This is a genomic window from Pseudoalteromonas sp. GCY (assembly GCF_016695175.1).
Taxonomy (GTDB): Bacteria; Pseudomonadota; Gammaproteobacteria; order Enterobacterales; family Alteromonadaceae; genus Pseudoalteromonas.
On the sequence record NZ_CP068023.1, the window covers coordinates 1,092,913 to 1,554,285 of the forward strand.

Genomic DNA, 461,373 nt, shown 5'->3' on the forward strand with positions numbered 1-461,373 from the left:
CGATATGATCACGTTAAAAGTTGACAGTCAGGATTTCATCTTGATGTTGAGCAACATTGAGCGTGCCAATATCATCGCAAAATTCTAACTTTGAGTGCGAAGGACAAGGGCAAGCGAGGCATTACCTATGGCAAAAGAAATATTGTTGGTGGCAGAAGCTGTTTCCAATGAAAAAGCGGTCCCAAGAGAAAAGATTTTTGAAGCATTAGAGTTCGCACTAGCGACAGCAACAAAAAAGAAGCACGGCGGTGAAATCGAAGTACGCGTTACTATCGACCGTAAAACGGGCGAGTACGATACTTTTCGTCGTTGGAAAGCGGTTGAACCACAAGAAGACGGTTCACTAGAAAATCCATATGCGGAAATCACGATTGAAGCGGCGCAAGTTGATGAGCCTGACATTCAATTAGGTGATTACGTTGAAGAGCAGATCGAATCAATTAAATTTGACCGTATCACCACACAGATGGCGAAACAGGTAATCGTACAAAAAGTACGTGAAGCTGAGCGCGCATTAGTTGTTGATGCATATAAAGATCAAAAAGGCGAGCTAGTGACAGGTGTTGTTAAAAAAGCAACGCGTGACGCTATCGTTATCGACCTTGGTAACAATGCTGAAGCGGTAATTTACCGTGAAGACATGCTACCACGCGAAAGCTTCCGTCCAGGTGACCGTGTACGTGGTCTACTTTATGAAGTGAAACCTGAAGCGCGTGGTGCACAGCTATTTGTTACGCGTTCTAAGCCTGAAATGTTGATGGAACTATTCCGTATTGAAGTTCCGGAAATTGGCGAAGAAATGATTGAACTTAGAGGCGCTGCACGTGACCCTGGTTCTCGTGCTAAAATCGCTGTAAAATCAAACGACAAGCGTATCGACCCTGTAGGTGCATGTGTCGGTATGCGTGGCGCACGTGTACAAGCTGTGTCTTCAGAGCTTGGCGGTGAGCGTGTTGACATCGTACTTTACGATGATAACCCTGCACAGTTCGTAATCAATGCAATGGCACCGGCTGAAGTAGCTTCAATCGTAATGGATGAAGATACGCGCACGATGGAAATTGCAGTTGAAGCTGACAACCTAGCGCAAGCGATTGGTCGTAATGGTCAAAACGTACGTTTAGCTAGCCAACTTACTGGTTGGGAACTAAACGTAATGACAGTGGAAGAAATGGAGCGTAAGAGCTCGGAAGAATCAGATAAATTGGTTAATCTATTCACTGAAAACCTAGACATCGACGATGATTTTGCAACACTACTGATTAACGAAGGCTTCTCTTCACTTGAAGAAGTGGCTTATGTGCCAGTAGCTGAATTTTTAGAAATCGACGGTCTAGACGAAGAAACCGTTGAAGAGCTACGTAACCGTGCAAAAGATGCACTGACTACCAAAGCACTTCGCGATGAAGAAAGTCTAGAAAATGCAGAACCTGCAGAAGACCTACTAGCACTTGAAGGACTTGAGCGTCATACCGCTTTTGTTTTTGCTAGCAAAGGTATCGTTACACTTGAAGACCTTGCAGAGCAAGGTATTGATGACTTAGTTGAAATTTCTGAGTTATCAGAAGAGCAAGCTGGTGAGTTAATCATGGCTGCACGTAACATTTGCTGGTTCAGCGAAGAGTAATTTATTAACGGAGGTAACATCACGTATGGCAGAAGTGAGCATTAACAAACTAGCCGAGAGTATTGGTACAACTGTTGATAAATTACTACAACAGTTAAAAGATGCAGGGATCACCAAAGCCGAGGGCGACCAAGTTACTGAATCCGAAAAGGCGACGTTGCTTGATCACCTAAGCAAGCAACATGGTGGCACTGGTTCAACCGGCCCTGAGCGTATGACTCTACAGCGTAAGAGTAAAAGCACGTTAAGTGTTAACTCATCTGGTAAAGCGAAGTCTGTATCTGTAGAAGTCCGTAAGAAGCGCACTTACGTTAAAAAGAGCGCAATCGAGCAGCAGAAAGAGCAAGAACGCTTAGCTGCAGAGGAAGCTGCGCGCAAAGAAGCAGAGTTAATGGCTCAGCAACAAGCAGAGCAACAGGCCAAAGTAGAAGCTGAGCGCAACGCGCGCGAAGAAGCGGAACGCAAGGCCGATGAGGAAGCCGAGCGCAAAGCTAAAGAAGAGGCGAAGCGACAAGCGGATGCTGAACGTCAAGCCAAAGATAAGCAGAGTAAAGAAGTGGATAGCGCGCAACAAATTAAAGAACGTCAAGAAGCTGAGCGTCTGCGTCAAGAAGCAGAAGCGGCAGCCCTGAAAAAGGCAGAAGAAGAAGCAAAACGTCAAGCGGAAGAAGCTCGTCGTCTAGCTGAAGAAAACGAAGCACGTTGGAAGGCGGAAGAAGAAGAGCGTCTTCGTCGTGAAGAAAGTGCTGATCACCACCTAACAACTTCTACTTACGCTCGTGAAGCGGAAGATGAGTCTGATGCACGTGAAGAGAAAAGCGCACGTCGTAAGAAGAAGAGAAAGCCAAGCGCGAAAGAAGAAGCAGCAGAAGCGAATGCGAAGAAGCTGAAAGGCAAAAAAGGTCGCTTAAAAGCGCCAACTTCGTTACAGCATGGTTTCCAAAAGCCAGCGGCAGAAGTGAAACAAGAAGTACGTATCAGTGAAACAATCACTGTTGCGGAACTTGCTTCTCGTATGGCTGTTAAAGGCGCTGAAGTTGTTAAGACAATGATGAAGATGGGTGACATGGTTACGATTAACCAAGTTATCGATCAAGAAACTGCGCAGCTAGTTGCTGAAGAAATGGGTCACAAAGTCATTCTAGTGAAAGAAAACGAGCTAGAAGAAAAAGTACTAAATGACCGCAGCGAAGATGGTTCTCTTGAGCCTCGTGCGCCAGTAGTAACGGTAATGGGTCACGTTGACCACGGTAAAACGTCAACACTTGACTACATTCGTAAAGCGAAAGTTGCAGACGGCGAGGCCGGCGGTATTACTCAGCATATCGGTGCATACCATGTTGAGACTGAAGGTGGCATGATCACTTTCCTAGATACTCCTGGACACGCGGCGTTTACATCAATGCGTGCTCGTGGTGCGAAAGCAACCGATATCGTTGTACTTGTTGTTGCAGCGGACGATGGTGTAATGCCTCAGACGAAAGAAGCGGTACAACACGCGAAAGCGGCAGAAGTACCACTTATCGTTGCTGTGAACAAAATGGATAAAGAGGGCATTGACCCTGACCGCGTTAAGAATGAGCTTGCTCAACTAGACGTAATCCCAGAGGACTGGGGTGGTGAAACGCAGTTTGTTCATATCTCAGCTAAAACTGGTCTTGGTATTGATGAGCTGCTAGAAGCAATCCTGATGCAATCTGAGCTATTAGAACTACGAGCTTCTGAAGAAGGTATGGCATCTGGTGTGGTAATCGAATCTCGTCTTGATAAAGGTCGTGGTCCGATTGCCTCTGTACTTGTTCAATCAGGTACCTTAAACCAAGGTGATATCGTACTTTGTGGTCTTGAATATGGCCGTGTTCGTGCGATGAAAGACGAAAACGGTAAAGACATCAAAACCGCAGGTCCTTCAATTCCAGTAGAGATCTTAGGTCTTTCTGGCGTACCAGCAGCTGGTGACGAAGCGACAGTAGTTCGTGATGAGCGTAAAGCACGTGAAGTGGCACTATACCGTCAAGGTAAGTTCCGCGAAGTGAAGCTTGCTCGTCAGCAGAAAGCGAAGCTTGAGAACATGTTCTCTAACATGACTGAAGGCGACGTATCTGAAGTGAACATCGTTCTGAAAGCAGACGTTCAAGGTTCTATCGAAGCAATCGCTGATTCATTGACTAAACTGTCTACAGATGAAGTGAAAGTCAAGATCGTAGGTTCCGGTGTGGGTGGTATCACTGAAACGGATGCAACGCTTGCAGCGGCTTCTAACGCTATCATCGTTGGCTTTAACGTACGTGCGGATGCTTCTGCTCGTAAAGTCATTGAAGCTGAGAACCTAGACTTACGTTACTACAGCGTTATTTACGACCTAATCGAAGAAGTGAAACAAGCAATGACAGGTATGCTTGCACCAGAATTTAAGCAAGAGATCATTGGTCTTGCTGAAGTTCGTGACGTGTTCAAGTCGCCTAAGATCGGCGCTGTTGCAGGTTGTATGGTAACTGAAGGTGTGGTCAAACGTAGCGCGCCAATCCGTGTACTTCGTGATAACGTGGTTATCTACGAAGGTGAACTTGAGTCACTACGTCGCTTTAAAGATGACGTTGCTGAAGTTCGTAACGGTATGGAATGTGGTATCGGCGTTAAGAACTACAACGACGTTAAAGTCGGTGACCAAATCGAAGTATTTGAAACTGTACAAGTAGAGCGTACGCTTTAATTGTAAGTTATTAAAATACTTGAGATGGGGGCACTAGCCCCCATTTGTGATCTCATAGATTTTGAAATTTTAAGTGGTGAAAATGAGAGAATTTTCTCGTACAGATCGCGTAGCACAGCAAATTCAAAAAGAAATTGCGGTGATCTTACAGCGCGAAATTAAAGATCCAAGGTTGGGTATGGTAACAGTGTCAGCTGTTGAGGTATCACGCGATCTTTCTTATGCAAAAGTATTCATTACCGTATTGAATACCAGTGATGAAGACAAAACCAAACAAAGTGCGGCTATTCTGAATGAAGCAACCGGTTATATTCGCTCGCTTCTTGGCAAGCGTATCCGTGCGCGTATCATGCCTGAGCTTAAATTTGTTATTGATAACTCCCTAATGGAAGGTATGCGTATTTCTAACTTGGTTGACTCTGTGATCAGAGAAGACAACGCAAAGCGTGGTCCTGAGTCTGGAGATAAAGACCAAGAGGAAGAGTAATGGCGCGTCGCAGCAAAGGCCGTGCGATCGACGGCATTCTGTTATTAAATAAACCGCAAGGTATTTCTTCTAACAAAGCACTGCAGCAAGCAAAGGGTATTTATTTCGCTCAAAAAGCGGGCCACACCGGCGCGTTGGATCCGCTGGCAACAGGTATGTTGCCTATTTGCTTTGGTGAAGCGACTAAGTTTACCCAGTTTTTGCTTGATACTGACAAAACCTACGTGGTGAGAGCGCAGCTGGGTGAGCGCACGACGACATCAGATTCTGATGGTGAAATTGTTGAAACGCGACCAGTAAATGTAACACTTGAGCAGCTAGAGCAAGAAATTGCCAGCTTCTTGGGGGAATCTGATCAGTACCCTTCGATGTATTCGGCGCTCAAATATCAGGGCCAACCGCTATACAAATATGCCCGCGAAGGCATTGAAGTACCGCGAAAATGCCGCAAGATTAATGTTTATCGTATTACGTTAGACGAATATGACGAGCAAACTCAACAAATTCAAATGACGGTGCATGTGTCTAAAGGCACTTATATTCGTACGATAGTCGATGATTTGGGGGAAAAGCTTGGCTGTGGTGCGCATGTCATTATGTTACACCGTAGTGAAGTTGGCCATTATCCTAGCGACAAAATGATTACCTTAGTCGAGCTGGAAGCTTTACTTGAGAAAGCAAAAGCGGAAGAAGTCGCTCCTTCGACTTATCTCGATGAATTATTGTTGCCGATGGATACCGCTTTGGTCGACTTGACTGTTGTTGATATTAGCGCTGAGCAAGGCGTTGCTTTTGGTCATGGGCAAACTGTTGCCGTCGAAAATTTACCGGTCGGTATTGTTAAAGTGGTTGCTGATGGCAAGTTTGTTGGGATTGGCGAGCGTAATCCACAAGGGTTATTGAAAGCAAAACGCGCGCTATCTTCCGCTCAGCCGGAATCACAATAAAATCTTCCTATGCAAGGGGAGTTTATGCTGGTATAATCCGCCAGCTTCCGCTTTGGCTGAATTAGTGATCGGCTGAAGCATTACTAAACTTATTTTGGAGTTATTATGTCACTAAGCAATCAAGAAAAAGCAGAAATCGTAGCAAAGTTCGCACGCGCAGAAGGTGATACAGGTTCACCAGAAGTACAAGTTGCACTTCTAACTGCTGACATCAACAAGCTACAAGGTCACTTCGCTAACCACAAGCAAGATTTCCACTCACGTCGTGGTCTTCTACGTAAAGTTAGCCAACGTCGTAACCTTCTTGACTACCTAAAAGGCAAGAGCGTTGACCGTTATGCTGCACTAATCAAAGAGCTTGGCCTACGTCGCTAATATTTTTGATTTCTTGTTGGAAATTTATCCAACAGTAAAAAAGGGGCTAATTAGCCCCTTTTTTTGTGGCTGTTCTATCAGTATACTTACAGCCGTTTAAAAATACTTTTAAACAAGCGTCAATCGGATTTCCAATTGTAGTGCTTAAGTAAATTATGATGAGTTTATTTAAGACTGTGATTGGTCCCCGTTGACGTTGAAAACAATTTAGTAAGGAAAATATTGTGCAAGCAATTATTAAAGAATTTCAACTAGGTCAACACACGGTGACTCTAGAAACAGGTGCTATCGCACGTCAAGCTGACGGCGCAGTACTTGCAAGCATAGGTGATACTTCGGTACTTGTTACTGTTGTAGGAAGAAGAGAAGCGGCTCCTGGCCAAGACTTTTTCCCACTAACGGTTAACTACCAAGAAAAAATGTACGCTGCGGGTCGTATCCCAGGTGGTTTCTTGAAGCGTGAAGGTCGTCCTTCAGACGGTGAAACACTAACCGCTCGTCTTATCGACCGTCCAATTCGTCCTCTATTCCCTGACGGCTTTGTAAACGAAGTTCAGGTTATCGCGACAGTGGTTTCTGTAAACCCTGAGATCCAACCAGATATCGTTGCTTTGATTGGTACTTCAGCAGCACTAGCTATCTCTGGCATTCCATTCAATGGCCCTCTAGGTGCCGCGCGCGTTGGTTTCATCGACGGTCAATACGTACTTAACCCTACGCTAAAAGAGTTAGAGACAAGTAAGCTTGACCTAGTTGTTGCTGGTACTGAAAACGCAGTACTAATGGTTGAATCAGAAGCGGAAGTGTTAACTGAAGAAGAAATGCTTGGCGCTGTTGTATACGGTCATGAGCAATCACAAGCTATCATCAAAGCAATCGAAGAATTCCGTGCTGAAGCTGGTAAAGCGGCATGGGATTGGACTGCACCTGAAAAAGATTTAACACTAGCTGAAAAAGTAGCTGCAATTGCAGAGCAAAAAGTAGGTGATGCTTACCGTATTACTGACAAAGTTGCACGTAAAGAAGCACTTTCTGAAGCAAAAGCAGAAGTCATTGAAAAGCTAGGCGCTGAAGTTGCTGAAGGCGAGTCACTAGACGAGCAAGTGGTAGGTAAAGCATTTAGCTCACTTGAGAAGAAAATTGTACGTAGCCGTATCATTGCTGGCGAAAAACGTATCGACGGTCGTGAACCAGATATGGTTCGTGCGCTAGACGTGATGACGGGTGTACTGCCACGTACTCACGGTTCTGCAATCTTTACTCGTGGTGAAACTCAGGCACTTGTAACAGCAACCCTTGGTACTGAGCGTGACGCGCAGATGCTAGATGACCTAACTGGTACTCACAAGCATCACTTCATGCTTCACTATAACTTCCCTCCATTCTGTGTAGGTGAAACGGGTTTTGTAGGGTCTCCTAAGCGTCGTGAAATCGGCCACGGTAATCTAGCTAAGCGTGGTATTGCGGCAGTGATGCCAACACTGGCTGAATTCCCATATTCAGTACGTGTAGTATCTGAAATCACTGAGTCAAACGGTTCATCTTCAATGGCATCGGTATGTGGTACTTCACTTGCGCTAATGAATGCTGGTGTTCCAGTTAAAGCGTCAGTTGCTGGTATTGCGATGGGTCTAGTGAAAGAGGGCGAAGATTTCGTTGTACTTTCTGACATCCTTGGTGACGAAGATCACTTGGGTGATATGGACTTTAAAGTAGCGGGTACAGCAAACGGTGTAACTGCACTACAAATGGATATCAAGATTGAAGGTATCACCAAAGAAATCATGCAGATCGCGCTTCGCCAAGCGAAAGCAGCGCGTCTACACATCCTAGGTGTGATGGACCAAGCGATTTCTGCACCTTCTGAAGAGCTATCTGAGTTCGCTCCACGTATCTACACTATGAAGATCCCTGCGAAGAAGATTGCTGAAGTTATCGGTAAAGGTGGTGCAACAATTCGCCAGCTTACTGAAGAAACAGATACAACGATTGAAATTGAAGACGATGGTACTATCAAGATCGCTGCAACGAATGGTAATAGCGCACAAGCTGCTATTTCACGTATCGAAGCGCTTACAGCAGAGCTTGAAGTTGGTACGCTTTACACTGGTAAAGTTATCCGTATCGTAGACTTCGGTGCGTTTGTAAACGTACTTCCTGGTAAAGATGGCCTAGTGCACATCTCACAAATCAGTGAAGAGCGCGTGAATAACGTTTCAGATCACTTAACTGTTGGTCAAGAAGTTAAAGTTAAAGTACTTGAAGTGGACCGCCAAGGCCGTGTTCGCTTAAGTATCAAAGAAGCACAAGAGAAAAAAGCTGAGCAGCCTAAAGAAGAAGGCGCTGAGTAATCTTTGCAATGCTTTGCATAGAATAGAAGTGTAAAGGGGCTGAATAGCCCCTTTTTTTATGCTTTAATGCTGTTTGACTCAAAATGATGAAACAAAACTGAGTTTATCTGGTCAATAGAGAACTAGGCAAAGTTATAGTAAATAATCAGATTGTTGGTATACCTGTGCAAAGACTCTAAACGGGCAAATGCCATTGAATGAGGAAGGAAATGAAGTTAGCGAAAATAGTTGTGCCATTAGTGCTAATGGGGCTGGTAGGATGTAAAAGCACGCAGCCAGAGGCCACTAAAAACATTGTAAATGTTCCGCTTGCAGTACCACTTCAAGCCAATTTCCGTAATGAGATTGCCATTGCTCGATTTAACGAGTTACTCTTGCAGCCAGATATGGCAAATGAGCAACGCGCGCAGCTGCTATACAATCGCGGTATGTTGTACGATAGCATTGGCTTACAAACTCTTGCTCGTATTGACTTCAATCGTGCCGTACAAATTAAGCCAGATCTCGCTGAAGTATATAATTTCCTTGGTATTCACCAAACGTTAGAGCAAAATTATGGCCGCGCATATGAAATGTTTGATGCTGTGCTAGAGCTTGACGAGCAACATGAATATGCCTATTTAAATCGTGGTATCGCATTGTATTACGGTGAAAGAGCTGATTTAGCAGTAAAAGATTTTGAAGCCTTTTTGGCGCGAGCTCCAAAAGATGCGTACCGTGCTATGTGGCTGTATATTGCTCAACAACAAGTAGACGGTGCGCTTGCTAAGCAGACATTGGCGGTAAATAGCCAAGCATTAGACCCTGATGAGTGGTCGTCTCAGTTAGTTGCACTGTATTTGGGTACTTTATCTGAAGAAGCATTTCTTGCGCAGATCTCTGAGGGAGTGAGCACCCAAGAAGAGTATGCGCAGCGTCTCTGTGAAGCCTATTTTTATCTGGCTAAGCAATATCAGACCCAAGGGGATTTAGCCTCTGCGATTAGCTATTTTAAGCTCGCACTGGCAACTAATGTATATGAGTTTGTAGAACATAAATACGCGCGTCTTGAGCTTGATTTACTTGCCCAGTTGAATGACGAACAAGACGCGAGCTAAACACCTTTTTATTTTCATGCTTATAGGGTTGCTGTTTTCAAGCAGCCCTAATTATGCTCATCTCTCTATCGCACAAAAATCGGCACTTGTCGTCGCCAATCCAAATAGCTATTTTGCCATTGCACCGGAGCTTGAGGTGTTACCCTCACAAGCAAGTGCACAATTAGTAAAAGCCATTGCAGGCCTAAAGCAACCAAGTTGGGAGTTTGAACGGTTACAGCGCAGTTTGAGTGCTCAAGAGAAAAATAGCACTAAGCTGCTTTTACTTGATACTTGGTCCCGTTTAAATCGTCAGCAGCGCCAGCAAGTGTCCGAGCAGTTAATATCCCTTGGCCGATATCACTTGCTTTATGCGCTTTCAAAGCGCTACGCGTTAAACCCAGAACTCACTTCGTTGCTCGCGGTGTGGCAAGGAAAGTCTGTCACGACATTTTTGAATAACCCCTACTTAAGACAGTTTCACACTCTCTCAGAGCGTCAGCATTCAAGTGCGTCTTGTCGGTTTAATCTTGCATTAATCGCCAGTGATTTAGACGGTTTGCAGCGTTTACAAGCGCTTAAACATGCTTATGAGCAACAACCTGAGCCAGCCAAAGGCGTATATTGTTTATCTAAACCGATATATGCGGCGAATAAGCTCAGTTGTAAGAGGCGAAGGGGATTTGCAATGTGTGACTTACGACACGAGCAGGGCTTGTCGGAATACGATCATCTGGTGTTAATGGCAACGGAAGGACTTGCTAATGTCAGTGGCAAGCACATGACTTTAACCGCAACCAGCACCTACAATACGCTGATACATGAGCTTATGCACTTTAGCGACTTTGAAGATGAATACCCAATACCAGCCCAAAAAGCAAAATGGCTTTGTGCGACTTCAGGGCAAAAGGCACCAAATCTTTACGTTGGTGACCAAGCACCGAGCAATTGGGTACCGAGTCGCACCTGCGAGTTAGGTAAACTTTCCTCATATAAACCCTCGAATAGTCACTCTTTGCTGGAATATCAATCAATTAAGTTAGATGAAAATTACCGTAAAAGGTGGTTAGCAGTACTGAATTCAATACCCTTAGAAGATAAAATAGCAGTTAATTCGGCTGAATAGTTTTGAACTTATTCTGAATAGTTTGTTAAGGTTGGCTAAAATAACATCAGCTAGAAAGTGAAACTCTAGACAACTCAAACACTAATCAAGTATAACAGGGTTCATGTACGTGTGGTTAATGTGTACCGATTGCTCCAACTTGGAAGGGGGATTGTCACATTGATCTAAACGAGCCATAACGACGCAAATAAAAGGTTTCATCTATGACTTTATTTTGGATACCCTTGCTATCCTTAATTGGCAGTTTTATCTCTGCATTTACGGGAAAGCTTTCTCGTAATCAGTCGACTGCTATAACCTTAGTAGCGCCAGCAGTGGCAATTTTACTTGCTGTTGATCTCGCCCCTGCTGTTTTCGCAGGAGAGACTATTCGGTACACATTTGAATGGGTCCCGCTTCTAGATATTAACATCGCGTTTAGACTGGATGGTCTTGCGTTGTTGTTCGTTTTCATGATCTTGGGCATTGGTATGCTGGTTATCTTCTATGCTAGATACTACCTTAGCAGCAATGATTCCATGCCTAAACTTTATGCTTACTTAATGCTCTTTATGACCGCCATGCTTGGTATCGTTATGTCTAATAACGTATTACAGCTGTGGTTATTCTGGGAGCTTACCAGCATTAGTTCATTTTTACTTATTAGCTATTGGTGGCATAAGTCAGAGGCCCGCAAAGGGGCGAAAATGGCACTTGCTATCACCGGCGGTGGCGGTTTAGCACTGCTTGCCGGCTTGATGTTGATAGGAGATATTGTTGGCAGTTATAACCTGGATGTGATTCTATCGAGTCGTGAGCTTATTCAATCCCATGCATTATATGAAGTTGCCTTAATCCTTGTGCTACTGGGCGCATTTACCAAGTCCGCACAATTTCCATTCCATTTCTGGTTACCGCACGCGATGGCTGCACCAACGCCTGTAAGTGCGTACTTGCACTCTGCGACTATGGTGAAAGCTGGGATATTCTTACTGGCGCGTTTCTATCCTGCGCTGGCGGGTACAGAGCTGTGGTTTATTCTCGTTGGCCTAACTGGCTTAGCGACGCTGCTCGTTGGCGCCTATATAGCGTTATTTAAACATGATCTAAAAGGTCTTCTGGCGTTTTCGACGATCAGTCATTTAGGCCTTATTACTTTATTACTTGGTCTGGATACTGAGCTTGCGACTGTTGCGGCGGTTTTCCATATTATTAACCACGCAACGTTTAAGGCTTCTTTATTCATGGCGACGGGGATCATCGACCATGAAACGGGCACTCGTGATATGCGTAAACTCAACGGTATGTGGCGTTTTATGCCCTATACCGCAACGCTTGCGATGGTTGCCGCTTCTGCGATGGCAGGGGTGCCGTTACTTAATGGTTTCTTGTCTAAAGAAATGTTCTTTGCCGAGACGCTACACCAGCAACTTCTGGGCTCTATGTCGTGGTTGATTCCAATTTTGGCGACAATCGCCGGTGCATTCTCTGTTGCGTATTCGGCGCGATTTATTCATGACGTATTCTTCAACGGAGATCCAATTGATTTACCGAAGGAGCCACATGAAGCGCCACGCTATATGCGTTTTCCAATCGAAATCTTGGTCGCTTTATGTTTGATAGTGGGCATGTTCCCTAACTTTATCGTTGATGGCATGTTAAAGACAGCATCAAGTGCGGTATTAGGGGAGGCTGCGCCAACCTTTGAGGTTGCTATTTGGCACGGCTTTAACCTACCACTGCTAATGAGCGGCCTTGCGGTATGTGGTGGTTTATTAATTTATACTCAGCGCAAATATCTATTCCAATTCCAAGCTTCATTACCGCCAATGAACGCTAAGAAAACGTTTGAACGCACTATGTACAACATAGTGTCTTGGAGTCGCGCGCGTGTAAACGCAATAGAAAATGGTTCGTTACAGCGTTATCTGATGCTGATGTTTATTGTTGTGCTGGTGAGTGCAGGTTGGCCATTGTTTGAAATGTCACAGTTAGTGGGTAATTTAGAGCCGACACCAATTGACGTACATAACGGTATTGGTGCTGGTTTATTAATGATTGGAGCGATTGGCACGGTTATCTGGCACCGTACTCGTATGGTTGCACTGCTGATGATTTCGGTGGTTGGTCTCATGGTGTCGGTTGCCTTTACGCGCTTCTCAGCACCTGATCTAGCGCTTACTCAGTTAACGGTAGAAGTAGTAACCATTATCCTGTTGATGCTTGCGTTATTCTTCTTACCGCAAAGAACGCCGAAGGAGTCTAGTTCTATTCGCGTACTACGTGATATGGGTATTGCTTCAGCAATTGGTGTTATCATCGGAAGTATCAGTTACGCCTTGATCACAAGGCCATTGGATAGTATTTCTGAGTTCTTTATTGCAAACGCCAAAGTTGGCGGTGGCGGGACGAATGTCGTTAACGTTATCTTAGTAGATTTCCGTGGTTTTGATACGCTAGGTGAAATTACCGTACTGGGTATTGCGGCGCTGGGGATTTATAAGTTGCTGATCAACTTACCACTGTTTATGCCAGGTAGTGACAGTGAAGGTCGACCATGGGCGAAAGAGAGATATCCGCTACTGCTGGCAAGTATTTCGCAAAGCTTATTGCCTTTGGCATTGCTGGTCTCGGTTTATATTTTCTTGCGTGGCCACAATCTACCGGGTGGTGGATTTATCGCAGGCCTAATCACGGCGATAGCCTTTATTTTACAATATATTGCTCATGGTTCGAATTGGATTGCAGAGCGCTTTGATGTCAATTACCGCAAGATTATCGCAACCGGTATCGCGATTTCTCTAGCAACCGGTGTGGGAAGTTGGTTCTTTGGCAAACCATTCTTAACCTCATGGTTTGATTATTTTGATATCCCATTGGTAGGTAAAACTGAGTTGGCAAGTGCCATCGCATTCGACCTTGGTGTTTATATCACCGTGGTAGGTGCAACGCTGATGATTTTGGCGAGCCTAGGTAAAGTAACGGCAAATGCGCCCAAAGAAGAGGTGAATATTTAATGGAATTGCTTTATGCATCGTGCGTAGGCTTGCTAGTAGCCTGTGGCGTATTTTTGATTCTACGAGCAAGAACATTCCCTGTTGTTCTTGGTTTAACTATGTTGTCTTATGCGGTTAACTTGTTTTTGTTCGCATCGGGTAGATTGACCTTAAACAAAGCTGCAGTGCTTGGTTATAGCAGTGAGTATGCAGATCCACTGCCGCAAGCCTTGGTATTGACGGCAATTGTTATCGGGTTCGCGATGACGGCATTTGTCGTGATCTTAGCTATTCGTGGTCGTTCTGATTTGGGTAATGACCATGTAAATGGTATTGTTCCTGACAAAAAGGGTAAAGCATGATCCAACATTTGACTTCTTTACCTATTTTATTACCTATGTTGGCAGGGGTGATCCTGCTGATGCCTCCGTGTGGTAAAAACGTAGCGATTAGGCGTAAAGTTTCTGTACTTATGTCGCTGATTACGTTTGCAGTTTGTGCCTCACTTTTACTACATGTCCAGCAGTCTGGCATTCAGGTTTATGCGATTGGTAACTGGCAAGCGCCATTTGGTATTGTGTTAGTTGCTGACCAACTTTCTACTCTGTTAGTCAGCTTAACCGCTTTGTTGTGTTTTGTGTGTTCACTCTATAGCTGTGCTGGAGATGACGAACGAGGAAGTTTCTTCCATCCGTTGCTGCACTTTTTGGTGATGGGGGTAAACGGCGCTTTCTTAACTGGTGACGCGTTCAACTTATTTGTATTCTTTGAGATTTTGTTGATAGCGTCTTATGCACTGTTAATGCATGGTGGTGATAAGCACAATACCCGTGCTTCACTGCAATACGTGATCCTAAACCTAGTAGGTTCGTCGGTATTTTTGATTGCATTAGGTATTTTGTACGGTGTGCTTGGTACCCTAAACATGGCGGATATGGCATATAAGATCACCTTCTTACAAGGAGATGATGTTTATCTTGCTAAAATTGGCGGCTTGTTATTATTGGTTGTATTTGCGCTAAAAGGCGCCTTGCTACCGCTTCATCTATGGCTGCCAAACACCTATGCAACCGCATTACCTGTTGTTGCTGCTTTATTTGCAATCATGACTAAAGTGGGTGTGTATTCCATGATGCGTGTGTATACACTGATTTTTGGTGACCAAGCTGGTGAATTAAGTCATATGGCACAAGAGTGGCTATGGTGGCTCGCACTGGCGACTATCGTCATGGGTGGAATTGGCGTGCTTGCTAGTCAAGATTTGCGTAAGCTGTCTGCAAATTTAGTGGTGGTGTCGGTTGGTACCTTAGTGGCATTAGTCGCCGTACAAACGGTAAATAGCAGCGCTGCAGCCATTTACTATTTAGTGCACTCAACGTTAGTGTCAGCTGCTTTGTTCTTACTCGCTGATTTAGTGGGGAAACAAAGGGGGAAAGTCGCTGATAGGATCACCGCGGGTCGCCCAGTAGTTCAACCTATGTTACTTGGCATCATGTTTGCGATTGCGGCAATCACTGTGATTGGTATGCCGCCATTATCAGGCTTTATTGGCAAAGTATGGATCTTAAAGTCGACCATCGAGTCGAGTCACACGTATTGGTTTTGGGCGGTGTATTTATTAGTAAGCTTAGCGGTATTAGTTAGTGTCTCAAAAGCAGGTAGCACTGTGTTTTGGCATCATACTGGTAAGGTCGATACACAATCGGCAGAAAAAGCGCACCCAGCCCAAATTATCGCAATTCTTACTTTGATAACTTGTGCGCCGTTAATGGTGATTTTTGCAGGTCCATTGACTGATTACGCATTGTCGGCAGCCGACTCTTTGCACGACTTTTCGAGCATGACGAATGCTGTGTTAAAAGGAGCGAAATAGATGCGTTTAGAAGCAAGGTTTAAATGGCTACCAACTCCATTTCGCAGCTTACTGCTATTTACTGTGTGGTTATTGATGAATAATAGTGTGTCAGCTGGGCATATTATTCTCGCGACTATTCTAGCGATTGTGATCCCGCTTATTACTTATCGGTTTAGAACTAAGCAACCACTGATCATTAAGCCATGGCGTGCGTTTACTCATTTGCTTTTGGTGCTTTACGATATCATTACCGCCAACGTTGAGGTCGCGATAAAGATCTTAGGACCAACGAAGAAATTGCGCCCCGGTTTCGTGTTGGTGCCGCTCGATATAGATCAAGCTATGCCAATTACTATTTTAGCCAGCACGGTATCTTTAACTCCTGGCACCGTAAGTGCTGAGGTATACCCTTGGCCTGAGTCTGTAAAAAGTGGCGAAAAACCAGAACGTAAATACTTACTGATCCATGTGTTAGATCTTACGGATGAGCAAGCATTGATTGATACGGTTAAATCTCGTTATGAAGCGCCATTGAAGGAGATTTTTGAATGCTAGAAACTGTAATTCTTATTGTCTTTGCGATGATAGGTGTATCACTTTTGCTAAACCTGTGGCGTTTGGTTGTTGGACCTTCAATTCCAGATAGAATTTTAGCACTCGATACTATGTACATAAATACTATTGCGCTTATTATTCTGTACGGAATGAGTATGGGGACGGCATTGTACTTTGAAGCCGCATTATTAATAGCAATGCTTGGCTTTGTAAGTACGGTCGCTATATGTAAGTATTTGCTGCGCGGCGACATCATAGAATAGGAGAGCGATATGTCAGAATGGATAATTTCCATTTTATTACTGTTAGGTGGTGCGTTTGTATTGATTGGCTCTATTGGCCTTGTGAAAATGCCTGATTTTTTTATGCGTCTCCACGGCCCTACAAAAGCGACAACGCTTGGCATGGCGTGCTTATTGACCTCGGCTATGGTGTATTTCAGTACCACGACTGATGGCGTGAGTGTAAAGGAAATCTTGATTTCAATATTTTTGCTGCTCACCGCCCCCATCTCTGGATATATGCTGATTAAGTCAGCAATACATCACCGCTTGCCAAGCAATGAAAAGACGACTGGCAAAGACAAGATAAAAAAATAGTGCTTCGGCGCTATTTTTTTATCCTTCACTTTATAATTTATTCCTCAAAATACTTCGCCTAAGCATCATAAATTTCAGTACGTTATTAAATTTTTTGCTACAGTTAAAAAAGACTTCATAGTCGCCGATAAAAATAGGGGTCACTCGTTTTATCAAGTTGATGATGAAGGTGCAGTGCAATTTGTTTGCATACTAAGTCTAAAAACTGGGAATGTTATGAAACAAGCTTCGATTAAAAACAAACTCTTATTCTTTGTAACAGCATTAGTAACGAGTTTGGTTGTTATATTAGTGACAACAATGTGGTTTCACCTTGCAGCGGAAAATACCAAGCAAAGTGAAGGAGTCCAACAAGCGATTTATGATGAAATATCCCAAGGCCTTATCGCTAAAGGTAATCAATATGGGCAACGCGTGGCTGGCTTTATTAATGAAGCCTATCGTGTTCCTTACACTTTGGCAGGTGTACTATCTCATACCGCCACACAGGATCCGCTGAGCCGTGAACAAGTACAAGAAATAGTCAATGGTGCGCTAAAGCAAAATCGCTTTGTATCTTCTATGTATGCACAGTTTGAACCGAATGGTTACGATGGTAATGATGTCAGCAATCAAGGTGGTTCAAGTCACTCTGTGCCGGGCGCTGGTACCTTAGAGCTCTACTTTACTCAAGAAGCTAACGGTCCGATGCAGCAAAAAGTTGAGTCAGCAGAAGAAAAATACGCAGACGCAATCAATGAGTTTGGCCTACGAGAAGCCGAGTGGTATTTGTGCGCAAAAGATAAAATAGCGCCTTGCATCATGGAGCCCTATTTATATGAAATTTCTCCGGGCAACAAAATGCTGATGACCTCATTGACCACACCGGTCGTGGTCAATCGTCAATTTAGAGGCTTGGTGGGCGTGGATGTAAATTTGCCGATTTTCCAAACCATGGTTGACGAGCTCTCTAACTCGCTTTACTCAGGAGCCGCTAAAGTAACCTTGTTAAGTGAGCTTGGTCTTGTTGTAGGTTCTAGTCACTACAAGAACCTAGCACGCCCACTTGCTGAGTCGACAAAGTCAGATAGGGCTGAAGTGTTAAAATCGCTGCACACAGGTTCTGGGATTAAGGAGCTTGGTGAGGATTTAGTCGTAGCAGTACCGATTAAAATTGCCTTACCAAATACCACTTGGTCTCTTGTAATCGAACTACCTAAGGCAATTGCACTGAGTTCTGCCACAACGCTGCAAAGCCAGCTGGAGGAGTCGACAAACTCCGTTGGCCGCTGGATGCTTATTATCGGTATTGTTATTGCTGTTATTGGCATTGCCATTGCGGTGGTATTAGTGAACACAATTATCGGCCCGCTTACGCATATTCAGGAGCGGGTAGAGAACTTAGCTTCTAGCGAAGGCGATTTAACGCATGAGCTAGAAGTGAGTCATCATGCTGAGTTGATTGCCTTGGCACATGGCTTTAACCGCTTTACTGATAAACTACGAAAGATGATTGATGACCTAAAAGGTCTTGCTGAATCTTCCTATGAGCAGTCGCATCGAACAACAGAAGCCGCGATAAACATCAAAAACAAAGTCGCTAATCAGCATTTAGAAATAGATAGCGTAGTTACTGCAATTAACGAACTCAGTGCAACCGCTTCAGAGGTGGCTCGGGCGTCGGAAAAAGCGGCTGCAAGTACGAATCAGGCCGCTGATCAAGTTCAGCAAAGCGAACAAAGCATCATTAAAACGACCGAAACGGTGCAATCAATGGCGGATCAAGTTATTGATGCAAAACAAGCGGTCGTGAAGGTATCTGAGCGCAGTGATGATATTTCTAAAATACTAGAAGTGATCAGAGCCATTGCAGAGCAAACTAATTTACTGGCCTTAAACGCAGCAATTGAAGCGGCAAGGGCGGGGGAGCAAGGGCGCGGCTTTGCGGTTGTTGCCGACGAAGTTCGAGCTTTGGCGTCAAAAACACAGGCTTCGACGGACGACATTAGTAAACTAATAGATAACCTACAGAGTGAGGTCGCGAACTCAGGCCGGATCATTGAGAGCTCTGTGCAGTTAGGTGAAGATGCAGTAAGTTATTGCCAAGAATCGGCTAGGTTAATGAGTACCCTAGTTGCTGAGCTGACAAGCATTTCTAATGAAGTAACACAAATTGCGACGGCTGCGGAAGAGCAAAGTATGGTTACCGAAGAAATTAATACAAATACAACGGGCATTTCAGATGCCGCTGCTGAGCTTTCGAAGTTCGCAGATGAAGTAGAGCAAGCGGCCAGTTCAATGACGCTGATAGTCGAACAAAAACACAAGCAACTTAATTTATTAAGAACGTAAGTTTGTTGGTTTGCAAAGAGACTGGAGACAGTCTCTTTGCAGCTATGGCGTTTTTCGTCAAAATTCACTATGATAACTGTATCTATATACAGTTAAGCCAATCATGAAACTCTATATCGCAGAAAAACCCTCTTTAGGTCGAGCAATCGCCGATGTCTTACCAAAACCACATAAAAAACAAGATGGTTATATAGAAGTCGCGAATGGTGATGTGGTTTCTTGGTGTATAGGTCACTTGTTGGAACAAGCTGAACCTGAAGACTACGACGCCAAATACAAAAAATGGCAGTTTCATGATCTACCAATCGTGCCTACTCAATGGCAGTTCAAAGCAAAGCCAAAAACAAAAAAGCAGCTTAGCACTTTAAAAAAGTTACTCACAAAAGCTGATGAAATCTACCATGCTGGAGATCCAGATAGAGAAGGGCAATTGCTCGTGGACGAAGTATTTCAATTCGTAAATTTGCCAGACCGGAAAAGAGCAACGATCCGACGCTTGTTGATCAGTGATTTGAACCCACAAGCTGTGAAAAAGGCATTGGCTTCGACACGTTCTAATCAAGAATTTGTTCCTTTAAGTGTATCTGCACTTGCAAGAGCTAGAGCGGATTGGCTATTTGGGATGAATTTAACCAGAGCATTTACGTTGGCTGGGCAAAAAGCGGGAGTGAATACCGTTTTGTCGGTTGGCAGAGTGCAAACTCCGGTACTTGGCTTGGTTGTAAGAAGGGATCTAGAAATCGAGAACTTTGTATCGAAACCATTTTATGAAGTGATTGCACACATCAATAAACCAAATTGGGGTGTTTTTGAAGCTAAGTGGGTACCAAGTGAAGCATGTAAGCCCTATATGGACGAAGATGGGCGTGTTCTGGTTAAAGCCTTAGCTGAAAATGTCGCGGATCGGATCAGTCAAAAGCAAGCAGCAATAAATAAGGTTGAAACGAAACCAAAAAAGATAAATCCGCCGCTACCCTATAACCTTTCTTCTTTGCAGATTGACGCAAATAAGCGCTACGGTTTATCGGCTCAGCAAGTGTTGGATATTTGTCAGGCACTCTATGAGAAACATAAACTGATCACTTACCCTAGATCAGATAACCGTTATCTACCACAAGAACACTTTGTTGAAAGAGAACAAGTCATTGCGGCTGCTAAGCACAATCAGGGAATAGAAAGTAAGTTTATTAAGTTAGCTGATTTGAATCTAAAAGGAGCGTGTTGGAATGATAAAAAGGTAGAAGCGCATCACGCCATCATTCCAACGACTAAAAAGCTTCGCAGTGCTCAGCTTGGGCATAGAGAGTTGCAGGTCTATCAACTCATTTCTGTACAGTACCTTGCGCAATTCTTTCATCCCTACCGCTACAATGAAACTAAAGTGGAGTTGGAGATTAGTGGTGGTCAATTCAAAGCACAAGCGAAACAAATAACAGATCAAGGATTCAAGATACTGTTTAAAGGTCATGAGGTAGAAAAAGAAAGCCTATTGCCGGAGTTACAGGTGGGAGAGCAACTTTTGTGCGAGAAAGGTGAAGTTAAAGAAAAACAAACTCAGCCGCCAAAGCATTACACTGAAGCTACCTTATTAAGTGCGATGACAGGTATTGCACGGTTTGTTTCCGATCAATCTATCAAAAAGGTACTGAAAGACACTGACGGGCTTGGCACTGAGGCGACGCGGGCCGGAATTATTGAGCTTTTGTTTAGACGGCAGTTTCTTAGACGAGAAGGTAAGACGATATATTCTACGGCGCTGGGAAAAGCATTTATTCAAACCCTACCTGAGTCACTTTCATTACCAGACAGAACTGCGCTCTGGGAGTCATTGCTTGGAAAGATCGCCAATAAGGAAACGTCGTATAATCAATTTATGCAACCGCTTTGTGATGAGTTAGGTGGATTTATTGACAGCGCTCAATCTATCAATACGAATGCACTGAAAGGCGTCCCTGTACCCGCATTTAAAAAACGCGGAGCAAGAAAGGGGAAATTTACTCGAAAGAGAAAGCCAAGCTCTGCATAATTGTTTTATTGGCTTGGTTGTAAATTCAGATAGTGTCACTATATCAACCATATTAATTACTCAGACAGAAAATAGAATATGAGCAATAAAATCCAACTAACCCCTGAAAACATTCAGCAAGTAATAACCGATCCAAATCCAGAGAAAGTGTTATTGCTGACCTTTTATAGCAATCAAAACCCTGAATGTGTTCAGCAAGACCAAATATTGGAGGGGATCGCGGCAGCTTATAGTGAGCATATAACCATAGGCGTTATTGATTGTGATGTCCAACAAGCTCTGGCATCTCAACTCGCTCAGCAAATTGGTTTACAAGCTTTGCCAACGATTGTGATTTTAAAAGGTGGTGCGCCAGTAGATATGCTGGCAGGGGCAAAAACAGAAGAAGAAATTAAAGAAGCTTTGTCTGAGCATTTACCATCACCTGAAGTTATTTTACTTGATCAAGCGAAGCAATTCCTTGCAAGCGGCGATCTAAATAATGCCTTTGGTTATGCGAAGAAGGCATACGACGTTGACAGTAGTAATACTCGCATTAAGTTGGTGTTCGCGGATATCTGTATGCAAATTCAAAAATTTGATGAAGCTCAAGCGTTATTAGATTCTGTAAATGAAGAACAGCGAGACCCGTATTACCACAATTTAGTCGCTAAATTGGCGCAAGCTGCGGCTGCACAAGATTCACCAGAGGTAAAGCGTCTAGAGCAAGCGGTGGAAGCGGAGCCTGATTCATTAGACTTACGTTGTCAGCTAGCTCAAGCTCAGTTAGATGTGGGTAAAAAAGAAGAAGCATTGGCAAGCCTACTTATGGTGCTTAAGAAAGATATGAACTATGGTGAAGCCAAAAAGGGATTTTTAGATATTATCGCTTCGCTTCCTGATGGAGATAGTGTTGCTTCAGCTTATCGACGAAAGCTATATAGTCTTCTTTACTAAAAGAGTAGATAGTTGAATATCAAGATACAGGTGAAAATTTCTTCAACTGTATCTTGCATCCTCCCAAATTTGATCAATACTTATGATCCCTTCGCGAAAACTGGTGACAGTTTTATGAAGAAAATATTGCATTAATGTGGTTTTGAAGTGGTTTTGTATGTTTTCTGTTCGAATGAACCTTTTTTATAAGTTTTAATGAAAAAAGGGGTTGCACTAAAATCGGATCTCCCTATAATGCGCATCCACCGACACGGGGAGCAACGCTGAAAAGCAATGAGCCAACGAGTTGGTAGTCAAGTAAAACTTAGCTTTGAGAGGTTAGGGGGAAACTTCTAAAGAGATTCAAAATTAAGTGTTGACAAAAAATCGGGAATGCTTAGAATGCACATCCCTCGAAACAACGAAATGTTTCGAAACGTTCTTTAAAAATATGAAGCAATCATCTGTGTGGGCACTCGTACAGATTGAGTTCTAACAGCAGATTCTAGTTCGCTAGATGACGCAAACAAATTTAGAGTCTCAATGTTTTTTCCTTAAATGGAAAGTGAGTGACCAACAGCAACAAGTTTACTTGTTGCAGCACAGTCAATTCGATATCTCATCTTTTATTAGGTGAATATCAAAAATCAGAATTCATTGAGCATGTCCTTCGGGACAGAAAAAACTTTTAATTGAAGAGTTTGATCATGGCTCAGATTGAACGCTGGCGGCAGGCCTAACACATGCAAGTCGAGCGGTAACATTTCTAGCTTGCTAGAAGATGACGAGCGGCGGACGGGTGAGTAATGCTTGGGAACATGCCTTGAGGTGGGGGACAACCATTGGAAACGATGGCTAATACCGCATAATGTCTACGGACCAAAGGGGGCTTCGGCTCTCGCCTTTAGATTGGCCCAAGTGGGATTAGCTAGTTGGTGAGGTAAAGGCTCACCAAGGCGACGATCCCTAGCTGGTTTGAGAGGATGATCAGCCACACTGGAACTGAGACACGGTCCAGACTCCTACGGGAGGCAGCAGTGGGGAATATTGCACAATGGGCGCAAGCCTGATGCAGCCATGCCGCGTGTGTGAAGAAGGCCTTCGGGTTGTAAAGCACTTTCAGTCAGGAGGAAAGGTTAGTAGTTAATACCTGCTAGCTGTGACGTTACTGACAGAAGAAGCACCGGCTAACTCCGTGCCAGCAGCCGCGGTAATACGGAGGGTGCGAGCGTTAATCGGAATTACTGGGCGTAAAGCGTACGCAGGCGGTTTGTTAAGCGAGATGTGAAAGCCCCGGGCTTAACCTGGGAACTGCATTTCGAACTGGCAAACTAGAGTGTGATAGAGGGTGGTAGAATTTCAGGTGTAGCGGTGAAATGCGTAGAGATCTGAAGGAATACCGATGGCGAAGGCAGCCACCTGGGTCAACACTGACGCTCATGTACGAAAGCGTGGGGAGCAAACAGGATTAGATACCCTGGTAGTCCACGCCGTAAACGATGTCTACTAGGAGCTGGGGTCTTCGGACAACTTTTCCAAAGCTAACGCATTAAGTAGACCGCCTGGGGAGTACGGCCGCAAGGTTAAAACTCAAATGAATTGACGGGGGCCCGCACAAGCGGTGGAGCATGTGGTTTAATTCGATGCAACGCGAAGAACCTTACCTACACTTGACATACAGAGAACTTACCAGAGATGGTTTGGTGCCTTCGGGAGCTCTGATACAGGTGCTGCATGGCTGTCGTCAGCTCGTGTTGTGAGATGTTGGGTTAAGTCCCGCAACGAGCGCAACCCCTATCCTTAGTTGCCAGCGATTCGGTCGGGAACTCTAAGGAGACTGCCGGTGATAAACCGGAGGAAGGTGGGGACGACGTCAAGTCATCATGGCCCTTACGTGTAGGGCTACACACGTGCTACAATGGCAGGTACAGAGAGCAGCGAGCTAGCGATAGTGAGCGAATCCCTTAAAGCCTGTCGTAGTCCGGATTGGAGTCTGCAACTCGACTCCATGAAGTCGGAATCGCTAGTAATCGCAAATCAGAATGTTGCGGTGAATACGTTCCCGGGCCTTGTACACACCGCCCGTCACACCATGGGAGTGGGTTGCTCCAGAAGTGGATAGTCTAACCTTCGGGAGGACGTTCACCACGGAGTGATTCATGACTGGGGTGAAGTCGTAACAAGGTAGCCCTAGGGGAACCTGGGGCTGGATCACCTCCTTATACGATTTAGAACTTATTTGTTCGAAGTGTCCACACAGATGATTGTTGCTTGGCCTGATGGCTAAGTGATATTGCTCTTTAAAAATTTGGAAAAGCTGAAAAATTAAATTCTGATAGATAACGTAAAGTTATTTATCGAGTTTTCGAAAGAAAATGCCGATTAATCATTTTGATGATTAATTAGCGTCTACTTTAGTATTCAATATTAACTTCTGGCGAAGTTAAACTGTCTTTGACAGTACAACTTAAAACTATTTTGGGTTGTATGGTTAAGTGACTAAGCGTACACGGTGGATGCCTTGGCAGTTGGAGGCGATGAAGGACGTACTAACTTGCGATAAGCCTAGTCAAGCCAGTAAGAGGCGCTTGAGACTAGGATTTCCGAATGGGGAAACCCACCTGCTTGCAGGTATCGTTAACTGAATACATAGGTTAACGAGGCGAACGCGGAGAACTGAAACATCTAAGTACCCGTAGGAAAAGAAATCAACCGAGATTCCGAAAGTAGCGGCGAGCGAAATCGGACCAGCCCTTAAGCTTTAGTGTAGTTAGTGGAACATGTTGGAAAGCATGACGAAACAGGGTGATAGTCCCGTACACAAAAACTTATCTAAAGTGAAATCGAGTAGGTCGGAGCACGTGAAACTTTGACTGAATATGGGGGGACCATCCTCCAAGGCTAAATACTCCCAACTGACCGATAGTGAACCAGTACCGTGAGGGAAAGGCGAAAAGAACCCCTGTGAGGGGAGTGAAATAGAACCTGAAACCGTGTACGTACAAGCAGTAGGAGCCTACTTGTTGGGTGACTGCGTACCTTTTGTATAATGGGTCAGCGACTTATATTCTGTAGCGAGGTTAACCATTTAGGGGAGCCGTAGCGAAAGCGAGTCTTAACTGGGCGCTTAAGTTGCAGGGTATAGACCCGAAACCCGGTGATCTAGCCATGGGCAGGTTGAAGGTTGAGTAACATCAACTGGAGGACCGAACCCACTAACGTTGAAAAGTTAGGGGATGACCTGTGGCTAGGAGTGAAAGGCTAATCAAACCGGGAGATAGCTGGTTCTCCCCGAAATCTATTTAGGTAGAGCCTCGGACGAATACTTACGGGGGTAGAGCACTGTTAAGGCTAGGGGGTCATCCCGACTTACCAACCCTTTGCAAACTCCGAATACCGTAAAGTAATATCCGGGAGACACACGGCGGGTGCTAACGTCCGTCGTGGAGAGGGAAACAACCCAGACCGTCAGCTAAGGTCCCAAAGTGTATGTTAAGTGGGAAACGATGTGGGAAGGCTAAAACAGCTAGGAGGTTGGCTTAGAAGCAGCCACCCTTTAAAGAAAGCGTAATAGCTCACTAGTCGAGTCGGCCTGCGCGGAAGATGTAACGGGGCTAAACATACCACCGAAGCTACGGCTGCGAACTTAGTTCGCGGGGTAGGGGAGCGTTCTGTAAGTGGCTGAAGGTGTGCCGGGAGGCATGCTGGACATATCAGAAGTGCGAATGCTGACATGAGTAACGACAAGAGGAGTGAAAAACTCCTCCGCCGGAAGACCAAGGGTTCCTATCCCATGTTAATCAGGGTAGGGTGAGTCGACCCCTAAGGCGAGGCTGAAGAGCGTAGTCGATGGGAAACGGGTTAATATTCCCGTACTCGGTATGAATGCGATGGGGGGACGGAGCAGGCTAGGCAAGCATGGCGTTGGTTGTCCATGTGAAAGGCTGTAGGCTGGTGACTTAGGAAAATCCGGGTTGCCAAGGCTGAGAGTCGAGACGAGCCACTAAGGTGGTGAAGTTGTTGATGCCCTACTTCCAGGAAAAGCCTCTAAGCTTCAGTTCATACTGAATCGTACCCTAAACCGACACAGGTGGTCAGGTAGAGAATACTAAGGCGCTTGAGAGAACTCGGGTGAAGGAACTAGGCAAAATTGTACCGTAACTTCGGGAGAAGGTACGCTCTTGTTTGTGAAGGACTTGCTCTGTAAGCAAACGAGAGCCGCAGTGACCAGGTGGCTGGGACTGTTTATTAAAAACACAGCACTGTGCAAAATCGTAAGATGACGTATACGGTGTGACACCTGCCCGGTGCCGGAAGGTTAATTGATGGGGTTAGCTTAGGCGAAGCTCTTGATCGAAGCCCCGGTAAACGGCGGCCGTAACTATAACGGTCCTAAGGTAGCGAAATTCCTTGTCGGGTAAGTTCCGACCTGCACGAATGGTGTAACCATGGCCACGCTGTCTCCACCCGAGACTCAGTGAAATTGAAATCGCAGTGAAGATGCTGTGTACCCGCGGCTAGACGGAAAGACCCCGTGAACCTTTACTACAGCTTGGCACTGAACATTGACCCTACATGTGTAGGATAGGTGGGAGGCTTTGAAGCAGAGACGCTAGTTTCTGTGGAGCCGACCTTGAAATACCACCCTTGTAGTGTTGATGTTCTAACTTAGGCCCCTGAATCGGGGTTGAGGACAGTGCCTGGTGGGTAGTTTGACTGGGGCGGTCTCCTCCCAAAGAGTAACGGAGGAGCACGAAGGTTTGCTAAGTACGGTCGGACATCGTACGGTTAGTGTAATGGTAGAAGCAAGCTTAACTGCGAGACAGACACGTCGAGCAGGTACGAAAGTAGGTCATAGTGATCCGGTGGTTCTGAATGGAAGGGCCATCGCTCAACGGATAAAAGGTACTCCGGGGATAACAGGCTGATACCGCCCAAGAGTTCATATCGACGGCGGTGTTTGGCACCTCGATGTCGGCTCATCACATCCTGGGGCTGAAGTCGGTCCCAAGGGTATGGCTGTTCGCCATTTAAAGTGGTACGCGAGCTGGGTTTAGAACGTCGTGAGACAGTTCGGTCCCTATCTGCCGTGGGCGTTTGAGAATTGAGAGGGGCTGCTCCTAGTACGAGAGGACCGGAGTGGACGAACCGCTGGTGTTCGGGTTGTGATGCCAATTGCATTGCCCGGTAGCTACGTTCGGAACTGATAACCGCTGAAAGCATCTAAGCGGGAAGCAGGCCTCGAGATGAGTTCTCACTTTGACTTAGAGTCAACTGAAGGGCCGTTGAAGACTACAACGTTGATAGGCGAGATGTGGAAGTGCTGTGAGGCATTAAGCTAACTCGTACTAATTACCCGTGAGGCTTAACCATACAACGCCAAAGTGGTTTAAGCGACAGAAGTTAATAGACTAAAGTAGACAAAAGAATTTAATAAGCTTTTTCCGGATTTACATTGATGAGGGAGACTTCGTTGATGAACAGAATTTCCTGGTGACTATAGCGTTTTGGACCCACCTGACCCCATGCCGAACTCAGAAGTGAAACAAAACAGCGTCGATGATAGTGTGGATTACCCATGTGAAAGTAGAACATCGCCAGGGCCAAATTTAATATAAAAATAAAAACTAAAACAGTATTTTCCTGATGACTATAGCGTTTTGGAACCACCTGACCCCATGCCGAACTCAGAAGTGAAACAAAACAGCGTCGATGATAGTGTGGATTACCCATGTGAAAGTAGAACATCGTCAGGGCCTAATTAAAGAAACCCGCTATAGTAATGTAGCGGGTTTTTTGTATTTTGGGTTCAATACATCGCGAGATAAACTCGCTCCCACCACAGCATAAGCACATTGCAGCTTAGTAGGCGGTTTACCCGCCGACTTGTGTGCATACACATCCAAGTCGAAAACGCTGAAGGCTTTCCCAATCTACAAAGTGATCACTTTCGCGAGATAATCTCGCTCTCACCACAGCATAAGCAAAGTGCAATATGGTAGGAGGTGGTTTATCCACCGATTTGTATATCTATACGTCTAGAATATGCTACTTCCTTTTAGGTACCTAAAGAAGGAGAGTTAGCCAATCAAAGCGGCAGTGAAATTGTAAATTTACAACCTTGGTTTAGCTTGCTTGATACGCTAATGTTTCCTTTTAATAATTTAACGAGCTCGTTTGTGATAGCAAGGCCAAGCCCTGCATTGTGTTTGCGGTTACTTAGGCTATTTTTGGCCTGAAAGCTAGCGTCGAATATATAGGGAAGATCAGTGGCGCTTATCCCAATGCCAGTATCATTAACACTCACTAAAGCAATATCTTGTTGCTGCTGTAATGTGAGCTGTATTTTGCCACCAGCATCAGTATGTCTGATAGCGTTATCGATGAGGTTTGATAGGATCCTGTCTAATTTCCCGATATCACTGTGTACACTAACTTCGCTTGCTTTCGGGCTTATTGAGATGGTTATTCCGCGCTGTTTAGCCTGCAATGTAAATTTAGCCGCAACGTCATACATAAGTTCAAGTAGATTAAAGGGTTCAATATGAAGTTTGGTATGTCCTGCTTCTAGGTGGGCGAGTTCAAAAATTTGTGCGATAAGATGATTGAGCTGATTTATATTTTTGCTGGCAATTTCGATGTGCGAAATGATATTTTTGTCACTCGTTTGTTTTTCTATCAGTTCAATGTAACCTTTAAGCGAGGAAAGTGGTGTGCGGAGATCGTGGCTTAGCTGTGAAAGTAGTTCTTTACGTTGTTCATCTTTGAGGTTAAGTGTGGTTAATTGCTGCTGAATTTTATCCAGCATAGCATTGACGCTGCGACCCAGCTGATGGATCTCATCATGTTCTTCAGGCCAATTTATTTGGGCATCACGACTAATATTAAAATGGTTTTGGCTGACTTGATCTATATATTGAGTCAGTCTGGACACAGGCTTGGTGATTTTATTAAGCAGTAGCAGGACGACAATCAGTAAAAAGAACAAAGTGCCTAATAACCAACTTACCCCAAGCATCACCTTGTCTGAATTTTTTAGTTGCTCAATAATACTATCGTATTTTGACGAGCCGATGATGATATATAGATAACCCTGCAAAATATCTTGATTAAATACAGGGGCCACAGAGAAAATTTTACTGCCGTCAACGCTCCTAGGATCGTCACCAAATACAGGTAGTTGGCTATCGCTCTTTAGGAGTTTTTTTAACGGGGTAACATCAATTTGCTGACGTTTAACCTCTCCAGGGGCGGCAGAGTAAGTTAATAGCTTACCTTCAGGAGAGACAAAGTAAAACTCAAATGAGGGGCCTAAGATCATCAAGGTGTGAAATAGATTACTCAAACCGTCATAGTCGTACACTCCCTCTTTTATCAGGGGATTATCGTCAACAAGATGGGCCGCAAGTGCGAGGTGTAATTGTTGTTCTGCTTGAGATTTAGAGACTTGAGATAGCGCTTGAGTCCACCACACAAAAATCGCTGCAATGACAACGAAAGTGACAAATAAGGTCAGTGCGAGTTTTTTGTAGAGTGAGAGCTTCATACGCTTTGCCCGCTAAGAGAGGCTGAATTTAATTTGTAACCAACACCCCATACTGTTTCTATCACCGTATTATTTGAAATAGCTTCAAGCTTTGCCCTCAGACGATTAATATGGGAGTTAACGGTATGCTCGTATCCTGAGTGTTGGTAGCCCCATACTGACTCTAATAACTGGGTTCGAGAAAACACATGATTTGGGTGTTTAGCAAAAAACTGTAGCAGTTCAAATTCGGTTGCGGTAAGGTCTAATCTAACATTAGCCAACGAAATTTCATGACAACAGGCATCGATAACTAGGTTTCCAACTGCAATTTTATCGCTTGGGAAGTCCGTATTTTCAGTCTGCATTGGTTGCTTAAGTTGCCTGACATGGCGTAGCTGCGCTTTTACTCTTGCTTGCAATTCTCTCGTATTAAAAGGCTTGCATATATAGTCGTCCGCACCAACTTCAAGTCCAATGATCCTATCGATATCGCTACTTTTTGAGGTGACGATGATGACACTACTCATAGGGTAAAGCGCCTTAAGCTCTCGACAAAGGGTTAGTCCATCCATATTGGGTAGCATTAAATCCAGTAAAATCACTGCAAAATCGTTCGCTTTGGCAACCGACAATACTTGGCTGCCGTCGGCAACATGTGTTACCTCTAAAGCTAACTCTTCTAAATGCACTTGGAGTAATCTCGCTATGTCTAAGTCATCTTCAACTAGCAACACGTTTTCTAACATAAATAGCCCTTTATTAAAGCGCAAACGCCTATGGCAGGCGTTTGCACATAGGCTATTTAACTCTCTCGATAGTGACTGCAAGCAGCGGGTTATCAAATTTATGGATACTAGTGAGGGTTGAACTTTGGAGTCCATCATCACTACCAACCACACCACTGTGCATCGTCACCATGTTGTGATTATCGTTGCGCTCTGCGTTAAAGCCCTCACCACTATCTGCTGGACCAGGTATGGTTCCCACAGCTTCGCTATTCAGCTCAGTGCCAGCATCGTAGGCAAGTGTCCGATACATTTGCATCCCGCCTACGGGCAGTGCAGAGACGTCTATAGCATTTAGACCGGAGAATCCATCATTGGTATTCACCATCATGGTTAATAGCGATAATTTAAGCTCTGCTAGATCTGTGGTTTTGATGGAAAGGTTGGTTGTCGCACCAGGACCTAAAGGTCCATCCGTTGAGATGGATGCTTGTGTCATCTCGTCGGCTAGTATGTCACTGTTACTTCCGCCTTCTGCAAGTTGCTCTAATGCTTCACTTGCAGGCATACCAACAGTAAAGTAATGACCAGACTGGTGAAGCAGCACTGCAATTGGTGACATAGGCTGTGCATGTGTAAGATTAGTGATGGTGACGGCAAACTCATACTCAACCGGCTCTGGCTCAACGGGCGGCTCTGGCATCACCATATTATTGTCATTGTCTCCACATGCACTGAGCAGGAGCGTAGACATGGCAATTAATGCTAATTTCGCTTTCATAGCTCCCCCTTATTTTACGGTTACTGTTACTTTAGCCACAGGATTTAACCAACGGTGCACTGTGTTATGTAGATCGCTATTACCGCCGACTTGCTCAGCGTCGCCTACGTTGCCTCTGTGAATATGGACCATGGTGTTTTCTTCACTTGCGGTGACACCAGCCCCTTGGGTTCCAGGAGCAACACCTGGTGATGCTGGGATCCCTAAAACACCAGTTGCACCAGAGCCTTCGACAACCAGTTCATTGTTAGCTTCAGTTCCTGCGTCATAGGCATTAAGGTAAACTTCATAGGTGCCAGCAGCGCTTGGAATAGGCCAAGCATTTAATCCTACAAATCCATCATTGGTAGGGAGTAGCATCGCCACAATTGAAAGATGCGTATTTCCCTCACTGGTTGATATCATGGCCATTGTAGAGCCTCCGGGTGCAAGTAGCCCCTCAGCTGGGTTGGCGACCATATTGGCGTTTGAGCTTTCGAGGGTTTGTCCTAAAGCTGAAATGTCACCGCCTTCGGCCATCGCTTGCAATGCTTCAGAAGCTTGCTCACCGAGTTTAAAAAGAGCGGTATCTTGATTATGAGCAGCCACCAGTAAAGGCGTATAGTAAATACCGTGAGTGAGGTTAGAGATTTTTACTTCAAGGTCTTGTGCCAGCGCAGCGCTAGATAAACACGTTGCGACTAGGGGGGTCAGGATTTTTGCTTTCATGATGTACTCTTCTTATTAGGATTAACAGTCTCCTTATCATGGCTGCAAGATATTGAGATAGGCTCACGGAGTTATCACGTTTTTATCACAAAACCGTAGAATACTTATCACAGGGCTCAGATCAGCGGAGCTTGGGTTAACTTTAAATACGCCGGAACGGTTCTAGTTGATCGAGAACTATCAATTAGTTCTGCAAGGTGGGACTAATAGGAGTAAAAAACTCCTCGTTACGAGGGCTTATCAAAATAACTTAGGTGTACGCCAAGAGTACTATTAACTTCAGCAGGCGGTACTTTGTCTTTAGTATTTGGCGAAAAGTTAGGATCGATATATTCCATAATCATTTCATTAGCAATTTTCCGATAGGCGATTTGTATCGCTTCTGACGAGCTACAGCCTTGGTCTGTTTCAAAGACTTCACTTAGCGGCGCTAAACCAAACCCTTTTTGTAGCACTAAATCTGTCGAACGTAACGCGCCTTCTACCCAGCCCTGATAATCAGAGTAGGCTTCACCGCAGGTAAATAGATTTGGCAACGGCTCCACTAAATCTTCGATGACGTCTTTATCATTTGCACCAATCGCCCATTGATGTACACCAAAACCAAATTGAAGATTTTCAGGGACATTGAAATTCACATTCCCTTCCCAAATTCGAGCGCTAGTGACGGTGGGCTGTGGGACATAATGTGTATTAAAAATGTCTTTAAAGAATTGTGTCGCTTGTCGTACAACCGCTTCTGAAGCTGGAAAAATATCACTGGGAATAGATTCAACGAGTTCTGACTCACGAGGGTGATGATAAAGCTCACCTTTGTTTTGCAGTGCACTCCAAAAATTAATATTTAAATAATCACAGTAAATAGTCAGTGCTGCTGGGCGACTGTATTTAGCTGCTTCTATCCCTTCGAGTTTGTGTTGGGTTTCTGAGTTAGGCTCGGCATGACGTTCGTTATACATAAGGGCGGCTGCGAGTTCATCATCTAAAGCATAAAAGGGATAAACAGAACCCGTTGGTAAATCGGCAAAGTTGGGTCCAAAGCTGACAGCTGGACGGCCTGTCATACCGGTTCCCCACCATGCGGTGTCGTAGTATAAATTAATCTTCAGGAGCGGTTGGTTGCTTGTGCTTTGCAATGTATCCCATAACGCATCGCGCCGATGCTTTGGTAGTTGTTTGAATACATCTGACGCTATGAACAACTTTTCAAGCGAGAGCCTTGGTAGCCCTAAAATAAGCTTTTCGGCTTTAAATGTTCCTTCACTTACCTGTCCGTCCTGCTCAGTTTTGGTGTACTTAAGTACATATAGATTGTCTGCTTTATCAAAGGCGATGCTATCGATGCTCGTTTGCAGGTAAATCTTCTCTTTGCCTATTTTATCCACCAGCGCGTTTGGTAGGGTGCTAAAGCCGTCTTTAAAGGTTCTAAATTCGACATCTGCAGGAAAGTCTTCCAAAAGCTGATAGGCGACACCCGCATTCATTTTCGATAAGAATGTGCCATTAAAGCCCAAAACACGATACAGCATGGTGATACATTCTTGGCTATAACCCATATCAGTGAGTAAATCCCACAAAGACCAATTATATAGTGACTCACCCTGCCATTGACATTGCAGGCGGAAATCCTGCCAAAACTCTGGACCGCGAACCTCAGGCCTTGAATCGAACTGTGGATTCACTTGCAAGATACGATTAAAAACAACATTAATAATGTCTTTGGGATTAACGCTTTGTTCGTTTGGCTCGAGGTTATAAAGTGCTGACCAAATATGATAGTCGTCTTGCTCGGCATCGTTTACCGAAAAGCTGGTACCGCGAAAGTAGAGGCGGTTATTGCCGTCGCTATTCATAGGGAAAGGGACTATCTGATCTTCTAGGCCCAATTTTAGAAAGAGGGCCATTAGGTCATCCATACCCTCAAATAGAAACCGCATACCACCTTGTTCTTCTTTGACTGTAATGGTGCTGTCAGGCTTTGCTCCTGCGCGGTTATCTCTAAAATGGATAAGATCTGAGTCCAATCTTCCACCTGTGCGGTTGCTGCGCTCAAAAATGGCGAAGTCATCAACGTCTGTTTCGCACTGTAATCGCCAAGCGCTATACAAACCAGACATACCAGCCCCTATCACAGCGACTTTCACCGCGTCTGGAATGGGTTTTTGACTAATATCTGTACCTATTTTGTAGTGAGTCATGTGAGTTCCTTAGTCGACTATGTCTCACACTTTTGAGGCTGACTGCTTTTATACCAGTTGGTATTACTTCCTAGCTCGCTAAGTGATCTTTAACGTATCTATGCACTCCAACCTGTTGAGTGCACTTTCCAAAAATTTGTTGCAACAAGCCAAGTATTGCTTTCTCAGCCTGATGCAAAACCCAGATACTACTTTAGTACACTGGTTAAGTTTGTGTTAATTTTTGTGGCAGGTTATGCCAAATGTTTGTCTAAAAAGTACGAATGGCATGAATTTAATAAGCTTTTATTCTCGGCTGAACACTAATTTGAGGGATGGAATACATTTGCTCCATACAGACTACCTTATTTAGGGGAACCGGTGAATTTAGCCAACAATGATATGGGGTAAGAAACGGCTAAGATCTTGGGTGATCAGACTTTTATCTTCACGAACACCAACTCCAACTGCTTTATCACCGACAATCCATGAGCCGATGAGCGTATTGAAGCCTGCAAATTTGGGTAAAGGTGAGTAAGCTTGATAAATATAGCCTTCTTCGCCATATCCACCAGCAGACTGTGCAAGCAGTTGTTGATCTTTTCGGATCTCAATATTCGCGCCTTCACGAGAAAATAGCGGCTTCTTCACATAGCCGGACTCGCTGCTTGCAACTTTATGCTTGTCCTGTTCAAAGTATGCCGGTAACAGATTTGGGTGATTGGGAAAGGTTTGCCATAGCAAAGGTAAGATTGCTTTATTAGATAAAATCGCTTTCCAAGCAGGCTCTAGCCATTGCACTTTTGCTTCTGATAATTGTTCACTATATTCATCTTGAAACATAAATTCCCACGGGTATAGCTTAAACATCCATTGGATTTTTCGGTCATCAAGGTCGACAAAGTGCTGGTCATCAAATCCGATATCTTCGATAAAAACTTGTTTCGTTTTGAGTCCAGCTTCCATCGCGCAGCTGCGCATATATTGAATGGTGCCCAAGTCCTCAATGCTTTCTTTGCAGCAAGAAAAGTGTAGGGGAGCACCTCGGTGGAATTTATGCAGTTGATAAAAACGCTCTATCAGTGCTTCTTGAAGGCCATTAAATTGATCCGCATTACGCGGTAACTTACCGGCTTTTACCTGTTCTTCAAGCCATAGCCACTGCCAGTAACCTGTTTCGAATAAGCTGGTGGGCGTGTCGTAATTGGCCTCCAGCAGCTTGGCTGGTGACTTACCATCGTAACTAAAATCAAAGCGACCATAGAGCGCTTGGTCTCGACGACGCCATGAGCGAGTCACTAATTCCCATTGAGACTCAGGAATAGCAAACCGTTGCAGAAGTGACTCGTCATTACACACTAAATCGACAAGGTGTAAGAGCATTTGGTGGAGTTCATCACTTGGGTCTTCCAAGTCTTGCTCAATTTGTTTTAACGTAAATTGATAATATGCACTTTCGTCCCAATACTTTTCACCATACATAGTATGAAATTCAAAGCCGTGGGCTTTTGCTTGTTCACGCCAGTGTGGGCGTTCATCAATAGAAATTCTTAACATAAGTGTAAAATCGATCCGTCTTATATCAATTGCATAGATACTGTGGAAACTACAGAGTACGTAATAAAAAGCCGAGTGGACCTCGGCTTATCTTTTATCAAGCGATGGTTGGCTTAGCTGCCCCAACTGCCACCACTACTACGAGTAGCACTACGACCAAATCCACCGCGACTGCGTGATACTGAGCTGGCACGCGGCTTGTAATTGATGGTTGAGCTTTTGACCGACGTTGTACCCGAAGACTTTGCAGATGCGACAAACCCATTTTGCGCATTTCGGTAGCTAAAGAAGTCATCACGAGAGCGATACAGCGGTTTAGCGCCAGAATAGTAAGTGCCGCTTAAGTAAGCCGCTTTCTTCTTTTTGCGCTTTTTCATCATGTCTAGGCCTTCGTCTACTGCTTCTGCAAGCGCAGCAACCATAAAGCCCGCCATAATCGGACGCCAGATCCCACCACTCGAATTTTCACAGCGATCAAAGCCAAAGTCGCTTTCGCATAGCTGCTCTGAGGCATATTTTGGGGCTTCTTGGCGATGGCTATCGAGTGCTTGTTGGTATTGAAACTGGCATGCTTCTTCTTCAATGCCGAATGATGTACATTCGTCAACGTCTTTAAAAAGTAACGCTGATTCGTCGCTATCACCACATGCAGTCAACCCTCCTGTGGCCCCCATTAATAAAGTCAATTTGATTGTTCTACTCCTTTTCATCTTGACTCCTTAATAGGTCATGCAAGCGGCATTCAAAATTCCGGTCGCAAGCGAGGCACCACCTAAAAACAAACCTGCGCTGATGTGATTATTTTCGATTTTCTCAGATAGCTTTGGCATATACAGCCTTACCATAAAGAAGGTAATTAACTGCATTACTCCTGCAATAACCCCCCAAACGGCAAAATCGATAAGAGATACCGCATTGACTGCGGCACTGGCGATAGGCAAGACAAAACCAATTAAGGTACCGCAAAACGCAGTTGCAGCAGCAGGGTTGTTTTCTTTAACTAGTTTCCACTCACAATAAGGGGTAACTTTGGAGTAAATAAATAAAAAGACTAAGGTAAGTAAGTAGGCAAGGCCGAAGTAGGAAATAAAAGGGACAAATCCTTGTAAAGAATCCAAAATCATAATTTTCTCTTTGTTATAGCATCGAATTTGAAATCCGATAGATATTAATCATCATCATAGGTGAGCTGTTCCAGCTCGCGATGTAGTATATCATCATCTCCAAGGTTAAGTTCAATAAGACGTTTTAAATGCGTCACACTATCGAGATCGATTTGGCGGCAATGTACGCCTAAATGACCTTCTTCAACATGACGAACTTCCACTTCCATCGTAATTTGGATATCGCTCCCTGGTAAATAAAAGTTTAAACTTGCAGGGTCATTTTTAAGTGGTACATAGCCGTCGGGTAGCGTAAGCAGTGCGCCATTGAGCGATAAATCCAAGATTTCGCAGCTAAAATCACCGCTTGAGGCCATAAACTGTGCCTCGTTTGAAAAAATAACTCTGGAAAAACGTCGACGTTCTTTCATTGCTGATCCTAATAGTCCGTATAGGTAAAGAATAGCTTATATCATTGTGCTCGCTACTAAAAATGACAATAAATTACGCCGCTTGGATGGAATTGCCACTGCAATTTTATTTGCGACTTGCCTCCACAGTACGGCATGAAGAAAGCTAAGCAGGTATTAAAAAATAAAAAAGGCTCCCAACGGGGAGCCTCATATTATCATTGTCGATAGACTAGGGCCTGTTGACCTTTGCTGTTTGATTTTTGTTCTTCTGAGTGTGTTTTGGTCGCGACGCTCGACTTGCCGCCTAGTAATCTAGGCAAAAGTTGAGCAACAATGAACAAAGCGCACTCAGGTCAACCCAAAGGGCAGCGCTTGATTGGCATTTCTACTGTGTTATCGCCAGACTTACGTAGAATGACTACGCTACGCTGGCTCTGCCTTGTATAAATACCAATCAAACTGCTGCAAAAACAAACTTGAAAGATCAACAGGCCCTAATGTTTTAATTATTAGCCAATCTTCTTGTATTTGATACGTTTAGGCTCTGCGGCCTCAGCACCAAAGGTCTTCTTCAGCCACTCTTCGTATTCAGTGTAGTTGCCGTCAAAGAAGTTGATTTGGCCTTCATCACGGTAATCTAGGATGTGGGTCGCGATACGGTCTAGGAACCAACGGTCGTGCGAGATACACATAACGCAGCCCGGGAATTCCAAAATCGCATTTTCTAGCGCTCGTAACGTTTCAACGTCTAGATCGTTGGTTGGTTCATCCAGCAACAGTACGTTACCGCCTGCTTTTAGTAGTTTTGCTAAGTGCAGACGATTGCGCTCACCACCAGAAAGCTCCTTAACAAATTTTTGTTGGTCATTGCCCTTAAAGTTAAAGCGGCCAACATATGCGCGGCTTGGTACTTCAAAGTTGCCAATTTTAAGAATGTCTTGGCCGTTAGAGATCTCTTGGAATACGGTGTTATTGCCGTCCATGTCATCACGGAACTGTTCAACAGTGGCAATTTCAACCGTCTCACCAATGGTGATGTTACCACTATCTGGCTGCTCTTGACCGCTTAACATTCTAAATAGCGTTGATTTACCCGCGCCGTTTGCACCGATGATCCCAACAATTGCCCCTTTAGGTACATTGAAGTTCAAATCGTCAATCAACAATCTGTCACCGAAGCTCTTACGTAAATTGCTTACTTCAATCACTTGGTCGCCTAAGCGAGGACCTGGTGGAATGAATAGCTCGTTGGTTTCGTTACGCTTTTGATAGTCGTTTTGCTGAAGCTCGGTAAACTGCGCCATACGTGCTTTAGACTTAGCTTGGCGACCTTTCGGATTTGAGCGTACCCATTCAAGTTCTTTTTCAATCGACTTCTGGCGTGCTTTCTCTGATTTTTCTTCTTGCTTCAAACGCGCATCTTTTTGCTCAAGCCATGAAGAATAGTTACCTTCCCACGGAATACCATGGCCACGGTCAAGCTCTAAAATCCAGCCTGCTACATTATCTAGGAAGTAGCGGTCGTGGGTGATCGCCACCACTGTGCCTTCGTAGTCATGAAGGAAGCGCTCCAACCACGCAACTGACTCGGCATCTAAGTGGTTAGTTGGTTCGTCAAGAAGCAGCATATCTGGCTTTTCAAGTAACAGTCGGCAGATAGCAACACGGCGTCTTTCACCACCAGATAGGTGCTCAATTTTTGCATCCCATTCTGGTAAACGAAGTGCATCGGCAGCGCGCTCAAGCGCATTATCTAGGTTGTGACCGTCATGAGCTTGAATGATAGCTTCTAATTCGCCTTGCTCTTTAGCTAGCGCATCAAAGTCAGCGTCTTCCATTGCGTACTCTGCGTACACTTCGTCTAATCGATTCAGAGCGCGTTTAACTTCGCCAACTGCTTCTTCAATCGTTTCACGAACGGTTTTGCTTTCATCAAGTACAGGTTCCTGCGGTAGGTAACCAATCTTAGTACCAGGTTGCGGACGTGCTTCGCCCTCGAATTCGTTATCCACACCCGCCATAATACGAAGTAGGGTCGATTTACCTGCACCATTAAGACCTAAAACACCAATTTTAGCACCCGGGAAAAAGCATAAAGAAATGTCTTTCAGAATAGTGCGCTTAGGTGGCACAACTTTGCTCACCCGCGACATGGTATAAATATATTGAGCCATGAGTTTCCAATCTCTTTTTTAAGTTAGATGTATTTTAGAGAAAGCCTTCCAGTGCTGCAATGTTGATAGTTCAGAACGAGGAAAAAACAATGCCCAAGCTAGTTTTAGTTAACTATTGTAATTTTTTATTTACCTTTTAATAAGTTAAACAATTAGACTGTTCATTTATCCAGTAATAAGTTGTAAGCATATCATTAATAGGTCATTTTTGACCTGTTTCCAATCCGAGAAATCGCTATTATATCACTACGCTGAAGAAAGTTATCAGATGAACATGTTAACGGGCGTGGTGGGTTTTTACCGGAACTAAAAACTCGATGGCAAGGATGAACGGCTACGTTGTTTTCGCTTTTCAGCGATCCCCATTCAGCTAAGCAGAACAAATTTTCACTAGTCGTGTTTATTTTTTGAGGTAAGGAGAACAATGACACTTATAAACACAACCACATCCAGACTGGTGGGTCAAAGCAAACCAGCTCCAACAGGAGCCGAAATTCTTCGTGTTGCGCGAAAGCTCAGAGGTTACACGCAAGCTGAATCAGCCGCTCATTATGGTATTGAGGAGCGTACGTTAAGACGATGGGAAAATAGGGAATATAGCCCACGCTGGAATGATGTTATTGGCCTAGTTGAAGATGTGTACTTACTCGATATTTTAGAAGTGATAGGAAAAATCCATGACCAACAAGCAAGTGACAATTAAACAGGTACGTACTGCCCTTAAGCGCTGGGGTAAGTTTTGGTGTAGTAAAGAGCTAGGTAAGGGCTTTAGTCGTCAAGCTGCAACTGAAGCTATAGGCAGTTCATCAAGCAAATACGTGAGCGCAGAGCAGATGCATGTGCCAGATGAAATTGCTCAACTTACCGCATCAATTGAGTTACTTAGACCAGAATGTAAGCGTGCAATCCGAGCTAAATACATGATGCATAACAAGGTGGTCGATGCAGCAAAAACATTGGGTTTTGACAGCAAGCGTTCAATGGAGTTTTGGTTATTGAAAGCTGAGCAAAGCTTGATGGTTAATATGTCGACACATTAGCAACAATAAAGGGGAATTGTATGTCCGTAATGAATACAGTAGAGCAACTCAAAAAACATGAGGGGTTTCGCCAATTTCCTTACCTTTGTACCGCGGGAAAGCTGACTATTGGCTATGGTCGAAATCTCGATGATAAGGGGATTGATGAAGAAGAAGCAGAATCACTACTTGCGAGCGATGTAGAAAATGCCAAAGCGGCGGTGGCGCGCAGGATTGCAACCCAACACTGCAACGATGCACGGATGGCGGTGCTGGTAAATATGGCGTTTAACTTAGGGATCACAGGATTACTTAACTTTAGTCGAATGTTACAAGCGGTCGAAAAAGGTGATTTTGATACCGCTGCGCTTGAAATGTTAGATAGCCGATGGGCAAGACAAGTGCCTAATCGCGCGCAAGAGCTTGCTCAACAGATGATCTCTGGGGAATGGCAATCATGAGCCTATTAGGTAGCCTATTTTCTGCAAAAACAGTGGCTCCGATAGAAGCAATTGGCAATATTCTTGATGAATTGTTTACCAGTGAAGAAGAAGTGCTCAAGCAAGAGCATTTAAAGGCGAGACTGATAGCAAAGCATGCATTAGTACAAGCGCAGATCAATCAAGTTCAAGCAGCGCACCGTAGTGTGTTTGTAGCGGGGGCGAGGCCTTTTTTGATGTGGGTGTGTGGTCTAGGCTTTTTGTTTTCGTTCGTGATTAATCCAATTCTACAGTGGTTAATGCCTGAACATGGTACGCCTGAGTTGCCGCTTGATGTGATGTTAGAGCTTACGCTTGCCATGTTAGGGCTTGCAGGGCTTAGAACCGTTGAGAAAGTAAAAGGGGTCAGCAAGTGAATCATCCTGAACAATGGCAAATGAAAAAGGAGTTTAATTTGGCCCACATTCTCACCACCATTGCGCTGTTGGTGTCTGGTGTTATTTACCTTGGTGACTTAGATAAAAGGATCACCACTAACTCCCAAGCGCTTGACCACCTCAAGCAAATTCGTCAAGAAGACCAAAAGCGCATCGAAAAGCGCTTAGATTCTATAGATAAAAAATTAGATACGTTGCTCGGTGCCCGCAGAGTAGGGTCGTAGCGCCGCTATTATCGGCCATATTGGCTTTCTTTATCCAACCCCACTAAAAAGGAGAGTAGCATGAATAATGCTATCGATTTGACGCGCCTATCTGCACCTGATGTGTTGGAGACAGTCAGCTATGAAGCTATTTATCAGGAATTAGAAGCGCAATTGCAACAGCAGTTTCCAGATTATCCATTTCTTCCCTCAGATCCAGCAATAAAGCTGATGGAGCTTTTTGCTTATCGCGAGGTATTGCTGAGGCAGCGTGTGAATGACGCCGCACAATCTGTGATGGTGGCATATGCTACGGGCAGTGATTTGGATCATTTGGGTGTTTTGTTCGGTGTGGCGCGAGAAGAAGCGGAATCGGATGAGCGCTATCGTTTGCGGATCCCACTTTCTCTTGAAAGTCATTCAATGGGAGGCACATCAGGTGCTTATCAGTACCACGCGTTTACGGCTTCTGCAAAAGTGAAAGACGTATTTGTTGAATCAACATTGCCGGGCATTGTTGAAGTCCATGTGTTACCAGTTGCTGATGTGGTGACTTTGGAAGATAAAGAAGCACTGAGAGCAGAGGTGTTACGTTATCTCAACGACGAAGATGTTAGACCGCTTACGGACCTTGTACGCGTGCATTTGGTAGAGCCAACGGCCTACACGATTGAAGCCGATATTTACTTTAATGCAGGTATTAATACGGAGCAGGTTAAAGTGTCCATCCATCGTGCAATTGAAAACTTTATTCAATCGCATTACTTGCTCGGGAAAGAAGTACCCAGCTCGGGACTTATTGATGCTTTGCATCAAGGAGGAGTAAGAAAAGTGAAGCTTCGCTCGATGCATGACGACCTCTCACCAAGTGCTAAAAATGCAGCTTACTGTCGCGATGTGCAATTACATTTTCCAACGGAGTAAGGTGAGTTATGACAAGTTATCATAAATTACTGCCACCTGGCACATCAAAGCTGGTTCGCACTATTGCTGAGCAAGTTGAAGACTTACCGAGTAAGCTTGAGGTAACACCAACTATCCCAGAATATGTGGGTAAGCAATGGCACCCAGAGAGCTGCCCAGAGGCTTTATTACCTTGGCTTGCATGGTCTTTATCAGTAGATGAGTGGGATGAAAGCTGGCCGGTAGATACTAAACGGGCATTTATCGCCAATTCGGTCAAAGTACATAAGCACAAAGGCACGGTTGGCTCAGTAAAGCGAGCATTGGCAGCGCTAGGGGTAAGTGTTGAGTTTTTTGAATGGTTTCAAGAAATTGATGATATAGCACTGGCGCCTTATCAATCAAAGCAGCCACATACCTTTATGTTTATCGCGTGGGTGAATGAAATCCCGTACACCAGTGATGCTGTGATCTTAAGTCCAGAGCTTTACCAAGCCGTTAAAGATGTTACCGATAGTACTAAACCAAAACGTGCTCATTTCGACTTTTTAGTCGGTGCCAAAATGAGCCTAAAACTGCAAACTGCCTCTATTGCCAGTGGTTTGCAGGTTGCGAGAAAGTCAGCGCAAACCGAGGCCGTAAAAGCACCCGCTGCCACCGTAGCAGCGGCATTTGCATTGGCAAACAATAAACAAATCGCAGCAACTGGTCGATATATGAAAAGCCAGCATGTGAATGCGTATTTACAAAGCTCTGCGCGAGTAGGACTTCACTTAAATAACCGTCGTCATGCACTAAGCCGAATTTATTTAACCAATGAGCAAAGACTGCCTGCCGCCAAGTTTGACTTTACGACGGAACTTGCGAGCACTTTGCACTTTACTAATCGTCGTTTTCAAGTGGCTAGATTCTACTGCCACACTTATACCAATTTGTCTTAATACGTGCTCAATTTGAAGGAGTAAATCTTACGCTAACTGCGTTAAAAATTTCTCATTTAGAACAACTAAATAGCAAAATTTTCGCCTTGCCTACATGGATGTAGGTACCTTAGCGATAGCAGGACGCGGTAGCGGAGTTATCGACAAGATTTTCTCGCCTCAAAATAGCTCACTTAATTAAGCAAATTGGTATTAATCATCGCAGCAATTTAGCCTATAACCGCTATTGGAATAGCGAATAAACACTTCAATTTATGTCATCAGCGTTTACCCAGCGGTAGTACCTATAGGTATAGAACCCATTGCTGTCATTTCATATCAATGTGCTTAATAAATCAGCTTATAAATCGAGTTGTGTATTGATGCGGGTTGATATCACTCAACAAAAGGAGACAGGTGCTGTGAGCACGATTTTACGGCCGACGATCACCACCGCGGGTTTGGAAGCAGTATTTAACGCCCAAAAAAATGGCTTTCAAGCGAAGATCAGTAAGGTAGGGCTTGGCACTGGCAATTATACGCCAGATCAAGGCTGCCGCCAGCTACAACAAGAAGTCCACCGCATCATGGTGGCAAGTGGCGAAGATAAGGGGAATGCCCAAATCCATATGAGTGTGATTGATGATACCGATCACAACTTTTGGGTCAATGAAGTGGGCTTTTATATCGAAAGCGAAGCAAATGGCCAAACACAAGAGGTGCTATTTGCGGTGTATTCTTCACCAGATAGGCCCATTGCTTATAAATCTGCGGAAGTCGATTTACTTCTTGCTTTTGATTTGGTGCTAACGGGCGTGCCTGCCGACGCCGTTACGATTGTTGATAACGGCGTTAATCTAAATATTCTTATCGCCCCTGAACTTGCCAAGCTAGGCGCTGCGCAAATTAACAATATGACTCGTCATCTTAAACAAAAGTTTGAGTTGATGGACAAAGGAATTTTATAGGAGCAACTCATGGCATTAGAACAAGATATTGCTAATCTCATTCAGTCTACGGATGCCTTAACGGCGGTGGTGGATAACAAGGCGCAGCAGCTCGATAACCAAATGGCTGCCTTTGACACGCGTATTGCGAAAAAAGAGCAAGATGTCGACAAATTTATTCAAGAGGCGATGCCAGAAACACGCTATATTCAGGACATTTTTATCGGCGGTTCAAAGGATTATTTTTATCCGGTGTGGTGGACTATGCCTGGTAATGCAGCGGGCGTGAGTAAGTTAACGATTGCTCGTCAGTATTCTTGGAATAGTGACACACAACCTTTAAATACCACAAGTCCTCATCAAGCGGCACTTTTACTTGAATTGGAGGGAAATGCAACAGCTTGGCACGGTGATGCAAATTTTCTACACGTTAAACGCTTTCATGAGCGTTATAACCCAACCGTAAGCCATGCCAGTTTTGCTATGTACTGCAAACGGGAAAAAGCTGATTCAAGTTTAGATCTATATGGTGGCGGTGAAGAAGGTGCCTTTGGTGCATTCTGTGCTACTCATAGCGGGGTTTATTTAAGAGGTGGCGGTCTTAAATATCGAGTTATTAAAAACTGGAAAGGCGACGTATGGTTCCATGACGGTAGCGATCAAGAGAGACGGAATCTATATGCAAGAAGCTGGGATAATTGGACAGTTCGTTGGTACGCAGAGCCAATTCCATTTGCCGAGCGTTTAGCACCAACACTAAGCTCAATCCCTTACGCAAACCATCCATACACACCACCAACAGCTTAAAGGAGTTACAATGGAAATTAAAACCTTAAAAATCGGTGATGATGAACTGATTAATGTGCCGGCAGATGAAAAAATACTGGCAGACTTAGGAGTAGCCAGTGCTGATATTCCGGGCATTTTAGCAGAGGCAAAGCAGGCTCAGCTTACAGCGCAATGTATGCACGCTAGAAGTTTTGCTTACCAGTGCGAGTCAGATGGCCTTGCCTTTGATTACCTAGCGGCAATGGCCGAATTTGGTGAAGCGAGTGAAGCAGCACAAGCGGCAAAAACCGTCTGGCTGCAAGCGCGAAGCACCATTAAAAATCGTTATCCAAAACCGCAATAACACCAATCTACAACGACTTTAGGCTATTAAGCCCACCATTCGGTGGGCTTTTTTGTGCCTGATTTACCGCTGAGATAACACTCAGTATTCCTTTTACAAATTGTATTAACCATATGGAGAAAAAATATGGCATTAGAACAAGATATTGCCAAATTGATTGAGGCGTCAAACGACCTCACCGCAACCGTCGATAATAAAATTCAAGATATTACGGCGACTTTAACTAGCAGCGTTGTTGATGCAAAAAATAAAGTCAACGCGGAGTTAGGCAAAATAGATCAAAGGTTTGACTCTGCCCGCAAAAAGCAGTCGCATTTTCGCGTGACTAAAAACCAAGCATTAATTCCCAATGAGGCAGGCACTTTTCCACACTCTTGGAGTGGTGGTTATGTAAAAGAAGCTAGATTACTTGAAACTGTTACTTCAGGTGTGGAGCCGAATCAAAGAACACCACTTGCAAGGGAATTTTTAAGAGCAATAAATTCTGATACTCAGCATTTCGCTAAGAGCTTTAATATTTGGGAACTAGAATATTACCCTAATCGTCGAGGCGAGAGTGCACATCTATTTGCGTATTTAATGTACCAGTACTTTAGAGCGCCTACCGTTGTAACAACAGCTGCGGTTGTGAAACATATTCGAGGGACAGTACCAAACAATTGGTGGTGTGAAGGCTTAGAAGCAAATCAAGACGCAAAGCTTTGTGGTAAGGTCATGAGTTTTGGCCGAAATAGATATGGTCATTGTCATCCTTATGTTCCTGGTGAAGGTAAACCTGAGGATGAAACTGGCGTGATTCAAATTGCCCTTCCTGCAGTTGTGACAGGAGAAGTACCTTTGGATGACTGGGGACAATTCGCCTATTTAGGTGACGCTACACAAAATGCTTACGACTAAGGAGAATAAAAATGGCAAAACTAATAGTAAATAACCAAATTGTTGACAAGTTCTACGACGCCAATACCCCACATTTTGTAACGCAAGAGTTTGTTGAAGATACATTTGGAGTGGGAACAACATTCACACTAGAGCTTAGTGCAGCTGAGACAGCTCTGCAGAGCAAGCAGTCTGCGCGTGAGCAAATTGCTCAACAAGTTGCAGACACAGACACATTGCTCGGTACAACGGCAGATACAGCACAATTACTGCTGAAAGAGCTGAGCAGTTTGGTTACTTCACTTAGCACCGCACAATCACTGGATGACGTTAGAGCTTCTGTGAGTGGACTTAAAGATAAAATTGGCCATATCCACGCTGATGTGCAATCAGGAAGCTTAACTTTTCCGTACCAAGTGAAAGGCGAAGCACAGGTGATGCACGAAATCGCCGAGCGTGCAAATGGCGTAAGCCAAGCACTGCAAAGCAACGCTTAAAAATACCCACCACAAGCACTCAGTCATTTTTGATTGGGTGCCTTACAACAGGCCCCATTATGTCTTTAACTAACTTCAGTGCGGTCAGTCTTAGTCAATTACCCGCATCAGATTTACTTGAACCCGTTGAATTTAAAACGCTTTATAATGAGCTAAAACAAGCAGTAGAGCACGCCTGCCCAGAACTTTCTGAGCTACTACCTAGCGACCCCATCGTCAAGCTGATGGAAGTCTTTGCTTATCGAGAGCTGTTATTACGTCAACAAATTAATGAAGGCGCGCAGCAGGTGCTGCTGGCAAAAGCCACGAGCAGTGAACTCGATTATCTGGGTAATCGTTTTGCGGTGATACGAGAAGCAGAGGAGAGTGATGAGCGCTTTCGAGCGCGTATTCAATTGGCACTAGAAGGGTTTAGTACGGCAGGGCCAATTGGTGCTTATTATTTTCACACGCTTAAAGCCTTACCTCAAGTTAAGGATGTTTTTGTTGAGTCTCCCGAATTTGAGCTGCTTCAGGTCGAGCCGCCATTATCAGACTTTGTACCAGTGCATACGAAATTGCTGCATTGTACTCATGCCGCTAGGCTTCTAGATGCCGCGCCGGGAGATGTTGCCATAACGGTGCTGACAGATAGAGGCAATGGCATACCAAATCAAGACGAAATCACAGCAATTACAGAGTATTTGTTTCAAGAAGACATTAGGCCTCTGACGGATAGGCCACGAGTACTCTCAGCTGAGGTAAAAGAATTTATCCTCCGCGCCACGCTTTATTTATATCCAGGCCCCGATGAAGAAAGCGTGAAATCTACGGTAGAGCAAAGTGTGCAGCAATGGTTAAAAACACATCATAAACTTAATCATGATATTCGTTTGTCTGGGCTTTACAGTGCGCTACACCAAGCTGGTGTGCAACGTGTTGAACTTCTCTCACCCGCCGCGGACATTATCAATACCCCTTGGCAGGCTGCGTTTTGTACACAAGTGGAGATAAACATTGCAGGAAGAGATATTTAATACACTATTACCGCACGCAAGCACTAAGCTTGAGCATGCGCTGGCAAAGGCCCTACGTAAAGTTTCCGCGACTCCCGTTCCACTTGGTAGCCTTTGGGATCCATGGCGATGTCCCGAGCATTTTTTACCTTGGCTTGCGGATGCACTCAGTGTGGACTTTTGGGATAGTGCTTGGCCAGTTGAAGTGAAGCGCAAGATTATAGCGAATAGCGTGCCCGATCATCGAATAAAAGGGACGGTTAGTGCAATAAAAAGTGCGCTATCCACTCTAGCTGCAAAAGTTGAGCTTAAAGAGTGGTGGCAACAAGAAAATCCTCACGCGTTTACGCCGCATTCTGCACAGGTCATTGCGTTGGCCGCTCAGAACCTAGATCCAGCAGGCAGCACGCTACTGACTCCTAAGTTGCAGGCACAACTTTGGCAAGCTGTGGTGATGACAAAACCATGCCGCAGCCAAATTAGTTTGCGTGTAGGAGTACAGCAAAGTGCAAGCTTATCGCTCAATACCGTCAGTCAGTCTGCGAGCCTCCAGCGAACATGGATGCCTCAACAAACAGATAATGTTGCAAATTTAAGCCAGTTGTATCTTGCTGGTACTTCTGTTTTGCAAGGTGTGGGCAAAATATCCGGTGAAGTGCGCTCTGATCTCAAAAGTGCTTCTAGCCTTTATGTTCACGCTGCTCCCTTGGCTATCCAAATCCAGCGACAGTCGTTTTATTGCTATTAATACTTACACACGTTCAATCTGCTGCAAAAACAAACTTGAAGATTAACAGACTCTAAAGGAATGACTAATGGAACAATTTACGCCGCTTATTACGCAGGCGGGATTAAACGCGGCCGTTAATGCCAAAGCCAATGGTTTTACCATTGATATTAGCGCGATTGCGGTAGGCACTTCTGGCTATACGCCGTCTCGTAGCCAAACTAGGCTGCGAGGTGAAAAAAATCGAGCGGCGATTGCTGGCGGGCAAGTTGTTGGTGACGGGCAATTTCATATTACCGGACATTTTATTGATGATGCTGAGTACGCGGTGCGCGAAGTGGGTTTTTATCTTGCAGATGGCACTTTGTTTGCCGTTTGGTCACACCCGCAAAATGTACTTTTTTATCAAACTCCAATTGCACAAATTGTACAAGGGTTTGATCTGCTGTTAAGTGCTGCACCGGTAGACGCTATCACGATTAATACTACAGGCGATTTAACGCTTTTCTATGTCGGTGAATTTCTCGACATGCTGGTGGCACAAACCCAACAACTGAGTGCGCAAATTCAAGCGAATCACCGACAAATTCAATTCAACGACAGACTACTACAGCTAGGAGTTTAATATGGCGGATTATCATCCAATGACATTAGAGCAGCGCATCACTGCACTGCATGCCGAGAACGGCAAATTAATCGATTCAAATAATGCCCTCACACAAACCGTGATCGGCAAAATGGGGGAAATTAATCATGCGCTGAGTGATGCGCAGCAAGATATTAGTGAAGCGATTACTTTGGCGGGGTCAAAAACAGATCAAGCGATCCTCAACTTTGCAGATAGCCATTCTGATATAAAAGTGAGTTATTATGATCAAGTTGCTCATTCAAAGGCTTCACTTGGGGTAGTTGCTGATCCAGAAGATGAATCTCGCTCTGAGTGGGTATTAGTGCCAACGACGAGCATTGGTTACCATATTTATCCGACTGTAGGTGCACTTACTAAAGTTCATTTAGTTCATGGGTACTCATATTCGCCCGGGTACAGTGAAGCGCCACAGTATGAGCGCGACTGGAGTGTAACCTATATGCAATTTGTTTTTGCGAACTCCGCGGCGACGAGTGTAGAGATCAATGAGCAATTGAATACAAATAGCGTGAGTGTTAGAAATTTTGGAGGCTGGTGGAATGGTGCATCGACAGGCTCAATTCCTGTATTAAAGCTCTCTCAACATCATCCATACTCGAGGTTATTTGTACGATTTATTAACCGAACTTTTGTCCCTGCTGCAACTTCAAAGCCACCACAAAATATCGTTGAATTTGGTGGTAACGCCACTTTTGCTGTTGACTGTGTTATTAACTATCCAAGAATCGAGGTGTAATTATGCAAGAACAAATTCCTTCACAACAAGATCATTTAGCGACACTCGCGTACCTAGACAAGCAAGTAAAGCGCGGGCAAATAAGCCGAGCAGTGGCGGATGTAGAATCTATTATTGGGACTACTGCGGATACAGGTCACCTAGTATTAGTTGAGTTTATTAAACTGCTTGATGGTTTAAGCAAAGCAACAACACTTGCCGAGATGCGTGCAGCGGCATCACAGGGGCGTGACGACTTAGGTACATTAACCACAAAAGTGCTGAATAATGAAATTCAGTTTCCCTATCAAGGTAAAGGCGCTGAAAATGTTTACCAAGAAATTGAATCTCGCGCTACTGGTGTTGCAAGCATTTTAACTTCCTCAGAATAAGGCACTCTATGGCAAATCAATCAATCGATCTTTCCACTTTGCCTGCGCCAAACATCCTTGAACCACTTGATTTCGAAAGCCTGTTCCAAGCACGTAAACAACGTTTTATCGAACTTGCACCTGAATATGCCGAAGCGCTAGCGCTTGAAAGCTCGCCGCTTGCGATTTGTTTGCAAGTCGAAAGCTATCGCGAGCTGTTATTACGACAGCGCGTCAATGAAGCCGCGGCGGCTAATTTGTTAGCCACCAGCCAAGGCGCCGATCTTGAGCATCTTGGCGCTTTTTATGGGGTGGCTCGGTTGCCCGATGAACATGACGAAACCCTACGAATGCGTATTCGCAACAGTACCATAGCGTCTAGCACGGCAGGTAGTGCGGCGCATTATCGTCATCAAGTCATTGAAGCTGCACCGGGATTAATCAAGGATGTGTCGGTGCAAAGCCCAGGGGATGGGCTGGTGGTGGTAACGGTACTCGCAAAGTTTGACACTGATGCAGAACAGGTTTTAGCACAAGTTAAAGAGAGGCTATTTGATGACTCTGTGAAAATGCTAACAGACACGTTAGAGGTCAAACTTGCACAGCCCGTTTGGGTAGATGTTGAAGCTGAGCTTTATCTCAATACTCATGCTTCTGAACTTATTATCAATAAGCTGAAGCAAACGTTGCAAGATAACTGGATCAACATCACGACACTTGGTTGGGATTTAACGCCAAGCTGGCTGCATGCACAATTACATAGTACGGGAATTAGGCATATCGAACTGCTTGCTCCAACACAGTTAATTGATGTGGCAGCCCATCAGTACGTTATGCCCAAGTCAATCTCGCTGACATTAAAGCGAGGCTAAGATGACGTTATTACCTCCTAATCACACTTTGCTACAACGGCGATTGCAGCAAAGTGTTGCCGTGAGTGACGATATTCATTCGGGTATTTCAAGGTTATCTGGGTTTAAGGCCGAACCGCACGACAACTTGCTGATGTGGCTCGTTTGGGAGTATGGCTTGGAAGCTATTTTGCCCTACAGCCAAGACCTTCGCGAAACCATCAAGGAAGGTCTGGTTTGGCAGCGACTTCGCGGTACACCAAAAAGTGTAGACATCGCGCTCAATTGGCTCAACTTTGACGAGGCTGAGCTTGAGGTTGATAAACCCGGACGCCACTTTTATCGCTATCAATTGGCATCTGGCAAAATTCCAGGGAACAAGGCGCTTAAAGATATACACCAGCTGCTTGGACTATCTGCCCCAGTAAGAGCCAAACTCTCACGTATTTATCATGGTTATGATGTGCGTGAACTGAAGTTATCTCAAAGTGGTTTTGGAGCGCTTCTATCTGATGTTTCTGGCGTGCCATTTCATGATGGCGATAACACGCTATGCAAAGTCAGCTTTGGCCGTAGCCACCAGCAAGGTGTGAGTCATAACATGACGAATGCCTCTACACACCTCAGTAGAACACATAGTCAGCGCAGTCATTACCTCACCACAAAACGCTTGAGTGAATATAAGCTCAGTGACAAAGAGCCTTCACAACTGCCTGTGAGCTTAGCCCGAATTAGGCTGCTTTCACAGCATCGCGTGTGGTCAACAAGAACATGGCAGGGTGAGTGGCAACAAAGCTGGACTAAAGCCGACGCGTTTGTCGGTGATCCGCTTCATGCAACGACTGTACATTGGCAACACCGTCAAATGATGCCGCTCTCAACTGCGCTCGCCACCACTGGACGGCTTAATGTTCATTGCAGTCGTTTCCAAGTGGTGCTCTCAGAATAGTACTCCTCAAATAAATGGAACTCTCAATGCAATCATCACAATTTGCGTCTGTTGTATGGACGACACCGGGGCTTGCCAAATTGACGCAGGCGCTAGAGCAAGGACAAGCTTTTACGTTGACGCATTTATCCGCCGGAAGCGCAGGTTATATCGCGTCTCACTTGCAAACGCAGTTACGACATGAGCGCCAAAAGGTCCCGATTTTACAGGCGGAGCAACTCACTGCAACACAAGTGCGTTTTAGCGCAGTGTTTGAGGGGGAAGCCGATTACCCAGTTAAAGAATTAGGAATTTGGTCTGGCAGCACCTTAGTCGCGGTATATAGCGCAGGGGGCGAAGTGCTGAATCATAAAAGCAAAGACGTAGCATGGTTAGAGGTCATTTCGCTTAACCTCGCAGCGCTGCCTTCACAGCAAGTCAGTTTTGAAACTGGGGTGCTTAACACCAATATTTTTATGGCAAAAGAACTGGCGACGTCTGTGTATGCACATCTTAGACAAGGTAAAAGTCTAATCCAGCAAGCCAACCAAACCATGCAACTGGCGATGCGCCTGCGCAAAGCAAACATAGGATAATACATGACCATAGAATCACAACTTGCTCAGTTGCAACAGGCTGCAACTGAGCAAACCGAAGCAAGTGTTCAACTTGCCAATAATATCACCGAAGGCTTACAGGAAATTGATCAGGTTAAGCAAGATATTGCCCAAACCTATCAAACGGTTAATCAGAACAACCAAGCGCTGAATGATTGGCAAACTCAGTCTGGCAGCGTCAACCTCAAAGATCTAAATGGCAACAGCCATACACTGCCAACCCTGAAATCACTGATTGCAGACGCACAAAGCGTTAACCCGCATCCCCATGTAATGACCAAAGCCCAGTTTGATGCACTGCGCGATATGCGTAAACAGCAATATGCGGGAAGTGGGTTTGTGGAGTGGGGGAAGCATAATTACAGCGCAAATAATGTAAATGTGAATGAAGGAATTTGGCAGTATATAGCGCCTTCAGTAAGGAATACGCTGATCATGGGTGAAGCTGCATCAAACAAAATAGCAGGAACCTCTAATACAATATATCCGGTTGTGAATATCGACGGGGTTACACATCATGTTTCTAGAGTCGCGCACACTAGCACTCAATCTATTTTGAAATTTCCCTCTGCACCCGACGGCACCAAAACCTATGACTCAGCGTCTGGCACCGTAACCCAGCATAGTAATGCTGAAGCCGCATTTGCAGCAGAAACCGATAGCAATAAGGTGATCACCTCTCGTAAAGACTTAGTGTTTCTGGAGTCTTGGCATGAGAAAATTGCAGATAAAGATGTCGTGTATCCACTCGGTAATGTGCAATATGGTGCAAATAACTATAAGGGCATTGCCCTTCGCAATAACCTCGTTGCTCAGGGGTACTCCGCATTTGGTGAATGGGATACTGGTACAAAGGGGCATGGTATTAAATGGTCATCGCTAACAGAGGCGCAAAAGGCTATTTTCCTTGGAGAGCCTGAGCATAATATTTACTACGACCCAAAGGCCAAAGCGTATATTCAGGTTAGATATAGAATGCGTGTGATTGAGGGGTTAGGGGGAGGATTTGACTATACATATCCAGTACATGTAACCGCTTCGTGGCGTCCGAAAGCTGGAAGTTATTCCAAATATTTCAATGCCAGAGGTAAAAACATTACAGCTATTGACTATTACAGTGAAAGCTTGGGATATGGTTACTTCAATCCACTTAACAACATCCAGCGGACAATAACAAACAAAGGAGATTTTGAAGGGTTTGGGACAAGAAAAATGCTGGGCCATGATAGTAAGTGTTTTGCAATTCCAATCGCCCTAGTTCAGCGCCTTAATCAAGGGGCTTACCACCCGACATATAACCCACTTGGAACTGCTTATGTTTGGAATGGTTCTACTACAGTAAATTGGTACAATCAATATTATAAAATCAGTTCTACCAAACAAGCATTTATTGATATTCCAACCAATGGAAATGGTGAAGGCTCGATTTTATCTGGCTCAAGCGGACGGCATGATCAATACAAATACCACGATGCTATCTACGCAGGCCAGCTTGAAGATTTGCGCTTAAGTGCGAAAAAGCAGAATGTTAACGAGCTACGTGAAGAAACTATGCGCAAAGCGGTTGCTGGGACATTACGCGGAAAGAGCAAAGTACCTTTTACTCACATTAAAAAGGCCGGCTCTTTTACTAAGCGAAGTGATACGGCTTATGAGACTCACAGCAGTTTTAACCCTTCACAATGGCGTTTGTCTTTTGAAGTTTCCAACTCAACGTTCGGCAATAGTGGTGGCAGTTTCAATGGTTATAAAACAGGTGCAGATAAGCCTAGCGGTGATTGGGTATACTATGTCGGCAGTAATGGTCAGTCGTTTTTGTCAGCAAGTATTGTGCACTTTTCTTATGGAGAAAATCAGCATTATTTCTTGCCTTGGATTGAGGATGATATTAACGGGCAAACACTTACTTCAGTACGAGAGTCAATTAGACAGCAGGTTGATGAGTTTTTTCCGATAGGAACGGATATTGATGTATATGTGATTAAAGCAGATGAAATCGATGCTGAATTCGACTCACTCCCTTGGGTCGATATCATTGGCAGCCCTGAAAACATCGCGGCTACCTTCCCTGACGGTGTGGTTGGGCAGTGGATCCCCACAATCCCAGATGGCACAAGTAAAAGTTATCAATTAAATAAAAAAGCAGTGTCAACGTCGCCAACTCTCTATGTAACTGACGATAACGGCAGTACATGGATCCAAACGGGTTCAACAATTCATCCATATGCAAATATTCGGAATGTAGCCCCCTCTGCTGGAAAAGTTGAACTATGGTGTTACGAGGCAAAAGCTAAGTTCACAGAAGCGGCATCACTCTCAAAGCTGCTAAATATGTCATCAGATGTGTGGAGTGGTAACTATTCTCAGCCATCTTTAGGTAATCGGTTAAAAGAAAGCTTGATTGATAAAAGTGGGGGAGCTGATAGGGATAATCCCAGAGGTTATTACAAACTGGAGTACAAAAATATTGATGATATTCATATCAGTACTAGAGTGGAGCACCAGCCTAAACATGCCCCGATTACTGACTTGTCACCGAATACCGAGGCTGTTAAATCAATATACTCGATAGTGGAGAAGAGTGGATTGATGTATCTCCAGCTCAATGGTGCTGAACTTAAATACCAATATAAAGAGGTGCTACCAGTTAACTCGAGCATTTTACAGGCTTACAGTAAAGGCAAGCTATATCATTTTGTGGTTGGTGCATTCAAAGGGCTAGTGGTGCAATTGCTTATGGACGTAACTTGCATAATGGAAGAGAAGTGTTACTTAAACAGCGAAGGAGAAATTGTCAGCTTCACAACTGGCAACGTAATCGGTATTGCATCAAGTGCGAAAGGTTCATGGGGCGATGACCAAACGATCCCAATTATCGATGGCGAAAACACCAAAACCGATCTCAACGGCAATACCGTCAAAGTGTTCAGCCATCACACCCTATTCCCAATAGGAATTGCACATAATGGATAAGGAGAGTGCGATGAATACTGAGACTGAGAACCACACGACTGATGCAGTAGAGGCCTTAACGCTGAGCTATACGGACGTGCAAACAAAAATAATGCTGCGTCATCCTCAAGAACAGATTGACGAGGTACTACAACTTGCCATTGAGCAAGAAGAAGCGGCATATCGCGAGGCGCATGCCGCGTGGCAGACTGAAACGACAGAAGTGCAAGCACAGATAGCTGAGGCGCAAGCGCACAATGCCGCTAACCCAGATGAACTAATGCCTGTGCCACCGCTACCAACGGAGCCTATGCTGGACTTGCAAGCGAGAAGAGCGTGCTATCGTGTTGAGTATGTGGAGGTGGATTTAGCATTAACCACTGAAACTGTTGACTCGCGCATAGAGTACGACGACGAAGCGCGAGTGGCTTATCACCATCCTGCGACCATTTCGCACACTGAACAACAAATTGCAGACACTAAACGTGAGCGCTTTAAAAGTCAGCGTGCAGCGAATGTGGCGTCAATCGCCGTTGAAGTGGACGGTCTGGTGTTTGATGGTGATGAACAAAGTCAGCAACGTATGGTTCGAGCCATACTGCTGATGACAGACAGTGACACGCAGCGTTGGGTACTTGCCAATAACAGTGTGGCTAATGTGACCAAAGCACAACTTACCCAAGCTTGTTTACTTGCTGCAGAGCAACAATCCGACCTCTGGATTGAATCTTACTAAACCTCTATTTAAACCTTTATTCTTCCGCCGAGCCTTAATCTTTGACTCGGTTTCTATTCTTTAAGGAGCAGTCCTTGGCCACTTTAACAATTCAAGGCCGAAAGGCGCTTGCACGGCTCATGCAGCAGCAGGCTATTTATTTGGCATGGGGAAACGGCGCATCAAGTTGGGATAATACTTTACCGCCAACCCCTACCAATACTACACAACTCACCAATCTCATTGGTTATCGCAAGGCAAAGCAAATTCGCTTTTGTGAGCCGGATGAACAAGGCGAAATTCAGGTACCAACCGGAAGGTTCCGTTTAAGCGATACGGCCAGCCAACATCTATATTGCCAATTCACCTACGACTTCGAAGATGGCTTGGGTGAGCATATTCGAGAGTTAGGTTTAATGCTTGGCACGTCACCCAAAACGGGCATTCCAGCTGGAAAATATTACCTTTTACCAGACGAGGTTGCAGAGGCTGGTGAGCTTATTTTGCTTGAGCATCGCACGGCGCTATTTCGCGACCAAGGGGTGCGCGAAACGTTTGAGTTTGTGATCAGTTTTTAAGAAGAAAGCAATGATAAAAGATTATTACCAGCAGTTTGATCCTGCAAAGCAATACAGTCAGCTATTGTTTCGAGCGAGTAAAGGGTTGCAAAGTCGTGAACTCAACGACCTGCAACTGCAGTCTCAGCACCATGTAAAAGGCATCGCTGATGTATTGATGAAAGATGGGGATGTGGTTAAGGGGGGCGAGGTGGTTATCGACCAAGCTCATGCCATTGCAACCATTGGCGCATCCTCAGTATATTTACAGGGCGTGGTACATGAGGTCGACACCAAACAGTTAGCGATTGCGCTAAATAAACTCGAAATTGTCGGGGTGTGGTTAGCAAAGGAAGTGGTGACAGAGCTTGAAGACTCAACGCTTAGAGATCCAGCCATTGGCGCACACAATTTTGATGAAGCGGGTGCCGCGCGGCTGAAAATTTCAGGCCGTTGGGGACTGAGCGACAGCCTTGACTATCCCAATAGCGACTTTTTTCCCGTTTACCAAATCGATCATGGCACGCTTATCGTTAAGCAGCCGCCCCCACAACTAGACTCAATTACCAGCGCACTTGCACGTTATGACCGCGAGTCAAATGGCGGGAGTTATGTGGTGAGCGGGCTCAATGTCAGCTATCGAGAGAGCACGGCAAGCCACCAGCACTTTAATGTGCAAGAGGGAAAAGCGCATATTAATGGCTATGAAATAGCGTTTAACACCGCACTGCCTGTTACGCTGCTGAACGACCCCGATGTACGAGAGGTGATCAATGAGCCGAGCCGATTTAGCGCCAATGCCCAAGGCGCTATGCGAATTGATTTAGACTTTGCACCGGTGCAGCGCATTGATCAGGTGACTGCTGAGGTGAAAAAGCGTACTTCTCTGACTCGAGGCCACGCGCAAACCGGCCAAAATACCGATCCCTTTGATGATGACTCTGTCATTGAAATTTTGCAGATCTCGCAAGGTGGCATTGAATATCAGCAGGGTATCGACTTTATTTTTACCCGCAATCATATTAGTTGGCGCGATGGTGGCAATAAGCCAGCTTCAGGCACATCGTATGACGTGGTGTATACCTATCGCCGACTTATTGAAGTTGATGCGGACGAAACCGGATTTTGGCTCGAGCAACAGTTAAACGAAGCTGAAGAAATGCTCGAAAATGGTCTTGTGGTCGTCGATTATCACTGGTTTATGCCACGTATCGACCTGCTCGTGCTTACACCCAATGGTCATGTTGAGCGGATCAAAGGTGCACCCGACAGAATTAATCCACAAGCGCCTTTAGTGCCTCATCAACACCTGGGGCTTGCCCAAGTGCAGCAACACTGGGGGAGTGCGCCGCCGCATATCCAAAATATTGCGATTGAAGCGGTACAAATGACAGATCTTGCGTTGATGCAACAGCAGATCTCAGATTTATACCAATTGTTGGCCATTGAACGCCTACGTAACGATACCAATGCCCAGTCACCTGCTAGCAAATACGGCGTGTTTGTTGACCCGTTTTTAGATGACGATATGCGCGATATTGGACTTGAACAAAGCGCTGCTATTGTGGATGGCGAACTCATGCTGCCAATGGCCGCAGAAATAACTCAATTGTCACAACCACAAGTCCAGACATTACCGTACGAACTCGAAGACGTCTTAGTACAAGAAAGCCGTACTGGGGAGATGAAAATTAATCCTTATATGGCATTTGAACCACTGCCTGCGGATGTCACGTTAATCCCAAGTGTTGACCATTGGACACAAACCCAGACTCAGTGGACAAGCCCTATTACTCGTAGGTTAACTAGCGGTGGAGGGCGTGTTCGTCGCGTTATTACTCAAACGAGTACTGAGCGAGTTGGTGTGCGCCGTCAGCAAGCCGAGTTCTTGCGCACCCGTTGGGTCAACTTTGCAATTTCTGGGTTTGATTCAGGTGAGCAACTGGACTCACTGTTATTCGATGGCATTGAAATTATTTCAGAGGTGCAAGCATGATCCAAGCAAATACACGTGGTGAATTAGCTGGTCGATTTAAAGTGCCAAATAATGTTCCCGCCGGAACTAAATTGGTGCGATTTATTGGTAAGCAAGGTTCGGCAGGAAGCGCTAGTTATACAGGTAGTGGCGTGATTGAAGTGGAAACATTGCGGCGCGTCAATAGCATTATTACTCAGCGTTTTGATCCACTCGCACAAACCTTTATTTTGGAGCAATCGCGATTTATTGCCGGTGTTGAATTATGGTTTACCGCCAAAGGACAGGAAGCGGTTGAAGTACAAATTCGTGAAGTAGTTCAAGGTATTCCTACACAAACTGTGCTGGCAAGTAGCAAAATAAGCAGCGATGAGATAAAGCTAAATGACCAACCGACACTGTTTACCTTTACTCCAACCTTTTTAAATGCTGATCAGGAATATGCGTTGGTTGTGTTAACTGATGGGGCCGAGCACAGTGTTGCTATTGCTGAGCTGGGTAAGCTTGATCAGGCGCACAACTGGGTTACCTCTCAGCCGTATCAAGTAGGGGTGTTGTTATCATCAAGCAACGCTAGCACCTGGACGCCACATCAGGATAAAGATCTCACATTTAGGTTAAAGGCCGCCAAATTCACTGAGCAAAGTAGACGGATTGAACTCGGCGAGGTAGAGGTTGAACAAGTAACGGATTTAATGCTTTTAGCTGTAGTCCAGCGCCCAAGTGCAGATACTCAAGTTACCTTTGAACTCACGTACCCTACTGGCAATAAAGAAAAAGTGCTAAGCGTTCAAGAGTGGCAACCAAGTACGCTTGGAGAAACCATAACTGGCAAGGTTAAGGTCGCTGCTGTATTGACGGGAACACAAAGCTTAACGCCAGTACTTTTTGCGGGCAGCCAGTGTGTTCATGGGCAAGTCGCGCAAACCGGAGACTATATTTCTCGCGAGCTGCGCTGCCGTTTAGGCGGTGATTTAACGGTGAGCTTTGAAGCGAATATTCAAAGCCACTCAGAAGTACAAGCTTTGATGCAAAAAGGGGATGTTTGGCTACCGCTTGCACTGGATAGCAGTTCAGTACTGAACGATGGTTGGCAGCAGTTCAACTACACCTTTAACGGTGTTGACACTGTCACGACACGGGTGAAACTGGTACTGAAGGGGACACCAGCACAGCGCCCTAGAGTACGAAATCTTCGTACATTTACTTTGTAGGAGAAATTGTGGACATCAACCAATTTACTCCATTTCAGCAATATCCACTCCCTCACCCAGATAATCTACTTGAACAAGACGTACAGCGATTGATCAATGCGCTTAAGGCAATTGATGCAGATATCCACCAGCAGCAATTAGCAAATCAACAAGCTCAAGTAGGTATCGACAAGCGCTTCAGACGGCTTCGGCTCAATCAAGTGTTGGGTGAAACCCTGCTACCAATTTAAAGGATTTATAAGAGGAAATTATGGCAACAATTCAACAAGCTGTTCAGGTAATGGTCGACAAACTGGTCGCTGATATGAACGGCAGCACTCCGCTGAGTGCAGAGGAGCAAACCTTAGTCACGAATGCAATCGCGCGTCTCACAGATAATGCCAAGCTTGAGCAAGCCGTTGTGGCCGTTGCACAGGAACATTTGGATGACTCAACCCAGCTATTGCAACAGGTTGCAACTTCAGCGATCAACAATATTGATTCTGCTAAAGCTGACTTAACCGCGTCGACCGCTGAACTGGTTACCAGAGCGGCAAAACTGGCGCTATTGGATCAAATAGGTCCCTTGACGCAACAAATTAATGAAGTGGTCGCAAACAACACTGCTGCAACACCAAAAACCTTATTCGCGATAAAAAATATTGATACGGCGAATAGTCATGCTAATTTTCGCCGCTCCACATCGGTTTTGGCTATCTATAATAGTGATGGTACTTCCTATCTCACTCGACCAAGTTATACAGTGAATGCAGCAACGGACACATGCCGTTTAGATCATCTGAAAATTAGCCAAGATGGCACGTCATCTACCGTACTAAAGTCAAGCTTTGTCCATAATAATGCCTTTGAGCAAAACCCTGCAACTAAGGTATATCAACACGGCGCAAGTGCTATCGTGCCACTGGGTTTAAAAGCACAACCTAATGATGTTAGTTTTGAAATCGTATATAGCACCCAAGAGTCTCTGTCAGCGAATGCGACGGAGTATGGTGGTATCTTTGTTTTAGGGCAGGGATTTACCTCGCGTACTTTGCCAAAGCAAGATCTCAATGCCCGAGATAAATTTGGTATTTCAACACGGTCTAGCTACAACCATAACGAGGTAGCTGTGTTGTATAACAACCAAAAGCACTGCTTAGTGGTTATCGACTCGGGTACTAACTTGGTTGTGGAAAAATATCGTGATGGCAACCACATTACTAATATTGCCATTGCGAATGCAGCTGAATATCAGAACTATGTGGATAGCGGTGACTTTACAACGATGGTATTTATCGCAAATACCTTAGCGCAGCCGCATGGAATAAATCGCTATAACCACAGTGAAGCGGCGATGTCGAGTTATTCATATAATTACTACGGTTACTTTGGTCTACTTGGCAGTGAACTCAAAATGGCGGGTGATAAATTCAACGCACATTATCTCTTCACAGAAGAGCAGAAGCTTCAGCCGATCAATTATATTTTTACTAGTAATAGTGAGCCATACCGTACACAAAGTTCAAATGGTACAGAGAATAGTGAAGGTGAAGTGAATGTGGTTATGGAAACACTAGATGGCGAGTTACTGAGTTCGTATTGCTATCGTTCTAAGGCCGATAGCTTAGGATACGATGGGGGCGTAATAGCAACAGCCATTCAAGCGATGAATCCATACTCACATATAGGTGTTATTAATGAGCACTACCTATTCAACCAGTATGGCCTTGCTAGAACCTGTCGCGCGATTTAAGGAGTGAAAATGAATATTTATTACGACAATAATAAAGGGATGTCTATTGCGGGTAACTTTTGGTTGGTACACCCGCAAACGGGTGAGCAATGGAGTAAAGAGTCGGTAGCACAGTTTATAGCTGAAGCTCAGTTAGAGACTGAAGAAAACTCTGAAGTTGAGTATTTAAAACAGCAAGTCATTACGCGCATAAAGCAACTTGCCTATAGCAAATTGCAATCAGAGCAGTGGCGAGTAGAGCGCGCAAAAGAGCGTGAGTTGAGTGAGAGGTTGAACGGTAATGAAGAAGGTGCTGCAACAGAGCGTGCAAACCTACTAGCCATTTTGCAGCAAAGAGAAGTGGTGCGTGAAAAAAGCGGTGAGTTAGAAGCTGCGGTGCTTAGCCTTACTACTCAAGCTGAATTACTACAGTTTGTGATTGCGTTCTAATAATTTCACAGCAGGTCAGAATTGACCTGTTTTACTCCCTAAAAATCAGTAAGATAGACCTATGCTTGAGAAAGTTAACAAGCACACAGGTTTCCAATCTCCAAAGCCCACAAGCAAGAGTTTGCTGTGGGTTTTTTATTTTCTGTTTAGTACCGGAGAGTGCAATGCCATCATCTCAGTTAATCGATTTATCTAAGCTAACACCTCCAGAGCTATTAGAAAATCTGGAATATGAACAAATTCTGGAACAGTTGAAAAGTAAATTGAGCGAGTTAGTTCCAGATGTTAGTAAGACACTAGAGCTAGAATCAGAGCCTTTAACACAGTTACTCAATACATTTGCATATCACAGCATGCTGCTTAAAGGACGAATAAATGACACCGTCAAAGGTAACTTGTTGGCGACAGCAACAAATAGTGACCTAGACCATATTGCAACACGTTACGGTGTAAGCCGTTTGCCAGAAGAGTCAGATGAACGGTTTAGGCACCGAATACAACAAGCATTCCATAGTCTAAATACGGCTGGAACTGAAGAAAGTTATCGCTATCATACACTTTCTGCAGATAGTCGTGTCAAAGATGTTCATGTTACAAGCCCTTCACCTTGCCATGTAGTGTTGACCATTTTAAGTCATGAATCAGCCAACGGTATACCTTCAGACACACTACTGAACAAGCTCAGAGCAACGTTTGGACTCAAAGCAGATGCGGCTGATACGGTATCTGATGCGCTTGAATTGCAAAAAGTACGGCCCATTGGTGACAGAGTTGAAATTGTGCCAGTGACAGTGAAGCCCTATACCATCAATGCCCGAGTGCAACTAGCCCCGGGACCAGGCAAAGCACAAGTTAAAGCACAAGTGTTGGCCAATTTAAAAGATTTCTTTGCACAAACCAGTGTAATGGGCACAGCGATAAAGCGCTCAGCATTGTTTGCCACTTTATATAGTAGCGGTGTGGAAGATGTCGTACTCGCTGCACCGAGTGAGAATGTCATAATTGCGGGCCATGAAGTCCCTTGGTGTGAAAATGGCACCGCAGGCGTGATATTTGAGGGTGATGTGTGAGTGATAATAAACCACTACACCGAGGAACTGAGCTGATTGAGCAAATACAAGCCTCTCAATCCCCAGTTTTTGCTGTGCTGAATGAAGCGGCAAATTGCCTAGAAACATTATGGCAACCTGAGACTTGCCCAATCGAATTATTACCTTGGTTGGCATGGAGCCAAAGTGTTTCGCAGTGGGATGAGCAGTGGCCAGAGCCTATAAAACGGCAGATCATTGCGCAAAGCTATGAACAACACAAACACCTTGGGACGCGTTTTGCCATTATTAACGCGTTAGCGCCTTTTGGATATGACACCCATATCACAGAATGGTTTGAACAAGTACCCAAAGGCCCTGCCGGGACAATCGCTATTGATGTTGCGGTGTCTGATAGGGGGCTCAATGAGTCGTTATATCAGCAGATATTTCAAACCATCTCAGCGAATAAACGCCATAGTATTCAGTTTAATTTATCGCTCAGTTTATTATCTACAGCAAAAATTCAGCTGGCTTCAGCAGCGCTATTTGGTGCTTCTGTCACTGTCTATCCATACTATGCCAGCGAGATTGTAAGCAATACCAGTATGCGCTTTGTGGTAGCCAGTCAGTCTTGCAGTTATACCAATATTTACCCTCGGAGTAGTTATGCCCCAACCACAATACTGGACCATGCTGACACCAGCGGGTCGCGCTAAAATAGCCAATGCCATTGGTACTGGCGTTAAAATCAACTTAGTCAAATTTGCCGTGGGTGATGGCAATATTTTACCTGATGCGGAGCATCTCACGAGTGAGCGATTTAGAGGACTGATAAATAGCTCCAAAACGCTAGAAAACAATCCAGCGATGCTTGAGATCATCGGTATTGTCCCTGCCTCGGAAGGTGGGTTTTATGTTCGTGAAGCCGCTTTTTACACTGAAGACGATCAAGCATTTGCCATTGTTAAATACCCTGAAACTTACAAGCCAAGTATTGAAGACAACGCCAGTGCTGAGCTTGGAATAAAAGCGGTAATTGATGTGGTGCAGTCAGAAATGGTGAATTTAAAAATAGATCCATCTATGGTGTATGCCACGCAAGACTATGTAAATAATGAAATTAATAAATTTGTAGGCTTACTGTCTCTTGATGGTGGCGCATTTTCCGATTCTTACCCCAATGTTCCCTCGTTAGACGGAGGCAGTATTTAATGTCGAACAAAATTCAGTTTAGGCGCGGACCTGCGGCAAACCGCACCAATGTCACGCCGAGTAATGGTGAACCAATATGGTTGACCGACAGCAAAAAACTATTTATCGGTGATGGCACAACCCCTGGAGGAGTGGATATTTTCACCACCCTTGGTAGTGCTATTCATCGTGATGCAGGTAGCGGCGCAAACCATGTGTTGTTGCTAGACAGTACCGGTAAAATTCCTGAAAATGTGTTACCCAGTCTTGCAATAGGTGAGCCGTTTGAGGTCGCCAGTCAATCTGCCATGTTAGCGCTAAATGCACAGCCTGGTGACTTGGCGATTCGCACCGACGAGAACAAATCTTATATTCTCAAGTCGACACCTGCGAATGTATTAGCAAACTGGGTGCTGCTGCGCACACCAACAGATAATGTTTTATCTGTAAACGGTAAAACAGGGGCTGTAACGGTTAACAAAGCAGATGTTGGCCTAAGCCAAGTTGATAACTTATCGAAATCACAGCTGTTTACTTCACCTATGTTCACCGGTACGCCAAAATCACCTACACGAGCACGCTCAGATAATAGCACCAATATTGCAACCACCGCTTGGGTACGAGACTGGGTTAGTTCATTGGGTCTCGCTGTTGAAGGCGGCGATATTGACGGGGGAGTATTTTAATGGGGCGACGGATCCAGTTTAGAAGAGGCCCAGAAGCAACACGATTACAAACTGTACTTGGTAACGGCGAACCGGGGTTTTCAACAGACACAAAGCAGCTTTATGTCGGTGATGGCGAAACACTTGGTGGTGTGCCAGTTTTGATGTCTACGTTTATTGAGGTAGCCGCCCCAAGTGTGGCCGTTTGTGGTGCGCGTCATTTATTTAAAGCTGTAACTACACTGCAATTACCGAATGAAGCGCTAAGTGGTACAACCTTAAGCGTCATGTTAAGTCCCCATGCCGGGGCTACTCAAGAGTTACCTGCTCGGGTGTTTGCACCTATGTCTAAAACGATTTCAGACCATGAAGGAAATGCAGATACTGAATATCACATGACAATATCAGGGATTGAGAGAACATTTATTTTTATTGATGGAGGATGGCAGATATGGCGTTAACTGATTGGGGTAATAATGCGTCAATATTGGAAATTGGCAGGATTGTTCCCGATGTTCGCACTAAGACTAATTCAGGTTTATCACTTTTACCCTGTGATAATTCTCGATATAAATTACTTGACTATCCAATTTTAGCGGCATCAATTGATAGCCAGCATGTTGAGAATGCTATTGAACTAACAAAACTGGAACATCAAGATATAGAAAACTACCACAACGGTAATGCGTGTGTTGTTGAAACAAATGGCGTATTGCATGTGATTGTTTCAGATAATGCACAATCGGGTATCATTTCATCTACTGATGGCGGTAGTTCGTTTTCTGAGTTTTCACCTTTTTCCAGCCTGCTTTCACTATCACCCAGTGGATACGGCACTATTAGAGCGAGTTCTAGCGGTGAAACGTTGGTGATGTGTCACAATCGAAATGTGTATATATCAAATAATCGAGGACAAACATGGTATAAACGGTCCCAATCTGTAGCAGGGACGTATTTTCAGTATTATGACGTTAGCCCCAATGGTCAAAAAATTATATGTATAACCAATGTGTTTTCAGGCAATAATAGAGACTGGGCATCATCATCTGATGGTGGGCAAACGTGGGTTGTTGATACATATAATGCTAAAGAAGCTGAACGTCACTTTCAGTTTGTCAGTGATTCTACAATCGTTTTTGTGAACGCGTCTGAACATAATGTGTATTATTCATCATTTCGTTCACCAACAAAAAGTATTGCGCTTTCAAGTCCCGGCGGTACATCTAAAAGTATCATTGCTAAAAAAGGAACAGCAATAGCGCTATATGGCGCATATGGAGGCACGCATCACGATGATGAACGTTTGTATTTAACAGATTATGGGTGGAACTATACTCGACTCCCATACAGATATGACATACAAGGAAACGTGCAGGGGTTTGGCGAATTGCATGATTTTACTGTGCTGGATAATGGTGATTTATATGTGTATGCCTCAGAGGGGTTGCTAATGTTGAAAAATGGCTCAAATAATTGGGTTAATGTTTACACTCCTGAAATGCCAGCGGGTATGCCAAATAGTGCATTTTTAAACAGCTCAAATAACGATGTTTTTATTGTTGCGCGTGACGCATTTTATAAAACTCAGGGTGCTTTGAGTCCATACTTTTTTTTTACGCCAAATCTAAGTGATGATGGTATTTATAAACTGGTAGGGGATGCACAATGATTTTATATCTATATGATGAAAAAATATTTTTTATTCGCATATAAATATGAAAAAGGTAAACCATTGCCCCGGCTGGGGTTTACAAAAATAAAACCGAATGTCGTCTCAGGTAGTAAAGTGGCTAAGTTTGTCAATGGTGAGTGGGTTGAATCTGCATTGGAAAGTCAATTGTTTGATATAGTTATCGATAAAGTTGAGGGTCACGGCGGGATCACACTTTGTAAAAAGGCTTTAACATCCGGTCCTTTTCTGATCTAATAACGCTCACATTATCACTATCTACTTGTTAATTATGTCGTTATTTAGCCACCTTGAACTTGTTGAAGATAAGCGTTCTTCTATCAATCAACATCATGATCTTGCTGATGTTTTGTTTCTTATCATCTCGGCGGTTTTATCTGGTTGTGAAGGCTGGAAAGATATCGAGGTGTTCGGGCACAGTAAACTGCCTTGGCTCAGGCAGTTCAGAGCATTTAAGCACGGTATTCCAACGCGACATAGCATTGCACGTATTCTTAAAACAGTAGAAACTGACTCTCTGGTTTTGGCCTTGTTCAGTTGGGTCAACGAACAGCGCTCTCAGTCTGGTAAGCCAATCATTGCGTTTGATGGTAAAACTCTGCGCGGTGCCAGTAAAAAGCGTGAGGATAACTTACATTTGGTGTCTGCTTTTGATTGCGAGTCTGGTTTAACTTTGTATCAGCGAACGGTAGAAAATAAGTCCAATGAGATACCGGCAGTTAGGGCCTTATTAGATGTGCTCGATATTTCAGATTCTATCGTCACACTAGACGCACTACATTGTCAGAAAGCGACACTTTCAGCATTGATTTCAAGAGGGGCTGACTATCTGGTTCAGGTCAAAGCAAATCAGAAAACACTCTATAAAGCAGTCACTTCATGTTTTGAAACAGCCTTTGAAGAAGAAAAGAATTTGCCTGAAGATGTACAAGTCAGCAATGGTCATGGACGTCAGGAAACACGCATCACTTATGTTCTGAAGGCCGACAATCTGCCTGAAGAGATAAGAGAAAAATGGCCTGGGCTTACTTCGCTGATCGCGGTTGAAAGGCACAAAAAATCCGAGTCTATAACAAAAATAGACACGCACTTTTATGTCACTTCAGTTGAGCCTGATGCACAGATGTTACAAAAAGCTATCCGCCACCATTGGCACATCGAGAACCAGCAGCATTGGGTACTGGATGTGGTGTTTAAGGAAGATGCTTGCCAGATCAGTGAGCCGATTTCCGCGGAAAACATGGCGCTGTTCAGACGGGTCGTTCGCAATCTGGTAAAACAGCACACAGGCCGTAAAGATTCGATACGTGGTAAGTGTGTTCGGGCCAGCTTTGACGATGAATTCAGAGCAGAGCTTATCTTCGGTTAATGGTCGTTAACGAAGTATGCTCTCACCCTGAGTTGAGGGTTAACTTTTCAGTTGTGAAAGCAATAGTAATGAATTTACCGTCCCACAACAATCAAACGAAGTAATAGCCACAGGGCAACTGGCAATAGACGACTGTAAATTTAAAGTACCATTTAAGCGTGTTGATACTGGCCGCATTCAGTTAATGCCTACACATGTAAAAGATGGTCACTTTTCCATACCACTTAAGTTTGAAACAAATGGTATTTGGATAGTTAACCAGGAGCTAATTAATTCGGACTTTCCGAACCCTATTTTTGAACTCTCAGAGTATCGCTTCTCAGCACTTTAAAAGCTGCGTATTTTCTAAACCGGTCAGGATTGACCTGTTTTACTCCCTAAAAATCAGTAAGATACACCTATGCTTGAGAAAGTTAACAAGCACACAGGTTTCCAATCTCCAAGGCCCACAAGCAAGTGTTTGCTGTGGGTTTTTTTATGGCGCAAAGCGAGGAGGTGATGATGGCATTTGAGCGGTTGGACTTATCGCAGTTGCCCATTCCTAAAGTATTAAAACCCTTAAACTTTGAGCAGCGTCTAGAAGCATTAAAGCAAGCATTGCTGCAAAAGGATAATGCACTCCAAGAAGTAGTAAACTTGGAAAGTGAACCTCTGACTAAATTGTTAGAAGTCATGGCATATCAAGGATTGACTCAGCAAAGCATGCTAAATGACGCAATAGAAGCGAACTTGCTCGCGAGTGCTTCAGGGAGTGATTTAGACGCAATCGCAGCGAGGTTTAATGTTGCAAGGCTTGGGAATGAGGATGATGAGCGTTTAAGATCGAGAACGCAACTGGCGTTTGATGGACTGAATACCGCAGGGAGCGCGGCCTCTTATCGCTTTCATGCATTGTCGGTGAGTAATGAGATTTGCGATGTGCAAGTTCATAGTCCGAGGCCATGTGAAATAGAACTAACCGCCTTGAGTCGAATAGGGAAAGGTACACTAAGCGCGGAGTTGCTGAATAAATTACACGTCGCCTTTACCCCTGAATCGTCAACTCAGCCTGAAGCCTCTAAAGTGAGACCGCTTGGCGATAGAGTCACAATCAAGCAGCCGCAGATATTGACGTTTAACATTGCAGCGGAACTTGAGATTTTACCTGGCCCGTCGCCTGAGGTGATTGTGGACAGTGCATCAGCCGCGCTCGACGCTTACTTAACTGAAAGACGTCAGCTTGGTCGGCAGATCACGCGAGCGGGCATTAGCAACGCTTTGTTTTTGTCCGGTGTTGAGAACATCAGGGTGGAGTCGCCAAGTGAAGACATTGTACCTCTAGATATTGAGGTAGCGTATTGTCAGCAAATGGATTTGCGAGTAAAGGTGAGGGGGCAGGATGACTAAGCTTTTACCTCATAATGCGTCAAGGCTGGAGCAGTGGTTAGCAGAGCTGCAAGCCAAACCGCGAACTATCCGAGCAGGCTTATTAGCGGCCTTAAAACTTGAGCAGCGCAGCGATGATGAGCTAGTGGAAATCTCGCGTTATCTCTCGTTGACTGAGGTCGGTTGCCTTGATTTACGCAGCACACTTAAACGCTTATCAAGCAATAAGTTGCTGCCAATTATTTACTCTCAAGTGTTTTTCCCAAGAGATGCACTTGAGCGGCTAGCGATAACTGTCGGACTAAGTGGACTCTCCCTCAAGGATGATGAAGCACGAACCCAATTGCGTGATGCCTGTGTACTGAACGATACACGGCTGCTCTTAACGAGTCTTTGGCAACCAGAGCTTTGCCCTGAGCCTTTATTGCCTTTTTTGGCTTGGAACTACTCAGTGGATGAGTGGGATGAACATTGGCCTGTGGCGATTAAGCGCCAAGTCATTACTGATGCGTTCACGGTTCATCAGTGCAAGGGAACCCCATTTGCGCTACAAAAAGCGCTCGATAGTCTCAATATTGAAACCGAGATCAAGGAATGGTGGCAACACGAAAATGGCTTGCCTGGCACTGTGCAGATCTGGGCGCTTATTAATCAGAATTTGGACGACCGACAACAAGGATTGTTGACCTCCCAGATGCTCAAACGTATTCGCCGTGTGGTAAACGCAGTGAAACGCGGTGCTATCCATGTTGATTTACAATTGGGTATTGCGCTTAAAGAGCAAATTGGTGCTGCTGGTCTTGGCAAAGCGCCTTTGGGTCTGAGCAATACCCAAGTGTTGGGGTTAGGGGTAAAACCTGAGCAAGGCAAAGCCGCATTAGGGGCATGTGGCCATATAAGTCACTATGGCTATCAAATGTTAGATACCAAAGGCGCAGGCATTTTACCTAGTGAAACGCAGGCGAGCTTAGGTATCTTTGCGGTTGCAAAACAGCTGAATGCACAAATGCATACCAGCCAAGGAATGGGCGTTCACCCTGATGAGTTAATGCAAGGAATGGTACTCGCCAGTGGTATGCACCGACTTCAATATCAACATTATCATTTACAAGGAGCGACTTAATGTCTGCACTAACGCTGCAGTTTACTCATGCGGGACTTGATGCCCTACTCAGCGCTCAAGCGCGAGGCTTTAAGGGGCAAATCAGCCATATGGCGTTTGGCGATGCCGCTTATACGCCATCTCAAAATCAAACTGAGCTACGCAGCCTTAAAGAGCGTGTAGCGATTGCCGACAGCGACTATCAAGACGGTGAAAGTACGAGCCTTAAAATTGCAGGCAAATTCGACGCACCACTTGAATATGCCATCAGAGAAATTGGCGTTTATTTAGATAGCGGCGAAGTAGACGCAAGCGGTGAGCCGGAGCTGATTTTATTAGGGGTTTACTCAAAAGCCAACACCACACTTGGCTACCGTACACCTGACGTCAAAGTACTACAGTGGTTAACGTTAAGTTTGGCACAGCTGCCCAGTGAGAGTATTGAGGTAAAGCTGGGGGTCGACAATCTTAATCTGATTGTTGACAAAGAGCTGGCCGAAATGACGCTTACGCAGCTAGATACGATGCATCGGCAAATCAAACAGGAATTTCGTTTGCAACAACAGGAAACAGCGCTAAGTGAGCTGAAACAATTGCTCACCAGTGAAGTGACACGATTAGATACAACACATGCCGCTCGGCTAGATAATCGCGTAGCAGCATTCCATGGCTTATTTAACGCAGAACTTGCCAATGTGACGACGGTACAGCTAGACACCATGAACCGCCAAACCAATCAAGAAATTAGATTAACCAATCTTGAGCATCAATAAGGAAACACTATGTCAAATGACAATTTAACCATGACGGAGCGCCTGAGCCAGGTTGCCACACGTGCCAATGCACTGTGCCAAACGGTTGAAGATCAGGTTGGAATTATTCAAAGTACTTTATCGGAAACGGTGACAGATGTTAAAAGCCAAACTTCTCAAGCTATTAACACGGCACAGACGCAGTTTTCAGAATTTAGAGAAAACGCAGATGATAGGTTTAGCAAACGTCTAGAAGGCGATTCATCGAAAGAAATCATTGATCTCAAACACCTAGATGAAAACACATTTTATGCTCTTAGCTTTCATCACCCAAAAATGCTTGATGTACGCCTAGAAAGGTACGTTCATTTAGATGGGAACAGTAAGGGGTTATTAGAGTTTCAGGTTCAACTACAGAATTGGTCAAGCGGTGGAGATTTCCACTTTGCGATTCAAAAGGTGCACGCATTCTCAGTTCATCCTTTTGTTGCGAAAGTGCTAGGTGCGTCTACACCTTATACGTCTTCTATTTGGTTGCGAGGAGGTTATTCGTATCTACTCTATACCTCTGGTCGATATTCTAAGCGATCAATAATCGAAGCCGAAACACAAGTTGTCGAAAAAATTGGTGACACAAATTATTACCTACCGCCGATAACTGAAGTGCATAACAGCGTTGTTCCTAATAGATATATTCGAGGTAATTAATTATGGAAAATGAACTATTTACACAAAAGCAATGGAATGAAATCAGAGATATTCGAAACCGACTACTCGTTGAAACAGATTGGACGCAAGTATCAGATTCTCCACTTAGTGAAAGCAAACGTGCAGAGTTCAACGATTATCGAACACAATTAAGAAATTTGCCTAACCAGTCTGAATCTCCGGATCAAGTGGTTTGGCCGGCAAAACCTGAACTCTAAAATCTCTAACCTTCTTTCGGGCGTTTCGTCCATCTTCGGCTTTTCAATCTAGCCAATTTATAATGTGAGAGCACAATTATGCATCGACAAACCTTGATAGCTAAGGTGTTGGCGTGCCTGAGTGCCGGTCTGTCTGAGCTTGCTCAAGTTGATTTACTAAAAGCAAGCCAGCCACAACCGGATTTAACAGAGCGTGCACAGCTTATCCTTATCCCAATCGCTGAGCGACAAGCCAGTGAACTGCAAGCGAAAGGCGCCGACAAAGGCGTGACTTATGGGCCTGCGTACAATAAAAACCTGAGCCCAAATGCACTCGACAGACGAGTGATGACGTTGCAGCTTGAACTGGCGCTTGAAGAGGCTGATACCTCGGCGTTGATGGCGCGGTTGGATAACTTGGTCAGTGCCGCTGAGGCTTCGATTATAAAGGATGAAACGCCCGTCCCTTGGCAACACTTTATATGCGAAAAAAGCAGTTTTAGTTATAGCAACCAAGTCAATTCAATGCTTGCTAAGGCGACGCTGACTTGGCAGTTTTATTACCAAGTTGAGTACCCCGAGGAGGCCGGTGTTGAGGTAACAGAAGTGTATCTTGGCCCGCATGGTGGCGAGCATCGCTTAATTTACAAAACCCCAGAAGAAGGACCGATAGCGTGATAGCCAATCAACATTTTTCAGACTTAGCCATGTCCGACCTACAGCAGCGTCTCACTAAGTTAATTAGCCTAGGAACGGTGCATGAAGTGGACTACGAAACGGCGACCGTCAAGGTCAAAATGGGTGATTGGATCACGGCAAAGTTACCTTGGCTAACGGCGCAAGCTGCTCATGATATGACTTGGCAAGCACCTGAAGTTGGTGAGCAAGTGATGGTGTTATCTCCCTGTGGAGATACTTCCCAGGGAGTAGTTCTTGGCAGTTTGTATAGTCAAAAATTTGCGCCAAAACAATTGGGAGTAACGCCTGAAAATCGCCCTGATGTTCATAAGGTTCAATATCAAGATGGTAGCTCCATCACGTATGACCGAAAGAGTCATCGTTATTTGATTGATATTCAAGGAGCGGATGCCACTGTGGATGTGCTTTCAGCTGGGACGTTGAATATTACAACAGCCAAAGACATCCGAGTAGAAACACAAGCTAATGCGACTGTATTGAGTGCAAAAGATGCAACTTTGATGTGTGATGGAAGTGCTTCTGTTCAAGCGGGGGGCGATGTCAGTGTTGAAGGAGCAAGTATTGCCTTAAATGGTGGCTCACCTTGTGTGACTACGGCACATGTTTGTCATTTTACTGGCAGCCCACATGGTGACGGCTCATCTACAGTTACAGCGGGGAAGTGACATGGCATTAGATGCAAATGTATTAGAAAACATGATCAAAGCGGAGCTTGAAGCTGAGGGTTTTGTGTTGGCAGGTGCGCATGCAGGAGCTGGCAAACTGGCTACTGCGATTGCTAAAGCCGTAGTTGAACATATGACTCAGGCTGCGGAGGTTCCTGTATCAGGAGGCTCCAGCGCGGGAATTTACAAAGTGACTTAAGGAGTCGTCATGATAGGAATGAATGCCAAAACGGGCAAGCCGCTCGGTGGTGTTGAGCATCTAAAACAGAGTATTCGCGATATTGTGACCACACCGCTTGGTAGTCGCGTGATGCGACGCGATTATGGCTGCGGCTTATATGAGCTTGTAGATAGGCCTTTTTCTCACTCTCTGGTGGGGGATATTACTATGACCATCGCCAATGCACTGGAGAAATGGGAACCACGTTTTCAACTTGATGGTGTTGCAGTACACCCAGCAGGAGAGGGCAAGTTGTCTATCGAAATAAAAGGATTGTATTTAATCAACGGGGAGCCTGTCACCATCGAGGGTATCCAAATCTAAGTCATTTTTTATCCACCTTATCCGTTAGGTATAAGGTCAACAGACCCTAGGCCATACAAGGCAGCTTGTATGGCCTTTTTTATTCTCTAACTGACATGTCTTTAAAGGAGATAACTATGTCAAAATTTCTACACGGTGTAGAAGTCATTGAGGCGCAATCCGGCACGCGTCCAATCAAAACAGTAAAAAGCTCAGTAATTGGTGTGATTGGTACTGCACCTAGTGCAGATCCAGAAAAGTTTCCACTTAACACACCAGTATTGGTTGCTGGTAAACGTGCTGAAGCTGCACCGTTGGGTACAGAAGGAACACTACCTGCGGCAATGGACGGTATTTTTGACCAAGCTGGTGCGGTAGTCGTTGTGGTTCGTGTCGATGGTGCTGATGAAGCGGCAATCATGTCGAACATGGTTGGCGGTGTGGCAGCAGACGGTTCTTATGAGGGTGTACAAGCTTTCCTTGGTGCTGAGTCAGTACTTGGGGTAACACCACGTATTCTTGTGGCACCAGGTTATGCGCATCAACGCCCTGAAGGTAATCGTAACCCAGTTATCACTGAACTTGTGAATGTGGCTGAGCGTCTTCGTGCGGTTATCATCGCAGATGGTCCAAATACAAACGATGAGGATGCAAAAACATATCGTGCAGATTTCGGTTCGCGCCGCGTGTTCGTTGTTGACCCTCATGTCAAAGTATTCCGCGATGGCAAAACAGAAGTTGAACCTGCAAGTGCACGTGTTGCGGGCATGATTGCAAAGTCGGACAACGACCGAGGCTTTTGGTGGAGTCCGAGTAATACCAATATGAACGGTATTGTGGCAACTGCACGTCCTATCGACTTCCAGCTGGGCGATGCCAACGCGCGTGCGAATATGCTGAACGAAAAAGATGTTTCGACCATTATTCGTCAAAACGGCTTTAAGTTGTGGGGCAACCGTACTTGTTCTGACGACCCTAAATGGGCATTCCTGTCAGTGGTACGTACTGCAGATATGATCAACGACTCACTCCTGCGTGCGCACATGTGGGCAGTTGACCGCAATATCACCAAAACTTACATCGAAGATGTTACGCAAAGTGTTCAGTCATACCTAGATAGCTTAAAAGCACAAGGTGCAATTCTTGGCGGTCAAATTTGGGCTGATGAAGAGTTAAACACACCGGCCAATATTCAAGCGGGTAAAGTGTATTTTAGCTTTGATTTCACGCCGCCAACACCGGCTGAGCACATCACCTTCAAGAGTATTCTAACTAACAACTACCTAGAGGAAATCGTATAATGGCAATCTCTCCAAAAATTCTTAAAAAATTCAAGCTGTTTGTAGACGGTAAAGGCTATCTAGGTATCGCTGATGAAATCCAGCTACCAAAAGTAACCGTAAAAACTCGCGAAGTTACGTCGGGTTTCCAAGCGCCGGTTGAGCTTGATGTTGGCCAACTTGAAAAGCTAGAAGGCACAATCACGTTACTTGAATACAACGCTGACATGATGAAGCTACTTGGCGATTGGAGCGGTGCAACAACGCCATTAACGGCTCGTGGTGCTATCCAAGCGCAAGGCGAAGCGCCAGTACCAGTGGTGGTAACGCTTGAAGGCTTCTTCAAAGAAGTGGATATGGGCAGCTGGAAAGATGGCGAGGAAGCTAAGCTTACGCTGCAATATGCAATTCAGAAGTACAAGCTACAGATCGGTCAAGATGTGATTTACGAAATTGACCTATACAACGACGTTCGTACCGTTAATGGTAAGGACCAAATGGCAGCACTTCGCGCAGCAATCGGAGCTTAATCCATGAAAGAAATCATTACCTTAGCATTCCCAATTACGGTCGATGGGCATGAGTATGCAGAACTGACAATGAGACGACCAAAAGTACGCGATCGGTTAATGGTGGATAGAGCGGATATCAGTGAGTCTGAAAGCGAAATTCGTTATTTCTCGCACTTATGCGAAGTTTCTCCAGATATCATCGAAGAGCTTGATTGGAGTGATTTTGTGAAGCTGCGAGAAACGCTACAAGCTTTTCTCGTGTCCCGCCAAAGCGCTTAAAAGCCATGGTTATCGCTCTGGCCAAATATACTGGCTGGGGCTTGGCCGAACTCAACGCGCTGACCGAAGACGAACTCATCGAGTGGTTTGAAGCAGCGCTTGATTACAAACAAGCGACAGAAGCGGGCTAAACCGATAACCGCAACCGCCCCTTAACCCTTTAAGGGGCGTATTTCCGTACTTTTAGACGCTTTAGCTTAGGCCTCTGCTTAAGCTAAAGCGTTTCACTTTTCTCTATCTTCCTCAGGTAACGCCATGACAAAACAAGGTAAACAGGTTCGTTCACGAGAGGCGAACAAAGTCAAAAATAAGTTGCCGCAGGTAACTTCGCTTGCTAACCAAGTTGCACATTTAGGTAGTCTAGTTGCAAAACTCAACGCCAATTCTGCGACTAGTGCGCAGATCCAGCAATTAATCTCCATCATGACTAAACTTAATGCCAGCGCGGTGTTAAGTCCACAGGCTCCGTTCTCAGTACCTGAATTTCAGGCACCTGCCACTGGTGAAAATGCTGTGCCTAGTAGCCAGCTGGTTCAGCAGGCTGAGCAGGTCATGTTGGCGTTGCCCGATTCTCTAAAGCATGCGATAAGCGGCTTGTCTGAACGGGTTGCAGAACTGGATTTCAGCGCCGCAAGCCAAACGGTACAAGTTGAATTGGCGGCATTAGCCGAACACGTGCCTTCACTTTTTAACGCAATTTCCGTTGCACCAGCCGTGACTGCGGCAACAAATGCATCCAAGCAAGGCCAATCTGTAATCGATGCTCAGCAGCAATTTTGCCTAGATGCAGCGTCATTGGGTCAAGCTTTGCCGGAATTTGCATCGAGTTTAGATTTAGCTGCTTTGCCAAAGCAGCTGCTCGAAACAGGCAATTTGTTGAGCAATATTGAGTTTGCAGAGGTACTCAAAGGAGAGCTTGGTTCACTAACAGAAGCTGCTCCTGCGTTATTAACTCAATTTGGCTTTGACGATGCGGCAAATGTGGTAACGCAGTTTGCGCCAGCTGTGAACCAATTGGATATTCCAGGACTTATTCAAGGCGATTTACAAAGTTTGCAGCAGGCTTTACCAAGCTTGCTAGAAGCCGTTGATCTTAAGTCATTAAACCAAACTCTTGCGCAAGAAATACCGGCGCTTGCACAACTTGATTTAGCCGGGCTTGCTAATGGTGAGCTGGGGTCGTTGGCCGCAACGTTACCAAACTTACTTGAGGCGGCGGGACTTGATGGTGCCGCAAGCTCGGTATCTGCGGCTTTGCCAGCGCTACAACAATTGGACTTGGGCGCAATTGCAGATGGTGATATCCAGTCGTTGCTACAAAGTGCTCCGGCATTATTAGATGCATTGGATATGGAAGGTGCGTCACAGGCTTTTGGTTCAGTTCTTCCTATCGCTGAAAAACTCGATTTTAAGGGCTTAATGGATGGTGAGCTGAGCAGCTTAGTGGATGCCGCACCTGAAGTGCTTAGAGCATTTGAACTTGGCGATGCTGCGGATAAGCTACAAGCTGCGATTCCTGGCTTAAAACAACTGAATCTCAAGCAAATTGCCAGCGGTGACGTATCGAGCCTTATGGCGGCAGGTCCTTCATTACTAAAGGCATTTGAATTAGACGGTGCAGCTGGCGTACTCGAAGGCGCATTACCGGCATTAGAAAAACTAGATGTCGACGCGATTTTGGGGGGCGACATCAAGTCCCTTGTAAGCGCAGGACCTGAACTGTTGAGTGCATTTGGGCTAAACGATGCGGCAAGTGTACTAGAGCAACACGCTGATCTACTCTCCAATATTGATTTAAAAGGCGTTCTCAAGGGAGATCTATCTTCTCTTACCAACAGCTTACCAGATTTATTTGGTGAGTTTGGATTTGACGGTATTAGCGATGATTTATCTGAGTCGTTTGCTGAGTTAGAAAGTGATGTTGAAGAGAAGAAATCTACGCGTAAAAAAGGACGCAAGAAGCGAGGCAGAAAGCGTAACAAGCGAGCTAGGTCTTCTAATCTAGCGGATAAACAAGAAACGTCGGCGGAGCGCGAGCACAAGCCGCGCAAAATCAACAAACGAAGCGCTAATAAACCCGCTTTGAAACTGTTGGACGGCGGGAAAGCCCCCAGCGTAAAAGCACAGCTAGATAATCAAGCATCGCAACCAAAGTCCAAAGCAAAAGCCAAAAAAGTCAAAATGATGGCTGCCGCAAATGATGCTAGTTATCAAAAGCTTGGCAGTTTCTCTCCAGCTAAAGGTGGCAAACTTGGTCAGTTATTCAAGGGGTCTAAAAAGTTACTTGGGCGTGCGGCTGCACCGCTTAGCGTGGCGTTAGGGGCATTCGATGCGTTCACGGCATTAACTGATGACACGTTAACGACTAAAGAAAAAACCACTCAGGTTGGAGCGGCTGCGGGTGGCGCAGGCGGCGCACTCGCTGGCGCCGCTGCAGGCGCGGCAATTGGCTCGGTTGTTCCTGTGGTTGGCACTGCAATCGGTGGCTTAGTCGGTGGTGCACTCGGCGCGATGGGCGGTGAGTCAATCGGTGGTTGGTTTGGTGACAAACTTGGTGGTTGGTTCTCTGACGATACTCAGGACTCAGCGTCAGGTACCTCGAGCCCTTCGGTGACAGAGCGCTTGCTCGATAGCGCAACGAGTTTTGCCACCATGGGGCCGCTGGGCTTAATTAGCGACACCCTCGGCGGTTGGTTATCAAAAGGCGATGAAAACGTTGCGCAAACAGACAGCAAAACGGCTGCGATTAGTACGCTTCAAAACAGTGAAGCAACAAAAAATAACGCACTCGACTTTGTTAAAAATAATGTCATTAATGAGCTGAATTTAGCTACAGGCACGGCTGCTGCGTTTGCTGCTAATCAGGGGATGACAACCGGTAAAATTCACGGCGTCAGCAAGGTGGGTGATTTGGCAGGCAGAGCGCTAAACGCACACACGGTATGGGAAACGCTCAATAATGATGGACTTTCTGTTAGAGAAAAAGCGGCTGGCATTGGTAGCACGCTGGGCGGTATGTTTTCTGCTGATGCCGTATCCGGTGCACTGTCAAAAAGCAAAAACCCTTATGTAAGAATGGCGGCCCCTATGGCGGGTTACCTTACCAACAACATGGTTGGTGATGCCATTAAAGGTTGGTTTAGCGATGACAAAACATCAGCTACCAATGAGGGTAAAGCACCAGATCCAAATAGTTTAAATCAACTGAATGTGAGTGCGAATAAAGCATCTGAATATTCATCGGCGCCGCAACCGGGCGTTGCATCGGTAACGGTGAACGCCAATATTACTGTCAATGCAAAAGATGGCCAACAGGCTTATGAGGTTGCGCAGCAAGTGAAGCAAATGTTGGATCAGCAGCAGCAACAAGCAGAGCAAGAGCTTAGTGCTCGATATTACAATCAAGTGGCATAACGATAGAGGACTAAATGAGCAAAGTTAATCATGCTAAACATATGATGCAACTGGGAGACTACAAGTTTTCAGTAAGCACCGCAGCGTTTAATAAGCTCCAGTACGATTCTCAATATCGCTGGGAAGCCCACAAATCTCAGACTGATAAGGACTCTCCGCCGCTGCAATTTATTGGTGTAGGAGAGCAAACCTTAAATATTGAAGGGGTGATCTTCCCGCAAATAGTGGATAACGGCTTGAAGCAGTTAGACATGATGAGAGATGAAGCCGCCAAGGGGGAGCCGATGACGCTAGGCTATGTTGAAGAAAGTGGGAAATCTAGTCCAAGCGTAGGGCGCGTGATGGGTAAGTGGGTCATCAAACGGATAAGTGAAACGCGGACCTTATTTTTCAATGATGGGATCCCACGAGAAATCCAATTTTCAATGGAGCTCAGCCGCTATTAAGCGCGCTGGGTACTAAGGAGTCATTATGAGCAAAGGGGTAACTTATATTACACGAGATGGCGATTGTCTCGATCTCATCTGTTTTAAACACTATGGCCGCAGTAGTGGCATGGTAGAAAAGGTGCTAGAAGCCAATCATGGCTTGGCAGAACTTGGGCCAATTTATTCGGAGCAGATCAGTATTTTTCTTCCCGAAATCGCTAAACCTACTGTGTCTAAAGTGATCAATATTTGGGATTAATATGGACTTACAACCGCATTACTCTATAAAAGCAAATGGCAATGAGGTATCAAAAACACTGAAGAACCGCTTGGCTGAGCTCAGTGTTACGACACGCACAGGGTTGGCGAGTGATACCTGCTATGTACGATTTGACAATTTAGCTGACGCGCCCATTGCCTTACCCGCACCAACGGATCAACTAGAAATTGCGATGGGATATAAAGAAGGCACGAAAGATCAGAGTGCTCCTTCAACCAAATTAGGTATTTTCGAAGTGGGCGCTTATGAGTTGACTGGCCCCAATCGCTCGTTGACATTTTATGGTAATAAAGTGCTGTGGGATCAAGATTTTAAAGCGCTAAAAATACGCTCGTGGCCAGAGCAGGGTAAGGATGAGCCGCTGATGCTGGACAAACTTATCCAAGACATTGCTGGTGAGTATGGACTACAGGCAAAAATAGGTAATTCCTTTCAGGGCCGAGAAATACCGCACATTGAGCAAAGCGAAAGCGATATGCAATTGCTGAGCAAGCTTGCCGTGCAGTTTGATGCAATCATGAAGATTGCGGATGACAAGCTTATATTTATGGCTAAAGGCACTGGAAAGTCGTTAACTGGCCAAGCTTTACCTAGCGTGACGGTCAGTAAAAAGCAGTTGGTTTCATGGCAGCTTAATGCTAACCACAACAAGTTAGTCAAAGGGGTGCAGGCTTATTTTTACGATAAAGCGTTAGCGCAAAAAACATTGGTAAGTGTCGGTGGCGGTTCACCTAACACGACACTCTCTTACGTTTATCCTAATGAAACCGAAGCACAAACCGCGGCGACGGCCATGTTACAGCGTTTAAATCGAGCGCATACTAGTGTGCAGCTTTGTGTGGTTGGCGACCCTAACTTACTAGCAGGTGGCGTGATAACTATCGAAGAGGTTGACGATAATCTTAACGGTGACTGGTTTGTCTGTGAGGTCAAGCATGTAATTAATCACGCCGGCTTTAAAAGCTATTTAGTATGCGAAGCATTAGGTTAAGTTTGAGCTAGTACAAGTTAAATCCCACATTTTTTATACCAGGCGTCAGTGATTATCCCATTGAGCGCTTCCTTCCTTAATTTTTCCTTTCTCCCTGTGTCCCGCACAGGGTGTACTTTTATCTCATCCATCACAGATGAGATATCACCCTTTCTCCATGTGGGCCATCCTCATTTTGAGGCTCTGGCCTCTTTCCTGCCTGTAATTCGATGTAATGGTGTAAGTCAGAAATAGCTTCTACACTGCAGTAATGCTTCATGACTTGAACCACTGCAAAAAGGATTACAACATGTCACATCACTGCAATCAAAACCCCATTGTTTCAGCTGCGATATACCCACCCATTGGAGTAATGCGAGTTGGTAACAGCCCAGATGAATTTTTTATTGGCCCTGAGGTCGATACCGCCATTCCAAGAGACATGAATTACTATCGCGATAGCACGGGAGCGTTGAAGCGCCAAGCCGCGCGTTTTCGTATTTATGGATTGGACGCCGAGGGCAACATCGTCAAAGAACTCACTTGCGACGATGGCGCTTCTATCATTTGGCATGCTCGCTTGGCTAATCAAAAAGCATCTTGGTATGAGTTTCAATTAGCGTTAGATATTCCAGAGGCGGTAGAAGCCGAGCCGAGTTTACTGCGCAACCTCAATGTAAATGACCGTACTAGCTTGCTCATTGATGGTGGAGCGCAGCAGATCAGTGGTGCTGCTTCTGGGGGAGATTGTAGTCGCTTTGAAGGGTACTTTGCCGGTAAAAAAGTTTACTTAGGCGAAATGCGTACCGATGATAAAGGCCGTTTACTTATGCTAGGTGGACATGGGGTGTCAGAGAATCCTCAAGGCCATGAGGCGATCACGTTCGGTAATAATGAAGGTTGGTACGATGATACTTCGGACGGCCCAATAACCGCTGAGGTGAAATATCAAGGCAAAGCACTTGATGTGAAGCCTGCATGGGTTATTTGTGCGCCACCAGATTACGCGCCAATGCAAAAATCTCCGCGAACCATGTGGGATCTAATGCGTCAGGTTGCAGTTGATGCCAAGATGCTACCTGCACCTAAGGGTAAGCCTTCATTTAGTAAAGACATTCTGCCAATTTTCCAAAGGTTAACCGATTTACAATGGGTTAATGCGGGATTTGCCGCAGGGTTTGGCTGGAATAGCCCATTTGATTTTACTTCAGAGACTTGGATCAGCCGTTTAAATGACAACTCACGCACATGGCAAGAAGCAAGACGTAATCTCTTTAATAACTTTAGACAGATAGAAAAAGTCACCACGGCGGATGAAAAACATAGTTGGGATCCTAAATTTGCCGCTACCGCACCGCAGTTGTGGCCTTGGTTGTACGGCGATGCGATGAGTGTAGATGCCGATGACTCGCCAAGGCAGTTTGTCACCCTGACAGAAATTCAGTTGAATATGTTACAGCAGTGGTCGAATGGCGAATTTGATTCTGATTACGACCCTTGTTATCGCCCCCCAACCAGCATTGATGAAATTCCGGTTGCTGAGCAACCAGAGATGTTAACTAAAGCGGCGATGGAGTTCTGTTTAGCGGATGCTTTCCACCCTGGATGTGAAATGACTTGGCCAATGCGTACAGCGGGCATGTATAGCGAGGCTTTCCGTCTTAAGCATTCAGAAGATACTGCACCGACCCACGGCACCAATTATGGCGTGGAAATGACATCAGAAATCGCGCTGCATTCGAGCGGGCCGTTAAAAACGGGGCAGGTTGCTGGTGGCATTACGCGTTGGATGGCCATTCCTTGGCAAACAGACACCGCCAGTTGTCGCGATGGCTACAATGAAGCTTACGACCCTTATTTACCGACCTTTTGGCCTGCACGAGTGCCAAATAATATGCTTAGCGAGCAAAATTATCACCGGGTAGTCGATGAAACTAAGCCATTTGCAGAGCGACAAGCAGCATTTAATGACAGGGAGCTGTGGCTAAACGATTTACCGATAGGCCCTTCAACCAACTATATTGAGCAGATCAACAGTATGATCACTGGGTTTGGTCAATTGGCGGTGGTATTACCGAAAACAGAAAAAGGCGTAACTGGTTTTCCAACCACCATGCAAGTAGGATTGACACCAGCCAAAGCGGATCACAAAGCAGAAAAACTGCTGACAGCAAGCAGTAATGAAAGCATGCGAGATTGTCGCCCTGATTTGTCACAAACCGACAAAGCACATCGCCGGAATCGCAGATAATAATGGCTAATATGGCTGAAAGGAAATCGGATATTGTAATTGTAGGTGCAGGCATTGCAGGATGCATTGCTGCACTTGCTTTGCATCCTCACTATCAGGTGATAGTAGTCGATAAGCTCGCCGCAGCTAAAGACAAAGTGGGCGAGTGTTTACCGCCAGCGGCGTCTAGAATTCTCAAAAAGCTTAACTTGTTGCACTTACTACAAAGCCCGGAACATCTCACTTGTCACGGTATGATTTCGTTTTGGGGTAGTGAATCGCCTACCATAGTGGATAACGTTAAAAACCCCGATGGTTTGGGGTGGCACATTCATCGGCAGCATTTTGAACAGCAGCTTCGTGATCAATTAGTGCTTCGTGGTATCCCTTTGTTATCTTCTACAAAGCTCACTGATGTGGTGCAAGCACAATCAGGGTGGCAAGTTAGGGTTGAAGGCTGCGACACTGACATGTCTATCACGACAACACTGCTTATTGATGCCACCGGTCGCGCCTGTCATCTGGCGAGGCGACTCGGTGCAAAACTACAACAGTTTGATAAGCAAATGGCACTGTGGCTTACCGCAGAGGTTGCCACTACGAAACAGTTTGCGGTGATAAGCGATGAAGAAAATGGCTGGTGGTATAGTGCGCCGAGCTCGGCATGCTCTTCACTCGACCCTAATATGCAGCCTCGGGTGTTTTCTTGGCAGGCTTGCGCTGATGCGATCAGAAAGTGCAACATCACCAACGCTCGAGATTTTTTGGCCAAAGTAAAGCAGGTGAGGGGATTTAACACCTTAGTGGACTTGGTGAATATAGAAACAGCACACCTGCGCCCAATGGTAAGTGCAAATTCGGCCCGTTTGGATAGTTGCGCAGCAAAAGGCTGGTATGCGGTGGGTGATGCGAGCATGAGTTTTGATCCGCTCTCTTCGCAAGGCATGTTGCATGCCATGACCAGCAGCATGCAACTTGCGGATATGCTGCTGTTGCACGGCATGGATTACAAACATGGTGCCAAACTATATCAGTCGCAAATGGATAGAGTGTGGATGCGCTACCTTGAGCATCGACAGCACTTTTACGAGGGGTCAAAGTTAATCGGTTAACACGTCACTTATTATTACTTGTTTGGATTAAAGAAGTGTTTGAATCGAAAGAATGCGACAACATCTATAGTGGTGAAACCAATACCATTGCCGCTGGCCGTCAGTTGATTGCGATGCTTAAAATGTCTGAATAAATGTCGCTTAGAAGTGGCAGTGAACACTCACGCACTTGCTGCCATCAGTGGAAGCTGAATATGGGCAATTGCGCCTTGTGCATCCTTACGATTGGTTAAGCTCAGTTTTCCGTTATGCTGCTCAACAATATTTTTAGATAAGATGAGACCAATCCCTTTACCCGCTGCTTTAGTTGTGTAAAAAGGTACAAACAAGTTGTCAGCATTCTTTATTCCATGACCTTCATCGAGTACTTCAATACCTGCAAATTTATGATTGTGATATGCGTTGACGCAAACAGCATTGCTCTCACCCCCAGCTTCCAAGGCATTTTTAATCAGGTTTACAAGTGCCTGCTCAAGTAAGCTTTGATCAATTTGCAGCGTAAAGTCCTGTTCAATGGTTAATCTCACGCGATTGTCGAAAAGCCCTACGAGCGGCGTTAGTAAGTCACTTATGGGTATCGCTTCTATATGCAGTTGATGCTGTTTTGCAACGCTTGCATAGCGATTAACAAATGACATCAGGCCATCGCTGCGCTGCACAATCACGCCAAGCGCTTGTTCAAAATCGGCTTGATTTTCTTGCGTGGTGGGAATTTCTATCAAGGTTTGAGCAAGTGACTTAATCGGCGAGAGAGAATTATGAATCTCGTGGCTGAGTACTCTGATCATTTTTTGCCAAGCGTCGCGCTGAGCTTGACTGACAACCGCTTGCACATCGGTTAGGATCACGAAGTGCGCCTGCATGCCTGCAATGGTAAGCTCGCTATAGCGAAGCTGCCACTCATCACCTAGGGTGGGATGGTTAAAGCGCCAATGTCCACTATGATACTCAAGGCTAAACTTATGCGCTTTTAACAAACGCTGGCTTTGCCATGGTTTGCCAATCCAATTTGAGAAGGCTTCATTGGCATGCACCAGTGCAGTGTCGTTATCGAAAATTGCGATGGGGCTGGGCAGTTGCTCAATGAGTCTAAACAGTAATATGGCTTGGTGGTCTCGCTCTGATTTGAATGATTGCAGCTGCTGACATAATTGCTGTGTTTCTTGCTGCAAACTGTGAAGAATGCCTGAGCTGTCAGAGGTGTAAAAGCGCTGTCCATACTCTTCGTTTTTAATCGCCTCTATGGTGGTTGAGAGGTGATAAAAAGGTTGTATCAGGCGCTGTTTAAAATGATACAGCAGCAGTGCGAGCGGACAAAGTACAAGGACAAAGTAGGTGATAACACTGAGTGTTGAAACCTTAAGGATGACCATAAAAAAAGCGCTGAGCACGGTGAATAGCAACCAAATAACTAGACAAAAAATCTCGATAGCCTGTTCAAAGTTAGGCTTTTTCATAGGCAAGTTCATCGCGTTTTGATATCGAACTTATCAAGGCGACGATATAGCGCACTTTTACTGATCCCAAGTAAAACCGCAGCATCTTCCACATTATCATGGCATTGGCACAGCGCCATTTTAATCAATTTTTGCTCGGCTTGATCTAGCGTCATCATTTCGGGCTCACTCTGCTCTGTGGTTGCCACAGATTTTAAAGAAAGCGCGCTTTCTTCAATTTCAGTGCCATCACACAGCAAAATCGCACGTTCCATCATATGACTAAGTTCACGGATATTACCTGGGAATGAGTAACTTTGTAGTCTTGTTTGTGCCGCGTGAGACAAGGGTTTTACCTCTAATTCATAGGCCGTTGCGTGCTTTTGAATAAAAAAGTTGGCCAGCGGAATTATCTCAGTGCGACGCAAGCGCAGTGGTGGGATCTCAAACTCCATTGTATTTAGTCTGAAATACAGGTCACTACGAAATTGACTTGCTTGTTGTTGCGACTCTAAATCTGCATTAGTTGCGCTAATAATTCTACAGCTTGCATGCTGCGTTTTGCTCGAGCCAACAGCTTCATATTCCCCTGTTTCTAACACTCGTAGGAGCTTCGCTTGTTGAGGCTCTGTGAGTGTGCCGACCTCATCCAAAAATAAAGTTCCTTGCTCAGCCATTGAGAAACGACCTTGTCTATCCTGTTTAGCGTCAGTAAACGCACCTTTCACATGGCCAAACATTTCGCTTTCAAACAGTGACTCTGGAATAGCCGCCATATTGGTACTCACGAAGTTGCCTGTGATGTTACTTTGCTGGTGGATGTAGCTGGCAATCTGTGATTTTCCCGTACCATTTTCCCCTCTAAGCAATATATTCGCTTTGGTTTTGGCAATGCGATCAAGTTGGCTTTTTAGCGCTTGCATCGTTGGGCTTAACCAGAGTAACGCATCAGCATGGTCTACATTTGGCGCTATTTTAGCTGTGGTTTGTTGGGAGGAAGCAGGTTGTTGTTTTGCAGCGATTTGCTTTAGCCCTAAATGCTTTTTCACCATCATTACCACAGCGTGGTTGTCCCAAGGCTTGGCAAAAAAGTCTTTGGCACCGCGCTGCATGGCTTCGACGGCAAGCTCGACGCTTGACCAAGCGGTCATCGCAATAAAGGTTGCGCTGCTTTGACTTGCATACTGACTCAAAAAAGAGAGACCTTCATCGCCGGATGTTGTATCTAATTCATAATTCATGTCTAGCAGTACAATATCAATTTCGTGCGCATTGAGCTGCTTAGCGGCACAATCAAGACTACTACTTTGGAAAATGGTAAAACCGTGGTTTTTTAGTAAAAACTGTAAGCTAAGGCGGATATCGGCCTTGTCATCAACGATTAAAATTGAACCTTGCATAGTGTGTTGTAGGCAAAGAGAGTTTACACGCCACGCTCTGCCTACTCATTCCTGTTGTTATTATTAACTTATTCGTTTCTTAGCGCTTTAATGGGATCTTGCCTTATCACCCTTTGCACCGGTAAATAGCTTGCGATGAGCGCAATCAGCAGCATGATAGGGATTGTCACAATAACGGCGAACCAGCTCACGGAAATAGCTGTTGTGCTTATCTTTGTCAGTATCCCATATCCGAGTGCAACGGTTAATGCACTCACTCCAAGGCCAATCATTACCGGTGTTAGACTCTGCTTGAGCACTTGTGCTATCAGTTTGTGTGTATGTGCGCCCAACGACAAGTGAATGCCAAGCTCATAGCGACGCATTTGTACACTGTAGTTGAGCACGCCGTAGATCCCAGCACCAGCTAGGCTTAAAGTAAGGGCTAATAGGGCGACAGTCAACATTGCTTGCAGCCAAGTTTGTCTTAACCTCTGGGTGAGCATGTCATCTACAGGCTCAAAAAAAGCAAAGTTTAGACTCGGATGAATGACCTTGAGTGCATGAGTTAATTGAGCTTTAGAGAGCTCCGTATTCCCTTTGATAATAAAGGATGTGCTGCCTTCAGTGACCGGCAAGTAATAGCGCTCTAGGGTATAGCCTCGGTTGCCCGTAGGCACGTAAATATCACTCACAACCCCAACCACTTTTCTTGGCACCTCTCTGTCAGCATAGAGGGTTTGACCGATTGGATTTTCATCTTTGTACAAACGCTTAGCGAGTGAGGCCGAGAGAATTATTTCATTGTTGTCTGAGCCTGAGGCCATGATTGGTGTAAACCGGCTTCCTTGCTCAAGTGGTAGTGAAAGCGCAGTGAAACCGTCTTCGTCGTAAAAGGACAAACTGACGATACCGATCAGCGCAATATTTTGGTCATACAAATAATTTTGCCATCCCATTTGCAAAGGCGAAGTATAACTTGCCGATACCGATGCGATGCTCGCTTGATTGGCTAAAAGCTGTTTGATTTGTTTGCCAAGCTCAAAGTTATCGATTTCTGTGGCACTGCCATCGATACGGACATAGTACAAATGCTCAGTATCAAACGTGCAGGAACCTTGCTTTCATGATTGCTAGCTGAAAGCTCTAATTGCCAATAATCAAGATCCAACTCATAAAATCCAATCATGCCTAGTAGTTTTTTCATCAACTCAAAATTATCACTTTGATGATAAGGCTGATCTATCAAGGCTAGCTCTACAACGGAAAAGCTTGAGCTGGGAAATTTACTCTCAATATACTGGGCAAGCTGATCTGCAAACTCAAAAAAGGTATTGTTCTTCCTATATCTTTCATCTATGGATATATAGTCAATAACAACTATATTTTCTTCAACAAAATAGGTTAGTTGAGTATAGCCAATAACTATTTCATTATTTGAAAAAACAAGGACATGGAACTCATCATCAAACTTTTTGTTATAGTTATCTAGCCAATAAGTAATTGTATTAGTTTCCGTTCTAAGAGCAGGGTGTGTGTACCTAGAGTATATCGATAATCCTTCGATATACTTTTGATCTTTAGAGCTCACAACTCTTTCTAACGAATAGTGTGAATTGAGATTCATAATTAGTAGTTATCCTTACTAACTAGCAATTCGTTTCCTTACATTGGCTTTAGTGATCTTCTTTTGCAGAGCATTGTCGGTAACATGGGTATAAATTTCCGTGGTTGAGATACTACTATGTCCGAGCAACCGTTGAACGAAGCGAATATCGAGGCCTGATTCAAGTAGTTCGCATGCAGCACTGTGCCTTAGCATATGTGGAGTGACTTTGAGTTGGGTGTATGCTTGTTGGCTGAGTTTCTTGATCAGTTTGCGTAAAAACTGCGTTGAGGCGGGCTCCCCGCGGCTATTAATCAGTAAATAATTGCAACTGGGTGAGCAAATAGTACGGCTTTCAATATAGTTCTTGAGTAATTTGGCTATTTCTTGGTCGGTGAGATACACAAATCGTTCTCTGGCTCCCTTACCTAAGATTTTAATCTTTTTTTCGTTGATATAGATGTCAGTTAAACAAATTCCAGCAAGCTCAGATACTCGGATCCCTGTGCTAATCATAAGTTCTAAAGCGATGAGTGAAGTAAATTCATTTAGCAGACGCTTTTGACTGACACTATATGTGTTTGATGACTCTATCCATAAGCTTTTACAGTTTTTTCTGGCTTGTTTGAGCAAGCGTTTCAAGTCTGAGTGTGGTACGTTTCTTGGCAATCTTTTGGGTAGCTTAATGTCTAGCTGAAATTTATGAAAAGGATTAAGCTCGATGAATTCCTCACGTTCAAGCCATTGGAACATGGCCCTTACACACGCCATTTTTCGCTTTATTGATGTGTTTGATAGCTCGGAATCAACCAGAAATTGATGGAACCGCGATAAGTCTACTTTGCTAATATCTTTAATGCTTTTATTTTCATCAAGTGCTTGCATAAACTGCTTTAAGTCAATTTGATATGCTTTCAAGGTGTGATCTGAGAGTTTACGTTTATCTTTACACAGGGAAATGAACTGTTGAGAAAGTTGGTTTATTGATTGCACCGCGATAAGTCTACTTTTGCTAATACCTAATTTAGTGACCGTATTAGAACAGATTGTTGATAAAAACAGTATACAATCAATGGATTTAAAGGAATGTAGAATACAAGCGTGTTGTTAAATAGGCTCCAAATCGGAGCCTCGGTATTATGACAATAATTGTTTATTCATTAATCTGCATTTGTTCAAAGAGCGTATGGTAGTCTTCTAGATGCCAATTTTTAGTAATTTTCTCACCATCAACGTAGTAAACATCGACAGCTCGGAAATCAATGGCTTGACCTGCTCCTTGGTGCTCACCAAATTGGCCGCTGAAGTGTCCAAAGAAACGTAGTCGTACCGTGACAAATGAACCACTGACTAGTAAATGTTCGACTTCTGCTTTCAGGTCTGGCACTGCGCGACGAAATCCTGATGAGGCTTCTAGCACGCCTTTCAAGCCTTGCTTTCTACCTCTTGGTAATGTCATATCAGTAAATGTGTTACTTAGTGCCTGTCTCGCAAACTTAGTGTCTCCACTGTGCCAAAAAGCAGCGTACTGCAATGCGGCATTCGCGGCTATTTGACATTGTGCTGAGTCACAAATTTGCGCAACCTTTGCTACGGGTAACTCCTCATTGGGTGCTGCTAATGCTATAGTCGCACTGACACTTAGCGTTAAAATTAAAGCATGTTTAATCATTACCTAGCACCTCTAAAACACGCGTTCTGGGTTGGTTGGTACGTCTTGCTGTTTTAGGGTCCATTTCGCTATGTCTATTTTGCGCATAAACTTAACCTTTGGATGCGATTTAGCGTAGCGAATAAATTCGTCAAGTGCTTTTACGCGAGCAGGGCTGCCTGCGAGCCTGTCGTGTGCGCTGATAGACATCATACGGCGCTGGGATTTTCCTTCTTCATAAAGCACATCAAACTCGTCCTTTAACTCTTGCAAATAGGCTTTTGCTGTCATTGCGGAGCTGCCACCGTAGCGCACGATATCGTTGTTTCTAAAGGTGTAGGGTACAACTACGAAAGGCTTGCCATTGACCGGGGTAAACGAAGGCTCATCCCGAGATAAGTCATCAATATGATAGATAAATCCAAGGGACTGCAAAATAGTTAAAGTTTGCTCAGAATGGCGCATCCAAAATGCATTAAAGCCTTTTGGTCTTTGGCCGGTGATTTTTTCAAGCACATCTGCACTGTGAATATAAGATGCACGTTCTTCTTCGGGTGTCATCGAGTATTGTGGTGTCCAGTTTTGTCCATGACCTGAAACTTCATGCCCTTTTTGAGCCACCATTTTGGCAAGTTCAGGATTGAGCTCAGCAGCTTTTCCTACCATGTGGGACGTCACTTTGATGTTGTGTTTGTCCCAAAGATTAAGCAATCTTGGGATCCCTTCATTCATGCCATACTGATACCAAGTAGGAGCGACGGTGTCGGGATAGCCCGCTTCTTGCTGAGGAAATGGCCCGGGATCGCTTTGGTCTTGTGCGGTTGCTTCAAACTGCATGGAGATAGAGATCACCAATTGAGCATCATCAGGCCAGTAATGGCCAGACTCTACTTCGGTGCCTTGGGCTGTGCCTGCAAGCAGGGCGATTGCTGTTAGTAGTGCTCGAATACTTGTGGTCAATGTGGTACGCATGGTTATTCTCCTGCGGCTCTTGGGCCTGCATACACAGAAAGTGTTGCCTGCGCTAAGCTATGCTGGTGGATAAAAAATCCAGTAAGTGGTGCTGTTGCACCAGCTGGCACGGGGAGTGTATCTACATCTAGTGCATGCACGGTAAAGGTGTATTTATGTTTGCGACCAATAGGCGGGCATGGGCCAAAGTACCCAGGCTTTCCTAAATCCGTATTACCTTCAATGGCTTGGCTTGGTAAAGTTTCTGCAAGCCTAGTCGTGTCTTTGGGCAGGTTATACACTTGCCAGTGCCAAAATCCGCTGCCAGTTGGCGCGTCTTGATCGTAAAACGTCACCGCAAAGCTCTTGGTGTGTATAGGTGCATTTGACCAAACTAAGGTTGGCCGTGTGCTGTTTCCCTCGCAGCCAAATTGATCCCAGTATTGAAATGGCCGAATAGATTGTTCAGCAACAAGATCTGGGCTTTCTAGTGTAAACTCAGGTGCTGAAATTGCATTGGTTGCACCGAGTAATGCCATGGAGGCTAGGGATAAGTTCAGTAATAATGGTTTCATATTGCACCTTTTGCTCTTAATTGTTGAAAATCTGCATAGTCGGTGTAGCCCTGCTCGCTACCACCAAACAAAGGCGCATCAGGGTTGATTGGACTCAAAGGCAATTGATGAGTTAGGCGGTATACGAGGTCTGGGTTGGAGATAAACTTGCGACCAAAAGCCACAAAGTCAACTAGACCTTGTTCAATAAGGGCTTCGGCTTGCTCTGGTTCGTAATTTCCCGCCACAATAATGGCGCCGTGGAATTTTCTTCTTAGTGCTTGCCTAAAACTCTCCGTCACGACCGGTGCATCATCCCAGTCCGCTTCTGCTAAGTGCACATAGGCAATGCCTAAGCGGTTAAAGTGCTCCGCGGCGAGCAAAATAGTATCAATGGCCTCTTCGTCTTGCATGCCACGTTGAGTAATAAAAGGCGCTAATCGGATCCCTACTTTTTCAGGTCCAATTGCTTGGCTAATCGCGGTGATAACTTCAACCGCAAAGCGAATTCGGTTTTCCTTCGAGCCACCATATTGATCATGACGTTGATTAGAGCTGCGGCGTAAAAATTGGTCGATTAAGTAGCCATTACCAGCGTGGATCTCGACGCCATTAAACCCTGCTATCATGGCATTCTCAGCCGCATGGACATAATCTTCGACTATGCTCTGTATTTCTTGGGTTGCCAGTGCACGTGGTGTCGGGCAATCGACCATTTCACCCACTCCTTTTTCATTGACCACCCACACTTGCGCGTCTGGCGCGAGTGCTGAGGGAGCGACGGGTTGGCCATCTTCATGAAAAGTCGAGTGAGACATACGGCCGACATGCCAAAGCTGACAGAAAATACGGCCACCTTTTTGCTGTACTGCATGAGTGATTTCCTTCCATCCTGCAACCTGCGAAGCAGTATAAATTCCGGGAGTAAATGAATACCCTTTGCCCTGACAAGAGATTTGTGTGGCTTCACTAATGATAAGCCCTACCGAAGCACGTTGGGCGTAGTACCTTGCCATCAACTGGTTTGGAATATCTCCCGGTTGTGTTGTCCGCGAGCGGGTCATTGGTGCCATCAAAATGCGGTTTGGTAAGATTAAATTACCGAGTTTTTTCTGCGTAAATAACAATGGATCAGACATAGTATTCTCCTAATTATTGGACAAGTGAGTTGATGTGGCGTGGAAACAGCACTTCAATTTTTAGAGATTCAGGTGCAAAGATAAAAACCTGATGCTCATTGCTAACGGGGACATCTCGTTCCACGTAGCGAACGCCAAAACGCTCTAGTCGGGCGATTAACCCTGGATAATCGTCACCACGAAATGCAATATGATCTATGTTGCTAGTACCCATGCTTGCGGTTTGCACAGAGCCAAGGTATTTAGCCTGTGCTTGGGTATGTGGTGATTGTTCAACCAGATGAATGAAAGGTTGCTGTTGGTCGCCATAGAACCACTTTCCTGGAAATGGAAAAGGTGGACGTAAGCCTTCTTTAAGCCTAAGCACTTGCTCAAAAAAGGTTGCCATCTTTGCCATATCATTTGCTCTAAACAAAAAGTGATCTAACTGCATGGTGTGTTACCTCCATTGGTGTTAGCGATTTATGCGTTGAGAACAGTCTATTTGTTTATTAATATTTGATAATTGGCTTTTATATAAAATTACTTTTCACAAAAGGTGAATAATGAAAAGCAAAGCAGACGATATGGCGCTTTTTGTTCAAGTGGTGCGCTCTGATGGCTTAGCTGCGGCAGGGCGAGTATTAGGGCTTTCTCCAGCGAGCATGACCGCACGGATCAATGCACTTGAAGCGCACTATAAAACCCGTTTACTGACTCGAAACACTAGAAGTATCAAACTGACAGAAGCGGGAGAGCGGTTTTACCAGGGCTGTGTGCGAGTTATTGAGGAGGTTGCGGCGGCGGAAGCGTTACTGCAAGATGCCGATCCTGATTTGAGAGGCACACTCAAAATTGCAGCAAGCTCAGACTTTGGCCGTCAGTACGTGGTTCCCGCCGTTGCGGAGTTTGCCACGCAGCATCCACAGGTGGTGGTTAACTTGAGCTTAGGGGAGGGCTTAGTCAAATTAGTTGAGTCTGGCACTGATATCGCCATTCGTTATGGTAATTTAAATGATAGCAGCTTGATATCTCGGCCTCTGTTAAACAACCGCAGAATGCTGGTAGCCGCTCCAAACTATCTCGAACAGTATGGTACACCAGATTGCTATCAAGCATTACAGCAACATCGCTGTTTAGTACTGGAAAGAGCGGGACAGGCGCTAAACGATTGGTATTTTATCGACAGAGACACGCAAGCAACCATCATTGAAACCGTGCCTACCTGTTTAGTGAGTTCAGATGGAGAAGTATTGCGAAACTGGGCCATTCAAGGGCTTGGGATCACCATCAAATCATGGCTGGATGTTCACAAAGATATTAAAGCGGGGCGATTGGTGGAGTTGTTGCCAACTCAAACATTGGGATTTAGTCCAACAGACTCAGACAAAGTCGCGCTGCAAGCGATTTATCCATCTAGGCAGTTTCAACCTCGCCAAGTCAAAGCATTTTTGACCTTTTTTAGCGAGTATTTACAACAAATGCATGATTGATTTTATTTCATTGGAGTCTAACGAATTAGCCGTGCGTAAGTGATAAAGATATGCATAATAAACGCTTATATTTAAACTAACTCAAGAGGTTCAAGGATGGCAATTGGCAATATTAAACACGTAATTTTTGACGTAGGTAACGTATTTGTAAGGTGGTCTCCAGAGGAGATAGTTCGGCTTACCTTTGGTAACCAATGCGACGTTGAGAGTCTAGCTAAGCAGCTGTTCCACAGTGAGATTTGGTTCGCGATTAATCGAGGCGAACTGACTGAAGCAGACACGAAGCACGCTTTTATGCAAACCTGTCACTTAACCTCTGAGCAAGCTGACGAACTGTTCTTTTATATTAAAGAATCACTGATCCCACTTTATGGCACGCTTGCACTGATGCAGCGTCTAAAGGCGGCTGGATATAGTGCATATGCCCTAACCGATAATGTGCACGAGATTGTGAGCCACCTAAAAGCGCGTCATACTTTCTGGCAACACTTTGACGGAGAAATTATTTCTGCTGAGCTTGGCTGTATGAAGCCCGGCAAAGCTATTTTTACTCACTTACTGGAGCGCTACCAACTGGCGGCAGGTGACTGTGTTTTTCTTGATGATGTCTTAGCGAATGTTGAAGGTGCAAAGCAGGTCGGATTACATGGTATTCAGTTCTTTAATGCGGCGCAAGCTGAGCGCGAGTTGTGTGAGCTAGGATTGGTGTTTTAATCAGGTCGAGACTCCAAAATAGGCCCAAGTACGGGCCTAAAAAGAATTAATCACACATATACTGTCTATTGGTGAAAGCGCAGTCGTGATCACCATAACAAGAGATAGCACCTGTACGGCAATCGTGGCGGTTAGTCGGTACACAGTCCAAATCAGTCAAACGGTTTACACCACCACCAATTTGGGGAGTCGCTTGTGGTGTAATAGCTTGAGCATTATTTAAGTTTTTAAGCGGCTTTTTATTTAGTTTAATTTTCATTTTTCATTTCCTTTGTGTGGTAAGAAAGTATATTAACAGCGAAGGGAACCACAGTTATAGCAAGAACCAAATGCTTTCGTGTTGCATAACTCGGTTATTTCTCGGTCACAACCGGCGGTTAAATAACCCCCCGCGATGTTTGGTGTTTGGGCTTTTTCCAAGCCTGCAGTATGGTTCAGTTGTTTTATCTTTCTTTTTGTTAGTGTTAATTTCATCTTATTTTCCTTATTGTGAAAGCTTGAATTGTCGTACAAAAAATAAACTACACTGTTGACTGTACCCAACATAAATTATTTGTCAAATATGTTTTTTAAAGGTTAAATTTATGATTTTCTCAATTGCCTTGTTTTAACCCTGTGTAACTTCAACGCTCGATGACAAGCTGCTTTTTAGCCTTGAGTGCGGCAACTATGGTGTAACGTACATTTGCACTGCTAGTTGCCCAACGCATCGATATTGTTTGGTCTTTTTAATCATGCAACACTGCAACATGAGAATAATTAAAGAACGGGATAAAGATGCGTAAATTAACAGCCTTGGTGTGGTCTTGCTCTGTTTCCTTGTGCGTGGGTGTTGCGTTTGGTAACACGGCGCAAGCTGACGAGTCACCAATATTTAGTTCTAAAGCCACAGCACAGCCAATATGGGCTGAACACGGTATGGTATCTAGCCAAGAGGCACTTGCCAGTCAGGTTGGTGTGGAGATTTTAAAGCAAGGTGGCAATGCCGTAGATGCGGCTGTCGCAGTAGGTTTTAGCCTTGCCGTGACCCTGCCAAGGGCCGGAAATATCGGCGGCGGTGGCTTTATGCTAGTGCATCTGGCAAAAGAGAGTAAAACCATTGCGATTGATTATCGCGAAATGGCGCCCAGCCGTGCGCACAAAGATATCTTTATTGATGAAAACGGTGATGTAAACCCAAAGCTAAGCCTTCAGCACGGCCTTGCGGTGGGCGTTCCCGGAACGGTTATGGGAATGGAGTTAGCACTCGAGAAATACGGCACCATGACACTTAGCCAAGTTATTCAGCCTGCAATTAAATTAGCACGTGATGGCATTAAAGTGACCTCTGATTTAGCCAATTCGCTTTCTCATAGCTATATAAAAGAACGAATGCTTAGTGTACCGGCGTCTAAAGCTGTGTTTTATAAAAAAGATGGTAGCAGCTACAAGCCAAATGAATGGTTGGTGCAGGCTGACTTGGCTCACTCTTTGGAACTCGTTGCCGAAAAAGGCAGCGCGGGCTTTTATCAGGGCGAGACAGCAAAGAAAATTGTTGCTGCGGTAGAAGCGGCTGGTGGCATTATGTCGCTGGATGACTTAAAAGGCTATAAAGCGGTAGAGCGTGAGCCGGTAAAAGGCACATACCGCGGCTACGACATCGTTTCTATGCCGCCACCTTCATCTGGTGGTGTGCATATCATAGAGATGCTGAACATGCTGGAGCAATATCCTATTGGTGAGCTTGGGCATAATAGCGCTGCTACCGTCCATTTAATGGCTGAGGTCATGAAGCGTGCGTATGCTGACCGCAGTGAATATTTGGGCGACCCCGATTTCTACGACGTACCCGTTAAAGCATTGGTGGATAAGCAATATGCAAAGCAGCGTAGTAAGCAAATAAGCGCAGACAAAGCGACGCCAAGCCGCGAGATTAAGCCCGGTAAATTATTACCTTATGAGAGTAACCAAACCACGCATTATTCTGTGGTAGATAAGTGGGGCAATGCGGTGAGTAACACTTATACGCTTAACTTTAGCTATGGCTCAGGTATTGTGGCGGCTGGCACAGGCATTCTACTTAACAACGAAATGGATGATTTCTCGGCAAAACCAGGTACACCAAACGGTTTTGGCTTGGTTGGTGGCGAAGCTAATGCTGTTGAAGGAAAGAAGCGTCCTCTGAGTTCGATGACTCCCACGATTGTAATGAAAGAGGGTAAACCCTTTTTGGTAACGGGTAGCCCTGGTGGCTCGCGTATTATCACCACCACGCTGCAAATCATTATGAATGTTATTGATCATGGCTTGAACATCGCTGAAGCAACAGTGGCTCCGCGTATTCACCACCAATGGTTACCAGATGAAATTCGGATTGAACGTAGCTTAAATGTGGATACTCGACGCCTACTTGAAAGCAAAGGACACACACTTTCAGAGCAGAATGCGATGGGCTCAACCCAGTCAATCATGCTTACCGATAAAGGTCTATTTGGTTCCTCAGATCCAAGGCGCGCAGATAGCGCTGCGGTGGGATACTAATACCAATTGAATTAATTCTCTAATCAATTTGAAGGGTGAAATAGCATATTAGCTTCGTTAAAAATTTCTCATTTAGAACAACTAAATAGCAAAATTTTTGCCTTGCTACTAAAGCTATTTCCCCGCTTCAAGATAGATCATTTACTTAATACAACTGGTATAATATCCTGATTTCCATTGAGTCTTAAGTGTAATTCAAATCGAGTAGGGGCGAGATGCCCCTTTTCTATGCGCTTTCTTTGATTAAATACTCTGGCAGCGGCCAATTCATGACGACAACTTCGCCTTGCCAAGTTTCTATCGTCAGCCAAACCCTGTCGTCTTTTGATAATGTTTTCTTTGCTAAAGCATGTACGTGTTGACCGTGTTTTGTGCCGTGAAGGATCCCGAGCTCATGCTCCACAAGCTGTGCAAGTGGCATCGCGTTGGGGCCGATATTGAGATAGCCTTGGCGTACAGAATCAACATCGCCTTTATTAAATAGCAATAAGAAGTCTTTGACGTATAAGTTATCGTGGATGTATGGCGGCTTTTCGTCAAAAGGCATCGGCGTGATGCTGTACTTTCCAAGTGTTTGCTCCACCAATGGAGCGGGAAATTCTGGATGTAATGATTGATAATAAAACCAAGCTGGCAACACCAGTAATAGAGCATTTAACCAATATTTATTGTGTTGTATAAAGCGTTTGACTGCATTCATGGCGATTTACCCTTGCTGTACTTTTAGTTGTCTTGCATTGCTCCGTTCTTGGCTACGCGCGCGTTTGGTCCGAAGCTGATACATGATAAATCCGGTGACTGACATCCCGGATAAAATACAGCCAAAAATAAACCAGATGACTTTTGTCCAGATCCCTCCAATTGTGCCGTAGTGCAGTGGATCTGTGATGTGCATAACCGTTTGTAAGCCTGTCATTGAATCAGGGTTTGCATGATGAACGAGAGTATCATTCCAAGTGTTGTAGGCAATATTAATGCTGTAATCGTCATAGAGTACGTAGTCGTTTGCGCCACTGATTTTGAGCGTATCGCGGTTATGCTCAGGTAGCATGATGTAACTTGGACGAAAGTCAGTGTACAGCTGTTGAATTTCACCGAGCGCTAGGTCAACACTGGTCTCTACTGCATTCGCGTTTATTGTAGAGTTGGGTATATCCGCTGCATTTAATGTTTCATGATGTTCGAGTTCAACACCTGCATGCCACAGCACCGCTTGCGTTAAATACCACAGTCCGGTGAGGCTCATTACGGCCATAAACCAAAGTGACCATACTCCACTGAGTTTATGAATGTCAGCGGCAAGCGTACGACCTCCTTGTGATTTACGCAGCTTAAACTGAAAAAATGCCAACCAAAACTTTTTGTATACCACCAGACCTGTGATCAACGCGCCCAATAGGATCAGTGACATAAACGCCACCAAATAGTAACCAACACTGTAGCCGTTTTGCCATGGAAATAGCAGCCAGCCATGTAATGAGCGCATAAAGTTAATAAACGTATTGCCGTCATTTATTTCCTGAACAGCGCCGGTGTACTGGTTTACGTATGCAAGCGCATAGGGTTTGTCAACGTCGGTAAACATCACCACATAGGTTAAATAGGGTTCTCTCACATTGAGCCCCATGACATCTGCACTTGGGTGCTTATCCTTAAACGCGCGTAACACTGAGCCCGCTGACAACTCACTTACCTGGCTGGGGTTATGTGCCCGAGAATCAGGGTTAGTAAGCCATGTAAGTTCATGGCTGAAAACGGAAATAGTACCTGTGATACAAATAAAGCAAAACAGTAGCCATATTGGCAGTGAAAACCAACCATGCAACTGAAACCAAAATTTGTTGCTTATTTTCTTTGCCATTGTGTGTTCCTAGTTTTTGAATGACGGCGACAAATTAAAACTGAGGGAGTATTTGCGCAAAAATGTAAATAAAGTATATCTTTTTAAAAGTGTAAATGGCAATTATATTCATTTGGATGTGCGTTAAATGGCATGTTTTATTCGTTTAGCGGTTTATCTTACTTGTTTCTTTTATAGGAAAGTTGTTTTAAATTAGTTGTTTACCGATTTTGGGGGCGTTCCTTAAATCTGGTTCGAAACTGGTTGTAATTCATTTTAATGTTATTGCTAATGGTTATCATCTGCATTATTATCGTTTCGATTTTTACAATATTAGGATGAACCCAGTGAACACTCTGCCTCTCAAAACGCTCTCATTTGCTGTTATGGCAGCGCTCGGCACGTCAGCATTACAGGTGCAAGCAGCACAGCAAGATAATGAAGAAATTGAAAAAATAGTTGTAACGGGAAAATACACCGTCAATGAAGTGATAGACACCGCAACTGGCTTAGGGTTATCTCTTCTTGAGACGCCGCAATCTGTTAGTGTTATTACCGCGGCACGGATCAAAGAGCAAAAACTCGATACGTTGACCGACACCGTGTTAAATGCGATTGGGGTGTCAGCGAAAGAAGTTGATAATGTTCGTAATACGTTGCAGTCACGTGGCTTTGACATTACCAACTATCAAATTGATGGCGTTCCTTTGTCATGGAGTTTAGCGGGGGATTCAGGTGAAACCATCGCGGATGTTGCTATATACGAGCGCGTGGAGTTTGTGCGTGGTGCAACGGGGTTATTGACCGGAGCGGGTGATCCTTCAGCTTCTATTAACCTAGTACGCAAACATGCAAATAGCACCGACCTCACAGGTTTTGCTAGTGTTTCTTTGGGGAGCTGGAACAATAAAGAAGTGATGGTGGACGTTGCCAATGGATTAACCAACGACGGTAGTGTGCGCGGACGTGTGGTGGCGAAGTATGAAGAAGGTGACTCGTACTTAGATCTCTTCTCTGACGAAAGTACCGTGCTTTATGGGGTACTAGAAGCGGATTTAAACACGCATTCGACGATCCGCGTTGGTGCTAGCTATCAGCGTAATGATCCTACCAGTCCAACTTGGGGGGCATTACCTACTTTCTTTACTGATGGAAGTAAAACAGACTGGGAAGTAGAAAAAACCACAGCTGCAAATTGGACTGAGTGGCAAACTACTGGCACTAATGCTTTTGTCAACTTTAGCCACAACTTTGCAAATGGCTGGGAACTGGTCGCCAATTACAACAAACTGAAATACGAGCAAGATACAGAGCTGCTGTATTTATTCGGTACATTGGATAAAACAACAGGTGAGGGCTTAGCGTCTTGGCCTTATAAAAGTACTGGTGAAAGTAACCAAGACAGCTTTGATATCCAGCTTAAAGGTTTTTATCAACTCGCCGGTCGTGAGCATGATTTCGTAACTGGCGTGCTTTACAGTGAGCAAAGCGCCGATACACTCACTTTCGCTGCGCTCGATAATGCCTTTTTGCCAGTTGGCAATTTTTACGAGTGGGATGGTAATTTTCCTGAGCCGACGTGGGGCACAGAAACCTCAGTTGCTCAAGATATGGATACCGAGCAAAAAGGGTTTTACGCCGCAACAAGGCTAAATCTCAGTGATGAGCTTAAAGTAATAGCGGGTGGTCGTTTGTCGAGCTGGCAGCGCGAAGGCGAAAGCTATGGCGTCATCACTGATTTTGGCGACAATGGCGTATTTATACCATACGCTGGTGCCTTATACGACCTGTCGACAACGCAGCGAGTGTATGCAAGTTACACTGAAATATTCCAGCCGCAAAATGCCCAAGACCGTAATGGTGATTTCCTTGATCCAATCAAAGGCAAATCATACGAAGTGGGGCTAAAAAGCACGTATCTAGATGATACGCTGCAAACAACATTGGCGATTTTCCAAATCGAACAAGATAACCTAGCTCAAGATGATGTTGGATACATCGTTCCTGGTTCGGTAAATACAGTCGCGCAATATGCTGCTGAAGGCACAACCAGTAAAGGCTTCGAATTTGAAGTGGTGGGTCAATTGACTGACGGTTTTGATGTGCATTTGGGTTATTCACAATATAAAGCCGAAGATGCCAACGGCGTTGAAGTGAATACGGATAATCCAAGAAAGCAGTTTAAGTTGTATACGACTTACCAATTTGTGAATGCTTTACCCGAGTTGACGATTGGTGGTGGCGTGAACTGGCAGGATGACACTTATTCAGTAACGGGCAACGATAGGCTAGAGCAAGATGCCTATGCACTGGTTAGCTTGATGGCAAACTACGCACTGGCAGACAATATGGCGCTACAACTCAACGTAGAAAACCTCTTCGATGAAAAGTACTACAGCCAAATTGGCTTCTTTGATCAGTATCGTTATGGCGCGCCGAGAAATTACAGCTTAAGTTTTAGCTATGATTTTTAGCAGACTGTAAACTAACAAAGCGTGGCTAGTGAGCCACGCTTTATAAGCTATTTTATTAACTTTAAGTTCATTTAAAAGTGTTATCTTTATCATTCTAAATCAAGGAGGTGATTATGAAATGTCCGGAAATAAAGGGCTTGGAATTCTCTGAGCGTTCTAAACAAGCAATTGCACAAATTAAAGATATCGAAGATTTAGGCAGTATGTTAACAACTGCTGTTGCAGCAAGTCAGATTACCACAATCTTTGTGGGTAATAACGCCGCAGTAAGTACAATCAACCTTGCTTCACCGATTTTATTCAATTTTCAAATGCAATGAATGGTGCAGCTTTAATCCCAAGAAGTGCGTTGTTTACTATTGCTGCTACCACATCTTGGAAAGTTGCTGATAATAAAGAAAAGCAATTTTGGAAAGCGGTAGCTAAGGGGTGCAAAGTGCAATGAAACATTTAGTACTAGGTATAGTTGCAGCAGCTGCGATAAGCATTTTTAATGTAAAGGCTTCAGAGGCTTACACTGAAATATATAACAAGCTACCGCTAAGTGAATCGGAATTCTCTTCTTTGCAGAGTAAATTTGATTTGAAGTCGAGTGAGCAAATCATGATGATTGAATTGTTATCAAGCTATAATTCTTTACATAAGAGAAGAATGAGTTGTAGGGCTGTCGACAATACAATTACTGCAAAGCAAATGGATGCTTTGAACATAGACAAAAAGCATTATGTAACCGTGTTATTTTACGTCGATAGTTTAAACAAGAGTAGGTGTGAATTAGCTGAGTATGAGCATTTTTTAAGGTCGCTTGCTGTCAATTTGGTCGCTCAAAAAGATCCAAAAAGCATTGGGCTGATAAATTCCATGAATATTCTATCATCTCGCCTTTATGGAGATTTTAGGGAATTTAAAGCTGAGTTTAACCTCTTACCGGAACAAGTTCGAGAAGCAGCTCTTAACGCTGACTATTTAAAGAAAAATTTCAGGTTATTTGATACGCTTGACGATGTAGCGGAATAAATCGCATGGTGAACTACAGCTTTTATTACTTTTTCTAAAAGTGGTTTCATTCCAACTGGCGCAGCTACTGCTTGCTGCTGCGCCAATACAGTTCGGTGGCGTACAATGCATTCTTCTATTAAATGGCCTTATGACTGCGTGAATCAATTAACTACACGCTTTACTTTAATTTATTTCAAAGCCTATACGCTTGCGGGTTATACCGTCAAATAAGGAATATTTGTGAAACCCTTGCTATTAGTTTTGATATTGTTTGCGTTTGCGCCGCAAACTAACGCTGAAATAATGTCAGTAGATCTTACGCCGACTATTGAGTAACCAGTTGAACAACTTGAACCTGTTCAAAAGACGCTGCTTAGTGAGCTATTAAATAGCGTAACACAACTGGGTGATAGAAAAGCGGCATGCGAAAATGCGCGTGTTATTACACCAAAACAATTACACAGTCTTAATATTACCCCGCAGCAGCGAGGTATCGTTTTATCTTATTTTTATATTCACCAAAAAAGGGAATGTGAAGCCGAAGAATATGGCGAGTTCGCCAGACTTGTTGCGGCGAATTTAGCGGTGCAAAAGCAGTCAGAAGTCTTAAGGTTCGTGAATGCGCTAAACACGGTAAGCTCCAGCGTTTATTTCGATTATGTTGAAACGGAGCTGGAGTTTAACCAGCTACCAGAAAGAGTTCGCAATAAAACCTACCAAGCCGAGTTTTTACAACATCCGTTTAGTCTTATGCATATGCTAGAACAGTTCGAATGATTCGGCGCGTTGTTACTGATTAAGTAAAACCTAAGCTAACATAATACGGTTTAATAATTCGTATGCGGTACGTTTTGCGATATTCACATTGATCGCGAGCGTGCTATTACTCAGTGTTAAACACGTTTATGGTCTGGCAGTAGTGATGTTTATTTCGGGACTCGCGTTTGATGCTACTCGCCTGGTATCAAAAACACGATGATACAAGGCGAGCAACTCAAGTTGTCAGTGATTAGGATGTAAAAGTCGCGCTTACTTCGCGCGACATACCGCTTGTTTATCTGTGGTTTCGCTGTTGCAGGTTAAAAAAGCGGTACCACTTTCATCCAAAAACTCTCCTTGCCACGCACCATCTTTGCCAAGCTTAATTGATAAAAAGCCAAACTTACCTTGCTCATTAACGAGTGCGTTTTGGTTATCAAGTGCATAATCAAATTCGCTAAAGGCATTGGTATCACTGAGGCTGACGCCGCTATTACCGACAACGATTTGCGGAGGACGAGCGGTACTGGCGGCAAAGGTTGAAGACTGATAAATATGCATATGTCCAGCGAGTGATAAAGTCACGTGTTCAGGCAATTTACCTTGTCTGGTGTTCTTCAGCGCGGTTTGCAACATCACGTTTAGTGTGTCTTTGGTTGTCGGGTCTTCAACGCCCCAGATGGGTCTGTGGCTCATAATCCACATGGGTTTGGCTTTGAGTAGTTCGCTTCTGACATTAAGTCGTTGATATTGCTGTTGGTAGACTTTTGTTAGGCCATTGTCTGCACTGGCATCACAGGCATTAGCGCTATCCATTACCCAAACACTGAGCGGTTTTAAGTTGATGGTGTAGGAGTTTTGCACAATGATATGGGCACTTGCAGATTGTGGCGGTTGATTATAATCCCCCTGTGTAGGACATTGCTGTTGCTCAATGGCATCAGGAAGGTTGGCTCCCGGGCCAAAAAAGTAAAACCAGCCAATTCCTGCGCGGCTACAAAGTTCATGATTGCCTCGTGCAAAAATCCATGGTGCGGTTGCTGAAAGATCCGTTGTTGCGGCAAAAAAGTCGGCTTGCCAGTTGCTCCATGTATCTGGTCTTGGGCTATTTAACGCGTTTTGACTGTAGTAGGTATCGTTGAGACCGCAGCTAGTACCGCCATATCCACCATCGCCTGCGTCATAAGCATAGGTATCACCGGAAATCGCACCACCGGTGCCTCGATAGTTGAAATCCCCCATATGGAGCAACAATTGCGGTTGTTGCTTTGCCCCTTGCTCTGCGAGGGTTTTAAACGGCTCGGCGGCAGAGTTGTTTTCGCAAACTGATGACTTGCAGCCGGTATCGCCAAAAACCGCAATTTTATTCGGATCGAATGTCACGGGCGCTAACGAGAACTGGCTACCACTGATGGTATAAGCCGTGTTTGGGGAGATTTTTGCCTCGCATACAGTGACCGGAAAGTGTGTTTGGTTCGGACGCATTGCTCGCAACTGCATCGGCATGGATTTTTTACCAAAGAGCAAGCTTGGGCATTGATTGGCGTCGCTGAGCACGCCGTCAACAACGACGCGCGCGTAGATATTTGGGGCTTCAGTAGTGGAAGGCGCGAACATTGAGTAAGCGCCTAATACTTTGGTATTCGTTTGTTGGACTGCAAACGTGCTGCTACAAGCAATTAAATTGAGCGTCGCAATGGCGATGATGATGCGCATGACTTCATTCCTTTTTGAACAGTTGAATGAAGTTTAATGCATTGTTAACAATTTGCGAGTCTTGAATACGAATATCCTTATTCTCAGCTGATTATTGGTGTTTGCAGCGGTAGAAGCCAGTGACTGTGTCTTGACTAAAGCGCGTGCCGTTAACATAGGTGTCTTGGTTGATTTTACCAAACTGCGCTAGGTTAAATTGCAATCGTGCAAGCATTTCAGCACTCGAGGCCTGCTCAAAGATTTCTGTTACCGGTGGATCGCCAACAAAGTTGGTATACCAAGGAAACCAAGAATTATCCTGCCCACTGACTGTTTGATTCGGATAATAATTCCCCCCTTGCCAACGGTCGAAGGTAAGATCTTCGAGGCTAAATAGGCCAAAACCTGGCTGTGTCATACAAGCATCAGCCGCCTGATACTCAGGGTAACCTGAGCTGGCAGCAAAATGATTACAAACATTATGTGGCAAATTACTGCTATTCGCCGCTTGATATTCCACCTTTCTAAACATCACAGGATGTGCGGGGCTTCCTGATGGGTAGACGATATTTGCCGCGACAGGTGAACCCCAGCGATAATGATACATGGCCATAGCCAATCCTAAATCTTCCTTACTGGTGGCAACATTATCTGGATGAGTCCACACTCCACCCGGATCGGTTGGCGTTGCCCCATTTTTAAAAATGATCCCATATTGATTGTCTTCTAATTGATTCATCAGATTTGGCGTTGTGTTGTCAACTACCGTCGTTGGGATCATTGCGCTTGCGGCATTGGGAGTATAGGTGAGTGTTGGGTTATTTAACGCCTTCCAGCATAGCAAGCCATAACCATAGCCATTGGCTATCATCGGGCAGCCAGACATTGCCGATGCCGATTGGTTGCTTTCATACGCATGTGTTGTTGAACGTGCCGAAACTTCGCCGGAGCTAACCAATATTCCCCAAGCATTGCGAGTAATGCGAATATCAGCAAATTCAGTGTCAGGAATAAATACCGTTGTGGCCGAAATAACCTGTAGCCCTAAGTCCAATTCTAGTAGAGACGTGGCAACGAGGGCATCTTCATGAAGCTTTGGGTACTGCGTCATAATCGTTTGCTGCGATGGTTTAATCACAGCGTCTCTTGGTGTTAGCCCCAATAGATATAAGCGATCGTTATCAAGATAGCTTGCCAGTAAGCGTGATAGCTCAAGTTGTGCGATTGGACGCTTGGCTTGAATATTTGAGCTGGTATCCGTGAGGGTGAGGTCGGTATTTTGAAGCAGCAACCAATGCTTATCACTTAGACCCACAACCTGAGTTTGATTAAGGATGTGGCGAGATACGCTATCAGCTTGGCGAGTAACAATTAAGCTATCGTCATTCAACGGATAGCTAGACTGTGTGGTGTCATTGTGGTGATGACGCAGCGCCGGTGGCTGATATTGTCCGATTAAGGTGGTAAGTTCAATGCGAATGGCGTCGCGAGTACTTTGAATAAGCCAATTTCCGGTTTCATCTCGAACAAAAATAGCCGGACTATATTGACCAGATTTATCCACGCTAAATGCTTGCCAAGTGGTATTACAGGCTTTGGCACAGGAGGCTGAGCTTCGAGTAAGGGATGACTTATCTTTTGTCAGAGATTCGTCATAGTTATCATTAAATACAAAGGATAACTCAGCTTTACCCGAGGCGAGTTGTAACGTGAGCAGTAAGCGCCGTTGATTGCCGCTGGCATAGAGTCTGTTTTCTTTTAGATAACCGAGCTGGAGTTGAGAGTAACTCTCTAACTTTTTCATGTTTCCAGCTTCACCTTGATAGCTGGGCTCATACGTCTCGCTATTGAATGGTGCGGTTTGCTCTAATTGGGGAAATTGCAACGTTTGTTTGCAGGCATCTTCTGCGCATGTTTGTAAGGTGATCCGTTGGTCCTGATATTGAAAAGAATACCAAGGTGAAAGGGCTTGATAACCTTGTTGTCCTGCGTGAAATAATAACGGTAGGGTTGATGTGTCGTAGTGCTCTGACTCTGCTGAGGCGTTAACACTCAAAGACAAAGCCCAGCAGGTAAGCGTGGTGGCGATGAACTTATTCATAATCTTTCCTTATTGGAGTAGGGTAGCGCATGGCTACCCTTAACAAAAACCTAGTGAATGATACCTTGGCGTTGGCCTGCATTAACGGGTTTGTTGAGCTGTACAGAGAGCCAGTTTTCAACGTCGCTACGTAATGACGCGTCGCTATCAGGACCGGATTGTGACGAATAGAACCATAACCCTGTTGGTGCTGGAGCATTGACATTGCCGCCACAGGTAAAGTGATTTGCCGCATACATCACCGCGCCTGAGCTACCATATTCGTAGTGACTGTCCGAATAACCACCGTAGCCTCTAGCTTGCACCCGACCTTTCGAATCAAGGGTAAAGTGATACACCTCATTGGGTTGCAACAAGAAAGGGCTGACATCGGACGAATCAAAGCGCGCGCGCATTGTGGTGGTAACACTGGCTTGATTACCCGAACGCGTGATCATGCCTGCCAAGTTGGTGATAAGCGCATCGGCCAATTGACCGTCAAGCAAGCTGCCAGGGTTGCCATTGACGATTGCAGAAGTAATGCCAAGAGCCGCTTTGACGACTCCAATGGTGGAGCTTAAATTCCATGTGGTGTTGTACCCCATGGCTGCGCCACCGGCTTTATTAAACAAGATGACTTCAGGTGCGGCTCCTGGCAAATCGACCGCAAATTTTGCGCCGTCTGTCGCGTGTGAGTTAGTACCTTTAGACCAGATTTTTTTAGCTTGCCCGGTTACATGGTAGCGAGCAGAATAAGTGCCTCTGACTTCTAAATTGCCCGAACAGGCATTGCTTTGATTACATGCAAATCCCCCTGTGTCTGCACACAACATTTTGACGTGGAACTCTGTCGAGTTATGGGCTGAGGTGTTATCGAAACTGAGCGCTTTATTTTTTGACCAGCGTTTACCCTTAGCCGAGTGAAAGGCGCCGTAGGCTGAGGTATTGACATAAGCATGGTGCTTAGAAAAACCACTACTATCGCTGGTGGATGTGCTCCAAGGCGTTTGGGTTGATGGGTAGTTAGTTACCACTTGGCCTGTGCTGGTTGAAGGGGTTACCATCTGACATGAGCATTGTGACTTAGGTCCGAAGATGGGTTTTTTAGTCAGCAATTCTTTTAATTCGGCAAGAATATCTGACGGTAGCGTCCTATCGTATTCAAGTACCGAGAGTCCTTTACGTTTGGGGGCTGCGTATTCTTTATGCCAAGTGTTGTAAAGCTGCGGTGCATTTAGCTCTAAATGCTGACTGAGCGTTGGCACTTTTTGCTGTTGTGTCCATTTTTCGAATACCGTCGGTTTAAATTGAATAAGATATCGAGTAAAGAAAAAGTTATCTTCAGGTGCTTGCTCGGTAAAAGCATTTTCCCATGCTGATAACACGTTTTGATCTAAAGCTTTTGCTTGGCTTAGCATCTCGCCATCTCGATAGTCGCGGATCAAGCTATCGACGTAGCGGTCTAATTCATATTCTTCGTCGTTGTCGGAGATATATTCAAGCAAGGAAACACGGTCTTGAGACCAGTTTGAAATGGCTTGCCACGCTTCAGGGCTTACTTGAGAGGGGGCCATTTCTCCATATTCTTCTGCGGCTTGCAGCGAAATACTACCCAGTAACAACGTGCTGGTAACTAGGCTGACTAATTTTGGGGTGAAATTTCTCTGTTTCATTTTTCTATTCCTTCATCGTTGTGCTGAGTCAACATGCCTCATGCATTGTTAACTTGCCCTGTGATGTTGGAAACTTTTTCATCGATTGAATAGGAGGTTGTAGGGCCAGTTAGGGTCAACTTGGGTAAAACCTTTGGTATTAAACGGACGCATTGGGTTAGGTAAGTTTTGATATCAAGCTGTGATAAATAAAAATTTAAATATCAAAGGGATGTTTATATTTTTACCCGAATTTACCCAATTGCCCCGTAACTTTTGCTGCAATCAATATTCGCTTGAGGCAGGATTTTGCTATCGCCGTTATTGGAGTCTCAACGTGAGTACATTCGCAATCGAATAACAATAACGGTGTCATAACCAATAAGGAGACAGTTATGAGACGAGTAATAGTATTGGGAGCAACTTTGATTGCGAGCTTTGTACAAGCCCATAGCCCAGAAATGATAGCGCAGATCGAAGTTGCTGATGGGGCGAAATGTCCAAAGAGGCAAACGATTCTGCTAGGTAAAATGACATTAACCGCTGGGACCTTTAAATATTTACATAGTGAAGGAAGTAACGTTTGCACAAGTCCTAAGCAGAGTATTTCTGGTCGCATTACACCACAACTAGATTGTGGCCAGTTTGATGATTGGCGACTTGCTTATGATATGGGTAATAAAATGTGTCAATCTCTACATCAAAATATGAAAGGCTTTAGTAATAGCTTAAAGCCTGATATGACAGTGTATCCACGCTTTGAAGGGCCTTTTGAATTCAAAGGAGAACGCCATCACCAAGAATATGAGGCCGGTATGGGCGTGACTTTAGCATGTTATTTATGTGAGACTGCTACGGTTAACTAGAGAAGGGGCGAAAGCCCCTTGTTTGTGCACATCAAGCAGCGTTGGAGCAGGCTAAGATTTGTTCCAGTTGTGCAACTTTTTGAGAAAGAGGTGCAGTATCGGAATTAGCGCCTTGGCATTGAGTGAGTACATATTGTGCCGTGGTAACAATATTTCGAATACGCGGCTTTTTGGGCAGCGTTTTGATATTAAGATAGCGTTCAAGAGTACGCACTCGTAAGCGACCATCATCGATATTCACTTTCCACACTTTGCTTTCTTCCGCTAATTCGACACGAGTTTTTCCACTATTTTGCTCCCAAAGCGCCAGAGTGAGCGTCATCACCTCAACCATCAATAGTCTTGCGGCTTGCTCGTCAATGCTCGTATGTTTACTGTGCAATCCATGAGTGTCGGTGCGGGTGGTATAGCGAACAAAGCAGTAAGTAACCAGCACACCCGCTAAAAATGCGATAAACCCGATGAATACATGAGACACAATATTTGTCTCTGTTTGGCGCTTAGGCGCGGCCAAGACATTAGCTCTTTGAAGGCGAAATTGATAAAGGTTTTCACTTTGTACACGACTACTTTTAAGCATGTCATTATAACGCTGTGCGGTCTCTACCGCTTCTTTATAAGCGTGTGTCTGTAGTTGGGACTGCAATAAGGCAATGTAAAATAACTCGGTAAGCTGACTATTTTGCTGATTATGTGCTTCAAGCCCCTGTTTAAGTAACGTTTGTGCAGTTAGGTTATCGCCCTCAAGCTGCTTGAGTTTGGCTTCAATAAGCAGTGCTCGCTGATCAACTTTACCGTGTTGTATTAGTTGCCGAGTACGTTTGAATGAAGCGAGTTGCTGTTGTGCCTGAGTGATATGATTTTGAGCAATGGCAATTTCGGCCAATAATAAATAGGCTCGAGACAATTGGGTATAGGCACCGTTTTGTGTCAAAGGTTGAAGTAAATCTCCAATGATTTCAGTTGCTTTTTTGTATTCACGCTTTTTGTAGAATACTTCCGCGATGCTTAGCAAGGTGTGATTCGCTTTAGTTGGGTCGCCGGCTTGCTGGTGGAGCGCATGGGCTTGACGAAACGAGAGAATGGCATCATCCAACTGATTAATATCCCTCGACACATTCCCTAAATTATTAAGTGTGATCGCTTGCCTCTGCACGTCATTTGTTGCTTTCGCTATTTGGTAGCTTTCTAAAAATAAAGTAAGGGCGGTGTCTAAATCTCCAAGTGCCTGATAAGCATTAGCTAAATCGTTTGCCGATTTACCTTCCAGTTCATTTTGTTGCAACTGAGCCGCAAGCGTTTGCGCTTCGTGGAAGCTTTCCAACGCTTGAATATAATTGCGCTGGCGATAACGATTAATACCACTTTGTCTTAACACCTGAAAGCGCTGGAGCGTGGTTAACTTCCATGCCATCAACTCATCCAGTATTTGATTGCTGAGCTTTATGTCACCCGCTCGACGATACAAGCTAACAAGCTCAAGACGTGCATCAAAAGCTTGGGCACCGTTGGGTTCAAGCGTTTCAAGATGTTGCTTACAAGACAAAATATGGCTTGTGAGGTTGGCATTATTAGCACTTGGGCATTCTGAACCGTGCGCAGGTAACACAACGAGCAGTAATGCGAAAAACAAAGCAAGCAAAGGCATAAATATTAGTCTAGATACATTGTTTTTACATATTAATATAGTGGTAACAAAAAGTCGTGTCTGCCGTTAATAAATCTCAGGTTGACTACTTTTTGTATTTTGTCTCTGTTTCGATAGCAAATTAACCCTAAACCCAGGCCAATATACATATATATTAACTGTGATATTGGCTATCCTTTTAGCAATAAAAATACCCCAGCCAAAGCAATCAGGCCTCCATACATCATAGACTTAGTAATCGCTTCTCTGCGCAGTAGTCCAATCGTCATTACCATGAGCGGTGCTGTTGCAAAGATGGTTTGTGCGATAGCGGGATCAGTATGATTAACGGAAATTAACTGTAGCCAAAGCCCAATAAAGGTGCCAAAAAACACCGCAACGAATAACCAGTTTTTACCGTCGATTTGTTTAAGTGTAAGTGCTTTAAAGAGGCTTTGTGATTTCAAATAAACAACAATAAAGGCCACAAATAGGGTGCCGGATCCCAAGCGGATAAGTGCCGCCCACAAACTACTAATGCTTTCGTTATTTAGCGCACCTTTGGAAAGTACCATACCCGCAGCTTGGCAAATGGCAGCCGTGAGTGCAAAGCAGACTCCCAAGAGATAATGTTTTTTGTCTAATACCGGCTGGCTTCTACTTGGCTTAATCGCCAGCATCACACCAACGGTCGTCACTGCAATGCCGAGCCAAGCGGATGCGTTGAGATAAACACCAAGGAGCACAATGTTTAAGATCCCCGCGATGGCAGGTGCAAGACTTTCAATAACCAAAGTACGAGCAGGACCTATATTTCTAAGTGCGGCAAAGTAGGCGCTGTCACCAATCGCTATACCTAGTACTCCACTGGTTATCAGCCAGCCCCAGCTCGAGAGTAAGGTCGGGTACATAGCATCACCTGCGATGAGCAAACACAAGATCATCAAAGCAGAAGCGATGACGCCTTTGCTGACGTTCAACTCAAATGGACTAAGATGATGGCTAAATCGTTTGTACAGTATAGTTGAGCCAGCCCACACCCCAGCCGCCGCAATCGCTGCGGCTTCCCCAATCCCAATCATAAATCTCAAGTTTCTTGTGTTTATTAATATGGTGGCAAGTATACATAAATTGAAATAATCAGTGAGAGGTAAGGCATCAAATTATTATCACAAATGTTTAGACGTCCATACATCTAGAGGTTGAATTTTTCCAGTTTTTGTCCATAATAATGCCATTCGATTAGTCTGGAGCAGCGCATGCCAATCACCGTCACCGACGAACTCCCAGCCATTGCCCAATTGCGTCATGAAAATGTGTTCGTGATGCCACAAAGTCGTGCATCAACTCAAGAGATCCGCCCTATGCGGCTCGCGATATTAAACTTGATGCCGAATAAGGTGGAGACTGAGGTGCAATTTATCCGATTACTGGCAAATACCCCTTTGCAGGTGAATGTTGATTTGTTGCGACTAGACACCCATCGCAGCTCTGAAAACTCAGAGCAACATCTAGATATGTTTTACCGCTATTTTTCGGATGTGAAAGATCAAAACTATGATGCTTTGATCGTCACCGGCGCGCCGCTGGCGCATCTTGAATATGATGATGTGGTGTATTGGCAGGAATTACAGGCGTTTTTTGATTGGGCTGAGCACCATGTTACTTCAACCCTGTTTTCCTGTTGGGCCGCACATGCTGGTTTGTATCACCATTATGGGTTAAAGCGAGCACTCAAAAATGACAAACTGTGTGGCGTATTTAAGCACCACTGTTATTTTGACCACGGGGCGCTCACTCGCGGTTTTGATGATGAGTTTTTGGTGCCACACTCACGCTATGGCCATATAGATGTCGATAAAATTAACGCGTGTAAAGATCTAGTGGTATTAGCGGGCTCTGAAAAAGTGGGCGCTTACTTAATTAAAAATCACTCAGGTAGCCAAGTATATATTACCGGTCATCCTGAATACGACGCCGATACGCTACAAAAAGAATATCTTCGCGATTGTGAAAAAATGGCCAACGCACCGCAGCCAGAGAACTATTTTCCTGAGAATGACACCAGCAAACGTCCATCTAAGACATGGCAAAGCCATGCATTCTTGTTATTCTCAAATTGGTTAAACTACTATGTTTACCAAACCACACCTTATGATATTAACTTAGTTAGCCAAGATGTAAGGACTAACAATTATGCCGAATAATGTAGCCGTAAACGGTGAGCAAATAGCAGAGCAGCTTAAGCAAGCAATGCAGCAACGTATTCTGATCTTAGATGGTGCAATGGGAACCATGATCCAAAAGCACAAATTAGAAGAAGAAGACTATCGCGGTGATCGCTTTAAAGATTGGCATGTCCTTATCAAAGGCAACAACGATCTGCTAAGTTTGACGCAGCCTGAGATAATCAAACAGATCCATCGCGATTATCTAGCTGCTGGCGCGGATATTATTGAAACCAATACTTTTAATGCTACCACCATCTCGATGGAAGATTATGATATGGCAAGCCTAAGCCGTGAGATTAATCTTGAATCGGCGAAGCTTGCACGTGCGGTATGTGATGAATTTACCGCCAAAGATCCTAGCAAGCCTCGCTATGTGGCAGGTGTACTTGGTCCAACGTCAAAAACCTGTTCGATTTCTCCAGATGTAAACGATCCTGGTTTTCGCAATATCACTTTTGACAAATTGGTTGCAGCCTATGTTGAATCAACGCTTGCTCTTATCGAGGGCGGTGCTCACCTTATTTTGATTGAAACTATTTTTGATACGCTCAACGCCAAAGCCGCGTCTTACGGTGTAGAAGAAGCGTTCGAGCAAGCGGGCGTCACTCTGCCTGTTATGATCTCGGGCACGATCACCGACGCTTCCGGTCGCACGCTATCAGGGCAAACCACCGAGGCGTTTTATAACTCCATTCGCCATATTAAGCCAATCTCTATCGGTCTCAACTGCGCGCTAGGCCCAGATTTATTAAGACAGTATGTAGAAGAGCTGTCACGGGTTTGTGAGACCTTTACCTCTGTGCATCCAAACGCTGGGCTTCCTAACGAGTTTGGTGAATACGACCTAGAAGCCGATGACATGGCAAAAGAGATTATTGATTGGGGCAATGAAGGGTTTATCAATATTGTTGGCGGCTGCTGTGGCACCACGCCTGAACATATTCGCGCCTTCGCGAGAGGACTTGCACAAACCCAGCCGCGCAGCTTGCCTGACATCGAAGTGCGGATGCGTTTGGCAGGTCTTGAAGCCTGTAACTTAAATTAGGAATTCACCATGACACAAACAGCAGTATTTACCAATGTCGGTGAACGTACCAATGTAACGGGATCGGCAAAATTTAAGCGCTTAATTTTAGAAGAAGATTACGAAACCGCGCTGGATGTTGCCAGAGAGCAGGTTGAAAGCGGCGCACAAGTGATTGATATCAACATGGATGAAGCCATGTTGGACTCAAAAGCTGCGATGGTGAAGTTTCTCAATCTGATAGCGTCAGAGCCGGATATTTCTAAAGTCCCCATCATGGTTGACTCGTCTAAATGGGAAGTCATTGAAGCGGGCCTGAAATGTATTCAAGGTAAAGCCATTGTAAACTCAATCTCCTTAAAAGAGGGTGAGGCACCATTTATCCATCAAGCCAAAATCATCAAGCGCTTTGGTGCTGCTGTGGTGGTGATGGCATTTGATGAAGTTGGTCAGGCTGAAACTGCAGATAGAAAGTTTGAGATCTGTCAGCGTTCTTACAAAATCTTGGTTGACGAGCTTGGGTTTCCGCCTGAAGACATTATTTTTGACCCCAATATTTTCGCGGTCGCAACGGGTATCGAAGAACATGATAACTACGCCGTTGAATTTATCGAGGGCACGCGCAGAATTAAGCAAAACCTGCCGCACTGTAAAGTGTCAGGGGGCGTATCGAACGTTTCTTTCTCTTTTCGTGGTAACAACCCGGTGCGTGAAGCGATCCACTCTGTGTTTCTTTACCATGCGATTAAAGCAGGTATGGATATGGGGATCGTCAATGCCGGTCAGCTAGCCGTGTATGACGATATTCCAAAAGAGCTCCGTGATGCCGTTGAGGATGTGATCCTCAATACCGACGCCGGTGCTGGCGAGCGATTGGTTGAGATCGCGCCTAAATACTCGGGCATGGCGCAAGCCGAGAAGCAGGAAGATTTAGAGTGGCGTTCTTGGCCAGTTGAAAAACGCTTGGAGCACGCCTTAGTTAAAGGGATCACCGAGTTTATCGACGAGGATACCGAGGCCTGTCGGCAACAGTTTGATAAGCCAATTCAAGTGATTGAAGGGCCTCTGATGGATGGCATGAACGTGGTTGGCGACTTGTTTGGCGCGGGCAAAATGTTCCTGCCTCAAGTGGTGAAATCTGCTCGAGTGATGAAGCGCGCGGTTGCCTACCTTGACCCTTACATTGAGGCCGAAAAAGAAGAAGGCTCTAGTAACGGTAAAGTGATCATGGCCACGGTTAAGGGCGATGTACACGACATTGGCAAAAACATCGTGGGCGTGGTACTGCAATGTAATAACTATGAAGTCGTGGACTTGGGTGTGATGGTGCCGGCAGAGAAAATTCTGCAAACGGCCATTGACGAAAACGCTGATGTCATTGGTCTGTCTGGTCTTATTACGCCATCCCTTGATGAAATGGTGCATGTTGCGAAAGAAATGACGCGTCGCGGCTTTGATATTCCTCTACTCATTGGTGGTGCAACCACATCGAAAGCGCATACGGCGGTTAAAATTGAACCTCAGTACGACAAAGGTGTGATTTACGTCAATAACGCCAGTCGTGCGGTTGGTGTGGTATCTAGCCTGCTAAGTAAAACACAAAAGCCAGAGTTTTTAGCAAAAACCGCGGACGAATACGTCAAAGTACGGGAGCAGCAGGCGCGTAAAAAGCCACGTTCAAAACCAGTTACCTTGGCGCGTGCTCGCGACAATGCGGTAAAACTTGATTGGCAGAGCTACACGCCACCGGTGCCAAGTAAGTTGGGGATCACCGAGTTTAAAGACGTCAGCATCAAAACGCTACGTGATTATATTGACTGGACGCCATTTTTTATGACCTGGTCATTGGCCGGTAAATATCCGCGTATTCTACAAGACGAGGTAGTTGGTGAAGAGGCGCAAAAGCTGTTTCATGATGCCAATGCCATGTTAGATCAGTTAGCACAAGAGGGGACTTTACAGCCACTGGGTGTGATTGGGTTGTTCCCTGCTAACCGCGAGGGTGATGATATTGAAATTTATACCGATGAGTCGCGCAGCGAAGTCCTGGTTACGTCATGTCAGTTACGTCAGCAAACCGAAAAAACCGATTTCCCTAACTATTGTTTGTCAGATTATATTGCACCTAAAGGCACACCTGATTATTTCGGTGCGTTTGCCGTCACTGGTGGTCTTGAAGAAGATGACTTAGCAGACGCATTTGATGCCAAGCAAGATGATTACAACAAGATCATGATTAAAGCGGTCGCAGATCGCTTAGCCGAGGCATTTGCTGAATACTTGCATGAGCAAGTGCGTAAAGTGCACTGGGGATTTGCAGCGGATGAAGCGCTAAGTAACGAAGAACTTATCCGTGAAAACTATCAAGGGATCCGTCCAGCGCCAGGGTATCCAGCGTGCCCTGAACACACCGAGAAACAAAAAATTTGGCAGTTGTTAGATGTCGAAAACCGTATCGGTATGAAGCTGACTAGCTCATACGCCATGTGGCCGGGAGCGGCTGTGTCGGGTTGGTATTTCTCGCATCCAGATTCTAAGTACTTTGCCGTTGCGAGTATTCAAAGAGATCAAGTAGAAGACTATGCTGCGCGTCAAGCTATGCCGCTAGAAGAAGCGGAGCGTTGGCTTGGTCCTAATATAGGGTATTGATAAATCAAGGTTCACTTTTGATAAGGCCTTATCCAAGGATAGGCCTTATTTCCAAATTAATTACTTACAAGTATCGCCTCGTGCTGTTCTGCACCCTTGCTCAATTTCACAAGACATATGGTATTTACTCTCAACCGGTGATTCCCATATAGAAGTATTACCTGCACCATTTATTAAAGGTGTCATTTTGTTATCTAGGCGGTTAGAAGTTGCAAGTTGTTTAATTGATTTTTTATTTAATTTTATGTTTAACATTTTAATTTCCTTTTGCTTTGTTGTTAATTTAGAAACTAAATGTTTTTTTCATTTACGTCAAGCGTAATTTTGTTCCTTAAATTCTGGCTCAAGTCTGGCTACTTACCTGTGTGCTAGCAGTAAATCCAAATTCATTAGAATATGTTGTTTAGTGGTTAACAGAGCGCGCTAAATTCAAGTATACTGATTTGAATAACTGTTAATAATAAGGCTTTACTCAACAATGAAGATGAAGTGGCTGTTTTCACTCCTTTTTATTTCCAATCTCTGTTGGGGGAGCAATCAGCTGGTTGTTGATATAATCAGTAGCGAAAATTTCAGTCAGCGTTACGAGCACTTTCTTGCTGGTCGTGACGTCTTAGACGTTGATTCTTTCTTTCCTACCACCAAAGGTTCCCACATTGAAATCATCGAAATGGTGTTACTACAGCAGGCCCTGTTTCTTGGTGGTGAGACGCGCAAAGTCGTATTTAATCCAAAACCTTCGGTGAATATTCTAGAGTTTTCCGATCTGATCGCTGGGGAAAGTTTAATCCTTGCTCGCAGTGTTTGGCATGAAAATATCGTGGACTATCGCGGCTCATTATTTATCTCAGATCCGATTGTTGAAGTAGGAGATTACGAAGCTGGGCTCTACGTCACCAAGCGTAATGTCGCGCTGCAACAAACGCCGCTTTCACAGCTTCGGCAGCTGAATGTGGTATCTAACCCGCAATGGGAAGTGGATTGGCGTGCGCTGATGAATACAGACTTACACATGGTGAGCTTTATTGGCCCGTGGGAAACCATGCTGGCAATGGTAGAAAGCGATGTTGTCGACACTATGTTGATTAATTTTAGCGTGAGTGATTCTTTAACTCTAAATTTTGAAGGTAAAGAATATGTCCCAATCGAAAATATTAAGGTTGTCTTGCCAGACTCTCGGCATTTTGTCGTCAGTAAAAATCATCCTGAAGGCGTGCAAATATTTGCGGCACTCAATCGTGGGTTAAAAATACTTAAACGACGAGGCGTGATTAAACGGGCGTTGACAGAATCCGGTTTTATCAACAAAAAAGTGGCGAATTGGCAGGTGGCTAACGCTGAAATGTTAGTGGGAGGAGACTAATGCAGCCAGCTGTTGTATCGCTTTGCATATTGGTGAGTGCGCTAATTACATTTTGTGGGTTTGCTTACGAATCATCGGAACAAATACAGCGCAATTTAAATGCGCTACAAATGTCGGCTGAACAAGATTATGACTTGTCTTTATTACCGGACATTAGAGCGCTGCGAGAGCAAGCGCGTGCGCAAGGTAATAAGCCGCTGCAAATCAAAGCATTACTGTTAGAAGGTAGTATAGTTCAGCATTTTGGTGATTTTGAAGATGGTCTGGACTTACACCAACAGGCATTGCAGTTGGCCGAATCCGATAACAATACATTTTTAAAGGCAAACACCTATCTTGCCATTGCTCACCTTGATATTGACTTAGAGAGCTATGAGTTAGCGCAGCGCTATTTAGATAAAGCGTCAGTACTGGCTGAACAAATTGATGATAATGCCCAGATAAAAGCTGATATCAGCTTATGGCAGTCGCGCTTGAATATGGATAAAGGGGCTTATCGCTTAGCACTTAAGTCTTCTTTTGTACCAGAAAGTTCAGGTATTCGGCAGGAGACGCTCGCGCAATTAAAGCTCACACGCTCTTGGGCTCATTTACAGCTCGGTGAATATTTACCAGCCAAACAAATTCTAGATGAGTTAGACAATGCGGGTTATTTGGTTCAAAACCAAAGAATGCGGATTATGTCAGCAGTGCAGCGTGCCAGAGTGGCATTACAAAGTGGTGATTTCGCAACCGCAATTGAGTTAGGTGAAGCGGGGCTGAGAGATACTCTTGGCACTCGATTTTTATTATTTCAATCTCAGTTACAGTGGTTACTTGCCTCAGCCTATGCCCAACTTGGAGACTATCAGCAAGCGCATCGTTATTTAAAGCGCTATGCCGTTACCGAGCAGTCGCTGAATTTGCAAAAGCGTAATAACAAACTGCTTAAGTTAGAAGCGCAGTATTCTCTCGCGCAACAAAAGCAGGCGCTTAATGAGCTTGAACGAGACAATGCCCAGCAAGCAAAGCAGATTATGGCGCATCAGCAACAGATAGAAAACGCACGATTAAGCCAGCAGCGTTGGTTGTTGATAGCCTTGCTTGCATTTACCCTGTTGCTGGTTTTTTATTGGCGCTGGCAGAATCGTCGATACACCAAGTTGTTAGAAAGTCAGGTTGCGCAACGTACTGAGGAGTTGGCGGAGCGAAACAAACGTTTGCAAACCCTCAGTTTCACCGATAGCTTGACCGGTCTGAGTAATCGGCACCACTTTTTTAGCGTCATTGATGGCACCATTGAAGTGTACAGGAAAAAGTGGCAAATTCCGCAAACACAACAGAATGCCGATCTGATTTTTGTGATTATTGATATCGATCACTTTAAAAATATTAATGACAGTTTTGGCCATGCCGCAGGAGATATCGTGTTGCAAGACTTTGCTGACATCCTCAAGCAATGTACTCGAGAGTCAGATATTTTAGTGCGCTGGGGTGGGGAAGAGTTTTTGCTAGTGATGCCAGATATAGACAGAGCGGCTGCGCACGAAGTGACAGAGCGGATCCGTCGTCAAGTGGAGAGCTATCCATTTGTGGTGAACGATCAAACTATCAACTGTACTTGCTCAATTGGTTTTGCTCCGTTCCCGTTTGATCCAACGCAACCTGATAAGCTTAGCTGGGAGCATGTGTTGGAGTTAGCCGACGGTGGTTTATATCTTGCGAAAGAATCTCATCGTAATGCCTGGGTTGGAGTCCATACTGGGGACGAGGAAGTGCAAAGTCCAGCAGAGCACATGGTGCAAAATTTACGCTCATATTTACAAGCAGGCAAACTAAAAATGTGGTCAAATCTATCCGACCTTATTTAGTCTTGTAATACTCGATAAGCGAATTCGGCTGTTTGGAGACATCAAGTTTAGGTGTATCATGTTGAGCAAGATAGAATAATAAAGCGTTATAGTTTTGCTGCCGATTAAAGCTTTCATCCCCGAGATTATTTCCACCTTAACCAATAATAATCGTTTGGTATTACAGGCCGAGCCCGGAGCAGGTAAATCGACCTTAGTGCCACTGCATTTGCTGCAAGCTGATATTTTTGCGGGTAAAAAAATAATTATGCTTGAGCCACGCCGTGTGGCAGCAAAATCTATTGCGACCTATTTAGCCAAACAACTGGGTGAATCGGTCGGTGAGCGAGTCGGCTATCAAATCCGAAACGAGCAACGTGTTTCATCCAACACCCGCTTGGAAATCGTCACCGAAGGCGTGTTGACTCGCCGTCTTCAAGCGGATCCCGAATTCAGTGATGTTGCACTTATTATCTTCGATGAATTTCATGAGCGTTCTATTCACGCGGATTTAGCTTTAATGCTCGCATTTGAAGTGCAACAAGCGTATCGCGACGATCTCAAATTGCTGGTGATGTCTGCAACGATAGACACTGAGCTATTATCGAATTATCTGGATGGCGCGCCAACATTATCTTGCCCAGGTAAAACCTATCCTGTTGAAATTGAATATGTCGGTAAAGCGAGCCGTTACTTGGCGGATCATGTGTTAAATGCGCTGCGCCATGCTTTCACTCTGCAAAGCGATGGCGATGTACTGGTGTTTCTACCCGGGCAGGCTGATATTCAGCGCTGCACTCAGGCGTGCCAAGTGCTTGAACAAAGTAATATTGAGCTTCTGCCTTTGTACGGCGGGTTACCCTTATCTGAGCAAGAAAAGGTGCTCAGTAAAAGCGCCAGCGCATCAAGACGTGTTATTTTTGCGACCAATATTGCTGAGACCAGTTTGACCATAGCAGGGATCACTATGGTTATAGATTCTGGCCTTGAAAAACGCTTAAACTATGACGTTAAAAGTGGTCTCTCGCGGCTCGATACGGTGATGATCTCAAAGGCATCAGCAACACAACGCGCCGGGCGTGCGGGTCGTCTACAAGCGGGCCATTGTTTACGTCTTTGGCGCGAAAGTGAGCATAATAATTTAAGTGACTTTCAGCCAGAAGAAATAACCACCACTGACCTTTCTGACTTAGCGTTAGAGCTAAGCGCATGGGGAGTGACACAATACAAGGACGCGAATTGGCTAACACCGCCACCGATGCAACATTTTTCGGTGGCTTGTCAATTGAATCAGTCGCTTGGCTTGGTCGATGCGCATAATAAAGTGTTAATTGCCGGGCAGCGTGCGCTACAACTAGGTGTTTCGCCTCGTCTTGCTAGCATGCTACTGCGATGTGATACGCCCATTGCGCAACAACTTGCTTGTTTTTTGGCGGCAATATTGAGCGAGCGAGATATTGTAGTACAAGCCAACACAAGCGATGTATGTGAACGAGTATTGGCATTGATTGAGTTTGTTCAAGACCGTACCCGTGCCGCCAAAGCATATCGCTTGCACAGAGCTGCCGCAGAGCAGGCCGTAAAATTGGCCAAATCATTTGCACACAAACTGGGAATTAGGCTCAAGAGTGAAGCAATTACCCTTGTAGATATTCAAACCTTAGTGCCTACTTTATTGCTCCATGCCTTTCCTGACAGAGTTGCGCAAAAACGTCCTCAAGGGGATAACCGCTACTTGCTTGCTAATGGTCGAGGGGTGACATTACGTGATGGCGATCCGCTGCAAGGTCAGGCCTATTTGATTGTTTGTGATGTGGATGGCAAAAATAAGGATGGCTTGGTATTTCTGAGCTGCGCAATCGAAAAGGGCACATTACTTGAGCAACTAGCGCCATACTTGAGTGAGGTGGTGCAGTATCAACTGGATAGTAAAAAAGAAGCGCTTCAGGGCCGGCAACAAGTTACATATCATGCTCTGGTATTAAAAGAGCAAAATCTGAGTCAAATTCCCAAAGAAGCGTTTGCCCAATGTGTGGAGGATATTCTCACATCGGAAGGGCTTGGTATGCTCAATTGGTCGGCAAAAAGTCACGCTTGGCTCGCTCGAGCTAAATGGTTAAGTAAGCACTTGAATACCTTCCCACAGATATCTGAGGCAAGTTTGATAGAGCAGCTTGATACTTGGTTATTGCCCTATTTGACGGGCGTAGACACCATCAAACAACTGAAGCAAATGGATATTTTTAACCTGCTTCAAGCGACACTCACTTGGGAGCAGCAACAGCAACTCGAAGCGCAAGCACCTGAGTTTTACACTACGCCAAGTGATAAGCGAGTCGCGATCCGCTACGATGAGCACCAAGGGCCAACCGTTTCTGTGGTGTTACAAGAAATGTTTGGTCAATTGACGTCGCCAACGCTCGCCAATGGTCAAGTCCCGGTGCGATTTGAGCTGTTATCTCCAGCGAAAAGGCCAATCCAAACCACCAGTGATTTAAGCAACTTTTGGCAAACTTCTTATTTTGAGGTGGCCAAAGAGATGCGTGGTCGATATCCAAAACACCGATGGCCAGATAAACCGCTTGAGGAAAAGCCTGGCCGCTCCATAAAACCTAGAGGATAGTAGGCTGGTGGAGCAATAGGCTTGTAAAGAAGTCATAATGGCTATAACGTGAACAGTCTAATGTAGAAAGGAGTGTGAAATGCGGTCTATTATGGCGTTCATCTTATTGGGCTTAATTGTTGCTCAGCCAGCTTGTAGCGGTGAGTTTGAATTGCTTTATCAATCTGACACAGCAAAAGTTGTTAGAGATAAAAGTTATGGCACGAACATTGGGATCTTTGCAACGAAAAGGGGAGTGGTGATCATTGACCCCACAGCTGAAGATACGAATTTGCCAAAGCTCAATGATTTGATACAGAATAGCTTTCAGACCGAGAAAAAATACCTGCTAAATACGCATAGTCATTCGGATCACACAGGTGGTAACGCTTTTTTTCAACAGCAAGGTTTTACACTTATTGAGAGCCCGCAAGGGTTAAAGGAGCTTGGGGTGATAAAGCATACTCAAGCAGTTTCACATACCGCCAATGACAACATCTTCTTTCATCCTACGAGCAATATTTTGTTTACCGGAGACATTTACACCACAAACTGGCATCCAACATTTTATGCTGGGGGCTTAACGGGTTTTAATGAAGCGGTAGACTTACTTTTATCGATTGGCGATCAAAATACGTTGATTGTGCCAGGTCATGGCAAGCCCACAACGAAACGTGAACTCGAACAACATAGAATTCAAACATTCGCTTTGGTTGAGCGGGTTAAGATTTTGAATCAGGCGGGTAAGTCGGTTGAGCAAATAAAGAGCGATGCTAAGATCAAGCGCTTATTAGCACAGTTTAATCTTGAAGGAAGACAACCTTTTCTTCCAGAGCGGGCGCTTACCCGCTTTATTGAGCGCACTATTACCGTGTTAGGGCAAGCTAACAAAGCTTAATAAAACTGCTAAAAGGCTAAGGCTGATATGCAAACAAAAAGTGGAAAAATAGCATTATATTTTCTGTTGGCCATCCTTGTGGTAATAAGTTGGTTGCCAGAGTTTAATACCGCCATGATGGCCTTTATTGATGATGCGCTACTGCAGTCTTCGCTCGTCTATGCTTTGGCACGTACGGTAAATGGCGCTATTTCTTTGCTGCAATCTGCTGAGGTTGGGATTGGTGTTGCAAGCATTCAGCCTGCGCAGCTACTCGACCCTATCAATGATTTAGCCGAATACATTTCTGATGTGATGCAACTAGCCATTGGATCTTTGTTTATTCAACGTATTCTCTACACTATTTCCACTCACATATTATTCAGTGTTGCTTTCACCGTCACCGTAATTGGATATTTCGTATGCTGCTATTTAGGGCTTTGGCAAACGGTTAGAACTAAAATATTAGCCACGATGCTACTGATCCGTTTTGTGGTTCCCTTTGTAATTCTATCGACGGGTCTCACTAGCCAACTCTTACTGGACCAAGAAATAAATAAACAAAGTGAAGTGGTGTCGAGCAGTGTTGACCTCTTTCAATCTCAAGCAACAAAGACCAGCACGCAAAGTGCAAAAATAAAGGCCCAAATCACCAGCCAAAAGCAAAGCCATAGTGAGCAAATAGCGCTATTGACGAAACAACAGATCCATCTTCATGGTGAAGCGACCGAGCTACATGCTGAAATTACCGCGCTGGAGCGTGATATTGAAGCGGCTCAAGCGAACCGAAGTTTATCCGAGTGGCTAACATTTACCAAAAGCGAAGAGGCAAAGCCACTGGTTGAAAAGCAACAGCGATTAGCCAGCGATAAAACAAAACTCGATACTCAAATTGCGCTTATCAATAGAGAAAAAGATCAACATCAGCAAGCAATCGAAAAACTCAATGAGCAGCTACAAGGTAGCAATGAGGGGACGCTAAGCCGAGCAATTAAAGCGGTTTCTAGTGGTATTAACGATATGCTCGACGCTGCGGAGTCACTCTTTATAGACTTCTTAAACGTGGTATCGCTTTTGGTACTGAAGTTAGTATTGATGCCGCTGTTATTTTTCTATTTGGCGAGCAAAACCTTTAAAGCGATTTGGCGAATTAAATGGGCTATCTAAACCAGTTGTTCTTTGCTGAGTGGCAGGTTTCCCATAACTGATATTACACAGTCCCAAGTTAGGGAAGTTTCATAAAGGTTGATTATCTTAACTTGATAAAAGTCAATAGGTTAAATTTGGCCTGAATATCGTATTACCGTATAAAAATAATAACATGGTAATTCGATGGATATTCACACAAGCCTTGCTAAAACGGCTAAAAAGCCATTTCGTCGGTGGTGGCTGTCAACAACCCTTATTTTGCTCGCTGCAATGGGCGTATGGATTGTGCCTCACGACCAGCAAATAGATGCTGAAAAGCTTAAATTTGCCACCGTTCAATCCGGATCGATACAATTTAGTGTTAAAGGCTATGGCCGGTTACGCTCAAAGATCAGTAGAGAGATCACGACCGCATTTGCAGCGCAAGTTGAAACCGTACTGCATCTTCCAGGCAGCAGGGTAGAGCCAGACACCGTTATTTTACAGTTAACCAATCCTGAGTTAACTCAGCAACTCCACCGAGAAAGACTAGTACTCGCTAGGCAAAAAGCTAATGTTGAAGCGTTAAGGCTAAGCCAAGAAAGTGAGCGACTAGTATTGAAAGGACAAAATACCCTACTCAGCAGTGAGCTTGAAAATGCCAAATTGCGAGAGCAGGCTGAGCGCCAATTAGTTACTCAAGGCATAGTTTCAAGCTTAGATCATCAGCGCTCAATCTTAACTGTTGCTCAGTTAAGCGAGCGAGTAAAGCTCGCTCAGCAGCAACTTAGCCAAACCAGTGCATTACACAAGCAAAGAATTGAGATTGAGCTAGAACTATTAAAAGAATATGAGCTGAGCTATCAGGTCGCGCTTCAGGCGGTGGAGCAATTACAAGTCACTGCGGGGATCAGCGGCATGTTGCAGCAAGTACATGCCAGTCAAGGTCAAGCAATTACACGCGGGCAGGCGCTAGCTGTGGTGGGCAGTGAGCGGACTTTGGTAGCCGACTTACTGGTGCCAGAGCGAGAAGCAAGCGAGATTATCTTAGGTCAACGAGCGGTAGTAGACACCTTTGTTGGTAAGGTTGAGGCTAAGGTCAGCCGCATTGTGCCCATCGTACAAGACGGGCGTATTGCGATAGAGCTGGCATTACTTGGGGAGCTGCCAAGCAATGCTCGCCCACTTTTGACTGTTGAAGGGCAAATTTTTACAGCAAAAAAGACCGTCGCACTTTCACTTATTAAGCCACCGCGTGCAACTCCACAATCTCAGAGTCAATTATTTGTTTTAGATAAACAAAACAACATGCTTATCAAAAAAAGTTTCAAGTTTGGTAAACTAGCCGGCAATGCCATAGAAGTACTCGAAGGCGGTGTATCCGGTGAGCGAGTGGTGGTGTCAGAAATGTCTGACTACCAGCACCTAGAAAAAATAACAATTAAATCACTCAATCGGTAAAGGAAGAACAAATGGACAAGACAATTTTGGCATTACATCAAGTGAGCAAAGTGTTCTTTGGCGAGGATGTTGAAACTCACGCAATTAGTAACATTAACCTTGAAATTAAACAGGGCGATTACGTTGCGATAACCGGCCCGTCAGGATCGGGAAAATCCACTCTATTGAGCATTCTTGGACTATTAGATGAAATCACTTCAGGCAGCTATCGCATCCAAGATATAGAAACCAGTACGCTAGACGCAGACACGCAAGCAGAGCTGCGTAATTTGCATATCGGTTTTGTCTTTCAGTCATTTAATCTACTGGATGGGTTAACGGTATTTGATAATGTGGTTTTACCGCTTCAGTATCGAGAGCCTGCGCTTGCGACTGACGAAATTGAGCGCCGTGTGATGGGGGCACTTAAGCAAGTTGAAATGTCCCACCGAGCAAAACATAAACCAAACCAACTATCTGGTGGCCAGCAGCAGCGAGTGGCTATTGCGCGTGCGCTTGCAGGCGAGCCAAGTATCTTACTAGTCGATGAACCAACAGGAAACCTCGACTCTAAAAATGGTGATGCGGTAATGGCCTTGCTGGGGGAGTTGAATAGGCAAGGCACAACCATTTGCATGGTGACGCACGATATTCGCTATGCAGGTTATGCCAAGCGGCAAATTCAGCTTTTAGATGGTGTACAGGTTTCATCAAGCGTTGCAAAACGCGATATTTGTACTGCGGAGGTGGTGTAATGGGGTTTTTACAACTTCGGCGTCAACTAGGGCTGGCAATCAAAAGTTTGCTTCAGGTGCCGAATTTTTGTATCACGTTAGTACTGACGTTGGCACTCGCGTTAAGCTGCTTTTTTGTCGCATTGAGTCTGTTTAGTGGCTTTTTTATTAAGCCGCTTGAGATTGAAAATGAATCACGATTTGTGGTGGTAGAACAAAAAAACGTATACCAAGACAGAGCGTCTGAAGGGCTGCAAAGCTTTCAAAACATGCTGAACTGGTATCAGGCCCCCTCCATGTATGAAAAACGAGCTTTGATCAGTAGCTTTTCCGATGTGGTTGAAAATCTAGCTGGCAAACCAAAGCTTACGCTGACTTTTGCAAGTTCGGATTATTTTAGTATGGTGAAAATGCCGCTAGCACTGGGGCGATACCTAACGCCGACGAAAAGCATTAGCCAGAAAAATCCAGAGGTCATTATTTCCTATAAACTTTGGCAACAATACTTCAATGGTGATGACAGTGTGCTTGGCGAGAGTCTGCGGATTGTTGGCAGACTGTACACCATCGTCGGTGTTGCTGCACGTACGCATGTTGATCCTTACTTTTTAAGTGAAGGAAATGGGGCACTGTGGCTTAGTTTCTCTGAAGATGAGCGATTTTTTGGTGATCAGCGCGGCGAGTATCATCCTTGGAGTAGCAGACTAAACAACTTGAAGTTACTGGCGATATTACCAGCCAATAGTGGTCAGGATATCCTCGCAGAGCAGCTATATCAAAATGTTCAACTGCACCAAAGCGAATGGAAATCGGCTGACGAAGCGTTACTTGATATTGAACCTATAGTACGTTCGTACCGAGAGGTAGAGCTGGCGGGACATGACAAGCTTGCCATTATCGTGTTGTTGAGTGTGTCATGCTTGGTACTCATCGCAATTTTTAATGTAAGTAATTTGTTTATCTCTCGAGCTCACACCATCCAGCAGCAACTGGCCTTACAAGCTATGCTCGGTGCAAAGCGTAAGCTGTTGTTTCGTGGAATCTTACTAGAAGCGCTGTTATTGGTGTCAAGCGCTGTGCTGGTGGGGTTATTTATCGCCGCGTGGGAGCTGAGGTTAGTTAAATCGCTCACCAGTGGTTATTTGCCGCTGATTGACACTTTAACCTTAGATACCACAGTGCTGCTCAGTGCTATCCTAACCGTACTGTTATTAGCTTTATTGTTTGCGTTTGTAACCTCACGCATGATTGATTTTAGCCAACTTAAACAAAGCATGCAGTCGTCTGGTAAAGGCAGCGTAAAAGCGGTACGCATAGCGACGACAAAAACACTGGTTGCGGTACAGCTGTTTTTTACCACAGTGCTGGTGCTTGGGGCGACCTTAGTGCTATGTAAAAGCGCCGATACCTTGCTTAGACCGCTCGGAACAAAGTTGGACAATATGTATAGCGTGATGTTACATATTCCCGCAGATCCCACTCCATTTCCCGCGCGTTACGCCAATATTGAAGGGTTCAAACTCGCGCTAACTAACATTCCGGGCGTGTTAGGCGTCGCCCATGGAGAAAGTCCATTACAAAGCGATGTCTCTGTGGTTGCTATGCAGGATATGGCGGGTGAATGGACACCGAGCATGGTTAGAGGTAACGTTGGGCCGGATTATTTTGCATTAACAGGGCTTGAGCTCGTTGCCGGACGCACTTTTAGCGAAGCTGCAATTCGAGGCGAAAAGGAAGAGGCTATTGTCTCTTTGGCTGCGGCACAGGCGTTAAAGCCGGGCGGTGATGTGATTGGTGCAACGTATTTTATTTTTAACCCAGATGTACCTGCTGAAATAGTCGGTATCTCAAAAAACTTCAATCACCCTAAACGTCACCATGAGCTTCAAGGTAAAACGGTTTGGCTACCCGCGCTGCCTTTGGGTTATCCATTTATGATAGAAATGGAACCGGGAGCATCACTTACTCGCGCTCAGATCCAAAATGCCATCAGCACCGTGAATGGTCAGGCGGGAATATGGCGTTTTTCAAACTTAAAAAAGACATATCAGAGCATTACCTATTTGGAGCGCCTGACTTTACTGCTAAGCTTTGCGCTTTGTGGTTTTTGTTTGTTGTTATCTGGGGTGGGCATTTACGGCGTGCTTAACTACAGCTTTCAACAAAGACGCTACGAGTTTGGAATGCGAATGGCACTTGGTGCCAAAAGACACCGTTTATATCGGTTGTTATTGTCAGATACCATCGCGCCCATGCTCGTGGCGATGTTGGCTGCCATTATGGTCGTTGCGGGATTTTATATGAGTATTTCGTCAGATTGGTTGTTGGCAAAATCCAGCTGGCTACTTGTGGTGATTGTTACCATGTTGGCTTTTGCGTTAGCCACGGCGATTTACCCAATGAAACAGTTAATAAATTCGACACCAATGCGTGCATTAAAACATTAAAGTTTGGGCGTAAGCCCAAATAAAATATAAGTAGGAAGTGATGACGCCAGTTTTAATCATCGACGACAACCCTGACGTGCGAATGTCAGCCACCATAGTGCTACAAAGTCATGGTTTTATGAGTCTTGAAGCCGCACACCCAGATGAAGCCAAAGCTATGTTATCAGAGCAGCCCGTTGCGCTTATTTTGCTTGATATGAACTTCAATAGAGATACAACCTCAGGAAAAGAAGGGCTGCAATTTCTTAGTTGGTTGAGACAAACGCAAATAAGTGTGCCTGTGGTTGTAATTACCGCGTGGGCCAAGGTTGAACTTGCGGTCCAAGCAATGCAGTTGGGCGCATGTGACCTCATTGAAAAACCTTGGCAAAACCAGCGACTGCTGAACACCGTTAGACGCTACACCAAAAGTGCTGAAGCGCTATCGTCAGCACATGAACTACACGCAGGCAATAACGCGACCTCTCAGTTATTTCAGCAAGCTCAGCGCGTTGCAAAAACCAATGCCAACGTGCTTATTTTGGGAGAAAATGGCTGCGGAAAAAGTCAGTTGGCTAAATATATTCATGATAATAGCGGTCGCTCTGAGCACGCTTTTGTGAGCGTGAATATGGCCGCTATTCCAACGGAATTATTTGAAAGTGAGTTATTTGGTCATCGCAAAGGTGCATTCACCGATGCAAAGGCAAACCGCACTGGGCGGTTTGAAATGGCTGAAAATGGCACTTTGTTTTTAGATGAAATCGGCAGCTTGCCGCTGCCACTTCAGGGCAAGCTATTACGCGTGCTTGAAACGGGTGAATATGAAGTCGTGGGAGATTCTGAGACGCGCCGCAGTAACGCGCGGATCGTTTCTGCTACTAATACGGATTTGTCAGAAGCGATTAACGCCGGGCAGTTTCGTCAGGACTTATTCTATCGCTTAAATACGGTGGTGCTAAAGGTACCGCCACTCAGAGCGAGATTAGCAGAGCTCCCAAGCTTAGCAGCCCATTTTTTAGCAAAACACACCCAGCGCCATGGTAATGATACCGGACGGGAACGCACGCTAACTACTGCGGCGCTAAACAAATTATTGAGTTACAGCTGGCCTGGCAATATTCGTGAGCTATCTCATGTCATTGAACGAGCAGTGATCTTAGGACTTCAGCCTGAGATAACTGCGGATGATATTGAGCTTGAGGAAGGTGTACCAGAGCAAGAGATCCCACTTTTGAGCCTTGAAGAAGCCGAAAAACGCATGATTGCAAGAGCGATCCGCCATTTCGGTGGCAATGTAGTGGCCGCTGGAGAGTTTTTGGGCTTGAGTAAATCTGCAATTTATCGACGCCTAGAAAAGCATGATATTAGCCCAAAGGCAGAGCTTGATGGCTAAGCTGGCATCACTTGAGCACAAGTTACTGGTGGGCTTTGCGATACCTATAATTACACTTGCTATGCTCGCGCTTGGGATGATCTGCTATTTTGAGCTTACGCTGTTAAGTGCAATCACTTTGTTGCTCGGTGTGATGATCCCCTCTGTATTCGCACTGAGTTATGGCTATCAAGTAGTAATGCAGGTACTTGAAAATCTGGCTGTTCAGTTGGACGGTGTGACCAACGAAGAGTTTGGTGTATGGCAGTTAGCACAATACCGTAAGGGCCGGGTTGAATTGCTCAAGGCCGAACTTAAGGAAGCTGCCAAGCGATTACAGCAAAAGCGTCAAGAATATGGCCAGAATGAAGCTTTTGTATTTAATTTTATTAGTGAGCTCACCCTGCCAATTGTGGTACTTGATGCGCATCATCATGTGTATTTTGCCAATCAGGCCATGAATACAGTGTATCCAGAGCAGGTGTTACATGGTGCACATGCTAAAACACTGGAGCTTAAGTATGTGGATGAACAATGGCAGCATACGCAGCACATCTCTCGATTTAGCATTGCGGCTCATAAACTATATCGGGGGCAGCGAGCCTATCAATTATTGGTGTTTTTCTCGGTGGAGCAAGCGCTGCGAGATAATGAAAAGCAGGTATGGCAAAAGCTACTATCGGTGCTTAACCATGAAGTGCGAAACGCCTTAACTCCGGTCTACTCAATGGCGCAATCCCTACAACAAGATGGCAATATCATTTCACCTGAGATGCAGCAAACTATGCTCGGGGTAATAGAAAACCGTGCCGCACATTTACAGCAATTTGTTGCAAACTACGCACAAGTAGCGCAGCTTCCACCCGTTGATATGCAAAACATTGAGGTAGAGTTGCTGGTATCGCGCTGGCAAGCTTTATTTCCCAGTGTTGAGATAAAGGCGCTTAATAAAGGCTTGGTTTATTGTGATGAAGCTCAGCTAACGCAGGCTATGATCAACCTTGTCAATAATGCTGAGCAAGCAAATCAATCTGCGGGGAATGATGGCGTAACACTAACCATAGATAGACCAAAAAATTGGCGCTTTACCCTAGAAGATAACGGCGCTGGTATCGCCAATCCAGATAACCTTTTTGTACCTTTTTATTCCACTAAACCAAAGGGCTCGGGTATCGGCTTGGTGTTGAGCCGGGAGCTTATTCGTAATCAGCAAGGGGAATTGCATTTAGCGAATTTGCCGCACAGTAAAGGGGCTCAAGCTGTGGTTACTTTGCTTTCACGTTAATAATAAGTGGTGATAACTTGGCCGTTATCACCACTTGGCAGGTCTAATTGTTGAGTGTTTTTTTAATGAACAAACCCGCCATAGAGATATCGGTAGAATGTGTCATGGGCGCATTCTCAAGTCCCACAGCGCTTAACACGCCATTTTGAATGGTTAAATCTTGGAAACTGGCGGAGCGTGCTGTGCTAGTGGTTTCAACAGCAATATCGGCTAGGTTTTCAAGGTTGATTTGCCCAATAAACGCCTTGCTATGTTCAACCCAGCTATTTGTGTCCACTTGTACACCACCAGTATGGCCGTACACAAATAATGTGCCGTTGCTGATCTTTACTCCACGTAGCACATCTTCTTTATCTAAGTCATACCAATAACGCTCGGCAGCCCTTTCACCATGGTAAACTTTTACTAAGCCAATATCCCATTCGCTTGAATATCTTGTTTTACCCGTTTTGCTGCGGCGTGCCGATACACCAACCAATACATTGTCTTGATGTACTTGAACATCCTCAACTAACGATGAGTCAGTATCACTGATAAATTGTTCATTGAGTTGTTCACCGTCTAAATTAAAGGTTTTTACAATCATGTGCATCGCACTTTGATCCGTGTTATCGGGTATCGCATGGTTGGTCGAAAACTTATGATTGTAGGCAGGAATTGCATCAGTACTAATATTTTGCACTGTGTATAAAAATCCGTTCTCAGAGAGCGCCATTTCAATTGCTTCAGAAGCACGCGAACTGTTAGCCCAGTAACGAATATCAATCAGCTTTTGCCACTTAAGTTGGAGGTTTACGTCGTATTTCGCAATCTTTTGACCTCCGTTGTTATAACTGACGTACAAGTTGTTGTCATGGCAGGAGAATTTTACATTGTTAAAGCGCCACCATGTAATGCTAGTTTGCGTGTATGGAATTTCACTCAATGGATTGTCTGTCGGAATAATAGTGAATGGCTTTTTAAGCCAAGCACTCTTATCAGCTGGTATATCATATTTAACGTCCATTGATAACGCCTTCATTTCAGCACTTTGTAGCAAAGTACCAGAGCCATCGTAGCGTTCAAGTTGTACACTGAACTGATCAGTATCTTCACGTTTAAATCGACCTATGACGTATTCTCCTGAGCCAAAAACACAGGCATCAACAAATCCTTCTTGCGTTTGTTCATATTGATAAGTTTGACCGTCTAGGTTCGTGATCGCATAAAAACCTTCTTTATTACCTAGTTCTTCAACACTTGATGTTTCTCCGAGCACTAATAGTTTGTCGTCTTTTAAGTTGAAGACGCGCTCCAAAGTCGTGGTGTAACCCAAGTCGCTCGAGTAAACATGATTGTTTTGGTCCAGTGCCGTGATATTGAGTTTGTTTTCTGTGGGAGAGGGTGGTGGCGTGACCGTTTTGGGTGGTGGTGCTTGGTCTTGTGAGTCAGTTGAAGAGCCACCGCAACCAGTTAGTAGGGTAATAGTTGCAACTGCAATAGTTAATCCTAAACGCATAGTAAAATCCTTTCAAAAGTGAATCAAAGAAGTAGAGATTACAAAATATACTAACTTAGGAACAAAATAGAGTTGTAAAAGAATGTTATCGTAGCGGGATTTTTTGTTATGGCAGTTTTTGTGAGTCAATTTCATCAACTTCGCAATATTTGAATATTTATCTTTCTCTGTACTTTGTAACCTCTCCATATAAGTAGTTTTACCTTGCCATGTTATGGCAACTGAGGATGAGTTTACATGAAAGATAAAAATCAATTGGGACTCGAGCAGCTCGCCGAGATGCCCATATTAGCGCTGTTTATTCGAACCTGTATTCCCATTTGTATCGGTTTACTCGTTGTGGGTTTATATGCCTTGGTCGACGGCTGGTTTATTAGTCGCTATGTATCAGAGATGGCATTTGGTGCCGTGGCCATGGTCTACCCGCTGCAAGTGTTAATGATAGCGCTAACCGCTATGGTATCTGCAGGCATGGCGGCCACAATGACAAGGTTAATCGGAGCAAAGCAAGTGGATAAAGCCACGGAGGTAATCGGTCATGGACTGATAATTGGCGGTATAGTTAGCGTGGTATTCTTAGTACTTGGTTGGCTTTATCCACTTGAACTTTTATCACTTTTGCAAGTGGAAGCGGTTTTTGTAAAGGATGCGCTTAGCTACATACAGCCGTTATATCTTTGTGCCATTACCGGAGTTTTATTACCTATTGTGGCTGATATGTTTCGTGGTCAGGGTAAACCGCAGTTGATGATGTTGTTGTTATTAGTCTCCGCTGTGCTCAATATACTGCTTGATTACCTATTTATCGAGCAATTTGGTTTGGGGGTTGCAGGTGCGGCATATGCGACAATTGCAGCTCAATTGGGGGCTTTGGTTATGGCGCTTCAGCTCAAAAGAAAGCGTACTGACTTGCTTGCGGTTAAGGTGTGCTGGAAACCTCGAGCTTGGCTACCGATCCTCGCAATCGGTATGCCTATCTTGATCACGCAATTTTGCCTTGGCGTGCAAACTGCGGTGGTTAACTGGCAGCTGTTGTCTTTTGCAAACGAAAATTGGGTAGTGGCCCACGGCATGCTAGGACGTATTATTAATTTCGCAATTCTACCCGCGATTGCAATGTTGATCGCATTTCAAACTATTGTCGGCTATAACTTAGCGGCAGGACATAGTGGACGAGTAAAAGCGTGTACGCGCGTTGCTTTTTTGGGTATGACAGGATTTGCGCTGTTATTGACGTTAGGATTGATGGGACTGCCAAGACTATGGTTGAGCTTATTTACCGAAGCGAGTGAATTTCTCGAAATAGGAGAACGCGTTTTTCGCTCAGCACTTTGGGGAATGCCGCTGTTTGGCGTGGTAATTTTAGCGTCTGGATTTTATCAAGCGAAAGGTGATGCCAAACGCGCTTGTTTTTACAGTGCCTTGAAGGTGGTGTTTATCCTAGTACCATTAATTGTTATTGCGCCACACTATTTTGGCTTAAATGGTGTATTTATGGCACTTGTGGGGGCAGATTTTATAGCGGCAGGATTAACACTTATACTGTGTTGGCGGCACTATCAACAGGCTAAGAGCCAATCGGGAGAGATACAGCTTGCATCAATCAACTGAGCAAAAGTTAAGCGCTGAAGAGATATATTTAGGGCGGTTACAACCTGTCATTGAGTGGGTGCATAGCAATCCAGAGTCGCCGCTTTCGTTACAGCAAGCGGCGAGCCTGAGCCATTTTTCTAAGTTTCATTTCCAGCGCATTTTTGCAGCTGTGATTGGTGAGTCTTTGAGTCAGTACACTAATCGCGTGAGGTTGGAGCGCGCGGCCAATATGCTGTTGCTAGCCGAAGAGTACAGTGTGACAGATATTGCGCTACAGTTTGGTTTTTCTGGTAGCGCAAACTTTTCGCGAGCGTTTAAAGAGCACTTTGGCGTGACTCCTTCAAGTGTGCGAAAAACAGAACAACTACGTAAGCTGGTGGCAAAAAATAAAATTGATCCGGCTCTTAACATGACACAACTTACCCGAATACACGCATTAAGAGCTGAGCGACACAGTGTTATTCAACCGGTTAAACTACACTCCATTTCACAATTACCGTTATGTACATTACGCGCGTCACAAGGCTACCAATTGCAGGGGATTAGCGCCTGTTGGCAGCAGCTTGCAGCGTGGGCTAGTGCACATGGACTGGATTATAGCCAAGTACAAAAGTTTGGTTTTGGTCATGATAATCCCGTTTTTACGCCACTAGATAAAGCCCGTTACGATGGCGCAATTGTGATTAACGATGAGTTAAAATCTGCGGTGACTCGGCCATATCAACTCAATGTGCTCAGCGCGGGAATATACGCAATTTTTGACTACCGTGGAGCAATTAAAGACTTGTTGAGTTTCCAATTAGATATTTTCGCAAAGTGGCTGCCACAAAGCGGATACGAGCCAGAAGATGCGCCCTTAATAGAACATTATCCTGAAGTAATTTCACAAGAAAATGAAGGATCGCCAAGTGAAAAGGTGATTGCGCTGGAAATTTGGTTAAAGGTCAAACCGCTAAAATTCAAATAAAATTAAATTGTTAAAATACTTTATTGGTGTTTTTTTAAACTTCACAATTCGCCCACAAACTTTAAGCATGATCAACCGTACACCAAGCGGGAGATTAAAAAAGTGGTTGAACTAGAGTTAATTCGAGTTGATAAATACAGTGAGCAGACTTTTACACATTTGCTAGAAGCGAGTCATTATCAAAAGCAAGTGTGAACACGCTTTTGCAGTTTAGTACCAGCTTTAGTACCATTCCTGTTTTTCTAGCCAAAATGCACGGCCAAAACCGCCTACATATCGAACCCTAGCCACTTCAATTCGCCATAGGTGAAAATCACCTAGCATGGCATACTGCTGAGCTTTTTCGTGCTTCATTACGAATTGTGCAATCAGGCTCTCGCTATCTGCTCTTGGCAGTTTGTGTGCATGCCCAAGAATAGTAACTCGCGTATTTTCAACATCTTCAACCGCGCCATCACCAAGCACCATAAACGAAAGTGCTGGGTGCTTGGCTAAATTCTTGGTGTGCTGGGCGATATCACTAATAAAGAAGTAAAAGTGATTATCTTCAAGAAAAATATACTGAGCGACAGAAGAAAAAGGAAAACCCTTTTGGTTGTTAGAGAGGGTAGATAAAAAAGCGCTCTTATGGCTTTGACATAAGGCCTTTGCTTCGTTGATTGCGGTTTCTCTCATCTTGTTGTGCTCTTAAATAATAAAATTCTTACCCGCTATGATCGCCAAAACTAAAAATAAAATCAAAAACTAAGTAAGCAAAACCGCAAATTTGAAGCTACCTTTTTAAAAGGTATGTTGGTAATTTCTAGAGTATTTACTTGGTTTTTTATCTCGTTTGTAACATAGTTTGTTTACTCAAAATAGAGCAATGACATTATGCTAAGTAAACTAACAATAAAACAAAAAATTACTTTAGGCTTTAGTGCATTAGGCGTGCTGCTATTACTTGCGTGCGTGTTAGCCTATCTAGCATTGGCGCAAATAAAGTCAGCCAATCAAAATATGGGGCAAGTCACTTTGCCGATTCAGCGCAGTGCTGACTCCTTGCAGCTTGAGCAGCTTAAGCTCAGCAAATTGATTTCCCAAGCTTATACCCTTGAAAGCGAGCAAGATATCAATCGGGCTCGACAGCAATTTACCACACAGCAGCAACTGTATGTTGAGCGCCAGCGGCACTTAACGTCATTGACGCAAGCGATGCCTGAATTTGTCACACCATTAAAGCAAACTCTGGCGTTGGGCGAACAGCTCAGTCGTGCTGCAGAACAAATGTTGCAGGCAAAAGCTAATGTTGTACAAGCGCAGCAACGGATCCAATCGCAATATCAAGCGCTTAAACAGGATAAAGAACAGGCCAGCAATGCCATGCTGGATCTCGAGTTAATCGAGACAGACAAAACACGGCAGTTGGAAGAAATGGTCGGGACCGGCGTTCGTATTGACGATATGTTGTTTACCTTGGAAAACAACAGTCAACGGATCAGTGGGTTAACGCTAGAGCAAGTAGAACAACATCAGCAAGACATGCTGTTTTTGTTAGATAATATTGAAAACAACTTAGCGTTTTTGAAGCGCCAAGCCTACGGTATGGATGCAGATGACTTGTTAAACCAGTTTAGTGAGAGCATGACTAAGCTCAGAGAAAAGCTGGGTGAGCCAGGTCATCTTTATGTTGCGGTACAAGATAAACTGAGTCAGCAGCGGCAAGCCGCGATGTTATACAAGCAGTCAGAGCAGCATGCGTTTGCCATTTTAACCGAGCTTGAGAAAATGCAGCAAAGTGCCAATGCGGCGTTTAATCGTTCTCAAAATAATGCTGAAACCCTTATCGAGCGAGCGCAAAATACCGCCATTTTATTGGTGGTCGTCTTTATTGCATTAGGCGCATTTATCTCGGTTTCAACCAGTCGGGCAATGCTTGGGCCGTTGGCTGCGGTGAATAAAATGCTGAAATACCTTGCTGCTGGAGATTTTTCGAAGCAAATGAGCAAGCGCAGTGATGATGAATTTGGTCAGTTAATTGATAATATCAATCAGGTTAAAGACAACCTCCGTGCTTTGCTTGAGTCAATCAATAACCAAGTTCATGAGTTAGAAGGACTATCTGAATCATCATTAAGTGAAAGCAAACATATAGCTAATAATGCGACCGAGCAGATGCGCCGCATGGGTAATGCCAATCGCTTAGCGCAAAGTATTTCAGCAAGTGCTTTAGCGGTCTCTGAGCGCTCGTCAGATAGCCTCGCGAGTATTCATACCGCTAACCAGCATAAAACCGAAGTCAGCAAATATACGCAAGACAACAAACAACATATTCTATCGCTCAGCACGCGCATGAGTGAAGCGGTAGAAAGTATGACCAAGTTGACCACGCATAGCGAGAACATCGGCAGCATCTTAGACACCATTGTTTCTATTGCTGAGCAAACAAATCTATTGGCTTTAAACGCAGCAATTGAGGCGGCTCGCGCAGGTGAGCAGGGGAGAGGGTTTGCCGTAGTCGCCGATGAGGTTAGAACTTTAGCGTCTAGGACTCAAGAGTCGACCAATGAAATTAACCAAATGATCGCAGCACTGAGACAAGATACATATACCGCCTCTGAGGCCATTAATTCCGGCCAGCGCGATGTGGCTTCGTGTGTTAAACAAAGTGAGGCACTTGCCAGTGCCATGGATGAAATTGCCAACGCACTTGCGCAGGTCACGCAGTTGAGTGAAGAAGTAAGCCAAGCGGCAGATCACCAAGCGACGGATTGTCAGCAAATTGAGCAGGTGATGCTAGATGCACAAAGTACCGCAAATGATAATGCTCAGGCGATGCAAAGCTTGGCGAAAGGCAGCGAGTCACTCAGTAGTTTCTCGCATCGTCTAGCAACACTGGTTGAGCGCTTTAAATTATAAAAATGTAAACTGGTAAACCGCTATTCAAATACGCTTTGATGGTCTGGAATAAATATAAGACATCACTGCGATTTTTACACTGCCAACAACACAGGCCAACCAAGCCGCTGGTGAAAGCAAAATAAGTAAAGCATAACTTGCAGCCATGCCGACTGTTGCCATGACTTTGGCCTTCTGCGGAATAACCTTATATTGCTTCCATAGCGTCAATGAAGCGCCAAACCTTGGGTGATTTAGCAGCCACAAGGCGAGCTTAGGAGAAGCTTTTGAAAAGCACGCCAAAGCCAGAATAAAAAACACAGTGGTTGGCATGACGGGCAAAACAATACCAATAACACCGAGGGCTACAAATAGGTATCCGCATAGCAGTAGGGCTATTTTTTTATAGTTGGCTAAGGCGGCTTTAAACATCATGAATAAACGTATGCCTGGAATGCTTGAAAACGAGTGAATGCCTGGCGAGCACCTTCAATTAGCGTCTGTTCTTGCTGTTCGCTTAGTTCAATTGAGTCTATGATTTGCACAAGCTCTCGCCAAGCGCTGCCGCGACCAGCCCCTGGGCCTGCTAAATATCTAGCGCCGTGCTGCGCATCAAAATTGAGCTTGGCCCCAACTTGTTTACCCAACATGGCCGCACCTACTTTTGAACCCTCAACCACATACAGCCAGCCGAGCGCTCTGGCGACGTCGGTCTTATTGGTTACTTCTGGCATTAAGTAGGGAGTAGGGATAGTGGTTTCAAGGTCGATAAAGTCTTGCTCTAGCAAACCTAAGCGGCGGCGCGCGGCCAAGTCAGGTATAAGCGCTAACAACTCTGGATGTTCATAAAGGGCGCTCACATCTTTTAAAAAATAAAACTGTAATCGCAAGAAATCGAGATAGCTTTGTGTATTGGCGAATGGGTCCTGCGCCATAATGGATTTGTCTACATTGTCGTGGGTATCTGCAGTTGCATGTTTTAAGTTTTGCGCTCGAGAAAGTGCAGAGGTAACGGTAGTCATTGATGCTCCAAGGTGATGTAAAAATATAGCGCTGTCTTTAAGCAAAAGTACAGCGCCTAAGTGTTGATTAAAGTTTGAGTTCTAAGCCAATTGAAATGGTCTGGCCAGGTTCAGGCATCGCAACGATCGAGCCGGTTGAAACCTTATACTGATCGGTCAAGTTGGTGATCGCTAGGTTGCCTTTGATGCTGTCGCTAAAGATATAATCAAGGTAAAAGTCGAGCTGATAGCCTGCGGGAATATACTCAAGCGCAGTTACTCCAGTCCCAGCCAAAAAGCCGCCCGGGTGATGTTTCTCAGAGTGTTTTTTGTAGGTAAAACCCGTATCAATTGTGTCGTTAAAGAGTGTCATACCAAGCGTTGCGATATAGCTTTTTTCTGGCGGTACACGAAGTGGGGTTAAACTCCCCGCAAAGCCGGTCGTATTACAAGTATCGACACCTGCAGCCTCGGCCATTAAGCGTGAGCACATTTTGACGTCGGTGTACTTTGTGTAAGATAACCTGCTGTAAAATAAGTCGCTTTGGTAATGAAGGCCAAATTCCGTGCCGGGGAGTTCAAACTTATCATAGTTGGTAAAAGTGAACTTTTGATCCCATGAAGGTGCATCGGGTTTAGGCAAGAAGCCTGTTGCCAACATACTTTCAATATTGGTGTAGAAGTACTCCGCCGAGATAATTAGCTTATCCCCGTGGCTGAGTAAGTTGCTAAAGTCACTCTCAAAGCCAATATCATACGATTTCGTTTTTTCAGGGGTGATCTGGTAGTCACTAGAGTAGGAAAACACCTCATTAGAAACCGTTGTTTCGTACAGGTTTGGCATTCGATATGCGTTGCTATATTTGGCTTTAATAACTGTATTATCAAGCAGTTGATAATTTGCTTGTACAGTCACATCCGCTTTGGCATCAAATGTAAGCTTTTCGCCTGTTTGATAGTCCTCGTTTACCGAGTCATGAAGGTTTACGTTCAGTGCAAGCTCTACCGGCGCAAGATCGATATTGGCATTGGCAAATAATGCTCGCTTGGTTTGCTTACCATGTCGCGAAGTCGCTTTTAAATTGAAGTCAGCAGGGTACCAGTCTCGATTAAAATTGTCTTTCCAGTCTTTATGAGGGCTTAATTTCTCAACCTGCCAAGATAGGCCATAAGTCAAAGTAATTGGTGTACTGGCCAGCGATAATGCAGAGGTATTGAACACACTTATCCCATGACGCTTATTGTTATAACGGTGAAAGTATTGCCCCGCATTTGCTCCTAGGTTACTGCCAAGCGCATTATATTGCTGTAACCTCGCGCTGGTACGCCAAACGTTAACACTAAGATCGACTAATGAGTTATTACTCGGTAAAAAACGGTATAACGCACTGGCACTGTTTACCAAAGCAGAGCCCGGAGCCCATTGCGGCATGGTTTCTACACCTTCTGGAATTTCTTCGGACATCCATTGTTCTTGGCCATTTTCATCGATCACCTTCCAAAACTTGGTGTCACCAGCTCTTTGTTTGTACCAGTAGGTGGCCAGCATTTCTCCCGCTTCTTGCTTATGGTAGCGTGCATTCACCTCTAACGATTGTTCGTCCGTAAACGCATAAGTTAGTTTGGCAAGATATGAGTCGCTTTCAAAGCTTGTATTGACGACTTCGCCATTTTGGTTAACCGGAGGTGGGATAAAGTCGACTACTGTGACTTCATCATATTTCCCTTGATGTTCAGTTGAAGGCACCCAACGCACGTACTCCTTGGTTTCAACAAAGTCGTTAAAGCCATTTTTACCAGCAAAGTAGTTACCAACCTTTTTCTTACTGTAAGCGAGTACCGCTTGTAAGTTATCCTGTTGATAAGCGGTTGCTAGCGTAAACCCACCGCCTGCAAAGTCGAGTGTGTCATTGTGGTTGCTGATTTCGTAATAACTTTGCAGGCCAAAGCTCTCAGGTACTTCAGGTGTTCTATTGTTGTTGTGCGTATTTACTTTAACTAAAGCGCCGAGGTTCTGACCATCTTGGAGAATATCTTGCGTGCCTAAGGTACGGATATTGACTGTTCCGCCGATTGCACCTGAGCCAAAAGGTGATGCTTTGGCCGATGCGCCTTTTTCAACATTAACCGAGCTTATTAAGTTTGAATCGATATAGGTTCTGTCAGACGAACCCATATAGCCTCGGTTTGTGTGCGTTGATTGCAAACTTCCGTCGATGAAAATCGGCACTCGGCCTTCGCCTTGCACGCCGCGAATACCAATATCAAGTGCGCCTGCTTCGTTTCGAATATTGTTTGCCTCTATACCAGAAAACGTCGAGAAAATATCCGAGTTAGATAACCCCTTGGTTCGAGTAATCTGTTCACGATTAAGGCTGAGTTTATCGCCTTTGACAGTGATGACTTCAATATTATCTTGCGGATTTGATGTTTGCTTGTGCTTAGCCTGAGCGTTATTGGATTGGCCTTTTGCTGGCGTTAACTCGCTAATCGCCGCTTTAATAACAATGTTATTGTCGATAATGTTTGCTGTTAGCTGGCTGCCTTTTAATGTACGCTCTAGTGCCTCTGTTAAACTTATCTCTCCTTTAAGTGCTGGGGCTTGCAGGCCATTTAATAGTTTCGCATCGGCAATTAGATTCATACTCGCAGCCTCAGCTACCTGCGTTAAGGTATGGCTAATAGGTTGCTGCGCAAGATTAAATTGATATATAGCAACTTGACTCTGCGCGGTTGCAGGCAGGCTCAGGCTAAGCCCGAGTGCAAATGCTAAGGGAGTGAGTCTTGTGTTTAAAACAGAGCGAGTTCTCATTGTGATGCGTCCAAATAAATTACCTAAGATGAAAACGAATGAGAATGAGAACTCCTCAATAAAAAATTGAATATTTTTATCTTGTCATCGAGAATTAACTATAACTACATGATTATTAGTCTTTTTAACTTCTACTGGCAGGGCGTGTGGTAGTAAGTTTAAAAAGCTTTCGAGCTCTGATGCTAAAAAAGTACCCGAAATAACTAATGGTTCAGTTGATTGAGCGGTTAAGGTATAACTTATCGCATGGTGTCGTTTAAACTCCTCAAATACTTCGTTGAGTGGTGCATTGTCGAACACGAGTCGTCCTTGCTTAAACGCTTCGACGAGATTGAGGTTTGGATCAAACTCAGTCTTGACAATGCCGTCACTGTCCACAACCGCCATTTGACCTTTTGTCAGCGTTATTTGCTGATGTTGGCTTTGCACGTTTACACGACCATGGTCCACCACAATGCGAATGCTATTAGCTTTTTTATCAACGGAAAAGCGGGTACCTAATACGGTAATTTTGATGCTGCCGGCACTGATAACAAATGGTCGGCTTTTGTCACTGGCAACGTCAAACAATACGCGTCCACTGAGTAGCTTATTACTGCGCCGATTGCCATCAAAATCAATAGCGAGGGAAGTTTTGGCATCTAAGGTCAGTCGAGATTGATCGGGCAGTGAGATAGTGCGTAATTCGCCTCGTGGTGATTGATAGCTGGCGTGAAAGGTGTCGTTGTTTACTTGAAAGAACCACGTTTGATAACCAAAGAAACTCAACGTAAAAAGTGCAAAGCATGCAGCAATGGCGAAGTACCGCTGAGTTGTCTTTGATTTAAGCTTAGGGTGTGTAACTGGATTCTCTAATTGTGCAATGTCTTGCTCTGAAAATTGCGATAACAGTCGCTCAACCTGTTTACTTTCTTGATAGGCTGTTTGGTGCGCTCGGCTTTCACCAAGCCAACGATTGAGCGCTTGCTGCTGCGCTTTATTGAGCCCTTGCCTTTCGAGTTCCAGCCAGTGGTTTGCTTGCTGTTGTATTGATACATTATGACGGTCCATTGCGATTCTCTTATTGTTTTTGTAATGCGTTACGGCAAGCAAGCATGGCAGTTGCCAAGTGTTTTTCGACCATGCTGACAGATATCCCCATTTGCTCTGCTATTTGTGACTGGCTTAAGTTTTTAAATTTATAGAGCACAAATGCTTGCTTGGTTTTTAGAGGTAAGGAGTCGATACTTCGGTTAAGTAATGCCAGTTGTTGTTGACTTGCAAGCTTAGCCTCGGGCTCATAATAACTTGGCGCGACTAATTCGAAGTCGTCGGGCTCGGCAATAGTCTGATTCTTGCGATACTGATCAATCACAATGTTTTTCGCGGCTTTAAAAAACAGTGCGCGCTCTTGCGTGTTATCCTGTTTTGGATTGCTGCTTTTATAACTTAGTATTCGGGTATACGCCTCTTGAACTATATTTTGAGCTTTGTCTTTGCACCCCACTGAACGAGCGATATAACTTAATACTTCTGAGTAATAACGTTCCAAAATACACCAGTTTGCTTTATCAAAAGTCGCGCATACTAGCATTAAAAATCATCATTGAGAATTGTTTTTATTTGCGTTTGCTGGCTTTAAACTGTTCGTTAATAGATTTTATGTTTTTAGTGCTTTTACTTAATAGTTGATCATAAGGTCATGAAAAAACTTAGCTTTATTTTAAACTTCTTTGGTTCCAAACACTAAACGGAGTGCTTATTAAGGCGTAGGAGCGATACCTTTTATAATGCGCTGGCAGGCACCGGGATCCATAAAATGGGGCACCGGATAATCCGGATGTGCTTCTTTTAGCGCCAGCTCTGCGAGTAGCGCCGCATCATCAGGGAGTACTTCGGTGAGCGTGGTTTGGATATGTAAATCAAGCAATAAGCGCTCAATGTGCTCTAAAAGATCATCTGCTTGGCGCTCGACGGGATAGTCTAACGAGGTTAATCCGCAGTATCTGGCGATGAGCGCGAGTTGCTGGTTAATTCGCTCGCCATACCAGGTTAGCACGGGCATGAGTAACACTGCATTGGCAAGCCCGTGCGGCGTACCATATTGAGCGCTCAATTGGTGTGAGATTGCATGTACGTAGCCGACAGAAGTTCTGGTAAAAGCTTGTCCTGCGTAATGGGAAGCGAGTAGTAGCTGTGTTCTTGCCTCTAGGTTTTGTGGGTCTTGTTGTGCTTTGGGTAAATACTCAAAGATAGCTCTACAGGCTTCAAGAGCGCGGCCGCGGCTAAACTTAAGACAGTTAATGCTCAGTAATGCCTCAATGGCGTGGGTTAGTGCATCAATTGCCGTAGTCGCGGTGATATGTGCGGGCATACTTGTGGTTAATTCCGGTAATAACACAGCATGGTGTGGCACTAAACAAAAATCAGTCGCGGCATATTTGGCGTGATTGCTAGGATCGTTAACGACGGCGGCAACGGTGGTCTCCGAGCCGGTCCCTGCGGTTGTTGGGATCGCGATATTCGGCGGTAGGCGTTTTAAGACTTTAAACAACCCTTTGAGCTTAGTCACTGGTTTGTTCGGCTTGACAGCCCGAGCACCGATTAACTTGCCCGTGTCGAGTACCGAGCCGCCACCAAGTGCGATAATTGCTTTACATTGATGCTGTTGGTAGACCTTTAGACCATCTTCGACGTTTGCTATGGTTGGGTTGGGTAAAACATCTGCGTAATAATGCGTGACTAACTCTGACTCACGTAGTGTGTTTTCCACAACCTGATGTAAGTTGAGTTTGAGCAGCACTTGGTCGGTCACGACTAAGACGTTATCTCCACTTCTTAACCCTAGCGCCTTAATGGCGTCTAACAACCCCGTTTTTCCCTGATGTAATTTGGGGTTCGGGATCCCGATAAAAATAACAATGCACTTTAGGGCAAAGTGGTAAATACGGTAAAACCAACTCATTGCGATCCGTCTAATTTTGTTTTTGTATCATTTAAAAAATGTAGACGGATCATCACTGAATTGCTAGCAAATTATCGGCTAATTTGTGGTGATTTGCTGTGAAATTGGCTTTTCTTCTTTAATTGGCCCTTTGGGCTTGTCCATCTCAAATGCTTCTATCATGAGCAAAATATGGGCCGCGCTCCATGAAAAGTTCGGTGCACCTTGTTGCTCGCCGGTGAGTGGATTGTAGTTTTCGCGAATAGGCGCGCTTTGCAGCAGACCATCCGCATTTTGCATAAATCGCTGAAGCAAAGTGTTCGCTTCAGTTTCATAACCATAATAACCTAGTCCTATCAAGCCAAAATACAACTGGTCAAGCCAGACACGACCACGCCAATAGGTGTTTGCGCCAAATGCAGGATTGGTCTGGGATGCAGAGCCTAGAGGAATATAGGTGTTGAATTCATTGGGGCTGAGCATTACCTCAGAGACGCGTTTAGCATGATACGCTGTTGCTACCTGATTAAAGAGCGGAGCCCAGCCTTCGGGGCCTCGACCACGTTCAATGATTGGTTTCCCTGCACAGTCATTTTCAAGCGGTGATGGGGCAATGCGAATGTCGTAGTAGTATCCGCTGTTATCGTCGAACATGCAGCGGTTAATATAATCGGCGATCTGCTTTGCTTGTGCTGAAAAGGCTTTGGCTTCCTGTGGCTTAGCCAAGATATTTGCGATGGTACTCAAGTTTTTGGTGTCAGAGTAAAAATAACTGGCCCCGTCAACCGATTCTTGCATCAAAGAGTAGCCTAGCAGATGGCCTTGGGCGTCCTTATTGCTAGCAAATTCGACTTGCCAGTCTTTAGCATCGCCACCCAGATTCACATAGGCCTCAAGCTGCTGTGGTGAGATAAAACCAAAGTTAGCAGCATCGTCTCTTCCAGACTCCCATGACGCTGCGGTCTGTGCGGGAATACTTATCTGTTTACCTTGTATCTGCGCATCGCGATAGGCTTTTAGCCCAAAGTGGGCATGCTTTTGCTTTCCTTCATATAGATAAAACAACAACTCACCCGCTTGATTATTATGGTGTTTATCTATGGTTGCACCAAATTCAGGAATACCATTTTGGTTGTGATCGCGGTTGCGCAGCCACCAATCACGATAGGCGACAAGTTTAGGGTAAATTTGTGCAAGCCAAGCTTTGTCTTTGCTGGCATGGTAGGTATTCAACACCGCCCATGCGGCCAGCGAGGGTTTTGAATTCCGTTCGCTCCAATTACCGCCATCGCCACCGCGTTCTGGCGGTAGGTTATAACCAATTAAATCGGGTAGTAAGCCTTTATCTTGGGGCCGCACAGGATCGTTAGCTGCTATTTGATAGGAAAACACGGTATCAATGTTGGCCTTGGCTAAATCTGGTGCAAATAGTCTCAGTGCTGACGCTTGTTTCCAGCTGTCCCAAGGCCAAGTTAAATTGCCGGAAAACCAGCGAGCAGTGACCGAAGGCGATACGGTATCAAACGCGATTGCGCCTGCAGGCGCTCGCCAGTTACCAATGAGGGTTTCAACAGCTTTTATCGCCAATGTTTGTTTATCTCGTGGTAAGGTTTGATAGCGTGCTAAATAGCCCGCCCAGCGAGCTTTAGAGCGTTGCCAATACGTAACAGGGGAAGAGAGAATTTTGGCAACGGCCTTTGCTGTTTGTATGCGCTCTTGTTGATTGTGGACATAACTTATTGCGGTATAAAACTGCAGATCACCAGAGGTTTGCGTCTCGCTAGAATAACGGTTGTTTGCCACCACATTTTTGAAAGGAATTGTGCGGGTGATTGAGTACTCGTTGCTACCAGAGCTCAGAAGCGCCCACGGATCGCGAACACGACCAAAAGTGGTACTGATCCCCCTTTCGCTGGCAATCATGGTTGGAGCGAGCTTAGGGTATTGTTGAGCTAGTGTTTGTTGTTGATTAAGCTGGTGGAGTAATTTGCCATCTAATTTTAAAGTAAGTCGTTGCTTTGTATGAATCGTGGTTTGAATAAGAGAAACACGCTCACTTACAAAGCGTAAGTGGATCGTCACCGTCGCGAGCTCATGTCTAAGCGTTTGCACCAGCTCTCCGGGCAGGCTGTACAGTGTTGCATCAAATTGCAACTTGGTCTCACCATGAAAAATTTGTAGACGCTCAATACGTTCAAATAAATAGGTTAAATACTCTTCGGTGATAATCGCGTTACCCGTGAAACCACCATATTCTGCAGCGCTATCAGGAAGTAAGTGACCATGCCATGCGCCGTTATCAAAAAGTGGTGAATATGGACTATGGCCAAACTTGTCTGCGGGCTTCATCACCTGGGGGTGGCCAAAGCGTGAAACCGCGTTGATGATTTTTGGGCTCGCGTACGCTTCGCATGCTACAAAGAGCACGAGTAATACCATTCCTGTGAGTATTTTCATTTTTATTTTTGAATAAAGTATACAATTTTGAAAAATGCTATCATAGCGACGCGTAAAGTTCAGTAGCAAACGATGAATTACTCGTCAATGGGGCAGCCGACATCAACCTTTTTGCGTTGCATCTGTACTCGTTCAGCGGCGGCGCGTAGCCGATTTATATATTCTGGAGGGGCACTGGGATTGGCGGTTAAATAAAGGGTTTTACTTAACTCAGGGACTTCTAGCACTTTGTCCCATTGCTCTACTAAACCCATTCTAGCAGCCATTCTATCTACAAAATTTTCGGCACCAAAAATAAAGTCAATTCTGCCTCTTTCGAGCAGTTCACCTGCACGACTCAAACTAGTTACTGATAGCATGTTCTTATCGGCGACAAAGCCTTGTGCTTTTAAATAGTTTTCGGAGAGTTGATCGGCCGCAACAGCGACAACATGTTGTTTGATTTTCCATATTTCCCACACTTGCTGATCGGCGATATCAGCACGCTTATAAAACGCGACCTTTAGCTCACAAAGTGGCGCAATCCAGATATGGTTTTCTTCACGTTGCTCCGTTCTGGCGATCGAGTAGAGCAATGAATAAGGAGATTTTTTGGAGAAGGCTTTTGCGCGAGTCCAAGGCAACATATAAATTTGATAGCTTAGCTCTGCTTCCCACATAATGAGGCGCACGATATCAGTAGCAAGCCCAGTAATGGTGCCGTTCTTTTGCTCTATCTGGTACGGAGGAAAATGCTCGGTATAGATATCTACTTTTGTTGGTGCTGCGGCTAAGGCACTGAATACACTAAATATCCCTATAACGCTCCCAATTATATACTGCATACCACATTCTCAAGATCGTTTTTAACAGTATAACTCATAATTTGTTATTGGTTTTGGTTAAATTAATGTACCCATTAAAATCTCATATTGGTGCTTTAACGGCAATTATTATATGGTTTTTTGGTGTCTTTTAAGAATTAAATAACGGCGTAAAATTGCTCTTGTTGTAGAGGAGTCGTTATGCGCTTAGTTTTATTCTTGCTTATGTTGTTTGTGTCTACTTACTCACATGCTAGTGAAGTTGCAGTTGACTATGTGATGGGAGAGGGAGATGTAAAAGGACTGCGGCTTGGGTATCGTCCCTTGCATTTTAGTTTAGCGGATTATGGTTTTGGAGAAGGTGCCTATGTTTATTTTGAGCTGAGCACCAACTATTGGGAATACGGCAAACCAAAACGCTCAGACACGACGTTTGCTATTGCATTGTCACCAGTGCTTAGTGTTCCACTGACCGAGCTTGCTGGAAAGCCGGTAAATTTTGAGTTTGGGATTGGCATGACCTACGTCAGTGATACCCGATTTGCGGGCAAAGACATTGGTGTGCACTATCAGTTTGAAGACCGCATTGGACTTAGTGTTAATTTGAACCCCAGTACTAAAGTAGGGATCCGATATCTGCATTATTCTAATGCTGGTTTGAGCGACCATAACCCCGGTCTTGATTTTTTAAATGTGTTCTACGTTAAGCGGTTTTAACGCTTAATTTCATTGAGTTAGTTTTATCTCCCTTTGTGATTTCAAGGATGAAATTTTTTCTTACTAAATAACGCTAAAATAGCGTCATTTTTTCTTCATAAAATTCCAGTATCCAAGATAATAGAATGCAGTTAAACGCTTGACCTAAACTAAAGTTTAGGAATTAGGGTTCTGCGTAAATCAATAATAATCAAGGAACATCCATGGAGAATAGCTCTGCAATTGAGCGGTTAAAGCGCTTTACACCTTTAGTTTGGGTAATGCTTGTTGGTAACTTTTTCGTTCGCGCTAGTTACTACATGGTATGGCCTTTTTTGGCTGTTATTCTTTACGAAAATTATGGACTGAGTGCAACAGAAGTCGGTTTATTGCTGACGGTGTCAGCGACTTTCGCCGTATTTTTGGGGTTTTATACGGGGAATCTCGCTGACCGCTTCGGTCGCACCAAAATGCTCTACACGGCAGTGTTTGTTGGTGTGATTTCTTTTTCACTGTTGGCTGTGGCTGAGTCGTTGTGGTTGTTTGCAACCTCAGTGTTTTTAGCTTGTCTACCTAGGACGCTTTGGGATGCGCCTAGTAAAGCGTTACTTACTGAAGAACTTGCCGACGCAAAAGACAGAGAACTTGCACTGCATTTACTCTATTTTCTCGTGAATGTGGGAGCGGCTTTAGGACCATTGTACGGTCTATGGGCGGGGCTTAATGGTGAGCAGTTTAGCTTTATTTATACCGGCATTTCGTATATTGGTTTGTTGCTCGCGCTGCTTTACTTTAGACCTAAACTGAGTGAGGCGCAGACTTTCGCTTTACAATCTGCCGCTCAGTCGGTGCCGAAGTTTGCAAAGTGGCTGGGGATCTTACGAAAAGATAAAGTCTTTTTAATTGTGCTAATCGCTACAACTTTAGTGTATTTGGTTTATGCGCAATGTGACTCTAGCTTAGTGCAGTATTTGACGCGTGCAGAGGTCCCCGATCTGGCTTGGCTAATTTCTAGCTTAATCATCGCAAATTCTAGTGTGATCATCGTTTGTCAGTTTCCATTACTACATCTGATGCGTAATTGGCGTATTGAAAATAGGCTCTATGCGGGTGGCGTGATATTGATCATTTCACAAGTCATGATGGCCCTGAATGATGTGCAAAATATCTGGGGATGGATTGCAGCCATGATGGTGTTGAGTCTGAGCGAAGCAATTATGTTTACTAACATCAATGTCTATATTGACAGGTTGGCACCAGATAACCTGAAAGCCAGCTATTTTGGTGCTGCTGGCTTATGTTCATTAGGGTATGCATTAGCGCCCATTTTAGGTGGGCTTATTTTAGATTTTTATTCCGGCATGATGCTTTTTATCATCATGACCTTAGTATCTATCACCGCACTTGGGTTTTATCGCATCGCTGAGCTGAAGCCCAAGACGACGGCAGAAGCGATATAGCTCAGCTAACTCGGTGACCTAAAAAGGGTCACCGTTTGTTTTTATGTTAATTATCCGGAGCAAAGGTTAGTTACTTTACTTACCCGCCATTTTTTGCAAGTAACCCAGACGTTGACGCTCGGCAGTCGAGGGCTGATATGGGCGCTTCTCTAGTGCGTCAAAGTAGAAATCAGTGATGTGGTATTCGGTTATTTTGCTATCACCAAACTGCGCGAGCTCTCCTGGCATTGGCGACATTCTCTCAATCACAAATGTCTTTAACGTGAACTGGGAAGGGCCGGATTTTGCTGAAAAAGGGGCAAGCACCGACTGATGTGCTTTTAAGTTGAATACCTGTTTCCCTTCGCTTAGTTTTTGCTTTTCAATCAAATGACTGATGGGGGTGCCATCGGGAGTAAATAGGTTTGCGCGGATACGATAAGTACCACTTTGTTTTACTTCAAGTTGTAATGGAATTATCAGGTCAGCTTGCTTGGGGTAAGGTTTAGCAATTGCGAGCAGTGTGGCGCTGGGCTGGTAATAGCGGATACTCGCTGTTAAGGCAACGGCCTTAGCTGAGCTTGGCTTAGCACGCACAACGACATTCAGCTCTTGAGGCCATGTCGTCTCGCCATCGACAGAACCAAGCCAAATACCATCAGACTCTTTGAGGCGGGCGGTGGATAAGGTTTGCTGCGATGTAAGGTCAAGTATCGTTGCGGTTGCATTAGAAAATTGACTACCAGATAAACTTATCTCGATAGTAGCGGGGTGCACAAAGCGATATTGATTCAGCGACAAAGACACCTGTTCGTTGTTTTCTTCAATTGGCATTTCGACGGCATAGAAATGATTTGGATTGAGCCTATCAAAATCACCTTTGCCAAGGGGCTGTGAATAAGGAGGTAAAGAAATACTATACTCATAATGTGCCGCAGCTGTTTGCGCAGCTTGTGCCAGTGGTAGTGATTCAACCAGTGATTGTTTTTGTGTTATCGCAGTTTTAGGAGTGACTGGTGGCGTAGTTGTTGGTGTCAAAATAGGTGTGGCGACTTGTGGTTTTGATGCTAATTCAGGTGAGGGCAGAGCTTCGCGCTGCAAGGCAAAATATCCTGCAGTGATACAGATCACAATAAGAATGACACTAATCAACAAAAACTTTTTCATAGCAATACTCGGTTAGTATAAGGAACTGCATGGAGCAGTTCCTTGGGTATAGAAATTAGCAAAATAACCGTTAAGTTACAGTGAGTTTAGTATTAACTGTGAAAAACTTTGTGAGTTAGACTCGCTAACATAACGGTAAGTCTTTTTCCAAAACCAGCTACCCGTTGTTTCTTCATAGGTGTTGTAGCTAATCGTTTTATAACCCGCGTTAAACTGAGTACGAGCCGCTGTTACTTTGCCTTGGTATCCAGCATCTGGCAGGTTACCGTGACTATATTCCGCGCTCATTAGTAATGGGTAGTGGTATGGCATAAAGCTAGTTACAGCATCATCTTGAGAGGCTAACTGACCGTTGATAGCAACGCTTGTACTACAACTACCAAAGTCACCTTTTGTCGATGCACCACAAGAAGAGTGTGTTGATACAACACCATCATCATTACCTGGTAAGAAACCTGAAGTGAGGCCGTAGTAGTCGCTTGCATCAGCGACGAAACGTAGGCGAGGTGCGTTGTCACTTGGGTACTGAGCAACTTGTCGCGCGTTATTCACTTTTAAATCCCACATGATACCAAACTCTTCAGGCATGCTACCAAGCCAAGCCTCAACTGCTTGGCGAGTTAGTTCACCAACTACACCACCAGAAGTCGCAGCGTTGATAGCAGTGTCTGCGAGTTCGCTTCCGCCACCCGCACCTGCAAGGTCAAAAGTAGCAACGATATTAAGTGGTTGAAGGCCTGCATTTTCAAGCCAAGTTGCTTGATTATCTAAGATATAGCGCGCAACCAAATCACCCGTTGAGTGGGTAACAAAGACACAGCCAGGATTACAAGTGCCATTTTCTGCAAATGCTTTTAGCTTTGGCCAAATATAATCTGTTGCGATTTTGCCTTGCAAGCGTTCATAAGAAGGCCAATCAATACGTTCATCAGCGTGGTTTATCCAAAAAGATGACCAGTATTCTTCACCCTCAAGCTCGACATTGGTATTGTTAGGGCGGTTAAGTTGGTCTGCTTGAAAGCCATGAATTAGAATTGTTTTATATTCAGCGGCTTGCGCGGGAGTTGCAAGTGCAGCGCCTGTTAATAACGCTGAAAGTGCAGCAGTGTATACAAAGTTAGTTTTCATTGTCTAAGTCCTTTAAAGCGCCAAGTGCCACATCTATGGTCGGCCTACAACAAAATCCCCTCACTTTGTTTAATCGTCAAGTCGGGAAACTATAGGCATCACACAACTACTTTCACTACTACTGAAACGCATCTTTGTTAGTATATTATGTGGCGTGAGAAACTATTCCCACGCCGGTCTAAAAAGCTAAAATCACGCCATTTCAGGGTTGTTATGGAGTTCAGATAGCAGGTTCAGGGTTTTCTCGCTGCGGTTTACAAATGGGTTAGTCTCATCCCATACATAGCCCGCAAGCACAGAAGTGATTTGGCTCTTAATTTTTTCAGGCTTGTTGTCTGAGAAAAATAGGCGGCGCAAACGCCCGTCGTACCAGCCTTCAATGTAGGTGCGCATGACAGCAATCCCTTTAAGCATATGCGCTTCATAATCTTGCTGCCAATCTGCTTCCTCGCCATTTAACTGAGCGACAATGAGATCAGCGGCGCGCGCGCCTGACTCAATCGCAAACATAACACCGGCTGAAAATACAGGGTCAATAAATTCACTGGCGTTACCGGTTAGCACAAAGTTCTTGCCGAACAGTTGTTTAATACCTTTTGAGTAGCCTTTGATCTCCTTTGGCTCCATACACATCGCCATTCCTTCCAACATTGCTGACGCATGTTGATCGCGAGCAAGGTAGGTTAAAAAGCGCGTTTTAGCATCGCCCTCTGCACTTTCCAAATACTCAGGGTTACCAACAAAACCGACTGAAACACGACCGTCAGAGAAAGGTATTAGCCAAACCCATACATCTTCTTCGTGAACCAGAATCGTTACTTTATTGTTTTCAGCCCCAGTCTCTATGCCATCAGCTGGTTTAAATTGCGCAAATAAAGTTGCGCGAGTCGGCGCTGATGAAGGTTCATTTAAATCAAGCAGGTTAGCGAGTACTCGGCCATAGCCGCTTGAGTCAACAACGAATTTGGCTTGAATTTCCTGCACATCACCGGCCTCATTGACTACCTTAATGATAGGCTCTTCTAGATCCATGTTGGCATCGACTACGGAAGTGCCAAATTCGATAGGAGCACCCATTTTTTGCACTTCTTCAGCTAGTACATTGTCAAAGTCATCTCTTGGTACTTGCCATGTCCATGTCCAGCCATCGGTGTAATTTTTAGAGAAATCGAAAAACTCTTGGAAGTCATCTTGTTTAAAATTAGCACCGATTTTCTTTTGGTAATTGCGTGCGACTAACGCATCCATAAATCCAGCATCTTCCAGATGCTGCATACTTTGTGGTAGAAGACTTTCACCGATGACATAGCGTGGAAAGTGGCTACGTTCAACGATCTTCACGGTTAATCCTGCTTGAATTAGCTTTGCAGCGGTCATTGTCCCAGCAGGTCCAGCGCCGATAATAAGTACATCTACATTTTCCTTAGCCATTTTGTAATTCCTTAATCATATATTGTGAGAAAATGTGGCAATTAATTAATCCTAGAGTGAAGAGGGGAGCTCCCTTTAATGCCTCACTCTAGAAAATCTAATTTAACATTATATTAACGAATAAAATGTTAAAGAGTGTTCATAATTTCTGACATTTTTATTAAGTCGTCCGGTGTTTTTATCCAGCTGTTATGCGACCCTTTCATGGTGAACACTTGAACCTGACTGGGTTGCATTACTTCTTCTATAAGATTTTGATTCTTATCAAGGTAGCGGTTGATTATATGGCTGGAAAGTTGCAACTCTAGGCTATCTGACTGAGCCACTTCAACCGCACAACCAGCACTAAATAGCGTCACCTTTGCGGTGCTAGAAAATGCCGGATCATTTTGATAGTGATAATTAATTCTATCGGGCTCAAGATGACTGAATTCTGGGTGTAGAGCTAAAACTTCATCATGCATCGCGGCATAGTCAAAACAAGGGTCGACGAACACGAGATGTTCGACTGTGTCCCCCTCATTTTGCAGCAGTTTGACAACCTCAAGTGCCAGCGTTGCGCCAAAACTCCAACCAAAAATCCGATAAGGACCACAAGGCTTTAGCTTTTTAAGATGAATAGCATACTGCAACGCCAATGTTTGGAACTGATAATAGTCATAGGCGAGCGAGTCCTTTGGTTTTTCCTGTGCGGCATAGATGTTATTGAAGCAATAACAAGGCACGGAAATCTTGGGAGCAATGGATTGCAAGTAGCTCTCAGCACCACCGCCACCCGGAGGGAAGAAAAACCATTCAATAGGAGCGTCGACTTCATTCACCAACACGCCGACTTCAATATCGCTCAGGGTTTTTATACCTTGGGGATTTGCGGCTGTAATCGAATGTGAAACGACGGCTCGAAGGGCTGCATCGAACTGCTCTATGAATGCAGTGGTTTGCGTCTCATCTAACTGACTTGCAATGCTCACTTGCAGTCGCATTTGACGCACTTCGGCGTTAACGATGAGTGCCATTTCATCCTGATTCTCCTTGCTGCTGGCATCGCCTGAGTGTGCATTTAGCATTCGTATGCCCTGATCTTGTGCATCACTGTTGCTATCAAGTTGTCCCAAGTAATTAAAGCTAACTTTAGGTAATTGGCTGAAGGAAAATTCTCCACGTCTGACCAACTCGCTGAAGCCTAGCCCTTTATCTGGAATGGCACGAAGCGTTTCTTTGCTTTGAATAATCAGGGTCGATAAATCCGTGTCATTTTTCAGGGCGACCGGAAACATACTAGTAAACCAGCCTAGTGTTCTTGAGGTATCAATATGGTCACTCAGATGTTCTCGGCCGTGACCTTCTAACGTGAGGTGGCAATAGTTTGTAGCAAAGGTATTGCACCAAGCCCGAGTAAACGCACTCATTAAGAGATCATTGATTTCGGTGTTAAACCCTGCAGGAGCAAGGCGTAGCAATTGCTCAGTAAGCTGAGTATCAAATTGATGCGTAAGACGCTGTTGTGATTTACCGTAAGGTACGTTTTGCTGTGTGCTTAACACATTTTGCCAATACGGTATTTGTTGTTCAAAAGGATGCAGGGCCACAACGTCTGACCATTGGCGATAACTGCTGGTTTTGTCGCTTAAGGTGTCGCCTTGTAGCAAGCGGCTTAAGTCTTCGACCAAAATACGCCACGAAACACCATCAATAACAAGGTGGTGAACGATAATTACGAGCCTAGTTAGCGGCGTATCATCGCTGAGTAAAACCGGTTGCCACAAAGCACCTGAACCGAGTTCAAAACGGGCGTGTATTTTACTCAACGCCAGACCGGTTTGCTGCTCATCAAGCCCCGAGGTGTCCAAATGGATAAGCTTTGGTGTTGGACACGCTGCAATACTCTGATATTGGGATTGCCAAGTCTCGGTTTTGCTAAACTGAGCGCGCAACATGTCATGTTGTTGATGCAGCTGCGCAAGTGCACGCTCCAAAGTATCTAGCGCGGTACTGTGCGGAAGTGCGAGCATGACCGACTGATTAAAATGCGCTTTATGACGGTAGTGGGAGTTGAGGAACCATTGCTGGATAGGTAATAACTTGATTTCTCCGCTGAGCTCACCTTGTTCTGCCTCGATTTCTACCCGTTCATTATTTGCCAAAAATGCACAAAGCGCCTCTAGGGTTGGATACGTAAATATGTCTTTGGTCGACAGCGAATAGCCAGCACGTTTGAGAGCCGACATGAGCTGAATACTCATAATTGAGTCACCACCGATATGGAAGAAGTTATCTTCTAAGCCAACCTGCTTAATCCCCAATACAGCACACCAGATTTTAGCGATATGTTTTTGCTGTTCTGTGTTTGGAGCATGGTGAGTCTCAGCTTGGCTAAAATCGGGCTGCGGTAGTGCTCGGGCATCAATCTTGCCATTAACCGTAACGGGTAGGGCGTCTAATGTGACGTAGGCACTTGGCAGCATATAACTCGGCAGCATGTGAGAAAGTGTTTGCTTGAGCTTTGCCTCATCTAGTGACTCAGTATTTGCCATGACCAAATAGGCCACGATACGTTTGATCCCATCTTGTTCACTCACGTTTACAAAAGCAGTATGAATTTGCGGTTGTTGCTTAATCGCAGTTTCAATCTCGCCAAGTTCGATGCGGTAACCACGAATTTTCACCTGAAAATCATTACGACCAACATACTCTAATAAGCCATCTTCACGCCATTTAACCAAATCTCCCGTTTTATACATTTTGTTCCAACCGCTTGCGAGATACCTATCCGATGCGAATGGATTAACTAAGAATGCTTGTTCGGTTAAATCTGGACGGTGTAAATAGCGTCTTGCCATACCCGCGCCGCCAATATAAAGCTCTCCTGCCACGCCCGGTGGCAGTATTTTGCCAGCAGGCGACAACACGTAAGCGGATTTATTGGCAATGGCACGGCCAATAGGTGCTCCGTGATTTACAGTGTTGAGTAAGCAGCAAGTCGCATAAACGGTGGTCTCTGTTGGGCCATAGGCGTGGTACAGCATCAGCTCTGGCGCTTGATGCTTAACTCGCTCAACCATAGCTAAGTCGACCGCCTCTCCACCAAAATTAATCTGTTTAAGTCCGGCGTGTAAGAAGAAGTCTTCGCTAGCTAAACGATTAAATAGCGCAGTGGTTACAAAACACGTATCAATCTGCTGTGCTTGGCAGTACTTAATCAGTCGTTCTGGATCAAGTTGAGTCTGTTTATCTATCAGGTGTAGCGCTGCACCATTACTGAGTGTGACAAAGCAGTCAAAAATAAACGCGTCGAAGCTAATGCTCGATAAGCTGAGGACCTTGCTCAGTTGTGTGGGATCGATAAAGTGGTCGTCCGTGGCATAGTTTAATAGTGCCTCATGGTTGATTTCTACGCCTTTAGGGTTACCTGTGGTGCCAGAGGTATAGATAATATAAGCCAAATCAGACGGGCTCACCGATACCGCTTGGTCTAAGCTTGTTTCCTTCATTGGTGTATCGCTGAGTACATGTGTCAGTGATGCAAGTGTTGTACTCACAACTCTATCCATTAATCCCGATTGGGTGACCACGATTTTCGCACCACAGTCCTTGGCAATATATTCAATCCTTGAGTCAGGAAATTCCGGTGATACAGGAACATAACCACCGCCTGCTTTAAGAATAGCGAGGATCGCAACGATAGAATCTAGCTGTTTTTCATGCAGTAATAAGACTGGAAAATCACCTTGATACTCGTTGCCGTAAATCTCAGCCTTAATCACCAATAATTGCTGGGCAAGCTGGCAAGCCTGACGGTTGAGTGCTTGATAACTTAGTGCTTTATCTTGCCAGACTACAGCGGTTGCATCCGGGGATACAGCGACTTTTTCACTCAATAAGTCGTTGAAGTTCTCGAAGCCACATGACTCGTGTTCAGTTTCATTCCACTCGTTGAGAATACGGGCCTTTTCCACAGTATTGGCAATTTCAATGTGCTGATGAGGTAAGTGAGTATTGTCAGCAATTTGTTCGAGGATAAGTAGCAGTTGAGATTGCAGTTGTGCGACACGTGCTGGTGAAAGCAAGCTGGCGTCGTACATCAGCTCAAGTTGCAGCTCTCCTAGCTCTTTTGCTATCAGTGCAAGCGGGTATTCAACTTGCTCTGGTGCTGCGTCAAACTGCCAGCGAGCTTGTTGTGCCTCTGCTTGTTCATTTTCAAGGCTTGGGTAGTTTTCGAAAACGACTAGGCTTTGGAATAGCCGATTACCGCCTTGTTGCAGTGACGCGAGTGACACATTTGCATGGCTATTTAAGTCCAAAATGGCAGTTTGGATCTTCTCGAGTTGCTGCGCGATGGTAGCATCCGTAGGCCAATCAAGATAAAGCGGTAGCGTATTGATGTAAGCACCAACACTTTGCGCTATGCCGTCAATTGGTAAGTCACGACCTGCGATAGTTGTACCTACTAAAGTAAATTCGTCGCGAGTATAGATCTGAATAAGCTTGTGCCAGGCAAATTGGACCGCAGCATTGAGCGTGACAGAATGTTGCTGACACGTTTGCTGCAACTTACTTAACGTCTCGCTTGGTAGGGCAAAATGCAGCGCCTGCGGATCATGATTATGACGGAGCGTTTCTAAATCTGTTGAGTGACTAAACAGGGTGTTAAGATCGTTTGCCTGTGATAAATCGGCGACATGATATTGCCAAAATGCTTTGGTGGCGGCCTGATTATCTCTTAGGTAAGCATGGGCATCTAAATAGGCGTTATCCACCTGTAAAACAGGTTCTCGACCTTGTAGTAATTGCGTATAGTTCTGGTGAACGGTCTGCATAACTAACGGGCCACTCCAACCATCACAAATACTGTGATGCTCAGTTTTTATCAGCTGATAATGGGCTTCACCACGCTTGATTAACTGTAGCTTCAATAACCCGGGTCTTGCAAAATTAAATGGCTGATGTAACACCTGCTTCGCAAGCTTTTCTATGTGTGCTTGTTGTTCTGCTTTTGAGTATTGGCTGATGTCAATTACGCTAAAGTTATCTTCATCAACACAGGTGTGATCCACGATAAGTTGCAGCATGGTTTCTTCAACATCAAAAGCACAGCGTAGCGCTGGATATTGCAGTGAGGTTAGTTGCCACGCGCGACAGTAAAGCGCAGTGTCAATTTTATCGAAATACTGCATCTGTGACTGCACGCGATAGGCGGTATCTTCTGGATTATTTAGCTGGTGGAAGATAAAGCCTTGCTGCAAGTTTGTTGCGGGATAAACCGCGGCTAGGTCGTAACGTGTGCGCAGTGCATCTAAGTGGGCGAAGCTGACGCCCGTCAGGTTATAGTCGCTCGGCGTTTGTTTGGCGCCAAGCGCTTTGGTATGCAATGCTGTGTCGAGCACCGCTTGTAGACTGGCAGTGAACTGGCTTTGGAATAGGGCGAATTCGGTTTCAGACAACGCCGTGGTGCAATTTAAGACAAGCTGACCATGAATAATAGCCGCGTTGATATCAAGAACGTAATGGCCGTTATTTTCGCTTGCGACTGGTTGACCTGTAATGGCTTCAGTTAAGTAGAAGTTACCACTGGGTTGCTGCGTTTTTGCGCCACCGATTTGGCCTAAATAGTTGAATGCAACAGTTGGTAAAGTCCCCGTCACTTGTTTGGAAAAATAGAATTGACCAAAACCAACGCCATTGTCTGGCAACTTACGCAACTGCTCTTTGGCATTGACGATAGCGCTTTCGAGACTAGAACCCGCATGGAGTGCTAGTGGATATAATGATGTAAACCAGCCCACGGTGCGTGAATGATCTATATCTTCGGCGATGTGTTCACGACCGTGCCCTTCAAGTGCAATAACCTGATCATTGCAGCCAGTGATATGGGCGAGAGTTAGTGACAGCGCGGCGACGACAAGGTCTCGAGGCTCTGTGTGGTAGCCTTGATTAGCATCAAACAGCAGCGTTTGTGTAAATGCAGAGTCAAGTTTAATCACTTGGTTTGTCGGTGTGTTATTCGCTGTTAAGTGCGTTTGGCAAGTATCAAGTACTTCCTGCCAGTAATTAATTTGTTCGACTTGAACATTTGCATATTGGGCTAAGGTCTCAACCCATTGACGATAGCTTGAGGCTTTTTGCGCCAACTCTTTGCCTTGATAAAGGCTATTTAAATCCTCAATTAGGATCCGCCAAGAGACAAAGTCAATGATCAGGTGGTGGAAGGCCAGTACCAATACATCTTGGCTTTGGCGTTTGACACGAATTGCCTGCCATAAAGGGCCTGAATTTAACTCAAACTGTGACTGTAAGCGTGTTAATTGCTTGGTTAGCTCGTCGTCACTGAGTGTGTCTGCATCAAGTTTAACTAGAGGTGCCATGGTGCTATTTTGTTGGTACTGCTGGGTAATGTGCGCCGTCTTTTGATTGAACACAAGGCGTAGCACATCATGTTGCTCAGCAAGCTCGGACAATAGCGCAACTAATCTCTCATCACTGATTGTACTTGGCATCACAGTAGCGAAGGTTTGGGCAAAGTGTGCGGGGTTAGCAAACTGATTTGCAAAAAACCACTGTTGGATAGGCAGCAGATCGAACTCGCCTTCAAGCTGGCCTTGTTCGGTTTTTATCGTAACCTTCTTATCGCCATTCGAACTGATAAGTTTTGCCAGCCGCGCGGGAGTTGGGGCGGCAAATATCTCTTTAACTTGTACCGTTAATCCTGCTTCTCTTAAGCGTGAAACCAGCTGAATACTGACAATTGAATCGCCGCCGATTTGGAAGAAGTTATCCTCAATCCCCACTTGCTCAAGGCCAAGTACCTGCTGCCAAATCTCACAAAGTTGGGTCTCTAAGTCATTACGCGGTGCCACATAAAGGTTGTCGGCTTGAAGCTCTGGTGCGGGAAGTGCCTTGCGGTCAAGCTTACCGTTACCTGTGAGTGGAATATGCTCGATTAGGGTAAAGTGACTGGGCACCATGTATTCAGGTAAAGCAGCACTTAGCGCGAGTTTTAATTCAGTGAGCTCAAGGGTGGGCTCTGCAACAAGATAAGCGGCTAATGCTTTGCCTTGCGGTGCAGGCACATCAATTACCACTGCGTTTTGTACGCCTTGCTGGTTGACAATGGCTGCCGCAATCTCGCCTAATTCGACACGATAACCACGAATTTTCACTTGCTCATCGTTACGACCGAGATACACCAAGTCGCCGTTGTCTAGGAAGCGGGCAAGGTCACCGGTTTTGTACAGCTTGCTATGGGCGGGGTCGTGACTAAATGGATTATCAATAAAGCGCTCGGCATTGAGTTCTGGGCGGTTTAAGTAACCACGGGCAACCCCAAGGCCTGAAATATACAACTCACCCGGCGCGCCAATAGGCATGGGCTGGAGCGACTCAGATAACACATGAAGATTAACGTTAGGGTAAGCTTTACCTATGCCTTGATGAAGACGTGGGTAGGCCTGTGCTAGCATCGCACCGACCGTGGCTTCCGTTGGGCCATATTCATCGAAGATAGCGTTCACATGGTCGCTTAATGCGGCAATGGCCTGCTCAGTCAGCGCTTCACCACCGAGCATTAGGGCATCAACTTGTGCATCGCTGTCAGGCAATAGCGCCATGGCAAGACTAGGTGTGGTTTTCACAAAGCCAACATTCGCGGCACTTAGGTGAGCTCTAAAAGCGGCGGCATCAAGAATATCGCCTTCATAGACACACACCGTTTGTCCAGCAAGGAGCGGGCATAAGGTGGTCGTCACCGACAGGTCAAAACAGTAGTTAGAAGAAAAGTCGATATTACGATACTTGTCACCTAACTGGCTGGTTAAGGCGTGAAGATAATAAAGCACATTGTGCTGAGTGAGCATTACGCCTTTTGGTTGTCCGGTTGTCCCTGAGGTGTAGATGATATAAGCCAAGTTAGCCAACGCAGTTGGACGGGTTAGGTTCTCTGACTCCACTGCAAGTGCACGGGTATTCACACTGAGCGCCTTCACGCCGAGCGCATTCACGCCGAGCGCCGCCACTTTTCCAAGCACAGGGTTAAGTGACGGCAAGTGGCTTTCCTGCGTTAGCACTAAGTCGGTGTTGGTGTCGGTTAAAATAAATTCAACCCGAGCTTCGGGGTAATCTGGTGAAACAGGCACATAGGTACCACCGGCTTTGAGCACGGCCAAAATAGCAATAAGCATCTCGCTACTGCGAGAAAAGTAGAGGGCGATAGGGGTATCGGCAGGCAATAGGCCAGCTTGGGCTTTGGGGTGCTGAGCAAGGATTTGCTGTGCAAGGGCATTGGCTTTACCGTTCACTTCGGCATAAGACAGCGCTTCACCGCTGCTGGTTAACATGGCCGTTTGCTCAGGGGTGTTAGCGGCGTGCTGCTCTACTAAGCTTGCGAGATCTTTATCAGTGGCAAACGACTCGGCGTTGTTGTGCCAAGCACGTATTGTGTTAGTCTCAGTTCTATTTTGTAAGGCTATCTTTGCAAGTGGCTGCGCAGCTCTTGCGATCACCTGATCGATAATATTGATAAAGCGCTCAGCAAGAGTTGCGATCCAGTCACTTGGAAATAGCGCGGTGGCATAGTTAATATCACCAAAGACTTCTTCGTCACCATTTTGTAGCAGTAAACTAATGTCGAACTTTGCCACTTTATGGAGCGCTTTTACTTGTGACTCATCCACTGGCGTAAACAGCTGTTGGCTGCTGTCGTCGCTGTTATTTTTAAATTGTTCAAGCGCAAACATCATTTGAAATAGCGGGTGGCGAGACGGATCCCGTTGTAATTTTAGGGCGTCGACCAATTTATCAAATGGCAGGTCTTGGTGCGCCTTTGCGGCTTTTAAGGTTTGGTGCACTTGTTGGATTAAGGCATTAAAGTCGAGTGCGTTATCAATATGAACTGGCAGGGCTAAGCTATTGACCAAAAAGCCAATAAGATTTTGTGTCTGGCTTAGATGACGGTTGTCAGACGGCGTACCGATAACTAAATCTGACTGACCGCTGGTTGCTTGTAATGTCAATGCCCAACTGCTGAGCAGCACCACATAAAGACTGGTTTGCTGCGTTTTGGCTATGGCCTTTAGGGCTTCGCTTCGTTCCTGACCCAAATGAATACGGTGGTCAGCACCGTGATATTGGTATTCATTTGGTCTTGGTAGTGGCGAATGTAATTCAAGCTGCTCAGCGCCTGCAAGTGCATCAGTCCAGTGGTCTAAAAGCTTAGCTAAAGTATCGCCGCTGAGATACTCGCGCTGCCATTTTGCGTAATCTTGGTACTGTAACTCAAGCGCTGGTAGCTCAGGCGTTTTGCCTGAAGCTAGCATAAAATAGGCTTGGTGTAGCTCACGCATAAAGATTTCGGTGGACCAGCCATCAAACGCAATATGGTGCCACATAAATAGCACGTAACGTTCAGCGCCTACTGTCCAACAGCAAACCTTGAACATAGGCTCATTGGCTAAGTCAAATGGTGTACTGATCGCTTGTTTAACAGCCGTATTAAGCGCAGCTAAGTCAGCCACAGGGCTAGGCGTAATTTCAATACAAGCGCTCAACACTTCTTGATAGTCGTGGCCTTGCTCGTCTTGACGATAGACACTGCGAAGTACTTCATGCCTATCTAACACGATATTCAGTGCTTGCGTTAATCGCGCAAGCTCTGTGTGATAAGAGAGTTTAACCAAAAACGGAATATGATAAGCGTTGGTGCCATTTTCTAAGCGTTCGATAAATAATAAACGCTCTTGCGCAAACGAAAGCGGATAGCGGTTTAATTCTGGCAGTGTATTAAACGCATCCTTTGAAAAAATTGCTTTTGCTTCAAGGTAATCCATTAACTGCGTTTTGTTTGACTTTAACTTTGCAACAAGCGCAGCATCTGGCGCTTGCGCGCCAAATGACAGCTCTAGTCCGCCGTCTTGCAACCAGATTGAGAGATTGTGATCTTTCAGTTCAGCGAGCAATGACAACATGGTTAAATCCTCATGCTATTAGTTTGTTCTTGTTGTGATCCGGAGTCTGCTTTTATCTCGATATCCACGCTCAGCGTCTCTAAGTTGTCGACGATTGCGGCAATGTGGGTATGCTCAAACAAGGCTGAAATTGGGATGTTTAAATCCAGTGCTTTATTACACGCATTCATCAACCGGATAGCCGAGATAGAGTCCCCCCCAATACTGAAGAAATTATCCTCAATCCCCACTTGCTCAAGGCCGAGTACCTGCTGCCAAATCTCACAAAGTTGGGTCTCTAAGGCATTACGCGGTGCCACATAAAGGTTGTCGGCTTGAAGCTCTGGTGCGGGAAGTGCCTTGCGGTCAAGCTTACCGTTACCTGTGAGTGGAATATGCTCGATTAGGGTAAAGTGACTGGGCACCATGTATTCGGGTAAAGCAGCACTTAGGGCGAGCTTTAATTCAGTGAGCTCAAGGGTGGGCTCTGCAACAAGGTAAGCAGCCAGTGCTTTGCCTTGCGGTGCAGGCACATCAATCACCACTGCGTTTTGTACGCCTTGCTGGTTGACAATGGCTGCCGCAATCTCGCCTAATTCGACACGATAACCACGAATTTTCACTTGCTCATCGTTACGACCGAGATACACCAAGTCGCCGTTGTCTAGGAAGCGGGCAAGGTCACCGGTTTTGTACAGCTTGCTATGGGCGGGGTCGTGACTAAATGGATTATCAATAAAGCGCTCGGCATTGAGTTCTGGGCGGTTTAAGTAACCACGGGCAACCCCAAGGCCTGAAATATACAACTCACCCGGCGCGCCAATAGGCATGGGCTGGAGCGACTCAGATAACACATGAAGATTAACGTTAGGGTAAGCTTTACCTATGCCTTGATGAAGACGTGGGTAGGCCTGTGCTAGCATCGCACCGACCGTGGCTTCCGTTGGGCCATATTCATCGAAGATAGCGTTCACATGGTCGCTTAATGCGGCAATGGCCTGCTCAGTCAGCGCTTCACCACCGAGCATTAGGGCATCAACTTGTGCATCGCTGCCAGGCAATAGCGCCATGGCAAGACTAGGTGTGGTTTTCACAAAGCCAACATTCGCGGCACTTAGGTGAGCTCTAAAAGCGGCGGCATCAAGAATATCGCCTTCATAGACACACACCGTTTGTCCAGCAAGGAGCGGGCATAAGGTGGTCGTCACCGACAGGTCAAAACAGTAGTTAGAAGAAAAGTCGATATTACGATACTTGTCACCTAACTGGCTGGTTAAGGCGTGAAGATAATAAAGCACATTGTGCTGAGTGAGCATTACGCCTTTTGGTTGTCCGGTTGTCCCTGAGGTGTAGATGATATAAGCCAAGTTAGCCAACGCCGTTGGGCGCACTAAGTTCTCGTGCTCTACCGCCAGCGCATGGGTATTCACACTGAGCGCCGCCACTTTTCCAAGCACAGGGTTAAGTGACGGCAAGTGGCTTTCCTGCGTTAGCACTAAGTCGGTGTTGGTGTCAGTTAAAATAAACTCAACCCGAGCTTCGGGGTAATCTGGTGAAACAGGCACATAGGCACCACCGGCTTTGAGCACGGCCAAAATAGCAATGAGCATCTCGCTACTGCGAGAAAAGTAGAGGGCGATAGGGGTATCGGCAGGCAATAGGCCAGCTTGGGCTTTGGGGTGCTGAGCAAGGATTTGCTTCGCAAGGGCGTTGGCTTTACCGTTCACTTCGGCATAAGACAGCGCTTCACCGCTGCTGGTTAACATGGCGGTCTGCTCAGGGGTGTTAGTGGCGTGCTGCTCTACTAAGCTTGCGAGATCTTTATCGTTGGTAAATGACTCGGCGTTGTTGTGCCATTGGCTAAGCGTTGTCTGCATTTGGTTATTGACCATGCTAATGCTTTGATGGCTTTGTGTCAGTCGCTCCCCAAGCTGAACCAAAATAGCTTGTACTTGGTCAAGGATCCACTCTGCCCGCGCGGTGCTTAGCCATTCCCCGTTGTAATGCATCACAAAGTCTAAGCGGTCTTGCTCGCTTTGGGCCACCACAGAAAGCGGATAGTCGCCTTTCTCTATTGATTCTCTGAACTTCCAGCTGCCAGTATTTTCTGGAGTCGGGTAGTTTTCAAATACGAAGAGGGTATGAAACAAGCGTTGACCATCACGCTGCAGCTTCGACAAGCTCATGTCGCTGTGGCTATTGAGTGCAGCTACGCCTTTTTGAATGGCTTTGAGGATGTCATTACAGCTTGCTTCTGCTTGCCAATTCACCACTAAAGGTAAGGTGTTGATGAACAAACCGACCGCTTGTTCAATCCCATTGACTGGAATTTCACGACCGGAAACTGTGCTACCAACAATCGTTTGGCTATCACCAGAATAGGTTTGCAGTAACTTATGCCAAGCAAATTGCAGTGCAACGTTGAGGGTTACGCCAGCTTGTTGACAAGTATGTTGTAGCGACCTAAACGCCTCGCCTTGAAGGCTAAACTGCACCGATTGCACTTGCTCAACAATTCGACTTTGCGACAAGTCATACTGGCCACCAAGTAATAAGTTAATATCGTTTGCGGTATCAAATTCGGCTTGTTGTTGCTGCCAATATGCATGAGTTTGCTTGGCATTTTTAAGGTAATAAGCTTGCGCCTCTAAATAGGTTTGCTGCGCTTGCACCTCTGGTGTTTTCCCAGCACAAAGCTGGCGATAATACCCCGCGACAGCTTGCAGCATTAACGGCCCACTCCAGCCATCATTAATGGCATGGTGCTCGGTTTTGATAAGTGTGTAGAGGTTTTCACCGCGCTTAAACAAGGTGAAGCGAATTAGCCCCGGTTGACTTAGGTCAAACGGAACTTGTCGATCTTCGGCTTGAGCTTTGCTGATGGCTTGCTGTTGGCCGTGCTCGTCAAGAGATGACAGATCTACTATGGTGAAGTGACTGTCATCAATGCTGGCGTCGCGACACACCACTTGGAGTAGACACTCTTGCCAATCAAAAGCGGTGCGAAGAATAGGGAAGCGAAGCGACGCTAAATGCCAGGCATGAATAAAATGTTCAACCTCTAGCGCTTGTTCAATATCCATGACCAACTGCACCCGATAGGCATCATCCGTTGGGAAGTTAACAGCATGATAGATAAAGCCTTGTTGCAAGCTATTAGCTGGGTAAAGCGCTTCGATATTATAGTGCTTGCTCAGCGCTTGATAATGGCCATAAGACAAGTCGCTTAATCCCAAATCGCTAGGGGTTTGCTGTGGTGTTTGCGCCGCTAGTTCACAGCTTGCATTAATGACCTGATGAAGCGCCATTTCAAAGTGCTCAACAAATGCCAGCGATTGCGACTGGTTCAACCTCGAAACCACATCAAAGTGAAGTGTGTCACCGCGAACTGCGCCATTGATGTTGAGCAGCAGTGCATTGTCAGCCTGAGCGTTTGCCTCAGTCATCACATAGCCTGCTTGAGTATCATCCAGCTGCCAGTCTCGGCTTTGCTGTTGTTGCTGATTCAATTGACCTAGGTAGTTAAAGCTCACCTGAGGGCGAATTGCGCTGACTTTGTCTGCTTGCACAAAAGCGCCATAGCCCACGCCTTTATCCGGAATGTGGCGCAGCATTTCTTTGGTGTTTGCGATGGTTGCAATAACGTCGTCGTGGTGTTCAAGGCGCACAGGATACATACTGGTAAACCAGCCTAAGGTTTGCGACACATCCAAGCGCGGATCTATATTTTCACGACCATGACCTTCAAGTTGAATATGATTAACGGTACTGTCAAAAGTGCTGTGTAGGGCAATATTGAGTGCCGCCAAAAGCAAGTCGTTAATGTCAGTATTCAAACCAAGATTGGCATCTCGTAGCAATTTAGCGGTCGTTTCTTGCTCAAACGTGATGCCATATTGTGATTGTGCTGAGTAAGTGTAAGTGGGTTGGCTAGTAAAGCCTTTTTGTACCTGCTGCCAATAGTACGCTTGCTCAGGATGAGCCGAAGGGTAGGTGGCAATGGCATCCACCCACTGACGATAGCTAGTAAGCTTGTCTGTTAGTGCTTCACCACTTAATAGGGTTTGTAAGTCTTGGCTTAACACCCGCCACGATACCACATCAATAATGGCATGATGGAAGGCAAAGAATACCTGACTGCCCTCGGCCGTTTTCACCAACGCTGCCTGCCACAGGGGGCCATTGAATAAATCAAATTGACTTTGTAGTTTGGTCAATTCGTTAAATAACGCGTCTTTACTCAGAGTCGTTGCATCAAGTAATGGGACTTCAAACTCTATCGCCGCTTGGTACGCTTGTTTTACCCCGTTGCTGGTCTGAACAAAGTGACAACGTAGCATGTCATGATGCTCGCTCAGCGCTTGAATAGCTTGAGTCAGCCCCGTGTGTTCAATGTGTGCAGGTAAGTTAAGGGTAAATGCTTGGTTCCAATGGTGTGGATTTGGTAGCCCTAAATCGAAAAACCACTGTTGGATAGGCAGTAGTGCAAACTCACCACTTAACCTACCTTGCTCCGTGATAAGTTCAATGGTTTCAGTGCTAACGTGTTGAATTAAATAGGCCTGCGCTGCCACGCTTGGGGCGTCAATGATGTCTTTAACCTGAAGGTTAAAGCCAGCTTTACGCAGCGCAGACACAAGTTGAATACTGACAATAGAATCGCCACCGACTTTGAAAAAGTCATCATTAACGCCCACTTTTTCTAGGCCCAATACTGACTGCCAAATACCACACAATTGTTTTTCTAATTCGCTGCTCGGTGCTTGATAGTTGTCTTCATCCACAACGGTTGGAGTAGGCAATTGCTTGTGATCCAGCTTACCATTGTTGTTAAATGGTAACGCCGACATCACTTCAAAGTAGCTTGGGATCATATAGCTAGGTAAAACCTGAGCCAGTTCCTGTTTTACTGCATTTAGGTCTAACTCACCGTGCTCTGGCACCACGTATGCGGCAAGTTGCTTGTTGCCCGCTTGTTCGAATACCACCACCGCGGCGACTTTCACTTGCGCCAATTCGTTGAGCTGTGCTTCTATTTCAGCAAGCTCAATCCTAAACCCGCGGATCTTCACTTGGTGATCGTTACGGCCTAAAAACTCTAGTACGCCAGACTCGGACCAACGTCCTAAGTCTCCCGTTTTATACAGTTTATCTAGCCCGAATTGTTTGGCCTTTGCGCTTGCAAAGGGGTTATCGATAAAGCGCGCAGCACTCATTTCTGGTTTATTAAGGTAGCCACACGCAAGTCCGGCTCCTGCTATAAATATCTCGCCTGTCGCGCCGTATGGCACTGGATTAAGATGTTTATCAAGCAATAATACTTGGCGATGATTTACGGCTTGGCCGATGGGCACCGGGCCATCAATATTGGCGCATGGATAGAAAGTGGTGAATGTTGTGCTTTCAGTTGGGCCATACGCGTTTATCACCAACTCTGGTCGCGTATCTCTGGCGAGAATGCGTTTAACTATGCTTGGAGTAATTGCCTCACCGCCTGTCAGTACGCAGCGGACATTGTCATAAATATCAGGTTGTTGTAAATACATCGAATCAAACAGTGTGCGCGTTAGCCAAAGTACACTAACACCGTGTTGTTTAATTAACCTTGATAGGCTGTCAGGATCCGCGCCTTGTTGCGCACTTGCTACAACTAATTTGCAGCCGTTTATTAGTGGTGTCCAAATTTCAAACGTTGCGGCGTCAAAATTTGGATTAGATAGGTGAATAAACACGTCGTTTTCTGACGTGTTTATTAAATCAGTATCTTGTACCAAAGAAACAACGCCACGGTGTGGAACGACCACGCCCTTTGGCTCACCTGTCGTACCCGATGTATAGATCACATAGGCTTCGGTTTGCGCATGTGCACCTGATAGTACGGGCGCTGCATCAGACAAAGACAAGCTATCTAAGCAGGTAATTTGCGGCTCTGCATCACAACTTGCAACGAGTGTTTCGATACGCGGGCGCAGCTCGCTTTGTGTTAAAATCAAACCAAGTTGCGTGTCGTTGAGCATATACTCTATGCGCTGATCTGGATAATCAGGATTAAGCGGTACATAAGCGCAACCCGCCTTTAGGATAGCCAGTTTTGCGATTACCATTGCAATAGAGCGTTCACAGAAAAGCCCAACAAAGCGATGGTTAGCGCCAACGTCCACATGATCTTTAATGTAGGCGGCAAGCTTATTCGCGCTTTGTTCTAATTCTTGGTAGGTCAGCTGCATTTCGCCTTCAACCAGCGCTATTCGAGCTGGCGTTTTTTGTGCTTGCTGAGCAACCAACTCATGGATAGTAGAGTGCAAATAATCCGCATGCTCATCTACCTCAACCATTGGTGCTCGCTCATCATTACTTAACAAAGAAATTTGGTTATGCGGCTGGTTTTCATCAGCAATAATGGCATCTAACACCAATGTCATTTGGGTGAGCAATCGCTGTGCTTTGCTTGGTGCCAGCATGGTTTCGCAGAAGCTCAACTTAAGTAGCAAGATATCTTGTTGTTCAACAATGCTGATGGTGAGCGGATAGTCTACTTTCTCAATCATCTTATCGAACGACCATTCGAGTACGTCTTGTCCCGCTGGCGTCGGATAGTTTTCAAATACAAATAGACTGTTGAACAGGCGAGTATTCGGCTCTTGTAGTTGCGACAGTGAAACACTGCTGTTGCCATTAAGTTCTGCAATTTTTTCTTTCAGCGCCGTAAGCTGGGTGCGAATACTGGCTGTTTCTTGCCAATCAAGGGCAAGAGGTAGGGTATTGATATATAAACCAACACTGGCATGGATCCCGTCAATGGGTAGTTCACGACCTGAGACGGTGGTGCCTACTATGGTTTGCTCAGCGTCGCAGTAATATTGCAGTACTTTATGCCAAGCAAATTGCATTAAGACGTTCAGCGTTAGTCCGTGTTGCTTAGCAAACGCTTTGAGCTGCTGATGGCTCTTTGAGGAGAGCTTTAATTCGCTCGCAGCTGCTTTTTGGATCTGTGACGAGCCAGATTGGTCAATATTTTTACTCAATAAGCGGTTGATATCATTGAGCTCACCAAATTGTGCTTTTTGGGTTTGCCAATACCTATCGCTAGATTTTTGGTTTTGCTGATAGCGCGCTTGTGTTTGTAGGTAAGCCGTTTCTTCTTCAACAATGACCGGCTCGCCTTTGGTTAGTTTGGCGTAGTTTTGATGCACGGTTTGCAGCATCACTGGAAAGCTCCAGCCATCGCTAATGCTGTGGTGTTCTGCTTTAATTAGGGTGTAATGTGTATCAGCGCGTTTGACGATAGCAAAACGCATTAATCCCGGTTGAGTCAGATCGAAAGGCGTATTACGGTCGTCGTGAATGAGCTTATCGATACGCGTCTGTTGTTCAATTTGGTCTAACGTACTGAAGTCGTGAAAACTAAAGTGATTTGGGGTAAATCCGGCCCCTCCTTTGATCACTTGGATGATTTCATTTTCCCAGTTGAACGCAGTACGCAGCGCAGGGTAACGCATTGATGCCAAGATCCAAGCCTGTTGGTAAGCATCAACATTGAGTGCTTGATGGTAATCGATGACTAGCTGAACTCGATAAGCATCGTCATTTGGTTGGGCAAGGTGATGATAAACAAAACCTTTTTGCATACTGTTAGCATCAAAGATGGCACGGATCTCAGATGCCTTTTTATGTTCAGTCGCTAGCAACTGTTCAAAATCTTGTTCGGAAAAAACTTGCTGCGATACAAGGTAATCTAATAATGCGGCTTTATTTGCTTTGAGGTAGTCAACCCATTGTTGGCTGAGTCCTTGCTCACCATGGACAATCTTAAGTTTGTCTCCATTGGCCCAAAGCGCAATGTTATCCTTTGCAAGTGATTGGCATAAATTCAACATGGTTTAAATCTCTAATTCTTGTGTTTTTTCAGACTGAGTCGTGGTTTGTTCTAGTTGTGTTTCACTTAACTGAGATTGCAGTGCAGCTAGTTGCTCCTGAGAAAGCGAGCCCGCGCCAAAATCGCTAGGGGTGCATACACCGCCGCGCTTTTTCGCCTCGAGCGCCGTATCCAATACGTCATGTAGCGCTTGTGTTAAGTGAGTAGCGAAGGCATCGGTAAGATTGCCATCTAGCAATGAATCCACTTTGATCCTGAGTTGCTCGCCCTGAACCAGCGCATTGATATCGAGGATCAGATCCGAGCCGTTTTGTGCAGAACTTGTCTCGGTTTGCAGTTGGTTGTCTATTTGCCAAAGCGCATCGCTTTGCCCACCCATTTGGCCTAGGTAGTTAAAACTGATACTTGGCAACGTTAAGTTGGTGTCTTGCAGTTGTGCACTACCAAAACCAAGACCTTTATTCGGGATCTGGCGTAGCGCTTCTTTGGCATCAATAATGGTGTCGCTTAGTGTCGCTTGTTGAGTCAGGCGTAGCGGGTACAAGCAAGTGAACCAGCCAATTGTTTGGTTGATATCAGCATCATCACGCCACATTTCACGACCATGACTTTCCAACGTGATAGCATGCTGAGTTTGCTTAAAGGTTTTACTCAATGCTTGGCACAAAGCAGCCAGTAGTAACTCTTCACCTTGCGTATTGAAGCCAGCATTCGCGTCACGTATTAAGCGGGCCGTGGTGTGCGCGTCTAGCTCTAACCAAGCGGTTGACGGTGTTGCAGCCATGCTTGGCGGATAGCTTGGTAAGTTGGTTGCTAAACGCTGCCAAAATGCCATTTCTTGCGGGTGTGCTGCCGGGTACGCTTGCATCATTTCTACCCATTGTCGATAGCTGGTGCGTTTACTCAGCAACTCTCCTTGTGCTAGAAGGGTTTGCAGATCTTGCGCGATGATCCGCCAAGAAACCGCATCGATGATTAAGTGGTGAAGCGCAAAGTGAAGCAGGTCGTAGTCTTCGCAAAACGCTTCGATATGTGTAACTTGCCAAAGTGGGCCATTACAAATATCGAACTGGCTTTGTCGCGCGTTGAGCTCTGCTTGTACATCGTGCGACTTGCCGTTAAGGACGTTGAGTGGCGCCATCGTACTAACATCGTTATATTCTTGCGTAATATGGCCTTCAAATTCCATAAAGGTTGTGCGCAACATATCATGTTGATCACTTAAACTGTGTAGCGCCTCTTGTAATTGAGTTTGGCTAAAGCCGCTTGGGATCCTGATTGCAAATGCCTGATTCCAATGATTCTCCTCCGGTAGTGCTTTATTGAAAAACCATTGTTGAATTGGCAGTAGATCAAAGCGTCCGCTCAGCAGGCCTTGCTCTTGTATTATCTCTCGTTGAGTCGCTTGTACGCTAACAATACGTTGACTCAACGCCGCTGCAGTTGGACAGTCAAAGATATCTTTTACTTGTAGTTCAATGCCTTGCTTTCTGAGCAAAGCAACGAGTTGAATCGTGAGAATTGAATCGCCGCCGATGGCGAAAAAGTCGTCTTTGGTACTAACCTGTTCAATGCCCAGTAACGATTTAAATGCCTCGCACAATAGCGCTTCGGTTTCATCCTCTGGAGCCACGTATTCGCTTTGACTCGTAAGCTCTGGCTCAGGCAAGGCTTTGCGGTCTAGCTTACCGTTACCGGTTAGTGGAATTTCAGCCAGTTCCGTCCAGGTTTTTGGCTGCATATAATTAGGAAGTGCTTGCGATACTTGTGCTTTGACTTGCTCAATTTGGCCGATAAATTCAGGTTTAAATTTCAGGTAAGCGGCAAGATAGGAGACGCCTTGTAAAGTGCGGTCGATAACCACAGCTTGGGCGACTTCAGGCAGTTGGTTGATCACGCTTTCGATTTCACCAAGCTCAATGCGATAGCCTCGGATCTTCACCTGATTATCGTTACGACCGATATACTCCAACTCACCATCCGGTAGACGTCTTGCCAAGTCACCGGTTTTATACAGTCTGGCTCGTCCTTGTTGAATATCTTGTTCGCTTGCGTATGGGCTGCTAATAAAGCGTTCTTGACTGAGCGCTTCGCGGTTTAAATAACCACGAGCAAGACCCGCACCGCCAATATATAACTCACCGCAGGCACCGGGTTCGACCAACTGCAATTTGGAATTTAGTACATACGCTTTCATATCTAATATGGGTCTACCGATATGAGAGGCTTTAGAACTTGATTGTTGCGTGAGTGCTTTATAGGTGACATGCACCGTGGTTTCAGTGATCCCATACATGTTGACCAATAGCGGCTGTTCATCGCCGTAGCAGTTCCACCAAGGGTTGAGCATTTCGGGGTTGAGTTTGTCACCGCCGAAAATCACATACCTCAGTTTGTCAAAATTCAATTTTGCGTTTAGTGCCGCTGCACTAAATTCATAGAATGCGGCAGGAGTCTGATTAAGCACAGTCACTTGATTATCTGAGCAGTAGTCTGCAAAGGCCTCAAAATCACGGATCAGGCTGTTGTCAGGAATACAGAGTTTACCGCCATAAAGTAGGGCGCCCCACATTTCCCATACACTAAAGTCAAAAGTATAGGCATGGTAAAGCACCCAAGTATCGTGATGGTCAAAGCCATAATCTTGCTCCGTCGCCGTGAACAATCGAGCGACGTTTTCATGAGTTTGCATCACGCCTTTTGGTTGGCCAGTCGTACCTGAGGTATAAATGATGTATACCAAGTCCTGCGGTGATTGGCTGATGACAGGGGCTGTGTCGCTTTGTTGCTGGGCATTGAGTGGTGTAACTAATGGGCAAGCCACCTCCGCCAAACGGCATTTGTCTTGTGCGGCGGCATACTCTTGCTCGTCGACAATCAACAGGCTTGGGTTGGTATCACTTAGAATAAAGGTTGTTCGCTCGCTTGCATGGTCGGGAGACAGGGGCACATAAGCCGCACCCGCTTTAGTGACAGCAAGAATTGCAATCAGCATCTCGATAGAAGGCTGCATGTACAGCGCAATTAACGTATCGGCAGTGAGGGCTTGTTGATACTGAGACTGATATTGCGCCCGTAAATGCAAGGCAAGGGCGTTGGCTCTGGCGTTAAGGGTTTTATAATCGATAGATTGTGTTTGGGTTTGTAGCGCGATTTGATCTGGATGCTTACTTACCGCTTGTTCAAACCAGTGATTTAAAGTGGTGTCAGAAAAGAACGTTTCATTATCTTGATTGCTGCGCGCCAAGATAAGCTTTTGCTCTTCTTCATCCAGTACTGGCAGTTCGGCGATATTAAGATCGCTAGAGTGGGTAAGTAATTCAATAAAGCGCGCCTGAATATCGGTGATCCGTGTCATTGCCACGCGAGAAAAGACAGACTTAGCGGCGACCACTTTACGACAAAGGCCACCTTCGGTTTCAAAATGCGTAAATTCGATATCAAATTGTGAAACACCGGGCTCAATGGATACCCCTTTGATAATGGTATCTCCCGCTGTGCCCAAAGCAAGTTCGTACCCTTGGCGACCAATCATCAACGGAGTGATCCCTGGACGAATGCCGTTGCTTTTTAGCTTGGCTAAGTAGTTACAGGTGACATTAATATGCTTTGCAGCGTCTTTATTATTATTTCCTGAAAGCAGTAATTGGGTGAGCTGGTTACTGACTTCACTGATAAGCGATGCGCCTGTGTACTGCTCAATGTCGCAAATAGAAACCGTTTCAACGTCTGAATAATGACCTAAGATCGCGCGTGTTTTACGGGTGCGGCGAGCCATCGGGATCCCTATGGTCAAATCGGTTTGCCCGGTGGTATGAAATAAAGTCAAAAAGACGCTGGCAAGCACGACGCTAAAACTCGTGACACCAGCTTGAGAGGCGGCCTGTTTTACTTGTTTGAGTGCCTCTGGGTTTTCTTCACGAAACGCGATGCCGTCATAATGGTGCGTTAGTGCCTCAGTATTACTCTGATAAAAATCGATAGGATAGAGTTCGCTCTTTTGTGAAGTTGCTGCACGCTCAGGCTTTTCTTCAAACATCACTTGATAATCAAGGGGGGCGAGATCAAGTTCAGAGTTATCAAGCACCGCTTCTACACATGCGAGTAAATCGCTCATTAGTACTTGCAATGCCCACTGGTCACAGTTGATGTGATGCCCTTTGATGGTCAATAGCAACCGAGTTTCTGAGCTACAAGCGTAGAATTGAAAGGTCTCTTTAGTGATATCGATAGCTTGCTCAATTAAGGTTTTGGCGGTGACAGAGTCACTAAAAGCGGCAATCTCATCAGGCACGGCCAATAACTTAGGGGCACTGGCTAATAATTCGAGTTGTGGTTCGCCTTGAGCCTCATCAATACGACTCGATAAAACTGGGTGCCTTGCAAATAGCAACACCAAGGCTTGCTGCAGTGCCTCGGCTGTGAGCCCGCCGGTAAACTGTACCGCGCAAGCGATGTTATATACTGGATTTGCCAAATCAAGCTGTTGGGCTTGCCATACGTGAAGTTGCCTCGTTGTCAGAGACTTGAAATTGGCGGAATTGGACAGTGAGTTCATTGCGTGATCCTTGTTTTTTCGCCTTAACACAACGGCTTTTGCCAGTTTGCTTTTTGGTATTTTGTTTGCTGCAAGCGAGCTAGGTGTCGCGCTACTGCGGCGACAATCACCTCACACGCCAGCGTTGGGCGTTGTTGTAAATACATATGACAGCCATCGACATGATGGTGCTGAAAATGGTTCTCGCAGTACTCAGACCAAGCTTGGTGTGACTCAGGCTTAACCAAGTGATCTTGTGTGGCGAGGATCAGTTCGACCGGCATCGTCAACGTGATGTCAGTACTGACGGGTTGCTCGGCTAACATAAAGTCGTCTTTAAACATGGCGGCCACAACCGCTTCTACATCCTTCGTTAAACGATGTTTAGGCAGCATGTCGAGATGATATAAAGTCGTGAGCAAGTCCGAGTCAGTCAATTTTGAGTACTGGGTAGCCGAGGGAATACTTGGCGCGCGGCACCCAGATAAACAGAGTAAATCCGGTGTTGTCAGTGCGTGTTTAGCAAGATGATCGGCAAGCTTATAAGCCACCATCCCGCCAAGGCTGTGACCAAAGAACACGCACAACCGCTCACTACGCAGCTGAAGTTGCGTGCTACTACTTAGGTGACTAAGTGCCTCATCCCAGTCTCGTAAAGATTGCATACCTGCTTTAGTACCACGGCCCGGTAAGTCGATGCCGTGGAGTTGCCAATGCGCAGGTAAATGTTTGGCCCATTCCCTAAAAAACAAAGAAGAGCCACCTGCGTGATGGAAACAGTATAAGTCAACCGGCATCATAGCTTGAGCTCCAGCGTTGGTGTGAATGCGATGGATTGACCGGTGAGCATGGTGTTGGTTTTCATAAAGTTGACTAGGTATTCCACCAAGTCTTGATAGCTGTATACCGCAGGTCGTGCACCCAGTACGCCTCCTTTTAGGTTGCGCTTTTGGATTCTTGCGGCTTTGCTATCGGTAGCCAGTAGCGGTAACACAAAACTGTTAACTGCCAGCTTGCTACCTTGATACTCGCGCGCGAGCGTCATCATCAATGCATTATGAGCGTGGTTACAGACACTGGCGGTGGCTTCTAACTCGTAATTTAAGGTGTCTGATTGAGTTAAAAAGACGAGGTTTCCACCACTCACTCTGAGGTTGTCCGCGATGACTCTGAGTGCCGAAAATGCGCTTTCTAGACGCGCAATCACTTGCTCGCCAACGGCAATGTCTTCAAGTAGTTTGCTTTCATCAAGGCGATTGGCACAATGCAGTACCATCACTTCTTGCTGATTATTATTGATTTCAAACCAATCTAGTAATCCTTTGGTGTTTAACTCCGAAAGGGGAGCGTTGATGTGGATATGGCTCGCCTCTGGATTATGCGCGAGCACCTCAGCACTTGCATTGATAAGGAGTAACGGATGTTTTTGCGACAGCAAATGGGTAACAAAGTGGCTATCAAACTCACTTGTTGGATAAAGTAAAATAAACGCTTGAGCATTCATACCGCAAGCCCTCCATCCAGACGAAGTACATTTCCGGTTTGGTAGTTAGAGGCGCTAGAAGCGAGATATAGCGTGGCATCAGCAATTTCTTTTACGCTACCAACGCGACCAAGTGCGGTGTGTTTAAGCACCGGATTGATAATGCTTGCGGGGATATCATCAATCATATCGGTTGCAATAAACGTCGGAGCGAGTGCATTACAGTAAATACCACAATGACCATATTGCCGTGCAATAGTCCGAGTGAGGCCAATAATTGCGCCTTTTGAGGTGGCGTAGTTGGCTTGACCCTCACGTCCGCTTATTCCGCTTTGCGAAACCATGTTGATAATCTTGCCTTCACCTTGCTTAGTCATGACAGGCAACACCGCTTGGCAACACAGCAAAGTACCCTTGAAGTTGATATCTAACACGTTATGAAAGGCGTCGTACGACATCTGAGAGAACAAGCTATCATTCGTGATCCCAGCGTTATTCACCAATACATCAACCCGACCCGTGTCGCTTATCGCTTGGCGAATAGCGGAGTTGACGAACTCGCTGTCGGTAATATTGCCGCTTTGTTGAGTGAAACGAGCTTGATACTCTGGTTTGTGTAACTCCGCGATGGGGGTTTGCGTGCGACAAATACCGTATACTCGAGCACCACCTTGCAAAAAGGCGAGTGCGATGCCTTTGCCTATCCCTTTGGATACGCCAGTCACTACTACTGTCTTTCCAGTAAACACAACCAAGTTCCTTAATCCGTGTAAACAATCGTGAGTTCGGCTTTTGCAACCAACTCATCTTCAACGTGTGCTTGTGCTTTAAAGCGCGCCATCGCACCAAATTCAGTTTCTAGTTTTGCCGTTACTTTAATGATTTCGCCGGGGCGAACAGGGCGACTAAATTTGGCTTTTTCTATGGAAGACAGCATGCCCCCTTTGTGCGTGTTGTTGCAGCACAAGCCGCTGATCTGCGCCATGGTTTCAATGATTAACACACCTGGGAAAATAGGCTCATCCGGAAAATGTCCTTGAAGGCCAGGCTCGTTATGCGAGACAAACTTCAGTCCAACAATCATCTCTCCTGGTGAGTGTTCGATTATCTTGTCTGCAAACTTAAATGGTGCCTTATGCGGCAAGTTATCGGTGATCATGATTTTTCATCTCCCCAGTCAAAGCAGAAGTAAACGATGAGGAAGAACACCACGCTGGTGACGCCTAAAATAATCAGTTGACGACTTACCGCAGCCAGTTCAACTCCTTGGTTTGCGACTAAGCGCAGTGCATCCAAAAACGCAGTGGTTGGCAGTAACGAAACTATTTCTCGCAGTAGAGTGGGAAAGTTAGCCGTGTCAAAATAAATGCCCGATAAGAACATCAACGGAAAGTAAAGTAAGTTAGCTATCCCTGATGAGACTTCAACCCGTTGGCTGCGGGCGCCGACTAACACGCCGAGCATACAGATACAAAATGAACCGAGTGCCATTACCGCAATGATATCCAGCACGTTTCCTTGCAGCGTGTAACCAAATAAAAAGTGAAATGCGACGAACAGAATCAGCATTTGGAATACCAGTAAGAATAAGCGTGCGAGCACGATCCCAATGATGTAATCACGGCGCTTGAAAGGAGAAAGGCGTAGGCGTTTAAAAAAGCCGTTTTGTCTGTCTGAAACTAAACTGTTGGCAATCGATACTAGTGCTAAACCAAGGACTTGTAACACGATGATCCCAGGGATCAACCAGTCAGTGTAACGATAACCTTTAACGCTAATGACATTGCTTCGCATCTCTTCGCCATTAGCTTGCGCTTTAAGACGCAATAGATAGTTACGTGCCATTAACGACTCATCGGAGTTATGAGTAGAAAACATAGCGTTGGGGGCAAGGTAGACTTCAGGGCTCACCTCATTTTGCAGCTTACGTAGCACCGAGTCTGGTGAGCTGATCACTTCCGCCAGCTGAGCGGAAGCAAAACTGTCTTCCAGCACAATTGAATCGGTTTGTGAGAGGCGGGTAACGGTAACGAGCGGATCTTCCTCCATTGCTTTTAGCCATTTCTGCTCGATTTGCTCGCCATGCATCACCACCACATTCATAGGAGACATTTTTGGTCCACCAGAGAAGGCTTGGATCAACAATAGGGCGATGAAAATAGGTAAACCGAATGTCCATAGCAATACCGCTTTATCACGGAAAAAAGGTCGAATATTGACCATCATTAATTGCCAAAATGGATATAACTTAGTTTGACTTAACTCAGGCATAACTTTCCCTCTCCATCGTGGAACCTGTGAGTTTCAAAAATACGTCGTTGAGTGTGGCTTTTCTGGGTTCTTTAATCACCGGAGTCTCAAAGGTGCGATTAATAATGTCGCTTGGTGCGCCTGACTCTATGATTTGACCTGAATTAATGATGGCTAAGTTGTCGCATAAGAACTCTGCCTCATCCATGTAGTGTGTCGTTAACATCACACAGGTACCGGCTTCTTTGAGATCTTTAATGATGTGCCAAAATTCCTGGCGACTCGTGGGGTCAAGTCCCGTAGTTGGCTCATCTAAAAAAACCAACTTGGGCTGGCCAACCACTGCCATCGCCAAAAATACGCGTTGTTTTTGCCCACCACTGAGTTCGCTTAGCCAAGCGTCTTTTTTCTCGCTTAAATTGAAGCGCTCAAGCAGCGTATCAATTGGCGTGTAGCTTGGGTAAAAGCTGGCAAATAGCTCGACGCACTCTTTTACTTTGAGTTTTTCGTAGAGGTTATTGTGTTGCATCACGCCACCCATAAGGCTGCGAAGTTTGGTTTCGTGTTGCTTCCAATTAAGACCGAATAACGTCACTTCACCTGACGTTGCACTACGCAAGCCTTGTAGTATTTCCAACGTCGTGGTTTTTCCTGCGCCATTGGGCCCAAGGAGTCCGAAACATTCGCCTTCGCTAACGCTAAAAGAGACGTCATCGACGGCAACTTTTCGTGTTCTTTTGTAGACCTTCCTTAAGTTCTTCACTTCGATCACGGTCGTCATCTTATTTCCTTACTGTTCGTAAAATACATCCCGTCATACTTCCCGCGAGATTAACGCTTAGGAGTAGGGTTTGATCTAACTCGGTATCACCAACTGGGGTGTTGAGTGCATGCATTAGCGCACGCACTGCTAATTCTGTACTGTGTAGAGGCGTGCTTTGTGGTTGATATTTTATAAGTTGAGCTTGTGGTAAATGGCTGTCCAAGCTTGCTGCAATGGTGGCAAACGCTTCGTCGTGATGAGTACTTAACACGACATTGCCCACTTGGCCCAACTTCCTAGCATGGCTTGCCAATAATCTGTCTAGTGCTTGATGTTCCTGCGCATCATTGATTTGAATAAAATCAATGAGTTCTGCGAGAGGTTGGTAGCCTTCCGGTAACACCTCGCTGGTTGCCAAGAGCGCCGCGCTGGAAAAATGACCGATATCTGCTTGGAATTGATGTGCAGCCCAGACTTGCTGCGAGAGCGCAGTATCGTCTTGCGAGCTACATACCATCGCATATCGACTTCTACCTTCACGCATATCAAGTGTTGCGCTCCAAAGCGCATGTAAAAAGTCATTGCCTAAATCACTCACACAAGTGGCCGAGTTTTTAAAGCCGAAGCCGAGTGCCAGTTGCCCTAATGTGGCATTGACGACGGTATTGGGGAAATGCGTACTTTTTAGCTCAGCAATGCCATCTTGAAATGATGCGAGGTTTTTATCTAAGGTTTCCAGCGAGCCAATAGGATTAGCATAGTAGGCTGCGAATTCTGGCAGTGGTAATTGAGCAAGGTCTAGCTCGCTGTCTTGTAAGGTAAATTGACAGGCACCCAAGGCAAATTGTGCAACACACGGTGTACGGCGCTGGAAAAGTGCAGGGAACTGCTGTTTTAAGTTAAATTCAGCAAAGTGGTCGGTGCTATTTTGTCTAGCATTGTACACTTCAGTATCAGATAGACTGGTGGCGGCAAGTAGATAAACCGGTTTTGGCGCTGTGTTAATTGACGTTTTCTCTTGCTTACTGAGCAGCATACTGGTGTTGTGACCGCCAAACGCTGAGTTAGTCACCGCAAAAACATCAACAACCTGAGGTTTTGCCTGATTGGTCACTAATTGATACGCTTGGCAACAAGACCTTATTGAGTCGACCCCCAGCGTTGCCGGTAGAAGTCCTTCATCCTGGCTGACCAAAGTTGAAATAAGTTCTACGGCACCAGCGGCACCAAGGGTATGACCAAAGTAAGATTTACTACTTGAAACCGAGACGTCGCGCATGGCCTGTTCACCAATGGCTGATTGGATCCCTTTTAGCTCTGCGCCATCATTTGCTGGCGTGCCAGTCCCGTGGCTGTTGATATATTCAATATTACTTGCTGCAACGGGGGCATAGGACAATGTCTGCGTAAAAGCGCGGCGTACACCATCGCCCTCGGGGTTAGGCGCTGTAGCGTGGTGAGCATCTAAGCTCGACCCTGTAGCGAGCAATTGATATCGCAGCGTTGCGTTACGCTGATTGGCATGTGTTTGCGATTCAAAGACTAAGAAGCCTGCGCCTTCACCTAAACTTAATCCCATTTTTTCGCTGTATGGAGCACAAGGTTCAGGACTCAAGGACTGTACCGACTGAAAGCCGCCGTAAACCAGCTCGCTCAGAGCATCCGCACCGCCAGCAATGACGACATCTGCTTGGTCGTTTTCGATAAGTTGCTTAGCAAAAGCAATGGCACTGCTACTTGCGGTACAGGCGGAGGTGAAAGTTATTACAGGGCCCTGAATACCGAAGTGGCGGCTGACATCGGTTGCAATTTGATGTGGTGGATAAAACTTAAACCCCAATTGATGCTGACCTTTAAGGCTCTCCATCAATGAAAACATACCGCAGTTTGCATTACCGAGAGTAAATGCCACACGGGTACTGTCCATCTGAGTTAAGGCTAAATTTGCATGCTCAAGTGCTTCTGTAACGGCATGGATAGCGTATTGGCTCGCCAGATCCATATCAAAATGTTCTGCGCTGTGGTTCTCGTAGTTGATAGCGAGCGCCCCAACATTGTGTGTTAGTCCCTGTGTGTCGAAACGATTAATGCGGTCAATACCAGTGCGGTTTTCCTTGATGCTAGTTAGCAGCGCATGGCGATTCTCGCCTGCTGCACAGAGCACACCATAACCAGTAATGAAAGTTTGTTGTTTATTATTCATGTACGCATTCCTGTAGTGCCGAGAGGGTGATTTTGCCGAGCTCGTTTTCTGGAAATTGCGCCAAAAAATGAACCTGCGGCGTGGGTAAATCTTTAAACCAACTTCTGATGTCCTGAAGTGTAGGGATGCAAGATAGTCCTTCGACAAAGGCGACCAGCTCGCCCCCTTTATTATTGTTATTGTCCTCGATAAAAAAGACGCGATGGCGAAGTCCCACAAAGCGTTCTTGGAGGATTTTTTCTATACTTTGTAGCGAGTAGCGTTTACCTGCATATTTAAATATTTGGTCTGCGCGCCCACCGTGTGTGAATTGGTTTTCATTGCTGAAAATCAGCTTATCTTTGAGCTCAAACTCTTCACAATTAGCCACTAAAAACGGCGATCTCAACATGGTTTTGTGCTCGGCATTTTGATAAATGTCGACCGCAGTGAACTTAGTAAAGTGCGTTTCGTTGTTGCCTAATTGACGATAGCCGATACCGCCGGTTTCAGTGCTTCCTAGTACCTCAAAAGCTTGTATTGAAAGCGATAGGTAAGAAATAAGGTCGGCAAGTTTTTGCTCTTTCTCACCTTTGAATGGTGCACCTGAGCTTATTAAGTAGCAGTGGTTTTGACTTAACTGATCGGCCACAAAGTCAAACATAGTTGGCGTTAAGATCACACCTACCTGTTTGTCTTTTACAGGTTGTAAATCCGGTGTTGAACCGAGTTCGTAACACACCGGTTTGCCAAGCTGCAGAGGGAGCATAAATGCCCAAATAAAACCGAACATGTGGCGGATATCAACGCAAGCACAGAAATAATCTACTGCGTCAAACGAGAAAGTGTCAGCAAAGGTGACGGCTTCAGCATGGAGTGAGGCGATGGATTTATGCCAAGTTTGTGGCTTGCCTGTGCTGCCTGACGTTTCAAAGCCAATAGTCTTATCGCTATGCTGTTGTAAAAATGCCGTCATGGAACGAAACGGAATTTCTACCTCTTGATTGGAAAGCGTGAGTTCTCGCCAGCTAAACGCATTGGCGTTCGCGGCCGCATTCGCACTTAATACCGGAGTGATATTGTGCGCTAATAACACCATAGTGCTCACAATGATATCGCAGGGCGTGCTGTCTTTGATAAGGCGAGCCTGACCGATGATCTCACAATCTAGACTACGTTGTATCTGTTCTAGTAAATCAGTCTCTTTGAGAGAGGTGACTTGATCTGCCCAAGTCTCTAAGGGGGTTGCTTGTTTTTGTTGCGTTAAGTTTAACGCTATTTGACGTGTTAGTGTCGCCAAAGTTACAGTGCTCAATTCGCCCAAGTCTTTTAATTGGAACGCTTTTTTACATGCAGCAGATAACTGCATAAGGTCGACCGAGTCGAGAAACAGTGGCGCCTCAATTAAATTGGCGTCGTCACTTATTACGTCTAGTTGTTCTTTATCTACTTCTAACTCAGCTTCAATCAGTTGCATGAGTGTTGAACGAATGGCACTGTATGTTTGCATGGTGTCCTTCCAAGCGAAAATGGTTACGGTCAGATCAACAAGCTTCTGCTGTTGTTTGTGCTTCAACTTGTTCGTGAACAAAGCTAGCTAAGGTACTGACGTTTTTCATTTTTTCTTGAATGGTTTGTTCTGGGTAATCTTTGAACTTAAGGTTGTATTTTTTCTCGATAGATACCACAAGATCGAGCACCTCGATGCTGTCTAAGTCTAGGCCGTCACCGATAAGTTGAGCATCATCTTCGATTTCATCAATGCTATCTACCACTTCTAAATTGTCTACAATGATGTCTTGTTTAATAAATTGTGTTATTGATTCTAAGCTACTCATTTTTATATCCTTTTTAGTTTCTCTGGTGTGTAGTTTACGTCTCATTAGCTGTTTTTGAGCAACAACAAACCCTAGCTGGCTGCAGTGAAGCTGCCAGCTATGGCGTTATCGTCATCTCAAAAATGACTTAGAGAGGGTTACTGCTCATTAAATAGGGCGTTAACCATATTGTTGATTTCGACATCCATCGGCCTATCTTCAATGACTGGTTGGAAGTTGCTGCTAATTTCGTCGAAAAACTCTCGAGAAAGTGCGTTGAGTTTCTCTGCTTTCGCATCTTTCCCATGAACATAAAATGCCTGGCGGATCGCCATTGCCTGAATAGCAATAACTGGCTTGATAAGATCTGTAATACGACGAAGGTCACGTGCGGCGATAGTGCCCATGCTGACGATGTCTTGGTTTAGTGCTTCTGTTGTGCGTGAAAATACTGACATAGGGCCTGCATTTTTAAGTGCTTCTGCAACAAGAGAAGAAGAGGTAATTTGCATTGCTTTGAAACCGTGGTGTACCCAAGCTTTGTCGCCAAGATCTTCACGCGCAACCAAGTTGTTAGAAATTCCACCGTTAAGACGATCATCAACCAAAATGCCTAATTCACGCTCAAGTAACGCGCCCATGTTTGCAACGAGTGGCTTGAGGGTATCGCACACCGCTGCAACGTGACCACCGTAGAAGTGACCCGCGTTGAGGATAAGATCGTTCTCATCATCAAATAGTGGGTTATCGTTCACTGAGTTGATTTCAGTCGTTAGGATCTGTGATGCCCACATCTCAGCATCAATTAATGGACCTAACACTTGCGGAGAGCAGCGAATTGAATAGCTATCTTGTAACCTGAACGTTTCTTGCTTGCCAAACTCAATGTTGTCATCGGTACGGTTTCTGCGACCTAAACGCTGATCGACGTTAGTTAAGCGTTCTAGAATTTTCTCTGCGCAGATCTGCTGTCCGCGGTGTGGTTTAAGTTCGTGTACGCGTTTATGGAATGGCGATGCACGACCTTCGATAAGCTCGACATAAAGCGCGATCAGTTTACAGCTTAAATCAATGCCGCGGCGGATGTCTTTCAGCGCATTCGTGGCGATAGCAGACATAACCGAAGTACCATTCATGATAGCTAAACCTTCTTTCGGCTTTAGCTTGTATGGCGCAATGTTTAGTTCTTCTAATACTTCAGCGGTTTCACGCAGTTGTCCTTGATAGTACACTTTACGCTTGCCACCAAGTGCGGCACCGACATAAGAAAGTGGTGTTAAGTCGCCACTCGCACCGACTGAACCCATAGAAGGGATAGCTGGGATGATGCGGTTATTTAGGAAGGTTTCCATTTGCGCCAGCAATTCCCAACTAACGCCCGAAAAGCCCTTGGCATTACAGTTCATACGTATCAATAAAGTTGCGGCACAATCAGACTCTGAAAGGTAATCACCAACGCCACAGCCATGATAAGCAATGAGGTTTTGTTGTAATTCTTCAGAGAGAGAAGTCGAAATACGGTTACTTGCTGAGTTACCAAAACCAGTCGTCACGCCGTATATATCTTCTTGATTTGCTAATTTATTGTCCAGGTATTGACGGTTTTGCTCGATTCTAGCTTTTAGTGCCAATTCGTCCAATTTTACTTTGGACAAGGGCTGAGCTGCGTAATCTTGCACTGACTCCAGAGAAAGTGACTGATCTTGCGAGATGAAAACAATACTACCGAGCTTTTTCTCGACCTGAATTGCTTCCTTTTCTGTGTTGTACTGGTTCATGACTTTCCTACTCTGACTAAAATAATGAATCTGATTGTGATTTTCACAATGCTTATATTTTTGTATGAAGGGAAACTGTTTAAAAAACCCAATCATACTTGTTAGAGGCGAGTACTACTTAACCAACGTCCCGTGTGTGCCAATCCGTTAACTTGGTCGGCTTTGTCGCGATACTATTGTCGCTATCTTTGTTACAAGATTATTTTTTTTGTAAATAAAAAATATTAAATGTGATTTTTTGATTGTTGTGTTTTAAGAATGGCGGCTAGGTTAAGCCTGAGTTTTCGAGGTGTCAACACGAAAAATTTGACAATTTAATGTTAATTAAATCTAGCGTTAACATAATTGAAATGTTATAAAATTATTTCAATATGGAGTTGTTAATAGCTGTTTTTTATCTCTATGAGATATAAAGAATTAATTAATTTTTAAAGCTAAAACTCTATTTTTATTGAGGGTGGAAAGTTTAATAAAACTGACTTATGACAAATGTCACTATTTTATGTGGTCCGATCTGAAAATGAATAGAATTGACTTATTTCGGCAGAAATTTGAATTTTTTGTGAATAAAAATTGCGTAATAAATGTAAATCTAGACGGCTAACCGTTGAGGTTGCCGGAATATCGGCAGCCTCAAAACCGGTGATTAATTAGTATTCTAAAACGGTGCTCATTAAGCCGGTTTCACCGACGACGAGTAAGTACGAACGGTCTAGTGAAGCATTACAAAGACTTATAACTTCATCACCCATCATAATATCTTGGTTACAGTCATCCACTTGATACCAACTACTGACCTCACCTTTATCAAATTCAACGTCTGAGCCGTTAATATTTAATGTCATTGTTTTGGAAGCTAATATCCGCACGGTAAACTTATTATCGTGGTCATCTTTAGACTTTCTAACTACTTTTATATCTAAGGTATCGTTGCTGTCTTGCATCACAACAAAGTGATAATCCCGATCATTACTTACCTTAATTTTTTCTTGCTCGACCATGCCAAGCTTATTTACTGACTCAGCATAAAAACTGATTTCACGGTTGGTGTTATGTTCGTGTGTTATGCGAACAGGCTCTGAACCTGAAGCCAGTACTTTGACACGATATTTATCGTCAGCGACATTTCGTTCATCACCGTCTAGTTCAGTATTAGCAAGGTGAAATGCAATTTCATAATCGGTGGCATTAACCAGGTTATATTGGTTTTTATAGATGTCAGAACCGAAGTTGGCGGTCTCGACATCTTCAGACGAACATGCAACGGCTAACAGGGATAGGGTGGCTGCAGTTAAGATACGAAAGTTCATAGTTGATCTCCTTTATCAATATTTTGAACATGGGTCTTTATTTAAGCGATTTCGGAGCAAGAGTATAGGATGGAAAAATGAAAGGTTACTTAATGATGTTTATAAGATGTTAAAAAATGTAGTGTGTAAGGCTTTGTTACAAAATAAGGTACGTAATTTACGCCATTTTACTTTCTAACTAGGTGATAAATATTGGCTTTTGTAATAGGTTAAGTTTTATGACAACTACATTTTTAAACATAAATATAAATCCCTATTTGGATTTATAGTGTAGAGCAAGATGATAACGATAAAATCTCTAAGTAAAAGCTTCTCCAAAGAGGTACTGTTTGACAATTATTCACAACAGTTTGACCATAATAGAATTTGTTTAGCGGCGCCGAATGGCGTAGGGAAAACCACCTTACTGAGTATGATTGCTGGGCTTGATGATGCGTTCAATGGCGACATTCTTTTACAAGACAAGAAAATCGATAAACGCCAAACACTTGTTGCACTTGCGTCAGACAATATTCCATTCCCTGCTTTTTTGCGTGCAAAAGAGTTATTAACTCTCACATCAACTGCATGGCAATGTAATTTTCCTTCGCAGCTTGTAAACGACTTTCAGTTTGAAGCCTTTTTAATGACGCGCTACGCGGATCTCTCCTCTGGTAATAAAAAGAAGCTCCAACTTATTAATGCCTTGATGCGTAATACCCCTTATTTATTGCTCGATGAGCCTACTGCGGCTTTGGACGCGGCAGGCTGCGAGTATATCGTTGAACTCGTGCAAAACTACGCAGGTATGGTGCTGATGACAAGCCATGAGCCAGAACCTTTTTTACAAGTTGGATTTCACTCAGTTCCCTTAGCACCGAAGCAGGGTAGTTAATATGCTCTATTACTATCGCTACAGAAAATCATCACTCTCTCTATCGCTGCAAGCGATAGGTCAGCAACTTCAGCAATTTGGCTTGATGATAGCTGCGCTGTTTCAAGTGTACTTGCTAGGTTTTATTGCAATACTATTTATGGGTATAGGTAAAATTGTAGAAAGTGATAATCCCGTCGCACAGGTACAAATTGCATGGGGATTACTTGCGGCGCAAAGCTTTATTCTGTTTGTGTTTCGAGATGCGGTTTTGGATAAAGCGCACAGAAGTTACCACCACACGATCCTACATCGTGCCATCCATCAAAAAGTGGCGGATGGGTTGTCTGTACTTGTTGTTCACCCCTTATTATTGATGACCCTAATTCTCTGCTACTCGATTGGAATTGAGAAAATCACACAAGCGTGGCACTTACTGTTTTTTGCGGTGACGCAATTCTTCGTTGCCCTATGCTTTATTTATCGGCCCTTGGGGACAAGTGCTGGGTTATTGATGACAGTAATCATCAGCCTTGCTGTTATCGAAATTACTTGGTATTTGGTTGCTGTAAACTTGATAGTGTTTGGCTGTGCTGCCTTGCTACCGCGTAAAGTGACGTTATCGGTAATGGTTAAAGGGTTGACGACATTTTGGCTGAGCTTTGCTTACAACCACTATTTTGTGTTGCTCTGGCGCATTATGATGAGTGTGTTGGTGCTATGGTTTGGCGCGATTTTGAGTGTGGAGCGCCCCGATCTGATGGCAAATTACGTTCCGGGTCTGGTGACGTTAAATCTATTATGGTGGTCGAGTCTTGCGATTGATCTCAAACCTGAAGTCTACGACCGCACTGCATATTGGTCGAGTATAGATAAGCTGCGATCGGCAAAGCAGAGTATCTGGATTATTGTGCTGACGGCTGCCGTCTGTTTTTCAGTGCCTGTCTATATGTTATTAGGACTGAGTGTAGTGAGTCTATTACCCTATGTCTTTCTGCCACTTTTAGTGTTAAGTGCATTAAAAAGTCCACAGCATTTAGCTATGACTTGGCTCAGCACCTTAGTGCTGAGCTATACCGCGTATGTGCTTTTGTAACGATAATCGTTAGTTAGCAGCTTCAGGTAGGCGAGTCAGTTTCTTGATATCGCCTTCTACACTTTCCATTTTTGCTATGAGTAGATCCCCAAGCGCGTCGATATCGTAGTGCCAAATCAAGTGGCCGACTTTTTTAAGCGTAGGGTTTTGCTCTGGCATTAAGGTGAGTTGCCAAATGTAGTCCTCTTTTGACCAAGCGGATTGCCAATAGATGTCGTTGCCGCGAATTCTTAAGTTACTAAATTGATTGGTTTGCTTTTGACTTAGCGCATATTTATTTAACGCTTCTGAGTCGCTTTCGAAGAGCGTCTCGTACTCCAGCAGTAGGGTTTGTTGTAGCACAAACCAAGTTTGTCTTTCGGGGTGATAAAAGACAAAGTCAGCTGTACTGTCATGGCTGCTGATAAGCGCCCCAGACAAGCTGTATTGGTTTAATGTTTCGCCGTCATAAGCCCATAGTGTTTGCTCATCTATCCAGCCCATGCTTTTGACGGGCTGACTCAGCTGTGAATTGAACTGGGTGAGTGGGCGTTTTCGGTCGTATATCACTAAATCGTTATCACGGTTTGAGGCCAAATAGCTCAGCTCTGGACTCCATACTAAAAAACCAACGTACTCATGCCCCTGATGAAAGGAAAGCTGACTGATTTTATCATCGCGATATAGATACACCTCGCATACGCCGCTGCGCCTCGACATAAATGCCGTTTCCCCCAAGCTGTTGGTCAGTGGTAGATAATCGATGCTTGAGCTTGAAAATAAGGGGAAATCATCTCGGTCTTTTATATTAACTTGAAAACTCTCCAATGCCGCGAATATATCGCCGCGATTATCGCTTGAGAAGCTTGTGTATAAGCCAATTTCCGTCTCTTTGATGGCTTGACTGTCACCGTCTCTAAAGTGTCGCGATAGGCTACCATATTGACTCGCAATAACGGCTTGATGATAAACATCAAACGCAACTGAAGTGACTGGGGCTGACCACTTTAGATGTACCGTGCCATCAAGCGTTTGTAGTCTTGCTAACCCTTGTTTATCTTGAACCAAATAATAGATTTTATCTTGCCATGCTCGAAGGGCCATTTTTAACTGCTCATTAGCTGCCAAAGCAAGTGGCAGCTTAACCAATTGATGAGACTCAAGCCGGTAAAGGTGTGCTGCTTTGGCATTATATTGGCCGAACGTTAGGATGAGCTCTTTGTCATTTTTCCAAACGGGTTTAGTACCAACTTGGCAAGGAAGAATTTGCGAGCTATGAAAAAATTGCCCTGCGGCAGTCATAACATGAAGTTGGCAGCCACTACCTTGATATTGCCAAAAAGCCAGTTTGTCTGAATCGGGACTCCAACTTGGAAAACTGATCCGCGAATCAAAGCGATGTTCATTTAATTGAAAGCCTTGTTTGTTGGCAATAATAAGGTGGGTAAAATCTTTTACATAGGCGATGAGATCTTTGCTTTGGTGGGCATCAACGTCAAATTCAAGGCCAAGCTCATGGCTGAGGCTTGAGGTTTCGTAGCGTGATGGTGTTTTTTCAGTCGGTGTTTGATTAAAAAAGGCGATTGCACCAAAGCATAAAACCGCCATTGCGACGGCACTGAGTGAAAAAATACGGGACTTGGCGATTGTTTTTACTGGTTTTGCCGTATGCCGAGGCGCTATTTCATGTCTTTCTAGTGGCGCGATAAAGCGATAGCCCCGCTTTGGGATTGTTTTGATGTAAATCGGGTTTTTAGGGTCGTCCCCAAGCACTTTTCGCAGTTTAGTCAGTAGCTGATAAAGGCTATTGGGTTCGACAACCGCGTGTTGCCACAGCTGCTCGGTAAGCCAATATTTCTCAAGCACTTCGTTATGATACTCAATAAAAAGCGCGAGCAACCTTGCCATCTGTGGCTCAAGTTTTACGGTTTCTTGGCTTTGTCTATGTGTTAGGCAATCTTGCTGGAGATCAAACTGCCAATGTCCAAAACAAACCATCTCTACTTCCTGTGCCTGCACGCTGAGTACCAATTTCAATAATTAAAACCAATTGTTCCCATAACGTTAGCGTTTCTTAAGATTAAGTCAATGTTTATAAAGGTTAAGTCAGCTTTCTTCAGAAAAAGTTAAGAACTTTTTACGGCAAAGTTTGTTGCAATAGCAGGCATAACTCTGAGGAAAGTATGTATGAATAAAAGCAATAAATTTTGGCTCGTTTTAAGTTATCCCATGATGTCAGGAGCTGTTCTTGCAGAACCTATCGTGATTGATGGTAAATTGAATGAACCGCAGTGGGGTTCTGCTACGCACTTTGAACAATTTGTTCAGGTCGTGCCTGTGACCCTAGCGTCTGCCAATGACAAAATTACGGCAAAAGCTTTTGCAACCGCCGACGGCGTTTATATTGGTATTAAAAACTTCCAGAATAAAGTCGAGCGCAAGCGACAATTCAATATCCATGACCGCTTTATGCAAGCTGACTTCAATCGGGTAGTTGTGGACTTTTCAGGCGATGGTAGTAGTGCATATCAATTTTCGGTGACATTAGGTGGCGGCTCGCAAGATGGTGTTGTAACCCCAAGCTTAAACGTGGATTACGATTGGGATGGGGACTGGCACTATGCCAATCACATTGACGATACGTATTGGACCACGGAATTATTGATCCCTTGGCATACTGTGTCGTTTCAACCGGGAGACGAGCGTGCACTTGCAAAGATTGGGGTTTCGGTACAGTTGTATGAACTTAAAAGTAATTTTATCTATGCAAACCATGAGGATACAACAGCAAATAGCGACTTCTTCCTGACCATGCCAAAGATCACAGCACAGATCCCCGCGCATTCTCAATTGGCATTTGTACCTTACTTTGCGCATCAGGCTCAATTTGCGCCTGTAGGTACTTCGCCTTCAGAGCGCCAGCACCAGTCCGATGTTGGTTTTGATTTGTTCTACAAGCCTTCTCATCATCAGAAGGTGAGTCTTGCCGTGAATCCTGACTTTGGTCAGGTGGATATCGATGATGTCGATGTGAACTATTCTGCAGTAGAAACGCTACGCACCGATAAACGTCCATTTTTCACCCAAGATATTAGCCTTTTTGATGTTGCTGCACTTGAAAGCACTAAGCTTATTCATACGCGTCGCATCGGAGCATCAAGCGACGATGGGGCTCGTGCAATCACCCCCATAGATGCGGCGCTACGATTTGTACATAAAGGAAAGTCGGTACAATTTGGCACCTTTGCTGTGTCTGAGTCAGACTTTTCGGACGATATTGGCAAGCAGTTTTTTGCAGCAAGAGCTAATTATCGTACGGAGGACTGGCAGGCCGGTGTGCTTGCGACCAAAACAGACCGACCTTTTCTTGAGCGCGATGCCATGAGTTATGCCCTTGATGGCCAGTATCGTAGTGATACTTGGTCTTTCAAAGGCACGTTATTACAAACTGAGGTAGAAACACAAAAACAAAGTGTTACAGGTCAAGGTGTATCGCTAGACGCGGAGTATCAACTTTCGTTACAGACGAAGTTCGCTGCTCGCTACTTTGCTGTGGATGACGAATTTGATAACCGTGATCTCGGCTATATGAAACGCAATGACTGGCAGGTGAGCGAGCTTTATGGTGAATACTCGATGCACCCAAAAGACAGCTGGTTTACCAGATTAAAGCAGTCACTCACACTGAGGCATGAGCAAAATAATGCTGGAACAGATTTAGCGGCCAGACAAGCATATTTAGCGCAGTTTTTGTTGGCAAATGGTGGTCAGCTCAATCTCGGGCTAGATTATTACACCAGCGGTAAACAAGACAACTTAGGGCGAGGCACGGAGGTGTTTGAGATGCCAAGCCGTGTGGAGTCTCGGGTATTTTATCAAAGCCCTTATGTGGGAGATTTTTCTTGGGCAGCAAGTATTGAGCTTGACCAAGAAGGAATATCAGGCTCAGCACAGCAATACGCCGTGGATTTGACGTGGATGCCACACTACAACTGGAACCTTAAGTTGAGTAATTTCTTTAGAAGCGGTGATGGCTGGCTGATGGCGAACGGGCAAAACCGCTTGAGTGAATACGACAGAGATGAGTTTTCCAATAAGTTTGAATTTAATGGCCGGATCACCGACAACCTTGAACTCAGTGGTTCGTTACAGTGGACGGTATTTGAAGCGCAAAGTAAGACGATTTATCAACTTAACAATGGTGAGCTTCGTGAAGTTTATGGTGACACGAGCTTTGACGATAGGCGTTTAGCAAGCCAGATAAAACTGCGTTATCGTATGGGTGCATATTCAGATATTTTCTTAGTGTATCAACGAGGAGGTGCAAACTTTTCGACACTTGAAAAGTCGCAGGTCGGGCGCAGAGACTGGTTCGGTAGTGTCGCCGATTTATGGCAACAACCAGTGCAAGACTTAGTGACGTTTAAGGTGCGATATTTATTTTAAAATATTGATCACTAGAGCCGTATTCCCCGGCTATCATCTGCCAAGAAAAAAGGTCAGAAAATTCTGACCTTTATATCCACGCTAATTGTTATTAGTAGTATGGATCACACTACCTAAACAAAAATAGTTATGCTGCGTCTGCTTTACTTGATTCCTTAGTTCTTGCTTTACCAGCAAGTAACTCTTCAGGGTCAAAGTCATCAACGTTGATAACGGCAAGACGTTTCGCTTCAACGGCAGTCAATTTAGCTGCTTCGTCTTCGCTCAGTACACCTGCTTCAAGCCCCATTGCTGCCACTTTATCAAGTTGCATAAACGGTAACTTTTTACCAGTACCACGGCATACCTTTTCAAATAACGGCTCTACTGCAAGAATGTCTTTTAGTGTCTGCTCTTGCTTACCAAGCAAGCACAGTGGCTCATCTTTTAAGTAGATGTGTGTTGCAAGGCGGTCACGCGTTTCGCTAGGTACTTGAAGTAACTGAGCAAGTTTGTGCTCCATTTTGTCGGTTGGTTTACGAACCGGACGACCAAATGGGAACAGTACCACTTTCAACAAGCCGCGTAATGCAGCAGAAGGCATGTTGTTGATTAAGTCAGCAAGGGCGCGTTGACAAAGGTACAAGTGCTCCTGACAAGACCATTGCACAAACGGTAAGTCTTCTTTACGACGACCTTCATCGTTATAGCGTTTAAGCGTTGCAGAAACCAGATAAAGGTAGCTTAATAAGTCGCCCAAACGTGCAGAAATACGCTCTTTACGCTTAAGTGAGCCACCAAATACAGCCATACAAATATCAGACATTAATGCCAATGATGCACTGTAACGAGCGGCATTACGATAATAAACCGCAGTTTCATCGTTAAATGGTACTTTGGTGAAACGTGCACCGGTTAGCGCGAGCCACTTAGTTCTTACCAAGTTTGACATAGTGAAACCGATGTGACCCATCAAGGATTTATCGAAGCTATCAAGCGCTTCTTGTTTATCTTTGATAGAACAAGCCTCAAGTTCAGCTAGTACAAATGGATGACAACGAATAGCGCCTTGACCATAGATGATCATGTTGCGGGTTAGGATGTTTGCACCTTCTACCGTAATTGCAATTGGTGCACCTTGGTAACCACGGCCAACGTAGTTGTTTGGACCTAGGCAAATCCCTTTACCACCATGAATATCCATGGCATGGATGGTTGAAGCACGCATTTGTTCGGTTAAGTGGTACTTCAAAATTGCAGAAACAACCGAAGGTTTTTCACCCAAATCTACCGCGCCAGTTGACATAGTAACCGCAGCATCAGAGCTATACGCGTAGCCACCAAGTTTCGCTAGTGCCTCTTCAATCCCTTCCATCTTACCGATAGGAAGTTTGAACTGGCGACGAATGCGACTGTATGCGCCACTTGCAACCGCAAGGGATTTAATACCACCGGCAGAGTTTGAAGGTAGCGTAATAACACGACCAACCGACAAACACTCAACTAGCATGCGCCAGCCTTGTCCTGCCATTTTTGCGCCACCGATAATGAAGTCGAGTGGTACAAACACATTTTCGCCTTGTGTAGGACCATTTTGGAACGGCACATTCAGTGGGAAGTGACGGCGGCCAATTTTTACGCCGGGCGTGTTTGTAGGAATAAGCGCACAAGTAATACCTAGCTCTTCTTTATCACCTAATAGACCGTCCGGGTCGCGCATCTTAAACGCCAGACCAAGTACAGTTGCAACAGGTGCTAAAGTAATATAGCGTTTGTTCCAGGTTAGGCTAATACCTAATACTTCTTCACCTTCCCATTCACCTTTACATACCACACCAAAGTCAGGGATAGATGAAGCATCAGAGCCCGCTTCAGGTGACGTTAATGCAAAACAAGGGATTTCATCACCCACTGCTAGGCGAGGTAAGTAGTGTTCTTTTTGCTCGTCAGTACCGTAGTGCTGAAGTAGTTCGCCTGGGCCTAACGAGTTAGGTACGCCCACGATAGAAGATAGTAAAGTTGATTTACTGGTAAGCTTTTGTAGTACACAAGATTGCGCGTAAGCTGAAAACTCAAGACCACCGTATTGCTTTTTGATGATCATCGCAAAGAACTTGTTGTCTTTTAAGTATTGCCACACGTCTTGCGGTAAGTCAGTCAGTTCGTGTGTTGCTTCCCAATCGTTAAGCATGGCACACACTTCTTCCACCGGACCATCCAAAAACGCTTGCTCTTCAACGCTCAAACGCGGCTTTGGAAACTGATGAAGTTTATCCCAGTTTGGGTTACCACAAAATAGATCGGCTTCCCACCAAGTAGTACCAGCATCAATCGCTGACTTCTCGGTTTCTGACATTGTCGGCGTAACTTTTTTGAACGCTTTAAATGCTGGAGCCACGATGTACTGCTGACGCAGGTTCGTTACTGAAAGTGGAATAACAATCGCTAAGAAAATTAACCAAGAGATAATGCCAAATGCACCAGCAAAGGTGCCAACTAGCATTGTAACTGCTGCAATACCTAGAGCGGTATTCCAGCTTGCGCGATGATAGCTTGCTGCACTGAGCAAGGCTAACAACGCGAGAACAAATATAAGTGTCATGTTGTTCTTCCTTATAAGAGGTCTGACCACCCAGTTAGACTAGCTGGTTAACGCTGATATTTCAAGCGTCTTCATATCTTCTGGGCGAATTAGTTGATGCCTTGTTGTGACATATTACTTACGTTTTGTACTGAATCTGAGTGTTAAATGACTCATACCTCTCTTATTGTTAATTTGAAGGTTACTTTGACTAAACCCCATCTACAACCTAAGAGGATTTTCAACGTTATTAATTACTGACCGATATTTAAGTGTAATGGGCATAGTGCAATGTGACGAAAATGCACATGAATTTTCTTTCAGCGAAGTGCCTAATATGTGCATTATAATTGCCAAAACTTCATGTCTGATTTGCATTGAAATACACGTTAATGTTTCTACAATTGGGTTAAGCATAGCAACGAAATGGTGCTTTTAAGAATTGCTAAGGAGTAGCAAATGCAGTCCATTTTTTTGGTAGCTATGTGAGTTAGGATTTACCGCCACGATCTTGTGTAGCGGTTGATATTGCTGTCCATGTTAAGGAGAAACAAGATGCAGCAAAGTATTTTTTATCTAGTGACTATTTTGGCCTTTGCCGCCATGTTGTCGGCCTTTCACCTCTTTCCTGAAGCGGTGCTTTTTAATGTTTTTAGCAGTTTGTTTGCTGCATTACTTGGCTACCGTGCTTATACTCGTTGGGCCTTATTACTGTGCTGTATTAATGTGTTGGCCATGACGTTTTGCCCTTTACTTGATTCAGGTGGCTGGTTAAGTCTAAAAGGTGCTGTGGTTTTTGTATGCTGCGTGATGTTTTTTGCAATTGCCTTTGGTTGCAATAAAGCGGTGACACAAAATAAAAGGTTTTATTATTAGTCGCCTACCTTGCCATGTTAAACTCGATTCAGGCGATGTGTTATCGCCTGAGTACTCGAGACAATAGGTGACAGGAAACCCGCATGCGAATATTAGCCGATCAAAATATGCCCTTAGTTGAGTCATTCTTCTGCGAAATTGGGGAGGTAACTCGGTTTGATGGCCGTAACCTTCAACCTGACGAGCTAAAAAATGTCGATATTCTGTTGACTCGCTCAGTTACTAGGGTCAATGAGGCCCTGTTAGCGCATGCTGATAAACTGAAATTTGTGGGGACTGCGACAATAGGAATTGATCATATTGATACCTCATTGTTGGCGAGCGCCAATATCTCGTTCAGCAGCGCACCAGGCTGTAATGCGATAGCCGTTGCCGAGTACGTGATAAGCGCTCTACTTGCATACGCACAAGAAACCTCCACGCCACTTCAAGATAAAACGATTGCCATTATTGGTGTTGGTAATATTGGCGCGTGTTTGGCGTCAAAGCTTAAAGGGCTTGGTCTTACGATATTATTGTGTGATCCAGTAAGGCAGCAAGCAGGTACATTGGATTCACACATAGCCTTAGATGAAGCATTGGCTCGCGCGGATATCGTGACATTTCACGTTCCATTAGTTAAGCAGGGCCCGCATAAAACGGTTCATCTACTTGATGCATCGCGGATAGCGGCATTAAAGCCGGGTACGGTGATAGTCAATGCAAGCCGTGGAGATGTTATCGATAATCAAGCACTTTTGCACGCGGTAGAGGGGGGGCAAGCGCTTGAGCTGATCTTAGACGTTTGGGAAAATGAGCCGAATATTTTACAGCCATTATTGCAATATACTCGTTTTGCCTCTGTACATATTGCCGGCCATACGCTAGAAGGCAAGGCACGAGGCACGCAAATGTTATACGAAGCCGTATGCCGAGAATTCGATTTACCAGCTAGCAAAACGATTAGTGATTTTCTCCCTAAACCAAGTGTCACTGGCTGCCAGTTGCAAAGTACTGCCAACGAGCAGGATATTGTCAATTTAGCGCATCTTGTTTATGACATTCGTCGTGATGATGGCATCATGAGAAAACAGCTAAACACATTGGGCTTTGATACCTTGCGTAAAGCATATCCCGTGCGTCGAGAATTTAGTACAATTGCAGTCAATAATGACTCACCAATCAGTGAAAAGCTTTACCAACTTGGCTTTTCTGAGCACAAGAGTTAAGTGCTGTGGTTGGTATTTTACAGAATGAGGAAAAATAATGTCGCAAAAATATAATGTTGCGGTACTTGGCGCAACAGGTCTTGTTGGCAAGCAAATTATCGAATTACTAGCGGAACGAAAATTTCCTGTAGACACATTGTACCCACTCGCGAGTAGCCGAAGCGCGGGTGAAGAAATTGACTTTATGGGTGAAAAAATCGAAGTCCTAGATGTTGAAGAGTTTGATTTTTCTAATGCCCATATCGGTTTGTTTTCAGCGGGTGGTTCCGTGTCGGAGAAATATGCACCAATCGCCGCTGAAGCTGGCTGCATTGTGATAGACAATACCTCACATTTTAGATACGACTTTGATATTCCATTAGTAGTTCCTGAGGTGAATAAAGACAGTCTTGCAGATTTTAGAAATCGTAACATCATTGCTAACCCAAACTGCTCTACAATCCAAATGCTAGTGGCGCTTAAACCAATTTATGATGCCTATGGCATTGACAGAATTAATGTCTCAACATACCAAGCGGTATCTGGTGCAGGTAAAGAAGCGGTAGATGAGTTGGCTAAGCAAACTGCAAACTTAATGAATGCAAGACCGATGGAAAACGAAGTATTTAGCAAACAAATCGCTTTTAACGTTATTCCTCAAATTGATGCATTCCAAGAAAATGGTTACACCAAAGAAGAAATGAAGATGGTGTGGGAAACGCAAAAAATCTTGGGCGATTCGAGTGTTTTGGTGAACCCGACTGCGGTTCGCGTTCCTGTGTTTTTTGGTCATGCTGAGGCCATTCATCTTGAAACGCGCATGCCTTATGATCTTGAACATGTTAAGCAGTTACTTGCTGATGCGCCGGGTGTTGAGCTAATTGAAGACGAAAACGATTACCCAACACCGGTAAGTGATGCAAGTGGTAACGATACCGTCTATGTAGGTCGTGTAAGGCAAGATATTTCACATCCACTGGGCTTAAACTTATGGGTGGTATCAGACAACACCAGAAAAGGTGCCGCAACAAATAGCATCCAAATTGCAGAAGCCCTGATAGAAAGCTATCTATAAGTACCCATTGATATCGCAAAGTAAGCAGAGTTTTGCTTACTTCATTTGCGCTATAACGGCAAACTTCTGCCAAGAAGTTTGCCGTTAAGTCAAATACTTGACTATTCTTCACCTATATCAGCTATTCCAAAATCAGTAAAAAGCATTATAACCATGTTAACTTTCAATACGTTGCAATGGATATTCCAACATATCTGGTTTATAGTTTGCATTTGGAATAGAGCTTGCTTCAAAGCCATAATAATAAAACGTCGTTTAACGGGTGTTAAACATTTGAGTAAAGGATCGGCATGCGCGGTTTAGCCTTATTTAGTATCTTTGTATTCGCACTGATTGCCACACCAGTATATACCCAAGAGGGGGTAGTGCTAAAAGGCCCTAAAGGGGTTGATTATGGGGCTCAAGGTCGCTCAATAGGGCCTATCAGACCCACGGATACATTGTGGCGGATAGCACAAAAAGTGCGACCAGATGACTCGGTCACCATTTATCAGGTGATGAAGGCGCTTTACGATAAAAATCCTAATTCATTTCTAGATAAAAACCTCAACCATATGCAGGATGGGGCGTATTTACGTATTCCTACCATCAATGAAATTCGCAGTGTTAACCCTGAGTTGGCAAAGCAAAAGTCGGATCAAGATGACAAACTTTGGGAAATGAAGCGTAAGGGATTATTGAACTCAAATGCAATAAACGAAGCTGAAAAAAAGGTTACACAAGCTCGCAAAGTCGATGTAGAAGAAGCAAAAGAAGACCTGACTAATCAACTGCGCTCTTTAAAGATGGAACAGGACATGCGTCTGATGGACTTACAAAAAGAGTTCAAATCCTCGGTGCGCAATGTTGAAGAAATCCTATCTGAAAACAATAAATTAAAGCAGCAGCTCGGCGCTATTTCTACTGAACTTCAAACGGTTCGTACCCAACTTGGTAAAGACAGCGAAATCCAGCAACAGCTCAAGGCTGTTATTGACTTGCAAAATGAAATGATTGACCAGCAGGCGGCTCAGGCAAAAGCGCAAGAAAGTAGCGAGTTAAGCGCATTCTTTAGCTCGCCAGCTGGAATTGCGTTACTTGCCACATTACCAGCACTACTGGCAATTGCTGGATTAGTTATGTTCCTACGCCGGAGAAACCAATCTCAAGCGTCGACAGATGACGACGATTTTCTTCCGCAAACACCATCCGTGGCTGCAGGCGCTGCGGCGGCGGGAGCTGCAACCGCTGCGACTGCATTTGACCCTGAGCCAGACCCACTTGATATCGGAATGGGCGACGATGAAGACGCGCTAGGCGCAAGCGTACAGTTAGATGACGATATCTTACCTGAAGACGATGAGATTACCTTTGACTCACTTGATGACGACTTCGATGAAGGAAATGACACGTTAGATCAAGATGAACTGGATAGCTTGCTAAACGAAGATATTTCGTTTGGTGATGATCATGACGAAGACTTTATGCAACAGAGCTTCAATGAAGCTGGCGATGAAGTTTCGCTTGATGTTGATGATAGCCAAGATATCTTAAGTGACAGCGATCTAGATGATTTATTCAACGAGTCTCAAGATGAAGAAATTGATGTTAGCGATGATGCCCTTGCAGCCCTGAGCGAAGAACTCGCTGATGAGCAAGCGGGTGCTGTTGCAAATGACGATGATATCGATTCAATCCTTGACGGTGCGCTAGATGAAGAGCCTGAATTTAGCGGCAATTTTGATAGTGAGAGCTTGGTCGATGCTGATGATATCGATGCGCTACTTGATGCCTCTCAAGATGCTGACGATGATGCACTGCCTGATTTTGAGGAGCCAAGCACTGAGCTTGCGGGTGATGATATTGATGCCCTGTTAAATGAAGTGCAAGACGATGCATTAGCTGAAATTAACGAAGAGCCAGATACGCTTGACGGTGATGATATCGATGCTTTATTGGATGAAGCGCAGGAAGATACGTTGCCGGAACAGGAAGAAGAGTCCGATGATCTCGCTGGTGATGATATTGATGCTTTATTGGATGAAGCGCAGGAAGATACGTTGCCGGAATTAGAAGAAGAGTCCGATGATCTAGCAGGTGATGATATCGATGCTTTATTGGATGAAGCGCAGGAAGATACGTTGCCGGAACAGGAAGAAGAGTCCGATGATCTCGCTGGTGATGATATTGATGCTTTATTGGATGAAGCGCAGGAAGATACGTTGCCGGAATTAGAAGAAGAGTCCGATGATCTCGCTGGTGATGATATTGATGCTTTATTGGATGAAGCGCAGGAAGATACGTTGCCGGAATTAGAAGAAGAGTCCGATGATCTAGCTGGTGATGATATTGATACTTTATTGGATGAAGCGCAGGAAGATACGTTGCCGGAATTAGAAGAAGAGTCCGATGATCTAGCTGGTGATGATATTGATGCTTTATTGGATGAAGCGCAGGAAGATACGTTGCCGGAACTGGAAGAAGAGTCCGATGATCTAGCAGGTGATGATATCGATGCTTTATTGGATGAAGCGCAGGAAGATACGTTGCCGGAACTGGAAGAAGAGTCCGATGATCTAGCAGGTGATGATATCGATGCTTTATTAGATGAAGCGCCAGAAGACGTTTTACCAGAGCTGGAAGAAGAATCTGATGAACTGGCAAATGACGAACTCGATGCATTAGTTGACGAAACACCAGAAGATGTTTTGCCAGAGCTGGAAGATGAGTCTGCTGAACTGGCAAATGACGAACTCGATGCATTAGTTGACGAAACACCAGAAGATGTTTTGCCAGAGCTGGAAGATGAGTCTGATGAACTGGCAAATGACGAACTCGATGCATCACTAGAGGAAACGGCAGAAGATACTTTGCCAGAGCTTGAAGAGGAAGTTGATGAGCCGGCAGATGACGAACTCGATGCATTACTAGAGGAAACGGCAGAAGATACTTTACCAGAGCTGGAAGAAGAATCTGATGAACTGGCACATGACGAACTCGATGCATTAGTTGACGAAACACCAGAAGACGTTTTACCAGAGCTGGAAGAAGAATCTGACGAACTGGCAAATGACGAACTCGATGCATTAGTTGACGAAACACCAGAAGATGCTTTGCCAGAGCTTGAAGAGGAAGTTGATGAGCCGGCAGATGACGAACTCGATGCATTAGTTGACGAAACACCAGAAGATGCTTTGCCAGAGCTTGAAGAGGAAGTTGATGAGCCGGCAGATGACGAACTCGATGCATTACTAGAGGAAACGGCAGAAGATACTTTACCAGAGCTTGAAGAAGAATCTGACGAGCCTGAACTGGGGTCTGAACAGCCTTCAGTAGAGTCTGAGCAAACGGAGTCAGGGCACTTGTCGGGTATGTTGGATGAAGAGGATGCTATTCCGGAATCACCTGAAGAACCGGTGGAAGATACATTACAGTCCGATCTAGCCAATGAAGCAGATTTTAGTGATGAGAATGTTCAAGCTGACGAAGACAGTGAATTTGAAGATCCTGATTTAAAAAGTGTTGATGAGCTATTACAGGAGCTTCAAGCCGAAGAACAGTTTGAGTTGAATGCTGAACTTGAAGACGACTTTTCGGATGAAGAAGTTGAAATTGAGCTGGGAGATGATCCACTTAATGACGAAGTGGATTTACTGGCAGAAGAAGAGTTTCTTGATGAAGAAGATCTGCAACCAAGCGCAGAGCTAGAGAGTTACCCTGAGCTGGAGCTTGGCGAAGAGCTTGAAACTACAGACTCGCAAAGCGAAACCGAAAAAACATTATCAGAAGCATTATCTAATGACGCTCAATTTGATATCGAAGATGGGCTTGATGACGATCTTCTCGACGATGAAATCTCTGGCTTTGATGAAGATGACTTGCCTGAATTTAGTGCGGATTTCGACGAAGAAACTTTGCTTGAAGACGAACCTGAAGCACCAGTCGAAGCAGCAGAAAGTGACACGTTTGAGTCTGAGCTTGAAATCGAAGACGAGCTGCCAGAGTTAAATGCAGATTTCGACGAAGAGACTTTACTTGAAGACGAACCTGAAGCACCAATCGAAGCAGCAGAAAGTGATACGCTTGAGTCTGAACCTGAACTGGAAGTCGAAGACGAGCTGCCAGAGTTAACTGCAGATTTTGACGAAGATACCTTGCTTGAAGACGAGCCAGAAGCGTCACTAGAAGAAGCCGAAAGTGACACGTTTGAGTCTGAACCTGAACTTGAACTTGAACTGGAAGTCGAAGACGAGCTGCCAGAGTTAACCGCAGATTTCGATGAAGAGGCTTTGCTTGAAGACGAACCTGAAGCACCAATCGAAGCAGCAGAAAGTGATACGCTTGAGTCTGAACCTGAACTGGAAATCGAAGACGAGCTGCCAGAGTTAACTGCAGATTTTGATGAAGAGGCTCTGCTTGAAGGTGAGCCTGAAGCGCCAGTCGAAGAAGCTGCAAGTGATACGCTTGAGTCTGAACCTGAACTGGAAATCGAAGACGAGCTGCCAGAGTTAAACGCAGATTTTGACGAAGAGGCTTTGCTTGAAGACGAGCCAGATCTTGAAATTGAAGAGGCTCTGCCAGAATTAAACGATGAAGATGACTTGGAAACTCTACTTTCTGAGCCACAAACAGAATCTGAATTACCAGAGGTCAATGAAGCCGAAATTGAAAAAGAATTTATGGCTGACTTTACCCAAGCAGACTTCGATGCTCTACTCAGCGAACTGGAGGATCCCAGTGACTTTGACGCCGGAAATGCAGAAGATTTTGAAGTAGATTTCGATAGCTTGTTACAAGACGAATTGGTCGCAGGGGAAGTCCAAGCGCTACCTACGGACGCCGAAGGTTCAGAAGACTACTTAGAAATTGAAGACCTACTTGAACAAAGCGACGATCTTGATAGCGATGTTGAACCTTACGTTGGCGCAAATATGGACGTTGGGCTTGGCGATTTTGAAGAGCTATTAGCGGGAGAAAATACTACGGATGTTGATTTAGAGGATGAAGGATTTGCCGCTAAATTAGATTTAGCAAAAGCTTACATCGAAATTCAAGATTATGATTCGGCTATATCAACGCTCAACGATGTTATTGAGAACGGTCCGGATTCGGTGCAAGCTGAGGCTAAGTCGCTTAAATCCAGTCTTACATAGTCTTAATACTCACATCAACGATACCGACCAAACAAAATAATTGCCTTGTTTGGCCGGTATCATCATCTACTTCTTAGCTTAAGCGCTTTAATTCACATCGCCAATCGCATAAAATGTCGTTTTTGTTATGGGTTGCGATTGAAAAAGTATGCGAGTAGCGTTAGGCATTGAATATAATGGTGCAAATTATAGTGGTTGGCAGAGGCAAAATCATGTCAGCAGTGTCCAAGAAGAAATAGAAAAAGCGCTATCGAATATCTGTAATCATCCCGTTGAGATAACTTGCGCGGGGCGCACTGATGCGGGGGTTCATGCTACGGGCCAACTAGTGCATTTTGACACGGACTCTGCTCGCGATATGAGCGCCTTTACATTAGGAATGAACTCTCAGCTTCCTGACGACATTGCGGTACGATTTGCTAAAGAAGTCGACCCAGAGTTCCATGCTCGTTTTTCTGCGACAGCTCGCCGATACCGCTACGTTATTTATAATCACACCTACAGACCGGGCATTTTACGCAGTGGCGTAACGCATTTTCACCACGAGCTTGATGTTGAAAGAATGAAAGCAGCGTGCCCTGTGATGATAGGGGAGCAAGATTTCACTTCTTTCAGGGCGGTACATTGCCAGTCTAATACGCCGTTTCGTAATATCCATCACTTAGAGGTGAAACGCATTGGCAAATACATCGTCATTGATATTAAAGCAAACGCGTTTTTACATCATATGGTGCGCAATATTACGGGTTGTTTACTTGATATAGGTGTCGGCAAGCAAGAGCCTGAGTGGATGGCGGAGCTCTTAGTTGCCAAAGATCGCACCTTAGCAAGTGCCACAGCAAAACCTAACGGATTGTATTTAGTTGATGTGGACTACCCTGAACAATGGCAAATAGAAAAGATGCCGCTTGGGCCTTTATTCTTGCCTGAGGAATTAGTGTAACGGTCATATTTATGTAGTACCTTGTACTCTTAAGACCAGTTTTTTATATCACCTATAGCTAAATCATGATTTAATTGGGAAAAGATGTCTGTCTTTGCTGACGGAACAGAATAAAGCACGATAGAGAGTTGCAAATGAGTTGGTTAGAAAAGATCTTACCTAAAACCACTAAATCTTCTGGTAAAAAAGAGATCCCAGAAGGGGTTTGGGCAAAGTGTACAGATTGTGATTCAATCCTATACAAAGCGGAATTAGAAAAGTCTCTAAACGTATGTCCTAAGTGTGATCATCACATGCGTATTACGGCACGTAAACGTCTTGAAAGTTTCTTAGATGATGCGGATCGTCAAGAGCTTGGCACAGAGCATGAGCCACAAGACGTATTAAAGTTTAAAGACTCTAAAAAATACTCGGATCGTATCATTCAAGCACAAAAGGCAAGCGGTGAGAAAGACGCTTTAGTTGCAATGAAAGGCCGCGTAAAGGGTATTCCTGTTGCTGCTGTTGCTTTTGAATTTTCCTTTATGGGTGGCTCAATGGCGTCGGTTGTTGGTGCGAGATTTGTTGATGCAGTTAACGTTTGTTTAGAACATAACATGCCGTTAATTTGTTTCTCTGCATCTGGTGGTGCACGTATGCAAGAAGCACTTATGTCATTGATGCAAATGGCAAAAACAAGTGCTGCATTGGCAAAAATGAGTGATAAAGGCTTGCCATTTATCTCAGTATTGACCGATCCAACTATGGGTGGTGTTTCAGCATCATTAGCGATGCTTGGTGATATCAACGTTGCAGAGCCAAAAGCACTTATCGGTTTTGCGGGTCCACGTGTTATCGAACAAACAGTACGTGAAACCTTACCAGATGGTTTCCAGCGCAGTGAGTTCTTATTAGAGCATGGTGCGATTGACATGATCGTCGACCGTCGTGAAATGCGTGATACGTTAGCACGCATTTTAGCGAAGTTTATGGACTTGCCTTCCACTGAACAAGAGCATAGAGTAGCGTAAATTTTTCAAATTGAGCTACTCAACTTATGACGGTTAAACAGCCTAGCCAATCATCAAGCCTTGATGATTGGCTTTGTTATTTAGAAGCAATTCATCCAGCCACCATTGAAATGGGACTTGAGCGTGTAGCGCAAGTTGCCGAGCAAGCCGGATTACTTGAGCCTTTCAGTAAAATTATTCTAATTGGTGGTACCAATGGTAAAGGCACAACAGCGAGATGTTTGGAGTCGTTGTTGCTGGCACAAGGATTGTCGGTTGGCACCTACGCTTCACCACATTTAGTACGCTACAACGAGCGTGTTCGAGTGAATGGGGCAGAGCTTGAAGACCAGTATCATATCGATGCATTTAAATTCCTCGACGACACCCGCAAAGACACTCAGCTAACTTATTTTGAGTTTGGTACGCTTGGCGCGTTAAGTATTTTCAAGCGCTGTAAGGTTGATTATATTTTGCTTGAAGTTGGTTTAGGCGGGCGGTTTGATGCGACAAATATAGTCTCGCCATTTGCCTCTGTTATCACGACTGTCGACTTAGATCATAAAGAGTATCTGGGTGATACTAGAGAACTGGTAGGTTATGACAAAGCTGGCATTTTCCGCAGTGGTAAGCCTGCAATCGTTGGTGATTTAAATATTCCACATACGGTTACAGACTATGGCGACGAAATTGCCGCAGATATGGTGTTATCAAAACGAGATTTTTATTTTACCCCGTTAGATTCTCAGTTTAGATGGCAATATCTTGATTTTGATTGGCACTTCGACAAACCAGCCATTCCAGCACAAAATGCTGCGACAGCGTTAACGGTTTTAGCTAAACTTGAGTTGCTACCTAGCTATGATGCAGTGAAAGCTTGTTTGGCAAATTTGCAGGTAGAAGGTCGCTTTCAGCAACTCAATACCACGCCGTTAGTGTATACAGATGTTGCTCATAATCCAGAATCTGCAAGATATTTGGCAACTAAGTTACAAGAACTCAAGCAAAAAGGGTTTAAAATTCATGCCTTAGTCGCTATGCTTGCGGATAAAGACAAAGCCAGTGTGCTGAAAGAAGTCACCCAATATGTAGATAGCTGGAGTTTAGCTTCACTTTCTGGGCCTCGCGGAGAGCGTGCGGAAAACCTTAAACCATTGCTTGACTCAAGTTGCAATGTCACCTTATTCGATAGCGTTACAGCAGCACTTGATACTCAGCTCGATACGCTTGCAAGCGAGCAGGTACTAGTGATATTTGGTTCGTTCTTTACCGTTGCTGAGGCAATGGAGTACTGGCGAAAGTAGTTATAGATGATTAATGTAAAGTAGAGAGTAAAGTTGTGAACTCAGTATTTATAAATCGCCTTGTTGGAACAAGTATCGTCGTCGTAGCTGCGGTGATCTTTATTCCTAATATCCTTGATGGTGAAAAGGTCCACTACAAGGAAGGATTTCAAGCGATCCCTGAAAGACCTGAGTTCAAAACCATTGATCTGCAAGAAAAAGTGGATGCGCAAGCCAAGCTTGCGCCAGAGTTGCCCTCTGAGCCATTGGAAGATATTGACGCTGATGATGCAAAACTAGAGGGCACAGAAGAGACAACGCTAGCCAACACGCAGCAATCAGATACGTCATCTACACAAGTTGAGGCAAAACCCGTCGCAACGACCGACAAAGTTGAGGTGGCGAAATTAACACGTCCTGAGACTGCTAACTTTTCAAAAATGGCCTATGTTATTCAGCTTGGTAGCTTTTCGCATAAGTCGAACGTTGATGCACTGACGAAAAAGCTCGCAGATAATGGCTTTAAAACTTTTACTAAACCCGTTAAAACGCCTAATGGTACACTGACAAAAGTGTTTGTCGGACCAGATTTAAATAAAGCAGAACTTGAAGCTAAGTTACCAGAATTAAAGAAATTAACTAAGTTAAATGGTCGTTTGACACAATTTGAAGTGACAAAATGATCTGGCATTTAGATGCCAAACCTTTTAGAATGCGCCCCACATTAACGACTTATTGGTTACTATGATCTGGGTTGATTACGCCATTCTTGGTATTGTTGGTTTATCGACTATCTTTGGCTTGCTTCGAGGCTTTGTCAAAGAAGCGATGTCACTTGTCGTATGGATCGGCGCTTTTTTCATCTCTAGTATTTTTTACCAATATCTCGCAACCTTCCTAACATTCATTTCAGAACCCCTTTTAAGAAATGCAGCCGCAATAGCCATACTCTTTTTTGCGACCTTGATGTTAGGTGGGCTTGTTAATTATGTCTTGAGTGAATTGGTTCAAAGAACTGGGCTCTCAGGCACCGATAGGATCTTTGGGATTGTATTCGGTGGACTTCGAGGTGTGTTGGTCGTTAGCGCCTTACTCTTTTTCCTTGATGCGTTTACCAGTGCACCAGACACGCAGTGGTGGAAAACATCAAACTTAATTCCTGAATTTGGCTTTGTGATAGAGTGGTTTTTTTCCTATCTTGAACATAACTCAAGCTTTTTAGATTCAGTAAACCGTTAATCGGCGAGGAAATTTTTAATGTGTGGTATCGTTGGGATAGTCGGAACATCTCCTGTTAATCAGGCGATTTATGACGGCTTAACTGTTTTGCAACACCGCGGCCAAGATGCGGCTGGCATTATTACCATTGACAACAATACGTTTAGCTTACGAAAAGCAAACGGTCTAGTGAAAGACGTATTTCATACAAGACACATGAAACGCCTACAGGGCAACATTGGTCTTGGTCACGTACGTTATCCTACTGCTGGTTCTTCAAGCTCAGCAGAAGCTCAACCTTTCTACGTAAACTCTCCATTTGGTATTGCCCTTGCGCACAACGGCAACTTAACCAATGCAGAAAAATTAAAAGAGCGTTTGTTTACTCAAGCGCGTCGTCACGTTAATACTACGTCTGATTCAGAGATCCTGCTGAACATCTTAGCTCACGAGCTTGGCAAAACAGACAAGATGAAATTAGACGCGGAAGACATGTTTACGGCAGTAACTGAGGTTGTGTCTATTGTTTCTGGTGGTTACGCGAGTATCGCGATGATCATTGGCCATGGTATTTTGGCATTTAGAGACCCTCACGGTATTCGTCCGCTTGTTTTCGGTAAGAAAGAAACTGAGCGTGGCATGGAATACATGTTCGCTTCAGAGAGTGTTGCATTGGCAACGGATGGCTTTGAGTTTGTGCGAGATGTTGCACCTGGTGAAGCTATTTACGTAACCGAAAAAGGTGAGTTTTTCTCTCAGATCTGCGCTGCTAAAACGACGCTTGCACCTTGTATCTTCGAGTTTGTATATTTTGCTCGTCCAGATTCAAACATTGATAAAATGTCTGTTTATGCGACTCGCGTGAATATGGGTACCAAGCTCGGTGAGAAAATCGCAACTGAGTGGGGCGATAAAGATATCGACGTAGTTATCCCAATCCCTGAAACATCATGTGATATCGCACTTGAAATTGCTTCCGTGCTAGGGCTTCCTTATCGTCAAGGGTTTGTTAAAAATCGCTACATTGGCCGTACTTTTATTATGCCGGGCCAAGAGATGCGTAAGAAGTCTGTACGCCGTAAACTTAACGCGATTGACCGAGAGTTTGCTGGTAAGAACGTGCTACTTGTCGATGATTCTATTGTGCGAGGCACTACATCAGCGCAAATCGTTGAGATGGCGCGTGAAGCGGGTGCAAAGAACGTGTACTTTGCATCAGCAGCACCAGAGGTAAGATTCCCGAACGTATATGGCATCGATATGCCTTCTGCATCAGAGCTAATCGCTCATGGTCGTGAAGTGGAAGATATCAATGCAAGTATTGGCTCGGACGGTTTGATCTACCAATCGCTAAGTGATTTGATTGCAGCCGTAGGTCAAGAAAATCCAGAGATCGCTCGCTTTGAGACTTCGGTATTTGATGGTCAATACATCACAGGTGATGTTGACCAAAACTACCTCAACCATATTGATGAGCTACGCAACGATTCGGCAAAGTCTAATCGTGAAGCTGCGATGTCTGCAAGCCTTGAGCTACATAATCAAGAAGCGGAAAGCGCCGAAAGCGATTAAACTATTTGATGATGTGAATAAGCATTATGATAAAAAACCCAAGTTTAACTTGGGTTTTTTATTTAATTTTAACTCAGGCAACAGCCTAAAATTGATAGACTAGGCCAACATAAGCGAGGTCACTGGTGTCTCTGTCTAGCAAAGGACTATTGGCAATAACATCATCGAGCTTGGTTCGTGTTATCCCACCAACCAAACTGAGTTGTGTTTTTAACTGATAATGTGCGGTAAACCCCGCCGAATAGTTCACGGCGTCATCAACAGTTAAATAGCCCACTCGACCACGGCTTATATCGATGTTTTTCCCGCTCACCCCGTAAATATAATTGACGTAATCAGATTGCTGCCATTCTACGTTACCTACTGCCGAGATTTTAAATCCTCGACCATCGTTGTACAGTGGGATTGATACCGAAAAAGTAGCCGTGGTTGAATCTGAGTTATCGGAAATATCACTGTGACCAGTGAGCGTAAACCACAGATAGGTGACGCCATAGTTAACGGTAACATCGCCATCCGGTGCGTCATATCCTTCAAAAACCTCGTCCTCGGATTTCGCATCTCGGAACACACCGTCATAGCCGTCTTGACGATAGCCCAATCCGGAGTAGACAGATAAATCTTCGGTAATAGGAAAGCGATAGCCAATTAAGCTGTCTTTGTTGATAAACCAGTTTCCTTTTTGGATATCGATAATGGGAATTGAAATCAGCTCACTTTCAATGCCTTTCCACGGCAAATCTGCAGCGGCTGCCCCTCCTCCTAGACGAACTTGCCATTCGTCAGATGACGTTTCAATGGCGTGGCTACAAGAAGCAAAAGCGAGAGTGAAGATGGCAGCAGACGTAAGTACTGACTTGATGAGATACATACAGAATTCCTTTCTTAGGTTAAAGGTTGCGAGAATTTAGAATGTAAGAAGTTTGTTACAAGATTTGGGAAAGTGCTGTTAGAAAGTGTAATAAATTGTCGGGAAGCGTTGTCTGGTGTGTTAGGAGTTATGCGCCACATTTCCTATCTATTCGCTATTTCTATGGTTGTTTGCATAAAAGTAGCGAATAGATGAGTGTGAACATAAAGATCAGTTGGATTGTGCGGGCTCGGAATCAGAAAGCAATAAAGTGAGTCCATCAACCAGCTCAAATAGCTCAGGCTCGATATCACTGAGTGGTTTTTCTTGTTTTAATCCGGTTTCAATGGTTTCAGCCAATTTCTTCAGGGTTGGTACGCCAGTGTAACAACATGCCCCGTGAAACTTATGCACTACCTTGAGCAGTGTTGGGAGATCCTCTGCGTCTTGTGCAGACTCCAACTGCTGCAACGTTTCGGGCACGCTAGAAAGCAGCATGTTAAGCATTTCCAATGCTAAATCAGGTTTATTACCCGCACGCTGTAACGCTAACCCCCAATCTAACATTTGGCTGTTAAATGGCGGCACACTGTGCTGATGACTCTCAATATTTTTTTGTCTCGCGACTGGTGAAGATGCGCTATGGTCGCAAATAATTTGCTTGAGCATATCTTCATCTATGGGTTTAGTCATGTAGTTACTAAAGCCATCTTTAAGCAATTGCTCTTTTTCGCCAGCAAGCGCATGAGCGGTCACAGCGATGATGGGCGTATCCTCGTTCAAGGATGAGTCTCTAATGCTTTTACAGGCGCTTATGCCATCCATGATAGGCATTTGAATATCCATAAATATGAGGTCGTATTTTCTAGACTTGCATAAACTGACTGCCTGAGCACCATTATGCGCTGTATCTATTGCCTCTACTTGCTCATCTAACAAAGTACAGATCAACTTTAAGTTAGCATCGTTATCGTCCGCAACGAGCACTTTAAGTGGCAGACTTGTGGCTTCTATTTCGTTGGCACTCATGTCTGGGTGGTCTAAACGATAAGGGGCTGCAAGCATTTCACATAGTTTTCTGTGATTAAGCGGTTTGCTTAAACAAGCGTCTGCGCCACTGCCAATAAGCGCCTCACGCATATTATGAGACACGGTATTAACCATCAAATATAGATAGTCTGCGGAACCACGAGCTTGCTTGATGTAACTCTTAACCGTTTGCATTTGGTCAACACTTGCCATAGAGCCGATTAAGCAAATATCGTAATTAAAATCCTGCGCTAAAGCAGTATCAAATTCCTCTTCGGTGAGGCAGCGTGTTACCTGCATGTCCCACGCCTGTAACTGAGCTATAACTGCATAATGAGTATGCTCTTGTGGTTCAAAGTAAATGACGCGTTTGTTTTCCAGCGGCTTACTCGGTAAGTCATCGTTGTAGAGTCGGTTTGGCAGGGCAAAGACGGCATTAAATGAGAAACAGGTACCATTCCCAGGTGCCGAGTTCAGAGTGATACGGCCATTCATCGCCTCAACAATATGCTTAGTGATGATAAGACCTAGGCCTGTGCCGCCAAATTTACGGGTGATACTGGTATCGGCTTGAGCAAACGGCGTAAATAGCGCGTCTTGCTTATCCTGCGCAATACCGACCCCAGTATCGCTGACAGACACTAACAAAGAGGATTGAGATTCATCCATCAAGCGATGGTTAATATCCACTTTGACTGAGCCTTTCTCCGTGAACTTGATGGCATTACTAATTAGATTGGTCAATACCTGTTTAAATCGCGTAGGGTCGCCAATTAAGTTGTCGGGCACCTGGCGATTAACAGAAATCGAAAACTCTAGCTGTTTGTCGTGGGCACTTGGCGCTAATAAGGTCATGACCTCATTAACGGCGTCGCGTAATTCAAACTGGATATTCTCCAGCTCCATAGCACCGGCTTCTAGTTTTGAGAAATCCAAGATGTCACTAATGATGGTAAGCAGGCTATTTGCGGATAGCTCTATGGTATCTAAATAATCTTTTTGGTGTTTATTTAATGGTGTTTTATAAAGTTGACGAGTAAAGCCTATGACCCCGTTGAGCGGCGTTCTAAGTTCGTGACTCATCTTAGCCAAGAAATCCGATTTTACGCGGTTAGCGTCTTGTGCTTCTTTTTTGGCAATATTGAGCTGAATATTCTGCGTTTCATACTGCTCTAGGGTTTCGCGATAATCACTAGTTGCCTGATCAATGTGCTTTTGCATTTCGTCTTTTTGATTGGCCATCTTTCTGCCAATAACAATCAAACCTTGGCGTAATAGCTCAAATTCCCCCCGCATCGGCTCATTGATAGCGATGTCTTGTTTACCTTCGTTGAGTTTGTCTGTGGCCAAAATCAAACTGGCAATCGGTTTGGTCAGCATACGTGATAATCGCATGGCCAACATAACACTAAGTAAAAAGGAGAAAATAATAACAATAGCACTCAAGATCAGCGCGCGCTGCTGCGATATCAACGCTTGGTCTTTACTGATCTCTACAACTAAAACTGCGAGCGTAGCTGGCTCTGCACTATGCCAATCGGTTTTTTTGGCTAAATGGTTTTTAACTGGTGAATAAAACACAAAGGTATTTTTTAGTGTAGTAACTTCGGTGATTTGTAGCTTTTGCACTTCACCAAAATAATGTAATTTGTCGAATTCACTATGATAATTACTGGTAAGAATAAGCTGATTTTGGTTATCAAACAGCGCGATACTTTTTACCAGTGGTGCGTGTTTATTATGTGCCTGGCTTAAAATGCGGTGTAAATGCGCTTTATCTTGTTTTTCTATTGGGTATTCTACTGACATGGCCAGAGAATCTGCAATGCGATTTCCCTGACTTATCAGAATTTCCTCAAGCTCTACGTAGCGATTTATAGTAAAATAACCACCAAGTAGCAAGCCAACCAAAAGGGTTGGCAAAAGAGTGAGTAGTAAAATACTGTCACGCAGGTTTAATTTTGTCATAGGGTCAAAAAAGTGCAGAGAAATCTGTAACTAAGATTATCTTTTACCGACGTGATAAGCAAACAAATGAGGAACCCAATGGCACAGATTTTTCGTGCTAAGAAAGCTGCTAAGCCGTCAAAGCAAATAGAATTAAACATAGAGTCAATGGATCATCAGGGGCGAGGTGTTGCTCGCCATGAGGGTAAGGTCTGTTTTGTGACTGGCGCCTTGACTGGCGAGCGAGTGAGCGCACAGGTTGTACAGGCCAAGTCTAAACTGTTGGAAGCGAAGGTGACCAAAGTACTTAATGCCTCCAAAGAGCGTGTTAAACCGTTTTGCCCGCATTACCAGCAGTGTGGTGGTTGTAGCTTGCAGCATCAAAGTGTTGATGGTCAGCTCAATGAAAAGCAACATGCAGTTGAAAAACTTTTTGCGCGTTTTGCCAACATCAAGCATATACCTTGGCAAGCACCGATCACCTCTATGCCGCTTCATTATCGCCGTGCAGCTCGTTTGGCATGTATCTACGATAAACAAAGCAAAAGCATGAAGTTAGGCTTTAGAGCAAGTCAGTCGAAGCAGATTATCGAAATAGCGCAGTGTGACGTATTGGTGTCGCCTTTTGATCGTATTGTTAACACGTTAAGTGCGCTTGCACAGTCGCTAAGTGAGTTTAGGCTGATCAGTCATATTCAGCTTTGTCAGGCCGACAACCATAACTATGTGTTGTGTCGTCATACAAAGCCACTGTCCGCTTCGACTCGCGAAACGTTACAAAATGAGCTGGAAAATTGTCAGGTCCTGTTTGACGATGGCGAGACGCCAGTTGTGTACTCTCAGTTGCCGTACTATCACCTTGATGAATTTGGCTTAACACTTGAGTTTAAATTGAACAACTTTATTCAAGTGAATCAATCAGTAAATGAAGCAATGCTGCGCCAAGCGACAGACTGGCTACAGCTGAGTAACGATGAAAATGTGCTCGATCTTTTCTGTGGGGTGGGAAATTTCTCTTTGGTGCTCGCAAAACAAGCAAAAAATGTGATTGGGGTAGAAGGTGAAGCGCAATCGGTTGCAATGGCTCAGCAAAATGCGCAAACTAATCAAATCAGTAATGTTCAGTTTCACTGTTTTGATCTAACTCAGTCGATTACAGAGGCCGCTTGGTTCGACGCAAATCTGGATGTGTTGGTGCTGGACCCATCAAGGCCTGGTGCACTTGAGGTTCTGCAGCAATTACCGTTGACGCAGTTTACCCGTATTTTATACGTGTCATGCGATCCGGTGACACTGGCGCGCGATTCTTTGGTAATAGCGCAGGCAGGCTTTGAATTAGAAAAGCTTGGCTTAATGAATATGTTTGTCCACACGGGACATATCGAAACCATGGCGCTGTTTAAAAAACAGCGTAAATAACCTGAGCTTTGAGGCCGTTATTGCCCGAGCATTAGGTTAGATAATTTACCCGAAAATGAGGCGGGTAAGTAATTTTAAGGAGGTATCAAAACATGGTTGCTACTCGGCAGTCGCATCAAACCACTTTGCCACTAGAGTTTGATGCGCGACTCACTATCTTAAACTTGTCTGAGGATCAAAGGGACTGGCTGCAAAAGGCCTATGAACTTTGTCCTGCGGATGAGTCAACAGAACATCTCAATAATGCCATCGAAATGGTAGAGATCCTTGCAGACTTAAATTTTGATAGCGAATCTTTAGCAACTGCGTTTTTAACTCCTTATTTTGTTGCTGGAAAGTTGTCCCTTGAGCAAGTAGAGGAAGCGCTTGGCAAAAACATCTCTCTGCTTTTAAGAGGGGTGGAGAACATGGACACCATCAGCACTTTGGCACACCAAAGCTCGGGTAAGGTACAAGTCGATAATATCCGCCGTATGTTACTCGCTATGGTGGAAGATGTGCGTGCTGTAGTGATTAAGCTTGCTGAGCAAATCTGCCATTTGCGTGCGGTTAAGAAAGCATCGGAAGAAGAAAGAGTCGTTGCTGCAAAAGCCGCGGCCAATATTTTTGCGCCACTTGCGAACCGTTTGGGGATTGGCCAATTAAAATGGGAACTTGAAGATCTCTCTTTCCGTTATTTGCATCCGGATACGTATAAGTCTATTGCCAAGAAGCTTTCTGATAAACGCCTAGACCGCGAAGCTTATATGGAAAATATGGTTAATTCGGTGGCACAAAAACTTGCGGATGCAGGCATTAAAGCGCAGGTCTACGGTCGCCCTAAGCATATTTACAGCATTTATAAAAAAATGGCGCAGAAAAGCTATGAATTCGAACAGTTGTTCGACATTCGCGCGATGCGAGTAGTGGTAGATGAAATTCAAGATTGCTACGCCGCTTTGGGTATAGTGCACACCAGCTGGCGGCATTTAAACAAAGAGTTTGACGACTATATTGCTACGCCCAAGCAAAACGGCTATCAGTCTATCCACACCGTGGTATTTGGTCCTGAGGGCAAAACGGTAGAAATCCAAATCCGCACCGAGGCTATGCATCGAGATGCAGAGCTTGGGGTGGCGGCACATTGGATGTACAAAGAAGGTGCATTGCCGGGCAGAAACTCCGGATACGAGCAAAAAATTAGCTGGCTACGCAAACTGTTGCAGTGGCAAGAAGAAGTGGTAGATGGCAGTGAAATAGCAGATGAGCTAAAGAATCAGGTTGTCGAAGACCGTGTTTATGTATTCACGCCCAAGGGCGATATCTTTGATTTGCCGCTAGGCTCGACGCCACTCGATTTCGCTTACTACATTCATTCCAATGTTGGACATCGCTGCATTGGTGCAAAAGTGTTTGGTAAAATAGTGCCTTTCACTTACACATTGCGCACAGGCGATCAGGTAGAGATTCTTACCCAGAAAAATGCTTCACCAAGTCGAGATTGGTTAAACCCATCGCTGGGATATATTCATTCTTCAAGAGCGCGCAGTAAGATCCATCACTGGTTTAAGCAGCAAGATAGAGACAAAAATCTCCAAGCGGGTAAGGAAATTTTAGATAGCCATCTGCAAAAACTAGATATTACCTATAAAGATTTAGAACCCGCGATTGACCGCTTTAACTTTAAAGAGCTCGACGATTTAATGGTGGCGATTGGTGCCGGTGATATTCGTATCAATCAATTCCTGAACTATGTACAAGATAAACCTGAAGATACACCTAAGTTAAAAATCTCCTCGCCAAAACACAGTAAAGGTGACAAAAACGCAGTGGTCGTTGATGGGGTTGGCAGCTTGATGAGCCATATGGCGAAATGCTGTGAGCCAGTACCAGGCGATGAAATTGTGGGTTATATCACGCAAGGGCGAGGTATTGCAGTGCATCGCTCTGACTGTGAGTCGTTCGCTCATATTACGGATATACATCCAGAACGAGAGATTGCGGTCAGTTGGTCAGATGATGTTAAAGCGTCTTACGCCATTACATTAAAAATTGAAGCGCACGACCGCCAAGGGCTGATCCGAGACATTAGCGCTGTGCTTGCCAATGAAAAAGTCAATGTGCTCAATATGAATGTACAAACGCAAGACGATAAAAACGTGGCGGTATTTATGATGAAGGTAGAGGTGGATGACCTTTCTGCTATGCATCGCTTGCTGACTAAATTGATGCAAATCGAAGGTGTTTTTGATGCCAAACGACTCTAAGCCTTCGGCAACAATGGGGATAGAGCAGCTGCTAGAGATTATGTCGCAGCTGCGCGACCCAAGCACTGGATGTGACTGGGATAAGAGGCAAACCTTTAAAACCATTGTCCCTCATACGTTAGAAGAAGCGCACGAAGTTGCCGACGCTATCGAGCAAGGCGACTTTGCTCACTTAAAAGAAGAGTTGGGGGATTTGCTGTTCCAAGTGATTTTTTATGCTCGGCTTGGAAAAGAGCAGGGGTTGTTTGACTTTGCAGACATAGTGCAAACCCTCAATGACAAATTAGTGAGACGTCACCCTCATGTATTTGAAAAACAGGAGAGTTTAAGCGAAGCAGAGCTTGAGCAGCAATGGCACGCCATTAAGCAGCAAGAAAAACAGGCGCAAAAAAAAGGAGCGTTCGCGGCGGATATTCCGAGCAGCTTACCAGCATTATCAAAAGCCTACAAAATTCAAAAGCAAGCAGCCAAACTCGGATTTGACTGGCCAAGTTATCACGGTGCGTGGGATAAAGTACAAGAGGAAGTTGCAGAGGTGAGCGAGGCGCTGCAAGTTGATCCACTCTCTGAACATACTGCGGAAGAGGTGGGCGACTTATTGTTTGCGACCGTGAATGTGAGCCGACATATTAAACGAGATCCGGAGCAGTTGCTACGCCAAGCCAATGAGAAATTTAAAAATCGCTTTGTGCAAGTCGAAGCCGTTTTGAATGAGTCCTCACTATCATTTAAAGATGCGAGCTTAGAGGAGATGGATGGTGCTTGGGAGACAGTGAAACGTCGTCAACGCAGTTAAAACTGAGACTGATTTTACGGTTTGGTCGTTAATTAAAACCACCCTCGGATAAAATATATTACCGCACTAAGTCATTTTTAGCTGGAATGACTTAGGTGCTTTTGCTATACTATCGCCCCGTCTTGATTCTTATTTAAATTCCAATTTTCCTGAAATTTCTAGGGTTCGCATGAGTACAAAATTTATCTTCGTAACGGGCGGAGTAGTATCCTCCTTGGGTAAAGGTATTGCAGCTGCTTCATTAGCCGCTATTTTAGAAGCACGTGGCTTGAAAGTTACGATTCTAAAGCTGGATCCTTACATCAATGTTGACCCTGGGACCATGAGCCCTATCCAACACGGTGAAGTATTCGTAACCGAAGACGGCGCTGAAACCGACCTTGACCTTGGTCACTACGAGCGTTTTATTCGCACTAAAATGACCAAGCGTAACAACTTTACACAAGGCCGTGTATTTGAAGACGTGTTGCGCAAAGAGCGTAGAGGTGAGTACTTAGGTGCCACTATTCAGGTTATTCCTCACATCACAAACGATATCAAACGTCGCGTGCTAGAGGGCGCGGAAGGCCATGATGTTGCTATCGTAGAGATCGGTGGTACGGTTGGTGATATCGAGTCACAACCTTTCCTAGAAGCAATTCGTCAGCTAGGCACAGAGCTTGGTCGTGAGAGCGCTTTGTTTATGCACTTGACGTTAGTGCCTTTCTTAGGCCCTGCAGGTGAAGTGAAAACCAAGCCAACTCAGCACTCTGTGAAAGAGCTTCGTTCAATCGGTATTCAACCTGATATTTTGATCTGTCGTTCAGATCGTAAACTACCAGCGAACGAGCGCGCGAAGATTGCACTATTCACCAATGTTGAAGAAAAAGCAGTTATCTCGCTACAAGACGTAGACAGTATTTATAAGATCCCTGCGCTATTGAAGTCGCAAGAGCTTGATAACATCATTTGTCGTCGTTTCTACCTTGAACGTCCAGAAGCGGATTTATCTGAGTGGGAACAGGTACTTTATCAAGAGTCAAATCCTACTGGTGAAGTGACAATTGGTATGGTCGGTAAATACATCGAATTACCGGACGCATATAAATCAGTTAACGAAGCATTGAAGCATGCTGGTTTGAAAAACCGTTTAACGGTGAATATTGAATATGTTGACTCTCAAGATATCGAGAGCAAAGGCACAGAGTTACTTGAGCACCTTGATGCTATCTTAGTACCTGGTGGCTTTGGTAACCGTGGCGTTGAAGGTAAGATCTTAGCTGCAAAATATGCCCGTGAAAACAAAGTACCATACCTAGGCATTTGTTTAGGGATGCAAGTTGCGCTAATTGAGTATGCGCGTAACGTTGCAGGTCTTACTGGTGCTAACTCAACTGAATTTGATCTTGAAAGCCCACACCCAGTGGTTGGTCTTATCACTGAGTGGTTAGATGCAGACGGTAAGATTGAAGTACGTGACCACGATTCTGATCTTGGTGGCACTATGCGTCTTGGCGCGCAGCTTTGCCACTTAAAAGAGGGCTCTAAGGTGCGTGAAGTATACGGTAATGCCGAAATCGTTGAGCGTCACCGTCACCGCTATGAAGTAAACAACAACTATGTTGCTGAGCTTGAAAAAGCGGGTCTGCAATTTACTGGTCTGTCAGAAGACAAGAAACTAGTTGAGATTATCGAGAATAAAGATCACCCTTGGTTTATCGCGGCTCAGTTCCACCCTGAGTTCACGTCAACGCCTCGTGATGGTCACCCATTATTTGAAGGTTTTGTTGCGGCGGCATACAGCCACCAAAAAGCATCTTCGTAATAAGAAAAAGCCGTGCTCTTGCACGGCTTTTTTGTTGCAAAAGGTTTTGCAATAGGCGCTAAGTGTAGTGTTTATCGCCAAACTTTTTCTTATCTGCCGGCGCGTCAATGTGATACGTGTAAATTCTTCACTTTGCGAAGCAACAGAGATAAGGCAAACTTTAAAGCGGGTTTATTGACCCTGAATTCGCCTGCGACAGAAGCAGTGCAACACACACCACTTTGGGAATAAGAGGAATCAAGATGTCAAAAATCGTTAGAGTGATTGGCCGTGAAGTTATGGACTCACGCGGTAACCCAACAGTAGAAGCGGACGTACACCTAGAATCAGGTGCATGGGGCCGTGCATGTGCGCCATCAGGTGCATCTACGGGTACCCGTGAAGCACTAGAGCTACGTGACGGTGATAAGTCTCGTTACTTAGGTAAAGGTGTATTGACTGCGGTAAACTACGTAAATAACGAAATCGCGGCAGCACTTGAAGGTCAAAACGCGCTAGAGCAACGTGCAATCGACCAAATCATGTTGGACTTAGACGGCACTGAAAACAAAGAAAAACTAGGTGCGAACGCAATCCTTGCGGTATCTCTAGCAACAGCAAAAGCAGCAGCACAAGACAAAGGCGTGGCGCTATACGAGCATATCGCAGACATCAACGGTACAGCAGGCCAGTACTCAATGCCAGTCCCGATGATGAACATTATCAATGGTGGTGAGCACGCGGATAACAACGTTGATATTCAAGAGTTTATGGTTCAACCTGTTGGCGCAAAAAGCTTCCGTGAAGCACTACGTATGGGCGCTGAAATCTTCCATAGCCTGAAAAAAGTACTTAAGTCACGTGGCCTGAACACCGCGGTTGGTGATGAAGGTGGTTTTGCACCAGATCTTAAGTCAAACGAAGAAGCGCTAGAAGTGATTGTTGAAGCGGTTGCGGCTGCTGGCTACGAAATGAACAAAGACGTAACACTAGCACTTGACTGTGCAGCGTCTGAGTTTTATGTCGATGGCAAGTATGAACTAAAGGGCGAAGGTAAAACATTCGACTCGGAAGGTTTTGCAGGTTTCTTGGCTGATCTTGCCGCACGCTACCCAATTGTATCAATCGAAGATGGCCTAGACGAAAGCGATTGGGCTGGCTGGAAAATCCTAACAGATAAAATTGGCGATAAAGTTCAGCTAGTGGGTGATGATCTCTTTGTTACTAACACTAAGATCTTAAAGCGTGGTATTGAAGAACGCATTGGTAACTCAATCTTGATTAAATTCAATCAGATTGGTTCACTGTCTGAAACGCTTGATGCTATCAAAATGGCGCAAGATGCTGGCTTTACTGCCGTTATTTCACACCGCTCTGGTGAGACTGAAGACGCAACCATTGCTGATTTAGCAGTGGCTACAGCAGCTGGTCAAATTAAGACAGGTTCACTTTGTCGCTCAGATCGTGTAGCTAAGTACAACCAGTTACTACGTATTGAAGAAGCGCTAGGTGAAAAAGCGGTATACAAAGGCCGTAGCGAAATCAAAGGTCAGTAATTAGCATTCCTCGGAATATTTTAAAAACGCCAGTTTAGCTACTGGCGTTTTTTATTGCTAGCGGTCGTCACCCCAAATTTCACAATTTGCTTGGCCATTTCTAAATGTCCAACAGACTTGAAGTGAATTACAAGCATCATCCATTGTTGCAGGACCATTACCTCCAGCAACAGCCGGCGTCATCTTAGTAGCAAGTGTTTTGTTCACACTAAGTTCTTTAATCGATTTTTTGTTGAACTTTAATTTCATTGTCGTTTCCTTCTATAAAAATATAAATGTTAACCAAATCCATACAAGATGTTGGTTGTTTTACATTTGTACTTTTTGTACAAAAAGTCAACAGGTGTTTTTAAGCACCAAACTCTTGCGCCAATATCGATTGGGTGAAATTGATTTTTAAATAAAAACCTCTTGGCAAAGTTTGCACTATTTTACCGTTCGGCCCTATGGCGTCGGTGAGTGCTTTGGCATTTGCCGCCTTTGGCCTTATCTGCATGACTTCTCCAAGATGCCCTGAGATTTTTTCTACGTGACCCGTAGCGATTAACTCGATTTGCTCTTCCCAGTCTCTTCGTAACAACTGTTCTTGATTCGCGTCTGGCCGCCATAGGAAGCCGTGTCCAATAACCCTAGCTATTAAAGGAATTTCTCGTTCGGCTAATATGGGTAGCCAGAGAACGTGAGCTAATTTCTTTTTAACACTCGACGCTTCCCACGTTAATCCTGTTAACTGAGTAAGCGGCACGACAGAAACATAGGTGGTCTCTAGTGGTTTGCCTTGATAGCTTATTGGCAAAGTCTTGAGTTCAACGCCGATATGCTCAAAATCAGGCACAGGCTTTGAACCCGCTGTGGCACCTAAGGCTGCTTCTATGAGTTGTCCTACCCAACCTTTCTCTCTGAGCAAGTCTTGTGGTGTTTTAAACGAGAGCTGCTGAGCGAGTTCACCCAATGTTAAACCAGCTATATTTTCAACACGCTGCATAAGTTCGCCCACAGAGCGTGGTGGTGTAACTGATGGCAAGCGATACTCCTGAGTCTATCCCTTAAAAATACGATTATAAAAGAAATCATGTGGCGAAGTAAGTTGGTTGTTTTGCACTCAATTTAAGTGTGGCTTGTTATTTCAGCATATGGCTAAAGTAATGCCTTTATTATCTATATGATAAATATGAAGTTATTTTTATTTTGCTACAGTCGGAGCAGCTTAGAAATCTTATGGCTTTGGATAAATACAAGACTATAAACATAATTATCCACAGAATATGTGGAAAACCTTAGGTTTGAAGTGTGTAATTGTGGATTTGTTCGTAATTTGAACTGAAAAATGCTTGGTTATGCACAAGTTGTGGGTAACTTGCGAGTATGCTGAGATAATTTAGGTATAGAATGGAATTAAATTTGCCGTGACGCGGGAGTTGTGGAACAATCATTAAAAATCGACTTATAAATGAGGCACTAAGGTGATTGATGCCGAAGGGTTTCGTGCCAATGTCGGAATAGTGATTTGTAATAATCAGGGGCAGGTTTTTTGGGCCCGTCGTTACGGACAACACTCTTGGCAATTTCCTCAAGGTGGAATAGATCAAGGGGAAACACCTGAGCAAACGATGTATCGTGAACTTCATGAAGAAGTTGGACTTAGGCCAGAAGATGTTGAAATAGTAGCAAGTTCTAAACATTGGTTACGTTACAAACTACCAAAAAGGTTAATTAGACGAGATTCAAGCCCAGTTTGTATCGGGCAAAAGCAGAAATGGTTTTTATTGAAACTTAGGTGTAAAGATGAAGACGTAGACTTATTACGTACGCATCACCCTGAGTTTGATGATTGGCGTTGGGTTAGCTATTGGTATCCAGTACGTCAAGTTGTATCGTTTAAGCGTGATGTCTATCGTCGAGTGATGAAGGAATTCGCTCCGTTTGCGATGCCATTTGGTAAACGTGAACAGCAAGGGCAGAAGGATTTCTGGCGCACGAAACGATAAAAAAAGGAGCAGCAGGTGTTAGCAACGTTAAGATCGATTGCTGAGTCAGTGGCACAGCAAAGTGACCTACAAAGCGCGTTAAATTGCTTTGTTACTATGGTCAAAGATGCCATGCACACTGAATGCTGCTCAGTTTATTTTGCCGATTACAGTCAAGATAACTTTATCTTGATGGCAACAGATGGCTTAAACCCTGAAGCAATTGGGAAATTCCGAATGGGATTTACCGAAGGCTTAGTCGGTCTTGTTGCCCAGCGTGAAGAGCCAATTAACGTTGCCCATGCTCAATCACACCCAAGATTTAAACTGTCACCCGAGGTCAATGAAGAAGGCTACAATGCTTTCTTATCAGTGCCTGTTGTACACCAGCGCAAAGTGCTTGGGGTTATTGTGGTGCAGCAAAAGATTGCTCGTGTATTTAGCCATGATGAAGAGTCCTTTCTTATTACGCTTTCAGCGCAATTGGCTTCACAGCTTGCCAACACCGAGATCCAAACTTTACTTCAACAAGATGCAAGCAGTCACAGAACCTCAGTGTTAAAAGGGGTATCGAGTGCACCAGGTATTGCCTTAGGTGATGGTTATGTGGTGTTACCCCATATTGATTTTGCGAGTATTGAACCGCAGCATAGTGACAATATTCAGCAGCAAATTCAGCTGTTTCATCAAGCGGTGGCCGCGACTCGGCAAGAATTCCATATTTTAGCCAAAACTCTGAGTGATGATATTCCGAAAGAAGCGGTAGCTGTGTTTGAGGTTTACCAGCAACTTTTGGATGCCAAGAGTTTAGGTAAACAAGTGGAGTCTGAAATACAACAAGGCTGGAACGCAAAAACCGCGCTAAAGCTTGTTATCGAAAAGCTTGTGGCTCAGTTTGATATGATGAGCGACCCCTATATCAAAGAGCGTGCGATTGATGTTAATGATATTGGCCTGCGCGTGCTCCAGCATTTAGTCTCAACTGAGCAAGCTGTTAAACACTATCCAGATAATACGATTCTAATCGCCCATACCTTGACCCCAACTATGTTAGCGCAAGTACCAAAAGAAAAGCTCAAAGGGGTAGTCAGTGTGCATGGCTCGGCCAACTCTCATGCCTCCATTCTCACTCGCGCGATGGGCGTCCCCGCTATTTGGGGGATAGAAGACATTCCATTATTACAGTTTGATGGTAAGTCTATGATCATGGATGCGTATTCTGGACGGCTTTATATTTCGCCTTCGCAAATGTTGGTCAATGAGTACGTTGAAATCAAACGTAAAGATAACATTCTGCATGATAAGTTTGAAGCGGAACATGATTTGCCGCCTATTACACTCGATGGTGAGCGTATAAATTTACTCTTAAATGCTGGGCTTGATCTATCGACCGAAACATTAAGCGCCAGTTATTGCGATGGGGTTGGTCTTTATCGTACTGAGTCTTGGTTTATGCAAAAAGGCCAATTCCCAACACAATCGGAGCAAGAAGTCTGGTATCGCGAGGTGCTATCACGTTATCACCCTGAGCCCGTAGTGATGCGGACTTTAGATATCGGTGGCGACAAAATTCTAGATTACTTTGATATAAAAGAAGAAAACCCATTTTTAGGGTGGCGGGGCATTCGTGTATCGCTGGATCACCCCGAGCTTTTCTTGGATCAGATCAAAGCCATGATCAAAGCAAATGCGGGTCTTGGCAACTTACAGATCATGTTGCCTATGGTGGGTCATAGTGAGGAAATAGATGAAGCGATGGCGCTCATTGAGCAGGCTTGTTTTGAGCTGCAAGACGAATGGGCCGATCCTTTTTACACCATCGACCGGCCAGAAATCGGCGTAATGCTTGAAGTACCGTCTAGCGTGTACTTGTTACCTGAGTGGTCGAAAAAAATCGATTTTTGCTCTGTGGGCAGTAACGATTTAACGCAGTATTTATTGGCAGTAGATAGAACAAATGCACAAGTGGCGGATCTTTTTGAGCCCTATCATCCCAGTGTATTACGAGTGTTAAACCAGATTGCACAGCAGTGTGAGCTGCACGAGCTACCTTTTAGCCTGTGTGGAGAGTTAGGCGGTGAGCCTGAGGGCGCAATCTTGCTTATTGCAATGGGGTATCGCCGTTTGAGCATGAATATTTCATCACTGAACAAAGTAAAATGGGTGCTACGCAGACTGAGAGTAACGGATATGGAAGCTTTACTTGAAAGGTGTTTAGCACAACCTTCATCTAAGCAAGTGCGCCGAATTATTAAAGAATTCATGATTGAACATCATTTTGCAGAATTACTCTATACCAGCCACCAAGCAAAGGGTGCTTCTTAAGGCTATTTACGCTACCATTACGGCGCTATAAGAATAAGAGCTTGTTGATGGAAACTATTATACTCATCGTTGTACTTTGCGCTTTGCTCGGCTGTGCAGTTGGCTTTTTGGCAGGTCTGCTTGGTATCGGCGGCGGGCTGCTGATAGTCCCTATTTTATCTGTCATCTTGACCAAATTTAATGTTATACCCACAGATCAAGTGGTGTTAGTTGCAATTGCGACGTCTCTCGCCTCCATTATTTTCACTTCGACATCTTCAGCCAAAGCGCATCATAAAAATGACAATGTTCCATGGCACATTGCTCCATGGGTGATGTTGGGTGTGGCAGTCGGCGCGTTGGGCAGTGGTTTTGCCGCAGTGCTGTTGCCTGAAAAACTCGTCAGAATTATTTTTGTGGTTAGTGTTGTGGGCATTGCATTGAAAATGGCGTGGAGTTCCAGAAGACCGCCACAATCAACCAGAGTTATACCGCAAGGACCGATACTTGCGATGCTAACCTCGGTAACGGGGGCGCTGTCTGCAATGATTGGTATTGGCGGGGGAGCATTAATCGTCCCACTACTGACATTTTTCTCTGTTGATATGAAAAAAGCGATAGGATGTGCGTCTGCCAGTGGTATCGTTATCGCTATCTTTGGCTCCTTTGGCTATATCGCCTCTGGCAGCCAACATGTGGATATTGAACATGGATTTTTAGGTTTTGTCTATTTACCGGCTTTGTTTGGTATAGTGGCAACTTCATGGTTTATGGCGCCTATAGGTGCTAAAGCTACGCACCACTTACCAGTCACAACGATTAAGAAAGTGTTTGCGGCGTTACTCATTGTTATCGCTGGCAATATGTTAATGAATTAAGGAAAGGCTATGGCTTTGCAGTTTCCACAGATAGACCCTGTGATTTTTTCCATCGGACCTTTAAGTGTTCGTTGGTATGGATTAATGTATTTAATCGGCTTCATGTTTGCCATGTGGTGGGCAGGGAAAGAAGCAAAAAAACCAAACTCTGGTTGGAATAAAGACCAAGTTGGCGACCTAGTTTTTTACTGTATGCTTGGCGTGATCTTGGGCGGGCGAATTGGCTATGTGCTGTTTTATCAATTCTCTCATTTTATTGAAAACCCGCTTTATTTGTTTAGGGTGGATCAAGGCGGTATGTCTTTCCATGGCGGCGCATTGGGCGTTATCACGGCAATTATCGTGTATGCGCTTAAAAACAAACGTTCGATTTTATCGGTAGGTGACTTTGTCGTTCCTATGGTGCCTGTTGGGCTTTTTGCTGGTCGTATCGGTAACTTTATTAATGGCGAATTATGGGGTCGCGTAACGGATGTTCCTTGGGCATTTATTTTCCCAACGGGCGGACCACAGCCGCGCCACCCATCACAACTTTATGAAGCGTTTTTTGAAGGGTTGGTATTGTTTGTGATGCTGGTATGGTTTAGGAAAAAACCGCGCCCAGCGGGCAGTGTAGCAGGTTTATTTTTAGCCGGTTACGGTGTCTTCCGCTTCTCAATCGAGTATTTCCGTGAACCAGATGCACATATTGGCTTATATGGTGGCCTTATTTCTCAAGGTCAGATCTTATCTCTGCCTATGGTGATTGCAGGCGCTATCCTTATGGTGTGGGCATATAAGCGAGAAGGTAGCAACCCATCTACCGGGCAAGTTAAAAGTTAATAGAGTAGCGAACAATGAAGCAATATTTAGAACTGATGCGCCATGTGCGTGACAATGGTACAAAAAAAGAAGACCGTACGGGCACTGGCACAGTGAGTGTTTTTGGATACCAGATGCGCTTCAACTTGCAAGAAGGCTTTCCGCTTGTAACGACGAAAAAGTGTCATCTACGCTCGATTATTCACGAGCTACTTTGGTTCTTGCAAGGCGATACTAACATCAAATACCTAAAGGAAAATGGCGTTAGTATTTGGGATGGCTGGGCAACGGATGATGGGGACTTAGGGCCAGTTTATGGTAGCCAGTGGCGCTCTTGGACGGGGCCAAATGGTGAAGTGATAGATCAAATCAAAGATGTTGTAGAGCAAATCAAAACCAACCCTGACTCTCGTCGCCTGATTGTGAGTGCTTGGAACCCTGCGCTTTTACCTGATACTAACTATTCACCCAAAGAAAATGCAGCGATGGGCAAACAAGCGTTGCCACCTTGCCACACGTTATTCCAATTTTATGTATTAGATGGCAAGCTTTCTTGCCAGCTTTATCAGCGCAGTGCGGATATTTTCTTAGGCGTGCCCTTTAACATCGCAAGCTATGCGCTGTTAACGATGATGATTGCACAAGTTTGTGACTTAGAAGTGGGTGATTTCGTACATACCTTCGGTGATGCCCATTTGTATCTAAATCATATGGAACAAGTTGAAGAACAATTAGGCCGAGCGCCGTTTGCGAAACCGCAAATGCAGATCAACCCTCAAGTAAAAGACATATTTGGTTTTAAGTTTGAAGACTTTGAGTTGGTAAACTACGAATGTCACCCGCATATAAAGGCACCAGTCGCGATTTAGGAGCATTTATGAAAGCCGTTATTCCAGTGGCGGGTCTTGGCACTCGCATGTTACCCGCGACGAAGGCCATTCCAAAAGAAATGCTGCCAATTGTCGATAAGCCTTTGATCCAGTATGTAGTAGATGAAGCTGCGGCCGCAGGCGTCAAAGAAATCGTACTGGTAACCCATTCAAGTAAAAACTCAATTGAAAACCACTTCGATAAGAGTTTTGAGCTGGAAGCGACACTGGAAAAACGGGTTAAGCGTCAACTGCTAGAAGAAGTACAATCTATATGCCCCAAAGGCGTTACGCTGATCCATGTGCGCCAAGGTGAGGCTCGTGGCCTTGGTCATGCCATCAATTGTGCTGCCCCTGTGATTGGCGATGAGCCTTTTGTGGTTATGCTGCCCGATGTATTAGTTGATGACACTGCATGCGATCTAACAAAAGATAATCTTGCTGATATGATCGCGCGTTTTAAAGCATCAGGTAATAGCCAAGTGATGGTAGAAGCGGTAGCGCCTGAACTCGTCTCCCAGTTTGGCATTGTGGATTTGGGAGGAGCAGCGCTCGCGCAAGGAGAGTCAGCCGCGATGCAGTCTATTGTCGAAAAGCCCGAACTTCAAAGTGCACCTTCAAACTTAGCCGTTGTTGGTCGTTACGTGTTAAACAAATCTATTTGGCCACTTTTGGCAAAAACACCGCTAGGTGCGGGTGGCGAAATTCAATTGACCGATGCGATTGCCATGTTGATGGAGCAAGAGCAAGTCGATGCATACTCGTTACGTGGAAAAAGCCATGACTGCGGAAGTAAAATCGGCTATTTAAAAGCGATAGTTGAGCATGCGATGCGAAGAGACGAGTATTCAACTGAGCTTGCTTCTCTTATTGACTCTATTACAAGAAGTTAAATGTATCGATATTTGCGGTAAAAGCATTTGGTTATTTACCGCGATTTATGTACCATAGCAGAAAATGGATTTTTGTTATAACTTATTGTGGATATTCGGTTTTTTAAATTTTTACTACTTGGCTCTTTAATCACCTTAGGTGGCTGTAGTCATTCATCTAAAGAGCCTTCGCTGTTAAGTGAGCAGCAGCTCAAAAGTATTGAGCGATTGAGCTCGTTAGAGCAGGACCTCTCAAACCTGCTGACTTTGTTAGAGTCGCAAGCTAGCGTCGATAATATCCAAGCATTGCCAAATAATGGCGCAAAAATTAAGCGCTATTCCGCGAGTAAACAAAAAGCGAATCAAACGACTGGAATTCAACTGAAGTTATTTCCGGTATCTATCAATTCCACGCCTCAAATTGAGCAGCATCAAGCTCTGTTAGCGGCAGTAAAGCAGAAGTTTCCCAGTATATTCTCTGAGGCAGAATTTCAAATACAAGCGTTTGAAATGCGAGATTGGGCAACAGTTTCTGGATTAAGATCAACTCAAGAAGCAAAAGTCTACTGTAGACTATTTTCTATCCAAAGCATTGATTGTAGGCGGTTAATGTTTTAATTTTTACTAAAGTTTTCCCACTTGGGAACGATAAAGAATGAGTCACCAAAAAAACGGCATTGCGGTGACGATAAAAATGACCTCCAAAGGAATTTAAAGATGAAAACACTGATTAAATCTGCGCTTATTGCAAGTTCTATTTCCGCTGCTCTACTTACTTCTTCAGCAATTGCTAAAGATACTGCTCGTCTTGAAGTTAAAGTAGAAGTTAAAAACTTATTTTCAGCTGAAGCCGGTGATCCACTTGATTTCGGTATCATTCGAGTACAGGGCGATGCAGCTGATGTGGCTACGATGAAGATTGAGGCGGACCCTACACTGACCGATCCTGAAATTAAGAATACTGGTGATGCAGTAATAAACCTTATTAGTACAGGTGGAGCAGGCACTATCAATATCACAGATGCAGCGCCAAATACTGAGTTAACGATTACGGTTCCGGCCGCAACTACGGTTGATAGCGTAGGTAATGCCTCTTTTGATTTAAAGGATTTTGAATTTTATGTGGTAAGCGGTGCACAACCGAATAGCGAAGTGACAAACAACAAGTTTAGGGTTGATGCAAATGGTGCCGCAACGCTTTCCGTTGGTGCGACATTAAGTACGAAAGCACTTTCTGGAACAGATACGTATGGCGGTGGTGTATACACCAGTAAAGTTGATATCGAAATCGCTTACTAAAACATGTGGCGTTACATGGTACTGGCATTGCTTTTTGCCAGTCACTTGGCCAAAGCTCAAGATATATCGGTCGTTAAGAAATTGAGCTTTGGCACTATTGCGATTATTGACAAAAGTAGCGCAGGCACAGTGACGATAGAACCTAATGTTAGGCCACAAACCTCAAGCAATATTCTATTCGTAGAGTTTGGTCATGCGGCAGAAATCCTCTTGACCGATTTTCCTCACAATCGCCAAATTAGCGTCCAATCTACCGTTTACAACGACTGGTTTGGCTATTGGAATCTTGGTGCATCCGATGCCTTCCAATTGACAGAGTTGTATCACGAGAAGGCTATTTACACGGATAGTGTTGGGTCTGGTGAGTTTAAAGTCGGTGGTCAATTGCGCTTTGCTGGCAACGGTAAATCGCTATCGGATGGGGTGCAAACTCTGAACGTTGAAATAACTTTGTCTTACTAAATTATGAATAAATTAATATTAACGCTGCTTTTGTTTTGTTGCTGTAAAGTAAGCGCCAATCTGATGATCACCCCAACACGGGTTGCTTTCGAAGAGCGTCAGAGAATTGAAAGGGTTACAATCATTAATAATGGTGATGTGACCAAATCTTATCGACTTGAATTTCAAGAGAAGCTAGCACTAAAAGAAGGTGGCTATGCCAACTTTGCCGAGCAAAAAATGAATCCTATGGCTGCAAGCCATTTCATCCGTATTTCACCTAGGCAAGTAACACTGGGGCCTGGTGAGCGTCAGGTAATAAAATTGGCTGTGCGCAGAAAGGCGAATATGGAACAAGGAGAGTATCGCTCACATTTGCTTTTTAGGGAGCTGCCGAATAATAAAGGCAAGCTGCAAGAAGGTATCAATATTGACGTGCTGATGAGCTATAGCATTCCGGTGATACTACGAGTTGGCGATGCGAACCCGCAAGTACAGCTTGAGGATGTCATTGTAAGTGATGCAAAAAATGGTCGTCAGGCAATTACGGTACTACTTAATCGAACTGGGAAATATAGTAGCTTTGGCGAATTATCCGCTTATTGGCTGGGGAAAAATGACGTTAAACCAGTGCGGATCGGTGTGTTGAATAAGTTTGCCGTATATCCAGAGCTTAATCAAAGGAGTGTAGAGTTCTCAATAGACCCTGCAATCAAGCTCGGGCCATCAGGCAAGGTCTTAATCAAGTATTTGGGTGATGAGGAGTACACTGACCGCACCTTTGTAGATGATTCGGTATCTTTGTAGTTTAGGGTAAGCGAACGTAATGAGAGCACCCGCTATTTGGCGCACGTTACTAATAGGCATACTATGCTATCAACCTGCTATGGCATCGCAGGTTGATACTTTGCAACAGCTATTAGAACGGGTTGAACGAGTGAAAGCAAAACTTGCGATACAGCAAAGTGAACGGGTGGTCTCTCGGGTTGATATTGGTACAGAACTGTTTTTATCCGCCTATAAAGGAAATTTATATTTAGGTGAAGTGATCGCGGTGACGTCAGAACAAGGCGTCAATGTGGAACTCTTGAGCTTGTTTTCAGCTTTGGGGTTTGTGGTATCAGAAGATGTCTCAGGAACCTTTGACGGCTGGTTCTTCACACCTGAAAACACCTTTAGTCTTAATGCCAAAGCGCATTTAGTTGAGAGCAAAGGGCAGCGAACGCAATTGAGTGATAGGGAGATTCAGGTTATCAATGGTGAGGTATTTCTCGCTGATTATATCGTGGCGACTTTATTTGACGTCAGTCTGTTTACCGATATACAGGATTTATCTCTGATAGTTAAGAGTAAACAAATTCTGCCAATAGAAGCGCAGCAACAGCGATTAGGTAGAGAGGTTGTCAGGTTTGACCGCAATGCCAGCGCAACATTACCGTGGCGACCAAGTCCTTATCAAAGCATCGGTAAACCAGTGCTGGATGCTCAGATAAATGCGCAGGTGACTGAAGACATTAGCCAGACGTCTTATTCCCTTATTGGTTCGCAAGACATCGCCTATTGGCAAGCCCAGTATTTTATTGCAGGTAGAGAGGGAGATGTTATTAATCGCTCGCGATTATCCCTCAACCGTGCTTCAAAAAAAGCCGATGTTTTACCGTTTGGCAACTTTACCAAGGTATCGCTCGGTGATGTACAGAGTGTTCAAGTTGGAGTTGATGCGCTAAATGAAGAAGGGCGAGGAGTGAGTTTCAGTAATACGCCGTTAGATAAGCGTACGAACCGTCAGCGCATTGTCATCTCAGGCCCAGTTCAGGTAGGGTGGGACGTAGAGCTTTATCGAAATGGATTACTAATAGGGCAAGAAAATAATGTCCAATCTGGGCGCTATGAGTTTGAAAATATTGATTTACTATTTGGTGAAAATACCTTTGAACTCGTGATGTATGGAGGGCAAGGTCAAGTATCAAAAGAAGTGCAAACCTATTATGTTGAACAGAGCACCGCAAACGAAGGTGAAGGCTTTTTTGCCGTATCAATAACTGAAACGGGCAAAACTATACTGGGTGACAAGACTGCGGCATCAGGAGCATCAAGCTGGCAAGTAAATGGCCGCTTTGACTACGGTCTTACGACAGACTTTGCGGTGTATGCAGGTTGGCAGCATCGTCAAGGTATGAAAAATAGTGCGTCACAACAATACTTTTCTACAGGGTTCAACACCAATATTAATAAACGACTATTATTGGATGTAGACTATAGTAAGAGCGAAGCGATCCAGCGGTTCTCTGCAAATACTCGAACCCGTTTACTTGGTCAGCAGGTAGGCGCCAAAGTTGAGTTAAAGGAGGATCTAGAACGGGATGAAAAAGCGACCGAGATAAAATTAACGGCGGCAGGAGATTGGTCTCTTTTTGACGCTGCTAAGATTTACTATCGTGCTGAATACTTCTACCTCGATAAAGCTAATACGACAGAGCAAGCGTCGTTACTTTTTAGTACCGGTAATTATTGGGGTACTTTCAGTAACCAATTTGTGTGGCAAGAGCAGACAAATCAAGCCAGTGACATAAGTGGCTACTTGCGCTGGCAGCGCAGGGTTTTTGGGGTATATAGTCGCTTTACTACTTGGTATGACATAAAACCTTCCAATGAAATTACAGCAGCAGAGCTTGAGTTGAGCAAAGAGCTAAGTCCTGAGCTTGATCTTGGCATTACCTTATACAAAGACTTTGCTGCAGATTACTATAAAACCGAACTTGGATTGAGCTGGAACCATGATAAGTTTAGGTTGTTAACAGACTTGCAATACGATAACGATGATAACTGGCAAGTAGGCCTCTCTGGACAAATAAGTATTGGAGCGGGCGAAACCGTAGGTCAGGTTTTTTTAACTGGCAAACGCTTGTCGCAGTTTGGCTCTTTGATGGTTCGTACTTTTATCGACCAAAATAATAATGGCTATCTTGATGAAGGGGAGTTACCGCTGAAGGGAGTAACTATAAAAGCATTGCAAAGCTTTGCACAAGGTAAAACAGACGACGACGGTGTTGCACTATTACCCGCAATGGTTAATTACAAACGAACAGATATTATTGTTGACAAAGAAACGATCCCCGAACCCTTTTTAATTCCCGCTAACGATGGCTTTTCATTCACTCCAAGACCCGGTCATATTGAATACGTTGAAATACCATTTGTAAACTCGTCGGAAGTTGAAGGTATTGTTGAAATCAATGAGGGTACTGAGCGCCGACCTGCAGGATTCACCACCGTGAGTTTACTAGATGAAACGGGTAACGAAGTCGCGCGCACTCAGACGGCATATGACGGCTACTATGTATTTACTGGTTTGAAGCCAGGGACTTACCGTACATCGATAAGTGATGCTAAAAGGCTCGCGGTAAGTACTCAACAGGTAGAAGTGGAGTTAAGTGCAGAGGGAGACCTGTTGCTTGATGTAAATCACGAATTACAACGACAGCGAGCAACCACGCAAGAGTTTGCTGTAGTTGGACGCTTCAAGACACTAACGATATTAAAAGTGTATGCGGCGATTTTAGCTAAGCGTTATCCCGCGTTATTAAGCGGTGGTTTTGGGTATGCGCAAAAAGAAGGCGATGCCACTTATTTACTTATATTAAGAGATGACGCCACACAAAATGCGGCAAATATTTGCCAAAATCTACTTCCCTTCAAAGTTTCTTGCACGGTGGAAGCCTTAACTATTTATGAAAGAGAAAACAATGCAATCAATTAAGCGATACCTCATTATGCTCAGTTTCGTTGCGTTAAGTGGTTGTCAAGCAACTGCAAGCAAGAGTCAACTAGACACATTACAAATGAAGAAGCAATTGTCTTTACTGGAGCAACAGGTAAGTACCTTACAACAAGAAGTGGAGCAGCTTAGACAGTTAAAACAACAAGTCGCTAAGTTTGAAGAAGTGCAGGAAGATTTAGATGTTATTGCGATGCAGCTATCAAGCACGCTTGCAAAGCAAAAGGATACTGAACTTTTAGCAAAGCAGCCTGAGCGAGTGGAAGAGCGAGAAACAAAGCCCGTCGAGAAACAAGATAAGCCTGTGGAAATGGCTGAATTTGCAATCCAATTGGCCTCTACAACAGAGTATGCCAAGCTTAGGCAGACCTACGAACAGCTCAAGGATAAGTTACCGCAAGGCTTTGCAGCAAGCGAAGTGAATATAGAACAAGTAGATATTCAAAGTACGAAATATTACCGGCTCAAATTAGGTGCATTCACAGACAAGGCCTCTGCATATAAAGGCTGCCAGCAGCTTAAGCGTGCAGGTCTGAGCTGCCTAGTTAGTCATTACACCAGTCATCGACTTTAAAACTTGGTGCGTATTTTGCATTCTATCCGGTAAGTTTATCGTGGACTTGGTGAAATGAAATATCTAGCACTCATAGTGATTATGTTGTTGGTAGGGTGTACAAACAACCAGCAGGTTGGCAAAAGAGAAGCGACCCAGCAGCAAGAAATCTTGCCTGACTTAGACACATTTGGCGCTCAGTTAGCCGTAGAGCTTGGTCAATATGTACGGCCGTTCAAGCCTAATTCGACCGTTGCAGTGACGAGTTTTTTTAAGGCAAATCAGCTGGATGATACCGTTGCTGGGCAAGGTTCTGGTTTAAGCGTTGCCTTGCAAGAATCCTTAATGACCCATTTAAGTCAAATGGGGGCCGATGTTGTGGAATACCGACTCAGAAACGCTTTATCTTTACAAAGTTCTGCCGATAGTATGTTAAGTCGAGAGTTAAATAGCCTGAATCAACGCCAGAAAATTGACCTCGTGGTAGTCGGGACAATCGTAGAAAGTCGAGATACCTATTTAGTCAATGCGCGGCTGGTTGATACGCTGCATAATCGAGCCGTCTCAGCCGCATCAATCAGCATTCCTAAAGCTGTGATGTGGGGTACGGAGCGTGTCACAAATCGTGACGGTCAGATTATACGAAGCCAATATTAGTGGAGATGAAAGTAATGAAAAAAGTATTAAGTTTGGTTTTGCCGCTTTCATTGATGGTTGGCTGTGCTCCAAGTAGCTTTTTTGCGGTGGATAATGCTCAGGCTGAGCCTGTGCGCAATGGCTTTGAGAAATCTTCGATGTATCAAAGTAATCCAAACGGTATGAAGCAATTTTCTGTTTCTCAGCAAATGGCTGGTAAAAATGTCACTCACTATGTCCAGTCTATTATGCAAGACATGGTAGCAAACTTGAAACACGTGAATGAGAAAACGCCAGTAGCAGTGACAAGCTTTGTATTTTTAGATAAAGAATTTGATAAAGGTTCCTTGCTGGGTAACCAGCTGGCTGAAAGCTTTATCCATGAGCTTCATGCGTTTGGGATCCCCGTTGTGGATTTTAAAACAACAGACTATATCCGTGTTACACCTGAAGGCGATTTTGTTTTTAGCCGTGACTTTTTAGAGTTATCTGACGACCATCCCTTTTTGTACGTGCTAGGTGGTACTTTGGTTAATCATCAGGGCGGAGTTATGGTTAATGCCCGAGTTGTTGGGCTTAGAAGTAAAAGTGTCGTAGGCTCTGCTCAAGGCTTTTTACCGCAAAACGTAGTTAACGCCCTACAAGATGGTGCGGCATACGATGGCATTCGTATAGAGCGTGCGAACTAATTCGGAGGCGATGATGAAAAATGTAGTGCTATTCGCGACGACACTTGCATTACTCGGTGGCTGCGAAATGACAAAACAGACTGCTCCTGAATCTACAGAAACGCAGCAATCCGATATGGAAATATTATATGCCATGATGGAAGAGCAAGAGCGTAATGATGATTCACAAGCTGTGGTATCGCAAGATATTGGCTTCATTAGCTATCGTCATCGCAAAGAAATTGCTAACTACACCAATCAAATTGCGCTGGAATTGTCAGATACTGTATTAGGGCAAAAGCCGGAGTCGATAGCGGTAGCCAGTTTTGTTAACTTTAATGAATCATTAAGGGAGACAAACCAGCTAGGAAACCAATTGGCTGAGTCTTTAATGCATCAAATGCAAAAGCTGGGTTATCAAGCGTTAGACTTTAAAGCATTAGGGAAAATTGAAGTGACATCCAGTGGCGATTTGACTTTTTCGCGTAACGCAAGTCGCTTGAAAAACACGCAATCGCCCAGCCATTTGCTGACAGGCACTATGGTTTACCGTCCACGAGGCGTGGAGGTAAATGCAAGGTTGTTAGAGTTTACCACCAACTTAGTGATCGCAAGCACGGTGGTGACCATCCCGTATTTTATCCTTGATGATCAGGCAACCGCTTCAAGGTAGTACTTCAATAGCGTTTTTTAGAAGAAAATACCGTTTGGGTTTTATTAAAAACGAAGAACTATCCTACTTCTTACTCACATCTCAAGCGAAGTAACTGATAGCGCAGTAGTGAGTCCTAACTGCTGCGTATTCGCCTATTTAACCTTATTTATTATCGTGAATAATTTGATTATTAATCTTTAAAAGTTCATTAAGATCAGTATACTAAAGCGAAGTCACTGAGATGCAGTACAACAGAGAATCGGCAACTCCAGACTTTCATTGGTATTAAGTAACGCAGATCCCGCTAGTGAAGGTCAAAAAAGGCGATTGTTACCTGATTTTGGAGATTGTCCCCATAGTTTAATGGATAAAACAAGGCCCTCCTAAGGCTTAGATGTAGGTTCGATTCCTACTGGGGACGCCATTTATATTCACTTCAGCTTGGAATTACCAAAGTAAATGGGCGGCAGAAGCATGGTGTAGAGGGTGTAAAGTCATCGAAAATCTTGCCTTTTACCACAGGAAGGCTCAGCACTTACAGTGCAAACTCATTTTCATTTTCTATTTGAATTTCAACCAAATCATTAATTTGCACATTGTGAAGTGGGCGATTGCTGATATTTACCGCAATGGCGTTTTGCGCATTCACCTGGATCACTTGTAGCTTATTAATGGTTTTAATTTGATGCATAAATATTTTACCATCGACATTAGTCAGCGGATTACTATGCGCTACGTTAAGGATCTGGCCATTCTCTAAGCCATGCATGCGGCCCAAATTAATAACGACTTGTTCATCATCGATATGTAGGATTTTGCCATTGGTTGGTAAGCAGGCGACCGCTGTGTTTAAATCAGTTGCGATTTGTGTCAGCGTGGTTTGGATCTCATCAGCATAATCTGTCTGCCAAAAGCGCTCACTGTACACATCAATTAATTTGGTCTTCTTAAACGGCCACACGCCTTGAGTGGCATATTGCTTTTGCCACACCCTTTCATGAGAAAGTGCATCAAACAGCGCAAAGTCTACCTTGAAGCTTCTTAAGTATTTATCGCTTTGCCAAAATGCGAGGTCACTATTAAGTTTATCGACACCAGCAATATCAGTAATTTGACTCAATAATACAAATTGGCTATTTGTATTTGCTGTAATGGTCTCGATTAGTTGTTCATTATAATCAAAACGCTGACTGAAAAAGCGGCTAACATCTATGGTCTGTGCAAAATAGGGAACAGGTTCTAAGCTCGACTTTTGTTCGGTCATTGTCTGATATAGGCGCTCGCTCACCGCTTTATTTATGTCAAAAATTTGACCTAAAGTTGCTTGGTGTTTATTTTTTAGCTGGCTTTGTGTGACTGCAACCTGTTTATTGTATGCACTAGTTGGGCACTGAGCACTTTGTGGGGTAATATCAATATGTAACGTCACTTGCCATGAGTCACCGACTTTTGCTTCAGCAATCACGTTGGCGCTCTGGATTTCGGCATTTGAGCGGATCTTAAGTTGATCTTGGGTGAGCACACCATCGGTGACGGTTTGTACACTACTCACAGAAGCGCCAGAAAACAGCAATGCTTGTGTGATGGCGTCGTTTACGGCCTTTCTTTTTGCTTTTTGATGATCGCCATTTTTAACGTCAGCCATGCCGGTAACTTCAAACCATTCAGCATAAGCAGGATTAGTTAAGGTGATACACAACAATGATAGACTGGTCGCGAATTGCTTTTTCATGTTTAAATGCCCAGATCAAAAACTACCCTTTAACTCAGCAATACCTGTGCCAAATTTTGGCAAGGTTCGTGCATAATCATATTTTATGAAAGTTAATTTTATTTATTGCCAATACTCGATGAAACCACAACAACCCTTGCGAGACGAATATGCTCGGGAAGCGTTAAATTTTGATTGGTATTTATTGTAGCGGAGTGTAGTGAAATGCGTATCACTAATTCTATCAGTGCAGTTGTTATGGTTTGCTCGCTAGCAGGGCTCAGTGGCTGTTCAAGTCTCGTTGACAAGCACATTGAATATGAAACGGTGCAACCGGAAACGTTTCCTGTTTTACGGGCTGTGGGGTACGCTCCTTTGAGTGCTCAGCCGGGCAAAACTGCTGGTGAGAAGCAGTTAATGGCTATTAAAGTCTCAAAATTAGAAGCGTATCGTGAATTGGCTGAGCAACTGTATGGCCAGAATTTGACATCCACTATTACGGTAAAAGGTGCTATTGCGCAAAACGACGGTCTTAAGAGCCAAGTGAATGGACTCGTTCGTGGGGCTAAGGTGCTGAAAAGTTACGCAGTTGGTGACACTTACGCAACAGAATTAGAGCTTGATATGAAACGCGTTTATGATTTGTATATTACTCAAGTCAAGCCGCAGAAAATTAAGAAAATATCTTATAGTTTTAAGTAAGCACTCCTCGTATGTTGCTTACTTAACATGCTTCATTTTGGGTATTCTTTAATACTAAAATACGGCTAACGTAGCTACGCCTTTAGGTTACGTACTAATTCACTGTCGCTACTTTTCACGCTGCCATCTTGACCATAAGTGATCGAAGTAGGTGCTCCAATTAAGATCCCTTTTAGTTCACGTGTGCTTACATTCGCCTGATGAGCCGTTTTAGCATTGATTTCATTTTTGGTTTGGCACTCACTGAGTAGTGCTCGCACTTTAGCAACGAGCGGGGCTACTTCACTGTGTTCAAAGACGTGAGACTCAGTTTTTGACAATTCGTTGTCGATCTTTTGTAGTTTTGAAATGAGAGTTAGCTTTTCACGAGCGATTTCTTTTAAATTGTCGCCACGTCGGGACGCAAGCTCGTCAAGCTCAAGTGCTAGAAGCTGGGTCATCGCTTCTAGCGTCGAGATTTGTTCTGAAAGTTTGTGGTGGCAAAGCCGAACCAAATCATCCATATATTTCGAACTCAAATGCAGCTATGTTTTTGGCGAGTTTTTCCGCGTCAACTTGATACTTGCCTTCTGCAATTGCTTTTTTCAGTTCTTCGACTTTCTTGTCGTCAAAGCCTGATGACTGCTGCGCTTTTTCGTTGACCGTTTTCAGCTGTTGCGCTTGTGGAGTCAGACTGACTGAGTCCGCAGCCGCTTTCGGTGTAGCTGGTGATTTAACTGATGCGCTGTTGGCATCATTTCTTTGCAATTCAGCCTTCTGTTGCTTAACATTATTAGCAACGGATGTAGACTGATTTTGACCGTTAACTTGATTAACCATGTTTGTAGACCCAATAAAATTATACTCTCAGCCATGTTATCGGCGTTCAGTAGTATTACTTTAGCAAATTTTTTATAAATTCACCTCTACTGTTTCCACTTCTATTACTCTAGCACGTAAGGTTTTGCCAGAGCGAGCGTTTTTAATATTAATAAGTTCACCCCGGTTGCCATCTTGCTGCGCTTCTCCTTGAGTTTTGATCACGAGTCCACCTGATTTGGCAATAATCGTTACAGTATCGCCTTTGCAGACCATGCAAATATGAGCTTGGGTAAAGGCTTGGCCTTCTCTTATGTTACGTTTACTTCTGCTACCTATTAGTATCGACTTATCTTCTATATAAGAAACTCTACGAAAACGTTTTGGCTGATATTCTATTTTTACATCTTCATCCTGAATAACACGGCCTTTCTCTAACATGGTCGCGCTAACCAATATAGGGAAGAGGTGATCGATACGCACATGGACGTATTGAGTCCAGCTGAGGGTATCGTTGCATCTAATTTGTACTGTCACTTGAGTATCAAAAGGCGGAGCCATCGCTGTACTATATTGCAACGGCGATTGACAATCACGTGCTGGAATTCTTGAATCAAGTGGTATAGCAGTCAGTGACAGCTGGCTGTCGGGATCTTGCTCTACATTCGGTTTAACAAATTCTATTGCGCTTTGTTCTAAAGTTTTGTTGTCATATTGCTGACAATAACCATAGTCAACGCCTATAAAATAAGCGAACAAACAAAAAAACTGAATGTAATGGGTTTTTTTTAACAAACTCATGATGTTTCGACTATGCTTATGGGGTGAAACAAGGTATAAAGATTCTGCTTTAATAACTGCACCTAATCAAGGGTGGTAAACCATATCAGAGTCGAAGCAAAGATCGTTCCGATTAGCGGTTTATACAGTAGGAGATTGAAATGGCAGGTATTTTAGACTCGGTTAACCAACGTACACAGCTAGTTGGACAAAACCGTCTCGAGCTATTACTTTTTCGACTTCAAGGTCGACAGCGCTTCGGCATTAATGTTTTCAAAGTCCGAGAAGTGCTGCAATGTCCAGCATTGACAAGCATGCCCAAGTCAAACCCGCTTATCCGAGGGGTTGCTCATATTCGAGGCCAAACGATATCCGTAATTGATATGTCACTTGCGGTAGGTGGACCTCCTATTCAAGATATTCGTAACTGTTTTATTGTGATTGCAGAATACAACCGTTCAGTTCAAGGTTTTCTAGTCAGTGCAGTAGAACGCATTGTGAATATGAACTGGGAAAAAATAATGCCCCCGCCATCTGGGGCAGGTCGTTATTCCTATTTGACAGCGGTCACAGAAATTGAAAACGAGCTAGTTGAAATATTAGACGTAGAAAAGATCCTCAATGAGATTTGCCCAATCAACACAGAAGTCAGTGCTGACATTGTCTCTGATGGTGAAATGCAAAAAGATTTAGGCGAACGTATTGTCTTTATCGCTGATGACTCCGCGGTTGCTCGTAATCAGGTCAAACGTGCATTGGAGCCATTAGGTGTTCAGACTGAGCTTGCGAAGAACGGCAAAGAAGCACTTATCAGGCTTCGTGAAATTGCGGAAATGGACTGTCAAAATAATGTCACTGAGCGAGTAGGGCTATTAATTTCTGACGTTGAAATGCCGGAAATGGATGGTTATACGCTAACGGCTGAAATAAAAGCTGATCCAAAATTAGCGCCATTGCATGTGATACTCCATACTTCACTGAGTGGTGTATTTAATCAGGCCATGATTGAGAAAGTCGGCGCTGATGATTTTATTGCTAAGTTTAACCCAGATGAATTAGCCTCAGCGGTTAAGAAATGGGTTCATTGTGATTAAAGCTGGTGGTAGCACTTGGAAAATAAGCATTTAGAGCAAAAAGAGTACGACCAATTTAGAACCTTTTTGGAGCAGCAGTGCGGTATCGTACTGGGTGACAATAAATTGTACTTGGTCAAAAGCCGGCTCGCTCCTCTGATGGCTCGCTTTGGTGTAGAAACACTATCGTCTTTAGTAGCTAAAACACTCAGTCCCCATGAGCGGCAATTGCGTGCCGCTGTGGTGGATGCCATGACAACGAATGAAACGCTTTGGTTTAGAGACACTTATCCGTTTGAGTTGATTAAGTCGAAAATCTTACCAGAGTTTAAAGACTTAAGACGTCCAGTTAAGATTTGGTCGGCGGCAAGTTCATCAGGGCAAGAGCCGTACTCAATCGCAATGTCTGCGAGTGAATATGTGAGCAAAAGCCCAGGCGCGCTAAAAATGGGTGTTCAAATCGTTGGTACAGATATTTCTAACACTATGCTGGATATGTGTAAGAATGCTGAATATGATGCGCTGGCGTTGGCGCGAGGGTTATCGCCTGAGCGTAGAAAGAAGTTTTTTATGGATAGTGGTAATGGAATGGCCAAAGTAGTGGAACCGATCCGTAAAATGGTTAGCTTTAGACATCTAAACTTGTTGGATTCTTATGCGCTTATGGGTAAGTTTGATGTTATTTTCTGCCGTAACGTCCTGATCTATTTTTCACCTGAAGTGAAAGCCAAAATTATTTCGCAATTTGCTCAGTCGCTAAATCCTAATGGTTATTTATTTTTAGGGGCGTCGGAATCGATGGCGGGTTTGAGTGATGATTTTAATATGATCCGTTGTAATCCAGGGATTATCTATCAGAAAAAGACCTGATACTCACATATAGCGGCAGGGACGGTCGCTATAGCTAGCATTTGCAATTTGTAACGCAATTCTAATAACTATCTCCAACCTTTTAACCGTGAATTGCTTCAGCCAAGCCGCCAATTATTCAGACGCTTCCTCTTATTTACTTCATTCCTTAATCTCAATATTGGTTCAAGGTTAATTATTCCAAAAAAATAATTTAACATATTGAAATTTAAAGTATAAATTTATTTTTAAAACTGGCCTAAAGATTGCTTTGTCATACCTGAGTCAATTTTTTGGAGTCAGATAATGGCAATTAGTTTCGATAAAGCGTTGGGGATACACCAGCATACGATGCTGCTGCGGTCACAGCGCGCTGAAATTCTAGCAAGCAATATCGCAAACGCAGACACTCCAGGATACAAAGCTAAAGATATTGACTTTGCTGGTGCTTTAAAAGCGGCAAAGACAATGCAAAGAAGCGGCAATGATATGGTTAGAACAGATGCAAAACACCTCAGTGGTGGTACCAAAATGAGTAATTCATCTGAACTATATCGTTCGCCAAATCAAGCAGATACAGGTGATGGTAATTCAGTTGATATACAAGTGGAACGAAACTTGTATGTACAGAATGCATTAGAGTACCAAGCCAGTTTGCAATTTCTTGGTGGTAAGTTCAGTGGCCTTAAGAAGGCACTCGGCGGGCAAGGGGCATAATTATGAGTTTATATAACGTTTTCGATATTGCGGGTTCAGGAATGAGTGCACAGAATGTGCGACTGAATACCACCGCAAGTAATATCTCAAACGCAAACTCAGTGAGTTCTAGTCAAGATACCGTGTATCGCGCTAGACACCCTGTATTTGCTGCTGAACTTTCCAAAGCTGCAGCTTCCCAAAACAATGTTGCGGGATCTTCAGTAGGAGTAAAAGTCTTAGGTGTGGTTGAGAGCGATAAGCCGCTTCAAGTTGAGTACAACCCAAACCACCCAAGTGCTGACGCAAATGGCTACATTTATAAACCGAATGTGAATGTGGTAGAGGAGATGGCAAACATGATTTCTGCTTCTCGCTCTTACCAAACCAATGTTCAAGTTGCAGACGCTGCAAAGCAAATGCTTAGTAAAACATTGCAACTGGGCCAGCGCTAAATTGGGAGTAACAGCTGATGAGTAATAATGTAAATGCCACTTCTTCAACGGGTGTTGATTCACTCTACTGGGATAGGCAAAAACAGGCCGAGGAGAAAAAGCCCAGAGATGAGCTATCGCAAGAAGACTTCTTCTCGCTGCTTACTCAACAGCTCTCTTTCCAAGATCCAAGTAAGCCTGCGGACAACGATCAAATGATCGCGCAGATGACAAGCTTTACCATGGCTGAGGGGATCTCCAAGCTAAATGAGAACTTTGACTCATTAGCTGCATCAATGACTTCTAACTCAGCGCTTCAAGCTTCAACGCTGATTGGTAAAAAAGCACTACTTGAATCAACGACGTTGGAACATGGCGACGACGCACTTACGAAAGGGTCTGTGATAGTACAGGAACCGGTTCAGAATCTATCCGTGGATATTTATGATGAGTCAGGTGCCTTGGTCAATACGCTTGAGTTTGGTGAGCAAAGTGTAGGTGCTGTGCGTTTCGAGTGGGATGGTAAGAATAAAGATGGCGAGATGATGCCCCCTGGTGAATACACCATAAAAGCGGAAGGCATGATTGAAGGTGAATATCAAACTTTACCTTCGGCCACATTCAGAAATATAGATAGTGTTAATGTTAATGGTGCTAATGGCATCGTCATTAATACCAAAGAAGGCGCGGTGCGCTTAACTGATATTGCTGAAATAGCATAGTAGTTTTAAAAGAATTAACCTTAAGAACTTAGAGGTGAGAGTATGAGTTTCAATATAGCACTGACAGGTATTGCCGCCGCGCAAAAAGACTTGGATGTAACAGCAAATAACATTGCTAACGTGAACACGACGGGTTTTAAAGAGTCTCGCGCAGAATTTGCTGATGTTTACGCATCTTCGGTTTTTAGCTCTGGCAAAACGAAAAATGGTGATGGTGTACAAACGACCATGGTTGCGCAGCAGTTTCACCAAGGGTCATTAAAGTTTACGCAAAACTCGCTAGACTTGGCGATTGAGGGAGAAGGCTATTTTGCCATGTCAAACTCTCTTCAGTCGCAGGATTTCACCTATTCTCGAGCTGGTGCATTTAAACTAAATAAAGATAACTTTATCGTGAATGCTAAGGGTGACTACTTACAAGGTTTTCCGGTCGATCCATCGACAGGTGATACAACGTCTTTGAGTCTAAGTACAACATCACCTGTTCAAATTCCTGATGCATCGGGTTCTCCTCGTGCAACATCGCAAATCTATACCTCGTTTAACCTAGATGCCACGGCACAGCCACCTACGATTGCATTCGATCCTACGCAAAGTGCATCGTATAACTCAAGAACGGCAATTACGGTATATGACTCATTGGGTGAGTCGCACACATTACAACTGTTCTTTAGAAAAACAGCTGATAATCAATGGTCAACTTATGCAACAATGGACGATAAGCCATTTAACCATAACGCGCAGCAAATTGACCCAACCGCCACGCCACCAGTGCCATACACCCCAGTAAGTGTGTTCCGTTTTGATGCAAGTGGTATTCCTTCGCAAACAGCGGATGATCCATCAGCTTCACCACTGACATTTAGTAACAACGCTGGAACAACTTTTAATCCACTTAGTTTAGCAGGTCCTCAAGATGCGACAGATCCAACTATTGGTATGTCAAACTTGTTAGAAAATGGCGCAACTTTCCCGAATGATATCGTTGTTAACTGGCGTGATGAAGCAAACACTGCTCAGAAGTTACCGACACAATATTCATCAGGTCGATTTGAAGTGAAAGCACTGGAACAAGACGGTGCAACCGTAGGTCGATTAGCAGGTATTGATATTGGTACTGATGGGAAAGTAGTGGCTTCATACACTAACGGTGACTCGACTTTCCTAGGGCAAGTCGCGCTAGTACGCTTCCCGAATTCTCAAGGCCTCCAGGCGATCGGTAATACTGAGTGGAAGAAAAGCCTATCTTCTGGTGAGCCACTTGCAGGCGAGCCAAACACAGGTACTCTTGGTGGTATTAGTTCATCGGCGTTAGAGCAATCGAACGTTAACCTCACAAACGAGTTAGTCGACCTTATCAGTGCTCAACGTAACTTCCAAGCGAACTCTCGAGCGCTTGAGGTTAACTCAACATTACAACAAAATATATTACAGATCCGATAATATATTATGCCCTCCAAAGGCTGCTCCAAAGGCAGCCTTTTTTATGTCCGTCAAAAACATCTCATCACTTTGGCACTGTGCTTGCATTAACTAGATTAAGTTTGAATTTTATAGGTCATCGTCATGGACAAAATGGTGTATATCGCAATGTCAGGCGCTAAGCAAAGCTTGCGCGGTGTGGCACTCAAAGCGAATAACCTTGCTAATGCCAACACGACTGGCTTCAAAGCAGATTTTGCACAAGCGCGCTCAATGCAGGCGTTTGGCGAAGGGCTACCTACTCGAGTTTTCGCGATGCAGGAGCGCCCAGGTACTAATATGACCGGCGGTGCAATCGTTGAAACTGGCCGTGAGCTTGATATTGCAGTAGATGATAAGTCGTGGATAAGTGTAGTTGACGCCTCGGGCGAAGAAGCTTACACCAAAGTCGGCACGCTTAACATTCGTAATGACGGTGCGTTAGTCACCGCTCACGGGCGTCAACTTATTGGCGAAGGTGGACCTATTGTTTTACCTATCCCCGTTGATAAAGTGGTTTTTAGTGACGATGGTTCTATTCAAGTGCGTCCACAAGGCGCCCCTGCTAACTTTCTTGAGGTGGTTGATAGGCTGAAAATTATTGAAGCAGATAATAGTAAGCTACAAAAAGGCAATGACGGCCTTTATAGACCAAAAGAAGATAAGTTAGAAGATGGGATCTGTGGCTTTTGTGAAATATCTCCAACCGCAAAAGTGATGAGTGGCTTCTTAGAGATGTCCAACGTCAATCCTGTTCATGAGATGGTCGATATGATCAACCATCAAAGACAATTTGAAATGCAAATTAAGCTGATGAAAACAGCTGAAGAAATAGATGAGCGACACACTTCGCTCCTACGCATAGTTTAAGAGTGAGGTAGAGATTATGAATCCGGCATTGTGGATAAGTAAAACAGGCTTAGATGCTCAGCAAACTGATATTTCAGTTATTTCGAACAACTTGGCGAACGCCAGTACCGTTGGCTACAAAAAGAGTCGGGCGATATTCGAAGATTTACTATATCAAAACATCAATCAACCAGGTGGCCGCAGCTCTCAAGATACAGAACTACCATCAGGCTTAATGCTTGGTGCAGGTGCCAAAGTGGTAGCCAACCAAAAGAATTTTTCTCAAGGTAATATGTTAAGTACCGAAAACTCTTTGGATTGGATGATCCAAGGTCCGGGCTTTTTTGAGATTCAGATGCCAGATGGCACAACTGCGTATTCAAGAAACGGTCAGTTCACGACGGATGAAGAAGGTCGGATTGTTACCTCTGGCGCTGGTTTTCCAGTTTTACCTGAGATGAACGTACCCGACGATGCACAATCAATCACTATCTCTCAAGATGGTGAAGTATCGGTCCGTGTTGCTGGACAAGCTGAAAACGTTGTCATTGGGCAATTGACGATCAGTGACTTTATTAATCCATCAGGTCTTGAGCCGATTGGACAAAACCTTTATACAGAAACTGCTGTGAGTGGTGCACCAGTACAGGGTAACCCAAGCGTTGAAGGCCTAGGTAAAGTTGTTCAAGGCGCACTTGAAACGTCAAACGTTAATGTGACCGAAGAGCTTGTAAATCTAATCGAAACACAACGTGTGTATGAGATGAACTCAAAAGTGATTTCAACGGTAGATCAGATGCTGAGCTACATTAATCAACAGTTGTAATTGGGTAGGGGGTATTATGCGTGCATTATATTTAGCCATCGTAACGGTCGCTGCATTATCTGGATGTAGTACAACACAAAATAAAAATGTGGTGCGTGACGATCCGTATTATGCACCTATCTATCCCGAGGATAATCAAGCCCAAATGGTGGCAACAGGGTCATTGTTTAATACTCAGTTTTCCAATGATCTTTATGCTGACAAAAAAGCGTTAAGAGTTGGTGATATCATTACTATTGTGCTCAGAGAAACGACTCAGGCAACCAAAGCTGCAAATTCTGAACTGGATAAATCCAGTGATTCAAGCCTAGACCCTGTGATTGGTCTTGGTGGCAATGCCATCAATATCGGGAAGGAAGCAATACAGTTTGGTGCTAAATCCAGCTCTTCTTTCTCTGGTGATTCGAAATCTAATCAGTCAAATAGCTTATTCGGGAATATATCGGTCAATGTCACCCGAGTATTGCCTAACGGTAATTTAGTGATCCGCGGCGAAAAGTGGTTAACCCTTAATACTGGCGAGGAATTTATTCGCTTAGAAGGGTTGGTAAGACCTCAGGATGTAACGGCAGATAACACTGTTGAGTCTAATCGGGTGGCAAATGCCAGAATTCAATATTCGGGTAAAGGTGACCAGCAAGAAGTGCAAAGTGCAGGTTGGTTAACGAGTTTCTTTATGAGCGCGCTGATGCCGTTTTAAGGTGCTGAAAATGAACAATATGCTTAAGAATATTTTGCTTATCGGTGCGGCCATTACGTTGGTTGGTTTTTCTTCTTTGGCTTCTGCTGAGCGAGTTAAAGATGTCAGTATGGTTGAAGGTGTTCGTTCAAACCAACTGGTTGGCTACGGCCTAGTTGTAGGCTTGCCTGGTACCGGTGAGCAAACCAGATTTACCGAGCAAAGCTTTAAAGCGATGTTGAATAGCTTTGGGATCACGATGCCCGCAAGCTTAAAGCCAAAAATTAAAAATGTTGCGGCTGTTGCGGTTCACGCAGATCTACCACCTTTTGTTAAACCCGGTCAAACCATTGACGTTACCGTTTCATCTATTGGTAGTGCTGGTAGCTTACGAGGCGGCACTTTACTTCAGACCTTTCTTAAAGGGGTCGATGGTAACGTGTATGCAATCGCGCAAGGTAGCTTGATTGTTGGTGGCTTGGGCGCCGATGGTGCCGACGGGAGTCGAGTTGTGATCAACACCCCGACAGTAGGGCGTGTGGCAAATGGCGCGACAGTGGAGCGAGCGGTACCAAGTCCGTTTACTCAGGGTGATTACATTACCTTTAACTTGAATAGACCAGATTTTACTACCGCAAAACGCTTGGCTGATACTATCAATGGACTTGTTGGACCAAACAGTGCTAAGCCGATGGATGCTGCCTCAGTTCGAGTAATTGCACCAAGAGATCCGTCTCAGCGCGTTGCGTATCTATCTACGCTTGAGAATCTTGAATTCAAACCAGCGGATACCGCTGCGAAGATCATCGTTAACTCGCGCACTGGTACTATCGTTATCGGCAAAAATGTCAAGTTACAGCCTGCGGCAATTACTCATGGCGGACTTACCGTAACAATTGCTGAGCAGCAAAATGTGTCACAACCTAATGCGCTGGCGAATGGCGAAACAACAGTGACGCAGCAAAGTATTATCGACGTAAACCAGGATGATTCTAGAGCTTTTGTGTTTGACCCAGGCGTGAGCCTTGATGACTTGGTTAGGGCAATTAACCAAGTTGGCGCAGCACCTGGCGATTTAATGGCGATCCTTGAAGCGCTAAAAGAAGCGGGCGCGATAAATGGTCAATTAGTCGTCATTTGATGTTCTATTGTTAATCAACTAGTTAGCCTCACAATTGTGAGGCTTTTTTTGGCTCGGATTTTGCATTTCTATTTGTATAGTTATTAACGTCAAACAGTGCTGAGTGTATGAACACCGACCAATTGAAAAATCAAAGCTTTTTTGACCTAGGAAACCTTGATTCGATCCGTAAAGAGGCGCTGAAAGGTGCGGGTGATCAAGGTGCCTCAGATCAGGCATTGAAGAAGGCGGCACAACAGTTTGAGTCTATCTTTACGCAAATGTTGTTACAAAGCATGCGTAAAGCGAATGAGGCGCTAGAGGATAAAGACAGCCCTTTTAACTCTAGTGGTGTCAAGTTTTTTGAAGAAATGCATGATCAGCAACTTTCGATGCACTTATCTGAGCAGGGCAGCTTAGGACTTGCAGATCTGATTGTGCAGCAGTTGTCTCCTAATTCTGAAAAGTATAAGCCTGCCTCTGTTATGAGAGCTGACGGTGATATTTCCTTTAAAAAACAGGCGACAGCGAGTGTGAGTAAACCTGAACCGGAGGCTGTCAATGTTAAGGCTGATATCTCAAGCGATGAACAAACAGGCTTTGGTTCTCCTGAGGAATTCGTCGACAGAATTTGGGAATACGCTCAAACAGCTGCGAAAAAGCTAGGCTTGAACCCTGCGGTAATGGTTGCACAAGCTGCACTGGAAACCGGTTGGGGTAAACACATCATCAGCAAAAAAGATGGTAGTAGCAGTTTTAATCTATTCAATATCAAAGCGGATAGCCGCTGGAGTGGTGAAAGTGCCAGAAAATCGACACTTGAATTTGAGCAAGGGTTACCTGTGCAAAAGCAAGCTGATTTCCGTGCTTATAAGTCGCTAGAACAAAGCTTTGATGATTATGTCAGTTTCCTAAAAGGTAATCCGAGATACGAGCAAGCCTTAAACAAGGCTGGTGATAGTCATGCTTATTTAAGTGAGCTTCAAAATGCAGGCTACGCGACCGATCCGAATTATGCCAACAAAATTAAGTCAGTTTTAAAGCGTATTGATGTATCCGATTTCTTATCCGGTGCGCTAACAAAGGGAGTCAGATGAGATGTCATTTGATCTATTAAATATTGGTGCGGCAGGGGTTAGGGCTAACTCCGAGTTACTACAAACCACCAGTAAAAACATCGCTAACCTAAATACCAAAGGGTATATCCGTGAACGGACTGAACACGGAACAATGATAGGTGGCATGGTTGGCCGCGGTGAAACCGTGCGTTTGCTCAACCAATTTGCGCAGCAGCAATTAAATCGTGATATTTCTAATCAATCTTACTATGAGCAGTTTGTCACTGAGGCAAGCCGCGTTGATACGTTGTTTGCACAAGACTCAAACAGTCTGAGCAAGAGCATCAACTCGATGTTTAATAATTTACAAAGCGCGATTAACTTGCCTTCATCGACAACTAACCGCTCTTTATTTATGACGGGCGCTCAAGGCCTAGTCGATCAAATGGATAGATTGTCAGGTATTGTTGTTGATCAAAATAGTATTGTGAACGAGCAATTGGATATTTTCTCGGAAGAAGCCAATAACCTTGTTCAAAAAATAAGCGAATTAAATAAACAAGTAGCGAGTAAATCAGCACTCAATCTGAACAATGTCGATCACAGTGTACTTAACGAGCGAGATCAAGCTATCAAGGAGCTCGCTGAACTTGTAGATATAGAAACACTTGATGGTGAAAATGGCGAGAAGCTCGTATTTTTAGGCACTGGGGATGCACTTGTGATGCAAGGTGGAGCCTTCAATTTATTCGCGATGAAAGGCAACCCAGATCCTAACCATAAAGAACTAATCCTAGACATAAAAGATAAAAATGTTGTGCAACTCGAGTTAGATAGCGGCAGCTTGAAAGGCAAAATCGGCGGGTTACTGGCATTTAGAGATGAAGTGTTGATCCCGGCACAAAACCAATTAGGTCAAATTGGCCTTGCATTGGCAGATGCTTTTAATCAGCAAAATAGATTGGGAATGGACTTAGATGGCAACATAGGTGGAGATATATTTAAAATACCTACCGTGGGTGGCTTTGCTTACAGCGAAAATACAGGCACCGCAGCGCTTACGGCAACACTTGAGCCTGGGCGCGGCAATGAGTTGCCAGCTACCGATTTCCAAGTTACTTATACCAGCGCAACAACCGTTGAAATAACAGCTGTAGATGCCAAAGGCAATCCTATCGGTACTCCGACGACTGGTAATATTGCAGGTGGAGTCATCACGGGAACGGGCGATTATTTTGGCTTACAAATGAACGTAACTGGTAGTGGTGCAACAGGCGATAGATTTCTTGTGAAATTAAATCAACAGGCTGCAACTGGGTTGGAGCTTGCAACTCAAAGACCAGAAGCACTCGCATTAGCGTCGCCAATTCGTACTGAAAAATCAGCAGACAATAATGGTACGGCGACCATTTCAGCTGGAGTCGTCACTGATACCGACCCCGCGACCAGTGCGTTTACTGCGGGAACGCCGCCAACGTTGAATGATGGTCCTTATACTTTGACTAAAACAGCCAACGCTAACGAATATACGTTGACCAGTAATTCAGGTACAACGCATACCTTTACGGCTCCTGCGGATGGTAAAGATATTCTCTCTGGAGTGGGAGCAGCGCCTGCACCTTTTGATAACCTTGGCTTCACTTTCGATATTGAGGGTACACCGAATACCGGTGATAGTTTTGAGATTAGCTTTAACACCGGTGGCTTTGATGACAACCGTAATGGTGCAGCGCTCGATGGTCTGAAATCATCGGATTTAGTTAGACAAAATGTAGAGTCTACAGGTAGTACCGAAAGCCATAAAACCTTTAATGAAGCATATGCCGATATTGTCACTGGTGTAGGGGTTATCACCAATCAAGCAAAAACCAATGGCGCTGCATTTGAAGCGCTGGCTAATCAGTCAAGTGCATGGTTTGAGTCTCTATCGGGTGTAAACCTAGATGAAGAGGCGGCCAATTTGTTACGTTTTCAACAGTCTTACTCGGCTTCAGCGCAAGTCATTTCGGCAGCGAGAACTGTGTTCGATACCTTATTAAGTGCAGCGAGGTAATTATGCGTTTATCTCAAAATCAAATTTTTAATTCTAATCTTAATTCTATTTTGCGTAATCAGCAGGACGTGAATAAAGCAACACAGCAGCTGAACACGCAAAAGCGGGTACTGAGCGCTTCTGATGATGCTTCAGCGACTGCTAGAGCCATGCTTTTTGATGACAGGATCCAAGCAAATGAGCAGTTTACTAAGAACCTGACTATGTTGTCTTCGAGATTAGATACTCAAGAGTCAGTGCTAGAAAATATTAAAACGGCCATTGATAGCGCTTATGCGAAGTCAATACAGGCTGGTAACGGTGGGTTATCTGACGTTGACCGTGAAGCGATTGCTGATGAGCTAGAATCCATTCAGGATACTATTTTGGATTTAATGAACTCAAAAAGTGAGGATGGTAAGTTTATATTTTCCGGCTACCAAGATAATACGCAAACCTACAGCTTTGATTCTGCCACTGGAAAGTACGTATATAATGGTGACCAAGGACAGCATAAAATAAAAGTCTCTGAAGGGGTCGAGATACGTTCCAGTGATAACGGTTTTGATGTATTTGAAAGTGCAGAGAAGCGACTGAATATTACGTCAAATACAGGTGCGGTTTCTGGTGGTATCACCTCTGCATCGGTTTATGTAGATGAGCAAGCTGTGTTTGATAAGTTTCATAAAGCGAATTACAACGCGGATCCAAGCGCGCCTGCAGGTGCAAACACCTTTGACTTAGTAGTGACAGCGGGTACGCCAAATACTTACCAGCTTGAGCAGGGAGGAACCGTTATTTCAACGGGTAGCTTTGAAGGTAATTCGGTCAAAGTCGCAGGTATGGAATTTAAATATGAAGGTACCGGATCTGGTCAAATCAGCTTTGATTTAGAAAAACCCCAGAAAGAAAACATTCTAAATACGTTGGGATCTATGATTACGTCATTGAGAGACCCCAGTATTACGGGTGATGATTACAAACAGGTACTTGCAGACGGGATCTCTGGACTAGACAATGCCAAAATCAAGATATCGCAAGGACAAGCGGGGCTTGGTGGCAGGTTAAATGCTGCAAAGCTTGTATCTGATGCAAATTCAGACTTGGACGTTGATAATAAGGCAAATAAAGCGGCTTTAATAGAAGTCGATTTTTATTCTGCGATTTCAGAGCTCACCAAGCATGAAACTGCGCTGCAGGCCTCTCAGGCAACATTTGGCCGCCTAACTAATCTTTCTCTATTAGACTATATTCGTTAAAAGACGGCCTTTACGGGCCGTTTACTTTCACACTGCTTTAAACTCTACTTTTCCTCGTAACAAGCTGAATAATAAAATATTTTCATTTAACTCTCTGACCGTAACCTAGGTGCGTCAAAACTTTGCCATATTTGTTTGCTCAATAATAAAAGCATATAGAAATCATGACGATAATTTTTTTTTAAAAAAAATACTAAAGGAAATTTTTTGCCGACCGATAACTTAATTAACCAAGCCGGAGAGTGAAAAACATTCAAAGGTTGGAAAAGAATCTAAGTTTGAGAGTGAAAGACTCGATTTAAAGTGGGAGAACCATCATGGCACTTTATGTAAATACTAACGTAAGTTCATTGAACGCACAAAGACAATTAATGAATTCTGGTAACTCACTAGATACCTCATTCAAGCGTCTATCATCAGGCTTTCGTATCAACAGCGCTGCTGATGATGCTGCAGGCCTACAAATTTCTGACCGTTTGAGTTCACAAATCAATGGTCTTAACCAAGGTAACCGTAACGCGAACGACGGCATATCTTTAGCACAAACTGCTGAAGGTGCGATGGACGAAGTAACGTCAATGTTTCAGCGTATTCGTACCCTAGCTCAACAAGCAGCGAATGGTTCAAATACAGACGAAGATCGTTTGGCGATTCAAGAAGAGATCCGCTCATTGTCTTCAGAGGTAAACCGTGTCGCTGCTGATACGACCTTTGGTGGTCAAAACTTACTGGATGGTAGTTACTCAGCAAACTTTCAGGTAGGTGCTGATGCGGTACAAACTATCGGTTTCAGTATGCAAAATGTTGCTGGTACAGCAAATGATATGCAGGCAAACGGCGGTTTTACACTGTCAGGTATCGCGGGTATCGCAAGTGGAGTAACAGGTGTAGCACTGAGTGCAACAACAGGAACTATCAGTACAAACATTGGTACTGAAGCTGATGCAAAAGTATTCTCAGACGTATTCACAGCTGGGGGCATCTCAGTATCTTCGCAAGCGAATGCTCAGGCTGTACTGGCTGGTATGGATAACTTGATTGCGGTAGTTGATAAGAAACGTGCGGAGTTAGGTGCGGTTCAAAACCGATTCCAATCAACGATCCGTAACCAAGCAAATATCTCTGAGAACTTGTCGGCTGCGAAATCACGTATCAAAGATACTGACTTCGCTCAGGAAACTGCAAGCTTAACCAAAATGCAGATCCTTCAACAGGCTAGCCAAACAATCCTAAGTCAGGCTAACCAACGTCCTCAGGCTGCTTTAAGTCTTCTAGGATAACAGTTGGAAGGTAAAGGTGCCTAAGCCGAATGGGGTATTTGCTTAGGCACCGAATTGGATGATAAAGCGGAGGTGCTTAAATCCAATAGCGTTCATTAAAACAATGAACACGTTAATTAAAGCATTAAGTATGCCAACTTTATGCTAGAAAAATGACACTCACTCTCAAATTTATCTAAAGAGGCCAACTGGCCTCTTTTTATATTTCCTTACTCTTTGAACGGAAGCCTCTCCACCCCCAAAAAAGCTGCGGCTAGATGCCGAAATGCTAGATAGTCGTTCCTCGATAAACAAAGTATTTAATACCTATTTTTAAGTTCCCTCTGTTATTTAATCATAGCTTTGTATTTTTGGCCTGCTATTTGCTTACTACTAGTTACAGTAAATTCTGGCGTCAAAGTGGCAATTGGTTGCCTTAGTTGGTTGAATACCCGATGCATAAGTGCCGCTTTGTCATTTAACTATCTATCAATTAGATATTGATTTGACAAAAAGAGAGTGAATTATGGCTTTATATGTAAATACAAATGTTAGTGCTATTAATGCACAGAGACAGCTAACTAACTCGGGCAATGAACTAGATACATCTTTCAAACGTTTGTCATCTGGTATGCGTATTAATAGTGCTGCTGACGATGCAGCCGGGTTACAAATCTCCGATCGATTACAATCTCAAATTTTAGGTTTAACCCAAGGGAACCGAAACGCCAATGACGGAATTTCATTAGCTCAGACCGCTGAAGGGGCAATGGATGAAATCACTTCTATGTTCCAACGTATCCGTACCCTATCTCAACAGGCAGCGAATGGTTCTAACACTGATGAAGATCGCTTAGCCATTCAAGAAGAAATTAGACAGTTAGCCTCTGAGGTTAATAGGGTAGCGTCTGATACCACTTTTGGTGGACAGAACTTACTTGACGGTTCTTATGCTGCTAATTTCCAAGTTGGTGGTGATGCGGTTCAAACTATTGGGTTTAGCATGCAATATGTAGGTGCGACAGCAAATAGTTTGGCTGACAATGGTGGCTTTACACTTTCTGGGATTGCAGGGGTAGCGAGTGGTGTTTCTGGCGCTGCATTAAGTGCAACAACGGCTACGATTAGTACAAATATTGGTACTGAGGCTGATGCCAAAGTGTTCTCAAATGTTTTCACAGCAGGAGGGATCTCGGTTTCTTCACAGGCCAATGCACAAGCCGTTATGGCAGGTATGGATGCGCTGATTGCGGTAGTTGATAAAAAGCGTGCAGAGTTGGGTGCTGTACAAAACCGATTCCAGTCAACAATACGGAACCAAGCTAATATTTCTGAAAACTTGTCGGCAGCAAAATCGCGAATTAAAGATGCTGATTTTGCACTAGAAACAGCGAAATTAACTAAAAATCAGATATTACAGCAAGCAAGTCAGACGATTCTCGGCCAGGCAAATCAGCGTCCACAAGCGGCACTGAGCCTACTTCAGGGCTAGAAATGAATAAAAAATAAAAAAATTACAAATAAAGCTCAAGCTTTCGCTTTAGCAGCCGATAGCAGAATTAGAGAACTATAAATTTAGGACTCTTATTCATCGTTGGTAGCAGGGTAGGGGTATCCCGCTCCAGCGAGTTATGTTGATAAAGCGGAGGCTATTATGGCTTTATATGTAAATACCAATGTGAGTTCATTGAACGCACAGCGGCAACTAAATAAATCCTCAGGTGCGTTAGATACATCCTTTCAACGCTTGTCGTCAGGTTTGCGCATTAACAGCGCAAAAGATGATGCTGCAGGTATGCAAATCACAAACCGTCTAAATGGTCAGATCAATGGTCTGAATCAGGGCATGAGAAACGCCAACGACGGTATTTCATTAGCGCAAACAGCCGAAGGTGCACTGGATGAAACCACTCAGATGTTCCAGCGTATTAGAACGCTTGCTCAGCAGGCTTCGAACGGTTCGAATACGGATGAGGATAGGCTTGCACTACAAGAGGAAATTCGTTCATTAGCTGAAGAAGTAAACCGCGTCGCTGCGGATACGACATTCGGTGGTCAAAACTTGCTTGATGGCAGTTATGATGCGAACTTCCAAGTTGGTGCCGATGCAGTTCAAACTATCGGCTTTAGTATGCAAAACGTAGCAGGTACTGCAAACGATTTACAAGCGGATGGCGGCTTCACACTGTCTGGTATTGCAGGCATCGCAAGTGGTGTAACTGGTGTGGCACTCAGTGCGACTACAGGTACAATTAGTACCACGATTGGTACCGAAGCAGATGCGAAAGTCTTCTCAGATGTATTCACGGCGGCTGGTATTTCTGTATCTTCGCAAGCGAATGCCCAGGCTGTATTAGCTGGTATGGATAACTTGATTGCGGTAGTTGATAAGAAACGCGCAGAGTTAGGTGCGGTTCAAAACCGATTCCAGTCAACTATTCGTAACCAATCGAATGTTGCTGAAAACTTAACGGCTGCACGTTCTCGGATCCAAGATACAGACTTCGCACAAGAGACTGCAAACTTGACTAAGATGCAGATTTTGCAACAAGCAAGTAGTTCTATCTTGAGCCAAGCGAATCAAAGACCGCAAGTAGCTTTATCGCTACTAGGTTAATTGATTAGTATTGTAGCGTCAGGTTTGTGAATAATTCTCAAACTTGGCGTATACTTTACGGTAAAAGGTTCGGAGGTGTGTTGTGAAAGAAGTTCAAGCGTCTACACCAAATGGATTCGTCAATCATACAAAACCAGAAGAATTAATTAGGACGGCATCTTCTGCAGAGACGACTCGTGCGGTTGAGTCTACTAGCAAAACAGAATCTAGTACGAAGCAAAGCGAGGAACAAGGTGCTGTAAAGCCTGACATTGTGGAAGAAATTAAAAGCAACTTAGAAAAGCTGAATCAGTTTATTCCTGTTACAGCAACTAATTTGTCTTTCGAGTTTGACGAACGTGGAGATCCTCCCGTTGTAAAGGTGATCGATACGAACAATGACGAAGTAATACGGGAAATTCCTTCCGAGGAGTTTCGTGAAATGGCTAAAGCTCTCGAAGAGTTTGCCGATAAGGTGTCAAGTAGAGGATTGCTGTTTGATAAAACAGCTTAATATTGGGTTGGAGGTTGTATGCCATTAATTACATCAGCGGGTATAGGCTCGGGGCTTGACTTAGAAAGCATCATTAAAGCGACAATTGATGCTGAAAATGTTCCTAAGTTACAAGCATTTGCCAAAAAAGAAGACTCTTTAAAAGTGGAGTTATCTGCGGTTGGTGAGTTAAAGTCAGCAATCTCTAAACTCAAAGATACGATGGCGAAGCTTGCAGATCCTGACAACTTTGGTAAGCGAGTAGCAAACATTACCCAACCTAGTGGCGGAGATATAATCAGTGTTACTCCAACATCAGATATATCCGTAGGAAACTTTAAAGTTGCCGTCAAACAATTGGCAGAGGGTAGCCGAATCATTTCAGCAGACGACGCATTTGCATCGACTGATGCGGTCGTAAGTGCATCCGGAGGTACACTTTCGTTCGCAGCTGGGCCAGATAAGTCATTTGATTTAGATGTGACAGCGGGAATGACACTTGCTGAGCTTAGAGACGCAATAAACTCTTCTGAGTCTAATTTCGGGGTAACCGCGAATATCGTGAATACGGGTAATGTTGGTTCTAAGCTTGTACTTACTTCTAATGTCACCGGCGACAATAACGACTTAACGATAACTTCGGATACTGCAGAGCTTGATGCAATCAGCACAACTGCATCTGGTGGTGGTGCTGGTGGAATGACAACAGTTCAAGCTGCGCAAAACGCAATTATTACTGTTGATGGCCTTGAAGTGACAAGTGATAGCAACACATTCAAGGATGCGGTGCAAGACATGACGATTAGAGCCCTTGAAGTTAGTGAAGGTAACGATACTGATGGTTATGCGACAGCTAAATTAAATATTGATTACGATCGTGAGTCTATTAGCAAAATGATTGACGAGTTTATTGCAAATTATAATAATTTGATTGGCACTATTGGCCTTCACACTAGAATTGGTAGACCGTTAAACGGTGACTCCTCAATGAGGACATTGAGCGACCAGATGATATCGACTCTATCGTCAGAGCTTACAGACGCAGGTCCATTTGGTTCCATTTTTGATATTGGCCTCGGCGTTAAAAAAGATGGATATCTTGAAAAATCTTCACTGGTAAGAAGTCTTAATGAAGCTATGGACGATAACTACGATGATATTGGCAAGGCTTTTGCAGGTGATAACGGTGTAGCTAAACAACTTGAAGAGTTGCTAGGTAATTACGTCGATTCTAAAGGCATATTGAAGCAACGTGAGACGAGCTTAAATAGCCAGTTAGATGATTTAGAAGATGACGTCCTGAATCATGAATATCGAATGAAATCGATGGAAGAAGGGTTACGTCAAAAATATGCTGGTCTAGACGTGTTGATTGCTCAAATGCAACAAACACAGTCCTATTTAGGTGCTCAATTAGCAAATTTACCTGGCTTCACTAAATCTAAGTAAACTAAGAGGCATGTGATATGTATAACGCCCGAGTCAAAAATTACCAAAGAGAAGCATTGAAAACGAGAGTTGCAGGTGCAGATCGCTATGAAATAATTCAAATGTTGATGGCTGGTGCCGTTGAAAAAATGGTACTTGCAAAGGTATCTATTGAAAAGCGTCATCTCGAAGCCAAAGCAGAACATATTTCTAAGGCTTCAGCCATCATTGAAGCACTTCGTGGAAGCTTAGACTTTGAAGTTGGTGGCGAGGTAACAGAGAATCTGTATGCCCTCTATTCATACATGTTGGACAGATTGTTAGATGCTAGCATGCAAAATGACCCCGCTATAGTTGATGAAGTATCGAATTTGCTGAAGGAAATCAAGTCTGCTTGGGACGCGATTCCAATTGATGTACGTAAGCAGACACTGGATGCTAACGGCGCGGATGCTAATGTCGGCTGAGTTAGCTCACATAGAAGCAACCCTTAATAAGCTGGATGCTGCTTGTCAGGCAGGTGAGTTGGAAGAGGCTCAATGTCTTTTCATTCAGATAGACAAACAGCTCCGGACAATATTAACAGCTGATGTGTTAGCTGATTCAGAACAAGCTCAACAATCGGCTTTAGTCATATTCAATCATATCCAATCAATAATGAGCCAGTTGCAGCAGGAAAAAAGCGCTGTTGCAAAAGAACTATCACAAGTTATTGGCAATAAAAAAAAGATCAAAGCGTATAAAAATATTTAATACGACACCGGCAAATGTATGAACAAAGACCCCTTATCACAACAATTAGAGTCTCTAAGTGAGCAACTATCGGATACCGCTGCTCATCAGGCTAAAGAAGCCAAGTTTGCTGAAGAAGCTAACGAACGTTTTAATCAAAATTTAAAAAGTTTCGAAAAATATTTCCCCAGTATTGCACAGACCATTAAGGAGCATCACGTTCGTGAAGACTTTTGTCTGCACGTGACTGCATCAGGGCATGGTAACTTTGTTCCAAAGGGCTGCACAGCGCCAATTTATTCTCAGTCACCAATAGAACAAACTCAAACTCAAGTTGAGAAGCAGCTCAGTAAACCTGTACTAAGTCTTACTGATTATACCGGATACGGTCAAAACCAAGAAGATGATCGCCTGCATGTCCGTTATATGACCGAACTGACTAATTTGATGGTTGATATTCGAAACCAAGGCGAAGAAAAATTAACTCATTTACCTGAACATTTCCCAACAGCAATTATTTTTGGTATTGGTTTGGGGTATCACATCCCATTATTGTTTGAACGGACTCAGTTTGATTATACTTTTCTAATTGAGCCCGACTTTGAACAGTTTTTTGCGAGCCTATTTTGTACCGACTGGTATCAGATTATTTCAGATATTGACGAGCAGGGTGGATGTTTATTTTTTCACTTGGGAGTTGACCATAGTACGTTTATCCGAGACATTGAAAAAATAGCTGAAGATGTTGGCGCATTTGCTCTTGTTAGAAGCTTTTGTTATCAGCACACACCAGATGCACGATTAAATGTGCTTATTCAACAATGGTCGAAGGATTATTTCCGCTTTCAATTTGGGCACGGATTTTATAATGACGCCGTGACAGGGTTAGCGCACAGCATTCATCATGTTAGAAACAAAGCGGCATGGCTTACCAAGGCGAGCACAAACTTAAATAAAGACACACCTGTTTTCATTATAGGCAATGGTCCTTCGTTAGATGAAGCTGAAGATTTTATTAAGCGCAATCACAAAAAAGCAATTGTAATTGCTGCAGGCACATCGATCGCCACTTTGTACAGAAAGGGGATCCCAGTTGATTTCCACGTTTTAGTAGAAAGGCCATATTCAAATTACAAAATCTTTGGTGATATTGTTCCACCAGAGGTTTATCAAAATACCAATCTAATCGGGTTAAGCACCTTATACCCAGATACAAATAAAAGATACAAATGGGCTGGCATCGCTGCGAAAGGCTCTGAGGCTGGTACTTCGATGATGGACATTATCGCATTGCGTTATATGTCACAGACTTTGCCAAAAATCCCGTATAGTAATCCAGTTGTTGCGAATACCGCTTTATCATTTGCCTTGTATTTAGGGTTTAGAAATGTGTACCTATTTGGCGTTGATAATGGAAAAGACCCAAGAGGTGCGCATCACAGTAAAGACAGTATTTACAGGCCTAATAATGGCGATGATGAATCTTTAGGCCACGCTCACTTGGAGATACAGGGCCACACTTTAGAAGGTAACCTCGGTGGTACCGTTGTATCAAACGATCTATTTATGATCGCTCATGCCCAACTAGAAAAGCTGCTTAATTATTATGATGTCAATACATGTTTAAATATCGGGAGCGGCGCTAAAATTGAAAAGGCACTACCAGTAAAAGCAGATGACTTACTCGATATTGAAGAAGATTATGATATTACTAAAACTGTAGAATTAATTAAGTCTGATTGTTTTAACGTATTTAATCTTGATGATGTAAGTGACGAATTTATTGCACTAGATAGCCTTAATGAACTTGTTTTGCATATTTGTGAGATAGCGTCAGAACCCGTGAAGTCTAGGCAAGAAGCAGCGGATCAGCTAAGACGTCAATCACGCTATTTGTTTGCATATCGAGACTCTATTCTGGGACACCTATTTCACTTGGTAAAAGGGTCGCTACTGTATTATCACTGTCCGATGATAACCTTACTTTATACATACGAAGATGAAGCTTTTTGTTTAGCACAATATGAAAGGCTTAATCAGCTTTGGATGAGTTATATCAAGGAAATTTATACTCATTTTTGTGATCATTACACTGAAAAATGTGATCTAGGAAAGGAGTTGCAGTAGTGCACTACGAAGAAAGTGAGCAATTTTACAGTGACCTTTATGACGAGTTGTTTCCAATCTTAAGGTCTATCACAGGGCCTGGGCTCAGACAAAGTTACGACATCTTTGGACGATATATGCCATTGGAGAGACTATCTATTCCAACTGGCACTGCTTTATTTGATTGGCAGGTCCCTCAGGAGTGGCACTGTGATGAGGCTTACTTGGTGGGCCCTGACGGCGAACGTATTGCTGACATAAAACGGCTTAACCTTGACGTTGTTAATTATTCTGAGCCAGTAGATAAGATCTTAACGCTAGAAGAACTCCAGCCTCACCTGTATAGCCTACCTGAATTACCAGAAGCTGTTCCCTATGTTACGAGCTACTATAAAAAGCGTTGGGGCTTTTGCCTGAGCCAGACACGTAGAGACGAACTAAAGGCTGGTCAGTATCGAGCTGTAATTAAAAGCAAATTTGTGGACGGTCATTTAGATATCGAGCACACGCTGCTTGCAGGGCAATCTAAACAGGAAGTGCTACTTAGCTCTTATCTATGTCACCCCTCTATGGCGAATAATGAGCTTAGTGGTCCTCTGGTGTTGCTTGGGCTTTATCATCGAATAAAGCAATGGCCAAAGCGCCGCTACTCATATCGTTTTGCGCTTCACCCCGAGACCATTGGAAGTTTGGGGATGTTACATGTAATGCAAAATCATTTCCGCCAAAACTTAGTTTCAGGGCTTGTACTGAATTGCTTGGGCGGAAGTCCACGGGAGCTAGTGTTTAAGCACAGTCGAAATGATAATGGGTTACTAGATAAGCTGCTTTATCATCTTAGTGAAGAAGGATATGGCCATAGCAATATTCCGTTCACACCACTGAGTGGCTCTGATGAGCGTCAGTATAATGCCCCTGGGTTCCAATTTCCAGTTTGTTGCGTCAGCCGCAGTTTCCACACAGGTTACAAAGAATACCATACATCATTAGATGACAAAGAATATATGGGGATCAAGCCGTTATTAGATAGCATAGACAAACTGGAAAAGATCTTCCTAGCCTTTGAGCAAAGTGCGCGGTTTGAAAACACGCATCCTTATGGTGAGCCCAATTTGGGTAGTCGTGATTTATATCCGACTCTCAGCTTTTTTAGTGAAGAGCGAACCCGCCAACTGGACGAACTAAATCATATCAAGATGTTACTTTGCTACAGCGATGGGGAGCATGACACGATAGATATTGCGCGTAAGTACAATCAATCGGTTACGGAGTTTGCAAATGCAATCAGTAAACTTGAGGGGCATGCGCTGCTAAAAATGTTATCTCCTAATAGGGAAGAGTAATGATGGCAAATAGTCAAGCGGTAGTCGTTGGGGGAGGTATATGTGGTCTGGTCGCAGCTTTACTGTTAAAACGACGCTTTACCAATGTGGTACTGATTGAGCAGGCAGAAACCGTTGGTGGTTTGTTTTGTTCCGTGAAAGATAGCTCTGGTGCCGCTTACGATATGGGTTCGCATATTCCTAATGCTACTGGAATAGAAGAGCTTGATAAGATTTTGTTTTCGGATGCCAATAGTGGCTGTTGGAATAAAATATCTAGACTATGCTCAGGAAATTACTTTGGCGGTAGTTGGGATTTGAACAGTCCATTTCCAGATGCGACTAAGCTACCAAAAGAGACTTACTTAAGTGGCTGCGGTGAACTGATCAATTGTACAGAACTACCGGATACTGACCTGATTTACGATTATTGTGTAGATTCCTTAGGCGTTGTTTTTACTGAAAGTATTGTGCTGCCTATTTTAGAAAAGCTCTATGGTAAGGATGCGCCACTGAAGGAGTTAACAATGGCGGCGGGGCTGTTTGGATTTACACGCATTCTTGCATTACCTGCAGATGTGACTGCGAACCTCAAGCAGTTACCAGCATTTGATGCTAAGCTTGGATACCAGCGTGAATCAGACTTTCAAAAACGTAAGGCGCAAGATAACCTCAGTGAGGTGACCTATTACTATCCAACCAAGGGGGAGGGGATTGGTTACTGGGTAACGCAACTGCAACAGCAGGTTGAACAAGCAGGAGTAGAAATCATTACTTCAGAGCGAGTTACGCAAATAGTGCATCACAACAGTAAGGTTACCAACTTGGTGTTGGCTAATACTGAACGAGTGTTAAAGTGTGACTTTTTATTCTGGAGTGCTCCACCTTTCATTGCCTTGAGTGCAATGGGGCTGACGCCTTCCAGAGGCCAAGTTACCTTGCGAACTGCGCTGATTTTTCACCTAAATTTTGACCGTCCTTTACTAGATAGAAATTCCCATTATCTTTGGGTTTGGGATCCAGACAGTGCTATTTTTCGTTTGACGTTATATCCAAACTTAATTGGCCGAAGCACACATCATCACATATCAGCGGAGATTTTGTGCAGTCCTGATGAAGTAAGTTCCTTTACACAAGCGGAGATTATCAAGCAACTCAAGGAGATGGGGATTGTTGACCCAGAAGCGAAGCTTGTAAGCGGTCATACTCAAGTGATCAATAATACTTTTCCAGTTCCAACAACAGAGTTTCAGGCCGTTAATCAGCAGAACTACGAGACATTGACAAACTGCGTCGACAATGTCGTTGTTTCGGGTCGTTTCAGTGGAAAATGCTGGCGTCAGGCTGAGGTATTGATTGAGGCTTATGAGTCAATTATGCGGGCAGCCGACGCGAGTTAAGCGTCGGCCTGCGTTAGCCAAGCCTGATATGAAAATATGGTTCGATATTGCCACCGAAACTCAATTTGAACCAGCCCCTCTGCGGACTGTTAATCCCCTCTAAATCCAATCGCGAGATACCTTTTTGCGCTAGTAGCGGGAAGGCTTGCCACAAAACAGCCGTCCCAGTATGGCTATCGCGCATGTCTGGGTGGTTTGCGCCGTAAAAATAGTAAGCAGTATCTTGATGAATTAAATAGGTCGCAAAACTACCGATTTTTTGGTCCTGAGTTTGTGCTTGATACATACATAGCAGCCCCTGTTCAGCTAAGCTTTTTATTCTTAGTGCTAGTGACGACAATTGCCTACCATCGACCTCAATTCCCTGACGCGCCATGGTCAACCCGTAATATTGAGCGAACAAATCAAAGTCTTGTGACGGCTGGAGTGTTACTCCTTTTTTAATGCCATAGCGTATCTCCTGACGCCTTGATACTGAGCTATTGCTGTAGTTATCAGACTGTTCAAGTTCTACTTCTGTGGCGTTAAATTCATCGAGTTCGAGTATAGAAGTATAGCGCGGCACGGCAGCAAACATAGGGCCGTCATTATGATAATTGACCCACAAAAAGGCACGAATATCTTTAATGGCCGGGTGCAATTTGAGCTGCACCTGAGTGTAGTGCTCTGTGAGGTACTCGGCAATATATTCTTGCGCTGCGAACAACTCGGAATGGCCCTGGGCACGATTAAGGTGACTGATATTGCGATGCGCTATGCCGTCATGGATAACATCATAGTGACCGATGACCTGAGTTTCGCTTTCATCTACGATCAGTAGCACAGCGGCTATTTTTTCTTTGCCTTTACAGCAATAATAGGCGTGATACTTCACACCCAGCAGCGCAATAAACTGGCTATGAATAAACGGACTACCATGGGGAGATGTGGCGATAAAGCTGTCCCAGTGATGGTCCAGCTCACAACGCTCAAGAGTAAACTTATTCTTCATGAGCTGGTTTTTTCAGTACCATACTCCAAGCAGCATGTACTCCATCGCTGCCGTACTCGCTAGACTGAGCGTGACTGAGTGACACAATTTCAAATCGCGATACTAGCTGGTGGATGAGGTCTGCGTTAAAGAAATTGACGTTTCCAACACCTGCAAATGGTCCCCAAGTGTAGCCTGTTTTAGTATATTCATCGACCGACTCAGGCGCTTTAGCATAATCAGAGTGCTCAGTGCTAAACCAATCAGTGATCAGTAATACACCGCCAGGCTTAAGTTTATCGTAAGCCTGATCTAGGTAGCGCTGAATGCTACTGGCTGGATTGTGTACGGATGCGCCCCGGTCGACGATTAAGTCGAACTGTGTTTGAAAGGGCCAGGGCTGTGTAAAGTCACCCACATACAGATTATTTGAAATGTTAGTGAATCTTTGTTTCAGCTCACCAATAATAAACTCGCTGCCATCAATACCATAAACATTGGGACAATAACTGAGAAAAAAGGGAAAGTTTGCGCCAGCACCACATCCGACTTCCAAAATAGTAAAGTCTGGATTGCCCTCGCGCAGCTTAGTGTTGCGCAGAGCTCCGCTCACAATTTCGCTCCATGGCCAAACAGACATGTGCTGATTACTGCGGTAAAGTTGATCCCAGTTTTGACAAAATGACATAAATTATAAATCCTTAGACTTAGATTATTCTTTTAAGTTAAGCAAAGTTTGCGCCATTATAACAGTGGCATTGTCTGACTTTCGGCAATCTTTTGCGCTTCTGAGTAGCTTTCTGGTGTACCAATATCAATGTAATGCTCATCAACCAGCCAGCCTTGTAACTTACCAATCATACTAGGCACTACATCCAGGCTGAGCTCATAGGGCCGATCCACTTCTAGGTGCGAGAAATAGCGTTCATAGACTTCAGGTGAAAATATAAAGAGGGCGCCACTGGCAAGGTTGCCAGGAGGGTGTTCGACCTTTTCATGAAACTCCTGAATAACTTGATTTTCATCCAATTTAACAATACCACAGCTACGTGGCGTCGGGGTTTCGAACAAAAGTAAAGTAGCATCGGTCTGCGTCTGGCGTTGTTTATGTGCCTCAAGCATGCCCGCTAATGAGCTTTGACAGTAGTTATCAGCATGGATCACCATACATGTTTCTCTGTGCCAGAAATTTCGGTTGCGTACCAGTGTTCCAGCCGTGCCCATCAATTCAGGTTCGTAACTCAGGGTAATTCGGTCCTGATAGGGGCTGGCGGCCACAAAAGCTTCAACCTGTTCATTAAAATAGTGGGTATTGATGAGGATCTCTTCGACCCCAAGCTGAACTAGCTTGTCTAGCCATAAACCCAGCAGGGGCTGTCCATTGATTGGAACAAGGCACTTTGGCAGAGTATCAGTGATTGGCCGAAGGCGGGTGCCAAGGCCCGCTGCAAGTAGAATGGCTTTCATATTAACTAAATGAATCCTTAACGGCTTGTTCAAGAATTTGACAAGACAAAGGGGTATTACCCAGTGAAGCAACCTGACATGCGGCAGCCAGGCTACCCAGGTAGCAGGCCTGCCAGATGTTAGCACCCGCAACCAGCGCCAGCGAACTGGCAGCTAAAAAGCAGTCACCTGCGCCAGCAGGGTCGACGGCGTTGGTGTTTAACGCGGGCAGGCGATCGTTCTCCCAATCATCAAATGTGTCATTCGGTTTGTGAATGAGGATCCCTTCTTCGGCCAGCGTAATAACCAAATTCTTTGGCAGTGACACCTCAGTGAGTTTCTGCGCAAGGATAACCAGACCGTCGTCCGGATTATTCAGAGATACGCGCACTTCTCGCTCTGTGGGGGTTAACAAATCCATATTACAGTAGCGGGCAATATCTCCCACTTGCGAAGAAGTCTGAGAGTCTGCAACCAGTCTGATCCCACGCTGATGGCAGGCAGCAGCAATTTTCTCAACCAGTGGTTGTGGCAGCAAACCGTAGTTAAAATCGGAAAAGACCAACAGGTCAATCTGGTTGAGCTGGCTTTCGATTGCCTGATATATTTGTGCCTGCAACTCCTGTGATATCTTGTGTTGACGTACCTGATTAACCCGCAGCAAGGTTTTATTGCTGGCGCGGTAGCGGGTTTTCAAAGGAGTAGGGCGACTTTGATCGCTAAAGAACAAAGGCTCAACCTGATAGTTTGCAATTTGCGAGCGTGTATAATCAGCGGCCTGATCCTCGCCCAATACCGAAGCCAGCACAACATGCTCAGCCCCCAGTGCTTTTATGTGTCCTGCTGTGATAGCTGCGCCGCCTAGGAATGTGTCTTTGCGGTTTGGGGTGATCACGATAGTCGGATCTTCCTGTGATAAACCTACGGCCGTACCTTGTACATACTCGTCGACGATGACTTCGCCAATGACCAGTACTCTGGCGGCTTGTATAGTTTTAAACACTTTTGACAAACTTGGAGCACTAATATTATGCCTTTTAGCATACAGGGCTGCCTCTGTGTAATCTAAGTTTAAAACCTGCTTCTTATCGCGTTTGATAAAACTTTGAGCGCTCGTTTCGAATTCACCGGAACCGAAAATCAACTTACCACCATAAGCGCTTAGCGATTTTAGTTCGGGGTTTTCCCGGTTTTCATACTCTTTCCCTTTGACAACCACAGTAGGTTTTAATCGCGCTATTAATTCTGTGGGCTCATCGGAAGTTAAAAATGCTTCATCGACACACTCTAACGACTGGATCATCTCAAGGCGGTGTTGTTCAGGTACTCGGCTCTTAATCTTCATTTGACAGTCTTTGTTCACTGCAACTAAAAGTCGATCTCCACACTCCCTTGCAAATTTGAGTAATCTGACATGGCCAGGGTGTAACAGGTCAAAGTTACCAATTACAAGAACCGTTTTATGCTGTTTTTTCATTTTTGTACTCGTGCCATGCAATAATCGTCTACGAAATCGATAATATCTTGATTATAGCAATCGTTATCAAATGAGCTATAGGGTTCAAGAGTGCCGTGACGGCATGGTGTGACGCCTTTAGATTGTGCAGGTATTGGCAGTAGCCTGGTGCAATCTAAACGGAGCTCTTTGGCTATCATCTTGATAAGGCTATAGTACGATATATTTGAGTTGCCACTTATCTGCAATAGCCCTGCTCGGTTATGAGTGATTACGTGTTCAAGTTGCTTAATAAAGAAGTCTAAAGAAATAGGGGAGATGTAGTGATTATCGAAAGCTTCTGTTTCGTCTCCATTCTTCAATGCGTGAACCATATCCTCAATAAGGGGAAATGGTGGGGCTATAATTTTAGAAGGCCTTATAATTACAGCATTTACTTTGTTCTTCGTAATGAAATTCTCAACCTGGCGTTTCTGAAATCCATAGATAGATATAGGCTCTTCTCTCGCATGCCAGTGTGTAAACGCATTACGACAACTGAAGACGTGGTTTGAAGAAATAAAAACGCTAAAACAACCGATGGTGTCTAAGCTTTCTAACAACGTGATAGTTCGATCTACGTTTACTAATTGACTAAATGACTGGTTTTTTTCGCACTTTTCTATTGAGGTTATACCCGCCAAAATAATGACATTTTTGATACCTTTCTCTTGTATGTGAGTACACAAGTCGCTAAAACTTTCTGCATCTAGTAGGTCAAAGGGTATAGCGTTACTATCTTTTCTTCTTGAGGTATAATGAATGTTACTGTACTTATTTCTCAGGTGTTGTCCAATCACAGAATCACCACCAATAATGAGAGTCTTATCTGTCCACTTCATTTTTAGCCTATATAATAGAGGTTATCTATTTTTAATAACATTTAATAAACTCGTTGTTCGGCAGCCTTTTGATAATTTCCTCAACTTGGGCTAGAGGGTAAGGCAATAAAATTGGTGCATCATAAACATTATTGGCATCATTTATTTTATGACCCTCCAGATACTTTCCAATTTTATTCTTGTCTTCATCTAACCAGCCAAGGAGACAGTCTCCTAACATATAAGCACTGAAGCTAGCGGCGGGGCCTGTGCCTAACACGTAGCAAGCGGGTAGGCTTTCTAATTGCTGCACGTACCGTTGAAAAGCCTCCATTGGACATGACTGTGTCTGGATTTTCACTCCAGCATTGGCTGATACTGAGTTGTGATTGGACGCAATAACCGTAATTTCTTTACTAATTTGATTCTCCGGAAAGTAAACAAAATCGAAAAATTCTCGCAGCAGAGATTCAATGCGCTGAGCCGTAAAATGAGAAATATGATCGAAAATCGCGAAGTCCCAAGGGTTTTCATTTATATTGGGAACCTGAATAATTATGATGCCTGACTCACTAAGCAGGTTTTGCAAACTATCAAGGAACTCTAGGGGGGTAGAGACATGCTCTAGGACGTGCACTAATGTGATTACATCAAATTTCTTAGATATGTCACTCAAGCTTTTAGAGTAAAAATCACGTAGATGAAACTTCTCGATCAGTTCAGCACTTTGATGAGTGGACACATCGTGTGCATGTAACTGCCAGCCCTTTTCCAGATTTGATATTGCTTCTAACATTACGCCACTGCCAGTACCAATATCAAGTAGACTCGCTTCTGCCCCTGGGAGTAAATTCTTGCAATTGAGTAAAATCTTGCTACATCGAGTAAAAGGCAGCTCCGCACTATAGCTTAGCTGCTCTTGACCACTTTTCAGTGAATAAGGAGTGTAGCTTTCGTATATCTCTGTTACGTTTTGAATATACTCACTATTGATGGGCTTTTGATAATGCCCACATTTCATGCATTGAAATAACTCCGCTGCTTTAGAGACCTGCCGACAGTCAGAAGACACGGACTTTTTTATCGTCAAAATCTGTTGATTGAGCTGTTCATTAGCTCCACACAAAATACACGCCACTATATTCTACCTATCTCTATAAATGTTTTTAAAATAATGGCTTATTTTATGCACAGGGCTATTAAGTAATGTGCCATAGGATAAAAACCGGTATGGATTACTTCATCATTCATGGAAAATAAGAAAACATGCTTAAAGTGTTTTTTACATAGTGCCTTAAAGTCTTCACCCGACTTACAGTTTATATGTCCCGCCTTACTCGCAGGTGAGGCATATTGCTGAGATTCTAAAGAAGGCATTCCTAGTATAACTGTTCCTTCCTCATGTAAGGACTCGATTATATTCTTAATAAAACGGTCTTCCTGATGCGCTGGGATATGCTCCAGGACATCCAGAGAATAGGCCGCGTTAAATTTTTCAGTAAGAGGCTTCTCCAAAATATCATGTACCAAAGGAATCAAAGGCCATTTCTCTGAGCTACGTCTCAAAATGTCCTCAATAAATCGAGGTTCAATGTCGGTGACTGTCAGGTTCTGGACTTCCTGCTTGACGATACGGCTGCCAAACGCATCCCCGCAACCAACTTCCACAGCACTGGCGCAGCCGGATAGCATTTTAGAGACGAATTTATACCTTGACAGCATGATCCCTAATCTTCTGGGATCCTGATCCCAAGTGCCATTGCTCATCAGGCCTAGCCTATTCTTTTCTACGTCATCAAGGAAATCATGATAATTTTCAATATAGTCAGGATTATTTGGGTTTACGCTCATTGTAGTTCCTCATGCTCGTGATTTGAAATTTTCTCTATTAGCTTATAAAAATTGTGCCTGATGTTTTCATAAGAGTCCCGCTGCCATATCGTTTTTTGGAACTCGTTATCATTAAAAAAGTAGTCCGCACCTATGGTGAGACCTGCTTTTCTAGCGGCCTCAGAACTAGAAGCCGGATTATCTTCATCAATCGGGTGAAATATCAGTGACCTAGCATCTTTTATAAAGCTAATTGTAAATGTTGGGCCGGTTGAAACCCCCATATTAAGGTAAGCCTCTTGATAGAGCGCCAGTCGTACTAAAAAATCAGCAGATGCCTCCGGGAAGTCGTTAAACGCTTCTAGACCTTTGGGCATAGGTGAAGCAGAGTAGTATGAATCTCTTACTATAATTGGATAGTACACTTCAGTATCTATTTCATTTAAGAAACGAGACCAACTTTGAATGTCATTATTGCGAACTACTTGTTCTTGGTATTCTCTCAAAGTAACCGTTATGAGCTTCTTATCCTTGACATAATTACCAATGTAGTTTTTGACCAAGGTAATTGCATTTTTCGGTGGTTTCATAAAAGCTAAATTACCACAGCTAGCCAAAGCTGGCTTTAAACTTGTAGTTGGAGTTTTTGTTTTAACTGAACCATGAATGGCTTCAGCTGGATAAATATACCTGGATTCATTTATAAAGCTAGAAAGCTTCTCCCTGAAAGGGAGCTCAACAATAGAAATACAGGAAGGAATACACCTCATGACACTCTTAACGATATGGTCAACGCGCCAATTATAATCTTCCTCGGTGTGGAATTGCCTAACACCTTCATAGTCTTTTTGAGTGGAAATGTTTGGTAAAATTATAAAGCAAATATTGTTTAGCTTCAGTTTTCTTCTTTCATGTTCAGCTAAGATTGAAAAAGTTGTAATATCAAAGCAAGGTAAATGACTGGATAAGTCGTAAACCGCATATAGAATCTTTTCTTCTTCAACTGCTGGAATTATCAGCTCTTTATAAGAAGTAAGTTGGTCTTTTGAGTGATTGTAAAAGAAACAATTTCCGAGGTGAATATTAAAATCTCTCAATGAGGAGAGTATGGCCGTTACGGCCTCTGAGCAGATAATGATTCTTCGTATTACAATGTCGTTCCTTTCAGCAAGCTCGCACAAAGAAATAGAGTGCGTGCCCCTAAATGGTTCTCGCCCATGAGTGGTTACGAACAGGTTATCATCTTCATTATAATCTGATTCAATAAATTTGCTGGTTGAAGATGTGATACCGTATACAACGGTTACTGACTTTTTGCTCATATAATGCGGTTAACTTATAAAGGTTGCTTGCTATTTTTTAGCTATATGGTTTCTTGGGAATTGCTTATACATGATTATCTTTGTAAGCCTTGTAGTCTTTAATTGATATAATGTGGGAACCTAGCCCATAATAACCTCTATCATCGAATGAAATATCGAATTTCTCACAAATATCAGACCAAGCTTTTTGTTGCCCATAGGCTGGCTTGTTCTCATTACAACTCCAGTCATCAAAAAGCAAAATTGCCCCATCGGAAATTAGCTTGTGGTTAAACAAGTATTCGAGTACCTGATAAGTCGACTCATACAAGTCACAGTCGAGGTGCACTAGTGCAAACTGTTCTGAGGTAGGAATTTTCACCAATGTGTCTGCAAACCACCCTTGATAAATACTATAATCAGAAAACTGGATTTGATTCTCTAGTGTATTTGCCAGTTGCTGAGCACTAATATCTGCACAGGCCCCTTCTTGCCATACATTGTTTTGAACCAATGGGGACTCTTTATCTACTTCATGGTAAGAAGGAGGTAACCCTTCAAAGCTGTCAAACAGGTGCAGGCGCTTAGCTGGCATGTTGTAGTACTGGCTACAGTCTCTAACGGTTCTTGCTAGTATATAACTAGATTGCCCAGTACCACATCCGAATTCGGCGATACTGCCAACTACCTGATTGGCCATTACTAGCTCTACTTGCATTGCCAGTGTCCTCAGGACGTCTTCACGAAAGCTAAAATAGGTATGAATGTCGGGCGCCTGGCCTTGAGGGTAGCCGGTGAAAATACCAAACTCCAGGCTAAACCCGTTCATCATGTTATGGTGCGCAACAAATATTTTTTCTTCCGGGATACCTAAAGAACGCAGCTGGGGCTTAATCTCTTTGTGGTACTGACTGGCAATGATTACCTGGTCAAAAGCCAAAGAAGACAGGGTATCAGGTCCTTTTATTTCTACTCCTTCATGCATCGCGCCCCAAAGTGCAGCGTTGTTATCCATCAGGCATATAACATCATGTCCTGGTTGGTTTAAGAATAGTTGCAGGGTATTTTGCCCGCCTTTTCCTGTGCCAAATATGATCACTTTCATAGAAGGTCTCCTTCTGGCTTTTTAAATAATAAAACATGTGTGTCGGTTTCTTTCAGCGTCGCCACATCGTTGTAGATACTTTCGTGGGTTAAATCGTCTAGACTGGTGATCTCTTCTGTTCCGGGCTTATCGCCGATGATCATAGCAGGCTTAACTAGGGCATCATGTTTTATCAATGCCAGGATTTGACCGCATCCTCCGCCACTGCCAAAAATAACATACGGCTCTGTTGCCAGATTGTGCTTGTGATATTGTTCGAAAAACCGGGCTTTTATTTCACTCATTGGGACTTCCTAGGTCAGTTAAGCTGGAACATTATTGATTCATATCGCTATGTAATATATTGAAGCAACTTGCAAATTTCTTGTCTGTTCATTCATATTTGCCCCTAGTTACACCGTTTCTATTCCATCCTAATTACTGCGCGGATAATTTTTTTGTTTGCTAAGTCGTCCAGAGCGTCGTTGATCTGGTCGAGCTCATAAGTTTTACTGATCAAAGAGTGCAGATCCAGCTTATTTTGTTTGAATAATTCGACAAAGATAGGAATGTCTTTGTCTGGCTGACTTCCGCCTCCCCAGCTGCCACGAAGAGACTTGCCACGATGAAAAGCATGTGGCTCTAGCTGGATTTTCAGCTCATTACTAGGGTGAGAGGCAAAGACGCACTGACCGCCTCCATCTCTTACAGATTCAAAAGCTTGCTCTATGGTGGTTGTGGTCCCGCCGGCTTCCAGACTGTAGTCAACGCCCAGGCCTTCAGTGATGTCATAGATGGCACTGACAGGGTCTGAATTGGTGGCATTGATTGTGTGTGAGGCACCCAGCTGCCTGGCGATGGCGAGTTTCTCTTCGCTGACATCGACGGCGATTAGTTTAGTTGGGTCGCTCAGCTTGGCGGCGAGCAATGCACTCATGCCGATCCCGCCAAGTCCAAAAATGGCCAGAGTCTTCTCAGTCTCTGGCTTCAGTTCGTTGAATACCAGGCCAAGCCCCGTGGGTAAGGCGCAGCCAAGTAGTATGGCGAGTTTATCCGGAAAACCTTCAGGGAGCTTAACAACCCGGTTTTCAGCGACTATGGTTTGCTCGCATAGCGTCGTCGCGCTCCCCGAGTTAATGAGGTATCCATCATGTGGATATTTTCCACCCGGAGCATCCTGACCTTCACCTTTGATCCAACCTATTACGACTTTGTCGCCGACCTGTACTTTGGTGACGCCGTCACCCACCGCCTCGACAATACCAACACCTTCATGTCCAAGCAGGTGGGGCAGATATTTGTCTTCACCACGACCACCATTGACTTCCATCAACTGGGAATGACACAAGCCGCTGTAGAGAATTTTGACCTGTACCTGGCCTGTGATAAGCGCCGGCAGTTGAATGTTGTCAACTATTTTAAGAGGCTGACCTGTTTCAAATAGTACTGCTGCTTTCATTCTAGTTGTCTCTTAATTGGGTTTGTAACGCATGCATTTTATCGTTAATTTGAGCAAAGTAGCGTTGACTCTTGTCAAGTTGCTGCGCCTGCATGTGTTGTAATTTTGCATTTCTTTCTTCTAAGCAAGAAATGTTCCAGGAAAACAGTCTTCTGGCCTGAACATCAGGTAAAAACTCGTTGAGCATGATTAAGCACCACTTGAGCTGTGTGAGCTCAAAGACGCACTTTAGAGTGTTCGGAGCGGATGCTTGTGCTGCGAATAAAGGCGAGCGCAAAAACTGTGGTAAGTAAGACAGTGACACGGGCAGGGCTGGCTGGGCAAAAAAGTCGCATAGCAGCTTCCAGGCACTGTCATTTCCAGCATATTCGAAATCAATAAAATACACTTCATCGCGATATTTCAGTGCGTTATGAAAGCCAAAGTCAGAGGGAGAGACCACGTCCTTTGGACAGGGCTGTTGCCAGTCTATACCGGGTGTTGTGCTGATAACTCTGGTGCGTAGTTCTATTGCTGTCAACAGAATATTGAGTTCAACGTTGTCACGCAGACATTCGAATCGTGAAAGACGCAGTGTGACTAATTGAATAAAGTCTTCCAGTTTAGCCGGGCTATCCGCAGCTGCATTGAGCGCCGTGCGTTCAACCTGATGGCTGTTGATGGCTGCAATGAAATTGTATGCTGCACTGACATCCTGCGCTGTGACTGTTTTAAAGGCGCTGCCGTCGATAAACTCGTATACGGCAGACAAGGTGTTTGCACAATAACTAACAGGCCGGGCTATTTGTGAGATGCCAGCTTTGTGTAGCTGCTGACTAAACTGAAATTCATTGTAAAGCTTGTCTAATGCCCGTGCGCCAGGCGCAAAGCATTTCAGAAAATAGGCTTTGTTATCTGAAAAGAGCTTATGCCCCTGATTATTTGCCCCCTGAGGTAAGCCGGAACTGCGCCAGTGGGTTTGCCCCAGAGTAGATGAGATAAAGTCTGTTAGTTCAGCTGAGAACATAGCCAGGCATCCAATGCTTGCCAATGGTTAATTTGCGGGCCTTTGAACTCTTGAAGTGCATTGGGTGCAAACAACAGCCCCTGACACTGTGCTGGAAAATCGCTATGAGTCAGAATATTGGGCAGATCATCAATAAACACGTCACACTTAAGCTGTGAGATACGTGCAACCTTTTGTGCTTTGGTCTCGTTAAAAAAGACCAAATCAGAGTCAATGGGCGCATCGACTGATCCGATAAAACCGTGGCTGAGGAGCCACTGTGTGGCTGCGTCATAAAAGTCTACACGTTCCCCAATAATCGGATACTTAGTTTTATGCGACACGATGGCCAGTCGATGTCCTTGTGCATGAAGTCGTTGCATTGCTTCTAATGCACCAGGATATGGACGTGCCTGCGTGATTTCTTTCCCGTAGACGATACCCTGTAACTCCGTCCATCTGGCTTCGTTGTCCTGGTCAATAAAATACTGTTTTACTTCATTTTTGCTTTGACCGACCGACTCTGGTAGCCAGCCAAGCGCACAACCGACGCGATAAAATACGCCGGTGTAGTCGGCAATGGTGTTATCAAAATCTATGCCTATGATCACACCACACCTCGCTCTGACAAGGTACTCATAATATCAGCAACAGTCAGGCCTGCTTTGGCCCTAGCATCTGCGGTGGAATGTACCTGATCGATAAAGCGGTCCGGGATCCCGAAACGGTGCACTCGTGGCCAGTTTGCTTGCTCACTAAAATACTCCAGCACAGCACTACCAAAGCCACCACTGACATTGTGTTCTTCGAGTGTTATCACATGGTCAAAACGGGTCATCGCATCGTTTAGGTAATCTTCGTCGAGCGGCTTAACTGTGTGAAAACTGACCAGCTCCGGTGATAATCCACGCTCGTTTAATACGCTCACTAATTCTTGTGCAAGAGGCATAATGGTACCAGTACTTAGCACGGCAATGCGTTTACCTGGGCACATTACATGCACTTTACCGAAGGTAAGGGCTGGATTGCCCTCGTGGACTTCTGGCTCGTTTTTCTTACCAATTCTAAAGTAACAAGGGGCGTTAAGTTCTATCAGCTGCGGCATCAGTTGTTCTAACTCATAAGCGTCGGCTGGGCAAACGATATGCATGTTAGGTAGTGCACGCATCAGAGCAAGATCTTCGAATGAGTGATGAGTTGGGCCTAGGTTCGCATACGATAAACCGGAGCCGGTTCCGACGATGATCACAGGCTGATTCTGATAGGCAATATCAATCTTTATTTGTTCAAAGTTTCGTGCGGTAGTAAACGGGGTGATAGTGTAGATGAAAGGCTTGTGTCCCATCATTGCACTGCCTGCCGCCATGGATGCCATGTTTGCCTCGGCGATCCCAGCATTGATTGTACGGTCTTCGGCAAACTCTTTTAGCGGGTTGAATAATCGATTGCCGATATCAGCATAAAATAGTAAGAGAGACTCATCGTGCTTGGCAAGTTCAGTCAATACTCGTGCAAAAGCGTTTCTCATGATATTCCCAGTTCCTGTTTAGCCTGAGCAACTTCTTCTTCAGTTGGAATTCGGTAGTGCCAGTTGTTGTCGTTTTCCATAAATGACACGCCTTTTCCTTTAACGGTATCAGCGACTATGCACACTGGTTGTTGGATGGACTTTGCGGTTTCCAAAGCCTGTTCCAGCGCACCAAGATCATGACCATCGACGCGCATTGTATGCCAGCCGAACGCACGCCATTTCTCTTCAAGCGGCTCTAGGTGCATAATTTCGGTACTTTCACCTGTGCCTTGTAGTTTGTTAAAGTCGACAATGGCAACTAGGTTACTTAAGCGTTTTCCGGCTGCAAACATTGCCGCCTCCCAGACCGTACCTTCATTGATCTCGCCGTCACCCATGAGCACATAAAAGCGGTTTTTAGCGCCTTGTAGTTGTTTGCTCAGAGCCATACCGGTTGCTAAAGATAAAGCGTGGCCCAGAGACCCCGAAACCGTTTCTACGCCTGCAGGGGCATGTATTCCGGGGTGCTCTTCAAACTGGCTGCCAGTCTGGCCATGTTCGTACAGCGCATTTGGAGAAACGTAATCACGATAGGCGAGAGTAGTGTACAGTGCACTGGCGGCATGCCCTTTACCAAGTAAAAAGTAATCGCGCTCAGGATTAGCTGGGTTGTTGGGTGTGATATGCATTGTACGCCAATACAATACGGTCAGAATATCAACGCAGGACAAACAACTGCCTAGGTGTGGTGTTTTAGTCTGGCTGGATACGTCACACAGGGTGTAACGGATCTGCGCTGCGATGGAGTTCAGAGTCATAATATGCCTATGGAATAAACCAATAAAAATCGCCAGTGTAACCGTTGTCTTTGAAAAATTGTTTCCAATCATCCACGTGCATTATGGTTTTAGCTGTTAATGCCCACTCCATCATGCGCTCTTTTTCTTCTTCGTTGCGGTAGGCATCGACGGTGATAAAAGCTTTTCCTCGACTGACGCGTTCAATTTCGCGTAGCGCCATTGCGCACTCACTTTCCTCAAGGTTGTGGATAGTATTAATAGACATCACAACATCAAAGGAATTATCTTCAAACGGTAAGGATTTAGCGTCACCTAATGTCAGTAAATCTTTGACTTCTTCTTTTGCATGTTCAAGTGCGTACTCTGATACATCCAAGCCACGTAATTTAATTCCAGGTATCAACTGTTGTAAGTCATAAAGCATAAAGCCTTTTGCACAGCCAACATCCAATAGACTAGAAGCTTTTGTGAGGCCAAAGTGAGATTGTAAATCTGGCACTACAGGTTGCCAAAAGCGAGGGAAATAATGAAAGCCACCGTAGCCATAGGTTCTGTCACCATCAAAAAAGTCCTTGCCGTACTGCCTTGCGATCTCTCTGTCGGCATCCGTAATAACTTGTGCTCTACCTTTGGTGTCGCGCTTTGATTTGGGGTAGTTGCTAAGTAAATCTATTTCTTGTCCTAACATGGGGTTCTCACGCCTTATGAATATAGTCATGGGGGAGGGTACTTAAAATGTCTTTGTAGTTTTTCACCCAAGCAATGGTTCGCTCTAATCCGTTTTCAAGCGATATTTGATCTTGCCAAGGGAGCTCTGAGCGAATTTTTTGCGTATCTAAGAGGTAAGCCGCATCTTTGCCAAGTCTATCTTCTGTGACTTCGCAGACCTGCTCAAAGGGAACATGCAACATATCGCAAATTAGCTCAACCAATGCTCTGATTGTGATCATTCTTTCGGTTGATATGTGGTAAATTTCCCCAAGTTTCCCATTATCACCGATAAGCTGTGTCGCGCTAGAAACATCATCAATGTGAATAAATGAGCGAGTAGAGTGGCCACCGCCGTGCAGTGGTAACACTTTACCAAGCAATGCAAACAGTACCGTGCGTGGTATGATCCGATATAACTGTTGACCTTCGCCATACACATTAGCTGCACGTGTAAATACCACAGGAAACTGATAGACATCCGCGAAAGTGTGCAAACTCATATCTGCTGCAGCACGTGAAACCGCATAAGGGGTGCTCGGGTGATAACTCTTATTCTCAGGTACTAAACCTTCGCAGCTACCATACACTTCGGGCGTTGAAATATGAATATAACGGTCTAATGAGTCGAGTTTGTTAAGCTCGTTGTGAAGCTTAATCGTTGAAACCGCATTGGTCATAAACCAATGCTCGGGATATTGCCAACTTTGGCCCACCATGCTTTGTGCCGCAAAGTTGTAGACTTGTTTTATATTGTGCTTTTTTATCAGCTCGATAATCTCATCGAGATGATGGTTTAAGTCTAGCTGGTGAAATACAGGTTGGTTCGGTTGCCAGCGATAGGGCAACAAAGCGTCATTCGGTTCCTCAGAGCGGCTGACAGCGATTACCTGTTGTTCTTGTTTGAGCATGTGCGCGCAGAATGATGCGCCAGAAAATGAATTACTGCCAAGTACTAAAATAGGGGAGCTAGTCATCTTTTAACTCCTGATATAAAGCTTTCATAAGAATATGTCCAATGACAACTTGGGTATCTTCGGAAATTTGCATATCTTGAATATCAAAGTGAAACACCTGATCAAGCAAAGGCTTAGCCTTACCACCATCGAAACCTAATATCCCAACAGTCGTCATACCGAGGTTTTGTGCTTGTTCAATGGCATTGATAATGTTTCCAGAATTTCCGCTGCCAGAGAGTACTAACAAAATGTCGAGATGATTGGCTTTTACCTTCAGCTGATGAGCAAAAATATTGTCGTAACCAATATCATTGCCTAAACAGGTCAATACTGAGCTATTTGCAGCCAATGCTTCTACCTTAAGTGCGTTGCCTTTGGGACTGATACCAAAAGTAAAGTCATTTGCGAGGTGGATAGCATTTGCGGCTGAGCCGCCATTACCACACAAATACAAAGTACCTCCGTTATTTTTCATCTTAATTAAGGTATTGACTAGCTGTCTTACTTTAACCCCGTCAAGGTTGCTCAGTACTTTGTGCAATGTCTCAACGTAGCTTTCAGTTAACGACACTATGGGGTCAATTGATGGTAACGGAGTAATGATACTTTGTTGCTTAGTCATAATACTTCTCGCTGCATCCACTTAAGGTTATAGAAGCGATCTTCATTTTTTAACTGGCCTCTGCGATAGGCGTCGATCAGTTCTTCAATCGCTGTGGCAACATTTTTAGTGGGCTTAAATCCAGTCGCCAACAATTTATCCGAGTTGATGCGGTAACATCTTGGATCGTTCGATGGCGTCACTTCAATGTCGCAATCGACCTGAGCCTTTACCATATTGGCGATGTCCATAATGGAGATGTTTTCAAATCCTGCATTGAACACACCACTGGTTTTTTCGGGATGTTCCAACATATAAATATACAGGTCAGTAATATCATCGATATGGATATTTGGCCGCACCTGTGCGCCACCAAAGACCGTAATCTTGCCATTCTCTAGTGCTTGCATCGTCAACATATTGACGGATACGTCTAGACGCTGACGAGGAGATAAACCACAAACCGTGGCGGGTCGGACAATTTGTACGGTCATGTCATCGGCGTAGCTAAGTAGTACTCTTTCTGCGACCATTTTTGTCTTGTTGTACTCGGAAATAGGTTCTAACGTTAAGTCTTCAGTAACCTGATCTTCGTCTTTCACGCCATAAACACTTCCAGAAGAGGCATAGATAAACTGTTTGATACCAGCACGTTTCGCTTTGTCAGCAAGCTGCATTGTAGCGAGTGCACTGACTTCCCAAGTTAGCTTAGGGTTTAAATCGCCACAAGGATCGTTAGCAATAGAAGCCAGATGAATGATGCTGTCAACAGTAGAGAGGTCTATATTTTCAGTTTGTCTAACATCACCTTTAATTACGGTGAGATTTTCATGTGGAGCCAAGAAATTCCCAAACCATTGGGTGTCCAGCGCGATAACTCGATATCCTTTAGCCAGCAACTTAGGAACAAGCACAGTTCCTTTATAGCCGGTAGCACCAGTAACTAATACGGTTTTTTTATTCATTTTTATCTCAACTATCTATTGTCAATTCGTGCACTTATTCATTTCAGCAAAAATTAAGCCAGAGCTACACGCAGTGGACGAATTAAACGGTTTTTTGTTCTACATGTTTGTTAATATCGGCAAGGTGAGGGAACTTCTTTAATGTCAGTAATAACTCAGCGAAACTAAATATTATTTGACCATGCATTTTTTCATAAATAGCTTTAATTGCAGTGTAATCATCCTGCTCATCAAGCGTTAGTCGGTAATGGCTAAGATCTTCCATAGCACTAATTACATAGTTAGAGTAAGAACTAAACTTTGACATACCTAAAGTGACGTGTTCACGATCTGGCGTTGAAGTTGCCTTTTCATGTGTGGTTTGCAGCAATTTATATGAAAATACCGCAGTATCTAAGCCTCGAGGAAAGCCACTGTGTGGGCCAAGGCTTACAGCATCAAAATCATGATTGAGATACGTACCGATTGCTTCACTCACCAAATCACAATCAATTAGTGGGCAGTCACTCGTCAATCGCACAATTGCAGTATCTTCTTTAGCACCAAACTTTGTAGCTGCAAGGTAGTAGCGGCCAAGTACATCCTCGGTACTACCTTGAAAATAAGCAATGTCTAGAGATTTACAGAGGTCAACGATAGGGGCTTCCGAGCCATCATCGGTGGTAGCAATGATGATGTTATCATGCCATTTTTCTAGTCGCTCAAGCATGACTTGTAGTACCGATTTACCGCAAAGTGGTAGCATCACTTTTCCTGGTAATCGCGTTGAGGTCATTCTCGCTTGAATAATTATTTGAACCTTGTCCATTGGTGCCATAATTCTCATTAAATTTGAGTTCAATATAGCAAAGGATTACACTCAAAGACAAAGACAAACGTCACTAAGCTTAAATAACTGGCTTGATTTTATTCAATATTTACCTAAAACAGTAAATAAAGGCCTTATTTTTGCTTTAAACCTATTCATTTTAATCTTTTTGAGGACAACATGGGTTTCAAAAGTGTGTTGAATATCGCTGGCCACTCTGTCGGACACGATCACCCTTGTTATATTATTGCTGAAATGTCGGCAAACCATGGGCAGTGCTTAATCAAAGCAAAAGAACTAGTGCATGCGGCATATGAATCCGGCGCTGATGCAATAAAATTGCAAACCTATACGGCAGACACCTTAACTATGGACTGCAAGTTGCCGCATTTTGAGGCCACGGGACCTTGGAAAGGTCAGTATCTTCACGATTTATACAAAACAGCTTACATGCCATGGGATTTTCATGCTGAGCTTTTCGAACTAGCCGCTAAACTTGGCTTGACATGTTTCTCATCGCCATTCGATAAAACCGCGGTAGATTTATTGAGTCAGCTGGATGCGCCGGCATATAAAATTGCGTCACCAGAATTAATCGATCATCAGTTGATCCGAGATGTTGCCGCAACAGGTAAGCCAGTAATTATGTCTACCGGAGGCGCGACACTACCAGAAATAGCTGAGGCAGTAAAAGTAGCTGAAGAGGCGGGTGTAACTGAGCTTGGGCTGATGAAATGTACGAGTACCTATCCAGCCCCTGCTGAGACGATAAATTTGCGCACAATTCCACATATGAGAGAAGCGTTTAAGTGCCCTGTAGGGCTATCCGATCATACACTTGGCAATGATGTACCTCTGGCGTCAGTCGCAGTGGGCGCATGCATGATTGAAAAGCACTTTGTGCTCGATAAAAGTGACAACACTGCTGATAGCTTTTTTTCAATGACACCAGATGAATTAAAGGCGCTAGTCCATGGCGTTAGACAGATTGAAAAAGCGATGGGTGAGGTTAATTATCCTACTGAAGCGTCAAAAGCTCGTCGCTGTGTCTACATTATAAAAGATATTAAATCAGGTGAGCGCCTGACTACTGAACATCTGAGGCAGATGCGACCCGGCGGCGGTGAAATCATGCCAAAAGAGCTACCGAGGTTAATAGGTCGGACAGTGAATAGAGATTTGCGCTGTGGTGAGCAGCTAGCATGGAGTGATTTATCGTGAATGCGAACAAAGAAATGCTGACCCAAACTATTCAACAGTTTTTGCTAGAACGAGGCGTATTGGTTGCCGACAATGACATAGATTGTTATAACTTTGTCGCAGAAGGGACACTGGATTCGTTTGAAATATTAACGCTAATCATGCAGTTAGAAAGTGACTACCGTATTGCGGTGCCGCCCGAATTATTAATGGACACAGAAAATGCAAATGTAGGCACTTTGGTAAATTCACTGGTTAAGCTTGTCAATGATCGCGATAAGAGTTGATACCTTATGTGGCCTTGGTCACTTTATGCGTTGTAAGTGGTTAGCGTTAGCGCTTCAAGCGTGTGGCAAAGAGGTGATAGTCCTAGTCGATACAGCCGTTCCCGAGCAGTTATCACGTGAGCTGAAGAGCAGCATAAAAACTATACCTTTTGCACAAACGCAAAAAGAAGATGCTCACAATACCTTGAAGGTACTTTCTGAGATACAAGAGCCGGTTGAAAGCGTTATCGTAGACAGCTACCGTTTTGACTCAGAATGGGAACTAGAAGTTGCGAAGCAGATTTCCTCAATTGTCGTAGTGGACGATTTAGAAAGAGCGCATAGTGCTAAGCTACTTATTGATAGCAAGTGGTGTGGTGACAAAACCAGTGAGCGCTACGCAAGCTTGGACAAAAAGCTTTTAGGCCCTGATTTTGCCATGTTGTCACCGGCATATCAACACTGCACACATCAAGAGCGTAAGCTAAATCGTGTGATGTTTTCTCTTGGCGGTGGCGGGGATTGGCATAGTGTTTCTGACTGGATAGCCTTGTTGCTAAATATAGCACCAGAAATTGAAATTGACGTTATCTTAGGGCCAATGGCTGAGAGAGTAGAGGCGTTAACTCTGCTTGCGAATACAACTTCTAGATTGCAGCTAATTCGGCAACCGACTTCTCTTGTGCCTTATTATCAAAGTTGTAGCCTATTTGTCGGAGCACTTGGTACTTCGCTTTATGAGCTGGCCGCAACCAATACGCCAGCATTGACATTTTCGATTGCACCAAATCAAGACAATCAACAAAGTGCGCTTGATGATTTAGGTCATTATTTTCATGTTCCAGAGCTCTTGACGCGAAAGGCCAGTGAGGTTGTCGCGTTAATTTTGACGTTAGTGAAACAGTCTACGCGAATAATAAAAGCGCGAGAGACTGCACCGATTAAGGTAGATGGCCGAGGGGCAATTCGAGTCGCAGAGTTGGTTTTAGCGAATGACATTAGATCTTCTGTGACACAAAAAACTTTGCATAGCCAAGAGGAAAATGTATGCCAGCTAACCGCACAGGTGCAGATCCGTCAAGTCAACGACTCAGACGTAAATAGATACCTTGCAGCGAGGAACTTACCAGATAACACTTGGCGTATGACGATTACTTCTGGTATTGACGTGCTGGGGCATTATCAGTGGTGGTTTGCTAACAGTAGAGAGTCATTTGTGATGGAGTCTAACGGCAAACCGTTACTATACGTTTGGCATCAAACTCATAACATTGAAGGGCAAGAATATCTGGTTGGTGGGTGGTTTGCAGCCTCTGATGAGGTGAACTTTGCCCACGCACAAATGGTTTTGGAGTGGCAACTCTGTGAAACCGCAGCTAAATATCCTGAAGCCATTTGGCTTGCGGTAATAAACAAAGAAAATAAGTTTGTGAATCTGCTTAACCAGCGTGCGGGCTTCGTGTCCATCGAACATGATGAAAAGAAAATGCGCGCAACGCAACAGTTGTTTCCAAACGCATCGCTCTGCGAGTTTAATTATGTTGGTAAAGAGGTAAATACATGACAAAGAGTATTTACGAGTTATTCGAAGAAAATGTTAAACAGACTCCCAAGAAAGCGGCGGTTGTCTATCTAGAGCAGCAAGTGAGCTATGAGGAGCTGAATCGACAGGTATTAAAGTTAAGTGCACACTTTGTACGGTCGGGCCTTACCCCAGGTCAACGAGTGGGTGTATTTGCGCCTAATGGCATCGAATTTGTCGTAACACTACTCGCTATTGCTAAGCTGGGAATCGCAGCTGTGCCATTACCAATTAGCCTCAAAGGTAATGCATTAATAACAGCGTTGAAGAAAACGCCGGTTGCCATGGTCGTGGCATGGCCGACGATAAGTAAAGTATTACTCGATGCCAATTTGATAGAGCCTAGTAACTTGGTGACTCTTGGTAAAGCCGTGAGTGAAGAGCTAAGTTGGGAAGCGGTTCAATCCTGTGAAAAATTAGATGACTTGCAACATGATGTTGATCTTGATGCGCCGTTTATTTTGACGATGACCTCAGGCTCCACTGGGCAGCCGAAACCAATTGTGTTAAGCCAAGCATGTAAAATAAACCGCGCCATAGATGCGACTATCCATTATTACGGTTTGACCAAACAAGATGTGATCCTGGTAGCAACACCAATGTATCACTCTTTAGCACAAAGAGGGGTGCTAATGCCGTTAATGCTTGGCGCTACAACCGTTGTCATGCCCAAGTTTAATCTTTCACAATGGCTAAATGCGATTGAACAGTATAAGGTAAGCTTTTTGTTTGCCGTAGCTGCTCAACTAGAAAGTTTGGTTGCAAAAGGTACATCTAGTGCAGATTTAAGTTCTTTGAAATGTATCGTTTCATCATCTGCTGTGCTTGAGGATACGACCAAAAAGCGTTTATTAGGGATGCTAAGCTGTCGCTTTCATGAGTGTTACGGCGCTTCAGAAGTGGGAGTGGTCACTGATTTTGCGGTTTCAGAAAATCCTGAGCAAAGTGGCAGTGTGGGCAAAGCACTGCCATTTGTCTCATTGAAAATTGCGGATGATCAAGGGTGTGAAGTCGCAGCTGGCCAAGTAGGAGAGATATGCTGTAATACTTCTACCATTTTTGGTGGTTACCTAAAAATGCCAGATCAAACTCGGGCGGCTTTTTATGTGGGAGATTTCTTTAAAACTGGAGACCTAGGTTATGTGGATGAGCAAGGATATCTCTACTACGTCGGCCGTAAAAAAGAGGTGATTTCTAGCGGTGGGATAAATGTATTCCCTCAAGATATAGAGACAGTTGTCAAATCAGTCGAAGGCGTAGAAGATTGCGTTGCGTTTGGGATAAAAGACGCGCAATTGGGCGAAATTGTGAAAGTGGTAATAGAGCAAAGCCAAGACACCGACTTAATTCCTGTAATTAGAAAAGCGTGCTTGCAAGAGCTAACTGACTATCAACAGCCTAGATTTATAGAAAGAGTAGTAGCTTTACCGAGAAACCAGATGGGAAAAGTGCTTCGCAACGACGTTAAGACACAATTTAGTCAATAGAATGAATAACCTAAGCAGGCGAAGTAAACTACTTCACCTGCTGCCATGTACCACTTTCAGCAGAGCGCTTTGCGGCTTCAAATAAAGCCAAACCTTGCTTGGCTTGCTCAAATCCAAAAACGTACTCTGAACGACTGGGTTGGTTACTTAAGTGTAATTGGAGTGCTCCCGCAATATCGCTATATAAATTGGCAAAGGCCTCGACAAAACCGGTGGGGTGGCCAGGTTTCATCCGATTATATCGAAATTGATTCGCATACTGGCATTGGCCTGCTCTATCTAACACTTCCCGACGCCCATCATTATAGTTGAGTTCTAATTCATCAGGATTTAACTGAAACCAGCGAGCACTTCCTTTTGTGCCATACACGCGTACGGACAGACCATTTCTATGACCAATTGCTGTTTTAGACATCCACATTGAGCCAACGATACCATTTGGGTATTTCAAGAGCATATTAACGTCATCAACTAATCCTTTGAACTCTGAGTGATTAGCAAATTGCGCGCAGGTGGCTTCAGGCTCGACTTCTAATAGATAGCTAGATAAATGGTGAAGGTGCACACCTAAATCGAGACAGATAGTGGGGACGTCGTAATCTTTTAAACGCCATGATTGAGGTTGGCTAGGCTTACCTGCGATATCTGGTGGGCGTTTAAAGCCTTCTTGGGGCATTTCAAGATGAATTTTTTGTATTTCTCCAAGCGCACCATTAGAAATGATATGCTTGAGCTCCCTCACCATAGCATAACCACTGTAGTTGAAAGTTACTGCAAGAAAGTGTTTTTTGGGATCGTAACAAGCTTCAATTTCCTTCGCCTCAGCCAATCCACAAGTCAATGACTTTTCACTAATCACGGCTAAGTCTCTTGCCAATAAGGCCTTTAACACCTCAGTGTGATGAGGGGTTGGTGTTAAAATAACAAAAGCGTCTACCGCGTTTTGCTCTGCTAAAATTAACTCCTTCCAGCAGTTATAGGTACGCTCAGTACTTATATTCCATTGCTCAGCCGTGTGCTGATTGACCTTAGCGTCTCGACTAAATGCACCCGCGACGACCTGAAACTTATTATCTAAATGTGCTGCTGAAAAGTGTACATAGCCGACCGCAGAGTTATTACCTCCGCCAATAAAAGCCAGTTGCAATGGTCTATTATTCATAATCTTTCCTTTAGCTTTCATCACTGCTGGTACACTCAAGATAAAGCGCTTCAGTCGTGCTAACGATGTACTCTTGTTGGGTTAAAGTGAGGGTTGGATACAAAGGTAAAGTGATTGCACTGTAGTAGTAGGATTCAGCTTCAGCGCAATAGCCAGCCTTAAAGCCTAAATTCTGATAATAGGGCTGCAGGTATATTGGAATATAATGAACATGCGCAAAAACGCCTTTATTCCGAAGCGCGCTGACCATAAAGTTATGCTGATCAGGCGTACAACTTTCGAGTCGAATAACATATAAGTGATAGGCAGAAATTGAGCTTTCAGAGCGCGCGAGAGGTGTGATCCCAATACTATCTGCAAATAGCGTATCGTACGTGTTAGCAAGGTTATTTCGCTGCTTAACAAATGCATCGACCTTAGTAAGCTGTGCTATCCCTAAACTCGCATGTAAATCCGTCATACGGTAGTTAAAGCCTAAATCTTGCTGTTGGTAGTACCAGACCCCATGGCTGGGTTCATTAAACTCATCTGGATTTCCAGTAATACCATGACTGCGAAGCTTAGCCATCGTATTTGCCAGCGTTGGGTCGTTTGTCAGCGCAGCACCACCCTCAGCCGAGGTAATTATTTTTACCGGATGAAAGCTAAAAACGCAGATATCAGAGTACTCACAACAACCCACCTTTTTATCATGATAGGAACCCCCAATAGCATGTGACGCGTCTTCAATTACTTTAAAACCATACTGCACGGTTAATTGATGGATTGCCTTCATATCGCATGATTGCCCTGCAAAATGCACCGGTATAACTACTTTGGGGAGTTGGTTTTGTTGCTTTGCTAGTGCTAGCTTATCACTGAGTGCTTGAATGCTCATATTACCGGTACTGACTTCAATATCGACAAAATCGACACTTGCTCCGCAATAGAGTGCGCAATTAGATGAAGCAACAAATGAATTTGGTGAGGTCCAAACAATATCACCGTCGCCAACCCCAAGCGCAAGGCAGGCAATATGAAGTGCGGATGTTGCACTGTTTACCGCAACAGCGTAAGTTGCTCCGGTATAACTGCAAAGTTTTTGCTCAAACTCTGGCACTTTAGGGCCTTGTGTTAACCAGTCAGACTGCAGTACTTCGATAACTGCGTCAATATCCGCTTGGTCTATTGATTGCTTTCCGTATGGGATCATAATATTGCTTGTAGGTTAAACGCTTTTATCTCTTCCACGCTCATATAAACCGGGTTAGTCAGAGAGTTATATTCAAACCCAGGTTGCACTGCTTTTCCTTGCTCACCAAGCGCATTAAGGTCAAAAGCGTTACTTCTGCTACTAAACTTGATCCCCGGAGCAATAACAAAATGATCAGAAAATTCAAAGGTATCAAAACTTAAATCCTGAGGACACATTACTTCGTGAAGCTTTTCACCAGGGCGTATCCCGATAATTTTTTGAGGTACATTGGGCGCCATTGCAGTTGCTAGGTCAACAATGCGAATCGATGGAATTTTTGGCACAAAGATTTCGCCGCCAAGCATACGCTCAAAATTCTTAAGTACGAAGTCAACGCCTTGCTGAAGACTAATCCAAAAGCGAGTCATATCTGCATGAGTAATAGGAATATGACCTTTCCCCTCATCAATAAACTTTTGGAATACCGGGACCACCGAACCTCTTGAGCAAACCACATTGCCATACCTAACAACAGAGAATCGAGTTTTATGTCCGCCAGCCATATTATTTGCGGCGACAAAAAGTTTATCTGACGCTAATTTTGTAGCGCCATACAAGTTGATTGGATTAGCTGCTTTATCGGTAGAAAGTGCGATTACCTTTTCGACGTCATTATCTAAAGCAGCTTCAATCACATTTTCGGCACCATTGATATTGGTTTTGATACACTCCATAGGATTGTATTCAGCTGCAGGCACCTGTTTTAACGCCGCTGCATGAATAACATAGTCAACCCCTTGCATTGCTCGGCGCAACCTGTCTTTGTCTCGTACATCGCCGATGAAGTAGCGCATACAACGTTGATTAAACTCTTGTTGCATTTCGAACTGTTTTAGCTCGTCGCGCGAAAATATGATGATTTTCTTTGGCTTATAACGATCTAACAATGTTTTGACATATTTTTTGCCAAAAGAGCCTGTGCCGCCGGTTATTAATATGGTTTTATTATCAAACATAGGGTGTCCACCTACAGGTGCAATCAAAACTTTACAGTATCGGGTATCGAAACTGCTTTAGATATCTTATCGATACGATAAATTAGCTACTACTCAATACTTTATATCACTTCTATACGTTTTGCAGTATTTATGCCAGCCATTGCAGGAAATTTAACTACTATGGTGACTTTTTGCTCACAATAACGTAGATTTAACCTAATGATAGTGAATGGGGATAAATATGAAAATCCAATCACAAAGTACTGCTTTTTTTAATCGTACCGAGCAGACCACCAACAAGCTCAACCAGCAGTTGGCTTCAGGTAAGAAAGTTAATTCTGCAGCAGACGATGCTGCGGCCTTGCAGATCATTAACCGTTTGACGTCTCAGCAGGACGGCTACAGTCAATCCATTCGTAACGCATATGATGGTATCTCGTATTCGCAAACCGCCGACTCGGCATTATCTGGTGTGAATGATGCAGTTTCCCGGATTAGAGAATTATCGATTCAAGCCGGTAATGGGGCGTTGACAGATAGTGATCGTCAAGCATTGCAAGAAGAAGTATCGCAGCTGCAAACGCAAATCAGCGAAACGTTTGAAAATACCACGTTTGGCGGTGCACAAATTTTTGACGGTGAGTCTCGTAGTTTTCAGGTAGGACCCGACGCTAATACGACTCAGTCGTTACAGCAGACTGATGGTGGTTTCGCCAGCGCAATATTGAGTGTGGACATTTCGACGCAAGCGGGTGCACAAGCTGCCATTGATGCGGCAGATACAGTCTCTGAAGATTTAAACAGCCAACGTGCTGAGCTTGGTGCATTTGAAAATGCGGTATCTAGTACTATTCGCTCTGCGAGTAACCAACGTGAGAACATTGCAGCGAGCCAAAGTCGAATTCAAGACACCGATTACGCGCAAGCGGTGAGCGATCAAGTTGCCAACGATATTTTGTCGCAAGCGTCTATTGCTTTGCGTGGTCAAGCTAATCAGTCTGCATCATCGGTACTAGGTTTGTTATAAATTACTACTAAAGTATTGATATAGAACAGCTCTAGTGGCGATTTTTTGGCGTTAATGTCAAAAAGTTGCCACTTAGGTATTGCATCCCCCTTAATCTCTCTTACAATCTAACTATCAAAGAATTTTAAGTAGATTGGTTCTCAAGCAATGGTCTTGATCTTAGATAACAACAACAAAAGAGCGATCGGATTAGGTGCGGCACTTAGTTTTGTCGGTCAAGCAAATGAAGTGCTGGCTGAAGAGTGTTATGAGCCCAAGCTCCTTGATAACAATCAAGAACCAATTTTTGTGTTAGGCGCTTTGCAAAGCTTAACACACGAAGCGTTGATTAAATCTCATCCCGCCGTCCCGTTTTTATTAATAGGTGAAACGCTCAGGCCGCTACTTGCGTTACCGAATGTGATAGGGCTCATCACCGAACCCTTTGGGCAAGAAGTCACGATGCAATTGCTACATGACTGCCAGCAATACTTACGTATGCTTCCAAACAAAGAGAATAAGCTACAAAATAAGAGCTTTGATGGTCTAGTTGGGGAAACTGAAGCGGTTAAAAATGTTCGCTTCTTAATTTCTCAAGTGGCTAAAACCGACGCCAATGTACTTATTTTGGGTGAATCGGGAACCGGTAAGGAAGTGGTTGCTCGTAACGTACACTTATTGTCTAAACGTGCGCAGGGACCATTTGTGCCAGTTAACTGTGGCGCTATCCCTGGTGAGCTGTTAGAAAGCGAGCTTTTTGGTCATGAAAAAGGCGCGTTTACTGGCGCGATTTCAGCCAGAAAAGGGCGCTTTGAACTTGCGCAAGGAGGTACGCTTTTTCTCGATGAAATCGGTGATATGCCACTGCAAATGCAGGTGAAATTGTTACGAGTTTTGCAAGAACGTACCTATGAACGAGTAGGGGGCACAAAGCCTATTCAGGCGGATGTTCGTGTGATTGCAGCGACCCACCGTAATCTTGAAACCATGATTGAAGACGGCAAGTTTCGCGAAGACTTATTTTATAGACTCAATGTATTCCCCATTGAAAACCCTTCTCTAAACGAGCGTGCGGAAGATATTGCGCTACTGCTAAAAGAGCTAACACGTAGAGTACACGAACAAACAGGGAATTCGGTTAAGTTTACGGATAGAGCTGTAGATAGCTTAAAGTCGCACACTTGGCCTGGGAATATTCGAGAGCTTGCAAACCTTGTGGAACGTATGGTGATCATGTTCCCAGACAAGGTTGTCGATGTGACGGATTTACCACAAAAATACCGCTATATAGAAGTTGAAGCGTTTGAGCCTGAATATCCAGAAGAACTACTAGAAAAAGATGCGTTCAACGAATTGTTTAGCGATGGCTTTAGTGACGATGAAGAGGACATGATAGCGGAAGAGTTTGTGCCGCAAGCATCGAATGTTGGCTTACTGCCAGACGAGGGGATAGAGTTAAAAGAATATTTAGCAGAGCTTGAAATTGATTTGATCACTCAAGCTTTAGAGCGCTACGATTATGTGGTTGCTCGAGCTGCAGAAATATTGGGCGTTCGCCGTACAACATTAGTTGAGAAGATGAAAAAGTATAATCTCAATCGTGACTGATAGTTCATCAATTACTACCGAATCAACTCATCAAGGCCGCTTAATACGCGGCCTTGTACTTTATTGTTTAAAGTTGAGTAAAATCCAAGTCTTGATAACTGGCAATAATGGTTTGTTTGCAAAAACAGTTATCGGCATGGTCGTTAACCATGCCGCATGCTTGCATATGTGCATACACGGTCGTTGAGCCTAAAAACTTAAACCCACGTTTTTTTAAGTCCTTGGCAAATTTGTCGCTGAGTTCACTGGTGGCGACGGCATCGTGTTTGTCACGCATGGGGTTGATAATTGGCTTGTAATTAACAAATTGCCACTGGTATTTTGCAAAGCTGCCAAACTCTTGCTGAATTTCAATAAATCGCTTAGCGTTATTTATCGTTGCTGCGATTTTTGCGCGGTTTCTGATAATTCCGTCAAATGCTAATAGCCGCTCGACATCTTGCTCTGTCATCTGGCTCACTTTGTGTACATCAAAATCGTGGAATGCGTTTCTATAGCCTTCACGTTTTTTCAAAACGGTATACCAGCTTAAGCCAGCTTGCGCAGATTCCAATGTGATAAACTCAAACAAGCTCTGGTCATCCAGTACAGGCCTTCCCCATTCATTATCATGGTATTCAACATAATCGGGTTTGCTCTCGTCCACCCAGCCGCATCGTATTGTCATTGTTGGCTCTCTTCTATCTAATTGTGAATATCAATAAGCTAAATGATTTACTACGCCAACTACTCATTGCGGCATCACATTTGGCTTTCAAAAACTCTAGCATAATGCTGTATATAAAAACAGTGTCAATAAATTGATATTGTTAAGCATTGCATAACTCTATGTTTTAAATGAAATATAAAGTTGGATCGTTTTTTGCTTTTATCCATTGAGTTTATTTTTAAGAGAGCGGAAAAATGGCATTAGCACATGTTATTAATCCACAATTTGTACCAACGACGAATCGCTACAATCCCTGTTTGCTGCAAGAAGCCTACGTCGGTGAATTAAGCGACCTTAGGCAGCAGGCGAGTTGGTTAAGCCATCTTGTTGATACTATGCCTGCAGGTGTCGTGGTACTTGATGGTCAAGGTATGATTGCCAAGGCAAATCAAATCGCGATGGATATGTTGGGTGAACCACTCGAAGGTGAAAAGTGGTTTAGCGTTATTCAGCGTTCATTTCGACCACAGCAGGACGATGGTCATGAAGTCTCTCTTAAAGATGGCAGAAGAATTAAGTTAGATATTACCGCGCTAACACCGGAACCTGGGCAACTCATTTTGATGACAGATCTTACCGAGACGCGCCGGCTCCAAAGTCGTGTTGCGCATATGCAAAGATTAAGTGCGTTAGGAAAAATGGTTGCTTCACTGGCGCACCAAGTGCGTACACCGTTATCGGCTGCGATGTTATATGGTGCAAATCTCGGTGCAGCTAACCTTCCTTCGGCTTCTCGAGAAAAGTTTCACGATAAGTTGATGTCCCGGCTAAAAGACTTAGAAAGCCAAGTTAATGACATGCTGTTGTTCGCTAAAAGCGGTGAACAACAAGTGGTTGAGCGAGTGTCAATGCAACAGTTATTGAGTGAAGTCAAAGCGGGTGCTGACGCTATGGTTGAGCTTAACCAAGCAAAGTTGGAAGCATTTTTACCTGAGCCAGATATCGAAATATTAGGTAATCGCACTGCGCTTGCAAGTGCGATCCAAAACCTGATCCACAACAGTATTCAAATAATTGGCAGTGCGGCACACATTGAACTAAATGCAGAGCGCGAGCCGTGTGGCGAGTATGTACGTATCTCAGTTGTTGATAATGGTCCTGGCATTGATGAAACCTTAGTAGACAAGTTGTTTGAACCATTTTTTACAACTAAGTCGCAGGGGACTGGGCTAGGACTTGCGGTGGTTAATTCGGTCGCTAACGCGCACAAAGGGTTTGCGCAGGCAGACAATGTTGAAGGTAAGGGCGCGCGTTTTAGCTTGGTACTACCACTAATTGAGGCGGAGGAACTATGAGTAACAGAGTTTTAGTTGTTGAAGATGATGCTGGTTTAAGAGAAGCACTCATCGATACATTGCAGCTTTCAAATATCGAGTGCGTAGAAGCAAGTTGTGCGGAACAAGCCGTTTTATTGCTAAAGCAGGAAACCTTTTCTTTGGTGGTGAGTGATGTGCAAATGGGTGCCATGAGTGGGCTTGACTTGTTAAAGACCATTAAACTCAACTATCCCGAATTACCGGTATTGATGATGACAGCATACGCGACCATTGATGATGCGGTTGAAGCGATGAGATTGGGTGCCATCGATTATATGGCTAAGCCGTTTGCGCCTGAAGTATTGCTCAATATGGTTGGACGTTATCTACCTGAGAAGGAAAAAGAGACAGATGGCCCCATTGTTGCCGATCCCAAGAGTATTAAACTACTTGAACTGGCTGCAAAAGTAGCGAGGTCGGATGCCAGCGTGATGGTACTTGGACCAAGCGGTTCAGGTAAAGAAGTGTTGGCTCGCTATATTCACGATAAATCCGACAGAGCAGACGAGCCCTTTATCGCAATTAACTGCGCTGCAATCCCAGAAAATATGCTCGAAGCGACTCTATTTGGTTACGAAAAGGGGGCGTTTACAGGTGCCATTCAGGCGTGTCCTGGAAAATTTGAGCAAGCACAAAAGGGAACGATTTTGCTTGATGAGATCACAGAGATGGATTTGGGATTACAAGCAAAATTACTTCGCGTGTTACAAGAGCGCGAGGTAGAGCGTCTAGGCAGTAGAAAAACCATTTCACTGGACGTCAGAGTGCTAGCAACCAGTAACCGCGATTTAAAAGAAGCGGTGGATGATGGCGTATTTAGAGAAGATTTATATTATCGCCTCAATGTTTTCCCGCTAGAGTGGTTGCCACTGAAAGACAGAGCGGGTGATATCGCGGTGTTAGCTGAGCATTTGTTGGTAAGGCATACGCAAAAAGCAGGCAAGCCAACACCTATATTAAGCAGTGACGCAAAGCGTAAGCTTAGTTCGCACAGTTGGCCTGGAAACGTAAGAGAGCTAGACAACGTTATTCAACGTGCCCTGATTTTGTTCCAAGGTAATGAAATTCAAGAAGATGATATTTTTATCGAAAACTTCTCGCCTATGGCTTTGATTGAGTCAGCACCACTTGTAAATCATGAAGCATCAGCTTTATTGGAGCGCTCGCAAGGTGATGATGAGATCATTAACTATAAAGATGAGTTACAGGATAAAGAACACCAAATTATTTTAGATACGTTGGCAAAGTTTAATGGTAAACGTAAAGAGGTAGCGGAGGTATTGGGTATGAGTCCTCGCACACTTCGCTATAAGCTGGCAAAAATGCGAGATTTAGGGATTGCACTACCTGCTTAACCTAAGTTACCTGAGCTTAAAAACAATGAGTTAGCTCATTCCTTATCCAAACCTCAGGTTAAGTTTTATCTGTTAATTCAAATTTAATTAGGTGCTTAAAGGTCTGCAGATCTTAGGCACCTTACTTTCACTTCTATTGCTGCCAATTTTTCGTCATGCTAAAAACCTTCCAACACACTGAAAATTAACGATTTTAAGTTGGCACGTTTTCTGCTTTATTACAGGTAACTAAGAGTTATTTTGAGTAAAGCATCATGAAAGTACAATCATCAGCGCTATTTCAAGAAATGCAGGCAATGGCTGCAGAAGCGACGAGAAACACACAGCCATCAGTGCAGCCGGTTAAGACGGCAGCATCTTCGTCGGCTCAGTTTGGCGATTTACTCTCAGACGCAATTAATACAGTTCATGGCTTACAACAAGAAGCGAAACAAAAAGTCACCGCAGTTGAAATGGGTGACAGAAGCGTTTCTCTTGCAGAAGCCATGATAGCGAAACAAAAATCGTCGGTCGCTTTTGAGGCAACAGTGCAAGTTCGTAATAAACTTGTTGAGGCCTATAAAGAAATCATGAGCATGCCAGTTTAATTGAGTGACTGTGGAGAGTAATCGTGGCTACTAATCAATCAACAGATCTTACGCTTTCCGACGCAGCGCTGAATAATGACAGCGGTTCGGATGAGCAACAAGAGCAAAAATCAGGCTACTTCAGTGCGCTAAGCGGTGTTGATATGTTGCGCCAGGTTACTCTGGTTATTGCCCTTGCTATTTGTTTAGCAATCGCAATCTTTATTATCATTTGGGCGCGCCAACCAGATATGCGCCCACTTGGTAAATATCCAACAGAGGAACTCGTCGAAACATTAGACTTTTTAGATCAACAGAAAATTGAATACCAACTCGATGGTAATACCATTTTAGTCGCTGAGTCGGACTATCAAGACATTAAACTACGTATGGCGCGTGACGGCTTTACCCAATCACCTAGTTCTGGCACCGATATTCTGATGCAGGATATGGGCTTTGGTGTTAGCCAACGTCTTGAAAGAGAACGCTTAAAACATAGCCGTGAGCAACAACTTGCGAGAACAATTGAAGAGTTACAAGACGTAAACCGTGCAAAAGTATTACTTGCAATACCAAAAGAAAACGTCTTTGCACGTCGCGAGAAAAAGCCCTCAGCAACCGTAGTTATTACCCTTAAACGTGGTAAAACGCTTGGCGGCGAGGAGGTTGATTCAATTGTAGACATCGTAGCATCAGCGGTACAAGGTTTAGAGCCTTCACGCGTGACCGTAACGGATCAAAACGGTCGTCTACTCAACTCAGGCTCTCAAGATTCTTTGGCTGCGCGCTCTAGAAAAGAGTATGAAATAGAACGTAAGCGTGAACAAGAATACCTAGAAAAAATTGATAGCATCCTGATCCCAACCGTGGGTCTTGGTAACTTTACTGCGCAGGTTGACTTAACGATGGACTTCAGTGCGGTTGAAGAAACGCAAAAACGTTATAACCCAGATTTACCTGCGGTTCGCAGCGAAACAACGTATGAAGAAAATAATATTGGTGGTTTGGCGGTTGGTATTCCAGGAGCACTCACCAATCAACCACCAACAAACTCGAATATCCCAGAGATTGCGGGTCAAGGTGGCAATGGTCAAAGCGCTACACCAAGTAGTAATCAAAAAGAAGCAACACGTAACTATGAATTAGATACCACTATCAGCCATAAACGTCAGCAAACGGGAGTCATTCGTCGGATCAGCGTAAGTGTGGCTGTTGACTACCTATCTAAGCCCGATGCTGAAGGTAATATGGCGATGGTGCCGCGCACGCAAGAAGAATTAAACAACATCCGCCGCTTGCTACAAGGTGGAGTAGGTTTTGATATGCAGCGTGGCGACGCACTGGAAGTAGTAACGGTACCGTTCGTACGTGAAGACCTCACTGAGATGCAAGAGATACCGCTTTGGGAGCAAGACTGGTTCCAAAAGACAATCCGCCTCGCAGCAGGTACCTTAGTTATCATAGTGCTAATCTTAGCGGTAGTAAGACCTATGCTTAAACGTCTAATTTACCCAGATGATACGCTTGAAGACTTTGATGAAGATGCGTTGACCAGTGGTGTAGATTTAGGTGACAGTACACTAGATATGTTAAATAACGAATTCGATGAGTCTGCTATTGGCTTCTCTTCTGACGGTAGATTACAATTGCCAGACTTGCATGGCGACGAGGACTTACTAAAAGCAGTACGTGCTCTAGTTGCTAACGAACCAGAACTCTCATCACAAGTTGTGAAAGCGTGGTTGACAGAAGATGACTGATAAAGAACAAAAACAATTGCCTGCGGCCTTTGATGTTGACAAGTTAGATGGCGTCGACAAGGCAGCCATCTTACTGCTCAGTTTAACTGAAGAAGATGCAGCTCAAATTTTAAAACATTTAGAGCCTAAGCAAGTGCAAAAGGTCGGTATGGCAATGGCCTCCATGGATGACCTATCTCAGGCTAAAATTGCAGCTGTGCACAATTTGTTTATCGAACAAATTCAAAGTTTTAGTACAATTGGTTTCCAATCCGAAGATTTCATTAAGAAGGCGCTAACCGCAGCACTTGGTGAAGACAAAGCGGCAAGTCTTATTGACCAAATCGTTATGGGCTCTGGTGCAAAAGGGTTGGATTCGTTGAAGTGGATGGACTCGAAGCAAGTTGCCAATATTATCCGCAACGAGCACCCGCAGATCCAAACTATTGTATTGTCTTATCTCGAGCCTGAGCAATCCGCCGAGATTTTGTCACAGTTTCCAGAGAAAGTACGCTTAGATTTAACAATGCGTATTGCAAACTTAGAAGAAGTACAACCGGCGGCACTGCAAGAGCTTAACGAGATCATGGAGAAACAGTTCGCTGGTCAAGCTGGTGCACAAGCGGCGAAAATGGGTGGCTTAAAAGCCGCTGCAGATATCATGAACTACTTAGATACCAATATTGAAGGTCAGTTGATGGATTCAATCCGAGAACATGACGAAGAAATGTCGCAACAAATTCAAGATCTCATGTTCGTGTTTGAAAACTTGATGGATGTAGAAGATAGAGGTATCCAAGCAATTCTCCGTGAAGTACAGCAAGACGTACTGATGAAAGCAATTAAAGGCGCGGATGAATCCTTAAAAGAAAAGATCATGAAGAATATGTCTAAGCGTGCTGCTGAGATGATGCTTGATGACCTTGAAGCTATGCCTCCAGTGCGGATCAGTGAAGTAGAAGCAGCACAAAAAGAAATTCTGGCGACGGCTAGGCGCTTAGCTGACTCAGGTGAAATTATGCTCGGCGGCGGCGGTGGCGAGGAGTTCCTATAAATCATGGTCGATAAAAAGTTGTATAAAGGCCGCCCAGTTAGCACCGAAGCGTTGGATGAGCTACTAGAAAACTGGCCCATTCCAGATGTTACGGATAAGCCAGAAAAATTCCGCGGTCGCTCGACCGCATTCGGTACACCGCTTGAAGAGCTATACAGTAAAAAGCAGGCACACCCAGAACCTCAGCCACAAGAACCAGAGTTTCCAACTTTGACCATCGAAGAGTTAGAGCAGATCCGTCAAGATGCCTACGACGAAGGAATTAAACAAGGTCATGAGCAGGGCTATATAGAAGGCTTTGACAAAGGGGTTTCTGAAGGTAAAGAAGCCGGTTATAAAGAAGGCGTAGAAATAGGTAAAGAAAAGGGACTTGAGGAAGCACAACCGCTTATTGAAGAGAGGATGAAGGCGCTATCCACTATTCTAGATGGCATGCAAACGCCACTGAAAAAGGTTGATGATGAGTGTGAAAAGCAGCTGATTGTACTTGTCAATTTATTGGCGGAGCAGGTTATTTTTAAAGAGCTTAAGACCACGCCTGAACTCATTTTAAACGCGTTGAAAAAAGCAATGGACGCGCTGCCTGTCAAAGATCAAACAGTACGCATCCATCTGCATCCAGAAGATTTAGCCTTAGTGCAGGCCATGTACGGCGAAGAACATATACAATCACAGCATTGGCAGTTACTTCCAGAGCCGACGTTGGACAGAGGTGGCTGCGAGGTGAAAACGCCACAGTCATCCATTGATATGACGCTTAAGAACCGTATTAGCGAAGTGTTGGAATCATTTTTGCAAGATAGCGGTATAAACCAATAATACTGCACTGTTATCTAGATAAACGAAGCAATAAAATCAGGATAACGATGCCTTCCTAAGGTAATTGCGAAAATGTCGACATCTGCTGCTATGAGCGAGCGCATCAGTAAGTATCAGAAATTTATCAAACCATACGGGGTTGCGGTTGCAGGCAGCCTCACCCGTGTGGTTGGCCTCACCCTTGAAGCTAGGGGGCTAAGTGCTCCCGTCGGCAGCCAATGTAAAATCGAGACGCTGGGCGGTTTTATTGATGCAGAAGTCATCGGTTTCAATCAAGAAACGCTTTACCTTATGCCAAACGATCATATTACAGGCGTCCTTCCTGGAGCGCGAGTGATCCCAAAAGTCAAGGATGCTGGATTACCTGTCGGAATGAGTCTACTTGGTCGCGTGGTTGATGGACTTGGTAGGCCACTAGATGGCCTTGGTGCCATTGACGCTGAGAAATACCTGAAATTTGCCGCAGCGCCCATTAACCCACTTGCAAGGCGTCCAATCGACTCACCAATGGATGTAGGTGTACGCGCGATAAATTCGATCGTGACAGTGGGTCAAGGCCAACGTATGGGTCTATTTGCAGGGAGTGGTGTGGGTAAATCGGTATTGCTTGGCATGATGACGCGAGGCAGTGAGGCGGATGTTATCGTCGTTGGCTTGGTCGGTGAACGTGGTCGTGAGGTGAAAGAATTTATCGATGAGATTTTGGGAGTCGAGGGTAGACGCCGCTCCGTAGTGGTTGCCGCTCCCGCCGATGCCTCACCGCTGATGCGCTTAAAAGGCTGTGAAAGTGCTGTGACTATTGCGGAGTATTTTCGCGATCAAGGATTAAATGTACTGTTGTTACTGGATTCGGTGACGCGTTATGCCATGGCACAGCGTGAGATAGCGCTTGCGGTTGGTGAGCCGCCAGCCACAAAAGGATATCCGCCTTCCGTGTTTGCAAAGCTCCCAGCATTGGTTGAGCGCGCAGGTAATGGTGGTGAAGGACAAGGCTCAATTACCGCATTCTTTACGGTATTGAGTGAAGGTGATGATATGCAAGACCCCATTGCCGATGCTGCCCGAGCTATTTTGGATGGTCATATTGTGTTATCACGAGAGCTTGCCGATAGTGGTCATTATCCAGCGATAGATATTGAAAAGTCCATCAGTCGAGTCATGCCTCAAGTGGTATCAGAGGCACACATGCAGCAAGCCAGAGTGCTCAAGCAAGTCTATTCAATGTACCAGCAGAATAAAGACATGATCACCTTAGGTGCTTATCAACGTGGCAGTGATCAGATGCTAGATCAGGCGATAAATATGATGCCTGCGGTGAATAACTTCCTTCAGCAAGGCATGAAAGACGTGATCAATTATGACGAGTGTTTACAAGGCCTCGCTAAGCTACTAGGACAAGCATAATGGCAAATAACAAACTGACTTTATTGCTCAAGCTAGAAAAAGACAAAGAAGATAATCTTAGAGCGAATTTTGTTCAAGCGCAGCAGCACTTAGCAACAAACCAACAACGGTTATCGGGACTAAACGATTTCCGGTTGGAATACAGCATGCAGCTTCATAGTAAAGCACAAGTTGGTCTGTCTAGCGGTGGTTTCAATCAATACCATAACTTTATTAATAAGATTTAGCAGGCTATTGATCAGCAAGCAAAAACGGTCAACACCGCGAAGCAGGTGGTTGAACAACGTCGTAAGCTATGGTTAGCGCAACAGGCTAAAACGAAGGCAATTGAAAAGCTTATCGAGAAGCAAGCCCTCGCGAAGCAAACTCGTCTTGCCAAAGCAGAGCAAAAGATGCTTGATGAGTTTGCAACGAATCAGTTTGTACGAAGAGAGCGTGCTTGGTAAGTTGGCTCGAAATATGCTTCGTAATAATTAGCGTTTTATTATTTAGGTAGTTCACTCGTAAAAGTCACTAATATTCATAGTGTTGGTTTTTAACGGTGTATTACAACGGCAGGACATTGCCACTTTATGAGGTAGCTTTAAGATGAATCTAATGCTTGCATCCATGCTGCAACGAGGCAGTAACGAGGTTGATATTAAAGAAAAATCCCAAGATATGGATGCTGAGGGTTCTGAGGGCGGCTCTGGGTTTAGTGCTTTAATGGCTGAGTTAGCGGAACAAGAGAGTGCAAGCAAGCAGGTAAAAGAATCTGCAGATCCTGTAACCTCAGATCTGGATGCGCCAATAGATAGCGAAGTGCCATCAGGTGATGATCCGCAGTCAGATGGTAAAGCGCAGAACTCTTCTTTTGTGCAACAAGGGGACGTACCAACTTCTACTGTTAGCTACACCGACAAAGGTCAGGTCGTTGTGGACAAACCACTTCCTGATACCCCTGATAATGACTTGTATGCTCAGATCAGCGCTGCAAAACAGCAGAACACTTCACTGAGTCAAAACCCAACAGCGATTGCGCAATCGGTCAAAGAAGCATTGGGCAAAGCCCCTGAAGCTAATGAAGAAGTTGCTACTAGCGATAGTGCATCATCTCAGGAGCAGCTGCAAGACGAAGCGACCCCACCAATTCGGGGGTTGAAAGGCCAAACCGAAAACGCCGGCACGAAGATAACCTCTTTGTTACAACAAGCCACTTCTTTGGATAGCCAAGACTCAGAAGGTGAGGTTGTTAAGCCTTCGTTAATGAACGACAGCACTGAAGCCGAAGAGCAAGTATTACAACCTAAGCTGCAAAAGGATACTAGCACTCAAGCCGTGGTTAGCAATACAAATGCAGAAAAACGGGATCCAGGTGCTGATAAGTCAGTTGGGTCTCAAGTTGAAGGTGAGTCTGAAACAGTACAATATAAAACGTCTATAATCGCTGAGAAGTTGGAAACTGCTAAATCTTCTGCTTCACCTGAAGCTAAGCAATCAGAGGCAAAGCAAATCGTCTCTGAGGCTAGTACACAAACTGCGAAAGACAAAAACTCAGTAGGTACAAAAAGCACTAGTGATGTGCAAACCATGGTAGAAAAGTTGACCGTACAGCAACAACAAGAATTAAAAGCCGTGATGGCTGGTAAGCTTGATATTTATGATGCGTCACCAAGTGTACAAAAAGCCGTAGCTCAGTTAATTGGTAAAGGTGTTGATCTCGCAAATGTACAGCAATTTAAAGCGTTTGTGCCATCCTCTGTCGTAACACAAACTTCAACAAACACGCCGAAAGAAGCTGCTACGGATGTTAAAAATGCTACTCAAGAGTCTTTTAATGTAAATAGCACGCAAGAAAAGTCTAACAGTGGCGAGCTGCAAACCGTGGTGGTTAAAGAGGGTGAACGTACTGACAAAAATGTAGCTGTAAATAAATTGGCTAGCGATGAAAAGTTAGCAGTAGAAAAGCAAAGTTCAGAAAAACAGAGCTCAGAAAAACAAATAAGCGAAAAGTTAGTTGATAAAGAGACTAGTAAGCTAATGCAAGCGGAAGTAAGCATCGCGAAAGAGGCTGTTAAAAATGAGCGTCAATCGGCTAGTGCCGCAACAGCGATACCAACTCCAGTCAAGCCTGAAGCAAGCCCTGTAAGTGCATCGCAAGACACAAGTTCACTAAACCAAACATTGAAAGAAGTTCAGCAAATTCAACAGTCTCAGCCAGCAAACCAAAGTTCAGCGCAGACAAAACAAGCAACAGATGCTAATCTTCAACAGGCGATTAACATAGCGCGTCAAGATGCTGCTAAAGAGTTGCATCAACGGGTCGGGCTGATGCTTAACCTTAACAATAAAGAAGCTGAAATTCGCTTAGATCCGCCTGAGCTTGGGGCGATGCAAATTCGGATAAAGAGCGATGCAGAGCAGGCTCAAGTGAATATTGTGGTGCAAAATCAGCAAGCTAAAGAGTTGTTAGAGCAATCACTCCCAAGGCTCAGAGAAATGTTAGCAGAGCAAGGTATTGAGCTGGGTGACAGCCAAATATCTCATCAGCAAGGTGGAAATACTGAGTCAGAGTCACAAACTGCTGATGGCAATACGAGTGGACAGCAAGCTCTAGTTGATGAACCGGAGATTTCTGACAATTCACAATCGCCGCAAAAGAGAAATACTGATTCTGCAATAGATTACTATGCCTAACACCTGCTATTATTGTAGTTAATAAAGATCATAAGGGCTTGCTATGGCTGAAGAAACCGACTTAGAAATAGAAGAAACGGGTGGTTCTAAGAAAAAGCTGATTATCATTATTGCCGCGGCGGTATTGGTACTTGGCGGTGTCGCAGGGTTTTTCTTATTTTCAGGCTCAGACGCACCAGAAGAATCCTTAGCAGAAGAGACGACAGCAAGCGAAGCTAAAGCGGAGCAAGGTAGCGCTGCGCAAATGGGGAGCGCACTGTACGTTGCTATGCCTCGCCCGTTTGTTTTTAATGTACCTGGTGCCAGTCGTGATAGAATCGTGCAAATTAAAGTTCAGCTGCTGGTTCGCGGTGATGTCAATGAAGAAGTAGCAAAAAAGCATATTCCCTTGATTGAAGGTACTTTACTGAGCGTGTTTTCAACAACTACTGCAGATGAGCTAAGCACAAGTGCGGGTAAAGAAACGTTGCGCTTAACGGCACTAGATAAAGTTCAAGCTGCGATGGAAGGGGTTGAAGGTAGCAAAGTAATCGAGCGTGTGCTGTTTACTGGCTTTGTAATGCAATAAGGTAGTATTTGTGAGCGATTTATTATCCCAAGACGAAATTGATGCGCTACTCCATGGTGTAGATGAAGTCGAAGAAGACGAAATCGGCGATGGTGGTGACGGCGAAGGTGCAGGTGCCTTACAGTATGACTTTTCGTCTCAAGATAGAATTGTGCGTGGGCGAATGCCGACGCTTGAAATCGTTAATGAACGATTTGCCCGCCATATGCGGATCAGCCTTTTCAACATGATGCGCCGTACCGCTGAGGTGTCTATCAATGGCGTTCAAATGCTGAAATTTGGCGAATATATCCATACTCTATTCGTTCCTACCAGCTTGAATATGGTGCGCTTTAGACCGCTAAAAGGTACTGGCCTGATAACCATGGAAGCGCGGCTGGTCTTTATTCTCGTAGACAACTTTTTTGGTGGGGATGGTCGTTATCATGCCAAGATCGAGGGGCGTGAATTTACACCAACAGAACGTCGTATCGTGCAGATGCTACTTAAGATCATCTTTGAAGATTACAAAGAAGCCTGGGCGCCGGTGATGGATGTATCGTTTGAATACCTCGACTCAGAGGTCAACCCTGCGATGGCTAATATTGTGTCACCTACAGAAGTGGTGGTGATTAGTTCTTTTCACATCGAGTTAGACGGTGGAGGGGGAGATTTCCATATTTCACTGCCTTACTCTATGTTGGAACCTATTCGAGAGTTACTCGATGCTGGTGTTCAATCAGATACTGAAGATACCGATCTGCGCTGGAGTAAGGCGCTCCGTGACGAGATTATGGATGTAGAAGTTGAGATTTCTTCCCAGTTACTGGAAGTTGACTTATCACTGGAGCAAGTAATGAAGCTTCAAGCTGGTGATGTTATTCCTGTGGAAATGCCAGAGCATGTAACTGTTTTTATTGAGGAATTGCCAACGTTTAGAGCGAAAATGGGTCGTTCTCGTGATAATGTCGCGTTGCAGATCAGTGAAAAAATTAAACGTCCAGAATCAGTTAAGTCTGAGCTTCATGTATTTACCAAAGGTGGTAAAAAGCTCGATTCTGATGCTGAACTGGCAGAATTAGAAGAAGATCTACATCTTTCAGAAGGTGTGGATTTAGATTGGTAGTCGCGGGCTTGTATACGCAATATCGTGAGACTAATTATGGACAACAAATTAACTTAATCAGGTAGTAATCCAATGAGCGATGATCAAGATACTATGGACGAATGGGCAGCAGCACTCGCTGAAGCCGAAGGTGCCGAAAGTGGCAGTGAGCCAGAAGTTGCAGAGTTAGATGAACTCAAAGATTCAGCGCCTGCATTATCGTCAGATGAAAAACGTAAACTCGATACCATTTTAGACATTCCAGTCACCATTTCTATGGAAGTTGGCCGTTCTAAAATTAATATTCGTAATTTACTCCAGCTAAATCAGGGCTCTGTTGTTGAGCTTGATCGCGTGGCCGGTGAACCGTTAGATGTGCTTGTTAATGGCACATTGATAGCGCACGGTGAAGTGGTTGTAGTAAACGACAAGTTTGGTATTCGCTTAACGGACGTCATTAGTCAGGTTGAGCGTATTAAAAAGCTACGTTAATGCGCTGGGGTTGGTTTTTAGCAGTGTTTGGCATCGCTTTTTATACACGGGCTGCCACTGCAACAACCTCAGAGGCCGTACCTAAATCTTCTGTGGGAGCTGGTACCGCGGGGTTAAGCTCAGAGCTACTTTCCATGGGATTGTCTCTGATGTTGGTGATCCTACTTATTTTGGGGTTGGCATTTGTGCTAAAGCGTTTAAATCCCAATATAGTAAACCAGAAAGACTTTAAGGTGATCCGCAGTATATCGCTCGGTACGAAAGAGCGTTTACTGGTTATAGAGTTGGATGATAAACAGCACTTGCTCGGGGTAACACCAAATAATATCAATTATTTATATCAGCTAGAAACACCACTGGATGATGTTAGCCGAACGCCATTTGCAAATGAGCTACAAAAGTTTTTAACGGGCAAAGGGCAAGTAGCCAATAACCATAATAAGAAAAGTCATGATTAGATTGCTAATACTCTGTTTATTACTGTTTTCTGGGGTAGCTTCTGCGGAAGGGATAGAAGCAATAAACGTTACAACAAATCCTGATGGCTCTCAAGAGTACTCAGTGACACTTCAAGTACTCGCCATTATGACAGCGCTGAGTTTTATTCCAGCAGCTGTTATCATGATGACTTCGTTTACTCGAATAATTGTTGTGCTTGCGATTTTGAGACAGGCGATTGGTCTGCAGCAGTCGCCATCGAATCAAATTTTACTCGGTTTATCGTTGTTTTTGACGTTATTTATAATGGCACCCATATTTTCGCAGATAAATGATGAGGCTGTGCAGCCGTACATAAAAGAAGAAATCACGTCAATCCAAGCGCTTGAACGTGCTAAAGAACCGATGAAAGCCTTTATGCTGTCACAAACTCGAATTAAAGACCTTGAAACCTTTGCCAAGATAGCTGGTTATGACAAGCTTGATAGCCCTGAAGACACGCCGTTTATCGTTATTATTCCGGCTTTCGTTACATCCGAGCTGCAAACGGCTTTTATTATCGGCTTTATGTTCTTTATTCCATTTTTGATAGTCGACTTAGTCGTAGCCAGTGTTTTGATGGCCATGGGTATGATGATGTTATCGCCAATGATAGTTTCCTTGCCGTTTAAGATTATGCTTTTTGTGCTCGTCGATGGTTGGAGTTTGGTCATGGGTACACTGGCCAGAAGCTTCGGATTGGGGGTGTAATGTGGAACCAGAAGTCTTTGTCGATATCTTAAGTGATGCATTGTTTTTAGTCATCAAGCTGGTGGCGGCGATTGTAGTACCTGGGCTTTTAGTCGGTTTGGTTGTTGCTGTGTTTCAAGCAGCAACATCGATTAACGAACAAACATTAAGCTTTTTACCACGTTTAATTATCACGATTCTAGCCCTTATTTTTGGTGGCCATTGGTTAACTCAAGAACTGATGGACTATTTTAACCTCGTGGTAATGCGAATTCCTGAAATTGCAGGCTAACCATGGAGTTCACCTTTGCGGTAATCATGCAGTGGCTAAGTGATTTTTTACTTCCACTGGTGCGGATAAGCTCAATGATAATGGTAATGGCGGGGCTTGGAGCACAAAGTGTGCCGGCCCGAATTAAGTTTGCACTCGCTGTGGTTGTTACCTTCGCCGTGGTGCCCGTTTTGCCCAAATCAGAATTTACCGATTTGTTCTCCTTTTCGATGATTTTGGTTGTTATTCAAGAAATGATGACCGGAGTTGCAATTGGTTTTGGCTCTCTATTGCTTTTAAATACTTTTATTATTGCGGGTCAAATCCTTGCTATGCAAACCGGCCTTGGTTTCGCATCTGTTGTTGACCCTGCCAATGGATTAAGTGTCCCTGCAGTCGGTCAGTTCTATTTAATATTAGCGACATTACTTTTTTTTGTTTATAACGGTCACCTGATGATGATACAAATGGTAGTGTATAGCTTCGAAAGCTTTCCCATTGCAGGTAATTGGTGGGCGGTAGATAATTTCTGGAGAATCGTTAATTGGGGGGGCTGGATGTTTTCTACGGCACTGGCTCTTGCGTTAGCTCCATTAACGGCAATGTTGGTTATCAATATCTCGTTTGGGATCATGACCAGAGCTGCACCTCAGATGAATATTTTCTCTGTAGGGTTTGCTTTTACGCTGGTTGCGGGTCTTACCATTATTTGGGCGACATTGGGAAACTTCTTAGCACAATTTGAGTTTCAATGGCTCAAAATGACGGAGCTGATGTGCGACTTAATTGGTTGCACGGTTTAGGAGTTTGAAATGGCAGAAGATTCAGGTCAAGAACGCACCGAAGAACCCACCTCCAAGAAGATAAGTGATGCGAGGAGTAAAGGCCAGGTAGCCCGTTCTAAGGAGCTTGGGACTACATTTGTCTTGTTGTTTTCTGCTATTGCTTTGCTGATGTATGGTCCTGGCATAGGAAAAGCGCTTTACAACGTGATGGGGCGAATGTTGTCGCTTAATCGCAATGAAACCTACGATACAACCAAAATGTTTGCTGTGTGGGGAGATATTGGCGCTGAGCTGCTATTCCCAATGGCTATGTTCGTTTTTATTATCGCAATTGCCGGAATAGTGGGGAATACGTTACTCGGTGGCTTTAACTTTTCTTGGCAAGCGGCTGCACCTAAAGCAAGTAAAATGTCACCGATGAAGGGACTGAAGCGAATGTTAGGCCCACAAGCGGCGATTGAGTTATTGAAGTCAGTTCTTAAGTTTGTATTAGTTGCAGGCTTTGCAATCTTGCTTATCAATATGTATTTTAACGAAATATTACACTTGAGTATTGAACAAATCCCTTCGAGTATAGAACATGCGTTAGAAATCATTGCGTGGATGTTTTTAGCGCTTAGTTGCACTATGATTGTGATCTCCGCAATTGATGCGCCCTATCAAAGCTATAATCACCATAAGCAGTTAAAAATGACGCTGCAAGAAGTCAAGGATGAATACAAAAACTCGGAAGGTGATCCGCAAATAAAGGCGCGGATCCGCCGCACGCAAAGAGAAATGTCACAAAGGCGTATGATGCAAGATGTACCAGATGCCGATGTTGTTGTGACCAACCCTACTCACTATTCGGTTGCGCTTAAATACGATACTGAACGAGCAGGGGCGCCTATTGTTATTGCAAAAGGGGTTGATGAGCTTGCGATGCAAATTAGAAAAATAGCCAAAGGAAATGAAGTGCCGATAGTGGAGTCACCCGTATTGACTCGTTCGCTTTACCACACTACCGAAGTGGGTGATCAAATCCCTGAACAATTGTTTACCGCGGTTGCACAGGTACTTGCTTATGTATTTCAGCTGAATCGTTTCCAAAAAGGCAAAGGGAAAAGACCCGTTGCACTTACTCGAGATTTACCAATCCCAGACGATTTGAAGCACTAAAATTGCTCTCATAAAAATAAGCTATTAATTGGAACGTATATTGCATTTGTTGCTATGTGTCAATTTTTTGCTTGTGTTAAGTTATGGAATTTAAAGCAGTTTTACAACAACTCAATCGAGATAAAAAAGAATATGCTAAAGGTGTGGGTACTCCATTGTTGGTGCTTGCAGCACTTGGCATGGTTATTCTACCGTTACCTCCTTTTTTGCTTGATATTCTATTTTCCTTCAACATTGCATTGGCACTTGTGGTGCTATTGGTGACTGTTTATACCTTGAAGCCACTCGAATTTGGTATGTTTCCGGCGGTACTACTGATCGCGACTATCATGCGATTGGCACTAAACGTAGCGAGTACTCGCGTCGTATTACTTGAAGGTCATAATGGTGGTGATGCGGCAGGTAAGGTGATCGAAGCCTTTGGTAGTGTTGTTATTGGTGGTAACTACGCCGTCGGTTTAGTTGTATTCCTTATTCTTATTATTATTAACTTTGTCGTAATTACCAAAGGTGCGGGCCGTATTTCTGAGGTGTCCGCGCGTTTCACTCTCGATGCCATGCCTGGCAAGCAAATGGCCATTGATGCGGACTTAAATGCCGGTTTTATCTCTGCAGATGATGCTAGATCCCGTCGTGAAGAAGTGACTCGAGAAGCCGATTTTTACGGTTCAATGGACGGTGCAAGTAAATTCGTTAAAGGTGATGCTATTGCAGGTATCGTGATCCTTGCCATTAATATAATAGGTGGCCTTTTCGTTGGGATGATCCAGCATGATTTAAGCTTTGGTCACGCGATGGAAGTATATACCATGCTGACAATCGGTGACGGTCTGGTCGCGCAAATTCCTTCTCTTTTACTCTCAATTGGCACTGCAATTGTCGTAACGCGTCAAAATGAATCGCACAACATGGGCGATCAGTTTAAAAGCCAACTGGGTAATGAAAAGTCGCTGGCTATCGCGTCAGGCATTTTGATCACTATGGGACTCGTTCCTGGCATGCCACATGTTGCATTCTTAGGATTAGGTGTATTACTTGGCTATATAGCCTATTACACAAGTCAGCAAAAGAAAAAGGCGGAGATCGAAAAAGCGGAACAAGCTGCCAAAGGGTCTGCCACAAAAGGTGGTCAGCAACAAGATCAAAAAGAGCTTGGTTGGGATGATGTACAACCTGTTGATGTGATTGGTTTAGAGGTAGGTTATCGCCTAATTCCTCTAGTTGACCAAGCCCAAGGTGGGGAGCTTCTCAGTCGTATTAAAGGGGTGCGTAAAAAGCTATCTCAGGAATTGGGCTTTTTAGTACCGCCAGTACATATTCGCGATAACCTAGAATTAGACCCAAATGCATACAACATTACTTTAATGGGAGTGGGCTCTGGAACCGGTGAGTTGAAGCATGGCGACGAACTTGCAATTAATCCAGGGCAGGTGTTTGGGCCGATTAAAGGCATAGAGACTAAAGATCCGGCATTTGGCTTAGATGCAGTATGGATTAAGCCAGACCAAAAAGATGAAGCGCATTCACTTGGCTATACAGTAGTAGATGCTGCAACTGTGGTGGCAACACATATCAGTCAATTATTGACGAATAATGCGTCACTATTACTTGGTCATGAAGAAGTACAAAATCTATTAGATATGCTTGCGAAAAGTCATCCTAGATTAGTAGAAGGTTTAGTGCCTGATATTTTACCGCTCACTACCGTAGTAAAAGTACTGCAAAATTTGCTTAATGAGGGCGTTGCAATTCGAGATATGCGCTCAATTGTACAAACCTTAGTTGAGTACGGTCCACGTAGCCAAGACCCTGATGTGTTAACGGCTGCGGTGAGGATTTCATTACGCAGATTGATTGTTCAAGATGCCGTTGGAAGCGAAGAAGAAATTCCTGTCATAACATTGGCACCTGAGTTGGAACAGATGTTGCATCAGTCACTTCAGAACGCAGGTGATGAGGGGGCAGGTATTGAACCTGGCTTGGCTGAGAGGCTTCAAGAATCATTGAGAGAAGCACATCACAACCAAGAAATGCTAGGGGAACCGTCCATCTTATTAACCTCAGGTATGTTAAGAAGTGTGCTATCTCGATTTGTTAAACATACAATTCCAGGTCTTAGAGTGATGTCATATCAAGAAGTGCCGGAAGAAAGACAAATTAAGATAGTGAGCTCGGTTGGACAATAGAGGATAAAGGGGCTGTAACATGAAAATTAAACGTTTCTTCGCAAAAGATATGCGTACGGCTTTAAATGAAGTAAAAGAAGAGCTTGGTGCAGATGCTGTCATTATGTCTAACAAAAAGTTAGCAGATGGTGTTGAAATCGTCGCAGCAGTTGATAATGACCGTGCTGCTGCACCTGTTAAGCAAGCTCCAGCTGCCCGTGCGACTGCCTCAAACGAGGCTCCGACCCGCTTTGTCCGTCCAGAGCCTCGCCAAGCACAGCCAGCAAAACAAGCGCAAGTTGCCGATAGCTTAGCGGCATTGCTAGAGCGTCAGGCACCGCGCCCACGCTCACCAGAACTTGCTTCTATGTTCTCCCAGTCGGGGATTGATACAGAGCAAATGTTAAGCAGCCAACGTAAAACACAAACTGCTGCACCGGTATACCAAGCGAAGCCACAGCAATCTCGTCGCCAATCTTTTGACTTTGATGATGATGCATTTGAGCAGCCACAGCATTGGGGCGAGTCGGATGAGTTAGACAACGGTTTTGGTGACGATTTACCTGAGTTAAATGCCAAGCCTGACGAAATGAGTGCAATGCGTGAAGAAATGAACGCTATTCGTCAATTACTTGAACATCAAGTATCCGGTCTAATGAAACAAGAAATGGCTCGTCGCGATCCAACCCGTGCGTGTCTTGTAGACCGTCTGGAAGGAATGGGTATAGACAAAGACGTTGCTGAGCAAATGGCATGCTTTATCCCTGATGATGTTTCTCGTAAAGAAGCCTGGAATGCATTGTTAAACATGGTGATCAACCAAATGCACACTACTAACAATGATATTCTTCGTCAAGGTGGCGTATTTGCGATGGTGGGTCCAACTGGTGTTGGTAAAACCACAACGGTTGCAAAATTAGCGGCATTAGGCGCACAAAAATACGGTGCAGATAAAGTGGCGTTAATAACTACTGATACCTACAGAATTGGCGCTTACGAGCAGTTAGCTACCTATGGTAGAATCATTGGTTGTCCGGTTAAACAAGTTAAAGATGCAAATGAACTTGCAGAAGTGCTTTATCATTTACGCAATAAGCGTCTAGTATTAATAGATACGGCGGGAATGAGTCAAAGAGATTTGCGCTTAACTGAACAGTTAAATACACTTATGCGTAGCGCGAGAGTAGATATTCGCAGCTATTTGGTATTGAGTGCGACAGCACAGATGAATGTGTTACAAGAAACAGTAAGACACTTCAAAAAAGTAAATTTAAGTGGCTGTATTTTCACAAAACTTGATGAAAGTCTAAGTTTAGGTGAGATAATTAGCATAGCGATTCAAAATCGCTTGCCAATAGGGTATCTTACCAACGGTCAGCGAGTGCCAGAAGACATTCGCGTAGCAAATGCTCAAAAGCTAGTAAAAAAGGCTGAGCAATTGTATTTAAAAAGAATAAAAGCACAGCACTCTCGACGTGTACCTGTAGCGTCAGAGTCAGTAGGAATGTATGATTAACACAGTTTTAGATCAAGCAAGTGGCCTGCGTAGAATGAGTCAAAATAGCAACCAGGGTGTAAAAGTAATAGCCGTGACCGGTGGAAAAGGTGGGGTGGGTAAAACCAACGTCTCGCTTAATACTGCCATCGCTATGGGCCAACAAGGACAGCGAGTTCTCGTTTTAGATGCGGACTTGGGCTTGGCAAACTGTGATGTGATGTTAGGTCTAAGGGTAGAAAAGAATCTGTCACACGTGTTGTCGGGTGAATGTGAACTAGATGAGATTCTCGTAGAAGGTCCCGCTGGAATTAAAATTGTGCCGGCGACCTCAGGCTCTCAAAGTATGGTAGAGCTGACTCCCGCGGAGCATGCAGGACTTATTCGTGCATTTAGCGAGCTTAACACGCAATTTGATGTATTAATTGTTGATACCGCAGCCGGTATCTCAGATATGGTTCTGAGCTTCTCTCGAGCTGCACAAGATGTGATGGTTGTTGTGTGTGATGAACCGACTTCCATTACAGATGCTTACGCGTTAATCAAAGTTTTGAGCAGAGAGCATGGTGTCTATCGTTTTAAAATTGTTGCCAATATGGTCCGCAGTATGCGTGAAGGGCAAGAATTATTTGCTAAACTTTCAAAAGTTACAGACCGTTTTCTTGATGTAGCACTGGAATTAGTGGCCACCGTACCGTTTGACGAAAACATGCGTAAATCTTCTCGCAGACAAAGAGCTATCGTGGATTTATTTCCGAGTTCCCCTGCGGCGATTGCGATTAAGGGACTTGCTGCTAAGGCAGTTAAATGGCCAATTCCGCATCAACCTTCCGGTCATCTAGAATTTTTCATTGAACAACTTGTGAACGGGTGATTATGGCTTCTCCGGTCAATAGAGCTGCGGGATATCAAACTTCAGACCACATTCATAAGGTGGTTGAACGGCATGCTCCACTTGTCAAAAAAGTGGCATGCCACCTGATTGCTCGACTTCCGGCAAGTGTGCAACTCGACGATCTGATCCAGTCAGGTATGATTGGATTGATTGAAGCATCTAAAAATTTCGATGCAACTAAAGGCGCTAGTTTCGAGACCTTTGCGGGGATCCGTATTCGAGGCGCAATGCTGGATGAAATCCGTCGTGGTGATTGGGCGCCTCGTTCTGTTCACAAAAATAGCAGAATGGTTGCAGAAGCTATCTCCGAGTTAGAATCTCTCCTTGGTCGAGAACCAAAAGACACTGAAATCGCTGAAAAACTTGATATATCTCTAGATGAGTACCATCATATTTTACATGATGTAAATGCAAGTAAAGTCATCGGGATTGAGGATCTTGGGGTTGATGAAGACGTGATAACCCCAGCAAACAGCGATTTTGCGCTAGACAAACCGTTTAATAACGTTAAAAATGAACGTTTTAACGAGTCTTTAGTAAATGCTATCAAAGCGTTACCCGAAAGGGATGCTCTGGTTTTATCACTTTACTATAACGACGAAATGAATTTAAAAGAGATTGGTGCCATCCTTGATGTCAGTGAATCTCGAGTAAGCCAAATTCACGGTCAGGCAATGATAAAGCTTAAAGCTAAAATCAATGACTGGATAAATTAGAGTACATAAAATAGTTGGGTTCGAACCTCACTGGAGGAAGTTTTGGATAAGAACATGAAGATTCTCGTGGTTGATGATTTCTCTACTATGAGAAGAATAATCAAAAACCTATTAAGAGATTTAGGCTTTACCAATGTTCAAGAAGCTGATGATGGTAGTACAGCACTTCCGATGCTACAAAATCAGGAGTTTGACTTTGTAGTAACTGATTGGAATATGCCGGGCATGCAAGGTATTGATTTGCTTCGTGCAATACGCGCAGATGAAAAGCTTAAGCACATTCCAGTGTTGATGGTTACCGCAGAAGCGAAAAAAGAACAAATTGTTGCAGCAGCGCAAGCTGGGGTGAACGGATATATTGTTAAGCCGTTTACTGCGGGTACGCTCAAAACTAAGCTTGAAAAAGTATTTGAGCGACTAGGCTAACAGCAAGGGGATATGGCCTATGTCTGTAAATGCTGCGCCTCAAATTACACTTGAACAAGCTAAGCAACTTGTTGAGCTTCTAGAGCAAGGTGAACAAGAAAAAGCTGACCAGCTGATTTTAGAAGCTGCTAACAAAGAGCAATCGGAGTTATTTGCAGAAGTCGGAAAGCTGACTCGCCAATTACACGAGTCCTTGAAGAACTTTGAGCTGGATACTCGCCTCGCAGATCTCACGACAGAGGCTATTCCTGACGCCAAGCAGCGCCTTAATTATGTTATGGAAATGACAGAAAGCGCTGCTAACAAAACGATGGACGCGGTCGAAGAAAGCTTACCTCTTGCGCAGAATCTAGCGGATGAGTTAGCGCAAATAAAGCCCACTTGGGATCGATTGATGAGCAGAGACATTCAACTCGGTGAGTTTAAATCTCTGTGTCATGATCTCGACAGCTTTATGCAGACTTCAAAGACACGTACAGACGAATTACAAGGTTTAATGACTAATGTGCTGATGGCTCAGGACTATCAGGATTTGACTGGGCAGGTTATTCGGCGCGTCATTGAGCTTGTGAGAGAAGTAGAAGATAGTCTCATTCACCTCCTGACTGTTTTTGGTACTTCAGATGAAGCGCCTTCAACTGCTGTGAAAGCGAATGAAAACGAAATAAAAACAACCGAGACTATCAGTGATGAATTGTCTGGACCTGAAGGTCCAATTATTGACGCTGAATCGCGAGATGACGTGGTTTCTGGTCAAGACGAAGTCGATGACTTGCTATCTAGTTTAGGCTTCTAGTTGGAGAGTGTGTATGAGCTTTGAAGTCGATGAAGATATCTTGCAGGACTTTCTTGTTGAAGCAGGTGAAATATTAGAACTGTTATCTGAACAGCTTGTTGAACTAGAAAATAACCCTGAAGATAAAGAACTTCTCAATGCGATTTTCCGTGGCTTCCATACCGTAAAAGGTGGAGCTGGCTTCCTAGGTATGACCGAACTGGTTGATGCCTGTCACGGTGCGGAGAATGTGTTTGATGTACTACGACAAGGGCAGCGAAAAGTAACTTCCGAATTGATGGATGTTATTTTGCAATCTTTGGATACGATCAACGAAATGTTCGCTTGTATTCAAAACCGTGAGGAACCAGAAGCGGCCGATCCTGTGTTGCTTGAAACACTCCACAAACTTAGCCAGCCAGCATCTGAAGACGAAGTCAGTGAAGTGATTGACGAACCTGTTTCTGAGCCAGAACCTGTGGTGCCAGATTTAAGTGCGGATGATATTTTATTCGACGCGGATGTTGATTCAGGCGATGATAGCGGCTCCAGCATTGATGAGATAACAGAAGAAGAATTTGAAAATCTATTAGATGAACTACACGGTTCAGGTAATGGTCCTGCTGCTGCTCCGGCGACTAAACCTGAAGCTGTATCAACCGCAGATGATGGTGATATCACCGATGACGAGTTCGATAACCTCTTAGATGAACTCCATGGTGTTGGTAAATTCGGTGGAGCACCAAATGCAGAAGATGCTGTTGCCCCAGAAGCGAGTGAACCTAAGGCTAAATCAACCTCACCAGTAGCCCCAAGTGGGTCTACTGGTGACGAAGAAATTACCGACGATGAGTTTGAAGCTTTGCTGGACGAGCTTCATGGTAAAGGCAGTGCACCTAAAGCGGTAGATGAATCGCCAGTAGATGTCTCAGATACTAAGTCTGCTCAACCTGAGCCTGTTAAAGCACCGCCAGCACCGAAACCTGCTCCAAAGCCTGCGCCTAAAGTTGAAGCTAAACCTGCGACTCCAGCACCGCAAAAAGAGCCAGAGGCTGCAAAAGCTTCTGCGCCAGCCGCTGCGAAGAAACCTGCGGCACAGGCTGAGACTACGGTCCGAGTTGATACTAAACGCCTTGATGAAATCATGAATATGGTTGGCGAATTAGTATTGGTTCGTAACCGTTTGGTTAGCTTAGCTAATAACACCAACAGCGAAAGCATGGGTAAAGCTATTTCGAACCTTGATGTAGTCACCGCTGATTTGCAGGGCGCCGTGATGAAAACGCGGATGCAGCCAATCAAAAAGGTATTTGGTCGCTTTCCTCGAGTAGTGAGAGACCTTGCCCGCAGCTTGAAAAAAGAAATCAATCTAGTTTTACAAGGCGAAGAGACGGATTTAGATAAAAACCTGGTTGAAGCGCTTGCAGATCCATTGGTCCACTTAGTGAGAAACTCAGTAGATCACGGCATTGAAATGCCTGACGTACGCGAAGCGTCGGGCAAACCAAGAATGGGTACGGTCACATTGTCAGCATCTCAAGAGGGAGATCACATTCTTCTCACCATCCGAGATGATGGCGCCGGTATGGATCCTGAGAAGCTTAAGAAAATTGCTATAAATAAAGGCGTGATTGACTCCGATCAAGCAAGCCGACTGTCCGATACCGAAGCCTATAATTTGATCTTTGCACCAGGGTTCTCGACAAAAGAACAAATTTCAGACATTTCTGGTCGTGGTGTTGGGATGGACGTTGTTAAAACGAAGATCACTCAATTGAATGGCTCGGTAAATATCCAATCAGAACTGGGTGTTGGTACCGTATTAGAGATAAAAGTACCGCTTACACTGGCTATTTTGCCTACATTGATGGTGATAGTCGGAGAGCAAACGTTTGCGTTACCACTTGCAGGTGTGAACGAGATATTCCATTTAGATTTGACTAAAACGAATGTGGTTGATGGTCAGTTGACTATCATAGTGAGAGAAAAAGCAATTCCGTTGTTTTATCTTGAACATTGGTTAGTAAAAGGTGCGAACAGGAGCATGAGAAAGGCTGAAGGCCATGTTGTCATTGCGCAAATTGGTACCAAACAAGTCGGTTTTGTGGTTGATTCTCTGATAGGCCAAGAAGAAGTAGTAATCAAACCACTAGATGCCTTGTTACAAGGTACACCAGGTATGGCCGGTGCTACCATCACATCTGATGGTGGTATTGCGCTAATCCTTGATGTCCCCAACTTATTAAAACACTACGCCTAATTTTATTAGGCGTAGTTCGAATTCTAGAGCAGCATTTGCTGCTCTGCTGTAGAGCAAATTAAAGAGCGTTGCCAATGGCAGTTAAAGTGTTAGTCGTAGACGATTCTAGTTTTTTTCGTCGTCGAGTCAGTGAGATTTTAGAAAAAGACAGTGAAATCAAAGTTATAGATTTTGCAGTTAATGGAAAGGAGGCGGTTGAAAAGGCCGCTTCATTGCGTCCAGACGTAATTACGATGGACGTGGAAATGCCTGTGCTTGATGGGATCAGTGCGGTGAAGCAGATCATGCAGGCCACGCCGACCCCAATCTTAATGTTTTCTTCGTTAACTCGTGAAGGCGCTAGTGCTACGTTAGATGCACTGGATGCAGGCGCTGTAGATTTCTTACCGAAAAAGTTTGAAGACATCGCTCGTAATAGCGAAGAAGCAATTAAATCATTACAAAATAAGGTAAAGGAAATTGGTCGCCGTCGCGTTAGCCGTTTTACTCGCCCTAGTATTGCGACTCCACCAAAGCGCGTCGAGTCTAGAGCAACTCGCGCTGATACAGGACGAGCAACGATCCCTCAACCGGATAGAAGTTTTCAGAGGCCGGTATCTGGTGGCACGTCCAGTGCTGCGGGTGCTAGAGCATCGGGTAAAAAATATGGACTGGTTGCAATTGGTACATCGACAGGTGGACCCGTTGCACTACAAACAATATTGACGCAGCTGCCAGCAAACTTTCCTCATCCAATTTTACTTATCCAGCACATGCCAGCCGCATTTACACCTGCGTTTGCAGCAAGATTAAATAGTTTATGCCAAATTAAGGTTAAAGAAGCTGAGCAAGGTGATAGATTAATGCCTGGTGTGGCCTATTTAGCACCTGGCGGTAAGCAAATGCTGGTTGAAAATCGCGGTGGCAGTAAGACACTAAAAGTGTTTGAAGATGATAGTCCAAGGATCACCTATAAACCCAGCGTTGATGTGACATTTGCAAGTGTTGCAAAAGCTTATGGTGGCGACACGTTAGCGATTGTCCTAACGGGAATGGGCGCAGATGGCCGAGATGGTGCTCGTATGCTAAAACAGGTGGGGGCCACTATTTGGGCGCAAGATGAAGCGACTTGTGTTGTTTATGGTATGCCTCAAGCTGTCGCTGGCGCTGGACTTTCGTCGGATAGTATCGCCCTACAAGACTTTGCTGCGAGAATTAATAAAGAAGCGGGTAACCAATAGACCAAGTCATTACTTGGTTGCTTTGCTTGAAGCTTGTAAATATCAAACGTCTAAAAAGAATGAATAACACTGAGTTGGTATAGTATCTATTGAACGAAATCAATAGTGATAAGCGAAGGAATATAGAGTGAAAATTTGGACAGTAGCAAATCAAAAAGGTGGCGTGGGTAAAACCACGACGACGGTGAGCTTAGGAGGCATTCTTGCTGAGCAGGGTCACCGAGTTTTGCTTATTGATACTGATCCACATGCTTCACTGACATATTACTTTGGTATTGATTCTGAAGAGTTAGAAGTCAGTGTGTATGATATTTTTGCACGCGGCAGCAGCATGACGAGTGAAGAAATTTTACAGTCTCTTTGCCCATCAACCATAGAGAATCTTGATATTTTGCCTGCCACTATGGCCATTGCTACGCTTGATCGTAGTATGGGTAATAAAACGGGCATGGGGCTTATCTTAAAGAAATCGCTCGAAAAAATAGCGGATCAATATGACTATGCTATTTTAGACTGCCCACCAGTGCTTGGGGTACTGATGGTTAACGCATTAGCAGCGAGTGAGCGAATTTTAGTACCTGTCCAAACTGAATTTTTGGCGTTGAAGGGGCTAGATAGAATGATGCGCACGATGGAGCTGATGCAGTCTTCACAGCAAAAACAGTATCAATATACTATTATTCCAACTATGTATGATAAACGGACCAAAGCGTCGTTAGAGGCGTATAAAACGTTGCTAGCAACATACAAAGAGGCCGTTTGGCCAGGTGTGGTTCCTGTAGATACCAAATTTAGGGATGCGAGTCTTGCACAGCAAGTCCCAGTACAATTTTGTCCTAAATCACGAGGCGTGTTCGCTTATCGTGCATTATTGGACTATTTGAAGCAGTTAAGCTAGAGAGAATAATGAGTAAGCATTTATTTGCAAATGAAAAGGTGATGAAGCAGTATCTTGGCGCCCTATTACAAGAGGAGCCAGAGATTGAACAATGCGAATTATCACCGGTTGCAAAGCTACTTGAACAAGTAAAAGAGCCGGAATCCGAACTTGAGGATACAGACCTTCCAGTTGTCGTTGCAACAGAGCCTCAGGAGTCGGCGAGTGAAGTTATTGAAGAACAAGCGGGTAAATTAGCTCAAGATCTTGAAGTCACTGAAAATACATCTATTATCAAAGAACAGACAACGATAGAATCTGTTTCTGCAAGGGAAGCCTATCAAGAAGGTGAATTTCAGGCATTGTTTTTTGAAGTTGCAGGCTTAACACTGGCGGTTCCGCTTAAATCACTTGGGGGAATACACCAACTGGGTGAAGTCAATCAACTCTTTGGTAAACCTAAATGGTTTAAAGGCGTGATGCTAAATCGTGAAGAAAAGCTTAATGTTGTTGATACTGCGCGATGGGTAATGCCTGAGAAGTTAACACCAGAATTAGAAGATGCTCTGGATTACCAGTATTTGATTACGCTTGGGGATAGTAACTGGGGACTGTTAGCAGAGAAACTAGTCAACAATTTAACCCTCAAGCCTGAAGACATAAAGTGGCGCACAGCGGATGGTAAACGGCCTTGGTTGGCTGGGGTGATTAAAGAGAAAATGTGCGCGCTGATTGATGTAGAGAATTTAAACCGTTTGCTAGAACAAGGCCTCGATAGTCGAGAGCAGTAACTAGTATATTGATGGAGTGAAACCATGAGCCAAGATAGACTACTTTCTGCAGACAAAAATGCTGATAGTAATGATGAAGTATTGCAATGGGTTACTTACAAGCTTGAAGAGGAAACTTACGGTATCAATGTAATGCAAGTGCAAGAAGTATTACGTTATACCGAAATTGCACCAGTCCCAGGTGCGCCAAGCTACGTACTCGGGATCATTAATCTGCGTGGTAACGTTGTAACGGTTATAGACACGCGAGCTAGGTTTGGTCTGCAAAGTGCGGAAGTAACGGATAATTCAAGAATTGTGATTATCGAAGCTGAAAAGCAAGTTATAGGTATCTTAGTCGATAGCGTTGCTGAGGTGGTTTACTTACGTAGCTCGGAAATTGACAGCGCGCCAAACATTGGCACCGAAGAAAGCGCTAAGTTTATCCAAGGCGTATCAAATCGAGAAGGCGAGCTATTGATCTTAGTCGATCTTAATAAGCTATTAAGCGATGATGAATGGGATGAGCTGAGTCATATCTAGATGTCTGAAGTAGTAAACGCACAAACCGTTTTACTCGTCATATCAATAACCTCAAGCATACTTGCGTTAGTATGCTTGAGGTTTGTTTTTGTGCTGGGTAAAAAATTACAGAATGCGCAGGGCCAAACAGCGCAACTTTCGAGCTCACTACAAGGATCTGAGCAACAAATAGCAATATTACGCAGCGAAGTTGCAGAGTTACGTGCCAGTATCATGAGTATTGGCAAGCGGGTGGTCGCAACCGAGCAAGAATTAAATGATGTTGCGAATCAGCAAGCGGCACAGAAATATGATGACCCCGACGCAAAAATGTATTCTCGTGCCGTGAAAATGGTGGAACTTGGCGCTGATATTGAAGAGGTGATGCGCGAGTGTGAGTTGCCAAGAGCTGAGGCAGAGCTGCTCATGTCTTTACATAACAAATCAAAATAATCGTCTAGAAAGTAGCAAGTTAGAAAGTAGCAAGTTAGGAAGTTTTGGCTATGCCTTAATATCTAGCTTGCCACGAAAACCTTCCCAGCCAGGTGGAAACTTACCACGCATAACGTAAGAAAAAGCGATGAGTTCAGCAATCACATAGTAGAGCTCCCTTGGGATCTCTTGGTGTAACTCAAGTGCACTGAGTGTTTGTGCTAATGATTCATCCTCATGGATCATGATGTTTTTCTCTTTTGCCAGCGCAATAATTTCCTCTGCCAGCTCGCCATATCCTTTAAAGGTGACCTGAGGTGCGCTTCCAGCTTCATATAACAGTCCGATAGCAGATTTTTGTGTCATCTCTTTTACACCTTAATGTTGATAATTGCGTGTTCATTAAAGAACTTATCTTGAAAGCTGGCTTCTTCCCTAAGGCCTATTTCAGCGACTTGTAGACCATGAGATGCTAACTTATGTCTGAGCGTTGCCAAATGTGGCTCTGCGAGCTGCTTGACCTGATTGGAGGTGGCTACTAATGCACATTCTAGGGCTTTATCCATCAGCTCGGCTTGGGCATGGATCTGACCTTTTTCTGCAAAATCAAAACAAAGACGAATAAACCACACAGACTTCTCTGGCATACCAGGTTTGGGCGACTTTTTATATTCACCTATTTGTAACTGTGTTTGCTGTTGCTCTTGTCCTACTTTGGTGGGGAAGAGCAGGTTAACGATCAACTGTGTTTCGCTGTCTTGTTTCGCAGAGCTGGTAGCTGTGGTTTGTGATTGTTGCGGTTGTAATTGATTATGTAGTTGTCCCAACTCGTTTAACAGCTCTTTTGCTTGTGGTTGTTGTAATGCATCTGCTGTTTGCTTGGGTGAGATCAACTTCAGCTGTGGTAGCAGCGCATCCAGCAATGCTTGTATTTTTTGCGTTGCTTGCTCATTGCTTTGAGCTAGGCTTGCCACCTGACTACCTAATAGCGATACAATTAAGCGGTCCAACATTTGTGTAAAGCTCGATTGGGTTAAACTTGCTGGTGTGTTGGTAAAGGTTGCCATGCCCAGTTGGCTTTCTAACTGGTTTTTAACGGTAAGGGCGTTGACTGAACGGTCATCGAGCAAGCGCGAAAATGCTTGATTTACTAATTTCTGCAATTCAGGAGTTTGTTTGAATGTATCTGCTTTTGCGAGCTTTTCGATGGTTGCAGAAGCTTGGCGTAACATGTTTGGTGTGTTTTCTTTTTGTTCGGGTTTAGCCATGGGCAGAGTAAGCAGGGCTTCAATAACCCCTTTAATCTGATTGCTGGTAGGCTGCGGTACTTGAGAAGGCGTAGCTGTTACTTGTGTGCTTTGTGAATGTGTAGATTGCAACTGGAACGTTTTAGCAGAATCTACAGACGCAGAACTCGCTTTACGATAAAGCGGCCGCTCTAAGACTTGTGTCAGCTGTTCAACTTGCTTATTGCTAAGCGATTGTTTACCTGTGAGGGTGTCCAATAATAAGGACAGGGCTTTTTGTTTCACCTCAAAATCGACCGGTGGCGCTTGATATTTTGGTGTCTCTGCGAGCTGGTGTTGTAAGTAACGAGCAATGGAGTTGGCTAACTTTTCGCTTTGCAAAGGTAAGTGACTTTTTTGCAAAGGTAAGTGACTTTTTTGCAATGGTAATGGTTGTTTTGCCATCAGCTCTGTAAGATTAAGTTTTATTTGGTTTGAGAGTTGTTGTAGTGGCGTGCTCGGCTTATTTTCATTGTGAGCACTTACTTTCTCGCTTGGCGCAAGCAGAGTTGAGACCGAACGACTTAAAACATCATTTTTACCTTTCTTGACTGGGGAGTTCGCGGGCTGATCAACCTGATTTGTGAGTGGCTTCCCAAAAGGTCTTCCGATCAGTACTTGCAACGCTTTTACTACCGTTGACTTAATTTGTTGCAGATTGACTTCAAGTAACGGTTTGTCATACGCCAGCGTATGTACAGATACTAAGCGTGACTCAAGTGGTGAGGGAACTTCCTTATTCACTGCAGTGACTTGTTGCAGCAAAGCGCTAAGCGGCTTTATGGTTTCTACTTTTACTTGTTGTGTAGATTTTGTGATATCAATTCCATTGAAAGCTGTTTTTACTTCGCCCTTTTGCCATGTGGTTGCTGCAGGCCAGTTACTGCTTATTGGCGATAAGGTTACTGAACGGTCATGAATGTTAAGTGTTATCCGACTTGGCTGCGGCTTCACATCAACACTGCTAAGTTGACTAGAGATAAGTTTTGCAATCATTGACTTAGGCAAAGCCGTACTAAACAGCAAGTCTTTAAATTGATTGACGACCTGCAAGGAAACATTACTTTGTTGGGCACTAAGATGCGCAATGAGTTTGTTTTCACTTGCGAGCAATTGTGCCACGGCTTGCGGAAGCGGTACTTTTAAATCAAGCGCCTTAATGTGTAATGTGGCGTCTGGCAACGTGGTTGCTGGAGATTGGACTACAGGGCTTGGCGTATGCGTTTTTAGCGTCGTAAAAATATCAAAAAGCTGTTTTGTCAGCGTTACTTGCGCTTGTAACTTGGGCGTTTGAAAGGTGACCACCTTGCCAGTTTCGTCGATATTAACCTGTGCTTCTGGAAGCTGATTGGGCTGGGTTGGAGGCTTAAGCGCAAGTTGGATAGTTTGCCAGCGACCATCAATTGCCACATCCATTTTTAGTTTATCGTTACTAATTTGGATATTCTTTGCTGCAAACGGTTGGTTTTTGGCTAAGTCTAATCTCGATACTTCGCTATTATCTGTGCTTATCACAGATGCTGTCGTCGTATTTGTTGTAATTGGCAGCTTATTCATTATTTTAAATCAAATTTTCGCTAATCGGTCGCATCGGATTATTCGTATTACCATACCATTATGTTAGACTAACACCCAATTTTAGGTAAAGAGAAGCCCAAGTTTGCTAGAGATAGACGCCGTCACTTGTACCAAACAAGATAGATGCTTGTTTGACTCATTAAGTTTCACTCTCCATGCGGGGCAGATCATGCAAATTGAAGGCCCAAATGGTGCCGGAAAAACCTCTTTGTTGAGGATCATTGCTGGGTTCGCCAGAGCGGACGAAGGGCTGATCCGCTACAACAGCACTGATATCCGTGATGATTATGATTCATTCGCTGCCGATTTATTATTTATTGGTCATAAGACAGGTGTCAATCAACAACTTAGTGCCTACGAAAATGTCCAACATTGGCTTATGGTTCACGGCGCTCAGGCCGATGAAGAAGAAGTTTATACACTGCTTGCCAAGCTCGGTTTAATAGGGCTTGAAGATGTACCTGTGCGGACGTTATCAGCGGGTCAACAGCGCCGTGTTGCGTTAGTACGTTTGTGGCTAAATCAAGCCAAGCTTTGGGTGCTAGATGAACCATTTACTGCGCTGGATAAAAAAGGGGTCGCCATGTTGCAAACCCAATTTCAGTCTCATCTAGACAAGGGGGGCGCCATTTTATTGACGACCCACCAAGATCTCACCGCACATTTTGCACAGTTACAAACCTTGGCGTTGGAGTACCGTTTGTAATGCAGACTCAACATTCTTATTGGTTAGCTTTTAAATCGGTTTATGCCAAAGATGTGACCTTGGCCTTTAGACAACGCGCTGAGATAGTCAATCCTTTGTTGTTTTTCCTTATCGTGATCACCTTATTTCCGTTAGCGATTGGACCTGAACCTGCGCTGCTTACCAGAATGGCACCGGGTATTATTTGGGTAGCGGCGCTTTTATCGACTATGTTAGGTCTAGATAAATTATTTAGGGACGATTACAACGACGGCTCATTAGAGCAATTGATTGCTTCACCTTATCCTTTATCGCTATCAGTATTAGCAAAAGTAGCAGCGCATTGGACAATCAGTGGTTTGCCAATGGTGGTGCTTGCGCCCTTGTTCGCGCTGTTAATGAATCTCGAATCGCAGTCTCTCAATGCAACTGTATTGACCTTACTGATAGGTACACCGTTATTAAGTTTTATTGGGGCTATTGGCGCAGGACTCACCGTTGCATTGCAAAAGGGTGGTATTTTAATGAGTTTACTCGTCCTACCGCTTTATATCCCCGTATTGATTTTTGCAACGTCCGCCATAGATACCAGTAGCATGTCTTTAGCATATGGTGGTCAGCTTGCAATCCTTGGTGCGATGCTTGCCGTCGCAATTATTGCCGCACCAATTGCCATATCGTCAGCTTTAAGAGTGAGTGTAAGTTAAAATGTGGAAGTGGTTACATCCTTATGCCAAAGCGGAGCGTGCTTACCAACTGTGTAACACCTTGCTTCCTTACTTTGCCGTGATTGCGGTAGTGTGCTTAATTGTTGGATGGGTTTGGGGGTTAGCCTATGCGCCAGCCGACTACCAACAAAAAGACAGCTATCGTATTATCTTTATTCATGTGCCGTCGGCTATCTGGTCAATGGGTGCATACTCTTCTATGGCTATTGCGGCTATTGTTGCCTTGGTATGGCAAATTCGTAATGCTGAACTGGCGGTTATTGCCATTGCACCTATTGGTGCAGCAATGACCGCGATTGCGTTAATCACCGGTGCGGCTTGGGGTAAACCTATGTGGGGAGCTTGGTGGGTCTGGGATGCAAGATTGACGTCAGAGCTTATCCTATTGTTTTTGTATTTCGGTGTTTTGTCTCTATATCACGCCTTTGAAGATAAAAAATCAGGTGGTCGAGCTGCCTGTATTCTTGCTATTGTCGGGGTTGTTAATCTGCCTATTATTCATTTCTCGGTAGAGTGGTGGAACACGTTGCATCAGGGATCAACTATCACCAAATTTGATACGTCAGCGATTGATCCTTCCATGTTGTGGCCTTTGTTGATCAACATAGTGGCGTTTGCTGGTGTGCTTGGCGCGGTTACGCTAATTCGTTTGAAAAATGAAATTTTACGAAGCGAGCAACACCGTCCTTGGGTCCGCGAATTAGTGAATAGGGGTTAATCATGCAGTTTGAATCCTTCAGTGAATTTTTAGCCATGGGTGGCTATGGCTTTTATGTTTGGCTCTCATTTGGCTCATGTGCATTAATACTGGCTGGTATTTTAGTCGGCTCTATCTTGGATGGTAAGAAGCTAAAGCAAGCAGTTAAAGCACAAATGGCAAGAGAAGCACGCATTAAAAAAGCAAAAGAGGAGTCGCAAGCATGAATCCTAGACGCAAAAAAAGATTATTCACCGTTGTCGCCGTTATCTTTGGTATTGGCGCAGCGGTCGGGCTTACGCTTTACGCACTACAAGAAAATATTAATTTGTTTTACACGCCGAGCGAGCTTGTTGAAGGTAAAGGTGAGTTAAAAGAAATACCGCAGATCGGTCAGAAACTGCGCATTGGCGGTATGGTTGTGCCAGGTTCAGTGGTGCGTGATGAAACGTCTTTAGATGTGTCATTTAAACTTATCGACACCGGTCCAATGGTTACTATTCGTTATAAAGGCATTCTTCCTGATCTATTCCGTGAAGGTCAAGGTATCGTAGCGCAAGGGACGTTAGTTGAGTCTAATGTAGTTGAAGCGTTTGAAGTACTTGCCAAGCATGATGAAGAGTATATGCCATCAGAAGTGGCAGAAGCCGTGAAAGGCATTAAGCATGAAAAGCCAAAATATAATTTAAACAGCGAGAACTAAGATGGTCCCAGAAATAGGTTACTTCGCCTTAGTTCTGGCGATGGCATTGAGCTTATTACTGTGTATTTTCCCATTGTGGGGTGCTTATACGGGTAATTTGAGGCTGATGAAAGCCGCTCCTTCACTGGCTGTAGGTCAGTGTATTCTAGTTGTTTTCTCATTTATGGTACTGATCTACATCACGTTAATGGATGACTTTACGGTTGCGTATGTGGCGCATCATTCGAGCAGTACTTTGCCTTGGTATTATAAAATCACCTCAACGTGGGGTGGACACGAAGGCGCAATTTTACTGTGGTTGGTAATGCAATCCATGTGGACCATGCTGGTTGCGGTGATGTCGAAGTCGCTACCGTGGGTATTGCGAGCGCGTGTGTTAGGCGTACTTGGCTTTTTAGGTGTGGGCTTTATGCTTTATACCCTGTGGATGTCGAGCCCCTTTGAGCGTTTGCTTCCGTACTTCCCTGTTGAAGGGCGTGATTTGAATCCATTATTGCAAGACCCAGGTATGATCATTCACCCGCCACTCCTTTATATGGGTTACGTTGGCTTATCTGTGTCTTTCTCTTTTGCAATTGCTGCGCTTTTAACCGGTAAACTTGATAATACTTGGGCTAAATGGTCTCGTCCTTGGACAATGGCCGCATGGGGCTTTCTTACTCTAGGCATTACTATTGGTAGTTGGTGGGCGTACTCAGAGCTAGGCTGGGGCGGTTGGTGGTTCTGGGATCCGGTGGAAAACGCTTCACTGATGCCTTGGCTTGTTGCAACCGCTTTATTGCATTCACTTGCAGTAACAGAAAAGCGTGGTGTGTTTAAGTCTTGGACAGTACTACTTGCTATCACCGCGTTTAGTTTATGTTTACTTGGTACCTTTATCGTTCGCTCAGGCATTATCGTATCGGTGCATGCGTTTGCAACCGATCCTGACCGAGGTTTATACATCCTGTCATTCTTAGCTGTGGTTGTGGGTGGCAGCTTAGCGCTTTACGCAATGCGCGTAGCTCAAGTATATAGCGAGGGGCGCTATCAATTCATTTCGCGTGAAGTGGCGTTGTGGATCAACAATATCTTCTTAGTAGTTGCAACCTTGATTGTATTGTTAGGCACGTTATTGCCTATGATCCACAAAGAGCTGGGCTTAGGTTCTATTTCTATTGGCGTGCCTTTCTTTAACCAAATGTTTGCGATACTAATCGTGCCGTTCGCGATTTTGCTGGGTTTAGCCCCTATGCTGCGCTGGAAACAAAATAAAATGCCGCCACTAGTTAAAAAATGGGCTGTATTGATTGTGGTGAGTTTAGTGCTCACAGCGACGTGGTTGTATTCGAGCTATGAAGTGGTGGCACCACTGACATTTGTTGCGACAGCTTTAGCTGTGTGGATAAGTGTGGCTACTGCCGCTGACTTATTTAATAAAGTGACTGTTCACCCAAGTGTTGCAATCGGCTTTAAAAAGCTAGGGCTGAGCTATTGGGCGATGGTACTTGGGCACGTTGGTATTGCCTTTGTTATCGCATCGGTGACTTTAACTTCTGCATACTCAGTTGAGCGCTCAGTGAGCATGAAACCGGGTGAAACGGCGATGCTAAACGAATACGAATATCGCTTTGATGGCGTAAAAGAAATTCGAGGTCCGAACTACGGTGGTCATGCAGGCGTAGTGACAGTATTCAAAAATGGTAAGAAAGTTGTAGAACTACACGCGGAAAAACGTCGTTATGATGTAGGGATGCAGTTTATGACCGAAGCCGCTATTGATGATGGTTTCTTCCGTGATTTATATCTAGCACTCGGCGAGCCGCTTTCTGCAGGCGCGTGGTCGCTGAGGATTTATCACAAACCATACGTGCGTTGGATGTGGCTAGGTGGGCTACTTATCTCTTTTGCCGGCTTCATTGTGCTTGCGGATAAACGCTACCGCAGCCGCGTGAAAAAATTATCCCAAGTGGAGGCTTAACATGAACCGCAAGTTATTAGGTTTAGTGCCTTTTTTGATATTTATTTTCCTGTGTGTATTTTTGTACCAAGGACTATTTGGCAACCCAAGAGAACTTCAGACAGGCCGTTTAGGGCACACGATGCCTGAGTTTTCATTACCCGATTTAATGGATAGTGATAAAACCTGGACTGCCGACTCGCTTAAGGGTGAAGTCTACCTGATGAACGTATGGGGCACTTGGTGCCCAACCTGTATCGCTGAGCTGGGTTATTTAACTGAGCTTAGAGAGCGCGGCGTGAAAATAATAGGTCTGTATTACGAGCAGGCTTATGATCCTGATTTTGGCGACCAGTTTGATATCAATGCATTAAGGCAAGATGTCAATAACATGTTGAGTCGTGCTGGTAACCCATATCAATTTAACATTCTGGATTTGGAGCGTACATTAGCGCTGGATCTTGGAGTTTCAGGCGCGCCAGAGACTTTTTTGGTAGATAAGCAAGGTAAGATTTTGTTGCATCATACTGGCGATATCAATGAACGCGTGTGGCGCACTAAGTTTGCAGCAATCTATCAGGAGTTGGCGCAATGAAATATGTAATTGTTTTGCTTTTAATGATGATTACCGCAGCGGCGCAAGCAACGGAAGACAAATATAACTTTGCTACAGCTGAACGTGAGCAAACTTTCCGAGAGCTGACTCATGAGCTACGCTGCCCGAAATGCCAGAACCAAAACATTGCAGATTCAGATGCCGTCGTAGCCAAAGATCTGCGTGACAAAGTCATCGCTTTGGTTAATGAAGGTCAGTCTAAGCAAGAGGTCATTGATTATATGATCGACCGCTATGGCTATTTCGTTCATTATCAACCACCTGTTACGCCTGCAACGATCGTGCTTTGGGTACTGCCAGTGGCAATCATTATTTTAGGCTTCGGCTTTATTGTATTTCGTCAAAAACGCGCTGCGAAAAAGCAAGATTGGAATGCTGTGGACGAACAAAAGCTGACTGAGCTCATTAATCAATATCAACGTCAGGAGCGTGAGCAGTGAGCGAATTCTCGACAGATTTAACCCAAATGTGGTTTTTGTTTCTTCTGCTGGGCGTATTTGCCGGTCTCTTTGTGGTTTTTCCGTTTATTAAAAAGGAAAGACGCATCACGGTTGATCATGATGCGAATGCCGAGCGTATCGATATTTTCAATCAACGTTTGGAAGAGTTAAAAGAAGAGCTTGCTAATCAGCGTATCGAAAAAGACAGTTATAATGAATCTGTGGTTGAACTCAAGCGTCGCTTATTGAATGAGTTATCGCCTGAACAATCATTGACGAGTCGTGGTGATAACCGTGTGTTGGCGCTGACAGGTATTGCTTTTATGCTGCTGGTGACAGGTGTCTTTTATTACTACACGGGTAGCCACAGGCAAATAGCGAGCTGGCATGAAGCCGTTGAAAAGTTACCTGAGTATGGTGAGCGTGCAGTAATGCAATCTGGAGAGCCGCTAAATGCCAACGAGCTACAAGCATTTGCGCTGGGGCTAAGAACTAAACTAGCAACAGCTGGCGACGACGCAGTTGCATGGATGTTACTTGGTCGTGTTGCAATGTCACTTAGTGACTTTGAGATGGCGATGCAGGCATTTGATAAAGCACTCGTGATGCAACCTAATAACAATAATGTCCTGGTGAATTATAGCCAAGCATTATTGATAGAGGGCTCAGAGCCAAGCATGAATCGCGCGGCCAGAATGTTGTCAAAAGTGCTCAAGAATGATCCAACGAATATTGATGCGATAAGCTTGCTGGCGTTAATTGCCTATGAACGTCAAGATTGGAAAGAGTCAAAAGCCGCTTTTGAAGTCTTGTTGTCACAATTAACCAAAGATGATCCGCGTTATGAGATGATCGCAGGGCGCATTGCTGAAATCGAGCAAAAGTTGGGTCAACAAACAGATGAACCAGTGGCTGTAAAAGCTGGTATTGTCGCTACTGTAACCATTTCAGCTGAGTTACAGAATAACATTCCAAAGGGCAGCACCTTGTTCGTTTTTGCAAAAGCAGCTGAAGGCCCTGCCATGCCATTGGCGGTGGCTAAAATTACAAACTTTAACTTGCCAATGACGGTAAACCTAGATGATAGTATGGCAATGATGCCTGAATTAACCTTGTCGAAATTTTCTCAAGTTACGGTCACCGCACGTATTTCTAATGATGGTTCAGTAATGCCTTCAGATGGAGAACTTGAGGGTGTTTCAAGCGTAATTGAACTTCAACAAGGCGAAAATCAGCTCACTGTCGAGATTAGTCGTGTCTTAACAAATACAGGGAAATAAATGCTTAAAGCTGTGCTCACAGGCTTACTTGCGTTGACCATTGTTGGTTGTGCGCAAGTACCCGAAGAGAAAAAGGATCCACGAGATCCATTTCAATCACTTAACCGCCCACTCTATGATTTCAACATGGATGTGTTGGATGCCTATATTTTGCGTCCTGTTGCTAAAGGGTATGTCGCGGTGACTCCCGCTCCCGTGCGCAGTAGTGTTGTCAATTTCACCACCAACATCGCCGCACCGACCGATGCAGTAAACGCAGCGCTACAGGGTAAGCCTGATCATATGGCAATCAATGTTGCTCGCTTTTTAGTTAATTCTACGGTCGGTATTTTTGGCTTGTTTGATGTAGCGAAAACACTTGGGCTTGAGCTTAAAGACGAAGATTTTGGCCAAACCTTGGGGGTTTGGGGTGTTGGTGATGGTGCGTATATTATGATCCCAGGTATGGGACCGACGACCGCGAGAAACTTAACGGGTGATGTAGTCGATAACTTTGTCTTGCCAGAAATCGCACTCACTACGCCGCAAACAGTATTAGTGTTTGCGCTGCGTGCGGTTGAAGCAAGAGCGGCTTTGATGTCACAAGAAAAGCTGCTAAATGAGTCGCTTGATCCATACACTTTCTTAAAGGATGTATATTATCAACGTCAGTTGTATGAGCTATTCGATGGCAATCCGCCAATGGAAGAAGAGCCGGATGATTTTGATGAGAACTTTTTAGAGAACTTGTAAAAATAAGGTCGGCAATCGCCGACCTTATTTTTACCTTAGTATACGGTTAAAAGCGCCAGTTAAGATTTGCCCAAAGCGTTCGTCCAGGTTCATTGACTCGGTCAATCTGGTCAAAGCCACTTACCGCGGCACCTGAACGACTTAAATGCTCGGCATAGGTTTTATCGAGTACATTATCTACTCCCGCACTGAGCTGTAGTGTATCGCTATATTGATAATTGATATTGAGTGAAAGCGTGCCAAACCCAGCCGTCGCAGTGACGTCCTGCCCTGCAATATTCCCTTGTCCAATCGCCACTCTGTGCTGATGTTGTACTAATCTTACCAACCCGCCTAGTTGCCACTTATCGCTTAATTGGTAATTGCTTGCAATGCGCAGTTGTAGGGGCGGTTGCTGAGCCAATGCGAGATTGTCAGTAAGGTTATTACCCTTTACGTAGTTGATACTACCAGTGAGTTGCAGCGCTTTGCTCGCTTGCCACATTACTTCACCCTCAAAACCGAAGGTTTCCGCGTCAATATTTCTGGTCACTTTTGACGTCATATTCATCTTTTCAAACATATTGTCGATTAATAAATAGTCGTCAATTTGGTTATAGAACACCGAGAAATTGACGTTAATGTCTTTGAACTGCTTTACCAATCCAGCATCGAATTGCACGGTTTTTTCAGTATCGACATTAAAGGCAGAAATAGATGTTTCACTTCCTCGGTTACCTCCGACTACTTCCCAATAGTCGGGAAAGCGCTCTGTAACGCCGAAGCCGACAAAATAGCTGCTGTTTTCAGATTGTGCTTGATAACGGCTAAATCCGCTGAATAATGTATCGTCTCGTGTTTGTAGGGCGGTTGGGTTTGGTTTCATCGACATCATTGTGCTCATCATGGTGCGATGATCTTCACTTTGCCAATCATCAATGCGTAATCCGCTGACCCATTGGCTGGAGTGACTCAATTGATATTCGAACTCGGCAAATACACCGAGTTGTCTAAATTCAGCATCTATCTGGCGCGGCATCGTTTCTACCGGATTATTGAATTGATCTCGGCTGACTCGATTGCGATGCTCGTTTGCTTGATAATCGACACCGTAAATAAAAGTATGTTGGGCATTGATTTCTGAAGTCAACGTAAGCTTTGCGCCATAAGTTTTACGGTCAGGATTGGAGGAGGTTGGCGTTTTCATCATCATGTTAGCAACAAAAGGACGTAAGCTATGATTGTCCATGATGTGGTCAACGTAGTTATAGTATGCGTTGAATTTTAACTCTTCAATCAGTGATGAAAGGGAAGATAATTTGATATTCAGGCCAATATTTTCTCGGTCGAAGAGGCTGCCATCCATCATTCGGTCGGCATAGGCAACTTCACCATCGCTTACCCCGTAAGTGATAGAGTAAAAGGCGTCATCGCTTGGGGTGTAGGCAAACTCTGTGTCTATATTCCAGCGTTCATACGCTGAGTGAACTTTGGTGCCATTACCATCTTCATAATCATCTGCATCACTGTAATTTGCTGCGATCCGGGCGTATCCGCGTTCATTACCAGCCTTGATATCACTGTTGACACTGTAGCGGCCTTGGCTCGAAAGCACCGCATTAGTAAAGCCAATCAGTTCAGATTTAGCTAGGCGTTCATTTTCACGGCCAAATACCACAGTCGCAGCGCTGTTACTAGGACCATAGAGCACAGTTTGTGGGCCTTTGATGATTTTTAATGTGTCGTAGGATTGTGGCGTAATATATGCTGTTGGCGGGTCCATGCGGCTACCGCAACCACCAAGCGTTTGACCATTATTGGCGATAATGGCAATTCTAGATCCTGCCATGCCACGAAACACAGGGTCAGCGCTTGCGCCGCCTTTTTTAATTAGTGAGAACCCCGTAATTGAAGAGAGTAAATCCGCGCCATCTTGTGCTGGTAGTGGTTGCCGTACTGCTTTGGTATCCGTTGTTAGCGTAATTGGTGTTTGCATTGGTGCAATAACAACGATTTTTTCAATTTCATCAGCATGGGTGATGGGGGATAAGGAAACAATAGCAAGAGAGAGTAGGGTGCGTTTCATAAGTTCACTTTGAAGTTGTTTTAGTGCACTTATTTTATCGCTATCAGGTGCTTAGCGGGATGCGACAGATTGTCGCATCCTTTGGCTAGTTACTCTATCGCTTTTATTTGAGTGTCACTCCAAATTTGCGATTTTTGATATAGCTCTGCGATATTTTGGCTGGTTAAGCCAAGAGATTTTGAGATGGTTTCAATGCTATCCCAGTCACCTTTTTCTAGAGATTCAGCAAGGTCCAGATAAATACCAAAAGCACTCGGTTTTTTCAGTAGGGTTGATTTAATTTCTTGAGATAATGGTAATTTCGTCAATAAGCTCGCCATATCGTCATCAAGAATGGCATCCATAAGTGACATCATGCCAACCAAAAATGTGCTCCCGGTATCAGAAATCTTGTTGGCCTCGGTTGCTATTGCTTCCATAAAGTGTGCCCGTAATAAGGAGAGTGAAAGCAGCTCTTTAGGCTTTTCAGTATTGAGCTGTGAGGCAAATAGCAAGGAGATCAGACGTTTAAGCTCTTCACTACCGAGTACCACTAAAGCCTGTTTAATCGTCGATATCTCTGCCCGACGCTTAAAAACGGCACTATTCGCGTAGCGAAGTAGTTTGTAGCTTAGGTTTACATCGCGTTCAAAGACCTGTGTGATCCTAGCAAGATCGGGCTCAACGCTCGAAGTTTCATAAAGTAACTCAGCCATCGCCAATTCGGAAGGGGCCAGCGCTTTGGTTTTGACCATTTCGGGCTTGGCGAAAAAGAAGCCTTGAAAATATTTGAATCCAAGCGATTTGGCGAGTTCAAACTGCTCGTAGGTTTCAACTTTCTCTGCCACTAAATCAATATCAGGAAAATCCTGTATTGCGGCTTTAATGACATTGATTTGCTCAACATTCGTTGCCAACAAATCAATTTTTATCTGGTCGATATAGGGGAAAAAATGGCGCCACACATTTTGGTGGTGGTAATCGTCAAGCGAAAGAGTATAGCCTTGCTCTTTGAGCTCTTTTACACAGGCTAAAAGTCTTTTTCCTGGTTGTACGGTTTCCAATATTTCTACAACGACTTGATCGGGCGCTAACATTTGCACATAGCCTTTTGCCAGTGTCTCTAAGGTGAAGTTAATGTAAGCGGGGAGTTGATTCGTTAGATCATCTAGACCAAAGGTAAACTGACTACCTTCAACCAAGCGACTTGTGGCTTCATCGCCGTCAATTTCGGGAAATACATTATTTAAACTATCACGAAATAGAAGTTCGTAGCCAATCAATTCCCTTTGGACATCAAAAATTGGCTGACGAGCCGCGTAAAAGTACATAAATACTACCGTCCAAACAAAATACTATAGGGTTAAATATAAGGTAAAAGTGCAGTCAGGTCACGCTGGGAAATTGCATTTAAAGAATATGGGTAAATACTGAACATGGAGTGAATAATAACTAACCAGCTGAATTAGGTACGAATAAAATACTGTTTTGGTCAACGGTCGCAGGTGGTTGGGTGTATGGTTTGTGCGTGTTATAGTGGGTCTTTATGTTTTTGGCTTTTATTCAAAGTGAGTTAGAAATCGAATAATTAAGTGATAGAAAAAGCTCACATTTGGAGAAGAGCCCAACTAACAATTAGGAGGCTAATTTGGAGATAGGTACGATAATCTCTCTCGCACTATATTTTATTGCGATGTTGGGAATTGGGTTATACGCATATAAAAAGTCGACCAGTGATGTGTCAGGCTACATGTTGGGCGGTCGTAGCTTACCACCAAGTGTAGCGGCACTTTCAGCTGGCGCATCCGACATGAGTGGTTGGATCTTAATGGGTCTGCCAGGCGCTATGTTCCTTTATGGTTTTAGCAGTACATGGATTGCAATAGGTCTTGTGATTGGTGCTTGGTTTAACTATTTATTGGTTGCACCGCGCCTACGTGTTTACACAGAGTATGCAAATGACGCGATAACCATTCCTGACTACTTTGCAAATCGTTTCGAAGATAAAGGAAACGCGTTAAGAATAGTCTCTGCGTTAGTGATCATTGTTTTCTTCACGCTTTATACCTCTTCTGGTGTGGTTGCCGGTGGTAAGCTGTTTGAAAGTTCATTTGGCATGAGTTATGAGAGCGGTTTATACATCACGACCAGTGTTGTTGTGCTTTATACTTTATTTGGTGGCTTTTTAGCGGTAAGTCTGACCGACTTTGTACAAGGCTGCATTATGTTTATCGCTTTGATTTTAGTGCCTTTAGTTACCTTCTCACTGCTCGATAATCCGCTATCTCAAACATTAAATGAGCTAAATCCAACTATGTTAACTTGGGTAGGCTCGGCTGGCGCAATTGGTATTATTTCAGCAATGTCTTGGGGTCTTGGCTACTTTGGTCAACCTCATATTATCGTGCGCTTTATGTCTGTTCGAAGTGTTAAAGACATGCCAACAGCGCGTCGCATAGGGATGAGCTGGATGATAGTCGCTGCCCTCGGTGCCGTGGGAACTGGTTTGTTTGGTGCTGCATACTCACATGAACATGGGATTGTTGTAGACGATGCCGAGACCATTTTTTTGATTTTATCTCAGCTATTGTTCCACCCACTGATCGCAGGTTTCTTACTCGCAGCAATTCTTGCTGCAATTATGAGTACTATTTCTTCGCAGTTGTTAGTGAGTTCGAGCTCTTTGACAGAAGACTTTTATAAGATTTTTATCCACAGAGCTGCGACAGACAAAGAACTTGTGCTTGTTGGTCGTATTAGTGTGTTAGTTGTAGCGCTTGCTGCAATTTATCTTGCATACGACAGAGATAGCTCGATTCTAGATCTTGTAAGTAATGCTTGGGCTGGTTTTGGTGCGGCATTTGGCCCACTGGTGCTGATAAGCTTATTCTGGTCTCGCATGAACTTTGCTGGAGCACTTGCTGGTATGGTATCTGGTGCGGTGACTGTGTTGGTATGGATCTACGGTCCGTTTACTTATAATGGTGAGCCGCTTAGCGCGACATTATATGAAATTGTCCCTGGGTTTATTGTCGCGACAGTCGCTATCTTTGCTGTCAGCCTAATGACCAAGGAGCCAAGTAAAGAGATCACGACCCTATTTTATAAAGTAGAAAAAGCGCTTGATTAAAGTCGGTTGAAGCGAATAAAAAACGGAGCATTTGCTCCGTTTTTTATTTCTTAAATATACGTATATACGGTTTAACAGTCACTTTAAGCTTGTTCTTTTAAGTGGTTAATCACGACTTCATGGTGATCTTTGGTTTTAAACTTATTGAACACGTGCTTGATGGTACCGTCTTGACCGACTAAGAAAGATAGGCGATGAATGCCATCATATTCTTTACCCATAAATTTCTTTAGTCCCCACACACCAAATTCATCGGCTACCGCGTGGTCTTCATCCGAAAGTAAGTCAAAGTTGAGCTCTTTTTTGTTTTCAAAGTTCTTTAACTTTTTCACAGGATCTGGACTAATGCCAACGGCTACGGTGTTTAATTCAGCCAGTTCAGCTTTGTGGTCGCGTAGATTTTCGGCCTGAACCGTACAGCCAGGGGTCAATGCTTTAGGATAAAAATAGACTAAAACTTGGTGAGACTTTAATAAAGTAGCAAGTTCAACGGTCTCGTCGTTTTGGTTTTGCAGTGAAAATAGTGGCGCTTGATCACCAACTTTTAAAGTATTCATAGTAAATCCTTAGCGAATGCGTCTAAATATATAGTCTACGTTTAAGGAGTGAGAAAGATCTTCGAACTGAACTTTAAAGTTATCAATATCCACATCCACTGGAATATTGAACTCAAGCTCGCAGCGCATATGTAGCTCGTCTTCTTGCTCAAAGGTATCTGACTTCAGTGAACAAATATTCACTCCTTGTGCTGCAAAATAGCGCGTTACTTTGCTGAGTGTACCGGGAGTATCTAGTCCTTCATATTCCAATGTATAACCTGCACTGTATTCGCCTTGCTGATGGCTCGACGTGCGTTTCATCATGGTTAAGAGACCGAGTTCCATCCCTTTTGCTGGTAAGGTATGTTCTACACGACTAATAGACGCCATGTCACCGGCGAGTAACATAATAAAGGTAAATTCATTTCCCAATATTGCGATACGACTGTCGATAATATTACAGTTGCAGTCACTCACAAGCTGTGTCAATTCGCCAACAATACCAGATCTGTCTTCTCCTATTGCGGTTAAGACAAGTTGATGGTTTGCATGCATGGTCATTTTGGAACCTCTGATTTCACGTAATGCGCTCAAGGTTAATAGTTAACGCGAAATACTACCATATCTGAGTTTTAGCGCTAGCGCGTTGTAATAAAAAATAGAATTAGGGTTGCGCGGCATGGTTGCTTGTTTTTCTAATGTATGACAAGTAACATAAGGCAAAATTTTGGCTATGGGCTACGTGTTCCCACTATAGTACGTGGAATATTTGATACCATAGCGTTATTAATTCAGAGATTGTCAATTTTTGGCAACTTTGTGTGAACCAATTCGGCAATCCTAAATCATAACTTTGATTCGAATAATAATAGGGTTTGCTAAGGAGTAAATGAGTGCAGTATTGGATCCCAAAATCACTGGTTCTTGGAATTGCCGTGAGTCTAAGCGGCTGTAGTATTTTCACAAACGATGCACATCATGAAAGAAATTATCGTGCAAACGCACCGGTGAAAGCCCCTGAAGGCTTGGCTCAGCCTTATCGAGACCCAGAATTTGCAATGCCAGTTGGCCAATATGAAAATACAGCTGAGCCGGTAAGCTATCGTGCACCGCAACAGGTATTAACGGTTGCGCAAGGCAGTTGGGTAGAGCAGGGTGAAGACGCTGCAAGGATCTTTTTTGATAAAAATGACGGTATAGAAGATTTACCAGCATTTATTTGGCGTGCTGTGGATGGGGTTGTGGCGATGCATAATGCCGGTCTTGAAAGCGATAACAAGACGCAAGGCTCGGTGACTACAACTTGGTATTCACTGATCAAGCCTAAAGACGGCTGGTTTTGGGAAGAAGCGGCAGAGCCATCTAAGCAAAAGTTTAAGTTTACTGTAGAGCAAAAAGAACATCAGCGTACGGCGTCAATTCGAGCGGAATTAGTAGATTATCAAGGCGATGGTGAGTTAACTGCGCTTCAGAAAAACCACCTCGAAGTTCGGGCACTGAACGAAGTCGTTTCAGAATTTGACTATCAATATCGTCTACTGCAAGTTGAAATGCGTAAGCGCCAAGGTGTACTGGCACTTGAACTTGGGTTTGACAAGAATGGTGATTCGGCGCTACTGACTGAAAAAGGTCAAGAAGCGGTGCTTGATCGCTTCTCAAACTTCCTCGAAAGAAGTAACTTTACGGTTGTCCGTGTCGATAGAGAAAAGCAGGAAGTTTTGGTCCGTTACGAAGCGCCTGAAAGCAGCGTTTGGGACTCTATTTGGGGTGAAGAAGCGATTGTGTTGCCAATTGACAATGGTGATTACACGATAAAGATCGCTCAAGCGCAGGATACGCGTACTTCAATTACCTGGAAGGATAGCGAAGGTAACGTACTTGATGCAAACACCATGAATAACCTGCATCAAGCCTTGATCACTTTGCTTAGGCAAAAAGGTCTAACAATCTAATAAATATAATAATTTAAAAACGAAAAGAGCTTCGGCTCTTTTCTTTGTTTTTGTGGAAGTAAAAAATGACAGAGAGCACTATGACACCACGCTCCACCTTACAAACGTGGTTTGCGTTTATCGTACCGTCATTGATTGGTATCTTTTTATTTATGACGCCAGTGGCGGTAGGGGAAGCAATGACTATCCCAATCGCTGTTATGGCGAAGTGGTTACAAGCGCAAGTCGCTCCTTTTATTAAAGACATGATTGTCGCAATAGTATGTATTACCGGGATCATGAGTTTGGTGATGAAGCTCCTAAGACCCCAAGCGCTATTAAAAATAACCATAATAAAGCACTTATTTGACGTTAGCTGGGTTTGGTTGATAACCCGACTAGTTGGCATGGTGTTTATTGTGCTTACCTTCAATGGTGTTGGTCCAGAAGCGATCCATTCAGAAAACACAGGAGCATTAGTGCTAAATGACTTGTTACCTGTACTCTTTTCTGTCTTTATTCTTGCCGGCTTGTTACTGCCATTACTACTTAACTTTGGTCTACTTGAGATGGTTGGCACACTCTTGACCAAAGTGATGCGCCCGCTATTCGGTGTGCCTGGTCGTAGCGCGGTAAACTGTGTTGCTTCTTGGCTTGGCGACGGTAGCGTAGGTATCTTGATGACTGCTCGCCAATATGAGGATAAGCACTATACACAACGAGAAGCGGCTATCATCGGCACCACATTCTCTGCGGTTTCCATTACTTTCTGTTTAGTTGTTATTGGTCAAGTTAAACTCGAACACCTGTTTGCTCCTTTTTACCTTACCGTATGTGCAGCTGGCTTTGTTGCAGCGATCATAGTGCCACGCTTACCACCGCTAAGGTTCAAAAAGGATATCTATGTAGATGGTAGCGATCACAATCAGGATTCGGAAGCGGTGCCAGAAGGAAAAGGCCTGTTAGGTCATTCTTTGGATATTGCACTTGCTAAGGCTAAAACGGCACCAGGGCTTAAAGGAACATTAGAAGAAGGCCTGCACAATGCGTTAGATATGGTATTTGCTGTACTTCCCGTGGTTATGGCAGTTGGTACTTTTGCCCTGATCATCGCAGAATACACCCCTGTATTTCAATATTTAGGTACACCTTTCGTTCCTTACCTCGAGCTACTCAATGTGGCAGAAGCCGAAAAAGCAGCACAGACGATAGTGGTAGGCTTTGCTGATATGTTTATTCCGTCAATCCTTGCTGCTGGCTCTATTGAAAGTGATACCACCAGATTTATCGTTGCCGCAATGAGTGTTACCCAGTTAATTTACATGTCTGAAGTTGGGGCATTACTGCTTGGTAGCAAAATCCCAGTGAACTTGTGGGAGCTATTCCTAATCTTTATTTTAAGAACGCTCATTACCTTACCTGTTATCGTCTTTATGGCGAAATGGTTAGTTGGCTAAAATAAAAACCCCCTACTATGCGAGGGGGTTTTATTTGAATAGCTAAACTCTTAGCTAATATATCTTCTAAAGAGAATATTTTCCTTATCACTACTCTGCTTCATCAAAGTAGCCTCAAAGTCATTCCTTCGTCTGTAAATCTAACAGGCCCTATCGACAGGTCTAGTACATTACCGATTCTATTAGAGACTTTGCTCAAGTATGGCAAATCAATAGCCTATCGTAACCATAAAGCTAGCCTAATTGCTATATACTTTGAAAGTACAACAGCTTAGATAATTCTCCAAGCAAGTTCCGATTCGTTCCAAAGCTTCTTAAGTAGCATGTGTGGATAAATCCCGTTACCTTTAAGAACTCAAGCTCCATAAAATTAACCTTGTTAACTATTTGTTTTTGTTTTTTACGGGATGTTCAGCTGTAGCTTAGGGTGGATTATAAGTACTTGATTATAATAATTTGTTTTTTCTATGTTGTTTCTTTTTGTTTTTATTTTGGGTTTTATTGTTTCTTAAATGTAACTTTTTGGGTTTACATGTGGGGGTTGCAACGCTAGTATGTTCCTGCTTAAGGAAAACATAGCTTAAGGAAGCTGATTTATGTACGAAGTAAAAGGATTCGGCGTATTACGTTTTGCCGCATTTTTTTTCATAGCTAGTAAAAGTTATGCATCGGGAACTGAAAACTCATGTCAAGTATCAGTACAAGTTAGAGACTTTATGCCTCGTACTTGTTATTCCGAGTATTCTGAATCTAGTTGTAATGATATTTGCGTTGCCGCAGAACCTTCTATGGAACCATCGTGTTTTAGGAAGATAGAGCTGCCTTGTGGGATAAAGCAAGAGCTTAAAGCATCGGCATTAGGGTACCAAAACAGAAATGGTCATGAATGGTTTCATGTCACCGACTTAATGAATCATACCGCCTTGATTGAGCAATATTATGTATTGCAGCAATCGCTTTACGGTGAACTATATAAAGATTTTGTTAACCCTGCAGATGTTGCAGGATTTAGTCCTGCAAGTGATAGTCTTCGAAAAGTTAATTTTAGACTGAATACTATTAGTTCAACTCGAAGCGTAGCTGCGGGTTTGTCACATGCTGCGCTCTACAGAAGATATGAGTATGGCTTGCTACTTGAAGAAAAGTTAAATGCGCATTTAGCGAAAGTGAGTGCAAATATCAATCAATTTGGCTTAATGAGTGCTGTTGAGAAAGAAAATCTAAAGGTGGAGATAAATCAACTGGTTGACAGCCAGACCCGGCTTTGGAAAATTCTCAAAAAATATGATGCAAGTACAATTTTATCAAGCAGAGTACGAATTATTAATCGCAGACTTACTGCACTGAATGATTCACTAACCCTCATTCCATTTGTTCAACAACAAGCACTCATCCACAAAACTCAGGTATTAAATGCCTATTTTGATGTCAGCTTCAGACAATGCGAGACAACGACTTGCTTTAACGCACTTGATGCTAGCGCCGTGGTTATTGATACCGATTATGACAAAAAACTAACGTATTTTGAGTTATATTTGGAGCAGTTAAACAATGAAGCCTCTTTGCTGAGCAATGCTTATTCGAGTGATTATCAGCCAGTTGATCCTGCTTTTGTTCGAATGCCGACTTTTGCAGGGTTTGTAACTGAGCACTATCAGGATATGCGAGCGCAGGGCACAGAACTATCTTTGAAAAAGCTAGCCACGGCGATTAATGTTGCTTATTTAGCTAAAAATGTTGATGGTCGAAGACTGTCTCAAAAGCTTGCAAAGACGGCTGATAGTACGATTGATGGCTTCAGTTCAATAGCACTATTTAATGAGCAGCACACATTGTTGTGTAAAGAATACACACGAATAAACCCGCAACTAAGCCAGTTTCAGCAAGAGAGTTTCACTCTTGGTCATGAGGCTAATGAGCTAATTGCAACATTGATTGATTTTGGTTTAGACAGTGAACAGCTCGCTCGATTAGAGTGGATCATTACACGATTAAATGTCTTGGCGGCTCAATCAATTCAAATTGCGAACCTCAATATCACCGAAGTTGATAGATATCAATCGGTAGTATGGAAGTTGGACCAAGCAGACAATTTCTTCGCAAATAACGGCAACATCGAAATAGAATATTTGGAATACGATGGACTTTATTGGACACCAAATATGTTGCCATCAATCCCAGAGATAATGCCATCCATAGTCAATATCTCCACGCCTGAAAGTACGTTATTTCCTACCGGCAGCGCATCGGCAGGTTCAATGAATGTACTTCAAATGTTAATAAAGCAAAACCCTTTTAGTGCCTGTTCTGAGAACAATAATGAACTACAGCTCATTATAAAAGCGGAATCACCAAATGGTCAGGTTAAGCGGCACATTCTCAGAGCTACTCTAGAGCAACTCTAAGAAAACGATAACTACACAGAAGGAAAATTTGATGAGCAAATATTTGCTTGCTGGACTGCTATTGTCTGGCGGAATGAGTGTGCACGCAAATGCCACGGAACAAACTATATTCGATGCTAATACCATGTGTACGGCAAAGCAAACAACGGAAGGAACAAGATACTTCCCGCCTTGTGCTTATTCGCCAACACAAGTGTATGCAGAGCAAGAATTAAGCTATTCAAGCCCAAGTATAGTAAGAAATGGATTATTCAAAACTGCGATAGAGTACACCTTTCAATGTGAGTCTATTCGACCGCTATCACTTCGGTATAGTGTTGAATCAGATGGTGTCGCGAGTATCTCTAACCGGATTTCTGGCGCTGCTTCAAGTGAATTGAATACGATCCCATTAACTCATGGATTTTCAAATTCATATATCAGCTTTGAAGCGATGAGCGGTATCACAGGGTTTCAAGCTATCAAGCCTGGTTGTAAGCTCGTTGTTAGCAAAGTCGTAACTTATCCGGAACCCACTTATTTTAATCAAGTTGCTTCAAGCTTAAGCTCTTGGAACAGTACCTTGAGCACAATGATCAACATCTCTACACCATCTACAGGGTATTTAACTTTGCTCAATAGCATTGATAATACCTTAGATACTCTGGAGTTTGTGCTATTTGAGGTTGAAGACCCAATCACTATTGAACAACTTAATTCCGATATATCTCAGCTACGCGCGTCAAAACAAATCCTCGAACAAAATTGTCGAGCAGGCACATCTGCTCAGCTATGCACGGCTGAACTTGCCAATATTCGCAGCTATGCAAATAGCAGTATTTTGCTAAACGAAATGAAAGCACAAGATTTATATCGTTATATCAATAGTCAAGTCAATTGGCTTGCAGATAAGTCGATTGGTCGTGATTACAGCATGCTAAGTCTAGTTAAGAACAAGCTAGCAAGGATTCAATGATTTTTATAACCCGTAAGGAAAATGGTATGTACTTAAAGAAGTCTGTTACATCAGTTTTAGCCGTGCTACTTAGTAGTTCAGTAGCATATGCTATGCCAGATGCAACAAAAGGAAACCCTCTTGACTCACTTGGTATTCCAACGCCAGCCGGTGTTGGTGATATCACAGTTGATCATGAGAACCCAAAAACACTACATGTTGGCCCAGCAAGCAGCAAAGTCATTATTGGCGATTATGCAGAGCTTGGTTCTTCAGGACCTCAGTGTTCTGATTATAGCAAGATAAAAGCTGACGCTTACCGTCAGAAATCAACACCAGCACAACAAGAGCAAGCTTATCGTAACAGAGAGTTTGTCAGTAACTGGTATCAGTTTACTTATGCATTGCCGCGCTCATCGGTTGAAACTATAAGAAAGATCAGCGATAGCCGTGCTGAAATGGACGAATTAGCGTTTCAAAATGCGGGTACTATTGAACGATTTAAAGCAGTAGATGCAAAGTGGAAAGGTATTGCCATTGAGCTTGGTGCTTTAGAAGATGAGTTTGATACGCTAGATAAAGCGCAAGCTACTGAGACAAATACTTGTATCGTCTCTTACTCTACTAACCCTACGATGCTGAGTCAGTGCATAGTGGGTGTTATCACCAAATATCAAGCGCCAAAGGCTGCCGTAACTGCAGAAATTGACCGAGTGAAACAAGATAGAGCGGCAATTCGTGATGAATACTACGAAGCAAAAGGCCTTTATGATGCATATGAAGATAAGATCACACGCTTAGATAGTTCGCTTGATTTTCAAACTCGATTACTCGCAGCGCAAAGTGCAATCGTGAAATCAGCTTGGGAAGTACAAACTGATGTCGTTGAAACGAGTGGTGCCAAGATCACGGGTCTTGCTAGTGCGGGCTACAACCTTTGGGAAAATGAACGCGACTTATTAGCAAGTACACTTTACCAAGCAGGGCATGGTGACTATAGCGTCAAACAGCTGGATGTATTTAACGTGCGGTTAAACTCAGGTGTGACTCAGGCCAACCCAACCGTTGAAGCGAATAACTCTCCGCTGTTCTATAAGAATGTTTGGACTTTCCCTGCAAATACTTTGGTAAACAAAGATGTATTGCGTGATTGGGCAATGCCATTTGAGCGAGAGTTGGAAGGTGACACAATTCACTTCGACACGATGGATGCTCATTCTTTCGCATCTGGTGGTATTAACTTCTTTGTAACCCGTGACGCTCGTTGTGGTGAATACTCTGAACAAATCGAAGAGGAGTATACGGGTAATGAAAATGGGGTTTCTGCATCTTGGAGTGTAAAGCGTAAGCTTTATGAACCACAACCAAACCGTAGTGTATTCGTTGCAAACCTAGGCTTAGCCTACAACTACTACGCATTCCCTGGCGAAATCAAAGGTGAGTGTTCGATTGATGTCGACCGCATGAATAGCTACTGGAGAAATGCGGGTAAATCTAAGGGTTGGAGCTGGTTCAGAAGCAAAACTCGTTCATGGGATCACATTCGTGAGGAAGCAAGAGAAGAGCTTGGCATGGAATGTTCGCTAGATCTGAAACCACAATCAAATGATCCGGCATTAGCTGCAGAGATTGCTGCTAACTTAGAAGCTGAGATGTACAACGACATGTGGACAATGTTCCTGTCTGTTTACGCTGAGTCTTACGATGTAGTTTCTGATGAGCCAGTTGTTGATGACGCAGGTAAAAGTGAGGTTGGCGCGCAACTTGGTGACGGTATCACTAAGTTCTGTAAATCGGCAGTCTGTGGTTTTGCGAATGTTGTGTTGAGAACATTAGACACTATTGGTGGCTCTAAAGCACAAGGTACTACTTCGCATGTATCAACCAATTACGGAAAAATCTGGAAACGATTTAATAAACGTACTTGGACTGTTAAGGAAGGCAGCGCATTAGTTACAGCAAAAGTTTGTGTAGATAAAGCAAGCTGTAGTTAATAAAAAATGTGGGAGAGGGTTCTACTTCTCCCACAAGTTTAAAAGGAGTACCTAAAGTGAAAGTGAAACTAATTTTGACAGGTGGGTTAATCAGCGCTGCACTCATCGGTGCTGCTGTTCATTTTAAATTACAAGACACGCCTATTGAAACCCTCAAGGTAAGCGCAGCAAAAAGCGCAGATAGTCTAGCAAAGGAGCTGGAACACAAAGACATTACCGCGAACGATAAGTCAGAAGAAACAAAAATAGAAGCAGTAGAACAAGTAGAGCCAACGCTGAGTGCTCAACAACTACTGGAAGTTGATATGAGTAAGGAAGAGGAATATTACAGCTTTTTACTCGAAAACTTTCCCGAATTAAAGCAAGAAATTAGTGAGTATCGCCAGAGTGTTGGTGAGCAAAGAGAAAAAGTGCTGGGTTACAAAGAGAAAATTGCCAACCGCAATCAACAAATCTCTCAGTATGGTAGTACTTCGGCGTCATTAGATAGCATGCTCAAAGCAGAACGAGATGAGTTACTCCTGAGTGCCAATGTACTGGGGAAAAAGGCGCAAGAGCTGAATGAGTCGATTAGATTAGCCGCTGCAAGATATAACTAAAAGTTGTAGTTATAAAAGGAATTACATTTTGAATTTTAAAAAAGTTTACATCGCTGTTGTAACAGCAAACCTACTCGCTTGTGGTGGAAGCGATGCCGCCACTATCACTGCGGTCGAAGCTGGACAAGTGACAGACATCACGCAACCTCAAGCGTATTTACATGCTTCAGCTGCAAATTTGTTTTTATATCAGAATATTACGCTTGATGCTTCCTCAAGTACTGACACGCAAAGTGAGTTAACTTTTTCTTGGCATATCGCAGATAGCCAAGGTGGCATAGTTGATAGGGTAGAAGCGGTTGATTCTGTTATCCAATATCGTCCTACCATGGCTGGCAATTTCAGTGGCGTGGTCACAGTCACTGATAGTGCTGGTAATAGCGATACTGCAAAAGTTGATTTTGTGGTGAGTGAAGAGTCAGTGATTGCTTTGGACTTGGGCCCTGATTTTGAGTCTAAGAAAGGGAACAGTATTACGCTGAGCGCCAGAGAATCAGTTTCACAAGCAGGAGCCATTGAACATGCCGTATGGTCAATTACGGCTGCACCACAAAACTCGACTGCAAACCAAGCTAGTCCCTTTTCTGAGCTTGAAAGCACCTTTATTTTTGATGAAGTTGGTCATTATGAGATAGGGGTACAGGTGACGGATGAAGATAACAATATTGTGACTGATACTGTGTCCGTTAAAGTTTCTGACCGTAGGCAGAATGCAGCACCACTAGCCGACATTTTTGGTCTACGTACGCAAGTAAAACCTAACGAGATGCTGTTGCTAGATGGGTCAAATAGTTATGACCCTGATGTCACCGACTTACTGGTATATTCATGGAAAATAATTGAAAAGCCTAATGGAAGCTTTGTTCGCCTGAGCTCACCGTTCGATGAGCAAGTAGCTGTCAGTGCGACAAAAGTTGGAGACTATAGTGTCCAACTGAATGTTAAAGATCTAGGCGGCCTATCCAGCGACGCGCTATATCACTTTACGGTGAGTAATGCTGACCAACCACCAATTGCTATGTTGGGTGCTGATATTTCAGCGACTCAAGGAGAGGTGGTTAATTTGTCCTGTGATGCATGTATTGATCCTGAGCAAACAGAGCTTAATGGGCAGTGGAAATTGACGATTAGACCTTCTGGGAGTTCTGCAAATATTATTGGTAAAGAGCAGCTACTCGGAGCAACCTTAACGCCTGATTTAGCGGGAGTCTACGGTATCAAGGCGTTGGTATCAGATGGCGTATCCCAATCATGGTCGAATACACAACTTATCAATGTCAACTCAAGCGGTGAGAGTAAACCCTCTGCGTTTATTGCTCCAATTTCAGACATTACCTTGGGTGAAAGTATCGTACTCGACGGTTCACAAAGCCGTGATCCAGAAGGGATGCCTTTGTCCTATATTTGGCGCATCGCCAAACAACCTGGCTCTGATACTTTGCCAGCGCTGCAAGACGCTAAAATAGAGTTTACGCCTTCCGTTTTAGGTAGTTATCAAATTGAACTGAAGACTTTTGATGGTGCTCTATATTCAGAGGCGACATCGGTGACGTTTAATGTAACGGATAATCAATCGCCGATTATTCAAATTAAAGAGCCATTAGAGACGGAAGTTCAAGTTGGCCAGTTGGTCAGTATTGATGCCTCACAAAGTTATGACCCTGAAGGACAAGCACTAAGTTACAGCTGGAGGCTGATAGGTCCAAACAATGACGTATTGATCGGTAATGAACAAACTAGCCTATTTTCGTTTACACCTGATTTGGCTGGGGTTTACAGAGTTGAGTTGGTCGTTAATGACACAGACGGTGCGAGTGCCAATCGTAACTTCGAATTTACCGTATTAGATTCTCCACAGCTAATCTATGGTTCAGTAAAAGGTCGACTAGTCAATAGCCAGTTACGAGGCATAGCCGATGTTAATTTAGCTATCAACGGCATGTCCGTCGTAACGGACAATCTCGGCGGGTTTTCTACCAGTGTACAGTTGGCTCGTGGTGAGAGAGTGATAATAAAAACGGCCGACGATAAAGTAATCAATGCCACTTATCAATCAGCGTCACAACTCAACGATGGTTTCCAAATTTCGCTGGGTGAGGCATTTGTGCCAGTGATGCAACCTGTAAGACAGCATGTTTGGAGCTGTTTCGGTTATCAAGGTCAGAGCCAAATTAATATTAAATACGAGCTGGTTGATAGCTTTCCTGCAAGCAGTCCTTTTGTATTTGACTACAACAAAACGATAAGCGTACCGCTGAACAAGAGGCAAGAAATGTCTTTTCCCGCAACAGCTACTTACCGCATCACGCCTGCTGAAAGTGACACTTACTATGTGAGTTCCACGACTAATCGTCTTGAGGTAACGCTACTTGAAGGCTACCAGCAACCGATAGTTTATAACATTTGCAATTACAAATAAGGAAAACAATGAAATATCTATTTGCTCTTTTACTTGCGTCTTCGTCAGTGGTGCATGCTGCTGAGCCCATCTTAGTTTGGGGAACTAAGTACAGCTATAACAAAAGCGACTTTAAACCAAAAACGGTGGTTAACGGTAATATTTATACGTATACGTCAAATATAGAAATGTTGCTGGATGAATATGACGACTTTATCGGTGATTACCCAGTACTTACTTTTGATTTGAGCGCTGAAATTATGGCTGATGCAGTGCCATACCCGATACCACTTTCGTTAGTTGCTAGTTGCCAAAACGACTCTGGATATTCAGAGTCACTTGGCTTTAGTCAAAGCATTTTAATTGAAAAGTATAATTTCGTGCTGCCTGCAAGAATGAATGTTTTTAACCGTGTAAAAACAAATGGTGCCTGTAAGCAGCTTCGAATCGACATTGTCCCGCATACCGGCGAACTTATTGATTTGGACGCGATAATAAAATCTATCCGCTTCGATGCACTTATCTTATCTGATGCACAGTAATTCTAATAACTAAAGGAATAATAAGGAAAACACATGTTTAAAAAATCTTATCTTTGCGCTTCAATTGGCATAGTAATGTCTATGGGCGTATCAGCAAGCCAGATCGAAGAAACAAATGACGGGGTCGTTGGTGCGGCTTTCCAATCAGGTTTAATCAATACTCCTGCGCGCCCAATTGATAGTGGCTGCTGTGATTATAGATATCCGTCACGACCTTGCCTTGAACCTTTGTCTGATCAAAAAGTATTAACTGAAGCAGAGGTTGCTGAGAGCTTTAATCTACTGTCTGCTGAACCTATTTATGTCGGCGGCGCTCGCTATCAATTGACCAAAAACGATATGAAACCAATATATTCGTTTGAACCTGTATATGGTCCGTGTCCAGGCAATCCACCAGAATATTATAGAGTGCTTAAAGGGTATGAAGTTGAGCTACCTGTTGATGGGGATTTTGGTCAAGATCTGATTTATGAGGTAACAGGCAGAGCCAGCACCTCTGTGTCTATGTCGGTAAGTTGTGGAACGGGTAGTTCGGCGTTTACATTAAGCGATAGTGGGACAAAACTGATTGTTTCAAAACGTCTAAATACGGGCGGAACATGCAGCAAAATGCATATCAAGGCAAAAGCAGTTAGTGGTGCATTGACTAGCCTAGATCTCACTGTTGCTGTTTATACTCCACTTCAATAAGGATATTATAATGAAAAATAAAATTCTATTTGCTTCTTTGTGCGCAGTATTGTCTTCATCTGTTATGGCATCTGGCGCTGGTTTCCCTATTGAAATAGACCCGAGACCTTGCCCTACTTCATTTGGCACAGCAGAACCAGTGACTCCTGCTCCATTTTATACACAACAAGATATGTTAGATGTTGCCGCGAATATTACTCCACATGGCGTTTATATTGGTGGACAGCGCTACAGCTTTGATATTCAAGATTTTGCACCTGTTTATGATGTGTATTACGACAGAATATTCAATCAAGAAATGCAATATATCAGTTCATATAAGGCGCAATTTATAGTTGATGGTGATTTTGGGCAGCTACTTAACTTTGATATATCAGGTAGCTTGAGTGAAGCGGCCAATATTACGGTTTCATGTGGTGATTTCCGTGCGTCAGCATACGGAACACGTAGTATACAGGTGAATAAGCAGCAGCGTACAGGCGGAAGCTGTGACATTATGACAATCACCGTGGCGGCAGACAAAGCACGCTGTCCACGCTTGGGTGTGCCGCCAGCAAGCGCTGAAATGGATTCGATGAACTTTACCGTTATCATTTCAGAAAACCTCGACTGAGCATTAAGGAAAAGAACATGATAAAAACAAAGAAGTGGCCACTATGGCTACTTGCGTTACCTTTGGCGGCTTTAGCGAATACAGAAAGCTCGGCTACTGCGGTAATTATTGATGATGGTATAAAGCAGCTGCAAATTGCAGATTTTACACCAGTCACATCGAGTTGGGCTGGCAGAAATGTGATTACTGGCTATGAAGCCTTATTGGATGTAGATAACAGTAGCGGCGCCGATAGTTTGTTATTTAATGCAACAGCTGAACTCTCTGCCACTTGGTTTGCGGCAAATTTCATTGCGGATATTAATATCACTTGTAGTGGTATACCTGTGGGTTATGACCTCGCCCAAGGTTATCGAGCACATCGCTATTCTATTCCCGGTCAGGTACAGATATCTGAGTTAAGAAAAGGAGTAAGTGACTGCAAGCAAATTAAAATTAACATCTCTAAGCGAGGATCACTCAGTCGTCAATTTTTCACTCAGATAGAAAGTATAGATTTTGATTTGAGTATTGAAAGTATCAAAGGAGCAAAGTGATGACCTCTAAGTCAATTATAATTGCGGCGATGCTATTTTCAGGTGTGTCTGCCAATGCTCAAGCTAACTCCGTACCTTTTAGTAATGCAGAGATGACGGTAAGCGACAAGGGATACACGTTGTCCATTGCGCCGCTACAATTTGAGGGTAATCGACACTTATCTATTGAACTTGAAGTAAGTGGAGTTAAAACGATAAGTCGTCAAAGTATCTCTGTATGTACCTATCTGCAAGCTGATGTGTGTACAGGTGCAACTCGTGAGGTGAACCATACTAAGGCCGAATTTGAGGCGCAGGTTGCACTGCGTTGCGATGACAACGTTTTGTTTGACATCACAAGCCACGACAGTGAATTTACCAACGAAAATGTGGTTGCAGACATAGCAAATATTCACGTTGAGCAGTCTGTTTTTAGAGAAAATCTGTCAAGCTGTGAGTCTTTAACACTCAATGTGAATTTAGCTAAAGGCGACCGTGTTAGCACTGTACTTGGAAGCTATACAGTGTCTGATTCAACCTCAAACTAAGGAAAGGTGTATATGATGGTTAGAAAATTGCTTTCTGGCGTTGCTTTGTGCTGCATTAGTGCAATTACTAATGCAAACCCAGTACATGTTGGTGGTGTTATATACCAATTGGACTTCTCTGACTTTACGCCCATCACTAAACCATATGGTAATACTACAGCGGTGGTGGGCTATGAGAAAGAGTTGTTTGTTGAGGGCGATTATGGTCAGTATCTGCTCTATGAAGTTGATGGAGAGATTAAGACCAAATGGTTTGCCGGCAATATGCTTGCTTCAATGTTTGTCAGTTGCAGTGATGCAACCAATGATCCTAGTTCTGAGCAAATAATTGGGGCGACTTTTGCTTTTGGAGTGAGGTATGACCAAGTATCCTATACCGCAAAGCCAAGAGTCAGTGAGATCCGTAATACGGCGGGCCAATGTAAAAGGATGAAAATCCGGATTAATAAAGAAGGTAATTTAAGCCGCCAATTTTACACGATTTATACCGATATGAAACTGCGAGTCAAAGTCATCGAAGTGGTAGGTGGCTAATGAGCAAGTTATATTGTTCACTTGTATTATTTGGCAGTCTCGCGGTGAGTACTCACTGTGTTGCACTACCAACTATTATTACTGGTGAAACCATTAATTTGACTAAATCCGACTTTGCCGTTATCAAAGAGCGATATAGTGTTAAAGATGGCGAACCCCAGTATGCTGAAACTGGATATGAGTTTCCCTTTAAGACACTCATTATCGGCCAAAATAGCATATTGGACTTTAACCTCAGCGGTTCAGTATATAGTGCTTGGTATTCGTCGAACTTCGCAATGGACTTTCAGTTATATTGTGAAAATACGTTAGTTGCTGAAGATAGGGCGTTTGGCGTTCGATATCAGCAAGTCAGCTATTCGGCGACGCCATATATCAATAGTAGATCAGTAGCGGTACCAGATGGTTGTGAATCTGGGAAGTTGGTCTTAACAAAGGTTGGGAATTTATCGCGTGCTTTTTATACTCGTATACAAGATATCAACCTTAATTTGACTATCAACAAACCATACTAGCACTACGTTCAAGGCCAGCTCCGAATTATTGTAGAGCTGGCCTTCTTTTAGTGTAGCAACAGTCTTGCTTAGAACGCTCGCTCTAAGCTGCCAAGTAACTCAACCTCAGCAACTGCAACTTGTTCTAACTTGCTTAGTTCCAGTGCAAGCTTATTCAGTTCAATATTATTTGATCTTGGTTTAACTAGAGCAATCTTATTTTCGAAGTCTCGTAAAATAATGAGATCGAACTTGTTTGCAATACTTTGTAGGTCACCATTATATTTAATTTCCAGATTGCCAGAAACTACCCGCTTGTTTCCTTGCTTGTCGGAAAGTACATCTCCTTTATAATAACCAACTTCGCGTATCGGGGCTGATTTTACATAGGCAATATCATGATGCACTCTAACTGTCTTTTCGGGTGCTGCAATCGCAGCTGGTAGAGCCTTTAGTCTTGCTTCTTTAGTTAAAACTGCGGTTTCAGCGGTATCTTTTACTTTTTTCAACGTTGCTACATCAACGGCTTTTAGTTCTAATGGCTTAAGCTCAGAGGTCATGACGTTTGCTAGTGTGTTCATTGAAATTACTGAGACAGAAGCCAAAAATAGTTTTTTTACATTCATTTTAATTACCTCTTACTTACGCCCGATAACTCTTAAACCCCAACCCTCAAGAGTCGAAGGTTCTGAGTTTGCAAATACAATACTAGCTTTATTAGCCTTATTTAAATAGTTCACTTGGTCCGGCTTATCAGTGTCCACAGCTCTTACAGTCCAAGTCCCCTTTGCCTGCTCACCATAAAATGCATTGCTTAAAAAGTGTACTGAAGGTAGTTGCACATAGCCTGAACGATAGTAACCATCTAGGATTGCGGGCATTAAGTGGGCATGTTTAGACGCAAGTACAATTGCCTTGGTACCCGATGGAGAAGTTACTTCAAGTGCTAGATCAGTACCAGCGGAGCTCGCGGTATCACCAGGAATACTTGAATTACTATATAGTGCCATTTCTGGGTTTGAAATCGTAAAGCGGAACTGCATCGACTCTACCGTCATTTCATCATCTAATACGATATTATGCGTAACACCTTGTGCATCGTTATCTGGAATCGTAAGGTCCAAACTTGGGGTTGTTGGCACGACAAGCTCAGGAAACCCATTAGCATCGATTTTGGTTTCCAATATTTGACTACCAGCATCGATCCACTCAGAGGAAATTTGTGCTCCTAAGTCAGTCTTGTAGTTCATCGCCATTTTGACTGCTTTGCCTGCATTCGCAAGGCCAAACCCATAGTAGTTATTAAAATGGTAACCTGCAGCATTTTTCACCCAACCTAAATGTGCAATGAATTCGCCGGTTGGTGTTGCTAATTTAACTTGACTATTTTCTGGATCATTTTTGACCGCAGTCGTAGCTAAAATATGACGAATGTCTCTTGCGCTCAGATCTGGATTGGCCTCGAGTATCAAAGCAATCACACCAGAGGTGTTGGGAGCGGCTGAAGAAGTACCATTCATCGTATTTGTATAATTGCAGTTTGCATTCTGTGGATGGCCAGGGTAATTGAAGTTGGCAAAGCCCTCAACAAATGCTTGCGAGCCATATTTGTACAGCTCTTCTATTCCAGCAAAGCTTGAGTAGCCTTCCAAGCATGTCATCTCGTCTGTTGTGACCATCGCAGGAGCAAATGCCCCGTATTCACCACCTGGCGCTGAAATAAATAGAGCACTACCAGCAGAAGAGTAACTCGACTTCTTACCATTTGCAGCAATAGCTGCAACTGTTAAGCTATGCGGCGAGCGGCTGGCTTGAGAAACGTTTACATCAATACAGCCTAATCCGATACTGGCGACATTCGTTCTTTTACAGTAGTCACCATTATGTGAACCATTAACAAACTCGTTCCCAGCAGCGACGATACTTAAGGCTCCTTTACCGTCTCTTAGAGTCGAAGGTGCATAGGCGAAGAGTGATTCTCTAACTTCGTTTTCTGGTAAAAAATGGGCAGGGCTATAGCCATAGCTTCTGTTAAATAAGACATTTTCATCTTTACGGATACCGCTACCATCCATGCCGTGAATAATGGCTAAATCGATTAGGCCACCGCGTTGATAATCTAAGTAGTTAATACTAATAAGGCTTGAATCCGGAGCCACACCTCGCCCGCCGAGTCCATTCCACCCCTTAGCTGCGATTAACCCTGAAACAGCGGTGCCGTGCGCTTCAATATCATTTTTTTCGTATACTTCTTCAATATTACCGTCTTTGTCTTCTTGCTCAGTCCAATATCCAGTCATAGTCGGATCGGTAGGATCGCTTGCATTCGGAAGAAGGTTAATTGAACGACCTGGAAGTACATTATCGCTCAAATCTTCATGGCCGATATTTGTGCCGTGGTCAACAACTACGGAAATGATGCCTTTACCTGTGATCCCTAACGCATGTGCTTCTGCGACATTTAGGTCGTTACCTGCTATTTTGCTACCTACGAATGAATCTCTAAGTTTTTGCTCTTCGGCTTTGAGCTCATCTTCTGATGCAGAACTACCCAGTCTACGTTTGGCCATTTGTTCTACGAGTACTTCGCTTTGTGAGAATGCTGACTGTTCAGTGTTTCTTAAATGCCACTGTTGGTATGCAAGCGGATCTGTAATTGATGCAGGGATCTCAATGCTACCATTTGCAGATTTACCTTTGGCTGTAACGGTATATTTAATTGTTGCTGCTTCGCCTGTAAGCGGTAAGTAATCAAACGTAGAGATGCTCTTTAGTGTTAAAACACCGTGTGGCAATGTATAAACATTGTCTACCGGTGTTATCTCAGTTTCACCATCAAATATTGCGATTGAAAGGTTATCACTATCTGGATCTGAAGCCTGAATTGTACCTGAAATGGTCTGCCAGTGTTTCACATTCTCTAGCTGAGTCACACCAGCTTGAGGTGAACGGTCAACTTGTTGCGCAGTGTTAGCATTATCTTTATCACTGCCACCACAGGCTGATAGGGCTAAAACTATCGCTGTCGATAGCGCCGTGTATTTAAATTTATTGTTATTCATGTTATTTACCTTTGTACTCTTTACGGCAACAAATGTACTCAAGTAAATTTATGTTAGCAATTTTATAATTTATTTGTTTGTAATAACGATGTGAATAAGAATTATTTTTTATTAATACTTTCAAGTAGTTAATGGCATTGAAAACGAATGTAAATGGTAGCTAAGAAAGCTGAAAAAACAAACAGGTTAGAGGAGTATTTAACCTGTTTGCTTGTAATCATTGGCGGGAAGCTATTATAGATTGTTGATATCCTTTTTAACTTGATAACCTTCGTCGGTCACAATCTGCTCAAGAATGGCAACTCTTGATTTCAAAGCATTAAGCTCTGCGTGCAACTGGTCTCGTTCTTTTTGGCTTTGCGAATCTAATTTTTTGTATTCTAAACGGCGTTTATACATTTCGCTAAGTATGCCTCCACCAACGCTAATAAGTACAATTAAAAAAACCATCGTAGTGCCGGACATAATCAATTTACTCCTTTTTTGTTGATAATTGATGCTGATATTTAGCTTAGTCGTATTTTATCCATCTATTAACGCATGGATGTAAATAGCCTGAATTTCTGATAATGCTTATTTATCATGGATCTTGTGGAAATTATTCCATGGTAACTACATATTGCCTTTACTAAATGACAATAGATACTTTTGCGTTAGCAAGGTGATTAAGTGCTATCACTGTTAAAACTCTATTGTTGTAACAGGCAGTGGCTACATAAAGGTTTTGACCACAATGCGCTATGTTAACTTCTTACTCTGGTCTAAAGTTAAATATTCATGCTTATAAAAAGTAAAATAAAATCAGTAAGTTAATCTGTATGCACCATAAAAAATGGCACCATGATTTGTCATCATGATGCCATTAAGTCATCTATAAAGTGAACTGACAATTGTCAGTTAGCACTCAATAATATTTACTGCCAATCCACCGCGTGCGGTTTCTTTGTACTTGGTTTTCATGTCGTTACCGGTATCAAGCATCGTTTTAATCACTTTATCTAGTGACACTTTTTGATCGCCCGTACCGCGTAAAGCAAGACGAGATGCATTAATGGCTTTAATAGAACCCATCGCATTACGCTCAATACATGGAACTTGCACAAGCCCACCGACAGGGTCGCAGGTTAGACCCAGATTATGCTCCATACCAATCTCGGCGGCATTCTCGACGTGTATGACGTTACCACCCATTATTTCGGTTAGAGCGCCAGCAGCCATTGAGCACGCAACACCTACTTCACCTTGGCATCCAACTTCAGCGCCAGAAATTGAGGCATTCTTTTTATATAAGATCCCAATTGCGGCTGCGGTAAGTAGGTAGCGTGTGGCAATCTCTATATCCACTTCTTTGATAAAAGTGTGATAGTACATTAACACCGCTGGAAGAATACCGGCTGCACCATTGGTTGGTGCGGTCACTACGCGGCCGCCCGCTGCATTTTCTTCATTGACTGCAAGTGCAAACAAATCCACCCAATCCATTGCGCGCAGTGGATCTTGGTGCGTTTCTACACTGAGTTTTAAATACAGGCTAGGTGCACGACGACGAACCTTTAAACCGCCCGGTAAAATACCTTCGGTTTTCATACCACGTTCAATACAAGCTTTCATTACCTGCCAGATGTGGAATAGCGTTTCTTTGATTTCAGATTCTTTACGTAGAGTTTTCTCGTTGGCCATCATTAACGAAGACACACTGAGCCCTGACTCTTTACACATTTCTAGTAGCTCGGCGGCTGAATTGAATGGGTAAGGTGCCGGGTTTTCTGTTCTGATATCTAGCGCCGCTTGCTTTTCAGCCTCAAAATTCTGATCGGTAACGATAAAGCCACCACCAATCGAATAGTAAATTTGGCTATGAGCAAGCTCTTCGCCTTTATATGCTTTAATTTCCATTGCATTGGAGTGCTTAGGCAGCGTTTTACGACGGTGAAAAACAATCGCGCCTTGCTTAGGAAATTTTACTTTATGTTGCTTGTCGAGATAGATAACCTGTTCATTTTCTATGGTTTCTAAGATCTCTGGTACTAGATCTGCATCTATGGTCTCAGGGTCGTAACCCGCAAGTCCCAAAATAACAGCTTTGCCAGAGCCGTGGCCAATACCTGTTTGGCCTAAAGAACCGAACAGTTCCACTTTCACCGAAGTGATATCATCAACGATGCCTTGTGCCTGAAGGTCTTGTACGAATAACCTAGAAGCACGCATTGGTCCCACTGTATGAGAGGAAGAAGGGCCAATACCGATACTAAACATATCGAATGCACTGATCATAAATTTTACTCACATTGCCTTTAAAACGGACGCCATCATAACGTGTCTACTTAGGGAAGTAACCCATAATCGGCAAAAGTATATGCCAGTTTTGCAGTAAGCATGATAGAAAGGTCTCTAATCTGCAAGGTGGAGGTGGATTTTAAAAAAGGTCTTACCAGTTAAGGGCTAAAATAGGGCGGTGAACTGTTTGACGATTTTTGCCGTTGCGCCCCACAGTAAGCCGTGCGGTGTCATAAATCCGTCGAGTGAAACTGGTTTGCCTTTATTGGTAAAATGGAAGGTTCGCCAATTCTTGGCCGTGCTTAATTGGTTTAATGGCACTGTAAAGGTTTGTTGCACTTCGTCGCTTTTATTCGCCCAAGTCGCATCTTGTTGTACAGAAGCAACAACGGGGGTGATTTGGTAGCCAGTGAGCGTTTGCATAAACGGCAATATGCCCAGTACTTGAGACTCAGAGATTGTCAGACCTATCTCTTCTTCGGTTTCGCGCAGTGCTGTGTTGATGATATTGCTATCTTGTTGTTCGACTTTGCCGCCCGGAAAGCAAATTTGACTCGGGTGGCTCGGTAATTCGCTGCTGCGTTTGCAAAACAACAGGTGGGCTCGAGTGTTTACATCAACAATAGGAATAAGCACCGCACTTTGCTTTAGAGTATGCAGTGTGGTTGATGTTTGCGCCATGATGGGCGCCAACATAAATTGCGATATAACCTGATCAATCTTCATTTAATACCGGGAGGATTTTATTCACTTTGTGGTAAGTCTCTTCAAATTCTAACTGTACTTGAGAGTCTTTGACTATACCACCACCTGCCCAGCAATGTATCTTATTTTGATGACAAACCAGCGTTCTGATAGTGATAGAGGTATCCATGTTACCACAGGCGCTGAGGTAACCGATTGAGCCGCAGTAAACGCTGCGTCTGTGCGGTTCTAGCTCTTCGATGATCTCCATGGCGCGGATCTTAGGTGCACCTGTTATGGAGCCACCGGGGAAGGCGGCTTCGAGTTGATCAACAGCACATTTACCCTGCGACAGCTTAGACGTTACCGTGCTCACTAGATGGTGAACCGCAGGAAAGCTCTCGATTGCGAAGAGTGATGGAACCGCAACAGAACCCGGTTCTGCCACCTTACCCAAGTCATTACGTAGAAGGTCTACTATCATGACATTCTCGGCTCGGTCTTTGCTGCTGTTTCTCAGTTTTTCAGCTTGCGCTATATCGGCGTCATAATTTGGTAACCTTGGCAGGGTGCCTTTAATCGGCTTAGTTTCTACAATGTTGTTTTTGACTTGGATGAAGCGTTCCGGCGACACAGAAACAATAGCACTATTGCCTAAGTTAAAAAATGCTGAGAAAGGCGCTTGGTTGTGATTTCGAAGCTTTTTATATGCTAACCACGGCGCGCCACAAAAGCCAGCACTAAATCGTTGTGCTAGGTTTATTTGATAACAGTCACCACTTAGTAAATAAGATTGAATGCGCTCAAAATTTTGCTCGTATTGTGTTCTAGTCATGTTTGACTGCCACTGTGACGTCAGTCTAAATGGCTCAAAAATTGAGGCGTCCTCGAGCAGCCGCAAATACATCTCTAGCCTTTGTGTGTCAGGTTGCGACACATAAAACCAAGCTTTGAGTACTTTGTCATAAATTAACGCGTCTGGATACAAGCCAACACAGACATCAGGGAGCTTAATATCATGTTCTGCATAGTGTGGTATGTGTTCAATATAACGACCGAGATCATAGCCAAAATAACCAAGCCAACCGCCATTAAAAGGTAAATCATGGGGAGCACTGCAATTTCTAAACTGGGCAAGCTTATCTTTCATCACTGTGAAAATAGAATTACTCTGCAGTTCGCCGTCTAAAAATACATTTCCATCTTTAGCCTCAAGTAAATTAATTGGTGCAATCGCAATGATATCGTAGCGGCTATTGATGTGATCAGAATCGCTGGAATCTAACAGGATAGCCTGAGATTCGTTTGCAAAGTGTTCAAATAATTCTATTGCATTATGCCTAATGTCTAATTTTGTACAGTTTATTCGCTCGTTTATCATTTACTTGACCTGCAAAGCTAGCCCCAAACGGGCGGGGAGGTTATCATAGTTACCTGCTATTCCATAGTTTAAGGTATTGAAATTGATTTTCTGACGCTGAATAACAACAATTGCCAGCGAAAGTTTCAATACCAAAAAATACCGTCGAAAATTGAGGAACCGTCATGAGTACAATCCGTCAGCAAGACTTTATTGATAGCATTGAAGATGCGCTTCAATATATCTCATTTTACCACCCACTTGATTTTGTCCAAGCATTAGAAAAGGCCTACGAAAAAGAAGAAAGTAAGGCTGCGAAAGATGCAATTGCACAGATCTTAATTAACTCACGCATGTCAGCAGAAGGTAAGCGTCCGCTGTGTCAAGACACAGGGATCGTCACCTGCTTTGTTAAAGTCGGTATGGACGTTAAGTGGGATAAAACTGACTTGACGGTACAACAAATGGTAGATGAGGGAACTCGTCGTGCCTATATGAACCCAGATAACCCGCTACGTGCATCAATCGTTGCCGATCCGGCTGGTAGCCGTAAAAACACCAAAGACAATACGCCTTCGGTAGTACACATTGACTTAGTACCTGGTGCTGAAGTTGAAGTGATGATTGCAGCGAAGGGTGGCGGCTCTGAAAACAAAACCAAAATGGTGATGCTAAACCCATCAGATGATGTTGCAGAATGGGTAGAAAAAACATTACCTGCAATGGGCGCTGGTTGGTGTCCTCCGGGCATGCTAGGTATAGGTATCGGTGGTACAGCAGAAAAAGCGGCTGTATTGGCAAAAGAGTCTTTAATGGATCCGGTTGATATCCATGAACTGATGGAACGTGGTGCCGAAACCGCAGAAGAAAAACTGCGTCTAGAAATTTTTGAACGTGCAAACAAACTTGGTATTGGGGCACAAGGCCTTGGTGGTTTAACAACCGTTGTTGATGTAAAAATCAAAACAGCACCAACACACGCAGCGTCTAAGCCAGTTGTTATGATCCCTAACTGTGCCGCTACACGCCACGTACATTTCACACTAGATGGTTCAGGTCCTGCAGATCTAAAAGCACCAAAGCTCGAAGATTGGCCAGAAGTGACTTGGGAAGTGGGTGAAGATACGCGTCGTGTCAATCTAGATACTTTGACCAAAGCAGATATCCAAGAATGGAAAATGGGTGAAACCGTGTTGCTTTCAGGCAAGATCTTAACTGGTCGAGATGCAGCGCATAAACGTCTGCAAGAAATGATGAATTCTGGTCAAGGCTTGCCAGAAGGTGTCGATTTCACTAATAAGTTCATCTATTACGTGGGTCCAGTGGATGCTGTGGGGGACGAAGTCGTGGGTCCTGCAGGTCCTACCACATCTACACGTATGGATAAGTTTACTGATCTGATGTTAGAGAAAACGGGTCTTATCGGCATGATCGGTAAAGCCGAGCGCGGACCTGCAACTGTTGAGTCAATCAAACAAAATAAAGCCGTGTATCTTATGGCTGTAGGTGGCGCAGCGTACTTAGTGGCTAAGGCAATTAAGAAATCACGTGTTGTGGCGTTTGAAGACTTAGGTATGGAAGCTATTTATGAATTTGAAGTAGAAGACATGCCGGTGACGGTTGCCGTTGATAGCAATGGTGAGAATGCGCATACCCAAGGCCCAGCAATTTGGAAAGCACGAATTGAAGAGTTAGATAGCAAACTTAGTTAATCAGCTATACATTGATGGAGAGTATAATAGGTACTTTCCACTTCAAACATTCGGCTTCAGTGTAAAATTGAAGAACCGAAGTATTATTTAGGAGGCTATTTGCCTCCTTTCTTGTATGGATATGTTTACAACGACTATTTACCTTCCGTTTACGTAAACAGTAACTTCAGAAAAGCTCAATAAGTTAAATTAAAATTCCTTTAATATTTTTATTCTTGGTTAGTTTTTCCTTTATCTGTTTTACTTTTGAATTAAATATTTGTATTTACTTTGAATTGGGTTTATATCATCTCAATTTGTGGAATGGTGCTAGAGTTAGTGATAGAGTCTTGCCAATTTCAGCGCTATTTGCCCTTAGTGTGGTATTGAACGCAAAGTCACACTTAAGAGCTTACCCGTATGGGATAGATAATTTTTGGAGAAGAAGAAAGTGGCTGTATTTAACCAAGTTGAATTTGATAACCATGAGCAAGTCGTATTCTGTTCAGACGAAGCATCAGGTCTAAAAGCGATTATCGCGGTACATAACACTAAACTAGGTCCTGCGGTAGGTGGTTGTCGCCTATGGAATTATGCCTCTGATGAAGATGCGGTATATGATGTACTGCGCTTGTCTAAAGGGATGACATATAAGAATGCGGTTGCACGTTTACCATTTGGTGGTGGCAAATCTGTCATTATTGGCGATGCTAAGACTATCAAGTCAGAAGCGCTATTCAGAGCGTTTGGTAAGCACCTAGACCGTCTAGGTGGCAGTTACTACTCAGCTGAAGATGTAAACATCACAACCGGTGATGTAATGGTAATGCATAAAGAAACAAACTACGTAATGGGTCTTGAAGGTAAAAGCGGTAACCCTTCTCCATTTACTGCGTTAGGCACATTCCTTGGAATTAAAGCAGCTTACCAACACAAGTATGGTCATCAGGACTTGGCTGGTATCAAAGTTGCCGTGCAGGGGCTGGGTGCAGTTGCCTACACGTTATGTAAGCACCTCCATGAAGCGGGTGCAGAGCTATTTGTTACTGATATCAACGAAGAGTCAGTACAAAGAGTGGTCAATGATTTCAATGCTACTGCTGTTGGTATTGACGAAATCTATGATTTAGATGTTGATGTGTATGCGCCGTGTGCACTAGGTGCGACGGTAAATGACGACACTATTCCACGAATCAAAGCTACGATTATTGCAGGGTGTGCAAACAACCAGCTTGCAGAGTCGCGTCATGGTGAGATCATTCGTGAAAAAGGCATTTTATATGCACCAGACTATGTGATTAATGCTGGTGGAATCATCAATGTTTACTATGAAACAAAACCTGAAGGTTATGATGAGGCAGCAGCGACTAAACACGTTGAAGGTATCTATGACACGCTAACCGAAATCTTTAAGCGTTCTGAAGATGAGAAAGTTTCAACACATATCATTGCTGATAAATTAGCTCAAGAGATTATTGAAAACGGTCTATAATAACATCGCCGTTTAATTACCAGAGAGGGGCATGCGCCCCTTTTTTTGTATGAAAAAGAAAATATCTCTTGATACTTGGCCTCGCCAAGAACACTTTTCGTTCTTCAATGATTTTGCCCAACCTTACTTCACCGTTACTGTCAGCTTACAAATGGAAAGAGTTTACGAAATGAGTAAACGTAATGCCGTTCCGTTTTCTCTTAGTTGCCTATACGCACTACAACTGGCATTACAAAGCTATACCCCCATTCGTTACCGTATAGAGGCAGGAGAGGTGGTTGAATATGATGCTGTAGAAATTAGCAGTGTTTTTCTGCGAGGGGATGAAACCTTCAGATTTGTAAGGCTTGCACCTGAAAGTGATTTCAACCGCTTTATTAGCGCCAATATTCATAGCAAAACTGAGCAACTAAATGGGCCGCTTGTCAGTGAGCAATTTTTAATGGAAAGTCAGGTGCCAAATTGCGTTCATGTATCTATACTTCCATGGTTATCTTTTTCCAGTTTTGGTCATGCGAGACACAGTAGAGATGACTTTGGCATCCCAAAATTTGTGTTCGGAAAATACAATAAAGCAGATGGTACGATGCCATTTTGTATTGAAGTCCATCATGCCTTAATGGATGGTCTACACGTCGCTGAATTCGTTCAAATTCTGCAGGAAAAAATAGATCAAGCGATTTGGGATAGATAAACAAATTTTGCGTTAGTTCGCAGAAGATGAAATAATTTGCGTTCTGTGCAATGAAAAATCTAGCTTATATTGCTGTTTTGATAGGTTATTCACAATTTCTATTTGGAATATCTATTCAATTTATTGGAATAAATCTGATGTAAAACATTGTAAACAGCGTATGCAAAAGGTTGGTTTTACAAAGGATGTGTATCTTTTGCTGTGTTTTTGATGTTAATTTTTTGTTTTGTATATAATTATTACTTATTTATTGACAAAAAATGTTTTCACAGTGAAGTTGACACATCGTGTTGCATTTAGCATTATTGGACAGTTGATATCTGTCAAATGATATCAGGGTTGCTCTCACGTTGGTGAGAGCGCGAAAATTATAAAAGTAACATTACTTAATTGGTTGGGAACTATGTCTGTTAAAATCAGAAAGAGCCTTGTAGCTACGGCGCTTTTAGGCGCGACAGCTTTTGCAAGCAGCAATGTGATTGCAGATCCTTTGAATGACATACAAAAAGTAGGTCAACAAACTCAAACGGCTGCTAAAAAGTCTCAAGAAAAGATTGATAACCTTTACGGTCAGTCTCAAGAAATGATCGCGGAATACCGTGGTCTGGTTGAAGAAGCAGAACTGCTTAAAGTGTATAACGATCACGTTGCACGTCTTGTAGCAGATCAAAATGCAGGTATTGAGTCTCTTGAGCGTCAAATTGGTACTATTGACAAGACAAAACAGGACGTTGTGCCTTTGATGTATCGCATGATCGATACGCTTGAGCAATTCATCAAAGCGGACGTTCCGTTTAATCAAGAAACACGTCTAGAGCGTGTTGAGAGACTTCGCAGCATCATGACTAACTCGTCTGTAACAACATCTGAGAAGTTCCGTCAAGTGCTTGAAGCTTACACCATTGAAACTGACTACAGTGCAACAATGGTTGCGAGCCAAGGTTCTCTCGAACAAAACGGCAAAAACATCAATGTTGACTTCGCACGTCTAGGTCGTATCGCATACGTAGCTCAGTCTTTCGACCAAAAACATGCTTGGGTTTGGAACAACAACACTAAGCAGTGGGATCAACTTGGCGAAGAATATCTTAAGCCAGTTAAGAGCATGATCCGTATTGCACGTAAGCAAGCGGCTCCTGAACTTGTAAACCTACCTATCTTTGGCGCGGAGTAATTAATGATGAAGAAACTATTTAAAGGTTTTGCAGTTGCTGCAGCGTTAACAGTTTCTGCTGGTGCCGCGCTAAACGCACACGCAAACACTGAAGCCTTAGACAAAATTCTAGAGCAGGTTAAACAAAACCGTATCTCTGAAGGCAAAATCAACAAACAACGTGAGCAAGAGTTTTTAAACGATCGTGCTGACAAACAAGCATTATTGAACAAAGCGAAGCGTGAATTAGCTGCTGAGAAAGCACGTGGTGAGCGTTTAAATGAACAATTCAAACAGAACGAAGTGACGCTTGCTGAAAAAGAAGTTGAGCTTGAAAATGCCAAAGGTACACTTGGTGAAATGTTCGGTGTTGTACGTCGTTCAGCTGCTGACGCTATCGGTTCAATTGAAGCTTCACTAGTAAGTGCTGAAAAACCAGGACGTGCAGAGGTTCTTCGTTCACTAGCCGAAGCGAAAGAGCTGCCAACTACTCGTGAACTTGAAGATCTTTGGATTGCTTTCCAAACTGAAATGACTGAGTCTGCGAAAGTAACTAAGTTTGAAGCTGAAGTTGCTGAGCTAAATGGTGACATTAACGTTAAAGAAGTAACGCGTGTTGGTAACTTCAACCTAGTTACTAAAGACGGCTACGTTATTTACGATGCTGAGAACAAGCAAATTGTTCCTCTTGGTAAGCAACCAAGTGGCGAATTAGGTGGTGTTGAGCGTCTAATCGCAGCACCTGCTAATCAGTACGTTAAGTTTGCAGTTGACCCAACTCGTGGTTCATTACTACGACTTAATACTCAACGTGCAACGATGGAAGAGCGCTGGCACCAAGGTGATACGGTTGGTTACATCATTACAGCACTACTTATTTTAGGTGCATTGATTGCAATCGTTCGTATGCTAGACCTATTCATTGTTAGCGGTAAAATCAAAGCGCAAATCAAAAACGCGAATAACCCTAACACAAACAACCCACTTGGTCGTATCTTGAAAGTTTATCATGATAACAAAGATCAAGACGTTGAAAACCTAGAGCTTAAGCTTGATGAAGCTATCCTACGTGAAACTCCGCGTATCGAGATGGGCGTAAACATCATCAAGATCCTAGCGGCTATCGCGCCACTACTAGGTCTACTAGGTACGGTTGTTGGTATGATCATGACATTCGAATCAATCACACTACATGGTACTGGTGATCCGAAAATCATGGCAGGGAACATCTCTCTAGCGCTAGTAACTACAGCACTAGGTCTTATTGCGGCTCTACCTCTAATTCTACTTCACGCTGTTGTACACGGTCGTAGTAAAGCGGTTCTACATATCCTAGATGAGCAAAGCGCAGGTATTGTTGCTACTCACGCGGAGAAGGAGAAAGCCTAATGTTAGTCCTGATGGAGATATGGGAATCTATCAGGGATTTTGTTGCTACAGGCGGCGATGTATTATACGTGGTCGCGATAGCACTCTTTCTAATGTGGGTTTTAATGATTGAGCGCTATTGGTTCCTACTCGGCGAATTTCCTAAAATGCAAAAGGAAATCGTCGCTAAGTGGGACGCCCGCCAAGATACTACGTCTTGGTACGCACACAGAATCCGCGATGCTTGGATTTCTGAAGCGTCTGAAAAATTAGATGAGCGCATGTTGATTATCAAAACATTGGTTGCAATGTGTCCATTAATCGGTCTTTTAGGTACAGTGACAGGTATGATCACAGTATTCGAAACGATGGCTACTCAAGGTACGGGTAACGCACGATTAATGGCTTCAGGCATTTCAATGGCTACGGTACCAACAATGGCTGGAATGGTTGCGGCACTATCAGGTGTTTTCTTTAGTACGCGTTTAGAAGCACGTGCAAAAATGGCTAAAGAAAAGCTAGTTGATAGCTTGCCTCATCACTAGAGAGAGATTGAACTATGGCACGTAAACAACGTTTTCGTGAAGAGGAAGATGCAGCAGTAGATATGACGCCGATGCTAGACATCGTATTCATCATGCTTATCTTCTTCATTGTAACCACTTCTTTTGTTAAAGAAGCTGGTATTGAAGTTAACAAGCCAAAAGCGGCACAAGCACAAAAGACTAAGAATGCGAACATCTTTATCGCAATCCGTGAAAACGGTGAGATTTGGATGGACAAGCGTCAAGTTGATGTTGAACGTGTAAGTGCAAACCTTGAAAGTCTGATGGCTGAACAACCTACTGACGTGATTATTATTCAAGCCGATAAAGGCGCGAAACACGGCGTAGTTGTTCAGGTTATGGACCAAATTAAAGCGACTGGCGACAATCTGAAGATTTCAATAGCTGGAGATCAGTAATGATTCGACTTCTGTTTTCACTTCTAGCAGGTGGGGCAGTAACTCTCGGCTTGTTCTTTTTCATGTCATATCTTATCTCCGGAGGAGCAGATAGGGCAGATGTACAAAAGGAACAAATCGTAGTCGAGATTATGTCGAATCCGCCTGAATCAAAGGTGCAGCAGCGGAAGCGTGTCCCGCCTCCGCCGCCGCCACCACCTAAGCAGCCGCCAAAACCGCAGCCGCCTCAGCCAGATACGGCTGATCCTTCTGCGGGTAACATCGGCTTTAACATGCCTAGCATTGACCTAGGTGGTACTGCAGGTGGTTTATCTGGACCTGGCGAGTTTGGCCGTGATGGTGATGCGACACCTATCGTTCGAATTGAGCCAAAATATCCACCTCAAGCCGCTCGTGATGGCAAAGAAGGTTGGGTACGTTTATCTTTCACAATCAATGAGCTAGGTGGAGTCGAAGATGTTGAAATTATCGATGCCGAACCAAAGCGTATCTTTGACCGTGAAGCGAAGCGTGCACTTCGTAAGTGGAAATATCGTCCTAAAGTTGTTGATGGTAAACCACAGAAGCAACCTGGCATTACAGTCCAGCTTGATTTCACACTAAACCAAGGTAATTAAGGAGGCAGGCATGAAAAGTTTACCCAAATTTACAGCTCTTGCTCTTCTAATTGCATTGACTGGTGGCATTTACTCAGAGTCAGTTTCTGCTGCGCCTAACTATGAAGAAATAGAGAAGCGTAAAGCGGCAAAAACTAAGATCATGGGTGAGCGAGTCGGTAAAAAAGTTGCCAAAGCGTTCGAATTATATAACGAAGAAAAAGTCGATGAAGCGATTGCAATGCTTCGCGAGCTTGACCCTTCAGATGATTTCGATAAAGCAACGGTTAACCGTTACCTAGGTCAGCTTTATGCTCAAAAGGAAAACTACGGCGAAGCGATTAAGTATTCGCGTTTAGCTATTGCTCCTGATGCGCTTAACTTTAAAGATCAAGGCGATCTAATGAAGTTGCTTGGTGACCTTCTGTTAGGTACTGAAAAGTATTCAGAAGGTATCAAAGCCTATGAAGCGTGGATGGACTTTACGGGTGAAAATGACCCTAAAGTACACGGTCGTATCGCGCAAGCTTATTATGAGTTAAAGCAATATACTAATGTTATTGCTCCAGCTGATAAAGCTATCGCAGGTGTAGAAGAGCCAAATAAACAATATTATCTGATGAAAGTTGCAGCTTACTTTGAATTGAAGCAATTCAAAAAGGCTGTAGAGGTTGGTGAAGAGTTAGTACGTGTTTTCCCTGAAGACCCGAAAGCTTGGACACAACTAGGTGGCTTTTATTTGCAAACCGAAGATTACAGTAAAGGTATGACTGTAATGAAGGTGGCGTATAGCAAAGGTTACTTTGAAAAAGAGAATGACTATAAGATTCTTGGAAGCTTATATTCTTTGACAGAAGATCCTTGGCGTGCAGCTCAAACGTTCGAAAAGGCTATGAAAGATGGCAAAATCGAACGTACAAAGCAAAACGTGACAGCGCTTGCAAGTTATTACCACCAAGCTAAACACATCAGTGATGCTGCTAAATACTATGAAGAAGCTGCTAAATTTGACGATGACGCAGAACTTTATGGAAGAGCAGGTGGCCTTTTACTGCAAAATCTGCAGTACAGTGCAGCAGTAGTTAGACTAAATAAAGCGTTAGAGCTTGGTACCAAAAAGAAAGGCAGTACATATGCTGATCTTGCGGAAGCTTACTACTATCAAGATAAGTTTAAACAAGCTTATGCAGCAATTTTGAAGGCGAAGGAAGATCCTAGCACTCGAAGATTTGCAATTAGCTGGTCGAGCTTTATCAAAGAAAAAGCACAACGTAGGGGCGTTAGCCTCTAATTAAAAAGCCCCGAAAGGGGCTTTTTTGATTTCAAGTTTTAATGTGAAATTATGAAAAAGCATTTATTGTTCAGCCTTACTTTGGTCGCATTTATATTCCTATCCGCTTGTAGTGAGCACAAGCCAGTCGTAAGTTATCAGGAACTTAGAACTTCTTTAATTTCTCTTAACAGTAGTTTAAGTCATTCATCTACGGATGATATTACTGTTTTACCGTTCACAGAGGGCTATTTACAGTTACGGCACGCTTTATTATCAAGTAGTTTGAATGAACCAGATGTTATGGCGCATAAGGAGCTTGACTACTTAAGAATTCAAGAGCGATATCCAGAGCGTTACTTACCTTGGCCTAGTCATATCCCTGTACTTAAAAACGTAGAAGGTAGGGTGAGTGTTGAGGAACTTGATCTGTGGCTTAAATTTGTAATAACAAAACTAAAAGAGGCCGATGAAAGTAATATTCGCCTAAATCGGTTTGAGCGGGAAGCCATAATAAAGCAACTTGAAGATTCAAATATTGACGCACCATCACGTTCAACGCTACTGACTTATTTAAATGATTATAAATCAAGGGCGATGCTTGGGCTGCATCAGTTACCTAATGGGAAAGAGTGGTACCAATCAAAACTAAATTTTTACGGAGCTATTCAAGAATCGCCTAATAAAGTTTTGGCAATGTTATCAAAAATTGATGAGAAAAATAGTAAGTCAATTGTGCTCAATACAACGCCTAATATTCAACAGCCTTATATACTAGAGTTATTGCCAGCTAATTGCCAAAGAATTAGTGGGCTCAACTGGCGTGATGGATTTATTAATGTGCCTTCGACAGTAGCAAAGTGTACAAAGGCAATAGAGCAGCATAAAGCGCTAATCGTGACCTTAATGGCAGTGGATTTGGGAATTCATTATCAAGGGTGGTCACAAAAGCAAGCATTTGTTGCGCTCAACTCAAAACTAGCGCTGAATGAACAACAAGCACAACAATTGATTGCTAATATAGTCTATTTTCCGGCGACTATTTTTGCTGCATATCCCCATTTTTTAAAGCCTTAGTCTTACAACTGCGACAGCGTTGGGTTGCTGGATCTTGTTCTAGCAACTCAAGTTCTATTGTCTGCTCGCAATCACAGCAATAACCAAACTGACCGATCTCCATTTGGCATAATGCCGCTTCGACTTTCATCAACCTATCATAGAGCGGAAACTGCTCGGGATTTATTTTTTCCATTACAATATCAAGCCATTTATTGGGTGGGTTGAGCTCTAAGGTATTGGCAAGGTTATGAGTAAACTCATTGGGTGAAGCTTTTAGCTCTCCTAAAAAGTCGCTTCTAAGTGTAGCGAGTTCAGCTTGTAAGCTTTGCTCGTAGTTATGTGTGTTTTCATTCATGGGCGCTCTCCTATCCGACGCCCCATTATCATTTCAGTCAAACTTCACTGTTATGATTTGAATCAAGGTCTGGAGACATTGCGTATTTCTGCAACACCTTCATGACGTCATCTTTGCTTTTGAGTGTTTTGATTTCATCAAAAAGAACATGTGCGCCGCTATACTGACGTTTCAAATAACTTAACCACTGTTTTGTTCTAGCCGAAAAGTACTTTTCACTCATATTCTCATCTTGATGCATGGAAGAGTGGAGGATATGGTAGACCACGTTTTCCCATGTGAGCGAAGTATAATGAGTTCCGTTAACATGCGCTTTGATTTTTGCTGCCAGATCTGGGGTGGCTAGTGCACCGCGACCAAGCATCAAATCTTGGCATTGGCTACGTGTTTGGCAGAGTAGTGCATCTTCAACTTGCCAAATTTCACCGTTAGCAACGACAGGAATGGTTAACCTTGATAATAAAGGGGGGATCTTTTCCCAGTAGGCTGGCGGTTTGTAGCCATCTCGCTTGGTGCGAGCATGTATAGCCAAACTCGACGCACCACCTTGTTGGACCGCATCGACAATTTCAGTGCTATTGGCATCATCATCAAAGCCAAGGCGTATTTTGGCGCTTACTTGATGTTCTTCTGGTACCGCATCTCTAACTGCTTTAATGATTTGATAGATTTGCTCAGGCTCTTTCAGTAAAACCGCGCCGCCACGGCTTTTATTCACGGTTTTCGCAGGACAACCAAAGTTCAAATCGACACCATGAGAGCCAAGCTTTACGGCCTTTCGTGCATTCGCTGCAAGCGCATGGGGAACCTGACCTAGAAGCTGGACTCGTACCGGTGTTCCGGCTCTGGTATAACCACCATTTAATAGTTCAGGACAGTATCTAGTGAATACTCTGCGTGGAAAGGTGAGATCAACGACGCGAATAAACTCAGTCACACAAAGATCAAAGCCGCCGAGATCTGTGAGCAATTCGCGCATTTTAAAATCAACTACACCTTCCATCGGCGCCAGAACAAGCTTCATGTGTTAACCTTCAGATACAACAAAAATAAAATGAGTCACTAATGGCTCATCGAAAAGCGCGACATTTTAGCTAATTGTTTGCTGCAAGTCATCAACAGCCCTTAGTTATCCACAAATAGCAAAAAGACAACAGATGAACTATAACTGGATGTAAACCACAACTTAGCGAATGCAACTAAAATTTTTAAACGTTTAGCGAAATAAATATTTAGACGTTTGGGTCTACTAATTGAATCTACTATTTCTGAGAGAGCAAACATTATGAATACCGTTAAAAAGAACTCTATTGCCCTTACTTTAAGCGCTGTTGTTGCGGGTACCGCGGGGTTAACCGCGACAGACGCAAATGCGAATCCATTTAGTTTTGAAACAATGACCGCTGGTTATCAACTAGACGCTGGAGAAGGAAAATGCGGCGAAGGTAAATGTGGTGGCGACGCCAAAGGCAAAAAGGAAGGCAAATGCGGCGAAGGTAAATGTGGTGGCGACGCCAAAGGCAAAAAAGAAGGTAAGTGCGGCGAAGGCAAATGTGGTGGCGACGCCAAAGGCAAAAAAGAAGGTAAGTGCGGCGAAGGTAAATGTGGTGGCGATGCCAAAGGCAAAAAAGAAGGCAAATGCGGCGAAGGTAAATGTGGTGGTGACGCCAAAGGCAAAAAAGAAGGTAAGTACGGCGAAGGCAAATGTGGTGGCCATGCCAAAGGTAAAAAAGAGGGTAAGTGCGGCGAAGGCAAATGTGGTGGCCATGCAAAAGGTAAAAAAGAAGGTAAGTGCGGCGAAGGCAAGTGCGGTGGTGATGCAAAAGGTAAAAAAGAAGGTAAGTGTGGCGAAGGCAAATGTGGTGGTAACCACTAAATAGAAACACCATTGTGTTCGACCCAATAGCGCAGCTGGTTATGTTAAGGTAACAGTATCGCTATTGGGTAATTCCAAAGCGCAGCCATGCATACAGCAAAGCCTCGGTGATGCGAGCTTCGGAATCTTTAAAATAATGTCTAAAGTGAGAGAAGTATGACAGTGCAGTTAGGCAACTTAGGACTCGGTTTGCGCCGTGAAATGGTCGATGACGTGCTCGATACGTCGCCAAAGCAAGTAGACTTTTATGAGGTTGCACCAGAAAACTGGCTAAAATTTGGCGGTAAGCTTGCAAAGCAATTTCAATCATTGACGCAACAACATACCTTTATCTGTCATGGCTTATCGTTATCGCTAGGTTCTCCTGCACCGCTTGATCGCGAATTTTTATCACAACTCAAAACATTTTTTAAACAACATAATATCGCTACCTATAGTGAACATCTGAGTTATTGTTCGGGAGAGGGTCATATGTACGATCTGATGCCAATCCCTTTTACTGAAGAAGCAATCCACCATACCGCTATGCGGATCCGAGCAGTCCAAGAGCATCTAGAACGCCGGATTGCAGTAGAAAATGTGTCTTACTATGCCGCTCCTGGACAAGAAATGTCGGAGTTGGAATTTACCCTTGGGGTTTTAGCCGAGGCCGATTGCGATTTGCTACTCGATGTTAACAACATCTATGTCAACTCTATTAACCATGGCTACGATGCTGAACAATTCTTAGCGGCTATGCCAACCGAGCGTATTGCATATGGCCATATCGCAGGCCATTATGTGGAAGCCGAAGACTTACTCGTTGATACACATGGCGCTGAGGTATCTTCACCAGTATGGGACTTGTTAGATAAAGCCTATGAGCTGCATGGTGTATTTCCGACTTTGCTAGAGCGTGATTTTAATATTCCTCCCATGGCAGAATTACTGGCAGAAGCGGGACAAATTTCAGCAGTACAGGCCAAATACGCCAAGCGCTTGGAGCAGGTATAGCTATGTCTTTTGTAGAAACTCAGCAGCTGTTTATGGCGCATATCAGAGATCCAGACAACCAACCAGCGCCTGACGGAGTAGAAGCTCGGCGCTTAAAAATCTATCAAGAGCTGTTTTTTAATAATGTCGAAGGTTTCGTTAGCAGTGCGTTTCCTGTACTTAAAAGCTTATATAAAAATGCAGATTGGTTGGCGTTAATTAGGCTATTTTTTGTTAAGCACAATTGTCATTCGCCATACTTTTTAGAGATTAGCAAAGAATTCTTACAGTTTTTACAAACAGAACACGAACCCTCTGAAGCTGATCCTGAGTTTTTGTTAGAGCTTGCTCATTATGAATGGCTAGAGCTAGATGTGGCAACGACAATTGAAGCAGAGAATGAGCTTTCGATTGGAGTACAAGCACTTGCAGATGTTGAGATTAGCTTGGCGAGTACAGCCAGAGTTGCACATTATCAATATCCGGTTCATCAGATCAGTGAAACCTTTAGGCCAACTAAAACAGCAGGGCAAACGTTTAGCTTTGCATTGTATAGAGACGAAGAGGACGATGTTCAGTTTGTCGCACTAAATCCGATGACGGCCTTAATGTTGTCGGTGATTGAAGCCAATGATGGTATGCAACTCACTGACATTGTGGATGTTATCGCGCAGCAAGTGCCTCAGTTTACTGTTGAGCAGCTGCAGCAAGGAGCGCAGCATACGCTAGCTGAATTCGCGGATCTTGGCATTATCAAAACAAAAAACCTTTAAGCTATTGGCAACATCGACTATTATACGGCCTGTTTTTGTCGTGCTTAAACTCGGACTAGGGCGCTAGTCAATGCTTTCTGTTGCTATGCAGTTGGCGCGAGTTGTAAAATTAAAGGTAGTATCTATGTCTAAAGGTGACTTTAAAGATCCGTTCAATGCAAAGTATTTCCTTGCATTTGTTGCTGTGTTTGCTGGAGTTGGTTGTTTAAACGCGATTCTAGGCTGGGCAACAGCGCTTGCATAAGTCAAGCTGAACGTATTTACCTAGAGGCTGCTTTTCGCAGCCTTTTTCGATTGTATACCGATATAAAATACTCACTAAATTGTTCGCTTTTCCTCCATCCTGACACACAAAGTCACTCAGTCGGTTTCAACCGGATAGAAAATTGTTATAATCTCACTCTTTTGTAATAAACTTAAAGCAAAGCAATTATGACGACAGAGAATATGTCATTGATCAAAAATAGTATCGCGACGGTTCCTAATTACCCAAAACCTGGGATCATGTTCCGTGACGTGACTTCACTTCTAGCAAATCCTGCTGCGTTTAAGGCAACAATTGATGCGTTCGTTGCGGCTTATAAAGATGGCGGCTTCACTAAAATCATCGGTACTGAATCGCGTGGTTTTATCTTCGGTGCACCATTGGCGTATGAGTTAGGTATTCCTTTTATTCCAGTAAGAAAGCCGGGTAAATTACCGCGTGAGGTGATCAGCCAGTCTTATCAGCTTGAATATGGTGAAGATACGCTTGAATTACACTCAGATGCGATTGAAGCAGGTGATAAAGTGCTACTTGTTGATGATTTACTTGCAACAGGTGGTACTATTGAAGCAACAGCAAAACTGGTTAAACGCTTAGGCGGCGAAGCCACTGATGCTGCGTTTGTTATTTCATTGCCTGAGCTTGGTGGTGAAAAGAAAATCAACGATCTTGGGATCAGAATCCTTTCACTTGTAGAGTTCGAAGGCGAATAAGCATGAGCTATCAGGTTCTGGCGCGAAAATGGCGTCCGCAAAACTTCCATGAATTAATGGGACAAGAGCATGTTAAACAAGCTCTGGTCAACGCACTCAATGAAAAGCGTTTACACCATGCCTATTTATTCACTGGAACACGTGGTGTGGGCAAAACAACCATTGCTAGGATCTTTGCTAAAAGCCTTAACTGCGAACAAGGCGTTACTTCAACGCCTTGTGGTCAGTGTAGTGCCTGTGCTGAGATTGAAACCGGTAAGTTTATCGATTTAATCGAAATTGATGCGGCTTCTCGCACAAAAGTTGAAGACACGCGAGAAATCTTAGACAACGTACAATACGCACCAACCCGTGGTCGCTACAAGGTTTATCTCATCGATGAAGTGCACATGCTGTCGAAGCACAGTTTTAATGCGCTCCTGAAAACCTTAGAAGAGCCGCCAGAGCACGTAAAATTTTTGCTCGCCACAACCGATCCACAAAAGTTGCCTGTGACTATTTTGTCTCGTTGTTTACAGTTCAATCTGAACGCAATGACACAAGGGCAAATAGTTGAACAGCTAGAAAAAATCCTGCCGCTAGAGCAAGTTGCCTTTGATCCGGTAGCGCTACAAACGTTAGCTAAAGCCGCTGATGGTAGTATGCGTGACGCACTAAGTTTGACCGATCAGGCTATTGCACAAACAAATAGCAATCTAACGGTGCCTGCAGTGCAATCTATGCTGGGACTGATGGATAGTGCTCATGCGGTCATTTTGCTGTCTGCAATTTTATGCCACGATGGTGAAGCCTTACTCAATGCGATTGAAAAAATAGCACTACAAAACGGTAATTTTGTCAGTGTGCTGGACGATTTAATTGCGTTATTGCATGTTATTCAGCTCACTCAGCTCGTGCCTAGTGCTGCGCGGTTATCAAATTTTGATAACAACGATATCAAGCTATTTGCCGAGCAATTAGCACCGCAACAGGGCCAGTTGTTGTATCAACTCCTCTTAAATGGCAAAAAAGACCTAAAGTGGGCACCCGAACCTAAACTTGGGTTTGAGATGGTTATGCTGCGATTAATGGCGTTTGAAAAAGAAAGTCATAGCGCAGTGCCTACAGCTCCTGTGAGCCAAGAGACTTCTGAAAAGCAAAGCAAAGTAGGGGATTTACGAGCGCTGTTAAAAAAGCCAACGGAAGATAACGCAACGGTAGCACCATCACCTCAGGCGCAGCCGATAGCAACACCTACATATGCAGCAGAAGCATCGACGCCAGCCGCGCAACAAACAACACATTATGAGCCTGTGTTTCCAACGCCTGCTGCGCAAAGCCAAGCACCAGTCGCCTCTGTGCCATCTGAGGCGGAGATGGCCAACCAATACGACAGTATCATGTCACAGGCGGTAGAGCAGGGGTTCCAAGGACAAGTTCCTGCATATCATCATGAAAGTGCGCCAGTTGAAGATGCTGCATACGCGCAAATGGCATCGCAAAACCAAGAGGATTGGTCTCAACCTGAGGTGCAAAACCAAAGCGCTTCAGAACCTGCTGCTACGGCCAGTGTTACTGAGCAGCAAAACCAAGCCCAGGCAGCAATAGCACGAATTTTAAAAAATCGTAATATCTCTGGGGCGGGTCGATTGGTGGGAGCCAATGGTGAGGTAAAAAAGTCTGAGGCGCCTAGTGCGCCAATGCCAATAGAGCAAGCGCCAGCCACGACGGTAACCACTCCTGAGTATCAGCCTGAGCCGCAACGGGCACAGCCCGCTGCACCTCGCTTAGCACCAAAGAAGCAAAAGAAAGAAGCGTTTCAAGAGCGCCACAAACCCATTACGGAAAATTTAGCGCCAGAATTGCTAGAGCAGTTATCACCAGTAAAACAAGATGATAACGAACAAAGTATTCAAGTGGAGATCCCTGCACCGGAAAACTTTGTTAGTCCAATCAGTGACATTAAGTTTGCCCACCAGAGCGACGATTGGGCAAACATGATAGAAAAGATGCAATTAGGCGGTCGAATTCGCCAGTATGCTTTACACAGCGTGATAACGCAGCAAGGTGCGCAGGTACAATTGCAAGTAGATGCGAGTCAACAACACTTGGACTCAGCAGTGCTGAGAGAGAAACTAACAGAAAGCCTAAGCGCATTACTCGAGCAGCCAATCGAGCTTGAGATTAACTATATCGACACGGTAAATAACACGCCTTTTTTGGTACAGCAACAATTAGATGAGCATAGGCTTGTCCAAGCTAAAGCGGCAATGCGAGACGATCCACTCGTCAGCGCATTTGTTCAAGAATTTGACGCAATGCTTGACGAAAATAGCGTTCAGGCATTGTAATTAAGGGCGTTAGCCCTTATCTTTTATCACAGTAAACCAAATTGAAGTATAAGAGAGCAGAATATGTTTAAAGGCGGAATGGGCAACATCATGAAGCAGGCGCAGCAAATGCAAGAGCGCATGGAAAAAGCCCAAGAAGAGATCAAGAGCCTAGAAGTAACAGGTGAAGCAGGCGCAGGTTTAGTTAAAGTAACTATGCTTGGTAGTCACAACGTACGTCGCGTAGAAATCGACGAAAGCCTAATGGAAGACGACAAAGACATGATCGAAGACCTACTAGCCGCTGCGGTAAACGACGCAGTTCGTCGCGTAGGTGAAGAAACGCAAAAGCGCATGTCAGAAGTCACCGGCGGCATGCAAATGCCTCCAGGCTTCAAAATGCCGTTCTAATTTAGAATCCCATAAAAATAGCGCCTTCAGGCGCTATTTTTTTGTTTAAAAAACTCAATTGTATCTGTCATCATTGTTACACATATTTAGACGCACATTAGGTGTCCCATAACTCAAGCATTACTGAAGTCATCTTACAAATAAAAAATAAATTATGATTATGCTTCACCTACCAATCATCAAACCCGCCACAACTTGAATCATCAAAGGTATCCTAACTAGAAAAATCATTATCAAAGCACGAGTTGTGATCAATACCATCGTCTGTGGACGTCACTCCATATGGGTTTCCATTGATATCAACACTGCAACACATTGGTGAGCCATCTACATTTACAGTTGGCTCACTATTAGAAACTGAGTCGTCAGAACCAAACAAGAAGCTAAATAACCCAATGAAAATTACCTTTGTTAACGTCAGGTTGCTGACAAATTACCTCAAAAATGCTAGCTTTTGAAAGCACTTACGTAGTTGTTAGACGTCTACTAGTGCTTGGATGCAAGATCATTAAAACATGTGCTCATGCTTAACTTCATGATAAAGAATACTTCTTCCCACATGATTTAAAAAGGAAGTAAAAACACGTATGAACCCAATAAACAAAAAGTCACTCAGCGAAACCGATATCATCACTAAGTACATTATGCCTGCCATCAAAGAAGCTGGTTGGAATGATATGACGCAAATACGTCAAGAAGTGAAGCTTCGAGATGGCAAAGTGGTTGTACGCGGCACTGTAGCTGGTCGAAAATCTGTTAAGTCAGCAGATATTGTTCTTTACCATAAACCTAGTATGCCGTTAGCTGTTATTGAAGCTAAAGCCAATAAACACGAAATTGGCAAAGGGATGCAGCAAGGTTTAGATTATGCCAATTTATTAGATGTGCCATTTATATTTGCCAGTAATGGCGACGGTTTCGTATTTCACGATAAAACCAATCCAGCACAATTAGAGTCAGAAATAACTCTGAAAGACTTCCCAACACCCGCACAGCTGTGGGATAAATTCTGCACATACAAAGGCTACCAACCAGCTCAACTACCTATAATCACACAAGATTACTATGATGACGGTTCTGGAAAATCTCCACGCTACTATCAGCTGCAAGCAATAAACAAAACGGTTGAAGCTGTATCATCAGGCCAAGACCGTATTTTATTGGTCATGGCAACAGGCACGGGTAAAACCTATACGGCTTTTCAAATTATCTGGCGTTTATGGAAAGCAAAAGCCAAAAAACGAATTTTGTTTTTAGCCGATAGAAATGTATTAGTCGATCAAACTCGTATCAATGACTTTCAGCCTTTTGGTCAAGCGATGACTAAAATCACAGGCAGAAAAGTAGACCCTGCATACGAAGTTTATTTAGCACTATACCAAGCACTAACAGGCCCTGAAGAAAGCCAAAAAGCATACAAGCAAGTTGACCCAAATTTCTTTGACCTCATCATCATCGACGAATGCCACAGAGGTAGTGCATCAGAAGATAGCGCCTGGCGAGAAATACTCGAATACTTCAACTCTGCGACCCAAGTCGGCCTTACGGCAACACCAAAAGAGACTGACGAAGTATCTAACATCGATTACTTTGGCGAGCCTGTTTATCAATATTCATTAAAACAAGGTATTGAAGATGGGTTTTTAGCGCCATATAAAGTGGTTCGTGTTGATATAGATGTCGATCTACAAGGTTGGCGACCAACTAAGGGTATGGTCGATAAAAACGGCCATGTAATTGAAGACCGTATCTATAACCAAAAAGATTTTGACCGTACAATGGTAATAGATGAGCGCACGCAGTTAGTGGCAGAAACCATCACCAATTACCTCAAACGAACTGACCCTATGTCTAAAACCATCGTGTTTTGTAACGATATAGATCACGCTGAGCGAATGCGCCGAGCACTTGTTAACTGTAATCCAGAGCAAGTGGCTAAAAATGATAAGTATGTGATGAAAATCACAGGCGATGACGCAATTGGTAAAGCACAGCTAGACAACTTTATTAACCCTAAAAAGCCTTACCCTGTTATTGCTACTACCTCTGAATTAATGACAACAGGTGTTGATGCTAAAACCTGTAAGCTAGTTGTACTTGATCAAAACATTCAGTCTATGACTAAGTTCAAACAGATCATTGGGCGCGGCACTCGCATAGATGATCGATTTGGCAAGCTCTGGTTTACCATCTTAGATTTTAAGAAAGCCACTGAACTATTTGCCGACGCACGATTCGACGGTATTCCAGAAAAAGTAATAACAACAAAAGCTGATGATATTAACGATCCCGAATCAGACTTTGATGATGTGATTGAAGATACAGAACCAACCATTGGTGATGAACTTGACGGAATTGGAGAATCAGATGCCGATTATGATTCATCTTCAGATGACGTTGAAACCGATTATCCATCAGGTGAAATCGACGGTGATGATTGGGGCGAAGAAGAACAAAAGGTCAATAAATATCACGTCAATGGCGTTTCGGTTAAAAAACTGGGTGAACGTGTTCAATATTACGATGAAGACGGCAAGCTCGTTACCGAATCTTTTAAAGATTACACACGTAAAACTCTCACTAAAACCTTTAGTTCCCTTGATGAGTTTGTAAAACGCTGGGATGAAGCCGAGCGCAAACAAGCTATTATCGACGAACTTGCAGCTGAAGGTATTATTTGGGAAGTTTTAGAGCAAGAAGTGGGGAAAGAATTAGACCCATTTGATATGATCTGCCACGTCGTTTTCGACCAACCGCCTCTAACGCGCAAAGAACGCGCAAACAATGTTAAAAAGCGCAATTACTTCACCAAATATGGCGACCTAGCCCAAACCGTGCTTGACGAACTGTTAAACAAGTATAGTGATGAGGGCGTTGCAGCCATTGAAAGTAAAGATGCCCTTAAAACAGGAAAAGTGGTAGAGCTTGGCCGCCCGTTAGAACTAGCCAAAAAAGGCTTCGGCGGAGCAAAGCAATATGAAGCGGCAATTACCGAATTAGAAAAAGCAATTTACGAAGCTATACCTGAAAAGCAAGCCTAACACTAAATATTAAAGTGTCGCCTTATAAAGGCTTAAAAGGAATTCAGTTAGCTAGTAGTACAAGAAGCTCAGAATTAGAGAACACAATTTAATGTCAATTAGTACCGTTATAAAATCGATTCAAGACATCATGCGCAAAGATGCAGGTGTTGATGGTGATGCACAGCGTTTAGGCCAGTTATCCTGGTTACTCTTCTTAAAGATATTCGATGCACAAGAAGAAGAGCTTGAATTTGAATTAGATGACTATCGCAAGCCAATCCCAGAGCAGTACCTATGGCGTAACTGGGCAGCGGACTCTGAAGGGATCACAGGTGACGAACTACTTGAGTTTATTAATGACGATTTATTCCCAACGTTAAAAAACTTAATAGCACCAATTGATAAAAATCCACGTGGTTTCGTTGTTAGAGAAGCATTTTCTGATGCATTTAACTACATGAAAAACGGTACGTTATTGCGTCAAGTTATCAATAAACTCAATGAAGTAGATTTTACCGATTCTAAAGAGCGCCATTTATTTGGTGATATCTATGAGCAAATCTTACGAGACTTGCAAAGCGCGGGTAATGCAGGTGAATTCTATACCCCGCGTGCGGTAACACGCTTTATGGTAAACCGAATCGACCCTAAGTTAGGCGAACAAGTATTCGACCCTGCTTGTGGTACAGGCGGTTTTCTTGCTTGCTCGGTAGATCACGTAAAAAATAACTACGTGCAAACAGTTGCCGATCATAAAGCGCTGCAAAGCCAAATTCACGGAGTTGAAAAGAAACAACTACCGCATTTATTAGCCACGACTAACATGATGCTGCACGGTATTGAAGTACCTGTGCAAGTTAAACATGGCAACACCTTAAACAAACCACTATCCAGCTGGGACAGCGACTTCGACGTTATTGTTACCAACCCACCATTCGGTGGTACGGAAGAAGACGGTATTGAAAAGAACTTCCCTGCGGAAATGCAAACCCGTGAAACGGCTGACTTATTCTTACAGCTCATTGTAGAAGTGTTAAAAGACGGTGGCCGCGCAGCAGTAGTATTACCAGACGGCACATTATTTGGTGAAGGTGTTAAAACCAAAATCAAAAAGCTGTTAACCGAAGAGTGTAACCTTCACACTATATTAAGGTTACCTAATGGTGTTTTTAACCCGTATACGGGTATTAAAACTAACATCCTATTTTTCACTAAAGGCCAACCAACAAAAGATATCTGGTTCTACGAGCACCCATACCCAGAAGGTGTGAAAAACTACTCTAAAACCAAGCCAATGAAATTTGAAGAATTTGAAACTGAAATTCAGTGGTGGGGTGAAGAGAGTGATGGTTTTGCCAGCCGCGTTGAAAATGAACAAGCCTGGAAAGTATCTGTTGAAGAAGTGATCGAACGAAACTTCAACTTAGACATCAAAAACCCACATATCGGTGAGCAAATAAGTCACGATCCAGATGAACTACTTGAGCAATATCAAACGCAGCAAAAAGATATTCAAAAGCTGCGCGACCAACTAAAAGGTATTCTTGCAGATGCACTTTCATCAAATGACGAGGGTAAAGCTTAATGTCTGTGGAAAGCGTTATTACCGAAAATCTTGATATTTGGACATCGGCAATTAAGACCAAATCTGCATCAGGCAGAGGTAGCTCAAATAAGCTTGAACTTTATGGCATTAAAAAACTGAGAGAGCTTATTTTAGAGCTTGCTATTAGAGGAAGGCTTATTCCTCAAGATTCTGAAGATAAGTCAGCTCAAAGTTTGATAGACAGTTCAGTGAAAGAAAAAGAGCGCTTAATTCAAGAAAAGGTAATTAAAAAGTCCCGTTCGAAGAAACAGATTAATGATGAACATTTTTATGATTACCCAAAAACTTGGGGCAAGGCCAGAATAGAAGATCTGATAAACGTAATAAATGGCCGTGCTTACAAGAAACAAGAAATGCTTTCAGAGGGCGTACCTATCCTGAGAGTAGGAAACTTATTTACTTCAAATGAGTGGTATTTTTCTGATTTACAATTAGAGCCTGAAAAGTATATCGACGATGGTGATTTGATTTACGCATGGTCAGCTTCTTTTGGGCCATTTATTTGGCAAGGTGGAAAAGTAATTTACCACTATCATATCTGGAAAATGGATATTTTTCTAAACAGTAGTTTGGATAAAAACTTCTCTCGGATATTTCTGCAAGCGATATCCGAGAGAATTAAAGCTAGTGGAAATGGAATTGCAATGATCCACATGACTAAGGAACGTATGGAAAAAGTAATTCATCCAGTTCCTCCCATTGAAGAGCAGAAAAACATTGTTGATAAAGTAAATGAACTAATGACTCTTTGCGATCAACTTGAATCTCAAACTGAATCAAGTATTGATGCGCATAAAACACTGGTTGAAACATTATTAGCGACGCTTACCAACGCCAAAGACGCTGATGAGCTAAACGAAAGCTGGCAACGCATCAGTGAACACTTCGACACCCTCTTCACCACCGAAGACAGCATCGACCAACTAAAACAAACCATCCTACAACTCGCTGTAATGGGTAAATTAGTAAAACAAGACCCCAACGACGAACCAGCATCTGCACTTTTAGAGCGAATAGCAGAAGAAAAAGAACAGCTAATCAAAGATAAGAAAATCAAGAAGCAGAAGGCTCTTGAACCGATATCTGAAGATGACAAGCCATTCGAGCTACCTAAAGGTTGGGAGTGGTGTCGAGTTTGGGATATCTCTCATACGATTACATCGGGATCAAGAGATTGGGCAAAATATTATTCCGATTCGGGTGCTATTTTTGTCACTATGGGGAACCTTTCAAGAGGTAGCTACCAACTAATGTAACTCCACCCAATTTAGTACAGCTATTTCGTAGAATTTTATGCAGCCTCAAGGTAACCAACCGGTGTCATATCACCTAGTGAATCATGAGGTCGCTCATAATTATAAATATCTAACCACTCATCAGTGATTTCACGTACTTCTTGCAGTGACTCAAACAAGTATAAATCTAGCACTTCTTCACGGTAACTCCGATTAAACCTTTCCACAAAACCATTTTGGTAAGGACTGCCTGGCTCTATAAATTCCAACTTGATGTCATTTTTCATTGCCCAATCTTCGAGTGCCGTTGAAGTAAATTCTGGACCATTATCCACTCTAATCTGCTTTGGTTTTCCTCGCCAAGCAATAATTTGTTGTAGCGTTCTAATAACTCGTTCAGAAGTTAAGCTTGTATCGACCTCAATCGCCAGTGCTTGTCGGTTGAAATCATCCAGCACATTCAGTGTTCTAAAACGATGTCCATAGCTTAATGCGTCACTCATAAAGTCCATTGACCACGATTCATTATATTGTGTCGGTGCACTTAATGGTTCAGGTGTTCTTGTTGGAACACGGCGCTTCCCCTTACGTCTCAAGTTTAGTTTTAGCATGTTGTAAACGCGTTCAACACGCTTTTTATTCCACGGCTTACCTTTATTGCGAAGCCTTTTGAATAGCTTAGGCAGCCCCCACCTAGGATGGCGCTCTACCAGCGCAAGTAATGCGTCGATAACTTCATCATCTGACGGCCGTTTATGTTTGTAATAAAAAACTGAGCGGCTTAGCCCTGCCACTTCACAAGCAAATGCGACGCTGACGTTAAATTGAGCTCTTAAATGCTCTACCCAAGCTCTGCGCCTACTTGTTTTTACAGCTTTTTTGCGATGATATCCTCAAGCATCGAGTGCTTTAGGCTAAGCGTTGCAAACATATCTTTTAGCTTACGGTTTTCTTCTTCAAGCTCTTTAAGTCGCTTAACGTCTGAAGCTTCCATCCCGCCATATTTTGAGCGCCATTTATAAAACGTACTTTGGCCGATACCATGTTTGCGGCAGATTTCTGGAACAGGAATACCCGCCTCAGCTTCTTTGATCATGCTGACAATTTGGGTTTCGGTGAACTTGCTTTTTCTCATCATAAATTTTCCTATTTTAGTTAATGGAAAATTCTACTTATAAACTGTTTCATTTTTTGGGGGAGTTACACTAAGGCTTAATAATATACGTTATGTTTCACCGCCTTCTGAAGGTGAAGGTAAAAGAACTAAGCTTAAGGAGAATGACCTATTAATTTCTATTACGGGAGATGTTGGAAATCTAGGACGTATTCCGCGAAACTTTGGAGAAGCTTATATTAATCAGCATACAGCTATGCTCAGATTCATGAATGAATGTCAAAATAGGTTTTTCCCAGAGTTTATGAGGTCGCCTCTTGCAAAATATCAATTTGATGCACCTCAAAGAGGAATAAAGAATAGTTTCCGCTTAGGGGATGTTGGTGAAATGCTCGTTCCCGTTCCTCCAAAAGAAGAACAATTCCGGATTGTAAGACAAATAGAACAGATGATGGATATTTGTTGCTTGTTGAAAGAAAAAATAAATAAAGGGCAAGCCATCAAAAACTATTTGTCGGATTCAATCTCATCTTCATTAGTAAACTAGCGGAATAGTAACAAGGACGTTAGATGAAACTTATTAACGAAAAATATCGCGCATTAAAACCTTCCTTGGATTATTTAACTGATGAAGTTGTTATTGCATAAGTACGGAAGAAAACACAACAAAACAGAGAATAAGGATAAATAGTGAGTGATTTAGGATGGGTTGATTTTTCCTCAGAAGACAGGGAAAGGGTCAGGCACGTGATGGCGATGATGCGAGAGCCTGGAACCTTAGATGAATTAGGTATAGGACAAATTAGAGACGCTTTTGCTGACTTGCTATTTCCTGGTATTTCTACCATTCAAACCCGTGCCAAGTATTTTATTACGGTTCCACGTATTTTACGCGATTATTATGAGCAGTGCTCCGCCAATAAACGGAAAGCGCCTTCTATTGAGTCTTATTTGAAAGACGCAGAAAACAACGTAGCAAAGCGATTGACTGAAGTTCATGGTGATGACGAAACAGGCATTATTGGCCGCACCCAAATTGATAAGGGAGGCGTTGCCAGAAGACCGTCTTCTGTTTACTGGAACGGGTTACGGCAACTTGGCATTATCGACACACAAAGTTCTTTAGCTGAATTCTGCAGGCACTATGGCAATGTTAAAACTAAACCAGATTCAGCGATAAGCGAGTTTGGTGAAGATGATACCAGCAGCCTTATTACCAAGCAGATAGTTCATTTACCCAAAGGCCACTCAGGTAACTGGCAAGAAGACCTCACATTAAATTTAAGTGTCAATGAAGCTAGGTTTTTAGTTAATAAAATCAAGAATGCCAAAAATCTAGAACATAGCGTGCTTGGGCAACTTTACTTACATGGTTTAACGGATGAAGCCTTGAGTTTAAATGATAAATTTGTACGTGGGTTTACCCAGCTTCAAGCTTTTTTAAAAAAGCAGGGTGAGGTTTCTGCTATATGCAAATCAAGGCTTGAAGCCGCTGAAGCTTTCAGCTTAGCAATGGAAGGCGCTCACCTTCGATATAATATTGTGCTGGCTAGGAATAATGAGTTTGATGAAAAAGTAGCTGAGTACGAAAGTGATTATCATAATTGGGCTGAAATAGCTAAAAAGTCCTTACATGAAGACAGTGTAGATAAATGGTTAGATATCGCTGAAATTAAAGCAATCAATCCTAAGACAAAGACTTTTATTCAAGAGTTCATCAAGCAAGTACAAACAGGCGCTTCTCTCAAAGAAATAGATACTTTGGTTGAAAGTCAGGCTAAAAATAACAAAAAGAAACGCTCGTTATTATATAAAAAGCTTACTCATCAAGGTTGGGTTGGAATTCGCCGATTGGATTACAGGTGGAGCGCAGCGCGACCAATTTTAGCCGATATACAACAAGGATTAGAAAATGCTAAAAGCAGATGAAAACCGCGTTGACTATGGTGAGCAGTTAACACCTCCCTTTATTGATGGTGTGCAATATGAGTTTGATGCCGCAATTGCGACAACATATTCACTAGATTTAGACACGTTATTAGCTGCCCCTATTGCGCTTTGTTTTAATGAAACACTTGAGGGCGATCTCCGAGGTGAGAAACTTGCTTTATTAGAAGCGTTTGGGCAATTAAAAGGACGACTTCGTGTTTTTTATCAAAAGGGCAATATTAAAGTTCCAACACAGTACAACAAGTTGTTCACACTATTGGAGCCGTGTTTAAGGGCGGTAGTGCCAAGTGGTGGAGAGCACGCTTCCTTTCACTCTAAAGTATGGTTAATTCGTTATAAGCAATCAGATGGGAAAAAGAGAGCTAATGTAATTTATCGACTTATTGTTTTATCTCGCAACCTTACCTTTGATAGAAGCTGGGATATAGCAGCTTCGCTTGATGGAAAATTAACGCAAGCTAAGGTAACGGAATTGGGCACCGAAAGCTGGGCTGATTTTTTTCTTAACCTACTTGATGAACAGAATGATGCTGAACTAAAAAAGACCTTCAAAAAAGAGCTTCCTAAAATTAGCTGGTCGATAAGCTATGGGCGTAATCCATTGTTATTACCAGGTGGCGGCAAGTTTAATAAACCACTTGATTTATACAATAGTAATGACTCAATGCTGGTTGTTTCACCGTTTATAAAAGATGCAGCTGGACAAGTGAAGGCACTTGATTGGTTGGCGACTAAAGCTGACACTAAAAGAATATTAGTCAGTCGCGCTACTGAGCTAAACGAGATTGGGCAAGAGAAGTTAAAGTCTTGGCAGTGTTACTCAATAAATGATGCCATTGTTGATGGTGCAGAAAGAGCTGGATTACCGGAGGAGTCCCATGATCTTCATGCCAAACTGATTATCACTCAACGCGGTGGCACAAGCCATTGGCATTTAGGGTCAGCAAATGCGACAACCGCTGCACTTGGTACAGAGAAAAAACTACCTAGAAATGAAGAATTCATGCTGAGGTTTACGGGTAACACAGCTCAAATCGGCCCACAACGTATTTTAGATACATGGCTAAGTGATAAAGAAGGCGAAGGCTTAATTGTGCCGCATGAGTTTTCAGCCCTACAAAATGAAGCGGAATCGAAAGATTTTGATTTCAGGTCGGTATCTTTTCCCATTATTAATGCGGATTGGCAGTTGGAAGCTCGATACAATAGTAAAACCGAACTGTATGAGTTAACTCTGTCTCATAATATGGACGATGAGTCTTTGACTCGTATTCTAGCCCTTTGCGATATTGAGGTAGGCCAGCTAGGTATTGCTGGTGCAAATAAGTGTATATCGTCTGAGCTTCATTGGTCGGGTGTTGAGTTGAGCGCTATTAGCGCGTTGATACCTGTGTGTTTGACGTCTAAATGTGAAAGTGACTCACAGCAAAAGAGCTTAATTATACAAGCAAACCTTCATATTGAGGGTGGCGATACTCGCGATAAAAGGGTTTTGTCTGAGTTGCTAGATAATGAAGATAAATTACTGAACTACGTCCGGCTATTATTAAATCCTTATAGCACTAAAGAAGAGTGGCTTGATATTACAACAAGAGCAGCTGGATTAAGTGACGGTAGCGGTGCGAGCCTGTTTGAAAGTGCACCGATATATGAACAGTTAATGTTAGCCGCAGCTCGAAACCCGTCGGCACTCAATAGAATTCAAGCTTTACTTGAGAGATTAGAACAAACAGAAGTTCAAATCCCAGAGCAATTTTTGTCACTATGGCAGCATTTTGAACAAGAGGTGATATATGAATGATGACGTAATAGCGTTATTGAACCAGTCGCTTTCGAAACTCAAAGATTTTCAATTAGCAACGGTACACCAAGTGATGAGCAATTTTGTCGATAGCCGTCACTCAGGGAGAGTATTAGTTGCCGATGAGGTTGGTTTAGGTAAAACCGTTGTTGCAAAAGGCGTAATAGCAGAAATGCTCAAGGCAAGGTTGAATCAATCACCTTTTAAGCCTTTAAGGGTAACGTATATCTGCTCTAACCTAACACTTGCTAATGAGAACATAAGGAAACTAGCTGTATTTGAAGGGAATGAGCACGAAGAGTATGTATCAGAGCCTTCATTTAGCCGTTTGACTGAATTAGCGATAAAGGATAACCAAAATGATAATGACACTGGTGAGTTATTAGAAGTCTGCTCCCTCACTCCTTCTACTTCATTTACTTTAACCCAAGGCGATGGCACTCACTGGGAACGCTTTATTATTTATCAATTGCTTTGTGAGCATGACAGTTTATCAAAGTATAAATGTAAGCTAAGTAAGTTGTTTCGTGGTAAATGTGGTAGAGATACTTGGAAGAATAATCAATATTGGTTCGACAAAAATAACTCTCTTGATAAATGTATATTGCGCTCGTTTCATCAACAACTTAACGCTCAATCAGACTATATCGAAAGTGACTGGGAGATAGCGCAAGGCAGTAGCTGGCTTTCAATTATTGAAATGGTATGCACTGATCAAGTTAAGTGTGAACACCCAAATAGATTACGCTCTTATTTAAGAAGAGTGCTTGCTAGGTGTTGTGTTCAAAACCTAAAGTCTGATTTATTTATATTAGATGAGTTTCAGAGGTTTAATAGCCTTCTCGACACCAATGAAGACAATGAATTATCAGTTATTGCCAGAGGGATTTTTTCTAAAGAGTCGGCAGCTAAATTGTTATTGCTCTCAGCTACGCCATTTAAAGCCATGTCTAAAGTTGATGAAGAAGAAACCCAAACGGCGCATGTTGATGAATTAAGGTATTTACTTAATTTTTTAAGTAAAAAAGATCATAACTTTTTAAGTCAATATGAATACAACAGAGAGAAGCTTCATAGCGAAATTATTAGCCTGCGTGATCCGAGTAAATGCCCAAGCAGTTTGATTTCAACTCATAAGGACAGTATTGAAAACTCACTTAGTTCATACATTTGCCGCACAGAGCGAGCACAGATCGTCAATAAGGCAGACTCAATAGTTTGCTTTAGAAAAGGCAGTGAACAAGCTACCGAGTGTTTAGCAAAGTTTGATAGTAATGAAATTCTGGCATTTAAAGAGTTAGTTCAAATAGCAGAAGAGCTGAATAAGGTTAGTAAGAATAGCCACTCTAGCTATTTATTAGAGTATCAAAAGTCGGCCCCTTGGGCTTTATCATTTATGAATGGTTATCAATTTAAAAGTCATATTGATGATTCATTACAAAAACACGCACCTTTATCAAAGGTTATAAAGCAGTCGAAAATGAGTTGGCTGTCACGAGATTTAATCCAGTCATATAAATTGAATTTGGCTAAACAAGGCTCGAACGCAAGGTTCAAGGCTGTGATTGATACTTTTTTTGACGGCAATGGTGAAGAGTTGCTGTGGGTTCCACCGTCAAACCCTTATTACCCTTTAGAAGGAAGTTTTAAAAATCAACAAGGCTTTAGTAAATCGCTGCTGTTTTCTGCATGGGCAATGGTGCCAAGGGCGCTAAGCGGTTTGATATCATATGAAGCTGAACGCAGGTTGCTTGAAGGTAGAAGAGGCGTAACTAAGGAGTATTACCGCTCTGAAAAGAAAAAACATGTACAAAAGATCAAGTTTGATGGTAAGTCAAACCTTGTTGCCTGGTCTTACATCTACCCTAGCAGAACACTTGCAAATATTGACTTTTTTGATGATGGCAAAACTCTCGATGAGCTTGTAAAGGATGTGAGCAAAAAGATTAAAAGCCTGTTTTGGTCAAAGCTCAAGCCCTATGAAAACAAAGGAAAGAAGTCTAACACACACTGGTATGCCGTAGCACCAATACTTTTAGATATGCTAAATGGATACACAGATGGCGTAGATGACTGGCAGCTTAAGTTTAAAAATAGATTTTCGGATGGTAAAAATAAGGGTCGCCTTGAAAGTATTCGGCACTTATTCAATTTGATTCAAAAAGGTGAGTTAGGAAAGCTCCCTAAAGACCTTTTTAACTATTTAGCGCAACTTGCAATTTCAGGCCCTGCTGTATGTATCCTTCGTTCGTTAGCAGGACAAGATTCACATCATCACCTAGTTGATATAAGTGAAAGCGCATTAGGCTTTGTTAGTTTGTTTAATAAACCTGAGTCAGAAAGAGCCATTAAAAAACGCTATTACAAGGTCCCTTATTGGCAAGCTGTTATTAATTATTGCGCAGACGGTAACTTACAAGCGGTGGTTGATGAGTATTTTCATTTATTAATTGGCTCTGGGCAAAATAGTAGCGAAGCGTTATCAAAATTACATAGTGTGTTAAATACCAATACAGTTTCTGTAGGTTGTCACTTTCACGAAGATATTGCCCTCAAGAAGAGTGAAGGTTCGTTAGAAGAAAAGTCCACATTAAGATGTCATTATGCAGTTCCCTTGGGTAACCAAAAAATTACGGATGAAAAAGGCATGGTAAGGGTGTCTCACGTTCGAGATGCGTTCAACTCACCGTTTAGACCCTTTGTGCTGAATTCAACATCTATTGGGCAGGAGGGGCTGGATTTTCATTGGTATTGCAGTCGTATAGTACATTGGAACTTGCCATCAAACCCAATTGACCTTGAACAACGAGAAGGACGTGTAAACCGTTATAAGTCGTTAGTTGTTCGTAGGCGACTAGTCGAGAGGTTTAAAGATGAAGTTAACTCAAGCTATCAACACTCTTGGGATAAGTTGTTTGAGTATGCTGATCAACACACAAAAAATGAAAGGCTTAGTGATTTGGAACCTTATTGGCACTTGTCTTCAGGTAGTGCTCAAATAGAGCGCATTGTGCCTTTGATGCCAATGAGCAAAGACTTAATTAAGTTAAATGAATCTTTGAAGGTGCTTTCGCTATATCGGTTAGCATTTGGGCAGCCAAGACAAGAAGAATTAATAGACAACCTTTTAGAACGAAGCTTTACAGATGAAGAAATTGAGAACATTAAGCATAAGTTGGTGGTAAATCTGTCACCTCTAGTTCATTCTAAGAAAACTAAGACAAAGCTTGCTTCATAAATGCTCTAAAACAGGATACCAAATAGATACCAAAAAATTAGAAATAAGGTACGTTTATCAGTTATGAAATTTGTCGAAGAAACGAAAGAATACGGCTTTCATAACTCATCAGCACTTATAAGCAGCCTATGATCATTAGGCTTCAAAATTCCGTTTTAATTTAGAATCCCATAAAAATAGCGCCTGAAGGCGCTATTTTTTGTTGAACTCGAGCACGCCGAAATCAATAAGGCAGCTGCGAAACATGGGATTATATTACGCTTTTTCATAAAGTTTCCTTTGAAAATTATCTAGATAACGCTATTAAGTAGCTACAAGTTCTGGCTAGCACTCTCATACAGTCAGAAATTAAATGTAATTTTATAGTTAATTTTTCAAGGTGGTAATTACACTAAGTTACGCGCTATTACAGCAATGTTGAGTAGCTACATTTAGACCGCAAAAGTAAGCCCTAAACTATGTGACAGGTGTTAAGCAGGCTCCCTTTAACCTAAATGTTTTGGGTTATCTTGAGACCGCATAATTTTACTAGCGAGCTGCATAACATGGCGGGATCAGTTACAGATATCGAAGTGAAGTTCACGAGTATGATCGAACTGAGCATCAAGAAAGTTGAAATAGATGATGAAAAACGGTCTAATAGGCCATAAAGGATACGATGTTAGGTCAGGGAATGAGCGCAGCTGTAACGATATAGCTTGTAAATCAACGCAAGTGAAGTCGCTCGCCTTAACTTTCTCTCGCCGCTTAAATAACATCTACATTCTAGGTCGAACTAGTTTAGTCTGATCCAACAACGCGTTATGCATACTACGCATATATAATTTATAAAATCATTCCAGCAAAAAGGAGTTGCTCGTGATAGTTAAATACATTTTCACTCTGATTGGGTCCGCACTGTTAATCGGATCGCTTTTTATGTACAACAGTACCCAAGACTTTCTGGACCGTGCAATCATTACCGAAGGCACAGTGGTAGACCTTATTCGTTCCCAGTCTGAAGACTCGGATACCTATGCTCCTTTCGTTAAATTCCGCACCAAAAATGGCGAAATAGCGGAGTTTGTGTCCTCTACTGGGGGCGGTCCTAACAGATATTCAATAGGAGAGGTTGTAAGCGTCGTTTATCTAGAAGATTCAATCGAAAAAGCTGAAATTAACGATACTTTCTCGCTTTGGGGCGGAGTTATGATCTTAGCTGGAATAGGCTCTGTATTTTTCCTTATTGGACTTTCAATTATCTTATTTGGCGCGTCAAAAAATAAGAAAGTGAAGTATCTAAAGGAAAAAGGGACACCAGTGGTGGCTAAGTTTCAGAGTGTTGAAGTTAACCGTAGAATAGAGTTTAACGGCAAAAACCCTTACCAAATTTGTGCACAATGGAGAAACCCATCAACATCGCAATTGCATATTTTTAATAGTGATAATATATGGTTTGATCCAACCAATCACATAGACCGAGAAGAGATAACGGTGTTAATTGAAGAAGGAAACCCGAGCAAATACCATGTGGATATTTCATTTCTCCCAAAGGTCGCGTCTTAATCTTATGAAAGCGGGCGGTTCGTAACTACAACACTAAGTATGTAAAGTTCACGTGGGCTGAGTTTGCAAATCTATTCGAAATAGCGCTTAATAAGGCGCTATTTTTGTCTGTATACGGAAGTAAGATGAGTAAACGTGCACTGGTTTTTCCGCCCAATTTTAAGTTGGTTTTGTACGCGATGGCGGTGATGTGTCTCGTACAGGTGTTAGGTGGTATTTTTGGCTTACCCGTCTATCGTTTTGGGATTGTACCGCATAACGTACATCATTTGAGTGGTGTGTTAACCGCGCCTTTTATACATGGTAGCTGGGGACATTTGCTGAGTAATTTGCTCGGCTTAAGTATTAGTGGCTATTTGGCAGCAAGATTACCGAGGTTTAAGCGAGCAACTTTTTTTATTGTGGTTGCTACAGGACTGTTGGTGTGGCTGTTTGCTGGGCATGCAAATCACATTGGTGCATCAGGCATTGTAATGGGTTACTTTGGCTTACTGCTGGGTGCTGCGCTATTCAATCGCGATGTGCTTGGCATTGTTAGTTTTATAGCTCTGCTGGTATTGACTTACTATGCCAATATTAGCTTTTTAGCGACGTTATCTGATTTTTCGGCGCAGACGAGTAGTTCAAGTCATATTTTTGGGTTTTTAAGCGGATTAGGCGGGGCATACTTAACCAAGCAAAAGCGTATTGCTCGGCGTTAAAGCAGCATAACCTACCAGTGACGGCAGGTTATGCTTTGGGATTTAAGTTATTACCAAATACGTACGCGCTCTTCAGGTGCTAGGTATAGTTTGTCACCTGGTTTAACGTCAAACGCTTTGTACCATGCATCATGGTTGCGAGGCGCAAGCGCTCTAAATTGACCCGGTGCGTGTGTACCTGCGCGTAGCTGGTTTAGCATGCTTTGCTCAGTACGCTTTTCTTTCCATACTTGTGCCCAAGCAAGGAAGAAACGTTGGTCGCCAGTCAAGCCATCAATCACAGGTGCTTCTTTGCCGTTTAGGCTCAGTTTATATGCATGATAAGCCATCGCAAGGCCACCTACATCACCGATGTTTTCGCCAAGGCTGTTACGACCGTTCACGAAGTTACCTTCAATAGGCTCATATTTGTTGTATTGTGCCGCGAGCTTGTCTGCTTTTTCTTCGAAAGCAGCGCGATCTGAATCGGTCCACCAATTACGTTGAATACCGTTGGCATCGGATTTAGAGCCTTGGTCGTCAAAGCCGTGGCCCATTTCGTGCCCTATCACCGCGCCAATACCGCCGTAGTTTACTGCAGGATCTGCATTTGGGTCGAAGAATGGCGGTTGTAAAATTGCCGCAGGGAAAACGATTTCATTAAACGAGCTGTTGTAGTAGGCGTTAACGCGTTGTGGTGTCATACCCCAGCGGTTACGATCGGTTTTTTCAAGCTCTTTGGCGATGCTGTCATTGCGGAAAAACTCACGTAGGTTTTTCACATTTGTCATTAAGTTATCGCGGGTTAAGGTTAACCCATCAAATGACTGCCATTTATCAGGGTAGCCAATCTTAGGAGTAAATGCGGCAAGTTTTGCCTGAGCATTTACTTTCGTTTCTTCACCCATCCAGTCTAAGCCTTCAATCCTTTCACCAAGCGCGGTGCGTAGGTTTTCAACCAATTCTGACATTTGCTTTTTAGAAGACTCTGGGAAGTAACGGGCAACGTAAACTTTACCAATTGCAAAGCCAAGCGAAGTGGTGCCAGACATTTCGCTGATTGCACGTTTCCAACGAGCACGTGGCTCTTGCTGACCACTTAAATGCTTGCCATAAAATTCAAAGTTAGTATTGAAGATATCTTCAGACAACAGTGATGCATTGCCGCTAATGGCGTGATAAGTTAAGTAGTCTTTCCAAACGCTTAAGTCTTCAGAGTTGATTAGCGCAATCATCGCTTTGATCGGCTCAGGCTGAGACATATTTAGCTGAGGCACCTTGTAGCCTGTTTCAGCAAAATATAAATCCCAATTAAAGCCTGGGTATTGTGTTGCTAGCTCGTCACGTTTAACTTGATTTAATGTCAGGTCGCGATTTCTGCGCTTTTCACGTGGCCAGTGGCCCTCAGCAATTTTAGTTTCAAGTGCCAGTATGGCTTCTGCGCGCTCAGTCGGTTTGTCTTTACCGGCAAATTTAAGCATATCTGCAATATGTGCAACGTATGCTTCGCGAGTTTTAACAAAACGCTCAGCTTGTTCTAAATAATAAGAGCGATCTGGTAGTCCAAGTCCACCAGCACCCATCGACATCTCGTATTTATTTGGGTCTAGACGGTTAAACCACATACCGCCGCCTATCGGCGCATTTACACCAGTTAGCCAAGATTGTCCAAATGCTTTGGTGAGGCCGTCAGTGTTGTTAATGGCATCAATGTCAGCAAGTAGTGGTTGAATAGGTTTGATACCAAGCTTATTTAGGGTTTCAACATCCATATAAGCATTGTAAAAATCGGCAATCAGTTGCTCTTCGGCATTTAGATTTTTGCCGTTAGCAATCTCTTCGATAATGGTTTTTACTTGTTCTTCACTGCGTTCAGCAAGTGCTGAGAATGCACCAAAACGCGTTTTGTCTGCTGGCATTTCGTAGTTTTTGTACCAAGTGCCGCTGGCGTACATAAAGAAGTCATCGCCAGGTTTTACACTTTCATCGCGTGCACTGAGGTCAACACCAAAACTACCAAGCTCAGCCTTACCTGTTGCTACCGCCGCGTTTTCTGCTTGTTTGGTTTCACTTGTTGTGACTTGTGGCTCAGAGCAAGCCGTCAGCATGATGGCTGTAAGCGCACTCGCTATTATCGTTTTTTTCATTATGTAGTCTCTATCTAGTTCGAGAAGTTGGCCCGACAGCTGTGTTATTGTACTTACTATCGGGAATGGAGCCATTGTCGAGCGAATACGCTTTTGCTGCAAGCATTTGAGTCGAATTGTTGGGAAATTCGCGATGAATGCATTTTCAAACTGTAAAATGAGTGGAAGGGCATGAAATAGGATCAAGCTTTAAATCAACAACAATATCCCTTATCATTTCGGCATTGTTATCAGTGTTTTTGCACTGCATGGGCCACAAGAAACGAATTTATGCAATTATCACCAAGTTTAACAGCGCTTATTGAAGCGCTGCGTTGTTTACCTGGCATTGGGCCTAAGTCTGCGCAGCGTATTGCCTTTCATTTACTAGAGCGAGACAGAGAGGGCGGCAGCCAGCTGGGGCAAAGCCTGACGCATGCGATGCAAGCCATTGGTCATTGCTCAAGCTGCCGAACATTTAGTGAGGTTGAGGTGTGTGATATCTGTCAAAGTATCAAGCGCCAAGACACAGGGCTGCTATGTGTGGTTGAATCACCAACGGATGTATTGGCGATAGAGCAAACGGGCCAATTTAATGGCTTGTATTTTGTGCTGATGGGGCATTTATCGCCTTTGGATGGAATTGGCCCCAATGAAATCGGCCTAGATGTCCTTGAGCGTAAGCTAAGTGCTGGCAATATTAATGAGGTTATCTTAGCGACAAACCCAACGGTGGAAGGAGAGGCAACGGCACACTATATTTCTGAGTTATGTCATAAATATCAAGTTGAAGCGTCGCGTATTGCTCACGGTATGCCTGTTGGTGGTGAGCTTGACCTGGTAGACGGAATGACGTTAATGCATGCGTTTAGCGGGCGCAAGAAGCTTTAATCTCACTTTTACTGATGGAAGCCCTGTTTTATGGAGCGATTGATCCAAAAAGCAGGGCGGTTTGTTAAAAATTTTGTTCAGTCTCTTGAAAGTTTTTTCTCTTCCCCCATATACCTAGCATATTGATAAAGAACACTGCATTAATTGCTTATATTGGAGAGAACAATGTCCGCAGCTCAAAAAGAAACATTAGGCTTTCAAACAGAAGTCAAACAATTATTAAACCTAATGATCCACTCTTTGTACTCAAACAAAGAGATCTTTTTACGCGAATTAGTATCTAACGCTTCAGACGCGGCTGACAAACTACGTTATTTAGCTTTGCAAAATGGTGACCTTTACGAAGGTGACGCAGAGCTACGTGTCCGCTTAAGCGTAAACAAAGATGCAAAAACCATCACCATTTCTGACAATGGTATTGGTATGACGCGTGACGAAGTGATCAGCTCATTAGGTACCATCGCAAAATCTGGTACAGCTGATTTCTTTAAAAACCTAACTGGTGACCAAGCAAAAGATTCACAGCTGATTGGTCAGTTCGGTGTTGGTTTCTATTCCGCATTCATTGTTGCTGATAAAGTAACGGTTCGTACGCGTAAAGCGGGTGAGTCAGAAGCGGTTGAATGGGAATCGCAAGGTGAAGGCGACTTCACGATTGCTGAAATCGAAAAAGCAGAGCGCGGTACAGAGATCACACTGCATCTTCGTGAAGAAGAAAGTGAGTTCCTTGAAACTTATCGCCTTCGCGGTATTGTGACTAAATATTCAGATCACATTTCAATTCCTGTTGAACTTTATAAAGACCCAGTTCCTGAATCTGAAGGCCCAGATGGCGAGAAAATTGAAGCGCAACCTGGCGAGTGGGAAGCGATCAACAAAGCCACAGCACTCTGGACTCGCGATAAATCAGAGATCAGCGACGAAGAATATAAAGAGTTTTATAAGCATGTCGGTCATGATTGGGAAGAGCCACTCACTTGGGCACACAATAAAGTAGAGGGTAAAACTGAATACACCAGCCTACTTTATATCCCTAAAAAGGCACCTTTCGATTTGTATAATCGCGAGCGTCAAGCTGGCCTTAAGCTTTATGTACAACGCGTGTTCATTATGGATGACGCAGAGCAGTTTATGCCAAGCTACCTGCGCTTCGTGAAAGGCTTATTAGATTCTAACGATTTACCTCTTAACGTATCTCGTGAGATCCTACAAGACAACAAGATCACTCAAGCTATTCGTAAAGGCTGTACATCTCGTGTACTTAAAATGCTTGAGCGCATGGGCAAAAACAAACCAGAAGATTACCAAGCATTCTGGAATGAGTTTGGTAATGTGATAAAAGAAGGTCCTGCTGAAGATTTCGCAAACAAAGATGCCATCGCAAAACTATTGCGCTTTAGCTCTACACATACTGACGAGAAAACACAAAATGTTTCTCTTGAGCAGTACATTGAGCGCATGAAAGAAGGCCAAGATAAGATTTACTATGTTGTGGCTGATAGCTTTGAGGCAGCGAAGAGCTCTCCGCACCTTGAAATTTTCCGTAAGAAAGGCATTGAAGTTCTGCTCCTGTCAGATCGTGTTGATGAGTGGATGATGAGTCACCTCACTGAATTCAACGAGAAGCCACTTCAGTCAATCACGCGTGGTGATCTTGACTTAGGTGATATGGATGACGAAGAAACGAAGAAAGCACACGAAGAAAGTGAGAAAGAAGTTGAAGGCCTAGTTGAGCGAGTGAAAACAGCACTTGGCGATAAAGTGAAAGAAGTACGCTTTACGCACCGCTTAACAGATTCTCCAGCGTGTGTGGTTGCAGACGATCATGACATGAGCTCTCAAATGCAAAAGCTAATGGAGCAGGTGGGTCAAGCCGTGCCTGAGTCTAAGCCGGTATTTGAACTTAACCCAGAGCACCAATTGGTTAAGCACTTGAATAACGAACAAGACGAAGACAAGTTTGGACAATGGGCAGAAGTACTACTAGACCAAGCAATGCTTGCAGAGCGTGGTAGCCTGAAAGACCCTGCGGGCTTTGTAAGCCGTCTTAACAAGCTAATGTTAGATCTACAAAAGTAAAATTAATTAAGTAAATTGGTATAACGAATTGAAAAAGCCGGTCATTGTTAAGTGACCGGCTTTTTTATGTTTATTGATGAGAGTATATAGTGAGGTTATAGACTCTTCAGTGCGCCAACGACTTCTTCGTAGTTTGGCTCTTTTGCTAAATTTTCTACCAGCTGCTTGTAAACAATCTTGTGTTCTTTATCTAGCACAAAAATCGCGCGACTGAGCAGGCCCATATCTTTAATCAACAAACCATAATTTTCACCAAAAGAATGCCATACGGCGTCTGATAATGTTTTAACCTTGTCGATATTTTCTGCTTTGCAAAAGCGCTTTTGCGCAAACGGCAAGTCCGCACTAATCGTCAACATGGCAACATCAGGAAATTGGCTTGCTACTTTTTCATTAAAATGTTTTGTTTGTAGGCTGCAAGTGCCTGTATCTAAACTTGGAACAACACTAATTAAAATTGCACGACTTTCAAAATCTTTCAGAGTAACTGGGCTGAAGTCAGCATCGGCAACCTTAAAATCCGGTGCAGCCTGACCTTGCTTTACGCCATTACCAAGCAATACCACCGCTTTACCTTGCGCTTTTACCTTGCCCATATCTACCGAGTTTTCAGGTAAATCATAAGCCAATGATATCGCACTAAACAGACCACTCGCTAAAACTAACGCTTTCAGCATAAAGTATTCCTTTTGAAGTTAACTTAATTGATTTGAGTGTATTATACTGACAGTAACTAACCAAGCTTAAGTGACATTTAGATTGTCAAGATGGCGTCATTTTATTAACATATGACGCAATTTTAAGCTTTAATCTCATAATTATAACTAAAACTTCCCGACATCGTGCCGATACGCATGGGAAACAGAAAGAGAGCTTGTATGTCAACACTAGTCCTAATTTGTGACGATTCAAAACTTGCCCGTCGGCAGCTGGCGCGTTCATTGCCAGACGACTGGGACATTAAAGTAGAATTTGCAGAGAATGGACTCGACTGTATTAAACAAATCAAAGCACTCTCTCCTGAGATTCTATTCCTTGATCTAAATATGCCACAGATGGATGGCTATGAAGTGCTACAGGCTATTAGCGAGCAAGATTTATCAGTGCTTACTGTCGTTGTTTCCGGCGACATTCAACCTAATGCGCACCAACGAGTGATAGAACTCGGCGCTATTGACTTTATCCGTAAGCCCTGTGACGCTGCTAAACTTGCTGAAATTATTGAGCATCATGGAATAAAAGATAAAGCAATCAGAGAAAGCTTGGTTCATAAACTTGGTGAGCAGCTAGACCCTGAGATCCGTGATATCTATCAAGAGCTTACAAACGTTGCTATGGGGCAGGCGGGTGATTTGTTGGCGCGATTGCTGAATGTATTCGTCGAACTACCTATTCCAAACGTTAATGTACTCGAAGTCAACGAGCTACATATGGCACTGCAAGCGATTGATGCGAGCGCAACTACGTCGGGCGTTTGCCAAGGTTTTATTGGTGGCGGTGTTTCCGGAGAAGCGCTGCTACTGCTCAATGATTCTAGTTTCAAAGAGATCGCGTCCTTGATGAATTATCATGGCGATCTTAATACCAAAGTTGAGCTTGAGCTCTTAATGGATATTAGCAATATCTTGATTGGCGCAATTTTAACGGGACTATCTAAGCAGCTCGATATGTCGTTCAGCCAAGGCCACCCAGTGGTGCTTGGTCAACATTGTGATGTTGCTGAGCTTGTGAAAGCCAACAAAGCGAGATGGCAAAGAACGCTTGCTATCGAGATTAGCTATGGCATAGAGCATCACAACATTAACTGTGACCTTATGTTGTTATTCACAGAAGACTCACTTAAAACATTAAAATACAAAGTAGCCTATTTATTGGATGATTAACTATGCCTGCAGCCGATTTTGATATGAATGAAATCCATTGGTTAATGGATATGTTTAACACCGTAGATGTTGGCTTGGTGGTACTCGATCGCGACTACAAGGTATGTATATGGAATGGTTTTATGGAAAATCATTCTGGTTTATTACCGAGTGCGGTTAAAGATAAAGACATTTTTGATTTGTTCCCAAGTATTGATGAGCAGTGGTTTAGATCAAAAGCTGAACCTGTGTTCGTGCTAAAAAATCGGTCGTTTACCATTTGGGAGCAGCAGCCTTATATTTTTCGATTCAAAAACTATCGGCCTATCACAGGCAAGGCTGATTATATGTATCAGAATGCGACTTTTATTCCGTTGACAACGGTGACGGGGGATGTAGGGCATATTTGTGTGATCATATACGATGTGACTGACGAAGCAATCAATAAGTTAGAGCTTGAGTCGTTGAATAAACAATTAGAAAAAATTAGCCGTACAGACAGTTTAACCCAGTTGCATAATCGCGGTTTCTGGGAAGAGAGCCTAAAGCAAGAGTTTAAGCGCTTGAAACGTAATCAAGGGCAAAGTGCATTGCTTATGTTTGATATTGACCACTTTAAGCGAATTAATGATGAATACGGTCATAGTGGTGGAGATGAGGCTATACGCCATATCTCAGACTTACTACGCAAAACACTGCGAGAAACAGATACTGCAGGCCGCTACGGCGGTGAAGAGTTTGCGGTGACTTTGCTTGACACTGACGTAAAAGGTGCAATCACTTTCGCCGAAAGACTGCGCTCGTTAATAGAAAATTCTTCGATTTACTACGATGAACAACAAATCAAGATTACGGTTAGTCTTGGTGTTGCCGTTTACGAAGAGTCTTTTGAAAAACATGAGCAATGGATTGAAGCGGCAGACAGCGCTTTGTATGATTCTAAAGAGGGCGGAAGAAATCGGGTAACTGTATACTCTGAAGACATGGCCAGCGAGTAAATTTATCTTTATATAGTGGCTTTAGCGCGACGCGGCTTTACTCACGCGGCCAGCCTATATTCTTATCCCAATACCTTTTGTTTAGTATCAGTGTGGAATGAACAGCGGTCTGTTAGACAAATCAGCTGTATCGTTCGGTTATTTCTGCAAATTAAAGTGATAAAAGTGGCATCTTACTTACCGCTAAATACATCACAATAACGACTGAAACCGGTATGGTTAAGAGTGCAAGTTTAGTAAAAGGGCCGTGGTAGAGCGCTAACCAACGCCGTTGCTGAGCGCTTGCAATGCCCAGGTGGACACTTTTAGATGCCTTTGCTGCTAACCAATTTCCCAAGAAAATATCCACAATCTCTAACGGGATAATCACGAGACCGACCACAAGTAGCTTTTGCTGGAGCCATGGAGATGTAAACCATCCGGCTAAAAAAGCCATAGAAAAGCCTGTTAATAAGAGGACAATAAATGCCACATGTTCCAGTGTGACCATGAGAAAGAATACATGATCCACCTTCGCGGTCACCGGTCCTATATTTTCATTTTCTATTGCTTTTAACACAAGCCAAGCACCAAGGGCTGGGCCAAGCCAAAAAATCAAGGCACCTATGTGCACTAATTTTAAGATTGCGTATTCCATCTGGGCCTCAAAACTTGATGTGCAAAGATAATCATCCAAAGTGTACTAAGAGTCATGCTTGATGCAGTAAATATCTCAGCAGCTTTAAGTTGACCAACAGCGATAGAGACAGACAGCAATAAACCTAAAACCCAAGCAGTGATCCCCCACACTGACACCCATGTTTTAAATATACCTTGCTTAATGGCTAAACAGGTTAACGTAAGCCCTCCTAAATTATAAAGGCCATTACCTAAGTAACCTGTTAGATGGGTTGCAATATGCTCAAGCAGTAAAAATACAGATTCTCCCATGGTCAAATGAACTACTTTTGGTAAAACAAAGGCATAAATCACTTCAGCAATTAGATCTGGGGCCACACCCAATGCGACTAATAGCAGGCCAACATGCTTTCTAAAGTCTGCTTTGAGCTCATCTGCTAAAATAACACTAAATACTAATAGACCTAGTGCAGAGAACATCCAAGCTATCCAAGACCACTGCCACAACACAGAGTTTTCGGCAATAAACTCCATACGCATTATTACCGTGTTATCAAGAGGCAAGCCTGGACGCATCGGCCCATTCATTAAAAGACATGCCGTAGTAATTATTGCGGCAATCAGATAAACAACAACAAATTTGGTTTTGTATTGATCCATTGGTTTTACGTCTGGATTAGAGTCCTTTGGCTCATCTTAAATCTATACCCAAAATTGGTAAAGCCTTTGTCTGAATAGCCATTATTTATCTGGTGAAAATTGAATAACCCTTGTCTTTAAATTATAGCGGTTAACCGGAATTGTTATGTTTACACTCATATTCTAGATATCAAAAGGCTTGTAAATCATGGCTTATCTAGCTTTAATGGAGGAGTGAGGAGTTGAGTTCTCATTGGAGGCCTTTAGCCTATGAGTACTGCCTAAAAATGGCTTTTATTCATTAACCTGAGATTTATTAGAAATACCTCTATAGACTTCAGTCAATATGAAACACCTGCTTGAAATGCGTAATCACTTACAACAATAAAAGGGAATGAAAAAATGAACGATAATGATGAATACTGGGGGATGCCGCTAAATACATACTGTATGTTATTACATTTGAGTCAACTGGCGAGCTTTGTTGCTCCGGGGCTAGGGCTTGTATTACCAGTAGTTATGTGGGCAACCAATAAGGATAAAAGCGAAACAATCGACCAACACGGAAAAGCCACTATTAACTGGTTAATTAGCTTAATCATCTATTCCATAATTTGCGGTATTTTAGTTTTTGTCGCGGTTGGTATTTTAGGGTTCGTTGTGTTAGCTATTCTTAATATTATATTTGCTATCATTGCCGCGATGAAAGCCAATAATGGGGAAGTATGGATTTATCCACTTAGCTTCAATTTTTTTAAGTAACCGGCACTTTGAATAGCGAAGCTCTGCAGTTGGAAGTGTTTACGTGCAGTCTAGAGTTTAATAACACACCTCACTGTAGAGTAGCTGAAGCTAAGAGTCTAAGCATTAGAAAGGAGCCACGGCAAACACAGTAATCCAACCTGTTTGCCTGCTCCTAATTCAAATCAATAGGGTTACGAGTCACTTTCTTCTTCAGGGCATTGAGCTATCTGCTCGATATTGCCATTTTCATCTACTTGTTCAAGTTTCACTTTAAATCCCCATAAGCGATAGAGGTGCTTTATCACTTCTTGCTTTGAAGCGGCAAGTGGGATACCGCCTTGCGGTACATACCTTAGCGTAAGTGAACGATCTCCCCGTACATCGACGTCATAAACTTGAATATTAGGCTCATGGTTACTCAGGTTGTACTGCGCTGAAAGGGCACTGCGAAGTTGTTGATAACCCATTTCGTCGTGAATAGGGCCAACTTCCAAATGCGGAGATTTCTGCTTATCGACAATCGTGAAAAGTTTAAAATCGCGCATGAGCTTTGGAGATAAAAATTGGCTGATAAAGCTCTCGTCTTTAAAATTTTGCATCGCAAAATGCAGTGTATCTAGCCAGTTGCTCCCCGCAAATTCCGGGAACCACTGTTTGTCTTCTTCTGTCGGGTTTTCGCATATACGGCGAATATCGACCATCATATTAAAGCCGAGCGCATAGGGGTTTATCCCCGAATAAAATTTACTATTGTATGGTGGTTGATACACAACATTAGTATGGCTTTGTAAAAACTCCAACATAAAGGAGTCGCTTAGTTTTCCCTCGTCATATAAGTGATTCAAAATAGTGTAGTGCCAAAATGTTGCCCAGCCTTCATTCATGACTTGAGTTTGTCTTTGCGGGTAGAAGTACTGAGATACTTTACGCACAATACGAATAATCTCGCGTTGCCAAGACTCCAACAATGGCGCGTTTTTCTCGATAAAATACAGTATGTTTTCCTGAGGTTCTGATGGGAAACGGGCACGGTTGTCGGTTTCTTCATCTTCACCTTTAGGAATGGTTCGCCATAATTCATTAACTTGGGACTGCAAATAATCTTCCCGTTCTTTTTGGCGCTTTTGTTCCTCAAACATAGAGATCCGTTGCGGCCTTTTATATCGATCAACCCCGTAATTCATTAACGCATGACAAGAGTCAATCAGGTTTTCTACCTCATCAATACCGTACTTTTCTTCACATTTGGCGACATAATTTTTAGCGAATACCAAGTAATCAATAATAGATGATGCGTCTGTCCAGGTTTTGAATAGATAGTTACCCTTGAAGAAAGAGTTATGACCATAGCACGCATGCGCCATCACCAGCGCCTGCATAGGCATGGTATTTTCTTCCATTAAATAGGCAATACAAGGATTAGAGTTAATCACAATCTCATAGGCAAGGCCCATTTGACCACGTTTGTAGGTTTGCTCAGTCTGGATAAACTTTTTACCGTACGACCAATGTGCATAACCAATTGGCATGCCCACACTTGAGTAGGCATCCATCATCTGCTCAGCTGTGATCACCTCAATTTGATTTGGGTAAGTGTCAAGTCTGTAATGCTCAGCTACACGAGCAATTTCCTGATGATAAGTATCAAGTAAATCAAAGGTCCAATCTGGACCATCGTCAATTGGCTGATATGTCATCGCGCAACCTCCCAAAAATTATGCCGCACTTTGCTTATTTTTGTTCTTCTTGAACAATTCTCTAAAGATAGGATAAATATCTTCTACACCTCGAATGTGCTGCATAGCAAAGTTGTCAAATGAGTTGGCTACTCCTTGATACTCCCGCCACAGACTTTGGTGTGCACGGGTCGTTATCTCTATATACGCATAGTAGCGGACAATTTTAAGTAGTTTGTTAGAGAGTATCTGGGTGCATTGTGGAGAATCATCTGCCCAGTTATCGCCGTCAGAGGCTTGTGCGGCGTAAATATTCCAATCGCCTTGGGCATAACGCTCTTGAATGATTTCATCCATTAATTTCAGTGCACTTGAGACAATTGTGCCACCCGTCTCTTGCGAGTAGAAAAACTCTTGCTCGTCTACTTCTTTTGCTTGGGTATGGTGGCGGATATAGACTACCTCAATATCTTTATAAGTGCGGGTTAAGAACTGATAGAGCAAAATATAAAAACGTTTTGCCATGTCTTTTGTGGCTTGATCCATTGAGCCAGACACATCCATCAAGCAAAACATGACCGCTTTGCTTGTGGGGTGTGGACGCCTTTCGTAATTACGAAAGCGTAAGTCGTAATTGTCGATGAAAGGCACCGCGGCTATTTGCTCTTTTAGCACTTGGATCCGCAGTTCTATATCATTGATTTTCTGTTGAGGAGGAACAGGTTCAGAAAGCATACTCGCCAGTTCTTCCTCCAACTCCCTTAACTCCCGGCGTTTACTCGAGGTCATCGCAATACGGCGTGCCATTGAGCCTTTTAAACTGCGTACAATATCTAGGTTAGTAGGCATACCATCATTACAAAAGCCAGCTCGATGCGTTTTCATTTGCATTAATTTATCTAACTGGCTTTGTTGTAAGTTGGGTAACTCCAAGTCTTCAAACAATAGGTCTAAGTATTCGTCTTTTGAGATAGAGAATACAAAGTCGTCTTGTCCTTCGCCTTGGTTGCTCGCCTCGCCATCACCTGACCCACCACCTTGCCCAGAAGGAGGGCGCTGGATCCGATCGCCCGTTGAAAATTGATCGTTACCTGGGTGAATGAGCTCTCTGTCACCCCCTTTACCCTGATGGAAAGTGGGCTCGCTGATATCTCGTTGTGGGATAGAAATACTTTCTCCACTGGAGATATCAGTTACACTACGTTTGTTGATGGCCTCTGAAACCGCTTTCTTTATCTGCTTTTTGTAGCGGCGGATAAAACGTTGGCGGTTCAGAGTGCTCTTATTTTTGCCGTTAAGACGGCGGTCAATAAAATGCGCCATATAACACCCTCTTCATACTAACAAGTTACTGTGACTTTCTAACTCTTAAATACCATTCTGAAAGTAGGCGAACTTGTTTTTGGGTATAGCCTTTATCAACCATACGATTGACAAAGTCCTCGTGCTTCTTCTGATCGTCAGCTGAGGTTTTTGCATTAAATGAAATTACAGGGAGTAAGTCTTCGGTATTAGAGAACATTTTCTTCTCGATAACCGTTCTTAGTTTTTCATAGCTGGTCCAAACTGGATTGTCACCATTGTGATGGGCTCTTGCTCTTAAAACAAAGTTGACTATCTCGTTACGGAAATCTTTTGGATTGGAAATACCGGCTGGCTTTTCAATCTTTTCCAGCTCGCCGTTAAGCGCGGCTCTATCAAACAGTTGACCAGTATCTGGGTCACGATATTCCTGATCTTGGATCCAAAAGTCTGCATAGGTAACATAGCGGTCGAAAATATTTTGGCCGTACTCAGAGTAAGACTCAAGGTAAGCTGTTTGTAGCTCTTTACCAATAAATTCGACATATTGTGGGATTAGATACCCTTTTAGATGGCTTAGGTAACGCTCTTGTACTTCAGCGTTAAATTGTTCGCGCTCAATTTGCTGCTCAAGTACATAGAACAAATGAACAGGGTTTGCTGCGACTTCACTATGGTCAAAGTTAAACACACGAGAGAGGATCTTAAAGGCAAAGCGAGTTGAAAGGCCGTTCATGCCTTCGTCCACGCCAGCATAATCTCTGTATTCTTGATAGGACTTAGCTTTTGGATCTGTGTCTTTTAAGCTTTCACCATCGTACACCCGCATTTTTGAATAGATACTGGAGTTCTCTGGCTCTTTAATCCGAGACAGTGCTGAAAACTTCGCTAAAGTTTCTAAAGTGCCAGGCGCACAGGGGGCTTCCCTGAGCTCACTATTTTCAATAAGCTTCTCGTAAATTTTGACCTCTTCAGACACGCGTAAACAATAGGGCACTTTAACGATGTAAACACGGTCTAAAAATGCCTCGTTGTTTTTATTGTTCTTAAAAGTTTGCCATTCAGACTCGTTAGAGTGAGCAAGTATTAGCCCGCTAAATGGTAGGGCGGAAATACCCTCCGTACCATTGTAGTTGCCTTCTTGGGTTGCAGTTAGCAGCGGGTGTAGCACCTTAATGGGTGCTTTAAACATCTCGACAAACTCCATCAAACCTTGGTTCGCAAGACATAGGGCCCCAGAATACGCATAGGCATCAGGGTCATTTTGAGCGAAATGCTCCAGTTTACGAATATCGACTTTGCCCACCAGCGCTGAGATATCTTGGTTGTTCTCATCCCCAGGCTCTGTTTTAGCAATAGCAATTTGATCAAGAATGGAAGGGTAGCGTTTTACGACCTTAAACTGCGTAATATCCCCATTGTACTCATGTAAACGTTTGGTCGCCCATGGAGACATTATCGTTTTAATATAGCGCCCAGGAATGCCGTACTCTTTTTCAAGTAGATCAGCATCTTCTTGAGGGCTAAATAAGCAAAGCGGGTGGTCATTAACGGGTGAGCCTTTTAAAGAATAAACCGGCACCTTTTGCATCAAATACTTGAGCTTTTCTGCGATAGACGATTTACCACCACCTACCGGGCCGAGTAAATAGAGTACTTGTTTGCACTCTTCAAGCCCCTGTGCGGCATGTTTGAGATACGATACGATTTGTTCAATGGCATCCTCCATACCGTAAAACTCATTGAAGGCAGGGTATCGAGCTATTACTCTATTCGAAAATAGCCGACTAAGTCTGGCATCTTTCGACGTATCGATCATTTCTGGTTCGCCTATAGCCATCAGAAGTCGCTCAGGTGCGCTGGCATAGGCTGATTTGTCATTCTTACAAATTTCAAGAAATTCCGCGATGGTGTACTCTTCTTCTTGCGCGGCTTCATATCTGGCCTGATAATGTTCAAATATTGTCATAACGACCTCCAATAAGCTACTCGGTGTGGTTTGCGGATCACAGATTTGGAAAGGTTACTTAAAGCTTAGTCGCGATATGAAGAATACCCAAAAAAAACTAGATTTTTTATGTATTAATGTTGAGTTACAGGCATAAAAAAGGGCGCTTTTGCGCCCCATTGTTGCATCAATACTGATAGTTGATGTTAAGCTAGATTGCTGTTTGCGAAATCCCAGTTAACAAGTGCCCAGAAACCTTTAAGGTAATCAGGACGAACATTACGATAATCAATGTAGTAAGCGTGTTCCCACAGGTCAACTGTGATGATAGGGGTAACACCTTCTTCAGTCAGCGGAGTCGCTGCATTTGAAGTGTTAACGATATCTAGAGAGCCGTCAGCTAGTTGTACTAACCAAGTCCAGCTTGAACCAAAGTTGTTAACTGCTTTGTCGTTGAAAGCTTCTTGGAATGCTGCGAATGAGCCCCATTTTGCATTAATTAGTTCAGCAACTTTACCTGTTGGTTCGCCACCTGCATTTGGCGCAAGGCTGTGCCAGTAGAAAGTGTGGTTCCAGATTTGAGCAGCATTGTTGAAAACACCACCTTCTGAGCTACATACGATCTCTTCTAGTGATTTACCTTCAAAGTCAGTACCTTCGATAAGACCGTTAAGCTTTACAACGTATGTGTTGTGGTGCTTACCGTGGTGGAATTCTAGCGTCTCTTGAGAGATGTGCGGCTCAAGAGCATTTAGTGCATAAGGTAGTGACGGTAGTTCAAATGCCATATTAATCTCCATTTTTTGGTTGATTTGCCAATAACGCATACGAAAGGTAGCTAACATCAGCCCACTTTTCTATACCATTGGCCTATATAGTGATACTATAATTCCTGACTATTTTACTCAAGTTTTGGCAAACAGCAATGCGTGCCAGTGACTTAATGACTTATAATACACATTCTTTGTGAACATATGCCGAATAGCAGTCAAAGTGTAGAACATCAGAAAGGCGTCATGCTAAATTTTAGCCACGTCTCCCAAGATTCTAACACTGCTAAAAGCTAGGCATAATGAATGCAACAGGTGTTGTTAAAGTGAGTAGCAAGCTAAAACGCCGATGCTAAACTAAATATTGATAGGCATTGGACGAAACGTCATTTTGAGGTAACTAATGGAAACTATTGACAAGATTAAACAGCAGATCGAAGAAAACCCAATCATTCTATATATGAAAGGGTCGCCAAAACTACCTAACTGTGGTTTCTCTTCGCAAGCGTCTCAGGCTTTGATGGCGTGTGGTGAGCAGTTTGCTTATGTTGACATTTTATTAAATCCAGACATTCGTGCTGAACTACCGCATTATGCGAACTGGCCAACTTTCCCACAGCTTTGGGTAGAGGGTGAGTTAATCGGTGGTTGTGACATCATCATTGAGATGTTCCAAAAGGGTGAGCTTCAACCTCTTATTGCTGAAACAGCTGCTAAATATAAGAAAGACGAAGCAGCAGCGGAATAAGCTAACCGCTTATGGCAGAGTAGATACTCTGCCATGCTTTATTTTCTAAAAAATCTTCTAATATCTTCCTACCTACTTTTCTTAGCAAGTCTTTTTGTCTGATGTTTGGTTGAAAACCAGCAGGTTCATTGAATTTAGGGTATCTACACTTTCATTAACGCTATTTGCGTTTATCTAACTCAGAGCTACTCGCTTATTTTTATCAACTCAAGTTGACGTTAGCGTCAAGCTAAACACGCTCTCTGTTTTGCATACCTATATAAACAGTGTAATAGAACGTGCTCTGATATTGAGTTTTACAAAATTCTAAAGTGAATAATTATTCACTTTTATTCTAATTTACGTTTACGTAAACGTTTGTCCTTGGTTGTGTCTTGTTGCATTTTTATTGGTGTGATACCGGTGTCATTTTACAAATTTATATTCACTATTTTCAAAGTGGCAAATTTATTACGATTTTGGCTAACTTGTCTTACCAATGAGAAATATTCAAGTTTGTGAATATGTATTCATATTTGTGTTGACTCTACTTTCAATCAAGGCTAATTTTGAATATCTGCCAGCATTTCGTCGTACCGTCATGGGCTGGCCGTTGTAGCAAGGGGAGGAGTCTATGTTATACGACTCAAAATTAGAAAAAGATAACTGTGGATTTGGCTTGATTGCGCATGTGAGCGGTCAGCCAAGTCACAAACTGATCCGTACAGCAATCACAGGTTTGGACCGCATGCAGCACCGAGGTGGTATTTCTGCAGATGGCAAAACCGGTGATGGTTGCGGACTGTTATTACAAAAACCGGATAGTTTTTTCCGTGCCGTCGCAGCTGAAAACGATTGGCATGTGGGCAAAAACTATGCGGTAGGTATGATATTTTTAAATCAGAACCATGAGCTTGCAGCTGCGGCTGAAAAAGTGATCAGTGAAGAATTAGAAAAAGAAACACTGACGCTCATAGGTTGGCGTGAAGTACCCACCGATCCATCGATGTTGGGTCCTATCGCTAAAGCACAATTACCGCAGTTTAAACAGGTTTTTGTCGGTGCCCCAGAAGGGTGGCGTCCTAAAGATTTAGAGCGTCGTCTATATATAGCAAGACGACGCATCGAAAAGCGTTTAGAGCAAGATAAGCAGTTTTATATTTGTAGTTTGTCCGGTTTAGTGACTATCTACAAAGGCTTAATGATGCCGGCGGATCTACCGAATTTTTATACTGATCTTGCTGATATGCGGATGACCAGTGCGATTTGTGTATTCCATCAGCGCTTTTCAACCAATACACAGCCTCGATGGCCGTTGGCGCAGCCATTCCGGTATTTAGCTCACAATGGTGAAATCAATACTATTGAAGGTAACCGTCAGTGGGCGAGAGCGCGTGCTTACAAGTTCGCGTCACCGTTGTTACCAGATTTGCAAAATGCGGCACCGTTTGTCAATGAAACAGGTTCTGACTCGTCTAGTTTAGATAACATGCTAGAGCTATTTTTAGCCGGTGGCATGGACTTATTCCGCGCTATGCGTATGTTAGTGCCACCTGCATGGCAAAAAAATCGTGCCATGGATGAAGACTTACGCGCATTCTATGACTTTAACTCCATGCATATGGAACCGTGGGATGGACCTGCTGGCATCGTGATGTCTGATGGGCGCTTTGCTGCCTGTAATTTGGACCGTAACGGTCTTCGTCCTGCCCGTTATGTGATCACGCAAGACGGCTTTATTACGCTTGCCTCAGAAGTGGGCATTTGGGATTACGCGCCAGATGAAGTTATCGAAAAAGGTCGCGTGGGTCCAGGTGAATTACTGGTGGTTGATACCTTACATGGCAAGATTTGGCAGTCCGATGAAATCGATCAAGATTTGAAATCCAGACACCCATACAAAACTTGGCTTGAGCAAAACGTTAAGCGTTTAACGCCATTTGAAGCATTAGATGAGAAAGCAGCTGGCAAGCGCGATCTTGATGATGAAACCTTGCTGACCTATCAGAAACAGTTTGGTTATACCAACGAAGAGCTCGACCAAGTTATCCGCGTGATGGGAGAAAACGGCCAAGAAGCAACTGGCTCAATGGGTGATGATACGCCATTTGCAGTGCTATCCGAAGGACACCGTTCGATATTTGACTACTTCCGCCAGAAGTTTGCTCAGGTAACGAACCCGCCTATCGATCCGTTACGGGAAAATCATGTAATGTCACTGGCGACTTGTATTGGTCGCGAGCAAAACGTTTTCAACGAAACCACAGGTCATGCTAAACGGTTGCAGTTTGCCTCGCCGGTACTGACTTATTCTGACATGCAACAGCTATTGAACGCAGATGATGACCATTACTGTGCGTGTAAAATTTCATTGATTTACGGTTCTGAAGAGTCATTGCAAGATGCAATCAAGCGCATTTGTGATGAAGCCGTTGCAAAAGCAGGTTCTGGATGCGTGATGTTAGTGCTCAGTGACCGAGAAATCGCTGCAGGCAAACAGGTGATCCCAGCGGCGATGGCTGTGGGTGCAGTGCAAAGACGACTGGTTGACGACAATCTGCGTTGCGATGCCAATATTTTAGTTGAAACAGGTAGTGTTAGAGATCCACACCAGTTTGCCGTTCTGCTTGGTTTTGGCGCAACAGCGGTTTATCCTTATCTAGCCTACGAAACCCTTGTTGCGATGTGTGATAAGAAGATCATTAAAAAGTCTTACCGCGAGGTGACTTTGTCTTACCGCGGCGCGATTAACAAAGGTTTATACAAGATCATGTCGAAGATGGGGATCAGCACCATTGCTTCCTATCGCTGTTCGATGTTGTTTGAAGCAGTCGGTTTATCCGATGAGGTGGTTGAATTGTGCTTCAAAGGAGTTGCAAACCGTATTAAAGGTGCGTGTTTTGACGACTTTTCATTGGAACAACAACAGCTCAATAAGTTGGCATTTAGCAAGCGTAAACTACTATCACACGGTGGATTATTAAAGTATGTGCATGGTGGTGAATACCATGCGTATAACCCAGATGTCGTGCAAACTTTGCAGACCGCAGTTCGTTCGGGTAACTATCAAGACTACGTTAAATACGCGGAGCTGGTAAATAACCGCCCAATTACGAATCTGCGAGACATGCTTAAGCTTAATACGGCGCAACAAGCAATCGACATCAACGATGTTGAGCCTGCGATTGAGCTATACAAACGTTTTGATTCGGCAGCGATGAGTATCGGGGCTTTATCACCAGAGGCACACGAGGCGTTAGCGATTGCAATGAATCGCCTCGGCGGTTGCTCTAATTCAGGTGAGGGTGGTGAGGATAAGCTACGTTTTGGTACAGAAAAGAATTCGCGTATTAAGCAAGTTGCTTCTGGCCGATTTGGTGTGACGCCACACTATTTACGTTCAGCTGACGTTATTCAAATCAAAGTTGCGCAAGGGGCAAAACCGGGCGAGGGTGGTCAGCTGCCGGGTGAAAAAGTCACCCCTTATATCGCGAAGCTACGCTATTCGGTTCCTGGTGTTACTTTGATTTCGCCGCCGCCGCATCACGATATTTACTCGATTGAAGACTTAGCTCAGCTTATTTTTGACCTCAAACAGGTTAACCCCGAAGCGATGATCTCGGTCAAACTGGTTTCAGAGCCAGGTGTTGGCACAATTGCGACTGGTGTTGCTAAAGCGTATGCCGATCTCATTACCATTGCCGGTTATGACGGTGGTACCGGGGCGAGTCCGCTGACATCGGTAAAGTATGCAGGTAGCCCATGGGAGCTTGGCCTTGCTGAAACGCAACAGGCGTTGGTCGAAAATGGTCTACGCCACCGCATTAGGTTGCAAACAGATGGCGGCTTAAAGACCGGATTAGATATCATTAAAGCTGCAATTTTGGGTGCCGAGAGCTTTGGTTTTGGCACTGGCCCTATGGTTGCGCTTGGCTGTAAATACCTGCGGATCTGTCACCTTAATAACTGTGCAACCGGTGTTGCGACGCAAGATGATACGCTGCGTCAAAAGCATTATCACGGATTGCCAGAAATGGCGATGAACTACTTTAAGTTTATTGCGCAAGAGGCCCGCGAACTGATGGCTGCTTTGGGAGTCACAAAACTCACCGATTTAATTGGCAGAACGGATTTACTTGAAGCCATAGAAGGTAATACCGCGAAGCAGAAAAAGCTCGACTTAAGTCCGCTTTTAGCGAAGCCGAACAATCCGTCAAATGAAGCGCTGTATTGCACGCATACTAATCCATCACATTACAGTGGTGCGTTGAATGAAAGTTTACTTGCGAAAGCGAAGACGGCAATCGACGAAATGACCGGTATCTCGTTGGTGAGTCGTATTTCCAATACGGATCGCTCTATCGGTGCAATGTTGTCTGGTTATATCGCGAGCAAGCATGGTAACCAAGGTATGGCAGCAGATCCAATCGCACTTGAGTTACATGGTACTGCTGGGCAGTCGTTTGGTGTATGGAACGCAGGCGGCCTTGACATGACATTAGTGGGTGATGCTAACGACTACGTTGGTAAAGGAATGGCTGGTGGAAGACTAGTGGTGCGTCCTCCTGTCGGCTCAAGCTTTGCCTCTCATCAGGCGGCTATCATTGGTAACACCTGTTTATATGGCGCGACCGGCGGCAAGTTGTTTGCAGCAGGTCGAGCTGGGGAGCGCTTTGCTGTGCGTAACTCGGGTGTACAAGCGGTTGTTGAAGGGCTTGGTGATAATGGCTGCGAATACATGACGGGAGGCGTGGTGTGTGTGCTTGGTCAAGTTGGCGTTAACTTTGGCGCAGGCATGACCGGTGGTTTTGCCTATGTACTTGATGAAGAAAGTGATTTTGATAAGCGGATCAACCCTGAGTTGGTCGAGCTGGTAGACCTCAAAGCGCTTGCATCGCACCAAGAACATTTACGCGGTTTAATTGCAGAGCATCTAGATTTAACGAGCTCAACTCGAGCTGAGCAAATCTTAGCTAACTTTGAGTTGTATTTGCCAATGTTTAAATTGGTAAAGCCAAAGTCGAGTGATTTAAACAGTTTACTTGGCCATCGAGCGCGTAGTAGCGCAGAGCTAAGAATTCAGGCGCAGTAGGAGAGAGCAATGAGCGAGAACGTTTACCAATTTATCGATGTACAACGTGTAGATCCGCGCAAAAAGCCTATTTCTACGCGTAAGCAATCTTTTGTTGAAATTTATGAGCCATTTTCTGAGCAGCAAGTTCATTCGCAGTCCGATCGTTGTTTAGATTGTGGTAACCCGTATTGTGAATGGAAGTGTCCAGTTCACAACTATATTCCGCAATGGCTCAAGCTTATTCGTACGGGCAGAATCATTGAGGCAGCGGAGCTGTCTCACCGTACCAATAGTTTGCCTGAAGTGTGTGGTCGAGTATGTCCGCAAGATAGGCTTTGTGAGGGATCGTGTACGCTGAACGAAGAGTTTGGTGCAGTGACCATAGGAAATATTGAAAAGTATATTACCGATACGGCTTTTGCACAGGGCTGGAAGCCCGATCTTTCTTACGTAACTTGGACTGATAAGAAAGTCGCAATCATAGGTGCGGGTCCGGCAGGACTTGGCTGTGCAGATATTCTAGTGCGAAACGGCGTGCGCCCTGTGGTGTATGATCGTAACCCTGAGATTGGCGGTTTGCTGACCTTTGGGATCCCGTCATTCAAATTAGAAAAATCGGTAATGGAAAACCGTCGCGAGATTTTCACTGAAATGGGCGTTGAGTTTAAACTCAATACCGAGGTTGGTCGTGACGTTTCAATGGACGAATTATTGTCGCAATACGACGCCGTATTCTTAGGTGTGGGGACGTACCAAAGCATGAAAGGCAATCTTGAAAATGAAGATGCCGACGGTGTTTATGATGCGCTACCATTTTTGATTGGTAACACCAACCGAGTCATGGGTTATGACGAAAGCCAGCATAGCTATGTGAACATGGCAGGTAAGCGCGTGGTGGTACTAGGCGGTGGGGACACAGCGATGGACTGTGTTAGAACGTCAGTTAGACAAAATGCGCAATCCGTGATCTGTGCTTATCGTCGTGATGAAGAAAACATGCCCGGCTCAGTTCGAGAAGTTAAAAATGCCAAAGAAGAAGGGGTTGAATTTAGATTCAATTTGCAGCCAGTTGGTATTGAAGTCGACAGCTCAGGCAAAGTCACGGGCGTTAAAATGGTGAAAACACAATTAGGTGAACCTGACAAAAATGGTCGCCGTAGTGCTGAAACCGTGGAGGGCTCTGAGCATACACTAGAAGCTGACGCGGTGATCATGGCATTTGGCTTTAAGCCGCACAACCTTGACTGGTTAGCACAATATGATGTTGCAATAAATCACTGGGGCGGCATTGTTGCACCAGAAAAAGGCGCATTTACACATCAAACAAGTAATCCAAAAATCTTTGCAGGTGGTGACGCCGTACGAGGTTCTGATTTAGTGGTGACGGCGATTTTTGAAGGCCGCAACGCCGCTGAAGGCATTTTGGACTATTTAGAAGTTTAATGCTTTTGTCGTTCACAAACCCCAACTACATTCGTTGTAGCTGGGGTTTTTTATTTGAATTTTGCTTAGTTAGCCGCTAACTTAGTTTCACTCAACATATATTTATCAATAGTATTAAGGAAAGATCATGAATGAAACGATAAACTCAGGCGCTGATGCGGTCACTGCAAAGATAGCGAGTGTAAACGATTGGCGTGCAGTGGTATTGCAGCAGATCAGAAGTCTGATCTTAAGTGTTGATAAAGATGTAGAGGAAGATATCAAATGGCGTAAGCCAAGCAACCCCACAGGTGTGCCCGTCTGGTCAAAAGCTGGCATGATCTGCACGGGCGAAGTTTACAAAGATAAGGTCAAACTTACCTTTGCATATGGCGCAAAGTTTGAAGATGAACACCAGTTATTCAATACAGGGTTTGCTGGTAATACTCGAAGGGCGATTGATATTAAACAGCAGGACACCATCAATGAAGCCCATTTCTGTACACTGATCCGCGCAGCGATTCGGTATAACGCTGCGCGTTAATCAACAGGTGCAATCAGCTTGATAACAGTTACGCACTTTGTACTTGTAATAACTCCTTTGCACTGGCTCTTGTCGTGTCGCTTATTTTATCACCGCCAATTAACCTTGCGATTTCATCAATGCGCTGGCTTTCTGCCATTGGGGTCATTTTGGTAAAGGTTTCGCCATTTTCTACCCGTTTTGCGACAAAGAACTGGTTGTGACCACTGCATGCCACTTGCGGTAAATGGGTAACACAAATAACTTGCGTAGACTGGCCAAGCTGGCGTAGCAATTTACCTACGGTTGCAGCCGTTGGACCTGAGATCCCAACATCAACTTCATCGAAAATCAAAGTGGGTGTCGTAACGCGTGTTGCGATAATCACTTGAACGGCTAAGCTTATCCGAGATAGCTCACCACCTGAGGCAACTTTGCCCATCGGTTGTAAAGGTTGGCCTGGGTTAGTAGAGACGTAAAATTCAATGTGGTCATACCCAAGTGGACTCGGTTTAGCGCCAAAGTTAGGCGTTAACTGGATCTCAAATTGACCATCACCCATCGCAAGCTCTTTCATACTTGCAGAAATACGTTCGTTAAGAGACTTACTGGCTTGCTGGCGGCTTTGACTTAACCCTAGTGCAGCTTGGTTATAGGCGTTGATGGCTTCAGCAATTTCTTCCTCTAATGCATCCAGTCGTGCAGAGTCAGAGCTAATAGACTCAAGCTCATGTTGCAGTGCTTGATGGTGCTGATATAGCAATTCAGGCTGAACTTGATGTTTTCTAGCTAAATCTAGAGCTTGGGAGAGTCTATCTTCTAGCTCTTGTAGTCGCATCGGATCTTGTTCAACTGAATCGGAATAACTGCGGATCTCTCTACTTGCTTCTTCCACTTGTACTGCTGCCTCTTCAAGCACTTGCGCAATATTTTCAAGGGTTTTGTCAAAACTGGTGAGTTCAGAGAACACTTGTGCACTTTGTTGTAGTTGCGATAGCACAGTCTGCTCATCATTTTCATAAAGGCGAGAAAGCTCACGGTGGCATTGTTCTAAAATGGTCTGGCTATGGCTTAGGCGCGAATGTTCGGTCTCAATATCTTCATATTCGCCTTCTTGTAGGGCAAACTCATCAAGCTCTGCTACTTGGTACTCAAGAAGTTGTTTTTTTGCAGCTTGTGCCTGTTGTGACTTTTGTAGTTCGGCATATTCTTTTTGCAGTTTATGGTAGTGATTATATTGGCCCTTAACTGCTTGTAACAAAGTCGTGTGGTTTGCGTAAGCATCAAGCAAGTGCAGTTGATATTCTGGCTTTAGCAGTAGCTGATGGGCATGTTGTCCATGGATCGCAATAAGATGTTGGCCTAACTCCTTTTGCTGGCCAGCAGTAACAGGGGAGCCATTGATGTAGCTTTTACTACGCCCACTTTTACTAATAACACGACGAAGAATACATTCATTCTCTTCGTTATCTAGCATATGCTCCGTTAGAAAGCGTTTGGCAGCAGGGAGATTTGAAACATCAAACTGAGCAGAGATATCCGCCTTGTCGGTACCTGGACGAATAGCAGAAGGATCAGCACGCTCACCGAGACATAAAGAAAGCGCATCGATCGCAATGGACTTACCCGCGCCTGTTTCACCTGTAATTGCGGTCATGCCGCAATGCCAGTCAATATTTAGCGCACTAACAATAGCAAAATTTTGAACATTTAAAGCTAAAAGCATACTGTACACCCTAACAGAGAATTACTGTTAATTTATACAGTATTTTATTGTTTAGCAACTCAAATTAAAAAATTCTGCTAAAAATAATAGCAACATTAACCAACAGCATGCTCTTTTACTAAGGCTGCTGCTTGCATTTGTTGGTTGGATGGCTCTGAGCTACTTAGTTCTGGTGAGTCTAATACATCTTCATCTTGTTGTATTGCTGGTGTATCAGGTGTTTGAATGCGTGCAATGAGAGCTGGAAGCATCTCGCGATAGAAATCACGATTGTAGGCAATGCCCGTAGTAGGTAATTCGGCAACAAAATATTGTAGTTGCTCAGCAAGCAAATCCATATTGCCATTTGAACGACACTTATTGAGCTCGTTTGTCACTGAATAGATAAATAACTCTGACACTTTTTCCAGTTGCGCCAAGTTTTCTTCCGAATGCACTTGTACAACGAAAAAGTTGCCGACGATTGCATTGATCTGCGGTGCGTATTTTGGCCTTAAAATCTTCGCTTCGACGAATTCAGCAACCTTCAGCTTAAAGTTGCTACTAATTACTTTTAAACGATCATTAAAGGCTTTTTTTTCCGCTTCACGGGCTTTTCTTCTATTATTTTCAATCACTAAATACACTGAAAGTATAGTGATAAGCAGCGCCAATGTGAAAAATACAACGTAAGCCATTTTATTGTTATTTACCTAAATTAGAGAATTTAACCAAGGCTATTTTGCGTAACTTTGCTTACTTAGTAAAGCCTACTGCCCCAATTTAATTTTTGTCTAAGAACATTGTAGTAGGAGTAACATTTAGGATGGATCAGTCTTAGTCTTTTCTCCGCTTTTTTGATTATAACTTCGTCACCAGGTAGCACTGCCAGTACGACATGACTGTCACAACTCACTTGTAAGCTGTCGGTATTTTCTAGACTTAACTTAAGTTTGACTTCTTTTTCTGCATCCACCACTAAAGGCCTGCTGGATAAGGTGTGCGGAAACATAGGCACCAGTGAAATAGCGTCGAGTTCTGGGGTCAAAATAGGACCACCACCTGAAAGCGAGTAAGCGGTTGACCCCGTTGGTGTCGAGACAATTAAACCGTCCGAGCGCTGTGAAAATACGAAGTCGTCGTCGATAAAGGCCTCAAATTCAATCATATGAGCAACCTTATCAGCGTGTAATACGGCTTCGTTCATTGCTAAATTTGCGCTTTTAAGTTGGTGATGTCGGTATACCGCCACCTCCAATAGAAATCTCGATTCTTCAATAAATTGGCCGCTTAACACCGCTTCGAGCTGCGCTTCAAAGCCTTCGGGATTCAAATCTGTCAAAAAGCCTAAGTTACCGCGGTTTACACCAATCACGGCGACATCAAAACGAGCCAGTACTCTTGCTGCACCAAGCATGTTACCGTCACCCCCAACAACAATAGCAAGATCGCAGCGTTTACCTAGTTCAACTAACTCGACTACAGCGTCTTCGTCTAACGACTTTATTTGCTCCGCAACGCGATCTTCTACGAGTACTTCATATCCTAATGCTTGCAAAAATGTGTAGAGTCGTTGTAAGGTCGTCCCCGCGCCTTCGTGGTTGGGTTTGCCAATTAAGCCGATGGTGTTAAACGTGGTCGTCATTCAGTCATTTGTCCTTGGTATCTTTGTTGCAAGATTATATTAAAAGCGTAGTGCTTGAAACTGGCAATTGACACCCATATTAAAATAATTATGAAACTAAATCCCAGAGATGAACAAATTCTGTGTGCGGTCATGCGCCATTATTGTAATGGTGAAGGGCAGCCTGTTGCATCCAGCAAAATAGCAAAGCAGGACGGCCTTGCTATTTGTTCCGCAACCGTACGCAATGCAATGGCAAGACTTGAAAATCAAGGCTTATTGTATTCGCCGCACACGTCAGCTGGCCGCGTGCCCACCGACCAAGGTGTAAAATTCTGGCTACAGGAGTTTTTTCCTCTGGCTGATGTTGCCGTTCATTGGCAACCAGATCAATCCGCAATAGTCTCTTTTGCACATTTATTGAGTCAAAACTTTCAGGTCTGTTGCTGCGTGGGATTACCACAAGTTAGCAGCAAACAAATGTTCCGTGTGGAAGTGCTCGATTTTGATCGTAAAAACTGGCTGGTCCTGCTGTTAGACAGAGCGGGGCAATCACACAATATTTGTATTGATAAACCCGTTGATGACTCCGACGCGTTGCGTTACCAGTTCGCAGCTTGGATGAATACCGTATTCAGTCAACAAACTTTAGTTGAAGGGTTGCACCGAATGCGCGCCATGGCACACAGTGCACCGCCGAGTTGTCATCATATTTTGGCCCAGTGGACTAAGCAGTTAAGTCAGCAATTAGGCTCAGATAATGCAATTGTTGTCGGCGAGCGCTACTTATATAACCGCTTAGAGTTGGATAGAGAGATTAATCTTGGCGTCGGATTTTTGGACCAAGTTGAAGACCGTTTGGCGTTTAAAGACGGCGTATCCGTGTTACTTGGTGAAGAGCTAAGCATGCTCGGTTTACATCGCGTAGTGGTGCTCAGTGTGCCGTATTTCTCTAAAGGGGAATATCAAAGTCGCTTTTGCGTGATTTGCCCTGCGGATTCCAAGATCGAAGCTATCTTGTCGGAATTCAAAAAATTGCCGCAATAAAGGGTTGAAACTCTCATTTCAATCCCCATAATTACCGCAGTTGTAAAGAATCGGAGAATCACCACATGTCTGAGCAGACAAAAGCCCCAGAGCAAGAGCTTGAACAAGAACAAACACAAACGGAAGCAGAAGTTGTAGAAGCGCAAGCAGAACAACAAACTCAGGAAGAGCAGGCAGAAAATGCGGGTGAGTTGAGCCCAGAAGAAGAAATCGCTGGTCTGTACGCTGAGCTTGAAACCGCTAAGCAAACTATCGACTCACAAAAAGATAGCGTTGTACGCGCTGCCGCTGAGCTTGAAAATGTTCGTCGCCGTGCAGCGCAGGACGTTGAAAAAGCACACAAATTTGCGTTAGAAAAGTTCTCAAACGAATTACTACCCGTAATCGATAACCTAGAGCGTGCTATTGAGTTTTCTGACAAAGAAAACGAAGCGCTAAAGCCTGTGCTTGAAGGTATCGATATGACTATTAAGACATTTACAGATGCCCTTGCTAAATTTGGTGTTGAAGCAGTCAACCCACAAGGTGAGGCATTTAACCCAGAGCTACATCAAGCAATGTCAATTCAGCCGAGCAATGATGTATCACCAAATACTGTGCTTGCTGTGATGCAAAAAGGGTATACCTTAAACGGCCGTCTATTGCGCCCTGCAATGGTGATGGTCTCTAAGGCTGCTGAATAAGCAGATTCAATTTGAAAAGCCGCTCATTGAGCGGCTTTTTTGCGTTTAGTAACGAGTGTATTCGCTTACCAACTACACTGCTTCACTTTATCAAACCAAGGACTGGAAAAAGTCTTGGCTGTGATGGGGAGTGGAGCCGTTACTTCGACGCCTAACTCTTTTGCTAAATATCTATGTACTAGTAGCTTTACTTTATCGCTTTCTAACTGGGTATATGCCAGTTGCAACGCTTGTTTGGTGCTTTGGTTGGGCATGTCTCCTTCGAGTTGTTTATAGCGCGCCTCAAGCCATTGTAGCCAAGCTTGTTTTGATTCGTTTGGAAAAGCTGTAGTTAGGGTAGAGGTAGGCCCTTGTAAACGTTCGTAGTTGACGATTTGTTTTTGAATAAGAAAGACAAACATCAAGTTAATTCCCGCTGAGATTTGACCCGAGCGTTTATCAATGGCTTGATAGCCCAACAAAGCATGGCGAAAATACTGCTCTGCTTCAAATATTCGACCTTGATCAAGCGCGAGGCTACCCAAATTGCTTTCGATCATTGCAAGTACTGGGGTTTGTTTTAAATCCTCAGCCAATTTGCGTGCTTTGGCATACAATGTTCTCGCTTTTTGATAGTCATCTTGGTTGCGGGCAACTAGCGCCATACTGTTAGTCAGCGTAAGCCGTTGGCGGTCATTTTCTGCATATTTGTAGGCACACTTGAGGCTAGTATCAGCATCATCAAGGTACTCCTGTCGGCGTAACCAAATCCCAAGAGCACTCAAAATGGTCGGGAGGTTTGCTTTAAAAAACATATCATCTGGATACAAAAAGGTCGCGTTTATTGAGGTATAGAGCCTATCTACTTTATTTGTTGGTACAGATGCACGAGCGCTCAGCAAATGCCACTGAATAAATAACGGCACAGGTACATCTTGCAGCTGTTCTAAACTGTCGAGAATAATCAGTGATTGTGCTGGGTTTACTGTTAAATAGTCGCTGGCCTCGTCTAGCTTACTTTCAAAATATGAAAAGTCTTTCGCCAACGCGTGTTGGCAAAAATAAAATGTACAAGTTACAAAGAGTAAAAACCGAACCAAGCAAACCCCAACCACATTTTGGCGCATCTACTAACTGTAGTCGGCAGTAACAAATAGTTCCAAATCAATTACGATAAACAGCACTATACAAAGATAAGCAACAATGCAGAGGTCGCCTCTTCAGTTATCAATTGGGATCGGAAACGTGATGAAAAGAAAACAAATTGCTGAGTTCGCTCTGATGCAATTCGATTAGTTGATTGATGTTTTCAAGATCTACAATAGTTAAACTGACTTTGCTAAGCATATAGCTAACAGGTGTTTTATTCGCGTCGATACCTGAATAGATAACATCGGTATACTCTTTGGTTTGAATAAAGTGTTCGCCCGCGAGCTTATCTTCAACAACATAGTCAACTCGCTGTTTACTCAACATTTTAAAGCGACGAGCGGCATTGGGTAGGTGTACCAGCTGATCGTTATAAAAGTCTTGGATCAGTTTTTCAAAGGCAATACCGTAATAGCTGCCAGCATTCAGTGCAAAAGTGTTTCCTGCAAGGATCAACGACTCAACTTCGCCGCCAATTTTTGGTTTGTCTTTATGTTGGAATAATGCCATGACTTCTTGGCGGTAAGGTGTAGTGAAGTACGCAAACTTAGCTCTAGTTGCCGTTTTGGTCGCGGCCACCAGTAAGTCTACTTTACCTGCTTTTAGCTCCGCTAGCATTCTTGCTGAAGTGGGATAAAAGACGTATTTAAGACAATAAGGAGAATCTCTAAAAAGGGTGTTTAGAGCATTAATCTCTAAACCAGAGACATTACCTTCTTTACGGGAAATATAGGGGGGCCAAAGTGTTTCATTCATACCTACTCGTAAAGTTTTGCTACATTTTGCTAAAGTTTCAAAAGCCAAAAATGTGATGAGTAAACTAAGTAAAAGCGATCTAGAACATTTCATGGCGTAAATCTCTGAGCGTTATATGGAGCATGCTTACTTTATCAGCAAAAAAAGGCAGGCACACGCGCTCTGTTAAACGATTAAGAATGTTTAATGTATCCGCAAAGTGTTTTTTGCTTCTTAATTTATTATTGTACATTGCGGCTCTGTGCGAGTACGGTTGCTATGGTGTTGATAAGCTCAAGCTGCTCTATGGGCTTGGCAACATAGCCATCAAACCCCACGCGTTCATACAAGGCTTTGTCTTCCGGAAAGGCATTTGCAGTCAATGCGATTATTGGGATATTGGGATCTTTACTTTTAAGACGTTTGCAGGCTTCAACGCCGTCCATTTCAGGCATTTGAATGTCCATAAGTATTAGATCCGGTTTGTTTAGATCGAATTGTTCAATGGACTCTTTACCGTTATTCGCAATCGCAATATCACCATTGGCTTTACTGATCATAGAACGAACTACCAGCTGATTCACTGGATTATCCTCAGCCAGCAATATGGATGTGCCACTCAAGTCTGCTGCTTTTAGCTGATCGCTTTTAGGTTGATCTGACGTACACTCAGACTTTTGCATGGGCAGTTCGATGCTAAATAGGCTGCCTTCGCCGACGGTGCTTTTTACTTTAATTGTACCGCCCATCAGGTCAATTAGAGAACGGGTGATAGAAAGACCAAGCCCCGTACCACCAAATTTTCTGGTGGTGGACTTATCCGCCTGCTCAAATCGTGAAAAGAGTTTTTTAATTGTGGCTTCTGTCATCCCTATGCCGGTGTCGGCAACGGTGATAAGCATACCTGAATCATTTTGAAGCGGTTTTATATGGGTAATAATACTGCCTGTTTCAGTAAACTTAATGGAGTTAGACAAGAGGTTAAGCAGCACTTGCCTGACCCTGACTTCGTCCCCAAGCCAAAATTTATGCTCAAGCTCAACGTGGATCTTAAGCTTCAGCCCCTTGTTTTTTGCCAATACCAAAAAATCAGAACGCAGATGCTCAACCAACACCTCAATATTAAATGGTCGTTCTTCAAGCTCAATTCTACCGGCTTCAATTTTTGAGAAATCTAAAATATCGTTAATTATGGTGTTAAGTGCCTTAACTGAGTAGGTGGCCTTCTCAAGCAGATTGGTGGCGGTGCTGTTAAGTGGCTCCGACTTTAATAGTTGTAATGTGCCGTATAAGCCGTTCATGGGGGTTCGTATTTCATGACTCATATTAGCCAAAAAGGCGGCTTTGGCCTTAGCTGCTTGCTCGGCTGCTTCTTTAGCGTGCGAGAGTTCTCGTTCGTGCTTAAGCTGCTCTGTGAGATCCAATGCTATACCTAAAAAACCATCAACATTGCCACGTTCGTCGGTCAATGTCGTTACGTTAAGCTTAATTTGCACGTATTGATTTTGCTTAGTGACGTAAGTCCATCGGCTAGTATCTACCGCACCCTGTTTGGCTTTGGCGACAAAGACTTCAAATCCAGGTTCAATGACTCTGCCAAGCTCTTCAGTTAACGCTTTTGCTCTTGCTATGACCTCTTCCTCAAGATGGAAAATGGCAGGGGATGATTTACCAATGAGTTCATCTTTTTTGTACCCTAATAAACGCTCGGCTGCGGGGTTAAACTGGGTAATGATACCGTCAGGATCGGTGGCAACAATGGCATAACCCGAACCTTCAACAATGCTGGTGTGAAGTTGGCTGTATTTTACGATTTCTTTAGTTCGTGCTTTGACTTCCTGTTCTAATGACGAGTTTAGTTTAGCAAGGGATTGTGCTCTTTCTTCTTCTGCAGCTAACTTTTCCTTTTCTGCTAGACGCTGACGTGTAAAACTTAAAAGCAAAATATAAGTGATGATTGCCAATAGCGCAGAGACCAGCTGCGCGACCTGTAAAATGGTATTAGGAGAGACGAGATTGAGTGAACGGATAAACTGCGGAGTTGGCCAAATTTTTACTTCCCAAGTGCGACCGAACAAGTTGACCTGCTTAGCCACTGAGTTATCCAACTCTTTAACATCTTCTTTTAGCGCCTGATAAAATGGCGTGTTTTCATCGTTATTGGTTACATCGGAAATTTGAATCGAGACATCTTGTCGAAAAGACAGCAAAGTCGACAGGATCTCATCGATAAGTAACGGGGAATAAGTCCAACCAACTAAGTTGTCTAAGCGATTTTCTTCATTTGCTGCCATACCAATAGAGGTATAAATTGGCGCGAGTATCAAAAAGCCATATTTAATTTTATTGTCGGCTTGCACTAAGGTAATTGGAGCGGTAAGTCTCGGCTCATTGGCAGTTGCTGCTTCTATCGCCGCTGTTCGACGACTGTCTTCAGAGCCAATGTCCAAACCGACGGCTTGGTCATTATTTACTTCAGGCTCAATATACTGGATAACAAATTTGCTGGTGTTATGTGGGTTTAGCGTTTTGATAGAGAATATTCTGTCTGTACGCTCAGCTTGTGCTTGTTGCACAAAGCTGCTTACGTTATTGACGGGGACATATTTGATGATCCCAACGCCACGAGCCCCAGAATATTCCGCTTGGAAATCAAATGAGCTGATATAACGCTGCATCGCCTGATAGTCAAAACTGTGTTGGTGGTTCGCATAAATTGCAGTGCGAAGCCCCAAAATACCGTACCAATACAGCGTAACGCGCTCGTTTACCCCCTCAGTCACATGGTCAAGTCGTGAGGCAAGTGCCGCCGCTACCTTGTCAGCATGATGCTCCTTTTCTTGCTCATATAACACCAGCCCGTAAAGCATACTGCCAACTAACACGAGTAGTGCAGCAACAAGTGGCAAAAATCGGCTCTGGCGAACTGTGTGAGCATTCGCTAACGACACGCTATATTCCTTACGCTTTAAATCTAACCAATATGTTAGTCCAGATTGTATTGAATTGATAGTGATTACGGCGAAGTGACAATCCTGAATTTATGCCTAAAGTGGCTCATGAAAGACATATTATGAATTGTTATTTGGATAAATTGTAGATGAAAGCAGGCTAAATCCCGGAGCCTTAAAAGCAAAAAAATATGCGGATTTTGGACTTTATATAAATGTGGCCACTTTTTAGGATGAAATGTGGATGTTTGCCCCGAAAAAAAAAGCCAGTCAGAGCTTATTGCTCTAACTGGCTGTTTTAAAACGCTAAAATTTGGTGGAGCTGGGGGGATTTGAACCCCCGTCCGGAAAGCGTCGACCTTCGGTCCTACATGTTTAGTATCGTCTTTTGGTTAACCTTTAAATCTCGGACGAACACGATAAGTAAAGGCGAGGCCGCTTAGTTTTAGCCCTTCAACCCCGGCCTGGGTTTCCGTAGCGATCTTGTGTAGGGTGACACTCCAGAACCAGATCCACAAGAATATCATGGAGGAGTGCTAGCGGGCTATTATGCCGCTAGAGCGTAGTTATCGTCGTTTGCGATTACTTTAAATACGGCTTTTTTACGAGGCCAGCCGCACCTCGACATGCACCTTAGGCTTCTTGAATCCCGTCGAATCCTAATCAGCCCCTGAATAAATTCAGTACTGTTAGTGTCTATACATCTAACAACTAACTATGTCTCGCATTATACATAGGATTAATGTCATTACAATGGCTTATCATGCCATTTGCTGATGATTTCACGAAGCAGAGGCGTGTTTGATTAATTACTCGCCGATTGTTGAACAAGACCGTAAGCGTTGATTATATGTATAACGGGTTGGCTTTTGATTTGTGCGACTAGGCACTTGCGAAGAATCGTCCTTTGCCACCATATTGATAGTTCTCTAAAGTATTGAGCAGCTTTTCAGAGAATTTAATTTCTGTTTCTGAACGGCCACTCCGGCGGGCCTCTCTTAAGTTGGCTTTTTGCATGGCGATAACGTCGATTTTTTCATTCTCGGCTCGTGAAATATCGGCAGGAGAGGGGATTCCACTCCCCTGATTTAGGCCTTGCTCAACAGCAAAATAATGTAAAGAAAGCGAAGCATGTTGCCCTAAATCCAATATTCCTTCGTCATATAGTGCTTTAGATGCCACAGCCAGTTCTTTCTTGGTGATAAAGGTAAAGTCGAATTGTGCCTCTTTGATGTGGCTAGTTGTTGCCTCAGATGCTGGCAAAACGCTTCCCTTCGCTTCATTTTCGATTGATTGCGCGCGTCGCGCCTGAACTTGATTATATAGCATTGCTTGGTGTTGAACTTTCATTTAGCAAATCCTTCTGAAATATGTATAACAACTTCAGCAAGGTTTATGCCCAAAAGTGGCTCAACAAGATTATGGTTCCCAGCCAAGGCGGGCATTTTCATTATCTCGATATGGACGACGACAGAAAGCGGAGCACTAGCTACCGCTTTTTTGTGTGTTTGTAGGGTTGATAAACGCAGCGCCAACAAACGCTGGGTATGTTGCCTTTTGTGTTTACGCTCCGCGCAACCAGTTGCGTAGTCTATCTTTAAGTTGGCTAAGGTCGTCTTCGCAGATCAGGCCAATTTCTAGCGCTTTGGCGCGTAGCCTTTCTGAGGTTCTAATGCCTTGATAGCTCACTAGTAGGCCTCTTGCTTGTACGCCGCCAAATAGCTCGCTGAGGGAATCAAGTTTATAAATCACTTGGTTGCCTTCCCCTTTACTAAACTTTTTGGTTTTGCATTCAATGAGGTGAAGCTTATTGTTGGCGAGCGCCACAATATCTAGCTCGTTATTGACATAGCCTTGCCCAACGCGACGTTTAATCGCAACGCCTTGGGCGACATCTTGTAAAATGGTGAGTTCTTTTTTTAGGCTGAGGAGCGTGGCGTAAACATATTCTTCTAGCCAGCCGCCGTTGGCAAAAAAGCGAGCGCCTTCATTAGCAAACTTTAATTTGTCGTCTTGTCTTGTGGCGACGTTAGCCTCTTCTAAATCGTCAATCAGTGTTTGCAAACTTGGGCTATTCATTTGGCTGCGACTCAAAGGCTCACTGATAAGTTCGTTATCTTCGCTACTGGCTGCGAGGTAGTTGAGCTGGGCGAGGGCATGGCTATAATCCGTTTGACTGGTTGCCCATTTTGCGCCGAGCTGGCGATAGCGAATATCAACGATACCCTCATTTGCAATTTCGGTGATATCGCCGTCGATGAGGTTAAAAAAGTCGCGTATCTTTAACTTATCGGCAAGGATGGTGTTAGCTCGCTCTGTTGGTACAAGCCAGTGAAGCTCGTCGCGTTCGGGTTCAATGATAAAACATTCTATTGGATAGGCGCGGATCACCTCATACATCGCAAGTAAGTGTTGGCGGTCGCCGCAACTGGCATTAAACACAAATTGGGTATCTGGTTGTTCACTAATCAGGGTATCAATGAGCTGGTGGAAGCTGTCGATTAAGGTGTCGCTATCTCGGCTGGTGGGAATAAAGGCGTGATGTACTTTTACCCCTCTTGGCCCCAACACTCTTTTAATATCTTCAAGGTTTTGTTGTTGTTGAGATTCTATTAAATAGAGTATTTCATCCGAGTCGATATTGTGGTCGAGTACAGGCGTAAGCGTGTTAATAAAGTTAGTATCGATAAAACTAAGGTGTACGTGCTTTGTCATGGCTGTCCCTAAAAGTTATGTCCTTCATGAAAGATGAAATTACCCTATAAAGCGGCAAGTGTAAAACAGAGTAATACTTAGTTATGAATTTGCCGCCACTTGGCGTGAAATCCCAAAGTTTGTCTAAAGTTCTGCACTGTAAAGTCGATAAATCTAAGGAAAATAATAAGTTGTACTTTTAATGCATGGAATGATTTACATTCATTTATAATTTGTAGCAGTTCAGGTAATGTTAAGCTTAACAATTTGGCGAAGTTATGCTCAAATGAGTTCGCTGCATTAAAAATAACAACATAACAATAAGATCGTGCATACTTTTCAGGGTTGATGAATGTCATTATTTCGTTTTGATGAGGATGAGGGCTATGTCTACTTGCTCTCTCATCCAGTGGAATCCGGATTTCCGGCGAGCTCGTCTCAATTGATAGAGATGATTGAGGAGTCGCCATATGCGGATTTTGAAATCATTCATGCCAATATAGGTCAATTATTTGCCGCTAGTGAGACGCCCGAGCAGGACTCGCTGATTGTGGCTCGCGCTATTGATGCGTCTATTTCTGTGCGTATTGAAGAAGGCAACATGCTTGCTGAAGCGAGAGTAACCACAGCCCGAGGCGGTAAGTTGGTTTGTATGAACAAAGCCAAACACGCATTAAAACAAGCTGGTATTAAAAAAGGTGTCAGTGGCAAAGCCCTGGATAATCTCCTCGGTCAGCAGTTAGAACTCCCTCCCGGACACACTTACAATGGTATTGTCGCGCATGGTCAACGAGCCAAAGATGGCAATGACGCACGTTTTGTACGCCTGTGTATGACAGCGCAGGACAGAGTGCTCAGCCCGCAAGAGTCGAGTGGTGGTAAGGTCGATATGCGCAACTTAGGTGCTATCATCACCGTAAAACCGGGCAGCCCATTAATGAAAAAAGTCCCGCCAACTGAAGGCGAGCCGGGTTATACCGTGTTTGGTGACGTGATTGACCCTAAACCAGGCAAAGATGCGCCACTTGAGGTGTCAGAAGGCACTAAGCTCGATCCCAATGATAAAAACCTGCTTATTGCCGATTCAAAGGGGGTGCCTGTAGCCGTTCCTCGTGGTATGCGCGTTGACGATGTGCTGTGCTATGAAAACATTGATGTGACGACAGGGCATGTTGAGTTTGATGGCAGCGTGATTGTGAGTGGTGATATTAAAGATGGAATGCGTGTTAAGGCTTCGGGCGATATTACTGTTATTGGTTTTGTGGAGTCGGCTATTCTTGAAAGTGGCAGCGCGGTCACGATAATGCTTGGCACGATAGGCCGCAAGCGCACAGAAGGTGAACCTTTTTCATGTTCAATTAAAGCAAAGCGCAGTGTTTCGTTAGGCTATGCGCAGTACTGTCGAATTGAAAGCGAACAAGATATTCTCATTGAACGTCAAGCTTTGCATTGTGACTTGGCTTCCAAGCGTTTAATCAAAATAGGTAAAGGTGAAACCCCCAGAGGCAAACTGATTGGCGGAAATGTATTGGATGCCATGCGTATTGAAACGGGTGAACTTGGGGCACCTTCAGGCACAAGAACACGTATTTCATTAGCCCAAGATTGGGATAGTTTGCACGATAAGCACCGCGAATTAGTGGAGCTGGAAAAGGTGCTGGCGTCCAAAGTCATCGATATTAAACAAGCCATGAATAAAGCACAGGCGTCGCCACAATCGCAAAAACGAGATGCATATCTTGCCAAGTTGCAGCACAGCGAAGCGCAGATAAATAAGCATTACGGCCGTAACCAGCGTAATATCCGTTTAATACAGCAAAAAATACATCGATTAGCACGCTTGAGTCGAGTCACAGTCAATGAGCTAATGCACCCTGGAACCGAAGTAAAAATAGCGAAAGACACTAAGCTGTTTTCGCGAATTTACCCGCCTAATTTCGTTAAATTGCATGAAGGTAAGATCATGCAACAGTTTACGACGGCCAAAACCGCAGAAATAGCGTAAAAACGAACACCTATAAAAATGCCAGCTAAACTCGCTGGCATTGTCGTTACTCCGTGTCGGTTTCGGTTGCTGACTCTGTTTCAGGCTCCGGCTCAGGTAATGGCCAGCCACCTAATGCTTGCCACTTGTTGACTATGTAGCAAAAGAGCTCTGCGGTGCGCTCAGTATCGTAAAGTGCGCTGTGTGCTTGGCTGTTATCGAACTCAATGCCTGCCGCACGACATGCTTTTGCAAGCACCGTTTGGCCTAGAGCAAGCCCTGCAAGTGATGTGGTATCAAAGCTGACAAAAGGGTGAAAAGGCGTACGCTTTATCTTGTTACGCTCAATAGCCGCATTTAAAAAGCCGTGATCAAAAGCGGCATTATGGGCAACGACAACGGAGCGCTGACAGCCAGCGGCTTTTTGGGCTTTACGCACGGCTTTGCAAATTTCTTTCAGCACTTCATCTTCTGCAACTGCGCCTCTGAGTGGTGAAAATGGATCAATGCCATTAAAGTCAATCGCAGCTTGCTCAATATTTGCGCCTTCAAAAGGCGCAACATGAAAGTGTACTGTCTGATCTAAGCTTAATACCCCGTCATCGTCCATTTTTAACATACTGACGGCAATTTCTAGTAGGGCGTCGGTATCTTTATTAAAGCCAGCGGTTTCCACGTCGATAACTACAGGAAAGAAGCCGCGAAAGCGTTTTGAAAATAGCGTTTGCTCGGTATCAGACATAATCTTCTTGGTTTGTGAAATTTAGCGGCCTATTATACTGATACCTCGACAAGAAGCGAGCAGCTTGAGAGCGCTTAGTATGGTACATTTATTGCTTAACTCTAAATAGCGCGAATTGGTAGAGGCAAGCTCTAGTTTTTGGCGTGTTGAGCGAGTGTAGATTAATGGTTGATGTTGTGAGGTGTGGGGTGATCAAGTTATATAAATCAGTAGGTTGGGTTGGTATATCGTTATGCGCCATTACCTTTAATAGCGAGGCTGCAATGCGGCAATACGCTGCCGAAGCTGATTCATCACATTGGAATGTTGACCAAAACAATCGTTTGAGTTGTGCGCTTAATCATGAAGTCCCGTATTACGGTGAAGCTATATTCTCAAGTCATGCCAGTAAAAATAAAGACTTAACCTTTAACCTCGATATGATGGTACGTCCTGAAAGTTACGATTTTGCAGGACTTGAATCGGTGCCACCGCTTTGGCGAGCTGGCAAACCGGCAAGAAGTATCGGTCAAATGAAATTACTGAAAAAATTTGACGGTGAACTTGAAAATGACGTCGCGTGGCAGTTGCTGACTGAGCTTGAAAAGGGCTATTTTCCCACTTTTTATTATAAAGATTGGCACAACGACGTAGATAAAATCTCGGTTTCTTTGTCTTCAGTAAACTTTAAACATGCGTATTGGGCGTTCTTACAATGTCGCGATAACTTGTTGCCATACAGCTTTGAAGACATTGCTTTTACGGTGATGAATTACAAGAAAAATTCCAGCGAACTGACAAAGTCGTCACGCAAACGCTTAGATATGATCGGCGAATATCTTAAAAATGACCCGAAAATTGAGCAAATTTATATTTCGGCTTATAGCGATAGTTACGGTGGCCGTGATACTAACCTAAGATTGTCAAAGAAACGTGCCGAGGCGATTAAATCATATATGGCGAGCTTAGGGGTTGAAGAGAATAAGATTATGACCGACGGCTTTGGCGAAAAACGCCATATTGATACCAACGACAACGCTATTGGTCGTGGTAAGAACCGTCGAGTTGTGATCCAAATTTCGAGACCTTGATGTTGGGGTTGGGGTTGGGGTTTAGTAGTTGGTTGTGGGCTTTGGGTTAGTTGGGTTGTCGGGTTAAGTTGTCGGCTTAAAAGCCGACCTACGGTGCTGATATCGGTTTTATTCTAATACCGCACTACATGACGCTTTTAATGCATTGGCATGGCTTAGCTGATTTTGATAGGTGATGGTAATGGGCTGTGCGGTGTTTATCTCATAAGCCAGTGCTAAATCTAACTCTACACTTTTACTTTGCCCGGCATTTAGGGTCATAAACTCATTGGCTGTCGGCGCGAGTCGTTTCGCCATGGGTCCTTGATAATTAAGCGACTTACCATTTTGTGTTACCTCTAAAAATTGGCTCCACCAGCCTTCAAAAGGGGTATGCCAAATTAGAAACTTTTCATCATTATGGCCTGCGTTGGTAAAAGTGAAATTAATGGGGTAGGTCATACCTGAGTCGGAGCCCTTACTTACACTGCATTGGATGTTACTCTGTGCATTCATCGTTGCCTCTGATTTGGTGGTTGGGGCGGTGTCGTTGCAAGCTTGGAGCAGCATAGCAGCGGTGATCATCATTAGGGGTTTCAACATACTGTTTTTGAGCTTGTTGCCGCGCTCATTCCTTTTTTATTTTCAACGTAAATACTTTGCACTATGCTGAGTATTACAGTCGAATAACGAATCGCATACTCTCATGACTAAAAATAATAACAAAGAGTTCAATTCTTTTGCATCGTTTTACCCTTATTACCTCGCTGAGCACAAAAACAAAACCTGTCGTCGCTTGCATTTTATCGGCTCAACCTTAGTGCTCTTGATTTTGCTCTTTGCGCTGGTTTTTGCACATTGGTCTTTATTATGGTTGTTGCCAATCGTGGGTTATGGTTTTGCTTGGGTGGGGCATTTCTTTTTTGAAAAAAATAAGCCTGCGACATTTCAATATCCGTTGTATAGCTTGATGGGTGACTGGGTCATGTACAAGGACATTATCCGTGGTAAAGTACCTTGGTAAAGGAGACTCAGTAGATAATAAAAATGAATGTAAAACAAAGTGTTATTGCTATGAGCTGTGCTGTTTTACTGGCAGGTTGCCAAAGTGTGTCAGCCACTGGCACACGCACGCTAGCAACTTTTAGTGTAGATAATACTCAGTGCTACGACCGCAAGGCGCAGCCTAGTTATTTTGCCGTTGATTCCCATCACCATTTTCAGCCATTTCGGGGAGATGCAGTCCCGTTTGATAAGCTCGTTACTTGGGCAGAGCGTGCGGGAGTGGTGTTTATCAACGTTTATGGCATTGGTCAAACCTACGAGCGAAAGCCTGATTGCTTTGGTGAGCGTGGGTGCTACAGCCAGTTGATTTCACCCAGCATTCAAAATGACTTTAAAAATGCGAGCAATTATCTTAAATATGGCGCAGATAACGTGCATATTACCTTGTCTATGACCTTTGCTGACTTGCACAAACCAGAGACTATTTTGCCAAAAATGACACTACTTGAAGACGAGTTTGGTGACTTATTTCGTTGGATGGGAGAAGTGAATTTAGTCAAAGCGGCGCATTTTGGTAACGGCCATCAAGCGGTAGATAAAGAGACGATCGCCAAATGGCAGCCATTTATGGCTGTGCTAAAAGAAAAGCGTATTCCGCTAGCTCTGCACGCTGACTTAGGCGATAACAACACGCCACTTAAATACTTACCTTTGCTTGATGAAGTGTTAAAGCGCTATCCTGATAACGATATCATTTGGATGCACATGGGAGTCTCAAAAGAGTTAAACCAAATTGATCCAGAGCTGCATATAAACACCATGGAGCGGTTATTCTCCCAATATAAAAATCTAAAGGCCGATCTGTCATGGCGGATTTTGTACGACTATTACTTTAGCGACCCGAAAATTCAGGCGCAGTATGTTGAATTTATTAATGCCCATGCTGAGCGCTTTTTGCCGGGCAGTGATTTCGTCGCCAGTAAAAATAAACGTTTTTTCGATTATTTAGAGGAAGTCGATATCAATAGTCGAATTCTCGCCGAACTTGACGACGATGCCTTTCGCCAGATCGCCTTAGGTCAAAACTATTTTTCGCTGTTAGATTTACCTTATCGCGCGCCAGAGATCTGTGTTAAAGCGTCTCCTTGAGCATGGATAGTACATCGTTTACGTCTAGCTTCATCACTTTATCGGTGTTCGCGAGCAATTGATCCGCGAGGTCTTTTTTATGGTGATGGAGCTCAACAATTTGTTCTTCAATCGTGCCTTTGGCAATTAAGCGATAAATAGTAACGGGGCGTGTTTGTCCCATTCTATGTGCGCGGTCTGACGCTTGCTCTTCAACCGCAGGATTCCACCAAGGATCCATGTGAATAACATAATCTGCTGCGGTAAGGTTCAAACCAGAGCCTCCGGCTTTGAGGCTAATCAAAAATACCTCGCCTTCACCTTTTTGAAAGGCATTCACGGCCTGCTGACGTGTTTTGCTTGGCGTGCTGCCATCTAAATATTGAAACCGGATCCCGCGTTTTTCCAAGCGACTTTTGATAAGTTGCAAATGGCCTACAAACTGACTGAATATAAGCGCCTTGTGATTGTTCTCTTGTAGCTCGGTCAGAAGCTCATCCAATGCCGCCAATTTCGAGCTGGTTATCTGACTTTCTGCCATTAACAGTTTTGGATGACAACAGGCTTGGCGCAAGCGGGTTAATGCTGCCAACATTTTAAAGCGCTGTTCATTGGCACTGTCTTGCTGCGTGGACTGCGAAATTTCGTCAATGGCGTTTTGGCGCAGCGCTTCGTAAAAGGTTTGTTCTTCTTGGCTCAATTGAATTGGTACATTGATCTCAGTGCGTGGTGGCAATTCGGTTAATACCTGATGCTTCATGCGGCGCAGAATAAAAGGCCGGATCAGGTGCTTGAGGCCTTTACGGGCACGGTGTGCCGCTAGTTTATCTTCATTGGCGTTTTCAATGGGAGCGGAAAACTTTTCGCTAAAGCGTTTGAGGTTACCGAGCAACCCAGGGTTTACAAAACGAAAGAGTGACCAAAGCTCGGTGAGGTTATTTTCTATTGGGGTCCCTGTGGTGATCAGCTTAAACTTGCCTTTGAGCAAGCAGGCGGCTTGAGTACGTTTTGCTAAAGGATTTTTTAGCGCTTGGGCTTCATCGGCGACAATGGTTTCAAAAGCGATAGGTTTTAAGATATCAACTTCGCGCTGTAGCAGGCCATAGCTTAATATCACACAATCCAGTGGTTGCAAGTTGTTCAGCATCTCAGCTCTGGCATCAGAATGTGGATAGTCAGAAAAGAGTTTCACCGACAAGGTTGGAGCGAACTTTTGGATTTCTTGTTGCCAGTTGAAGCAGACCGATGTTGGCGCGATGACAAGCGTCGGGCCAACATTGGCACGGGCCAATATCATCGCCAGCGCTTGGATGGTTTTACCCAATCCCATATCATCGGCAAGGCATGCACCTGCACCCCAATGGGCAAGTCGCATTGCCCAGTCAAATCCGGCCTGCTGATAGTCGCGCAGCTCGGCTTGTAATGTTGAAGGAAGCGTTGGAGTCAATGCAACGGCTTGCTGCATTTTTTCGTTTTGCTCTTCCCTGGCTGGCAAGGTTTTCATCCGCATTCCGGTGGTAGCTTCTGCAATTAAAGGTGCAGCTAGCGGGTGAAACTTTCCGCCCTCGGTCGCGTTATTGAGCTGGTCAAGTTGCGCTTTTAACTCACTTGAAAGGGCGAGTACTTGCTCACCGTCCAGCGCAATAAAGCGGCCATTGCTGGTGGCAACCATTTTGAGAAGCTGTTTAAGTTCGATAACTTGGTCATTACTTACTTGTAGCTCGCCGGTCATGTCGAACCATTCATTTTTCTTACTCATGGCAAGTTGCAAATGTTGGCTCTCGAGCTTGCTACTGAGCTTAACCTTTTTGCCTTTAGGCCATCTGAGTTTGAGCGCCATAGGACAAGGCTCTTGATTAATCACCAGCTCAAGTTCTTGCAGTACCTCTAGCGCTTCATCCATTTCGGCTAAACTTAAGCGATTATCCGTCATCTCCAAAAATAGCGGGCAGTGTGTATCTAACTCATCCAATCTTTGTTGCTCAAGTAACAAGTTCCGGGTGGTGGATAAACGCTTACCATCGATCTCGGCGCTGACAGTGGCAATACCGTGCCCGGGATGAAAAATCGGCCCTTTTTCGCCAAAGGGCATGACCACGCAGTGAAAGTCGAGGCCTTGATGATAAGGTTGAATGTTAATAACAAGCGCCGATTGCGCCTCAATACTATCCAGCCCAGTATCTATATCAGCTAAATCAGACTGTACATTAAGATAAGGTGCGATGGCTTTAATACTCGACAGCACTTTTTGTTTTGCACTGGCAGGCACGGTTAATCCAGATTCACCAATAATATCAGCGACCTGTATATGTGACTGGTTAAACACAATAAACTCGTAGTGATGTTCAGCTTGCTGAATAAATGAGTAGGTTTGCGGTTGACCAAAATAGCTGGGTAAATTAGGAATAGAGAGTAGCAGATCGTCGCCATGTTGACGGATGTGTAACTCGGGAGATTTCTCGGCAATGGTAATGGCTTGTTTTAAGTCGTCTTCATGGTATAGGTTGGTGGCGCCGACTGCGGCTTTTAACGCGGGAATTCCAGCAAGGGCGTAGTCCGCACGACTATTGTAGCCATAACCTGACTGTGGTGCGATGGCATCGATCAGCTTTTTATCAGACTGGCTGATATAACTAAATTGCTCAGGGTGCTGTTTCAGTTGTTTGCAGGAAATTGGCTTCCCTTTTCCCCAGCCTGTTTTACCCCGTTTTTGCTCGCGTGCTAAAAACTCAATATCAAAGCGACCTTGCCTAATTTGCCAAATCAGGCGAAATTGTTCGTCAACTTCTTGGCTGGTATTTGCGTTCGGGTTGAGCGCAATAAGCTTGTCCAGTGCCAGATCCCACGCCGTCTTTTTGGCAACAAGATGACTAACATTAAGCTCGGGATTAAACGCAAGCGGATATTGCTCACCGTGCATTGCCAGCATCAACTGCTTTGCGAGCCCAGCAAAAAGAGGTAAAGAGAGGCGCTCAAAAGTTGCGATGCAGTCGTCGAGACTGGCAAGCGCTTTGGCATCTAAGCTCTGATTACACCAGAAGTGTGCAAAGCAGTCGAGCAAGCGACCTAAGGAATAGTCAAAAACATGAGATTTCTTCAGACTTGAATAATTTAAATGGGCGCTGCTGTAGGTACTGTTTTGCGACAAGCTCTCTGCGCAGTATAACAGCACGTTATTGGCAAAGAAGTTATTATATGGCGCTTTGCTGTCTTGGCTTTCAAACTCAAGCTGTTGAGAGAGGGTGTCAAATAATGCGGCATCATGGCTGTTGGCTTGCTGCAATAACGCCAACTTATGAAACAAACCTAGTGTTCTACCTAGGTACTGTTTTTTACGTTTGGTGATTTTGTCTTTGGCTTTTAGTGCTTGTTCAAAACAAACGATAAGGTCGTCGTGTTGTTGTAAAAAAGCAATGCTCGCCATAATTTGTGCACTATAAGCGGTTTGGATATTGGCTACCAACGCCTGAGCCTTATCCAATTGCAGGGTATAGATTTGATATTCTGCTAATAAACAGGTCAGTAGTGGGCTCTGTGTCTTTGCTTGAACCTGTGTGAGTATTTCAAGTGCATAGCTAATGCTGTGACCATTTTGTAGTAAGGTATAGAGCAAAGTTGCAAAAGCTTGATATTGCAAGTCATCAGCAAGCGCCGAAAATCCTTCAACTGAAAAAGGATAAAAATACAGTGGTAACAGCACTTGGTTGGTCTTATGACACACCGCCTGTGGGTCTTTCGCCAGTCCTAAATAGTTGCGTGCTTTTGGCAGTTGATTGATAAATAAAAAGTCTCGAATGAGTCGCTGTTCGTCGGCAAATTGGCGTTCCCATTCATAAGCGTTCAGTACAGGGATAAACTCTTCAGCAGCGTTAAGGATTGCTAAAAACTGGCCGTCAGCCATGACTCGATGGCTTAAACTGGTCGCGAGCTTTAGATTTATTTGCACTCCATCTTCGTTAAAAGTCACGAACCCGTCCGAGCGCCACTTCATAATTTGGCTATGACTTACACCTTGTTCAAAGTCATTTTCGGGGATGATCTCTTTTGCCACGAGCGCTTGAACTAGGCGTTTGAGTTTGATTGCTGAAACTGGTTTATAGACGACCGCCAGCACACTCAACAGCATTTGCTCGTGCATAGGTAGGTTATGCACTTGATTGATTAGCGCTGTGATTTCTTCGTTAATTGCTGGTGGAAAGTCAAAATTCATTGTTTGGTCGTAGTATTCAATTTAAGACACTGAAAACTACCATAATTTAGTCTGAACTGCCACGAAGACAAGCAAAGTCAAAGTCCGTCTTTGGGCTGTGGTGGTTCATTCAATGCACTGAAAACTAGTACTATATAATATAGGTTGAACTGCCATGAGGGATAAGTAACAAGAAAGAAAAGAGAGGTGAGGGAGGCGATGCCTCCCTTTTGGTTAGCCTAGCATGTTATAGAGTAATGCAGAAACCGCCAGCAAGCCGACCAATAGCACAAAATAAGTGCCAATGTGGCTTTTATATTTTTGTAGTGCCGGTACTTTAAACACGGCAATGGTTGGCATGATAAACAAGATCATCGCAATAATCGGGCCTGAGATAGCCCCCATCATGTCCAAAATGCTTGGGTTTAATACGGCGCATACCCAAATAGCAACAAACATAAATACCACACCTAGCTTGTCAGCAAACTTGTAGCTCATGCTCGTTTGCTTGGTTGCAAGGCCGTTAAAGCTTTCACGTGCACCAAGGAAGTGACCTAGGAAAGACGAAGTAATCGCGATAAATGCCACAAGAGGGCCAAGCATTTCAATAAATGGATTGTTATACACGTTAGCTAAATAGGATAAAACAGACACGTTCGCCGATTTTGCTTCTTCCATTTGCTCTGGTGTTAAAGAGAATACGCAGGAGAATACGAATAGCAAAACAAACACTATCAACATTATGGATGTCGTACGAAGAATCGCTTCTGATTTTTGAACTGCCTCACTTTTGTAGTGACGACGCTGCACGTTAGCAAAGCTAGAAATGGCCGCTGCATGGCTAAATGAAAATACTACGATAGGAACGGATAGCCAAAGCAATTCGGTTAAGCTCGTAACATCTGGCGTGCTTACCACTGGCATTTGCCAGTTAGGCACTAAATAGAGTGACAAAAACAGTAATACCCCAACCAGCGGGTAAACCAAAATAGCAAAAGCACGCAGTAGCAGCTTTTCGCCGCCTAGCATAATGGCAATCATCCCGGCAACGAGCACACCAGAAAGTAAAATACGAGATGGCGATTCAAAGCCAAGTTGATTGACGATAAAGCTGTCGACGGTATTGGTTAGGCCAACACCATAAATAAGCAAAATAGGAAAAATAGAGAAAAAGTAAAGTAAGGAAATTAAACGGCCAGCACCTGCGCCGAAGTGCTCTTCTACTACATCCGTAAAATCGGCATCTTTTTGCTTTGATGAAAGGACGAACCGGGCCAATCCTCGGTGTGCTAAAAAGGTCATAGGGAAGGCAAGCACGGTCATGATTAGTAGTGGCCAAAAACCACCAATACCAATGTTAATTGGCAAGAATAAAATACCTGCGCCGACCGCAGTGCCAAATAAACTTAATACCCAATGGGTGTCGTGTTGGGTCCAGCGCCCATTGCCGACGGTATTCATCTCCATCGTCGCTTCAGAGGAATTACTCATATACTTGTTGTCCTGGATTTAGAATTATAATCGGGCGCATCATATAAAAAATGACGAAGTGTTGCATGTATAAACCGTCTACTCCGAGGAGTTATGCGGTGAAATTCGTTTGTTTGACTAAAACTTGCTCAAGGTGTGGTGGGTTCCTAACCAGTTTTTGTAAATCTAAGTCTGCAAATGTTCTTAATTGTTACCACTGGCAATGAATTGCTAGCCGACTTATAAATAAATTTTTATTCTAGCTTGCAAAGAGAATTAAAATAACCAAGTGGAAAAGTATGTTCAAGCTAAACTCTCTATTGCTCGCTTCAACTTTGTTGGGAAGCTTTGCTGCTAATGCAACGATTGTCGAATTTCAAACTTCTCATGGTAGCTTTCAGGTCAATCTATTTGATGAAAGTACGCCTAAAACCGTGGAAAACTTTTTGAAATACGTAGATAACGGGCGTTATTCTGATACGGTTATTCACCGTGTTATTCCGGATTTTGTTGTGCAAGGTGGTGGCTTCAAATATGAAGGAGACGTGCCTCTTGACGCCATCGCTACTTACGATGCTGTAAAAAATGAACCTGAGTGGTCTAACGTAAAAGGCACCATTGCAATGGCAAAGGTAGCAAATAGACCTGACAGTGCGACAAGCCAATGGTTTTTTAATTTGGTAGACAACAGTAAAAATTTGGACGTTGACAACGGTGGCTTCACGGTTTTTGGTCAGGTGACTGGTAATGGCATGGAAATATTAGAAGCGATAGCAAAAATTCCGCGTTGTGGTAATGTGCCATTAGTCAACTTCACTGATGAACAGTGTAAAGATAACAATAGTGAGCCGGGGGCAGCTAACTTTGTGACCATAAACGCAATTACTGTACTGGATGATGACCCCAAATCAGCTCAAGGTCTAAGCCCAAAAGCAAATACCTTGATTGATCAAGTGCCTGACAAGCCTTCAACTGACTCTGATTCATCTGGTGGTTCAATGTTTGCCGGTCTTATGTTGCTGGCTGGTATTTTCGGATTCAGACGTAGATTTCATAGGTAACCAAGTCACTTTGGTTACAGATGCTAACGATAGCATCACAGTCCCTAGTTAACCTGATCTCAGGTTAATAACTTGGAAGCGCACTTCGGTGCGCTTATTTCTTTTTATTAAGTTATTCGTCTTCGCCAAACAGTGCAATTGCTTTTGTCGTCAAACTATACTGATCATGGCCATCCGCTTGGATAAGCCCTTCATTGAGGTGAGTGGTTACAACATCTTCGAGTAGTTGTTGATCCACATGTGGGAGTGAAAAAGTGTGGTGATTGATATCGCACGATTCTGGAAAGCTTGCTTTCAGCTTAGACAGCAACATTATCGAATACATATTCTGTAAACGTTCCATAGCCGACCCTTTTATTATTCCAATTTTTGCGAGAACAATCCTAACAGTAAAATTGCGGGTTTGTCTCTTTTTTGTGCTGGTTTGTGAGAGACCAATGATCCGATGTGCTTGAGAAAATAAAAAGGGCCAATTTGGCCCTTTACAGTCTAATCTTATACGGCTTCAGCCGCTTTCTTCGCGAGGTATTCGTCGTACGTACCATGGAAGTCGGTGATCTTACCGTCTTTTATTTCCCAAATGCGCGTTGCAAGTGATGAGACAAACTGGCGGTCGTGCGATACGAAGAATAACGTACCTTCGTATTGTTCAAGTGCCAAGTTGAGAGACTCGATTGATTCCATATCCATGTGGTTCGTTGGTTCGTCCATTAGTAGGATATTTGGCTTATGCATCATGATTTTACCAAATAGCATACGGCCTTGTTCACCACCTGAGATCACCTTAACTGACTTTTTGATGTCGTTTTGAGAGAACAGCATACGGCCAAGGAAGCCGCGTACGACTTGCTCATCATCGCCTGGCTGTTGCCACTGTTCCATCCATTGGAAAAGATCCAGATCTTTTTCAAATTCGTCAGCATGGTCTTGCGCATAGTAACCAATATTGGCGTTTTCTGACCATTTATACTCACCAGCTTGCGGCGCTTTACGGCCCGCTAAGGTGTTGAGTAGTGTCGTTTTACCGGCACCATTTTCACCGATGATGGCAACTTTCTCGCCAACTTCAACAAGGCCATTTAGGTCAGAGAATAGGGTGTCGTCATAACCTTGTGATAGCGAGATAAGCTCAAGTGCGTTACGGAATAGCGGCTTTTCCTGCTCAAAGCGAATAAATGGATTTTGACGACTTGATGCTTTAACTTCTTCCAGTTGGATCTTGTCAATTTGCTTAGCACGAGATGTCGCTTGTTTCGCTTTTGAGGCGTTTGCAGAGAAGCGCGAAACGAACTGCTGTAGCTCAGCAATTTGCGCCTTTTTCTTAGCATTGTCTGACAACAGGCGCTCGCGAGCTTGCGTCGCAGCAAACATGTATTCATCGTAATTACCTGAGTAAATACGCAGATCGCCATAGTCGATATCCGCCATGTGTGTACACACTGAGTTTAAGAAGTGGCGGTCGTGCGAGATGATGATCATAGTACAATCACGTTGATTCAATACGTCTTCCAACCACTTGATAGTATAGATATCCAAGTTGTTGGTTGGTTCGTCTAGGAGCATGATATCTGGCTCTGCAAATAATACCTGTGCAAGTAGTACACGCAGTTTCCAGCCCGGAGCAACTTCTGACATCAAGCCATAATGTTGCTCGGTTGGAATACCCACACCGAGGAGTAATTCACCCGCTTTTGCTTCTGCGGAATAGCCATCCATTTCAGCAAATTGCGTTTCAAGGTCGGCAACACGCATGCCGTCTTCTTCGCTCATTTCAGGTAATGAGTAAATGCGATCGCGCTCTTGCTTGATTTCCCACAGCTCTTTATGACCCATGATCACTGTGTCTACAACCGTATATTGCTCGTAGGCAAATTGATCCTGATTTAGCTTAGCGATGCGCTCGTTTGGATCGTAGTTTACGTTACCTGCACTTGGCTCTAGCTCTTTGCTTAGGATTTTCATAAAGGTGGATTTACCGCAGCCGTTAGCGCCTATTAGGCCGTAGCGGTTGCCGTCACCAAACTTAACGGAAATATTCTCAAACAGTGGTTTTGCACCAAACTGCATAGTGATGTTGTTACACGAAAGCATAAATTTGACTCATTACTGACAATTGCGGCGATCCTATCATTTATGGGTGACAAATGATGTAAAAAGTTTGGCTAACTCACACATTACTTTTGCGGCCGATATAGCAAAGACCTAGGTGTTGAAAATTTATCGTCATAAGACGTTTTATTTACGATTTTATTAAATTTTATTTACCAATCGAGTGGTTAAATGTTAGCCTTTTTTAATGCGAAAGGATGATGTAAAAAACTAACTTTGGTGAACAAGGATGAAAATAGTTGAAGAAAAACATAATTGGTTGATTGACCAACAATTCGATGAGCTGGAAGTCTTACCACCCCATACCACAACCGCTCATTTACCGTCAGAAATTAGAACGCAACTAAAGCCTCATGCCAGTGATTGGATAGTATTGCAACAAAGACATAATTGGCGTCATATAAAGCATGATGAGTTTACTCGTGTTTTTGTAAAAACCAAAAAGGGTTTACAAAGTGCGAGGTCAGGTAGTGCTGCTGGATCTAGAGAACAACTTATCATCGTCAAGCGCAAGTCCTATTTCAAAGCCGAAATTAGAAACAATGCCTTTGCAGGCAATGGTGGGGTTGATCCTAATCAGCCCATTGGCGGATATCAATCAGACCAATTAACACCTGTCGATCAGGTATTGGCATCGATTAACACCGATAAATCTCCCGAGGTGGCTGAAAAGCGAATACTGGTGTCGTTGGAAGGTGAGTTAGCGGTGAGTTTTGTGATCCAAGGCGCTGATACCCCCACGTTGTCGAGAGCCTCTGAAGGGGCAACGCAAACGCCTCTCGTATTCGGCAAGTTGAGTGAAGATGGCAGCTATAGCCTAAAAGCAAAAATCCTGGGGGTGCCGGAGCAGATGCTTTTTAACAATGTGCCATATGCAGACTTACTTGATATAGAGAAAGTCAAAGCACTTAAGATTGGCGCTGAGGGCGGAGTGCAGCTGATTAAACACAGTGTTTCAGGCGAGGGTAATGTACACCTATATTTTATTAGCGAGCCACCGAGTATCGGGATCTTCTTTGATGGTACAGGCAATAACAAGTACAACGACATTTTGGACCCCTTTGATGATAAAGAGCCGACGAATATCGCGAAGCTCCATGAGTTGTATGACACTGGAAAAAAGTTTGTTTTTTCAGAATACATAGAAGGAGTCGGTACAGCGGCTGGAAAGAAAGACTCGATCATAGATTTAGCTGTTGCTTATTCATTTGATGAGCGTCTACTGAAGGCGTTGGCATCCATTTTTGAATCTATAGACACTAACGAACTGATTTTGGTTAATACCGTTTTACTTGACTGTTTTGGTTTTAGCCGTGGCGCTGCGGCAGCAAGAGCATTTGTGAATCTGGTTAATGAAATGAGAGAAGCGCAAGATATTAGATTGGTTGGTAAAGAGTTGGTATTTCGCTTTGTGGGTATTTTCGATACCGTTGCTTCGATCGGGGGGGATGGAGATAATGATCATAGTGAGCTGTATGCTAGAGATGAGTTAGACGAGGCAGCTAGACTTGATCTCAATCAAGCCAGTGCGGGGGCTGTATATCACTTAACCGCTTGGGATGAGCGGCGCGATAAATTCCCACTAAGCGCATTAAAAAATAAGGATGGTAGCTTGTTTGCTAACCATAAAGAAGATTATCTGCCAGGTGTTCATTCTGATATAGGAGGCGGATATGCCCCTATCAGTATTGATATTGAGTATCCTTTAAAGCGCATTCGCGGTATTCCCGGAAATCCAGAGCATGAAGCAAAGGTACAACAGGCGAAATTGGCAATCGAACAGCAATATCAGTGGCCTGGTATTAACGTGGATATGGTCTATCGCTCTAAAAGACTAAGATATGGTGCTAGTCGCTCGGGAAGAGACAAGGATTTTTACACCACATACCGGCCTGTTTGGAGACGTAAAATAGATAATACCCTTGCCCATTATGGACTGCACCAAATGTATAACGAGGCGATTCAACATGGCGTTCCGCTAAAAAAAATGGCGCGTCTTCAAAGTATCTATCCCTATGAACTTAGTCACGATGTGGCAACTTTGGTACCTAAAGCTCTTAAAGCTGGGCCAAAAAGCCAAGCTTGGCAGAAGTTATACGAACACTATATTCATATTAGTTCTCGGTTTACGGGAGCTGTGGATAAAATGGCTCATGGAGCTGAAAGAAAGGCAAAATACGTCACTGAAAATGGGCAAAGAGAAATGTTTTACAATAACGGATTAAAGCTCCCAAAAGTTGATATATGGACAAGTTTTAGAGTTGGAGGGAAGGTGGTATGGAGAAAAGGTTAATCCAAGTTTTACTATTTATGATTGTGATTTTAGCGTTAACAGGGTGTAGAACAAATCAGACCATTGAGCAATTGGATATAGGTATTTCAGCTTATGAAAATAGTGACTTGATGGTCAAAATAGTGTTTGATGATAAATTTTCTCCACCTGCAGGAGCGATAGGCTGTTGCTGGGGAAATGCTCAGAAGAAAGGATCGTTTTGGGGTGCTGAAATCCCACATAAAGTGGATGTTGAATGGCGAGACTACAAGCAAGCAAAACTCTACAGAGCTTCATTCAAAGTTCAGCGGAAGAAAGCTTACCATATAATTGACGAATTGACTCCTGTTACATTTGCATCAGGACGTGTTGATGATGATGTGAATCCATTCATCATTTTTGGGTTTGGTGAAGGAGGTGAGGTAAAAATGTGGATTTCTAATTCAGCATTTGCCGGAGTTGAAGGACGCATTTTAGAGGAAATCGGCTCGGCGCAAGCGACTTGGGAACCCTTTGAATTAAACGACGATGTTTAATTAGCTGAAGCAAATTCCCGCTGTTTGAGCATATGACAGTAAGGTAGGAGATCACGGCAACGAACCGTTTTTTGGGCGTTTCGCTTGTGAGAGGGAAGTTTATCACTCTTCGTCCGCCCGGTACGTTAAGCAAAGTGGTCGCATCAAGTTAAATTGTCGTTCTATTTCCTGTACTAGTTCGCTCGCGTGGCTTGTGCAGGAAAGCGGTTCGCCGACGATGACATCGCAATTAAATGGTACAAATAGAGCTTCTCCTTTGGGTAAGGAGCGGCCAAGTCCATGCATCATAACGGGGTAAACGAGCACCGGCTTATAATCACTAATGAGATGAAAAATACCTTTCTTTAACTGCGCCATTTTTTCAGGTTCGCCACGAGAACCTTCAGGAAAAAAAATTAAGATTTCATTCTTTTTTAACGCTTCATGGCATTGTTCAAATAGCTGTGCTTTGCGTGTCACTTGTTTTCGATTTAAGGGAATGATGCCAATGACATGGAGTGCAAACCAAGCGATAATTCTATTGGCGAGAAAATAATCGGCAGCGGCTACGGGTCGAACTTTATGTATCATCCTTAACGGAAACAAACTCATTAATACCATGGTATCCAAATGGCTGTTATGGTTTGGTGCGAGGATCGCAGGCCCATGTGTTGGTAACTTATTGCGATTAACAACGTTAAGCCCAAGCGCGATTAACACGACCGGTTTGATTATCAATCCAAAGAAAAGTATTTTTACAATACGTGCAAACATAGTCTAATAATGCAAATAGTATAGGTAATGGAAGAATAGTGGTGAAGTGTAGAGTAGGCTGTCCATCCTATCTAAAATACCACCATGACCGGGGATCATGACCCCTGTATCTTTAATTTGTAAATCGCGCTTCACACTTGAAATAACTAAATCACCAAAAAAGCCAGTAACGGCTATGAGGATCCCAGCGCCTGCGCCTTGCAAAGTCGAAAGTGGGGTAAGTGCTGGTGCTACAAAACAAGACAATGTGGCAGTAGTAAATACGCCACCAATAAAACCTTGCCATGTTTTGTTGGGGCTCACTTTTGGGATGATTTTATGTTTGCCGAGTAGCTTTCCCCAAACGTATTGGCAAACGTCGTTAAATTGAGTAGTAAACAGTAAATACAATACCAGACCAATGGCACCCGCCTCACTGTTTTTGACCGGCAAAACTAACAAGTAGCCAAGGTGACTAATAGAGAAAACACACAACATGACGGCCCAGTTAAGGATCCCAGCTGACTTTATGAATCCTTTTGTATCACCGATGAGCACCATTCTAATAGGGATAAATAGAAAGATATAAACAGGAATAAAGATAATAAACATGCCATACCACTGAGTTGCAACCCAATAATATTGCAGTGGGATACTCAAATATAGCCAAAAAATAGCGCGCCTATCGGTTTGCCGTCCTGGCACAATGGACAAAAACTCTTTTAATGCGAGAAAACTTAAAAAGCCAATAAAAGCAAGTGCGAAATGTGTGTTGGAGGCTAGTACGACAAAAAAAGCGCCAATTATCCACCACCAAGATTGGATCCTGAGTTTTAATTCTTGATGATCCGTATCTCGTTGTATTCGGCTAATAACTATATAGGCAAGCGTTGCGGTGATTAAAATGAGTCCCACCAACGCCATGGCATACAAAGAATGATCAGGGACATTAAACATCGTGTTTGTCCTCAAGATATTGGTAGGCAAGGATAGCTCGTTTACATACCGTGATGAATGAACCGACGCTAATGATAAGTAGTGACGTGTATAACACAGCCCCTTGTTGCCAGAATAGAGGCTCTATCGCTGTAAAAATACATGCAAATGTAAGTAAAGCCATTCGATGTTGTTTTGCCATAGGTCCACAAAAATTGGCAGGTGCTCCTGTACTCGTTGCCAAGGTTCTTACGTAAGCGGTCATAATCGCAAGTATTGCCGCACACCAAGCAATATCGACTGCGTAACTAAACTGGGGGAGTGCATAGCCCACAGCAACAATGACAAAAGCATCGGCAAACCTGTCTGGCATATCGTTAAAAAGTTCACCAGATGCGGTACTTTTCCCACCTTCCATAGCGACCATGCCATCGAACAAATTACACAATAAGCGAAATTGAATACATGTGGCAGCAAGCAGAGGCAAAAGCCAAATGAGTGGTCCAGAAGACAGTGGTAACAACACAAGACAGATTGCTGAGCAGGCTGCAAACAGCACGCTGAGTAATGAAATAGTGTTAGGAGTGATATTTTTATTGCTAAGCCATTTGGCAACGCGCTGAGCATATGTGCTTGAGCGTACCTTGAGTGGACGCCGACTTGATTTGTCTTCCACGATTTCCTTTTCCTTAGAATACGTATTCTTCAGCTCTTTTGAAGAATGGATGATCTTTGCCTTTATTTCGCGCCAGTATAAATGATCTACGACAGGCCAACAAGATACCATGAGTGGGGGTTACCTTTAGCACTTGAGACGATGTAAAGTGGAGAGTCTGAGGAAGAATGTTTACATTGGTTTATTAAATTCTACCGAAATAAATTGCTATTTGGCGCTATCTTGGGTCACATTACTGACCGCAATTAAAATAATATAACATTTAGGATTGGAATATGCGTATTAAAGCTATCTCCGCGGCCATGGTGTTGGCCTTTTCTCAGTACGTTGCTGCCGATGAAGGTATGTGGCAACCACATCAGCTACCTGAACTTGAATCTATTTTAAAGTCTAAAGGGCTAGAGATAGATGCTAAGTCAATTTCAAAACTCACTGAGTTCCCGATGAATGCGGTGATTAGCTTAGGTGGCTGTACGGCGTCATTTGTCTCTCCTAAAGGTCTGGTGGTGACAAACCATCACTGTGCATACGGCTCTATTCAATACAATTCAACAACAGATAACAATATTCTTGAGAATGGCTTTTTAGCAAAACAGCCAAGTGAAGACTTGCCGGCGGCACCGGGCTCACGCGTTTATGTGACAAAAGAAGTGTCGAACGTAACGGATAAAGTTAATGCTGGGACAGACTCACTGACCGGTAAAGCACGTTTTGATGCCATTGACAGTAAGCGCAAACAACTTGTTGCCGAGTGTGAGCAAGATGAAAGCTATCGCTGTAATGTTTACACCTTTCATGGTGGATTGGAATATTACCTCATAAAATCGCTAGAGATAAAAGACGTCCGTCTGGCATACACGCCAGCGATGGGCGTGGGCAAATATGGTGGCGATATAGATAACTGGATGTGGCCTCGTCACACTGGCGACTTTGCTTTTTACCGTGCATATGTGGGTAAAGATGGTAAACCCGCTGAGTTTTCTAAAGATAACGTACCTTATAACCCTGAGTCGTTTTTGAGTGTGAGTGCAAAAGGCGTGCAAGAGGGCGACTTTGTTATGGTGACGGGTTATCCGGGTCGTACCAACCGTTATCGTATTGCTTCTGAAGTAGATTATGTGTTTAACACGGTTTACCCCATGGTACGTAAACATAACTCAAAGTATGTGGCACTGATTGAAGAAAATGCACCAGAAGGTTCACAAGCTCGTATCGCTTATGAAAGCACCATTGCAGGTTACAACAACTACATCAAAAACTTTGGCTCTATGATTGAGAGCTTCAAAAAAGGCAGTATGTACAGCCGCAAGCAGCAATTTGAGCGCGATCTTAGCACTTGGATTAATGCCGATGCAGACCGTAAAGCAAAGTATGGCGCTGTGCTAAACGAATTGAGCGAATTGGTTGCTCAATCTCAAGCCCATTATGAGCGTGATATGATGGTTGGCTATATCCACCGTTCGCAAATGATGTCTGTAGCGCGTCAACTTTACCGCTTGGCGGTTGAAAAACAAAAGCCTGATGCTGAGCGTGAGAGTGGTTATCAAGAACGTGATATGCCAAAAATCAAAGCGGGGCTTCAGCGTATGACGCGCCGCTATGATGAAACAGTTGATAAAGCGATTATGCTTTACTTCATGGAGCTTTATGCAGCCTTGCCAAACGAAGCGCGTTTAGCTGAAGTCGATAAGCAGCTTCAACTTGAAAGCGGCTTCAATAAAGCAAAGCACCAAGCACTGCTAGATGAGATGTATGCCAACTCTAAGCTTGCTGATGAAAAAGCCCGTCTTTGGATGTTAGATTTAGAGCTTGAGCAGTTAAATCAAAGCTCTGATCCATTCATTCAATATGCAAAAGCGATTTTTGCAGTGATGAAGCAAATCGAAGATGAAGAAAAAGAATTGGCTGGTAAGCAGCAATCTGCACGTCCTGCCTTGATGGAAGCCATTATTGCTTACAATAAGTCGCAAAATAAGCCAGTTTATGCAGATGCTAACAGCACACTCCGTGTCACTTACGGTACGGTAGGTGGCTACTCACCGCAAGATGGCTTAGTGGCAACGCCATTTACTTCGCTTGAAGGGTTACTGGCTAAAAATACCGATGTAGAACCATTTAACGCGCCGAAAAAGCAACAGCAGTTGATCCGCGAAAAAGTATATGGTCAATATACAGGGGGTATGAATACCGTACCGGTGAATTTCCTTTCTAACGTGGATACCACCGGTGGTAACTCAGGTTCGCCGACCCTTAACGGAAAAGCGGAGTTAGTGGGTTTACTGTTTGATGGTGTATATGAAAGCATTATTGGTGACTGGGATTACGATAAAAACCTAAACCGCTCAATCCATGTTGATTCGCGTTACATGTTATGGGTAATGGATAAGGTCGATAATGCACAAAACCTGTTAGATGAAATGAAGATAGTAAAGTAGGTCGACCTTTAGGTCGACAATCACCCTAACGTTTAAAGGGTAGCTTTTAGGTTTAAAGGGTAGCCTCACGTTTAAACGTTAGTCGGCCTAAAGGCCGACCTACGGGTGATATCAATTTTTCGAAAAATAATGCCGGCCATGAGGCTGGCATTATTGTGTTATTTCGCCATTAACTGGCGGATATATTTCACCGGAGCACTACCAAAGCTTAAGAATTCTTCATGGAATGCTTTTAAGTCAAATTCCTTTCCAAGCTTTTGTTTTTGCGTTTCACGGAAGTCGTAAATTTCGCGATAACCAGAGTAATAGCTGGTTAATTGTACTTGGCTCAAGGTTGCACGGCGCCATTTACCTTCGGCTTCTGCACGCTCTTGGAAAGCCCCATTCATCAGCAGATCTAAGCCTTCTTCTTTGCTTATTCCTTTTACTTGGATACCGTAATCTAGGATCGTGTTACAGATCACGCGTAGATTCCACTTGTAGTACATTAACCACATTTCAGGCTCAAAGTTACCATAGCCTTCTTCTAGCATCATGCGTTCAGTGTATACTGCCCATCCTTCAATCATCGCGCCATTGCTTAAGATACTCTTCACCAAAGACGGAGATTCGTTAGAGTAAACCAGCTGAGTGTAATGGCCTGGCACGGCTTCATGAATATTTAGGATCTGCAGGATCCAGTGGTTGTATTCACGGAGATACGATTCAGCTTGCTCGTCGCTCATTGAGTCCAGCGGAGAGACGTTATAATAGGTGTTCTCCCTTTTGTCGTATGGGCCAGGAGCACTGATTGAAGCGCCAGCAAAGCCGCGCATATATTCAGGCGTTTCGCGAACAACCAGCGGCTTTTCAGGGTCTAGCGTGATGAGATCTTTTTCCATCACAAACTTTTCAAGTTCTGGTATTTGCGCCTTGATTTCGCTCACAAAGTTTTCACGCTTTACGTGTTTGACCGAAAGGTGCTTGATAAGCGTGGCAATCGCATCAATGTCAGATTCTGGACGTGGCTTGTCAGCAAAGTACTTTGGCCAGAGCTCATCAACAATCTTAACCATTTCATTAGTAACACGGGCTTTGTCGGCCATTGCCTTTTCATACATTTGCTTGGCGGTGTAGCCAGACTGAATATCAAAGGCAAATTTTTCTTCGTACAGCTTCTCACCAATTCTAAATGAGCGCGCGTTACCGCTTTCGCTTAACTCTTTTTCAAGGTTGGTAAGGTAAGATACATATCCATTGATGGCAGATTTCGCGGCAGCGAAGCGCTGTTTGAATAGGGCTTTTTCATCGGCTGTTAATAATGAAGTCGCGAGCTTATCAAGCAACTCGTCGTTTAATACACTAAATGCGCCTTGGTTTTGTGCAATCGCAAGCTGAGTATATTCAAGCGTTGGATTGTTAATATTGTTTTGTGCAGCTTCATAATACGCTGGCACATATTGAAGACGTGCTAAAACGAGCTTGAGCTTTTCGTCATCCGTTTTAAAGCGGCTATTCAGTATGGTCGCAAAGCCATAAGAAACATTGTAGTTTGACGGATTCCACTGCCAGCTTTTGAAGGTTTCAATATGCCAGATATCGCGTTTTAGGCGATTTTCAATCAAGTGATAATCGATTTTTTGACTATTGCTTAAGTTAGCAAGGTCGAACTGTTGTAACTTAGCCAGTTGCGCCTGAGAGAAAGCAACACTCGCGTCACGAGTCGCTTGGGTTGGTACAGTGATAATGTCGTCGTACTTGCCAAAGCCTGCCCAGAGCGACGCTTCTGGGTACTGTTTCCATAAGTCATTGATAAATTGCTGAGAAAAGTCAGCGAATTGTGCATTTGTTGCTACTGTTTGCTGTGAAGCTGAAGGCGTCGTCTCGACAGACGAAGGAGAAAGTGAGCAGCCAGTCAGGCCCATTGCCATGGCTAGCGCCATGCACAAGGCAGTCTTTTTCATTATTGTGTCCTATTTAATGGTTTTCGCTATCATAACAAGATTTTGCTTTATTTGCTTTGTCTGGCTCATCCAACCACACCGCACCGTTAGCCTCTTTGGCAACGATGTCATCAGGGTTGTAGATAGGGCATGATTTCATCGACAAACAGCCACAGCCAATGCAACCATCGACATAGTCTCTTAAACGTTGCATGTAAGCGATTTTTTCGTCCAGCTTTGCTTGCCAGGCTGTAGAAAGTTTGGCCCAGTCCGCTTTGGTTGGTGTTCTTGAGTCTGGCAGAGTATCAAGCGTTTCCTTTATCTCCCCTAGGGTTATCCCCATTTTTTGACCAGCTTTAATAATGGCAATACGGCGCAACACATCCTTTTTATAACGGCGCTGATTACCGTTATTACGCCAACTGCGAATAAGCCCTTTGTTCTCATAGAAATGTAGTGCGGATACCGCAACGTCAGCTCTTTGAGCAACTTTACCGACACTGAGGTTTGGTTCGTCTCGTAATAATTTTTCAGTTTTCATAAATTAATGCTTTACCTTAACTTAAGGTGAGGTTTTAAGGTAGCACCCAATTTATTATTAGTGCAACTGGAATTGAAGATTATGAAAACAGTCGTTATTTACTCAAGCTCAAACCCCAATGGAAATACCTACCAATCTGCAAAGGCACTAGCAGAAGAAAAAAGAGCTGAACTCATCTATTTAGACCGTTATAAAATTGGTGAGTATTGCTACAAACACTCTCACAGTGATGATGACTTTGTTAACCTATTTAGATGGGTACTCGGTTTTGAGCACATCATTTTTGCATCCCCCGTTTATTGGTATGCAGTAACACCCAGAATGAAGGCATTTATCGACAGAATAACCGACTTTATGGACATCGAAGCGCTAAAACCAGAATTAAGAACATTGCGCGAAAAGCAGTTTTCGATTTTATCAACCTCATGCCAAGAGAAAGCACCGGCACCATTTACTGAGATGCTGGTGGGGACCTTTGAGTATTTGGGTATGAAATTACAAGAGCAGCGTCATGTTCATTACCCTTATGCTGATTAACTGCGGTGGATTTTGTTAGGTGGGGTTGTGTGACGATGGCTTTAAAGATCGCTGCGTAAAGCAGCTCCTACTCCGAAGTAAAACCAGTCTGTTAGGAGGCGGTTTACCCGCCGAGCAGTTTGTGACT

393 protein-coding genes, 1 tRNA gene, 4 rRNA genes, 1 other RNA gene and 1 pseudogene (1 of these 400 only partly in view) are annotated in these 461,373 nt (G+C 43.9%); 266 read left to right on the top strand and 134 right to left on the bottom strand.

The features are described from left to right. From rimP to rrf (JJQ94_RS10110), 22 genes are all read left to right on the top strand, one after another. On the top strand, window positions 1-88 hold the 3' portion of the coding sequence (rimP, locus tag JJQ94_RS10005) for a ribosome maturation factor RimP (RefSeq protein ID WP_088531273.1). 368 nt of this gene lie to the left of the window's left edge; the window shows 88 of its 456 coding nt (coding positions 369-456); the start codon falls outside the window, past its left edge; its stop codon occupies window positions 86-88. Between the two features lie 39 nt (window positions 89-127). Further along, a complete protein-coding gene (gene nusA / locus JJQ94_RS10010) occupies window positions 128-1,627 on the top strand; it encodes a transcription termination factor NusA (RefSeq protein WP_099030891.1) in 1,500 nt (499 codons plus the stop codon). 25 nt (window positions 1,628-1,652) lie between these two features. Next, the gene (infB, locus tag JJQ94_RS10015; RefSeq protein WP_099030892.1) at window positions 1,653-4,340 is read left to right on the top strand and encodes a translation initiation factor IF-2; all 2,688 of its coding nucleotides are present in this window, start codon (window positions 1,653-1,655) and stop codon (window positions 4,338-4,340) included. 82 nt (window positions 4,341-4,422) lie between these two features. Continuing rightward, window positions 4,423-4,827: a 30S ribosome-binding factor RbfA gene (rbfA, locus tag JJQ94_RS10020; RefSeq protein ID WP_010370823.1), complete on the top strand. Its 405-nt coding sequence runs from the start codon at window positions 4,423-4,425 to the stop codon at window positions 4,825-4,827. Then, window positions 4,827-5,774 carry a tRNA pseudouridine(55) synthase TruB gene (truB, locus tag JJQ94_RS10025; RefSeq protein WP_099030893.1) on the top strand — a complete coding sequence of 316 codons (948 nt, stop codon included), beginning with the start codon at window positions 4,827-4,829 and terminating at the stop codon, window positions 5,772-5,774. The genes rbfA and truB overlap by 1 nt, the downstream gene beginning before the upstream one ends. 105 nt (window positions 5,775-5,879) lie before the next feature. Then, window positions 5,880-6,149, top strand: coding sequence for a 30S ribosomal protein S15 (rpsO, locus tag JJQ94_RS10030; protein ID WP_010370825.1), 270 nt, complete (start codon window positions 5,880-5,882; stop codon window positions 6,147-6,149). Window positions 6,150-6,373: 224 nt separating this feature from the next. Beyond that, window positions 6,374-8,500, top strand: coding sequence for a polyribonucleotide nucleotidyltransferase (gene pnp, locus JJQ94_RS10035; protein WP_099030894.1), 2,127 nt, complete (start codon window positions 6,374-6,376; stop codon window positions 8,498-8,500). A 209-nt stretch (window positions 8,501-8,709) separates the two neighbouring features. Continuing rightward, the gene (nlpI, locus tag JJQ94_RS10040; protein WP_099030895.1) at window positions 8,710-9,597 is read left to right on the top strand and encodes a lipoprotein NlpI; all 888 of its coding nucleotides are present in this window, start codon (window positions 8,710-8,712) and stop codon (window positions 9,595-9,597) included. Further along, window positions 9,575-10,702 (top strand): hypothetical protein, encoded by a 1,128-nt coding sequence (locus tag JJQ94_RS10045; RefSeq protein ID WP_099030896.1) that lies wholly within the window; start codon window positions 9,575-9,577, stop codon window positions 10,700-10,702. The genes nlpI and JJQ94_RS10045 overlap by 23 nt, the downstream gene beginning before the upstream one ends. A 203-nt stretch (window positions 10,703-10,905) precedes the next feature. After that, the gene (locus tag JJQ94_RS10050) at window positions 10,906-13,698 is read left to right on the top strand and encodes a monovalent cation/H+ antiporter subunit A (RefSeq protein ID WP_017217780.1); all 2,793 of its coding nucleotides are present in this window, start codon (window positions 10,906-10,908) and stop codon (window positions 13,696-13,698) included. Continuing rightward, window positions 13,698-14,039 carry a Na+/H+ antiporter subunit C gene (locus JJQ94_RS10055; protein ID WP_010370832.1) on the top strand — a complete coding sequence of 114 codons (342 nt, stop codon included), beginning with the start codon at window positions 13,698-13,700 and terminating at the stop codon, window positions 14,037-14,039. The genes JJQ94_RS10050 and JJQ94_RS10055 overlap by 1 nt, the downstream gene beginning before the upstream one ends. Further along, window positions 14,036-15,550, top strand: a complete 1,515-nt coding sequence (locus JJQ94_RS10060; protein WP_099030897.1) for a monovalent cation/H+ antiporter subunit D — start codon at window positions 14,036-14,038, stop codon at window positions 15,548-15,550. Before JJQ94_RS10055 ends, JJQ94_RS10060 begins: the two co-directional genes overlap by 4 nt. Next, window positions 15,551-16,087, top strand: a complete 537-nt coding sequence (locus JJQ94_RS10065; protein ID WP_010370836.1) for a Na+/H+ antiporter subunit E — start codon at window positions 15,551-15,553, stop codon at window positions 16,085-16,087. Next, window positions 16,081-16,350, top strand: coding sequence for a K+/H+ antiporter subunit F (locus JJQ94_RS10070; RefSeq protein ID WP_099030898.1), 270 nt, complete (start codon window positions 16,081-16,083; stop codon window positions 16,348-16,350). Before JJQ94_RS10065 ends, JJQ94_RS10070 begins: the two co-directional genes overlap by 7 nt. Window positions 16,351-16,359: 9 nt before the next feature. Next, entirely contained in the window at window positions 16,360-16,686 is a 327-nt protein-coding gene (locus JJQ94_RS10075; protein ID WP_010370840.1) for a Na+/H+ antiporter subunit G, read from the top strand. 216 nt (window positions 16,687-16,902) lie between these two features. Continuing rightward, window positions 16,903-19,017 carry a methyl-accepting chemotaxis protein gene (locus tag JJQ94_RS10080; RefSeq protein WP_099030899.1) on the top strand — a complete coding sequence of 705 codons (2,115 nt, stop codon included), beginning with the start codon at window positions 16,903-16,905 and terminating at the stop codon, window positions 19,015-19,017. A gap of 103 nt (window positions 19,018-19,120) precedes the next feature. Then, window positions 19,121-21,043, top strand: coding sequence for a DNA topoisomerase III (locus tag JJQ94_RS10085; protein ID WP_099030900.1), 1,923 nt, complete (start codon window positions 19,121-19,123; stop codon window positions 21,041-21,043). A 78-nt stretch (window positions 21,044-21,121) separates the two neighbouring features. Next, window positions 21,122-21,979 carry a tetratricopeptide repeat protein gene (locus JJQ94_RS10090; RefSeq protein ID WP_099030901.1) on the top strand — a complete coding sequence of 286 codons (858 nt, stop codon included), beginning with the start codon at window positions 21,122-21,124 and terminating at the stop codon, window positions 21,977-21,979. A 668-nt stretch (window positions 21,980-22,647) separates the two neighbouring features. Beyond that, window positions 22,648-24,180, top strand: a 16S ribosomal RNA gene (locus JJQ94_RS10095). Window positions 24,181-24,447: 267 nt separating this feature from the next. After that, window positions 24,448-27,331: ribosomal RNA gene (locus tag JJQ94_RS10100) — 23S ribosomal RNA — on the top strand. Between the two features lie 116 nt (window positions 27,332-27,447). Continuing rightward, a 5S ribosomal RNA gene (rrf, locus tag JJQ94_RS10105) occupies window positions 27,448-27,561 on the top strand. A gap of 39 nt (window positions 27,562-27,600) precedes the next feature. Further along, window positions 27,601-27,714, top strand: a 5S ribosomal RNA gene (gene rrf, locus JJQ94_RS10110). Together the 16S, 23S and 5S rRNA genes form the textbook arrangement of a ribosomal RNA operon. Window positions 27,715-28,046: 332 nt before the next feature. On the opposite strand, the gene JJQ94_RS10115 is transcribed toward rrf (JJQ94_RS10110), so the two are convergent. The 10 genes from JJQ94_RS10115 to ettA form a co-directional block, all read right to left on the bottom strand. Next, window positions 28,047-29,504 (bottom strand): sensor histidine kinase, encoded by a 1,458-nt coding sequence (locus tag JJQ94_RS10115; protein ID WP_099031753.1) that lies wholly within the window; start codon window positions 29,502-29,504, stop codon window positions 28,047-28,049. After that, complete coding sequence (locus JJQ94_RS10120) at window positions 29,501-30,232, bottom strand: response regulator transcription factor (protein ID WP_099031754.1); 732 nt, start codon at window positions 30,230-30,232, stop codon at window positions 29,501-29,503. The genes JJQ94_RS10115 and JJQ94_RS10120 overlap by 4 nt, the downstream gene beginning before the upstream one ends. A 52-nt stretch (window positions 30,233-30,284) precedes the next feature. Then, on the bottom strand, window positions 30,285-30,992 hold the full coding sequence (locus tag JJQ94_RS10125) for a spondin domain-containing protein (protein ID WP_099031755.1): 708 nt from the start codon (window positions 30,990-30,992) through the stop codon (window positions 30,285-30,287). A 9-nt stretch (window positions 30,993-31,001) separates the two neighbouring features. Continuing rightward, window positions 31,002-31,700, bottom strand: coding sequence for a spondin domain-containing protein (locus JJQ94_RS10130; protein WP_099031756.1), 699 nt, complete (start codon window positions 31,698-31,700; stop codon window positions 31,002-31,004). A 227-nt stretch (window positions 31,701-31,927) separates the two neighbouring features. Further along, entirely contained in the window at window positions 31,928-33,898 is a 1,971-nt protein-coding gene (locus tag JJQ94_RS10135; protein ID WP_099031757.1) for an FAD-dependent L-amino acid oxidase, read from the bottom strand. Window positions 33,899-34,264: 366 nt separating this feature from the next. Beyond that, window positions 34,265-35,434, bottom strand: coding sequence for a glutathionylspermidine synthase family protein (locus JJQ94_RS10140; protein ID WP_099031758.1), 1,170 nt, complete (start codon window positions 35,432-35,434; stop codon window positions 34,265-34,267). A gap of 113 nt (window positions 35,435-35,547) precedes the next feature. Further along, window positions 35,548-36,144: a DUF1190 domain-containing protein gene (locus JJQ94_RS10145; protein ID WP_099031759.1), complete on the bottom strand. Its 597-nt coding sequence runs from the start codon at window positions 36,142-36,144 to the stop codon at window positions 35,548-35,550. Window positions 36,145-36,153: 9 nt separating this feature from the next. Next, window positions 36,154-36,558 carry a DUF350 domain-containing protein gene (locus JJQ94_RS10150; RefSeq protein WP_010378315.1) on the bottom strand — a complete coding sequence of 135 codons (405 nt, stop codon included), beginning with the start codon at window positions 36,556-36,558 and terminating at the stop codon, window positions 36,154-36,156. 44 nt (window positions 36,559-36,602) lie between these two features. Next, window positions 36,603-36,968, bottom strand: a complete 366-nt coding sequence (locus tag JJQ94_RS10155; RefSeq protein ID WP_010378318.1) for a PilZ domain-containing protein — start codon at window positions 36,966-36,968, stop codon at window positions 36,603-36,605. Between the two features lie 491 nt (window positions 36,969-37,459). Then, window positions 37,460-39,124, bottom strand: coding sequence for an energy-dependent translational throttle protein EttA (gene ettA, locus JJQ94_RS10160; RefSeq protein ID WP_010604458.1), 1,665 nt, complete (start codon window positions 39,122-39,124; stop codon window positions 37,460-37,462). A gap of 424 nt (window positions 39,125-39,548) precedes the next feature. On the opposite strand from ettA, the gene JJQ94_RS10165 reads away from it, so the two are divergent. From JJQ94_RS10165 to JJQ94_RS10430, 55 genes are all read left to right on the top strand, one after another. After that, the gene (locus tag JJQ94_RS10165; protein ID WP_010378322.1) at window positions 39,549-39,827 is read left to right on the top strand and encodes a helix-turn-helix domain-containing protein; all 279 of its coding nucleotides are present in this window, start codon (window positions 39,549-39,551) and stop codon (window positions 39,825-39,827) included. Further along, window positions 39,802-40,164, top strand: a complete 363-nt coding sequence (locus tag JJQ94_RS10170) for a hypothetical protein (RefSeq protein WP_039496108.1) — start codon at window positions 39,802-39,804, stop codon at window positions 40,162-40,164. Before JJQ94_RS10165 ends, JJQ94_RS10170 begins: the two co-directional genes overlap by 26 nt. A gap of 20 nt (window positions 40,165-40,184) precedes the next feature. Continuing rightward, on the top strand, window positions 40,185-40,604 hold the full coding sequence (locus tag JJQ94_RS10175) for a glycoside hydrolase family protein (RefSeq protein WP_017218911.1): 420 nt from the start codon (window positions 40,185-40,187) through the stop codon (window positions 40,602-40,604). Then, window positions 40,592-40,999 (top strand): 3TM-type holin, encoded by a 408-nt coding sequence (locus tag JJQ94_RS10180; RefSeq protein ID WP_017218912.1) that lies wholly within the window; start codon window positions 40,592-40,594, stop codon window positions 40,997-40,999. Before JJQ94_RS10175 ends, JJQ94_RS10180 begins: the two co-directional genes overlap by 13 nt. Next, on the top strand, window positions 40,996-41,244 hold the full coding sequence (locus JJQ94_RS10185; RefSeq protein WP_099031760.1) for a hypothetical protein: 249 nt from the start codon (window positions 40,996-40,998) through the stop codon (window positions 41,242-41,244). The genes JJQ94_RS10180 and JJQ94_RS10185 overlap by 4 nt, the downstream gene beginning before the upstream one ends. A 60-nt stretch (window positions 41,245-41,304) precedes the next feature. After that, complete coding sequence (locus JJQ94_RS10190) at window positions 41,305-42,147, top strand: baseplate assembly protein (protein WP_099031761.1); 843 nt, start codon at window positions 41,305-41,307, stop codon at window positions 42,145-42,147. Between the two features lie 8 nt (window positions 42,148-42,155). Further along, entirely contained in the window at window positions 42,156-43,067 is a 912-nt protein-coding gene (locus JJQ94_RS10195) for a phage tail protein I (protein ID WP_099031762.1), read from the top strand. Window positions 43,068-43,468: 401 nt separating this feature from the next. Continuing rightward, window positions 43,469-44,014: a phage tail-collar fiber domain-containing protein gene (locus JJQ94_RS10200; protein WP_236596578.1), complete on the top strand. Its 546-nt coding sequence runs from the start codon at window positions 43,469-43,471 to the stop codon at window positions 44,012-44,014. Window positions 44,015-44,023: 9 nt separating this feature from the next. Then, entirely contained in the window at window positions 44,024-44,800 is a 777-nt protein-coding gene (locus tag JJQ94_RS10205; protein WP_099031763.1) for a phage tail protein, read from the top strand. Between the two features lie 10 nt (window positions 44,801-44,810). Further along, window positions 44,811-45,125, top strand: a complete 315-nt coding sequence (locus JJQ94_RS10210; RefSeq protein ID WP_099031764.1) for a hypothetical protein — start codon at window positions 44,811-44,813, stop codon at window positions 45,123-45,125. A 126-nt stretch (window positions 45,126-45,251) separates the two neighbouring features. Next, the gene (locus tag JJQ94_RS10215) at window positions 45,252-46,022 is read left to right on the top strand and encodes a hypothetical protein (protein WP_099031765.1); all 771 of its coding nucleotides are present in this window, start codon (window positions 45,252-45,254) and stop codon (window positions 46,020-46,022) included. A gap of 11 nt (window positions 46,023-46,033) precedes the next feature. Then, window positions 46,034-46,498, top strand: a complete 465-nt coding sequence (locus JJQ94_RS10220) for a hypothetical protein (protein ID WP_099031766.1) — start codon at window positions 46,034-46,036, stop codon at window positions 46,496-46,498. A gap of 59 nt (window positions 46,499-46,557) precedes the next feature. Further along, the gene (locus JJQ94_RS10225) at window positions 46,558-47,514 is read left to right on the top strand and encodes a baseplate assembly protein (protein ID WP_099031767.1); all 957 of its coding nucleotides are present in this window, start codon (window positions 46,558-46,560) and stop codon (window positions 47,512-47,514) included. Further along, entirely contained in the window at window positions 47,495-48,241 is a 747-nt protein-coding gene (locus JJQ94_RS10230) for a phage tail protein I (protein WP_099031768.1), read from the top strand. Before JJQ94_RS10225 ends, JJQ94_RS10230 begins: the two co-directional genes overlap by 20 nt. Window positions 48,242-48,308: 67 nt before the next feature. Then, window positions 48,309-48,845: a phage tail-collar fiber domain-containing protein gene (locus tag JJQ94_RS10235; protein ID WP_099031769.1), complete on the top strand. Its 537-nt coding sequence runs from the start codon at window positions 48,309-48,311 to the stop codon at window positions 48,843-48,845. A 1-nt stretch (window position 48,846) separates the two neighbouring features. Beyond that, a complete protein-coding gene (locus JJQ94_RS10240) occupies window positions 48,847-49,605 on the top strand; it encodes a hypothetical protein (RefSeq protein WP_099031770.1) in 759 nt (252 codons plus the stop codon). A gap of 2 nt (window positions 49,606-49,607) precedes the next feature. Beyond that, complete coding sequence (locus JJQ94_RS10245) at window positions 49,608-49,976, top strand: hypothetical protein (protein ID WP_099031771.1); 369 nt, start codon at window positions 49,608-49,610, stop codon at window positions 49,974-49,976. 8 nt (window positions 49,977-49,984) lie between these two features. Further along, window positions 49,985-50,827, top strand: coding sequence for a baseplate assembly protein (locus JJQ94_RS10250; RefSeq protein WP_099031772.1), 843 nt, complete (start codon window positions 49,985-49,987; stop codon window positions 50,825-50,827). A 1-nt stretch (window position 50,828) separates the two neighbouring features. Beyond that, a complete protein-coding gene (locus tag JJQ94_RS10255; protein WP_099031773.1) occupies window positions 50,829-51,755 on the top strand; it encodes a phage tail protein in 927 nt (308 codons plus the stop codon). A gap of 26 nt (window positions 51,756-51,781) precedes the next feature. Next, window positions 51,782-52,330 (top strand): hypothetical protein, encoded by a 549-nt coding sequence (locus tag JJQ94_RS10260; protein WP_099031774.1) that lies wholly within the window; start codon window positions 51,782-51,784, stop codon window positions 52,328-52,330. 3 nt (window positions 52,331-52,333) lie between these two features. Beyond that, window positions 52,334-55,324 (top strand): hypothetical protein, encoded by a 2,991-nt coding sequence (locus tag JJQ94_RS10265; protein WP_099031775.1) that lies wholly within the window; start codon window positions 52,334-52,336, stop codon window positions 55,322-55,324. A gap of 10 nt (window positions 55,325-55,334) precedes the next feature. Then, window positions 55,335-56,039 (top strand): DUF4376 domain-containing protein, encoded by a 705-nt coding sequence (locus tag JJQ94_RS10270; protein ID WP_236596579.1) that lies wholly within the window; start codon window positions 55,335-55,337, stop codon window positions 56,037-56,039. A gap of 74 nt (window positions 56,040-56,113) precedes the next feature. Next, window positions 56,114-56,596, top strand: a complete 483-nt coding sequence (locus JJQ94_RS10275; RefSeq protein ID WP_099031777.1) for a hypothetical protein — start codon at window positions 56,114-56,116, stop codon at window positions 56,594-56,596. 10 nt (window positions 56,597-56,606) lie between these two features. Further along, the gene (locus tag JJQ94_RS10280) at window positions 56,607-58,571 is read left to right on the top strand and encodes a DUF4815 domain-containing protein (RefSeq protein ID WP_099031778.1); all 1,965 of its coding nucleotides are present in this window, start codon (window positions 56,607-56,609) and stop codon (window positions 58,569-58,571) included. Then, complete coding sequence (locus tag JJQ94_RS10285) at window positions 58,568-59,764, top strand: hypothetical protein (RefSeq protein WP_099031779.1); 1,197 nt, start codon at window positions 58,568-58,570, stop codon at window positions 59,762-59,764. The genes JJQ94_RS10280 and JJQ94_RS10285 overlap by 4 nt, the downstream gene beginning before the upstream one ends. A gap of 8 nt (window positions 59,765-59,772) precedes the next feature. Further along, window positions 59,773-59,994: a hypothetical protein gene (locus tag JJQ94_RS10290; protein ID WP_099031780.1), complete on the top strand. Its 222-nt coding sequence runs from the start codon at window positions 59,773-59,775 to the stop codon at window positions 59,992-59,994. A 20-nt stretch (window positions 59,995-60,014) separates the two neighbouring features. Continuing rightward, entirely contained in the window at window positions 60,015-61,496 is a 1,482-nt protein-coding gene (locus JJQ94_RS10295) for a hypothetical protein (protein WP_099031781.1), read from the top strand. Between the two features lie 9 nt (window positions 61,497-61,505). Then, window positions 61,506-61,925: a hypothetical protein gene (locus tag JJQ94_RS10300; RefSeq protein ID WP_099031782.1), complete on the top strand. Its 420-nt coding sequence runs from the start codon at window positions 61,506-61,508 to the stop codon at window positions 61,923-61,925. A 164-nt stretch (window positions 61,926-62,089) separates the two neighbouring features. Continuing rightward, window positions 62,090-62,995, top strand: a complete 906-nt coding sequence (locus tag JJQ94_RS10305) for a baseplate assembly protein (RefSeq protein ID WP_099031783.1) — start codon at window positions 62,090-62,092, stop codon at window positions 62,993-62,995. Continuing rightward, on the top strand, window positions 62,992-63,672 hold the full coding sequence (locus JJQ94_RS10310) for a phage tail protein I (protein ID WP_099031784.1): 681 nt from the start codon (window positions 62,992-62,994) through the stop codon (window positions 63,670-63,672). The genes JJQ94_RS10305 and JJQ94_RS10310 overlap by 4 nt, the downstream gene beginning before the upstream one ends. After that, entirely contained in the window at window positions 63,623-64,168 is a 546-nt protein-coding gene (locus JJQ94_RS10315) for a phage tail protein (RefSeq protein WP_082086250.1), read from the top strand. Before JJQ94_RS10310 ends, JJQ94_RS10315 begins: the two co-directional genes overlap by 50 nt. Beyond that, window positions 64,168-64,833, top strand: a complete 666-nt coding sequence (locus JJQ94_RS10320) for a hypothetical protein (RefSeq protein ID WP_017218937.1) — start codon at window positions 64,168-64,170, stop codon at window positions 64,831-64,833. The genes JJQ94_RS10315 and JJQ94_RS10320 overlap by 1 nt, the downstream gene beginning before the upstream one ends. After that, window positions 64,833-65,273 (top strand): hypothetical protein, encoded by a 441-nt coding sequence (locus tag JJQ94_RS10325; RefSeq protein ID WP_099031785.1) that lies wholly within the window; start codon window positions 64,833-64,835, stop codon window positions 65,271-65,273. Before JJQ94_RS10320 ends, JJQ94_RS10325 begins: the two co-directional genes overlap by 1 nt. Next, entirely contained in the window at window positions 65,264-66,481 is a 1,218-nt protein-coding gene (locus tag JJQ94_RS10330) for a sialidase family protein (protein WP_099031786.1), read from the top strand. Before JJQ94_RS10325 ends, JJQ94_RS10330 begins: the two co-directional genes overlap by 10 nt. A gap of 12 nt (window positions 66,482-66,493) precedes the next feature. Further along, the gene (locus tag JJQ94_RS10335) at window positions 66,494-66,739 is read left to right on the top strand and encodes a hypothetical protein (RefSeq protein WP_099031787.1); all 246 of its coding nucleotides are present in this window, start codon (window positions 66,494-66,496) and stop codon (window positions 66,737-66,739) included. 34 nt (window positions 66,740-66,773) lie between these two features. Further along, window positions 66,774-67,871, top strand: a complete 1,098-nt coding sequence (locus tag JJQ94_RS10340) for an ISAs1 family transposase (RefSeq protein ID WP_201435432.1) — start codon at window positions 66,774-66,776, stop codon at window positions 67,869-67,871. 477 nt (window positions 67,872-68,348) lie between these two features. Continuing rightward, window positions 68,349-69,257: a baseplate assembly protein gene (locus tag JJQ94_RS10345; protein ID WP_236596580.1), complete on the top strand. Its 909-nt coding sequence runs from the start codon at window positions 68,349-68,351 to the stop codon at window positions 69,255-69,257. Next, window positions 69,250-70,359: a phage tail protein I gene (locus tag JJQ94_RS10350; RefSeq protein ID WP_099031047.1), complete on the top strand. Its 1,110-nt coding sequence runs from the start codon at window positions 69,250-69,252 to the stop codon at window positions 70,357-70,359. The genes JJQ94_RS10345 and JJQ94_RS10350 overlap by 8 nt, the downstream gene beginning before the upstream one ends. Continuing rightward, window positions 70,359-71,111 (top strand): phage tail-collar fiber domain-containing protein, encoded by a 753-nt coding sequence (locus JJQ94_RS10355; RefSeq protein ID WP_039496166.1) that lies wholly within the window; start codon window positions 70,359-70,361, stop codon window positions 71,109-71,111. Before JJQ94_RS10350 ends, JJQ94_RS10355 begins: the two co-directional genes overlap by 1 nt. A gap of 9 nt (window positions 71,112-71,120) precedes the next feature. Next, window positions 71,121-71,798 carry a hypothetical protein gene (locus JJQ94_RS10360; protein ID WP_099031048.1) on the top strand — a complete coding sequence of 226 codons (678 nt, stop codon included), beginning with the start codon at window positions 71,121-71,123 and terminating at the stop codon, window positions 71,796-71,798. Between the two features lie 2 nt (window positions 71,799-71,800). Further along, the gene (locus tag JJQ94_RS10365; protein ID WP_099031049.1) at window positions 71,801-72,016 is read left to right on the top strand and encodes a tail fiber assembly protein; all 216 of its coding nucleotides are present in this window, start codon (window positions 71,801-71,803) and stop codon (window positions 72,014-72,016) included. A gap of 78 nt (window positions 72,017-72,094) precedes the next feature. Beyond that, window positions 72,095-72,673 (top strand): hypothetical protein, encoded by a 579-nt coding sequence (locus tag JJQ94_RS10370; RefSeq protein ID WP_099031050.1) that lies wholly within the window; start codon window positions 72,095-72,097, stop codon window positions 72,671-72,673. Further along, a complete protein-coding gene (locus JJQ94_RS10375) occupies window positions 72,670-73,359 on the top strand; it encodes a phage baseplate assembly protein V (RefSeq protein ID WP_099031051.1) in 690 nt (229 codons plus the stop codon). The genes JJQ94_RS10370 and JJQ94_RS10375 overlap by 4 nt, the downstream gene beginning before the upstream one ends. Window position 73,360: 1 nt before the next feature. After that, on the top strand, window positions 73,361-73,558 hold the full coding sequence (locus tag JJQ94_RS10380; RefSeq protein ID WP_099031052.1) for a hypothetical protein: 198 nt from the start codon (window positions 73,361-73,363) through the stop codon (window positions 73,556-73,558). 9 nt (window positions 73,559-73,567) lie between these two features. Continuing rightward, window positions 73,568-73,903 (top strand): GPW/gp25 family protein, encoded by a 336-nt coding sequence (locus tag JJQ94_RS10385; RefSeq protein ID WP_017218947.1) that lies wholly within the window; start codon window positions 73,568-73,570, stop codon window positions 73,901-73,903. A 116-nt stretch (window positions 73,904-74,019) separates the two neighbouring features. Further along, the gene (locus JJQ94_RS10390) at window positions 74,020-75,183 is read left to right on the top strand and encodes a phage tail sheath subtilisin-like domain-containing protein (RefSeq protein ID WP_099031053.1); all 1,164 of its coding nucleotides are present in this window, start codon (window positions 74,020-74,022) and stop codon (window positions 75,181-75,183) included. Then, window positions 75,183-75,692: a phage major tail tube protein gene (locus JJQ94_RS10395; RefSeq protein ID WP_010378397.1), complete on the top strand. Its 510-nt coding sequence runs from the start codon at window positions 75,183-75,185 to the stop codon at window positions 75,690-75,692. The genes JJQ94_RS10390 and JJQ94_RS10395 overlap by 1 nt, the downstream gene beginning before the upstream one ends. A gap of 3 nt (window positions 75,693-75,695) precedes the next feature. After that, complete coding sequence (locus JJQ94_RS10400; RefSeq protein ID WP_010378399.1) at window positions 75,696-75,953, top strand: phage tail assembly protein; 258 nt, start codon at window positions 75,696-75,698, stop codon at window positions 75,951-75,953. Between the two features lie 5 nt (window positions 75,954-75,958). After that, window positions 75,959-76,084, top strand: coding sequence for a hypothetical protein (locus JJQ94_RS24310; RefSeq protein ID WP_017218950.1), 126 nt, complete (start codon window positions 75,959-75,961; stop codon window positions 76,082-76,084). Window positions 76,085-76,208: 124 nt separating this feature from the next. Continuing rightward, complete coding sequence (locus JJQ94_RS10405) at window positions 76,209-79,367, top strand: phage tail protein (RefSeq protein WP_099031054.1); 3,159 nt, start codon at window positions 76,209-76,211, stop codon at window positions 79,365-79,367. 14 nt (window positions 79,368-79,381) lie between these two features. Continuing rightward, complete coding sequence (locus JJQ94_RS10410) at window positions 79,382-79,813, top strand: phage tail protein (protein WP_099031055.1); 432 nt, start codon at window positions 79,382-79,384, stop codon at window positions 79,811-79,813. A 25-nt stretch (window positions 79,814-79,838) separates the two neighbouring features. Then, complete coding sequence (locus JJQ94_RS10415; RefSeq protein ID WP_010378405.1) at window positions 79,839-80,054, top strand: tail protein X; 216 nt, start codon at window positions 79,839-79,841, stop codon at window positions 80,052-80,054. Window position 80,055: 1 nt separating this feature from the next. Then, window positions 80,056-81,066: a phage late control D family protein gene (locus JJQ94_RS10420; protein ID WP_099031056.1), complete on the top strand. Its 1,011-nt coding sequence runs from the start codon at window positions 80,056-80,058 to the stop codon at window positions 81,064-81,066. Between the two features lie 289 nt (window positions 81,067-81,355). Then, the gene (locus tag JJQ94_RS10425) at window positions 81,356-83,296 is read left to right on the top strand and encodes a LodA/GoxA family CTQ-dependent oxidase (protein WP_099031057.1); all 1,941 of its coding nucleotides are present in this window, start codon (window positions 81,356-81,358) and stop codon (window positions 83,294-83,296) included. Between the two features lie 2 nt (window positions 83,297-83,298). Further along, a complete protein-coding gene (locus JJQ94_RS10430) occupies window positions 83,299-84,387 on the top strand; it encodes an NAD(P)/FAD-dependent oxidoreductase (protein WP_236596581.1) in 1,089 nt (362 codons plus the stop codon). 161 nt (window positions 84,388-84,548) lie between these two features. Here JJQ94_RS10430 and JJQ94_RS10435 read toward each other — a convergent pair whose 3' ends face one another. From JJQ94_RS10435 to JJQ94_RS10480, 10 genes are all read right to left on the bottom strand, one after another. Next, window positions 84,549-85,844 carry a sensor histidine kinase gene (locus JJQ94_RS10435; RefSeq protein WP_236596582.1) on the bottom strand — a complete coding sequence of 432 codons (1,296 nt, stop codon included), beginning with the start codon at window positions 85,842-85,844 and terminating at the stop codon, window positions 84,549-84,551. An 8-nt stretch (window positions 85,845-85,852) separates the two neighbouring features. Beyond that, on the bottom strand, window positions 85,853-87,223 hold the full coding sequence (locus tag JJQ94_RS10440; RefSeq protein WP_099031059.1) for a sigma-54-dependent transcriptional regulator: 1,371 nt from the start codon (window positions 87,221-87,223) through the stop codon (window positions 85,853-85,855). A gap of 68 nt (window positions 87,224-87,291) precedes the next feature. Then, window positions 87,292-88,293: an ABC transporter permease gene (locus tag JJQ94_RS10445; RefSeq protein ID WP_236596583.1), complete on the bottom strand. Its 1,002-nt coding sequence runs from the start codon at window positions 88,291-88,293 to the stop codon at window positions 87,292-87,294. Next, window positions 88,215-88,829 (bottom strand): hypothetical protein, encoded by a 615-nt coding sequence (locus tag JJQ94_RS10450; protein WP_236596584.1) that lies wholly within the window; start codon window positions 88,827-88,829, stop codon window positions 88,215-88,217. Before JJQ94_RS10450 ends, JJQ94_RS10445 begins: the two co-directional genes overlap by 79 nt. A gap of 18 nt (window positions 88,830-88,847) precedes the next feature. After that, on the bottom strand, window positions 88,848-89,801 hold the full coding sequence (locus tag JJQ94_RS10455; protein WP_099031060.1) for a tyrosine-type recombinase/integrase: 954 nt from the start codon (window positions 89,799-89,801) through the stop codon (window positions 88,848-88,850). A 160-nt stretch (window positions 89,802-89,961) separates the two neighbouring features. Then, window positions 89,962-90,480 (bottom strand): ester cyclase, encoded by a 519-nt coding sequence (locus JJQ94_RS10460; protein WP_099031061.1) that lies wholly within the window; start codon window positions 90,478-90,480, stop codon window positions 89,962-89,964. A gap of 12 nt (window positions 90,481-90,492) precedes the next feature. Beyond that, entirely contained in the window at window positions 90,493-91,431 is a 939-nt protein-coding gene (locus JJQ94_RS10465) for a polysaccharide deacetylase family protein (protein WP_099031062.1), read from the bottom strand. A gap of 2 nt (window positions 91,432-91,433) precedes the next feature. Further along, window positions 91,434-91,985, bottom strand: a complete 552-nt coding sequence (locus JJQ94_RS10470; RefSeq protein ID WP_099031063.1) for a YbhB/YbcL family Raf kinase inhibitor-like protein — start codon at window positions 91,983-91,985, stop codon at window positions 91,434-91,436. Beyond that, complete coding sequence (locus JJQ94_RS10475) at window positions 91,982-93,103, bottom strand: alkene reductase (RefSeq protein ID WP_099031064.1); 1,122 nt, start codon at window positions 93,101-93,103, stop codon at window positions 91,982-91,984. The genes JJQ94_RS10470 and JJQ94_RS10475 overlap by 4 nt, the downstream gene beginning before the upstream one ends. 13 nt (window positions 93,104-93,116) lie before the next feature. Beyond that, the gene (locus tag JJQ94_RS10480; protein WP_099031065.1) at window positions 93,117-93,536 is read right to left on the bottom strand and encodes a VOC family protein; all 420 of its coding nucleotides are present in this window, start codon (window positions 93,534-93,536) and stop codon (window positions 93,117-93,119) included. A gap of 112 nt (window positions 93,537-93,648) precedes the next feature. Here JJQ94_RS10480 and JJQ94_RS10485 point away from each other — a divergent pair, with 112 nt between their 5' ends. Together JJQ94_RS10485 and JJQ94_RS10490 are read left to right on the top strand one after the other, a co-directional pair. Next, a complete protein-coding gene (locus JJQ94_RS10485; protein ID WP_099031066.1) occupies window positions 93,649-94,575 on the top strand; it encodes a LysR family transcriptional regulator in 927 nt (308 codons plus the stop codon). A gap of 96 nt (window positions 94,576-94,671) precedes the next feature. Further along, window positions 94,672-95,289 carry an HAD family hydrolase gene (locus JJQ94_RS10490; protein WP_099031067.1) on the top strand — a complete coding sequence of 206 codons (618 nt, stop codon included), beginning with the start codon at window positions 94,672-94,674 and terminating at the stop codon, window positions 95,287-95,289. Between the two features lie 46 nt (window positions 95,290-95,335). Here the strand turns inward: JJQ94_RS10490 and JJQ94_RS10495 are convergent, their stop codons facing one another. Beyond that, window positions 95,336-95,548: a hypothetical protein gene (locus JJQ94_RS10495; RefSeq protein ID WP_010369567.1), complete on the bottom strand. Its 213-nt coding sequence runs from the start codon at window positions 95,546-95,548 to the stop codon at window positions 95,336-95,338. A 32-nt stretch (window positions 95,549-95,580) separates the two neighbouring features. Next, on the bottom strand, window positions 95,581-95,763 hold the full coding sequence (locus tag JJQ94_RS10500; protein WP_010604114.1) for a hypothetical protein: 183 nt from the start codon (window positions 95,761-95,763) through the stop codon (window positions 95,581-95,583). Between the two features lie 303 nt (window positions 95,764-96,066). On the opposite strand from JJQ94_RS10500, the gene ggt reads away from it, so the two are divergent. Then, window positions 96,067-97,809 (top strand): gamma-glutamyltransferase, encoded by a 1,743-nt coding sequence (gene ggt / locus JJQ94_RS10505; RefSeq protein WP_099031068.1) that lies wholly within the window; start codon window positions 96,067-96,069, stop codon window positions 97,807-97,809. 226 nt (window positions 97,810-98,035) lie between these two features. Here ggt and JJQ94_RS10510 read toward each other — a convergent pair whose 3' ends face one another. After that, window positions 98,036-98,509, bottom strand: a complete 474-nt coding sequence (locus tag JJQ94_RS10510) for a hypothetical protein (RefSeq protein WP_099031069.1) — start codon at window positions 98,507-98,509, stop codon at window positions 98,036-98,038. Between the two features lie 6 nt (window positions 98,510-98,515). Beyond that, on the bottom strand, window positions 98,516-99,670 hold the full coding sequence (locus JJQ94_RS10515) for a PepSY-associated TM helix domain-containing protein (protein WP_099031070.1): 1,155 nt from the start codon (window positions 99,668-99,670) through the stop codon (window positions 98,516-98,518). 317 nt (window positions 99,671-99,987) lie between these two features. On the opposite strand from JJQ94_RS10515, the gene JJQ94_RS10520 reads away from it, so the two are divergent. From JJQ94_RS10520 to JJQ94_RS24185, 4 genes are all read left to right on the top strand, one after another. Further along, window positions 99,988-102,123: a TonB-dependent siderophore receptor gene (locus tag JJQ94_RS10520; RefSeq protein WP_442960336.1), complete on the top strand. Its 2,136-nt coding sequence runs from the start codon at window positions 99,988-99,990 to the stop codon at window positions 102,121-102,123. A 113-nt stretch (window positions 102,124-102,236) separates the two neighbouring features. Then, window positions 102,237-102,443, top strand: a complete 207-nt coding sequence (locus JJQ94_RS10525) for a hypothetical protein (protein ID WP_099031072.1) — start codon at window positions 102,237-102,239, stop codon at window positions 102,441-102,443. Between the two features lie 121 nt (window positions 102,444-102,564). After that, window positions 102,565-103,140, top strand: coding sequence for a hypothetical protein (locus tag JJQ94_RS10530; protein WP_088531158.1), 576 nt, complete (start codon window positions 102,565-102,567; stop codon window positions 103,138-103,140). Between the two features lie 567 nt (window positions 103,141-103,707). Further along, window positions 103,708-103,899 carry a hypothetical protein gene (locus JJQ94_RS24185; RefSeq protein ID WP_236596585.1) on the top strand — a complete coding sequence of 64 codons (192 nt, stop codon included), beginning with the start codon at window positions 103,708-103,710 and terminating at the stop codon, window positions 103,897-103,899. A 252-nt stretch (window positions 103,900-104,151) separates the two neighbouring features. Here the strand turns inward: JJQ94_RS24185 and JJQ94_RS10540 are convergent, their stop codons facing one another. The 3 genes from JJQ94_RS10540 to JJQ94_RS10550 form a co-directional block, all read right to left on the bottom strand. After that, window positions 104,152-105,597: a metallophosphoesterase gene (locus tag JJQ94_RS10540; RefSeq protein WP_099031073.1), complete on the bottom strand. Its 1,446-nt coding sequence runs from the start codon at window positions 105,595-105,597 to the stop codon at window positions 104,152-104,154. Window positions 105,598-105,688: 91 nt separating this feature from the next. Then, window positions 105,689-107,677: a hypothetical protein gene (locus JJQ94_RS10545; protein ID WP_099031074.1), complete on the bottom strand. Its 1,989-nt coding sequence runs from the start codon at window positions 107,675-107,677 to the stop codon at window positions 105,689-105,691. Window positions 107,678-107,727: 50 nt separating this feature from the next. Beyond that, complete coding sequence (locus JJQ94_RS10550) at window positions 107,728-109,329, bottom strand: hypothetical protein (RefSeq protein WP_099031075.1); 1,602 nt, start codon at window positions 109,327-109,329, stop codon at window positions 107,728-107,730. Window positions 109,330-109,703: 374 nt separating this feature from the next. On the opposite strand from JJQ94_RS10550, the gene JJQ94_RS10555 reads away from it, so the two are divergent. Next, window positions 109,704-110,174 carry a hypothetical protein gene (locus tag JJQ94_RS10555; RefSeq protein WP_099031076.1) on the top strand — a complete coding sequence of 157 codons (471 nt, stop codon included), beginning with the start codon at window positions 109,704-109,706 and terminating at the stop codon, window positions 110,172-110,174. A 31-nt stretch (window positions 110,175-110,205) separates the two neighbouring features. Here the strand turns inward: JJQ94_RS10555 and JJQ94_RS10560 are convergent, their stop codons facing one another. Both JJQ94_RS10560 and JJQ94_RS10565 read right to left on the bottom strand, forming a co-directional pair. Then, window positions 110,206-111,822 (bottom strand): tetratricopeptide repeat protein, encoded by a 1,617-nt coding sequence (locus JJQ94_RS10560; protein WP_099031077.1) that lies wholly within the window; start codon window positions 111,820-111,822, stop codon window positions 110,206-110,208. A 170-nt stretch (window positions 111,823-111,992) separates the two neighbouring features. Next, window positions 111,993-112,883 carry a DMT family transporter gene (locus JJQ94_RS10565; protein WP_099031078.1) on the bottom strand — a complete coding sequence of 297 codons (891 nt, stop codon included), beginning with the start codon at window positions 112,881-112,883 and terminating at the stop codon, window positions 111,993-111,995. 177 nt (window positions 112,884-113,060) lie between these two features. On the opposite strand from JJQ94_RS10565, the gene JJQ94_RS10570 reads away from it, so the two are divergent. Genes JJQ94_RS10570 through metH form a run of 3 tightly spaced genes read left to right on the top strand, consistent with a single transcriptional unit; the run spans window position 113,061 to window position 117,705 of the window. Beyond that, complete coding sequence (locus tag JJQ94_RS10570) at window positions 113,061-114,008, top strand: homoserine O-succinyltransferase (protein ID WP_099031079.1); 948 nt, start codon at window positions 113,061-113,063, stop codon at window positions 114,006-114,008. Beyond that, complete coding sequence (locus tag JJQ94_RS10575; RefSeq protein ID WP_099031080.1) at window positions 113,998-115,077, top strand: homocysteine S-methyltransferase family protein; 1,080 nt, start codon at window positions 113,998-114,000, stop codon at window positions 115,075-115,077. Before JJQ94_RS10570 ends, JJQ94_RS10575 begins: the two co-directional genes overlap by 11 nt. 9 nt (window positions 115,078-115,086) lie before the next feature. Then, on the top strand, window positions 115,087-117,705 hold the full coding sequence (gene metH, locus JJQ94_RS10580; protein ID WP_099031081.1) for a methionine synthase: 2,619 nt from the start codon (window positions 115,087-115,089) through the stop codon (window positions 117,703-117,705). A 60-nt stretch (window positions 117,706-117,765) separates the two neighbouring features. Here the strand turns inward: metH and JJQ94_RS10585 are convergent, their stop codons facing one another. Beyond that, entirely contained in the window at window positions 117,766-117,960 is a 195-nt protein-coding gene (locus JJQ94_RS10585) for a hypothetical protein (protein ID WP_099031082.1), read from the bottom strand. Window positions 117,961-118,183: 223 nt separating this feature from the next. Between JJQ94_RS10585 and JJQ94_RS10590 the strand changes: the two genes are divergently transcribed. The 10 genes from JJQ94_RS10590 to JJQ94_RS10635 all read left to right on the top strand — a co-directional run bounded on the left by JJQ94_RS10590 (window position 118,184) and on the right by JJQ94_RS10635 (window position 132,764). Next, window positions 118,184-119,068: a hypothetical protein gene (locus JJQ94_RS10590; RefSeq protein ID WP_099031083.1), complete on the top strand. Its 885-nt coding sequence runs from the start codon at window positions 118,184-118,186 to the stop codon at window positions 119,066-119,068. Further along, window positions 119,068-120,918 (top strand): GGDEF domain-containing protein, encoded by a 1,851-nt coding sequence (locus JJQ94_RS10595; protein ID WP_099031084.1) that lies wholly within the window; start codon window positions 119,068-119,070, stop codon window positions 120,916-120,918. Before JJQ94_RS10590 ends, JJQ94_RS10595 begins: the two co-directional genes overlap by 1 nt. A 94-nt stretch (window positions 120,919-121,012) precedes the next feature. Further along, window positions 121,013-123,520 carry an ATP-dependent helicase HrpB gene (gene hrpB, locus JJQ94_RS10600; protein ID WP_099031085.1) on the top strand — a complete coding sequence of 836 codons (2,508 nt, stop codon included), beginning with the start codon at window positions 121,013-121,015 and terminating at the stop codon, window positions 123,518-123,520. A gap of 79 nt (window positions 123,521-123,599) precedes the next feature. Beyond that, on the top strand, window positions 123,600-124,397 hold the full coding sequence (locus JJQ94_RS10605) for an MBL fold metallo-hydrolase (RefSeq protein ID WP_099031086.1): 798 nt from the start codon (window positions 123,600-123,602) through the stop codon (window positions 124,395-124,397). A 27-nt stretch (window positions 124,398-124,424) separates the two neighbouring features. Beyond that, window positions 124,425-125,543: a hypothetical protein gene (locus JJQ94_RS10610; protein WP_099031087.1), complete on the top strand. Its 1,119-nt coding sequence runs from the start codon at window positions 124,425-124,427 to the stop codon at window positions 125,541-125,543. A gap of 165 nt (window positions 125,544-125,708) precedes the next feature. Then, window positions 125,709-126,965, top strand: coding sequence for an efflux RND transporter periplasmic adaptor subunit (locus JJQ94_RS10615; RefSeq protein ID WP_099031088.1), 1,257 nt, complete (start codon window positions 125,709-125,711; stop codon window positions 126,963-126,965). A gap of 11 nt (window positions 126,966-126,976) precedes the next feature. Continuing rightward, window positions 126,977-127,699, top strand: coding sequence for an ABC transporter ATP-binding protein (locus JJQ94_RS10620; RefSeq protein ID WP_099031089.1), 723 nt, complete (start codon window positions 126,977-126,979; stop codon window positions 127,697-127,699). Further along, window positions 127,699-130,125 (top strand): ABC transporter permease, encoded by a 2,427-nt coding sequence (locus tag JJQ94_RS10625; RefSeq protein WP_099031090.1) that lies wholly within the window; start codon window positions 127,699-127,701, stop codon window positions 130,123-130,125. The genes JJQ94_RS10620 and JJQ94_RS10625 overlap by 1 nt, the downstream gene beginning before the upstream one ends. 40 nt (window positions 130,126-130,165) lie before the next feature. Further along, entirely contained in the window at window positions 130,166-131,500 is a 1,335-nt protein-coding gene (locus JJQ94_RS10630) for a sigma-54-dependent transcriptional regulator (RefSeq protein WP_099031091.1), read from the top strand. After that, window positions 131,493-132,764, top strand: coding sequence for a sensor histidine kinase (locus JJQ94_RS10635; RefSeq protein ID WP_099031092.1), 1,272 nt, complete (start codon window positions 131,493-131,495; stop codon window positions 132,762-132,764). The genes JJQ94_RS10630 and JJQ94_RS10635 overlap by 8 nt, the downstream gene beginning before the upstream one ends. A gap of 43 nt (window positions 132,765-132,807) precedes the next feature. On the opposite strand, the gene JJQ94_RS10640 is transcribed toward JJQ94_RS10635, so the two are convergent. Continuing rightward, window positions 132,808-134,262 carry a hypothetical protein gene (locus tag JJQ94_RS10640; protein ID WP_099031093.1) on the bottom strand — a complete coding sequence of 485 codons (1,455 nt, stop codon included), beginning with the start codon at window positions 134,260-134,262 and terminating at the stop codon, window positions 132,808-132,810. Window positions 134,263-134,499: 237 nt separating this feature from the next. On the opposite strand from JJQ94_RS10640, the gene JJQ94_RS10645 reads away from it, so the two are divergent. Together JJQ94_RS10645 and JJQ94_RS10650 are read left to right on the top strand one after the other, a co-directional pair. Beyond that, on the top strand, window positions 134,500-135,873 hold the full coding sequence (locus tag JJQ94_RS10645; RefSeq protein WP_099031094.1) for an MATE family efflux transporter: 1,374 nt from the start codon (window positions 134,500-134,502) through the stop codon (window positions 135,871-135,873). Further along, window positions 135,857-136,822 carry an AraC family transcriptional regulator gene (locus tag JJQ94_RS10650; RefSeq protein ID WP_099031095.1) on the top strand — a complete coding sequence of 322 codons (966 nt, stop codon included), beginning with the start codon at window positions 135,857-135,859 and terminating at the stop codon, window positions 136,820-136,822. Before JJQ94_RS10645 ends, JJQ94_RS10650 begins: the two co-directional genes overlap by 17 nt. Window positions 136,823-137,044: 222 nt before the next feature. Here JJQ94_RS10650 and JJQ94_RS10655 read toward each other — a convergent pair whose 3' ends face one another. Further along, entirely contained in the window at window positions 137,045-137,497 is a 453-nt protein-coding gene (locus tag JJQ94_RS10655; protein WP_099031096.1) for a HugZ family pyridoxamine 5'-phosphate oxidase, read from the bottom strand. A 198-nt stretch (window positions 137,498-137,695) separates the two neighbouring features. On the opposite strand from JJQ94_RS10655, the gene JJQ94_RS10660 reads away from it, so the two are divergent. Next, window positions 137,696-139,720 carry a methyl-accepting chemotaxis protein gene (locus tag JJQ94_RS10660; RefSeq protein WP_099031097.1) on the top strand — a complete coding sequence of 675 codons (2,025 nt, stop codon included), beginning with the start codon at window positions 137,696-137,698 and terminating at the stop codon, window positions 139,718-139,720. A 24-nt stretch (window positions 139,721-139,744) separates the two neighbouring features. Here the strand turns inward: JJQ94_RS10660 and JJQ94_RS10665 are convergent, their stop codons facing one another. From JJQ94_RS10665 to JJQ94_RS10700, 8 genes are all read right to left on the bottom strand, one after another. Further along, window positions 139,745-140,134: a YbaN family protein gene (locus tag JJQ94_RS10665; RefSeq protein WP_099031098.1), complete on the bottom strand. Its 390-nt coding sequence runs from the start codon at window positions 140,132-140,134 to the stop codon at window positions 139,745-139,747. Continuing rightward, window positions 140,131-140,721 carry a biliverdin-producing heme oxygenase gene (locus JJQ94_RS10670; RefSeq protein ID WP_099031099.1) on the bottom strand — a complete coding sequence of 197 codons (591 nt, stop codon included), beginning with the start codon at window positions 140,719-140,721 and terminating at the stop codon, window positions 140,131-140,133. Before JJQ94_RS10670 ends, JJQ94_RS10665 begins: the two co-directional genes overlap by 4 nt. Window positions 140,722-140,788: 67 nt before the next feature. Then, the gene (locus JJQ94_RS10675; RefSeq protein WP_099031100.1) at window positions 140,789-143,512 is read right to left on the bottom strand and encodes a TonB-dependent receptor; all 2,724 of its coding nucleotides are present in this window, start codon (window positions 143,510-143,512) and stop codon (window positions 140,789-140,791) included. An 84-nt stretch (window positions 143,513-143,596) separates the two neighbouring features. After that, window positions 143,597-144,562, bottom strand: coding sequence for a FecR family protein (locus JJQ94_RS10680; RefSeq protein WP_099031101.1), 966 nt, complete (start codon window positions 144,560-144,562; stop codon window positions 143,597-143,599). Window positions 144,563-144,572: 10 nt separating this feature from the next. Continuing rightward, window positions 144,573-145,085: a sigma-70 family RNA polymerase sigma factor gene (locus JJQ94_RS10685; protein WP_236596586.1), complete on the bottom strand. Its 513-nt coding sequence runs from the start codon at window positions 145,083-145,085 to the stop codon at window positions 144,573-144,575. 168 nt (window positions 145,086-145,253) lie between these two features. Then, window positions 145,254-146,456 (bottom strand): iron-containing alcohol dehydrogenase, encoded by a 1,203-nt coding sequence (locus tag JJQ94_RS10690; protein ID WP_099031102.1) that lies wholly within the window; start codon window positions 146,454-146,456, stop codon window positions 145,254-145,256. 78 nt (window positions 146,457-146,534) lie between these two features. Beyond that, on the bottom strand, window positions 146,535-148,892 hold the full coding sequence (ygjK, locus tag JJQ94_RS10695) for an alpha-glucosidase (protein WP_236596587.1): 2,358 nt from the start codon (window positions 148,890-148,892) through the stop codon (window positions 146,535-146,537). Between the two features lie 77 nt (window positions 148,893-148,969). Then, the gene (locus JJQ94_RS10700; protein ID WP_099031103.1) at window positions 148,970-149,716 is read right to left on the bottom strand and encodes a substrate-binding periplasmic protein; all 747 of its coding nucleotides are present in this window, start codon (window positions 149,714-149,716) and stop codon (window positions 148,970-148,972) included. A 180-nt stretch (window positions 149,717-149,896) separates the two neighbouring features. Between JJQ94_RS10700 and JJQ94_RS10705 the strand changes: the two genes are divergently transcribed. Continuing rightward, window positions 149,897-150,412, top strand: a complete 516-nt coding sequence (locus tag JJQ94_RS10705) for an acyloxyacyl hydrolase (RefSeq protein ID WP_099031104.1) — start codon at window positions 149,897-149,899, stop codon at window positions 150,410-150,412. Window positions 150,413-150,615: 203 nt separating this feature from the next. Further along, entirely contained in the window at window positions 150,616-151,851 is a 1,236-nt protein-coding gene (locus JJQ94_RS10710; RefSeq protein ID WP_069022654.1) for an MDR family MFS transporter, read from the top strand. 75 nt (window positions 151,852-151,926) lie between these two features. Here JJQ94_RS10710 and JJQ94_RS10715 read toward each other — a convergent pair whose 3' ends face one another. The 17 genes from JJQ94_RS10715 to JJQ94_RS10795 all read right to left on the bottom strand — a co-directional run bounded on the left by JJQ94_RS10715 (window position 151,927) and on the right by JJQ94_RS10795 (window position 189,487). Continuing rightward, window positions 151,927-152,997, bottom strand: coding sequence for a hypothetical protein (locus JJQ94_RS10715; protein WP_099031105.1), 1,071 nt, complete (start codon window positions 152,995-152,997; stop codon window positions 151,927-151,929). 75 nt (window positions 152,998-153,072) lie between these two features. After that, complete coding sequence (locus JJQ94_RS10720; protein ID WP_099031106.1) at window positions 153,073-154,125, bottom strand: hypothetical protein; 1,053 nt, start codon at window positions 154,123-154,125, stop codon at window positions 153,073-153,075. Between the two features lie 192 nt (window positions 154,126-154,317). Continuing rightward, a complete protein-coding gene (locus JJQ94_RS10725) occupies window positions 154,318-155,556 on the bottom strand; it encodes an NAD(P)/FAD-dependent oxidoreductase (protein ID WP_099031107.1) in 1,239 nt (412 codons plus the stop codon). A 128-nt stretch (window positions 155,557-155,684) separates the two neighbouring features. After that, the gene (locus tag JJQ94_RS10730; protein WP_201435455.1) at window positions 155,685-165,512 is read right to left on the bottom strand and encodes a non-ribosomal peptide synthetase; all 9,828 of its coding nucleotides are present in this window, start codon (window positions 165,510-165,512) and stop codon (window positions 155,685-155,687) included. A 2-nt stretch (window positions 165,513-165,514) separates the two neighbouring features. After that, the gene (locus tag JJQ94_RS10735; protein WP_201435456.1) at window positions 165,515-173,368 is read right to left on the bottom strand and encodes a non-ribosomal peptide synthetase; all 7,854 of its coding nucleotides are present in this window, start codon (window positions 173,366-173,368) and stop codon (window positions 165,515-165,517) included. Between the two features lie 3 nt (window positions 173,369-173,371). After that, entirely contained in the window at window positions 173,372-177,925 is a 4,554-nt protein-coding gene (locus JJQ94_RS10740) for a non-ribosomal peptide synthetase (RefSeq protein WP_099031790.1), read from the bottom strand. 23 nt (window positions 177,926-177,948) lie between these two features. Further along, the gene (locus tag JJQ94_RS10745; RefSeq protein WP_099031791.1) at window positions 177,949-178,704 is read right to left on the bottom strand and encodes a thioesterase II family protein; all 756 of its coding nucleotides are present in this window, start codon (window positions 178,702-178,704) and stop codon (window positions 177,949-177,951) included. Further along, window positions 178,701-179,408 (bottom strand): hypothetical protein, encoded by a 708-nt coding sequence (locus tag JJQ94_RS10750; protein WP_099031792.1) that lies wholly within the window; start codon window positions 179,406-179,408, stop codon window positions 178,701-178,703. Before JJQ94_RS10750 ends, JJQ94_RS10745 begins: the two co-directional genes overlap by 4 nt. Further along, window positions 179,405-180,136 carry an SDR family NAD(P)-dependent oxidoreductase gene (locus JJQ94_RS10755; protein WP_099031793.1) on the bottom strand — a complete coding sequence of 244 codons (732 nt, stop codon included), beginning with the start codon at window positions 180,134-180,136 and terminating at the stop codon, window positions 179,405-179,407. The genes JJQ94_RS10750 and JJQ94_RS10755 overlap by 4 nt, the downstream gene beginning before the upstream one ends. A gap of 11 nt (window positions 180,137-180,147) precedes the next feature. Beyond that, the gene (fabZ, locus tag JJQ94_RS10760) at window positions 180,148-180,546 is read right to left on the bottom strand and encodes a 3-hydroxyacyl-ACP dehydratase FabZ (protein ID WP_010369411.1); all 399 of its coding nucleotides are present in this window, start codon (window positions 180,544-180,546) and stop codon (window positions 180,148-180,150) included. Continuing rightward, a complete protein-coding gene (locus tag JJQ94_RS10765) occupies window positions 180,543-181,658 on the bottom strand; it encodes an ABC transporter permease (protein ID WP_099031794.1) in 1,116 nt (371 codons plus the stop codon). Before JJQ94_RS10765 ends, fabZ begins: the two co-directional genes overlap by 4 nt. Beyond that, on the bottom strand, window positions 181,651-182,418 hold the full coding sequence (locus JJQ94_RS10770; RefSeq protein WP_010369407.1) for an ABC transporter ATP-binding protein: 768 nt from the start codon (window positions 182,416-182,418) through the stop codon (window positions 181,651-181,653). Before JJQ94_RS10770 ends, JJQ94_RS10765 begins: the two co-directional genes overlap by 8 nt. Before the next feature lies 1 nt (window position 182,419). Then, entirely contained in the window at window positions 182,420-184,603 is a 2,184-nt protein-coding gene (locus tag JJQ94_RS10775; RefSeq protein ID WP_099031795.1) for a beta-ketoacyl-[acyl-carrier-protein] synthase family protein, read from the bottom strand. Next, on the bottom strand, window positions 184,596-186,092 hold the full coding sequence (locus tag JJQ94_RS10780; protein ID WP_099031796.1) for an AMP-binding protein: 1,497 nt from the start codon (window positions 186,090-186,092) through the stop codon (window positions 184,596-184,598). The genes JJQ94_RS10775 and JJQ94_RS10780 overlap by 8 nt, the downstream gene beginning before the upstream one ends. A gap of 34 nt (window positions 186,093-186,126) precedes the next feature. Continuing rightward, complete coding sequence (locus JJQ94_RS10785) at window positions 186,127-186,420, bottom strand: phosphopantetheine-binding protein (protein WP_010369398.1); 294 nt, start codon at window positions 186,418-186,420, stop codon at window positions 186,127-186,129. A gap of 137 nt (window positions 186,421-186,557) precedes the next feature. Then, window positions 186,558-188,177 (bottom strand): HAL/PAL/TAL family ammonia-lyase, encoded by a 1,620-nt coding sequence (locus tag JJQ94_RS10790; RefSeq protein WP_099031797.1) that lies wholly within the window; start codon window positions 188,175-188,177, stop codon window positions 186,558-186,560. Window positions 188,178-188,827: 650 nt separating this feature from the next. Beyond that, window positions 188,828-189,487 carry a hypothetical protein gene (locus JJQ94_RS10795; protein ID WP_099031798.1) on the bottom strand — a complete coding sequence of 220 codons (660 nt, stop codon included), beginning with the start codon at window positions 189,485-189,487 and terminating at the stop codon, window positions 188,828-188,830. Between the two features lie 280 nt (window positions 189,488-189,767). Between JJQ94_RS10795 and JJQ94_RS10800 the strand changes: the two genes are divergently transcribed. Together JJQ94_RS10800 and JJQ94_RS10805 are read left to right on the top strand one after the other, a co-directional pair. Beyond that, on the top strand, window positions 189,768-190,361 hold the full coding sequence (locus JJQ94_RS10800; RefSeq protein ID WP_099031799.1) for an ABC transporter ATP-binding protein: 594 nt from the start codon (window positions 189,768-189,770) through the stop codon (window positions 190,359-190,361). Window position 190,362: 1 nt separating this feature from the next. Continuing rightward, complete coding sequence (locus JJQ94_RS10805; protein ID WP_099031800.1) at window positions 190,363-191,436, top strand: DUF6136 family protein; 1,074 nt, start codon at window positions 190,363-190,365, stop codon at window positions 191,434-191,436. Window positions 191,437-191,445: 9 nt separating this feature from the next. On the opposite strand, the gene JJQ94_RS10810 is transcribed toward JJQ94_RS10805, so the two are convergent. Further along, a complete protein-coding gene (locus tag JJQ94_RS10810) occupies window positions 191,446-193,413 on the bottom strand; it encodes a winged helix-turn-helix domain-containing protein (RefSeq protein ID WP_099031801.1) in 1,968 nt (655 codons plus the stop codon). A 189-nt stretch (window positions 193,414-193,602) separates the two neighbouring features. Here JJQ94_RS10810 and JJQ94_RS10815 point away from each other — a divergent pair, with 189 nt between their 5' ends. Continuing rightward, on the top strand, window positions 193,603-195,861 hold the full coding sequence (locus tag JJQ94_RS10815; protein WP_099031802.1) for a DUF5916 domain-containing protein: 2,259 nt from the start codon (window positions 193,603-193,605) through the stop codon (window positions 195,859-195,861). Window positions 195,862-195,988: 127 nt separating this feature from the next. On the opposite strand, the gene fadE is transcribed toward JJQ94_RS10815, so the two are convergent. After that, entirely contained in the window at window positions 195,989-198,442 is a 2,454-nt protein-coding gene (gene fadE / locus JJQ94_RS10820) for an acyl-CoA dehydrogenase FadE (RefSeq protein WP_039496080.1), read from the bottom strand. A gap of 534 nt (window positions 198,443-198,976) precedes the next feature. Between fadE and JJQ94_RS10825 the strand changes: the two genes are divergently transcribed. The 10 genes from JJQ94_RS10825 to purF all read left to right on the top strand — a co-directional run bounded on the left by JJQ94_RS10825 (window position 198,977) and on the right by purF (window position 212,696). Further along, window positions 198,977-199,297 carry a DUF6419 family natural product biosynthesis protein gene (locus JJQ94_RS10825; protein WP_099031803.1) on the top strand — a complete coding sequence of 107 codons (321 nt, stop codon included), beginning with the start codon at window positions 198,977-198,979 and terminating at the stop codon, window positions 199,295-199,297. Between the two features lie 83 nt (window positions 199,298-199,380). Further along, a complete protein-coding gene (locus JJQ94_RS10830) occupies window positions 199,381-200,505 on the top strand; it encodes a 4-phosphoerythronate dehydrogenase (RefSeq protein WP_099031804.1) in 1,125 nt (374 codons plus the stop codon). 37 nt (window positions 200,506-200,542) lie between these two features. Next, complete coding sequence (locus JJQ94_RS10835; RefSeq protein ID WP_039496085.1) at window positions 200,543-201,559, top strand: aspartate-semialdehyde dehydrogenase; 1,017 nt, start codon at window positions 200,543-200,545, stop codon at window positions 201,557-201,559. A 290-nt stretch (window positions 201,560-201,849) separates the two neighbouring features. After that, a complete protein-coding gene (locus tag JJQ94_RS10840; protein WP_201435457.1) occupies window positions 201,850-206,691 on the top strand; it encodes a FimV/HubP family polar landmark protein in 4,842 nt (1,613 codons plus the stop codon). Window positions 206,692-206,839: 148 nt separating this feature from the next. Continuing rightward, complete coding sequence (gene truA, locus JJQ94_RS10845; RefSeq protein ID WP_017218112.1) at window positions 206,840-207,634, top strand: tRNA pseudouridine(38-40) synthase TruA; 795 nt, start codon at window positions 206,840-206,842, stop codon at window positions 207,632-207,634. A gap of 134 nt (window positions 207,635-207,768) precedes the next feature. Continuing rightward, window positions 207,769-208,644 carry an acetyl-CoA carboxylase, carboxyltransferase subunit beta gene (gene accD / locus JJQ94_RS10850; RefSeq protein WP_099030205.1) on the top strand — a complete coding sequence of 292 codons (876 nt, stop codon included), beginning with the start codon at window positions 207,769-207,771 and terminating at the stop codon, window positions 208,642-208,644. A gap of 26 nt (window positions 208,645-208,670) precedes the next feature. After that, window positions 208,671-209,927: a bifunctional tetrahydrofolate synthase/dihydrofolate synthase gene (gene folC, locus JJQ94_RS10855; protein ID WP_099030206.1), complete on the top strand. Its 1,257-nt coding sequence runs from the start codon at window positions 208,671-208,673 to the stop codon at window positions 209,925-209,927. 35 nt (window positions 209,928-209,962) lie between these two features. After that, window positions 209,963-210,589 carry an SPOR domain-containing protein gene (locus JJQ94_RS10860; RefSeq protein ID WP_099030207.1) on the top strand — a complete coding sequence of 209 codons (627 nt, stop codon included), beginning with the start codon at window positions 209,963-209,965 and terminating at the stop codon, window positions 210,587-210,589. 61 nt (window positions 210,590-210,650) lie between these two features. Next, window positions 210,651-211,145, top strand: a complete 495-nt coding sequence (locus JJQ94_RS10865; protein ID WP_010369359.1) for a CvpA family protein — start codon at window positions 210,651-210,653, stop codon at window positions 211,143-211,145. Window positions 211,146-211,163: 18 nt separating this feature from the next. After that, window positions 211,164-212,696, top strand: a complete 1,533-nt coding sequence (purF, locus tag JJQ94_RS10870; protein WP_099030208.1) for an amidophosphoribosyltransferase — start codon at window positions 211,164-211,166, stop codon at window positions 212,694-212,696. 85 nt (window positions 212,697-212,781) lie between these two features. Here the strand turns inward: purF and JJQ94_RS10875 are convergent, their stop codons facing one another. Together JJQ94_RS10875 and barA are read right to left on the bottom strand one after the other, a co-directional pair. Then, window positions 212,782-213,567 carry a MipA/OmpV family protein gene (locus JJQ94_RS10875; RefSeq protein WP_099030209.1) on the bottom strand — a complete coding sequence of 262 codons (786 nt, stop codon included), beginning with the start codon at window positions 213,565-213,567 and terminating at the stop codon, window positions 212,782-212,784. A 210-nt stretch (window positions 213,568-213,777) separates the two neighbouring features. After that, window positions 213,778-216,543: a two-component sensor histidine kinase BarA gene (gene barA / locus JJQ94_RS10880; RefSeq protein ID WP_099030210.1), complete on the bottom strand. Its 2,766-nt coding sequence runs from the start codon at window positions 216,541-216,543 to the stop codon at window positions 213,778-213,780. A gap of 78 nt (window positions 216,544-216,621) precedes the next feature. On the opposite strand from barA, the gene rlmD reads away from it, so the two are divergent. From rlmD to eno, 5 genes are all read left to right on the top strand, one after another. Beyond that, window positions 216,622-217,941 carry a 23S rRNA (uracil(1939)-C(5))-methyltransferase RlmD gene (rlmD, locus tag JJQ94_RS10885; protein ID WP_099030211.1) on the top strand — a complete coding sequence of 440 codons (1,320 nt, stop codon included), beginning with the start codon at window positions 216,622-216,624 and terminating at the stop codon, window positions 217,939-217,941. A gap of 92 nt (window positions 217,942-218,033) precedes the next feature. Continuing rightward, complete coding sequence (gene relA / locus JJQ94_RS10890) at window positions 218,034-220,187, top strand: GTP diphosphokinase (RefSeq protein ID WP_099030212.1); 2,154 nt, start codon at window positions 218,034-218,036, stop codon at window positions 220,185-220,187. Continuing rightward, a complete protein-coding gene (mazG, locus tag JJQ94_RS10895; protein WP_099030213.1) occupies window positions 220,171-220,983 on the top strand; it encodes a nucleoside triphosphate pyrophosphohydrolase in 813 nt (270 codons plus the stop codon). Before relA ends, mazG begins: the two co-directional genes overlap by 17 nt. Before the next feature lie 169 nt (window positions 220,984-221,152). Then, window positions 221,153-222,787 (top strand): CTP synthase, encoded by a 1,635-nt coding sequence (locus JJQ94_RS10900; protein ID WP_010369341.1) that lies wholly within the window; start codon window positions 221,153-221,155, stop codon window positions 222,785-222,787. A 242-nt stretch (window positions 222,788-223,029) separates the two neighbouring features. Further along, on the top strand, window positions 223,030-224,322 hold the full coding sequence (gene eno / locus JJQ94_RS10905) for a phosphopyruvate hydratase (protein ID WP_099030215.1): 1,293 nt from the start codon (window positions 223,030-223,032) through the stop codon (window positions 224,320-224,322). A 57-nt stretch (window positions 224,323-224,379) separates the two neighbouring features. On the opposite strand, the gene JJQ94_RS10910 is transcribed toward eno, so the two are convergent. Beyond that, entirely contained in the window at window positions 224,380-224,571 is a 192-nt protein-coding gene (locus JJQ94_RS10910; protein ID WP_010369334.1) for a hypothetical protein, read from the bottom strand. A gap of 100 nt (window positions 224,572-224,671) precedes the next feature. After that, the gene (gene mutH / locus JJQ94_RS10915) at window positions 224,672-225,307 is read right to left on the bottom strand and encodes a DNA mismatch repair endonuclease MutH (protein WP_236596625.1); all 636 of its coding nucleotides are present in this window, start codon (window positions 225,305-225,307) and stop codon (window positions 224,672-224,674) included. A gap of 478 nt (window positions 225,308-225,785) precedes the next feature. Here mutH and rppH point away from each other — a divergent pair, with 478 nt between their 5' ends. The 16 genes from rppH (at window position 225,786) to JJQ94_RS10995 (ending at window position 240,467) form a co-directional block, all read left to right on the top strand. Next, window positions 225,786-226,310 carry an RNA pyrophosphohydrolase gene (rppH, locus tag JJQ94_RS10920; protein ID WP_010369331.1) on the top strand — a complete coding sequence of 175 codons (525 nt, stop codon included), beginning with the start codon at window positions 225,786-225,788 and terminating at the stop codon, window positions 226,308-226,310. 15 nt (window positions 226,311-226,325) lie between these two features. Further along, window positions 226,326-228,614: a phosphoenolpyruvate--protein phosphotransferase gene (ptsP, locus tag JJQ94_RS10925; protein WP_099030217.1), complete on the top strand. Its 2,289-nt coding sequence runs from the start codon at window positions 226,326-226,328 to the stop codon at window positions 228,612-228,614. 47 nt (window positions 228,615-228,661) lie between these two features. Further along, on the top strand, window positions 228,662-229,471 hold the full coding sequence (locus JJQ94_RS10930) for a sulfite exporter TauE/SafE family protein (protein ID WP_099030218.1): 810 nt from the start codon (window positions 228,662-228,664) through the stop codon (window positions 229,469-229,471). A gap of 9 nt (window positions 229,472-229,480) precedes the next feature. Continuing rightward, window positions 229,481-230,293 carry a prolipoprotein diacylglyceryl transferase gene (gene lgt / locus JJQ94_RS10935; protein WP_099030219.1) on the top strand — a complete coding sequence of 271 codons (813 nt, stop codon included), beginning with the start codon at window positions 229,481-229,483 and terminating at the stop codon, window positions 230,291-230,293. A gap of 14 nt (window positions 230,294-230,307) precedes the next feature. Next, on the top strand, window positions 230,308-231,141 hold the full coding sequence (locus JJQ94_RS10940) for a thymidylate synthase (RefSeq protein ID WP_099030220.1): 834 nt from the start codon (window positions 230,308-230,310) through the stop codon (window positions 231,139-231,141). A gap of 8 nt (window positions 231,142-231,149) precedes the next feature. Further along, window positions 231,150-232,034: a UTP--glucose-1-phosphate uridylyltransferase GalU gene (gene galU / locus JJQ94_RS10945; protein ID WP_099030221.1), complete on the top strand. Its 885-nt coding sequence runs from the start codon at window positions 231,150-231,152 to the stop codon at window positions 232,032-232,034. Between the two features lie 87 nt (window positions 232,035-232,121). After that, window positions 232,122-232,631 (top strand): hypothetical protein, encoded by a 510-nt coding sequence (locus JJQ94_RS10950; protein WP_099030222.1) that lies wholly within the window; start codon window positions 232,122-232,124, stop codon window positions 232,629-232,631. A gap of 99 nt (window positions 232,632-232,730) precedes the next feature. Further along, window positions 232,731-233,312: a DUF4402 domain-containing protein gene (locus JJQ94_RS10955; protein WP_099030223.1), complete on the top strand. Its 582-nt coding sequence runs from the start codon at window positions 232,731-232,733 to the stop codon at window positions 233,310-233,312. Between the two features lie 15 nt (window positions 233,313-233,327). Next, window positions 233,328-233,774, top strand: coding sequence for a DUF4402 domain-containing protein (locus tag JJQ94_RS10960; RefSeq protein WP_099030224.1), 447 nt, complete (start codon window positions 233,328-233,330; stop codon window positions 233,772-233,774). A gap of 63 nt (window positions 233,775-233,837) precedes the next feature. Continuing rightward, complete coding sequence (locus tag JJQ94_RS10965) at window positions 233,838-234,560, top strand: fimbria/pilus periplasmic chaperone (protein ID WP_099030225.1); 723 nt, start codon at window positions 233,838-233,840, stop codon at window positions 234,558-234,560. A gap of 19 nt (window positions 234,561-234,579) precedes the next feature. Next, window positions 234,580-237,513, top strand: a complete 2,934-nt coding sequence (locus JJQ94_RS10970) for an SdrD B-like domain-containing protein (RefSeq protein ID WP_236596588.1) — start codon at window positions 234,580-234,582, stop codon at window positions 237,511-237,513. Next, window positions 237,500-238,105: an SPOR domain-containing protein gene (locus JJQ94_RS10975; protein ID WP_099030226.1), complete on the top strand. Its 606-nt coding sequence runs from the start codon at window positions 237,500-237,502 to the stop codon at window positions 238,103-238,105. Before JJQ94_RS10970 ends, JJQ94_RS10975 begins: the two co-directional genes overlap by 14 nt. 54 nt (window positions 238,106-238,159) lie before the next feature. Continuing rightward, window positions 238,160-238,741, top strand: a complete 582-nt coding sequence (locus JJQ94_RS10980; protein WP_099030227.1) for a FlgO family outer membrane protein — start codon at window positions 238,160-238,162, stop codon at window positions 238,739-238,741. Window positions 238,742-238,755: 14 nt separating this feature from the next. Continuing rightward, entirely contained in the window at window positions 238,756-239,409 is a 654-nt protein-coding gene (locus JJQ94_RS10985) for a FlgO family outer membrane protein (protein ID WP_099030228.1), read from the top strand. Window positions 239,410-239,419: 10 nt separating this feature from the next. Further along, the gene (locus JJQ94_RS10990; RefSeq protein ID WP_236596589.1) at window positions 239,420-240,061 is read left to right on the top strand and encodes a FlgO family outer membrane protein; all 642 of its coding nucleotides are present in this window, start codon (window positions 239,420-239,422) and stop codon (window positions 240,059-240,061) included. A 331-nt stretch (window positions 240,062-240,392) separates the two neighbouring features. Continuing rightward, a tRNA-Arg gene (locus JJQ94_RS10995) sits at window positions 240,393-240,467 on the top strand. Between the two features lie 111 nt (window positions 240,468-240,578). Here JJQ94_RS10995 and JJQ94_RS11000 read toward each other — a convergent pair. Further along, window positions 240,579-241,775: a flagellar assembly protein T N-terminal domain-containing protein gene (locus JJQ94_RS11000; protein WP_099030230.1), complete on the bottom strand. Its 1,197-nt coding sequence runs from the start codon at window positions 241,773-241,775 to the stop codon at window positions 240,579-240,581. Between the two features lie 204 nt (window positions 241,776-241,979). On the opposite strand from JJQ94_RS11000, the gene JJQ94_RS11005 reads away from it, so the two are divergent. After that, window positions 241,980-242,456 carry an LPP20 family lipoprotein gene (locus JJQ94_RS11005; protein ID WP_039492591.1) on the top strand — a complete coding sequence of 159 codons (477 nt, stop codon included), beginning with the start codon at window positions 241,980-241,982 and terminating at the stop codon, window positions 242,454-242,456. A 74-nt stretch (window positions 242,457-242,530) separates the two neighbouring features. Here JJQ94_RS11005 and flgN read toward each other — a convergent pair whose 3' ends face one another. The 3 genes from flgN to flgA form a co-directional block, all read right to left on the bottom strand. Next, on the bottom strand, window positions 242,531-242,959 hold the full coding sequence (gene flgN / locus JJQ94_RS11010) for a flagellar export chaperone FlgN (protein ID WP_099030231.1): 429 nt from the start codon (window positions 242,957-242,959) through the stop codon (window positions 242,531-242,533). After that, window positions 242,952-243,275 carry a flagellar biosynthesis anti-sigma factor FlgM gene (gene flgM / locus JJQ94_RS11015; protein WP_010369298.1) on the bottom strand — a complete coding sequence of 108 codons (324 nt, stop codon included), beginning with the start codon at window positions 243,273-243,275 and terminating at the stop codon, window positions 242,952-242,954. Before flgM ends, flgN begins: the two co-directional genes overlap by 8 nt. A 72-nt stretch (window positions 243,276-243,347) precedes the next feature. Then, complete coding sequence (flgA, locus tag JJQ94_RS11020) at window positions 243,348-244,055, bottom strand: flagellar basal body P-ring formation chaperone FlgA (protein WP_099030232.1); 708 nt, start codon at window positions 244,053-244,055, stop codon at window positions 243,348-243,350. A 140-nt stretch (window positions 244,056-244,195) separates the two neighbouring features. On the opposite strand from flgA, the gene JJQ94_RS11025 reads away from it, so the two are divergent. From JJQ94_RS11025 to JJQ94_RS11135, 23 genes are all read left to right on the top strand, one after another. Then, window positions 244,196-245,128: a chemotaxis protein CheV gene (locus tag JJQ94_RS11025; protein ID WP_010606301.1), complete on the top strand. Its 933-nt coding sequence runs from the start codon at window positions 244,196-244,198 to the stop codon at window positions 245,126-245,128. A gap of 15 nt (window positions 245,129-245,143) precedes the next feature. Further along, complete coding sequence (locus JJQ94_RS11030; protein ID WP_010369291.1) at window positions 245,144-245,977, top strand: CheR family methyltransferase; 834 nt, start codon at window positions 245,144-245,146, stop codon at window positions 245,975-245,977. Window positions 245,978-246,262: 285 nt separating this feature from the next. Further along, the gene (gene flgB / locus JJQ94_RS11035) at window positions 246,263-246,673 is read left to right on the top strand and encodes a flagellar basal body rod protein FlgB (RefSeq protein WP_099030233.1); all 411 of its coding nucleotides are present in this window, start codon (window positions 246,263-246,265) and stop codon (window positions 246,671-246,673) included. Between the two features lie 2 nt (window positions 246,674-246,675). Then, window positions 246,676-247,107, top strand: coding sequence for a flagellar basal body rod protein FlgC (gene flgC, locus JJQ94_RS11040; protein WP_010369286.1), 432 nt, complete (start codon window positions 246,676-246,678; stop codon window positions 247,105-247,107). Window positions 247,108-247,124: 17 nt separating this feature from the next. After that, complete coding sequence (locus tag JJQ94_RS11045) at window positions 247,125-247,808, top strand: flagellar hook assembly protein FlgD (protein ID WP_099030234.1); 684 nt, start codon at window positions 247,125-247,127, stop codon at window positions 247,806-247,808. 42 nt (window positions 247,809-247,850) lie between these two features. Beyond that, window positions 247,851-249,251 carry a flagellar hook protein FlgE gene (gene flgE / locus JJQ94_RS11050; RefSeq protein ID WP_099030235.1) on the top strand — a complete coding sequence of 467 codons (1,401 nt, stop codon included), beginning with the start codon at window positions 247,851-247,853 and terminating at the stop codon, window positions 249,249-249,251. Between the two features lie 123 nt (window positions 249,252-249,374). Next, window positions 249,375-250,139: a flagellar basal body rod protein FlgF gene (locus JJQ94_RS11055; protein WP_095728188.1), complete on the top strand. Its 765-nt coding sequence runs from the start codon at window positions 249,375-249,377 to the stop codon at window positions 250,137-250,139. Between the two features lie 16 nt (window positions 250,140-250,155). After that, window positions 250,156-250,944, top strand: coding sequence for a flagellar basal-body rod protein FlgG (flgG, locus tag JJQ94_RS11060; RefSeq protein WP_039492578.1), 789 nt, complete (start codon window positions 250,156-250,158; stop codon window positions 250,942-250,944). A 16-nt stretch (window positions 250,945-250,960) separates the two neighbouring features. Further along, window positions 250,961-251,644 carry a flagellar basal body L-ring protein FlgH gene (flgH, locus tag JJQ94_RS11065; protein WP_010606306.1) on the top strand — a complete coding sequence of 228 codons (684 nt, stop codon included), beginning with the start codon at window positions 250,961-250,963 and terminating at the stop codon, window positions 251,642-251,644. 19 nt (window positions 251,645-251,663) lie between these two features. Beyond that, a complete protein-coding gene (locus JJQ94_RS11070; RefSeq protein WP_010606307.1) occupies window positions 251,664-252,764 on the top strand; it encodes a flagellar basal body P-ring protein FlgI in 1,101 nt (366 codons plus the stop codon). A gap of 107 nt (window positions 252,765-252,871) precedes the next feature. Then, on the top strand, window positions 252,872-253,840 hold the full coding sequence (gene flgJ / locus JJQ94_RS11075; RefSeq protein WP_099030236.1) for a flagellar assembly peptidoglycan hydrolase FlgJ: 969 nt from the start codon (window positions 252,872-252,874) through the stop codon (window positions 253,838-253,840). 1 nt (window position 253,841) lies between these two features. Further along, entirely contained in the window at window positions 253,842-255,854 is a 2,013-nt protein-coding gene (gene flgK, locus JJQ94_RS11080; protein ID WP_099030237.1) for a flagellar hook-associated protein FlgK, read from the top strand. A gap of 2 nt (window positions 255,855-255,856) precedes the next feature. Then, entirely contained in the window at window positions 255,857-257,092 is a 1,236-nt protein-coding gene (flgL, locus tag JJQ94_RS11085) for a flagellar hook-associated protein FlgL (RefSeq protein WP_099030238.1), read from the top strand. Between the two features lie 317 nt (window positions 257,093-257,409). After that, on the top strand, window positions 257,410-258,372 hold the full coding sequence (locus tag JJQ94_RS11090; protein ID WP_099030239.1) for a flagellin N-terminal helical domain-containing protein: 963 nt from the start codon (window positions 257,410-257,412) through the stop codon (window positions 258,370-258,372). A 505-nt stretch (window positions 258,373-258,877) separates the two neighbouring features. Further along, window positions 258,878-259,843, top strand: a complete 966-nt coding sequence (locus JJQ94_RS11095) for a flagellin N-terminal helical domain-containing protein (protein WP_010369253.1) — start codon at window positions 258,878-258,880, stop codon at window positions 259,841-259,843. Between the two features lie 162 nt (window positions 259,844-260,005). Further along, window positions 260,006-260,968, top strand: a complete 963-nt coding sequence (locus JJQ94_RS11100; protein WP_088531063.1) for a flagellin N-terminal helical domain-containing protein — start codon at window positions 260,006-260,008, stop codon at window positions 260,966-260,968. Between the two features lie 82 nt (window positions 260,969-261,050). Next, a complete protein-coding gene (locus tag JJQ94_RS11105; protein ID WP_099030240.1) occupies window positions 261,051-261,461 on the top strand; it encodes a flagellar protein FlaG in 411 nt (136 codons plus the stop codon). Between the two features lie 18 nt (window positions 261,462-261,479). Beyond that, window positions 261,480-262,889 (top strand): flagellar filament capping protein FliD, encoded by a 1,410-nt coding sequence (gene fliD / locus JJQ94_RS11110; protein ID WP_099030241.1) that lies wholly within the window; start codon window positions 261,480-261,482, stop codon window positions 262,887-262,889. Between the two features lie 17 nt (window positions 262,890-262,906). Next, window positions 262,907-263,335 carry a flagellar export chaperone FliS gene (fliS, locus tag JJQ94_RS11115; protein WP_010369245.1) on the top strand — a complete coding sequence of 143 codons (429 nt, stop codon included), beginning with the start codon at window positions 262,907-262,909 and terminating at the stop codon, window positions 263,333-263,335. Beyond that, window positions 263,325-263,621: a hypothetical protein gene (locus JJQ94_RS11120; protein WP_099030242.1), complete on the top strand. Its 297-nt coding sequence runs from the start codon at window positions 263,325-263,327 to the stop codon at window positions 263,619-263,621. The genes fliS and JJQ94_RS11120 overlap by 11 nt, the downstream gene beginning before the upstream one ends. 18 nt (window positions 263,622-263,639) lie before the next feature. Beyond that, entirely contained in the window at window positions 263,640-265,727 is a 2,088-nt protein-coding gene (locus tag JJQ94_RS11125) for a motility associated factor glycosyltransferase family protein (protein ID WP_099030243.1), read from the top strand. Continuing rightward, window positions 265,727-267,049: a DUF4910 domain-containing protein gene (locus tag JJQ94_RS11130; protein ID WP_099030244.1), complete on the top strand. Its 1,323-nt coding sequence runs from the start codon at window positions 265,727-265,729 to the stop codon at window positions 267,047-267,049. The genes JJQ94_RS11125 and JJQ94_RS11130 overlap by 1 nt, the downstream gene beginning before the upstream one ends. After that, window positions 267,049-268,428, top strand: a complete 1,380-nt coding sequence (locus JJQ94_RS11135) for an NAD(P)-binding protein (RefSeq protein WP_236596590.1) — start codon at window positions 267,049-267,051, stop codon at window positions 268,426-268,428. The genes JJQ94_RS11130 and JJQ94_RS11135 overlap by 1 nt, the downstream gene beginning before the upstream one ends. A gap of 13 nt (window positions 268,429-268,441) precedes the next feature. Here JJQ94_RS11135 and JJQ94_RS11140 read toward each other — a convergent pair whose 3' ends face one another. The 20 genes from JJQ94_RS11140 to JJQ94_RS11235 form a co-directional block, all read right to left on the bottom strand. Further along, window positions 268,442-269,419 carry a GNAT family N-acetyltransferase gene (locus JJQ94_RS11140; RefSeq protein ID WP_099030245.1) on the bottom strand — a complete coding sequence of 326 codons (978 nt, stop codon included), beginning with the start codon at window positions 269,417-269,419 and terminating at the stop codon, window positions 268,442-268,444. Beyond that, a complete protein-coding gene (locus JJQ94_RS11145) occupies window positions 269,409-270,086 on the bottom strand; it encodes a class I SAM-dependent methyltransferase (RefSeq protein ID WP_099030246.1) in 678 nt (225 codons plus the stop codon). The genes JJQ94_RS11140 and JJQ94_RS11145 overlap by 11 nt, the downstream gene beginning before the upstream one ends. Window positions 270,087-270,142: 56 nt before the next feature. Then, on the bottom strand, window positions 270,143-270,865 hold the full coding sequence (locus JJQ94_RS11150; RefSeq protein ID WP_099030247.1) for a nucleotidyltransferase family protein: 723 nt from the start codon (window positions 270,863-270,865) through the stop codon (window positions 270,143-270,145). A gap of 1 nt (window position 270,866) precedes the next feature. Next, window positions 270,867-272,321, bottom strand: a complete 1,455-nt coding sequence (locus JJQ94_RS11155) for a PfkB family carbohydrate kinase (protein WP_099030248.1) — start codon at window positions 272,319-272,321, stop codon at window positions 270,867-270,869. Further along, window positions 272,318-273,181, bottom strand: coding sequence for a sugar nucleotide-binding protein (locus tag JJQ94_RS11160; RefSeq protein ID WP_099030249.1), 864 nt, complete (start codon window positions 273,179-273,181; stop codon window positions 272,318-272,320). Before JJQ94_RS11160 ends, JJQ94_RS11155 begins: the two co-directional genes overlap by 4 nt. Window positions 273,182-273,212: 31 nt before the next feature. Further along, window positions 273,213-274,298: a class I SAM-dependent methyltransferase gene (locus JJQ94_RS11165; RefSeq protein WP_099030250.1), complete on the bottom strand. Its 1,086-nt coding sequence runs from the start codon at window positions 274,296-274,298 to the stop codon at window positions 273,213-273,215. Between the two features lie 41 nt (window positions 274,299-274,339). After that, window positions 274,340-275,011: a class I SAM-dependent methyltransferase gene (locus JJQ94_RS11170; protein WP_099030251.1), complete on the bottom strand. Its 672-nt coding sequence runs from the start codon at window positions 275,009-275,011 to the stop codon at window positions 274,340-274,342. Then, entirely contained in the window at window positions 275,008-276,312 is a 1,305-nt protein-coding gene (locus JJQ94_RS11175) for a hypothetical protein (protein WP_099030252.1), read from the bottom strand. The genes JJQ94_RS11170 and JJQ94_RS11175 overlap by 4 nt, the downstream gene beginning before the upstream one ends. Window positions 276,313-276,376: 64 nt before the next feature. After that, on the bottom strand, window positions 276,377-277,396 hold the full coding sequence (locus tag JJQ94_RS11180) for a TylF/MycF/NovP-related O-methyltransferase (RefSeq protein ID WP_099030253.1): 1,020 nt from the start codon (window positions 277,394-277,396) through the stop codon (window positions 276,377-276,379). Then, on the bottom strand, window positions 277,393-277,680 hold the full coding sequence (locus JJQ94_RS11185; RefSeq protein ID WP_236596591.1) for a hypothetical protein: 288 nt from the start codon (window positions 277,678-277,680) through the stop codon (window positions 277,393-277,395). Before JJQ94_RS11185 ends, JJQ94_RS11180 begins: the two co-directional genes overlap by 4 nt. A 119-nt stretch (window positions 277,681-277,799) precedes the next feature. Continuing rightward, window positions 277,800-278,723, bottom strand: a complete 924-nt coding sequence (locus JJQ94_RS11190; protein WP_236596592.1) for a zinc-binding dehydrogenase — start codon at window positions 278,721-278,723, stop codon at window positions 277,800-277,802. 112 nt (window positions 278,724-278,835) lie between these two features. Then, entirely contained in the window at window positions 278,836-279,840 is a 1,005-nt protein-coding gene (locus tag JJQ94_RS11195; protein WP_236596593.1) for a phosphotransferase, read from the bottom strand. Beyond that, a complete protein-coding gene (locus JJQ94_RS11200; protein ID WP_099030255.1) occupies window positions 279,822-280,430 on the bottom strand; it encodes a hypothetical protein in 609 nt (202 codons plus the stop codon). The genes JJQ94_RS11195 and JJQ94_RS11200 overlap by 19 nt, the downstream gene beginning before the upstream one ends. Then, window positions 280,427-281,347 carry a transketolase family protein gene (locus JJQ94_RS11205; RefSeq protein WP_099030256.1) on the bottom strand — a complete coding sequence of 307 codons (921 nt, stop codon included), beginning with the start codon at window positions 281,345-281,347 and terminating at the stop codon, window positions 280,427-280,429. The genes JJQ94_RS11200 and JJQ94_RS11205 overlap by 4 nt, the downstream gene beginning before the upstream one ends. Next, window positions 281,344-282,147, bottom strand: coding sequence for a transketolase (locus JJQ94_RS11210; RefSeq protein ID WP_099030257.1), 804 nt, complete (start codon window positions 282,145-282,147; stop codon window positions 281,344-281,346). Before JJQ94_RS11210 ends, JJQ94_RS11205 begins: the two co-directional genes overlap by 4 nt. A 7-nt stretch (window positions 282,148-282,154) precedes the next feature. Next, a complete protein-coding gene (locus JJQ94_RS11215; protein WP_099030258.1) occupies window positions 282,155-282,817 on the bottom strand; it encodes a class I SAM-dependent methyltransferase in 663 nt (220 codons plus the stop codon). 7 nt (window positions 282,818-282,824) lie between these two features. Beyond that, window positions 282,825-283,814, bottom strand: a complete 990-nt coding sequence (locus tag JJQ94_RS11220; RefSeq protein WP_099030259.1) for a GDP-mannose 4,6-dehydratase — start codon at window positions 283,812-283,814, stop codon at window positions 282,825-282,827. After that, on the bottom strand, window positions 283,807-284,418 hold the full coding sequence (locus JJQ94_RS11225; RefSeq protein WP_099030260.1) for an SIS domain-containing protein: 612 nt from the start codon (window positions 284,416-284,418) through the stop codon (window positions 283,807-283,809). Before JJQ94_RS11225 ends, JJQ94_RS11220 begins: the two co-directional genes overlap by 8 nt. Beyond that, the gene (locus JJQ94_RS11230; RefSeq protein WP_099030261.1) at window positions 284,415-285,362 is read right to left on the bottom strand and encodes an NAD-dependent epimerase/dehydratase family protein; all 948 of its coding nucleotides are present in this window, start codon (window positions 285,360-285,362) and stop codon (window positions 284,415-284,417) included. The genes JJQ94_RS11225 and JJQ94_RS11230 overlap by 4 nt, the downstream gene beginning before the upstream one ends. 82 nt (window positions 285,363-285,444) lie before the next feature. Next, window positions 285,445-286,179: a cytidylyltransferase domain-containing protein gene (locus JJQ94_RS11235; RefSeq protein WP_099030262.1), complete on the bottom strand. Its 735-nt coding sequence runs from the start codon at window positions 286,177-286,179 to the stop codon at window positions 285,445-285,447. 171 nt (window positions 286,180-286,350) lie between these two features. Between JJQ94_RS11235 and pseI the strand changes: the two genes are divergently transcribed. From pseI to JJQ94_RS11255, 4 genes are read left to right on the top strand one after another with little or no spacing between them, the layout of a single operon-like run. Further along, window positions 286,351-287,391: a pseudaminic acid synthase gene (gene pseI, locus JJQ94_RS11240; protein WP_099030263.1), complete on the top strand. Its 1,041-nt coding sequence runs from the start codon at window positions 286,351-286,353 to the stop codon at window positions 287,389-287,391. Further along, a complete protein-coding gene (locus JJQ94_RS11245; protein ID WP_099030264.1) occupies window positions 287,388-287,657 on the top strand; it encodes a hypothetical protein in 270 nt (89 codons plus the stop codon). Before pseI ends, JJQ94_RS11245 begins: the two co-directional genes overlap by 4 nt. Then, the gene (locus JJQ94_RS11250) at window positions 287,638-289,200 is read left to right on the top strand and encodes a pseudaminic acid biosynthesis protein PseG (RefSeq protein WP_099030265.1); all 1,563 of its coding nucleotides are present in this window, start codon (window positions 287,638-287,640) and stop codon (window positions 289,198-289,200) included. Before JJQ94_RS11245 ends, JJQ94_RS11250 begins: the two co-directional genes overlap by 20 nt. Continuing rightward, on the top strand, window positions 289,197-290,705 hold the full coding sequence (locus JJQ94_RS11255; protein ID WP_099030266.1) for a class I adenylate-forming enzyme family protein: 1,509 nt from the start codon (window positions 289,197-289,199) through the stop codon (window positions 290,703-290,705). Before JJQ94_RS11250 ends, JJQ94_RS11255 begins: the two co-directional genes overlap by 4 nt. A 28-nt stretch (window positions 290,706-290,733) precedes the next feature. Here the strand turns inward: JJQ94_RS11255 and JJQ94_RS11260 are convergent, their stop codons facing one another. From JJQ94_RS11260 to pseB, 3 genes are read right to left on the bottom strand one after another with little or no spacing between them, the layout of a single operon-like run. Further along, complete coding sequence (locus JJQ94_RS11260; RefSeq protein ID WP_010369176.1) at window positions 290,734-291,867, bottom strand: Gfo/Idh/MocA family protein; 1,134 nt, start codon at window positions 291,865-291,867, stop codon at window positions 290,734-290,736. Window positions 291,868-291,877: 10 nt separating this feature from the next. After that, complete coding sequence (gene pseC, locus JJQ94_RS11265; protein WP_099030267.1) at window positions 291,878-293,059, bottom strand: UDP-4-amino-4,6-dideoxy-N-acetyl-beta-L-altrosamine transaminase; 1,182 nt, start codon at window positions 293,057-293,059, stop codon at window positions 291,878-291,880. Further along, on the bottom strand, window positions 293,056-294,057 hold the full coding sequence (gene pseB, locus JJQ94_RS11270) for a UDP-N-acetylglucosamine 4,6-dehydratase (inverting) (RefSeq protein ID WP_099030268.1): 1,002 nt from the start codon (window positions 294,055-294,057) through the stop codon (window positions 293,056-293,058). The genes pseC and pseB overlap by 4 nt, the downstream gene beginning before the upstream one ends. A 223-nt stretch (window positions 294,058-294,280) precedes the next feature. On the opposite strand from pseB, the gene JJQ94_RS11275 reads away from it, so the two are divergent. Next, on the top strand, window positions 294,281-295,066 hold the full coding sequence (locus JJQ94_RS11275) for a flagellin N-terminal helical domain-containing protein (protein WP_099030269.1): 786 nt from the start codon (window positions 294,281-294,283) through the stop codon (window positions 295,064-295,066). Between the two features lie 147 nt (window positions 295,067-295,213). After that, window positions 295,214-296,653, top strand: a complete 1,440-nt coding sequence (locus JJQ94_RS11280; protein WP_099030270.1) for a sigma-54 dependent transcriptional regulator — start codon at window positions 295,214-295,216, stop codon at window positions 296,651-296,653. A gap of 67 nt (window positions 296,654-296,720) precedes the next feature. Here the strand turns inward: JJQ94_RS11280 and JJQ94_RS11285 are convergent, their stop codons facing one another. After that, window positions 296,721-297,320 carry a DNA-3-methyladenine glycosylase I gene (locus JJQ94_RS11285; RefSeq protein WP_099030271.1) on the bottom strand — a complete coding sequence of 200 codons (600 nt, stop codon included), beginning with the start codon at window positions 297,318-297,320 and terminating at the stop codon, window positions 296,721-296,723. A gap of 236 nt (window positions 297,321-297,556) precedes the next feature. Between JJQ94_RS11285 and JJQ94_RS11290 the strand changes: the two genes are divergently transcribed. The 29 genes and pseudogenes from JJQ94_RS11290 (at window position 297,557) to JJQ94_RS11430 (ending at window position 326,390) form a co-directional block, all read left to right on the top strand. After that, entirely contained in the window at window positions 297,557-298,657 is a 1,101-nt protein-coding gene (locus JJQ94_RS11290; RefSeq protein WP_095728221.1) for a sensor histidine kinase, read from the top strand. After that, window positions 298,654-300,033: a sigma-54-dependent transcriptional regulator gene (locus tag JJQ94_RS11295; RefSeq protein ID WP_099030272.1), complete on the top strand. Its 1,380-nt coding sequence runs from the start codon at window positions 298,654-298,656 to the stop codon at window positions 300,031-300,033. The genes JJQ94_RS11290 and JJQ94_RS11295 overlap by 4 nt, the downstream gene beginning before the upstream one ends. Window positions 300,034-300,287: 254 nt before the next feature. Next, complete coding sequence (fliE, locus tag JJQ94_RS11300) at window positions 300,288-300,620, top strand: flagellar hook-basal body complex protein FliE (protein ID WP_088531022.1); 333 nt, start codon at window positions 300,288-300,290, stop codon at window positions 300,618-300,620. Between the two features lie 20 nt (window positions 300,621-300,640). Then, entirely contained in the window at window positions 300,641-302,359 is a 1,719-nt protein-coding gene (gene fliF / locus JJQ94_RS11305; RefSeq protein WP_099030273.1) for a flagellar basal-body MS-ring/collar protein FliF, read from the top strand. After that, window positions 302,352-303,392 (top strand): flagellar motor switch protein FliG, encoded by a 1,041-nt coding sequence (gene fliG, locus JJQ94_RS11310; RefSeq protein WP_099030274.1) that lies wholly within the window; start codon window positions 302,352-302,354, stop codon window positions 303,390-303,392. Before fliF ends, fliG begins: the two co-directional genes overlap by 8 nt. Before the next feature lie 3 nt (window positions 303,393-303,395). Continuing rightward, window positions 303,396-304,211, top strand: coding sequence for a flagellar assembly protein FliH (gene fliH / locus JJQ94_RS11315; protein WP_099030275.1), 816 nt, complete (start codon window positions 303,396-303,398; stop codon window positions 304,209-304,211). Between the two features lie 72 nt (window positions 304,212-304,283). Next, complete coding sequence (gene fliI / locus JJQ94_RS11320) at window positions 304,284-305,615, top strand: flagellar protein export ATPase FliI (protein ID WP_099030276.1); 1,332 nt, start codon at window positions 304,284-304,286, stop codon at window positions 305,613-305,615. Beyond that, window positions 305,615-306,061 (top strand): annotated as a pseudogene (gene fliJ, locus JJQ94_RS11325) (flagellar export protein FliJ). Before fliI ends, fliJ begins: the two are co-directional and overlap by 1 nt. A gap of 142 nt (window positions 306,062-306,203) precedes the next feature. Continuing rightward, window positions 306,204-308,291 carry a flagellar hook-length control protein FliK gene (locus tag JJQ94_RS11330; protein WP_099030277.1) on the top strand — a complete coding sequence of 696 codons (2,088 nt, stop codon included), beginning with the start codon at window positions 306,204-306,206 and terminating at the stop codon, window positions 308,289-308,291. A 43-nt stretch (window positions 308,292-308,334) separates the two neighbouring features. Beyond that, a complete protein-coding gene (fliL, locus tag JJQ94_RS11335) occupies window positions 308,335-308,859 on the top strand; it encodes a flagellar basal body-associated protein FliL (protein ID WP_099030278.1) in 525 nt (174 codons plus the stop codon). Window positions 308,860-308,869: 10 nt separating this feature from the next. Continuing rightward, window positions 308,870-309,964, top strand: coding sequence for a flagellar motor switch protein FliM (fliM, locus tag JJQ94_RS11340; RefSeq protein ID WP_099030279.1), 1,095 nt, complete (start codon window positions 308,870-308,872; stop codon window positions 309,962-309,964). A gap of 72 nt (window positions 309,965-310,036) precedes the next feature. Then, on the top strand, window positions 310,037-310,435 hold the full coding sequence (fliN, locus tag JJQ94_RS11345) for a flagellar motor switch protein FliN (protein WP_069018761.1): 399 nt from the start codon (window positions 310,037-310,039) through the stop codon (window positions 310,433-310,435). Then, the gene (gene fliO / locus JJQ94_RS11350; RefSeq protein WP_099030280.1) at window positions 310,435-310,893 is read left to right on the top strand and encodes a flagellar biosynthetic protein FliO; all 459 of its coding nucleotides are present in this window, start codon (window positions 310,435-310,437) and stop codon (window positions 310,891-310,893) included. The genes fliN and fliO overlap by 1 nt, the downstream gene beginning before the upstream one ends. Further along, window positions 310,886-311,623 carry a flagellar type III secretion system pore protein FliP gene (gene fliP, locus JJQ94_RS11355; protein ID WP_010369122.1) on the top strand — a complete coding sequence of 246 codons (738 nt, stop codon included), beginning with the start codon at window positions 310,886-310,888 and terminating at the stop codon, window positions 311,621-311,623. Before fliO ends, fliP begins: the two co-directional genes overlap by 8 nt. A 1-nt stretch (window position 311,624) precedes the next feature. Next, window positions 311,625-311,894, top strand: coding sequence for a flagellar biosynthesis protein FliQ (fliQ, locus tag JJQ94_RS11360; RefSeq protein WP_010369116.1), 270 nt, complete (start codon window positions 311,625-311,627; stop codon window positions 311,892-311,894). 2 nt (window positions 311,895-311,896) lie between these two features. After that, window positions 311,897-312,676 (top strand): flagellar biosynthetic protein FliR, encoded by a 780-nt coding sequence (gene fliR / locus JJQ94_RS11365; RefSeq protein WP_099030281.1) that lies wholly within the window; start codon window positions 311,897-311,899, stop codon window positions 312,674-312,676. A 9-nt stretch (window positions 312,677-312,685) separates the two neighbouring features. Further along, complete coding sequence (gene flhB / locus JJQ94_RS11370) at window positions 312,686-313,816, top strand: flagellar biosynthesis protein FlhB (protein ID WP_010369112.1); 1,131 nt, start codon at window positions 312,686-312,688, stop codon at window positions 313,814-313,816. An 83-nt stretch (window positions 313,817-313,899) separates the two neighbouring features. Further along, the gene (gene flhA, locus JJQ94_RS11375; protein ID WP_099030282.1) at window positions 313,900-316,002 is read left to right on the top strand and encodes a flagellar biosynthesis protein FlhA; all 2,103 of its coding nucleotides are present in this window, start codon (window positions 313,900-313,902) and stop codon (window positions 316,000-316,002) included. A gap of 19 nt (window positions 316,003-316,021) precedes the next feature. Continuing rightward, on the top strand, window positions 316,022-317,497 hold the full coding sequence (flhF, locus tag JJQ94_RS11380; protein WP_099030283.1) for a flagellar biosynthesis protein FlhF: 1,476 nt from the start codon (window positions 316,022-316,024) through the stop codon (window positions 317,495-317,497). After that, window positions 317,490-318,350, top strand: coding sequence for a MinD/ParA family protein (locus JJQ94_RS11385; protein ID WP_010369106.1), 861 nt, complete (start codon window positions 317,490-317,492; stop codon window positions 318,348-318,350). The genes flhF and JJQ94_RS11385 overlap by 8 nt, the downstream gene beginning before the upstream one ends. A 2-nt stretch (window positions 318,351-318,352) precedes the next feature. Then, complete coding sequence (locus JJQ94_RS11390) at window positions 318,353-319,087, top strand: RNA polymerase sigma factor FliA (RefSeq protein ID WP_010369105.1); 735 nt, start codon at window positions 318,353-318,355, stop codon at window positions 319,085-319,087. A gap of 42 nt (window positions 319,088-319,129) precedes the next feature. Next, window positions 319,130-319,513 carry a chemotaxis response regulator CheY gene (gene cheY / locus JJQ94_RS11395; protein WP_010369104.1) on the top strand — a complete coding sequence of 128 codons (384 nt, stop codon included), beginning with the start codon at window positions 319,130-319,132 and terminating at the stop codon, window positions 319,511-319,513. Between the two features lie 19 nt (window positions 319,514-319,532). Then, window positions 319,533-320,309 (top strand): protein phosphatase CheZ, encoded by a 777-nt coding sequence (locus JJQ94_RS11400; protein WP_039492497.1) that lies wholly within the window; start codon window positions 319,533-319,535, stop codon window positions 320,307-320,309. 13 nt (window positions 320,310-320,322) lie between these two features. Beyond that, window positions 320,323-322,548 carry a chemotaxis protein CheA gene (locus JJQ94_RS11405; RefSeq protein ID WP_099030284.1) on the top strand — a complete coding sequence of 742 codons (2,226 nt, stop codon included), beginning with the start codon at window positions 320,323-320,325 and terminating at the stop codon, window positions 322,546-322,548. A 74-nt stretch (window positions 322,549-322,622) separates the two neighbouring features. Then, complete coding sequence (locus tag JJQ94_RS11410) at window positions 322,623-323,768, top strand: protein-glutamate methylesterase/protein-glutamine glutaminase (protein WP_099030285.1); 1,146 nt, start codon at window positions 322,623-322,625, stop codon at window positions 323,766-323,768. A gap of 127 nt (window positions 323,769-323,895) precedes the next feature. Continuing rightward, complete coding sequence (locus JJQ94_RS11415) at window positions 323,896-324,666, top strand: ParA family protein (RefSeq protein WP_010369100.1); 771 nt, start codon at window positions 323,896-323,898, stop codon at window positions 324,664-324,666. Between the two features lie 8 nt (window positions 324,667-324,674). Further along, on the top strand, window positions 324,675-325,436 hold the full coding sequence (locus tag JJQ94_RS11420) for a chemotaxis protein CheW (protein ID WP_099030286.1): 762 nt from the start codon (window positions 324,675-324,677) through the stop codon (window positions 325,434-325,436). A 24-nt stretch (window positions 325,437-325,460) separates the two neighbouring features. Further along, window positions 325,461-325,958, top strand: coding sequence for a chemotaxis protein CheW (locus tag JJQ94_RS11425; protein WP_010369098.1), 498 nt, complete (start codon window positions 325,461-325,463; stop codon window positions 325,956-325,958). After that, window positions 325,959-326,390 carry a DUF2802 domain-containing protein gene (locus JJQ94_RS11430; protein ID WP_095728237.1) on the top strand — a complete coding sequence of 144 codons (432 nt, stop codon included), beginning with the start codon at window positions 325,959-325,961 and terminating at the stop codon, window positions 326,388-326,390. A gap of 48 nt (window positions 326,391-326,438) precedes the next feature. On the opposite strand, the gene JJQ94_RS11435 is transcribed toward JJQ94_RS11430, so the two are convergent. Beyond that, window positions 326,439-326,735 carry an EscU/YscU/HrcU family type III secretion system export apparatus switch protein gene (locus tag JJQ94_RS11435; protein WP_099030287.1) on the bottom strand — a complete coding sequence of 99 codons (297 nt, stop codon included), beginning with the start codon at window positions 326,733-326,735 and terminating at the stop codon, window positions 326,439-326,441. 5 nt (window positions 326,736-326,740) lie between these two features. Beyond that, window positions 326,741-329,212, bottom strand: a complete 2,472-nt coding sequence (gene fliK / locus JJQ94_RS11440) for a flagellar hook-length control protein FliK (protein ID WP_099030288.1) — start codon at window positions 329,210-329,212, stop codon at window positions 326,741-326,743. A gap of 103 nt (window positions 329,213-329,315) precedes the next feature. Here fliK and ccmA point away from each other — a divergent pair, with 103 nt between their 5' ends. From ccmA to JJQ94_RS11490, 10 genes are read left to right on the top strand one after another with little or no spacing between them, the layout of a single operon-like run. Then, entirely contained in the window at window positions 329,316-329,939 is a 624-nt protein-coding gene (ccmA, locus tag JJQ94_RS11445; RefSeq protein ID WP_099030289.1) for a cytochrome c biogenesis heme-transporting ATPase CcmA, read from the top strand. Next, window positions 329,939-330,625, top strand: coding sequence for a heme exporter protein CcmB (ccmB, locus tag JJQ94_RS11450; protein WP_099030290.1), 687 nt, complete (start codon window positions 329,939-329,941; stop codon window positions 330,623-330,625). Before ccmA ends, ccmB begins: the two co-directional genes overlap by 1 nt. A 1-nt stretch (window position 330,626) precedes the next feature. Then, entirely contained in the window at window positions 330,627-331,364 is a 738-nt protein-coding gene (locus tag JJQ94_RS11455; RefSeq protein WP_099030291.1) for a heme ABC transporter permease, read from the top strand. Between the two features lie 2 nt (window positions 331,365-331,366). Then, window positions 331,367-331,570, top strand: coding sequence for a heme exporter protein CcmD (gene ccmD, locus JJQ94_RS11460; protein ID WP_099030292.1), 204 nt, complete (start codon window positions 331,367-331,369; stop codon window positions 331,568-331,570). Then, on the top strand, window positions 331,567-332,046 hold the full coding sequence (ccmE, locus tag JJQ94_RS11465; protein ID WP_010369083.1) for a cytochrome c maturation protein CcmE: 480 nt from the start codon (window positions 331,567-331,569) through the stop codon (window positions 332,044-332,046). The genes ccmD and ccmE overlap by 4 nt, the downstream gene beginning before the upstream one ends. A 1-nt stretch (window position 332,047) precedes the next feature. Next, entirely contained in the window at window positions 332,048-334,006 is a 1,959-nt protein-coding gene (locus JJQ94_RS11470; RefSeq protein ID WP_099030293.1) for a heme lyase CcmF/NrfE family subunit, read from the top strand. Between the two features lies 1 nt (window position 334,007). Continuing rightward, on the top strand, window positions 334,008-334,580 hold the full coding sequence (locus JJQ94_RS11475; RefSeq protein WP_095728243.1) for a redoxin family protein: 573 nt from the start codon (window positions 334,008-334,010) through the stop codon (window positions 334,578-334,580). Further along, on the top strand, window positions 334,577-335,041 hold the full coding sequence (locus JJQ94_RS11480; RefSeq protein WP_099030294.1) for a cytochrome c-type biogenesis protein: 465 nt from the start codon (window positions 334,577-334,579) through the stop codon (window positions 335,039-335,041). The genes JJQ94_RS11475 and JJQ94_RS11480 overlap by 4 nt, the downstream gene beginning before the upstream one ends. Window positions 335,042-335,067: 26 nt before the next feature. Beyond that, entirely contained in the window at window positions 335,068-336,321 is a 1,254-nt protein-coding gene (ccmI, locus tag JJQ94_RS11485; protein WP_442960338.1) for a c-type cytochrome biogenesis protein CcmI, read from the top strand. Further along, window positions 336,322-337,053 (top strand): MlaA family lipoprotein, encoded by a 732-nt coding sequence (locus JJQ94_RS11490; RefSeq protein ID WP_017218026.1) that lies wholly within the window; start codon window positions 336,322-336,324, stop codon window positions 337,051-337,053. It begins immediately after the preceding gene. A gap of 46 nt (window positions 337,054-337,099) precedes the next feature. Here the strand turns inward: JJQ94_RS11490 and JJQ94_RS11495 are convergent, their stop codons facing one another. Further along, a complete protein-coding gene (locus tag JJQ94_RS11495; protein ID WP_099030296.1) occupies window positions 337,100-339,118 on the bottom strand; it encodes a TonB-dependent copper receptor in 2,019 nt (672 codons plus the stop codon). Window positions 339,119-339,207: 89 nt separating this feature from the next. Continuing rightward, window positions 339,208-340,428, bottom strand: coding sequence for an EAL and HDOD domain-containing protein (locus tag JJQ94_RS11500; RefSeq protein ID WP_099030297.1), 1,221 nt, complete (start codon window positions 340,426-340,428; stop codon window positions 339,208-339,210). Window positions 340,429-340,745: 317 nt separating this feature from the next. Here JJQ94_RS11500 and putP point away from each other — a divergent pair, with 317 nt between their 5' ends. Beyond that, a complete protein-coding gene (gene putP, locus JJQ94_RS11505; RefSeq protein WP_099030298.1) occupies window positions 340,746-342,227 on the top strand; it encodes a sodium/proline symporter PutP in 1,482 nt (493 codons plus the stop codon). Between the two features lie 83 nt (window positions 342,228-342,310). Here putP and bcp read toward each other — a convergent pair whose 3' ends face one another. Together bcp and JJQ94_RS11515 are read right to left on the bottom strand one after the other, a co-directional pair. After that, on the bottom strand, window positions 342,311-342,784 hold the full coding sequence (gene bcp / locus JJQ94_RS11510; protein ID WP_010369066.1) for a thioredoxin-dependent thiol peroxidase: 474 nt from the start codon (window positions 342,782-342,784) through the stop codon (window positions 342,311-342,313). 9 nt (window positions 342,785-342,793) lie between these two features. Then, window positions 342,794-343,327, bottom strand: coding sequence for a glycine cleavage system protein R (locus JJQ94_RS11515; RefSeq protein WP_010369065.1), 534 nt, complete (start codon window positions 343,325-343,327; stop codon window positions 342,794-342,796). 332 nt (window positions 343,328-343,659) lie between these two features. On the opposite strand from JJQ94_RS11515, the gene bamC reads away from it, so the two are divergent. The 14 genes from bamC to JJQ94_RS11585 all read left to right on the top strand — a co-directional run bounded on the left by bamC (window position 343,660) and on the right by JJQ94_RS11585 (window position 358,441). Further along, the gene (gene bamC, locus JJQ94_RS11520; protein ID WP_099030299.1) at window positions 343,660-344,718 is read left to right on the top strand and encodes an outer membrane protein assembly factor BamC; all 1,059 of its coding nucleotides are present in this window, start codon (window positions 343,660-343,662) and stop codon (window positions 344,716-344,718) included. A 65-nt stretch (window positions 344,719-344,783) separates the two neighbouring features. Continuing rightward, window positions 344,784-346,154 (top strand): YjiH family protein, encoded by a 1,371-nt coding sequence (locus JJQ94_RS11525; RefSeq protein WP_099030300.1) that lies wholly within the window; start codon window positions 344,784-344,786, stop codon window positions 346,152-346,154. 596 nt (window positions 346,155-346,750) lie between these two features. Further along, a complete protein-coding gene (locus JJQ94_RS11530; protein ID WP_099030301.1) occupies window positions 346,751-348,559 on the top strand; it encodes a hypothetical protein in 1,809 nt (602 codons plus the stop codon). Between the two features lie 31 nt (window positions 348,560-348,590). Beyond that, the gene (locus JJQ94_RS11535; protein ID WP_045989866.1) at window positions 348,591-349,514 is read left to right on the top strand and encodes a hypothetical protein; all 924 of its coding nucleotides are present in this window, start codon (window positions 348,591-348,593) and stop codon (window positions 349,512-349,514) included. A gap of 26 nt (window positions 349,515-349,540) precedes the next feature. Then, window positions 349,541-351,487, top strand: coding sequence for a hypothetical protein (locus JJQ94_RS11540; RefSeq protein WP_099030302.1), 1,947 nt, complete (start codon window positions 349,541-349,543; stop codon window positions 351,485-351,487). Between the two features lie 56 nt (window positions 351,488-351,543). After that, on the top strand, window positions 351,544-352,086 hold the full coding sequence (locus tag JJQ94_RS11545; protein ID WP_236596594.1) for a hypothetical protein: 543 nt from the start codon (window positions 351,544-351,546) through the stop codon (window positions 352,084-352,086). 28 nt (window positions 352,087-352,114) lie between these two features. Next, complete coding sequence (locus JJQ94_RS11550; protein WP_099030304.1) at window positions 352,115-354,505, top strand: PKD domain-containing protein; 2,391 nt, start codon at window positions 352,115-352,117, stop codon at window positions 354,503-354,505. Between the two features lie 8 nt (window positions 354,506-354,513). After that, window positions 354,514-355,026 carry a hypothetical protein gene (locus JJQ94_RS11555; protein ID WP_099030305.1) on the top strand — a complete coding sequence of 171 codons (513 nt, stop codon included), beginning with the start codon at window positions 354,514-354,516 and terminating at the stop codon, window positions 355,024-355,026. 33 nt (window positions 355,027-355,059) lie between these two features. Then, on the top strand, window positions 355,060-355,716 hold the full coding sequence (locus JJQ94_RS11560) for a hypothetical protein (protein ID WP_099030306.1): 657 nt from the start codon (window positions 355,060-355,062) through the stop codon (window positions 355,714-355,716). Between the two features lie 10 nt (window positions 355,717-355,726). Further along, window positions 355,727-356,329, top strand: a complete 603-nt coding sequence (locus JJQ94_RS11565) for a hypothetical protein (RefSeq protein WP_099030307.1) — start codon at window positions 355,727-355,729, stop codon at window positions 356,327-356,329. 17 nt (window positions 356,330-356,346) lie between these two features. Further along, entirely contained in the window at window positions 356,347-356,865 is a 519-nt protein-coding gene (locus JJQ94_RS11570; protein WP_099030308.1) for a hypothetical protein, read from the top strand. Beyond that, entirely contained in the window at window positions 356,865-357,392 is a 528-nt protein-coding gene (locus JJQ94_RS11575) for a hypothetical protein (RefSeq protein WP_099030309.1), read from the top strand. The genes JJQ94_RS11570 and JJQ94_RS11575 overlap by 1 nt, the downstream gene beginning before the upstream one ends. Window positions 357,393-357,404: 12 nt before the next feature. After that, entirely contained in the window at window positions 357,405-357,926 is a 522-nt protein-coding gene (locus tag JJQ94_RS11580) for a hypothetical protein (RefSeq protein ID WP_099030310.1), read from the top strand. Then, window positions 357,926-358,441, top strand: coding sequence for a hypothetical protein (locus tag JJQ94_RS11585; RefSeq protein ID WP_099030311.1), 516 nt, complete (start codon window positions 357,926-357,928; stop codon window positions 358,439-358,441). Before JJQ94_RS11580 ends, JJQ94_RS11585 begins: the two co-directional genes overlap by 1 nt. 68 nt (window positions 358,442-358,509) lie before the next feature. On the opposite strand, the gene JJQ94_RS11590 is transcribed toward JJQ94_RS11585, so the two are convergent. From JJQ94_RS11590 to pabB, 6 genes are all read right to left on the bottom strand, one after another. Beyond that, window positions 358,510-359,046, bottom strand: coding sequence for a hypothetical protein (locus JJQ94_RS11590; protein ID WP_099030312.1), 537 nt, complete (start codon window positions 359,044-359,046; stop codon window positions 358,510-358,512). Between the two features lie 12 nt (window positions 359,047-359,058). Further along, a complete protein-coding gene (locus JJQ94_RS11595; RefSeq protein WP_099030313.1) occupies window positions 359,059-361,482 on the bottom strand; it encodes a S8 family serine peptidase in 2,424 nt (807 codons plus the stop codon). 234 nt (window positions 361,483-361,716) lie between these two features. Continuing rightward, window positions 361,717-361,947 (bottom strand): hypothetical protein, encoded by a 231-nt coding sequence (locus JJQ94_RS11600; protein ID WP_069018780.1) that lies wholly within the window; start codon window positions 361,945-361,947, stop codon window positions 361,717-361,719. A 432-nt stretch (window positions 361,948-362,379) separates the two neighbouring features. Beyond that, the gene (locus JJQ94_RS11605) at window positions 362,380-363,756 is read right to left on the bottom strand and encodes an L-serine ammonia-lyase (protein WP_010369030.1); all 1,377 of its coding nucleotides are present in this window, start codon (window positions 363,754-363,756) and stop codon (window positions 362,380-362,382) included. Window positions 363,757-363,924: 168 nt separating this feature from the next. Next, window positions 363,925-364,485, bottom strand: coding sequence for a CoA pyrophosphatase (locus JJQ94_RS11610; RefSeq protein ID WP_099030314.1), 561 nt, complete (start codon window positions 364,483-364,485; stop codon window positions 363,925-363,927). Continuing rightward, on the bottom strand, window positions 364,475-365,824 hold the full coding sequence (pabB, locus tag JJQ94_RS11615; RefSeq protein WP_099030315.1) for an aminodeoxychorismate synthase component I: 1,350 nt from the start codon (window positions 365,822-365,824) through the stop codon (window positions 364,475-364,477). Before pabB ends, JJQ94_RS11610 begins: the two co-directional genes overlap by 11 nt. 164 nt (window positions 365,825-365,988) lie before the next feature. On the opposite strand from pabB, the gene JJQ94_RS11620 reads away from it, so the two are divergent. The 10 genes from JJQ94_RS11620 (at window position 365,989) to JJQ94_RS11665 (ending at window position 376,108) form a co-directional block, all read left to right on the top strand. Beyond that, on the top strand, window positions 365,989-367,515 hold the full coding sequence (locus JJQ94_RS11620) for a fumarate hydratase (RefSeq protein WP_095727137.1): 1,527 nt from the start codon (window positions 365,989-365,991) through the stop codon (window positions 367,513-367,515). Between the two features lie 430 nt (window positions 367,516-367,945). After that, the gene (locus JJQ94_RS11625; RefSeq protein WP_010369022.1) at window positions 367,946-368,986 is read left to right on the top strand and encodes a Leu/Phe/Val dehydrogenase; all 1,041 of its coding nucleotides are present in this window, start codon (window positions 367,946-367,948) and stop codon (window positions 368,984-368,986) included. A gap of 49 nt (window positions 368,987-369,035) precedes the next feature. After that, window positions 369,036-369,680, top strand: coding sequence for a CatA-like O-acetyltransferase (locus JJQ94_RS11630; protein ID WP_099030316.1), 645 nt, complete (start codon window positions 369,036-369,038; stop codon window positions 369,678-369,680). Between the two features lie 403 nt (window positions 369,681-370,083). Further along, window positions 370,084-370,854, top strand: a complete 771-nt coding sequence (locus JJQ94_RS11635; RefSeq protein WP_099030317.1) for a DUF3450 domain-containing protein — start codon at window positions 370,084-370,086, stop codon at window positions 370,852-370,854. Between the two features lie 6 nt (window positions 370,855-370,860). Further along, complete coding sequence (locus tag JJQ94_RS11640; RefSeq protein WP_099030332.1) at window positions 370,861-372,222, top strand: MotA/TolQ/ExbB proton channel family protein; 1,362 nt, start codon at window positions 370,861-370,863, stop codon at window positions 372,220-372,222. Continuing rightward, complete coding sequence (locus tag JJQ94_RS11645) at window positions 372,222-372,746, top strand: MotA/TolQ/ExbB proton channel family protein (protein WP_099030318.1); 525 nt, start codon at window positions 372,222-372,224, stop codon at window positions 372,744-372,746. Before JJQ94_RS11640 ends, JJQ94_RS11645 begins: the two co-directional genes overlap by 1 nt. Window positions 372,747-372,760: 14 nt before the next feature. Then, window positions 372,761-373,165: an ExbD/TolR family protein gene (locus tag JJQ94_RS11650; RefSeq protein ID WP_010369015.1), complete on the top strand. Its 405-nt coding sequence runs from the start codon at window positions 372,761-372,763 to the stop codon at window positions 373,163-373,165. Continuing rightward, window positions 373,165-373,782 (top strand): energy transducer TonB, encoded by a 618-nt coding sequence (locus tag JJQ94_RS11655; protein ID WP_010369012.1) that lies wholly within the window; start codon window positions 373,165-373,167, stop codon window positions 373,780-373,782. The genes JJQ94_RS11650 and JJQ94_RS11655 overlap by 1 nt, the downstream gene beginning before the upstream one ends. A gap of 10 nt (window positions 373,783-373,792) precedes the next feature. After that, the gene (locus JJQ94_RS11660) at window positions 373,793-375,052 is read left to right on the top strand and encodes a hypothetical protein (RefSeq protein ID WP_099030319.1); all 1,260 of its coding nucleotides are present in this window, start codon (window positions 373,793-373,795) and stop codon (window positions 375,050-375,052) included. A 51-nt stretch (window positions 375,053-375,103) separates the two neighbouring features. Continuing rightward, window positions 375,104-376,108, top strand: a complete 1,005-nt coding sequence (locus tag JJQ94_RS11665; RefSeq protein WP_236596595.1) for a hypothetical protein — start codon at window positions 375,104-375,106, stop codon at window positions 376,106-376,108. On the opposite strand, the gene JJQ94_RS11670 is transcribed toward JJQ94_RS11665, so the two are convergent. Beyond that, window positions 376,071-376,445: a TraR/DksA family transcriptional regulator gene (locus JJQ94_RS11670; RefSeq protein WP_010369006.1), complete on the bottom strand. Its 375-nt coding sequence runs from the start codon at window positions 376,443-376,445 to the stop codon at window positions 376,071-376,073. The two genes, JJQ94_RS11665 and JJQ94_RS11670, sit on opposite strands and share 38 nt — an antisense overlap. 37 nt (window positions 376,446-376,482) lie before the next feature. Continuing rightward, window positions 376,483-377,469 carry a tRNA-dihydrouridine synthase gene (locus JJQ94_RS11675; protein WP_099030320.1) on the bottom strand — a complete coding sequence of 329 codons (987 nt, stop codon included), beginning with the start codon at window positions 377,467-377,469 and terminating at the stop codon, window positions 376,483-376,485. 261 nt (window positions 377,470-377,730) lie between these two features. Here JJQ94_RS11675 and JJQ94_RS11680 point away from each other — a divergent pair, with 261 nt between their 5' ends. The 9 genes from JJQ94_RS11680 (at window position 377,731) to JJQ94_RS11720 (ending at window position 389,649) form a co-directional block, all read left to right on the top strand. Beyond that, complete coding sequence (locus tag JJQ94_RS11680; RefSeq protein ID WP_201435458.1) at window positions 377,731-378,321, top strand: HvfA family oxazolone/thioamide-modified RiPP metallophore; 591 nt, start codon at window positions 377,731-377,733, stop codon at window positions 378,319-378,321. A 156-nt stretch (window positions 378,322-378,477) separates the two neighbouring features. Further along, entirely contained in the window at window positions 378,478-379,314 is an 837-nt protein-coding gene (locus JJQ94_RS11685) for an HvfB family MNIO-type RiPP peptide maturase (RefSeq protein WP_099030322.1), read from the top strand. Window positions 379,315-379,316: 2 nt separating this feature from the next. Beyond that, a complete protein-coding gene (locus tag JJQ94_RS11690) occupies window positions 379,317-380,066 on the top strand; it encodes an HvfC family RiPP maturation protein (protein WP_099030323.1) in 750 nt (249 codons plus the stop codon). 432 nt (window positions 380,067-380,498) lie between these two features. Further along, complete coding sequence (gene apt / locus JJQ94_RS11695) at window positions 380,499-381,044, top strand: adenine phosphoribosyltransferase (RefSeq protein ID WP_099030324.1); 546 nt, start codon at window positions 380,499-380,501, stop codon at window positions 381,042-381,044. A gap of 2 nt (window positions 381,045-381,046) precedes the next feature. Continuing rightward, window positions 381,047-383,374 carry a DNA polymerase III subunit gamma/tau gene (gene dnaX / locus JJQ94_RS11700; RefSeq protein WP_099030325.1) on the top strand — a complete coding sequence of 776 codons (2,328 nt, stop codon included), beginning with the start codon at window positions 381,047-381,049 and terminating at the stop codon, window positions 383,372-383,374. 63 nt (window positions 383,375-383,437) lie between these two features. Continuing rightward, on the top strand, window positions 383,438-383,764 hold the full coding sequence (locus tag JJQ94_RS11705; protein WP_010368987.1) for a YbaB/EbfC family nucleoid-associated protein: 327 nt from the start codon (window positions 383,438-383,440) through the stop codon (window positions 383,762-383,764). A 587-nt stretch (window positions 383,765-384,351) separates the two neighbouring features. Further along, window positions 384,352-386,805, top strand: a complete 2,454-nt coding sequence (gene hsdR, locus JJQ94_RS11710; RefSeq protein ID WP_099030326.1) for an EcoAI/FtnUII family type I restriction enzme subunit R — start codon at window positions 384,352-384,354, stop codon at window positions 386,803-386,805. Window positions 386,806-386,896: 91 nt separating this feature from the next. Beyond that, a complete protein-coding gene (locus JJQ94_RS11715; protein ID WP_099030327.1) occupies window positions 386,897-388,372 on the top strand; it encodes an N-6 DNA methylase in 1,476 nt (491 codons plus the stop codon). Then, the gene (locus JJQ94_RS11720) at window positions 388,372-389,649 is read left to right on the top strand and encodes a restriction endonuclease subunit S (protein ID WP_099030328.1); all 1,278 of its coding nucleotides are present in this window, start codon (window positions 388,372-388,374) and stop codon (window positions 389,647-389,649) included. The genes JJQ94_RS11715 and JJQ94_RS11720 overlap by 1 nt, the downstream gene beginning before the upstream one ends. Window positions 389,650-389,684: 35 nt before the next feature. Here JJQ94_RS11720 and JJQ94_RS11725 read toward each other — a convergent pair. After that, a protein-coding gene (locus tag JJQ94_RS11725; protein ID WP_201435418.1) for an IS3 family transposase occupies window positions 389,685-390,763 on the bottom strand; the annotation gives its coding sequence in 2 pieces (ribosomal slippage) (window positions 389,685-390,511 and window positions 390,511-390,763; 1,080 coding nt in all). A 160-nt stretch (window positions 390,764-390,923) separates the two neighbouring features. On the opposite strand from JJQ94_RS11725, the gene JJQ94_RS11730 reads away from it, so the two are divergent. From JJQ94_RS11730 to JJQ94_RS11755, 6 genes are all read left to right on the top strand, one after another. Beyond that, window positions 390,924-391,289 carry a hypothetical protein gene (locus tag JJQ94_RS11730; RefSeq protein WP_236596626.1) on the top strand — a complete coding sequence of 122 codons (366 nt, stop codon included), beginning with the start codon at window positions 390,924-390,926 and terminating at the stop codon, window positions 391,287-391,289. Between the two features lie 143 nt (window positions 391,290-391,432). Then, window positions 391,433-392,671, top strand: a complete 1,239-nt coding sequence (locus tag JJQ94_RS11735; protein WP_141557627.1) for a DUF6361 family protein — start codon at window positions 391,433-391,435, stop codon at window positions 392,669-392,671. Then, a complete protein-coding gene (locus tag JJQ94_RS11740) occupies window positions 392,655-394,493 on the top strand; it encodes a phospholipase D family protein (protein ID WP_099031368.1) in 1,839 nt (612 codons plus the stop codon). Before JJQ94_RS11735 ends, JJQ94_RS11740 begins: the two co-directional genes overlap by 17 nt. Continuing rightward, the gene (locus JJQ94_RS11745) at window positions 394,486-397,731 is read left to right on the top strand and encodes a DEAD/DEAH box helicase (protein WP_099031367.1); all 3,246 of its coding nucleotides are present in this window, start codon (window positions 394,486-394,488) and stop codon (window positions 397,729-397,731) included. The genes JJQ94_RS11740 and JJQ94_RS11745 overlap by 8 nt, the downstream gene beginning before the upstream one ends. A gap of 918 nt (window positions 397,732-398,649) precedes the next feature. Continuing rightward, entirely contained in the window at window positions 398,650-399,276 is a 627-nt protein-coding gene (locus JJQ94_RS11750) for a DUF3592 domain-containing protein (RefSeq protein ID WP_236596596.1), read from the top strand. 125 nt (window positions 399,277-399,401) lie between these two features. Beyond that, window positions 399,402-399,977: a rhomboid family intramembrane serine protease gene (locus tag JJQ94_RS11755; RefSeq protein WP_099031365.1), complete on the top strand. Its 576-nt coding sequence runs from the start codon at window positions 399,402-399,404 to the stop codon at window positions 399,975-399,977. Between the two features lie 50 nt (window positions 399,978-400,027). Here JJQ94_RS11755 and JJQ94_RS11760 read toward each other — a convergent pair whose 3' ends face one another. Beyond that, window positions 400,028-402,103: a M13 family metallopeptidase gene (locus JJQ94_RS11760; protein ID WP_099031364.1), complete on the bottom strand. Its 2,076-nt coding sequence runs from the start codon at window positions 402,101-402,103 to the stop codon at window positions 400,028-400,030. 270 nt (window positions 402,104-402,373) lie between these two features. On the opposite strand from JJQ94_RS11760, the gene recR reads away from it, so the two are divergent. Both recR and htpG read left to right on the top strand, forming a co-directional pair. Then, a complete protein-coding gene (gene recR / locus JJQ94_RS11765; protein WP_010606421.1) occupies window positions 402,374-402,973 on the top strand; it encodes a recombination mediator RecR in 600 nt (199 codons plus the stop codon). A gap of 165 nt (window positions 402,974-403,138) precedes the next feature. Then, on the top strand, window positions 403,139-405,052 hold the full coding sequence (gene htpG, locus JJQ94_RS11770; protein ID WP_017217996.1) for a molecular chaperone HtpG: 1,914 nt from the start codon (window positions 403,139-403,141) through the stop codon (window positions 405,050-405,052). Between the two features lie 95 nt (window positions 405,053-405,147). On the opposite strand, the gene tpx is transcribed toward htpG, so the two are convergent. Beyond that, window positions 405,148-405,729: a thiol peroxidase gene (gene tpx / locus JJQ94_RS11775; protein WP_017217995.1), complete on the bottom strand. Its 582-nt coding sequence runs from the start codon at window positions 405,727-405,729 to the stop codon at window positions 405,148-405,150. A gap of 201 nt (window positions 405,730-405,930) precedes the next feature. On the opposite strand from tpx, the gene JJQ94_RS11780 reads away from it, so the two are divergent. Further along, a complete protein-coding gene (locus JJQ94_RS11780; RefSeq protein WP_010375391.1) occupies window positions 405,931-406,935 on the top strand; it encodes a response regulator in 1,005 nt (334 codons plus the stop codon). Between the two features lie 2 nt (window positions 406,936-406,937). After that, window positions 406,938-407,912, top strand: coding sequence for a sensor domain-containing diguanylate cyclase (locus JJQ94_RS11785; protein ID WP_099031363.1), 975 nt, complete (start codon window positions 406,938-406,940; stop codon window positions 407,910-407,912). 151 nt (window positions 407,913-408,063) lie between these two features. On the opposite strand, the gene JJQ94_RS11790 is transcribed toward JJQ94_RS11785, so the two are convergent. After that, window positions 408,064-408,549 carry a DUF2269 family protein gene (locus JJQ94_RS11790; RefSeq protein WP_010375396.1) on the bottom strand — a complete coding sequence of 162 codons (486 nt, stop codon included), beginning with the start codon at window positions 408,547-408,549 and terminating at the stop codon, window positions 408,064-408,066. After that, window positions 408,531-409,190, bottom strand: a complete 660-nt coding sequence (locus JJQ94_RS11795; RefSeq protein WP_099031362.1) for a hypothetical protein — start codon at window positions 409,188-409,190, stop codon at window positions 408,531-408,533. The genes JJQ94_RS11790 and JJQ94_RS11795 overlap by 19 nt, the downstream gene beginning before the upstream one ends. A 381-nt stretch (window positions 409,191-409,571) precedes the next feature. On the opposite strand from JJQ94_RS11795, the gene JJQ94_RS11800 reads away from it, so the two are divergent. After that, window positions 409,572-409,931, top strand: a complete 360-nt coding sequence (locus JJQ94_RS11800) for a DUF4870 domain-containing protein (protein ID WP_039492452.1) — start codon at window positions 409,572-409,574, stop codon at window positions 409,929-409,931. A gap of 173 nt (window positions 409,932-410,104) precedes the next feature. Here the strand turns inward: JJQ94_RS11800 and JJQ94_RS11805 are convergent, their stop codons facing one another. The 4 genes from JJQ94_RS11805 to JJQ94_RS11820 form a co-directional block, all read right to left on the bottom strand. Next, the gene (locus JJQ94_RS11805) at window positions 410,105-411,610 is read right to left on the bottom strand and encodes a SpoVR family protein (protein WP_099031361.1); all 1,506 of its coding nucleotides are present in this window, start codon (window positions 411,608-411,610) and stop codon (window positions 410,105-410,107) included. An 18-nt stretch (window positions 411,611-411,628) separates the two neighbouring features. Beyond that, window positions 411,629-412,912 carry a YeaH/YhbH family protein gene (locus JJQ94_RS11810; RefSeq protein ID WP_099031360.1) on the bottom strand — a complete coding sequence of 428 codons (1,284 nt, stop codon included), beginning with the start codon at window positions 412,910-412,912 and terminating at the stop codon, window positions 411,629-411,631. Between the two features lie 25 nt (window positions 412,913-412,937). Continuing rightward, window positions 412,938-414,860, bottom strand: a complete 1,923-nt coding sequence (locus JJQ94_RS11815; protein ID WP_099031359.1) for a PrkA family serine protein kinase — start codon at window positions 414,858-414,860, stop codon at window positions 412,938-412,940. Between the two features lie 185 nt (window positions 414,861-415,045). Then, a complete protein-coding gene (locus JJQ94_RS11820) occupies window positions 415,046-415,627 on the bottom strand; it encodes a Fe-Mn family superoxide dismutase (RefSeq protein WP_088532266.1) in 582 nt (193 codons plus the stop codon). Window positions 415,628-416,012: 385 nt separating this feature from the next. Between JJQ94_RS11820 and JJQ94_RS11825 the strand changes: the two genes are divergently transcribed. From JJQ94_RS11825 to JJQ94_RS11840, 4 genes are all read left to right on the top strand, one after another. Further along, on the top strand, window positions 416,013-416,357 hold the full coding sequence (locus JJQ94_RS11825; RefSeq protein ID WP_010375406.1) for a Grx4 family monothiol glutaredoxin: 345 nt from the start codon (window positions 416,013-416,015) through the stop codon (window positions 416,355-416,357). A 613-nt stretch (window positions 416,358-416,970) separates the two neighbouring features. After that, complete coding sequence (gene gltB / locus JJQ94_RS11830; protein ID WP_099031358.1) at window positions 416,971-421,428, top strand: glutamate synthase large subunit; 4,458 nt, start codon at window positions 416,971-416,973, stop codon at window positions 421,426-421,428. Window positions 421,429-421,437: 9 nt separating this feature from the next. Next, window positions 421,438-422,853 (top strand): FAD-dependent oxidoreductase, encoded by a 1,416-nt coding sequence (locus JJQ94_RS11835; protein WP_010375412.1) that lies wholly within the window; start codon window positions 421,438-421,440, stop codon window positions 422,851-422,853. Window positions 422,854-422,980: 127 nt separating this feature from the next. Beyond that, window positions 422,981-423,376 (top strand): DUF1801 domain-containing protein, encoded by a 396-nt coding sequence (locus JJQ94_RS11840; protein WP_099031357.1) that lies wholly within the window; start codon window positions 422,981-422,983, stop codon window positions 423,374-423,376. A gap of 28 nt (window positions 423,377-423,404) precedes the next feature. Here JJQ94_RS11840 and recN read toward each other — a convergent pair whose 3' ends face one another. The 3 genes from recN to nadK all read right to left on the bottom strand — a co-directional run bounded on the left by recN (window position 423,405) and on the right by nadK (window position 426,705). Continuing rightward, the gene (recN, locus tag JJQ94_RS11845; protein ID WP_099031356.1) at window positions 423,405-425,081 is read right to left on the bottom strand and encodes a DNA repair protein RecN; all 1,677 of its coding nucleotides are present in this window, start codon (window positions 425,079-425,081) and stop codon (window positions 423,405-423,407) included. A gap of 95 nt (window positions 425,082-425,176) precedes the next feature. Beyond that, window positions 425,177-425,758 (bottom strand): hypothetical protein, encoded by a 582-nt coding sequence (locus JJQ94_RS11850; RefSeq protein WP_099031355.1) that lies wholly within the window; start codon window positions 425,756-425,758, stop codon window positions 425,177-425,179. A 62-nt stretch (window positions 425,759-425,820) separates the two neighbouring features. Next, window positions 425,821-426,705 (bottom strand): NAD(+) kinase, encoded by an 885-nt coding sequence (gene nadK / locus JJQ94_RS11855; RefSeq protein WP_017217984.1) that lies wholly within the window; start codon window positions 426,703-426,705, stop codon window positions 425,821-425,823. 90 nt (window positions 426,706-426,795) lie between these two features. On the opposite strand from nadK, the gene JJQ94_RS11860 reads away from it, so the two are divergent. Further along, window positions 426,796-427,731 (top strand): HrcA family transcriptional regulator, encoded by a 936-nt coding sequence (locus tag JJQ94_RS11860; RefSeq protein ID WP_171039494.1) that lies wholly within the window; start codon window positions 426,796-426,798, stop codon window positions 427,729-427,731. A gap of 65 nt (window positions 427,732-427,796) precedes the next feature. Continuing rightward, entirely contained in the window at window positions 427,797-428,414 is a 618-nt protein-coding gene (gene grpE, locus JJQ94_RS11865; protein ID WP_099031354.1) for a nucleotide exchange factor GrpE, read from the top strand. Between the two features lie 65 nt (window positions 428,415-428,479). On the opposite strand, the gene JJQ94_RS11870 is transcribed toward grpE, so the two are convergent. From JJQ94_RS11870 to JJQ94_RS11895, 6 genes are all read right to left on the bottom strand, one after another. Beyond that, a complete protein-coding gene (locus tag JJQ94_RS11870; RefSeq protein ID WP_099031353.1) occupies window positions 428,480-429,520 on the bottom strand; it encodes a tetratricopeptide repeat protein in 1,041 nt (346 codons plus the stop codon). A 100-nt stretch (window positions 429,521-429,620) separates the two neighbouring features. Further along, window positions 429,621-430,298 (bottom strand): substrate-binding periplasmic protein, encoded by a 678-nt coding sequence (locus JJQ94_RS11875; RefSeq protein WP_236596597.1) that lies wholly within the window; start codon window positions 430,296-430,298, stop codon window positions 429,621-429,623. Between the two features lie 221 nt (window positions 430,299-430,519). After that, complete coding sequence (locus JJQ94_RS11880) at window positions 430,520-433,228, bottom strand: CHASE domain-containing protein (RefSeq protein ID WP_099031351.1); 2,709 nt, start codon at window positions 433,226-433,228, stop codon at window positions 430,520-430,522. Window positions 433,229-433,542: 314 nt separating this feature from the next. Continuing rightward, window positions 433,543-433,899, bottom strand: a transfer-messenger RNA (tmRNA) gene (ssrA, locus tag JJQ94_RS11885). A 211-nt stretch (window positions 433,900-434,110) separates the two neighbouring features. Continuing rightward, on the bottom strand, window positions 434,111-434,578 hold the full coding sequence (locus tag JJQ94_RS11890) for a hypothetical protein (protein WP_099031350.1): 468 nt from the start codon (window positions 434,576-434,578) through the stop codon (window positions 434,111-434,113). Window positions 434,579-434,791: 213 nt separating this feature from the next. Then, complete coding sequence (locus tag JJQ94_RS11895) at window positions 434,792-435,943, bottom strand: Card1-like endonuclease domain-containing protein (protein ID WP_099031348.1); 1,152 nt, start codon at window positions 435,941-435,943, stop codon at window positions 434,792-434,794. A 331-nt stretch (window positions 435,944-436,274) separates the two neighbouring features. Between JJQ94_RS11895 and JJQ94_RS11900 the strand changes: the two genes are divergently transcribed. Then, window positions 436,275-437,927: a DUF342 domain-containing protein gene (locus JJQ94_RS11900; RefSeq protein WP_099031346.1), complete on the top strand. Its 1,653-nt coding sequence runs from the start codon at window positions 436,275-436,277 to the stop codon at window positions 437,925-437,927. A 46-nt stretch (window positions 437,928-437,973) separates the two neighbouring features. Here JJQ94_RS11900 and rnt read toward each other — a convergent pair whose 3' ends face one another. Then, window positions 437,974-438,648 carry a ribonuclease T gene (gene rnt / locus JJQ94_RS11905; RefSeq protein ID WP_099031345.1) on the bottom strand — a complete coding sequence of 225 codons (675 nt, stop codon included), beginning with the start codon at window positions 438,646-438,648 and terminating at the stop codon, window positions 437,974-437,976. Window positions 438,649-438,812: 164 nt separating this feature from the next. Here rnt and JJQ94_RS11910 point away from each other — a divergent pair, with 164 nt between their 5' ends. Beyond that, window positions 438,813-439,718 carry a flagellar protein MotY gene (locus tag JJQ94_RS11910; protein WP_099031344.1) on the top strand — a complete coding sequence of 302 codons (906 nt, stop codon included), beginning with the start codon at window positions 438,813-438,815 and terminating at the stop codon, window positions 439,716-439,718. A gap of 108 nt (window positions 439,719-439,826) precedes the next feature. On the opposite strand, the gene JJQ94_RS11915 is transcribed toward JJQ94_RS11910, so the two are convergent. Then, on the bottom strand, window positions 439,827-440,285 hold the full coding sequence (locus JJQ94_RS11915) for a DUF5067 domain-containing protein (protein ID WP_236596598.1): 459 nt from the start codon (window positions 440,283-440,285) through the stop codon (window positions 439,827-439,829). Between the two features lie 118 nt (window positions 440,286-440,403). Here JJQ94_RS11915 and JJQ94_RS11920 point away from each other — a divergent pair, with 118 nt between their 5' ends. Both JJQ94_RS11920 and JJQ94_RS11925 read left to right on the top strand, forming a co-directional pair. After that, window positions 440,404-440,721, top strand: coding sequence for a DUF962 domain-containing protein (locus JJQ94_RS11920; RefSeq protein WP_099031342.1), 318 nt, complete (start codon window positions 440,404-440,406; stop codon window positions 440,719-440,721). A gap of 23 nt (window positions 440,722-440,744) precedes the next feature. Continuing rightward, complete coding sequence (locus JJQ94_RS11925) at window positions 440,745-441,851, top strand: amidohydrolase family protein (RefSeq protein ID WP_099031341.1); 1,107 nt, start codon at window positions 440,745-440,747, stop codon at window positions 441,849-441,851. Here the strand turns inward: JJQ94_RS11925 and JJQ94_RS11930 are convergent. Then, on the bottom strand, window positions 441,835-446,040 hold the full coding sequence (locus JJQ94_RS11930; protein ID WP_099031340.1) for a DEAD/DEAH box helicase: 4,206 nt from the start codon (window positions 446,038-446,040) through the stop codon (window positions 441,835-441,837). The genes JJQ94_RS11925 and JJQ94_RS11930 overlap by 17 nt on opposite strands. Before the next feature lie 213 nt (window positions 446,041-446,253). Further along, the gene (locus JJQ94_RS11935) at window positions 446,254-447,510 is read right to left on the bottom strand and encodes an aromatic amino acid transport family protein (protein WP_099031339.1); all 1,257 of its coding nucleotides are present in this window, start codon (window positions 447,508-447,510) and stop codon (window positions 446,254-446,256) included. Window positions 447,511-447,788: 278 nt separating this feature from the next. Between JJQ94_RS11935 and JJQ94_RS11940 the strand changes: the two genes are divergently transcribed. Then, the gene (locus tag JJQ94_RS11940) at window positions 447,789-448,550 is read left to right on the top strand and encodes a peptidylprolyl isomerase (RefSeq protein WP_099031338.1); all 762 of its coding nucleotides are present in this window, start codon (window positions 447,789-447,791) and stop codon (window positions 448,548-448,550) included. Between the two features lie 112 nt (window positions 448,551-448,662). Here JJQ94_RS11940 and JJQ94_RS11945 read toward each other — a convergent pair whose 3' ends face one another. After that, window positions 448,663-448,893 (bottom strand): hypothetical protein, encoded by a 231-nt coding sequence (locus tag JJQ94_RS11945; RefSeq protein ID WP_099031337.1) that lies wholly within the window; start codon window positions 448,891-448,893, stop codon window positions 448,663-448,665. A 152-nt stretch (window positions 448,894-449,045) separates the two neighbouring features. After that, window positions 449,046-450,641, bottom strand: coding sequence for an ABC-F family ATPase (locus tag JJQ94_RS11950; protein ID WP_010375453.1), 1,596 nt, complete (start codon window positions 450,639-450,641; stop codon window positions 449,046-449,048). 247 nt (window positions 450,642-450,888) lie between these two features. Between JJQ94_RS11950 and JJQ94_RS11955 the strand changes: the two genes are divergently transcribed. Both JJQ94_RS11955 and JJQ94_RS11960 read left to right on the top strand, forming a co-directional pair. Further along, the gene (locus JJQ94_RS11955; RefSeq protein ID WP_099031336.1) at window positions 450,889-452,952 is read left to right on the top strand and encodes a T6SS phospholipase effector Tle1-like catalytic domain-containing protein; all 2,064 of its coding nucleotides are present in this window, start codon (window positions 450,889-450,891) and stop codon (window positions 452,950-452,952) included. Further along, window positions 452,937-453,467: a DUF2931 family protein gene (locus JJQ94_RS11960; RefSeq protein ID WP_099031335.1), complete on the top strand. Its 531-nt coding sequence runs from the start codon at window positions 452,937-452,939 to the stop codon at window positions 453,465-453,467. Before JJQ94_RS11955 ends, JJQ94_RS11960 begins: the two co-directional genes overlap by 16 nt. A 102-nt stretch (window positions 453,468-453,569) precedes the next feature. Here the strand turns inward: JJQ94_RS11960 and JJQ94_RS11965 are convergent, their stop codons facing one another. From JJQ94_RS11965 to JJQ94_RS11975, 3 genes are read right to left on the bottom strand one after another with little or no spacing between them, the layout of a single operon-like run. Then, window positions 453,570-454,220: a lysophospholipid acyltransferase family protein gene (locus JJQ94_RS11965; RefSeq protein ID WP_099031334.1), complete on the bottom strand. Its 651-nt coding sequence runs from the start codon at window positions 454,218-454,220 to the stop codon at window positions 453,570-453,572. Between the two features lie 3 nt (window positions 454,221-454,223). Further along, window positions 454,224-455,156, bottom strand: coding sequence for a phosphatidate cytidylyltransferase (locus tag JJQ94_RS11970; RefSeq protein ID WP_099031333.1), 933 nt, complete (start codon window positions 455,154-455,156; stop codon window positions 454,224-454,226). After that, window positions 455,149-455,811, bottom strand: coding sequence for a CDP-alcohol phosphatidyltransferase family protein (locus tag JJQ94_RS11975; RefSeq protein ID WP_193521521.1), 663 nt, complete (start codon window positions 455,809-455,811; stop codon window positions 455,149-455,151). Before JJQ94_RS11975 ends, JJQ94_RS11970 begins: the two co-directional genes overlap by 8 nt. A 275-nt stretch (window positions 455,812-456,086) precedes the next feature. Between JJQ94_RS11975 and JJQ94_RS11980 the strand changes: the two genes are divergently transcribed. Further along, complete coding sequence (locus tag JJQ94_RS11980) at window positions 456,087-458,246, top strand: S46 family peptidase (protein ID WP_099031332.1); 2,160 nt, start codon at window positions 456,087-456,089, stop codon at window positions 458,244-458,246. Between the two features lie 158 nt (window positions 458,247-458,404). Here the strand turns inward: JJQ94_RS11980 and JJQ94_RS11985 are convergent, their stop codons facing one another. Together JJQ94_RS11985 and soxR are read right to left on the bottom strand one after the other, a co-directional pair. After that, window positions 458,405-460,189, bottom strand: a complete 1,785-nt coding sequence (locus JJQ94_RS11985) for a DUF885 domain-containing protein (RefSeq protein WP_099031331.1) — start codon at window positions 460,187-460,189, stop codon at window positions 458,405-458,407. 13 nt (window positions 460,190-460,202) lie between these two features. Continuing rightward, the gene (gene soxR / locus JJQ94_RS11990) at window positions 460,203-460,709 is read right to left on the bottom strand and encodes a redox-sensitive transcriptional activator SoxR (protein ID WP_010375466.1); all 507 of its coding nucleotides are present in this window, start codon (window positions 460,707-460,709) and stop codon (window positions 460,203-460,205) included. An 81-nt stretch (window positions 460,710-460,790) separates the two neighbouring features. Here soxR and JJQ94_RS11995 point away from each other — a divergent pair, with 81 nt between their 5' ends. Beyond that, window positions 460,791-461,246: a flavodoxin family protein gene (locus JJQ94_RS11995; RefSeq protein WP_010375468.1), complete on the top strand. Its 456-nt coding sequence runs from the start codon at window positions 460,791-460,793 to the stop codon at window positions 461,244-461,246. Window positions 461,247-461,373: the final 127 nt, after the last annotated feature.

Excerpts from the sequence above, each read along its gene's own strand:
- nusA (WP_099030891.1), top strand. The coding sequence starts at position 128 with ATGGCAAAAGAAATATTGTTGGTGGCAGAAGCTGTTTCCAATGAAAAA.
- infB (WP_099030892.1), top strand. The coding sequence starts at position 1,653 with ATGGCAGAAGTGAGCATTAACAAACTAGCCGAGAGTATTGGTACAACT.
- rbfA (WP_010370823.1), top strand. The coding sequence starts at position 4,423 with ATGAGAGAATTTTCTCGTACAGATCGCGTAGCACAGCAAATTCAAAAA.
- truB (WP_099030893.1), top strand. The coding sequence starts at position 4,827 with ATGGCGCGTCGCAGCAAAGGCCGTGCGATCGACGGCATTCTGTTATTA.
- rpsO (WP_010370825.1), top strand. The coding sequence starts at position 5,880 with ATGTCACTAAGCAATCAAGAAAAAGCAGAAATCGTAGCAAAGTTCGCA.
- nlpI (WP_099030895.1), top strand. The coding sequence starts at position 8,710 with ATGAAGTTAGCGAAAATAGTTGTGCCATTAGTGCTAATGGGGCTGGTA.
- JJQ94_RS10045 (WP_099030896.1), top strand. The coding sequence starts at position 9,575 with ATGACGAACAAGACGCGAGCTAAACACCTTTTTATTTTCATGCTTATA.
- JJQ94_RS10050 (WP_017217780.1), top strand. The coding sequence starts at position 10,906 with ATGACTTTATTTTGGATACCCTTGCTATCCTTAATTGGCAGTTTTATC.
- JJQ94_RS10055 (WP_010370832.1), top strand. The coding sequence starts at position 13,698 with ATGGAATTGCTTTATGCATCGTGCGTAGGCTTGCTAGTAGCCTGTGGC.
- JJQ94_RS10060 (WP_099030897.1), top strand. The coding sequence starts at position 14,036 with ATGATCCAACATTTGACTTCTTTACCTATTTTATTACCTATGTTGGCA.
- JJQ94_RS10065 (WP_010370836.1), top strand. The coding sequence starts at position 15,551 with ATGCGTTTAGAAGCAAGGTTTAAATGGCTACCAACTCCATTTCGCAGC.
- JJQ94_RS10070 (WP_099030898.1), top strand. The coding sequence starts at position 16,081 with ATGCTAGAAACTGTAATTCTTATTGTCTTTGCGATGATAGGTGTATCA.
- JJQ94_RS10075 (WP_010370840.1), top strand. The coding sequence starts at position 16,360 with ATGTCAGAATGGATAATTTCCATTTTATTACTGTTAGGTGGTGCGTTT.
- JJQ94_RS10080 (WP_099030899.1), top strand. The coding sequence starts at position 16,903 with ATGAAACAAGCTTCGATTAAAAACAAACTCTTATTCTTTGTAACAGCA.
- JJQ94_RS10085 (WP_099030900.1), top strand. The coding sequence starts at position 19,121 with ATGAAACTCTATATCGCAGAAAAACCCTCTTTAGGTCGAGCAATCGCC.
- JJQ94_RS10090 (WP_099030901.1), top strand. The coding sequence starts at position 21,122 with ATGAGCAATAAAATCCAACTAACCCCTGAAAACATTCAGCAAGTAATA.
- JJQ94_RS10115 (WP_099031753.1), bottom strand. The coding sequence starts at position 29,504 with ATGAAGCTCTCACTCTACAAAAAACTCGCACTGACCTTATTTGTCACT.
- JJQ94_RS10120 (WP_099031754.1), bottom strand. The coding sequence starts at position 30,232 with ATGTTAGAAAACGTGTTGCTAGTTGAAGATGACTTAGACATAGCGAGA.
- JJQ94_RS10125 (WP_099031755.1), bottom strand. The coding sequence starts at position 30,992 with ATGAAAGCGAAATTAGCATTAATTGCCATGTCTACGCTCCTGCTCAGT.
- JJQ94_RS10130 (WP_099031756.1), bottom strand. The coding sequence starts at position 31,700 with ATGAAAGCAAAAATCCTGACCCCCCTAGTCGCAACGTGTTTATCTAGC.
- JJQ94_RS10135 (WP_099031757.1), bottom strand. The coding sequence starts at position 33,898 with ATGACTCACTACAAAATAGGTACAGATATTAGTCAAAAACCCATTCCA.
- JJQ94_RS10140 (WP_099031758.1), bottom strand. The coding sequence starts at position 35,434 with ATGTTAAGAATTTCTATTGATGAACGCCCACACTGGCGTGAACAAGCA.
- JJQ94_RS10145 (WP_099031759.1), bottom strand. The coding sequence starts at position 36,144 with ATGAAAAGGAGTAGAACAATCAAATTGACTTTATTAATGGGGGCCACA.
- JJQ94_RS10150 (WP_010378315.1), bottom strand. The coding sequence starts at position 36,558 with ATGATTTTGGATTCTTTACAAGGATTTGTCCCTTTTATTTCCTACTTC.
- JJQ94_RS10155 (WP_010378318.1), bottom strand. The coding sequence starts at position 36,968 with ATGAAAGAACGTCGACGTTTTTCCAGAGTTATTTTTTCAAACGAGGCA.
- ettA (WP_010604458.1), bottom strand. The coding sequence starts at position 39,124 with ATGGCTCAATATATTTATACCATGTCGCGGGTGAGCAAAGTTGTGCCA.
- JJQ94_RS10165 (WP_010378322.1), top strand. The coding sequence starts at position 39,549 with ATGACACTTATAAACACAACCACATCCAGACTGGTGGGTCAAAGCAAA.
- JJQ94_RS10170 (WP_039496108.1), top strand. The coding sequence starts at position 39,802 with ATGACCAACAAGCAAGTGACAATTAAACAGGTACGTACTGCCCTTAAG.
- JJQ94_RS10175 (WP_017218911.1), top strand. The coding sequence starts at position 40,185 with ATGTCCGTAATGAATACAGTAGAGCAACTCAAAAAACATGAGGGGTTT.
- JJQ94_RS10180 (WP_017218912.1), top strand. The coding sequence starts at position 40,592 with ATGGCAATCATGAGCCTATTAGGTAGCCTATTTTCTGCAAAAACAGTG.
- JJQ94_RS10190 (WP_099031761.1), top strand. The coding sequence starts at position 41,305 with ATGAATAATGCTATCGATTTGACGCGCCTATCTGCACCTGATGTGTTG.
- JJQ94_RS10195 (WP_099031762.1), top strand. The coding sequence starts at position 42,156 with ATGACAAGTTATCATAAATTACTGCCACCTGGCACATCAAAGCTGGTT.
- JJQ94_RS10205 (WP_099031763.1), top strand. The coding sequence starts at position 44,024 with ATGGCATTAGAACAAGATATTGCTAATCTCATTCAGTCTACGGATGCC.
- JJQ94_RS10210 (WP_099031764.1), top strand. The coding sequence starts at position 44,811 with ATGGAAATTAAAACCTTAAAAATCGGTGATGATGAACTGATTAATGTG.
- JJQ94_RS10215 (WP_099031765.1), top strand. The coding sequence starts at position 45,252 with ATGGCATTAGAACAAGATATTGCCAAATTGATTGAGGCGTCAAACGAC.
- JJQ94_RS10220 (WP_099031766.1), top strand. The coding sequence starts at position 46,034 with ATGGCAAAACTAATAGTAAATAACCAAATTGTTGACAAGTTCTACGAC.
- JJQ94_RS10225 (WP_099031767.1), top strand. The coding sequence starts at position 46,558 with ATGTCTTTAACTAACTTCAGTGCGGTCAGTCTTAGTCAATTACCCGCA.
- JJQ94_RS10235 (WP_099031769.1), top strand. The coding sequence starts at position 48,309 with ATGGAACAATTTACGCCGCTTATTACGCAGGCGGGATTAAACGCGGCC.
- JJQ94_RS10240 (WP_099031770.1), top strand. The coding sequence starts at position 48,847 with ATGGCGGATTATCATCCAATGACATTAGAGCAGCGCATCACTGCACTG.
- JJQ94_RS10245 (WP_099031771.1), top strand. The coding sequence starts at position 49,608 with ATGCAAGAACAAATTCCTTCACAACAAGATCATTTAGCGACACTCGCG.
- JJQ94_RS10250 (WP_099031772.1), top strand. The coding sequence starts at position 49,985 with ATGGCAAATCAATCAATCGATCTTTCCACTTTGCCTGCGCCAAACATC.
- JJQ94_RS10255 (WP_099031773.1), top strand. The coding sequence starts at position 50,829 with ATGACGTTATTACCTCCTAATCACACTTTGCTACAACGGCGATTGCAG.
- JJQ94_RS10260 (WP_099031774.1), top strand. The coding sequence starts at position 51,782 with ATGCAATCATCACAATTTGCGTCTGTTGTATGGACGACACCGGGGCTT.
- JJQ94_RS10265 (WP_099031775.1), top strand. The coding sequence starts at position 52,334 with ATGACCATAGAATCACAACTTGCTCAGTTGCAACAGGCTGCAACTGAG.
- JJQ94_RS10270 (WP_236596579.1), top strand. The coding sequence starts at position 55,335 with ATGAATACTGAGACTGAGAACCACACGACTGATGCAGTAGAGGCCTTA.
- JJQ94_RS10280 (WP_099031778.1), top strand. The coding sequence starts at position 56,607 with ATGATAAAAGATTATTACCAGCAGTTTGATCCTGCAAAGCAATACAGT.
- JJQ94_RS10285 (WP_099031779.1), top strand. The coding sequence starts at position 58,568 with ATGATCCAAGCAAATACACGTGGTGAATTAGCTGGTCGATTTAAAGTG.
- JJQ94_RS10295 (WP_099031781.1), top strand. The coding sequence starts at position 60,015 with ATGGCAACAATTCAACAAGCTGTTCAGGTAATGGTCGACAAACTGGTC.
- JJQ94_RS10300 (WP_099031782.1), top strand. The coding sequence starts at position 61,506 with ATGAATATTTATTACGACAATAATAAAGGGATGTCTATTGCGGGTAAC.
- JJQ94_RS10305 (WP_099031783.1), top strand. The coding sequence starts at position 62,090 with ATGCCATCATCTCAGTTAATCGATTTATCTAAGCTAACACCTCCAGAG.
- JJQ94_RS10315 (WP_082086250.1), top strand. The coding sequence starts at position 63,623 with ATGCCCCAACCACAATACTGGACCATGCTGACACCAGCGGGTCGCGCT.
- JJQ94_RS10320 (WP_017218937.1), top strand. The coding sequence starts at position 64,168 with ATGTCGAACAAAATTCAGTTTAGGCGCGGACCTGCGGCAAACCGCACC.
- JJQ94_RS10325 (WP_099031785.1), top strand. The coding sequence starts at position 64,833 with ATGGGGCGACGGATCCAGTTTAGAAGAGGCCCAGAAGCAACACGATTA.
- JJQ94_RS10330 (WP_099031786.1), top strand. The coding sequence starts at position 65,264 with ATGGCGTTAACTGATTGGGGTAATAATGCGTCAATATTGGAAATTGGC.
- JJQ94_RS10335 (WP_099031787.1), top strand. The coding sequence starts at position 66,494 with ATGATGAAAAAATATTTTTTATTCGCATATAAATATGAAAAAGGTAAA.
- JJQ94_RS10340 (WP_201435432.1), top strand. The coding sequence starts at position 66,774 with ATGTCGTTATTTAGCCACCTTGAACTTGTTGAAGATAAGCGTTCTTCT.
- JJQ94_RS10345 (WP_236596580.1), top strand. The coding sequence starts at position 68,349 with ATGGCGCAAAGCGAGGAGGTGATGATGGCATTTGAGCGGTTGGACTTA.
- JJQ94_RS10350 (WP_099031047.1), top strand. The coding sequence starts at position 69,250 with ATGACTAAGCTTTTACCTCATAATGCGTCAAGGCTGGAGCAGTGGTTA.
- JJQ94_RS10355 (WP_039496166.1), top strand. The coding sequence starts at position 70,359 with ATGTCTGCACTAACGCTGCAGTTTACTCATGCGGGACTTGATGCCCTA.
- JJQ94_RS10360 (WP_099031048.1), top strand. The coding sequence starts at position 71,121 with ATGTCAAATGACAATTTAACCATGACGGAGCGCCTGAGCCAGGTTGCC.
- JJQ94_RS10365 (WP_099031049.1), top strand. The coding sequence starts at position 71,801 with ATGGAAAATGAACTATTTACACAAAAGCAATGGAATGAAATCAGAGAT.
- JJQ94_RS10370 (WP_099031050.1), top strand. The coding sequence starts at position 72,095 with ATGCATCGACAAACCTTGATAGCTAAGGTGTTGGCGTGCCTGAGTGCC.
- JJQ94_RS10380 (WP_099031052.1), top strand. The coding sequence starts at position 73,361 with ATGGCATTAGATGCAAATGTATTAGAAAACATGATCAAAGCGGAGCTT.
- JJQ94_RS10385 (WP_017218947.1), top strand. The coding sequence starts at position 73,568 with ATGATAGGAATGAATGCCAAAACGGGCAAGCCGCTCGGTGGTGTTGAG.
- JJQ94_RS10390 (WP_099031053.1), top strand. The coding sequence starts at position 74,020 with ATGTCAAAATTTCTACACGGTGTAGAAGTCATTGAGGCGCAATCCGGC.
- JJQ94_RS10395 (WP_010378397.1), top strand. The coding sequence starts at position 75,183 with ATGGCAATCTCTCCAAAAATTCTTAAAAAATTCAAGCTGTTTGTAGAC.
- JJQ94_RS10400 (WP_010378399.1), top strand. The coding sequence starts at position 75,696 with ATGAAAGAAATCATTACCTTAGCATTCCCAATTACGGTCGATGGGCAT.
- JJQ94_RS24310 (WP_017218950.1), top strand. The coding sequence starts at position 75,959 with ATGGTTATCGCTCTGGCCAAATATACTGGCTGGGGCTTGGCCGAACTC.
- JJQ94_RS10405 (WP_099031054.1), top strand. The coding sequence starts at position 76,209 with ATGACAAAACAAGGTAAACAGGTTCGTTCACGAGAGGCGAACAAAGTC.
- JJQ94_RS10410 (WP_099031055.1), top strand. The coding sequence starts at position 79,382 with ATGAGCAAAGTTAATCATGCTAAACATATGATGCAACTGGGAGACTAC.
- JJQ94_RS10415 (WP_010378405.1), top strand. The coding sequence starts at position 79,839 with ATGAGCAAAGGGGTAACTTATATTACACGAGATGGCGATTGTCTCGAT.
- JJQ94_RS10420 (WP_099031056.1), top strand. The coding sequence starts at position 80,056 with ATGGACTTACAACCGCATTACTCTATAAAAGCAAATGGCAATGAGGTA.
- JJQ94_RS10425 (WP_099031057.1), top strand. The coding sequence starts at position 81,356 with ATGTCACATCACTGCAATCAAAACCCCATTGTTTCAGCTGCGATATAC.
- JJQ94_RS10430 (WP_236596581.1), top strand. The coding sequence starts at position 83,299 with ATGGCTAATATGGCTGAAAGGAAATCGGATATTGTAATTGTAGGTGCA.
- JJQ94_RS10435 (WP_236596582.1), bottom strand. The coding sequence starts at position 85,844 with ATGAAAAAGCCTAACTTTGAACAGGCTATCGAGATTTTTTGTCTAGTT.
- JJQ94_RS10440 (WP_099031059.1), bottom strand. The coding sequence starts at position 87,223 with ATGCAAGGTTCAATTTTAATCGTTGATGACAAGGCCGATATCCGCCTT.
- JJQ94_RS10450 (WP_236596584.1), bottom strand. The coding sequence starts at position 88,829 with ATGAATCTCAATTCACACTATTCGTTAGAAAGAGTTGTGAGCTCTAAA.
- JJQ94_RS10460 (WP_099031061.1), bottom strand. The coding sequence starts at position 90,480 with ATGATTAAACATGCTTTAATTTTAACGCTAAGTGTCAGTGCGACTATA.
- JJQ94_RS10465 (WP_099031062.1), bottom strand. The coding sequence starts at position 91,431 with ATGCGTACCACATTGACCACAAGTATTCGAGCACTACTAACAGCAATC.
- JJQ94_RS10470 (WP_099031063.1), bottom strand. The coding sequence starts at position 91,985 with ATGAAACCATTATTACTGAACTTATCCCTAGCCTCCATGGCATTACTC.
- JJQ94_RS10475 (WP_099031064.1), bottom strand. The coding sequence starts at position 93,103 with ATGTCTGATCCATTGTTATTTACGCAGAAAAAACTCGGTAATTTAATC.
- JJQ94_RS10480 (WP_099031065.1), bottom strand. The coding sequence starts at position 93,536 with ATGCAGTTAGATCACTTTTTGTTTAGAGCAAATGATATGGCAAAGATG.
- JJQ94_RS10485 (WP_099031066.1), top strand. The coding sequence starts at position 93,649 with ATGAAAAGCAAAGCAGACGATATGGCGCTTTTTGTTCAAGTGGTGCGC.
- JJQ94_RS10490 (WP_099031067.1), top strand. The coding sequence starts at position 94,672 with ATGGCAATTGGCAATATTAAACACGTAATTTTTGACGTAGGTAACGTA.
- JJQ94_RS10495 (WP_010369567.1), bottom strand. The coding sequence starts at position 95,548 with ATGAAAATTAAACTAAATAAAAAGCCGCTTAAAAACTTAAATAATGCT.
- JJQ94_RS10500 (WP_010604114.1), bottom strand. The coding sequence starts at position 95,763 with ATGAAATTAACACTAACAAAAAGAAAGATAAAACAACTGAACCATACT.
- ggt (WP_099031068.1), top strand. The coding sequence starts at position 96,067 with ATGCGTAAATTAACAGCCTTGGTGTGGTCTTGCTCTGTTTCCTTGTGC.
- JJQ94_RS10510 (WP_099031069.1), bottom strand. The coding sequence starts at position 98,509 with ATGAATGCAGTCAAACGCTTTATACAACACAATAAATATTGGTTAAAT.
- JJQ94_RS10515 (WP_099031070.1), bottom strand. The coding sequence starts at position 99,670 with ATGGCAAAGAAAATAAGCAACAAATTTTGGTTTCAGTTGCATGGTTGG.
- JJQ94_RS10520 (WP_442960336.1), top strand. The coding sequence starts at position 99,988 with ATGAACCCAGTGAACACTCTGCCTCTCAAAACGCTCTCATTTGCTGTT.
- JJQ94_RS10525 (WP_099031072.1), top strand. The coding sequence starts at position 102,237 with ATGAAATGTCCGGAAATAAAGGGCTTGGAATTCTCTGAGCGTTCTAAA.
- JJQ94_RS10530 (WP_088531158.1), top strand. The coding sequence starts at position 102,565 with ATGAAACATTTAGTACTAGGTATAGTTGCAGCAGCTGCGATAAGCATT.
- JJQ94_RS10540 (WP_099031073.1), bottom strand. The coding sequence starts at position 105,597 with ATGCGCATCATCATCGCCATTGCGACGCTCAATTTAATTGCTTGTAGC.
- JJQ94_RS10545 (WP_099031074.1), bottom strand. The coding sequence starts at position 107,677 with ATGAATAAGTTCATCGCCACCACGCTTACCTGCTGGGCTTTGTCTTTG.
- JJQ94_RS10550 (WP_099031075.1), bottom strand. The coding sequence starts at position 109,329 with ATGAAACAGAGAAATTTCACCCCAAAATTAGTCAGCCTAGTTACCAGC.
- JJQ94_RS10555 (WP_099031076.1), top strand. The coding sequence starts at position 109,704 with ATGAGACGAGTAATAGTATTGGGAGCAACTTTGATTGCGAGCTTTGTA.
- JJQ94_RS10560 (WP_099031077.1), bottom strand. The coding sequence starts at position 111,822 with ATGCCTTTGCTTGCTTTGTTTTTCGCATTACTGCTCGTTGTGTTACCT.
- JJQ94_RS10565 (WP_099031078.1), bottom strand. The coding sequence starts at position 112,883 with ATGATTGGGATTGGGGAAGCCGCAGCGATTGCGGCGGCTGGGGTGTGG.
- JJQ94_RS10570 (WP_099031079.1), top strand. The coding sequence starts at position 113,061 with ATGCCAATCACCGTCACCGACGAACTCCCAGCCATTGCCCAATTGCGT.
- JJQ94_RS10575 (WP_099031080.1), top strand. The coding sequence starts at position 113,998 with ATGCCGAATAATGTAGCCGTAAACGGTGAGCAAATAGCAGAGCAGCTT.
- metH (WP_099031081.1), top strand. The coding sequence starts at position 115,087 with ATGACACAAACAGCAGTATTTACCAATGTCGGTGAACGTACCAATGTA.
- JJQ94_RS10585 (WP_099031082.1), bottom strand. The coding sequence starts at position 117,960 with ATGTTAAACATAAAATTAAATAAAAAATCAATTAAACAACTTGCAACT.
- JJQ94_RS10590 (WP_099031083.1), top strand. The coding sequence starts at position 118,184 with ATGAAGATGAAGTGGCTGTTTTCACTCCTTTTTATTTCCAATCTCTGT.
- JJQ94_RS10595 (WP_099031084.1), top strand. The coding sequence starts at position 119,068 with ATGCAGCCAGCTGTTGTATCGCTTTGCATATTGGTGAGTGCGCTAATT.
- JJQ94_RS10605 (WP_099031086.1), top strand. The coding sequence starts at position 123,600 with ATGCGGTCTATTATGGCGTTCATCTTATTGGGCTTAATTGTTGCTCAG.
- JJQ94_RS10610 (WP_099031087.1), top strand. The coding sequence starts at position 124,425 with ATGCAAACAAAAAGTGGAAAAATAGCATTATATTTTCTGTTGGCCATC.
- JJQ94_RS10615 (WP_099031088.1), top strand. The coding sequence starts at position 125,709 with ATGGATATTCACACAAGCCTTGCTAAAACGGCTAAAAAGCCATTTCGT.
- JJQ94_RS10620 (WP_099031089.1), top strand. The coding sequence starts at position 126,977 with ATGGACAAGACAATTTTGGCATTACATCAAGTGAGCAAAGTGTTCTTT.
- JJQ94_RS10625 (WP_099031090.1), top strand. The coding sequence starts at position 127,699 with ATGGGGTTTTTACAACTTCGGCGTCAACTAGGGCTGGCAATCAAAAGT.
- JJQ94_RS10630 (WP_099031091.1), top strand. The coding sequence starts at position 130,166 with ATGACGCCAGTTTTAATCATCGACGACAACCCTGACGTGCGAATGTCA.
- JJQ94_RS10635 (WP_099031092.1), top strand. The coding sequence starts at position 131,493 with ATGGCTAAGCTGGCATCACTTGAGCACAAGTTACTGGTGGGCTTTGCG.
- JJQ94_RS10640 (WP_099031093.1), bottom strand. The coding sequence starts at position 134,262 with ATGCGTTTAGGATTAACTATTGCAGTTGCAACTATTACCCTACTAACT.
- JJQ94_RS10645 (WP_099031094.1), top strand. The coding sequence starts at position 134,500 with ATGAAAGATAAAAATCAATTGGGACTCGAGCAGCTCGCCGAGATGCCC.
- JJQ94_RS10655 (WP_099031096.1), bottom strand. The coding sequence starts at position 137,497 with ATGAGAGAAACCGCAATCAACGAAGCAAAGGCCTTATGTCAAAGCCAT.
- JJQ94_RS10660 (WP_099031097.1), top strand. The coding sequence starts at position 137,696 with ATGCTAAGTAAACTAACAATAAAACAAAAAATTACTTTAGGCTTTAGT.
- JJQ94_RS10665 (WP_099031098.1), bottom strand. The coding sequence starts at position 140,134 with ATGATGTTTAAAGCCGCCTTAGCCAACTATAAAAAAATAGCCCTACTG.
- JJQ94_RS10670 (WP_099031099.1), bottom strand. The coding sequence starts at position 140,721 with ATGACTACCGTTACCTCTGCACTTTCTCGAGCGCAAAACTTAAAACAT.
- JJQ94_RS10675 (WP_099031100.1), bottom strand. The coding sequence starts at position 143,512 with ATGAGAACTCGCTCTGTTTTAAACACAAGACTCACTCCCTTAGCATTT.
- JJQ94_RS10680 (WP_099031101.1), bottom strand. The coding sequence starts at position 144,562 with ATGGACCGTCATAATGTATCAATACAACAGCAAGCAAACCACTGGCTG.
- JJQ94_RS10685 (WP_236596586.1), bottom strand. The coding sequence starts at position 145,085 with ATGCTAGTATGCGCGACTTTTGATAAAGCAAACTGGTGTATTTTGGAA.
- JJQ94_RS10690 (WP_099031102.1), bottom strand. The coding sequence starts at position 146,456 with ATGAGTTGGTTTTACCGTATTTACCACTTTGCCCTAAAGTGCATTGTT.
- ygjK (WP_236596587.1), bottom strand. The coding sequence starts at position 148,892 with ATGAAAATACTCACAGGAATGGTATTACTCGTGCTCTTTGTAGCATGC.
- JJQ94_RS10700 (WP_099031103.1), bottom strand. The coding sequence starts at position 149,716 with ATGCAGTATATAATTGGGAGCGTTATAGGGATATTTAGTGTATTCAGT.
- JJQ94_RS10705 (WP_099031104.1), top strand. The coding sequence starts at position 149,897 with ATGCGCTTAGTTTTATTCTTGCTTATGTTGTTTGTGTCTACTTACTCA.
- JJQ94_RS10710 (WP_069022654.1), top strand. The coding sequence starts at position 150,616 with ATGGAGAATAGCTCTGCAATTGAGCGGTTAAAGCGCTTTACACCTTTA.
- JJQ94_RS10715 (WP_099031105.1), bottom strand. The coding sequence starts at position 152,997 with ATGAAAAAGTTTTTGTTGATTAGTGTCATTCTTATTGTGATCTGTATC.
- JJQ94_RS10720 (WP_099031106.1), bottom strand. The coding sequence starts at position 154,125 with ATGAAAACTAACTTTGTATACACTGCTGCACTTTCAGCGTTATTAACA.
- JJQ94_RS10725 (WP_099031107.1), bottom strand. The coding sequence starts at position 155,556 with ATGGCTAAGGAAAATGTAGATGTACTTATTATCGGCGCTGGACCTGCT.
- JJQ94_RS10730 (WP_201435455.1), bottom strand. The coding sequence starts at position 165,512 with ATGTTGTCATTGCTCGCTGAACTGAAAGATCACAATCTCTCAATCTGG.
- JJQ94_RS10735 (WP_201435456.1), bottom strand. The coding sequence starts at position 173,368 with ATGTTGAATTTATGCCAATCACTTGCAAAGGATAACATTGCGCTTTGG.
- JJQ94_RS10740 (WP_099031790.1), bottom strand. The coding sequence starts at position 177,925 with ATGAACTCACTGTCCAATTCCGCCAATTTCAAGTCTCTGACAACGAGG.
- JJQ94_RS10745 (WP_099031791.1), bottom strand. The coding sequence starts at position 178,704 with ATGATGCCGGTTGACTTATACTGTTTCCATCACGCAGGTGGCTCTTCT.
- JJQ94_RS10750 (WP_099031792.1), bottom strand. The coding sequence starts at position 179,408 with ATGAATGCTCAAGCGTTTATTTTACTTTATCCAACAAGTGAGTTTGAT.
- fabZ (WP_010369411.1), bottom strand. The coding sequence starts at position 180,546 with ATGATCACCGATAACTTGCCGCATAAGGCACCATTTAAGTTTGCAGAC.
- JJQ94_RS10765 (WP_099031794.1), bottom strand. The coding sequence starts at position 181,658 with ATGCCTGAGTTAAGTCAAACTAAGTTATATCCATTTTGGCAATTAATG.
- JJQ94_RS10770 (WP_010369407.1), bottom strand. The coding sequence starts at position 182,418 with ATGACGACCGTGATCGAAGTGAAGAACTTAAGGAAGGTCTACAAAAGA.
- JJQ94_RS10775 (WP_099031795.1), bottom strand. The coding sequence starts at position 184,603 with ATGAATAATAAACAACAAACTTTCATTACTGGTTATGGTGTGCTCTGT.
- JJQ94_RS10780 (WP_099031796.1), bottom strand. The coding sequence starts at position 186,092 with ATGCAAACATACAGTGCCATTCGTTCAACACTCATGCAACTGATTGAA.
- JJQ94_RS10785 (WP_010369398.1), bottom strand. The coding sequence starts at position 186,420 with ATGAGTAGCTTAGAATCAATAACACAATTTATTAAACAAGACATCATT.
- JJQ94_RS10790 (WP_099031797.1), bottom strand. The coding sequence starts at position 188,177 with ATGAACCAGTACAACACAGAAAAGGAAGCAATTCAGGTCGAGAAAAAG.
- JJQ94_RS10795 (WP_099031798.1), bottom strand. The coding sequence starts at position 189,487 with ATGAACTTTCGTATCTTAACTGCAGCCACCCTATCCCTGTTAGCCGTT.
- JJQ94_RS10800 (WP_099031799.1), top strand. The coding sequence starts at position 189,768 with ATGATAACGATAAAATCTCTAAGTAAAAGCTTCTCCAAAGAGGTACTG.
- JJQ94_RS10805 (WP_099031800.1), top strand. The coding sequence starts at position 190,363 with ATGCTCTATTACTATCGCTACAGAAAATCATCACTCTCTCTATCGCTG.
- JJQ94_RS10810 (WP_099031801.1), bottom strand. The coding sequence starts at position 193,413 with ATGGTTTGTTTTGGACATTGGCAGTTTGATCTCCAGCAAGATTGCCTA.
- JJQ94_RS10815 (WP_099031802.1), top strand. The coding sequence starts at position 193,603 with ATGAATAAAAGCAATAAATTTTGGCTCGTTTTAAGTTATCCCATGATG.
- fadE (WP_039496080.1), bottom strand. The coding sequence starts at position 198,442 with ATGACACTTATATTTGTTCTCGCGTTGTTAGCCTTGCTCAGTGCAGCA.
- JJQ94_RS10825 (WP_099031803.1), top strand. The coding sequence starts at position 198,977 with ATGCAGCAAAGTATTTTTTATCTAGTGACTATTTTGGCCTTTGCCGCC.
- JJQ94_RS10830 (WP_099031804.1), top strand. The coding sequence starts at position 199,381 with ATGCGAATATTAGCCGATCAAAATATGCCCTTAGTTGAGTCATTCTTC.
- JJQ94_RS10835 (WP_039496085.1), top strand. The coding sequence starts at position 200,543 with ATGTCGCAAAAATATAATGTTGCGGTACTTGGCGCAACAGGTCTTGTT.
- JJQ94_RS10840 (WP_201435457.1), top strand. The coding sequence starts at position 201,850 with ATGCGCGGTTTAGCCTTATTTAGTATCTTTGTATTCGCACTGATTGCC.
- truA (WP_017218112.1), top strand. The coding sequence starts at position 206,840 with ATGCGAGTAGCGTTAGGCATTGAATATAATGGTGCAAATTATAGTGGT.
- accD (WP_099030205.1), top strand. The coding sequence starts at position 207,769 with ATGAGTTGGTTAGAAAAGATCTTACCTAAAACCACTAAATCTTCTGGT.
- folC (WP_099030206.1), top strand. The coding sequence starts at position 208,671 with ATGACGGTTAAACAGCCTAGCCAATCATCAAGCCTTGATGATTGGCTT.
- JJQ94_RS10865 (WP_010369359.1), top strand. The coding sequence starts at position 210,651 with ATGATCTGGGTTGATTACGCCATTCTTGGTATTGTTGGTTTATCGACT.
- purF (WP_099030208.1), top strand. The coding sequence starts at position 211,164 with ATGTGTGGTATCGTTGGGATAGTCGGAACATCTCCTGTTAATCAGGCG.
- JJQ94_RS10875 (WP_099030209.1), bottom strand. The coding sequence starts at position 213,567 with ATGTATCTCATCAAGTCAGTACTTACGTCTGCTGCCATCTTCACTCTC.
- barA (WP_099030210.1), bottom strand. The coding sequence starts at position 216,543 with ATGACAAAATTAAACCTGCGTGACAGTATTTTACTACTCACTCTTTTG.
- rlmD (WP_099030211.1), top strand. The coding sequence starts at position 216,622 with ATGGCACAGATTTTTCGTGCTAAGAAAGCTGCTAAGCCGTCAAAGCAA.
- relA (WP_099030212.1), top strand. The coding sequence starts at position 218,034 with ATGGTTGCTACTCGGCAGTCGCATCAAACCACTTTGCCACTAGAGTTT.
- mazG (WP_099030213.1), top strand. The coding sequence starts at position 220,171 with ATGCCAAACGACTCTAAGCCTTCGGCAACAATGGGGATAGAGCAGCTG.
- JJQ94_RS10900 (WP_010369341.1), top strand. The coding sequence starts at position 221,153 with ATGAGTACAAAATTTATCTTCGTAACGGGCGGAGTAGTATCCTCCTTG.
- eno (WP_099030215.1), top strand. The coding sequence starts at position 223,030 with ATGTCAAAAATCGTTAGAGTGATTGGCCGTGAAGTTATGGACTCACGC.
- JJQ94_RS10910 (WP_010369334.1), bottom strand. The coding sequence starts at position 224,571 with ATGAAATTAAAGTTCAACAAAAAATCGATTAAAGAACTTAGTGTGAAC.
- mutH (WP_236596625.1), bottom strand. The coding sequence starts at position 225,307 with ATGCAGCGTGTTGAAAATATAGCTGGTTTAACATTGGGTGAACTCGCT.
- JJQ94_RS10930 (WP_099030218.1), top strand. The coding sequence starts at position 228,662 with ATGGAAACTATTATACTCATCGTTGTACTTTGCGCTTTGCTCGGCTGT.
- lgt (WP_099030219.1), top strand. The coding sequence starts at position 229,481 with ATGGCTTTGCAGTTTCCACAGATAGACCCTGTGATTTTTTCCATCGGA.
- JJQ94_RS10940 (WP_099030220.1), top strand. The coding sequence starts at position 230,308 with ATGAAGCAATATTTAGAACTGATGCGCCATGTGCGTGACAATGGTACA.
- galU (WP_099030221.1), top strand. The coding sequence starts at position 231,150 with ATGAAAGCCGTTATTCCAGTGGCGGGTCTTGGCACTCGCATGTTACCC.
- JJQ94_RS10955 (WP_099030223.1), top strand. The coding sequence starts at position 232,731 with ATGAAAACACTGATTAAATCTGCGCTTATTGCAAGTTCTATTTCCGCT.
- JJQ94_RS10960 (WP_099030224.1), top strand. The coding sequence starts at position 233,328 with ATGGTACTGGCATTGCTTTTTGCCAGTCACTTGGCCAAAGCTCAAGAT.
- JJQ94_RS10965 (WP_099030225.1), top strand. The coding sequence starts at position 233,838 with ATGATCACCCCAACACGGGTTGCTTTCGAAGAGCGTCAGAGAATTGAA.
- JJQ94_RS10970 (WP_236596588.1), top strand. The coding sequence starts at position 234,580 with ATGAGAGCACCCGCTATTTGGCGCACGTTACTAATAGGCATACTATGC.
- JJQ94_RS10975 (WP_099030226.1), top strand. The coding sequence starts at position 237,500 with ATGCAATCAATTAAGCGATACCTCATTATGCTCAGTTTCGTTGCGTTA.
- JJQ94_RS10980 (WP_099030227.1), top strand. The coding sequence starts at position 238,160 with ATGAAATATCTAGCACTCATAGTGATTATGTTGTTGGTAGGGTGTACA.
- JJQ94_RS10985 (WP_099030228.1), top strand. The coding sequence starts at position 238,756 with ATGAAAAAAGTATTAAGTTTGGTTTTGCCGCTTTCATTGATGGTTGGC.
- JJQ94_RS10990 (WP_236596589.1), top strand. The coding sequence starts at position 239,420 with ATGATGAAAAATGTAGTGCTATTCGCGACGACACTTGCATTACTCGGT.
- JJQ94_RS11000 (WP_099030230.1), bottom strand. The coding sequence starts at position 241,775 with ATGAAAAAGCAATTCGCGACCAGTCTATCATTGTTGTGTATCACCTTA.
- JJQ94_RS11005 (WP_039492591.1), top strand. The coding sequence starts at position 241,980 with ATGCGTATCACTAATTCTATCAGTGCAGTTGTTATGGTTTGCTCGCTA.
- flgN (WP_099030231.1), bottom strand. The coding sequence starts at position 242,959 with ATGGATGATTTGGTTCGGCTTTGCCACCACAAACTTTCAGAACAAATC.
- flgM (WP_010369298.1), bottom strand. The coding sequence starts at position 243,275 with ATGGTTAATCAAGTTAACGGTCAAAATCAGTCTACATCCGTTGCTAAT.
- flgA (WP_099030232.1), bottom strand. The coding sequence starts at position 244,055 with ATGAGTTTGTTAAAAAAAACCCATTACATTCAGTTTTTTTGTTTGTTC.
- JJQ94_RS11025 (WP_010606301.1), top strand. The coding sequence starts at position 244,196 with ATGGCAGGTATTTTAGACTCGGTTAACCAACGTACACAGCTAGTTGGA.
- flgB (WP_099030233.1), top strand. The coding sequence starts at position 246,263 with ATGGCAATTAGTTTCGATAAAGCGTTGGGGATACACCAGCATACGATG.
- flgC (WP_010369286.1), top strand. The coding sequence starts at position 246,676 with ATGAGTTTATATAACGTTTTCGATATTGCGGGTTCAGGAATGAGTGCA.
- JJQ94_RS11045 (WP_099030234.1), top strand. The coding sequence starts at position 247,125 with ATGAGTAATAATGTAAATGCCACTTCTTCAACGGGTGTTGATTCACTC.
- flgE (WP_099030235.1), top strand. The coding sequence starts at position 247,851 with ATGAGTTTCAATATAGCACTGACAGGTATTGCCGCCGCGCAAAAAGAC.
- JJQ94_RS11055 (WP_095728188.1), top strand. The coding sequence starts at position 249,375 with ATGGACAAAATGGTGTATATCGCAATGTCAGGCGCTAAGCAAAGCTTG.
- flgG (WP_039492578.1), top strand. The coding sequence starts at position 250,156 with ATGAATCCGGCATTGTGGATAAGTAAAACAGGCTTAGATGCTCAGCAA.
- flgH (WP_010606306.1), top strand. The coding sequence starts at position 250,961 with ATGCGTGCATTATATTTAGCCATCGTAACGGTCGCTGCATTATCTGGA.
- JJQ94_RS11070 (WP_010606307.1), top strand. The coding sequence starts at position 251,664 with ATGCTTAAGAATATTTTGCTTATCGGTGCGGCCATTACGTTGGTTGGT.
- flgJ (WP_099030236.1), top strand. The coding sequence starts at position 252,872 with ATGAACACCGACCAATTGAAAAATCAAAGCTTTTTTGACCTAGGAAAC.
- flgK (WP_099030237.1), top strand. The coding sequence starts at position 253,842 with ATGTCATTTGATCTATTAAATATTGGTGCGGCAGGGGTTAGGGCTAAC.
- flgL (WP_099030238.1), top strand. The coding sequence starts at position 255,857 with ATGCGTTTATCTCAAAATCAAATTTTTAATTCTAATCTTAATTCTATT.
- JJQ94_RS11090 (WP_099030239.1), top strand. The coding sequence starts at position 257,410 with ATGGCACTTTATGTAAATACTAACGTAAGTTCATTGAACGCACAAAGA.
- JJQ94_RS11095 (WP_010369253.1), top strand. The coding sequence starts at position 258,878 with ATGGCTTTATATGTAAATACAAATGTTAGTGCTATTAATGCACAGAGA.
- JJQ94_RS11100 (WP_088531063.1), top strand. The coding sequence starts at position 260,006 with ATGGCTTTATATGTAAATACCAATGTGAGTTCATTGAACGCACAGCGG.
- fliD (WP_099030241.1), top strand. The coding sequence starts at position 261,480 with ATGCCATTAATTACATCAGCGGGTATAGGCTCGGGGCTTGACTTAGAA.
- fliS (WP_010369245.1), top strand. The coding sequence starts at position 262,907 with ATGTATAACGCCCGAGTCAAAAATTACCAAAGAGAAGCATTGAAAACG.
- JJQ94_RS11120 (WP_099030242.1), top strand. The coding sequence starts at position 263,325 with ATGTCGGCTGAGTTAGCTCACATAGAAGCAACCCTTAATAAGCTGGAT.
- JJQ94_RS11125 (WP_099030243.1), top strand. The coding sequence starts at position 263,640 with ATGAACAAAGACCCCTTATCACAACAATTAGAGTCTCTAAGTGAGCAA.
- JJQ94_RS11135 (WP_236596590.1), top strand. The coding sequence starts at position 267,049 with ATGATGGCAAATAGTCAAGCGGTAGTCGTTGGGGGAGGTATATGTGGT.
- JJQ94_RS11140 (WP_099030245.1), bottom strand. The coding sequence starts at position 269,419 with ATGAAGAATAAGTTTACTCTTGAGCGTTGTGAGCTGGACCATCACTGG.
- JJQ94_RS11145 (WP_099030246.1), bottom strand. The coding sequence starts at position 270,086 with ATGTCATTTTGTCAAAACTGGGATCAACTTTACCGCAGTAATCAGCAC.
- JJQ94_RS11150 (WP_099030247.1), bottom strand. The coding sequence starts at position 270,865 with ATGAAAGCCATTCTACTTGCAGCGGGCCTTGGCACCCGCCTTCGGCCA.
- JJQ94_RS11155 (WP_099030248.1), bottom strand. The coding sequence starts at position 272,321 with ATGAAAAAACAGCATAAAACGGTTCTTGTAATTGGTAACTTTGACCTG.
- JJQ94_RS11160 (WP_099030249.1), bottom strand. The coding sequence starts at position 273,181 with ATGAAGTGGACAGATAAGACTCTCATTATTGGTGGTGATTCTGTGATT.
- JJQ94_RS11170 (WP_099030251.1), bottom strand. The coding sequence starts at position 275,011 with ATGAGCGTAAACCCAAATAATCCTGACTATATTGAAAATTATCATGAT.
- JJQ94_RS11175 (WP_099030252.1), bottom strand. The coding sequence starts at position 276,312 with ATGAGCAAAAAGTCAGTAACCGTTGTATACGGTATCACATCTTCAACC.
- JJQ94_RS11180 (WP_099030253.1), bottom strand. The coding sequence starts at position 277,396 with ATGAAAGTGATCATATTTGGCACAGGAAAAGGCGGGCAAAATACCCTG.
- JJQ94_RS11185 (WP_236596591.1), bottom strand. The coding sequence starts at position 277,680 with ATGAGTGAAATAAAAGCCCGGTTTTTCGAACAATATCACAAGCACAAT.
- JJQ94_RS11195 (WP_236596593.1), bottom strand. The coding sequence starts at position 279,840 with ATGTTCTCAGCTGAACTAACAGACTTTATCTCATCTACTCTGGGGCAA.
- JJQ94_RS11205 (WP_099030256.1), bottom strand. The coding sequence starts at position 281,347 with ATGAGAAACGCTTTTGCACGAGTATTGACTGAACTTGCCAAGCACGAT.
- JJQ94_RS11210 (WP_099030257.1), bottom strand. The coding sequence starts at position 282,147 with ATGACTCTGAACTCCATCGCAGCGCAGATCCGTTACACCCTGTGTGAC.
- JJQ94_RS11215 (WP_099030258.1), bottom strand. The coding sequence starts at position 282,817 with ATGTTAGGACAAGAAATAGATTTACTTAGCAACTACCCCAAATCAAAG.
- JJQ94_RS11220 (WP_099030259.1), bottom strand. The coding sequence starts at position 283,814 with ATGACTAGCTCCCCTATTTTAGTACTTGGCAGTAATTCATTTTCTGGC.
- JJQ94_RS11225 (WP_099030260.1), bottom strand. The coding sequence starts at position 284,418 with ATGACTAAGCAACAAAGTATCATTACTCCGTTACCATCAATTGACCCC.
- JJQ94_RS11230 (WP_099030261.1), bottom strand. The coding sequence starts at position 285,362 with ATGAATAAAAAAACCGTATTAGTTACTGGTGCTACCGGCTATAAAGGA.
- JJQ94_RS11235 (WP_099030262.1), bottom strand. The coding sequence starts at position 286,179 with ATGGCACCAATGGACAAGGTTCAAATAATTATTCAAGCGAGAATGACC.
- pseI (WP_099030263.1), top strand. The coding sequence starts at position 286,351 with ATGGGTTTCAAAAGTGTGTTGAATATCGCTGGCCACTCTGTCGGACAC.
- JJQ94_RS11250 (WP_099030265.1), top strand. The coding sequence starts at position 287,638 with ATGATCGCGATAAGAGTTGATACCTTATGTGGCCTTGGTCACTTTATG.
- JJQ94_RS11255 (WP_099030266.1), top strand. The coding sequence starts at position 289,197 with ATGACAAAGAGTATTTACGAGTTATTCGAAGAAAATGTTAAACAGACT.
- JJQ94_RS11260 (WP_010369176.1), bottom strand. The coding sequence starts at position 291,867 with ATGAATAATAGACCATTGCAACTGGCTTTTATTGGCGGAGGTAATAAC.
- pseC (WP_099030267.1), bottom strand. The coding sequence starts at position 293,059 with ATGATCCCATACGGAAAGCAATCAATAGACCAAGCGGATATTGACGCA.
- pseB (WP_099030268.1), bottom strand. The coding sequence starts at position 294,057 with ATGTTTGATAATAAAACCATATTAATAACCGGCGGCACAGGCTCTTTT.
- JJQ94_RS11275 (WP_099030269.1), top strand. The coding sequence starts at position 294,281 with ATGAAAATCCAATCACAAAGTACTGCTTTTTTTAATCGTACCGAGCAG.
- JJQ94_RS11280 (WP_099030270.1), top strand. The coding sequence starts at position 295,214 with ATGGTCTTGATCTTAGATAACAACAACAAAAGAGCGATCGGATTAGGT.
- JJQ94_RS11285 (WP_099030271.1), bottom strand. The coding sequence starts at position 297,320 with ATGACAATACGATGCGGCTGGGTGGACGAGAGCAAACCCGATTATGTT.
- JJQ94_RS11290 (WP_095728221.1), top strand. The coding sequence starts at position 297,557 with ATGGCATTAGCACATGTTATTAATCCACAATTTGTACCAACGACGAAT.
- JJQ94_RS11295 (WP_099030272.1), top strand. The coding sequence starts at position 298,654 with ATGAGTAACAGAGTTTTAGTTGTTGAAGATGATGCTGGTTTAAGAGAA.
- fliE (WP_088531022.1), top strand. The coding sequence starts at position 300,288 with ATGAAAGTACAATCATCAGCGCTATTTCAAGAAATGCAGGCAATGGCT.
- fliG (WP_099030274.1), top strand. The coding sequence starts at position 302,352 with ATGACTGATAAAGAACAAAAACAATTGCCTGCGGCCTTTGATGTTGAC.
- fliH (WP_099030275.1), top strand. The coding sequence starts at position 303,396 with ATGGTCGATAAAAAGTTGTATAAAGGCCGCCCAGTTAGCACCGAAGCG.
- fliI (WP_099030276.1), top strand. The coding sequence starts at position 304,284 with ATGTCGACATCTGCTGCTATGAGCGAGCGCATCAGTAAGTATCAGAAA.
- JJQ94_RS11330 (WP_099030277.1), top strand. The coding sequence starts at position 306,204 with ATGAATCTAATGCTTGCATCCATGCTGCAACGAGGCAGTAACGAGGTT.
- fliL (WP_099030278.1), top strand. The coding sequence starts at position 308,335 with ATGGCTGAAGAAACCGACTTAGAAATAGAAGAAACGGGTGGTTCTAAG.
- fliN (WP_069018761.1), top strand. The coding sequence starts at position 310,037 with ATGAGCGATGATCAAGATACTATGGACGAATGGGCAGCAGCACTCGCT.
- fliO (WP_099030280.1), top strand. The coding sequence starts at position 310,435 with ATGCGCTGGGGTTGGTTTTTAGCAGTGTTTGGCATCGCTTTTTATACA.
- fliP (WP_010369122.1), top strand. The coding sequence starts at position 310,886 with ATGATTAGATTGCTAATACTCTGTTTATTACTGTTTTCTGGGGTAGCT.
- fliR (WP_099030281.1), top strand. The coding sequence starts at position 311,897 with ATGGAGTTCACCTTTGCGGTAATCATGCAGTGGCTAAGTGATTTTTTA.
- flhB (WP_010369112.1), top strand. The coding sequence starts at position 312,686 with ATGGCAGAAGATTCAGGTCAAGAACGCACCGAAGAACCCACCTCCAAG.
- flhA (WP_099030282.1), top strand. The coding sequence starts at position 313,900 with ATGGAATTTAAAGCAGTTTTACAACAACTCAATCGAGATAAAAAAGAA.
- flhF (WP_099030283.1), top strand. The coding sequence starts at position 316,022 with ATGAAAATTAAACGTTTCTTCGCAAAAGATATGCGTACGGCTTTAAAT.
- JJQ94_RS11385 (WP_010369106.1), top strand. The coding sequence starts at position 317,490 with ATGATTAACACAGTTTTAGATCAAGCAAGTGGCCTGCGTAGAATGAGT.
- JJQ94_RS11390 (WP_010369105.1), top strand. The coding sequence starts at position 318,353 with ATGGCTTCTCCGGTCAATAGAGCTGCGGGATATCAAACTTCAGACCAC.
- JJQ94_RS11400 (WP_039492497.1), top strand. The coding sequence starts at position 319,533 with ATGTCTGTAAATGCTGCGCCTCAAATTACACTTGAACAAGCTAAGCAA.
- JJQ94_RS11405 (WP_099030284.1), top strand. The coding sequence starts at position 320,323 with ATGAGCTTTGAAGTCGATGAAGATATCTTGCAGGACTTTCTTGTTGAA.
- JJQ94_RS11410 (WP_099030285.1), top strand. The coding sequence starts at position 322,623 with ATGGCAGTTAAAGTGTTAGTCGTAGACGATTCTAGTTTTTTTCGTCGT.
- JJQ94_RS11420 (WP_099030286.1), top strand. The coding sequence starts at position 324,675 with ATGAGTAAGCATTTATTTGCAAATGAAAAGGTGATGAAGCAGTATCTT.
- JJQ94_RS11425 (WP_010369098.1), top strand. The coding sequence starts at position 325,461 with ATGAGCCAAGATAGACTACTTTCTGCAGACAAAAATGCTGATAGTAAT.
- JJQ94_RS11430 (WP_095728237.1), top strand. The coding sequence starts at position 325,959 with ATGTCTGAAGTAGTAAACGCACAAACCGTTTTACTCGTCATATCAATA.
- JJQ94_RS11435 (WP_099030287.1), bottom strand. The coding sequence starts at position 326,735 with ATGACACAAAAATCTGCTATCGGACTGTTATATGAAGCTGGAAGCGCA.
- fliK (WP_099030288.1), bottom strand. The coding sequence starts at position 329,212 with ATGAATAAGCTGCCAATTACAACAAATACGACGACAGCATCTGTGATA.
- ccmB (WP_099030290.1), top strand. The coding sequence starts at position 329,939 with ATGCAGACTCAACATTCTTATTGGTTAGCTTTTAAATCGGTTTATGCC.
- JJQ94_RS11455 (WP_099030291.1), top strand. The coding sequence starts at position 330,627 with ATGTGGAAGTGGTTACATCCTTATGCCAAAGCGGAGCGTGCTTACCAA.
- ccmD (WP_099030292.1), top strand. The coding sequence starts at position 331,367 with ATGCAGTTTGAATCCTTCAGTGAATTTTTAGCCATGGGTGGCTATGGC.
- ccmE (WP_010369083.1), top strand. The coding sequence starts at position 331,567 with ATGAATCCTAGACGCAAAAAAAGATTATTCACCGTTGTCGCCGTTATC.
- JJQ94_RS11470 (WP_099030293.1), top strand. The coding sequence starts at position 332,048 with ATGGTCCCAGAAATAGGTTACTTCGCCTTAGTTCTGGCGATGGCATTG.
- JJQ94_RS11475 (WP_095728243.1), top strand. The coding sequence starts at position 334,008 with ATGAACCGCAAGTTATTAGGTTTAGTGCCTTTTTTGATATTTATTTTC.
- JJQ94_RS11480 (WP_099030294.1), top strand. The coding sequence starts at position 334,577 with ATGAAATATGTAATTGTTTTGCTTTTAATGATGATTACCGCAGCGGCG.
- ccmI (WP_442960338.1), top strand. The coding sequence starts at position 335,068 with ATGTGGTTTTTGTTTCTTCTGCTGGGCGTATTTGCCGGTCTCTTTGTG.
- JJQ94_RS11490 (WP_017218026.1), top strand. The coding sequence starts at position 336,322 with ATGCTTAAAGCTGTGCTCACAGGCTTACTTGCGTTGACCATTGTTGGT.
- JJQ94_RS11495 (WP_099030296.1), bottom strand. The coding sequence starts at position 339,118 with ATGAAACGCACCCTACTCTCTCTTGCTATTGTTTCCTTATCCCCCATC.
- JJQ94_RS11500 (WP_099030297.1), bottom strand. The coding sequence starts at position 340,428 with ATGTACTTTTACGCGGCTCGTCAGCCAATTTTTGATGTCCAAAGGGAA.
- bcp (WP_010369066.1), bottom strand. The coding sequence starts at position 342,784 with ATGAATACTTTAAAAGTTGGTGATCAAGCGCCACTATTTTCACTGCAA.
- JJQ94_RS11515 (WP_010369065.1), bottom strand. The coding sequence starts at position 343,327 with ATGACCATGCATGCAAACCATCAACTTGTCTTAACCGCAATAGGAGAA.
- JJQ94_RS11525 (WP_099030300.1), top strand. The coding sequence starts at position 344,784 with ATGACAGAGAGCACTATGACACCACGCTCCACCTTACAAACGTGGTTT.
- JJQ94_RS11530 (WP_099030301.1), top strand. The coding sequence starts at position 346,751 with ATGTACGAAGTAAAAGGATTCGGCGTATTACGTTTTGCCGCATTTTTT.
- JJQ94_RS11535 (WP_045989866.1), top strand. The coding sequence starts at position 348,591 with ATGAGCAAATATTTGCTTGCTGGACTGCTATTGTCTGGCGGAATGAGT.
- JJQ94_RS11540 (WP_099030302.1), top strand. The coding sequence starts at position 349,541 with ATGTACTTAAAGAAGTCTGTTACATCAGTTTTAGCCGTGCTACTTAGT.
- JJQ94_RS11555 (WP_099030305.1), top strand. The coding sequence starts at position 354,514 with ATGAAATATCTATTTGCTCTTTTACTTGCGTCTTCGTCAGTGGTGCAT.
- JJQ94_RS11560 (WP_099030306.1), top strand. The coding sequence starts at position 355,060 with ATGTTTAAAAAATCTTATCTTTGCGCTTCAATTGGCATAGTAATGTCT.
- JJQ94_RS11565 (WP_099030307.1), top strand. The coding sequence starts at position 355,727 with ATGAAAAATAAAATTCTATTTGCTTCTTTGTGCGCAGTATTGTCTTCA.
- JJQ94_RS11570 (WP_099030308.1), top strand. The coding sequence starts at position 356,347 with ATGATAAAAACAAAGAAGTGGCCACTATGGCTACTTGCGTTACCTTTG.
- JJQ94_RS11575 (WP_099030309.1), top strand. The coding sequence starts at position 356,865 with ATGACCTCTAAGTCAATTATAATTGCGGCGATGCTATTTTCAGGTGTG.
- JJQ94_RS11580 (WP_099030310.1), top strand. The coding sequence starts at position 357,405 with ATGATGGTTAGAAAATTGCTTTCTGGCGTTGCTTTGTGCTGCATTAGT.
- JJQ94_RS11585 (WP_099030311.1), top strand. The coding sequence starts at position 357,926 with ATGAGCAAGTTATATTGTTCACTTGTATTATTTGGCAGTCTCGCGGTG.
- JJQ94_RS11590 (WP_099030312.1), bottom strand. The coding sequence starts at position 359,046 with ATGAATGTAAAAAAACTATTTTTGGCTTCTGTCTCAGTAATTTCAATG.
- JJQ94_RS11595 (WP_099030313.1), bottom strand. The coding sequence starts at position 361,482 with ATGAATAACAATAAATTTAAATACACGGCGCTATCGACAGCGATAGTT.
- JJQ94_RS11600 (WP_069018780.1), bottom strand. The coding sequence starts at position 361,947 with ATGTCCGGCACTACGATGGTTTTTTTAATTGTACTTATTAGCGTTGGT.
- JJQ94_RS11605 (WP_010369030.1), bottom strand. The coding sequence starts at position 363,756 with ATGATCAGTGCATTCGATATGTTTAGTATCGGTATTGGCCCTTCTTCC.
- JJQ94_RS11610 (WP_099030314.1), bottom strand. The coding sequence starts at position 364,485 with ATGAAGATTGATCAGGTTATATCGCAATTTATGTTGGCGCCCATCATG.
- pabB (WP_099030315.1), bottom strand. The coding sequence starts at position 365,824 with ATGATAAACGAGCGAATAAACTGTACAAAATTAGACATTAGGCATAAT.
- JJQ94_RS11620 (WP_095727137.1), top strand. The coding sequence starts at position 365,989 with ATGAGTACAATCCGTCAGCAAGACTTTATTGATAGCATTGAAGATGCG.
- JJQ94_RS11630 (WP_099030316.1), top strand. The coding sequence starts at position 369,036 with ATGAAAAAGAAAATATCTCTTGATACTTGGCCTCGCCAAGAACACTTT.
- JJQ94_RS11635 (WP_099030317.1), top strand. The coding sequence starts at position 370,084 with ATGTCTGTTAAAATCAGAAAGAGCCTTGTAGCTACGGCGCTTTTAGGC.
- JJQ94_RS11640 (WP_099030332.1), top strand. The coding sequence starts at position 370,861 with ATGAAGAAACTATTTAAAGGTTTTGCAGTTGCTGCAGCGTTAACAGTT.
- JJQ94_RS11645 (WP_099030318.1), top strand. The coding sequence starts at position 372,222 with ATGTTAGTCCTGATGGAGATATGGGAATCTATCAGGGATTTTGTTGCT.
- JJQ94_RS11650 (WP_010369015.1), top strand. The coding sequence starts at position 372,761 with ATGGCACGTAAACAACGTTTTCGTGAAGAGGAAGATGCAGCAGTAGAT.
- JJQ94_RS11655 (WP_010369012.1), top strand. The coding sequence starts at position 373,165 with ATGATTCGACTTCTGTTTTCACTTCTAGCAGGTGGGGCAGTAACTCTC.
- JJQ94_RS11660 (WP_099030319.1), top strand. The coding sequence starts at position 373,793 with ATGAAAAGTTTACCCAAATTTACAGCTCTTGCTCTTCTAATTGCATTG.
- JJQ94_RS11665 (WP_236596595.1), top strand. The coding sequence starts at position 375,104 with ATGAAAAAGCATTTATTGTTCAGCCTTACTTTGGTCGCATTTATATTC.
- JJQ94_RS11670 (WP_010369006.1), bottom strand. The coding sequence starts at position 376,445 with ATGAATGAAAACACACATAACTACGAGCAAAGCTTACAAGCTGAACTC.
- JJQ94_RS11675 (WP_099030320.1), bottom strand. The coding sequence starts at position 377,469 with ATGAAGCTTGTTCTGGCGCCGATGGAAGGTGTAGTTGATTTTAAAATG.
- JJQ94_RS11680 (WP_201435458.1), top strand. The coding sequence starts at position 377,731 with ATGAATACCGTTAAAAAGAACTCTATTGCCCTTACTTTAAGCGCTGTT.
- JJQ94_RS11685 (WP_099030322.1), top strand. The coding sequence starts at position 378,478 with ATGACAGTGCAGTTAGGCAACTTAGGACTCGGTTTGCGCCGTGAAATG.
- JJQ94_RS11690 (WP_099030323.1), top strand. The coding sequence starts at position 379,317 with ATGTCTTTTGTAGAAACTCAGCAGCTGTTTATGGCGCATATCAGAGAT.
- apt (WP_099030324.1), top strand. The coding sequence starts at position 380,499 with ATGACGACAGAGAATATGTCATTGATCAAAAATAGTATCGCGACGGTT.
- dnaX (WP_099030325.1), top strand. The coding sequence starts at position 381,047 with ATGAGCTATCAGGTTCTGGCGCGAAAATGGCGTCCGCAAAACTTCCAT.
- JJQ94_RS11705 (WP_010368987.1), top strand. The coding sequence starts at position 383,438 with ATGTTTAAAGGCGGAATGGGCAACATCATGAAGCAGGCGCAGCAAATG.
- hsdR (WP_099030326.1), top strand. The coding sequence starts at position 384,352 with ATGAACCCAATAAACAAAAAGTCACTCAGCGAAACCGATATCATCACT.
- JJQ94_RS11715 (WP_099030327.1), top strand. The coding sequence starts at position 386,897 with ATGTCAATTAGTACCGTTATAAAATCGATTCAAGACATCATGCGCAAA.
- JJQ94_RS11720 (WP_099030328.1), top strand. The coding sequence starts at position 388,372 with ATGTCTGTGGAAAGCGTTATTACCGAAAATCTTGATATTTGGACATCG.
- JJQ94_RS11740 (WP_099031368.1), top strand. The coding sequence starts at position 392,655 with ATGCTAAAAGCAGATGAAAACCGCGTTGACTATGGTGAGCAGTTAACA.
- JJQ94_RS11745 (WP_099031367.1), top strand. The coding sequence starts at position 394,486 with ATGAATGATGACGTAATAGCGTTATTGAACCAGTCGCTTTCGAAACTC.
- JJQ94_RS11750 (WP_236596596.1), top strand. The coding sequence starts at position 398,650 with ATGTACAACAGTACCCAAGACTTTCTGGACCGTGCAATCATTACCGAA.
- JJQ94_RS11755 (WP_099031365.1), top strand. The coding sequence starts at position 399,402 with ATGAGTAAACGTGCACTGGTTTTTCCGCCCAATTTTAAGTTGGTTTTG.
- JJQ94_RS11760 (WP_099031364.1), bottom strand. The coding sequence starts at position 402,103 with ATGAAAAAAACGATAATAGCGAGTGCGCTTACAGCCATCATGCTGACG.
- recR (WP_010606421.1), top strand. The coding sequence starts at position 402,374 with ATGCAATTATCACCAAGTTTAACAGCGCTTATTGAAGCGCTGCGTTGT.
- htpG (WP_017217996.1), top strand. The coding sequence starts at position 403,139 with ATGTCCGCAGCTCAAAAAGAAACATTAGGCTTTCAAACAGAAGTCAAA.
- tpx (WP_017217995.1), bottom strand. The coding sequence starts at position 405,729 with ATGCTGAAAGCGTTAGTTTTAGCGAGTGGTCTGTTTAGTGCGATATCA.
- JJQ94_RS11780 (WP_010375391.1), top strand. The coding sequence starts at position 405,931 with ATGTCAACACTAGTCCTAATTTGTGACGATTCAAAACTTGCCCGTCGG.
- JJQ94_RS11785 (WP_099031363.1), top strand. The coding sequence starts at position 406,938 with ATGCCTGCAGCCGATTTTGATATGAATGAAATCCATTGGTTAATGGAT.
- JJQ94_RS11790 (WP_010375396.1), bottom strand. The coding sequence starts at position 408,549 with ATGGAATACGCAATCTTAAAATTAGTGCACATAGGTGCCTTGATTTTT.
- JJQ94_RS11795 (WP_099031362.1), bottom strand. The coding sequence starts at position 409,190 with ATGGATCAATACAAAACCAAATTTGTTGTTGTTTATCTGATTGCCGCA.
- JJQ94_RS11800 (WP_039492452.1), top strand. The coding sequence starts at position 409,572 with ATGAACGATAATGATGAATACTGGGGGATGCCGCTAAATACATACTGT.
- JJQ94_RS11805 (WP_099031361.1), bottom strand. The coding sequence starts at position 411,610 with ATGACATATCAGCCAATTGACGATGGTCCAGATTGGACCTTTGATTTA.
- JJQ94_RS11810 (WP_099031360.1), bottom strand. The coding sequence starts at position 412,912 with ATGGCGCATTTTATTGACCGCCGTCTTAACGGCAAAAATAAGAGCACT.
- JJQ94_RS11815 (WP_099031359.1), bottom strand. The coding sequence starts at position 414,860 with ATGACAATATTTGAACATTATCAGGCCAGATATGAAGCCGCGCAAGAA.
- JJQ94_RS11820 (WP_088532266.1), bottom strand. The coding sequence starts at position 415,627 with ATGGCATTTGAACTACCGTCACTACCTTATGCACTAAATGCTCTTGAG.
- JJQ94_RS11825 (WP_010375406.1), top strand. The coding sequence starts at position 416,013 with ATGGAAACTATTGACAAGATTAAACAGCAGATCGAAGAAAACCCAATC.
- gltB (WP_099031358.1), top strand. The coding sequence starts at position 416,971 with ATGTTATACGACTCAAAATTAGAAAAAGATAACTGTGGATTTGGCTTG.
- JJQ94_RS11835 (WP_010375412.1), top strand. The coding sequence starts at position 421,438 with ATGAGCGAGAACGTTTACCAATTTATCGATGTACAACGTGTAGATCCG.
- JJQ94_RS11840 (WP_099031357.1), top strand. The coding sequence starts at position 422,981 with ATGAATGAAACGATAAACTCAGGCGCTGATGCGGTCACTGCAAAGATA.
- recN (WP_099031356.1), bottom strand. The coding sequence starts at position 425,081 with ATGCTTTTAGCTTTAAATGTTCAAAATTTTGCTATTGTTAGTGCGCTA.
- JJQ94_RS11850 (WP_099031355.1), bottom strand. The coding sequence starts at position 425,758 with ATGGCTTACGTTGTATTTTTCACATTGGCGCTGCTTATCACTATACTT.
- nadK (WP_017217984.1), bottom strand. The coding sequence starts at position 426,705 with ATGACGACCACGTTTAACACCATCGGCTTAATTGGCAAACCCAACCAC.
- JJQ94_RS11860 (WP_171039494.1), top strand. The coding sequence starts at position 426,796 with ATGAAACTAAATCCCAGAGATGAACAAATTCTGTGTGCGGTCATGCGC.
- grpE (WP_099031354.1), top strand. The coding sequence starts at position 427,797 with ATGTCTGAGCAGACAAAAGCCCCAGAGCAAGAGCTTGAACAAGAACAA.
- JJQ94_RS11870 (WP_099031353.1), bottom strand. The coding sequence starts at position 429,520 with ATGCGCCAAAATGTGGTTGGGGTTTGCTTGGTTCGGTTTTTACTCTTT.
- JJQ94_RS11875 (WP_236596597.1), bottom strand. The coding sequence starts at position 430,298 with ATGAATGAAACACTTTGGCCCCCCTATATTTCCCGTAAAGAAGGTAAT.
- JJQ94_RS11890 (WP_099031350.1), bottom strand. The coding sequence starts at position 434,578 with ATGAAAGTTCAACACCAAGCAATGCTATATAATCAAGTTCAGGCGCGA.
- JJQ94_RS11895 (WP_099031348.1), bottom strand. The coding sequence starts at position 435,943 with ATGACAAAGCACGTACACCTTAGTTTTATCGATACTAACTTTATTAAC.
- JJQ94_RS11900 (WP_099031346.1), top strand. The coding sequence starts at position 436,275 with ATGTCATTATTTCGTTTTGATGAGGATGAGGGCTATGTCTACTTGCTC.
- rnt (WP_099031345.1), bottom strand. The coding sequence starts at position 438,648 with ATGTCTGATACCGAGCAAACGCTATTTTCAAAACGCTTTCGCGGCTTC.
- JJQ94_RS11910 (WP_099031344.1), top strand. The coding sequence starts at position 438,813 with ATGGTTGATGTTGTGAGGTGTGGGGTGATCAAGTTATATAAATCAGTA.
- JJQ94_RS11915 (WP_236596598.1), bottom strand. The coding sequence starts at position 440,285 with ATGATGATCACCGCTGCTATGCTGCTCCAAGCTTGCAACGACACCGCC.
- JJQ94_RS11920 (WP_099031342.1), top strand. The coding sequence starts at position 440,404 with ATGACTAAAAATAATAACAAAGAGTTCAATTCTTTTGCATCGTTTTAC.
- JJQ94_RS11925 (WP_099031341.1), top strand. The coding sequence starts at position 440,745 with ATGAATGTAAAACAAAGTGTTATTGCTATGAGCTGTGCTGTTTTACTG.
- JJQ94_RS11930 (WP_099031340.1), bottom strand. The coding sequence starts at position 446,040 with ATGAATTTTGACTTTCCACCAGCAATTAACGAAGAAATCACAGCGCTA.
- JJQ94_RS11935 (WP_099031339.1), bottom strand. The coding sequence starts at position 447,510 with ATGAGTAATTCCTCTGAAGCGACGATGGAGATGAATACCGTCGGCAAT.
- JJQ94_RS11940 (WP_099031338.1), top strand. The coding sequence starts at position 447,789 with ATGTTCAAGCTAAACTCTCTATTGCTCGCTTCAACTTTGTTGGGAAGC.
- JJQ94_RS11945 (WP_099031337.1), bottom strand. The coding sequence starts at position 448,893 with ATGGAACGTTTACAGAATATGTATTCGATAATGTTGCTGTCTAAGCTG.
- JJQ94_RS11950 (WP_010375453.1), bottom strand. The coding sequence starts at position 450,641 with ATGCTTTCGTGTAACAACATCACTATGCAGTTTGGTGCAAAACCACTG.
- JJQ94_RS11955 (WP_099031336.1), top strand. The coding sequence starts at position 450,889 with ATGAAAATAGTTGAAGAAAAACATAATTGGTTGATTGACCAACAATTC.
- JJQ94_RS11960 (WP_099031335.1), top strand. The coding sequence starts at position 452,937 with ATGGAGAAAAGGTTAATCCAAGTTTTACTATTTATGATTGTGATTTTA.
- JJQ94_RS11965 (WP_099031334.1), bottom strand. The coding sequence starts at position 454,220 with ATGTTTGCACGTATTGTAAAAATACTTTTCTTTGGATTGATAATCAAA.
- JJQ94_RS11970 (WP_099031333.1), bottom strand. The coding sequence starts at position 455,156 with ATGTTTAATGTCCCTGATCATTCTTTGTATGCCATGGCGTTGGTGGGA.
- JJQ94_RS11980 (WP_099031332.1), top strand. The coding sequence starts at position 456,087 with ATGCGTATTAAAGCTATCTCCGCGGCCATGGTGTTGGCCTTTTCTCAG.
- JJQ94_RS11985 (WP_099031331.1), bottom strand. The coding sequence starts at position 460,189 with ATGAAAAAGACTGCCTTGTGCATGGCGCTAGCCATGGCAATGGGCCTG.
- soxR (WP_010375466.1), bottom strand. The coding sequence starts at position 460,709 with ATGAAAACTGAAAAATTATTACGAGACGAACCAAACCTCAGTGTCGGT.
- JJQ94_RS11995 (WP_010375468.1), top strand. The coding sequence starts at position 460,791 with ATGAAAACAGTCGTTATTTACTCAAGCTCAAACCCCAATGGAAATACC.